This is a genomic window from Staphylococcus saccharolyticus (assembly GCF_900458815.1).
Taxonomy (GTDB): Bacteria; Bacillota; Bacilli; order Staphylococcales; family Staphylococcaceae; genus Staphylococcus; species Staphylococcus saccharolyticus.
Genome location: NZ_UHDZ01000001.1, coordinates 1,038,083 through 1,499,455 on the forward strand (window position 1 = coordinate 1,038,083; position 461,373 = coordinate 1,499,455).

Here is a 461,373-nt window from a genome sequence, read left to right on the forward strand (position 1 = left end):
ATATTATTTTCTGATAGCATAGAGCCATATCCAGGTATAAATATGATACATACCGGTGGTCATAGCTACGGTCATTCAATGATTACCATAGAGAGCAAAGGAGAAAAAGCTGTTCATATGTCAGATATATTTCCAACAACGGCACATCTTAATCCATTGTGGGTAACTGCTTATGATGACTATCCTATGAAATCCATTCGTGAAAAGGAACGTTTAATACCCTATTTTATACAAAATCAATATTGGTTCTTGTTTTATCATGACGAAAATTATTTTGCAGTTAAATATTAAGAAGATAGAAAGACTATAGAAACATTTATTTCTAGATAAATATTTAAGGTTATAGTCTGGCACACTTAAAAAGTGTCAAACTATAACCTTGATTTTTTAATTATTAGATATCAATTATAATTCAATGATGTCTATCACTTGACCAGAATATGCATCTGCATAAAATTCATAGTCAATAAGCTTTCCGTTCTTGTAAGTAGTGATGCCGCCTTGATAAATAGGTTGGTTATTATTGATTTGATTTAAAATGATAGGTTGTTGCACGATATAAGAGCCTTTAACATCTCTAAAATACGTTTTAACTTCTGTAAGTAATTGTTCTGCATTATATAGTTTGTTTTTAGCTAGATAAATGACTGAAATAATTGAAACAAGTACAGCTGTTGAAAGAGCCATGATTGCTATCCTTTTTAAATTAACTAACTTCATCATAAATTCTCCTCTAACAAAAATTCATATCATTAGTTTACCATATTGAAGATGATATAATGGAATTCAAGGAGTGAGATTTTGTATGAGCATAGAAAATACGAAAACTTTAGAACGAATAAAAAACTTAACAGAACTTCATGGTTCCCCTGGTTTTGAGGATGAAGTTAGAGAATACATGTATAGCGAAATGCAACCTTTTGTAGACAAATTTATTCAAAATAAAATGGGTGGCTTTTACGGTGTTAAAAAATCTAAAAAGAACAATGCACCAAGAGTAATGGTTGCTGCACATATGGATGAAATTGGATTTATGGTTACTCATATTACTGAAAATGGTATGCTTCAATTCACAAATTTAGGTGTCGTTGCAAATGATATATGGCAAGGCCAAAGATTAAAAATAAAAAATAGACACGGTGAAGAAATTGTTGGTATTGTTGCGAATATCCCTAAACATTTCCGAACAGGTAGTGAAGTCATGCCTGAAATCAAAGATTTAATGTTAGACATTGGTGCATCATCAATAGAAGAAGTCAGGGATAGAGGAATTGAAATTGGGGATACTATTGTTCCGCATACCCCATTTACACAATTATCACAATTTAGATATTCTGCAAAAGCATGGGATAATAGATATGGTTGTGTCTTAGCAATTGAAATACTTGAATTACTTAAAGATACTGAATTAGACGTGGATTTATATGTAGGTTCTAACGTACAAGAAGAAGTTGGTTTACGTGGGGCTAAAGCAGCAGTAACACAAATACAACCAGATATTGCTTTTGTCGTTGATTGTTCACCATCCAATGATATAAAAGGGAAGCAACAACTTTCTGGAGCACTAGGGGAGGGGACATTAATCCGTATTAAAGACGGTACAATGATTTTAAAACCTAGTTTCAGAGATTACTTATTACGTTTAGCAGAAAAATATAATATTTCACATCAATATTATATTTCCCCAGGTGGTACTGATGGTGGGGAAATTCACAAAGCAAATGAAGGTATACCTACAGCAGTAATTGGCGTATGTGCACGCTATATTCATAGTACAGATGCTGTTTTTGATATAAGAGACTATTTTGCTGCAAGACAACTACTTAAAGAGAGCATTACGCATTTAACAAAACAACAAATTAATATTTTACAATATGGAAATGGAGAAGATGAAAAATGAAACAACTTGCATCCGAAGAACAGTTTGAAGAATTAAAGCAAGGTCATACTGTATTTGAATTTACAGCAGATTGGTGCCCAGACTGTAAAGTAATAGAACCAGATTTACCTCAATTAGAAGAGAAATATGATCAATTTCAATTCGTATCAGTAGATAGAGATCAATTTATTGATTTATGTATTGAAAATGATATCTTAGGAATTCCAAGTTTTTTAATTTTTAAAGAAGGTCAATTGACTGGAAGTTATAATGAAAAAGAAAGAAAATCAATTGAACAAATTGATCAATTTTTATCTAAACATGTATAAAATATTTTGATAATGTGAATCATGCTAAATCTTATCAATCGATTGAATTATCTAAGTTTTTTCTGTTATATAACGGTTATTTATTGTAAACTGTTATAAGGTGCGAAAGTAGGAGTGTTAAAAATGAATGTCTTTCAAATAAGAGATAAGTTGAAAGAACGTTTAAAACATTTAGACGTAGAATTCAAATTTGATAGAGAAGAAGAAACGTTACGTATATATAGAGCTGATAATCAAAAGGGTGTAACGATTAAACTTAACGCTATTGTCGCTAAATATGAAGAACAAAAAGGCAAGATTATAGACGAAATTTGTTATTATGTCGAAGAGGCGATTGCGCAAATGGCTGATCAATCTATTAAGCAATTAGATGATATTAAAGTTATGCCTGTCATTAGAGCAAAGAGTTTCGATAAAAAGACAAAAGAAGGCCATCCTCTCGTTTATAGTGAACACATTGCTGAAACAAATATCTATTATGCGTTAGATTTAGGTAAATCTTATCGTTTAATTGATGAAAGTATGTTAGCAACTTTAAATATAACAATTCAGCAAGTGAAAGAAATATCTTTATTTAATGTCAGAAAGCTAGATAATCAATGTTCTACCGATGAAGTTAAAGGTAATATATTTTACTTCATTAATTCTAATGATGGATATGATGCTAGCCGAATTTTGAACACAACATTTTTAAATGAGGTTCAAGGACAATGTCAAGGTGAAATGCTTGTAGCTGTGCCTCACCAAGATGTTTTAATCATTGCTGATATTCGTAACAAAACGGGTTATGATGTTATGGCACATTTAACGATGGAGTTTTTCACTAAAGGATTAGTACCAATAACCGCCTTACCATTTGGCTATGACCAAGGACATTTGGAACCGATTTTTATTTTAGGAAAAAATAACAAACAAAAGAGAAACCCTGATGTTATTCAAAGGTTAGAAGCAAACAGGAAAAAATTTAAAGATAAATAAGAAATGGAGTTTTATAGATGAACTTATTTTACAATCCAAATGGTGTTGGAGATGTTGCATTACTTCAAATCGAACCAACGGATGGACCATTTGATTATAATAAACGGAGTGATGTTGTAGAGATTACAAAAGATGGTGAAGTTGTAGGTTATAACATTTTCAATATAGGTGAAAAGATTAATTTAAATGGTAACGGATATATAAAACTGACTTCTGAAATCATTGACACATTACAACAAGCCATTTCAAGTGCAGGTTTTAAATATCAATTAGACACAGACTTATCACCAAAATTTGTGGTAGGATATGTTGAAACAAAAGACGAACACCCAGATGCTGATAAGCTCAGTGTGCTATATGTAAATGTAGGTAATGAAACACTTCAAATTGTATGTGGTGTACCAAATGTTGAAGCAGGTCAAAAAGTAGTTGTTGCAAAAGTGGGTGCAGTGATGCCGAGTGGAATGGTTATAAAAGATGCACAATTGCGCGGTGTTGACTCAAACGGAATGATATGTTCTATGAGAGAATTAAATTTACCGAACGCTCCACAAGAAAAGGGAATTATGGTGTTAAATGATAATTATGACATTGGGCAAGCATTTTTTGAATAAATGAGAAAGGTAGTGAAATCATGAGCTGGTTTGATAAATTATTTGGCGAAGATAATGACTCAAATGATGACCTGTTAAGAAAAAATAAAAAAAAACGACAGGACAACCAATTAAAACATAATAATCAAGATTCATTACTGCCTCAAAACAATGATATTTATAATCGCCCTAGAGGTAAATTCCGGTTCCCAATTCAGGTATCTGAACATTCATCGACATATGATAAAGTTGAGCAACAAGAAGATAATGATGCAATGTATCATAATTCTTATGCTTCAAGTAAACATGTTAACAATTACGATAGCACACATGGTGCAGATTCAACTGGCCGAAGACATCGACGACGACGTCATACACAAAGTGAGTATGAATCAGCACGTCATCAGCCAGCTAATGAATCTAGACGTAACAACAACAATAATTCTACTCGACACAATCATTTAAATCGATATGCAAGACATGCAGAACAATCTCGAATAAAATTACAATCAGAACGATTGAAAAGTAGTCATAAGTCGAGTAATAAGGCAAGTTCTGATTTTACATATCATCATAATACTGGCTTTAAGTCAAGTGAAGTTCCTTCGGCAATTTTTGGAACGAAAAAAAGACGTCCAATTGAAAATGGTGTTATTCCACCTATCACAGATGGTAATAATGAAAAAAGTGATGGAAAGACTAATAATGACCAAAGTTTTTCTGATTCAGAACATCAAACGGCAGATGTAGATTCTGTTAAACCATCAGTCGAAAATGGACGCAATACTGTTGTTCAAACACGTCTTAATGGTGGAACATCACCGGTCAACAAAAATCATGTAACTTCATCAGACAAATCTAAAAAAGAGAATCATACTTATCAGACTAAGAGTCGAACACCTAACTATTCTAAGAGAGATAATACGATTAATATAGAGAATATTTACGCATCACAAATTGTTGAAGAAATTAGACGAGAAAGAGAACGTAAGGTGCTTCAAAAGCGTCGATTTAAAAAAGCTCTACAAGAAAAACGACAACAAAATCAAAGTTCTAATGAAGATAGTATTCAAAGAGCTATTGATGAGATGTACGCCAAACAAGCGCATCAATATACAGGTGAAAGCTCATTAGATGAAGATGTAGAAACCAATCACGATATAGATGATAAAACTGAAACTAATAAACAAAGTAATGAACAATCTACAGATTTTGAAAAAGATGAAATAGGTGCTTCTTCTTTTAATTATGAAGAAATAAATTTAAATGACTCGCACCATCTTAAGCAAATTAATGATGAGGAAGTGCAAGTTAACGGCACTCAAAAAAACAATAGTCTCACAAATCAACATGAGAAAATGCAACAAGAAGAAATTGAAGACGCTCAATTTCAAGAATTAGATGATAGTCAACAACCAAATATCAATTATTTATCTTCAGAGGAATCTGATGACAGCCTTGATAAAGACCAAAGTTCATCTCAACCTTCTTATAATGGCGCTGTTCAAATGAGTGTTGATAATGAAACTGAATATGCAAAACAAAAGCAACATGATAAAAGTAAAAGTGAGACTCAATCCGGGTCTAATCATTCACTAGATAGTTATTCTGAACATGATATTTCTAACTCACCTTTAGAAAATAGACATCTAGATGGACATCATCATTCAACATTAAGTGACAAAGGCCAAGACATTGAATTATCTAAAAGTATAGATGACAACACTAACGTAACATCAAATAGTGATACTAATATAAAGATTAGTGATTTGGTTTCAGAACCGTTACAAAGTGAAAATGATAAAATATCAAATACTCATCATGCTTTGTATACGAGCGAGATGTGTCATACTCAACCAAATAAGAGTCAATCACACATTGAATCACAATCATTAACAGACAATGGGTCCTCTCAGAATGCCATTGAACGAAAACAACAACGTTTTGGTGGTAGTCAACCGTTTAATGTGATGATGACACCTTCTGATAAAAAGCGCATGATGGATAGTAAACAAACACTAAGCGTACATGTGCCAGAACTAAAACCAGAGCAGTCATATTCTGATCAACATAATGAAGAAAGATTTATAAGCGAAACTAAAGGAGACATTTCAAGTAGCAAAAACAATCTAGACAACGGCGTAAATGAACAACAACAAGACGATGATATTGAATTAGATGAAAATAACTATTCTAGTATTGAAGATTCTGAGGAGATTCATAAACAATATCAATCTTCATCTAATCACAATGATTATCAGCAAAAAAATCATTCAGATTTTCATTTTACTAATAAAGAATCTGATAAAAGTAACCATTCAAATCATATGAACCACCAAACACGAAATGATTCAATCAAACATCAATATCCTATTACTCAATCTTATCAAGATAAATCTGATAAAACTCAGTCAATACAGAATCAACGGATTAGAAAAGGTCCTAATATTAAATTACCAAGTTATGATTTATTAGAAGAACCTGAACCACATGAAGTCAATCAAGAATGGATTGAAGATAAGAAACAAGAATTAAATGATGCATTATATTACTTTAACGTACCAGCTGAAGTTAAAAATGTAACTGAAGGACCTAGTGTAACAAGATTTGAATTGTCGGTGGAAAAGGGTGTCAAAGTGTCAAGAATTACAGTATTACAAGATGATATTAAAATGGCATTAGCTGCTAAAGATATTCGAATAGAAGCGCCAATTCCAGGAACAAGTTTAGTGGGGATTGAAGTACCAAATCAGAATCCAACTAAAGTTAATTTAAGATCAATTATCGATACTCCAAAGTTTAAAAATACAGAATCTAAGCTAACGGTAGCAATGGGTTACAGAATTAATAATGAGCTCTTATTAATGGATATTGCTAAGACACCCCATGCGCTTATTGCTGGTGCAACGGGGTCTGGTAAGTCAGTTTGTATCAATAGTATATTAATGTCTTTATTATATAAAAATCATCCTGAAGGATTGCGTTTGTTATTAATTGATCCGAAAATGGTTGAATTAGCACCTTATAATGATTTACCACACTTAGTTTCTCCAGTTATAACAGATGTTAAAGCTGCAACACAAAGTTTAAAATGGGCAGTAGAAGAAATGGAGAAACGCTATAAATTTTTTGCTCAATATCACGTTAGAAACATCACTGCTTTTAATAAAAAGGCACCATATGAGCAAAGAATGCCAAAAATTGTTATAGTTATTGATGAGTTAGCAGATTTAATGATGATGGCACCGCAAGATGTAGAACAATCTATTGCTCGTATTGCTCAAAAAGCACGTGCGTGCGGTATTCATATGTTAGTTGCTACACAAAGACCTTCAGTAAATGTTATCACAGGTCTTATTAAAGCTAATATACCTACTAGAATTGCATTTATGGTCTCATCGAGAGTAGATTCTAAAACTATTTTAGATAGTGGTGGCGCTGAAAGATTATTAGGCTATGGCGATATGCTCTATCTTGGTAGTGGTATGAATAAACCTATTCGTATTCAAGGTACGTTCGTTTCTGATGATGAAATAGATGAAGTTGTAGATTTTATTAAACAGCAACGTGAACCTGAATATTTATTTGAAGAAAAGGAATTATTAAAGAAAACACAAACTCAAGCACGAGACGATTTATTCGATGAAGTGTGTGAGTTTATGGTTAATGAGGGAAATATTTCTACTTCACTTATCCAACGACATTTCCAAATTGGTTACAATAGAGCAGCAAGAATTATAGATCAATTAGAACAGTTAGGTTTCATTTCAGGTGCTAACGGATCAAAACCAAGAGATGTTTATATGACTGAAGCGGATTTAAATAAAGAATAAATTGAGTAAGGAGTATTAAAATGACGCACTATCATTTTGTCGGAATTAAAGGTTCTGGCATGAGTTCATTAGCACAAATTATGCATGATCTTGGTCATGAAGTTCAAGGCTCAGATATAGAATCTTATGTATTTACGGAAGTTGCTCTAAGAAATAAAGGGATTGAAATTTTACCTTTCGATTCCAACAATATTAAAGCGGATATGGTTGTTATTCAAGGTAATGCTTTTTCAGATAATCATGAAGAAGTGATAAGAGCACATGAGTTGAAGCTTGAGGTTATTAAATATCATGATTTCCTTGGGCATGTCATTGATCAATATACATCAGTCGCTGTCACTGGTGCCCATGGGAAAACATCCACAACCGGTTTACTTTCACACGTTATGAATGGTGATAAAAAGACATCATTCTTAATTGGTGATGGAACAGGAATGGGCTTACCTGGCAGTGATTACTTTGCATTTGAAGCATGTGAATATCGTAGACATTTTTTAAGTTACCATCCTGAATATGCTATTATGACTAACATCGACTTTGATCATCCAGATTATTTCAAAAATATTGAAGATGTATTTGATGCTTTTCAAGAGATGGCACATAATGTTAAAAAGGCGATAATTGTATGGGGTGATGACGAACATTTACGTAAATTAGAGGCTGATGTTCCAATCTACTATTATGGATTTAAAAACTCTGATGATGTCTATGCAAAAAATATTCAAATTACTGAACAAGGTACACAATTTGATGTATATATAGATGGTAATTATTATAATCAATTTTTATCACCGCAATACGGTGATCATAACATATTAAATGCGTTATCAGTGATTGCGATAAGTTATTTAGAGAATATGAATGTTGAAAATATAAAAGAGGCGTTAATTACTTTTGGTGGTGTGAAACGTCGTTTTAATGAAACAAAAGTGTCTAATCAAGTATTAGTAGACGATTATGCACACCATCCAAGAGAAATTAGTGCTACAATTGAATCAGCACGTAAAAAATACCCTCATAAAGATGTTATTGCTGTCTTTCAACCTCACACTTTCTCTAGAACTCAAGTATTTCTTGAAGAGTTTGCTGAGAGTTTGGATAAAGCTGATCGAGTATTTCTTTGTGAAATCTTTGGATCTATTAGAGAAAATACAGGTGATTTAACAATACAAGATTTAATTAAGCGTATTGACGGCTCATCACTTATAGATGAAAATAGTATTAACGTATTAGAAAAATTTGATAATGTTGTTATTCTATTTATGGGTGCAGGTGACATTCAAAAGTTATTAAAAGCTTATATAGAACAATTAGGCGTAAAAAATGACTTTTAATATGTTTACGATAAAACATGATGGGTATTAAATATTAATGACTTTTATTTTATGGTAATTAGGAGGCGTTTTTTATAATGGATTGGATTTTACCAATTGCAGGAATTATTGCTGCGATAGCGTTCTTAATTTTATGTATTGGTATCGTTGTTGTTTTAATTTCTGTTAAAAAGAATTTAGATTATGTGGCTAAAACACTTGATGGTGTTGAAGGTCAAGTACAAGGGATTACTCGAGAAACAACAGATTTACTTCACAAAGTGAATCGCTTAACTGAAGATATTCAAGGTAAAGTTGATCGTTTAAACTCAGTTGTAGATGCTGTTAAAGGTATTGGCGACTCAGTTCAAACTTTAAATGGATCTGTAGACCGAGTGACTAACTCAATTACGCACAATATTTCTCAAAATGAAGATAAAATTTCTCAAGTTGTTCAATGGTCAAACGTCGCAATGGAAATTGCTGACAAATGGCAAAATAGATACAACCGTAGAGGAAGTGCAAATTACAAAACAAACACTGTAGCAGATGATGCTAAACGTAGTTATACTTCACGTGTTAACAAATAATTAATACTAATGAATTATGCACTTAAATGAGGCTTTTACTTATTTAAGTGCTTTTGTTTTAGGAGGAATGGTCGATGGAACATTATAACCGAGATAAATATGAGAGAAGTCATACGGGTGAAGATTTATATCATCGCTCTTCACGTTATGCATCCGGTTCACCAAAACGTAAAGATTTTGTAGTAAGCTTTATAGCTAGTGCTATTGTTGGTTCAGCTTTAGGTTTATATTATAAAAACAGAGTATATAAAAAGACAGATGATTTAAAAGAAATACATAATAAAGTTTTAGATTATAAACACCAAGCAGAAAATACAGTTCATACTGTTAAAGATAAAGTAGAAAATCTTAAAAGTCGTTCTAATAAAGGTTTGACTGCAGAAGAATTACAAGCTCAAAAAGTAGCAATTCAAAGAGAAGTAAGTGATAATAATCTAACTGACGAATCACCAGAAGCACAAGAAATTCAAGCAGTTAAAGCTGAGACACAATCTAGTAAGCATTCTCAAGAAACATCTTATATTTCTAAAGATAAACAACCTACAGCTAAAGAAGTTGCAATAGCACAAACTGCTATTAAAAAAGAATCTAGTGATAATAATCTGGCAAGTCCTACCGTAACAGAAGGACAAAACGAAGATAAAGTATCTCATTCACAAGCTGAGAATTTAGCTTCTGCTGCTCAGACTAAAAAAGATAAAATCAATAATGATAGTCAAGTAGCTAAAAATACTAAAGATTTAATGCAAGAAGAATCTATCGCGCAAGCTTCAAATAAAACTGTTCCTAATTTAGTAACGAATAATGAAAAGGATGCACAGTCATCAAATGAAGATTCATTTGCAATGAGACTAGCGCTTGCAGCTAAAACGAAAAAATCGAAGTTAACTAAAGGTTCTAAAGAATCTCAGCTCACAGAATCGTTATTAAAAGAACCTGCGATTGCACGAAATAGCATTAAAACTGTTCCTACTTTGATAACTGAATCTAAAACTCAAAAAAGCAAGATAACTCAACAACAAAATCCTACTAAGGATAAAGATAAAACAGTAACTTCAACTCAGGATGTAGCAACGTTTGATAATGGTGTAATCACTCACGAAAAAACAACAAAAGTTCAAAAAAAATCTACAAAATCTACCACTAAGGTAAATAACAGCGCTAAAAAGCAAACCAATACACCTAAACAAAACAATAGAAATCAGAAACATAAAGTTGAGAAAACAGATAGTAAGATTGAAAAAAGAACATTTAATGATTAAATAGTATGGTTATAATTTATTCATTTTCAAGTGATAGCAATACAGTCATAAAGTTGATTGTATTGCTTTTTTAATTGTAAAATAGTACTTGACAATTTTTAAATGTATCAGATAGAATCCTAATAATATATTTTCTGAAAATGCAAAATTTTCTGTAAATATATACTTGAACATTAAAATTTAAATTGTTAAAATGAGGTCTGAATACTATTTACGCAATTATATCCTAGAGGTGAGTAGAAATGACTAATAAATTAGATCAATATAGGAAAGAAATTGTCTCTTTAAATGACCAGATCTTAGATTTGCTTTCTAAAAGAGGGGAATTAGCTCAAAAAATTGGAGAAGAAAAAAATAAACAAGGGATACAAGTATATGACCCTGAACGTGAAAAAGAAATGATTAATCAACTATTAGATCAGAATAAAGGTCCATTCAATGATAATGTAATAAAACAGTTGTTTAAAGAAATTTTTAAAGCCTCTACTGATTTACAAAAATCAGAGAACGAAAAACATCTCTATGTTTCACGTAAACTAAAACCTGAAGATACAATTGTTAAGTTTGATAATGGTGGTATCATTGGAGATGGAAATAAATCATTTGTTTTTGGTCCTTGTTCTGTAGAATCACAAGAGCAAGTCGATGCTGTAGCTAGTGATTTACAAGCTAAAGGCGAAAAGTTTATTAGAGGCGGTGCATTTAAACCTCGAACATCTCCTTATGATTTCCAAGGTCTTGGCGTAGAAGGATTAAAAATTCTTAAAAATGTCAAAGATAAATATAACTTAAATGTTGTTAGTGAAATTGTCAATCCAAATGATTTCGAAATTGCTAATGAGTTTTTAGATGTATTTCAAATTGGTGCGCGAAACATGCAAAACTTTGAATTATTAAAAGAAGCTGGACGCACTAATAAACCTATCTTGCTAAAAAGAGGTTTATCTGCAACTATTGAAGAATTTATTTATGCAGCTGAATATATCGCATCTCAAGGTAATAGAAATATTATATTATGTGAACGTGGTATTCGTACATATGAAAAAGCAACAAGAAACACACTAGATATTTCTGCAGTACCTATCTTAAAACAGGGAACGCATCTACCGGTAATGGTTGACGTTACGCACAGCACTGGTAGAAAGGACATTATGTTACCTACTGCTAAAGCTGCTCTTGCGGTTGGTGCTGATGGTGTAATGGCTGAAGTTCATCCAGATCCATCTGTGGCACTTAGTGATGCTGGTCAACAAATGGACTTATATGAATTTAATCATTTCTATAATGAACTTAAGCTGTTAGCAGATATGTACAATGCAAAGACATTAAAATAATTTTAAATAATGACAACACGTAAACAAACTACTTTAATTCTTATTCACAAGAATAATAAAGTAGTTTGTTTATTTTTATTACACAAAGAATTTCTTAAAAGTAAAAAAGAATGAGAAAAATAATACACTTGTCAAAAGATAAAATGTTGAAGAGTTACACTAAAAATGAATTGTACGTCACTTTCTAACATAATTGTGACAAAGTTATAAATTTATTTCACAATCTTTATAAATATGATAAACTTTGAAAATGATATGAAAACACGATATAATAACAAATAAAACGTTTACAAGGAGGAAATTATGACAGTAACTATTTATGATGTAGCAAGAGAAGCTCGTGTATCGATGGCAACCGTGTCTCGCGTTGTAAATGGAAATCAAAATGTAAAACCTGAAACTCGAAATAAAGTTAATGAAGTCATTAAAAAACTTAATTATAGACCTAACGCAGTTGCACGAGGGCTTGCAAGTAAACGTACAACAACAGTGGGTGTAATTATCCCCGATATTTCTAATGTGTATTATTCTCAACTTGCACGAGGACTTGAAGATATTGCTACTATGTATAAGTATCACTCAATTATTTCAAATTCCGATAATGATCCTGAAAAAGAAAAAGAAATTTTTAATAATTTACTAAGTAAGCAAGTAGATGGGATTATTTTCTTAGGTGGTACAATTTCTGAAGAAATAAAAGGCCTAATCAATCAATCTTCAGTTCCAGTTGTGGTTTCAGGTACAAATGGTAAGGACGATCACATTGCCTCAGTTAACATTGATTTTAGACAAGCAGCTGAAGAAGCTACTCAACATCTTATTGAAAAAGGTGCTAAGAAATTCTCTTTAGTAGGCGGAGATTACTCTAAAAAAGCGCAAGAAGATGTGCTTATGGGTCTTAAAAAAGTCTTAAATCAAAATGGTTTACAATTAGATGAATCTTTACACTTATCTGGTAAAGAAAGTTATAAAGCAGGTATAAAAACGTTTGAACAATTAGAAAGTAATATGCCAGATGCAATATTATCAATTAGTGATGAGCAAGCAATTGGTATTTTACACAGTGCGTTAGATGCAGGTGTTAAAATTCCAGAAGATTTACAAATTGTTAGCTTTAATAATACACGTTTAGTTGAAATGGTAAGACCACAGTTATCAAGTGTTATTCAACCTTTATATGATATTGGTGCTGTAGGTATGAGACTTTTAACGAAGTATATGAATGAAGAAGAAATTGAAGAACCAAATGTTATACTTCCTCATAGAATAGAATATCGTGGAACTACTAAATCATAAAACTTCAGAAGGATAAGTTATATTTATCTGTAAGTACTTTAATAATTTTCTTAGTAGATAACTAAATGGGGGTGAGACTGTGAATTCAGAATGGATTCTGTCGCATTCCCATCCTTATTTTATAGTAATAATTATTTTGTCTCATTCACATATTTTTCATATCAACCTGCAACTTGCATAGCAACTCGAGCATTTTTTGATATTTCATGGGTACGAGATATAAATGTATAATCATTTAGATGGTCTTCCCATTTCTTAGGTAAAGCTGTTGGACTATAAAGTTTCCATTTATTAACCCATGAAAGTGGCAAATAGCCTTGTTGGATAGGTTCACCAACTAGACTTAAATAAACATGACTCCATGTTCGTGGTACAACTCTCCAAATATTGTAACCACCTCCACCGAACATGATGAGTTTATCGTTGCAATAATGTTGTGCTAAGTCTCTTATAATATAAGGTATGGAATATAAGCTATTTAATGAACAACTCATATGTGTTAGGGGATCTCTATAATGAATATCAACACAATATCAACACCATGAACACTTAATATGATGTCAGGTTTAAAAGCGGCTACCACAGGTTCAACAGTAAGTTTGAACGATTCTAGGTAAGAGTCATCTTCTGTGAACGGTTCTAAAGGAACATTTACTGTGTAACCGTAACCTATATCTACACTACGCTCAGTAAATGACCGGAGCCAGGAAACAGAAATTTACCTGTCACATGAATGGAATAACACATCACTTTATTACTAGTATAAAAACTCCATTGCGTTCCATCACCATGATGAGCATCCGTATCTATAATCATGACACGTTGATTATAATATGTTTCCAAATATTGTGCTGTAACAGCTACGTCATTGTAAATACAAAATCCATTTGCGCGACCTGGTTGTGAATGATGTAAACCACCACCTAGATGACAGCCATTATTTAAAGATTGATTCATAATAGCATCAGCTAAATTTAATGCACCTCCAACAATACGAGCACTATGACGATGCATATGTCTAAACTTTAAAGTATCATCACTATTGAGTCCATATTTTCTAGCTTCATCTTCACTAAGAATTCCGTGGGAAGCATGTCTAATAGCTTATACATAATCATATTTATGGATTAATGCCAGTTCATCATCTGTTGCAATACGTGGTTGAATAAGATTATCTATGTTTAAAAAATGCGCATCTATTAAGAGTTCAGTAGTTAATTTAAGTCTCATTTGATTAAAAGGATGCTCGTTATGAAAACGATATTTTAAAATTTCATCAGAGTATACGTATCCTGTCTTTATATTGTTTATTGTCATAATACTCCCCCCCATATCAATTCAAAATTGTCTAAAATGACATGATTTAAGATTCCCGTAAAGAATAACTTAAAAAAAGAATTTATTTTGATACCTTATATCACCAAAAGATTGCTGTTGTTCTAAATTAATACTTTTTCCTATACGTGCCATTAAACAATTTGCAGGATGGCTAGTAATTTCAGGATCGTCAGTAGCAAAAACTTCAAGACCGCCTTTAGCCATGAGCTTTTGCATCAAGTTTTTATATTCAAAAACATCAATTCTTGCATAGTCTAAATCCCAGTGCCAGTAGTATTCTGTAGTTAAAATAATATAATCTTCAAACTCATTTGCAGATAGACTTGTTTTAATAAGATGACCTCCGAGATGTAAATGTCTAAAATTAGAACATATCTCTATAGCTCCTAGTTTGATAAGATAAGGTAGATGACCTTTAGACCAACCTTCAAACTTATCAGGGTAGTGATAAGTGACATACCCAATAATATGTTTAGCTTTGCGTATAATATAAACGCGACCTTCAGGTAATAAAGTAATTTCTAAAAGAGCGCGAAATTGATTTTTAGGTAATCGAAAAGAAGAAAGTTGATCATCGAACGTAAGCGATTTCAAAAAAGAGTGCGAAACAGGTCCTTCAATAATATAATCTTCGCCGTCGACAGAAATATTTTCATTAACATATGTTTTTACATCTCTCATGTCGTCATCTCCTTTGATAGCTTTATTATATCTATATAAATTGTAATTGAACAATAAAGTAGTCAATGATACACAAAAAGTTTTGAATAATTTGAAAACTATATGTATAATTGCTTAAAAGAAAGCGTTTTTACATACAAAGAGGGAGATAAATATGAAGGTCAAAGTATATAAGAGTGAATCAGGTAATTACAACTTAGAAGATTATACAAAATCATATGTACATTTTGATTGGAAAGAAGTTGAGAAGTCTTTCGCATGGTACCACACAGGAAAAATGAATATGGCTTATGAATGTATTGACAGACATGTTGATAATGGTAAAGGGGAAAAAGTTGCATTAAATTATAAAGATTATCGACGAAATGAATTTTATACATTCAATGAATTGCAAAAATTTTCGAATCAAGCAGCTAATGTGCTAAAAGATAAAGCTGATGTTAAAAAGGGCGATCGAGTCTTTATTTTTATGCCACGTATACCTGAATTATATTTTGCATTTTTAGGAATATTAAAGATTGGAGAATCGTAGGACCATTATTTGAAGAGTTTATGGAAAAGGCAGCCGTAGATAGGTTAGAAAATAGTGAGTCTAAGGTGCTCATAACTAATAAAGCACTGTTATCACGTATTTCTACAGATAAGCTACCTAAATTAGAAACTATTGTTGTTGACAATAATGTTGATTTTAATAAAGAGATGAAAGATGCTAATGAAGCATTTAATATTGAATGGCTTGAACCTGATGATGGATTTATACTTCCGGTTCAACAGACCAGCCTAAAGGTGTATTACATGTTCAGCAGGCGATGCTACTACATTTCATTTCTGGTAAATATGTTTTAGATTTTAAAGAAAATGATGTCTACTGGTGTACAGCTGATCCGGGGTGGGTTACTGGTACTTCTTATGGTATTTTTGCACCTTGGCTTAATGGTGTAACTAATTGTATAGCTGGTGGATGTTTTTCACTAGAACAGTGGTATAGTATGATTGAAGAATTTAAAGTGACGGTGTGGTACACTGCACCTACTGCCTTACGTATGTTGATGAGTGCAGGAGATGATATTGTAGAAAAATATGATTTATCTTCAGTTCGCTCTATTCTTTCTATTGGGGAACCATTAAATCCAGAAGTTATCAAATGGGCCAAACATGTATACAATCAACGTGTACTTGACACTTGGTGGATGACTGAAACCGGTGGCCATATGATATAAAGGCAGCTATTATTGACAATGAAGGAAATGAACTTCCACTAATATAGAATGGGAAATTTAGCTATTAAGAAAGGTTGGCCATCTATGATGAAAACAATCTGGAAGAATCCTGAGAAATATGACTCTTACTTTATAGGTAATTGGTACGTCTCGAGAGATTCAGCATATAAAGATGAAGATGGTTATTTTTGGTTTCAAGGTCGTGTGGATGATGTCATCATGACCGCTGGTGAAAGAGTTGGACCATTTGAGGTTGAATCTAAACTAGTTGAGCATAAAGCCGTAGCTGAAGCAGGTGTCATAGGAAAGCCAGACCCTGTTAGAGGGGAAATTATTAAAGCATTTGTATCATTAAGACAAGGTTATAAACCTACAAATGAATTAGAAGAAGATATACGAAAGTTTATAAAAGAAGGTTTGTCTGCACACGCGGCGCCACGAGAAATTGAATTTAAAGATAAATTGCCAAAAACACGTTCATGTAAAATTATGAGACGTGTTCTTAAAGCATGGGAACTTGATTTAGATGCAGGCGATTTAAGTACAATGGAAGATTAAATGTGATAAAGAGGGAAACGATTAAATTTTAATATCAGCTGACACTTGTATTAATGATATATTTTTGTGTGGTTAGTCACTTTAAATTAAAGATAATTATAGAATAGGCAAATTCAATGAGTATGTAAACAATTGAAGACCTTTTTGGACTTATCATTAGAATTTGTCTGTTTTATTATTAAGTCTAAAAAGGCGATAAATGATGTTGTAAAATAGTAGTGGCTACTATTAAAAGAAAAATGATTCATTAGATGAAAGCAACTATAAATAACGAACATTAAATGTATAAAAAAGAAAATCATTCGACATTTCATTATGAGTCAGTTATTATAGTGCTTATAAGATGATATACATAATTATAATTTTGTAAAATTTTAAGGGGTTGAATATTTTGGAGCATTTATCGGACTTAGACATAGCAAATCAATCAGAACTTAAACCAATTGGAGATATTGCGAAGAAGGCAGGAATAACTGCTGATGCGCTTGAACAATATGGCCATTATAAAGCTAAAATTGATATTAATAAAATTCAGCAGAAAGATAGTAAAGGACAAGTTGTATTAGTCACAGCAATTAGCCCAACTCCTGCTGGTGAGGGTAAATCTACAGTAACAGTTGGTTTATCAGATGCTTTTAATGCCTTAAATAAAAATGTCATGGTAGCTTTACGTGAACCTGCTTTAGGACCTACTTTTGGTATTAAAGGTGGGGCAACAGGTGGAGGATATGCACAAGTACTTCCAATGGAAGATATTAATCTACATTTTAATGGAGATTTTCATGCAATTACAACTGCGAATAATGCACTTTCTGCTTTTATTGATAATCATTTACATCATGGAAATGAACTAGGTATTGATCAACGAAGAATTGAATGGAAGCGCGTACTAGATATGAATGACCGAGCATTACGTTATGTCAATGTGGGTTTGGGTGGACCAACTAATGGTGTACCAAGAGAAGATGGTTTTAATATAACTGTTGCTTCAGAGATTATGGCAATTTTGTGTTTGAGTCGCGATATTAAAGATTTAAAAGATAAAATTAGTCGTATCACTATTGGTTACACTAGAGATCGTAAGCCTGTGACGGTAGCTGACTTAAAAGTTGACGGTGCTTTAGCAATGATACTTAAAGATGCGATTAAACCCAATTTAGTTCAAACTATTGAAGGGACTCCAGCACTTGTTCATGGTGGTCCATTTGCTAACATTGCACATGGATGTAATTCAATATTAGCGACTGAAACAGCTAGGAATTTAGCTGATATTGTTGTAACTGAAGCAGGGTTTGGTTCAGATTTAGGTGCTGAAAAGTTTATTAATATTAAATCTCGTGAAGCTGGTTTTGAACCTTCTGCAGTTGTGGTTGTAGCTACAATTCGTGCACTTAAAATACATGGTGGAGTTGCTCAAGAAAACCTTAAAGAAGAAAATGTAGAAGCGGTTAAATCAGGAATTGTTAATTTAGAACGTCATGTTAACAATGTTAGAAAGTACGGACTAGAGCCTGTAGTTGCACTAAATGCATTCGTTCATGACAGTGTTGCTGAAACAGAATGTGTGAAACAATGGGCAAAAGAAAATGAGGTACGTATTGCGCTTACAGAGGTTTGGGAAAAAGGTGGCGCAGGTGGTATTGATTTAGCAAATCAAGTTTTAGAAGTGATGGATCAACCACAATCATTTAAACATTTATATGATTTAAATCAATCTTTAGAGTTTAAGATTGAGACGATTGTTAGGGAGATTTATGGCGGTTCTAAAGTTACATTTAGTAGTAAAGCAAAAAAACAACTTCAACAGTTTAAAGAAAATGGTTGGGATAATTATCCAGTTTGTATGGCTAAAACTCAATATTCATTTACTGACGATCAAACAGTTTTAGGAGCGCCAACAGGTTTTGAAATAACGATTAGAGAGCTCGAAGCTAAAACAGGTGCTGGATTTGTTGTAGCATTAACTGGTGCTATAATGACGATGCCCGGTTTACCTAAACAGCCAGCTGCACTTAATATGGATGTTACAGATGATGGACATGCTATAGGGTTATTCTAATTATAATAAGTTATATGAGTCAGTGAGAATTTATTCTAAATTCATAACTTCGCCTCGAATCCCAATTTGCATTTTCCGTAGATTCTCTTTATAAGAATCATTGTGTTGGAGCACCAACATAAACTTATAAAAACGTTTTTTATAAGCATATTTTCAATTCAGTCATTGACTGCTAATACGTAAAAAACGCCTGTGACAATGATTGGTGTCGCAGGTTTACTTATATACTTATTTGATATAAGTTGTTTAATGCGGAGGATGAGTGAGTAAGTGAGATTTAATTCGATACTTTTTCGCTTTACTAAATTGTTTTTTAGAAATTTTACCCTCAACTAACATGCGTTTTAAGACATAATGCTGTCGATGAATACTGTATTGCAAAGCTTCTTCACTTTTTAAATTTCCTTCATTATCGTATGGTGTATATCCATATGGACTTTGAAGTAAACCAACAAGGTAGGCAGATTGCGCAATGTTAAGCTCTTTAGTTGATATGCCAAATAAACTATATGATGCTGATGAAATGCCTGTAATATTGGCACCATTATAATCATGTCCAAATGGGACAATATTGAGATAAGTATAAATGATCTCTTTTTTAGACAATAACTTTTCGACTCTCATAGCTAAAATAATTTCATTTGCTTTTCGACTGTAAGTTTTTTTATTAGTTAATACTTGGTTTTTGATTAACTGCTGTGTGATGGTACTACCACCGGAGGTTTCGTTAGTGTTTAATACATCTTGAAACATTGCTCTTAACAGTGCTTTAGGTAGTATTCCGTTATGTTTAAAAAATAACGTATCCTCTGAAGAAGTAAGTGCATCAATGATATTTGGATTAACGAGTTTTGGTCCTACAATTAGAGTGTTTTGTGAATGATCATATTCATTTAGAATATGACTACTTTGATGATTAATTAACTCATCACCAGGTATGTGAAGTACTTTATGTTTTAATTCATTGTCGCTAATGGACGATGCTTCGGAAGTTAAATGGCGGAAGTATAAGACTAATGCTAAGAGTAAGACAATGACTATTGCCACTAGGACGAGAAAGATGCTAACGCAAAGGTGTTTTATCTTTTTATAAATACGTTCGAATCGCATGTATTTATCTGAAGTTTGATGAATACTCTCATAATCTTGCATTATATACCTCCTAATTTAAGATATAGTATACCATATTTGTAAAGTTGACTTTTAAAGTAATGTTAATTATAATTAAATTCAATTCGATATGCTTTGAATACGAGGAGAAGTAACATTGAAGTATACTTTCAGAGAACTAGTGGTTGCTGAGAACTAGTAGTTACTTTGTGTGAATACACCTTTTTACAGTTATTCAACGTTTCATTAATGAACGTTTCATTAATAAAGTAATCTAAGAGTGTTAAACTCTTATTCAAGTATGGTGGTACCGTGCACTTGCGCCCTTACGTATACAACTGTAAGGGTGTTTTTATTTGCTTTTATAATTTCTTTGAGAAATAAATATAGGTAAATATATTAATTTATTTCGCTATCGAAGACTTATTTTTCAAAAATGAGAAAATTTAAAATTTTGAGGAGGATATAAATTATGGCTAATGCATTAATTGAAGATTTAAAGTGGAGAGGCTTGATTTATCAGCAAACTGATGAACAAGGAATTGAAGATTTATTGAATAAAGAGCAAGTGACCCTATACTGTGGCGCTGATCCTACGGCAGACAGTTTACATATCGGACATTTACTCCCATTTTTAACATTGAGACGTTTCCAGGAACATGGACATCGCCCAATTGTCTTAATTGGCGGTGGAACTGGAATGATTGGAGATCCATCAGGTAAATCAGAAGAACGAGTGTTACAAACTGAAGAGCAAGTAGAAATAAATGTAAAAGGTTTATCTGAGCAAATGCATAAATTATTTGAATTTGGAACTGATAAAGGTGCTGTATTAGTAAATAATAAAGACTGGCTAGGTCAAATTTCACTCATTAGTTTTTTACGTGATTATGGTAAACATGTGGGTGTGAACTATATGTTAGGTAAGGATTCAATTCAAACACGTTTAGAGTATGGTATCTCATATACTGAGTTCACTTACACAATTTTACAAGCAATTGATTTCGGGCATTTAAATCGTGAACTAAATTGTAAAGTACAAGTAGGTGGTTCAGATCAATGGGGAAACATTACTAGTGGTATTGAGTTAATGCGTCGTATGTATGGTCAAACAGAAACATTTGGTCTAACAATTCCATTAGTTACTAAATCTGATGGTAAAAAATTTGGTAAGTCTGAATCAGGTGCAGTTTGGTTAGATGCAGAGAAAACAAGCCCATATGAATTCTACCAATTTTGGATAAATCAATCAGATGAAGATGTGATTAAATTCTTAAAATACTTTACTTTCTTAAGTAAAGATGAGATTAATCATTTGGAAGAATCTAAAGAAGAAGCACCTCATTTACGTGAAGCTCAAAAAGCATTAGCTGAAAATGTGACTCAATTTGTCCATGGTGAAGAGGCTTTAAATGATGCAATACGTATTTCTAAAGCATTATTTAGTGGAGATTTGAAATCATTATCAGCTAAAGAACTCAAAGAAGGTTACAAAGATGTGCCACAAGTAACATTGTCTATAGATACGACTAATATTATTGAAGCATTAATTGAAACAGGTATTTCTACTTCAAAACGTCAAGCACGTGAAGATGTTAATAATGGTGCAATTTATATAAATGGTGAACGTCAACAATCAGTGGATTACGAGCTTAGTAATGTTGATCGAATTGAAGGTGAGTTTACAATTATTCGCCGTGGTAAGAAAAAATACTTCATGGTTAATTACGAGTAAATAAATGAGTATAAACATTAATTCTGTGGATTAATTTCTTTGCTGGGTTATAATTAAAATAAGCCAACCAATGAGAGATGTAGATAGTAACGCTTAATGCGAATATGAGTTTACATCATCATTGGTTGGCTTATTAGTCTTTATTGTTGAGATTAAGTGCTTATTTTATTGTGCAAATTGACTTTGAGATTGGGTTGGTTGAGATGAACTTGTTTGCTTTTTAAGTTTAACATCTAGTTTTTTTGTTTTGCCATCCCTTATTACTGTGATTGTTACCGATTCGCCAGGTTTTTTATTTTCATAAAGATAAGATCTTAAATCCGTATCTTCTTTTACTGTCTTACCATCTATTTCAGTAATAATATCGCCTTTTTTAATAGGGTTTCCATTATCTACTTTTGCTACATAAACACCTGAATCTTTTGAAGTGTGTAGCTCTTTGCGATATGTCTCTGGTATATCATTTAAATTAATAAGACCAATTCCTATTGAAGGGCGATCTATTTTACCATGTTTGACAAGTTGTTCAATAGTAACTTTCACTTCATTACTGGGAATTGAAAAACCAATGCCTTCTACTTGTTCAGAAGCAATTTTCATAGAGTTAATACCAACAAGATTACCATTAATATCAACAAGTGCACCACCTGAGTTACCTGGGTTAATAGCAGCATCTGTTTGTAAAACATTTACTTTTGTATTACCCGCAGACATGTTAGCATCAATCGTACGTTCACTAGCAGAGATAATTCCTGAAGTAACTGAATTCGCAAATTCTAAACCTAGAGGATTACCCATAGCAAAGACGCTATCACCAGTTTGAACTTTAGATGAATTCGCAAATTTAATTGATTTAATACCTTTAGTATTGTCTATTTTAAGTACTGCGATGTCTGTTAAAGCATCTTTACCAATTAGTTTAGCCTTTACTTGCTTAGAATTATGTAATTGCACCTTTATTTCAGAGGCACCATCTACCACATGATTATTGGTTACAATATAGGCTGAACCGTTACTAATTCGATAAATGACTCCTGAACCTATACCAGCTTTTTCAGGTTTAGAAGATTTTCCTTTTAATAAATCATCTAAATTCGAAGATTTTTGCATGTTGATGACTCCAACAATAGCAGGTGACACATCTTTAATCATGTCATGTACTGATTTATACTTATCACTTTTACCATCTAATTGATTGCCACCCTTACTATTAGATACTTCTTGTACAGAAGCACCGTCGTTATTGAGTAATGTATGGTTAAGAACTTTACCAATACCTAAGACGAGAAGTGCACCAACAATTCCAGCAATTAGTGCGACGAGTATAGTTTTGAACCAAGGAAACCTTGGTTTTTTATGTAGAAAAGATCGTTGATGATTGTCATATACCTGTTGATTGTGTTCTGACATATTTAACCTCCAAAATATATTCTCTTAAATATAATTATGTTAGTTTTTGATAAAATTTGCTAGTAAATCACTATCAGACTTTAGACGTAGATAACGGCTAAGGATAATCTGACTAATTGTGAGAATGTGACTTTTATAATAAAAATTATCATATAATTAATAAATTCATGTATTTACTGATTATATCAAATTTCTGGTCAATCATAAAATTTTTAGTTATAGACTTTATTAGGTAGGTAAACAGTATTGCTAATAAAAAATGAGTTGAGTTTTAACAAAGAGTATTAGGAAGGCTAAAGTAATAATTTTATAGACGAAACACTCAGATTAATGTCGTGATATCAAAAATTTTGACGTGTAAAAGTAGAATTGTATTGTTCTATGAAATTGATAGTGATAAAATCGTTATGGTTATAAAAAAATAAGCAGGTGACATTATGTATAGTTTTATAAGTAAAATATTAGACGTTATACTTATCAAAATGTCTAAATCATTATACGTGATTGGAAAAGAGAATATTCCTAAAAATAGTAAATATGTTGTGACTTGTACTCATGAAAGTTATAACGAAGTGATAATGTTAGGTATGGCTTTACTGCCCAATCAAATTCATTATATGGCAAAAAAAGAATTATTTAGTAATAAGTGGGCAGGAAAATTTCTCACTTTTTTAAATGCCTTTCCTGTGGATAGGGAAAATCCAGGTCCAAGTACTTTAAAAAGACCTGTTAGTTTACTAAAAGAACATAAAACAGTAGGTATTTTCCCAACTGGTCACCGTACATCAGTTGAAGGCGCACCACTAAAACGTGGAGCAGCAACTATCGCAATGTTGGGCAAAGCTCCGATTTTACCTGCAGCTTATGTTGGTCCTACAAAAATTCATGGTTTAATTACCGGTCAAGCTTTGATTAAAATAGGCGAACCTATTGAAATGAGTGATATTCCTAAAGATTTAAAGCGAAACGAGAAAGTTGAGTATCTTACAAAAGAAATAGAACGACGTACAGCTCAATTACAAAAAGATCTTAATAAAATCTCAGAACATTTATACAACTAAGTGAATTGATTAGGGAACGTCATACCAAAAATGAAAAATATAGTATGTACGTTCTTTAATTTTAGCCACATAAATTAAGCGTTTACATGCAAAAGACATGAACTCACGAAATAGTTGAATTTTATCATAATTAGAAGGTCAATTAACTCATGTTTTATGGTAAATTAATTAGTTTTACATGGATACTTAATTATAATGTGAGATTGATGTAAACTTTAAATTTTCTTCGAGGGATGATGTTAATGTACAAATTTTTTCAAAATTTAGGTAGATCTTTAATGTTACCTGTTGCAGTTTTACCTGCTGCAGCAATTATAGTGGGAATAGGACATGTACTTGATGCGTTGTCCATTTTACCTCAAGTTGCAATGTTCTTTACTAGTGTAGGTACGGCAATCTTGGATCAATTAGGTATTTTATTTGCAATTGGTGTTGCGATAGGTATGGCTAAGAAAAATAATGGTGCAGTCGCATTAGCAGCTGCGTTAGGATTTTTTATTGTGACAGTTGTTTTGTCTCCTGTTAAACTAGCTCCATTACTACAGATTAAAGAGTCAAAAGTGAATGTAGCATTTGAACAAATGAACAATGGCAACGTGTTTGTGGGCATTTTAATTGGTCTTATTGCTGCTTATTGTTATAACAAATTTAGTGAAACAGAATTACCAATGGCATTATCATTTTTTAGTGGTAAACGTTTAGTACCTATCATGACAGCATTCTTTTGTACATTCCTAGCTATTATTCTGTTATTTGTTTGGCCACCTGTATTTAATGGAATAGTAACTTTTGGTAAGTGGATAGTAGGTATGGGACCATTCGGAGCATTATTATATGGTTTCTTTAATAGATTATTAATACCAACTGGGTTGCATCATGCTCTGAATAATGTATTTTGGTTTGATACAGCAGGAATAAATGATATAGGTAAGTTCCAAAGTTGTAAAGATGCGATTAAAGGTATTACAGGTAGATATCAAGCAGGTTTTTTCCCTGTGATGATGTTTGGTATACCAGCTGCAGCTTTAGCGATGTATCATACTGCTAAAACGAGTCAAAAGAAACAGGTGTATGCATGGTTCTTAGCAAGTTCTATCTCAGCCTTCTTTGTGGGTGTTACTGAACCTATAGAATTTGCCTTTATGTTTGTTGCACCAATATTATTCGTTATTCATGCTGCTCTAACAGGGCTATCATTATTTATTGCCGCAGTATTCCATTGGACAGCAGGCTTCTCATTTAGTGCAGGACTCATTGATTTTACTTTATCTCTTGTTAATCCAGTGTCAAATCAACCGTGGATGTTACTCGTTCAAGGCGTCGTCTTCTTTGTGCTTTATTATGTTATATTTAGAATGGTTATCAGAATCTTCAATTTAAGTACGATTGGTCGCGGAGATAACGAACTACAGGATCCAACCGGTAACACTACTACTGAAAATAATACGAATCATCATTCATCTTCCAAAGGTAAATATTATCAAACAGCTACACAAATTTTAGAAGGTTTAGGTGGTTCTAAAAATATTAATAGCTTAACAAATTGTGCGACACGGCTTCGCATGGAACTCAAAGACAATTCAATCATTAATGAACAGAAAATCAAAAATGCTGGTGCTATTGGTATTACAAAAAATGGTAAACATTCTACACAAGTCATTATTGGCACTCATGTTCAACAAGTTGCAGATGAAATTGAAAAACAAATGAATAATTAGAGAGAAAAGGGCATACTCATGATGAGTTTGCCCTTTTTTGATGAAACATGTAATATAAATTGTAACAGAATTTTCTGAAAGGAAAGAGGTAAGGCATGAAGTCGGTATTATTTGATGTAGATGGCGTATTTTTAAGTGAAGAACGATGTTTTGATGTATCAGCAATTACTGTGGAAGAATTATTAACCAGTTTTACGTTTTTAAGGTGCGGAGAATTTATAGATTTTGAAGATGAATTAAATGATGAAAAAATTCAAGAGATTCTTGCACGTGTATTTCAAAACGATCAAATTTTGAATCAATTAAAATCACTTGGTTTAAATTCAAACTGGGATATGTTGTTTATCGTGTTTAGTATTCTTCTTATTGATATTGCTAAGCAATTAATTTATACAGACATTGATTATCAAAAGCCGTTAAACGTTATTAATTTGTTTAGAAATGGTAAAGATGCAATTTATTCAGATTTAGAAGCATATGCTCAAGCACAATTAAAAATTGAAGATACAGGTTTATTCAGATTGAAGAGTAATCTATGGCAATTAGCAAAAGATACATATCAAGAATGGTATCTAGGTACAGATTTATTTAATAAAGTAGAAGATGGTTATGCTTTGCAAGATTTTAAGAGAGGCTTTATTTATGAAGAAGTGATTTTAAAACCCAAAGAAGAAATTCAACTTTTGTTACAACATTTGAAATAAGCCGGTTATCACATGGCGATTGCAACAGGACGTCCAAGGACTGAAACTATTATTCCATTTGAGACACTTGAGCTTAAATCTTATTTTGATGAAAATCACATTGTTACAGTGAGTGAAGTCCTAAATGCTGAAAGTGATTATCCGGAGCTTCAACCATTAGGTAAACCTAATCCATTTAGTTATATTGTTGCGCTCAATGGTAACAACAGACAGAAATATCATTTATACGGTACACAACAAGAAAATATTGTAGACAAGGATAAAGTATTTATTGGTAGGTGATTCTTTAGCAGACTTAATAAGTGCTAAGAAGATAGGAGCTACGTTTATCGGTACTTTAACAGGCTTGAAAGGGGACAAAGCATAATCAGAGTTAGAAGAACATGGTGCAGACTATATTGTGGAGGATGTAACGAAAATTCGAAATATTCTCTTATAAAATTAAAAAAGTGAGTGAGACAGAATTCATTGTCTTACCCCTGGCAACGAGGACTAGAGTTGAAAAAAGCTTGATATAAGCGCATTTTCAATTCAGTCTTCGACTGCCAATATGTGAAAAATACCTGAACAATGATTGATGTTCCAGCCTCTTTTTAAGTTTGAATATGTTGTTAAACTGAAACTGTTAACTTAGTACTAATAATTTTGTTAAAATCTCCAGTATCAATCTAGTACATTGATGACTTCACCAGAAGCTTGCTGATCGATGGATAGAATCATAAGTGCGTCGCCACCTTCATCATCATCATGTCCTAAAGTCATTGAAGCGATATTAATTCCATGATTGCCAAGGAGATTACCTGTTTGATCTACGATGCCAGGTTTGTCTTTATGGCAAGTAACAATTTGATATTGATTAGGTTTAAAATCAAGAGAAAAATTATTAATACGCACAATTCTAGGACCAAAACCAGCAAGAACAGTTGCACCAATTTTAATCTGGTTGTTGTCATTCGATAATTCTAGCTCTATATAGTTGCTAAAGCTTGAGTGTTTTTTCTGCTTTTCGATGTTATAAGTGACACCTTGCTGATTGAGTATTGCTAGGGCATTAATAATATTGACATCATTACCCAAATCTTCTTTTAAAATATTTGAAACGATAGTTCGTGTAATTAAACTTGTATCATTTTTAACTAAATTACCAGCAAAAGTAATTTTAATTTCACTAGGCGTACCATCTAATAGTTGAATACCGAATTCACCGATTGTCGTACTTAAGTCAACAAAGTTCTTAATGTTTTCATCAACATTGTTAAGATCCATTTTTGGTGCATTCACCGCATGTTTGACGGTACCATTAGTTAATATTTCAACAATTTCTTCTGATACAGACACAGCTACCTTTTCTTGTGCTTCAACTGTTGACGCCCCTAAGTGTGGTGTAACAACAATTTTTTCATGTGCAATTAAGGGAGAATCAATTGGCGGTTCATGTTCAAAAACATCTAACGCAGCTCTATTAATTAATCCATCATCTAAAGCATTTACAAGAGCACTTTCGTCTATGATACCACCTCTAGCAACATTGATAATTTGTAAACTTGATTTTGCTTTTTAAAAAAGCTTCCCTAACATTACCACGTGTTTTTGGTGTAAGAGGTGTGTGTACAGTAACAAAATCTGACTTTTCAGCTATTTCATCAACGGATGCATTTTGAATATCTAAAGATTTAGCTTTGTCATCGGTTAAATAGGGATCAAATGCAAGAATTTTCATTCCAAAACTCTGCGCACGTTTAGCAACACCTAGACCGATTCGACCTGCTCCAATAACGCCTAACGTTTTACCATATAACAAAGCTTTACGATTCCATTCTTTATGACGTAATGATTGATGTGCTTGAGGAATATTACGTGACATTGCTAATAACATAGCTACTGAATGTTCAGTTGCTGAAATTGTGTTGCCATCTGGTGCATTGATGACAAGTATTCTCTTTAAAGTAGCGGCGTTGATATCGATATAATCTATGCCTACTCCTGCTCTAGCAATGACTTTAAGTTGAGTTGCTTGATTGATAATGCGCTCAGTCACTTGAGTTTGACTACGCACAATGAGGACATCGTAGTTATCTATAATGTTTAATAATTCTTCTTCAGTTAAATCAGCTTGTATGTCTACTTCAAAATCTTTATGATTTAAAATAATTTGTAAACCAACTTCTGAAATAGGGTCTGAAACTAAAATTTTATGACTCATGGTTAATGACCTCCATAAATTGCGTGATACCTTTACCAATATAACTCTTATTTCTATTTGCAGTTAAAATAATTTCTAAAGAGGAAACAACTGATAGAATATCAAAAGGTGATACTTTACCCATATGTCCTATTCTTAAAATTTTTCCTTTTAAATGACCTTGTTCACCAGCAATCGTAATATTAAAACGTGATTTTAACTGATCTTTAATGGCTTGAAGTTCTTCTTGACTTGAAGGTACGAAAGAAGTCACAGTAGGAGAGGCTTGCAAATCATCTTTTACTAATAAGTCTAAATCAAGGGCCTTTAAAGCCGCTCTTAAAGCATTACGAATACTATAATGACGCTGAATAACGTGGTTAAAACCTTCATGTTTTACCAGTTCTACGTATGCATTGATACCTCTAAATAATCCAACATTCGGTGTAAAAGGCGTGGAATTCTGTGCTTGAGAATTTATATATTTATTCAAATCAAGATAAAATCTTAGTGTGTGTACTTCGACAAAGCGTTCTTTTGCTCTATCACTGTATGCGACAAACGCTAAACCAGGCGGTAAGATAATGGCTTTTGACTTCCTGAAACTAAGACATCAATTTTATATTTAGTTAAATCTACTTCAACTGCACCAATACAGCTCACACCATCTACAACAAAATAAATTGCGTTATCATATTCTTTTAACGCATGTCCTAATGCATTGATGGGATGTAAGACACCAGTCTATGTTTTACAAAATTGCGTGAACATTGCTGAAATTTTAACTTTAAGTTGTTTTAAGTAATTAATAAATTCATTGACGTTGACTGCTTCTTCCCATGTTACATCGTAAATATGAACATTTTTATAATAAGATTGTGCAATTTGTTTAAATTTGTTACCAAACGCCCCAGAAACTATAATGACAAAATGATCATCAGGATTAACTATATTTAACATACTAGCTTCTAACACACTTGTGCCACTAGATGTGAGAACGAGCACTTCATTTTTAGTACCGAAAATAGGTTTTAATCCATTGAATGCATTGTTAGCGATGTCTTCAAAGTCCTTAGAACGGTGTTCAACCATGGGCAGTTGAACAGCACTCATGATTTGATCTGGCACAGGAGTTGGTCCCGGTGTTAATAATAAAGGTTGGTAATACCTGCATTAAACAGTCCTCCCACTATAAGATTTATTTATTTTATCAAATATTCTGAATATTTAAAACCATATTTATGTAGCTATCACATTAATAAAACGTTTACATGTTTTAAATTTGTGATAGCTTTTGTAATTATCTTATAGTTGGTTCAATATATGCACTTACATTATTGCGAAGTGAATTTGAAATCATACAATTGTTGTCGGCGATTTTTAATAATTGAGGTAAAACTTGTTTGAGTTTACTTTTTTGAAATGGAACAACTGATATGGCAGGATAATGTGTGATACTTTCCATTTTAAATTTTTCATTTTCAAATGATGTAGTTCCAATAGAATATTGGTGTATTTGAATATCTTTATAACTACCCCTTTCTGGTAGCAGCAAGAAAAATGATATAGCAAGTTGAAGCAGCAGAGACTAACATTTCATCAGGATTAGTACCGATTCTTTGTCCTCCAAGTGAAAAGAGGATAGATATTTTTTCTTTTATAGTATCGCCTTTGATGTTTCCTACTTCATTTCGACCCTCATGCCACTCTACTTCAACTTTAAAATCGTGTTTGACCATATGAATTGACCTCCTGTGTCATTGTGGTAACTTAAGTTTAGAGTAATTTAAAATTGATTAAAAGAAAGGTGACTTTGATGAAAATTCGTCGTCCAAATCAATACTTCCAAATAGTTGCGCATAGGGGGCTTCCTAAGGATTATCCTGAAAACACGTTAGTAGCCTATAAACATGCGCTAATGTTACATATTGATATGTTAGAAATTGATTTGCACTATACAAAAGATAAGGAGATAGTAGTCATTCATGATGACACTATTGATCGTACTTCTAATGGTAAAGGTAAAATTTCAAATTACACTCTGAAAGAGTTGAAGAAATTCGATTTTGGTTCTTATAAAGGGGATCAATTTATAAATGAATGTATTCCTACTTTTGATGAGGTGCTAGAGTTAGCCGATAACTTTTCAAAAAAGTTACTTATTGAAATTAAAAAACCTAGTCAATATCGTGGGATTGAAGAGATGGTTGTTGATAAATTAAATGAAAGACGTATGCCACAACAAAAAGTTATCATACAATCATTTGATTTTGATTGTGTGAAGAAGTTATCGTCAATGGATTTAAATTATGAATTAGGTCTGTTATTAAGTAAGAAGAAATATTGGTATAGATTACCTGATTTTGAAGAAATAGCTAAAGTTGCAAACTTTGCTAATCCAAATTATCAACTTGTTACCAAAAAGTTTATGAAATATGCTCATAATGCCAATTTAAAAGTTTTACCATACACAGTAAATAAATCTAAAGCAGTAAAAAAATTAATTGATTATGATGTTGATGGTGTTATTTCAGATATACCAGAAGACATATTCAAATTGTAATAACGAATGAATAAAGGTTAAAATCCAATTTATAGAAGGCTTGAGAAGTAAAATCCAACTTACTAACAGGCTGGAACATAAATACTTGAAATTTAGGGAAGTGGGACAGAATTCATATTGAATTTGTTGTCTCACTCCGGCAACGAACCCCAGCTTGTTTTGTATGTTGAATTTCTGGATAATATTCTCTTTGTTAGGGCACCATACTATAGTTGAAAAAAGCTTGATATAAACGAATTTCAATTCAGTCATCGATTGCCAATATGCGAAAAATACCTAAACAATGATTGATGTCTCAGCCTCTTTTATTACCACTTTTAAGTGTTTAAAATCTTATAGTTATATGGCTCAGTCTATATATACATTCCAGCCAATTAAAGCCAACAAAAAACACCCAATTCCAAAAAGGAAGAGGGTGTAAATTTGAAAATAATTATCTTGAGTAGTACTCAACGATTAATTGCTCATTGATTTCAGCTGGTAATTCACTACGTTCTGGGAGGCGAACGAAAGTACCTTTTAAGCTGTCAGCATCTAAGTCTAAATATTCTGGTACAAAGTTATTGATTTCAACTGATTCTTTAATGATATCTAAGTTTTGTGATTTTTCACGAACAGTAATCACTTGACCAGGTTTTAATGAGTAAGATGGGATGTCTACGCGTCCACCATCTACTTCAATGTGACCATGGTTTACTAATTGACGCGCTTGACGACGTGTACGTGCTAAACCTAATGAATAAACTACTGCATCTAAACGACTAGCAAGTAAAATCATGAAGTTTTCACCATGTACACCGTATTGTTTACCAGCAATGTCAAATGTATTACGGAATTGTCTTTCAGTCATTCCATATAAGTAGCGTAATTTTTGTTTTTCACGTAATTGCATACCATATTCTGATAATTTTTTACGTTGATTAGGACCGTGTTGTCCTGGTGCGTAAGGGCGTTTTTCTAATTCTTTACCAGTACCACTTAATGAGATACCTAAACGACGAGATTTTTTCCAGTTTGAACCTCTGAATCGAGCCATGTAAGACCCCTCCTTTTTCTTTTTTGTTGTTATGAATAAACAAAAAAGAGTGTTATATGCTTATCGAGATATATTGTTTTATGTGTCTTCACCTTATAGCGACAGTTACACGACACGTCCACATTGGGAACAACATAGAGCTTGACAATATATAACTGCTATTTTCGTTAATTCACACAAAATTCATTGTACCATTTTATTAAGAACTGTCAATACATTTTTATGTTTGAGATAATTGTTTTTCAACTATGTGTACAATGTTCTCTAAACCATCTTGATCTTCTTGAGAGAATCTATTAACGATTGGAGCATCGATATCTAAGACACCAATCATTTTACCATTAACATTTAAAGGAATAACTATTTCTGATTTGCTATTTGTATCACAGGCAATATGACCTGGAAAATGATGGACATCACCCACACGCTGTGTTTTATTTTCTAACACAGCTGTCCCACAAACGCCTTTATCAATTGCAATATATACACAAGCAGGGTGACCTTGGAAAGGTCCAAGTATGAGTTCGTTGTCTTCAATTAGGTAAAAACCTACCCAATTAACTTGTGCCATAGTATCTTTCAATAGTGCAGATGTATTACTTAGTATAGCAATTAGATTATTTTCATCTTCGATTAAGCTTGCAAGTTTTTTAGAAATAAGTGAATAATTCGTCTCTTTAAAATTAGTCATAACCATACCTCATATCCATAATTTTTTATTAAGTATAAAGTTTTGAAAATAATCTATCAATTAATTCATTTTGTGATTTAATGAGACAACAAATTACGTTATAATAATAAATGATAAAATAGGAGGAGAAGTATATGGTGTTATTTATCATATTAGCAATACTAGTAATTATTTTAATTGCTGTTGGCGTGTTATTCTATATGCGCTCTAATAAGAGAAATTCAATTGAAAAAGCTGAAGAGAGAAAAAATGAAATTGAACAATTACCTTTTGATGATAATCTAAAAAAACTTTCGGATTTAAACTTAAAAGGTGAAACTAAGACTAAGTATGATGCAATGAAAAAAGACAACACAGAAAGTACGAATAAATACTTAGCTCCCGTGGAAGAAAAGCTTCATAATGGTGAAGAATTACTTGAAAAATTTAAATTCTCTGCAGCTCAAACTGAAATTGATGATTCACATGAACTGATGGATCAATATGAAAGTAATTACAATCAACAAGTAACTCAAGTTGATGAAATCTTAACTTTACATAAAGATAATGAAGCATTATATGAAAAGTGTAAAGTAGACCATCGTGAAATGAAACGAGATGTATTAGCTAATCGTCATCAATTTGGTGAAGCTGCACAACCTTTAGAAAAAGAAATCGAAAGATTCGAACCTAATCTTAATGAATATGAAACATTGAAGGCTGAAGGAAACTATGTGCAAGCTCATAATCATATTGCTGCTTTAGAGGATCAAATTAAAAATCTTAAAGCTTATATGGAAGAAATTCCTGAATTGATTCGTGAAACTCAGAAGGAATTACCGGGTCAATTCCAAGATTTAAAATATGGTTGTAGAGACTTAAAAGTAGAAGGATATGATTTAGATCATGTCAAAGTTGATGGTACGTTACAAAGTCTTAAGACAGAATTAAGTTTCGTTAAACCTATGATAAGTCGATTAGAACTTGATGAAGCCAACAATAAACTTGAAATTATCAATGATAAATTAGATGAAATGTATGATTTAATTGAACATGAAGTTAAAGCTAAGAATGAAGTCAAAGAGACTAAAGATATGATTACTGACGACTTGTTTAAAGCTAAGGATATGAATTATACATTACAAACAGAGATTGAATATGTGCGTGAGAACTACTACATCAATGAGTCAGATGCACAAAGTGTTAGACAGTTTGAAAATGAAATTCAAAATTTAATCTCTGTCTATAATGACATTTTAAAGGAAACATCGAAATCAGCAGTGCGTTATAGTGAGGTACAAGATAATCTTCAATATTTAGAAGATCATGTCTCTGTGATTAATAAAGAGCAAGATAAACTTCAAAATCACCTTATTCAATTACGTGAAGATGAAGCAGAAGCGGAAGACCATTTACTTAGAGTTCAATCTAAAAAAGAAGAAGTCTACCGTCGTTTATTAGCATCTAATTTAACAAGTGTTCCAGAGCGATTTATCATTATGAAGAATGAAATTGATAATGAAGTTCGAGAAGTCAATGATCAATTTAGCACTCGTCCTATTCTTGTTAAACAACTGAAAGACAAAGTAGCTAAAATTGTTATTCAAATGAATACATTTGAGGATGAGGCAAATGACGTATTGGTGAATGCAGTTTATGCTGAAAAGTTAATTCAATATGGTAATAGATACCGTAAAGATCACCACCACGTAGATAAAAGTCTTAATGAAGCAGAACGTCTATTTAAAAATAATCGTTACAAACGTTCAATTGAAATTTCTGAGGAAGCACTTGAAAGTGTAGAACCTGGAATTACAAAACACATTGAAGAACAAATTATTAAAGAATAACATTTAAAGTAATTTAAGTGCCTGGGACAATAATGTCTCAGGCATTTTTGTCGATTAGATAAGCACATATATTTAAAATAAGCATTATTGAATTAGACCGTTCAATTTATTTTTTTGAATAAGGTGTTTAACTATATTTGATTGTAAGTTTAGCTAATGTAGATACATTTGACAATTGTACAATTTCTCAATTAATGAATCGTTTTTAATAGTAGATTAATACTTGCGATGATAGAAGTCTTATAAGCTTTCTCATGAGGCTACTGTCTAAATTTTTAGTAATCATCGACGACATAGTTAATATAATGATGTTATCTTCTTATAATATCCGTAACCAACCAAAATAAAAGTCTTCTTGTTTTTGTCACACTTGTTTTTACGTATTGGCAGTCGATAACTGTATTGAAAATGCCTTTATATCGAGCGTTTTTCTAAGTTAGTTCGGGGTCAAAATAAAAAGAACTTCACTCAGAAATTCTACAGATTAGGTCCCTTTTAATTTTGCTAGAAAATAGTATAATGCTTGAGTATCCAAATTTAGAAAGATTTGTACCAATAGAATCATTAAAAAAGTGAAAGAGAAGTGTTATCAGTGATTTATTTAGACAATGCAGCCACTACTCAAGCTGATCAAGATGTTATAGATTCATTTTCAAAAGTGAACCAAACATTTTACTTCAATCCTAATAGTCCGCATCTAGCTGGATTACAAGCGGAACAATTATTACTCAAAGCTAAGGATGAAATTAACCGTGTATTAAGACTTAATCATCGATATGAAATTATATTTACTAGTGGTGCAACAGAATCTAACAATATGGCCTTGAAAGGTGTCGCTTACAGAAAGAGAGAAAATGCAAATGAAATCATCACCTCCGTTTTAGAACATCCCTCCGTGCTTGAAGTCATGCGATATTTAGAAGCAAAGCAAGGTTTTAAATTAAAATATGTCAATGTAACAGAAAATGGTAAAGTGGATGTCGACCATTTAAAATCCATTATGACTGATAAAGTCGGGCTTGTTACTTGTATGTATGTCAATAATGTTATGGGACAGATTCAACCTATTCAAGCTATCGCAAATCTTTTAGCAGATTATCCGCGAGCGCATTTTCATGTTGATGGTGTACAAGCTTTAGGTAAAATATCTATGAATTTTAAAGGAATCGATAGTTTAAGTTTGAGTGGTCATAAGTTTAACGGTCTTAAAGGACAAGGATTACTCTTGATTAAGAACACTCAAAATATAGAACCAATTATCCATGGTGGTGGTCAAGAATATGGATTACGTAGTGGTACAATCAATCTACCTATGGCAATTTCAATGGTTAAAGCAATCAAAAATGCTGTAAATCATACCCAGGAATTAAATTTACGTTTAAAAGAATATAATGATAGGTTAACTACGTTTTTAAGTAAATATAAAGGTGTTTATATTCTATCACCACAAGATGCATCACCTCAAATTATTAATATAGGATTTCCTGGTGTAAAAGGAGAGGTTCTAGTGAATGCCTTTTCTAAATATGGTGTCATGGTTTCAACTACAAGTGCATGTTCATCTAAAAGAGGTAAACTAAATGAAGTATTATTAGCTATGGATATAGCAGAAACTAGCATTGAAGGTAGTATTAGATTGTCTATGGGTGCAAGGACTAGTGAAGAAGATATTTTAGGATTTGAAGATAAATTTAAAATAATCTATGAAGAAATAAAGGAGTTGCTTAAATAATGTATTATGATCATTTGCTTGTGCGATATGGAGAATTAACTTTAAAAGGCACGAATCGTAAAATGTTCGTCAATCAACTAAAAGACAATGTTAAACGTGCACTCATTCCTTTACAAGGATATCTTGTCAAAGTGAAAAGAGATCGTATGTATGTTGAATTAACTGAAGAAGCCGATATGGAAGAAATTATTAAACGTTTGACTCAAGTATATGGTATTAAGTCAATTAGTCCAGTTATTAAGATTGATAAAAAAGAAGGCTTGATTTATCAATCTGTTATTCAATTAGCAGAAGGGTTTGAACAAAACGCCACATTTAAAATTGATGTTAAACGTGTTGATAAAACTTTTCTCTATGATACTTATGAATTACAACGTAATGTTGGTGGAGTGATTTTAAAACATTTTGATCATTTAACTGTAAATGTCAAACAACCTGATCATGAAATTAAAATAGAAGTACGTTTAGATGCTATCTACATATATGAAGAAGTTGTTGCGGGTTCTGGTGGCTTGCCTGTTGGTACAGGTGGTAAAACTTTACTCATGTTAAGTGGTGGAATTGATTCACCAGTAGCAGGTATGGAAGTAATGAAACGTGGAGTAACTGTTGAAGCAATTCATTTTCATAGCCCACCATTTACAAGTGAGAAGGCTAAAGATAAAGTCATAGAATTAACAAGGATTTTGGCTGAACGTGTAGGACCAATAAAGTTGCACATCGTGCCGTTTACTGAGTTACAAAAACAAATTAATAGAGTTGTGCACCCACGTTATACGATGACATCAACGCGTAGAATGATGATGAGAATATCAGACGTCGTTGTGCATCGTATTGATGCACATGCTATCGTCAATGGTGAAAATTTAGGTCAAGTTGCGAGTCAAACTTTGAAAAGCATGTACGCCATTAATCATGTGACAACTACACCTGTTCTTCGTCCATTACTAACTTTAGATAAAGAAGATATTATTAGAAAAGCAAAAGAGTTAGGTACTTTTGAGATATCTATTCAACCTTATGAAGATTGTTGTACGATTTTTACACCTAAAAATCCAGTGACTGAACCCGATTTTGACAAAGTTGAAAAATATGAAGGGGTTTATGATTTTGATGAAATGATTCAAAAAGCGGTGGAGAATATTGAGACACTTATTATCGACCGTTATTATAAGAATGATAAAGAACAATCAACCGACGCTTTAATTGAAGATTTATTTTAATGATTAAACTTAGGGTGAAATATATACAAAGAGGTGTCTAAACAAATGGATTGGCACTTAACAGCGGTGTTGACGGTTATCTTTTTTGGTTTTATAGCTCCTTTTATTGATTCAGTGGTCGGTGGTGGGAGATCAATATCTACGCCAGCTTTACTTGCAATAGGATTACCGCCATCATTAGCTTTAGGGACGAATAAATTTGCAAGTTCATTTAATACTTTAACGAGTGCTTTTAAGTTTATACGTTCAGGAAAAGTGGATTTACGTATAGTCTTAAAAATCTTTCCTATTGTATTTATTGCATCTGGTTGTGGTGCGATTCTAGCTACATATTTACCAGCAAATGTTTTAAAATCGCTAATTATTGCAGTTTTATCTATCGTTATTGTCTATACAATTGTAAAAAAACTGGGGAAGTATGAGAACTTTTACTTCCTTTACTGCTATGAAGGCTATTACTTTTACTATGATGTTTATTTTATTGTGGTTCTATGATGGTTTCTTAGGAGACGGTACTGGATCGTTTATGCTTTTTACATTATTACTGATTAGGTTTGATTTTCTAAGTGCAGCAGGAAACGCTAAAGTTTAAAATTTTGCATCAAATGCGGGTGGTTTAACGTTATTTATCTTTTTAGGGCAAGTGAATTACACTATGGCATGATTATGGCAGTTAGTATGACAGTTGGCTCATATTTAGGTGCACAATTTGCACTTCAAAAAGGCGTGAGATATGTAAAAGGATTATTTATTTTAGTTACAACAGTTTTCATTTTAAAAAATCTGTATGATTACTTGATAAAAGTTTTCCATCATTAAATGTTGAGGTTAAAATAAAAAGATATAACTATAGTACCTAATTTAGAAGTGGTGTCGCTCACGTTACTTAGTTAAATGTAGTTGTATTGATTATTTTTTCCTCTTTTTTGTGGAAAATTAAAAATAGAATGACAGGGCTTACATTGAATTAAAATAGCGTTGATTAAAAATTGAAAACACATGAATGTTTGTCGTATGATTATAATTAATAACAACTATAGGAGGTCTTGATTATGACTCAAATTACTTTTAAAGACAAGCCTATTTCTTTAATAGGCGAACAGGTAAAAGAGGGTGACATTGCACCTAATTTCACAGTTTTAGACAATAGTTTAAATCTGATTACATTAGATGATTTTAAAGGCAAAAAGAAATTGATTAGTGTTATTCCATCTATTGATACAGGCGTGTGTGTGACTAATAAACTCGTAAATTCAATGAAGAAGCATCTGTTGAGGACGGAGTTATCTTAACTATTTCTGTGGATTTACCATTTGCTCAGAAAAAATGGTGTGCTTCAAATGGCTTAGATAATGTTGTAACGTTAAGTGATCACAGAAACTTATCTTTTGGAGAAAATTATGGTGTGATTATGCAAGGAATGAGATTATTAGCGCGTTCAGTTTTTGTGTTAAATGAAAATAATAAAGTTGTTTATAAAGAAATCGTTAATGAGGGAACTGATTTTCCAGATTTTGAGTCAACTTTAGAAGCATACCGTAACGTTTAATTTGATATCGTAATATTGACAGTGATAGTCAAAGTGCCCATACTTAGTCGAGAAGTAGGGTTATTCGTGATTAGTTAATAAAATCCTATGAAACATGGTGGGACACTTTTTTATTAGAAAGGGTTATTTTATGACTGAAGAAAATACAATTATGGAACGTTTATTCCACACATTAGATGAAAGAGCTAAATCATTAAATGAAGAAAATGGACAAAGTTTCATTGAGAATTTAGGATTAGCTATGGAAGATATTTATAAAAACCATAGAAATCTTTTAGAGCAAGCTACGCTTCAAGATAGAAGGAAAGCCTTTCAATTCGCGTACTTAAGTCTTATGCAAGAAGAAAATATTCAAGCGAATCATCAAATCACTCCAGATTCTATCGGGCTTATACTTGGCTTTTTAGTTCAGCGTTTTATCAAAGATAAAGAAGAAATGCATATTGTGGATATTGCTAGTGGAACTGGTCACTTAAGTGCATCAGTCAAAGAAGTATTATCAGATACAACTATTATGCATCATCTTATAGAAGTAGATCCTGTTTTATCTCGAGTAAGCATACATTTAGCCAATTTTTTAGAAATACCGTTTGATGTATATCCTCAAGATGCTATTATGCCTTTACCATTAAAAGAGGCTGATGTAGTGATTGGTGATTTTCCAATTGGTTACTATCCTGTTGACGAACGTAGTAAAGAAATGAAACTAGGATTTGAAGAGGGACATAGTTATTCTCATTATTTACTTATTGAACAAGCAGTGAATACGTTAAAAGGGGCTGGTTTTGCATTTTTAGTTGTGCCAAATGATCTCTTTACAGGAGATAAAGTGAAACAGTTAGAAAAATTTATTGCTACAGAGACTGAAATGCAAGCATTTTTAAATTTGCCAACAACACTTTTTAAAAATGAAAAAGCACGAAAATCTATATTAATTTTACAAAAGAAAATACCGCATGAAACCAAACCAGTAGAAGTATTATTGGCGAATATCCCCGATTTTAAAAATCCACAACAATTCCAAGGATTTATTACTGATTTAAATCAATGGTTGGTCACAAATCATACAAAAAAATAATCTGTAACAATATAGTATTCGAACTGTCTTAATGATAGAATGGACTATGTGAAAAATATAACTAAACAAATGATGGAGGACAATGATTTATGTCTAAATTAATTTTGGCGGTTAATGCTGGGAGTTCATCTCTAAAGTTCCAGCTAATCAAAATGCCGGAAGAAAAATTAGTAACCAAAGGCGTTATTGAACGTATTGGTTTAAGCGACTCTATTTTCACAATTCATGTTGAAGGGGAAAAGCTTACTGACATTAGAGATATCAAAGATCATGAAGAAGCAGTTAACATCATGTTAAATAGTTTTAAAGAGCATCACATGATTGAAGATATAATTGAAATCGAAGGTACGGGTCACCGCGTGGTTCATGGTGGAGAAAAATTCCCTAAATCAGTAGTAGTGACAGATGAAGTAGAATCTCAAATTGAGGAATTAAGTGAATTAGCACCTTTACATAATCCAGCTAACTTAATGGGTATTAGAGCTTTTAGAAAACTATTGCCTGATATACCTCATGTTGCTGTATTTGATACTTCATTCCATCAAACTATGCCAGAACAAGCGTATCTTTATAGCTTACCTTATCATTATTATGAGGATTACGGAATTCGTAAGTATGGTTTCCACGGTACAAGTCATAAGTATGTATCACGTAGAGCTGCTGAAATTTTAGGACGACCTATTGAAGATTTAAGAATTATTTCTTGTCATATTGGTAATGGTGCGTCAATCGCTGCTATTGATGGCGGAGAATCTATTGACACGTCTATGGGCTTTACGCCCCTTGCAGGTGTAACAATGGGTACACGTTCAGGTAACCTTGACCCTGCTTTAATTCCATTTATTATGGAGAAAACAGGAAAAACTGCTGATGAAGTGTTAGATATCCTTAATAAGGAATCAGGTTTATTAGGTTTAACTGGTACATCTAGTGATTTACGTGACTTAACAGAAGAAGCTAAACATGGTCGTCAACGTGCACGTGTAGCACTTGATTTATTTGCATCTAAAATTCACAAATATATCGGTTCTTATGCAGCAAGAATGCATGGTGTAGATGTTATTGTATTTACAGCTGGTATAGGTGAAAACTCTCATATTATACGTGGTAAAGTTTTAGAAGGTCTAGAGTTTATGGGTGTATATTGGGACCCTAAGAAGAATGAAAGTTTACATGGTGAAGAAGGTTATATTAATTATCCACACGCACCTGTTAAAGTACTTGTTGTTCCTACAGACGAAGAAGTTATGATTTCTCGTGATGTCATCAAGTATGGTGGTCTGAAAGATGAAATCGACAAAGAAAGTGCAAATGATAATAGTGGAAAATCGAATGTCGAAAATGTAGAAGCCTAATTATTTATATTCGCATAACAACTAGACAAGTTGTTATGCGAATCTTTTGTTTCATCGGGAAATATAAAATATCAAAAAACTGCCGTTAAAGTTATAAACTTATATCGACAGTTTAAATGCAAGTTCAAGTTATAGATAAGTACAATATACTTTAACTGTTTAGTCTTGGTATCTTTCACGTAATTTAGGTGTTGCCACTTGTGGTTGGAAATCTTCTGGAATTTCTTCAGTACGTACCACAAGAACATCACAAGGTGCATGACGGACAATTGCCTCAGAAACAGATCCAACGATAAAGCGTTCAACTGCGTTTAAACCTGAAGTACCACTCATAATTAAATCAGCGGCAACCTCATGTGCTAGTTTTTTTGGAATAATTGCTTTAGGTGAACCAAACTCTAATCGGGTTTCTACATTTTTTACGCCTGCATTTGAAGCAACTTCTTTGTATCCTTTTAATAATTCTTCAGAGAAATGTTTTGATTTTTTAGTGAATTGAGCATCATAAACTTCATATGAAGAATATGTTCTTGAATCAATGACATTAACGATTGTTAATTTAGCATCATTACGTTTAGCAACGCCAACCGCCTTATTAAAAGCCCATTCTGCTTCATGAGATCCATCGACTGCGATTAATATATTTTTGTAAGTAATCATCGCTTTAGCCCCCTTCATCTTTCATACTTCTATTTTAACATAATAAACTGAATATTAAATTAATATTGATTACAAAATTGTGTACTTTTGTTTGCGCTTACACATATTTAGCGTTACGATGAGGATGGAGGTAGATATTTATGAAAATTGGCATTCCTAAAGAAATAAAAAATAATGAGAATCGAGTGGGTTTATCACCAAGTGGCGTACATGCTTTAGTTGAAGAAGGTCATACTGTTCTAGTCGAAACAAATGCGGGGGCAGGTTCTTACTTTGAAAATATTGATTATAAAGAAGCTGGAGCAAAAATTATTTCTGAACAGTCAAATGTTTGGGATGTAGACATGGTTATAAAAGTTAAAGAACCACTTGAGTCCGAATATCAATTTTTTAAAAAAGGATTAATTTTATTCACATATTTACATCTAGCTAATGAAGAAAAATTAACTCAAGCACTTGTAGATAACAAGGTGGTTGCAATAGCGTACGAAACAGTCCAATTACCAGATGGTTCTTTACCATTATTATCACCTATGAGTGAAGTTGCAGGTAGAATGTCTACACAAATTGGTGCAGAGTTTTTACAAAAATTCAATGGTGGAATGGGTATATTACTTGGAGGTATTCCAGGAGTACCCAAAGGTAAAGTAACCATCATTGGTGGTGGCAAAGCTGGAACGAATGCTGCTAAAATTGCATTAGGATTAGGAGCAGAAGTGACAATTTTAGATGCTAATCCAAAACGGTTGCAAGAATTAGATGATTTATTTGATGGTATAGTTAGAACAATAATGTCTAATCCACTTAATATCGAAATGTATGTTAAAGAGAGTGATTTAGTCATTGGTGCAGTATTAATTCCAGGTGCGAAAGCGCCTAATTTAGTTACTGAAGACATGATTAAACAAATGAAAAATGGATCAGTTGTTGTTGATATAGCAATTGACCAAGGCGGTATTTTTGAAACTACTGACAAAATAACAACACATGATAATCCAACGTACACAAAACATGGTGTAGTTCACTACGCTGTTGCCAACATGCCAGGTGCAGTACCAAGAACTTCTACATTAGGCTTAAATAATGCAACGTTGCCTTATGCACAATTACTAGCTAAAAAAGGATATCAAAATGCCTTCAAAGCTAACCATGCTTTATCATTAGGTTTAAATACTTATAAAGGTCATGTTACTAATAAAAACGTAGCAGAAGCATTTAATTTAAACTATATATCTATTGAAGATGCCCTAAGAGAATAAAATAAATTTTTATCCCCCTGACAAAAGATAATAATTGTGTCAGGGGGTTTAAATGCAGTAATTATTTTTCATAACGAGTAAGAACTTCGTAGCCATCTTCAGTAACTAAAATATCATCTTCAATACGAACTCCAGCAACTTGTGGTACATAAATACCAGGCTCTATCGTAATTACCATTCCTGCTTCTAAAGAATTATTATTTACACTAGAAATATCTTGATACTCGTGTTCTTCTAAACCTAAACCATGTCCTAGACGGTGAGGGAAATAATCCCCATAACCCGCTTTGCTAATAATATCTCTAGCGATTTTATCTATATCTTTGATGGTCACACCGTGTTTAATCGCTTTAATTGCAGAGGTCTCAGCATTTAATACTGTATGATAGATTTCCTGTGCTTCCTCACTAGGGTTACCATATTTAATTGTTCGAGTCATATCACTACAGTAGTGATTATAAATCACTCCTAAATCAAATAAAACATATTCATTTTGTTGAAGTTTTCTGTTACCAGGAGTGCCATGAGGAGAAGCTGCATGATCACCAAAGAGTACCATTGTGTCAAAACTCATTTCATTGACACCATATTTTTTTATCTCATTTTCAATATGGTTAACAACTTCACGTTCCTCTACTCCTTCTTTTAAGTAAGCAACACCAATTTCTATACATTTATCTGCTAATTCAGCAGCTTTTTTAATATTTGCGATTTCTTCTTGTGATTTTATATTACGCAATTCTTTGATTGATTGATCAATATCCTTATAATTTTTTACATTAAATGCTTGTGAAAGTTCACGTTGACGTTTTACAGTTAAATGTTCGCTTTCAATAAGCATCGTTGAAAAAATTTGCGGACACATCTCAAAAGGATTTTCAGTGTCAGAATAACCAATGATTTTACCATCAAAGGGTGAAGTTTTAACTTCCTCAATTTCCATTCTAGGGCAAAACAATACAGGTTCAGCATTTGCTCGAATAAGTAAAGCAAATAATCTTTCATGTGGTTCACTTCTATATCCTGTAAAGTAGAATATGTTTAAGGGAGTTGTAATCCATGCAGCATCGGCATTTTGTTGGCGTAAGACTGTTTTAATTTCTTCTATTTTAGTCATTTTGGAGTCCTCCATTTTCTCAAGTTAATTTAATTTTATGCTAATTAGCTTTACTTTTCAAAAATTGTCAAGAAATGATATATAATTCGACTTTCGTTTTAGAAAATGTTGTTATAAATAGAATGAGGTAGGGTATACAGAAGATAGATAATATAAGAGGAGGGCTATAAAAATGAAGTTATCATTTCATGGTCAATCAACAATTTATTTTGAAGGTAATGGAAAAAAGGTTATTGTAGATCCATTTATTTCTGGCAATGAAAAATGTGATTTAGATGAACAAACTTTAGATGTAGATTATATTATTTTGACTCATGGTCACGCTGATCATTTTGGTGATGTGGTAGAATTAGCAAATCGTAACCATGCGACTGTAATAGGTTCAGCTGAATTACAAGGTTATTTATCAACGTATCATGGAATTGAAAATGTTCATGGTATGAATATTGGTGGTAAAACAACATTTGATTTTGGAACAATTAAATTTGTTCAAGCTTTCCATAGTTCTAGTTTTACACATGAAGATGGTATACCAGTTTACTTGGGAATGCCGATGGGAGTAATTATCGAAGTAGAAGGTAAGACTATTTATCATACAGGGGATACAGGTCTATTTAGCGATATGAAATTAATAGCTGATCGCCATCCAGTTGATGTTTGTTTTGTACCTATTGGTGACAATTTTACAATGGGAATTGAAGATGCAAGTTATGCAATTAACGAATTTATAAAACCTCATATTTCTGTACCTATTCATTATTACACTTTCCCATTAATAGAACAAGATCCTAATCAATTTAAAGAGGCAGTGAATATTGGTGAAGTACAAATTCTTGAGCCTGGACAATCAGTTGAATTTTAATAAATAAAGTCGATCTTCATAATACAAAGATATCCCGCTTCTAAACTATTTAAGTCTAAAAGCGGGATGTTATTAATTATTTAACAATTAATACAGGGATAGTAGCACGTTTTGCTACTTTATGACTTACGCTACCAAGCACAAATTTCTTTTTGTCTTCTGCTTTGCGGTTACTCAAAACGACAATTTCGAATTTACCACTATTTGCATACTTTAACAATTCTTCTTTAGGATTTCCTCTGACTATAACTTCATCATAATCGATGCCATAGTCTTCTATAGTTTTACGAGTTTTCTCTAGCCGTTTACTACGTTCTTCTGTTAGCTTATCTAGATGAACACCTGCTTTAATAGACGCTTGTGCATCTTGTTCATTGATTGCATTTAAAATTGTAACAATAGTGTCTTTCCCGGCTAGACGTGACACTTCTTTAAGTGCTTTTTTGTTTTTTAGTTGTGTGTCAACCCCTAGTAAAATATGTTTATACATAAGACATCCCTCCTCACTTTCATTTTAGTAAAGTTTTAATGAAATTTCCATTTAAATTAAAATTTTCTAAAAATTATTTAGGACACTTTATGGTGGTTTTCAATAGTTTTAAAAGGTTGTTCAATGATTTTTTTTGAGTTAAAAGTTATAATATCTATAATACTGCTATAGAGAAATAAAGAGGTAACGGGATGACGAAACATGAACAAATTATAAAATACATAGAAACCTTATCAATAGGTTCAAAAATTTCTGTCCGCAAAATCGCCAAAGTATTAGATGTATCAGAAGGTACTGCCTATAGAGCTATTAAAGATGCAGGTCAACTTGGTATAGTGACTACAATAGATCGAGTAGGAACTGTTAGAATTGAAAAACGAAATAGAGATAATATTGATAATTTAACCTTTAATGAAATCGCGAAAATTATCGATGGCCAAATTTTAGGAGGTAAGGGTGGTTTAGGAAATACTGTCTCCAAATTTGCAATAGGGGCAATGGAGCTTAAAGATATTTTAAAGTATATAGGAAGCCAAACTTTACTTATTGTAGGTAATAGAGAAAACGTTCAAATGGAAGCACTTAGAAGAGGTACATCCATCCTTATTACGGGAGGCTTTCATCCAAGTAAAGACGTCATTAATTATGCTAATGAGCATGACTTACCCATACTTTCTTCAAGTTATGATACGTTTTTAGTTGCTAACATAATAAATAGAGCAATGTATAACCAAAAGATTCGTAAAGAAATTCTTGTTGTCGATGATATCGTCAAACCCATTGATGACTTATCCGTGTTATTTGACTCTATGAAAATAAACGACTACAAAAAGTTGGCCAATAAAACAGGTCATACAAGATTTCCAATTGTAAACGAGGAATTTAAATTAGTAGGCATCGTAACAAGTAGAGAAATCATCAATATGAATGAAGACGATCAACTTGGTAAGGTTATGACTAAGCAACCACTAAGTGTTAAACTTACTAATACTGTAGCTAGTTGTGCGCATTTAATGATTTGGGAAGGTATAGAATTATTACCAGTAACAGATAATAATAAAAAGACTGTGGGTGTAATTAATCGACAGGATGTCCTTAAATCAATGCAACTATTAGGGAGACAACCACAAATAGGCGAAACAATTAGTGATCAAATTGCTAAACATATTACTATTCATTCTAATGGAATAGACGTAGAAGTATCTCCTATAGTGACTAATCATTACGGTACACTGAGTAAGGCTGTGTTTGTTGGTATCATCGAAGAAACGATTCGCCATGAGATGAGAAAATATAAAAAGGGTAATGTCATGATTGAAAATTTAAGTATTACGTATATTAAGACAGTACCAATTGAATCTATGATTGAGGTTCATTATGAAATGTTAGATGTTGGACGTTATTTTGCTAAATTAGAAGTATCGATGTTAAATAATAATGAAAAAGTAGCTAATGCTTTAATTATATGTCAAATGTTCGAAGGTTTTTAAAGTAAGAACGAAGTTTTATCAAGGGAGTAAACAAAATGGAAAATATAATGAATAAAATAATGCTTGAAATTGAACAAAATGAAACAATAGTTATACATAGACATGTAAGGCCCGATCCTGACGCAATTGGTTCACAATTAGGACTCAAGTATTATTTGAAAAAGAAATATCCTAACAAGCGTATTTATGCAGTGGGGGAAAATGAATCATCTTTAGAATTTATTGGTAACATGGACATTATTCAAGAGGAAGTTTATCAAGATGCACTTGTTATTGTTTGTGATACTGCTAATGCACCTCGTATTGATGATCAACGATACCAAATGGCGAGTGAGGTTTTAAAAATCGATCATCATCCTGCCACTGATCAATACGGGGATATTAATTTTGTTAATACAAAGGCTTCTTCAACGAGTGAAATCATTTATGATTTTATAACACATTTTAATGATGAACATATTATAGACGAAAAAGTAGCCAGAGTTTTATATTTAGGAATAGTAGGGGATACAGGAAGATTTTTATTTAATAATACGACACAACACACAATGACAGTTGCTGGCAAATTGCTTTCTTTCTCATTTGACCATAATGCTGAACTAAATAAAATGTCTGAGAAAGATACTAAGCTTTTACCTTTCCAAGGATACGTTTTACAAAACTTTGAATTAGATAATAGCGGATACTGTCAAGTACGTATCACTAAACATATATTGGAAGAATTTAATATTCAACCTAACGAAGCCTCACAATTTGTAAATACCATTGCAGATATAAGGGGGTTAAAAATTTGGATGTTTGGCGTGGATGAAGGCAATCAAATTAGATGCCGTTTACGTTCTAAAGGAAGTATCATCATTAATGATGTAGCTAATGATTTTGGTGGTGGTGGTCATCCAAATGCATCTGGTGTATCAGTTTATAGTTGGGAAGAATTTGAAAAATTAGCCGATGCTTTACGAGCAAAACTTTAAATGTATTATAAATGAAGGGAGATAGTGAACATGGTAGCGCATTTAAATATTCATACAGCTTATGATTTGTTGAATTCTAGTTTAAGAATTCATGATGTCATCCATAAAGCTAAAAAAGAAGGTTATAGTGCGCTGGCTGTCACTGATACAAATGTTTTATATGGTTATCCCAAATTTTATGATGCGTGTATGTCAGCTGACATTCATCCTATATTTGGTATGACTATCTATGTTACAGATGGCTTGTATACGATTGAGACAGTTGTATTAGCTCAAGATAACGAGGGATTAAAATCACTCTATCAACTTTCTTCAGCTATAAAAATGAAAGAAAAAGAGGAGATCCCGTTAGAATGGCTTAAAAATTATGAACAACATTTGATTATTATTTTTAAAGATGTTGAAGCATCACATATCCAAATTTTAGAAGCATTTAGTGAAAAAGACGAAGTCTATATCAATCATACGAGCGATGAGGCTGTTAATGCTAAAAGAATTTGGTTGCAATCTGCAAGGTATTTAGATGAAGATGATGCTGAAACGATTGTTGCCTTACATGCTATTAAAGATAATACTAAATTGGATTTAGTGAATGAAATTAAATCTTTAGGTGAACATTTTCCTAGTCGACAAGAATTAGAACAGTTTAACTTTAGTGAAGAATTTATTAAAAATGCGCTTGATATTGAAAATCTCTGTAAAGCCAAGCTTGATTATCATCAATCTTTGTTACCTCAATTTATGACGCCTAATGGTGAGCCTTCCAAAGACTATTTATGGTCCATACTTATACAACAATTAAAGCGATGGAATCTCGATAATGATAATTATTATAAGCGTCTCAAACATGAATATAATATTATAACAAATATGGGTTTTGAAGATTACTTTTTGATTGTGAGTGATCTTATCCATTATGCTAAAACGCATGATGTTATGGTGGGACCTGGACGTGGTTCTTCTGCTGGTTCGCTAGTGAGTTATTTATTAGAGATTACAACAATTGACCCACTTAAATTTAACTTACTATTTGAAAGATTTTTAAACCCTGAACGTGTCACTATGCCTGATATTGATATAGATTTTGAAGATACACGACGGGAGCGTGTAATTCAATATGTTCAAGAAAAATACGGAGAGCACCATGTCTCTGGAATAGTCACATTTGGACATTTACTTGCAAGAGCGGTCGGTCGTGACGTGGGACGAATTATGGGATTTGATGATGTGACTTTAAACGAAATTTCTAAGTTAATCCCTCATAAATTAGGCATTACATTGGAACAAGCATACCAAGAAGACGAGTTTAAAGCTTTCGTACATCGTAATCATAGAAACGAACGTTGGTTTGAGATAAGTAAAAAGTTAGAAGGATTACCAAGACATACATCTACGCATGCTGCAGGTATTATTATTAATGATCAGCCTCTGTTTAATTTTGCTCCTTTAACTTTAGGTGATACTGGGTTATTAACCCAATGGACTATGACAGAAGCTGAAAAGATAGGCCTCCTTAAAATTGATTTTTTGGGATTGCGTAATCTTTCAATTATTCATCAAATCGTAACTCAAGTAAAGAAAAATTTAAATATAGATATTGAGGTAGAGCAAATTCCTTTTGATGATAAAAGTGTTTTTCGCTTATTGTCTCAAGGTGATACTACTGGTATTTTCCAACTTGAATCAGATGGTGTACGTAGTGTACTAAAAAGGTTACAACCAGAACACTTTGAAGATATCGTGGCAGTAACATCATTATATAGACCGGGTCCAATGGAAGAGATACCAACGTATATTACAAGAAGACATGATCCATCTAAAGTAGAGTATCTACATCCTGATTTAGAGCCTATTCTCAAAAGTACGTATGGGGTTATTATTTATCAAGAGCAGATTATGCAAATTGCTAGTAGTTTTGCTGATTTTAGTTATGGTGAAGCAGATAATTTAAGAAGAGCAATGAGTAAAAAGAATCGCGTTGTTTTAGAGAGTGAACGCCAACATTTTATTGATGGATCCAATAAAAATGGTTATGACGAACGTGTGAGTAAGCAAATCTTTGATTTAATACTTAAATTTGCTGACTATGGATTTCCTCGTGCACATGCAGTAAGTTATTCAAAAATAGCATATATCATGGGTTACTTAAAAGTGCATTATCCTAATTACTTTTATGCAAATATACTTAGCAATGTTATCGGTAGTGAGAAAAAAACAGCTGCTATTATTGATGAGGCTAAGCATCAACAACTTAATATTTTGCCACCTAATATTAATGAAAGTCATTGGTATTATAAAGCGAGCGCTAAAGGGATATATTTATCACTAGGAACTATTAAAGGTGTAGGGTATCAAAGTGTTAAATTAATTGTTGAAGAACGCTATCAAAATGGTAAATATAAAGATTTCTTTGACTTTACGAGACGAATTCCTAAAAGAGTTAAGAATAGAAAATTACTTGAAGCTTTAATATTAGTTGGGGCTTTTGATACATTTGGCAAGAATCGTGCAACTTTGCTTCAAGCTATTGATCAAGTTTTAGATTTGAACTCAGATGTTGAACAAGATGATATGATATTTGACTTACTTACACCTAAACAAACTTATGAAGATAAGGACGAACTACCTGACAAGTTGTTAAGTGATTATGAGAAAGAATATTTAGGTTTTTATATTTCTAAGCATCCAGTTGAGAAAGAATTTGAAAAAAAGCAATATTTAGGTATCTATAAATTAAGTAATGCTCAAAATTATCAATCTATTTTAATTCAACTTGAAGACATTAAACAAATTAGAACTAAAAAAGGCCAAAATATGGCATTTATTACGATGAACGATGGAATAACACTTATGGATGGAGTTATTTTCCCTGATAAATTTAAAAGATATGAAACGACACTTTCAACAGAACAGATGTATATTGTTATTGGTAAGTTCGAAAAGAGAAATCAGCAAAATCAACTTATCGTTCATCAACTATATGAAATTAATGACTATAAAAATAAAAAGCTTTCTGATTCTAAGCAAGTCGTATTACGAAATATAGCAGAACTTAAGTTAGAGATAGATCAAATATCTTGTGATACATCAAAGGCTAACTCAATAGAAATTAAAGGCTTTAATGAAATGTCCAAAAAGATAACTCATTTAGGTTTTATTGAAAAAAACAACTCAAACTTTGAACAATTAATCCAGAGTTATAAACCTAGTGATATTAGGTTTATATAACTTTTAACGATTTTTAAATTATGATATAGTTAACTGATGATTAATATGATAATCATCAGTTTTTCTTTTACCATTGTTTATTGTTCTGGTTATAAATTTTCGTGCGTTGTGATCAGAAGAATAAATAATTTTTAACGATTTTATTTACACTAGGGAATTGAAAATTTAGTTATATACCATACCTATTCAATCTTTAATCGTGTATATTAAGTATAATGAGAAGTTATACTAGGTTTAAAGTATGTAAATTCTTAATTATCGCGACAGCTTTTCAACTATAATAATACTCAAATAGGGGTTGATTTCATGTCTTTAAGAGACGATGCTTTAGAAATGCACAGAGAAAATCAAGGCAAATTAGAAGTTTCACCTAAAGTGAAAGTAACTAACAAAGAAGAATTAAGCTTAGCGTATTCACCCGGTGTGGCAGAACCTTGTAAAGAAATACATGAGAATCCAAGAAAGGTATATGAATACACAATTAAAAGTAATACCGTAGCGGTTGTGACTGACGGTACTGCAGTATTAGGATTAGGGAACATTGGTGCTGAAGCAAGTATTCCAGTTATGGAAGGTAAAGCTGTATTATTTAAAAGCTTTGCAGGTATTAATGGTGTGCCAATTGCTTTAGATACGACTGACACCCAAGAAATTATTAATACAGTAAAATTAATTCAACCTAATTATGGTGGTATTAATCTTGAAGATATTTCGGCACCTAGATGTTTTGAAATTGAAGAGACATTGAAAAAAGAAACGAATATACCGGTATTTCATGATGATCAGCATGGTACTGCTATTGTGACTATGGCGGGATTGATTAATGCATTAAGAATTGTAGATAAAGATTTAACAGATATAAAAGTAGTTTTAAATGGTGCTGGAGCTGCTGGTATAGCCATTGTTAAATTGTTACATTCCTACGGAGTGAATGACATGATTATGTGTGATTCTAAAGGTGCCATTTACTCAGGTCGTCTATATGGTATGAATGATACAAAAGATTATGTAGCTAAATGGACGAACAAGGATAAAGTTGAAGGGTCACTAGAAGAAGTGATTAAAGAAGCTGATGTTTTTATTGGTGTTTCAGTTGCTGACATTTTAACACAAGATATGGTAAAAACTATGGCCACTGATCCTATTATATTTGCAATGGCTAATCCAAATCCTGAAATTCAACCTGATGATGCAAAAGCTGCTGGTGCAAAAGTAGTAGGTACTGGTCGTTCGGATTTTCCTAATCAAATTAACAATGTATTGGCTTTTCCAGGAATTTTTAGAGGCGCATTAGATGTTGAAGCTACAAATATTAATGAAGATATGAAAAAAGCTGCCGTAGAGGCGATTGCAAACTTAATAGATAAAGAAGAATTGAATCCAGATTATTGCATACCTGGACCTTTTGACAAAAGAGTAGCACCTTCTGTTGCATGTCAAGTTGCTAAAGCTGCAATGGAATCTGGCGTAGCTAGAGTTGAAATCGATCCACAGGATGTTTATGATAAAACAATGCAAGCTACTGAATTAAAATAAATGAAATTCAATTTTTAGTCGATTCACTATATCAACTCAAGACTATTATTTTAATATCATATATCTAACTGGGTGTAACAGAGGTTATTTGGAGGTTTACCAATGTTTAAAGATTTTTTTAGTCGAAGTAAGAAAAAGAAATATTTAACTGTGCAAGATTCTAAACAAAATGATGTACCATCTGGGATAATGACTAAATGTCCCAAATGTAAAAAAATTATGTACACAAAAGAATTATCAGAAAATCTAAACGTATGTTTTAATTGCGATCATCATATCGCTTTAACAGCATATAAAAGAATTGAAGCAATTTCTGATGAAGGAACATTTATAGAATTCGACAAGGATATGACCTCTGCGAATCCATTGGATTTTCCTGGGTACATAGAAAAGATTGAAAAAGATCAACAAAAAACTGGTTTAAAAGAAGCAGTAGTTACTGGTACATCTGAACTTGACGGCATTAAATATGGCGTAGCAGTCATGGATGCACGCTTTAGAATGGGAAGTATGGGATCAGTTGTTGGTGAAAAGATTTGTAGAATTACAGATTATTGCACTGACAATTTCCTACCTTTTATTTTATTTTCTGCAAGCGGTGGTGCGAGAATGCAAGAAGGTATTATCTCATTAATGCAAATGGGTAAAACAAGTGTGTCTTTAAAACGTCATTCTGATGCTGGATTATTATATATTTCTTATATTACTCATCCAACGACAGGTGGTGTATCTGCGAGTTTTGCTTCAGTAGGTGATATTAATTTAAGTGAACCTAAGGCACTCATTGGTTTTGCAGGTAGACGTGTGATTGAACAAACGATTAATGAAAAGTTACCGGATGACTTTCAAACAGCTGAATTTCTTTTAGAGCATGGACAACTTGATAAAGTTGTTCATCGTAAAGATATGAGAGAAACTCTATCAAATATATTAAAAATGCATCAAGAGGTGAGTCGAGAATGTTAGATTTTGAAAAACCACTTTTTGAAATAAAAAATAAAATTGAGTCTTTAAAAGAATCTCAAGAGAAAAATGAAGTTGATCTTCAAGAAGAAATAGATATGTTAGAAGCTTCTCTTGAAAGAGAAACTAAAAAAATATATACCAATTTAAAACCTTGGGATCGAGTACAAATTGCACGTTTACAAGAAAGACCAACTACGTTAGATTATATACCTTATGTTTTCGATTCATTCATTGAGTTGCATGGAGATAGAAACTTTAGAGACGATCCAGCTATGATTGGTGGCATTGGCTATTTAAATGGTAAAGCAGTCACATTGATTGGACAACAACGTGGGAAAGACACTAAAGATAACATATATCGTAATTTTGGAATGGCTCATCCTGAAGGATATCGTAAAGCGTTACGTTTAATGAAACAAGCAGAAAAGTTCAAGCGTCCAATTTTTACCTTTATCGATACTAAAGGTGCTTATCCTGGTAAAGCTGCTGAAGAAAGAGGACAAAGTGAGTCGATTGCTACAAACCTTATTAAGATGGCTTCATTAAAAGTACCTGTAATTGCAATAGTAATTGGTGAAGGTGGTAGTGGTGGCGCACTTGGAATTGGTATAGCCAATCGTGTATTAATACTTGAAAATAGTACTTATTCAGTAATATCGCCTGAGGGTGCAGCAACATTATTATGGAAAGATAGTAATTTAGCACAAATTGCTGCTGAAACCATGAAAATTACTGCAAATGATTTAAAAGGTTTAGAGATTGTTGATGAAGTCATTAAAGAACCACATGGTGGTGCACATAAAGATGTTGAGTTACAAGCGCAAACCATTAAAGATGTTTTCATTCATCACCTTAATGACTTAGAAGATTTATCACCTCAAGATTTGGTTCACAATCGTTTTAATAAGTTTAGACAAATAGGATCTGTTGTAGAATAAAAATACAAAGGGCTAATAGTTGTTCTCATAGGCTATTAGCTCAATTTTATGTTGTAAAAAAATTTTACTTTTTTAAAACGTTTACATCAATAGAAAACCTTTCTTTTAATGGAACGTTAAAAAAATTTATGGTAATTTAGAGTTGAGGATAAATCTAGTTAAAGAAAGGTATGTCGTCATGAAAAAGATTGCAGTTTTAACTAGCGGAGGAGATTCTCCGGGTATGAATGCTGCTGTTCGTGCAGTAGTTCGTACAGCAATTTACAACAATATTGAGGTTTATGGGATATATCACGGTTACCAAGGTTTACTTGATGATGACATTCATAAACTTGAATTAGGATCAGTGGGAGACACGATTCAACGGGGGGGTACTTTCCTTTTCTCAGCAAGGTGCTCTCAGTTTAAAGAAGGGGATGTACGTAAGAAAGGAATAGAAAATTTACGCAAGAGAGGTATTGAAGGCCTAGTTGTTATTGGTGGAGATGGTAGTTATCGAGGTGCGCAACGAATTAGTGAAGAATGTAAAGAGATACAAACGATTGGTATCCCAGGTACGATAGATAATGATATTAATGGCACTGATTTTACTATCGGCTTCGATACTGCACTTAATACTATTATTGAATCAGTAGATAAGATTAGAGATACTGCATCAAGTCACGCTAGAACGTTTATTGTAGAAGTGATGGGTCGTGACTGTGGAGATTTAGCTTTATGGGCTGGCTTATCTGTTGGTGCAGAAACTATTGTATTACCTGAAGTACAAACTGACATCAAAGATGTTGCAGAAAAAATTGAACAAGGTATTAAAAGAGGTAAGAAACATTCTATCGTTATGGTTGCTGAAGGTTGTATGAGTGGCCAAGAATGTGCTGATGAACTCATGAAGTATATTAATATTGATACTAGAGTTTCAGTTTTAGGTCATATTCAACGCGGAGGAAGTCCATCAGGTGCTGACCGTGTTCTAGCCTCACGTTTAGGTGGCTATGCGGTAGAGTTATTGAAACAGGGTGAAACAGCAAAAGGCGTAGGTATTAAGAATAATCGATTAACATCTACACCATTTGATGAAATATTTGGAGAAAGCGATCATCAATTTAATGCTAATATCTATCAATTAGCCAAAGAATTATCAATTTAAAATATTTGGGAGGATTATATAATGAGAAAGACTAAAATCGTATGTACAATTGGACCAGCTTCAGAATCAGAGGAAATGCTTGAGAAATTAATGAATGCAGGTATGAACGTTGCACGTTTAAACTTTTCTCATGGTAGTCATGAGGAACATAAAGCTAGAATCGATACGATTCGTAAAGTTGCAAAGCGTTTGAATAAAACAATTGGTCTGTTATTAGATACTAAAGGTCCAGAAATTCGTACACATAACATGAAAGATGGCGTTATTGTTTTAGAAAAGGGCAAAGAAGTTACCGTTAGTGTGAATGAAGTAGAAGGGACTCCTGGGAAATTCTCTATCACTTATGAAAACTTAATCAATGATGTTAATGTTGGTTCATATATTTTATTAGACGATGGATTAGTTGAACTTCAAGTTAAAGAAATTGATAAAGATAAAGGCGAAGTTAAATGTGATATTTTAAATACAGGAGAATTAAAAAATAAAAAAGGTGTTAACTTACCAGGCGTAAAAGTTAATTTACCAGGTATAACTGATAAAGATGCTGATGATATTCGCTTTGGTATTAAAGAAAACGTTGATTTTATTGCGGCAAGTTTTGTGAGACGTCCGAGTGATGTTTTAGATATTCGTCAAATTCTTGAAGAAGAAAAAGCTGAAATAAGTGTTTTCCCTAAAATTGAAAACCAAGAAGGTATCGACAATATTGAAGAAATCTTAGAGGTATCTGATGGTTTAATGGTTGCACGTGGCGATATGGGTGTTGAAATTCCACCTGAACAAGTACCAATGGTTCAAAAAGATTTAATTAGAAAATGTAATAAATTAGGCAAACCAGTCATTACAGCGACTCAAATGTTAGACTCTATGCAACGTAATCCTCGTGCTACTCGTGCAGAAGCTAGTGACGTAGCAAATGCAATTTATGATGGTACAGATGCAGTGATGTTATCCGGTGAAACAGCTGCTGGTCAATATCCGGAAGAAGCTGTTAAAACAATGAGAAATATTGCGGTTTCATCTGAAGCAGCTCAAGATTACAAAAAGTTATTAAACGATCGAACTAAATTAGTTGAGACTTCATTAGTTAATGCCATTGGTGTGTCAGTTGCTCACACTGCTCTTAATTTAAACGTTAAAGCTATTGTAGCAGCTACTGAAAGTGGTTCAACTGCACGTACAATCTCTAAATATCGTCCACATTCAGACATTATTGCTGTTACTCCTAGTGATAAGACAGCTCGACAATGTGCAATTGTATGGGGGGTTAACCCAGTCGTTAAGGAAGGACGTAAGACTACTGATGCGTTATTAAATAACGCTGTAGCAACTGCTGTTGAAACAGGTAGAGTTTCTAATGGTGACTTAATCATCATCACTGCAGGTGTTCCAACTGGTGAAAAAGGTACTACAAACATGATGAAAATACACTTAGTTGGTGATGAAATTGCACGTGGACAAGGTGTAGGAAGAGGTTCTGTAGTTGGCCATGCAATTGTGGCTGATAGTTCTAGCGATTTAGAGGGTAAAGATTTATCTGATAAAGTAATTATTACAAATTCTGTTGATGAAACATTAGTACCTTATGTTGAAAAAGCAATTGGCTTAATCACAGAAGAAAATGGGATTACATCACCAAGTGCCATTGTTGGTTTAGAAAAAGGTATACCAACTGTTGTTGGTGTAGAAAAAGCCACAAAAGATATTAAAAATGACATGTTAGTTACTTTAGATGCATCTCAAGGTAAAATCTTTGAAGGGTATGCTAACGTACTATAATCAATAATTATATAAACCAGTCTTTCAATTTAGTGAAAGACTGGTTTTTCTCTACTTAAATTCAAATAAAAAATACCACCATTAAAGGTGATGATGTCAAACCTTTAATGATGGTATTTTTCTATTGAGTTTGTTGGTTAACCTTTTTATACTTTAAGTACATAATACCTAAGATAACAAACCATACAGGTGTGAAATAAATAGCTCTTCTTGTGTCAACATTAATAAATAATAATGCAAATACAAATGCGAAGAAAATCAAAATTAGATAAGCCATGTATTGTCCACCCGGTAACTTGTACGTTGCTTTTTTATGTAGGTCTGGATTTCTTCTAATATATTTAATATAAGCGATAATAATTAATGCCCATACAACTACAAATAACACAGTAGAAATAGTTGTTACATACGTAAATACAAGTGTTGCATCAGGGAAAATGTAATTAAGTAATGCTGCAATTAGCAATAATGCAGAAGATGCGATAATTGCTTTATGTGGAGCACCGTGTTTATTGGTTTTGCCAAAGGTTGGTGGAGCTTGATTCTGATTAGAAAGTCCATAAAGCATTCTACTATTTGAAAAAATACCGCTGTTACATGATGATGCAGCTGCAGTTAATACGACAAAGTTAATTATTCCTGCCGCGAAAGGTACACCAATTAAAGCAAATAGTTTAACAAACGGACTGTTATCGGGATCTACTTTATCCCAAGGAATAATTGACATAATTACAGCTAATGCACCTACATAAAAAATTAAAATTCTAATAGGTACACTGTTAATCGCTTTAGGTATTGTTTTTTCAGGATCTTTGGTTTCTCCTGCAGTAACACCAATCATTTCAATACCTACAAATGAAAATAATGCCATTTGGAAGGACATAAAGAATCCTGAAGACCCTTTAGGGAAGATACCATGTTGATATAAGTTGGTTAAGCTCGTATGACCAAATGGTGTTTTAAATGCAAATAAAATCATTACAACACCAACAACAATTAAAGCGATGATTGTAACTATTTTTATAATGGCAAACCAAAATTCTAATTCACCAAATAGCTTCGCACTTAATAAATTGAAAGACATCAAAATAAGTACACAGAATAAGGCACTTATCCAATTTGGTATTTCTGGAAACCAGAAGCTTACATACTTTGCAACGGCAGTAACTTCTGCCATACCAGTAATAATCCAACATAACCAATATGTCCATCCAGTTACAAATCCTGCAAATGGACCGATATAGGTGTTAGTTACATCAGCAAATGATTTGAAATTAGTATTTTGAACTATGATTTCTCCCAATCCACGCATAAACATGAATAACATGAACCCTATAATTATATAAGTAAGCAATATTGAGGGACCAGTCATTGCAATTGTTTGTCCGGCACCTAGGAATAAGCCCGTTCCTATAGCACCACCGATGGCGATCAATTGAACATGACGATTGCTCAATTCTCTTTGTAAATTCTCAGACATAAGACAACTCCCTTACTATAAGATATATATATTATGCACTTATAAAGTAATTTATACAATTCTTTTCGAAAAAAAGTGTGAAAATTCACTAAAATGCATAATCATAATTGGTAATCATTCTTGATAACTAAAAGCAAAGATACTAATATTTTAGAAAAACATTAGTAATTAACTAGGAAAAGTCGGTTTTAAAGCACTTTTAGAGATGTTAACATAAAACCTAGGCAGTGATATATACCATTTTTCCAAATTTGCCGAGGTTTATAATGTTTCACAAATTGTTTAAATTTAGCTATAATACATATTGAAAGCCATTTCATAAAGAAATAGTAAAGGGGAAATTAATCATGGCAGAATTACAAAGAGGTTTAGAAGGGGTTATTGCAGCTGAAACAAAAATCAGCTCAATAATAGATAGTCAATTGACATATGCGGGCTATGATATAGATGATCTCGCAGAAAATGCACAATTCGAAGAAATCATTTTTTTATTATGGAATTATAGACTTCCAAATAAAGATGAATTAAGCGAATTAAAAGAAAAATTATTTGAATATATGACACTTAATGAAACAGTTTATAAGCACTTTGAAGAGTACGTGACTGACCACCTTCATCCAATGACTGCACTACGTACGTCAGTATCTTATATTGCTCACTTTGATCCGGATGCAGAAGATGAATCTGAAGAGAATAAGTATGATAGAGCAATACATATACAAGCTAAAATCGCTTCTTTGGTAACGGCTTTCGCAAGAGTTAGAGAAGGTAAGGAACCTTTGAAACCTAATTCAGAGTTAAGTTACGCATCCAATTTTATATATATGTTAAGGGGGGAACTTCCAATGGATGTGGAAGTTGAAGCATTCAATAAAGCATTAATTTTACATGCTGATCATGAACTCAATGCGTCTGTATTTACGGCACGTTGTGCTGTTTCATCACTTTCTGACATGTATTCAGGCATAGTGGCAGCTATTGGTTCATTAAAAGGGCCTTTACACGGAGGGGCTAATGAGCAAGTGATGGCAATGTTAAAAGAAATTGGAAGCTTAGATAACGTAGATAGTTATTTAGACGAAAGATTTGCTAATAAAGATAAAGTAATGGGCTTTGGTCATCGTGTATATAAAGATGGAGATCCACGTGCTAAATACCTTAGAGAAATGAGTCGTAAGATTACTGAAGAAACTGGCCAAAGTGAATTATTTGAAATGTCACTAGCTATTGAGAAACGCATGAAAGAAGAAAAGGGTCTTATTCCAAATGTGGATTTCTTTAGTGCTACTGTTTATCATAGTATGAATATTCCGCATGATTTATTTACACCTATTTTTGCAGTTAGTCGTGCATCAGGGTGGATAGCTCATATTTTAGAGCAATATAGAGATAATAGAATTATGAGACCAAGAGCGAAGTATATCGGTGAAAAAGATCGTAAATATTTTCCTATTGAAGATAGATAATAAAAAAAGATATATTAACAATTGAAAGTTAAATACATTTGGAGGTTAAATTTATGTCAGCAGAAAAAATTACGCAAAGTAAAGCTGGGTTGAACGTACCTAACGAACCTATTATTCCATTTATTATTGGAGATGGAATTGGACCAGATATTTGGAAAACAGCCAGTCGTGTTATCGATGTAGCTGTTGAAAAAGCTTATAACGGTGAAAAACGTATTGAGTGGAAAGAAGTACTAGCTGGTCAGAAAGCTTATGAAGAAACTGGCGAATGGTTGCCTCAAGAAACATTAGATACTATTAAAGAATATTTAATTGCGGTTAAAGGTCCATTAACTACTCCTATTGGCGGAGGTATACGTTCGTTAAATGTAGCATTAAGACAAGAATTGGATTTATTTACATGCTTGCGTCCGGTACGTTGGTTTAAAGGTGTTCCTTCACCTGTTAAACGTCCTGAAGATGTTGATATAGTCATTTTCCGAGAAAATACTGAAGACATCTATGTTGGTATTGAATTTAAAGAAGGTACATCAGAAGTTAAAAAGGTCATTGAATTCTTACAAAATGAAATGAGAGCAACTAATATTCGTTTCCCTGAAACATCAGGTATTGGTATTAAACCCGTTTCTAAAGAGGGAACTGAACGTTTAGTTAGAGCCGCAATTCAATATGCTTTCGATAACAATCGTAAAACAGTTACTTTAGTACACAAAGGTAATATAATGAAATTCACTGAAGGATCATTTAAACAATGGGGTTACGATTTAGCTCATAATGAATTTGGTGATAAAGTATTCACATGGCAACAATATGATGAAATTGTAGAAAAAGAAGGAAAAGAAGCTGCTAATGAAGCTCAAAGTAAAGCTGAACAAGAAGGTAAAATTATCATTAAAGATTCAATTGCAGATATTTTCCTACAACAAATTTTAACTCGTCCTGCAGAACATGATGTTGTAGCTACAATGAATTTAAATGGTGACTATATTTCTGATGCACTAGCTGCACAAGTTGGTGGTATTGGCATTGCTCCAGGTGCAAATATTAACTATGAAACAGGTCATGCTATTTTTGAAGCAACGCATGGAACAGCACCAAAATATGCAGGGTTAAACAAAGTTAACCCTTCTTCAGAAATCTTAAGTTCTGTATTAATGTTAGAACACTTAGGTTGGCAAGAGGCCGCTGATAAAATAACAGATTCAATTGAAGCAACAATTGCTTCGAAAATCGTTACTTATGACTTTGCACGTTTAATGGACGGTGCTAAAGAAGTTTCAACTTCAGACTTTGCTGATGAACTTATCAAAAATATGAAATAGATATAATTGAACTAGGTTAATAGTATAGAGATACACTTTAATGAGAGAGTGGATAGGCAATCACCTATCTGCTCTTTTTAAAGATTTTGCAAAGTTGTTAGTTATGAATATCTTTTTATCACAAAAGGTGATAGGTTTATTAATGTTAAGACAATATTAAACAAATATACTCTTAATAAAGTATAATTTTATAAGTTTTGTTAAGTTTATGTAAAATTGATATGTAGCTATGTTATTTTTATTTGAATATCAGTTATAATGTAAATGTAATAACAAATTAGGAGGCACACCATGTCACAAAAAGTATTAGTGGTTGATGATGAACAATCAATCGTGACCTTACTAAAATATAATTTAGAAACAGCTGGATACATTGTAGAAGTTGCGTATGATGGCGAAGAAGCATTAAAAAAAGTTGAAGAAGAACAACCTGAACTAATTGTATTAGATGTAATGTTACCTAAAAAAGATGGTATTGAGGTGTGTAAATCAATTCGATCTGATAAAAATTTAGTACCTATTTTAATGCTTACAGCAAAAGATGATGAGTTTGATCGAGTATTAGGACTTGAATTAGGTGCAGATGATTATATGACTAAACCTTTTTCGCCTAGAGAAGTGGTTGCAAGAGTTAAAGCAATTTTAAGACGTTCTAAGTTTGTAAATGAAATCAAAAAAGAAGATACTGATGAAGAAGATATTATTATTGGTTCCATTCGAATCCGTCCTGAATTTTTTGAAGTATATAAGGATGAAGAGTTACTAGAGTTAACACCTAAAGAATTCGAACTATTACTGTATCTTATAGAAAGACAAGGTAGAGTTATTACGAGAGAGCATATGTTGAATTCTGTGTGGAATTATGAATTTGCTGGAGATTCTCGTATTGTAGATGTTCACATCAGTCACTTAAGAGATAAATTGGAAGAGAATCCAAAACAACCTAAATTAATTAAAACTGTACGTGGTTTAGGTTATAAATTGGAGAGACCTAAAGCTTAATGCTAAAGTTTCATCATCGTTTATTATTATTAATTAGTACTATTACAATAATTAGTTTTATTGGTTTAGGTGCAATTATTCATAACACAATTTATCAAACTTTAACTCACAATCAAATCAAAGATTTAAAAAATGAAGCTCAAAATTATGTCAATCTTCTAAATCACAATAAAGGACAAGAAATTAAAAATATAGCTAATACTGAAAAAACTGTTGTAGTGATTAAAGATGAAGATAAAGTTGTTTTCTCTAGCGGTGATAGAGATAAAATTGACAATAGAATTGATAATGAAGCTAATCCTTCTGATTTAATAAATAAGGAAACTAAAATCGGTATGCGATATACCTTTAAAGAACATATCAATAGTAAGATCGTATACATAAGTGGAATTAATGATGAAATTATTAATCTACAAAAAGAAATGTGGAAATATTTATCTATTATAGGTGTTATCGTATTATTTACAGTTTACTTGGCAAGTAGAAGCATCAATCGTACTTATATTAGACCTATTAATGAAGTAACATATGCTACATCTCTTTTAGCGGATGGGTATTATCATGTTCGTGTACCTGAAAGTAATGTTAAAGAGACACGTGCGCTTTTTGTGACTACAAATGAGTTGGCAAGACGTTTGCAAAAGTTATATAACAGCCAAAAAATTCAATCTAATAGATTGAAAACAACGCTTGAAAATATTCCGAGTTCTGTGTTGATGATAGATAAACATGGAGAAATTGTTGTTGCAAATCATGCATATTATGAAGTGTTTAGTCCAGAGCAAAAGGTTGAGAATGAAAGTTATATTGGTTTTATAGATGATAGTATTGAAAAACTAATCATTGAAAGTTTTAGAACTGAAAAAGTGCTTTATGAACAACTAGAGGTTGATATTAATAATGTTCATACCAAATACTTTGATGTTTCTTGTGTGCCTATCTTATCTAAGTCTAAGAAAAAGTTACAGGGCATGGTAGTTGTATTACATGATATTACTAACATACAAAAATTGGAAAATCTTAGAAGAGAGTTTGTAGCAAATGTATCTCATGAATTAAAAACGCCAATTACTTCAATTAAAGGTTTCGCCGAAACGTTAATTGAAGGTGCTAAAAATGATGAACAATCTCTTGATATGTTCTTAAATATTATTTTAAAAGAATCTAATAGAATTGAATCTCTAGTTATGGATTTATTAGATTTATCACATATTGAACAACAAAAAGAAATAGAAACGAGCTATATGAATCTTTCAGAGTTGGCTTATAATATAATTAATAATTTACAGACACAAGCTATTAATAAAAATATTGAAATTGAGTCTGAAATAGAAAAAGATGTGATTATCGAAGCTCATGAGAATAAAGTAGCTCAAGTCATCACGAATTTATTATTTAATGCAATCAATTATTCTTCAGAAGAGAGTAAAGTTATTGTACGTGTGTATAGACAAGCGAAGAGAGTTAATTTAGAAATTCAGGATTATGGCATTGGTATTAGTAAGAATGATCAAAAACATATTTTTGAACGCTTTTACCGAGTTGATAAGGCAAGAAGTAGAGATTCTGGAGGTACTGGATTAGGTTTGTCTATTACAAAGCATATTGTTGAAGCTCATAATGGTCGTATAAGTGTTGATAGTGAACTATGTAAAGGTTCAACATTTAAAGTTACGTTTAATGATAAATAATTATTTTGAGAAAGGCTATATTGTCAAAGTTGACGATGTAGTCTTTTTTCGTTTGCTTAACTGTACTAAGAGTCGTTAAACTCAATATTCGTTAAGCACTAAAAAGTAACACATTAGTTATAACTAATGCGTAACAAGTACTAAACTCGCTGACTCGTTAAGTACTTGTTTATATGCTAAAATGTATGTAAATCTGTTCTGGAGGTTACATATTTTGAATAAATTAGTGTTAATAGATGGTAATAGTTTAAGTTTTAGAGCATTTTATGCTTTACCGCTCCTTTCTAATAAAGCTGGTATTCATACGAATGCTGTATACGGCTTTGCTATGTTACTTGAAAAAATCGTAAAAGAAGAGCAACCCAATCACTTTTTAGTTGCATTTGATGCTGGTAAAACAACTTTCAGACACTCAATATACAGTGAATATAAAGGGGGGCGCCAAAAAACACCATCTGAGTTAAGTGAACAACTTCCGTACATTCGTCAATTATTAGATGCTTATCATATTAAAAGATATGAACTTGAAAATTATGAAGCAGACGATATTATTGGGACTTTAAGTAAAGAAGCAGACGAAGCTGGATTTGAAACCATTATTATTACTGGTGATCGTGACCTAACCCAATTAGCTACTAAAAATATCACAATTTATTACACTAAGAAAGGTGTTACTGATGTTGATCACTATACACCAGAATTTATTGCTGAAAAATATGGTGGATTAGTACCGAAACAAATTATTGATATGAAAGGCCTAATGGGAGATACATCTGATAATATTCCTGGGGTCGCAGGTGTCGGTGAAAAAACGGCTATTAAATTACTTAATCAATTTGGTTCAGTTGAAGGTGTATACGATAATATAGAAGACGTAACTGCTAAGAAATTAAAAGAAAAACTTATTAATAGTAAAGATGACGCGTTGATGAGTAAAGAACTCGCTACAATTAATGTTAATAGTCCAATTCATGTATCACTTGAAGAAACTCAATTAACTAATCAAGATGATAATGATGAAAAAATAGAGCTATTTAAAAAACTTGAATTTAAGCAATTATTATCAGATATAGATGTAGATAGTAAAAATGAAGTAATAGAGAAAACATTTAAAATTGAATCAGATTTTCAATATGTCGATTTTAAAAGTTTAAAACATGCTACAATTCATTTCGAAATTGATGGAACAAATTATCTTAAAGATCGCATCTTAAAGTTTGGACTTTACACTAATCATTTACATATTGTTATCAATGTAGAAGATATCCAAAGTCATCAGGATTTAATTAATTGGTTAGAAAGTAATCAAACATCCAAAATTGTTTATGATGCTAAGAAAACATATATAGTAGCGCATCGTATAGGAATTAACATTGCAAATATTCAATTTGATGTGATGCTCGCAAGTTACATTATAGATCCGTCTCGTTCTATTGACGATGTAAAATCTGTAGTTGCATTATATGGTCAAAATTATGTTAAAGATAATATATCTGTTTATGGAAAAGGAAAAAAATATAAAGTGCCAGAAGATCGTATATTAAATGAACATGTAGCTTCAATAACTGAAGGTATTGCTCTCTCAAAACCAAAGATGGAATCTCAATTAAAAGAATATAATCAAGTAGAACTTTTAGCTTATTTGGAATTACCACTCGCAAAGATTTTAAGCCACATGGAAGAAATTGGTATTTATACTGATGAAAAAGATTTAAAACATATGGAGAATGAAATTCAAGAAAAATTAGATGTACTTATTAAAAATATTCACGAAGCTGCTGGTGAAGAATTTAATATTAACTCTCCAAAACAATTAGGTGTAGTATTGTTCGAAGCCTTGAAATTGCCAGTAATTAAAAAAACGAAAACAGGTTATTCTACTGCGGTTGATGTACTTGAAAAACTTCAAGGTGAACATCCAATTATTGATTATATTTTAGAATATAGACAACTTTCTAAATTACAATCTACTTATGTAGAAGGTTTGCAAAAGGTCATTAGTAAAGATAAGAGAATCCATACACGTTTTAATCAGACTTTAGCGCAAACAGGAAGACTATCAAGCGTTGATCCTAATTTACAAAACATACCTATCCGTTTAGAAGAAGGAAGAAAAATTAGAAAAGCATTTAAACCAACTTCTCAAGATAGTGTAATTTTATCTGCTGATTATTCACAAATTGAATTACGTGTGCTAGCTCATATTACACAAGATGAAAGTTTAAAAGAAGCATTTATACATGGATATGATATTCATACTGCCACAGCAATGAAAGTTTTCAATGTTGAAGCGAATGACGTTGATAGTCTTATGAGAAGACAAGCAAAGGCAGTTAATTTTGGTATAGTATATGGGATAAGTGACTATGGTTTGAGTCAAAGTTTAGGTATTACACGTAAAAAAGCAAAAGCTTTTATTGATGATTATCTAGCTAGTTTTCCTGGTGTTAAGAAATATATGTCAGATATTGTTAAAGATGCAAAAGCACAAGGTTATGTTGAAACGCTTTTACATCGTCGTCGATATATTCCTGATATTATTAGTAGAAACTTTAACTTAAGAAGTTTTGCAGAACGAACCGCCATGAATACGCCTATTCAAGGTAGTGCTGCTGATATTATTAAATTAGCGATGGTTAAATTTAATGAAAAGGTTAAAGATACGAACTATCATGCAAAATTGTTATTACAAGTACATGACGAACTTATATTTGAATTACCAAAATCAGAAGTTGAAGATTTCAGTGAATTTGTAGAAGAAATTATGGAGAATGCACTTGAATTAGATGTACCTTTAAAAGTTGATTCAAGTTATGGATCAACATGGTACGATGCTAAATAAAGAAAGGATAACATCATGCCTGAGTTACCAGAAGTTGAACACGTTAAAAGAGGAATTGAACCTTATGTAAAAAACGAAAAAATTAAGAAAGTTGCCTTTGCTAATAATGTTATTGAAGGAAAAAATAACCATAGGGAAACAATTATTAAAGAAATTGAACTAGATACATTTAAATCATTAACTGAAGGTTATGTCATAAAGGATGTCTTTAGACGTAGTAAATACATTATCTTTTATATTGATAAAGGTAATGATCAAAGAATATTAATAAGCCACTTAGGCATGGCTGGCGGATTCTTTGTAGTGAATCAATTAGAAGATATCGATGTAGTTAACTACCGTAAACATTGGCAAGTTATTTTTGAGTTAGAAAACAATCAAAAATTAATTTATTCGGATATTAGACGATTTGGTGAAATTAGAAATGTTGCAGCTTTTGAAAGCTATCCATCAATTTTAGAAATCGCTCCTGAACCATTTGATGAAGAAGCATTTTCACATTATTTAAGTTGTTTTAATATTAGAAAATATGTAAATAAACCTATCAAACAAGTGATTCTTGATCATCGTGTGATTGCTGGAGCTGGTAATATATATGCCTGTGAAGCATTGTTTAGGGCAGGTATTCGACCTGATAGAAATACTCATACACTCTCTAATCAGGAAAAAGAAATGCTCTTTTATTATGTTCGAGAAGTGTTAGAAGAGGGTATAAAATACGGCGGTACAAGTATATCTAATTATCGACATGCTGATGGAAAAGCTGGAGAAATGCAATTACATCTAAATGTATATAAACAAAAAATCTGTAAAGTATGTGGGCATGAAATTGAGACCAAAGTGATTGCTAGTAGGAACAGTCATTTTTGCCCTATCTGTCAGAAATAAAGGAAGAGTGAAAATATGCCAAAAGTGATTGGTTTAACAGGTGGTATTGCTACTGGCAAATCAACTGTATCAGAATTATTAATAGCATACGGCTTTAAAATCGTGGATGCGGATATCGCATCTCGAGAAGCTGTAAAAAAAGGTTCTAAAGGGCTTGAGCAAATAAAAAAAACATTTGGAGGAGAAGCCATTGATGATAACGGAGAAATGAACCGAAAATATATGGGTGAACTTGTATTTAATCATCCTGAAAAACGCATAGTGTTAAATAATATTGTTCATCCTATTGTTAGAGAACTCATGGAAGAACAAAAAAAATACTATCTTAATCAAGGATTTAATGTTGTAATGGATATTCCACTATTATTTGAAAACGATTTGCAAGATACTGTAGATGAGGTATGGGTAGTATATACTTCTGAAAGTATTCAAATTGATCGGTTAATGGAAAGAAATAATTTAACGCAAGAAGATGCTAAAGCCCGAGTTCTTAGTCAAATTTCTATTGATAAAAAGAGTAGAATGGCCGATTATGTTATAGATAATTTAGGTGATAAACTTGAATTGAAACAGAATTTACAGCAATTACTAGAAAAACAAGGTTATATTAGCTCTATAAATGAATAGATTTAAAAAAGTGTTTGTGTTTACATATTTTCACAAGCACTTTTTCTTTTTAGTTAAAAGGATAATTAAATTTATAATAAGAATAAGTTATATTTAATGATAGTTAAAACTTTTCTTGAAGATACTAAGTAACCGCTTTCAAAAACGAGTAATTATGTTATACTAATTTCGTAAAGTATAACATATAAAAACTCAAGGGGTGCTTTAAATGTCAACGAATATTGCAATTAATGGAATGGGTAGAATTGGAAGAATGGTCTTACGTATAGCTTTAAAAACTAATGATTTAAACGTTGTAGCTATTAATGCAAGCTATCCACCAGAAACAATTGCACATTTAATTAACTATGATACAACTCATGGTACATATGATAAAAAAGTCGAACCAACTGATAATGGTATTAAAGTAGGAGTGCATTTTATTCAATTAGTGTCAGATCGTAATCCTGAAAATTTACTATGGAAAGAATTAGATATCGATATTGTAATCGAAGCAACTGGTAAATTTAATCATGGAGACAAAGCAATTGCTCATATTCATGCTGGAGTAAAAAAAGTCTTGCTTACTGGACCATCTAAAGGTGGTAAAGTTCAAATGATTGTTAAAGGTGTTAATGACGATAAACTCGATGTCAATGAATATGATATATTTAGTAATGCTTCCTGCACCACTAATTGTATAGGTCCAGTTGCTAAAGTTTTAAATGATAAATTTGGCATTGTCAATGGACTTATGACAACTGTTCACGCCATTACTAATGATCAGAAAAATATTGATAATCCCCATAAAGATTTAAGAAGAGCACGTTCTTGTAATGAAAGTATTATCCCTACATCAACAGGTACAGCTAAAGCATTGAAAGAAGTTTTACCTCAAGTAGAAGGTAAACAACATGGCATGGCTTTACGAGTTCCGACTAAAAATGTTTCACTCGTCGATTTAGTTGTTGATTTAGAAAAAAATGTGTCTGTAGAAGAAGTTAATGTAGCATTTAAAAATGCTGGATTAGAAGGCATACTCGATGTTGAATACGCACCATTAGTATCAGTAGATTTTAATACAAATCCAAATTCTGCTATAGTTGATGCACAATCTACTATGGTCATGGGGGATAACAAAGTTAAAGTTATTGCTTGGTATGATAATGAGTGGGGATACTCTAATCGAGTTGTAGAAGTAGCAGAACAAATAGGCCAGCTGATAAATAATAAGGCAACAGCTAAAGCCGTGTAATTAATGATGTGTTCAAGTTAGATTCATATTAATTTTTAATCTATATTTAAATGAACAGAATTTGCGTTAAGACGCTAACAAAATTAAAGACTTTGTTAGCGTTATCTTTTGTTAAAAATTTCTCATTTCACTCTCTAAGTCAATAAACCTATACATAATTTTTATTTACTTAAGAAGACACAGTCATTGTTAACTAATTTAATATTTTATAGCATTTGACAGTTTGAAAACTGTTTTAAAAAATTGATAGATGAATATAATTTGAAATTCTAAATTAAAATCAGAAATTCAACTACTGTGTTTATAAAATATCTGTTTTTATTTTACTGATGTAAATTAATAATAAATAGAGTATAATCAATAGCCTTTCTTTTTTAAGAAGTCTTTTTATAGTATAATTGACGATAATCAAACTTAAGAGGGTGACATAAATGAAATGCCCAAAATGTAATTCGACGCACTCAAGAGTCGTTGATTCTAGACACGCTGATGAAGCAAATGCAATAAGAAGAAGACGTGAATGTGAGAATTGTGGAACACGATTTACCACATTTGAGCATATCGAGGTAAGTCCGCTAATAGTTGTAAAGAAAGATGGAACTCGAGAACAATTTTTAAGAGAAAAAATATTGAATGGTCTTGTAAGATCATGTGAAAAACGTCCGGTAAGATATCAACAACTGGAAGATATAACGAATAAAGTAGAATGGCAACTGAGAGACGAAGGACAAACTGAAATTTCATCAAGAGAAATTGGAGAACATGTGATGAAATTATTAATGCATGTCGATCAAGTTTCGTACGTTAGGTTTGCGTCTGTCTATAAAGAATTTAAAGATGTTGACCAACTATTAGCATCAATGCAAGGTATATTGAATGATAATAAACGGAGTGATTATTAAATGGGTTTACAAGCCTATGAATATGGTTTAAGGCCAAAGGATGGATTTGAGGTCATTAAACATTTCCAATTAACTTCTGAACATTTAGAAATTTTAAATCGCTTGTTCACGCCTTTAATTGGGCTACAATCAATAGGTTTATATCATTTTATGAACCAATTTGTCGATAATGATAATCACATAACACTTACACATTATATCTTTATGAATGAACTAAAGATAAATCTTTTAGATTTTAGAAAGCATATGGATTACCTTGAAGCGATTGGTTTAGTGAAGACATTTGTTAAGCATAACGAAAAGCATACACATTTTGTTTATCAACTTGTTCAACCACCAACGGCTTATCAATTTTTTAATGATCCGATGTTATCAGTATTTCTCTATAGCGAAGTTGAAAAAAATCGTTATCAATCACTTAGGTCTCATTTTGAGAAGGAATATAAAGATTTAGGCAACTATCAACAAACTACTAGAAAGTTTACTGAAGTGTTTAGTGTACCTAGAACTATGGTTAAACAAGATAATTCTTACTTAAAGAAAGTTCAAAATTATAATGGCATTGATTTGTCTAATGAAACTTTTGATTTTGAAATATTGAGAAAAATGCTTAATCATCATTTTATAAGTAACGAAATCATTGATAAGGAAGCTCGGGAACTTATTATTCAACTAGCAACACTTTATGGATTGACAGTTGATGGTATGCGAAATATTATTTTAAACTCAATTACCAGTAATCAAACTTTGTCTTTCGAAGAAATGCGTAAACAAGCTCGTTCTTATTACTTGATTGAACATGAAAATCATTTACCCAAATTACAATTAAATGTTAATCAGGTAAATGATTTTAATGAACAAAACCAAAATCATACTGAAAATTGGTTAACACTTTTAGATGATACGAGTCCTATTGATATGTTAGCAAGTTGGTCTGATTCAGAACCTACTCAATCTCAAAAAAGTATGATTGAAGAACTGATTGAAAGAGAAAAAATGAACTTTGGTGTAATTAATATATTATTACAATTTGTAATGCTTAAAGAGGATATGAAATTACCTAAATCTTATATTTTTGAAATTGCATCAAATTGGAAGAAAAAAGGGATTGAAAATGCAAAACAAGCATATGATTACGCTCTAAAAGTTAATAAACCTAAAAGTTATGATGTTCAAAATAAAAAAGATAGAAAATATCATAGTCGTCAAAAGCAACTTATTTCAAAAGAAAAAACGCCTAAATGGCTTGAAGAGAGAAATGCGCAATCAAAACAGCAAGATTCAGGTAATAAAGATGAAAAACTCGAAAAAGATAGACAAGCATTTATAGAAAAACTAAATCAGAAATGGAAGGAGGGAGATAACTAATGAAAAGTTTTAAAAATATTATGGGTTCTACACCAGATTTAGAAAAACGCATAAAAAAAATAAAACAAGATGTGATTAATGATTCTGATGTAAATCAGTTCCTAACTTTACATCATAATGAAATAACAAATACTACGATTGATGAAGATTTAAATGTATTACAAGAATTTAAAGATCAACAGAAGTACTATGATGGACATAGTTTTGAGAATTGTCCAAACTTTGTAAAAGGGCATGTGCCGGAATTATATATAGAAAATGAAAGAATTAAAATTAGATATCTACCTTGTCCATGTAAGATTAAATATGATGAAGAAAGATTTAATTCTAAACTTATTATATCACACCATATGCAACGGGATACTTTAAACGCTAAACTAAAAGATATTTTTATGGATAATAGAGAACGACTTGACATTGCTGTGGCAGCAGATGAAATCTGTACGTCTCTTACGAAAAGTGAAAAGGTAAAAGGTTTATATTTATATGGTCCATTTGGTACAGGAAAATCCTTTATTCTAGGCGCCATTGCAAATCAACTTAAATCAGAAAAAATTTCTTCTACAATAGTTTATTTACCAGAATTTATACGTACTTTAAAAAGCGGATTCAAAGATGGTAGTTTTGAGAAGAAATTACAGCGAGTAAGAGAATCAAATATTTTAATGCTTGACGATATAGGTGCGGAAGAAGTCACACCATGGGTAAGAGATGAAGTTATTGGACCTCTTTTACATTATAGAATGGTGCATGAATTACCAACTTTCTTTAGTTCAAACTTTGATTATAGTGAATTAGAGCATCATCTTTCTATGACGAGAGATGGTAGTGAAAAAACTAAAGCAGCTCGAATTATTGAAAGGATTAAAACATTATCCACGCCATACTATTTAGAAGGACAAAATTATAGAAACAATTGAATTTTATTTTATGAAGTGTATAATGGAATTAAATCTAAATCGTTGAAACTATTGAAGATAAGATAATTTAATCAATATTACACAGAAAGTCATTAGTTGATGAGAATATGGCTGATATATTAAATTATTACTACTTCAGTGATGATATTTGTAATGAATATTCGGCTCAAGACCGTTATCTTATGTAGAGTATAGGTGGAGACATTATAGAATGAAGTCTTCGCCTTAACTAGGGTGGTACCACGACTATCTCGTCCCTTGCTAGGGACGAGATTTTTTTGTTATTAGGGTTTTTATCTTATTGATTCAATAAGTCAACGATCAGATGTTTATTAAATAGGAGGGTTTAGTATGGATCAAATCAAAGTTCAATTCCCAGACGGTAATTCTAAAGAATTTGATAAAGAAACTACTACAGAGGATATCGCTCAATCAATAAGTCCAGGATTAAGAAAAAAAGCTGTTGCAGGCAAATTCAATGGACAAATAATAGATTTAACACGTTCATTAGAAAACGATGGGTCAATCGAAGTCATCACTCCAGGAAGTGAGGAAGCATTAGAGGTGTTACGTCATTCTACTGCACACTTAATGGCTCAAGCATTAAAACGTTTATATGGCGACGTGAAATTTGGTGTAGGTCCAATAATTGAAGGTGGTTTCTACTATGATTTTGATATGGATGAAAAGGTTTCATCAGATGATTTTGAAAAAATCGAAAAAACTATGAAACAAATCGTAAATGAGAATCATAAAATTGAACGTAAAGTGGTAAGTAGAAATGAAGCGAAGGAATTTTTCAAAGGTGATCCCTATAAATTAGAACTTATTGATGCAATTCCTGAAGACGAAAATGTAACGCTATATACACAAGGTGAATTCACTGATCTTTGTAGGGGTGTTCATGTACAATCTACTTCAAAAATTAAAGAATTTAAATTATTATCTACTGCTGGTGCTTATTGGCGTGGAGACAGTGACAATAAAATGTTACAACGCATTTATGGCACTGCTTTCTTCGATAAAAAAGATTTAAAAGAACATTTAAAAATGTTAGAAGAACGTCGTGAACGAGATCACCGCAAAATTGGTGAAGACTTAGAACTGTTTACTAATAATCAATTAGTAGGTGCTGGCCTGCCATTGTGGTTACCGAATGGAGCTACAATACGTCGTGAAATTGAGCGTTATATTGTTGATAAAGAAGTTAGCATGGGATATGACCATGTATACACTCCTGTGTTAGCCAATGTTGATTTGTATAAAACTTCTGGACACTGGGATCATTATCAAGAAGACATGTTCCCAGCTATGAAATTAGATGAAGATGAGGCAATGGTTCTAAGACCAATGAATTGTCCGCACCATATGATGATTTATAAAAACAAACCTCATTCATATCGAGAATTGCCAATTCGTATAGCTGAATTAGGTACTATGCATCGTTATGAAGCAAGTGGTGCTGTATCTGGTTTACAACGTGTTCGTGGAATGACTTTAAATGATTCTCATATCTTTGTAAGACCTGACCAAATTAAAGACGAATTCAAGCGCGTGGTTAATATGATTAAAGATGTTTATAAAGATTTTGGATTTGAAGATTATCGCTTTAGACTTAGTTATAGAAATCCAGAAGATAAACATAAATACTTTGATGATGATGAAATGTGGAAAAAAGCTGAAACAATGTTGAAAGAAGCTTCTGATGAACTTGGTCTAACTTACGAAGAAGCTATTGGTGAGGCAGCATTTTATGGGCCTAAATTAGATGTTCAAGTTAAAACTGCTATGGGGAAAGAGGAAACTTTATCAACTGCACAATTAGACTTCCTTTTGCCAGAACGTTTTGACTTAACATATATTGGTAGTGATGGAGAACAACATCGACCAGTAGTTATTCATCGTGGAGTAGTATCAACTATGGAACGTTTTGTAGCGTTTTTAACAGAGGAAACAAAAGGTGCATTCCCAACTTGGTTAGCACCAAAACAAGTTGAAATTATCCCAGTTAATGTTGACTTACATTATGATTACGCAAGACAATTGCAAGATGAGCTTAAATCACAAGGTATTCGTGTTGAAATCGATGACCGTAATGAAAAAATGGGTTATAAAATACGTGAAGCTCAAATGAATAAAATACCTTATCAAATAGTTGTTGGAGATAAAGAAGTTGAAAACAATGAAGTCAATGTTAGACAATATGGCTCAGAAAATCAAAAAACACTTGAAAAAGATGAATTTATTTGGAGTTTAGTAGATGAAATTCGTTTAAAAAAACGTAGATAAACTTGAAAATAGCGAGGATATCGTGTATATTACAGATGAAACAAAATAAAAATTAGAGTTAGAGGTTGCATTTTTAATCAGTAGGTAATCAGAAGTCGTATGGGACATATGTTGAATTAGCGAAAGGTAACGATGCCGAAATAATTATAAGACCATAAATTATAATTGTTGGGACAACTGTCGATAAGAAGTTGTACTGTCACTGAATGTGATGTGCTACCTTATATAGATAAAACCAAGTGGTTGCATATCTTAAAGGTATGTGACCGCTTTTTGTTTGTGCTCTGCGTAAGCGAAGTATGAAAAGTTGATTTGGACATCTGAAGATAAGTGGTATAATATATAAAAAATTTTCATCAAATTCTCATACATTAATAATACAATGTTGGTACACAGAAATATAGTTACATGTTAGCCTCTAAGAGAAGGAAAGGGAGCATCTATGAATAATAGAAATGAAAATCAAAATGGCGGTGTCCAGAGAGCTTTAAAAGATCGTCATATTTCCATGATTGCTATTGGAGGATGTATAGGAACAGGTTTATTTATGACTTCTGGAGGTGCTATCCATGATGCAGGGGCATTGGGAGCTTTAATTGCCTATGCTATTATCGGAGCAATGGTATTTTTCCTAATGACTTCATTAGGTGAAATGGCAACTTATTTACCTGTTTCAGGTTCTTTCAGTACATACGCAACGCGCTTTGTAGATCCCTCTTTAGGTTTTGCATTAGGTTGGAACTACTGGTTTAATTGGGTAATCACTGTGGCAGCTGATGTCACAATCGCTGCACAAGTTATCCAATATTGGACTCCAATGCAAGGTATACCTGCATGGATATGGAGTTGTATTTTCTTAATAATTATTTTTGCATTAAACTCTTTATCAGTAAGAGTCTACGGCGAAAGTGAATATTGGTTTGCTCTAATCAAAGTCGTTACTGTTATTATCTTCATTATCATTGGTTTACTTACTATAGTAGGGATTATGGGTGGAGAGTTCGTTGGCTTTGATACATTTACTAAAGGTGATGGTCCTATATTGGGAGGTAATCTAGGCGGAAGTTTACTTTCAATTTTAGGTGTGTTCTTAGTTGCTGGTTTCTCATTCCAAGGAACAGAATTAATAGGGATTACTGCTGGTGAATCTGAGAATCCAGAACGTGCTGTTCCAAAAGCGATTAAACAAGTATTTTGGCGAATACTATTATTTTATATCTTAGCAATCTTTATAATAGGCATGCTTATCCCATATGATAGTAAAGCTCTAATGGATGGTGGAGACAGTATTTCTACTTCACCATTTACTCTTGTATTCAAAAATGCAGGCTTAGCTTTTGCAGCATCTTTTATGAACGCAGTTATTTTAACATCTGTGCTGTCGGCTGGTAATTCAGGCATGTATGCTTCTACACGAATGCTTTACTCAATGAGTAAAGGTAAGCTTGCTTTTGATTCATTCGGAAAAACTAATAAAAATGGGGTGCCGTACATTTCTCTAATGGCAACTGGATTTTTAGTTGTCCTTATCTTTGCTTTACAACATATTAATGGTGATGCTTATGAGTATATTGTTGCAGCAAGTGGAATGACTGGTTTTATTGCATGGGTAGGAATCGCAGTAAGTCATTTTAGATTTAGACGTGCGTTTGATAGACAAGATTACGATAAATCTAAATTAAAGTACAAAGCTAAACTTTTTCCTTTTGGACCCATTTTTGCGGGTATACTATGTGTGATTGTTATTATTGGTCAGGACGTTGACTTTATTAAAACAGGCGACTTTGATATAAGTCGATTTTTCATAACTTATATGGGGATTCCTGTATTCCTAATTTTCTTCTTTTATCATAAGTTACGATATAAAACAAAAAAAATACCACTTGAAAAAGTTGATTTAAGACAAGATGTTTCTATGGAAGAAATTAGACATCATGATCATAAATAAAAAAGATTTGACTTACATGTTTATTACTGATATGATTAGCGATGTTGAATACGAAACGAACCAAGTAGAAGCACCCGCTTCTCACCTGTAGCGACGCAAAAGCAGTTGGCAGGTTAATCATGTTACACAATAAGTGTGTGGAAGAAGAGCGGGTAGTGATACCCGCTCTTCTTTTTTGCTTGGGACAATTTCGTAAAACTCTGGGAGGTGTCAACCATAGCAAAAGATCAAACTCAAGTTAATGAGAAAATTCGTGCAAAAGAACTACGTTTAATAGGCCAAGATGGTGATCAAATTGGTGTGAAATCTAAACGTGAAGCATTAGAAATGGCTGAACGTGTAGACTTAGATTTAGTTGTTGTCGCACCAAATGCGAAACCACCTGTTGCTAGAATTATGGATTATGGTAAATACAAATTCGAACAACAGAAAAAAGAAAAAGAAATGAAGAAGAAACAAAAAGTCATTAATGTTAAAGAATTACGTTTAAGTCCGACTATCGAAGAACACGATTTCCAAACGAAGTTGAAAAACGGACGTAAATTTTTATCTAAAGGCGATAAATGTAAAGTTTCAATTCGTTTTAGAGGACGTGCAATTACGCATAAAGAAATTGGTCAACGTGTATTAGAAAAATTTGCAGATGAATGTAAAGATATTGCAACTGTTGAACAAAAACCTAAAATGGAAGGGCGTCAAATGTTTATTATGTTAGCGCCTGTCAACGAAAAATAAACGTTAAATTATAGGAGGAAATGAATCATGCCTAAAATGAAAACTCACCGCGGAGCAGCTAAACGTGTTAAAAGAACTGGTTCAGGTAAATTAAAACGTTCTAGAGCTTTCACATCTCACTTATTCGCAAATAAAAACACTAAACAAAAACGTCAATTACGTAAAGCAAAATTAGTGTCTAAGAGTGATATGAAACGCGTAAAACAATTATTAGCTTACAAAAAATAAGATTTAAAACGAAAAGATATGATAGAGACTATCTAAGGAGGAATTTATTATGCCACGAGTTAAAGGTGGAACAGTAACAAGAGCACGTCGTAAAAAAACGATTAAATTAGCTAAAGGTTACTTTGGTTCAAAACATACATTATATAAAGTAGCTAAACAACAAGTTATGAAATCAGGTCAATATGCTTTCCGTGACCGTCGTCAACGTAAACGTGATTTCCGTAAATTATGGATTACACGTATCAATGCGGCTGCACGTCAACATGATATCAGCTATTCACGTTTGATGAACGGCTTGAAAAAAGCTGAAATTGATATTAACCGTAAAATGTTATCAGAAATCGCTATTTCAGATGATAAAGCTTTCGGTGAATTAGTATCTAAAGCTAAAGAAGCTTTAAAATAGTTAATGAGTAAGAGATGACGAGTAAAGTCATCTCTTTTTTTGTTTTCATTTATTTTTTATATTCAATCGCAATGTTAATTAATTTTTGCTAAAATGACTGTTAGAAAAGTACACCTGAAAAGGAGAAAAATATGTCTAAGTTCGATGAACAAATTATAGTAGTAAAAAGAAATATATTATTTGATAATGACAAGAATGCATTTAATGGATTTATGCATAAAAACAATATTAAAGGCAAAGATATTTTTAATGCTTTAAGTGAATATGAAGTAAAAAGACGTGGTGATATGGAAGAAGACCCTTCGTTCAAGCAACTTATCTCATATTGCTTATTAGAAAATGAAAAAGGTGAGATTCTGGTATATGAACGTCTCTCCGGGGGAGGAGAAGAACGTTTACATGGACAATCATCAGTGGGTGTTGGCGGACATATGAACAACGTTGTTGGAGCAGATTCTATTAACGAGGTATTGAGAGTTAATGCGCAAAGAGAACTTGAGGAAGAAGTTGGTCTGTGTCAAGAAGACTCTCAAAATATGGAATATTTAGGCTTCATCAATGATGACACAAATGAGGTAGGAAAAGTTCATATGGGTATTGTCTTTAAGATTACTGTGCATTCAAATGATGTTGAAGCAAAAGAAACGGATACACTTAAAATTAGATGGGCAGAAAAAGGTAGTATCGAATCTTATGATGATTTTGAAACATGGAGTGCGTTAATACTTCAAGACCTGTAAAGATTGGAGTGCGAGTCAATTGTCAAATGTAATACCTTTTCCACAATCTGAAGAAAAATTGCTTAATCAGATTAACGATGCGCAAAGACGTAATGATTTCAATGCAATGTATAATTTATTTCACACATATGAGCAAAATTTTGAATTAAATGAGAAAGTTGCATTAAAAAAATGTTGGATGCTTCTTCAAATGAACTCTTTTTTAGAATTGAGAGAGGAGGCTATTATTTTATTAAAACGTGGATTAAATTGTTATGACGAGTTGATAATTTATTATATTAAAAGTTTAAACGGATTAGGACAGTATTATGAAGCGGTTGAAGTAATTAATCAAATTATTGAAGAAGTAAGAAATCATAAAACGAGAATGGAACTTTTCCCTTTAATGGAATATGCAAAATCAAGATTAGATGTAGATAAACAGACGCTTGCTACATCGTTATCACAATTTGATGAGTTAAGTAATAGAGAACAAACATCGATTGTGCTTCAGCTTATTGATAATGGCTACTATCAATTTAAAGAGACGATAGCCCATTTACTCACAACTTGTGATGTACCTAAAAATACTATAAGTCTTATGTTAGAATTTTTAAGATTTGCCGAATATAATCAATCTCTTATGATAAAGAAGTACAATATAAAAATAAGCGTTGTTCCGACTCAACTTTCAGGATTAGAACACACTAAAATGAAAGAACATGTCATCCCTAACGTGGTTAATAGACTTGAAGAAGGAGCATTACATATCATTAATGAAGCACATCACATCATGAATAACCACTCAATATTATTGTACCCATTACAAATAGAGACTTTATATAATCTTGAGGACTGGATTGATGCGTATGGTGTTTACTTTAAGAATTTAATTGGTATTGAAAATAACGTGAATAATATAAACACATTGGAATTTATTAAATTATTGGATAGTGAAAACTAAAAATTAATTTGTTGCAAATTAAGAAAAAGAATTTTAATATAGAAATTATTAAAAATAACTAAACTTGAAAAGCACAGTGTTTTCAATGTTTGTTTACGCTTTAAACCTATGCTATAATAGGGAAGTTGAAAAAATAAATTAGTCAATCATGGAGGTATTTATACATGACAGCAACTTGGGAAAAAAAGGAAGGTAATGAAGGCGTATTAACTGTTACTGTTCCTGCAGAAAAAGTAGACAAAGCATTAGATCAAGCATTTAAAAAAGTAGTTAAGCAAATTAACGTGCCTGGTTTCCGTAAAGGTAAAGTGCCTCGTCCAATTTTTGAACAACGTTTCGGTGTAGAAGCATTGTATCAAGATGCAGTTGATATTTTATTACCTGAAGCGTATGGTGAAGCTATTGATGAAACTGGAATTAACCCAGTAGCTCAACCTGAAATTAATGTTACTCAAATCGAAAAAGGTAAAGAATTCATTTTTGAAGCTATAGTAACTGTTGAACCAGAAGTGAAGTTAGGTGAATATAAAGGTCTTGAAATTGATAAACAAGACACTGGGCTTACAGATGAAGAATTACAAGAGTCTATTGATCACAGTTTAGGTCATTTAGCTGAAATGGTTGTTAAAGAGGATGGCGTAGTTAAAAATGGCGATACAGTAAACATTGACTTCACTGGTTCGGTTGATGGCGAAGAATTCGATGGTGGTCAAGCAGAAGGCTATGATCTTGAAGTTAGTTCAGGGTCATTTATTCCTGGATTTGAAGAACAATTAGAGGGAATGAAAGTAGACGAAGAAAAAGATGTAGTTGTAACATTCCCTGAAGAATATCATGCAGAAGAATTAGCTGGAAAAGAAGCGACTTTTAAAACTAAAGTCAATGAAATTAAATTTAAAGATGTTCCTGAACTTAATGATGAAATTGCAAATGAACTAGATTCAAATGCCGAAACAGTAGATGAGTACAAAGAAAACTTACGTAAACGTTTAACTGAACAAAAAGTTACAGAAGCTGAAAATACTGAGAAAGAAGAAGCAATTAATAAAGCTACTGAAAACACTACAATTGATATTCCAGAAGCAATGGTTAATACTGAACTCGACCGTATGATTCAAGAATTTGGTCAAAGAATTCAACAACAAGGTTTAGGTATACAAACTTATTACCAAATATCTGGTCAAAGTGAAGATCAACTCAGAGAGCAAATGAAAGATGATGCAGAACAACGTGTTAAAACTAATTTAACATTAACTGCAATCGCTGACGCAGAAAACATCGAAGTGTCTGATGAAGATATTGACAAAGAATTAGAAAAAATGAGCGAACAATTTAATATTTCAGTTGAAGATATTAAATCTACATTAGGTAATACTGACGTCGTTAAAAATGATGTTCGTATTCAAAAAGTAATTGACTTATTAAGAGACAATGCTAAATATGTAGAAGCTAAAAAAGAAGACTAAAATAATTAGACTTCCGAATTGTGACAATAAAATATTAGTAAGTAAATCTTTGACTATAAAGATTATTGAAAAAAAATAGGCTCAGTTGGAATTAGTTTTTATTTCAATCTAAGTCGAAATTGTAGGGGCGGGACCGTGAAATCATTCGAGTAGAATAGAATTTCTGTCCCGCTCCATATTGTTTAAGCATTTAAATTGTAAAGTGATTAAGTTGCATTGTAGAATGCAATTTAGTATAGTCTTTATGGAATAGGGGTGTAAAAAAGAATGTTCAAATTCAATGAAGATGAAGAAAACTTAAAATGCTCTTTCTGCGGTAAAGACCAAGACCAAGTTAAAAAATTAGTAGCAGGAAGTGGAGTATATATTTGTAATGAGTGCATAGAATTATGCTCTGAAATCGTTGAAGAAGAATTAGCACAAAATACGTCAGAGGGATTAACAGAACTACCAACTCCTAAAGAAATTATGGACCATTTAAACGAATACGTTATTGGCCAAGAAAAGGCTAAGAAATCATTAGCAGTTGCTGTTTATAATCACTATAAACGTATTCAACAAATTGGTCCTAACGAAGATGACGTAGAGTTACAAAAAAGTAATATTGCGTTAATTGGTCCCACTGGTAGCGGTAAAACTTTATTAGCACAAACATTAGCTAAGACATTGAATGTGCCGTTTGCAATCGCTGATGCAACGAGTTTAACTGAAGCTGGATATGTAGGCGATGATGTAGAAAATATCTTGTTACGTTTAATACAAGCTGCTGATTTTGACATTGATAAAGCAGAAAAAGGTATTATTTATGTCGACGAAATTGACAAAATTGCACGTAAATCTGAAAATGCTTCAATTACTAGAGATGTTTCTGGTGAAGGGGTACAGCAAGCGCTACTTAAAATCCTTGAAGGTACAACTGCAAGCGTGCCTCCTCAAGGTGGTCGTAAACATCCAAACCAAGAACTAATTCAAATTGATACAACAAATATTTTATTTATTTTAGGCGGTGCTTTTGACGGTATTGATGAAGTAATTAAACGTCGATTAGGTGAAAAAGTTATTGGCTTTGCTAGTAATGAAGCTGATAAATATGACGAAGAAGCATTACTTGAGCAAATCCGTCCTGAAGATTTACAATCTTATGGTTTGATTCCAGAATTCATTGGTCGTGTACCTATCGTTGCTAATCTTGAAACATTAGATGTAGAAGCGCTTAAAAATATTTTAACTCAACCGAAAAATGCTCTAGTTAAGCAATACACTAAAATGCTTGTGCTTGATAACGTTGATTTAGAATTTACAGACGATGCTTTATCAGCAATTAGTGAAAAGGCTATAGATCGTAAAACAGGTGCACGTGGATTGCGTTCAATTATTGAAGAAGCGTTAATTGATATCATGTATGATGTTCCTTCAACAGAGAATGTAAGTAAAGTTGTTATTACAGCTCAAACAATAAATGAAGAAATTGAACCAGAATTATATGATACTGAAGGCAAACTTGTAAGTGAAGGTAAAACTTCTGCATAAAATTTATAAATAGACATGTTACGGTGTAGTGATTCTCAAACTGTCCGCAAAGTTTATAGATTTGTGGACAGTTTTTTGCTCTTGTTTTTTCGAAGTTTAATCTTGTTTTAAATTCTCTGCTTACCGTTCCTATTTTCTTATAAACAGGGGACAAAGATTGTCCAATTTAATTCCACTATTTCATAATGACGTCACTTACAAAGTACTCATGTTAATTTCTTAATTCAATCATTTAATGATAGCAAAATTTATACTTAGACAATGACCATTTAGGGTGTCATATCGACATACAATCGTTTATAATGTTAAAGTTAATCTAAACAATATAGGAAGAGAAAGGATCTAAAATGAATATTAATCCTAATCATATTGATTTAATTATAAGTGCTGTACAAGAATCACAATATCCTGAAACAGAATTATCAGAAGTTGCATTAAGCGGACGTTCTAATGTAGGTAAGTCAACATTCATTAATAGTATGATTGGTCGTAAAAATATGGCACGTACATCACAACAACCAGGTAAGACGCAAACTTTAAATTTCTATAATATTGATAATCAACTTATATTTGTTGATGTTCCTGGATACGGATACGCTAAAGTAAGTAAAGTTCAAAGAGAAAAATTTGGAAAAATGATAGAAGAATATTTAACTCAACGTGAAAGTCTACAGCTTGTCATACAACTTGTTGATTTAAGACATGACCCTACAGAAGATGACGTGTTAATGTATAATTATCTTAAACATTTTAATATTCCTACAGTGGTTGTGTGTACAAAAGAGGATAAAATTGAAAAAGGGAAAGTAAAAAAGCATATTAAAAATATAAAGGAGAAGTTAAAACTTGAGCCGGTAGATAGTATTATAAGTTACTCCTCTATCAACAATAATAAACAACAACAAATATGGTATTTAATTGCATCTTATTTATAATTATTCAAAGAAGAAGTTACGTTACGCATGTATTAAAGCTAATTGTTGTTTTTTTGACGAAAATTTGAAAGTAGATTATAATCTTTCTAATTTATTTGAGCAATCCACTTAAACGTGTTCACAAATGTGTTATACTTGTCTTATTGTTAGTATATGGAGGGCGTTATAAATGCATTTTATTGCAATTAGCATAAATCATCGTACTGCTGATGTAGCACTAAGAGAGCAAGTTGCTTTTAGAGATGATGCCTTACGATTAGCCCATGAAGATTTATATGAAACGAAAGCGATATTAGAAAATGTCATATTATCTACATGCAGTCGTACGGAAGTATACGCCGTTGTTGATCAAATTCACACTGGACGCTATTATATTCAAAGATTTTTAGCACGCTCGTTTGGATTTGAAGTAGATGATATTAAAGAAATGTCAGAAGTTAAAGTGGGGGACGACGCAGTAGAACATCTATTACGTGTCACTTCTGGTCTAGATTCAATCGTACTAGGTGAAACACAAATATTAGGTCAAATGCGTGAAGTGTTTTTCTTAGCGCAAGATACTGGTACGACTGGAACAATCTTTAATCATTTATTTAAACAGGCAATTACTTTTGCTAAGAGAGCACATAGTGAAACTGATATTGCAGATAATGCAGTAAGTGTTTCTTATGCAGCTGTTGAATTAGCTAAAAAGGTATTTGGTAAACTCAAAAATAAACATGCTATCATTATAGGTGCAGGGGAAATGAGTGAACTATCACTCTTAAATCTTTTAGGTTCTGGTATTTCAAATATAACGATTGTTAATCGCACATCATCTAAAGCTAAAGTTTTAGCTGAAAAGCACAGTGTATCATATGATTCTTTGACTGCATTACCAACCTTATTAGAACAAACTGATATTGTTATAAGTTCTACTAGTTCAGAAGATTATATTATTACTAATAGAATGATTGATGATATTGCAGAAAATAGAAAAATTGATTCATTAGTGATGATAGATATAGCAGTTCCACGTGATATAGAACCAGGTATTAATGCAATCACTAATATTTTTAATTATGATGTTGATGATTTAAAAGGATTAGTAGATGCTAATCTAAGAGAGCGCCAACATGCAGCTGAATTAATAGCTGAACAAATTCCATCTGAAATTGATTCACACAATGAATGGGTAAATATGTTAGGTGTTGTACCTGTTATTCGTGCTTTACGTGAAAAAGCAATGAATATACAAGCTGAAACGATGGAGAGTATTGATCGAAAATTACCAAATCTTTCTGAAAGAGAAAGAAAAGTAATTTCAAAACATACAAAAAGTATTATCAATCAAATGTTGAAAGATCCTATCAAACAGGCTAAAGAATTAAGTAGTGATAAGAAAAGTTCTGAAAAACTAGAGCTATTTCAAAACATTTTTGACATTGAAGCGGAAGATCCTCGTCAAAAAGCTAAATTAGAGAAAGAAAGTAAAGCAAAGGAAATTTCAGCGCGTCGAATTTTTAGTTTTGAATAAGCATATTTTTATGGTGATAATATGCAAGAAACCCTGTTTATTCGATTTAATGAAGTTATATTAATTATTTATTTGTTGAGTATCGTATGTTATTTAGTGGATTTTATTAATAAAACCCATAAAATTAGGACCTTAGGTGTTTATTCATTAGGGATTGTTTGGATATTACAAACAATCTCTTTATCTATCTTTATTATACAAACGAAACATTTACCATTAGGTTCTATATTTGATGTTTTTTTCGCTTTAACGTGGATTATTATTTCACTGTCCTTAGTTTTAAATCTAATTAAAGTGTTAAATTTTTCAGTATTTTTCCTTAATTTAATTGGATTTATACTTATGGCAATGAACACTTTTCAACCTAAGCATTACCAGACTCAAGTACAACAAGTTGCTGTGATTAATGAATTACTACTCGTTCACATAGGTTTGGCAGTGTTAAGCTATGCATTTTTTGCAGTGGCTTTTGTGAATTCATTACTTTACATTATTCAGTATAGAAATTTAAAAGAGAAAAACTTTGATCAAAATTATTTTAGAATAGGCAGTGTAGCAACACTTGAGTCAATTATATTTTATTCTACTTTGATAGCATGGATTGTATTAATTGTAAGTATTATTTTAGGCGCTCAATGGGGGATATTTTCAGTTGGGCATCGTATATTCATCGATCCAAAAGTAATGCTTTCATCAGTGATAACGCTTCTATATGGTATTTATATTTTACTACGAATTAAGAAATGGATATCACAGAGGAATCTTATATACTTCAATATCATATTATTTTGTTTATCCATGATTAACTTATTTTTTACGACACACTTTAGTTAAGTTATAACTAAACATTTTTAAAACAATGGATCATTTTTATAACGATTTTTAGTATCTGGGAGGCACTCAACCTATGCGTAAATTAGTTGTTGGATCACGAAGAAGTAAATTGGCTTTAACTCAAAGTCAACAATTTATCGATAAATTAAAAGAAGTCGATCCTACATTGGAAATAGAAATTAAAGAGATTGTTACGAAGGGTGACAAAATCGTCGATAAACAGCTATCCAAAGTTGGGGGTAAAGGTCTTTTTGTCAAAGAAATTCAACACGAATTGTTCAATAAAAATATAGACATGGCAATTCACTCTTTAAAAGATGTTCCAAGCATTATTCCTAATGGCCTTACATTAGGGTGTATACCTGATAGAGAAGTACCTTTTGATGCTTATATTTCAAAAAATCTTACTCCATTAAGTGAATTGACTGAAGGGAGTATTGTTGGAACAAGTTCCTTACGTCGTGGAGCTCAAATCTTATCTAAATATCCTCATTTACAAATTAAGTGGATTCGAGGAAATATTGATACCCGTCTAAAAAAGCTTGAAACAGAAGATTATGATGCGATTATTTTAGCAGCTGCTGGTTTAAGAAGAATGGGTTGGTCAGATAATATAGTTACTACTTATTTAGATAAAGATATTTTATTACCTGCAATTGGACAAGGAGCACTTGGTATAGAATGTAGAAGTGATGATGAAGAGCTTCTTGAATTACTTTCTAAAGTGCATAACGAAAATGTTGCACAATGTGTGACTGCAGAACGTACATTCCTATCTGAAATGGATGGAAGTTGCCAAGTTCCAATTGGTGGATATGCAACCATGAATAGTGATAAACAAATCGAATTTACTGGTCTTATTATGACACCCGATGGTAAAGAACGGTATGAACACACTATTCAAGGTACTAATCCTGTAAAATTAGGAAAAGAGGTAAGTCGTGTATTAAAAGACCAAGGTGCTTATGAAATAATTAGAAAGTTAAATGAAGAAAATTAACAACTCTTTTTTAGAGGTGACTCATTTTATGAAACCAGTGATAGTTATGACTCAAACAAATCAAATTCAAAGCGATTTAGTTGAAATTATTCATAAACCATTAATTCAGCTACAAAAGCTTCACTTTAATGAGAATTTGCTAGAGCGTAACTATGACTGGCTTATTTTTTCGTCCAAAAACGCAGTAAAATACTTTTATCACTTTTTAAATAGCGTTAAAGTTAAAAAGGTAGCTGTCATTGGAAAAAAAACAGCACAGTATTGTCGTGAATTAGGAATCAATGTTGATTTTATTCCAAATGATTTTTCACAAGAAGGTTTTTTAAAGGAATTTAGAGTACAAAGTGAATCTATATTATTGCCTTCAAGTCAAAAAGCACGACCTAAGTTAGCTCAGCAATTAAAATTGTTTAATGATGTTGTTAAAATAGATTTATATCGACCTGTGCCACATGAAGAGAATATTCGTCAGGTAAAATGTTTAGCTTGTCATAAGAAGATTGATGCGATAACCTTTTCAAGTTCTTCAGCTGTTGAGTTTTTCTTTAATGAAGGTACGCATATAAATTTTGAACATTATTTTGCAATAGGAAAACAAACAGCAAATACAATTAAGTACTATCATCAGTCAGTAGAAGTTGCAGAAAAGCAAACGTTAGAATTGTTGATTGATAAAATTATAGAAAGTAGGGACAAAAAAATGAAATTTGATAGACATAGAAGATTGCGTTCTTCAAAAACAATGCGAGACATAGTGAGAGAAACTCACGTTAGAAAGGAAGATTTAATATATCCTATATTTGTAGTCGAAGAAGATAGTGTAAAAAGCGAGATTAAATCTTTACCAGGTGTATATCAAATTAGTTTAAACTTATTACATGAAGAAATTAAAGAAGCGTACGATTTGGGTATTAGAGCGATTATGTTCTTTGGCGTGCCAAATGAAAAAGATGATGTCGGTTCAGGTGCATACGACCATAATGGTGTTGTACAAGAGGCAACTCGAATTGCGAAAAAATTATACAGTGATTTACTTATAGTTGCAGATACATGTTTATGTGAATACACTGATCACGGACATTGTGGTGTCATTGACGATCATACACATGATGTAGATAATGATAAATCACTGCCATTATTGGTAAATACAGCTATTTCTCAAGTTGAAGCAGGTGCAGATATTATTGCACCTAGTAATATGATGGATGGGTTTGTTGCTGAAATTAGGGAAGGATTAGACAAAGCTGGATATCAAAATATTCCTATTATGAGTTATGGCATAAAATATGCTTCTAGCTTTTTCGGTCCGTTCCGTGATGCTGCAGACTCAGCACCTTCATTTGGAGATAGAAAGACTTATCAAATGGATCCAGCTAACCGCTTAGAGGCACTCAGAGAATTAGAAAGTGACCTCAAAGAAGGTTGCGATATGATGATTGTTAAACCTGCATTAAGCTATTTAGATATTGTTAGAGATGTTAAAAATAATACGAACGTACCTGTTGTTGCGTATAATGTCAGTGGCGAATACAGTATGACTAAAGCAGCAGCTCAAAACGGTTGGATTGATGAAGAAAAAATTGTAATGGAACAAATGATTTCAATTAAACGTGCCGGTGCAGATTTAATTATTACTTATTTTGCGAAAGATATTTGTCGTTATCTAGACAAATAATTGGATAAATACTAAGGAGGGCCTGAATATGGGTTATGAAAAATCAATTAAAGCTATGAATATAGCTGAAAATTTGATGCCAGGTGGTGTTAACAGTCCAGTAAGAGCATTTAAATCAGTAAATACACCTGCGATTTTTATGGATCATGCTGAAGGGTCTAAAATTTATGATATTGATGGCAATGAATACATCGATTATGTCTTGAGTTGGGGACCGTTAATTTTAGGTCATAAAAATAAACAAGTCATTGAAAAATTACATGAAGTTGTTGATAAGGGTACTAGTTTTGGTGCCTCTACACTACAAGAAAATAAATTAGCAGAATTAGTTATTGAACGTGTTCCGTCTATTGAAAAAGTAAGAATGGTTTCTTCTGGAACAGAAGCTACTTTAGACACACTCCGTTTAGCTAGAGGATATAATGGACGAAATAAAATTATTAAATTTGAAGGATGTTATCACGGTCATAGTGACTCACTTTTAATTAAAGCGGGTTCTGGAGTAGCTACGTTAGGTTTACCAGACTCACCTGGCGTACCTGAAGGTATTGCTAAAAATACTATTACAGTACCATACAATGATTTAAAATCACTTCGTCTAGCTTTTGAAAAGTATGGTGATGACATTGCAGGTGTTATTGTAGAGCCAGTTGCAGGTAATATGGGTGTCGTTCCTCCTGTAGAAGGATTTTTACAAGGATTACGTGATATTACGACTGAATATGGTGCTTTACTCATTTTTGATGAAGTTATGACAGGTTTCCGAATAGGTTATCATTGTGCTCAAGGATATTTCGGTGTAACACCTGATTTAACTTGTTTAGGAAAAGTGATTGGTGGCGGATTGCCTGTAGGTGCCTTTGGCGGTAAAAAGGAAATTATGGATCAAATTGCACCAGTCGGAACGATTTATCAAGCGGGAACGTTATCAGGAAATCCATTAGCAATGACAAGCGGATATGAAACGTTAAGTCAGTTAACACCTGAATCTTACGACTACTTTAATGCTTTAGGTGATATTCTTGAAAAAGGATTAAAAGAAGTGTTTGCAAAACATAACGTGCCAATTACAGTTAATCGTGCTGGTTCGATGATTGGTTATTTCTTGAATGAAGGGCCAGTGACTAACTTTGAGGAAGCAAATAAAAGTGATTTAGAACTATTTAGTAACATGTATAGAGAAATGGCTAAAGAAGGAGTATTCTTGCCTCCTTCACAATTCGAAGGTACTTTCTTGTCTATGGCACATACTAAAAAAGATATAGAAAAAACTGTTCAGGCATTTGATAATGTGCTTAGTCGAATAGTATGATAGTTTTAAATTAATTAGCTATATTGTAGTTAAGGCTGGGATAAAACTTGAAAATATCTCAGCCTTTAGTTACATTTCTACAAGTACTACATTATAGTTATATGAAAAAGTTACTAGCCTAAAGCTAATTATAACCACGTATAAATAGAAAGCTAATAATTTTTAACACAAAAAATATTCCTTGCATTATTATATGACTCATATATATGAAAGTAGCGTGTTCAAAATGAATCACTTACAGAGAAATAATCTTATTATATTAATCACTGCTATCATCATTAGTTTTATTCTAAAAGTTTCACACATTCTGCTACCATTTATGTTTGGACCTATTATTGCGACGATTCTATGCGTGCGTGTGTTCAAATTGACAATCAAATGGCTGTTTTGGCTCAGTCAAATGGGTTTGATTTTTTTAGGTATAGAGATAGGTTCTACTTTTACTAAAAGCGTTATCGGTGATATTAGTAATAATTGGTTAACTATCATTATCGTTACAGTTTTATTAATTGTTATATCACTACTTATTGCTTTCTTTTTTAAGAAAATTGCAAAGGTTAATATTGAGACTGCTATATTAAGTGTCATTCCAGGTGCCCTAAGTCAAATGCTTATTATTGCTGAAGAAAATAAAAATGCTAATATTTTAGTTGTAAGATTAACTCAAACCTCTCGTATATATTTGTTGTAATTTTAGTGCCACTCATATCATATTTTTTCAAGATTCATCTAGTTCAAAAGAAGTGGGTATCAATAGCACGATTCCTTTATCACGTGCCTTAGAGATTTGGCAAATTGTGTTGTTGTTACTCATCATTACTATTGTTTATTTCATAATGTCAAAAGTTAATTTTCCTATTAAACAATTGCTTGCTTCTATTGCGGTACTTATAGTGTGGAATTTAACTACCAATTTAACTTTTACTTTAGATTATTGGTTATTAGCTATAGCACAATTAATATATGATTCGAATAGGATTGCAAATAGCACACTTATTAAATGATTTAAAAGGAAGAATTGCTGTTGCTATAGCATTTCAAAATATGATGCTAATTCTTACAACGTTTATAATGGTTTTAATCATTCATTTATTGACTAATCATTCAATAAATGAGTTGTTTTTAGGAGCAGCACCTGGAGGTATGAGTCAGATTGTTTTAGTTGCTATTGCTATCGGTGCAGATGTAGCGATGATATCTAGTTATTATATCTTTAGAATTTTCTTCATATTGTTTATCATAGCGCCTCTTATTAGTTATTTCTTAAAATTCAAAGTAAAATAATACAGTCACCCAAAGTGCTTCTAATAGTTGAATGTTAGCGCAACATTCTAATGGTCTCATTTCAAAATCATTGGGTGGTATTATACTTATAATTTAACACTCTGAATTATGAGTGTTTAGGTTTAGCAGAACAACCTTCTAAGTGAGCGTCGTATAATCCTGCAGCCTCTAAGAAAGTGAAAACAGTGACAGGTCCTAAAAATTTAAAACCGTATTTTTTTAAATCTTTAGAGAGTTGCGTCGCACGTGCATCAACATTTTTACGATCTCTTGGTTTTTTATATCCCATATCAATAGGCTTATAATCTACATATGACCATAAGAAATCACTAAAGCTATCATAACCCTCTTCAATTTTTAGATAACCTTGAGCTTGGCTTACAATAGCTTCTAGTTTTTTACGATTATGGACGATATTAGGAAATTTCATTAATCGATCGATGTCTTTTTTAGTCATTTGAGAAACTTGCTTTGGATCAAAATAATAAAAGGCTTCTTCATAAGATGCTTTCTTTTTCAAAATTGTCAGCCAAGATAAACCTGCATGTTGAGATTCCAAAGCCATAAGTTTAAACAAATCTTTGCTGTCGTATAAAGGTTGCCCCCAAAAATAATCATGATACTCTAAATAAACTGGGTCATCAGTGTTAAAAGCACACTCTTTCATAATTTTACCTCCTATACATTGACTTATTCATTCATCCATTATACTATAAGTGAGTAAATGAATATATTATGAGGGAAGAGTAGGTTCTTATCATTTTAAAGAGAGCATATGGTAGGTGTAAATATGTAAATGATTTTAACTGAAGGTAGCCCTGTATTGAACTTTTACTGAACAACACTGAGTAAGTAAAAGCGTGTTTGAGCGTTAATCATAATACTTAAGTGCTTGAAGAACTAAGCTTAAATAGTTCTTCTTGAATATAGGTGGTACCACGGAACATCCGTCCTATTTTTATAGGTCGGATGTTTTTATTTATATTAGGAGGTATTTTTAATGGAGATGAAACCAAAATACGATCCAAGAGAAGTTGAAAAGGGTCGTTATGACGAATGGGTTAAGAATGGTTACTTTAAACCATCAGAAGATAAATCTAAAGAGGCTTATACAATCGTAATTCCACCCCCAAATGTTACTGGAAAATTACATTTAGGACATGCTTGGGATACAACATTACAAGATATTATTACGCGTATGAAACGTATGCAAGGTTATGATACTTTATATCTTCCTGGCATGGATCATGCAGGTATAGCAACTCAAGCAAAAGTTGAGGCAAAACTGAATGAACAAGGTATATCTAGACATGATTTAGGTAGAGAGAAGTTTTTAGAACAAGCTTGGGATTGGAAGGAAGAGTATGCTTCATTCATTAGACAACAATGGGCTAAATTGGGTCTGGGTTTGGACTATAGTAGAGAACGTTTCACTCTTGATAAAGGTTTAAGTAAAGCTGTAAGAAAAGTGTTTATAGATTTATACAACAAAGGTATTGTCTACAGAGGTGAGAGAATCATCAATTGGGATCCAAAAGCTAGAACAGCTTTATCAGATATTGAAGTGATTCATGAAGATGTTCAAGGTGCTTTCTATCATTTTAAATATCCATACGTTGATGGAGAAGGTTATATTGAAATAGCTACTACTCGTCCAGAAACAATGCTTGGAGATACTGCAATTGTTGTTAATCCAAATGATGAACGTTACAAAGGTGTAATAGGTAAAAAGGTAGTTTTACCAATAGTTGGTAGGGAGTTGCCAATCTTAGCTGATGAGTATGTTGATATAGAATTTGGTTCAGGTGCTATGAAAGTTACTCCAGCACACGACCCAAATGATTTTGAAATTGGTCAAAGACATCAATTGGAAAATATTATTGTCATGGATAAATATGGCAAGATGAATGAGCAAGCAGATAAATACGAAGGAATGGATCGTTTTGAATGTCGTAAACAGCTTGTTGAAGATTTGAAAGAACAAGATTTAGTTATTAAAATAGAAGAGCATATGCATTCTGTCGGTCACTCTGAGAGATCTGGTGCTATAGTAGAACCGTATTTATCTACGCAATGGTTTGTAAAAATGAAGCCTTTAGCACAAAGAGCACTAGATAACCAAAAAACTAAAGATAGAATTGACTTTTTCCCTGGTCGATTTGAAAATACATTTAATAGATGGATGAAGGAAATCAGAGATTGGACAATTTCTCGCCAACTTTGGTGGGGACATCAAATTCCAGCGTGGTATCACAAAGAGACTGGTGAAATTTATGTAGGTGAAGATGCACCAAGTGACATTGAAAATTGGGTTCAAGATGAAGATGTACTTGATACATGGTTTTCTAGTGCATTATGGCCGTTCTCAACACTGGGTTGGCCAGATATTGATGTAGAGGACTTTAAGCGCTATTACCCAACTAATGCTTTGGTCACTGGATATGATATTATTTTCTTTTGGGTAGCTAGAATGATTTTCCAAGGATTAGAATTTACGAATACACGTCCATTTAATGATGTATTACTTCACGGATTAGTTAGAGCCGAAGATGGTCGTAAAATGAGTAAATCATTAGGTAATGGTGTGGATCCTATGGATGTCATTAATGAATACGGTGCTGATAGTTTAAGATATTTCCTTGCCACTGGATCATCTCCTGGACATGATTTACGTTTTTCAACAGAAAAAGTGGAATCAGTTTGGAATTTTATTAATAAAATTTGGAATGCTGCACGTTTTAGTTTAATGAATATTGGTGCTGATTTTACAGTAGATGATATTGACTTAACTGGAGATTTATCATTAGCAGATAAATGGATATTAACACGTTTAAATGAAACAATAAGTACGGTAACTGAATTAAGTGATAAATATGAATTTGGTGAAGTAGGTCGAGCTTTATATAACTTTATCTGGGATGAGTTTTGTGATTGGTACATCGAAATGAGTAAAATACCAATGAACGGTGAGGACGAATCGCAAAAGCAAACTACTCGTTCTGTTTTAAGTTATGTGTTGGATAAAATAATGAAGATGTTGCATCCATTTATGCCTTTTGTTACAGAAAGTATTTGGCGAAGTTTACCTCATAAAGGGGAGACAATAGTTAATGCAGAATGGCCAACTGTAAAAGAAACATTAATGTTTGAAGAAAGTAAGCAAACAATGCAACAATTAGTTGAAATCATTAAATCTGTTCGTCAATCAAGAGTGGAAGTGAATACACCACTTTCTAAATCAATTCCTATCTTAATTCAAACTAAAGATGAAACGGCGACTCAAACACTTAAAGATAATACAAGTTATCTTAACAAGTTCTGTAATCCAAGTGATTTAACAATTGATACAGAGATTTCTATACCTGAAAAAGCGATGACTTCAGTTGTTGTAGCAGGTAAAGTTGTTTTACCTCTTGAAGGCCTCATTAATATGGACAAGGAAATTGCTCGCCTAGAAAAAGAATTAGACAAGCTTCAAAGTGAGTTAGATAGAGTAGATAAAAAATTATCAAATGAAAACTTTGTTAATAAAGCTCCAGAGAGAATTATTAATGAAGAAAAAGAAAAGCAACGACATTATCAAGAAAAATATAATGGAGTTAAATCAAGAATCGAACAATTAAAAGCATAGGAGTATGATCATGAATTACCTAGACAGCTTGTATTGGATACACGAAAGATCAAAATTTGGTATTAAACCTGGTGTCAAACGTATGGAATGGATGTTAGAACAATTTAATAATCCTCAAGATAAGATAAGAGGTATTCACATAGGTGGCACAAATGGTAAAGGGTCTACGGTTGCATATCTCAGAACAGCTTTAGTTGAAAATGGCTATGATATTGGTACATTTACTTCACCATTTATAGAAATCTTTAATGAACGTATTAGTTTAAACGGTATTCCAATTACGAATGATGAGATTGTTCAACTTGTTGAGCGTGTTAAGCCAATTTGTGAAGCTTTAGAAAGTGATACTGAACTTGGGGCTGCTACTGAATTTGAAATTATTACAACGATGATGTTTCTCTATTTTGGTGAAATTAGACCTGTCGATTTTGTCATTATTGAAGCGGGCTTAGGAATTAAAAATGACTCAACAAATGTATTTGAACCTGTTTTGTCGATTTTAACTAGTATTGGTCTTGATCACACAGATATTCTAGGAACAACCTACTTAGATATAGCTAAAGATAAATCAGCGATTATTAAGCCCAATACACCAGTGATTTATTCAGTTAAAAATGATGATGCTCTTAAATATGTAAGAGATTATGCATTAGAGCAAAATGCTAAGCCGATTGAATTAGATAGAGAAATTATTATCATCTCTCAAGATGATGAGTTTACGTACCGATATAAAGATTATGAACTTGAAACTATCGTATTGAATATGCTAGGTGAACATCAAAAAGAAAATGCTTCTTTAGCTATTACTGCTTTATTAGAATTAAATGAAGCTGATATCATCGATCTTGATTTTAATAAAATGATTGATGGTATAGAATCAGTTAATTGGACAGGTCGTATTGAACAAGTAAGGGAACAGCCTTTAATGGTTATTGATGGTGCACATAATAACGAGAGTGTTGAAGCGCTCATAGACACTATTAAACATTATTACGGTAGAGAAAAAATAGATATTTTATTTTCTGCTATTAAAGGTAAACCAATTAGTAGTATGATTAATAAATTAAATGAGATTGCGTCACAATTTTATTTAGCTGACTTTGATTTTCCTAAAGCTTTAGCCAAAGAAGAAATTGCTGAAGAAATTAAATTAGATAATATCAAATTTATAGATGATTATGTTCATTTTATTGAAAATTACAAAGGTGATGGACTCATTATTACTGGTAGTTTGTATTTTATAAGTGAAGTAAAAGCTAAAACTAAATTTAATTAATATACAAAAAGAGTAAAACCGTAGTTAGTTTAAACAGGTTTTACTCTTTTTCTTATTATTTTCTTATTTCTCCTCACTATGACACTTTATGATATTCAATCTATGACAATAGATTTGAAGTTACTTGCAGTTTTTTAGTTGTCTCACTTATTTGTACTAAAATCTTTTTCACTAGCTTTGTAGTGATATTTTTTGTTTCTCATATAATATTTTTATATACATTCAAATTAATTGGTTATGGAGACATTTTACTATTTAATATTTTATTTCTCTTTTTACCACTAAACTTTATTTTTGTTATCATTATTTTGACATTTATTATCGGTGGTATTGTGACATTAATTTTAAAGATTTTTATTAGTGGAGATTTAAAGTATGTACCTCTTATTCCATTTGTTTTTCTATCATTTTTAACGACTTCAATTTTTTATAAGCAGCTTAATATATTTTTAGGAGGAGATATCTATTGAGAATTAATGAAAGAGAGACTGATTAATTATGGGGCTAAAAGTTTATCTAACGTAGAATTACTTGCAATACTTATTAATACTAGAAGAAAGGGCTTTTCAAGTATAGATATAGCGAATGAATTAATTAAAAATCATCACTCAATCAGAGAAATAAAAAAGCTATCCATTAACGACTTGTTAAAAATAAAAGGTATTGGTTTGTATATGGCAATTATATTAAAGGTAGCGTTTGAGCTAGGAGAACGTTTGAATTCATCTAGTACCTTAGATAAAGTGAAAATAACTCATCCGGGTGATGTTGCAGATTTAATGATGTCTACTATGAAAGATTTAGATCAAGAACATTTTGTAGTATTATTAATTAAATTCAAAAGATATAGTTATGAAACAGTCGTGGGTTTATAAAGGAACGTTAAATAGCTCAATTAAATCCTCGAGAAGTTTTTAATATTGCAATTAGAGAATCTTCTAATGCTATAATTGTTGTACATAATCACCCATCAGGAGATATTACACCTTCTAAAGAGGATATTACAACAACGTATCGTTTGAGAGAGTGTGGTGCAATTAGGTATAGATCTACTTGATCATATAATTATTGGTGATATCAAATTTACTAGTTTGGTTGAAACAGGTTATTTTGATGATAAATAAAAAGTTAGCCTGATACACTTGATAACAAGCCCTTTTACAATAGTTTATATCATAAACGTATAGCTAACCTAAATTATTTATTGAATGAGGTCTGATAGTCCTTGGAAATGATTAAATAACCAAACTACACCTTTATATCCTAAATAAATACATAATAATACAATCCCAGCTGATATTAAGAATCTTAATATTGATAATCCAACTCTAAATAATAAAACGACTAATAAAACGATTAAAATAATAGTTAAAATACTCATATGAAAGCACCTCCAGTGCATATATATAATTATATTTAATATTATAAAGTATTTAAAGACATTGAGCATCAGTCTACAGGTATATCAAGACTACTTCCTTAGTCTGATGTAACAATTAAAAATTTAAATTATACTTAATTAAATATGATAAGGAGGGACACAATGAGATTTATATTTAGCATCATTAAGAATTTTATTGCTGTACTAGCGATTATAGTAATCATATATATAGTACTCAAATACGCTCCTTTCCTTAGAGAACAAGAATGGAATCCTTTGAATCACTCTCCAGATTATGTGCAACAGGGTTTAGATAATTCGCATAATCCTACGAATGTACCTCCAGCTCAACCGGAGCAGGGTGAAAGTTATTCTTTAAAAAATAATGATATTATTAACAATGTTCCATCAAGACAAATTAAAAATGTTTTTAATATGATAGATAAGAGAGAGTTTATGTCAGTTTCTGGCATGGGGCGAATGGGATATAATGATAAGTACCTTGCAGGGCAACGTGGAAACGAGTTTATTATTTATAAATTTGGTTCTGACTCAATTAGAGTCTATAATACAGAGTTTGAAATGCAACAAGATTTAAACAAATTAGATCAACATCTCGAGTTAAAACCTGCGGATACTTATAACTAATTGTAAACTATGAATTTGAAAATAGAAATTAAATAAGTTAACCTTATATATATATTACAAGTTAAAGGTTGGTGTAATTTCGAAATGGCTGAACAATCAAAAGAGAAACAAGCTAATGAACAAGCAAAAGCACAAAATCTCTTTGCTCGTTGGAGAAAAGAAGAGACACTATACAGTGAAGATGAAAAAAAAGAGAAGAGTTCAAAAGAACAAGGAAATCAATAACGTAATTTTAACGAATATTTAAAGTTCTGGTTTATAAATGTTTCTATATCATTATTTTTAGTAAATATTGTAATATGCAGATGTTTCTCAATTAGCATGGCTTGTTACTAAGTTACTATAGAAACTTCAAGGAACGATTAAACTACTAACTTCAAGGTTAGTAGTTTTTTTATAAAGCCTTAAACCTATGTCAAAACTATCTTATTTTTGACAAGGTCAACAAAATTTTTTCAAATAAAATTAGTTAGTGCTTTATTTCAAGTTGTGAGTAATATAAAATAAAAAAGGATAATAAATATAGTGGTATAGAGGTGTTCTGGGTGCTTAATTTTTTCAAAAATAACAAACTTATTGTTGTTTTATGTGCAATAATCGTTTTCATAGCGTTAATAGGTTTATCCATTCGTTCACAAACGCAATCCCCTCCAGAACAATATGTTGGTGATTCAGTTTCCTTAGGCCAAAGGACGGTTAGTTATCCAATTCATTTTGTTACTGGAGCAATAGGTAATATATTTAAAAATGGTGGGTCGAAATCGGATAATAATAAAATCAAACAATTTGAAGCAAAAAATCAAAAATTAGAATCAGAAAATGAAAAGTATAAAAAAGAGTTGGATGTCAAAGATTTGTCTAAATACAATCCAATATCTACAACTGTTATTGCTAGAAACCCAGATCAATGGATGAATACTATTGTTATAGATAAGGGTTCAAAATCAGGTATAAAAAACAATATGGCTGTTATGACTTCTCAAGGATTAGTTGGAAGAGTAACTAAAGTTAATCAATTTTCTGCACAAGTAGATTTAATATCAACACATACACGAGCAGGAAAGTTATCAGTAAATGTTCAACATGGTTCGAAAAATGTGTTTGGATTGATTGATCATTACGATGCTAAAAACGAAGAATTAGTTATTAGTGATATTAATAACAAAGATAGTGTTAAAAAAGGAGATAAGGTCGTAACAAGTGGTTTAGCAGATCAGTTACCAAGTGACTTATACATAGGAGAAGTTACAAAAGTTGAAAATGATCAATATGGCTTAGCTAAAGAAGTTAGAGTTAAAACAGGTGCAGATCTAGCTGATTTAAGTCATGTTTATGTAGCGAAACGTGATGTAAGTACTATCCCTGATGATGAAAGCAGTGATAACTAATGCGAACAGTATATTATTTTTTGATTGGTATTATACTATTTTACATTGATACAGTAATAGGTTTAGTCATTCCTATGCACTTTGGAAAGATAGACATTATTTTTGTACCACATTTAACTTTAATGTACATTATAATTATGACTGTTTATAGAGATTTTGGTGTTGCGATTATCTTAGCAAGTTTTTTTGGTATTATGACTGACTTATATTTCGGCAGTATTTATGGATTATATATGTTTGGTTATATAATTTTTGTAGTCATAGTAGATAAATTCTTCAAAATTTTCTATCGAGATTATTCTATATTATTCTTAATTGTATTACTAAGCACAGTATTATTAGAAATATATGTAGCAATTATTTATGGTATAATTGGATTTATTCAGTTTAACTTCATAGAATTTATTCTATTTAGAATAGTACCAACATTGATTCTCAATTTTATATTGTTAATTATTTTATTTCCAATTATCATCAAATTTACAGAAAAAGCTAAAAACACAATTGACAGTAAGACTTAGTGATGGTAAGATGCAGTAGTTGAGTAGTTTCAGGCTACATACAACCGCTCAAATATAGGTTTAAGTACAACTAAATTTGTCACCTGTATATGGCGTGACTTATATTATAGGAGGTGCAAAGTATGTTTGCTATTATTGAAACAGGTGGAAAACAAATCAAAGTAGAAGAAGGACAAGAAATCTTCGTTGAAAAATTAGACGCAAATGAAGGAGACTCATTCACTTTTGATAAAGTATTATTTGTAAGTGGAGATTCAGTTAAAGTTGGTGCGCCAACAGTTGAAGGTGCTTCAGTTACTGCTACAGTTAATAAACAAGGTCGCGGTAAGAAAATTACTGTATTCACATACAAACGTCGTAAAGACTCTAAACGTAAAAAAGGCCATCGTCAACCATATACTAAATTAACTATTGATAAAATTAACGCATAATTTTATGATAAATGTTGATATTACAGTTAACGATGAAGGTAAAGTTACAGATGTAATCATGGATGGTCATGCTAATCAAGGTGAATATGGTCATGACATTGTCTGTGCTGGGGTCTCAGCCGTCTTATTTGGAAGTGTTAGTGCTATTATGGGATTAACAACAGAAAAACCTGATATCGATTACGAAGATGATGGTGGATATTTCCATATAAGAAGTGTTGATATTAATAACAAAGAAGCGCAATTAATTCTTCAAGCAATGCTAGTTTCTTTACAAACGATTGAAGAAGAATATAATGAAAACATCAGATTAAATTATAAGTGAGGTGTATCCCGATGTTAAAATTAAACTTACAATTTTTCGCATCTAAAAAAGGGGTAAGTTCTACAAAAAACGGACGTGACTCTGAATCAAAACGTTTAGGTGCTAAACGTGCTGACGGTCAATACGTATCAGGTGGTTCAATTCTATATCGCCAACGTGGTACTAAAATCTACCCTGGTGAAAATGTAGGTCGTGGTGGCGATGATACATTATTCGCTAAAATCGACGGCGTTGTTAAATTTGAACGCAAAGGTCGCGACAAAAAACAGGTTTCTGTATATGCAGTTGCTGAATAATTTTGTCTAGTTAACACCAGAAGTGAATACTTCTGGTGTTTTATTTTTGTTTAAATTGATATAATTAAAGTTTTATATCAATATGTATAATGATATAATTATTAAGATAAAAATTTCAACGTAAAAGAGGTGAGATATATGTTTGTTGATCAAGTCAAAATATCTCTCAAAGCTGGTGATGGTGGAAATGGAATCACAGCATATAGAAGAGAGAAGTATGTGCCATTTGGTGGGCCAGCAGGTGGCGATGGTGGTAAAGGTGCGTCTGTAGTATTTGAAGTTGATGAGGGTTTAAGAACACTATTAGACTTTAGATATCAAAGGCACTTCAAAGCAAAAAAAGGTGAAAATGGACAAAGTAGTAATATGCATGGTAGAAATGCAGAAGATTTAGTGCTAAAAGTACCACCCGGCACAATTATTAAAAGTGTAGAAACTGATGAAGTATTAGCGGATTTGGTTGAAGATGGACAAAGAGCAGTTGTTGCTCGTGGAGGTTGTGGAGGTCGCGGAAACTCACGTTTTGCAACTCCAAGAAATCCAGCACCTGATTTTAGTGAAAATGGTGAACCAGGTGAAGAGCTAGAAGTAACATTAGAACTAAAATTGCTTGCTGACGTAGGTTTAGTTGGTTTCCCTAGCGTTGGTAAATCTACACTATTATCTATTGTTTCTAAAGCTAAGCCTAAAATAGGTGCATATCATTTTACTACAATAAAACCTAACTTAGGTGTCGTTTTAGCTCCAGATCATAGAAGTTTTGTTATGGCAGACTTACCTGGATTAATTAAGGGTGCTTCAGATGGAGTAGGTTTAGGACATCAATTTTTAAGACATGTTGAACGTACAAAAGTTATCGTTCATATGATTGACATGAGCGGATCTGAGGGAAGAAATCCAATAGAAGATTATAAAATTATAAATCAGGAATTAGTCAATTACAAACAACGTTTAGAAGAACGCCCACAAATTATTGTTGCAAATAAAATGGATTTGCCTGAGGCAAAAGATAATTTAGAGTTATTTAAAGAAGAAATTGACAAAGATGCAATAATCATACCTGTTTCGACAATTACTCGCGACAATATTGATCAATTGTTATATCAAATTTCAGATCAACTTGAGGAAGTCAAAGATATTGATTTCACAGTTGAAGAAGATGATAATGCTGGGGTCAATCGTGTCTTGTATAAACATACACCTTCTGCAGATAAATTTAACATTACGAGAGATGACGATGGTGCATATGTAGTAAATGGAAATGCTATTGAGCGAATGTTTAAAATGACTGATTTCAATAGTGATCCAGCAGTTCGTCGATTTGCAAGACAAATGCGTTCAATGGGTATAGACGATGCATTAAGAGAAAGAGGATGCAGCAATGGCGACATTGTTAGGATTCTTGGCGGAGAATTTGAATTTGTCGAATAGGAGTGTAAACTATGGGCAATAAAAATCATAATAAGTTTTATTTAATTATAGAAGATGTATTACCTGAATCTATAGTTAAAACTTTAAAAGTAAAAATGCTTTGAAAAATAATTCTGATTTGTCTCGAAGTGCTTTTTATAAGTATCGTGAGACAATTTTTCCAGTAGATGAAAAGATAATTGATCGTCATGAATTCACATTAATTCTCTATGTAAACGATATTGTGGGTATGCTTGCAAAAGTGCTAAATACAATACCTCAGTTGTAATTATCAGTATTAACAATTCATCAAAGCGTTCCGATTGAAGACAAAGCTACCATTACCCTGTCGATACTCTGATTTATCCGTTGATGATGTAATAGCATCTTTAAGAAGATATTAACCACATGTTACTAAAGTAGAATTAATAAGTATGAGTATGTAAGGGAGTTGCCAGTATGTATGCATATATAAAAGGAACTTTATCTCAACTATTTCCAACTCATGTTGTGGTTGAAACGACTGGAATTGGATATGAAATTCAAACTCCTAATTCTTACCGTTTTCAAAAGTATAAAGATAAAGAAGTTCAAATTTTCACGTCTCTGATAGTGCGCGAGGATGCACAATTACTCTATGGCTTTATTAGCGAAGAAGAAAAAGATATGTTTCTTAGCTTAATTAAAGTAACAGGTATTGGTCCAAAGTCAGCATTAGCTATACTTGCATCAAGTACACCAAACGAGGTAAAACTTGCTATTGAAAACGAAAATGATAGCTATCTCACTCAATTTCCTGGTATAGGTAAAAAAACAGCTAGACAAATCGTTCTAGATTTAAAAGGAAAAGTGACAATCACTGAAGAAAATAGTGAAGCGTTCATGCAAATAAAAGTAGATGAAGGTGAACAAACTCAGGTCATTAAAGAAGCTATGTTAGCATTAGAAGCGTTGGGATATTCTAAACGAGAATTATCCAAAGTTGAAAAGGTTCTTAAAAAACAAATGCCAAATTCAGTGGATGAAGCTGTTAAAGTTGGTTTACGAACATTAATTTCTTAATAACATTTATAGTGATTTAATGGAGGAAGTTTTTATGGATAAAAGAATGGTTGATCAGGAATTTCATAATGAAGATTCGGACTTTGAATTGTCGTTAAGACCTACAAAACTTAAACAATATATCGGTCAATCCTCTATTAAAAGTAACCTGGAAGTTTTTATTGAAGCGGCTAAATTAAGAGAAGAACCACTTGATCATGTATTGTTATTTGGACCTCCAGGACTGGGGAAAACGACATTATCTAATATCATAGCAAATGAAATGGAAGTTAATATCCGTACGATTTCAGGTCCATCGTTAGAAAGACCTGGTGATTTAGCAGCTATATTATCTGGATTACAACCTGGCGATGTACTTTTTATAGATGAGATTCATCGATTAAGTAATGTTGTTGAAGAAGTACTTTATCCTGCTATGGAAGATTTTTTCTTGGATATTATCGTTGGTAAGGGTGATGAAGCAAGAAGTATTAGAATTGACTTACCACCATTTACATTAGTTGGTGCGACAACAAGGGCAGGTAGTTTAACAGGACCACTAAGAGATCGTTTCGGTGTACATTTGAGACTTGAATATTATAGCGAAAATGATTTAAAAGAAATCATCACTCGAACAGCAGAAGTGCTTGGAACACAAATCGATGATGAGAGTGCGATAGAATTAGCGCGTCGTTCACGAGGTACTCCAAGAGTTGCTAACAGGCTACTTAAACGTGTGAGAGACTTCCAACAAGTTAATAAAGATGATCAAATATATATTGAGACAACTAAAAGAGCATTACAATTATTGCAAGTTGACCAAGAAGGTTTAGATTACATTGATCATAAGATGATGAACTGTATTATTAATCAATATGGGGGTGGTCCCGTTGGTTTAGACACGATTGCTGTATCAATTGGTGAAGAACGAGTAACCATTGAAGACGTTTATGAACCATTTTTAATTCAAAAAGGCTTATTAGAAAGAACGCCTCGTGGTAGAAAAGCAACGGCATTCGCTTATGAGCACTTTAATAATTCATATGAAAAGAGGAAATAAGTTGAATATTGAAGAATTCGACTATCACTTGCCAGAATCTTTGATAGCTCAAACACCTTTAAAAAATAGAGATCAAAGTAGATTACTTGTTCTTAATAAGCAAAACGGTACGATGGAACATCTTTATTTTAAAGATGTCATACAGTATTTAAATCCAGGTGATACTTTAGTGCTTAATGACACAAGAGTTATGCCTGCACTTTTATTTGGGCTTAAAGAAGAAACAGGAGCTAAAGTTGAAATGTTAATGCTTGCTCAAATTGAAGGCAATGATTGGGAAGTATTATTAAAACCTGCTAAAAGAGTAAAAGTAGGTCATCGTCTGAATTTTGGTGATGGCAATATTACTGCCGAATGTATTAAGGAACTTGAACATGGTGGACGTGTGATGCGCTTACATTATGATGGGATTCTGCAAGAGCGACTCGATGAATTAGGTGAAATGCCATTACCACCTTATATTAAAGAACGACTTGATGATCCAGATAGATATCAAACGGTTTATGCTAAAGAAAGTGGATCTGCTGCAGCACCCACTGCTGGTCTTCATTTTACTGATGATTTATTGAAGCAAATTAAAGACAAGGGTGTTAATATTGCATTTATCACATTACATGTTGGTCTAGGTACATTTAGACCAGTAAGTGTTGATAATATTGATGACCATGAAATGCATAGTGAATATTACCAAATGACAAAAAAAACAGCAGATTTACTAAATCAAACTAGAGCAAATGGCAAAAGAATTATTTCTGTTGGTACCACTTCAACACGTACTCTTGAAACAATACGACGTGATCATTCTAGATTTCTTGAAAAAAGTGGATGGACTGATATTTTTATATATCCCGGATTTAAATTCAAAGCTATAGATGGATTGATTACAAATTTTCATTTACCTAAATCTACATTAGTAATGTTAGTATCTGCATTTAGTACTAGAGATTACATTCTAAATGCGTATCAAACAGCTGTTCAAATGGAATACAGGTTCTTTAGCTTTGGAGATGCAATGTTAATTATTTAAAAGAATGTGAGGTTTTGACATATGCCTGCAGTAACCTATGAGCATATCAAAACATGTAAGCAGTCTGGTGCAAGACTAGGTATCGTTCATACGCCACATGGCTCTTTTGAAACGCCTATGTTTATGCCAGTTGGTACAAAAGCTACCGTCAAAACGATGAGTCCCGAGGAGCTAAAAGATATCCAAGCGAAGATTATCTTAGGAAACACGTATCATTTGTGGTTGCGACCAGGAAATGATATTATCAAGCACGCTGGGGGATTACATCAATTCATGAATTGGGACGGTCCTATTTTAACCGATTCTGGTGGATTTCAAGTTTTCAGTTTAAGTAATTTGCGTAAAATCACTGAAGAGGGTGTAGAGTTTAGACATCATACCAATGGTTCTAAATTATTTTTTAGCCCTGAAAAGTCTATGCAAATTCAAAATGATTTAGGTTCAGATATAATGATGGCATTTGACGAATGTCCACCGTTGCCTTCTGAATATAATTATGTAAAAAACTCAATAGAAAGAACAACCCGGTGGGCGGAAAGATGTTTAAAGGCACATCAGCGTCCTGAAGATCAAGCATTATTTGGTATTATTCAAGGAGGGGAGTATAAAGATCTGAGAGAGCAAAGTGCAAAAGAACTTGTTAGTCTTGATTTTCCTGGATATGCCATTGGGGGCTTATCCGTAGGTGAACCTAAACCAGTAATGTATGACATGGTTGAACATACAGGACAATTTATGCCTAAAGATAAACCCAGATATTTAATGGGTGTGGGCTCACCAGATGCACTCATAGAATGTAGCGTTAGAGGTATGGACATGTTTGATTGTGTTTTACCAACCAGAATAGCTCGTAATGGAACTTGTATGACGTCAACAGGTCGTTTAGTTGTTAAAAATGCAAAATATGCAGATGATTTAAGACCATTAGATGAGCATTGTGATTGCTATACTTGTTGTAATTATACAAGAGCATACATTAGACATTTAGTTAAAGCGGAAGAGACTTTCGGTATCCGTCTTACTACTATTCATAATTTACGTTTTCTGCTAAAATTAATGGAAGATATTAGACAAGCCATTCGAGAAGACCGTCTTTTGGATTTTAAAGATGAGTTCTTTGAACAATATGGATTAAATGTAGAGAACCCGAAAAACTTTTAAAAGAGGAGAAACAATCATGCAACTTACTTCATTGATTATACCAATCTTATTATTGGCAGTTATGTGGTTCTTATTGATCAGACCACAACAAAAACGTGCAAAAGAGCATCGTGAATTAATTAACCGTGTAGAAGCTGGTCAAAAGATTACTACAATTGGTGGTATCAAAGGAACTATTAAAGCTGTAGATGAAACGTCAGTGGTCATAACGGTCAATGGTCTTGGTACTGAAATGACTCTAGAGAAGCCTGCTATAAAACAAGTAGACCCTTCATAACAAAGTAATTAATCACTACTCAAAGGAACTCATTTGTGTGAGTTCCTTTTTTATTAATTAAATTTGATGTTTTAATGATAATAGTTAAATCAATCAGACATTAATTTCACTATTATGAGTAGTATGTTAATATAAATAAGTCGTTAAAGTGAACGTATTATCATTTTAACTTGCATGATAATTTATTCATCGAGTATTCTAAATACATAAGTAAATAATGAGGTGTTCATGTGAAGAAAACTAGTAGAATAATTGCATTCATACTCCTCGTAGCTCTACTATTCACTGGAATGGGCATGACGTATAAGAATGTAGTTAAAAATGTTAATTTAGGTCTTGATTTACAAGGTGGATTTGAAGTACTTTTCCAAGTAGACCCTTTGCATAAAAGTGATAAGATTGATAAAAAAGCACTTCAAGCTACATCTCAGACATTAGAAAGTCGTGTAAATGTTCTTGGTGTCTCAGAACCTAAAATTCAAATCGAAGATCCTAATCGTATTCGTGTTCAACTAGCAGGTATTAAAGATCAAGCACAAGCACGTAAGCTACTATCTACTCAAGCTAATTTAACGATTAGGGATGCACAAGATCATGTATTAATGTCAGGTTCAGATATTAAACAAGGATCTGCTAAGCAAGAATTCAAACAAGAAACTAATCAGCCAACAGTTACATTTAAAGTTAAAAGTAAAGAGAAATTTAAAAATGTAACTGAAAAGATTTCTAAAAAACGTGATAATGTTATGGTCGTTTGGATGGACTTTAAAAAAGGCGATAGCTACAAAAAAGAGGCTAAAAAGCAACAAGAAGGTAATAAACCGAAGTATGTCTCTGCAGCGAACGTAGACCAACCAATTAATTCAGATAGCGTAGAAATCTCTGGCGGCTTCAATGGTAAAGAAGGCGTGAAGGAAGCTAAACAAATATCCGAATTACTTAATGCGGGTTCATTACCAGTAGATTTAAAAGAAATTTACTCTAATTCTGTTGGTGCACAATTCGGGCAAGATGCATTAAATAAAACGATTTTTGCTTCATTCTTAGGTGTAGCAATTATTTATCTATTTATGTTAGGTTTTTATAGATTACCTGGTTTAGTAGCTATTATTGCGCTAACTACATATATCTATTTAACATTAGTAGCATTTAACTTTATTTCAGGTACACTTACATTACCTGGTTTAGCGGCTCTTGTATTAGGTGTAGGTATGGCGGTAGATGCCAACATCATTATGTACGAACGGATTAAAGATGAACTTAGAATTGGTCGAACACTTAAACAAGCATATTCTAAAGCTAATAAAAGTTCATTCTTAACAATTTTTGATTCAAACTTAACAACAGTGATAGCTGCAGCCGTTTTATTCTTCTTCGGTGAAAGTTCAGTTAAAGGTTTTGCTACGATGCTATTATTAGGTATCTTAATGATATTTGTTACAGCAGTATTTTTATCTCGCGGACTACTATCATTACTTGTCTCATCTAATATCTTCAAAAAGCAATATTGGTTGTTTGGTGTTAAAAATAAACATCGTCATGATATCAATGAAGGAAAAGATGTTCATGATCTTAAAACTTCTTATGAGAAATGGAATTTTGTTAAATTAGCAAAACCACTAATTACATTAAGTGTTTTAATATTAGTTGTTGGTTTAGTTATTTTATCAATATTCAAATTAAATTTAGGTATAGACTTCTCAGCTGGTACTCGTGCAGATATTCAATCTAAACAAGCCATTACACAACACCAAGTTGAGAAAACAGTGAAAGATGCAGGTTTAAAACCTGATCAGATTCAAATCAATGGTAGAGGGAATAAGAATGCCACTGTCCAATTTAAAAAAGATTTATCTCGAACTGAAGATAATCAATTAAGTGATGAAATAAAATCAGAGTTTGGAGATACACCTCAAATCAATACTGTTTCACCGTTAATCGGTCAAGAATTAGCTAAAAATGCAATGAATGCGTTAATTTTAGCTTCCATAGGTATTATTATATATGTATCATTACGTTTTGAGTGGCGTATGGGGTTATCTTCTGTTTTAGCACTGTTACATGATGTATTTATCATTGTAGCCATATTCAGTTTATTTAGAATTGAAGTCGACCTAACATTTATTGCTGCAGTACTTACAATCGTTGGTTATTCTATTAACGATACTATTGTTACATTTGACCGCGTGCGTGAAAACTTGCATAAAGTTAAAGTCATTACTAAACCTGAAGGAATCGATGATATTGTAAACCGTTCAATTAGACAGACAATGATTCGTTCGATTAATACGGTATTAACAGTAGTAGTAGTAGTAGTTGCAATACTAATATTTGGTGCACCAATAATCTTTAACTTCTCACTCGCATTGTTAATTGGTTTGATTTCAGGAGTATTCTCATCTGTATTTATTGCAGTACCTCTTTGGGGTATATTAAAAAAACGTCAATTAAAAAAATCTAAAAACAATAAATTAATTGTTCATAAAGTTAAAAAATCAAACGATGAAAAGATATTAGTTTAAATATTAATCTATGTAAACTTGATTCTTTAATAAATAAAAACCAATCAAAGTGTAGCATATTACACTTTGATTGGTTTTTTGCTTAAAGATTTAACATATAATTTAAATAAGCGGTTAAAAGCTAGTACTTTTTATTTTAGTAAATTTTCGGTATAATGGCTTTTGGAAATGAGGACGATTGTTATGATTAAATCAAGATATAATTGGGATTTTTCTCAACCAACTGAATCCATAACTGAAGATATCGTAAAGAAATTAAATCTTTCTCCTATTATAAAAAAGGTATTAGAAAGTAAGGATATAGTACAAGAAGAAGCCATTCAAAATGTGATACAAGATAATGTGATTAATCATAATCCAATGTCACTTAGTGATATGCATAAAGCAATAGAAAGAATTAATTTAGCTATTGATAAAAAAGAGCGTATCTTAGTTTACGGAGACTATGATGCGGATGGTGTCACATCAACAACAATACTAGTATCAACATTACGTAAATTAGGTGCTCAAGTTGGTTGGTATATTCCGAACCGTTTTAGTGAAGGATATGGTCCGAATAAATTTGCTTTTCAAAACGCATATGATGAAGGTATATCATTAATTATTACAGTAGATAATGGCATCCAGGGACACGAGGAAATAAAGATGGTTCAAGATTTAGGTGTAGACGTTATAGTGACAGATCATCATGAAATGGGAGAGACACTTCCTGAAGCGCATGCGATTGTACACCCAATGCACCCAGATTTTGATTATCCATTCGAATATTTGTGTGGAGCTGGTGTTGCCTATAAGTTATCTCAAGCATTATTAGATCATCCTCCTCAACAGTTCTTAGCGCTTGCAGCTATTGGTACCATCGCAGATTTAGTATCACTAACGGACGAGAATCGTTCAATAGTAAAGCAAGGATTAACTGTATTGAATGAACATCCCCCGGTAGCTATTCAAGCTATCTTAAAGCAAGCTGGATTCAATAATCAAATTACAGAAGAAACTATTGGCTTTATTATCGGTCCTAGATTGAATGCTGTTGGACGATTAGAAGATGCTTCATTTGCCGCTGAATTGTTAATGTCAGAGGAAAGTGAAGTATCAGAATTTCTAGCTGAACAGTTAGAACATTTTAATCAAGAAAGAAAAGATATTGTAGCTGATATCACTGAAGAAGCAATGGTGTTAGCCGAAGCACAAGTTAAACAAGGACAATTATTTTTATTACTTGCTAAAGAAAATTGGCATGAAGGCGTACTCGGTATAGTAGCTTCAAAAATTGTTGAAACTTATGCATTACCCACACTTATTTTAAATATTGATACCGCTCAAAATCATGCAAAAGGATCAGCACGTTCGATTGAACAAGTTTCAATGTTTGAAATTTTAGATGCGCATCATGATTTAATTGATAAATTTGGTGGTCACCATATGGCAGCAGGAATGACAATGTGCATTGAAAACATTGATACACTTCGATATAAACTTAATCAATGGATGAAAAAACTCTCTGAATCAACTTCTCTAGAACCACAGAAAAAAGTTGATGTTCGACTTGATGCTAATGAAATAACTGTAAAAAACATCAAAGACATTCAAAACTTACGTCCATTTGGTTCAGATTTTAATAGTCCGGTATTTGAGGTTAGAGATTTGACTATTAAATCAATCAGAGCAATTGGACAAGATGGTAAACATCTTAAATTAACTCTTAGCGATTATCAACTTCCTGCTTTGTACTGGAATTATGGCATAATAGCTAATGAGCTTGAAATAGGCCAACCAATTAGTATTATTGGTAATCTGCAAATTAATGAGTGGAATGGTAATCAAACCGCTCAATTAATTATTCAAGATATTGCGTTAGATAAATTACAAATTTTAGATTATCGTAGTAAACGTAAAAATCTTAAATTTAAAGAAGATGAAACTAATATTGCGTATGTCATTCATCCTAAAAATGAAAAATTAAACGAACATCACTATCACTATGGTGAAACAATTGTACCAACCTATGATAAAGTAGTTTTTAGAGATTTGCCTAATACTATGGATGAAATCGAACAAACGCTAAGTCATTTGCAACTCTCACAATTATATTTAGTTTTAAATCATGATAAATCAATTTATTTTGAAGGAATACCTAATAAGGCACTATTTAAAAATTGTTATAAAGCATTAATAAATAAAAAAGAAACGAACCTTGCTAAAGAAGGTATGATGTTATGTGATTATCTAGATTTAAAACCTGAAGTATTAAAGTTTATACTCAAGGTATTTAAAGAATTAGGATTTATTTATGATGAAGATGGAATTATAAAAATCAATAATCATCCTAATAAGCAAGAAATTGAAATGAGTCGTATCTATAAGTTAAGACAATCACGCATAGAGGTTGAAAAACGCCTATTATACGACGACTTTTCTAATATTAAAGAATGGATAAAATCATATCTTATTTAAATTTATAGGAGGAAATTAAATGGATTTAAAACAATATGTATCAGAAGTTCAAGATTGGCCAAAACCCGGAGTGAGTTTTAAAGATATAACAACTATTATGGACAACGGTAAAGCATATGGTTATGCGACAGATCAAATTGTTGAATATGCTCGAGAAAGAGATGTAGATGTTGTTGTAGGACCTGAAGCAAGGGGATTTATTATTGGTTGTCCAGTAGCTTACTCTATGGGCATTGGATTTGCTCCTGTAAGAAAAGAAGGAAAATTACCGCGTGAAGTTATCCGTTATGAGTACAGTTTAGAATATGGTACAAATGTTTTAACTATGCATAAAGATGCTATTAAACCAGGACAACGAGTGTTAATTACAGATGATTTACTTGCAACGGGGGGAACAATAGAAGCTGCCATTAAACTTGTTGAAAAATTAGGTGGCGTAGTTGTAGGTATTGCATTTATTATTGAACTAAAATATCTACACGGTATTAATAAAATAAATGGTTACGATGTTATGAGTTTAATTTCATACGATGAATAAAAAGTGTATGTTGAGCTATTGAGGAGTTATATCTTGTTGTAATTGTCATACAAGAGATAACTCTTTTAATTTCAAAACATTGATTTATGACTTTTAACTTTATTCTAAAAAGGCGATTTCATATGGGGCATCATTTATTTATTTGAAAATTTGTAGTATTATAGAACTATTATTTAGAAATAAATGAACTACTTTATGTAAAACGACTCACTTCGTTTTGAAACGTTTAAATAATAGATAGCTTATTAGAATAAAAGATAGATATCAAAGTGATTTAGCTAATTTTAAAGTTGTTGAATCGATATCGATTTTTAAGTGTTTTGAATGTGTTTGCGAGACGAACAATTTATAATAAAACATAAGTAATAAATTTGAGTGGGGTGTCATAAATTGAACAATGAGTATCCATATAGTGTAGACGAAGTTCTACACAAAGCAAAATCATATTTATCAGCAAGTGAATATGAATATGTTCTCAAAAGTTATCACATAGCTTATGAGGCTCACCAAGGTCAATTCAGAAAAAATGGCTTACCTTATATCATGCATCCTATTCAAGTGGCAGGAATTCTAACAGAAATGCGTTTAGATGGGCCGACAATCGTCGCAGGTTTTTTACATGACGTGATAGAAGATACCTCATATACTTTTGAAGATGTAAAAGAAATGTTTAATGAAGAAGTTGCAAGAATTGTAGATGGTGTGACTAAGTTAAAAAAAGTTAAATATCGATCTAAAGAAGAACAACAAGCTGAAAATCATCGAAAACTTTTCATAGCTATCGCCAAAGACGTACGAGTCATATTGGTAAAATTAGCTGACCGATTACATAACATGAGAACACTAAAGGCTATGCCTAGAGAAAAGCAAATTAGAATTTCGAAAGAAACTTTAGAAATTTATGCACCTTTAGCGCACCGTTTAGGGATTAACACCATTAAATGGGAATTAGAAGATACTGCGTTAAGATATATTGATAGTGTCCAATATTTCCGTATCGTCAACCTCATGAAGAAAAAGCGTAGCGAACGAGAAGCTTATATTGCTAATGCTATAGAAAAAATAGAAAGTGAAATGAATAAAATGAAGCTTTCAGGTGATATAAGTGGTAGACCTAAACACATATATAGCATTTACCGTAAAATGATTAAACAGAAAAAGCAATTTGATCAAATATTTGATTTATTGGCTATAAGAATTATTGTTAATTCCATTAACGATTGTTATGCATTACTTGGTTTAGTACACACGTTATGGAAACCTATGCCAGGTCGCTTTAAGGACTATATTGCGATGCCGAAACAAAACATGTATCAATCACTCCATACTACAGTTGTTGGACCTAATGGAGATCCATTGGAAATACAGATACGAACTTATGAAATGCACGAAATAGCTGAACATGGTGTAGCAGCTCACTGGGCATATAAAGAAGGAAGGACAGTTAACGAAAAAACGCAAGATTTTCAAAATAAATTAAACTGGTTGAAGGAATTAGCAGAAACGGATCATACTTCCACGGATGCACAAGAATTTATGGAATCTTTAAAATATGACTTACAAAGTGATAAAGTTTATGCGTTTACTCCCGCTAGTGATGTTATAGAATTACCATACGGTGCAGTGCCAATTGATTTTGCCTATGCAATTCATAGTGAAGTAGGAAATAAAATGATTGGTGCCAAAGTTAATGGTAAAATTGTTCCTATTGATTATGTACTTCAAACAGGAGACATTATAGAAATACGCACTAGTAAACATTCATATGGTCCGAGTAGAGATTGGCTTAAAATAGTAAAATCTTCAAGTGCCAAGAGTAAAATCAAAAGCTTCTTCAAAAAACAAGATCGTTCTTCAAACATTGAAAAAGGTAAATTTATGGTTGAAGCGGAAATTAAAGAACAAGGATTCCGAGTAGAAGATGTACTAACTGAAAAAAATCTTGCAGTAGTTAATGAAAAATATCATTTTGCTAATGATGAAGATTTATATGCTGCGGTAGGATTTGGAGGTGTTACGTCAATACAAATTGTTAATAAATTAACTGAACGTCAAAGAATTTTAGATAAACAAAAAGCACTCAACGAAGCTCAAGAGGTAACTAAATCTGTACCTATCAAAGAAGATATCATTACTGATAGTGGTGTATACGTTGAAGGCCTTGAAAACGTGTTAATCAAGCTATCTAAATGTTGTAATCCGATACCAGGTGATGATATTGTAGGATATATTACCAAAGGTCATGGCATTAAAGTTCATCGTACTGACTGTCCTAATATCAAGAATGAATCTGATCGATTAATTTCTGTAGAATGGGTTAAATCCAAAGATTCCACACAGCGTTATCAAGTTGACTTGGAAGTAACAGCATATGATAGAAACGGTTTACTGAATGAAGTATTACAAGCTGTTAATTCAACTGCAGGAAGTTTAATTAAAGTTTCGGGACGTTCGGACATCGATAAAAATGCTGTGATAAATATCAGTGTGATGGTTAAAAATGTCAATGACGTTTATCGTGTCGTCGAAAAAATTAAACAGCTAGGTGACGTATACACAGTATCTAGAGTTTGGAACTAGAGGTGCAAAAGAAATGAAGATAATTGTACAAAGAGTTAAACATGCTAGAGTAACTAATGAAACAATAGATAATCAAATCGATAAAGGCTATTGCTTGCTAGTGGGTGTTGGTAAAGCCTCTATAGAGGAAGATATAAAAGCTGTTGCTAAAAAAATAGTTCACGCACGTCTATTTGAAGATGACAGTAATAAACTAAATTTAAATATTCAACAAGTAGAAGGTGCTATACTTTCAGTTTCACAATTCACTTTATATGCTGACGTTAAAAAAGGTAATAGACCTGGATTTTCTAATTCTAGAAATCCAGATGAAGCAAAAACACTATATAACAAATTAAATAAAGAACTAGAAAGCTATGGTTTAACAGTAAAAACTGGTGAATTTGGTACTCACATGAATGTAGAGATAGATAATGATGGACCTGTAACTATTATTTATGAAGCTCAGGATGGTAAGATTTTATGAGCAAAGTAAAAGTGTGGTTAATTAAGCATGGTTTAAAAAATCGTCTTACACTTATCGTACTTATTACATTTATATTATTTATCATTCTGCTATTCATGTTTCTTAATCAAAGTGATGAGGACACTGGACAGATAACTATTACTGAAAAAGCAGAATTAAGAACAGGTCCTAATGCTGCTTATCCAGTTATCTATAAAATAGAAAAAGACGATAGCTTTAAAAAAGTAGATAAAAAAGGAAAATGGATTGAAGTTCAAAATCTTGCTGGTACAGAAAAAGGTTGGGTCGCCGGTTGGCATACCAATCTCAACATTCAAGCCGATCAATCAAAAAACTCTAATCCTCTCAAAGGAAAGACAATTGTACTTGATCCTGGTCACGGTGGTAGTGATCAGGGGGCTTCAAGTAATACTCCTAAAAAAAGTTTAGAAAAAAACTATACTTTAAAAACTGCTAAAGAATTAAAAAAGATATTAACTAAAGAAGGTGCCAAAGTTAAAATGACGCGCACTAAAGATGAGTATGTATCGCTTAATGACCGCAATATAAAAGGTGATGCATATATTAGTATACATAATGATTCTTTGGATTCCTCTAATGCCAATGGTGCTACTGTTTATTGGTTACAAGATAATCAAGAAGCTCTCGCTCAAACTTTAAATTCAAATATTCAGAAAAAAGCTTTACTTACTAACAGAGGGGCACGACAACAAAATTATCAAGTATTAAGACAAACAAATGTACCTGCAGTACTGTTAGAATTAGGTTATATTAGTAACCCAACCGATGAGTCAATGATTACTGACCAAATACATAGACAGGTTGTTGAACAAGCTGTAGTAGACGGACTCAAACAATATTTCTCATCATAGAACTTGCAAATTAAGCTAAAACTCGTTATTATAATGGATGAACTTTATAAATAAAACCGTTATTATTCTTGAAAGGTTAAATGAAATTGGTAGCATTTCATATGTGTAGAAATACAATCCTGGGCTGAAAGATTGTGCTTAGTAATTTAATTCTTTGAACGCAAGGAGAGGTACTTTTTAAAAGAAAGTCGGTCAACGCACGTTAAGCGTTTTGAGTGGGTCATGCCTATGTTATAGAGCGTGATCAATTAGGGTGGCAACACGGTTAATCGTCCCTTGTATAGTTTTATACTATGCAAGGGGCTTTTTAATTTTATAAATGATAGAACGTCATCACTTTAGTCGTCGCTAAAACCTATTCAATTATTTTATAAAGACAAAGGAGAGAGCTATATGATAAAGATTCCAAGAGGAACGCAAGATATCTTACCGGAAGATTCTGCAAAGTGGCGTTATATTGAAAACAAATTAGATGGACTAATGGAATTATATAATTATAAAGAAATACACACGCCTATATTTGAAAGTACAGAACTTTTTGCTAGAGGTGTAGGTAATTCAACAGATGTAGTACAAAAAGAAATGTACACTTTTAAAGATAAAGGTGAAAGAAGTTTAACTCTACGTCCTGAAGGCACAGCATCAGTTGTTCGTTCATACATTGAACATAAAATGCAAGGGAATCCAAATCAACCAGTTAAATTATATTACAATGGACCTATGTTTAGATATGAACGTAAACAAAAAGGACGTTATAGACAATTTAATCAATTTGGTGTAGAAGCAATTGGCGCTGAAAATCCTAGTATGGACGCTGAAGTATTAGCAATGGTTATGCATATTTATGAATCTTTTGGTTTGAAACATTTAAAGCTCGTGATTAATAGCATTGGTGATAGTGAATCTCGTAAAGAATATAATGATGCACTAGTCAAACACTTTGAACCTGTCATAGATACATTTTGTTCAGACTGTCAATCTAGATTACACACGAACCCTATGAGAATTTTAGATTGTAAAGTAGACAAAGATAAAGAAGCTGTTAAAAACGCACCGCGTATCACTGATTATTTAAATGATGAGTCTAAAACGTATTATGAAGAAGTTAAGAAACATTTAGATGTGTTAAATATTTCGTATGTTGAGGATCCAAATTTAGTACGAGGATTGGATTACTATACTCACACTGCATTTGAGCTTATGATGGATAATCCTAATTATGATGGTGCCATAACAACTTTATGCGGTGGTGGACGCTACAATGGTTTATTACAATTATTAGGAGGTCCAGAAGAAACAGGTATCGGTTTCGCATTAAGTATTGAACGACTTTTACTTGCTCTTGAAGAAGAAAGTATTTCATTAGACGTTGAAGAAGAACTAGATTTGTTCATTGTTACAATGGGGCAAGAGGCTGATAACTATGCAGTTAAATTATTAAATAAATTACGTAAAAACAATATTAAAGCAGATAAAGATTATTTAAATAGAAAGATAAAAGGTCAAATGAAGCAAGCTGATAGACTGAATGCAAACTACACAATTGTTATTGGTGATCAAGAGCTTGAAAATAATGCTATAAACGTGAAAGATATGGTAACTGGTGAATCAGAAAAAATTCAATTAGACCAGTTAGTTAACTATTTTATAAAATAGAAAGGAAGAATAAGTTTGAGTAAGAGAACAACATATTGTGGTTTAGTCACAGAAAAATTATTAAATGAGAAAGTAACATTAAAAGGATGGGTTCACAATCGTAGAGATTTAGGTGGATTAATTTTTGTTGATTTAAGAGACCGTGAAGGAATAGTACAAATCGTTTTTAATCCTGATTTTTCTGAGGATGCATTAAAAATTGCAGAAACAGTGCGTTCTGAATATGTCGTTGAAATAGAAGGTGTCGTTACAAAACGAGACGAAGACACAATTAATCCAAAAATTAAAACGGGACAAGTTGAGGTGCAAGTTTCACATATAGAAATTATCAACAAGGCTGAAACACCTCCATTTTCTATTAACGAAGAAAATGTTAATGTAGATGAAAATATTCGATTAAAATATAGATATTTAGATTTACGTAGACAAGAATTAGCACAAACATTTAAAATGAGACATCAAACAACACGCGCCATCCGTCAGTATTTAGATGATAATGGTTTCTTTGATATTGAGACACCTGTGTTAACTAAATCAACTCCAGAAGGGGCACGTGACTATTTGGTTCCTTCACGAGTTCATGAAGGTGAGTTTTATGCATTACCTCAATCTCCGCAGTTGTTTAAACAGTTACTAATGATCAGTGGTTTTGACAAATACTACCAAATTGTTAAATGTTTCCGTGACGAAGATTTACGTGCTGACCGTCAACCAGAGTTTACTCAAGTCGATATTGAAATGAGTTTCGTTGATCAGGAAGACGTTATGACTATGGGAGAAGACATGTTACGTAAAGTTGTTAAAGTTGTCAAAGGTATAGATGTTCTAGGTCCATTCCCTAGAATGACTTATGAAGAAGCTATGAATCGCTTTGGTTCTGATAAACCAGATACTCGTTTTGGTATGGAATTAGTAAATGTCTCACAACTAGGTAAAGAAATGGATTTTAAAGTATTCAAAGAGACTGTCGAAAACGGTGGTGAAATTAAAGCTATTGTAGCTGATAGTGCTGCTGACCAATATACTCGCAAAGAAATGGATGGTCTTACTGAATTTGTAAACATTTACGGTGCTAAAGGATTAGCTTGGGTTAAAGTTGTAAAAGACGGATTAATTGGTCCAATTGCTCGATTCTTCGATGATACTAATGTCGATACACTCAAACAACTTACTGAGGCTAAGCCTGGCGATTTAGTCATGTTTGTAGCTGATCAACCTAATGTAGTCGCTCAAAGTTTAGGCGCTTTAAGAATTAAACTCGCAAAAGAGTTAGGTATAATTGATGAAACAAAATTAAATTTCTTATGGGTAACAGATTGGCCTTTATTAGAATATGATGAAGATGCCAAAAGCTATGTAGCAGCGCACCATCCATTTACTTCTCCTAAAAAAGAAGATATTGTTAAATTAGATTCTAAACCTGAAAAGGCTCAAGCTAATGCTTACGATATTGTGTTAAATGGTTATGAGCTTGGTGGTGGATCAATTAGAATTCATGATGGTGAATTACAACAAAAAATGTTTGAAGTATTAGGATTTACTAATGAACAAGCTAAAGAGCAGTTTAGTTTCTTATTAGATGCGTTTAAATATGGAGCACCTCCACATGGCGGTATTGCTCTTGGCTTAGATAGACTTGTAATGCTATTAACGAACAGAACAAACCTGAGAGATACAATTGCATTCCCTAAAACAGCATCAGCAACATGCCTATTAACAGACGCACCAGGGGAAGTCTCAGACAAACAACTCCAAGAACTATCACTAAGAATCAGACACTAGGGTTCCCAATGCAAAGCATTTCGAAAAGCAATAATAAAGGCAATGTAGTAAATTAGTCAACTATATATGTTGAGTTTTAAAATTTCCTTATTTTTAAAATTGTGGTATGATTATTTTATAAGATAGTCATCTGTGATGTTCGTAAGTTTGCTTTTTATTTGGGCCTAACACTCTTTGATCAGGGAGCCCAATAGGTTTTCTCGCAGCGCACACGCCTCTATAGGAGGACTTGCAAAACGAGAAACAGGGCACCCACCTGTATATAGCAGGCCGAATGATCAAGCTATTTACAACTACGGCATTTACGGACTCTATCGATACGCAAGACTTCGGTCTTGCGTATTTTTATGTAGAATTTTAAAAGTATGTTATCAATCATAACGATGAAGTTTAATTGAATTAAAGGAGTCAAAAATGAAACATCAATTTTCAAGAAATGAATTGGCAATTGGTAAAGAAGGATTAGAGTTACTTAAAGATCAAACTGTTGCAGTATTAGGTGTTGGTGGCGTCGGTTCTTTTGCTGCTGAAGCTCTAGCTAGAACAAATATAGGACATATTATATTAATTGATAAAGATGACGTGGATATCACGAATGTCAATAGACAAATACATGCCCTTACCTCAACTATTGGTCAGAGCAAAGTTACACTTATGGAAGAACGCATTAAATTAATTAATCCAGATTGTAAAGTGACATCTTTACATATGTTTTATACCGAAGAGACATATGAGAAAATTTTTAATAACTATAATATTGATTATTTTATTGATGCCAGTGATACAATAATTTATAAAGTTCATTTAATGAAAGAATGTTTAGAACGTGGGATTGATATGATTTCAAGTATGGGTGCTGCCAATAAAATAGATCCTACTCGCTTTGAAATTACAGATATATCTAAAACGCATACAGATCCAATGGCAAAAGTCATTAGACATCGGCTGAAGCGTCTAGGAATAAAAAAGGGTGTGAAAGTTGTTTTTTCAGATGAAAGTCCGATTGTCATTCGTGAGGATGTTAGAGAAACTGTAGGGGATAAAAATGCAATTAATCGCAAAGGTCAGATGCCACCTTCATCAAACGCTTACGTCCCAAGTGTAGTTGGGCTGATTTGTGCCAGTTATGTGATTAACGATATTTTAAAAAATATTCCCGTAAAACGAATTAAAGATAAAGGTCAATAAAAAGTTAGCTTTATTCCTCTATATTTTCAATGAAGAAAAGATTAAATGTTTTATATTCTTATTACATAGTTTCTTCATTAAATATCTTTTGTTGAGGAATAAAGCTAATTTTATTTTTTATTTCTTAAATTATCATAAATAGCTTTGAATTGTTGCTCACTTTTAGAAGTTGTTTTTGGTTCGTAATATGTTCTATTTTTTAATTTATCTGGTAAATATTGTTGTACTACATGCCCATTCTCATAGTTATGTGGGTATTTATAGCCAATGGCATGACCTAGTTCTTTCGCGCCTGAATAATGTCCATCTTTAAGGTAATCAGGTATTTGTCCGACTAACCCTTTACGAATATCATTAAGTGCACTATCAATGGCTGTGATACCAGAATTTGATTTTGGAGAGAGACAAAGTTCTATCACTGCTTGACTTAAAGGTATTCTAGCTTCAGGAAAGCCAAGTCTTTCAGCGGATTGAATTGCTGCTAAAGTTCTTTGGCCAGCATTTGGTGATGCTAAACCAATATCTTCATAACTAATTACTAATAATCTCCTAACTATTGTTGGTAAGTCACCAGCTTCAATTAAGCGCGCCAAATAATGAAGAGCAGCATTGACATCACTGCCTCTGATAGACTTTTGGAAAGCACTCATGACATCATAATGCATGTCACCATCTTTATCACTAACGAAGGGCCCTTTTTGTAAACAATCTTTTGCATCATTCAGATTAATATGACGTGTGTCATTGTCAACGTTTGCACTAAGTACGGCTAATTCTAGTGCATTGAGTGCACTTCTAACATCACCTTGACTTTGTGTGGAGAAATATTCCATAGCATCTTCATCTATGTTGGGGTTAAATTGTTTTAGCCCGCGTTCATTGTCATTGATCGCTCTATCTAATGCTATTCTAATATCCTGCTCATTTAAAGGATAAAGTTCAAATATTTGAGCTCTAGAACGTATTGCTGGGTTAATGGCATGATAAGGATTTGATGTAGTTGCACCGATTAAAACGATTTTGCCATTTTCTAAGTGTGGTAAAAGAAAATCTTGTTTAGCTTTATCTAAACGATGTATTTCATCTAATAGTAAAATCACTTGACCAGACATTTTTGCCTCTTCAACTGCTAATTGCATATCTTTTTTTGTATTTGTAACAGCGTTTAGTTGTCTAAATTTAAATTGAGTGCTACCTGAAATCGCTTTAGCAATGCTTGTCTTACCAATACCAGGAGGACCATAAAAAATCATGGAAGAGAGTCGTTTAGTTTCAACCATTCTTCTTATAATTCCTTTAGGCCCAACAAGATGTTGTTGCGATATAATTTCATCTATATTTTTAGGTCTCATTCGAGATGCTAAAGGTTCTGTACTCACATTTGTCACACCTTTCTAATATTATCTTAACTCAAAAAATGATAAAATAGTAATAGATATTATTCGAATTAAGTGAGGTTATATAATGAAAATATCAACAAAAGGGAGATATGGATTAACATTAATGATTTCTCTTGCAAAGAGAGAAGGTCAAGGATGTGTATCATTAAAATCAATTGCCGAAGAAAATCTGTTAAGTGATTTATATCTTGAACAATTAGTCGGCCCTTTAAGAAATGCTGGATTAATTCGAAGTATTCGTGGCGCTAAAGGTGGCTATCAACTTAGAGTGCCAGCAGAAGAAATTACAGCAGGCGATATTATTCGCTTACTTGAAGGTCCTATTACATTCGTAGAGAGTATCGATTCAGAACCACCTGCACAAAAGCAGTTATGGATTAAAATGAGAGATGCTGTACGTGATGTTTTAGATCATACGACATTAAAATATCTTGCAGACTACAAAGAAACAGATGAAGATTTAGATGGATATATGTTCTATATCTAATTTGAATTAAATAGCCAAAAGATTGAGTGAGATTAACTCTAGTCATATATACTGAATTAAAAAATTATTTTTACGTTTATTACATTTTCAAGGTGGTAGTAATAATAGTGCATCGATAAGATAGTTTAGACAAAATGTTACTTGGCTATGCCTTATCGATAAAATTTATAATATTTAAATTCGAAAGGAGCTATTTAATATGAGTTTCATGGATAAAGCAAAAGATGCAGCTGAAAAATTTAAAAATAGTGATAATGAGCAAGTAAATAAAGCTAAAGATAAAATTAATGAATACACAGGTGGCGGAGATAAAGGCGATAAAAAGGATAAGGACGATAAGTAACTCTTAGCCATGTAATTTAAGACATAGTATCTTTAATTAAAAATGATTAACAAACTCAACTCCCATAAAAGGTTGAGTTTGTTTTTTTATGCTTGTAGTAATTATATTATTACTAGATGGGATGTAAATTGTAGAAACTTTTTGAAATACTCAAATGGAGGGTGAGACAGAATTCATATTGAATTCGTGATCTCACCCCGGCAACGAACCCCAACTTGCTTTGTCTATTGAATTTCTGTTTGAAATTCTCTTTGTTGGGTCCTTCAGACTATAGTTATAAAAACTTGATATAAGCACATTTTCAATTCAGTCATCGACTGTCAATATGCGAAAAATAGCTGAACAATGATTAATGACCAAGACTCATCTCAGTTTTTATATATCGCCTTGATTCTATTCTTTAAATACACATATTAATCAAAATAACTATTCTTTTAAAGCATGTTGTAATCGACGATATGATTCTAATTGTTGATCTTGGTCATAAATATAACTTATTGCCATTAATTCATCTATTTCCCCATATTCATTTACAAAGTCCTCTAGTTGTTTTCTTACAGTTTCTTCAGATCCAATTAAAGAATCCTTATATCGCTGATTGGTTAATGCATATTCTCTCGGAGTTAATAACCCTTGAAGGTCATCTGTGGGTGGTTTCATCAGTTGCATTCTACCACGTGTAATACTCACTATAATTTGAGCCATCGTGCTAGCTAAGAACTCTGCCTGTTTGTCTGTTTTTGCAACAATTGTATTTAAACAGACAATCACATACGGCTCATTTAAAACCTCCGATGGTTCAAAAAGCTCTCTATATATTTGAAGTGCTTCCTTCAAATGTCCATCAAATACATAAGATAAACCTTTACGAGCCGCTAAATGTGCAGAATCTGTTGAGGAACCTAAAATATAAAGGGGGACTTTTTTGTCGACAGCAGGGTATGCACGTACATACGCCTGTTGATGATCAGGTCCAAAATATTGTTGTAATTGCTCTACTTCTTCTGGAAATTGATAAACACTATTATGCTGATCTATTCTTAAAGCACTTGCTGTCATCATATCTGTACCTGGAGCTCGTCCTAATCCCAAGTCTACACGCTTAGGAAATAGTGTTTCCATCGTGCCAAATTGTTCTGCTACTACTAGAGGTGCATGATTAGGTAACATACTTCCTCCAGAACCCACTTTTATTCTACGAGTGTGCTCTAATGTATGTTGAATAAGTAAAGCAGTGGCTGAACTTACTAAATTAGGCGCGTTATGATGTTCTGCTATCCAATAACGTTCATAACCTAAATCATCTAAATCTTGAGCGAGTTTAACCATATCGTTGATGGCATCTTCATCATTTTGACCCTCCCTAATTGGCACAAGGTTTAATGCGGAAAGTTTAATATCCTTCATAAAAACACTTCCTTTCATTACGAAGTAATAGTTGAAGTATAACAGTCATCAATTATTATCAATATTGAACTGTTCATTATTAATAATAACCACATTTGATAAGAATTATTTTAAAAATGTTTAAAACTGTCGAAATTCTAATCTATTATATGTTAAAATGTTGTGCAATAATGAAAAAATTTGTAAACAGAAAGGTAGAAAAATGCATATTTTGGTGCTATTATAGGAACGTTGATAATTTGACGAGGAGTGTCTAAACATGGAAGTTTACGCAGATTATGCCGCGACCACACCAGTAAAGCAAGAAGTAGTTGAAGCAATGATGCCTATATATAACGAACATTATGGCAATCCTTCATCTATTCATTCTATAGGAAGAGATGCACGTAAATATCTAGATCAATCACGTCGTAAAGTAGCTCAGTTACTTGGAGCTAAACCAAATGAAGTAATTTTTACAAGTGGTGCAACAGAATCGAATAATACTGCCATTAAAGGACTAGTTAAAGCGAATGAACAATTAGGAAATCATATTATTACCTCTAAAATTGAACATCATTCTGTTTTAAATGTCTTTGAACAACTTGAAAAAGAAGGCTACGATGTTACCTATTTAGATGTAGATGATACTGGTGCTATTGATTTAGACCAATTAAAAGACACGATTAACGAGAAAACCATTCTAGTTTCTATTATGTTTGTTAACAATGAAGTAGGTACTGTTCAAAATATGTACGATATTGAAGATATCATAGCTGAAACAAATGCACTATTCCATGTTGACGCTGTTCAAGCAATTGGACATTTAGATATTAATTTTCATGATTTTAAATTTGCTACAATGAGTATTACTGGTCATAAGTTTGGAGGTCCAAAAGGTGTAGGTGCTTTATTTGTTAAAGATCATGCCCCTATTGAATACAATCTACTAGGCGGTGACCAAGAAACTAAACGTCGTGCTGGTACTGAAAATTTACCTCAAATTGTCGGTTTCGCTGAGGCACTAGAATTAACTGTTGAAAATAGAAATACAAATAATATTCATTTAATGAATCTAAAACAATTATTTTTAGTTGGTTTACAAGAACGAACCATTCCATTTGAAGTTAATGGTTCTATGACAGACTCAACTGGTCATATTTTAAATCTATATTTTCCGTTTATTGATGTCGAAACCATGTTGACTTTGTTAGATTTATCTAATATTTATGTTTCTTCAGGATCTGCTTGCACAGCTGGAACGACGAGTCTTTCGCATGTGCTTTCTGCTATGTATGAAGATGATGAGCGCGCTAAACATTCAGTACGTTTTAGTTTTAACGAACAAACAACTGAACGAGAAATTAATTATATCATTGCTGAAATTCACAAAATATATCATAAATTTAAGGAGGAATCATAGTGTCCAACAAAGATATACGCGTAGTCGTGGGTATGTCTGGTGGAGTAGATAGTTCAGTAACTGCTTATTTATTAAAAGAACAGGGGTACGACGTTATCGGTATTTTCATGAAAAATTGGGATGATACCGACGAAAATGGCGTTTGTACAGCCACTGAAGACTATAATGATGTTATTGAAGTATGTAATCAAGTAGGTATACCATATTATGCAGTTAACTTTGCAGAAGAGTATTGGGATAAAGTATTTACCTATTTCCTTGATGAATATAAAAAAGGCCGTACTCCGAATCCAGATGTTATGTGCAATAAAGAAATTAAATTTAAAGTATTTTTAGAACATGCATTAAAAATTGGTGCAGACTATGTTGCGACAGGTCATTACGCTCGTATTCGACGTCATTATGACGGACATGTTGACATGTTGCGAGGTGTTGATAATAATAAAGACCAAACGTACTTTTTAAATCAATTATCACAAGACCAATTAGTGAAAGTCATGTTCCCAATTGGGGATATAGAAAAAAGGGAAGTTCGTCGTATTGCTGAAGAACAGAATCTGGCTACAGCTAAGAAAAAAGATTCTACAGGCATTTGTTTTATTGGGGAAAGAAATTTTAAAGAGTTTTTATCTCAATATTTGCCTGCTCAATCAGGTGATATGGTCACATTAGATGGTAAAAAAATGGGTCAACACAGTGGTTTAATGTATTATACAATAGGTCAACGTCATGGTCTTGGAATTGGTGGAGATGGAGACGCATGGTTTGTAGTTGGTAAAAATTTAGATAATAACATTTTATATGTTGAACAAGGTTTTAATCATGAAGCACTTTACAGTGATTATCTTATCGCTTCAGATTATTCTTTTATTAATGATAGTGCAGTTAACTTAGATGATGGTTTTGAATGTACTGCTAAATTTAGATATCGTCAAAAAGATACTAAAGTTTTTGTACAACGTGAGAACGAATCAGCTATACGTGTTACATTTGCTCAACCTGTGAGAGCTATTACTCCCGGTCAAGCAGTCGTTTTTTATGATAAGGAAGTTTGTTTAGGTGGCGCTACAATTGATGACGTTTATAAAAATGAAGGTCAATTAAACTATGTTGTTTAAACATATTAATGATACCGTTAATCCATGAGGCAAAACTCTGTATTAACGGTTTTTCTTGTATTAAGAAGTTACGTAAACATAAAATCTTAATAAAATTATAAATGTACAAACGTTCAATCACACACCAAAATTAAACATGTTATAATCAATTAGAAATGAGGGACAAATGATGCATAATCAACAGGATATTTATCAATTGATTAAAGAAAGACAGTTCGAAACAGCATTAAAAAAACTTTTTGCAAATATAGAAGAAAATCCGGACATAGTTGAAAATTATATTAATGCTGGCATTGTGTTATCTGATGCTGGAGAAATAGCAAAAGCTGAGCGTTTCTTTCAAAAAGCATTAACTATTAACCCTGATAACGGTGCAATTTATTATAATTTAGCGAATCTTTATTATAATCAAGGACGATATAACGAAGCTATTAAGCTTTATCAAACTGCACTTAAAAATAATGTTGCTACCGTTGATTGTAACTATATGATTGGTATGTCTTTTAATCAATTAGAAGCTTTTAAAGAAGCATTACCATTCTTGATGACTGCTGCTGAAAAAGATGAAAGTCAAGATGCTGAAATTCAATTTCAATATGGTCTCGTTTTGTGTCAACTTGAAATGTTTGATGTAGCAATTCGTCAGTTGAACAAAGTATTAAGTATTGACGAACATCATATTGATGCAATATACAATCTTGGTTTAGCAACTTATATGAAGTATGAAGATATAGATGAAGCTATCGCGTATTTTGAACAAGCTGTATCTATCGATCAAGCGCATTTATTAAGTCAACATGCACTAAAAACTTTTAAAGCAACGAAAAAGGAGGAATAATATGTCTGACCCTACACTTTTTGATTATTCTATGATCAAAGGTACGGTTGATGCTATTTTATTTCAAAATAATGATAACTTTTATACTGTTTTAAAAGTCGATACAATTGAGACAAATGAATCATTTGATAGCATGCCTACTGTTGTAGGGTTTCTTCCGAATGTAGTTGAAGGTGATGTGTATACATTTAAAGGTCAGGTGGTAGAACATCCAAGATATGGTAAGCAACTTAAAGCTGAAACGTTTGAAAAGGAATTACCACAGACTAAGGATGCGATAATCAGTTATTTATCAAGTGGTTTATTTAAAGGAATAGGTAAAAAAACAGCTCAAAACATTGTGAATGCTTTGGGTGAGAATGCCATTAATGACATTTTAAATCATCCGGAAGTATTGGAAAATGTTCCTAGCTTATCAAAAAAGAAACAACAGCAAATTGCTGAGCAAATTAGTGCTAATCAAGAGTCTGAAAAAATTATGATTCGCTTACATGATTTAGGATTTGGTCCAAAATTATCAATGGCTATATATCAGTTTTATATGGGAGAGACTTTGAATGTTTTAGATGAAAATCCTTACCAACTCGTTTATGATATTAAAGGAATAGGTTTTAATAAAGCTGATCAACTTGCGCGTAACATAGGAATTGCCGCAAATTCACCTGAGAGGTTAAAAGCAGGACTACTTTATACTTTAGAGGAAGAATGCATTAAACAAGGTCATACATATTTACCTTATTCATATATTATTGATACGACTAGAGAAATGCTTAATAGTGAGAATAACGAAGAAGTGATATCTGACGACATACTTTTAAAAATGATTGAGAGTTTATCCGAAGAAAAGAAACTTATTTCAAGTAATGAGCAAGTATCTATACCCAGTTTATATTATTCAGAATTAAAAAGTGTTCAAAATTTGTATCGAATTAAAACAAATACTAACAAATTAAAAAAAATAGAACAATCTGATTTACAAATTCATATAGGTGAAATAGAATCAAACAACCATGTTAATTATGCTACATCACAAAAGGAAGCGCTTGAAACAGCTATGAATTCAAAGGTCATGCTTTTAACTGGAGGACCAGGTACAGGTAAAACAACTGTTATTAAAGGGATTGTAGAATTGTATGCTGAAATTCATGGATTATCATTAAATTATGATGATTATAATGAAGACGATTATCCAGTTGCATTAGCAGCACCCACAGGTCGTGCATCTAAACGTTTGCAAGAATCAACAGGTTTAGATGCAATGACAATACACCGCTTTATTGGCTGGAATCAAGATACGCAGCCTCAAGATATATTAGATAATGAAATAAATGCTAGATTAATCATTATCGATGAAATGTCAATGGTGGATACTTGGCTATTCCATCAATTTTTAACTGTAGTTCCTTTAGATGCACAGATAATATTTGTTGGTGATGAAGATCAGTTACCTTCTGTAGGACCAGGTCAAGTATTCAAAGATCTTATAGACTCAAAAACGATTCCACGTGTTAATTTAACAGAAGTATATCGTCAACAAGACGGTTCAAGTATTATAGATTTAGCTCATCGTATGAAAATGGGTGAGCCGATTGATATCACTCAGCGCTATCATGACCGAAGTTTTATAGATTGTTCAGCTAATCAAATACCTGAAGTTGTAGATAAAGTAGTAAAAAGTGCTGTTAAAAAAGGATATAACATGAGTGATATTCAAGTATTAGCACCAATGTATAAGGGCAATTCTGGTATTAAACGTTTAAATCAAATGCTTCAGTCAATATTAAATCCCAAACAAGATGACAGCCGAGAAATTGAATTTGGTGACGTTGTATTTAGAAAAGGAGATAAAGTACTCCAGTTAGTTAATAGACCTAATGATAATATATTTAATGGTGATATAGGTGTTATAGTAGGTATTTTTTGGGCAAAAGAAAATGCTTTAAATAAAGATGTCATCGTCGTTGATTTCGAAGGTATTGAAATCACGTTTACTCGACAAGATTTACTAGAACTCACACATGCATATTGTACGTCTATTCATAAAGCACAAGGATCAGAATTTCCAATTGTTATTATGCCGATTGTTAGACAGTATTTCAAAATGCTACAAAGACCTATATTATATACTGGATTGACACGTGCAAAACAATCATTAGTACTTTTAGGTGAGACTCAAGCATTTGATATAGGTTTAAAAACTAATGGCCAACAAAGGTTAACACATTTAAATCATTTGCTTACATCATATTTTGATAATCATAACTACCAAAACACTGATTCTAATAATTCAACAAATAGCTATAATGATGAGTTTGGCAAAGAAGACCAATATACATTAACTGAGATGCAGACTGATGTTCAATTAAGCGAATCGACAATTTATCAAATTGATCCAATGATAAATATGGGAGAAATAACACCATATGATTTCAGAGAGCGTTGACAATCTCTTATAAAATAAATAAAATTAAGTTAAGTTCGCATAGAGACGAGTAAATAATTTTTGAATCGAAGAGATGTACTAGTAGGTGAAAAGTGCAATCAAAGTTATTGAATGCTACTCTGTGTTAGTTTAATAAAGATGTTTAAAGTGATAAGAAATAATACACATAGCATATGTTGTGTAAACATAATTGTTCTTATAACTAGGGTGGTACCACGAGAACGTTCGTCCCTGTGTGGATGAACGTTTTTATTTTCTAATAAAAGCGATAATCAAACCATTATATTGAAAATAACTATCAAACTAAATTCCTTGAAGGAGTGTTCTAATAAAATGAAAAATTTAAAAGCTAGCCAAATTAGACAGAAGTATCTAGATTTCTTTGTCGAGAAGGGACATATGATTGAACCTTCTGCACCATTATTACCCATTGATGATGATTCACTTTTGTGGATCAATTCAGGTGTTGCAACCTTAAAAAAATATTTTGACGGTCGTGAAACACCTAGAAAACCAAGGATTGTTAACTCACAAAAAGCAATACGTACAAATGATATCGAAAATGTGGGTTTCACTGCACGTCATCATACATTTTTTGAAATGTTAGGTAATTTTTCAATCGGAGATTATTTTAAAAAAGAAGCTATTGAATTTGCCTGGGAATTTCTAACTGATGATAAATGGATGGGGATGGAACCTGAGAAAATATTTGTAACTATTCATCCTGAAGACCCGGAAGCCTATAAAATTTGGCATGAAGACATTGGATTAGAAGAAGGTCGTATTATTCGTATTGAAGGTAACTTTTGGGATATAGGTGAAGGGCCATCTGGACCAAATACTGAAATCTTTTATGACCGTGGCGATGCATATGGTAAAGACAATCCAGAAGAAGAAATGTACCCGGGTGGAGAAAATGAAAGATATCTAGAAGTTTGGAATTTAGTATTTAGTGAGTTTAATCATAACAAAGATAGTACTTATACACCACTTCCTAATAAAAATATTGATACCGGCATGGGATTGGAACGTATGGCTTCAATTTCACAAAACGTAAGAACAAATTACGAAACCGATTTATTTATGCCAATTATTAATGAAGTCGAATATGTTTCTGGTAAAAAGTATTTAGAAAATGCTGAACAAGATGTTGCTTTTAAAGTTATTTCAGATCATATAAGAACGATTGCCTTTGCTATTGCAGATGGTGCATTACCTGCAAATGAAGGTCGTGGATACGTGTTACGCCGTTTGTTAAGACGTGCTGTTCGATTTAGTCAAACACTGGGAATTAACGAGCCTTTCATGTATAAACTTGTTGATATTGTGGCAGCTATCATGGAACCATATTATCCAAATGTTAAAGAAAAATCAGACTTCATAAAACGAGTGATTAAATCTGAAGAGAAACGTTTCCATGAGACACTTGAAGAAGGTTTATCTATCCTTAATGGTTTAGTTAAAGATGCTAAAAAAGGAAGCCAAGAACTTAAAGGTCAAGATGCCTTTAAGTTGTATGATACTTACGGCTTTCCAATTGAATTGACTGAAGAATTAGCTACTCAAGAAGGTCTCACTGTAGATATGGAAACATTTGAAGTTGAAATGCAACAACAAAGAGACCGTGCAAGACAAGCACGTCAAAATTCTCAATCTATGCAAGTTCAAAGTGAAGTACTTAAAAATATTACTGATAAAAGTAATTTTGTAGGTTATGATACTACTGATTATCAAACACGTATTACCCACATTATTTATAATGGTGAAGAAGTACCATCAGTTGAAGCGGGTGAAACGATATATTTCATTCTTAAAGATACACCATTCTATGCTGTGAGTGGTGGACAAGTAGCTGACCATGGAACGGTTAGTAATGATCATTTTGAAATTGCAGTTTCAGAAGTAACTAAAGCTCCAAATGGCCAAAACCTTCATAAAGGTATAGTGCAATTTGGAGAAGTTAAAGTGAACGCTAAAGTTGAAGCAAGTGTAAACAAAGAAGAACGTCGTGCTATTCAAAAAAATCATAGTGCTACACATTTATTACACGCATCATTAAAAGAAGTATTAGGTAATCATGTTAATCAAGCTGGTTCATTGGTTGAAGCCGAACGTTTACGTTTTGACTTTTCACATTTTGGACCTATGACTCAACAAGAAATTGATAAGGTTGAAAGACGTGTTAATGAAGAAATTTGGAGAGGTATTAACGTACGCACTCAAGAAATGGGTATCGAAGAAGCGAAATCTATGGGTGCAATGGCGTTATTTGGTGAAAAATACGGCGATATTGTACGTGTTGTTAATATGTCACCTTTCTCAATTGAATTATGTGGTGGTATTCATGTTGATAATACTGCAGAAATTGGTCTTTTCAAGATTATTAGTGAATCAGGTACAGGGGCTGGTGTCAGACGTATTGAAGCGCTAACTGGGAAAGCAGCTTTCTTATATCTTGAAGAAATCCAAACGCAATTTAATATAATTAAGAATAATTTGAAAGTTAAAACAGATCATCAGGTTGTAGAAAAAGTGAACCAATTACAAAATGAAGAAAAATCATTATTAAAGCAATTAGAACAACGTAATAAAGAAATTACTTCTTTAAAAATGGGTAATCTTGAAGATCAAGTTGAAAACGTAAACGGATTTAATCTTCTTGTAACAGAAGTAGACATTCCTAATGCTAAAGCAATCCGTTCAGTAATGGATGACTTTAAATCTAAATTACAAGATACCATTATAGTATTAGTCGGAAATGTAGATGAAAAGGTTTCAATGATTGCAACAGTACCAAAGTCTTTGACAGATAAAGTAAAAGCTGGAGATCTTATTAAATATATGGCACCAGTAGTGGGTGGTAAAGGAGGTGGCCGTCCTGATATGGCACAAGGGGGCGGTACACAACCTGAAAACATAACAGAATCATTACGCTTTATTAAAGATTATATTAAAAATCTATAACTTAAATTAGTATTATTGTAGAATTAAAATGAATCAGAATACGCATATGAAGGAGTGTCGTATATGGAAAATTTTGATAAAACAATGAAATTTGATTACGAAGAAATTCCAAAAGAAGATGTCAAAACAGTATTAAAAAATGTACATCGCACACTAGAAGAAAGAGGATATAATGCTGTTAATCAAATAGTAGGATATCTACTATCTGGTGATCCTGCCTATATTCCACGTCAAAACGAAGCAAGAAATCAAATTCGCCGCATTGATCGTGACGTAATTATGGAAGAACTTGTTTCGAATTATCTAAATGAGTCTAATCAATAAGTATGTTAAAACATAAAATCATAGGCTTAGATGTAGGAAGCAAAACTGTTGGCATTGCTATAAGCGACCTTATGGGCTGGACAGCCCAAGGGTTTGACACACTCCGTATCAACGAAGAACAGAACGAGTTAGGGATTGATCAACTCATTAAGATTATCAAAGACAATCAAGTTGGAACTGTTGTGATTGGATTACCTAAAAATATGAATAACTCAATTGGATTTCGAGGTGAGGCTTCTATACAATACAAAGAGAAACTTCAAGAAGCTTTACCTCACATAGAGGTTATAATGTGGGATGAGCGTTTAAGTACCATGGCTGCTGAACGTTCTCTACTTGAAGCCAATGTTTCAAGACAAAAAAGAAAAAAAGTTATAGATAAAATGGCAGCGGTATTTATATTACAAGGCTATTTAGACTCTATTCAATAAAGGAGATATAATGATGACTGAACAAAACCATGAACACAATCATGATGCTGATTTAAGCATCAATAATCAAGAAGAATTATTAACACTATATGATGAAGATGGTAATGAAGTTCTATATCGTAAAATGTTAGAATTTTATCATCCGAAATTTAAAAAAGAATATGTCGTTTTAGCTGAAGAAGGTGCTCAATCAGATGAAGATGACATGATTGAACTTGTTCCAATGATTAATGAACCTGATGAATCTGGTGATGGTGGTAAATTGGTACCTATTGAAACAGATGAAGAGTGGGACATGATTGAAGAAGTTGTTAATACGGAAATTAACGAGTAAATAGTATTAAAGATATATTCTAAAGCCAAATATTAGCCCGTACACGAACTAAGTTGCAGACATATGTACGGGCTAATGTTATAAATAAAACAATAAAAAAATGATGCCGTCTAAAAATAGAAAGAAGGCGTCATAATTGCCTCTTATATTATTCAATAATTTATGATAAAATATTTAAAGTTAATTTCTATGAACACCTCATTTACTTCTAATTATAATAATATAGAAGATTTACTATAGAAATCAGTCACATTCATTGATTAATCTTAATAATCAATATTTAGACTGATTTATTTTATGTTTAAATATAAATTGTGTTTATTAATGGTAAAGGAAGTTTTATAGCAATGAATTTAAACCAAAATTATTTAACGCAATTACACCAATCTTTAGATAACGAAATAGAAAATCTTAGAGATGACGCAGAAAGTAATCAAGTACCAATAGTTGATAAATTAACATTAGATTTGTTAAAGCAATTAATACGCATGAACAATGCTAAAGAAATTTTAGAAATAGGAACTGCTATTGGATATAGTTCAATGCAATTTGCTTCTATATCTGATGGCATAAAGGTAACAACAATAGAGCGTAATGAAAATATGATTATGAATGCAAAGGTTCATTTTCAAGAGTTTAATTACCAACATCAAATAAGACTTATCGAAGCCGATGCATTGGAAGCATATGACCAAGTGAACGATAGAGAATATGATATGATATTTATCGATGCAGCAAAGGCACAATCAAGAAAATTTTTTGAGTTGTATACGCCCTTATTAAAAAAAGGAGGGCTAGTGGTAACAGATAACGTATTGTACCATGGATTTGTGTCTAATATAGATATCGTTAGATCTAGAAATGTTAAACAGATGGTTAAAAAAGTTCAACAATATAACCAATGGTTAATGAAGCAATCCCATTTTACAACAAACTTTATAAACATGGATGATGGAATAGCAATTTCAATTAAAGGAGAATGACTATGGTGGAATTATTAGTTACTCCTAAGTCAATAACTCATATGGAAACACTGATAGAAAAAGGTGCAGATGCTTTTGTTATTGGTGAACAAAAATTTGGTTTAAGACTTCCAGGAGAATTTAATCGTGATGCTATGAAAGAAGCAGTAGCGTTCGCACATCAAAATAATAAAAAGGTTTATGCAGCTGTCAATAGTATTTTTCACAATTATCATTTAGATGCCTTAGAAGACTACATTCAGTTTTTACATGATATACAAGTGGATAGAATAATATTTGGTGATCCAGCTGTAGTAATGTATGTTAAGCAACAAGAACACCCAATTTCATTGCACTGGGACGCTGAGACACTCGTAACAAATTATTTTCAATGTAATTATTGGGGAAAAAGGGGCGCTATAAGAGCTGTATTAGCAAGAGAGCTAAGTTTGGAGGAAATCATTCATATCAAGGAACATGCTAATGTAGAAATTGAAGTGCAAGTTCATGGTATGACGTGTATGTTCCAATCTAAACGCATGTTACTGGGTAATTATTATACTTTCCAAGATAGACAAATGAAAATACAACGAAACACTTATCATGATGATTTATTACTGTATGATGAAGAAAGAGACAATAAATATCCTGTTTTTGAGGATTATAACGGTACGCATATTATGTCTCCAAATGACATATGTTTAATCGAGGAATTAGAGCCCTTCTTTGAAGCTGGTATTGATGCTTTAAAAATTGATGGTATTTTACAAAGTGAAGAATATATAAATGTTGTCACAGAGCAATATAGAGAAGCAATAGATTTATACAATGAAGATCCTGAGGCTTATGAAGATGAAAAGTTCATGTTAGTTGATCTTATTGAAGATATACAACCTGAACACCGTCCTATTGATGAAGGTTTCTTATATAAGCAAACAGTATATTGAGGAGGCTTATCATTAAATGAAAACATTAGAAGAAGTGCATAAAACTTCAAAATCGACAATGAAAAAGCCAGAATTACTTGCACCTGCAGGAAACTTAGAAAAACTTAAAATAGCAGTCCATTATGGGGCAGATGCAGTATTTTTAGGTGGTCAAGAGTACGGTTTACGTTCTAATGCAGATAATTTTACCATGGAAGAAATTACTGAAGGAGTAGAATTTGCTAATCGTTATGGGGCTAAAATATATGTAACAACGAATATCATTGCTCATGATGAAAATATAGATGGTTTAGAAGATTATTTACGCCAATTAGATGCAACAGGAGCGACGGGAATAATTGTAGCGGATCCTTTAATTATTGAAACGTGTAAAGCAGTTGCATCAAGATTAGAAATTCATTTATCCACTCAACAATCTCTTTCGAATTATAAAGCTGTTGAATTTTGGAAAGAAGAAGGATTAAATCGAGTAGTGTTAGCACGTGAAACCGGTGCAATGGAAATGCGTGAAATGAAAGAAAAAGTCGATATTGAAATAGAAGCTTTTATTCATGGAGCTATGTGTATTGCATATTCAGGACGTTGTACATTAAGCAATCATATGACAGCTCGTGATTCTAATCGTGGCGGATGTTGTCAAAGTTGTCGTTGGGATTATGACTTAATAGAGGTTGATAACAATGGGGAGTTAGATTTATATTATAAAGATGATGATGTGACACCATTCGCGATGAGTCCTAAGGATTTGAAATTAATTGAATCAATTCCACAAATGATGGAATTAGGTATAGATTCTTTAAAAATTGAAGGACGAATGAAATCTATTCATTATATTGCTACAGTAGTGTCTGTATATCGTAAAGTTATCAATGCATACGCTGAAGACCCTAAAAATTTCAAAATTAAACCTGAATGGTTAAAGGAATTAGATAAATGTGCAAATAGAGATACAGCACCAGCATTCTTCCAAGGTACACCAGGATTTGAAGAGCAAATGTTTGGAGAAGAACAATCTAAGAAATCAGCTTATGATTTCTGTGGACTTGTTTTGGATTACAATGATGAAACAAAATTAGCTACAATTCAACAAAGAAATCATTTTAAACCAGGACAAGAAATCGAATTTTTCGGTCCTGAAATTGATGGTTTTAAACAAGTGGTTGATTCAATTTATGATGAAGAAGGAAATAGTTTGGATGCAGCACGTCATCCATTACAAATTGTTCAAATTAAAGTCGATCGACCTATTTATCCTAATAACATGATGAGAAAGGAAATCGGCTAATGAATCAGACTACGATTATTGGTATCGCTGGAGGTTCAGGCTCTGGTAAAACTACAGTTACCAATGAAATAATGAAAAATTTGGAAGGTCATAGTGTCGCATTATTAGCTCAAGATTATTATTATAAAGATCAATCGCACTTAACATTTGACGAACGTCTTGAAACTAACTATGATCACCCTTTTGCATTTGATAATGATTTATTAATTGATAATTTAAAAGATTTAAGAAATGGAATAACAGTTGAAGTACCGACTTATGATTATTCCACACATACGCGTAGTGATGAAACAATTGCATTTGACCCAAAAGATGTTATTATCGTAGAAGGTATCTTTGCTTTAGAAAATAAAACTTTACGAGATATTATGGATGTCAAAATATATGTTGATACTGATGCTGATTTAAGAATTTTACGTAGACTTACTCGTGATACAAAAGAACGGGGACGCAACATGGAATCAGTGATTAATCAATATTTAAATGTAGTCAGACCCATGCATGAGCAATTTATAGAACCTACAAAAAGACATGCAGATATTATTATTCCTGAAGGTGGGAGTAACAAAGTTGCTATTGATATAATGACTACAAAGATTCAATCGCTCGTTAGCAAAAAATAGTAATATTATAGTAAAGGAAGATGACATAATGGAAAATCAAAAACAATATCCAATGACCCAAGAAGGTTTTGAAAAACTTGAACAAGAACTAGAACAATTAAAAACGGTTAAAAGACCTGAAGTAGTTGAAAAAATCAAGATAGCTCGCTCTTTCGGTGATTTATCAGAGAACTCTGAGTATGATGCAGCTAAAGACGAACAAGGTTTTATTGAACAAGATATTCAACGTATTGAACATATGATCAGAAATGCTTTAATCATTGAAGATAATGGGGATAACAATGCAGTTCAGATAGGCAAAACTGTGACGTTTGTAGAACTACCAGGTGATGAAGAAGAAAGCTATCAAATTGTGGGTTCTGCCGAAGCCGATGCATTCAAAGGTAAAATTTCAAATGAGTCTCCAATGGCGACAGCACTTATAGGTAAAGGCTTAAATGATGAGGTTCGTGTACCACTACCTAATGGTGGCGAAATGAACGTTAAAATTGTAGATATTAAATAAATTTCTATTAAAACTAGGACTATTAATATGTATTCCAGCATATTAGTAGTCTTTTTTATGCTTACAATAGTGAAATATTATCTTGTAATAGTACTACTATCTATTTATTGTAATTTTAATAAAAATTGGATTAAACTATTTTTTGTTTTATTATATATATCATGACAAAAAATAATTAGTATGATTAAATAAATATTAGAAATTTAATTTATTGTAGACTTCAAAATATTTCCCAATGTAAAAGCTTTAGTTCAATTTTTATTAGTTATTATCAGCAATTTGAATTAATTATTAAACAATAATATTATTAGAATGATACAATTAAATAGTTACAGCACATAAATCCTTAAATTTTATAGGGGGGGATTTAAAGTTGGAGACGAAATTAATAAATGAACAAACAATCATGATTTATTTTGACAATAAAATTAATAATCAGACATATCAGCAAGTACAATTGACTACACAATTCATAGAAGACAGCCACATTTCAGAAATAATTGATATTATACCATCATATCGGGCCATTTTAATTTATTTTGATAATACGAATGTCAGTGGCACAGAAGTATTAGAAAATTTAGAACTTTACAAATTAAAGCATTCTAAAGATTTAAAGCATTCTAAAAATCGAGTGATTCAAATTCCTGTTTGTTATGGTAATAACTATGGACCTGATTTATCTGAAGTGGCAAAGCATAATCAGTTATCAGAAAAAGAAGTTATAGAAATACATACTCAACAGGCTTATTTAATTTATATGCTAGGTTTTATGCCTGGCTTCTCATATTTAGGAGGGTTAGATCAAAGATTACATACACCAAGACGCTCAGAACCTCGAATTAAAATTGATGAAGGTTCAGTAGGTATCGCTAATAATCAAACAGGTTTATATCCAATGGAATCACCGGGAGGTTGGCAAATCATTGGTCGTACACCTTTAAAAGTATTCGATATAGAAAGTAAACCAATGACTTTATACAAGGCTGGTGATTATATTCAATTTTATGAAATTAACAATAAAGAATATATTGAAATATCTGAAGCGACACAAAGGGGAGAATTTAAACAAGATAAGTGGGTGAAATATGAAAATGAGTATTAAAATTTTACAGCCTGGCTTATTTACAACTATTCAAGATCAAGGGCGAATAGGTTATGAAAGTTTAGGATTTACAAGAGCAGGAGCTATTGATGTTTATAGTTTTAGATTAGCTCAAAAACTTATTGGCAATGATGGTCCAGCGATAGAGTATACCATGATAGGTCCATCAATTCAGTTTTTGAGTGATAATACATTTACGTTTATTGGAGGGATATCTAAAGCTAAATTAAATGGTAATGAGATAAAATCACAAGTTGTATATTATGTACATAAATACGATAAATTAGAAGTAGGTCAAGTAACTAAAGGCATGCGCGGATATCTCGTTTTTGGTCACCCGCTAAACATCGAAAAAATAGCAAATAGTTACTCTACACATGTAAAAAGTGGCATTGGCGGTTTTAAAGGACGTCCTCTACAAAAGAATGATATTATAACAACAAAATTTAATCAAAAGTTCAAAGATTCTTTAGGGAAAACTATAGCTTATCAATCTTTGCCTAAAGATAATATTATACATGTAATCAAGGGGCCACAATTTGATGCTTTTTCAGAGGATATCATATCCAAATTTACTAACTCAGAATTTGAAATATCTCAACAATCAGATCGCATGGGTTATCGATTATCTGGAGAGAAAGTACCACCTAAAGAAAGTGCTGATATTATCTCAGAACCAGTGGCTTTAGGCAGCATCCAAGTGCCTAATGATGGAAACCCGATTATATTACTCAACGATAAGCAAACAGTAGGGGGATATACTAAAATCGCTACTGTTACACAAATAGATTTAAAAAAGTTAGCTCAGTTAAAACCAGGAGAAACGATTCGTTTTAAGTGGATAACAGTCGAAGAAGCTACACAGCAATATCGTCAATTTAATACCAAATTTGAACAACAGCTCATTGATCTTTCTGAGAGACCACTGTTCAACCTTAGCAATATTAGGAATACTTCTAAAAAATTAGCAACACTCATTGAGGGGAACAAAGGAGAATGATTTTAAATAAAATAGAAGAAATAATTAAATTAGTTAAATCCAATGATGTAAAAAAGTTTAAGTATAAAGATTTTGAAAATGAAATCGAATTAGATTTCACAGAGAGTTATTCCAATACATCATTGAAACAATCTTCGACCATCAATCAAGCAGAAAAAAATAATGAACATCAATTATTATCTCAACACAAAGATCAAACGACTGGTGATTTCAAGGAAATCAAATCACCTATGGTAGGCACATTCTTTTTACAAGACAGTAAAGATTTAACAAAACCTATGATTAATGTTGGAGACCAAATTAATGAAGGTGACATCATTGCTTATATTGAGGCAATGAAAGTCATGAATGAAGTGGTAAGTGATATTAGTGGAGAAGTTACCGATATCTTAATAGAACATGGTAAAAATGTTGAGTATGATCAAGTGATAGTTAAAATAAAATAAGGAGGAATTCATTGATGTATCGATGTTTGATTGCAAATAGAGGCGAAATAGCAGTAAGAATTATTCGCGCTTGTAAAGAACTTAACATTGAAACAGTTGCTATTTATGCTAAAGGCGATGAAAAAAGTTTACATGTAAGCTTAGCGGATCACACGATATGCATAGGTGAAGCCAATCCTTTAGATAGTTATTTAAACATTAATCGTATCATCACAGCTGCAAAAGTCACTGGTGCAAATGCTATTCATCCTGGCTATGGTTTTTTGTCAGAATCAACACATTTTGTTGAAGCTGTAGAACAAAATGATATTTGTTTTGTAGGGCCAAATAAAAGTACAATAGAGATGATAGGTGATAAAATTACTGCACGTCAAACAGTTAATCGAGCTGGTGTTCCTGTAATACCTGGCTCTGATGATGAAGTACAAAGTGTAGAAGAAATTAAAATTTTAGCTGAAGAAATCGGTTATCCAGTCGTTCTTAAAGCCGCAAGTGGTGGCGGTGGTAAAGGTATTCGAATTGTTAAAGAACCGGAGCAACTAGAAAAAGCATTAACTGAAGCAAAAAGTGAAGGACAAAAATACTTTAATGATGACCGAGTTTATGTTGAAACATTCATACCTGTAGCTAAACACGTTGAAGTTCAAATTATTGGAGACGGAGAAAATAATTACGTTCACCTAGGTGAACGTGATTGTTCTGTCCAACGTAAAAATCAAAAGTTAATAGAAGAATCACCTTGTGCTGCTTTAACTGAAGAAAGAAGAATAACTATTTGTAACGATGCTGTTAAAGTAGCTAAAGCTTCAAAATATCGTAGTGCAGGCACAATTGAATTTTTAGTGACCGAAGATGCACATTATTTTATTGAAATGAATGCACGAATTCAGGTTGAGCATACCGTCACTGAAATGAGAACAGATAGAGATTTATTACAAGCTCAATTATATTTATTAGAACATGAAGAGTTACCATTTACACAAAATGACATTGTATTTAATGGACATGTAATTGAAGCACGTATCAACGCTGAAAATCCAGAAAAGAATTTTCAACCCACACCTGGTAAAGTAAAAAAATTACATCTTCCACAAGGATTTAATATACGTGTAGATTCTTTACTATATACAGGTTACCAAGTATCCCCTTACTATGATTCACTTGTGGCTAAGGTAACTGTTAAAGATTCAAATAGGCAATTAGCTATCAATAAATTGAAAGTGGCATTAGATGAGATGGTGATTGAAGGATTTACTACTACAGCAAATTTTCTATATGCCGTATTAAATTATCCTCAATATGCTAATGGTGATGCGACCGAGGTTGATATTAAATTTCTTGAAAAACACCAAATCATAAAAGGGGGGGCGCTATAATGAATATCGATTTAAATTGTGATTTAGGAGAAGCATACGGTAATTATTCATTTGGTAGCGACCAAGATATTATACCTTTAATTACCTCTGCAAATATTGCGTGTGGTTTCCATGCCGGAGATGAAAATGTTATGAATCGTACTATTCAACTTGCGAAAAAGCACCAAGTAGGCATTGGAGCGCATCCTGGTCTTCCAGATTTAAAGGGATTTGGCCGTCATAACATGGATATTGCACCTGAGGAAATATATAATATTGTCATTTATCAATTAGGAGCATTAAACGGCTTTTGTAGAATTCATGATGTCAAAATGAATCATGTTAAACCCCACGGTGCACTTTATCAAATGGGTGCAAAAGATAAAAATATTGCACGTGCAATTACAAAAGCGGTAGTCGATTTTGATTCAGAACTTATATTTGTTGGACTTGCTAATAGTTTATTAATCACTGAGGCAGAAAAGATGGGTATCAAAGTCGTATCTGAGGTTTTTGCTGATCGTCGATATGAAGATGATGGACAATTAGTAAGTAGAAAGGACCCTAATGCCACAATTAGTAATACAGATGAAGCTGTTCAACAAGTACTTAAAATGGTTATTGACAATAAAGTGGTAAGTAAAAATGGTAAAGATATTGATATACAAGCAGATACAATATGTATTCATGGTGATGGTTCGTATGCTTTAGAATTCGTCACTCAAATCAGAAATAAATTAAAGAAAGAAGGCATTGATATTCAATCCTTATAGGGGGGCAAAATAATGGGGGAACATTTAAAACACAATTCTAATCAACAATTAAAACAAAGAGGTCAAGATTTAAAATTCATTAAAAGTCACAAACGCTTATTATATGGTTCAGTATTTTTAATGGCTACGTCAGCGATTGGACCAGCTTTTCTTACACAAACCGCTGTTTTCACAGCACAATTTTACGCCAGCTTTGCTTTTGCAATTTTAATTTCTATTTTGATAGATATTGGTGCACAAATTAATATTTGGCGTGTTCTTGTTGTAACAGGTTTTCGAGGTCAGGAAATTTCAAATAAAGTCATTCCAGGTTTAGGCACAATAATATCAATTCTTATTGCTTTTAATATAGGAAATATCGCTGGTGCGGGCTTAGGTCTAAATGCAATGTTTGGACTTGATGTTAAATGGGGGGGCAGCAATGACTACTATATTTTCTATACTCATTTTTATTAGCAAAAGTGGTCAAAAGATTATGGACGTCGTAAGTATGATTTTAGGAATTGTGATGATTCTAATTGTTGCTTATGTCATGGTGTTATCAAATCCACCTTATGGTGACGCTTTAGTACATACATTTGCACCTGAACATCCATTTAAATTAATTTTACCTATAATTACCTTAGTTGGTGGGACAGTTGAAGGATTTATTACATTTGCTGGTGCTCATAGAATATTAAACTCAGGTATCAAAGGTAAAGAATACTTACCATTTGTTAATCGTTCAGCAATTGCTGGTGTTTTAACTACTGGTATTATGAGAACATTATTGTTCTTAGCCGTTTTAGGTGTGGTTGTGACAGGTGTCATTCTAAGTACTGATAATCCTCCTGCATCTGTCTTTGAGCATGCTATAGGTCCTATTGGAAAAAATATATTTGGAATAGTCATATTTGCAGCTGCAATGTCTTCTGTTATAGGGTCAGCTTATACAAGTGCAACTTTCTTAAGAACATTGCATCAATCTTTATTTAATAAAAATAATCTTATAGTCATTGTATTTATTGTAATTTCAACATTAATCTTCTTATCTATTGGTAAACCTGTAAGCTTGCTTATAATTGCTGGTGCCATCAATGGATGGATTTTACCGATTACTTTAGGAGCTATTTTAATTGCGAATCGTAAAAAGTCTATCGTAGGCGATTATAAGCATCCAAGTTGGATGCTTATATTTGGTATAATTGCTGTAATAGTGACGATTATCACTGGAATATTTTCTCTCCAGGACATAGCAAGTTTGTGGAAAGGATAAATTAAATATATTAATTTAACATTACCCTAAAATGGTCTCGGTTTTATATGTCGAGATGCATTTTAGGGTATTTACTTAGTAGTTTATAAATCAGTTAAAGGATCGTGTTGATATACTTTTTCACATCAATTTAACTGACTATCGTGATGAGATGTAAAATGTGATAAAATAGCTAATGCTAATGCTTTATAAATGAGGTGTAAAAAGATATATGATAGGAATTATAGGAGCAATGGAAGAAGAAGTAACAATTTTGAAAGATAAGATTGTTGATTTAAGTGAGATTAATGTTGCACATGTTAAATTTTATAGTGGAACATTAAATAATAAAGAAGTTGTACTTACACAAAGTGGTATAGGTAAAGTCAATGCATCAATCTCAACAACTTTATTAATAGAGAAATTTAGTCCAAACGTCATTATTAATACTGGATCAGCAGGCGCATTAGATGAAACTTTATCCGTGGGCGACGTATTAGTCAGTAATGCGGTTACATATCATGATGCTAATACAACAGCTTTCGGTTATGAATTAGGTCAAATACCTCAAATGCCTAAAGTCTACAAATCTAGTTCAAAATTATTAGATAAAACGATGCAAATACTTGAACTACAGGACTTAAATGGTAAAGTTGGATTGATAGTAAGTGGAGATAGTTTTATTGGAACTACAAAACAACGTCAAACTATTAAATCGCAATTTCCTGAAGCTATGGCTGTCGAAATGGAAGCTACTGCAATTGCACAAACATGTTATCAATTTAAAGTTCCTTTTATAGTTACAAGAGCGGTTTCTGATTTAGCTAATGGAGAAGCTGAGATGTCATTTGAAGAATTTTTAGGAAAAGCAGCAGTTTCATCTAGTCAAACAGTTGAATGGTTAGTTAAATCTATATAAAGGTAAAGGTGAAAAGGAAAATGGGAATCGTCAAGAATTTATTTATGCCAAATGCATATGTGAAATCAGTATTTGAAATTGATATAAAGAAATTGGCTGAGACAGGTGTTAAAGGAATTATCACTGATTTAGATAATACTTTAGTAGGATGGGATGTAAAAGAACCTACTAAAAGAATTAAAGAATGGTTTGCCGAAGCAAGACAATTAGGTATAACAATAACAATTGTGTCAAATAATAATGAGGAACGTGTATCGAACTTCTCAAGTAATTTAAATGTAGATTATATTTTTAAAGCTCGAAAACCTATGGGTAGGGCTTTTAAAAAGGCTATCACTCACATGAATATTAAGGCTAGTGAAACAGTAGTTATCGGTGATCAGATGCTCACAGATGTTTTTGGAGGAAATCGTAATGATCTATATACAATCATGGTCGTACCAGTAAAACGTACTGATGGCTTTATTACTAAATTTAATCGTTTAATTGAAAAACGCTTATTAAATCATTTTAGAAAAAAAGGTTATATTAAATGGGAGGAAAATTGATTGAGTGAAACACTAAAATGTATTGGTTGTGGAGCACCATTGCAATCAGAAAACAAAGATGCACTAGGATATGTGCCTGAACATAATATGTTTCGTGAAGATGTGATTTGTCAAAGATGCTTTAGACTTAAAAACTATAATGAAGTTCAAGATGTAGGCATGGATAGTGAAGACTTTTTGAATTTATTAACAAGTCTATCTGAAAAATCAGGAATTATAGTGAATGTTGTAGACGTTTTTGATTTTGAAGGATCATTTATTAACGCGATTAAACGAATAGTAGGTAATAAAAAAATTATTTTAGTAGCTAATAAATTAGATTTATTACCAAAACAAATAAACAAACGTCGCGTGAAAGAATGGTTAAAGAAAACTGCGCGAAAGTATGGTTTAGAAGCAGAAGATGTTGTTTTAATTTCAGCTGAAAAAGGTTGGGGCATCAATGATTTACTACAATCTATTAAACAAGTAAGAGATAATAATGATGTTTATATAGTTGGGACAACTAATGTAGGTAAATCAACACTAATTAATAAATTAATTGAACATAGTGTTGGTGAAAAGGATGTAGTAACAACATCTCGATTCCCTGGAACTACATTAGATATGATTGATATACCACTTGACGAAAAAACGTTTATGTATGATACACCCGGAATTATACAAAATCATCAAATGACTCACCATGTAACTGAGCAAGAACTTAAAACAATTATGCCAAAAAAAGAAATTAAACAACGGATATATCAACTCAATGAAGGACAGACGCTATTTTTTGGAGGACTTGCTCGAATTGATTATATAACAGGTGGTAAGCGCCCTTTAGTCTGTTTCTTTTCAAATGATATAAACATTCATAGAACTAAAACTGAAAAAGCGAATGAATTATGGAAATCACAATTGGGATCACTTTTATTTCCTCCTAAAAAAATTGAAAACTTTAGTTTAAATAATATTAAAGCAGTGAGACTTGAAACTGGTAAATCTAAACGGGATGTAATGATTTCAGGTCTTGGATTCATTACAATTGATGCAGGAGCGAAAGTAATCGTACGTATTCCTAAAAATGTCGACGTTATTCTAAGAGACTCAATTTTATAACAAAGGAGTGTTAGGGTTGAAATTTGCAGTAATCGGAAATCCTATCTCTCATTCTTTATCACCATTGATGCATAATGCTAATTTTAAATCATTGGGCATAAATGACACATATGAAGCAATAAATATACCTATTGAACAATTTGATACAATTAAGGAAATCATAACAGAAAAAAATCTAGATGGTTTTAACATTACTATTCCGCACAAAGAAAGAATTTTACCTTTTTTAGATGATATAAATGAGCAATCAAAATCAGTAGGAGCAGTGAATACTGTTTTGATTAGAGATGGCAAGTGGATTGGATACAATACAGATGGAATCGGATATGTAAGTGGCTTAAATAATATATATGAAGATTTAGAAGAAACATATATATTAATTTTAGGAGCAGGCGGTGCAAGTAAAGGTATCGCAAATGAACTATCAAAGATTGTTAAGAGTAAATTAACTATCGCTAATCGTACCATGTCTCGTTTTGATAATTGGCAATTAGATATCAATAAGATTAGTTTAAATGAGGCTGAAAAACACTTAGATGAATTTGATATCATTATTAATACGACACCAACAGGAATGGATAATAATGAATGTGTGATATCGTTAGATTATTTATCTTCACACGCATTAGTAAGTGACATTATTTATATTCCGTATAAGACGCCAATTTTAATGGAAGCCGAAAAACTCGGAAATCCTATACACAATGGATTGGACATGTTTGTATATCAAGGTGCTGAAAGTTTTAAAATATGGACAGGCAAACAACCTAATATACATGTTATGAAGGAAACAGTAATTAATAAATTGAAAGGAGAAATATAATGTTATCAGGAAAACAAATGAGATATTTACGTAGTTTAGCACACAAAATTGATCCAACTTTTCATGTGGGAAAAGGCGGTATGAATGGTAATATGACTAAACAAATTAATGAAATATTAAAAAATCACGAACTTGTTAAAATACACATTTTGCAAAACAATTTTGATGATAAAAATGATTTAGCTCAAGAACTAGCTAGCGCTACTCAAAGTGAACTAGTACAAGTAATCGGGTCAATGATTGTACTATATAAAGAAGTTGAAAATAATAAAGAAATTACACTGCCATAATGTCTAAAAAGATTGTTCTATATGGCGGTCAATTCAACCCGATTCATACCGCACATATGATTGTAGCTAGTGAAGTGTATCATACTCTAAAACCTGATTTATTTTACTTTTTACCTAGTTATATGGCTCCTTTAAAAGAACATGATGAATTTTTACACTCTTCACATCGTATACACATGATTGAACTCGTAATCGAAGAGTTGGGTTTCGGAGAAATTTGTACTGCTGAACTAGAAAGAAAGGGACAAAGTTACACTTATGAAACAATGATGGAATTCAAAAGAATCCATACCAATGATGATATTTTCTTTGTTATTGGTACCGATCAGTACAAACAACTAGATAAGTGGTATAACATAGAACACTTAAAAGAAATCCTAACATTTGTCATTGTTAATAGAGATATTGATTTTCAAGAGGTAGACGAAGATATGATTTCTATAAAAATACCTCGTGTTGATATTAGCTCTACAATGATAAGAAAGAGAATTAAAAACAATGATAATATACAAGTTTTAGTCCCAAAAAAAGTAGAGAATTATATTAAGGAGGAAGGGTTTTATGGAGATAAGTAAAGCTAAAAAACTTATAAAAGATAAGCTACCAGAAAAACGTTATCAACACTCTCTTCGAGTTGCGGAAACTGCTGTAAAATTAGCAGAAATTTATGATGGCGACAAGAAAAAATCTGAACTAGCTGGTATCCTTCACGACTATTGTAAATATGATGATTTGAGTACAATGTATCAAATTGTTAGACAATATGATTTAGAAAGCGACTTACTAAGTTATGGTGGCGAAATTCTCCATGGTCCAGTCTGTGCTGCCTTGATGAAACATGATTATCATGTCAATGATGAAGAGGTTTTACTCGCCATTAAATACCACACTACTGGGCGACAACAAATGACTAAAACCGAAAAGCTTATTTTTATTGCAGATTATATTGAACCAGGGCGAAAAACCCCTGGAGTTGAAGAAATTCGAGATATGGCATACAATCAAGGTAGCTTAGATAAAACAATTTATGAGATTTCTAAGCGTACAGTTTTATTTTTGATTAGTAAAGACATTACAGTATATGGAGCGACAATTACTTGTTTGAATTATTATAATTATAGTGACGAAAGAATAAAGGATGATTAAATGAGTTCAGAAGAATTATTAAATATTGCTGTCGAAGCGACAGAGAATAAAAAAGCAGAAGATATAATTTCTCTAAACATGAATGGTATTAGTGATATGACTGACTATTTTGTAGTATGTCACGGCAATAACGAACGTCAAGTACAATCAGTTGCTAGAGCAGTTAAAGAAGCTGCACATGAAAACAATATTAATGTTAAACGAATGGAAGGTTATCACGAAGCTAGATGGATTTTAATTGATTTAGCTAATGTAGTGGTACACGTATTCCATAAAGATGAACGTAGTTATTATAACATCGAGAAATTATATCAAGATGCACCTATAGAAGCATATGGTCAGGTTGCATACTAATAATGGTGCAATATCAAGATATGAGTTTGGTATATGATCAACTCACTTAAGATCAACCATATGATTCATGGTTTAATATTGTAAAACACTATTCAGACCCATATGGCAACACTATATTAGATATTGGTTGTGGTACTGGAAGTTTAACTCGTCTTTTAAATTCATTAGGCGATGTAACTGGAATGGATTTAAGTGTGGACATGCTTTCAATTGCCAGACAAAAGTCTAATCAAGTGACATGGATTGAAGGTGATATGACTCAATTTGAGTTGAAACAAAAGTTCAATATTATAACAATATTTTGTGATTCACTGAATTATTTATCAACAGATAAAGATGTAAAAAAGACTTTCCAAACTGTATTTCATCATTTATCTGACAATGGTGTATTTATTTTTGATGTGCACACTGCATATAAAATGAATACATTATTTAATAATCAAAGCTATATTGATGAAACAGATAATGTTTTTGTAGGTTGGGATGCGATTAAAGGAAAAGAACCATTGAGTGTTTATCATGAGATGACTTTTTTTGTTATGCAACAAGATAGGAGTTACCAACGGTTTGACGAATCTCATTACCAAAGAACATTTTATGAAGATACTTATAAAAATTTTTTAAAACAAGTAGGTTTTACTGATATTAAAACCTTTACTGACTTCAACATTGAAGAACATAATGAAAACGCACATAGACTATTTTTTGTAGTACAAAAATAATCATCTAAAATAAAAGTAAAATCACTCCTTTATATGTTAATAAGTGTGAAGGGGTGATTTTCTGTTTAATTTAGATAAAAAGTATATCAATTTTATTGTCAAATGGAGAAGTTACATTATTACTAGTATTTTAGCTATAATTATATTAGTTTTTTTATAGTAAATAGAGGAGAGGATTATAGTAAAGAAGTTGAGAAAAATAAGAATTTTGATGAAATACAATATCTAGATGGCGGTAACCAAGACGAAAAAATTAAAATTAAAACTAAAACTATAAGTAAAGGTGATTTAACTGAAAATAAACAACTTAAAAATATAAAAATTTATATTGATGTTAAAGGAGCTGTAGAACACCCAAATGTTTATAAAATGTCATCTGTTGATAGAGTTATTGATGCTGTAAATGAGGCTAAACCTACAAAAGAAGCTGACTTATCTCAAATAAATCTCTCAGAGAGATTAATCGATCAAAAAATTATTTATATTCCTAGAAAGGGGGAGACTATTGTCTCTTCACCTCAATCATCAAATAAAACTTCCTCAACCTCAAATCAAAATCAGCAAATTAATTTAAATAATGCTACAGAAGCTGATTTAAAAAAATACCCGGTATTGGATCCACAAAAGCTAAGGAAATACTCAACTATAGAGAACAAAAGTGGGGGATTTAATAGCATTGAAGACTTAAAAAAAATTAAAGGTTTTGAAGAAAAAACTTATGAAAAGCTTAAAGATCAATTTATAATTTAACTTTTATGTGATTGCAATTGTAAATTGTAATAAGCTATAAATGTTGATTGTATTAAATAATTAAGGAGGCAGCTAGAGAATGGAAAGAATTAAATGGGAAGAGTATTTTATGGCGCAAAGTCATTTACTCGCACTTAGATCAACTTGTAAACGGCTTTCTGTAGGAGCCACAATTGTAAAAGATAATAGAATTATTGCTGGAGGATACAATGGTTCAGTGGCTGGTGAGGTACATTGCATAGACGAAGGATGTTTGATTGAGGATGGTCACTGTATTAGAACTATTCATGCTGAAATGAATGCTTTACTTCAATGTGCTAAGCAGGGTGTTTCTACAGAAGGAGCCACTATTTATGTGACACACTTTCCATGCTTAAACTGTACTAAATCAATCATTCAAGCTGGAATTAAAACAATTTATTACGCTCAAGATTATCATAATCATGATTACGCTATTAGATTATTAAAACAATCTGGGATTGAATATAAAAAGATACCATTTTCTCCTAAATATGTGTCACAATATCTTACAGAAGGATAAGCTATGTTCTATATAGTACTCTCTTTCTTAGTGGGGATACTTTGGATACATTTCAAAGTTATCTCTACTGCATTGTCAATTGTTATTTTAATTCTATACGTCATTAAAAAGTTAAAATACCCACATTTGTTATTAATTATTATTGCTCCATTTTTATCAAATATGTTAATTAATCACTATAATAAAGACTCATATAATCAAATAATTAATATTAAAACTCATCCATACATTAATCATTTTCTCACATTTAAAAGTTTTGAACACAAATCCCAAGTCTATACTGGTATCATAAATTATAAAACAAATGAATATAGATTCATATATAAATCTATGTTTCCTCATTTAAAACAAAATCTCACTCATTACTCGTGTGTAGTAAAGGGTAGATTTGATTTTGATAAAGATAAACCAACTTTGATTATCTCTACAATTAAATATAAGAGTTGTCAACTTAATAATTCATTTAATCCCATCTACAAACATCAACTGTATATTTATCAGAGTTATTATTTTTAATACTTTATTCCATATATACAGGCTTTGTTCCAAGCGCATTAAGAGCTATTGCTATGGCCATTCTCCTCATACTACTACCGAAAACTTATAAAAATTCTTCTCTCGATATTTTATCCTTTATCTTTATAATGATGGTCATTATAAATCCAAAGTTCATTTATAATATTGGTTTTCAGTTTTCATTTTTAATTAGTACGTTCCTTTTATTAGCACAACTCCACTTAAAAAATCTTACGCTTTCTAAAACTATCATAAACTATTACTTGTTTATCTCAATTTAGTTCTGTAATTATAAGTGCTTATCACTTTAATCAATTCCAATGGATAGGTTTTTTATCTAATATCTTTTTTGTTCCTTATTATAGTTTTATACTTTTCCCTTCAGTTATTTTTTTCTTTATTTTCTGTCATTTCAAACATCATAATTATTTGTTAAATAAAATTATGGATTCTCTCTTTCAATACCATGATTGGTTCATAACAAAATTTTTGTATTTTAATCATTACAAATGGTTTATTCCTAATCTAAATGAATATTCACTACTATTTTTAATCGTTACTTGTATTTTTTTACTACTTATTATGGCGTATAAAGTCTTAAAAATAGCCCTACCAGTTTTTTTAATAATTTTACTTCTTTTAAACAGCCACACAATGCAGAACTTACTTTATTTGATGTTGATCAAGGTGATAGTATTTTATTTAAGACCAATCATAATAAAAATATTATGATTGATACTGACGGAAAAGGTGATGAAAGGCATATTATGAACACCACAATATAGCAAAATTTAAAATTCTACCAAGTCTTAAGAAGAAAGGCATCTCTACCATCGATTATTTAATTATTTCTCATCCTCATGCGGATCATATGGAAGAACAACTTTATCTTTTTGAGACACTTAACATAAAAACAATCATTTTAAATAGTGATAAATTTACAACTTCTATTCTCATGCAAATTAAAAGTCAAAGTTCAGAGAAACACATTAAATTAATGGATGTTAAGCAAATATTTCAACTAAATGTGAACGATGCTCAATTAAAATTTTTCCATACGTATATAAATAATAGTGATGATAAAAATGAGCAATCTATAATCATTCTCATTCAATATAAAAATAGAAATTTCTTAATTAATGGGTGATGCGACTGTGAATAATGAACAAAAGTTAATAAATAATTATCAACTGCCGAAAATAGATATACTTAAAGTTGGTTACCATGGAAGTAGAGCAAGTAGTTCGAAAGAATTTATCAAAATCATTAAACCAACCATAAGCTTAATTTCAAGTGGAAAAAATAATAAATATCGATTGCATAATTATGACGTCATCGATCGTTTGAAAACTTATGGAAGCAAAGTTTTTGATACACAAAACAATGGTGAACTGAAAATAAATTTAAATGAAAATTCTTTCAAAGTTTATCGTTATATTTTAAATCAAGAGACTTTAGCTAGAGAAGTAACGCAGTAAAATGCTATAATTTATGAGTATGATTAATAGAGGAAGGTGGCTGTATGAGTGATAATATTATAACCATTTATGGTGAAGTCCCAGAACTTGTCGAGAAAAAAAGCAGTGAGATTGTAAACGATTATCTAGGACAAGATAAAGATGATTTTAACTATGTTAAATTTAATATGTACGAAACAGAATTAACGCCTATTATCGAAGAAATACTTACGTTACCGTTTTTTTCGGATAAAAAGGCAATAGTAGTAAAAAATGCCTATGTCTTTACGGGAGAAAAAGTTTCAAAAGATCTGAATCATAATCCAGATCAATTTATCGAATTTATTGAAAAATATGATGGAGATAATTTGATTGTTTTTGAAGTTTACCATAATAAATTAGATGAACGAAAAAAGTTAACAAAGACTTTAAAGAAAAATTCACAACTTAAAAAAATCGAACAAATGTCCGAAGAAGAAATAAAAAAATGGATTCAACAAAAATTACACGAAAACTTTAAAGATATTAAACGTGATGCTATAGACTTATTTGTTGAATTAACAGGTATTAATTTTAATATAGTTTCACAAGAATTAGATAAACTTATACTTTTTATAGGTGATAGATCAATTATTAATAAAGCGGACGTCAACTTAATTATAAATAGGAGCTTAGAGCAAAATGTGTTCTTATTAACCGAGTATATTCAAAAAGGAAAAAAAGAGCAAGCTATTAAGTTGGTTAATGATTTAATTACTATGAAAGAAGAGCCTATTAAATTGTTAGCTTTAATTACTAGTAACTATAGATTATATTATCAATCTAAAATACTAAGTCAAAAGGGGTATAATGGTCAGCAAATCGCAAAGACTGTTAATGCCCATCCCTATAGGGTAAAACTTGCTCTAAATCAAGCACGTCATTATGAACTAGACAGCTTATTAAATATTATTAACTCATGTGCTGAGACAGACTACAAACTGAAATCGTCTTATATAAATAAACAACTGATATTAGACTTATTTATCTTAGCGCTATAATAACTAAAAAAGATCAAGCACAATGCTTGATCTTATCTTATAATCAATTATTTATTAGCTGACATAAGTTGTGATTTGATACGATCAGCTTTATTTGAATGGATTAAATTGCTATGAGATGCTTTATCGACTTGCTTGATAGCAAATCTTAATAATTCATCTTTATTTTCAGCACCAATTGAGATAGCTGATTTTGCACGTTTAACTGCTGTACGCATAGCATTCTTTTTGGAAATATTACGTGCTTCAGCTGTTTCAGTCGTTCTTACACGTTTAACTGCAGATTTAATGTTTGGCATTTCTGTCACCTCCTAAAAGTGAACTTAACTTATCAAATTTTATTTGATTACAACAAGAAATATTTTATCAAAAGTAGATTATTTGTGCAATCTTTTATTTAAAGGCAAATGAGCATAAAATTAAAGATTCTTTAATATTGGAAAGCACAGGTTTAGTAGATATAATGTTTATATTAGCAAACTTGTTAAATAAAAATTTACTAACTTTGAGATAGTTTGCAATTAAACTTTAAAAACGTTACTATATCAAAGATGCATACATACTGCGGGTTATTATGATGAAAGCGAGAAGGATATTATGAATAAGCAACAACGTTACAATAGAAGAGAACATATTAGAAATTTCTCTATCATTGCTCATATAGACCACGGGAAATCTACATTGGCTGATAGAATATTAGAAAATACAAAATCAGTTGAAACTCGTGAAATGCAAGACCAATTACTAGACTCAATGGATTTAGAGAGAGAACGTGGCATCACAATAAAATTAAATGCAGTGCGCTTAAAATACGAAGCCAAAGATGGTCAAACTTACACTTTTCATCTCATAGATACACCTGGACACGTAGACTTTACTTACGAAGTTTCACGCTCTCTGGCAGCATGCGAAGGTGCTATTTTAGTAGTTGATGCTGCACAGGGTATAGAAGCGCAAACACTTGCGAATGTTTATTTAGCACTTGACAACGACTTAGAACTACTGCCTGTTGTCAATAAGATAGATTTACCAGCCGCTGAACCAGAAAGGGTTAAGCAAGAATTAGAAGATGTAATTGGTTTAGACCAAGATGATGTCGTTCTTGCAAGTGCGAAATCTAATATTGGAATAGAGGAGATATTAGAAAAAATTGTTGATGTAGTACCAACACCGGATGGAGATCCAGATGCCCCTCTTAAAGCATTGATATTCGATTCTGAATATGACCCTTATAGAGGTGTTATATCTTCTATTAGAATTATCGATGGAGTTGTTAAAGCAGGAGATAAAATTAAAATGATGGCAACAGGTAAAGAGTTTGAAGTAACAGAAGTTGGTATTAATACTCCTAAACAACTACCTATTGAAGAATTAACTGTAGGCGACGTAGGATATATTATTGCGAGTATCAAAAATGTTGATGACTCTAGGGTAGGGGACACTATAACTTTAGCAAACAGACCTGCTGAAAAGCCATTGAAAGGTTATAAGAAAATGAATCCGATGGTGTACTGTGGATTATTCCCTATTGATAATAAAGATTATAATGACTTAAGAGAGGCTTTAGAAAAGCTACAACTTAATGATGCCTCTCTAGAATTTGAACCCGAATCATCCCAAGCTCTTGGATTTGGATATAGAACAGGTTTCTTAGGTATGTTGCACATGGAAATAATACAAGAAAGAATAGAGAGAGAGTTTGGCATTGAATTAATTGCTACAGCACCATCAGTTATTTATCAGTGTGCCTTAAAAGACGGTAATGAAGTTACTATAGACAATCCAGCTCAAATGCCTGAGAGAGATAAAATTGATCATATCTATGAACCATTTGTTAAAGCCACTATGATGGTTCCTAATGATTACGTTGGAGCAGTTATGGAGTTATGTCAGCGTAAACGTGGACAATTTGTCAACATGGATTATTTAGATGATATTAGAGTAAATATAGTATACGAAATTCCACTTTCTGAAGTAGTATTTGATTTCTTTGACCAACTTAAATCTAATACTAAAGGATACGCATCTTTTGATTATGAGTTTATAGAAAACAAGGAAAGTAATTTAGTAAAAATGGATATTCTTTTAAATGGTGATAAAGTCGATGCATTAAGTTTTATAGTTCATAGAGATTTTGCTTATGAGAGAGGTAAGGCACTTGTCGAGAAATTAAAAACACTCATTCCACGACAACAGTTTGAAGTGCCTGTTCAAGCAGCAATAGGACAAAAAATTGTAGCTCGAACTAATATTAAATCTATGGGTAAAAATGTGTTGTCTAAATGTTATGGTGGCGACATAAGTCGTAAACGTAAATTATTAGAAAAGCAAAAGGCTGGTAAAGCAAAAATGAAAGCAGTCGGAAATGTAGAAATTCCTCAAGATGCTTTCTTAGCAGTTCTTAAAATGGATGATGAATAAATTTTTAAAAATGAGGTTGAGACACACGTATAGTCTCACCCTAATTATACTCCCATTAAATATATCAGTTTATAAAACTTAACACCTTATGTATGTCCTGGTTTATAGAATTGAATTAATACAGATTTTAGTAATTATGGAGGTTTAATTTTGACAGTTACAAGTGCATATATACATATTCCATTTTGCGTTAGAATTTGTACCTATTGTGATTTCAATAAATATTTTATTGATAAACAACCGGTAGATGATTATTTAGATACCCTTATTCAAGAGATGCAAGTAAAAAATAACAGAGAACTTAAAACGATGTATGTAGGCGGAGGTACACCTACAGCTTTAAATATTGTTCAATTAGAGAGACTATTAAAAGCAATTAATCAAACATTTAAAATAAGCGGAGAATTTTCATTCGAGGCAAATCCAGATGAACTCACTTTTGAAAAAGTTAATCTATTAAAACGATATGGGGTCAATAGGATATCAATGGGAGTTCAAACTTTTAAACCAGAATTACTAAAAATTTTAGGAAGAACACATACGTCTGAAGATATATATGCTGCAGTAGATAACGCGCGAAAAGTGGAAATAAAGTCTATAAGCCTTGATTTAATGTATCATTTACCAAACCAAAGTTTAGAAGATTTTAAGGAAAGCATAGATTTAGCACTTGAAATAGATATTGATCATCTTTCAAGTTATGGATTAATTCTTGAACCTAAAACTCAGTTCTACAACATGTATAGAAAAGGACATCTTAAGTTGCCTAATGAGGATTTAGGAGCACACATGTATCAACATTTGATGAAACGCATAGAACACTCTTCTTTTAATCAATATGAAATTTCTAATTTCAGCAAACAAGGGCATGAATCAATTCATAACAAAGTCTATTGGTTAAATGAAGAATATTATGGATTTGGAGCTGGTGCTAGTGGTTATGTGGATGGAGTAAGATATACCAATTTGAATCCAGTTAATCATTATATTAATGCTATGAAAAACAATAAGAAGCCTATCTTAACTCAAAACAAACCAACTGTTAAAGAACGTATGGAAGAAGAAATGTTTTTAGGTCTAAGAATGAATAAAGGAGTCAACATCGAAAGATTTAATAAAAAATTCGATGTACCTTTAAATAAAATATTTGGTCAAGCAATAACATATTTAATCCATCGAGGTTTATTGAAAAAAGAAGACCAATACATCGCTATGACTAAGCGTGGGAAAGTGATTGGAAACGAAGTTTTTGAAGCATTCTTACTAAACTAATAAAAATTTTGAGAATTTAATGCTTTAACATTGACTTACTTTGACCTTTTTGATAAATTATAATTAGCACTTGAGATAAAAGAGTGCTAATGAGGTGAAAACATGATTACAGAAAGACAATTAAGCATCCTTAATGCAATTGTTGAAGATTATGTTGATTTTGGACAACCGATTGGTTCTAAAACATTAATTCATCGTCATAATTTAGATGTAAGTCCAGCAACGATAAGAAACGAAATGAAGTATCTTGAAGAGATGAATTTCATTGAAAAGACACATACCTCTTCAGGAAGAACTCCTTCTGAGTTAGGTTTTAGATATTATGTCAATCGTTTATTAGAACAAACATCTCATCAAAATCAAAACAAAATTCAACGTTTAAATCAATTATTAATTGAGAATCACTATGATAGTTCAACCGCATTGACATATTTTGCAGATGAACTATCAACGAAATCTCAATACGCAACGTTGGTTGTCCGCCCTAATCATAAGCAAGATATAATTAATAATATTCATTTGATTCGAGCTAACAATCATTTGATTATTTTAGTGATGGTATTTTCTTCAGGACATGTTGAAAACATTCATTTTGTTTCAAGCATCAGCGTCCACAATCTCAATTTAAACAGAATAGCCAACTTTTTAACGAATCATTTTAATGATAATAACGAAGAATTAAAACAAAGTTTAGACTCGTTTATTGAAAATGATGAAAAGTTTTTAGTCAAAGAGATTGTCGAAATGATAAACCTTCACATTACTAATCAAAGTAATAGCATTTATATGGGTGGAAAGGTTAAACTTATTGATGCGTTAAATGAATCTAACGTTTCTTCTATTCAACCGATTCTTCAATATATAGAATTAAACAAAATAACGGAACTTTTGGATGATATATCTACATCACAAATCAATGTACGAATAGGAAAAGAAATTGATGATAGTTTAAGTGATATATCTATAGTGACAAGTCAATATCATTTTGATGAATCACTCAAAGGTCAAATTGCGGTAATAGGACCAACTGCTATGCATTATCAAAATGTAATTCAGTTACTTAACCGAATATGGTAGTAATTAGGATTGTATTGGAGGTCAGACAATGACAGAAAAAAATCAAACAGCGAATCAAACTGATGATGGTATTAAGGCTGAACAAGAAGATACTCAAACAGTTAATCAATCTCAAAATTCAGTTAAGGACGCTGATAATAACGAAGTGAAAGGAGATCATATGCAAGAAGATTCTCAAGAGAGTAATGAGCAAGAGGATGTAGATCCTACAGTTGAGAAGATTCAAGAGTTAGAAAAACTTGCAAATGATAATGAAGAGAAGTACTTAAGATTATATGCTGAATTTGAAAATTATAAACGTAGAATTCAGAATGAAAATCAAATTAATAAAACTTATAAAGCGCAGAGTGTTTTAACAGATATCTTACCGTCAATAGATAATATTGAGCGCGCACTACAAATTGAAGGTGATGATGATTCATTTAAATCCCTTCAAAAAGGAGTGCAAATGGTGCACGAAAGCTTACTTAAAGCACTCAAAGATAATGGTCTTGAAGAGATAGTTGCTGAAGGTGAAGAATTTGATCCTAACCTACATCAAGCAGTAGTTCAAGATGATAATCCTGATTTCAAATCAGGAGAGGTAACCCAAGAATTACAAAAAGGCTATAAACTAAAAGATCGTGTTTTAAGACCGTCAATGGTTAAAGTAAATCAATAATTTGATTGAAAAAACATTGTTACATTAAAATTTTAAAATTGGAGGAATTTTATTATGGGCAAAGTAATTGGAATTGATTTAGGTACTACAAACTCTTGTGTAGCTATTTTAGAAGGCGATGAACCAAAAGTAATTCAAAATCCAGAAGGTGCACGTACAACTCCATCAGTTGTAGCATTTAAAAATGGAGAAACTCAAGTAGGGGAAGTTGCTAAACGTCAAGCCATCACAAACTCTAACACTGTACAGTCTATCAAACGTCATATGGGAACAGACTATAAAGTTGATATTGAAGGCAAATCTTATACTCCTCAAGAAATCTCAGCTATGATTTTACAAAATCTAAAAAGTACTGCTGAAAGTTATTTAGGCGAAACAGTTGATAAAGCAGTTATTACAGTTCCAGCTTATTTTAACGACGGTGAACGCCAAGCAACTAAAGACGCTGGTAAAATTGCTGGTTTAGAAGTTGAACGTATTATTAATGAACCTACAGCTGCTGCGTTAGCTTATGGCTTAGATAAAACTGAACAAAATCAAAAAGTACTTGTATTTGACTTAGGTGGCGGTACTTTTGACGTATCAATTCTTGAATTAGGTGACGGAGTATTTGAAGTACTTTCAACTGCAGGTGACAATAAACTTGGCGGTGACGACTTTGACCAAGTTATCATTGATTATTTAGTATCTGAATTCAAAAAAGAAAATGGTGTAGATTTATCTCAAGATAAAATGGCTTTACAAAGATTAAAAGATGCTGCTGAAAAAGCTAAAAAAGACTTATCAGGTGTGTCTCAAACTCAAATTTCATTACCTTTCATTTCTGCTGGTGAAAGTGGCCCATTACACTTAGAAATTAGTTTAACTCGTTCTAAATTTGAAGAATTATCAGACTTATTAATAAGAAAAACTATGGAACCAACTCGTCAAGCATTAAAAGACGCAGGTCTATCAACTTCTGATATTGATGAAGTTATCCTTGTTGGTGGATCTACTCGTATTCCAGCAGTACAAGAAGCAGTTAAAAAAGAAGTAGGTAAAGAACCTCATAAAGGTGTAAACCCTGATGAAGTTGTTGCTATGGGTGCTGCTATCCAAGGTGGCGTCATCACTGGTGATGTAAAAGACGTTGTTTTATTAGACGTAACTCCTTTATCACTTGGTATAGAAATCATGGGTGGACGTATGAACACTCTTATTGAACGTAATACAACTATCCCAACTTCTAAATCACAAGTTTATTCTACAGCAGCGGATAATCAACCAGCAGTAGATATTCACGTATTACAAGGTGAACGTCCTATGGCATCTGACAATAAAACATTAGGCAGATTCCAATTAACTGACATTCCACCAGCTCCACGTGGTGTACCTCAAATCGAAGTAACTTTCGACATCGACAAAAATGGTATTGTAAATGTTACTGCAAAAGATTTAGGAACTAATAAAGAACAAAACATTACTATTCAATCAAGTTCTTCTTTATCAGATGAAGAAATTGATCGTATGGTTAAAGATGCTGAAGAAAATGCTGAAGCTGACAAAAAACGTCGTGAAGAAGTTGACTTGCGAAACGAAGCAGATGGCTTAGTATTCCAAGTTGAAAAAACTATCAAAGATTTAGGAGAAAATATTGGCGAAGATGATAAGAAAAATGCAGAAGAGAAAAAAGATGCACTTAAAACTGCATTAGAAGGAGAAGACATCGAAGATATTAAAGCTAAAAAAGAAGAACTTGAAAAAGTTGTTCAAGAGTTATCTGCAAAAGTTTATGAACAAGCTCAACAACAAGCTCAAGATGAACAAAGTTCTCAAGATAACACTGTTGAAGATGCTGATTTCAAAGAAGTTAAAGATGATGAAGATAAAAAATAAGACTAAGTCGTATTAGTCTGAAGGATATCCTTCATAACTAAGTAAAAAAGTCAAAGTCAATCGAACATTGACTTTGGCTTTTTATTTGGATAGTTAAAAGGAATTAGATAAACTAATCTTGTTAAACGTATAAAAGGAGAGATAGTTGTGGCCAAAAGAGACTATTATGAAGTCTTAGGCGTAAGTAAAAGCGCTTCAAAAGACGAAATCAAAAAAGCTTATCGTAAATTATCGAAAAAATATCATCCTGATATTAATAAAGAAGAAGGCGCAGATGAAAAATTTAAAGAAATCTCCGAAGCGTATGAAGTATTAAGTGATGATAATAAACGTGCTAACTACGATCAATTTGGACATGAAGGACCACAAGGTGGATTTGGCAATCAAGGTTTCGGTGGCGGAGACTTCGGTGGATTTGAAGACATATTCAGTTCATTCTTTGGCGGAGGTTCACGACAAAGAGATCCAAATGTCCCACGTAAAGGTGATGACTTACAATACACTATGACAGTAAATTTTGAAGAAGCTGTTTTTGGTACAAAAAAAGGAATTTCTATTAGAAAAGATGTCACATGTCATACATGTAATGGAGAAGGTGCTAAACCAGGTACAAGTAAAAAAACTTGTAGTTACTGTAATGGTTCTGGACGAGTTTCTGTTGAACAAAATACCATTTTAGGTAGAGTGAGAACCGAACAAGTATGTCCAAAATGCGAGGGCAGTGGACAAGAATTTGAGGAACCATGTCCTACTTGTCACGGTAAAGGTACAGAAAACAAAACTGTTAAATTAGAAGTAACTGTGCCAGAAGGTGTAGATAATGAGCAACAAATTCGTTTAGCTGGTGAGGGTTCTCCAGGAACCAATGGTGGACCGCATGGTGATTTGTACGTTGTCTTCAGAGTTCAACCCTCTGATACTTTCGAACGCGATGGTGATGATATTTATTACAATTTAAATATTAGTTTCTCACAAGCAGCCTTAGGTGATGAAATAAAAATACCTACTCTGAATAGTAATGTTGTTCTTACAATTCCTGCAGGTACACAAACTGGCAAACAATTCCGCCTTAAAGATAAGGGTATTAAAAATGTTCATGGTTATGGGCATGGAGATTTATTCGTTAATATAAAAGTTGTAACTCCAACTAAATTGAACGATCGACAAAAAGAATTAATGAAAGAATTTGCTGAAATCAATGGTGAAGACATAAATGAACAACCATCTAATTTTAAAGATAGAGCAAAGAGATTCTTTAAAGGGGAATAAATAATGGATTGGATGGAACTTTCGATTGTAGTTAATCATGAAGTAGAATATGACGCTATTGATATTCTTGAAAATAACGGTTCTAACGGTGTAGTTATAGAAGATTCTAAAGACTTAATAGAACAACCGACTGATAAATTTGGTGAAATTTATCAATCAAATCCTAATGATTATCCAACTCAAGGAGTCAGACTCAAAGCATACTTTAATGAACTCGCATACAACGACCTATTAAGATCTAAAATTAAAAATGAAATTATCAATTTGGTTGAACTAAAAGTAAATATATTTACTTTTGAAGAAAAAGAAATAGCTGAATCTGATTGGGCAAATGAATGGAAAAATTATTTCCATCCATTTCGAGTATCAAAGCAGTTTACCATTGTACCCAGTTGGGAATCATATGAAAAAACAAATGAGGATGAGTTATGTATAGAACTTGATCCTGGTATGGCTTTTGGCACTGGCGATCATCCAACAACAAGTATGTGTTTAAAAGCAATAGAAACCTATGTTAAATCTTCTCATTCCGTGATTGATGTTGGAACTGGTTCAGGAATATTAAGTATTGCTAGCCATTTACTTGGAGTACAACGAATAAAAGCATTAGATATTGATGAAATGGCAGTAAGTGTAGCTAAAGATAACTTTAAAAAGAATCACTGTGATCAGGCAATCGAAGCAGTTCCAGGTAATTTATTACAAGGTGAACATGAAAACTTTGATATTGTGATTGCAAATATTCTTGCTCATATTATTGAAGAAATGATTGAAGATGCTTATAATACTCTAAATGAAGAGGGTTATTTCATTACTTCAGGTATTATTGAAGAGAAATCCAAAGATATAGAATCACATATGAAGCGCGTTGGTTTTCATGTTATTTCAATCGAACATAACAACGGTTGGGTATGCATCGTTGGTCAGAAAGTGAGTGGTTAATTTGCAAAGATACTTTATTAATCAAAGCGCTGATGAAAATCAGTGCTTTTTTATTGAAAATAAAGATGATATACATCATATAAATAAAGTAATGCGTCAAACAAAGGATGATTCTATTATTGTTACATTTTTAGATGAAAAAGTTTACAAATGCAAAATTATTTCAATTAACCAACAAGCAATTGAAATTAAACCACAGGAACAACAAGATATTAATACTGAATTACCCCAACATATAACAATATGTAGCGGATTAATTAAAGCGGATAAGTATGAATGGATGATTAAAAAAGCAACTGAATTAGGTGCAAACGAATTTATTGCGGTAAGTATGGAACGCTCTGTAGTAAAACTCAATGAGTCTAAAGTTGCCAAAAAATTAGAAAGATGGCAAAAAATTATAAAAGAGGCTTCAGAACAAAGTTATCGTTTAAATATACCTCGTGTTCAATTTAAGTCGAATTTAAAAGAAATTTATGATATGATAAATCATTATGACTACGTTCTTATTGCATATGAAAAACACGCTAAACATGGAGAATTAAGCCGTTTTAAAAAAATATTAAAACAATTAAAAGCACAAGATCGTGTTTTAATGATTTTTGGACCTGAAGGTGGACTATCCGAAAATGAGATTGCATTATTTGAAGAAGCAAGTACGCTAGTTGGCTTAGGTCCACGTATTTTAAGGGCTGAAACTGCGCCACTTTATGCGTTAAGTGCAGTAAGTTATGAAAAAGAATTATTGGGGTGAAAGACTATGTCAACGGTTGCGTTTCACACACTAGGTTGTAAAGTAAACCATTATGAAACAGAAGCAATTTGGCAATTATTTAAGGAAGCGGATTATGATAGAGTAGATTTTGAAACAAACGCAGATGTATTTGTAATTAATACATGTACGGTAACTAATACCGGTGATAAAAAAAGTCGACAAATTATACGACGTGCAATCAGACAAAATCCTGATGCAGTCGTCTGTGTTACTGGTTGTTACGCTCAAACTTCTCCAGCTGAAATCATGGAAATACCAGGGGTTGATATCGTTGTAGGTACTCAAGATCGTCATAAGTTATTAAGATACATTGAGCAATATCAAATAGAAAGACAACCCATTAATGGCGTAGGTAATATTATGAAAAACAGAATTTATGAAGAATTAGAAGTTCCATATTTTACTGATAGAACACGAGCATCTTTAAAAATACAAGAAGGGTGTAATAATTTCTGCACATTTTGTATTATTCCGTGGGCACGTGGCTTAATGCGTTCAAGAGATCCACAAAAAGTAGTAGAACAAGCAACTCAACTTGTAAATTCAGGTTATAAAGAAATTGTCTTGACTGGTATACATACCGGTGGCTATGGACAAGATTTAAAAAATTACAATCTAGCTCAATTGTTACATGATTTAGATGAAATTAATGGCTTAGAGCGTATTCGAATTTCGTCTATTGAAGCAAGTCAGTTAACAGATGAGGTCATCAATGTTATTAGTCAATCAAATAAAGTGGTAAGACATTTACATGTACCATTACAATCAGGTTCCGATAATGTATTGAAACGAACGAGACGTAAATATACAATGGCACACTTCTCAGAGAGATTAACGGAATTACACAAAGCACTCCCAGATTTAGCTGTTACAAGTGACGTTATTGTTGGATTTCCTGGTGAAACAGATGAAGAGTTCCATGAAACTTATGATTTTATAGTTAATCATCATTTTTCAGAATTACATGTGTTCCCTTATTCTCCTAGAATTGGTACACCAGCTGCTCGAATGGATAACCAAATCGATGATGAAATTAAGAACGAGCGAGTTCATAAACTCATCTCATTGAATAATCAACTTGCTAAAGAATATGCGTCTAAATTTGAGCGTGAGGTTTTAGAAGTTATTCCTGAAGAAGTAGGCGAAACGCCTAATACATTAATGGGGTATGCTGATAACTATATGAAAGTTCAATTTGAAGGCGATGAATCTTTAATTGGACAGATTGTAAAAGTTAAAATCTTAAAAGCTGATTATCCTTTAAATGAGGGGAAAGCTATTCGTGTTGTCGAGCATGCAACGAATCAGACAGAACAAGAATTGCTTATTTAAATATTTAAAAAATGTAAATTTTACTGATTGACCACTATATATAGTTATATTATACTAATAAATGCATAGTTTTACTATGTAATGACTATAAAGTTCCGTTGATATTTGGAGGGAGGGAAATACAGATGTCTAAAACAGTAGTACGTAAAAATGAATCACTAGAAGATGCTTTACGTAGATTTAAACGTTCAGTATCAAAAAGTGGAACTATCCAAGAAGTACGTAAACGTGAATTTTACGAAAAACCAAGTGTAAAACGTAAAAAGAAATCAGAAGCTGCACGTAAACGTAAATTCAAATAATTAATAGCTCTGTTGACTCCCTCAACACAAATGTTAATTATATATCGCCCTAGTTCAAAGAACTAGGGTTTTTATTTTGTACACATTCATACGATTAATTGAATTAATAATAAAATTTTCTTTGCTTATACAAATTTAAAGATGGTAATCAGAAATTATTAAAATTAAAATTGGTTAAGTTATTTATTTACACAGTGATGCTTTTTATATTACGTAAACACTATAAGAAGCTTGCGGTTTCATGTATAATCAGATTGAGGGCGAGGTGAAATGATGAGTAACTTAAATCTAATACATACGTTATTTTTAACAGAGCACACAAATGAAACAAATTGGGTTGAATTCCTTGCACATATAATTACTCAACCTATTGTTTCTTTAATTTTAACTTGTGTCATCTTTCTTGGTTTTTTATATCAACTATATTCAAAACGCATCAATACAGTGGGAATCATAGCTTTATTAGCTTTATTATTTCTATTTTTAGGATTTCTCATTAATGGTGATGTCAATGTACTTTCTGTACTATTATTCTCTATTGGCGTAATATTATTAGTCATTGAATTATTTATTATAGGTGCTGTCATTGGTATCGTAGGTATGATACTGATTACACTAAGCATTATCATGTTAGGTGATAACATCTTACTTATGTTAGGAAGTGTGGCAATTGCATTGATTTTATCGATTATAGAGTGGGTGATATTAGTGAAATTATTTAATAAAAAAATTCCGTTTTTAGATAAAGTTATCTTAAAAGACTCAACAAGCTCTGAGGCAGGATATCGTTCACATGATGACCGCTCTCATCTCATAGGAAAAACCGCTCAAACAATTATCGACTTGAGACCAGCTGGAATTATTACTTGTGGTGATAAGAGAATTGATGCTGTTTCAGATGGCACATTCGTATTACGTAATAGACAAGTAAAAATACTTGAAGTTGAAGGCACTCGTGTAGTTGTTAGAGAAATTGAATAATTATTAAGGAGCGAGTTAATGTTTAGTATTGGTTTCATAGTTATTGCAGTTATAATAGTAGTTGCATTACTTATTTTATTCTCATTTGTACCTGTAGGTCTATGGATATCAGCACTAGCTGCAGGTGTTCATGTGGGAATTGGCACATTAGTAGGTATGCGTTTAAGAAGAGTATCACCTAGAAAAGTAATTGCCCCACTAATTAAAGCACATAAAGCTGGATTAAAACTTACAACTAACCAACTTGAATCACACTATCTAGCTGGTGGTAATGTAGATAGAGTCGTGGACGCTAACATAGCTGCTCAACGTGCAGATATCGATTTACCATTTGAACGAGGAGCTGCTATTGATTTAGCAGGACGAGACGTACTTGAAGCAGTACAAATGTCAGTAAATCCTAAAGTCATTGAAACACCGTTTATTGCCGGTGTAGCAATGAATGGTATCGAAGTTAAAGCAAAGGCACGTATAACTGTTCGTGCAAACATAGCTAGATTGGTTGGTGGTGCTGGAGAGGAAACAATCATCGCCAGAGTCGGCGAAGGTATTGTATCTACAATTGGCTCAAGTGAACATCATACCGAAGTACTTGAAAATCCTGACAATATCTCTAAAACAGTGTTAAGTAAAGGCTTAGATTCAGGGACAGCATTTGAAATTTTATCAATCGATATAGCTGATGTTGATATTAGTAAAAATATTGGTGCCGATTTACAAACTGAGCAAGCATTGGCAGATAAAAATATCGCTCAAGCTAAGGCAGAAGAACGTCGTGCAATGGCTGTAGCATCTGAACAAGAAATGAAAGCTCGTGTACAAGAAATGAGAGCGAAAGTAGTAGAAGCCGAATCTGAAGTACCATTAGCAATGGCAGAAGCACTTAGATCAGGCAATATCGGTGTTAAAGATTATTATAACCTTAAAAATATCGAAGCAGATACAGGCATGAGAAATGCAATTAATAAACGCACTGACCAAAACGATGACGAATCACCAGACCAATAACGATGAGGTGATGTTATGAATGTCGGTATAATAATTTTTATAATATCTGTGATTATTACAGGTATTAGTGCTATGCGTGATAAAAGTCATGAAGATAGACAAAATCAAAAACCTCTTCCAAAGTCTCCTCATAAGAATCAACCTAAAAAAGGTGCTTTCTTTGAACAATTAGAAAAGACATTTAAAGAAATTAGTGATGAATTAAATGGGGAACCCGAGAAGAAGCAACGTAAAGATTTTGAAAGGTCATTACCTCCTTTAAACAAAGAAGTTAAAGAAGATAAGCCCTTAGAACATGATAAATCAGCATACCCTAAGCCAGATCCAACACCATACAAAGATGAAAACAATAAACCTCAACCAGTTGCCTCTACCACAAGAGATGACAACACTGAAAGATTAAGAAAAGAACTTGAAACAACTTTATCTAGGGATTTAATAAATGTAAGAAATGAAATAGATAAAGAAAAAGAAAAGCAACTTCAGATGATAGAGAAAAAAGCTCAGGACATCATTCAAGATGAGTATTTATCTGAAAGAACAAAAAGATATCGTTTGAAGCAATTGCTTAATTCTCAAAACGTTGAAAGAAATATGACTCATTCTACATTTAAATATGATAATGACGAGGTAATTAATGGCTTGATTTGGTCTGAAATTCTAAGTAAACCTAAACAACTTTAATTGTTAAAGAACTCATCTATTATCACTAATCTTTTAAGTAAGTATAAGTTAGAGAGTAAAATTAGTATTCATAAGTTTCAAACTTAAATACGTTTTACTCTCTTTTTAATTTGTCTAAAAACAAGGATTTTAGTAAAATTTAAGTAACAGTAGTGTAAATAATGTTGATTACTTTTAATTAAAGCATTAGTTTACTAACAAATAAAGTAAACATGCTACAATAGAGATGGATAAAGTTATCATTATTATTATAGTCATGATACATAGTCGTAAAAAGAATAATATAACTAACGTAACTTGAAAAGGAGCGCGTTTATGCCAGGAATAATTCAAATTGACGACATTAATCAGTCACAAGCCTTAATTGGAAATAATGATGAACATCTTAAAGCTATTGAGGACAACTTTGATGTCGTGATACATGCTAGAGGCCAAGAAATTGCAGTTAAAGGTGAAAAACTAGAGCATGTTGAAAAAGCCGAATTAGTTCTTACCAATTTACTTAAGGTAATTGAATTAGGAAATACGATTACACTTAAAGATGTTGAGGCTGCGATGAAAATGGCAGACAATAATACAATTCAACATCTTTTAGATTTATATGATGAAGAAATTACAAAAGATGCCTTTGGTAAAACAATACGTGCGAAAACAATGGGCCAACGTATGTATGTCAATGCCATGAAAAGAAATGATTTAGTGTTCGGGATTGGTCCTGCTGGTACAGGTAAAACTTTTTTAGCGGTTGTTTATGCTGCTAAACAATTACGTAAAGGATCAGTTAAGCGTATAGTACTAACTAGACCAGCAGTTGAAGCTGGTGAGTCTCTTGGGTTCCTACCTGGTGATTTGAAAGAAAAAGTAGATCCATATCTACGTCCACTCTATGATGGACTCAATACCGTTTTAGGAAGAGAACAGACACAAAGATTTATTGAGCGAGGAATTATTGAAATAGCTCCTCTCGCTTATATGAGAGGACGAACTTTAGATGATGCATTTGTCATCTTAGATGAAGCACAAAATACGACGCACGCACAGATGAAAATGTTTTTAACTCGATTAGGATTCGGATCAAAAATGGTTGTAACAGGTGATCAGACTCAAATTGATTTACCAAAAGGTGTCAAAAGTGGCTTGAAAGAAGCTGTAAAAAAATTGAGTGGAGTAACTGGTTTGATCATTATGAAACTTGACCAAAGCGATGTTGTTAGACATCCACTTGTTAGCAAAATTATTGATCGCTATGAAGGGATTGAGTAAATGTTTACCATAGATTTTAGTGACCATACCAACTTAGTTAAAGATGAATGGTATCAACAAATCGATTCATTATTAACCTTTGCTAAAAAGAAGGAAAATATCAATAACGACGCAGAACTATCAGTTACTTTTGTCGATAAAGATGAAATACAAAATATCAACAAAATATACAAAGATAAAGATAAAGTGACTGATGTGATTTCCTTTGCTTTAGAAGAGGATGAACCTGATATTGAATTTAATGAATTAGATATACCACGGGTTTTAGGTGACATTATTATTTGCACTGATGTAGCTAAAGAACAAGCTGAGAATTATGGACATTCATTTGAACGTGAATTAGGATTTCTAGCATTACACGGTTTCTTACACTTACTGGGATATGATCACATGAATGAAGAAGATGAAAAAGAAATGTTTGGTCGCCAAGATGATATTTTGAATGCTTACGGTTTAACAAGAGATTAATATGAGACGATTTAAATATGCTTATGATGGCTTTACTGCCATTTTAAAAAAAGACCAAAATTTCTTACTTCATATATTGGCTGGTTTTATAACTATTATAATGGGTTTTATTTTTAATTTAAATAAATACGAATGGATGTTTATTTTATTAGCAATAGGTTTAGTATTAAGCCTTGAAGCCGTTAATACTTCTATCGAGTTTGTGGTAGATTTAGTTACGACAGATTATCACGTATATGCTAAGCATGCTAAAGATATTGCTGCTTTTAGCGTTGTTATTGTCTCCGTTATATCCTTATGTATTGGTTTAATAGTCTTTGTTCCACATATTTTAGAACTGTTTTAAGAGTATGACATTATGAGCTATCAATCTCATTATTTTAAGGAAGTTAAGAAGGCACAAAGTAATGCCTACGCTCCGTATAGTCAATTTAAAGTAGGGGCTTATTTAAGGTCGCACTTTTCATGGTGCTAATGTTGAAAATGCAGCTTATCCTATGGGCATTTGTGCAGAACGAGCGAGTTTAGTTGCAGCAATTTCAGAAGGGGACAGACCTGGTGATTTTGAGTTTATTACTGTTACAGTTGATGGCGAAAAACCCTCATCACCATGTGGAGCTTGTAGACAAGTTCTTATGGAACTATGTGACATAAATATGCCCATATATATGACCAATCAAAATGAAGATATGATTGAATAGACGGTTGGCGATTTATTACCACTAGGATTTTCTGGAAAGGATTTAAATAAATGACAGAACACAAATCAGGATTTGTATCAATTATTGGAAGACCAAATGTAGGAAAATCTACCTTTGTAAATAGAGTTATCGGTCATAAAATTGCTATTATGTCTGATAAAGCTCAAACGACACGCAATAAAATACAAGGTGTCATGACTAGAGAAGATGCTCAAATTATATTTATCGACACGCCTGGTATTCATAAACCTAAACATAAATTAGGTGATTATATGATGAGAGTTGCTAGAAATACGCTTTCAGAAATTGATGCTATTATGTTTATGGTAAATGTTAATGAAGAAATAGGTCGGGGCGATGAGTATATAATGGAAATGTTAAAGAACCTCAAGACACATATATTTTTAGTATTAAATAAAATTGATTTAGTTCACCCAGATGCATTAATGCCTAAAATAGAACAATATAAAAATTATATGGATTTTACTGAAATCATACCTATTTCAGCATTAGAAGGCTTAAATGTTGATCATTTTATTGATGTTTTAAAATCTTATCTACCTGAGGGCCCTAAATATTATCCTGATGATCAATTTTCTGATCACCCCGAACAGTTTGTTGTAAGCGAAATTATTAGGGAAAAGATTCTTCACTTAACTAGTGAAGAAATTCCTCATGCAATTGGGGTAAATGTTGATCGGATGATTAAAGAAGATGAAGATCACGTTAGAATTGAAGCTATAATCTATGTTGAAAGAGACTCACAAAAGGGTATCGTGATTGGTAAAGGTGGCAAAAAGCTTAAAGAAGTAGGTAAAAGAGCAAGACGAGACATTGAAATGTTGCTAGGTTCTAAGGTATATCTGGAATTGTGGGTAAAAGTTCAACGAGATTGGAGAAACAAAGTTAATTTTATTCGTCAAATTGGATACATCGAAGATCAAGATTAATCAATAGAGGTTTGGTGTTGTACTTATGTTAATGAAACAAAAAGGTATCATTGTTAAATCTGTTGATTATGGTGAATCGGACAAAATCATAACTATATTGAATGAATTTGGGGCGAAGATACCACTTATGGCAAGACATGCTAAAAAAGTTAAATCTGGACTTCAAGCACATACCCAAATGTTTGTGTATGGTTTATTCATATATAATCAATGGCGGGGCATGGGGACACTTAATTCAGTAGATGTGATTAATCGACACTATGAATTGCAATTAGACTTATATGAAAACAGTTATGCATCTTTGTGCGCTGAAACTATTGAAAAATCTACGGAAGAAAATGAAGTATCTCAATATAATTATGAACTACTCCATTTTGTATTAACTAAAATTAGTCAAGGTACAAAAGCACAACTTATGTCTATAATAGTGCTACTTAAATGTATGTCAAAGTTTGGTTTTACAACCTCTTTTGATCACTGTGTAATAACAAAGAGTAAAGATCAATCTAAATTAATAGCGTATAGTTTTAAATTTGATGGTGCTATTTCATCGGATGTTAGCTATCAAGATCAACATGCATTTAAGCTATCTAATCGTTCATTATATATATTAAATATCTTGCAAAATTTACCTATTAATAAAATGAATAACCTAAGTATACATCAAGAAATTTTAGATGAAATGTCAGAACTACTAATCATGATGTATAGAGAATACGCTGGAATGTTTTTTAAAAGCCAAAAATTGATTAATCAACTAAAAAGATTAGAAAATTATTCACACTGATAAAACTGTTAGTTATTTAGTGATATATCGGTGTGATTTTTTCAAATTAAAAACGCTCTTATCTGGATTTAAAATATTGTACAAATAGATAAGAGCGTTTAATTATATTTAATTTTAAATTATCAAATATAGACTCGCTTAATTAGAATTTAACTTTTTCAGCTAAGAATGTTTCTAATTCTGAAATTGGCATACGCACTTGTTCCATAGAATCTCTATCACGAACAGTTACTTGATTATCTTCAAGTGAATCGAAATCAAATGTAATACAGTATGGTGTACCAATTTCATCTTGTCGACGGTAACGTTTACCAATAGATTGAGACTCATCGAAGTCGATAGAGAAATGAGCACTTAATTGTTCAAAAATCTTAATTGCTTCGCTTGATAATTTTTTGCTTAATGGTAACACAGCTGCTTTATATGGAGCTAATGCAGGATGAAAATGTAATACCGTACGTACATCACGTACATCTTTACTTCCTTCCACACCTTCTTCATCATATGCGTCACATAAAAATGCTAACGTCACACGGTCAGCACCTAATGATGGCTCAATACAATACGGAACATATTTTTCATTGGTTTCAGGATCATGGTATTTAAAATCTTCACCAGAGTGTTCACTATGCTCTTGTAAGTCAAAGTCTGTACGACTTGCAATACCCCATAGTTCACCCCATCCAAATGGGAAGTTGTATTCAATATCAGTTGTTGCGTTAGAATAGTGAGATAATTCATCTTCATCATGATCACGTAAACGCATATTTTCTTCAGAGATATTTAAATCTTTTAACCATTGACTTGCAAATGTTTTCCAAAAATTTTGCCATTCGATTTCTTCACCAGGCTTACAGAAGAATTCAAGTTCCATTTGTTCGAATTCTCTAGTTCTAAAAATGAAATTGCCAGGCGTAATTTCGTTACGGAAAGATTTACCAATTTGACCAATACCAAATGGCAATTTTTTACGCATAGAACGTTGAACATTTTTATAGTTAACAAAAATACCTTGAGCTGTCTCTGGTCTTAAAAATAGCTCATTGGTAGAATCTTCTGTAACACCTTGGAACGTTTTAAACATTAAATTAAACTGACGAATATCGGTCCAATTAGCAGTTCCACTTACCGGACATACAATACCTTCATCATCAATAATTTTCTTCATTTCATCAAAGCTCAAACCATCGGCAATAAAGTTTTCGTCACCTTTTTCATTTTGCATGTAATCTTCAATTAACTTATCTGCACGATAACGTATTTTACTATCTTTGTTATCAATCATAGGATCATTAAAGTTACCTAAATGACCAGACGCTTCCCAAGTTTTAGGATTCATCAAGATAGCAGCATCGATACCTACATTGTATGGTGATTGAGTAATGAATTTTTGCCACCATGCTTTTTTGATATTATTTTTTAACTCTACGCCCAATGGACCATAATCCCAAGTGTTAGACAAACCTCCATAAATATCACTACCTGGAAATACAAAACCTCTATGTTTTGCAAGTTGTACAATCGTATCCATATCTTTAACCATAATTTACTCTCCTTATACATAAAACTCGTCCCAAGACAATATACACTTTCTCAATGTAATATCATCTTGGGACGAGTTTTGATAGTATTTAAAATACATGCAGATGCATTTGCATATATTATTTACATTATTAACCCGCGGTTCCACCCAAATTAGTGTAGCCACTCACTTTTATAAATTTATTAATGCGCCAATTGAGTACCGTTAAGCTCACACCATCCTTAACTCGCTTAATGCTAATTCTAATTGAAACATTTTTTAATAGCAAGTATTTATATGTATTTGTAGCAATTTATAATAAAAGTTATAATAGAGAAGTATTGAAGAGGGGTGAGGACCTATAAAACTTAGTAGAAGACAAGAACAGATAATAGATATAGTTAAAACAGAAGGACCAATTACTGGAGAACATATTGCTGAGAAGCTAAATTTGACTCGTGCAACATTGCGCCCTGATTTAGCTATTCTTACTATGTCAGGATTTATTGAAGCTAGACCAAGAGTAGGTTATTATTATTCTGGTAAATCTAAGAATAAAATCATAAATGAACAATTACGTAAATATGTTGTTAGTGATTATATGTCACAGCCTGTTGTAATCAAAGAAGAGATGTCTGTTTATGATGCAATTTGTACTATATTTCTAGAAGACGCTGGCACATTGTTTATTACAAATACTGATAATGACTTTGTAGGTGTATGCTCTAGAAAAGATTTACTTAGAGCGTCTATGATAGGTGAAGATATACACACAATGCCTATCAGTGTTAATATGACTAGAATGCCAAATGTAACTTATCTTGAAGAAGGACAACTTGTTATATATGCAGCTAATCAGATGATAGATAAGGAAATTGATGCATTGCCAATTGTTAGAGCTAAAGATTATGACAAATATGAAGTCATAGGTCGCATCTCTAAAACAACGATTACTAAATTATTCGTATCATTATTTAAAGAATAGGTGGTAAATACATGGATAATATAAAGATAATTGTAGCCTCAGATTCAATAGGTGAAACTGCAGAGTTAGTAGCTAGAGCAGGAGTCTCACAATTCAATCCTAAGCAGTGTAAACATGAATTTCTTCGCTATCCTTACATAGAATCCTTTGAAAATGTAGATGAAGTGATTCAAGTAGCTAAAGATACTGATGCGATAATTGTATATACTTTAGTTAAACCAGAAATAAAAAAATATATGTTAGCAAAGGTTAAAGAGTTTTCCTTAAAATCCGTTGATATCATGGGACCATTGATGGATTTATTATCAGAATCAATTGATGAAGCACCGTACTATGAACCTGGTATGGTTCATAGATTGGATGAAGCATATTTTAAAAAGATTGATGCAATAGAATTTGCAGTTAAATATGATGACGGCAAAGATCCTAAAGGATTACCAAAAGCTGATATTGTTCTTTTAGGAATCTCTAGAACATCAAAAACCCCTTTATCTCAATATTTAGCACATAAAAGCTATAAAGTTATGAATATTCCAATTGTCCCAGAGGTTACTCCTCCAGATGCATTATTTGAAATTGATGCCTCTAAATGTATTGCATTAAAAATTAGTGGAGAAAAATTAAATCGTATACGAAAAGAAAGATTGAAGCAACTTGGGCTGGGTGACACTGCAAGATATGCCACTGAAGCACGTATTCAAGAAGAATTAAAATATTTTGAAGAACTTGTAGAAAAACTAAGTTGTTCTGTTATTGACGTTTCTGATAAAGCAATAGAAGAAACTGCCAATGATATTATTCACATTATTGCACAACGTAAATCGAAATGATTTCATTTGCTATTTGAAACAGTTATAATATTGTAATTCATATGATATTATAAACATTGATTTAAATAATATAAGCTATATATTTTTCGATTTCGAAACGCAATAATGCAACATTTATATTTATCATTATTAATTTATAGCTATATCAACACCCTGATTAAAAAGTGATAGGTGATTCCATTTGCGTATAGATCAAGCCACCATTGACGAAATTAAAAATAAAACTGATATATTAGATTTGGTAAGTGAATATGTGAAACTTGAAAAAAGAGGACGCAATTATATTGGTTTGTGTCCTTTTCATGATGAAAAGACGCCATCTTTTACAGTTTCTAAAGATAAGCAGATATGTCACTGCTTCGGTTGTAAAAAAGGCGGAAATGTTTTTCAATTCACACAGGAAATAAAAGATATTACGTTTGTAGAAGCTGTTAAAGAGCTTGGTGAACATGTCAATATACAAGTTGACATAGGAGATACTTCGAAAAATGCTTCAACTCAAATGGCTTCGGATGACTTAAAAATGATTGAAATGCATGAACTCATTAAAGATTATTACCACTATGCCTTAATGAAGACTGTTGAAGGTGAAGAAGCATTAAATTATTTACAAAGTCGTGGTTTTACAGATGAACTTATAAAAGAAAGAGAAATAGGGTTTGCGCCTGATAGTTCTCATTTTTGCTATGATTTTCTTGAAAAGAAAGGCTATGATATTGAACTGGCATATGAAGCAGGTTTATTATCACGTAACGAAGAGAACTTTAGCTATTACGACAGATTTAGAAATAGAATTATGTTTCCTTTAAAAAATGCTCAAGGTCGAATAGTTGGTTATTCAGGAAGAACTTATACAAATCAAGAACCTAAATATTTAAATAGTCCAGAAACACCTATTTTTCAAAAACGTAGATTGTTATATAATTTAGATAAAGCGCGTAAATCCATTCGTAAAAATGATGAGTTAATTTTGTTAGAAGGATTTATGGATGTCATCAAATCTGACTATGCAGGACTAAAACAAGTTGTAGCCAGTATGGGTACGCAGATATCTCAAGAACATATGACCTACCTACAAAAGTTAACATATAATATTACATTAATGTTTGATGGAGATTTCGCAGGTAAAGAAGCCACTTTAAAGACAGGACAGACTTTGTTACAACAAGGCTTAAACGTATATGTAGTTCAATTACCTACAGGAATGGATCCAGATGAATGTATAGGAAAGTATGGAAATGAGAAATTTTTAAATTTTGTACAGCAAGACAAAAAGTCATTTGTACTTTTTAAAACACAATTGCATCAAGACGAAATTAATAACAATGATTTGTCATACGAAAGATATTTTAAAGAAGCTCTAAACGATATTTCACTAGTAAAATCTTCTATTATACGTAATAAACTTATTCAAAATGTAGCAGATATATTTAAGATTAGTCCTGAAATGATTGAACACGAAATAGACGTAAATCATCAATCGCAAACCTCTATATATTGCAGTAATCAATATGCAGATTCTTTCGAGCAACAAACACAACTGCTTAACAATTTAAATATGTTTGAAAAAGCTGAAAGAGCCTTGCTGAAACATTTTATGAATGATAAAGATACATTTTTAAATTATTATCAAAAAATAGGTCCAGAAGACTTTACAAATAACTATTTTAAGAGTATACTTAACGTTTTGTATGACTATTTTTCAAAAAATGATAATTATACTATAAGTGATATGATACAATACGCCCAATCCAATGATTTAAGAGAAGCTTTGATTGAATTAGATCAATACAATCTTAATGATGAACCTTATGAAAATGAAATAGAAGACTATATACAGATTATCAGTAAAAACAAAACTGAAGAATCTATAGAATCACTTAATTATAAATTAAGAGAAGCAACGCGTATTGGTGATTTAGAATTACAGAAGTACTACTTACAGCTTATCGTTAATAAAAACAAAAATAGGATGTAAGACTTAAGAGAATAATTCAATACCCTTGAAATAGCATTAAACTATGGTTACTACAATCATTTAAAGGGTAAAAAAATTATGTCAGAAATTTTAAGCGTTAAAAATTTATTAGACGGCTATTTGTTACTAATGAATAGTTATATTTTAGTTATATTTAAAGCAACCAATTCAATATTTACAATATACAAATCATATTATATCGATATAATATATAGTTATTGAAAGATTATCAGTATTTATTAAAATCGGGAGGCCTTTTCATGTCTGATAACCAAGTTAAAATTAAAAAACAAACAATTGATCCGACTTTAACATTAGAAGATGTTAAAAAACAATTACTTGATAAAGGAAAAAAAGAAGGTCATTTAAGTCATGAAGAAATTGCTGAAAAACTTCAGAACTTTGAAATGGATTCAGACCAAATGGATGATTTCTTTGATCAATTAAATGATAATGATATTACTCTTGTTAATGAAAAAGATAGTTCCGATACAGATGATAAAATTAATCCTAATGATTTAAGTGCTCCTCCTGGCGTCAAAATAAACGACCCAGTGCGTATGTATTTAAAGGAAATTGGTAGGGTTAACCTTTTGAGCGCGCAAGAAGAAATCGAACTCGCTAAACGAATTGAGCAGGGTGATGAAATAGCTAAATCACGTCTAGCTGAAGCTAATTTGCGTTTAGTTGTAAGTATTGCTAAAAGATATGTTGGAAGAGGTATGCTATTCCTTGATTTAATTCAAGAAGGGAACATGGGCTTAATTAAAGCTGTTGAAAAATTTGACTTTAGTAAAGGATTTAAATTCTCAACATACGCTACATGGTGGATTAGACAGGCGATTACAAGAGCCATTGCAGACCAAGCTCGCACAATTCGTATTCCTGTGCATATGGTTGAAACAATTAATAAGTTAATTCGTGTTCAACGTCAGTTACTTCAAGATTTAGGTCGAGATCCAGCACCTGAAGAAATTGGTGAAGAAATGGATTTACCTCCTGAAAAAGTTCGTGAAATTTTAAAAATTGCGCAAGAACCAGTTTCTTTAGAAACACCAATTGGTGAAGAAGACGACAGTCATTTAGGAGACTTTATTGAAGATCAAGAAGCTCAAAGTCCTTCAGATCATGCGGCATATGAACTCTTAAAAGAACAACTTGAAGATGTTTTAGATACCTTAACTGATAGAGAAGAAAATGTCCTTCGTTTACGGTTTGGTTTAGATGATGGACGTACAAGAACACTTGAAGAAGTTGGTAAAGTGTTCGGTGTCACTCGTGAACGTATTCGTCAAATTGAGGCTAAAGCTTTAAGAAAACTTAGACATCCTAGCCGTAGTAAAAGACTTAAAGACTTTATGGATTAAGATAGTGAGGAGTAAACAATGATATTGACAGTTTAAATCATCGTTACTTAATATAAAAGTCACACTTAATTGGGTGGGATAACGAATTCAAATTTTTAATCACTGAATTCTATTCCACTCTTTTTTAATACATATGAGGAGATTTAAAAATGATTACTTTAAATCAAAGACTTTTAACTGTATGTTCACATTTAAAAGATGGAACTTTAGCAGATATTGGTTCAGATCATGCATATTTACCAATTTATGCAATACAAAATAATCTATGTTTACATGCCATTGCAGGTGAAGTAATTAGCGGACCATTTAACGCTGCAAACCATAACGTTGAATTGCATCAATTAAACCAGTACATCGACGTGCGACTAGGAGATGGGCTAACAGTTATAGGCTCTGAAGAACACATCGATAATATCACTATTTGTGGAATGGGTGGGCCTTTAATTGCTAAAATTTTGGAAGAAGGATATCATAAATTAACTCGCCACCCTAGATTAATTTTACAAAGTAATATACAGACACAAACACTAAGAAAAATCTTGTCTTCTCTGAATTACGAAATTATTAACGAAGATATACTTGAAGAAAAAGGACACGTTTATGAAATTGTAGTAGCAGAATATAATCCCGAACTCAAATGTTTGTCTAAATACGAAGAAAAATTTGGCCCATATTTATTAAACAATATAAATTCAACTTTTAAAAAGAAATGGATAAGAGAACTTAAAGTATTAGAAGATATTAAATTTCAATTGAATTCAACAACTCATCATGAGAGACTAGAAGAAATTGAGTGTGAAATGAATTTAATACAAGAGGTGTTAATGATTGAAAATAAGTAAATTAATATCAATTTTAGACGAACATGTACCCTTTTCAACAGCAGAATCATGGGATAATGTGGGATTATTAATCGGTGATGCAAATCAAGAGGTTAGTGGTATTCTCACGGCTTTAGATTGCACAAAAGAAGTGGTAAACCAAGCTATAGAAAGACAAGTAAATACAATCATTGCGCATCACCCTTTAATCTTTAAAGGAATAAATAATATTGTGGAAAACGACGGATATGGATTAATCATACGAAAACTTATTCAACACAATATTAACTTAATTGCAATGCATACGAATTTAGATGTACATCCAAATGGGGTTAACAAAATGCTAGCGGATGCTATTGAATTACAACACATTGAAATCTTCAATCGCCAAAATGTCCCGTATTTTAAAGTACAAACGTTTATCCCTAAAGAAAATGTAGAGCCTTTTAAAGATAAACTTAATGAACTCGGATTAGCCAAAGAAGGTGATTACGAATATTGCTTCTTCGAAAGTTCTGGCAAAGGACAATTCAAACCTATAGGTAACGCTAATCCATATTTAGGTACACTCGATAGCATTGAGTATGTAAATGAAATTAAATTAGAATTTATGATTAATGAACATCAACGATATATTACTGAACAAGCAATTTTAAATCATCATCCCTATGAAACACCCGTATATGATTTTATTAAAATGCAAAAAACGACTGATTTCGGTTTAGGTATTATAGGTGAACTTAAAGATGCAATGACCTTAGACGAATTTTCTAATTTTGTTAAAGATAAATTAAAAATTGCTAGCTTAAAATACACAGGAAATCCTAATGCAGTTATTAAGAACGTGTCGATAATTGGGGGTTCTGGTATCGGATTCGAATATGAAGCAAAACGTATGGGTGCAGACATCTTTGTTACTGGAGATATCAAACATCATGAAGCATTAGATGCTAAAATTCAAGGGGTCAATTTATTAGATATTAATCATTACAGTGAATATGTTATGAAAAAAGGGTTAAAACAATTATTAGAAAACTGGTTATTTAAATACGAAGAAAACATTTCAATTAGTGTATCTGATACAAATACAGATCCATTCACTTACAAATAAAAAGGTCATTGACTATCTTTTAAAGGAGAACAAATCATGGAAAAACATCCATTTGAATATTTGAATCTAGATTCAAATATTATTGAGGCAATCAAAAGCCTTAATTTTGAAAAGCCTACAGAAATTCAAAATAGAATTATTCCTAGAATTCTTAGAGGTACCAATTTAATTGGACAATCTCAAACTGGTACAGGAAAATCACATTCTTTCTTATTACCACTTATGCAATTAATTCAAATCGACGTACAAGAACCGCAAGCAATTATTGTTGCACCGACACGCGAACTTGCTCAACAATTGTTCCAAGCAGCTTCACATTTAGCTAAGTTTAAAAAAGGGGTCAGCGTAAAACTTTTTATAGGCGGTACGGATGTCGAAAAAGATAAACAACGATGCAACCAACAACCTCAATTAATTATTGGGACGCCTACAAGAATCAACGACTTAGCACAAGACGGTTATTTACACGTTCATCTGGCTTCCTATTTAATAGTAGATGAAGCAGATTTAATGATTGATTTAGGTTTAATTGAAGATGTTGATTTTATCGCTACCAAATTAGATGACAATGCTAATCTTGCAGTATTTAGTGCAACAATTCCAAAATCATTACAACCATTTTTAAATAAGTATTTAAGTCAACCTGAATTTGTTGAAGTAGATAGTAAATCTCACAATAAAAATAATATTGAATTTTATCTTATTCCAACAAAAGGATCTGCCAAGGTCGAAAAAACTTTAAAGCTTATAGATATTTTAACCCCCTACCTTTGTATTATATTTTGTAATAGCAGAGATAATACAGATGAGTTAGCAGACACATTGATTAATGAATGCATTAAGGTAGGTACGATTCACGGTGGTTTAACTCCAAGAGAACGCAAACAACAAATGAAACGTATACGAAACTTAGATTTCCAATATGTGATTGCGAGCGACCTTGCTTCCAGAGGCATAGACATCGAAGGTGTTAGTCATGTCATTAACTTTGACGTTCCTAAAGACATAGATTTCTTTACACATCGAGTTGGTCGTACAGGTAGAGGAAACTATAAAGGTGTGGCTATTACACTCTACAGTCCAGATGAAGAACGAAATATCTCATTAATTGAAGATAAAGGTTATCAATTTGAAAATGTAGACATTAAAAATGGAGAGCTTAAACCTATAAAAGCATACAACACTAGACAATCTAGACAACGCAAAGATGATTATTTAACTAACGAAGTAAAACACAAAGTAAGAAATAAATCTAAACGTAAAATCAAGCCAGGTTATAAAAAGAAATTTAAACAAGAAGTTGAAAAATTAAAACGCCAAGAGAGAAAACTATATAGCAAAAAGCAAAAGAGACAAAAACGTAAACTTAATAAAGGATAGGTGAATCACATGTTATTAGGTTCTCATGTTTCTATGAGTGGTAAAAAGATGTTACAAGGTTCAGCAGAAGAGGCACATAAATTCGGTGAATCTACTTTTATGATTTACACAGGTGCGCCCCAAAATACTAGAAGAAAAAGTATAGAAGATTTAAATATTGATAAAGGTCATGAAGCTATGAAAGAGTATGGCTTATCGAATATTGTAGTGCACGCACCTTATATCATTAATATTGCAAACACAACTAAACCTGAAGTTTTTAATTTGGGTGTTGAGTTTCTACAAAATGAAATTGAGAGAACTCAAGCTATTGGTGCTAAAGACATTGTTTTACATCCTGGTTCTCATGTGGGTGCAGGGGCTGATAAAGGAATTAAAAAAATTATTGAAGGTTTAAATGAAGTTTTAATACATGACAATGATGTAAGAATTGCTCTTGAAACTATGGCTGGTAAAGGTTCTGAAATAGGTCGTTCTTTTGAAGAAATCGCTCAAATTATTGATGGCGTCACACATAATGAGCAATTATCCATATGTTTTGATACATGTCATACTCATGATGCAGGATACAATGTAAAAGAAGATTTTGATGGTATATTGGAAGAATTTGATAAAATCATCGGCATAGATCGTATCAAAGTAGTACATGTTAATGATAGTAAAAATGAGCGTGGCGCCCATAAAGACCGTCATGAAAATATAGGATTTGGACATATCGGTTTCGAGGCTCTAAATGATGTAGTACACCATAATAAATTTAAAGATATTCCTAAAATTTTAGAAACACCTTATGTTGGAGAAGATAAGAAAAATAAAAAGCCTCCATATAAATTCGAAATTGAAATGCTAAAATCACAAAAATTTGATTCTGATCTCAAAGTTAAAATTTTAAATCAATAGAATTTATTTATTACTTTTTAAAGTTAATTTATTTATGTACATGACTTTCAATAAAATGCTTGAATTGACTAATTATATAGTCGTAAACATTACTATTTACATCAATTTCAATAAGTTGTATAGTAATATGCGAGGTGAAAACATGTCTAGCCCAGTTTTCGAATTACGGAATATAGATTACTTTTTTGATAATAAACATGTACTTGAAAATATTAATATTAAAATTAATAAAGGTGAATTTTTAGCAATCGTTGGTCCTAACGGCGCTGGTAAATCAACATTATTAAAAATTATATTAGGCCTTTTACCTATGCAAAAAGGAGAGATTTATGCAGAAGGAAAGTTGTATAAAGGCAACAAAACATCATTAAAAATTAGTTATGTGTCACAAAAAGCTTTTGCGTTTAATGCAGGCTTTCCAGCAAGTGTTAAAGAAGTAGTGTTAAGCGGTTTAACTAAAACAAAAAAACTTTTTCAAAGGTTCAACAAAACTGATATTGAAAAAGTCGAGCACGTGTTAAACAGGTTAAATATTTCTCATTTAATTAATAAAAATATTGCCGAACTTTCCGGAGGTCAACAACAACGTGTTTTAATAGCTCGCGCTCTTATCTCTAATCCGAGCGTTTTAGTTTTAGATGAACCCACTAATGGTATTGACGCCAAACATGTAAGCGAATTTTATGAAACTTTAGAAAGATTAAAAAGACAAGGTATTACGATTATTTTAGTTACTCATGATATAGGTGTAGTTGCTGATACTGCTACAGAAGTTGCATGTTTAAATAAACATCTTCACTTTCATGGAACTACCGAAGATTTTAAATCATTAGATGAAGTTGAAATTTCAAAAATTTATGGCCATCCTATCCAATTCATAGATCACCAACATAACAGAGGGTGTTGTAATGCTGAAGAAATTTAGTAAAAATTAATTAGATAAGGAGGTTAACTCTTGATAGATGCGTTATTAAACTTTGATTTTATGAGGTACTCTCTGATTAGCGGTGTTTTAATCGGTTTTATTGCACCTTTGATAGGAGCATTTATAGTTGTTAGAAGACTATCTTTAATAGCCGATGCATTAAGTCACGTCACATTAGGCGGTATCTCTTTTGGTATGTTTATATTGACAATCATACCTGTACTATCTCTAATCAATCCTATGTGGTTTGGTATTTTATTTGCAGTGATTGGAGCATTGTTAATAGAGAAATTAAGAACTTCATTTTCGAATTATCAGGAAATAGCTATACCTATCATTATGAGTGCAGGGATTGCACTCAGTGCCATATTTATTTCTTTAGCTGATGGATTTAATCAAGAGATTGTCGGTTTATTGTTTGGCTCAATTAGTGCTGTTAATATTAGTGATTTATTAACAATTATTGTCATAGCAATTCTTGTTGTTCTTTTTATAATCTTGTTTTACAAAGAACTATTTATTTTATCCTTCGATGAAGAGTATAGTCAGGTAATTGGCATACCAAAGTGGATTCAGTTTTTATTTATTATTATTGTAGCTATGGTTATTTCTGCTTCAATGAGAGTGGTTGGTATTTTATTAGTAAGTGCCTTAATTTCGCTTCCAATTGCTATTTCAATGAGAATAACTAAAGGGTTTAAACAATTAATACTAGTTAGTGTCGTGTTAGGGGAACTCTCAATTATTCTAGGTTTAGTTATTGCATTTTATATGAACATTTCACCTGGTGGTGTTATTGTAGTATTATTAGTAATCATGCTTGTTGTAACTATGGCTTACCAAAAAATAAAAGTTAAGTTTAAAAAGGGAGCAATTCAAAATGAATACAAATGATGCTATCAAAATTTTAAAAAATAACGGACTCAAATATACAAGTAAACGTAAAGATATGATTGACATATTTGTAGAAGAAGATAAATACGTCAATGCAAAGCATATTCAACAGAATATGGACAAAGATTATCCTGGAATATCATTTGATACTATTTATAGAAATCTCCATTTATTTAGAGATTTAGGTATTATTGAAAGTACTGAGCTAGATGGTGAAATGAAATTTAGAATTGCGTGTATGAATCACCACCATCATCACTTTATTTGTGAAAAGTGCGGAGATACTAAGGTCATTGATTTTTGTCCTATAGAACAAATTAAACATTATTTACCTAATGTTGCGATTCACACTCATAAATTAGAAGTTTACGGTATTTGTGAACCCTGTCAACGTAAAGCACAATAAATTACTAAAAACAGTCAAATTGACTTCTTTTATTTACCTATAACTATAGGCCATTAGTCGTATTTATTTCATTTCAGTAAATTTAATGTTTATTCTTCACAAAATTGAGATATATTTATAATATAACATTTAGGTAAAGACATATTTTTATGTGTAGTGTCATAACGTCATGATACTTGATTTATAAGTTATATTTACTTTATATAGAATTGAAATTATGTCCATGCCTTCTTTGAATATGATGTAAGCATATTCATTGCTGCTCACAAATCTACTTGTTATGATATTCGTACAGATAATTTAGGAGGATGATTATTTATGGCTTTTGAATTACCAAAATTACCTTATGCATATGATGCATTAGAACCACACATCGATAAACAAACTATGGAATTACATCATGACAAACATCACAACACATATGTAACTAAATTAAACTCAGCAGTTGAAGGAACAGATTTAGAAGCTAAATCAATCGAAGAAATTGTTGCTAATTTAGACAATGTCCCATCAAATATTCAAACAGCTGTTCGTAACAATGGCGGTGGACATTTAAACCATTCATTATTCTGGGAATTATTATCACCTAACTCAGAAGAAAAAGGTGAAGTTGTAGATAAAATTAAAGAACAATGGGGTTCTTTAGATGAATTTAAAAAAGAATTTGCGGATAAAGCTACAGCTCGTTTTGGTTCAGGTTGGGCATGGTTAGTAGTAGATAATGGCCAATTAGAGATTGTAACAACACTTAATCAAGACAATCCATTAACTGAAGGGAAAACTCCAATTCTAGCTTTAGATGTTTGGGAACATGCATACTATCTTAAATATCAAAATAATCGTCCAGATTATATCAGTGCTTTCTGGAACGTTGTTAATTGGGAAAAAGTTGACGAACTATACCAAAGCAGCTAAATAAAATAACTATTCTTTCAGCAGTCTTTTAAAGAGACTGCTGTTTTTTTGTTAAAATGATAGAAAAATGATTTAATTTCATATATCATTTGTATCAGAGACATTGAATAGAGGTAGGTTGTTTTGCTAAAAAGATTAAAAGAAAAATCAAACGATGAAAAAACTCGAAACACCATGAATAAGAGGATCAATTTTATTTTTGGTTTTATAATATTTATCTTCGCTATTCTAGTGTTACGTTTAGGTTATTTACAAATCGCACAAGGATCACATTATAAACAATTAATCAAAAACGACGAAAATATTACAGTTAACGAATCAATTCCTAGAGGTCGAATTTTAGATAGAAACGGAAAAGTTTTAGTAGATAATGCATCTAAAATGTCAATTACATACACAAGAAATCGTAAAACTTCTCAACAAGAGATGCTCGATACAGCCAAAAAATTATCTGGCCTTATCAAAATGGATACAGATAAAATTACAGAACGAGATAAAAAGGATTTCTGGATCCAAATTCATCCTGCTAAAGCTAAACGATTAATGACAAAGGAACAATCACTTTTACAAGATGATAGCATAACTCAAGATCAATTTGATGAACAACAAAGAGATAAAGTTAGAAAGAAACAATTAGATGAATTAACTAAAAAAGATCTTCAAGTTTTAGCAATTTATCGCGAAATGAACGCTGGTTCTACTTTAGATCCACAAACAATTAAGAATGAAGATGTTAGCGAAAAAGAATATGCAGCAGTTTCACAGCAACTTTCTAAATTACCTGGAATCAATACTGCAATGGATTGGGACAGAAAGTATCCTTATGGTGATACGTTAAGAGGCATATTTGGAGATGTTTCAACATCTTCAGAAGGTATTCCGAAAGAATTAACTGAACAGTATTTATCTAAAGGTTATTCACGCAATGATCGTGTGGGTAAATCTTATCTTGAGTATCAATATGAAGACGTACTTAAAGGAACTAAAAAGCAGATGAAGTACACTACTGACAAATCTGGTAAAGTCATTAATTCAGAGGTTGTAAATCCTGGTTCAAGAGGTCATGATTTACAACTAACCATTGATATAGACTTGCAAAAAAAGGTTGAATCCTTACTTGAAAAAGAAATTTCATCGCTTAGAAGCCAAGGCGCTAAGGATATGGACAATGCCTTAATTGTCGTTCAGAATCCTAAAAATGGTGATATTTTAGCGATGGCTGGTAAACAAATCGATAAACAAGGCAAACTTAAAGACTATGATATCGGCAACTTCACAGCACAGTTTGCAGTTGGATCTTCAGTTAAAGGTGGTACTTTATTAGCTGGTTATCAAAATAATGCAATTAAAGTTGGAGAAACAATGGTTGATGAACCATTAAAATTTCAAGGTGGCCTAACTAAACGTTCGTACTTTAACAAAGATGGTCGAGTTACTATTAATGATAAAGAAGCACTCATGCACTCATCTAACGTTTATATGTTTAAAACAGCTTTAAAATTAGCTGGAGACCCTTATTTTTCTGGAATGCCATTACCAAATAATATTTCTGAAGCAGGACAAAAACTACGTAAAGGCTTAAATCAAGTTGGTCTAGGAGTTAAAACTGGTGTAGATTTACCTAATGAAACGCCTGGTCAAATTGAACCATTAACGAACAACCCTGGTAATTACCTAGACTTAGCAATTGGACAATACGATACTTATACACCATTACAATTATCCCAATACGTTTCGACAATTGCTAATAACGGCTATAGAATTCAGCCTCATATAGGCTTATCAATACATGAATCAACGAATAAAGATGAAGCCGGTTCTTTAAAACGAAAAATTAAAGGAAATGTACTCAATAAAGTTAATAACTCAGACAAAGAACTAAAAGAAGTTCAATATGGGTTCAAAATGGCCTTTAACGAAAAAGATGGTACTGGTTATGCTAGTTTTAGAAATACTGTTGTTCCATCAGCTGGTAAAACAGGAACTGCAGAAGTCTTTCAAAACGGAGAATCTAGAGTTAACTCAACATACATCGGTTATGCACCTATCAAAGATCCTAAATTATCATTCTCTATTATATATACGAATCAACCCGTACCTCCGCCATGGTTGAATGGTGGAGATTTAGGTAGAGATGTAATTAACTATTACTTTAGAGATAAGGACAAAAAAGAAAATAAAGGCTCAGACAAATCTTCGAAAAAAACAGAAGGACATGATGAATAATATGATTTTAGTAATTTTGTAAAAAATTATACTTTGCAATTATATTATTAATTGGTATAATAATGAGGTTGTATTTAGAAAAGGTAAGGAGGAACAATCATGCGCGTAAACATAACATTAGCTTGTACTGAATGTGGAGATAGAAATTATATCTCAACAAAAAACAAAAGAAACAATCCAGAGCGTGTAGAAATGAAAAAATTCTGTGCACGTGATAATAGACATACTTTACACCGCGAAACTAAATAATAAATATAAACAATAAATTTTATATTTTTGAAGTTTAATAAACTCCTTTTAAAGTATCACTAAAAACTGAAACTTTAAAAGGAGCTTTAATTTAAATAAATTAATCTAATTTGTATTACATATAAAATAAATACATAACATATCGACTTAATGACATCAGAATTGATAAACGTTATAATATTTAATGAACAAAGTGGGTGACTAAATTGAGTAAAAGACAAATACGTCAATTAAAAATCGAGAAATTAAAATCCTATAATAAAAGACAAAAACACACAGCTGATGTTTGGTTAGCAAATCAGCTATACCAATCCAATTTCTATCAACATGCTGAAAAAATAGGCTTCGTTTTATCGATGGCCCATGAAGTTAATACATATCCCATCATCAATTATGCTTTACTAGATAATAAAAAAGTTTTCGTTCCTGAAACTGATTATCATTATCAAATGACATTCAAACGATTACTAAACCTTGATAACATCGAGAAAGATAGTAAAGGTATTTATCACTCAATTTCTAATTCAGAAATTACTAATGACTTAGATTTAGTTGTTGTGCCTGGTATTGCCTTTGAAAAAAATGGTTATCGCATCGGCTATGGTGGTGGTTATTATGATAAATTCTTAGAGAAAAACAAAGTTCAAACAATCAGCTTATTATATGATTTTCAACTGACTACATTTGAAAAAGAACCTTTCGATCAACCTGTAGATCATTTAATAATATATAATAACGATGTAGTGGAGGAATAAATGAATATTAATAAACTTTATTGGAAAACCTTATACTACTGGATTAGGTATTTAAACTACGATTTAATTCATCAAGAAAAGGATGATAATGAAATTTGGTTAGCCCACAAACGAAAAAAATCGATAGCGATATTTAGAAAAGAGGTAAGTTCCACTCAAGAAATTAGATTTGATAAATCTAATTTCTTAGAACGGCCAAAAGATGTAGAACAACGAGTCGGATATAAACCACATGCGATTGATTTTTATTATTTTTCAGATAAAAATATTTCTGAAGACAATATGAATGAAGCGCAACCAGAAAAATTACAATTTCATATATTAAATAATGTGACAGACTTAAAACAAATAATTTCTAATTTGGTTTTATTCAAAATGTTATCAAATGATGAAGATAAGAAAACATATTCATACTACAAACGAAAAGTATTAACTAACAATCCATTAGATAAACATATGCAAAGATTTTCACCAGCAACATATGTATTAATTTTAATAAATATCGTTGTGTGGTTATGCATGATTTTATACTTAAATAGATTTTCAGATGTTAAACTTTTAGAAGTTGGTGGACTAGTTCACTTTAATGTTGTGCATAGTGAGTGGTATAGACTTATCTCCTCTATGTTCTTACATTTTAATTTTGAACATATTTTAATGAATATGCTCTCATTATTTATATTTGGGAAAATAATTGAATCTATCTTAGGTTCATGGAGAATGCTTACCATCTATTTTGTAGCAGGTTTATACGGAAATTTCGTTTCTTTATCATTTAATACTTCAACGATTTCTGTAGGATCAAGTGGTGCAATATTTGGATTAATTGGGTCTATTTTTGCAATAATGTATTTGAGTAAAACCTTCGATAAAAAGGTAATTGGACCGTTACTTATCGCTTTAGCAATTTTAATAGGACTATCTCTTTTCATGTCAAACATCAATATAATGGCTCACTTAGGTGGTTTTATAGGTGGTCTATTAATCACTTTCATCGGCTATTACTTTACAGTTAATTGTAATTTGTTCTGGATATTCCTTATTATATTTGTACTTATTTTCGTCGCTTTACAAGTTAGAATTTTTACTATAAATGAAGATAATATTTATGATAAATTAATTAAAGATGAGATGTTAAATGGAAATTATAAAGAAGCTAAAGACGTAGTGAATCAAACATTAAATAAAAATTACGCTGATGATGAAACCTATTATTTAAGTGGATTAATCACAGCTACTCAAAGTTCACAATCTGAAGCTATAGCAGAATGGGAAAGAGGATTAAAAAGTTTTCCTAATTCCGGAATACTTAATTATGAATTAGCCATCGCTAATCGTTCACTAAGTGATAATAAAAAAGCTATGAAATATATTAATAAAGCTGTCAAAAATAATCCGAGGAATGCAAATTACAAAAGCTTAGAAAAAGAGTTGAGTGAATCAAGTGACTCGAAAGATAAATAACTTTTATGATGTATTACAATTACTCAAAAACTACGGATTCATTATTTATTTTAAGAATCCTGCGGACATGTATGAAATGATGTCTCAAGAGATAAAATCTTTATATCATTATAAGTTAGTGTCTAAAGATGAATATCTCAAATGTATATTGATAATTAATCAAAGAAGGAATGAACATAAATGACGAATATTATTTTAGCGGCGGATGTTGGTGGAACAACGTGTAAATTGGGAATTTTTGATAAAGACCTGGAACAATTACATAAATGGTCTATTCATACAGATACAAGTGATCACACCGGTGAATTACTTTTAAGAAATATTTATGATTCTTTTGTTGAAAATATTGAAGAATTTAATTACGACTTTAACAATGTACTAGGTGTTGGTATAGGCGTACCAGGACCAGTAAATTTTGAAACAGGTATTGTTAATGGTGCTGTTAATTTACATTGGTCTGGGAATGTTAATGTAAGGCAAATTTTCCAAAAATTTGTTGATTGTCCAGTATATGTCGATAATGATGCTAATGTAGCAGCATTGGGAGAAAAACATAAGGGTGCAGGTGAAAATGCTGATGATGTTGTAGCAATTACGTTAGGTACAGGACTTGGTGGCAGTATTATTTCTAATGGTGAAATTGTTCATGGCCATAATGGTTCTGGTGCAGAGATTGGACATATGAGAGCAGATTTTGATCAACGTTTTAAATGTAATTGTGGTAAATCTGGATGTATTGAAACAGTCGCTTCGGCAACTGGTGTAGTAAATTTAGTGAATTTTTACTACCCGAAATTAACGTTTAAATCATCTATTTTACAACTTATTAAAGATAACAATGTGACAGCCAAAGCAGTGTTTGATTCTGCAAAAGCTGGAGATCAATTCTGTATCTTCATAACTGAAAAGGTAGCAAATTATATCGGTTATTTATGTAGTATTATCAGTGTGACAAGCAATCCAAAATACATTGTATTAGGTGGTGGCATGTCGACTGCTGGTTTAATATTGATTGAGAATATAAAAACAGAATATCGCAACTTAACTTTTACTCCGGCACAATTTGAGACTGAAATTGTTCAAGCTAAATTAGGAAATGATGCAGGAATTACTGGTGCAGCGGGACTTATTAAAACTTATGTTCTTGAAAAAGAGGGTGCAAAATAATGGCAATTGTAGATGTAGTAGTTATTCCAGTAGGAACTGAAGGACCAAGCGTTAGTAGATATATTGCAGAAATACAAACTAAATTAAACGAATTTAAACAACAAGGTAAAATTGATTATCAATTAACACCTATGAACACATTAATTGAAGGAGACTTAAAAGACTTGTTCGAAGTTATCCAAGCAATTCACGAACTTCCTTTTGATAAAGGATTAGATCGAGTTTGCACAAATATTCGTATTGATGATCGTCGTGATAAATCTAGAAAAATGAATGATAAACTTAAATCTGTTCAAAAACATTTAGATAATAGTGGTGAACTATAATGAGAATTTCAAGTTTAACTTTAGGGTTAGTAGACACAAATACTTATTTTATCGAAGATGATAATCATTTGTTATTAATAGATCCATCAAGCGAAAGTGATAGAATCATTAAAAAGTTAAATCAAATAAATAAACCTTTAAAAGCTATTCTCTTAACACATGCTCATTATGACCATATAGGTGCATTGGACGATATTATTAATAAATACAACGTTCCGGTATATATGCACGATGAAGAATTTGATTTCTTAAAGGATCCTGAAAAAAATGGTGCAGCAAAATTCAAACAATATGGAATGCCTCAAGTTATAAGTGATGCAAAGCCATTAAGCATCAAAGAAGGACCAACAACAATAGAAGGATTTCATTTTAGTGTATTACACACTCCTGGACATTCGCCTGGAAGTTTAAGCTATGTATTTAAAGATTTTGCAGTGGTTGGGGATACTTTATTTAATAATGGTATAGGACGCACTGACCTTTATAGAGGAGACTTCGAAACTTTAGTTGATTCTATTAAGGACAAACTTTTTGAATTAGATGGAGATTTACCTTTATTTCCAGGACATGGACCATACACCACAGTAGATGACGAGCAACTCAATCCATTTTTAAATGGATAGTAATTAAAAGTAATTTTATCACCTCCTACGTTAGCATATGTAGGAGGTGAATTTTTATGAAAATGTTGTTTGAACAAATTATAAATCATGCTATTCATAATGATGCTAGCGATGTTCATTTTATACCAAGCGAAGCGCATACACTAATTAAATTAAGGGTTAACGATCAACTAATTATGTATGATACTCTGTCTCATCATATTTATAAAAATTATTAATTTATATGAAATTTCAGGCGGGCCTAGATGTATCAACGCAGCAATTATCGCAAAGTGAGAGATACACTTATAAATTACAAAGTATTTATTATTTACTAATCTCAACACTCCCTTTATCTTTAGGCAATGAAAGTTGTGTTATACGTATCGTCCCACGGTATTTTCGTAAAAAAAAGAGAATCTTACGAATTTGAGGATTTTAGACATTTAATGAATAAAAAACAAGGATTATTGTTACTTAGTGGTCCAACCGGTTCAGGTAAGAGTACTTTAATGTATCAAATGGTTATGCATGCACATCAACAACTAAATTTGAATGTTATTTCTGTAGAAGACCCGGTGGAACAATTACTTGATGGAATAACTCAAATCTCACTTAACGAAAAAGCCGGAATTAACTATGAAAGCTCTTTCAAAGCTATATTGAGATGCGATCCAGATGTAATACTAATTGGAGAAATACGAGATGCTGAGGTGGCTAAATACGTTATACAGGCTAGTTTGAGTGGACACTTAGTTTTAACAACGCTACATGCAAATGACTGTAAAGGGGCATTATTAAGGTTATTAGAAATGGGTATATCCATTCAGGAATTATGTCAATCTATAAATTTAATTTCAAATCAAAGATTAATTACAACGAATTTAAATTCACGTCAACTTGTAGCGAGTTAAAGTATCAACATCAAATTTCATACTTTTTTTGAACATAATCAGTGTATGCCAAAGACTTTTACTAGATTATCAACACATTTAAACAATATGTCTAAAGTGGGGATTATATGTGAAGAAGTTGTCAATAAGTATATTTAAATATAAAAAAAGAAATCTATCAGTAATTCAATCTACTGAATTACTTCAAAGACTATACCAATTGTTAAATCATGGCTTTACATTATTTGAAAGCTTTAGGTTCTTAAATCACCATTTTGACTATAAAGACAAAACTTTAAGTCACTCAATCATTCATTCCATACAAACTGGTTCAACGTGTTATGATATTTTAAAACTGATTGGTTATCCTGACATTATACTAATTCAAATTAAATTTGCAAAGAATTATGGAAGTTTAGAGAAAGCATTAATAGATTCAATCCATTATATGGAAAGGAACATAAAAGCAAAAAAGCAACTCATTAAAACCTTACAGTATTCAATAGTACTAATAAGTATATTTATGATCATTCTCATTGTCTTAAATATGACTGTTATACCTCAATTTCAACAGCTATACTCAACTATGAATGTAGAATTATCTATATTCCAAAATATTTTAACTACTCTAATTACTCAACTCCCTAAAACCCTTGGAATAATTTCACTTATTCTCATTATAGGCATTTTCATTTTATTAAGATATTTTAGAAAACTATCAATTAAAAAACAGATATACTATATTCTTAAAGTCCCAATTCTTCAATCTTATGACAAAATTTTAAGAACATATCAATTTTCTAACGAACTCTCTCTTTTCTATAAAAATAGTATTAGTCTTCAGCAAATCGTAAATATTTATAAAAGTGAACAAAATAATGCCTTCTTTAAATTTTTAGGTAATTATCTTCACGATGAAACAAACAAAGGTATCCCTCTACCTATCATATTAAAACAATTACAATGCTTCCAATACGACATGGTTAAATTTATGCAACAAGGTGAAAAAAGTGGAAAACTAGATATTGAATTGAAATTATACAGCCAAATGTTATTACAACAATTTGAAGATAAAGTTATAAAACATACTAAGTTTATTCAACCTATTATATTTTTCATATTAGGGTTATTTATCGTTTCATTATATTTAGTAATAATGCTTCCTATGTTCGAACTTATGCAAACAATAAAATAAAAGAGGAGATTTAAATGAAACTATTATAAAAATTTAAAGAATCAAAAGCATTCACCTTGATAGAAATGTTATTAGTACTACTCATTATTAGCTTATTATTAATCCTAATCATTCCAAACATTGCAAAGCAAACTGTTCATATACAAAGTACCGGATGTGATGCCTAAGTTAAAATGGTAAATAGTCAAATTGAAGCTTATACTTTAAAGTACAATCGCAACCCAACTAATATCAATGATTTAGTCTCAGAGGGGTTTATAAAAGAAGGTCAAAAAACATGTAGGACAGGCTAAACTATTAGTATTGCTAATGATGAAGCAATTGCAAATTAGCAAAGCTAAAGCATTTACCTTAATAGAGATGTTATCAATATTGTTGATTATTAGTTGCCTAATATTAACTACCCTTTGGTCACGAAGTTTACTAAACATAAAAACTTTAAACGAAGAGTATAAAATTGAACAATTAATCACAAAATTCAATTATTTCAAATCAAAAGCTATTAGTAATGAAAGTTCAATTACTTTATTATTTTTCAATAATACAGGAAGAGTACAAGTAGTAGAAGAAAAAGGTAATAAATATAGATTCAATATCAAAGGTGGTAAAGTGATTAATATTGCTAAACTTAATACTATTAATTTCGATAAATATGGAAATATTAGCAATTTTGGCTCTCTAATGAAAGAACATATTTATAAAATAATTTTCCATATTGAAAAAGGGCGAATAAGATATGTCAAAATTTAAACTTAAGAGCTCGCTTTTATCGGACTCATTTTAGCCTTTTTCTTAGTAAGTATCATCACATTAATTTTTATCCCCATGCTTTCATCTCTAAAAAGTCAGTATAAAGAAAACTTAAAATCCATAGAGATCAAAAGAGTTATTATTTCAAGTATACAACACCTAAATAAAAACGAACTTAACCAAGGAGTTGTTATAGATAAATACGAAATTCAATTATTTAAAGATAAAATATGCGGTAAAGAAACTGAATTTAAAGTTGAAACATGTATCTTTATCTAAGCTTAAAGCATTCTCTTTTATTGAACTGTTATTTATACTTCCACTAACAATTTTAGTACTTATGTTATTACCTTCAATGATACGTCTAACCTCTTATTATCTAATTAACGCAAAAAATAATGATGATATCAACTTTGAATTTTTTAGTCGAGATATTCTTTACGACACTGAAAAATTGAAGTATAAACTCCAGATTGAAAATTCTCACACAATTAAGTTAAGTAATAACAATGATGTTATAAGATATGTTTTAATAGAAACAAAATCTATAAAAACATTAATCAAAAAGGTAATATTACATTATTAAATAATGTAGTTTCAACTCAAATATTAAAAACGAACAATAAATATATATAAATAAAAATTAAGTTAGGATAACCGAACTATACTCAAGAGAAGATACTACTTTTATAACCAAAAAGCGTTTATTAGTTTATTTTTAGTGGTAATTTTTTCATTTTATTTATCAATTATATCTTTTTATATCTATCAATATAGTTTAAAATTAAAGACAATACATAACTTAGATGTTTACTACAATAAAATTATCGTTAAAAAGTTAAAAGAGGTAAATTAAATTGAGAAATGCGCAATTACCCATCATATTCATAGGCTTTATGGGTACTGGTAAAACTACAGTTGGACAATATCTATCTGACCTTCAAAATTTAAGTTATGTCGATTTAGATGAGTATATAGAGGTAAATGAATGTAAATCTATTCCCGAAATATTTAGCAATAAAGGGGAACATGGATTTAGATATTTAGAATCCAAATACTTAACTGAATGTTTTGATTCTTTTGATGTTATTTCAACGGGTGGTGGTATCATTGAAAATTCTGCATCGCTAGAATTACTCAAACGACAAAACTATGTAATTTGGCTTGATTGTGATATCGACATTATTTATCGACGTATTGTTAATGACCCACATAGGCCTAACGCTATGAACAAGACACTTGAACAGCTAAAAGCATTGTATTCGTCAAGAATTTCAAGATATAATGAAATCGCATTCATGAAAGTGAATAGTGCACTTACTGTTTCTGAGATTTATCAAGAAATAATAAATGAATTATCTAGCGATTGATCAGTATTAGAGAGAATAGAGATGAAATTTAGAATTGACTTAAATTTCACTTTATCGCCGAAGGTGCAAGTTATTTAACGAAACTCTCAGGCAAAAGGATAATACTGTAACGCGTTCCTGGAAGAGGTTTTTAAACAGGGTAGCTTTATGCTATCCTGTTTTTTAATACAATTAGGGGGTTAAAAAATGACAAGAGAATTAAGAAAAACACCTTTATACCAAAACTATATTGATTGTGGTGCTAAAATTATTGAATTTGGTGGTTGGGCCATGCCCGTTCAATTTTCAAGTATTAAAGAAGAACATAATGCAGTTAGATACGGAATTGGTCTTTTCGATGTAAGTCACATGGGGGAAATAGAGATAAAAGGTAATGAAGCTGATGAATTTGTGCAATTCATTCTATCCAATGATGCAAATAACCTTACATCATCTAAAGCCATTTATAGCGCAATGTGTAATGAAGAGGGTGGCGTGATTGATGATTTAGTCACATACAAAATAGATGACAATCAGTATTTGCTCATTGTCAACGCAGCAAATACCAATAAAGACTTTAAATGGATGACTAAACAAAGCGCAAAATTTAACGTCATTATAAATGATGTATCAGCAAAATATGGACAATTAGCAATTCAAGGACCAAAAGCAAGAGACTTAATAAATAAGCTCGTCAATATTGACGTAAATAAAATGAAAGTGTTTGAGTTTAAAAAAGATATAAAATTATTCGACAAGACCATTATTTTATCTCAATCCGGATATACAGGTGAAGATGGTTTTGAAGTTTATTGTCAAGCTGATGATACCCGACATATATGGAATCACTTACTCGAATACAATGTGACACCTTGTGGATTAGGAGCTCGTGACACACTTAGACTTGAAGCTGGATTACCTTTACATGGTCAAGATTTAACTGAATCAATCACTCCTTATGAAGGAGGTATTGCATTTGCTGCCAAACCTTTAATAGACCAAGATTTCATCGGTAAATCAGTATTAAAGGCCCAAAAAGAGAAAGGTGCACACTTAAGAACTGTAGGACTCGAATTATTAGAAAAAGGTATCGCTAGAACAAGCTATAAAGTACTTGATAAAGCAGGCAATCATATAGGAGAAGTTACATCTGGCACTCAGTCACCTTCATCTGGTAAATCAATTGCACTAGCTATTATAGATAGAAACGCCTTTGAGATGGGAAAAGAAGTCATCGTACAAATCAGAAAGCGACAAGTTAAGGCTAATATTGTTAAGAAAAGTCAAATTACAAAATAAATACAAGAGGTGCATATTGTGAGTCATCGTTATATACCATTAACAGAACAAGATAAAGAAGAAATGCTAGAAACTATTGGGGCCAATTCAATTTCTGAATTATTTGGCGATGTCCCTGTAAGCATTTTATTAGATAGAAATTTAAATATTGCAGATGGTGAAGCAGAAACACCTTTATTCAGAAGACTTAATCTGCTTGCAAATAAAAATATTACTAAGGCTACCCATTCATCTTTTCTAGGTGCAGGTGTCTATGATCATTATACTCCTGCAATTGTAGATGCAATGATTTCAAGATCAGAGTTTTATACTGCTTACACTCCATACCAACCAGAGATATCACAAGGCGAATTACAAGCAATATTTGAATTTCAAACACTTATTTGCGAACTAGCAGACATGGATGTTGCTAATTCATCAATGTATGACGGTATGACTAGTTTTGCTGAAGCATGTATTCTATCACTTAGTCATACAAAAAAGAAAAAAATAGTGGTATCTAGAGCTATTCACTACCAAGCATTACAAGTACTACGCACTTATACTAAAACTCGCGAAGAGTTTGAAATTGTAGAAGTAGAACTTAACGGAACCATTACCGATCTAAATAAACTTGAACAAGTTATCGACGATGATACAGCTGCTGTAGCTATTCAATATCCAAATTTTTATGGTTCTATTGAAGACTTAGAAGAAATCAACAACTTTATTAAAGAAAGAAAAGCATTATTTATTGTTTATGCGAATCCACTTGCTCTAGGATTACTAACACCACCTGGAACATTTGGTGCGGATATCGTAGTAGGAGATACCCAACCTTTTGGAATACCTACACAATTTGGCGGACCTCATTGTGGATATTTTGCTACTACTAAAAAATTAATGCGAAAGATACCAGGTCGTTTGGTAGGTCAAACTCAAGATGAAGATGGTAATCGAGGTTTTGTACTTACACTTCAAGCCAGAGAACAACATATTAGAAGAGATAAAGCTACATCTAATATTTGTTCTAACCAAGCATTAAATGCGCTAGCTTCATCTATAGCTATGTCTACATTAGGTAAACAAGGAATTTATGAAATTGCTGTACAAAATTTTAAAAATGCTAACTACGCTAAAAATAAATTCAAAGAGCAAGGTTTTAAAATCATAGATGGTACATCTTTTAATGAATTTGTCATAAAATTTAATCAACCTATTAAAGAGATTAATCTTAAACTTGCTGATGAAGGTATTATAGGAGGATTCGATTTAAGTAAAGTCTCAAAGGACTTCAACAATCATATGTTAATTGCTGTTACAGAACTAAGAACTAAAGATGAAATTGACACATTTGTTGAGAAAGCTGGTGAGTTACATGGTTAGTAAATCAAGTCCATTAATCTTTGAAAGATCGAAAAAAGGAAGATATGCTTATTCATTACCTCAAAATGAAATAATAGATATTTCGATTTCTTCTTTATTGGATGAAAAGTTTATACGAAAAGATAAAGCAGAGTTTCCTGAAGTTGCAGAATTAGACTTAATACGTCATTACACAGAACTATCTAATAAGAATTTCGGGGTAGATACAGGATTTTATCCATTAGGCTCATGTACTATGAAATATAATCCTAAAATAAATGAGAGAGTTGCTAGAATACCTGGATTTACAGAATCTCACCCTTTACAAGAGGAAGAACATGTACAAGGTTCTCTGGAAATTATATATAGTTTGCAAGAAGAACTAAAAGAAATTACAGGTATGGATGAAGTTACGTTACAACCTGCTGCTGGTGCTCATGGTGAATGGACTGCTTTAATGATTTTCAAAGCATATCACGAAAAAAGTGGTCAAGGACATAGAAATGAAGTTATAGTACCTGATTCGGCTCATGGTACCAATCCTGCTTCTGCATCATTTGCTGGATTTAAATCGGTAACAGTTAAATCCAATGAACTTGGTGAAGTGGACATAGATGACTTAAAACGAGTGGTAAACGAAAATACTGCTGCAATAATGCTTACAAATCCAAATACATTAGGAATATTTGAAAAAAACATTTTAGAAATTAGACAAATTGTACATGAAGCAGGCGGATTATTATATTACGATGGCGCGAATTTAAATGCCATTTTAAATAAAGTACGTCCAGGAGATATGGGATTTGATGCAGTTCATCTTAATTTACACAAAACATTCACAGGACCTCATGGTGGTGGCGGTCCAGGTTCAGGACCTGTAGGAGTTGTTAAAGAATTAGCCAGTTATTTACCTAAACCAATGGTGATTAAAGATGAAGATTTATATAAATATGACAATAATATTGAAATTTCTATCGGTAGAGTAAAACCATTTTATGGTAATTTTGGTATATACTTACGAGCCTATACTTATATAAGAACAATGGGAGCTAAAGGACTCAAAGAAGTATCTGAAACCGCTGTTCTTAATGCAAATTACATTAAAGCACGTCTTAAGGAACACTTTGAAGTCCCATACGAGCAATATTGTAAACATGAATTTGTATTAAGTGGTAGCAAACAAAAACAATATGGTGTACGTACTTTAGACATGGCTAAGCGTCTTTTAGATTTTGGCGTACATCCACCTACAATTTATTTTCCACTGAACGTTGAAGAAGGGATGATGATTGAACCCACTGAAACTGAATCTAAAGAGACTTTAGATTATTTTATTAACGCGCTCATCCAAATTTCAGAAGAAGCTAGAGAAAACCCAGATATTGTTTTGGAAGCCCCTCATACAACTATTATCAATCGATTAGATGAAACAACAGCAGCACGTAAACCTATTCTGAAATTTGAAGAACTTAAAAAAGAAAAGACTATTGAATATTAAAAAGCTTCTAATATACTAAACTTTATCCGTAGACCACTTATAAAATTTATTGATTACACACGAGCCTGGGACATCCGTCTCAGGTATTTTTTGTATTGGAAGTCAGTGACTGAATTATAACTGTGCCTATATCAAATTTTTAAACTATAGACCAGGAACGAAACATAGAGAATTTCACTTTTAAATTCTACAGACATTGCAAGTTGTGGTTCGGGGGTGGAACAATAAATTCAATATAAATTCTGTCCCACTCTCATGTTTCTAGTTTAGAAATGAAAAAACCTTCAAACAAAATTAATTTCAATCTTGTTTGAAGGTCAATAAAGCCTAAAAGTTTATGTTATCGTAAAATTATTTTTTCGATTTAATTTTACCTGTCCATTTTTTATATCCACCTTTAAGCATAAAAATATCTTTATATCCATTTTTTCTTAATATACGAGCAGCGCGATAACTGGCAATACCATTTGCATCACATAAATATATAGGTTGATCTTTTCTTAAACCTTGATAACGTTGTTTAAAGACAGTAATAGGAATGTTACGTGCACCATTTATATGTCCATAATCATAATCAACTTTTTCCCTCACATCAATAACTTGAGCTTTTCTCAAACCATTATGGAAATCGTTTTGATCTAATTCATTAACAGCTCGTTTATTAAGAATTTGTTGGATAATCATATATGCAATGATAATAATTGCAATGTACAAAGAGATACTCATCTTGCATCCTCCCTAATTTACCGATATTATAATTATAAGACTGTTAGTACAATTTATCAAAATATTTTTACGGGTTAGTTTATGTTTTTATCATATAATCTTAATAATACATAGATATATTTAATAATTTAATATTGAAACATTTTTAAGGGGTTTATTTATGACTGAAACTTGGAATTTTATTAATACAGGAAGTCAAAATCCATACTATAATATGGCTATGGACGAAGCATTACTCAATTTTGTATCAAGAGGGGAAATTGATCCAGTTATTAGATTTTATACATGGAATCCTGCGACACTTTCAATTGGATATTTTCAACGTTTAAAAAAAGAAATTGATATTGATAAAGTAGCTGAAAAAGGTTTTGGTATAGTAAGACGTCAAACAGGTGGCAGAGGAGTGTTACACGATAAAGAATTGACCTACAGTGTGATTGTGCCGGAATCACATCCAAATATGCCTACAACAGTTACAGAAGCTTATAAAGTTATTTCACAAGGATTATTAGAAGGATTTAAAAATTTAGGTTTTGAAACCTATTTCGCTGTTCCTCGTTCTAAAGAGGAGAGAGAAAAACTAAAACAACCTAGAAGTTCAGTATGTTTTGATGCACCAAGTTGGTATGAACTTGTTGTAGAAGGTAGAAAAATAGCAGGTAGTGCTCAGACACGACAAAAAGGGGTAATCTTACAACACGGTTCAATACTACAAGATATAGATATCAATGAACTATTTGACATGTTTATCTTTAAAAATAATCGGCTCAAAGCGAAAATGAAAGAGGCTTTTGTTGAAAAAGCAGTAGCTATCAATGATATTTCAGATACTCATATCACAATAGAGGAAATGAAAGTTGCTTTTGAAAAAGGATTTAAAACTGGATTAAATATAGAATTAAAACCACTTCAACTCAATGATTTACAACATAAAGAAATAAAAGAACTAGAACATAAATATCGTTCTGATGAATGGATGTATCGCAAATAATTAAACCCTTGAGATGTTTAATAATCATTATCATCTCAAGGGTTTAATTATATTAATGTCTTCTATTCTTTCTTTTATATTTACGTACAGCTTTTTTATAATTTCTTTGATCTTCGGTTAGAAATAAGAAATAATAAATGAAGTAAATAATTAAAGCAATGACTACAAAACTAATTAAAGTTTTAACAATCGAAAATAGAAATACATCTAAATTCATAATTAAGCCAAATGCTGCTATGACTATGATGATGTAAAAGAAGATGTTACGCATCTTAAAACTCCTATTAACTTATATTTGAACTTACAGTTGTTAATTCCTGTTGACCTTTTTTAATTTGTTTATTGTCTTTAGATTGATAACCGTTTTTAATTTTATCTAACGCACTAGATAAGTCTTTATTGAACTTACGAATTTCTTTAAACTTTTGTTTATTATCATCTGATTTAGAGTCGCTCTCTACAGAACTTTTATAATTTGTATAAGCTTTATCAATATCATTGGATATGGTATCAAGTTTATTTTGAATATCCTTTTTACCTTTATTTTTATTTACATCAGTCTCTATTTTTTTATAATCTCCAATTGTTTTCGCTATACTGTCATAATAATCAGATGATGCTTTTAAATTTTTAATTTTTAACTTATTTGAAGATGTTTGTTTACTGTTTTCTTTATCTTGTTTTAATCCAGCAATTTTAGATTTTTGGTTACTTATATCTTGATTAAGTTGCTGTATATCTAATTTTAGTTGGTGATTATCGTCTCGCAATTGAGTAGTTTTATCTTCTAAAGGCCCCAAATTTTGACTTCCACAACCAGCTAGCAAACAAGATGTTCCAAGTACTAATATTAACTTTTTCATTGTCTTCTCCCTAAACCAAAAACTATTATTATCATTATTAATTATGCTATCATTTTAATGTATAAAATTAAAATGTACAAACGTTAGCATAGGAGTGAAAGATATGAATAAATTAGAACAAGTACATAACATATTAAATCATAAACGTTTGGATGCCGTTATCGTCTTATCTGATTACAATAGACAATACCTTTCAGGATTTACCGGTACGAGTGGTGCTTTAATCATAACACCTCAAAAAAATTATCTCGTTACTGATTTCAGATATATTAAACAAGCCACAAATCAAGCAAAAGGCTTTGAAATTATTAACTGTAAAAATGGCTTAATCCCTGGAATAAAAGAACTTCTTGAAAAAGAAAATCTAATAAACATTGGTTTTGAGGGACATCAAATCAGTTATGATACGTACGTAGAATTGAATAAAGGTATGATTACTTTAATTAGTATTTCTGATACGATTGATCAAATTAGAAAAGTTAAAGATAGCGGTGAAATTAAGTTAATTCAACAAGCAGCTGACATTGTCGATAAAACTTATGAATATATTTTAACTGTAGTTAAAGCGGGTATGAGTGAAAGAAAAATTAAAGCATTACTTGAAAGTAAAATGCTAGAATTAGGTGCAGATGGTCCATCATTCGATACAATAGTAGCATCAGGTCATAGAGGTGCCTTACCTCATGGTGTGGCAAGTGATAAGATTATCGAAAAAGGAGATATGATTACACTTGATTTTGGTGCATATTATAAAGGTTATTGTTCAGACATTACCCGTACATTTGCAATCGGTGAGCCAGATCCTAAATTAAAAGAAATATATAACATTGTTTTATCATCACAATTAAAAGCAATCAATGAAATCAAGCCAGGCATGACCGTAAAAGAAGCTGATGCACTAGCACGTGATTATATTAAATCGCATGGTTATGGTAAAGAATTTGGTCATTCTCTCGGACATGGTATTGGTTTAGATATTCATGAAGGTCCATTACTATCAAAAAGTAGTACTGGCAAATTAGAAAAGAACAACTGTGTCACAATAGAACCTGGTATTTATATAGATGGACTTGGTGGCGTTAGAATTGAAGATGATATTTTAATTACAGAAAATGGTTGTGATGTCTTTACTAAATGCACAAAAGACCTTATTATTTTATAGTAAGCGCGTATAATTGAGGAGGAGACTGAATGATTTCAGTAAATGATTTTAAAACAGGCTTGACAATTTCTGTAGATAATGGAATTTGGAAAGTTATTGATTTCCAACATGTAAAACCAGGAAAAGGTTCTGCATTTGTTCGTTCTAAATTACGTAATTTAAGAACTGGTGCTATCCAAGAAAAAACATTCAGAGCTGGCGAAAAGGTTGAGCAAGCAATGATTGAAAATCGTCGCATGCAATACTTATATTCAGATGGCGATAATCATATTTTCATGGATAATGAAACATTCGATCAAATCGAATTACCAGGTGATTACCTTAAAGATGAATTAAATTATTTAAAAGCCAACATGGAAGTTCAAGTTCAATCATACGAAAGCGAAATTATTGGAGTTGAATTACCTAAAACTGTTGAACTAGAAGTCACTGAAACTGAACCTGGTATTAAAGGTGATACAGCTACAGGTGCAACAAAATCAGCTACAGTTGAAACTGGATACACTTTAAATGTGCCATTATTTGTCAATAAAAGCGACATCCTAGTCATCAATACTAGTGATGGAAGTTACATTTCTAGAGGTTAATCAACTAGTATTTACTTTGTCATACTTTCAAATTATATATCTTCTAAGATGTTATAATTTGAAGGTATTTTTTTAAATGTATAAAGGTTCAATCAACTGTTGTAAATACTATAAAAAATGTATATAATTATATAATAATACAATAAGAGGTGTAATTATGCATATATCAATAGTTGATATCACGGGTTATACAGGCTTAGAATTATTACTCTTAGCACTGAATCATCCACGTTTAAGCGTCTCATCAATACATGCCACAAAAGATATTAGAACAGCAATTTCTGATATTTATCCTCATCTAAAGGGGGTTTGTGATTTAAAAATAAGAGCTTTTGATAGTAAATATATAATGAAACATTCTGATATCGTATTTTTTGCCACACCTAGTGGTATTGCAAAAGATTTAACGACCGATTTTGTTAAAACTCAATTTCTAGTTATAGATTTATCTGGTGATCACCGTTTAAATCCACAAATATATCAAAAATGGTATAAAAAGCCACCGGTATCTAAAAAAATTCAAAGCCAATTTAAATATTAATGTCAAAGAACACCGATTTATTGCCAATCCAGGATGTTATGCAACAGCAACTGAATTAGCTCTTGTCCCACTGATTAAAAGAAGATTAATTGATCTCAATTCGATAATTATAGATGCCAAAAGTGGACTTACTGGAGCTGGTAAAACACTCAATCATAGTTCTCATTATGTTAATGTCAACAACAATTACTTTACTTATAAATTGAATCACCATCAACATATTCCAGAAATAGTGCAATTTAAAAAGTTCGACCACAATTTACAGAATATTCAGTTTTCTACATCGCTGATCCCCGTTAATCGAGGTATCGTTGCTACAATATATTGTAAACTTAATAATAATACGCTTATCGATAATGTCATTGACGCATACAAAGAAAGTTATACAAGTAAACCCTTCATAAGAGTTAAAAATAAATTACCACAACTAAACGAAGTCATTGGAACGAACTATACCGATATTGGGTTTGACTATAATCAAGAAACAAATATTTTAACCATTTGTGCAGTCATAGATAATTTGATAAAAGGTGCTGCAGGGCAAGCAATACAAAATATGAATTTAATGTTCGGCTTTAATGAAACAGACGGATTAATACTATCACCACTATATATAGTATGGAGGTATGTCTATGGAAGAAATTAACGGAAATATTGCTAGTCCATTAGGTTTTTCGGCTGATGGATTACATGCAGGATTTAAAAGAAAAAAGTTAAATTTTGGTTGGATAGTTTTAGAAGTTCCAGCAAGTGTCGCTGGCATCTTCACAACTAATAAGATTATCGCTGCTCCATTAGTGTTAACAAAACAATGTATAAATAAAGAAAATAAAATACAAGCTATTGTAGTTAATTCAGGTGTAGCTAATTCATGTACAGGTGAACAAGGTCATAAAGATGCTTTTAGAATGCAACAACTTGCAGCAGATAAGTTACATATTAAACAACAGCTAGTGGAGGTCGCTTCAACAGGAGTTATAGGGAAGCCTATGCCCATGTCAATTTTGGAAGAAGCAATATCCAAAATTGTTGTAAATGGTAATGCAGATGATTTTGCAAAAGCAATACTCACAACTGATAAAGATACAAAAACTTGTGTGGTCACTGAACATTTCAATAGAGATTTAGTCACAATGGCAGGTGTAGCCAAAGGATCAGGTATGATACATCCTAACATGGCGACTATGCTTTCTTTTATTACTTGTGACGCAAATATAAATTCCAAAACATTAAAACATGCACTGAACGAAGTTGTCGATGTAACATTTAATCAAATTACTATAGATGGGGATACTTCTACAAACGACATGGTAGTCATTATGTCAAATGGATGTACTAATAACAAAGAGATTATACACAATAGTGATGATTACGAAAAGTTCAAACGAATGTTAGAGCATGTGATGAAAGATTTAGCTAAAAAAATTGCTAAAGATGGTGAAGGTGCTACTAAATTGATTGAAGTCAGTGTTGAGGGAGCACGCAATTCTAGTGCAGCCAAAATGATAGCTAAAAGTATTGTAGGTTCAAGTCTAGTTAAAACTGCTATCTTCGGAGAAGACCCTAACTGGGGTAGAATTATTGCTGCCGTAGGACATACAGACACACACTTTAACATTGATAATATTGATATTTATATAGGTCATATTCCAGTTCTCAAACCGTCCTCACCGATAGATTATGATAATGAAGAGATTCAAGATATTATGAGTAGCGGTGAAGTTAAAATACAAATACATCTACATAACAGGGACTGCAATGGTAAAGTTTGGGGATGTGATTTGTCTTATGACTACGTTAAAATTAACGCTTTGTACACAACTTAGGAGGTCAGTATGAATAACATCGTTGTAATTAAACTAGGTGGTATAGCCACTGAAAAAATTGATGAATCATTTATCAACCAACTTAAAGATTGGCAAAATAACGGTAAAAAAATAGTTATTGTACATGGTGGAGGACAAGTCATTAATAATTACTTAAAAGCAAGTAGCCATCATACTAGAAATATAAATGGTATAAGAGTTACTGCTAAAAACGATCTTCCTATCATTTATAATGTACTTGTAAACAAAGTAGGTTACCAACTCATCAATCGATTAAAGTTATCTCACTTAAAAACAAATCAGTTAAAAGATAATATGAAAGACTTAGTTACAGCAGACTTTTTAAATAAAGAATTATATGGTTTTGTAGGTGATGTCAAACAAATTAACGTTAATTTACTCCAAGACATTTTAGATTCTAAACAAATTCCAGTTATAGCTAGTTTGGGTGCAAATAATGAAGGCTGCTGGCTAAATATAAACGCTGATTAGCCACTTCTATAGCAAAAGCTTTTAATGCTAACCAACTTATTCTAATGACTGATGTAGAAGGGGTTTTAGAAAATCGTAAACTTTTAAAATCTTTAAGTATTCAACAAGCTCAAGAAAAAATTAAAAATATTATTATTACTGATGGTATGATTCCAAAATTAGAAAGTGCGGTAGAGACTATAGAATCAGGGGTAGGACGTGTTTTAATTTCTAATAATCTTATCAATGGTACTGTTATAAAAGGTGGGCAAAAATGAGTTTACTTTTTCAAAATTATAAGCGAGCAAATATTGAATTTATTAAGGCTGAAAATAATGAATTAATAGATCAAAAGGGCCGCCTATTATATAGATTTTTCATCTGGTATTGGCGTAACTAATTTAGGATTTTATTCTTCTGTACGAGAGGCAGTTAGCCAACAATTAGAGCATATTTGGCATTCACCCAATATTTACAATAGCATTCAACAAGAACAGGTTGCTGAAAAATTAATTCATAATAAAGCGTTCCGATCTTTCTTCTGTAATAGTGGAACCGAAGCAAACGAAGCTGCTATTAAACTCGCACGCAAAGCTACAAAAAAGTATGAAATCATTGCATTTAACAAATCTTTTCACGGTCGCACTTATGGTTCAATGTCAGCTACTGGTCAAGAACAGGTTAAAGCTCATTTTGGACCTGTTGTTCATGGTTTTAAATTCGCGAAATTTAATGATATCAATGACTTTAAGTCTCTAGTTACTAATCAAACTGCTGCTGTCATCTTAGAGTTAATCCAAGGTGAATCTGGTGTACAACCTGCTAATCAATCGTTCATTCATCAACTTGTAAAATATTGTAATAGCGCTGATATTTTAGTAATCATAGATGAAATTCAAACTGGAATTGGCAGAACAGGAAAACTTTTTGCTTATGAACACTACAATTTTACACCAGACATTATCACTTTAGCAAAAGGTCTAGGTAACGGTGTACCTGTTGGCGATATGTTAGGAAAAAGTATACTTAGCGAAGCCTTTGATAATGGTAGTCATGGCACAACCTTTGGTGGAAATCGATTAGCAATGGTTGCTTCTTTAGAAACGTTAGACATTATTAACAACAGACAATTTTTAGAAAATGTAATAATTAAAAGTCAATATTTCATAGATCAATTGCATAAAGCCTTTACTAAAAATAAACATGTTGTTGATATGAGAGGAATAGGTTTAATGATAGGTATTGAGACTACTAAAAACATTCATGACATTGTTGAGGCTTCAAAAGAAAAGGGATTAATCATATTAACAGCTGGAACAAATGTAATTAGACTATTGCCTCCTTTAACTATCACAAAAGCACAAATTGATAAAGGAATTAAAATTCTAAATGATATTATATAGAATTTCAAACTAATATATTCAAATTCAATCTGTTATAAATATAAGATATTAAAAAAGACTGTTAAATAGTACTTATCTATATATAAATTTTATTATAGATATCGTGAGATAAGTGCATGCATTCAGTCTTTTTTATATTAAATGACTATTTATCACCTATCTTATCTCAATTATATGTTAAATGAACATGCTTGAATTGAATCAACCACTCAAGTAAAATAGACGGGTAGATGAAAACAAACCTAAGGAGTTAGTAAGAAATGAACTTTAAAGAAATAAAAGAATTAATAGAAACTCTTGACCAATCTAACTTAACTGAAATAAATATTGAGGATAATAAAGGTAGTGTTGTTAATCTTAAAAAAGAGAAAGAAACAGAAATTATCACACCTCAAGTAACGCAACAAGCTGCACAACCTATCATGCAACCACAAACGAATGTAGAAGCTCAACCAACCACTGCACAAAAAAGCAATGAATCAGAAGAAAAAAATGATGATTATGATACGATTAATGCACCTATGGTAGGCACATTTTACAAATCACCTTCTCCCGATGAGGAAGCATATGTTCAAGTGGGGGATACTGTAACAAATGATAGTACTGTTTGTATTTTGGAAGCTATGAAATTATTTAACGAAATTCAAGCTGAAATATCTGGTGAGATTGTCGAAATTTTAGTAGAAGACGGACAAATGGTAGAGTATGGCCAACCGTTGTTTAAGGTTAAATAAATAATGAAGAAAATATTAGTAGCAAATCGTGGAGAAATAGCTGTAAGAATTATAAGAGCTGCCCACGATTTAGGTATACAAACAGTAGCAATTTATTCTGAAGGGGATAAAGATGCGTTACATACTCAAATTGCTGATGAAGCATACTGCGTCGGTCCTACTTTATCTAAAGACTCTTACTTGAATATACCTAACATTTTGTCTATTGCAACTTCTACAGGATGTGATGGCGTACATCCAGGTTATGGATTTTTAGCGGAAAATGGAGACTTCGCTGAACTATGTGAAGCATGCCAATTAAAATTTATTGGTCCAAATTATGAATCAATTCAAAAAATGGGTATTAAAGATGTTGCTAAAGCAGAAATGATTAAAGCTAATGTACCTGTTGTACCAGGAAGTGAAGGGCTGATTCAAAGTATAGATGATGCTAAGAAGGTTGCTAAAAAAATAGGTTATCCTGTCATAATCAAAGCCACAGCTGGTGGTGGTGGCAAAGGAATTAGAGTTGCACGTGATGAAAAGGAACTAGAAACTGGATACAGAATGACTCAGCAAGAAGCTGAAACTGCTTTTGGTAATGGTGGTTTATATTTAGAGAAGTTTATTGAAAACTTCAGACATATTGAAATACAAATTATTGGTGATTGCTTTGGTAACGTTATTCATTTAGGAGAGCGTGATTGTACGATACAACGAAGAATGCAGAAGTTAGTTGAGGAAGCACCTTCACCAATCCTAAATGAAGAAAAACGACAAGAAATGGGTGGTGCAGCTATTAGGGCTGCTAAAGCTGTTAACTACGAAAATGCTGGTACGATAGAATTTATTTATGATTTAGATGATGATAACTTTTATTTCATGGAAATGAATACTAGAATTCAAGTAGAGCATCCGGTAACTGAAATGGTTACTGGTGTTGACCTTGTGAAATTACAGTTAAAAGTTGCAATGAGTGAAGCCTTACCGTTTAAACAAGAAGATATTTCCATTAGGGGGCACTCCATAGAATTTCGAATTAATGCTGAAAATCCTTACAAAGATTTCATGCCATCACCTGGTAAAATCACACAATACTTAGCACCAGGTGGATTCGGGGTTAGAATTGAATCAGCATGTTATACTAATTATACAATCCCACCGTACTATGACTCCATGGTGGCTAAGCTTATAGTTCATGAACCCACTCGTGAAGAAGCAATCACGACGGGAATACGTGCTTTAAGTGAGTATCTTGTTTTAGGTATTGACACAACAATTCCTTTCCACTTAAGACTTTTAAATAACGATATATTTAGAAGTGGAGAGTTTAACACAAAATTCTTAGAAAAATATAATATATTGGATGATAATAATCAATAGGGGGTATAAGAATGGTCAATGTAGCAGATTATTCTCAATTAAATCTTGGAAAAATTGAAATTGCACCTGAAGTCTTATCTGTCATCGCAAGTATAGCGACCTCAGAAATCGAGGGTATTACAGGCCATTTTGCAGAATTAAAAAAAACAAACTTAGAAAAAATTAGCCGTAAAAACCTTAATAGAGACTTAAAGATTAAAGCTAAAGATGATGGAATATACATTGATGTATATTGTTCTTTTAAACATGGCGTTAATATTTCAAAAACTGCAAAACGTATACAGATAGCTACTTTTAATTCAATCACCACGATGACAGCAATTGAACCTAAACAAATTAACATTCATATTACGCAAATCGTTGTAGAAAAATAAATACATTTATTTTATAGGTACAATTTATAGAAGAAAGTTGTACCTATAATTATATTAATATGTTTGAAGGAGTAAAATATGAGTCGTAAAGAATCAAGAGTACAAGCTTTTCAAACTTTATTTCAACTTGAAATGAAAGATACAGATTTAACTATAAATGAAGCTATTAATTTTATTAAAGATGATTATCTTGATTTAGATTTTGATTTTGATTTTATTAGTTGGTTGGTAACAGGTGTTAAAGATCATGAAGCAATATTAGATGAAACAATAGAACCTCATTTAAAAGACTGGTCAATCCATCGACTACTTAAATCTGACCGAATTATACTTAGAATGGCAACATTCGAAGTACACCATAGTGACACGCCTAAAAAAGTAATTATTAACGAAGCAGTTGAACTTGCAAAACAATTTAGTGATGACGATCACTATAAGTTTATTAATGGTGTACTTAGTAATATTAATGATTAAAATGAGTGATATTTATGACTGAATATTTAAGTGTTTCCACATTAACAAAATATATTAAATATAAATTTGACCAGGACCCTCACTTACAATCCGTTCTTTTAAAAGGGGAATTATCAAATTTTAAAAAACATTCTAGTGGTCACCTATATTTTAATGTCAAAGATAAAGAAAGTGTTATTAGCGCAATGATGTTTAAAGGTAATGCGACTAAGTTAACATTTGAACCTAAAGAAGGTGACGAAGTATTATTAGAAGCTCGTGTCTCTGTCTATGAAAGAAGAGGCAATTATCAAATATACGTTAATAAAATGCAACTTGATGGCATAGGAAATTTATATCAAAAATTAGAAGAATTAAAAAAGAAATTAACTAAAGAAGGCTTTTTCAATCAAAGTCAAAAGAAATTAATACCTAAATTTCCTAAGAAAATAGCGGTACTTACTGCTAGTACTGGCGCTGCAATAAGAGATATACATTCTACAATCAATAGTAGATACCCCTTAGTCGAACAAATTCACATAAGTACATTAGTACAAGGTACACAAGCTAAACAAGATATTATCGAGAAAATCCAATATGCTGATACACTTGATGCAGATACAATTATCGTTGGTCGTGGTGGCGGATCAATTGAAGATTTATGGAATTTTAATGAAGAAGAGGTCGTTAAAGCTATTTTTAATTGTAACACGCCAATTATTTCTGCTGTGGGACATGAAACTGACTTTACTTTAAGTGATTTTGTGGCAGATGTTAGAGCAGCAACCCCAACACAAGCCGCTGTCATCGCTACACCTGATCAATATGAGTTAATACAACAAATTAAACAGTATCAATTTACTTTAACAAGGTACATTAAGCAATACATTGACGCGCAAATAAAACAATTAAATCATTTATCTTCTTATTACAAATTTAAACAACCAAGTTTATTGTATGACCAACAAATTCAAAAACGTGATGAATTAGAGAAACAACTTAAACAATTCATTTCGAAAAGACTTGAGAGGGAGTCTCAACATCTCAAATTATTAGGACAAAGCTTCAATTTAAAGGTACTTAATCAGCAAATTAAGCAAAACAAACAGACTGTTACCCAACTACGTTCAAGAATGTCACAACTTATAACCAACAATGTAGCAACTTTTAAAGCCGAACTTAAAAATAAAATTGAAAACCTTAATAATTTAAGTCCTACCAATGTCATGCTTAGAGGTTATGCGATTGTTAATAAGGATGAAAACGTAGTCACTAGTACCCATAACTTAAAAGAAAATGATAAAATTTCACTAACGATGAAAGATGGAAAGATAGATGCAATTGTTGAGAAAGTAAGGTGGAAAGATGAGTAAAGAAAAGCAAAGCTTCGAAGATATGATGCAAGAATTAGAAAATATCGTTCAAAAATTAGACAATGAAACTGTTTCTTTAGAAGAATCTTTAGATTTATATCAACGAGGAATGAAACTTTCGACTGCTTGCGATTCAACTTTAAAAGATGCAGAAAAAAAAGTGAATAAGTTAATGCAAGAAAAAGCTGAGGAACAAGATAATGATGAAGGTAACAATGAGTAATTTAACTGTATTGATTAATAAAAATTTATATCAGTATATACAAAGTTCACCTCTAGATACTGACCTTGAAGAAAGTATGATGTATTCTCTTAAAGCTGGTGGAAAACGTATTAGACCTGTTTTATTATTGCTTACACTTGATATGTTAAATGAAGATTACAATAAAGGTCTTCAGAGTGCTTTAGCATTAGAAATGATTCACACATATTCACTCATTCATGATGACTTACCTGCTATGGATAACGATGATTATCGAAGAGGTAAATTAACCAATCATAAGGTTTTTGGTGAGTGGAAAGCTATACTAGCTGGTGACGCTCTACTCACTAAAGCATTTGAATTAATTTCAAACGATACTATTATTGAGGATGTAATAAAAGTAAAAGTTATCCAAAGATTAGCTAAAGCGAGTGGTCATATTGGAATGGTTGGTGGTCAAACTCTAGATATGCAAAGTGAAAATCAATCTGTCACTTTAGATACATTAGAAACCATCCATAAAACTAAAACAGGAGCTTTGCTTAATTTCTCTGTGATGTCTGCTGTAGATATTGCGCAAGCAGATTCAGTAACAGCTGATCTCTTAAATACATTTAGTCATCATTTAGGACTAATGTTCCAAATCAAAGATGATTTGTTGGATGTATACGGCGATGAACAGAAATTAGGTAAAGCTGTTGGTAGTGACGAGACAAATCACAAGAGTACCTATGTTTCATTATTGGGTAAAAATGGCACTGAGAAAAAGTTAAAACATCATAAAGATTTAGCATTGGGTTGTTTAAAGAATCTACCTAATCAATATGACCCTTCAAAACTCGTTGACATTGTAGATTTATTTTATAGTAGAGACCATTGATATATAACACAATTGGTGAACATTATCATCAATCGTTTTTTGTGTCATCTTTCATATACAAAAATTATTCACTCACAAATTTTAATATAATTAAATTTATACACCATGATAATAATTAATTTTTCACAATAGATACTGTAATTATACCTATTCTAAAATCTAATTAAAAAAATAATCAAATGGTGTTTAGTAGTAGTTATTAATGGCATGTGTTAAAATCATTGTATAAATATTCGTAACTAGAGGTGTTTATAGTGCCAAAAAAATCGGTGAGACATATAAAAATTAGAGAAATTATTTCGAACGAACAAATAGAGACACAAGATGAATTGGTTAAACGTTTAAACGAGTATGACTTAAACGTTACACAAGCAACAGTTTCCCGAGATATTAAAGAATTGCAGCTAATCAAAGTACCTGCACCAACAGGACAATATGTTTATAGTTTACCTAATGATAGAAAGTATCACCCACTTGAAAAATTAGGAAGATACTTAATGGATTCATTTGTAAATATAGAAGGAACTGAAAACTTACTTGTTCTTAAAACACTCCCAGGAAACGCTCAATCCATTGGCGCTATTCTAGACCAAATTGATTGGGAAGAAGTTCTAGGTACAATTTGTGGAGATGATACATGTTTACTCATTTGCAGAGATGAGGCGGCTAGCGAAGAAATTAAAACACGAATTTTCAATTTATTATAAGGATGCGATAAATTTATGTTACAAACCTTATCAATAAAGCAATTTGCTATTATAGATGAACTTGAAATCAACTTTTCAGACGGGCTAACCGTGATGAGTGGTGAAACAGGTTCAGGAAAATCAATTATCATAGATGCTATAGGACAATTAATTGGAATGCGTGCGTCTTCAGATTATGTACGTCACGGTGAGAAAAAATCAATTATTGAAGGCATTTTTGATATAGATGAGAGTAAAGATGCCATCAGTATTCTTCAAGATTTATCAATTGATATTGATGAAGATTTTCTATTAGTTAAAAGGGAAATTTTTAGCTCAGGTAAAAGTATTTGCCGCATCAATAATCAAGTCGTTACACTTCAAGATTTAAGAAGAGTAATGCAAGAATTACTAGATATCCATGGGCAACATGAAACTCAGTCATTACTTAAACAAAAATATCATCTTCAACTACTTGATGATTACACGGAAGACCAATATTCCAGTTTACTTCAAGAGTACCAGGATACTTTTAAAAGATATAAGTACAAACGTAAGGAACTAGAAGAATTAGAATCCGCAGATCAAGCATTACTCCAAAGGCTAGATTTGATGAAGTTTCAACTGGAAGAACTTACTGAGGCTTCACTTAGAGAGGGAGAAGTAGCTCAACTTGAAGCAGATATTAAACGCATTCAAAACTCTGAAAAATTAAGTCTAGCATTGAATAGTGCCCACCAAGTTCTTACTGACGAAAATGCCATTCCTGACCGTCTATACGAGTTAAGTAGTTATTTGCAATCAATTAGTGACATTGTTCCAAACAAATTCGAAAAACTAAAAGAAGATGTTGATCAATTTTATTATGTGCTCGAAGATGCTAAACATGGATTATACGATGAAATGGCAAATACTGAATTCGATGAACAAATTTTAAATGAATATGAATCAAGGATGAATTTATTAAATAATTTAAAACGTAAATATGGTAAAGATATTTCCGATCTCATCGCATATCAAAGCAAGTTAGATAATGAAATCAACAAAATTGAAAATTATGAACAAAGTACAGCTCAATTAAGAGAAGAAATCAGCAACCTTTACACTGAAGTTCAAAACGTAGGTAAACAATTATCTAAAGAACGTAGACGAGTTGCAAGGGAATTAAGAGATCATATCATTTCTGAAATACAAAATTTACAAATGAAAGATGCTAATCTAGAGATTTCTTTTAAACCATTAGAAGAACCTAACCTTGAGGGTATTGAATTTGTTGAATTTTTAATTAGTCCTAATAAAGGAGAACCGCTTAAAAGCCTTCATAAAATTGCCTCTGGTGGAGAGCTATCCAGGATTATGTTAGCGCTCAAAAGTATTTTTGTTAAATCAAGAGGACAAACTGCAATACTTTTCGATGAAGTAGATTCAGGCGTTTCTGGACAAGCCGCTCAAAAAATGGCTGAAAAAATGAGAGATATCGCTAAGTATATACAAGTCATTTGTATTTCACACTTACCACAAGTCGCTTCTATGAGTGACCATCATCTACTTATTAGCAAAACTTCTTATAAGGATAGAACTACTACTCAAGTTAAGGAACTGCTAAATAATGATAGAATTGATGAGGTTGCTCGTATGATTTCTGGTGCTAGTGTTACCGATTTAACTCGAGAAAACGCTAAAGAAATGATTGCACAAAATCATGAAAATTAAGCTTTCCGATTTGTCATTAATTTGAAATTTATTAAATAAAATAATTGATGTAAAATGAATGAGTATTATAATTTAACATAAGTAATCGCATATTTAAATTAAGAATCAACTGGAGGACTAAAGTACAAAACGTAATTTTGTATTTTTATTCTTCTAAAAATTTAAGGAGTAAGACCATGTCAGAAAAACAATATGATTTAGTCGTCCTTGGCGGAGGAACTGCTGGATACGTAGCGGCTATCAGAGCCTCTCAATTAGGTAAAAAAGTAGCTATAGTTGAAAAATCTTTATTGGGAGGTACATGTTTACATAAGGGTTGTATACCAACAAAAGCACTTTTAAAATCAGCTGAAGTGCATCAAACTATTAAAAATGCTAGTAATTTCGGATTTGATGTGCGCGATTTCAAAATAAATTTTGACAAAATATTGCAACGAAAAGATGAAATTGTCAAACAAATGCATAAAGGCGTTAATCACTTAATGCAAAGTAACCACATAGATATCTTTAACGGTATAGGAAGAATTTTAGGAACTTCAATATTTTCACCTCAAAGTGGTACGATTTCAGTTGAATATGAAAATGGGGAATCTGATCTTATTCCAAATCAATTTGTACTCATAGCTACGGGGTCCAGACCTAAATCATTGTCATTCATTAATTTTGATCACGATAAGATTCTGTCTAGCGATGATATCTTATCGTTAAATTCATTACCTCAAAGTCTAGCCATTATAGGCGGTGGAGTCATTGGTTTAGAATTTGCCTCGCTCATGACTGATTTAGGAACTTCTGTTACTGTCATTGAAGCCAATGAGCGTATTATACCATCTGAGAGTAAACAGATTGCTACAATATTAAAAAGAGAATTATCCTCACGTGGCGTTCGATTTTATGAAGATATAGAGTTAGATGAAAATAGTATCCAAAAATCTGATGATGGTGTTACAATTCATTTTGGAGATCAACTTGTAGAAATCGAAAAAGTTCTCATATCTATCGGTAGACAAGCAAATACAAATGATATCGGACTCAATAATACGAAAATCAAAACAGATGAAGCTGGTCATATTATTACTAATACATTTCAACAAACCGAGGATAAACATATATATGCTGCTGGTGATTGTATAGGTAAGTTACAATTAGCCCATGTAGGTTCTAAAGAAGGTATTGTAGCGGTGGAACATATGTTTGAAGAGACTCCTATACCGTTAAATTATGACCTGATGCCAAAATGTATTTATACATATCCTGAAGTAGCATCAATTGGCAAAAGTTTAGAGCAAGCTAAAATTGCTAATATTAACGCGCGTAGCTACAAGGTATCTTTTAAAGCAATTGGCAAAGCGTTGATAGACGATATGACTGAACAAAAAGGATTCTGCGAGATGATTATTAATCAAGATACGGATGAAATTATTGGTCTAAATATGATAGGACCTCATGTAACTGAATTAATTAACGAAATTTCGTTACTGCAATTTATGAATGGCTCTTCTTTAGAACTCGGTTTAACAACTCATGCACATCCTTCATTATCAGAAGTACTAATGGAATTAGGATTAAAAGCTGAGGGTAGAGCAATTCACATATAGTAGGAGGGAAAATAATGATAGATTATAAGTCTGCAGGCCTCATTGAAGAAGACCTCAAACATATTTACAAATGGATGGACTTAGGAAGAAAGATTGATGAAAGGTTATGGTTACTTAACCGTGCTGGTAAAATACCATTTGTTGTGAGTGGACAAGGACAAGAAGCCACTCAAATTGGTATGGCATATGCGATGCAAGATGGAGATATTTCATCTCCTTATTATCGTGATTTAGCATTTGTTACATATATGGGAATCTCACCATTAGATACAATGCTTTCAGCTTTTGGTAAGCGTGATGATATCAATTCAGGCGGAAAGCAAATGCCATCTCATTTTAGTCATAAGGCTAAAGGAATTTTATCTCAAAGTTCACCTGTAGCTACTCAAATACCACATTCAGTGGGGGCAGCACTTGCCTTAAAAATGGACAAAAAACAAAATATTACAACTGCCACAGTTGGAGAAGGAAGTTCTAATCAAGGCGATTTTCATGAAGGACTTAATTTCGCAGGTGTACATCAATTACCTTTTGTTTGCGTTATTATTAATAATAAATATGCTATCTCTGTACCAGATTCTCTACAATATGCAGCTGAAAAACTTTCAGATCGTGCTTTAGGTTATGGTATATATGGAGAGCAAGTTGACGGCAATGATCCAATTGTTGTTTATAAAGCTATGAAAGAAGCTAGAGAACGTGCACTTGCTGGCAATGGGCCGACATTAATTGAAGCAGTAACTTCTCGAATGACTGCGCATTCATCAGATGATGATGATCAATATCGCTCAAAAGATGAAAGAGATTATTTGAAAGAAAATGATTGCAACATTAAATTTAAAAACTATCTATTAGAATTAGGAATAATTGATGAACAATGGCTATCTGTTTTAGAACAAGAACATAAAAAAATCATCAATCAAGCAACTAAATCAGCTGAAGAAGCGCCTTATCCTGGTGTAGAGGAAGCTTATTTACACGTTTATGAAGAGGGAGGACAACATAATGGCTAAATTTTCCTACCTAGAAGCGATACATCAAGCTCAAGATTTAGCATTAGAAAAATATCATAATACCTTTATTCTAGGTGAAGATGTAGGTAAAAAGGGGGGCGTTTTCGGTACAACACAAGGCTTACAAGAGAAATATGGTTTAGAGCGAGTAATTGATACACCTTTAGCGGAATCTAATATCATTGGTACAGCAATTGGAGCAGCAATGTTAAACAAAAGACCAATAGCTGAAATTCAGTTTGCTGATTTTATTTTACCAGCAACTAATCAAATTATTAGTGAAGCTGCTAAAATGAGATATCGTTCAAATAATGATTGGAGTTGTCCCCTTACTATTAGAGCACCATATGGAGGTGGCGTACACGGTGGATTGTATCATTCTCAAAGTATTGAAAGTATTTTTGCGTCGACACCAGGTTTGACTATCGTGATTCCATCATCCCCATACGATGCTAAAGGACTCTTGCTATCATCAATTGAATCAAATGATCCAGTACTTTATTTTGAACATAAAAAAGCATATCGTTTCTTAAAAGAAGAAATTCCTGAAGATTATTATACAATTCCATTAGGTAAAGCAGATATTAAAAGACCCGGTGAAGATATTACAGTATTTTGTTATGGCTTAATGGTTAATTATTGTTTACAAGCAGCTGACATATTAGCAGAAGATGGTATCAGTGTTGAAGTAGTCGACTTAAGAACAGTGTATCCTTTAGATAAAGAAACAATTATTGGTAGAGCACGTCAAACTGGTAAGGTTCTCCTTGTAACTGAAGATAATCTTGAAGGAAGTGTTATGTCAGAAGTTTCAGCGATTATTGCCGAAAATTGTTTATTTGATTTAGATGCACCAATCATGCGTTTAGCTGCACCTGATGTACCTTCAATGCCATTTTCACCTATTTTAGAAAATGAAATTATGATGAGTCCAGAGAAAATACAAGAAAAAATGCGTAAACTTGCAGAATTCTAAGGAGGATGTCAATTGGATATTAAAATGCCTAAATTAGGTGAGAGCGTACATGAAGGAACAATAGAACAATGGTTGGTATCAGTTGGTGATCAAGTTGATGAATATGAGCCACTTTGTGAAGTAATTACTGATAAAGTAACTGCAGAAGTGCCTTCTACAATGGCAGGGACAATTTCTGAAATAATTGTTAAAGAAGGAGAAACAGTAAGTATTAATTCAATTATTTGTAAGATTGATTCACAAAATGAGAATCAACCAACAAGTGTTAAAGAGAAAAATAATAACAATCAAAACCAATTAACTAAAGAAATTACTTCTAAATCAGAATCAAAACCTAAAAATAATGGACGATTCTCTCCAGTTGTCTTCAGGCTAGCTTCTGAACATAATATAGATCTAACACAAGTACATGGAACAGGTTTCGAAGGTCGTGTAACTAAGAAAGATATACAAGATGCTATTGATAACCCAGAGTTAGTTAATCATCCCACAACTAACGATGAGATGATTAAAAACACTAATATTTCATCAGCAACTACCTCAGAATACACTAACAAGTCAAGTCTTGTTGATATCTCTATAGCTCAACAAAGTTCATTACCTGTTAAAGGAGTGCGTAAAGCTATCGCACAAAACATGGTAACGAGTGTGACAGAAACCCCTCACGGCTGGATGATGGTTGAAGTCGATGCAACTAATTTAGTTAAGACAAGAAATTATCATAAAGCATCCTTTAAGCAAAACGAAGGATATAATTTAACATTTTTCGCATTCTTTGTTAAAGCTGTTGCAGAAGCCCTTAAAGCAAATCCACTTCTTAACAGCACTTGGCAAGGTGATGAAATTATTATTCATAAAGATATTAATATCTCAATAGCAGTTGCAGATAATGATAAATTATATGTACCAGTCATTAAAAATGCAGATGAAAAATCTATCAAAGGTATTGCACGTGAGATTAATGAATTAGCTCATAAAGCTAGACATGGGCAACTTAGTCAACAAGACATGCAAAGAGGTACTTTCACTGTAAACAACACTGGTTCATTCGGCTCTATATCATCTATGGGAATTATTAATCACCCTCAAGCTGCCATTTTACAAGTCGAATCCATAGTTAAAAAACCTGTTGTTATCAATGATATGATTGCAATTAGAAGTATGGTTAACTTATGTATTTCTATTGATCATCGTATTTTAGATGGTGTTCAAACTGGACAATTTATGGATCATATTAAAAATCGCATTGAACATTACACTGTTGAGAATACAACTATTTATTAATATGAATCAGACAAATAGAACTTTATAAATCATTTTTAAAGACCTCATAAAGATTTAAAACTGTTTCACATCCTTTTCGGGGCCTTTAATATACCTAAATTTAAAAATAATTACTAATACATGATTCTGAAGTCCGTTTTGATATTGATGAATCTTTAATCAAGCTTGTTGAACAATAATGAGTTAATTAGTAGAATAAAAGAAGCAAATTTAACATTGAAATGAAAGGTGACCGATAATGGATTTAAATTTTGATTTATATACGAACGGTGTTGTTGAACAAGCGCGTAATGAAATTGAAAATGCTGGCTACGAACAATTAACTACTGCAGACGAAGTGGATAAAGTTTTACAACAAGATGGCACTTCTCTTGTCATGATTAATTCAGTATGTGGGTGCGCTGGAGGAATCGCTCGTCCAGCAGCAGCACACGCCTTACATTATGATAAATTACCAGAACGTTTAGTTACAGTTTTCGCAGGACAGGATAAAGAGGCAACTCAACAAGCTAGAGATTACTTCGAAGGTTATGCACCATCTAGTCCATCATTTGCATTAATCAAAGATGGTAAAATTACCGAAATGATAGAGCGTCATCAAATAGAAGGTCATGAAGTTATGGATGTCATTAATCAGTTGCAAGATTTATTCGAAAAATATTGCGAAGAAAGATAAGAGGTCTTTAACCCATGTTTAAGTTAAATCCTTATAAAATTGGATTTAGGACCATTAAAACTGCTGTGGCAATGACTCTTGGAGTCATTATTTGTAAACTATTAGGATTAGACAACTATGCTTCTAGTGCAATATTAGTCGTGTTATGTATTAAACATACTAAGATACATTCAGTTCAGGCTATTAGCTCTTGTTTGGTTTCATGTTTGCTTATTCTATTTTTAGGTTCAGCTATATTTAATTTATTAGGTCAACATGCCTTAGTTTTAGGTTTAATTGTTCTGTTATTCATACCGTTAACTGTAGTTTTAAACGTACAAGAAAGAGTTATTACTAGTTGTGTTATCTTACTTCACGTTTTTAATGCTAAAGCAATTAATGGTCATCTTATTTTAAATGAAATTATGTTGTTAGCAGTTGGCTTAGGGATTGCTTTTGCCATGAATTTGATGATGCCAAGCTTAGATAAAAAGTTAAATCAATTTAAAACTGATATTGAACATCAAATTACGGACGTTTTTAATGTTTTTAGTCAAGCTTGTGCGCTTCAAAAAGAGCACTTAGATATCAAATTTGACGCTTTATTACTGAATATTAGAAAAGTAAAATCATTAGCTTTTAGAGATGTAAAAAACCATTTTATTAGAAACGAAAATTCATACTATCATTATTTTGATATGAGAGAAAAACAAGTTGAATTGCTTAAAAGAGTGACCTATCTTCTCGAAAGGATTGCCACTCATGATCCAATTCTTAAGAACATTTCGCAATTAATGTCAGAGATAAGTAACAATGTTAATAGTAATGATTACACCGATTTGAGACTTCATTCACTCTATGAAATTCGTTTATCTCTTGATAAGTTACCTTTACCAAGATCACATCAAGCGTTAAATTCTCGTGCAAATATCATTCAGTTTTTAAATGAATTAGAAGAATATTTAAATCTTAAATCTCAATTTGGTTCTTTAAGATTGCATAGTGAAATATAAATTAAACCGTTACAGTTTTCTAGTTAAAAAGAAAACATGTAACGGTTCTTTATTAATTCATTAATGGAACTAAACTAGTTAAAAGTAAAGCTAATACTACTGCAACTAACATTACAACAATGATGATACGTAAAACTTTATTATTCAATTCTTAATTCCTCCAAATAATATATCAATTCAGTGATAAACACTTTAAATTCATACATTACAAAACGCATGTAAGCATCTTAAATTTATATTAATAAAATTATATACTTAAAATAATACCTTTTAAAATCTACTTTTATAAAATAATCTTATATGATTTATAACATTAAAGCAATCAATTTATTTTTGATAAACTATAAAGTCAGTTATTATATAGTTATATATGAAAGGGGCTTAATGATTGATGATTAACAAAGAGCGGATAATACATACATTTTTAGAATTGGTAAAAATCAATTCAGAAACTGGACACGAACAAACGATTCAACCAATTTTAAAAGATAAGTTTGAAAATTTAGGGTTACAAGTTTTAGAAGATAATGCATCCAATCAAGATGGATTAGGCGCCAACAATTTGATTTGTACGTTACCAAGTAATATGACTGATAAAAATATTCCTAAACTTTATTTTACAAGTCACATGGATACTGTTGTACCAGGTATAAATATAAAACCAGAAGTAAAAAAAGATGATTATATTTATTCAGATGGTACAACCATATTAGGCGCTGATGATAAAGCTGGCTTAGCCGCTATTCTAGAAACCATTCACAGCATAAAAGAACATCAATTGTCTCATGGTCAAATTCAATTTGTCATAACTGCTGGAGAAGAATCAGGCTTGTTAGGGATAAAAGCAACTGATACAAATCTTTTAGATGCTGATTTTGGTTACGCGGTTGATGCAAGTAAAGACGTAGGAACAACAGTTATAGGCGCACCTACTCAAGTAAAGATTTATACAACAATAAAAGGTAAAACTGCTTATGCTAGCACACCTTCAAAAGGTATTAGTGCAATTAATATTGCCTCTAAAGTAATTAGTCGCATGAATTTAGGGCAAGTTGATGCACTTACTACAGCTAATATTGGTAAATTTCACGTAGGTTCTGCAACAAACATTGTAGCTGACGAAGTCGTATTAGAAGCAGAAGCAAGATCTCATAACGAAGAAAGTATCGAGCGTCAAGTACAACATATGAAAGATACGTTTGAAATGACTGCTTCAGAGTACGGTGGTGAAGCACAGGTAGTGATTGAAAAAAGCTATCAAGGATTTAAAGTTAATGAAAATGATAAAGTAACACAAATTGCAAAGGCTAGCGCATTGGCATTAGGTCTAAAAGGAGATACGTGTATTGCAGGAGGAGGCTCTGATGGTAGTATCATGAATCAATATGGCATACCTTCTGTTGTACTTGGTGTAGGTTATGAAAACATTCATACAACTTCTGAAAGAGTATCTACTAAAGATTTATACATGTTAGCCAATCAACTTCTTAAAATTATTGAGCTTGTAACTGAATAAAGCACGCTTTTTTAATTGTTAAGATGCGTTTTATGTTACAATATTATTGAAAATTTTTGAACAAGAGAGGTAAGTAATATGACACAACAAATTGGAGTAGTGGGTTTAGCTGTAATGGGTAAAAACCTTGCTTGGAACATCGAGTCACGCGGTTATAGCGTTTCAGTTTTTAACCGCTCAAGACAAAAGACCGACGAAATGGTTAAAGAATCAGAAGGTAAACAAATTCACCCAACATACTCTTTAGAAGAATTTGTAGAATCTTTAGAGAAGCCTCGTAAGATTTTATTAATGGTTAAAGCTGGGCCTGCTACGGACGCTACAATAGATGGTTTATTACCTTTACTAGATGACGACGATATTTTAATTGATGGTGGAAATACAAACTATCAAGATACAATACGTCGAAATAAAGCTTTAGCTGAGAGCAGTATTAACTTTATTGGTATGGGAGTTTCAGGTGGAGAAGTTGGTGCTTTAACTGGTCCATCATTAATGCCTGGTGGACAAGAGGCTGCATACAACAAAGTAAGAGATATATTAGATGCCATTGCTGCAAAAGCTAAAGATGGTGCATCATGTGTGGCTTATATCGGACCTAACGGAGCTGGTCACTACGTCAAAATGGTACACAATGGTATAGAATATGCTGATATGCAACTCATTTCTGAGAGTTATGCCATGATGAAAAATTTATTAGGTATGTCACATGATGAAATTTCTCAAACATTTAAAGATTGGAATGCAGGGGAACTTGAAAGTTATTTAATTGAAATTACTGGTGATATCTTCACTAAATTAGATGATGATAACGAAGCTTTAGTCGAAAAAATCTTAGATACTGCTGGACAAAAAGGTACCGGTAAGTGGACTTCTATTAATGCATTAGAATTAGGTACCCCATTAACAATCATCACAGAATCTGTATTCACTCGTTTTATTTCTTCTATTAAAGAAGAACGTATCAATGCTTCTAAATCTTTAAATGGCCCAATAGCTTCATTTGATGGTAATAAAAAAGAATTCTTAGAAAAAATCCGTAAAGCATTATATATGAGTAAAATATGTTCATATGCACAAGGCTTTGCTCAAATGCGAAAAGCTAGTGAAGATCATAAGTGGAATCTAAAACTTGGTGAATTGGCAATGATTTGGCGTGAGGGTTGTATTATACGTGCACAATTCCTTCAAAAAATTAAAGATGCTTATGACAATAATTCGGAATTACAAAACTTATTATTAGACCCTTACTTCAAAAATATTGTCACAGAATATCAAGATGCATTACGCGAAGTAGTAGCGACAGGTATTAAAAATGGCGTGCCAACACCTGGTTTCTCAGCAAGCATTAACTATTATGATAGCTATCGTTCAGAAGATTTACCAGCCAATCTTATTCAAGCTCAACGTGATTATTTTGGTGCGCATACTTATGAACGTAAAGATTGCGAAGGTATCTTCCATACACAATGGGTTGAAGAATAAAAACTTCATATTTTCAAGAGCCTGGGACACCTATCAATGTCTCAGGCATTTTTTACGTATTGGCAGTCGATAACTGAATTAAAAATGCGCTTATATTAAACATTTTTCAACTACAGTCTAAGACCACAATATAGAGAATTTCATTTAGAAATTCTACAGACAATACAAGTTGAGGTTCGGAGCCAAGACAATGAATTCAATACAAATTCTATCCCTACTAATAATTTTAAATAAGATGTAAACGTTTGCAAGATTTACTTTAATACTTTGCAACAATATTTAATATTAAGTATTTATTATGCTAAAGATGTATAATGTTTTAAAAAATAAGTTGGTTAATCACCATTAATCGATATACATTTTTAAATATAATATTCTAATCTTTTTATCTTAAGGTATAAAAAATGTCTAAAAAAGTGATTAGCAAAGGATTGTCAAATAAAACAATAATATTAATCAAAACTAACATTTTGGGAGTAAACTAAATGAACAAACGATGGTGGAAAGAGGCAGTAGCATATCAAGTTTATCCGCGAAGTTTTAACGATAGCAATGATGATGGAATAGGTGATTTACCTGGCTTAATTGATAAACTAGACTATCTCAAAGATTTGGGTATTGATATCATATGGTTAAGTGCTATGTACAGATCACCGAACGATGACAATGACTATGATATTAGCAACTATAAAGAGATCATCGATGAATTGGGAACTATGAATGATTTTGATCAACTGCTTGAAAACCATTATCAACGTGGTATAAAATTAATTTTAGATTTAGTCGTTAACCATACTTCAGATAAACATCCATGGTTTATCGAATCTAAATCTAGTACAGATAGTCCAAAACGAGATTGGTACATTTGTGCAGATCCTAAAGCTGATGGTTCTGAACCTAATAATTGGGAAAGTATATTTAATGGTTCAACATGGACGTTTGATAAAAATACTCAGCAATATTATTTCTATTTATTTAGTAAAAAACAACCAGACTTAAATTGGAATAATCCCGAAGTCCGTAAAGCTGTCTTTGAAATGATGAATTGGTGGTTTGAAAAAGGTATTGATGGCTTTAGAGTTGATGCAATTACTCACATTAAAAAGACATTTGAAGCAGGTGATTTACCAGTACCTCCAGGTAAAACCTATGCCCTAGATACGAACCAACCAGGCATTCAAACATGGCTTCAAGAGATGAAAGATAATTCCCTCAGTCATTATGACCGTTGGAGAAGCCAACGGGGTAACTCCCGATAATGCTGAAGAATGGGCAGGCAAGAAGATAGGCAAATTTAACATGATATTTCAATTTGAACATTTAGGTTTATGGCGTACCAGTGATACTCAGTTTAATGTGAAAGCTTATAAAGAAATTTTAAATCGATGGCAAAAACGTTTAGAAAGAATAGGGTGGAATGCTTTGTTCATTGAAAATCATAATCAACCAAGAAGTGTGTCGACTTAGGGTGATGATACTAAATATTGGTATGAATCAGCTACAAGTCATGCTGTGACTTACTTTTTACAACAAGGCACACCGTTTATCTATCAAGGACAAGAAATCGGTATGACCAATTATCCTTTTGAAAGTATTGAAACTTTCAATGATGTAGCTGAAAAAAATGAATATCATATTGTTAAAGAACAGGGTGGAGACATTAATCAACTTTTAAATAAATACAATATGGAGAATCGTGACAACTCGAGAACACCTATGCAGTGGAATGATACAAAGAATGCTGGATTTACTAACGGTAGACCATGGTTCCCAGTAAATCCAAATTATAAAGTAATCAATGTTGAAAGACAACGTCATGATAATCATTCAATCCTTCAATTCTATAAAAAGCTGATACAATTAAAAAAATCGGATGATGTCTATACATATGGTACATTTAACATGATGGATAATCATAACTCTAAGCTTTTTGCTTATACACGCAAGCTCAATGATAAAACCGCTTTGATTGTAGGTAATTTAACTGATCAAATGGCTTCATTAGAACTACCATTTGAATTAAATGATACCGCTCAAGTTAAGCTACATAACTATCAGCATAATAAAATAGATATTAAACATGTGAAACCCTACGAAGATTTCGTACTAGAGCTATAAAATTTCTCAACTTAACAAAGGTTTGTTAACTAAATTGACGTCAAGAATAGTTGATAGCTTTAAAAATCAAATGAATCCAAAATAAAAAGGTAAAATAATGCATGAACGAATACTGCATTATTTTACCTTTAGTTATTTTATCGTTATTGTCTTTTTAGTCTTCATAATCATAAACTTCTTGTTGAATAGGCAACCATAATTGAATTTTAGTGAACGGGTCGTTAAAAGAAATATCTAACGGATAGATTTCAACATACAAACTATTGCGTTCATATGGCAGTGTTAATTGCAAACTTGATTCAATATAATACCAGGCTTCATTCGTTGCATAGTCTATTTCACCTTGTAAATTAAATGTTGCATAACGACGACCAGGTAGAAATCTACTTTCTAAATGTGCAGGATAACGTTCGCTCGGTACACCTACGAAAATTTCTAAGCCTTCATCTAGTGGACAACTTACTACAAATAATTCAAATGGGCTAACATCATTGTAACGTTTAAGTTCTTTAATATGTCCATCTACAAGTAGATCTTCTAAGAAATCAGGGATATTAAATGAATGTGATAAACGCTGTGTGGGTATAAATCTAGAATAGCCCACAAGTGATACATCATTTGTTTCTTGAAGTCTATATGTATATGGAGCTCTCTCAGTAGTAGATAATTTAATATACAATCTTTCTTGAATTTTTAGCTCATCTTTTTTTGTCGTAGCCTGAAGCGGTGAGATACCATGAAAATCACTAAAGTCATTAGCAAACTCATTAGAATTAGCATAATGATATTTCTTTGCTACATCCATTAAACGACTAGCACCATGAATTACATCATTTGCTGCAATAGTCATTCTTCTAGCACGTGCGTAATCTTCGGGAGACTGACCAACAATCATTTTAAATGATTGGTCTAGATGATATGGCGAAAGACCAACGTAATCACTTAATTCTTGCAAATTAAACGGCTCTAATAGACGATCTTCAATGTATACGATTGCCTGTTGTATTTGCTTGGTAACGTCCAAAACTTTCACTCCAATTAATTTAAATCATAGTCTTTATTGTACATTATTTTTTAAGAATATACATCTTAAAGATAATTAATTTAATATATAATAAAATGCGAATGCTTATAGTTAAATGTCTATGTTCAAATGATTTTATACATGACATGATAGAATAAACTATAATCATTCACATTAATTAAATCTTTCAAAGATTCTACTTCTATTGAATATCATCCCACCAATGATTGCCATCACGACTGAGTAATAAATCACTTTCAAGGGGGCCATTTGTACCCGATTCATAATTAGGGAAACATGGTTCAACCATTGACCATTCTTCTTGAATTGCATCAACAAATTTCCATGTTGATTTTAATTCTTCCCAGTGTGTAAAGTTCGTTGCGTCACCTTTAAGACAATCAAACAAAAGATTTTCATAGGCGTCTACTGTATTCATTTTATCTTGAGCACTCATCGCATAAGATAATTGTACAGGTTCAGTATCAATACCTTGTATATTCTTTTTAGCGTTCAAATGTAGAGAAATTCCTTCATTGGGTTGAATATTAATGACAAGCAAATTAGAATCAAGTAACTTATCTGTTTCATAATATAGGTTCATAGGAACTTCCTTAAATTCAACGACAACCTGAATGGTTTTAGATTTCACACGTTTCCCAGTTCTAATATAAAAAGGAACGCCAGCCCATCTAAAATTATCTATCGTTAGTTTACCAGATACAAATGTAGGCGTTACAGAATCTTCAGCAACACGGTCTTCTTCACGGTAAGATTTAACTTCTTTATCATTAATCACACCCGCGCCATATTGACCTCTTACGAAATTCTTTCTTACTTCTTCAGGCTTTAATTGTCTTAGCGACTTTAACACTTTTACTTTTTCTGCGCGGATGTCTTCACTATTTAGACTGATAGGTGCTTCCATGGCAAGTAGTGCAACCATTTGTAACATATGATTTTGTACCATATCTTTCAATGCTCCGCTTGACTCATAGTATCCACCACGATCTTCAACACCTAATAGTTCTGATGATGTCACTTGAATATTTGAAATATATTTATTGTTCCAAAGCGGTTCAAACATTGCATTAGCAAATCTTAATACCTCAATATTTTGTACCATATCTTTACCTAAATAATGGTCAATTCGATATATTTCTTCTTCTTTAAATGAACGTCTGATTTGATTATTTAAAGATTCAGCTGACTTTAAGTCACTTCCGAATGGCTTTTCAATAACCAAACGCTTGAAACCTGTTGTGTTCGTTAATCCTGACGACTTTAAATAAACTGAAATAACACCAAAGAATTGAGGTGCCATTGCTAAATAGAAGAGGCGATTGCCACCTAAACCAAATTGCGAATCTAATTGACTACTAAATTGTAGTAATGATTTGTAACTTTCTTCGTCACTGACATCTGTTTTATGATAAAAAACATGCTCCATAAAGCCATCAATTTTATATGTATCTTTAACGTGTTTTTGAATTGATGCTTTTACTTGGTTACGAAATTCATCATTCGTATAATCTCGACGTCCTATGCCAGTAATTGCAATATGTTCATCTAAATTATCTTGTTGATATAAATGGAATATAGAAGGGAATAACTTTCTGTGACTTAAATCACCAGTGGCACCGAATATTGTAATTAAACAAGGGATATGTTTACTTTTAGTACTCAAGATTAAAACCTCAATTCTTAAATAGATATATGATGAAAGATAGTTTACTCAACTATAGATAATTTGTTATTTAAGTCTTTAACTATAATTCTATTAGAGACAAGTTTACTGATGTATAAATGATTACGTCATCTTCTACCTGTCGCATCTATAATGCTTTTATTTTTATTAAATATAACATTATACTGGATTATTATATTATATGATATTCATCACTTATGGTCATCATATTTGCTTGGAATTAAGCACAATTTATTTTTTGAAAAATTAATATCCTATTAAATGGGTGAGTTATATAACAGAAATAATAATGTATGTTACGCCACAATCGTATTAAGTAACAGCGTCATTTAAATAGACTTATCAAAAATAATACTCTGCATATAGTTTTAATATCACAGACACTTCTATTCTATTTCTTAATATAGAAAATGTCATTACATATGATAGAATAATTAAAGAGAAGGAGGATCATGCATGGAAGTTACATTTTTCGGTACGAGTGCAGGGTTACCGACTAAAGAAAGAAACACACAATCAATCGCTTTAAATCTAGAACCCTTTTCAAATTCAGTTTGGTTATTTGATGTAGGCGAGGGCACACAACATCAAATTTTACGTCACTCTATTAAGTTAGGAAAAATTGATCACATATTTATTACCCATATGCATGGTGATCATATTTTTGGTCTTCCTGGATTGTTGACAAGTCGTTCTTTTCAGGGTGGAGAAAACAAACCACTCACTTTAATCGGACCTAAAGGTATTCAAAATTTTATCGAAACATCCTTAAAATTATCTGAATCACATCTTAATTATCCAATTACATATATTGAAATTAACCAGCAATTAACTTATCATCATAAAGGCTTTACAGTACAAGCTGAATTACTTAATCACGGTATTACATCATATGGTTATCGAATTGAAGCACCAACCACACCTGGTACAATAAATGCTGATGCTTTAAAAAATATCGGTTTGGAACCTGGACCCAAATATCAAGAAGTAAAGCTACAAGATACATTTGAGCAAAATGGTTTTATTTATAAGTCTGATGATTTTAAAGGTAAGGCTAAACCTGGACCTATTATTAGTATATTTGGAGATACCAAACCATGTGAAAATGAAAATGTCATAGCCAAAGATGCCGATATTATGATTCATGAGGCAACTTATATAGAAGGTGAAAAGACACTTGCAAATAATTATCACCATAGTCACATTGATGATGTCTTTAAATTAATCGAACGTGCAAATGTAAGCAAGAGTCTTATTACACATATTAGTAATAGATATAACATGGAAGATGTTGAACTCATTTATAATGATTTAAAGTCAAAGTCTGGTATACCTCAGTTTTACTTTGTTAAAGACTTTGATACTTATAAGATTTAAATAAACGCTTTTCTCCCTTATAATATGAGAGAGAAAAGCGTTTTTTAATTTATTCATTGTCTCTATTTGATAACTCAACACTACGATTGACAGCTGCACTTAAACAATCTTCAAACATAGATACAATATCATATTGTGATAATGCATCTAATCCTGCCTGAGTTGTTCCGCCTTTAGATGTAATATTCTTCCTTAATTGCGCCATACTTAAATCTGACCGTTCAATCATTTTACTAGTTCCTATAATTAAATTACGTATCGATTCTTCAACTTGATCTTGTTCCAAACCTAATTCTGTACCTGCTTTTACATATTATTCGAAAACATGATATAAAAATGCTGGACCGCTTCCTGTAATTGCTGTTACTTGATGTAAATGGTCTTCTGATACTTCAATAACAGAACCAAATGCGTGAATTAATTCATTCACTTCATCTTTTGATTTAGGTCCAAAATTATTAGAATAGCTAATTCTTGTAACTGAATGACCAACTTGCGCATTTGTATTTGGCATGATACGAGCTAATGGAGTATTAGTATTTAACTGTTGACGTATATAATCTATAGAAAGTCCTGCCACGATAGAAATAAAACGATTATCTTTAGTAATATAGTCTCTAATGCGGTCTGCTAAATCTTCAAAATCATGTGGCTTCGTACCTAAAAATACATAATCTGCATTTTTTAACAAAGCTTCATCATCATAGCTATAATTTACACCTAACGCATCAGCAAAGTTTTTTAAAGCCTACTCGTTAGATTTATTTGTTAAATAGATATCATTAGGATTTAGATTATTCGAATTAATAATTCCAGTAAAAATTGCTTGTGCCATATTTCCAGCACCATAGAATACAAGTTTCATATTAACGACATCACCCTCATTTTTGATTATTCAATTATATTCGCTTAAAGTTATAGTTATGTGTTATAACACATATCATAAATAAGTAATATTACACACTCGCATTAAAATTTTACGCTTATTTTTAAAGAAAAAGGAGTTCACTATGATTGGTAAACATTTTGTTGTTATAGGTGGCACAAGTGGATTAGGCTTAGCTATTGTTAATCAGTTACTAAAAAAAGATGCTCGAGTCACATTGCTCGTTAGAAATGTCGAAAAATTTAAACAACTTCATTTCACTTATTCAAACCTAAATCAGATAAATGTTCTTTATTGCGATTTACAAGTTAGAGAAGATATCAATCAAATCGCACCCATGATAAAAAAACCTATCGATGGTTTTATTTATAGTTCAGGCGGTGGCTATTTTAAATCTTTAGATAACCATACAAGTGATGAAGTGATAGAAACCTATAATGTTAACCTTTTGAGTTTTAACTTACTGTATAAGGTTTTGAAACCGCAGTTTGTTAAACGTGCACATGTGGTCGGAATTTCCAGTCAGGCAGCGTTTGTTACCCAAGCAAATGCAGCACATTACGGTGCATCTAAAGCTGCATTTACCGCAGTTTTAAATACTTTAAGACTTGAAGAACCATCTTTCAATGTCTTACTATACATCCAGGCCCTATTAGTAGACCATTTCATAAAAAGGCAGAACCAACTTTAACGTATTTTAATAAATATAAACACCTTATGATTCAACCAGAACAATTGGCTCAACAAATTGTTGAAGGTATACTTAAACATAAAATTGAAATTAATCAACCACAATGGATGTATCATATGCTTAAATTTTATCAACTTGTCCCAAGAACATTAGAAAGGTTGTTACCGAGGCTATTTAGAAATAAATCATTAGTGATTCTAAATAATTTAAGACTCATTGTTTTTATTACCTAAACTCATAATTTCTGTTTCTTCTTATTTATAGCTTATAGCAAGGTTAAAATTGACTTTTAATGAATATACGAATCCCCATTAAATAAGATTTATTTACTCATTTAATGGGGATATAACACTAAATTCATAATATATAATTATTTTAAGTGTTGATTATATTCTAAATTTTTCACTCTATCTCGTGCTGATTTAATCTGATCTAAGCTAATATCTGTATAATAATTTCGTACATTTTCTTCTAATTGTTCAACACTGCTTGCACCCGCTATAATTGAGCCCATTGCGTCGTGAGAAGTAAGGTATTTAAAAGTGAGGGCAGTTAAATTGCTTTCTAATTCTTTAATCGATGCTACCGTACTACCTAATTCATCATGTGTATAATCTAGAATCCCATCTTTAAATTTTTGGTCAAGAATATCAACACTATTTGAAGTTAATAACCCCTTAAATATAGGACCCCGAGCCAAGACCTTCACTTGTTGATCATGCACTCGATCTAACAAACACTCAGGTCTATTATCTATTAAATTGCGACATTAGTGTTTCAATTTGACTGTGTTTTAAATAATAATCTATGACGTTAGGGCGTATCGAAGAGATACCATATGCACGAATAAGACCTTCTTGTTTCAAATCATCAAATGCACTAATCGTTTCATCCAGAGGATCGTCAATTGTACCACCGTGTAGTTGATATAAATCAATATAGTCTAATGCTAAACGTTTTAACGATCCTTTAATTCCCTCTTTAATATGTTTCTTAGAAGGATCCCATGTAATGTTTCCAACGTCAGTTAGTCGATTACCAACTTTCGTACCGATTACGATATCATCACGATATTGATATTTTTTTAAAGCCTTTCCTATAATTTCTTCATTAATACCCTGATCATAAATATCTGCTGTATCAAAGTATGTAATACCATTCTCAATCGCACTTTCAATGATAGGCTGTGCTTTATTAAAGTCCGTACCTAAACTCATACAACCTAAACCAAGTTCAGAAATTTCGATACCACTTTTTAAAAAATTTTTTTGCATGTCTTGTCTCCTTTCGATACACTTTAACTGACGAATTTAGTTTATCAATTTATGAATATAAATCAAAGGAACGTGTTTATACTATGAGATTATTTGAAAAAACAATTGATAGAACAGTTATTTATAATGGCAAAATTATTGGTTTAGAAGTACACGATGTTGAATTACCCAATGGAAGTACATCTAAACGTGAACTTATTTACCATAATGGCGCAGTGGCTGTTTGTGCAGTTACACCTGAAAATGAAGTTCTTTTAGTGAAACAATTTAGAAAACCTATTGAAAAACCTTTGCTTGAAATTCCAGCAGGAAAACTTGAAAGTGGTGAAGACCGGATAAAGGCTGCTAAACGTGAATTACAAGAAGAAACAGGATATATCGCTTCAGACTTAGAGTTAATCACTGACATGTATGGATCTCCAGGATTTTCAAGCGAAAAGTTAACTATCTACTTTGCAAATCAGTTGACTGAAGGAGAAATGAATTTAGATGAAGACGAGTTTGTCGAACTACATAAATTACCAATTAAAGACGTTAAATCAATACTTGATAATAAAGAAATTGCAGATGCAAAAACAATACTTGCTTTACAACACCTATTATTAAATTATAATCATTTTAAATAAGTGTCAATTCTCCTTGCTTTTTATTGAGAATACTGATACTTTATTTAATGTATCATATATTAAATTAAAATGATTATAATTCTTAGTAGAGGAGTGAGGCTTCCGTGGAAGAACGTTTAAATCGCGTGAAGCAACAATTACAACAATCATCATATAAGTTAACTCCACAACGAGAGGCAACAGTTAGAGTCTTAATTGAAAATGAGAAGGATCATCTTAGTGCAGAGGATGTTTACCTAAAAGTAAAAGATAGAGCACCAGAAATTGGCTTAGCTACAGTATATAGAACATTAGAATTATTAGCAGAAATTAAAGTGCTCGATAAAATTAATTTTGGAGATGGTGTGGCTCGATTCGACTTAAGAAAAGAAGGAGCTAAACATTTTCATCATCACCTTGTATGTATGGAATGTGGTAAAGTTGAAGAAATAGAAGAAGACCTTTTACCAGAAGTTGAAAACCGTGTTGAGAATGAATTTAATTTTAAAATATTAGATCATCGTTTAACTTTTCACGGTGTATGTTCAGAATGCCAAACTAAAAAGAAAGGCTAATATCTTAAGTATAAAAGCATAATAAACAAGTATAAAAGAAGCCACCGCTTCAATAGAGGTGCTTACATGGATACGATTATAGAAGAATATTTAAACTTTATTCAAATAGAAAAAGGGTTGAGTAGTAATACTATTGGTGCTTACCGAAGAGACTTAAAAAAATATAAAGAATATTTAGAAGAGAGAAAAATATCACATATCGATTTTGTAGATAGACAATTAATTCAAGAATGTTTAGGACACCTCATTGATATGGGACAATCTTTTAAATCTCTTGCACGATTTATTTCAACAATTCGAAGTTTTCACCAATTTGCTTTGAGAGAAAAGTATGCTGCAAAAGATCCAACAGTTCTCATTGAAACGCCTAAATACGAAAAGAAATTACCTGATGTTCTAGAAGTAGAAGAAGTAATTCAATTATTAGAAACACCTGACTTGAACAAAAACAATGGCTATCGAGATCGTACGATGTTAGAACTTCTTTACGCAACAGGTATGCGTGTATCAGAAATCATCCATTTGGAAGTAGAAGATGTTAATATAATGATGGGATTCGTGAAAGTATTTGGTAAAGGGAGTAAAGAAAGAATCGTACCGCTTGGAGATACTGTTATAGAATATTTATCCATCTATATTGAAAATGTAAGACCACAATTACTAAAACAGACTGCGACAAAAGTGTTATTTCTTAATTTGCACGGCAAGCCACTGTCTCGTCAGAGTATTTGGAAAATGATTAAACAATATGGTATCAAAGCAAATATTAATAAAACTTTAACTCCTCATACATTAAGACACTCGTTTGCAACACATCTTTTAGAAAATGGTGCAGATTTACGGGCAGTACAAGAAATGTTAGGACATTCCGATATTTCTACAACACAATTATATACACATGTATCTAAATCTCAAATTAGGAAAATGTATAATCAATTTCATCCTAGAACATAAAATTTAATTACGATTAAAAAGACCTTTGCGTATATTTTTCAACATGAAGTCATATACTCATTGGTCTTTTAATGTATTATTGGACGTCTTCAGTTGATTTCGTCTTAAAGACTTCGCTCTTTCTCTTTCATGAATTACCGATGTACGATCTCTTTTCAGATGGTGATGAACAATATAAGGTTTGGAGACAATAAAAGGCGTAAACCGATAATCTGAATATACATGTTTAATTTGATCATTAAACATTTTATCTACAGGTAATTTCACAGGTATAAAAGTACGATTTTCTTTAATTGCCGCAATTTCACTTTTTATTAATTGCCGATAAACATCAATATTGAGATGCAATCGTTGACTTTCTTTTGCATGATGAATAATTTCTAAAGCCTTTTTAAGTGACTTTAATGCACCTTTTGTATTCCTCGCCGGTAATGATAATTCGCTGTTGTAAATAAAATTAAGCTAACTATAGCATCCCTTTTGGAAAAGTAGGCTGACCTTTCCAAGCTTCTTCTAAAATGTCGTGACATAAAAAATAATGTTGCTGTTTATGAAATTGATAATAAAAAGTTATTAAAAAATCTTCCATTCCATTTCACCCATATTTTAAAAGTTATATGCATTCATGCTATAATACTTTTGTGAAATATGCACTTGAGATGCAACATGATATTGAGGTAGATAAGATGTATGAAGTAAAACTTGATGCATTTAACGGTCCATTAGACTTGTTACTGCATCTAATCCAAAAATTTGAGATTGATATTTATGATATCCCAATGAAAGCTTTAACTGAACAATACATGCAATATGTTCATGCGATGAATCAACTTGAAATTAACATTGCAAGTGAGTATTTAGTCATGGCATCAGAATTATTAATGATAAAAAGTAAATTGTTACTACCTCAAACGAGTGTAGAAGATGATATTGAGGATGATCCTCGAGAAGATTTAGTGGGTCGATTAATTGAGTATCAAAACTATAAAGAATATACTAAAATTTTGAAAAATATGAAAGAAGAACGCGATCATTATTTCACAAAACACCCAACCGATTTATCTCATCTTGAAACTGATGAATCTTGGGATCCAAATCAAACGATTGAACTTACGGACCTCATCGTTGCATATCAAAGAGTAAAAAATAGAGTTGAACTCAATACATCTAAATCTGTAGAGATTAAAAAAGAAACATTTACGATTCGACAAGCTACAGAACAAGTCAATGAGCGTTTAAAAGACAATGAGTCGTTTAATTTCTTTAGTTTATTCACTTTTCATGAACCAGTTGAACAAGTAGTGACACACTTTTTAGCAATTTTAGAAATGTCTAAAGTAGGCATTGTTAACATTAGTCAACGAAACCAATTCGATGACATTGATATCATTAGAGGAGTGAATTACAACATTGGATAATCTCGAAATATTAGAAGCACTACTTTATACTTCTGGTGATGAAGGTTTAGATCAACAGCAAATCATTAATATTCTCGATATTAATGTAAAACAACTTGATTGTTTAATTGATTCTTATGAATCTCGTGGATTAGTTATTCAAAAATTTGGTACGACGATTGTTTTAACTACTAAAAAGGAAGCTTCATCATACATAGAACAATTAATTCAACAAAAATCAAAAATGAAGTTATCCCAAGCAGCAATGGAAACTCTCTCAATTATTGCTTATAATCAACCATTAACTCGTGGTGATATCGAAATGATTCGTGGTATTAATTCAGACGGAGCTGTTAAAACATTGATTGCAAGAGGCTTAGTAGAAGCTAAAGATGTTGATTATTCTAGAAGTCATCATCTTTTAACTACTGATTTATTTTTAAATGTATTTGGAATTACTAATTTAGATGAATTACCAACGACTGAAGAAGATGATGCAGAAATGGATGAATTCTTTAGTCTTTTAGTTAATCAAAAGGGAGATTCAAATGAGTAAAGAACAAGAAAGATTACAAAAGAGAATAGCTAATAGTGGCTACACGTCACGTCGTAAAGCTGAAGCGCTGATTTCTGAAGGTAAAGTTAAAGTTAATGGTAAAATTGTAATAGAACTTGGTACTAAAGTGAATCCATCAGATAACGTCGAGGTTGAAGGCATCAAAATAGAACAAGAAGATAAAATATATATTTTATTTTACAAACCTACTCAAGTCATTACTAGCGTCTCAGATGATCGTGGACGTAAAGTTGTGACAGACTATTTTGAAGATATTGAGGCACGAATTTATCCTGTAGGTCGGCTTGATTATGATACTTCAGGTGTTTTACTCTTAACTAATGATGGAGCATTTACTAACTTAATGACCCATCCACGTTATCATATTAAAAAGAAATATGTGGCAAAATTAAAAGGTTATTTAATGAGAGAAGAAGTTAAAGAATTAGAAAAGGGTATTGAACTAGAAGATGGATTTACACAACCAGCACAAGTAAAGATTAAAAAGCAAGATAAAGAGAAAAATACAACATTAGTTGAAATTACTATTAGTGAAGGAAGAAATAGACAGGTTCGACGAATGTTTGAGTATTTCGGGCATCAAGTCAATAAATTAACACGTATACAATTTGGCCCATTGGATTTAAAAGGTCTAAATGCAGGTGAAGGCCGAGTGCTAACACCTCATGAAGTAAAAACGTTGAGGCATATGGCAGAAAATGGTAAATAAACACTAAAAATATGTTTTTACCATTTATATTGATAATTTTTTCACAAGGTTTTATTTAAATAACACTCAATTTGTTTAACCTATGCTATAATAACAAATGGATTTTAACAGCATGTGTAGGAGGTATTAGAAAATATGGCTAACGAAATTTTAATCGTTGATGATGAAGATAGAATCAGAAGATTACTTAAATTATATCTAGAGAGAGAATCTTTTGAAATTCATGAAGCAAGCGATGGCAAGGAAGCTTATGAACTTGCTATGGAAAATAACTATGCGTGCATTCTTTTAGATTTAATGCTTCCTGAGATGGACGGCATCGAAGTAGCTTCTAAACTCAGAGAACATAAAGATACACCAATCATTATGTTAACGGCTAAAGGTGAAGAGACAAATCGCGTTGAAGGATTTGAATCTGGAGCTGACGATTATATAGTTAAACCATTTTCACCTAGAGAAGTCGTATTAAGAGTTAAAGCTTTATTAAGACGTACTCAAAGTGCAAACTCAGAACAAAGTGAACCACATGCACGTGATATCATTGAATTTAATCATTTAGTTATAGACAATGATGCACATAGAGTACTCGCTGATAACGAGCAAGTTAATTTAACGCCTAAAGAATATGAATTACTTATTTATTTAGCTAAAACACCTAATAAAGTGTTTGATCGTGAACAATTACTTAAAGAAGTTTGGCACTATGAATTTTATGGTGACTTGCGTACTGTTGATACGCACGTAAAACGGTTAAGAGAAAAACTTAATCGAGTATCAAACGACGCTGCTCAAATGATACAAACTGTTTGGGGCGTGGGCTACAAATTTGAGGTTAAAGCTAGCGATGAACCGACTAAATAGTGTCGTTATAAAACTGTGGTTAACTATTATTTTAATAGTGGCGACAGTTTTAATTTTATTAAGTGTATCTTTAATTACATTTATTCAATATTATTTTACGAAAGAAACGGAAAATTCCATTAAAGAAGATGCCAAAAGAATTAGTTCACTTGTAGAGGAATCTAAAAACAAATCCCTTGCTATTCAAAATAGCCAAACACTTATTGACAATCAAGGCGGACTTATTATTATGAGCGATATGGACGACAAACCAGATTCATCATATAAAAATACTAAAATTCAAATGTTTAATGAAATTAAAAAAAGCAGTAAATTTAAAAAGATATTTGACAAAGGTGAATATGAAACTCAAAACGTCACTATTAAAACTAATAATAATTCCCAATCTTATATACTTTTGGGTTATCCAATGAAAGCTCAAAAAGATTCTCATAGTAAATATAGTAGTGTTTTTATCTTTAAAGATTTAAAATCTATCGAAGATACTAATAATGTCATTACTATTATCATACTAATTACAGCTATAATTTTTATTACGGCAAGTACGATTTTCGCGTTCTTTTTATCCAACAAAATCACTAAACCTTTGAGACAATTAAAGACTCAAGCTCAAAAAGTCTCTGAAGGTGATTATAGCCAAATTTCATCCGTTACAACTAATGATGAAATAGGCGACTTATCGCGTGCTTTCAATAATATGAACTACGAAATTCAAGAACATATTGAGGCACTTTCTTCCTCAAAAAATATCAGAGATACATTGTTAAATTCTATGGTAGAAGGTGTCTTAGGTATCAACAACCAAAAAGAAATTATTTTATCTAATAAAATGGCTGATGATATTATTCAACATATTGATGATTTTTCAAAAGAATCCATCGAGCAACAAATTGAAGCTACATTTAAGTCTAAGGAAACCGAATTTTTAGAACTAGAAATAAATACAAGATATTATGTATTTATTTCTAGTTATATCGGCCGTATTCAGCCTAACGGAAGAAGCGGTATCGTAATGATTATCCGTGATATGACAAATGAACACAATTTAGATCAAATGAAAAAAGACTTTATAGCGAATGTATCTCATGATCTGCGCACACCCATTTCATTATTACAAGGTTATACTGAGTCTATTGTAGACGGTATTGTCACTGAACCAGATGAAATTCGTGATTCATTAGCTATCGTACTAGATGAATCCAAACGTCTAAATCGCCTGGTTAATGAATTGTTAAATGTTGCCCGAATGGATGCTGAAGGTTTATCTGTTGAAAAGGAAATTTTACCTATACATCCATTACTTGATAAAATGAAATCTAAGTACCGAATGCAAGGAGAGGATCTCGGCTTAGCCATGAATTTCGATCCTGGAAATGAAGAGCAACTATGGGAATATGATATAGATAGAATGGATCAGGTATTAACTAATTTAATTGATAATGCCTCCAGGTATACTCAATCAGGAGATACTATATCTGTTACTACAGAAACTGATTCAGAATACAACATACTTTATATTAGTGATACTGGTACTGGTATTGCTCCTGAACACCTACAACAAGTATTTGACCGTTTTTATAAAGTTGATGCTGCACGTAAGCGCGGTAAACAAGGAACTGGTTTAGGTCTCTTCATCTGTAAGATGATTATCGAAGAACATGGCGGTTCAATAGAAGTGGAAAGTGAATTAGGTAGAGGAACTACATTCATAATTAAATTACCTAAACCTAAGTTAGAAAATTAATAAAATATCAATAAAAAACAGGATGAATTCATCATAACGTATTCATCCTGTTTTTTAGTAATATTAAGCAGAGTAATTGAGTTTACTACGTTAATCGTGTAAAATAAATTTTAAATAAAATCATTACAAATTCATCTTCGAGGTAGGGTGCAATTCCCAACCGGCAGTAATTAAAGCCTGCGACGATATACGAATGTAAATTTCATACGTATTTCTTGATTCAGTGAGAGTCTGAAGCCGACAGTATAGTCTGGATGGGAGAAGATGGAGGTCTTTTGTTGTGCAAATTTCCTCCTTTTCTGAACAAGATGAATGAAAGGAGAAAATTGAATATATGCAACAAAATAAACGCCTTATGACTACTAGTATGTTAAGTGCGGTCGCGTTCGTGTTGACTTTTATCAAATTTCCACTACCATTTTTGCCACCGTATTTAACACTTGACTTTAGTGATGTTCCAACTTTACTTGCTACTTTTATCTTAGGACCTATAGCAGGTGTCATTGTTACTCTCATTAAAAATATTTTGAATTTCTTATTTAACATGAGTGATCCTGTAGGACCCGTAGCAAATTTCTTAGCAGGTATGAGTTTCTTATTATCTGCATATTTTGTTTATAAAAACAAAAAATCCACGCAAGCAATGATTTATGGATTAATTATTGGAACAATTGTAATGACCATTGTACTAAGTATCTTAAATTATTTCGTTTTATTACCTTTATATGGCATGATTTTTAATTTAGGAGATGTACTTAAAAATATAAAAATAGTCATTGTTTCAGGTGTAATTCCGTTCAATATCATCAAAGGTATTGTCATCTCAATTATTTTCGTACTTTTATATCGTAGATTAAAAAGTATATTAAAATAAATAAACACTCTCAATCCCAAAGTTCATCAACCAAGAGTATTGGGAGTGTTTGTTTCACTAAATGTATAATGCTATATTACATATTTAAATACATTTATCATTAAAAAGAATTGAGACTAGGCATTGTCTCAATTCTATACATTATTCAAATTTAAGAGCGTCACCATCAAATGGTTCTTCTTCAATTTTAATCGAATCAGTTGGACAACCTTCTAGTGCATCTTCCATATCTTCATATAACTCTTCAGGCACTTCAGCAGTCCCTTGGTTATCATCAAGGATTACGTATGCAATACCTTCATCGTCGTAATCGTAAATATCTGGAGCAGCTGCACCACACGCACCGCATGCTATACAAGTATCCATATCAACGATTGTATATTTAGCCATTTTCATTCGCCTCCTTTAATAAAAATGCTACACTAGTATTGCAAATACAATTGTAATTATCGACAATTTACATTTCAATATATTCGTTTCATAGAGTGAGGGTTTAATTTGTATCATATATTATCATATGCCATCAATCATGCATTTAACTATAAAACAAATAAAAGCATTTATAATATTTTAATAGGCAAGAAATCACATCAAACGTTTTTCGATGCTTCAAGCCAGCAACTTTTGTCATTATATCATAGTTTGCCCAACTTAAAGTATGCAACTTTTGAGCAATTTATACTCCAAAAGGATGATTTTAACAATCAATTTCCAATAAAAACTCATCCACGTTATACATATGATAGTTTTGCTCAAACTTTCAGTTGCATTCAATTGCTCATTCAAACTTTATCAAACATACGTAAAGGTACATTTAAATTTATTCCAGTCGTACAAAACACTTTCATTCAAAAAAAAGTTAAGCATCTCTATGCTTCAGTTAAAAAAACAAATTTAGAAGGTGCGCTAATTGAAGAAGTTTATAAGCTGTTTGATGCTTTAGATACAAATAGCGAACATAGTTATCTTCACTATTATTTACAGGGTTACGAAGAGCCTATGTATACACGCCAACAAATTAGTTTGATAGAAGGAATTAAACAGTCTGAACTTTATGAATTAGAGATGAATCAACTCATAGATGTCGTAAATGAAATAGAGGATAAATCTAAATATCCAATTTTATCACAAACGATTATCTTACCGCCTTTACTCAATCAAACATACATAAGTTACCAAAAGTTATCTTCAGGTATCAATATGAAAGATATTTCAAATCTTCAAAACGTTAAATTAAATACTATTGAAGACCACATACTAGAAATTTTTATAAAAGGATATTCAAATCATTATTATTCCTATATAGAGGAATCTTGGCTGCAACTATTTAAAAATTATTATCTTAATCATAAGGGTGAACGATTAAGAGTCTATAAAGATAATTTTGAGAACTTGTCTTATTTTCAAATCAAGTTAGCAATTGTCGGAATAGAACGAGGTGAGTTAAATGCTCAATGATAAGCTAAAACAGTGGTTTGGGTTTGATACTTTTAAAGATGGACAAGAGGAAATTATTCAAAGCGTTATTGATGGTCATCATACATTAGGTATTTTACCCACAGGCAGTGGTAAAAGTTTATGTTATCAACTTCCAACATACATTTTAGAAAAACCGACTTTAGTGATTTCACCGTTAATTTCATTGATGGATGATCAAGTGATGCAAATGAAATTAAATGGTGAAAATCATGTAACTTATGTACATTCAGGAATGGATGAAGTTGAAAAAAATAATAATATCAAACGCATTCCCCACAGTCGTTTTATTTATTTAAGTCCTGAATATTTATTACAATCTCAAAATTTCAAGTTAATCTCAAACATCGATTTCGGTTTAATCGTATTGGACGAAGCACATTGTTTATCAGAGTGGGGGTATGATTTTAGACCACATTATGCTCTAGTAGGTAAAGTGATTGACCATTATAGAAACGCAACGGCTCTCGCTTTAACTGCCACCGCACCACCGCATTTAGAAGAAGATTTATCCGATATTCTAAATGTAAAGCTTAATGTAATAAAGAAAAGTATGAATAGAGACAATATCAACTTACAGCATATGAATTTTAGTGATGATAATGAAAAAATTGATTGGCTCATTCCTTTTCTCACATACTCTGGTCCTACAATTATATATGTATCATCAAAAAAGAGATGCTTAGAATTAGCAAGGCTCATATACGAAGCGGGATTTTTAACAGGAATTTATCATAGCGATTTAAGTTATCAAGAACGACAGACAGTACAACAACAATTTTTGAATAATGATATACCGGTCATTGTTGCTACAAGTGCCTTTGGAATGGGCATTAATAAAAAAGATATATGTACAGTCATTCATTTTCATTTATCTTCAAGCCCATCAAACTATTTGCAAGAAATTGGTCGCGCTGGTCGTGATAGCATTCAAAGTCAAGCAATTAGTTTGTATCAACCAGATGATAGGTTTATTTTGGAAACATTGTTATTTACCGATATGATTACAGACGAAGATATTTCCATGTTTGAACTCGGAAACTTTTTACCACCTGATAAGAAAGATATTTTGCAAACCCTATATTCCAGATTTAACATTGCAAAATTAAGAGATATTTTTAAAAAGTCTTATCATCGTAAACGAATGGGCTACACTAGAATGATAGGTTATACTAGTTTAGATCAATGCCGGCGTCAGTATTTACTTGAGTTTTTTGGTGAATATCCAATTAAACCAAAACAATGTTGTGATAAAGATACACAACTTGAACAAATCAAAATATTTAATCATAAAAAGGTGAAACGTCAACTTACTTATAAAGAAAAGCTTCAAAATTTATTTGAAGTCTAGCTATCGCTTTACTTAAAGATTTTTAACAAGCTATAATCAATATGTAAACCCAACTTAAAAGTGCTAAATAATTTTAAAATTAATACATATTTACACATTTCGAGGGTATATAAAATATTAAGTTATTAAAAATTTAAAAAATAGAAAGGATGATGCTTGTGTCTAACAATAATTTTAAAGATGATTTTGAAAAGAATCGTCAATCAATCGATCCAGAAGAGCATAATAAACACTTAAATGAAGAACAAGAAACAAATGAAAATAATAATGATGTAGAGGATAAATCTAACCAACATTTCCCACCTAGAAATGCACAACGTCGTAAAAGACGAAGAGACACCGCTACAAACCAAAACAAGCATCACGAAGATAATCAAGCACAACGCGATGATAAATCAAGAGAACATGAAGGTTCTTTAGATGACCGTTATGACGAATCTCAACTACATAATAATAATTATCATGATTTAAATCATGATAATCATAAACATCACCAAAGTCATTCACAGGATGATAGAATGTCAACTGGTGAAGATGCTACGATTGCAGGCGGAGCTGCTAGTGCTGGCTCTCAACACTCAACTGAAGCTAATCAAGGGCAACGTAGACCGGGACCTAAAACTGATAACATACAATATGATGATAGTAATAAAAACAATGGCAGTCAAAAATGTTTACATCAAGATGAAATTATCAAAGATTCACAACAACCATCAGAATCTCATGATTTACGAGACAACAATTCCAAATCTAACAAAGGTAAGAAAGTGGCAGGTGCGGCTGGTATAGCTAAACATCATCACGATAAAAAGGACAATCAGCAAGATGCGCATCAACGAAAAGAAGACCATCATAATCATGATAAAAAATCAGATAAAAGTAAAAAAGCTACAGCTGTAGGTACAGGTGTTGCAGGTGCGGCGAGCGCTGCTGGTGTAGCTAAACATGAGCACAATAAACATAAAAATTCTAATCAACACAATCATAGAAATTTAAATCGTGATGAACATGACTATAATCATAGAAGCAATGATAATAACGATAAGAAAAAAGACGGATTAATGAAGATTTTGCTACCTCTCATTGCAGCAATTCTTATTCTCGGAGCAATTGCAATTTTTGGTGGTATGGTGCTTAATAATCATCATAATAGCCAGAACGATGAAAACAAAGTATCTGATCAAAGTAAAAAAGACTCAGATAAAAAGAATAATGAAAAAGATAAATCTACTAGCGATAAAAATAAAGATAAACAATCTTCTTCTGATAAAAACGAATCAAAAGACTCTAATGCTAATAACACTAATAGTGGAACAACAAGTAATGATACAAATGGTGGCGACTCTACAACTAACGCTAACCAAAACAACACAACAAATAACCAAGGTCAATATAACCAACAAAACAATGGTAATGCTAACCAAAATACAAATGGTCAACAAAGAAATCAAGGACAACAATCACATATAGTCAATGGTCAAGAAAACTTATATCGCATCGCCATCCAATACTATGGAGCAGGAACTCAAGCTAATGTAGACAAAATCAAACAAGCAAATGGATTAAGTAGTAATAATATTCATGATGGACAAACATTAGTAATTCCACAACAATAAGTTTAATTAAGACTGATTTTATTAAATGCCTCAGATGGATGACTATATATCCGTCCTGAGGCATTTTTGTATAACAATAAATCTCATATAACCATTAAATACTTTTCACTTAGCTAAAAGACGTAATAACTGATATAATAATTTGGTGATTAAAGGAGGGTAAATCATGCAAAGAATAGAAAGCATAATTATTGGTGGTGGTCCATGCGGTTTAAGTGCAGCTATTGAACAAAAAAAGAAAGGCATAGAAACACTAGTTATAGAAAAGGGAAATGTAGTTGAATCTATCTATAATTATCCGACACACCAAACATTCTTTTCTTCAAGTGATAAATTAAGTATTGGAGATATTCCGTTTATAGTTGAAGAAAGTAAACCAAAAAGAAATCAAGCACTCGTTTACTATAGAGAAGTGGTCAAACATCATCAACTTAACATCCATCCATTCGAAGAAGTTTTGACAGTGAAAAAAATAGATAATAAATTTACTATTACTACCACTAAAAATGTTTATGAATGTAAATATCTAACAGTTGCTACAGGTTATTATGGTCAACATAATACACTCGAAGTTGATGGTGCTGAATTACCAAAAGTATTCCATTACTTTAAAGAAGCACATCCATATTTCAATCAAAATGTGGTTATCATTGGAGGTAAAAACTCTGCAGTAGATGCTGCTTTAGAATTAGAAAAAGTTGGTGCTAATGTTACTGTTTTATACCGTGGAGAAAGATATCCTAAAGCAATAAAACCATGGATATTACCCAATTTCGAATCATTAGTAAATCATGAAAAAATAATTATGGAGTTCAATGCTAATGTGACCCAAATTACTGAGGATACCGTAACTTATGAAAAGAACGGTCGTACCATTAAGATTGCTAATGATTACGTATTTGCAATGATTGGTTATCATCCTGATTATGATTTCTTAAATTCTATGGGTATTGAAATTAATACTAATGAATATGGAACTGCACCTGTATATAATAGAGAAACTTACGAAACAAATATAGAAAATTGTTACATTGCCGGAGTTATTGCGGCGGGAAATGATGCTAATACCATTTTCATTGAAAATGGTAAATACCATGGGGGTATTATTACTCAAAGTATTCTTAGAAAAAAACAAACACCACTTGAATCTTAATATTTAATGTAAATAAAAGAGTAGCTTGCTTAAAACCGATTTTTAATGAGATTTTAATACTGTCCCTAATACTGTATTAGAGAAACAGGCTCTTAAACAACATTATTCGAATAAAATTTCGTTTTTGTTCTAAGCCTTATCAACCAATCTTATTAGCCTAAGTAAGCTACACTTTTTTTATTACTCAAAGTACTCTTTTAATTGCTGGTGTGTCATATGTTGACTTAGGCCTACAAGTAATTTCAGTCTTGCTTTTGGTCCATTTAAACCATTTGAGAAGATAACTCCGTCATCAAATAAAGCTGCGCCTCCACCTTCATATGCATAAACCGGGCTAACAATTCCATTAAAGGATCTTGAAACTAATACAATAGGGATTCCTTTATCAAGACATTGCTTGAGTCCACTTAAACAAGTCATAGGCAAGTTCCCTTGGCCTAAAGCCTCAACAACTAATCCATCTATATTTTGTTGTGCGTAAAATTCAAAAAGATCACTTTCCATACCCATATAAGCTTTAATTAGTGGAACACGTAACTGTTCATCTATATCTCGAAAAGCGATTTGACGATAGGGATGATGATGAAATTGAACTCTCTCATTAGTTAGTACGCCAAGAGATCCATGATTGGGACTTTGGAACGTATTAATATTCGACGTGTGTACGACCAGTGTGAATTTCATCATTGAAAACCACCATCACTCCTTTTTGAGATGCATCTTTAGATGAAGCAACTCTAATAGCAGAGATAAAGTTATATAAGCCATCAGACCCAATTTCATTTGATGACCTCATCGCACCTGTGATAACAACAGGTTCATTAATATCTAGTAATAAATCTAATAAAAATACAGTCTCTTCTAAAGTATCTGTTCCATGCGTAATCACATATCCATCGTATCTATGTGTGTGAGCGCGTTGATTAATCTTATCTCTAAGTTTTATTACATTTTTTATCGTCATACATGGAGACGGAACATTTAACAAATTTATTTCATCGACATTAGGCATATTGCTTAATAATATCTTGATGTTGTGAAATTGGATTTTCTTTATTAGTAATCACTTTATTCAAGGAATCTTGAGACATACTCATTGTTCCACCAGTATGTATAACAAGGAGTTGTTTCATTGACTTTCCTCCTATTAATTTTTTACTTTTTTATGATAAAATAATATTTATAAAATAACAAGGAAGGATATTGAATAATGAGTTCAATCAATATTGCATTAGACGGTCCTGCTGCTGCCGGGAAAAGCACAATAGCTAAACAAGTAGCAAGTCGTCTATCTATGATATATGTAGATACAGGAGCCATGTATCGTGCCATTACATATAAATATCTTCAAAATGGCAAACCAGAAAACTTTAATGAGTTAATCAATAACACTTCATTAGAACTCACTTATGATGAACAAAAGGGGCAACGCATATTATTAGATGAGCAAGATATTACTGATTATTTAAGAGAAAATGATGTTACAAACAACGTGTCTTACGTCGCTTCTAAAGAGCCTGTTCGTTCATTTGCGGTTAAGCTTCAAAAAAAATTAGCTGCTAAAAAAGGGATTGTGATGGATGGTAGAGATATTGGGACCGTTGTTTTGCCTAATGCTGAACTAAAAGTATACATGATTGCATCAGTAAAAGAACGTGCAGAACGCAGACAAAAGGAAAACGAATTACGTGGCATTGATTCTAATTTAGAACAACTTAAACAAGAAATTGAAGCACGCGATCATTACGATATGAATCGCGACATTTCTCCATTAAGAAAAGCTAATGATGCATCTACTTTAGACACGACAGGTAAATCCATTGAAGAAGTAACACAAGAAATTTTAGATATGGTTAATCAAATTAAATAACGACTGTAATATAGATGAAGACTACACTGTAGTATAAGCGGTTTATGCTTACAATAGTAGTCTTTTTTACGAGCATATCATTTTAACTAGCTAATAAAACTTTATATAATTATTATGAAAAATAAGTTTCACTTCTGCGATTAGTTACAAACTATATTTTTTCTAAATTATAATTAAACATTTCTTAATAATTAATTAACGTCGTTTATAGTAATATAATTGATAGTTACTTTTTTGCTATAATGTAACTAAAACTGTTTCATTTTACTATATGAATTTGACTTTGACAGATTTATAATCTTATAAAAACAAAGCTCATTTATAGACGTGCTTGAAAGTAGAATCTCTTGACAATTCTACGAATTTATAAGATGTTATAATTATGTAGTGTATAAGGAGGCATACAAGATGACTGAAGAATTCAATGAATCAGTGATTAATGATATTAAAGAAGGTGACAAAGTCACTGGAGATGTTCAACAAGTTGAAGATAAACAAGTTGTTGTGCATATTAATGGGGATAAATTTAATGGAATCATCCCGATTAGTCAACTTTCAACGCATCATATTGAAAACCCAAGTGAAGTAGTTAAAGTTGGGGATGAAGTTGAAGCTTATGTGACTAAAATTGAGTTCGATGAAGAGAACGACTCAGGCGCATACATTTTATCTAAAAGACAACTTGAAACTGAAAAATCATATGAATACTTACAAGAAAAACTTGATAACGATGAAGTGATTGAAGCTGAAGTTACTGAAGTAGTTAAAGGCGGTTTAGTCGTAGATGTTGGTCAAAGAGGTTTCGTACCAGCTTCACTAATTTCAACTGATTTCATTGAAGATTTCTCTGTATTTGATGGACAAACAATCCGCATTAAAGTGGAAGAGTTAGATCCTGAAAACAATAGAGTCATTTTAAGCCGTAAAGCTGTAGAACAAGCAGAAAATGATGTTAAAAAAGCATCATTATTAGAATCTTTATCTGAAGGCGACATTATTGAAGGTAAAGTTGCTCGCTTAACAAACTTTGGCGCATTTATCGATATTGGAGGCGTGGATGGTCTCGTCCACGTATCAGAATTATCACACGAACATGTCCAATCACCTGAGGAAGTTGTTTCAGTAGGTGATGTAGTTAAAGTTAAAGTTAAATCAGTAGAAAAAGATTCTGAACGTATTTCATTATCTATTAAAGATACGTTACCAACACCTTTTGAAAATATCAAAGGTAAATTCCACGAAAATGATATAATCGAAGGTACTGTTGTACGTTTAGCAAATTTTGGTGCCTTTGTAGAAATCGCACCTGCAGTTCAAGGTTTAGTTCACATATCAGAAATCGACCACAAACATATTGGTTCTCCTAATGAAGTATTAGAACCTGGTCAACAAGTTAACGTTAAAATCTTAAGTATAGATGAAGATAACGAAAGAATTTCATTATCAATTAAAGCCATTTTACCTAAAGAAGATGTGATTGAGAGTGATGCATCTACAACTCAATCTTATCTTGATGATAACGATGAAGACAATCCTACACTAGGTGATGTTTTCGGCGATAAATTTAAAGATCTTAAGTTCTAATAATTTCAATATAATCATTCTTTATTGTTAATAAACTCACTCCAATTAAGTCATAGATCTATTCAACAGTTCTTTGTTAACTTATTGGAGTTTTTATTTTCAATTGAATTTAAATAAACATCTTATAAGAATGTAATTAAACATATTGAGGTTTTGAATAAGCGTATTCATGTGATAAAATTATGTAGATGAAAAAAGAGAGGAAGTTACCCTATGACTAAACCTATAGTTGCAATTGTAGGAAAACCTAATGTCGGTAAATCTACAATTTTTAATAGAGTTGTCGGCGAACGTGTGTCAATCGTAGAAAATACACCAGGCGTTACTCGCGATCGTATCTATTCATCAGGTGAATGGTTAACACATGAATTTAATATCATAGACACGGGTGGTATTGAGATTGGCGATGCACCTTTTCAAACTCAAATTCGTGCGCAAGCTGAAATAGCAATTGATGAAGCTGACGTCATCATTTTTATGGTAAATGTTAGAGAAGGTCTTACACAGAGTGATGAAATGGTTGCACAAATGCTGTATAAATCTAAAAAACCTGTTGTTTTAGCAGTTAATAAAGTAGATAACCTTGAAATGTGTAATGATATTTATGATTTTTATTCTCTTGGATTTGGTGACCCATATCCTATTTCAGGATCACATGGATTAGGACTTGGTGATTTATTAGACGCTGTTGTTAATCATTTCGGTGATGAAATTGAAGACCCTTACGACGAAGATACAATTAGACTTTCCATTATAGGGAGACCAAATGTTGGTAAATCAAGCTTAGTTAATGCAATTCTAGGTGAAGACAGAGTAATTGTATCTAATGTCGCCGGAACTACGAGGGATGCTGTAGATACTGAATATTCATATGAAGGACAAGATTATGTATTAATTGATACTGCTGGAATGCGTAAAAAAGGTAAAGTATACGAATCTACTGAAAAATATTCGATTCTACGCGCTTTAAAAGCAATAGAACGCTCCAATGTAGTTCTAGTTGTTATCGATGCAGGACAAGGTATTATTGAACAAGATAAGCGCGTAGCTGGTTATGCACACGAAGAGGGTAAAGCAATTGTAATTGTCGTCAACAAATGGGATACAGTAGATAAAGATAGTAAAACTATGAAAAAATTCACAGAGGATGTTAGAAATGAATTTCAATTTTTAGATTATGCACAAATTGCATTTGTTTCAGCTAAAGAAAGTTTACGTTTAAAAACTTTATTCCCATATATTAATGAGGCAAGTGAAAATCATAAAAAACGTGTACAAAGTTCAACTTTAAACGAAGTTATAACTGATGCGATTTCTATGAATCCTACACCTACAGATAAAGGTCGACGTTTAAATGTATTCTATACAACACAAGTTGCCATCGAACCTCCAACATTTGTAGTATTTGTAAATGATGTTGAATTAATGCATTTTTCTTATAAAAGATATTTAGAAAATCAAATAAGAAACGCATTTGGTTTCGAAGGTACACCTGTTCATATCATTCCAAGAAAAAGAAATTAAAACAAAGGGGATAAAAAATGACTAAAATCACAGTTTTTGGCATGGGTAGTTTCGGTACTGCACTTGCAAACGTACTAGCTCAAAATGGTCACAATGTTCTCATGTGGGGTAAAAATGAGGATAGCGTGGAAGAGTTAAACACCCATCATATGAATAAAAATTATTTAAAAGAAGCTAAACTAGAATCTTCAATTAGGGCGACTTCTGATTTAAAAGAAGCAACGCATTATTCAGATATTTACTTGATGGCTTTGCCAACTAAAGCAATGAGAGAAGTAGCTTCTAATATTGATAAAATTATTAATTCAAAGAAAACATTTATCCATGTAGCTAAGGGTATTGAAAATGAAACATTTAAACGTGTTTCTGAAATGATTGAAGATTCAATATCATCTGAACATAATGCGGGAATTGGAATATTGTCAGGTCCAAGCCATGCAGAAGAGGTAGTCATTAAACAACCTACTACAGTTGCTGCATCATCTAAAGATGAACAAATCAGCAAACTGATTCAAGATTTATTTATGAATGACTATTTAAGAGTTTATACTAATAATGACTTAGTAGGTGTGGAACTAGGTGGGGCTCTTAAAAATATTATTGCTATAGCAAGTGGTATCGTAGCTGGCATGGGATACGGTGATAACGCTAAAGCCGCATTAATGACTCGTGGGTTAGCTGAAATCAGTCGTTTAGGCGACAAATTAGGTGCAGATCCAATGACTTTCCTAGGACTCGGAGGTATTGGAGACTTAATTGTTACATGTACGTCTACCCATTCCAGAAACCACACATTAGGATATAAATTAGGACAAGGTAAAACAATGGATGAAGCTTTAGGTGAAATGAAAATGGTCGTTGAAGGTATTTATACAACAAAATCAGTTTACTATTTAGCTCAACAAGAAAGTGTAGATATGCCTATTACAAATACTTTATATCGAGTTCTATTTGAAGATGTGCCTGTTAAAAACAGTGTCAGAGAATTGATGGACAGGGATAAAAAAGCGGAATAATTAGTGTATTTTTACTCATTAGGTGAAAATGTTAAACTTTTCGTCATAAAACGCGTAAAATCAACGTTTTGATTGCATAAATCGTTGCGATGACAGTTATCAGTGTGTTAAAGTCAAATCATAATGATATTAATTATATCATTATAAAACCTCAGGAGGTGAATTCATAATGAATAAAACTGATTTAATTAATGCAGTTGCAGAACAAGCTGACTTAACTAAAAAAGAAGCTGGTTCAGCAGTAGATGCTGTTTTTGAATCAATCCAAAAATCACTTGCTAAAGGTGAAAAAGTACAATTAATCGGTTTCGGTAACTTCGAAGTACGTGAACGTGCTGCTCGTAAAGGTCGTAATCCTCAAACAGGAAAGGAAATTGATATTCCTGCAAGTAAAGTACCAGCATTCAAAGCTGGTAAAGCATTAAAAGATGCTGTTAAATAATTTTACTTAAAAAAGCCCCTCGAGGGCTTTTTCTTGTTCTTATGTATGAGTCACAAGACTCAAATATTATTAAAGACTAGTGATTTTAAAACTCACACTACGCGTTACTTATACATACATTTAAAATCATAACTACAAATTAAAGTATTACAACGTCAAAGATGCAATATCTTAATTTTAATTACATATTATATTTTTAAAGGCAAATTTTAAATCTATATCATCAATGTTATTGATATTTACTCTAAAAGACCAACTTCAATAGATTTTATTTTTTTACATATAATGTTAATATTGTTTGTGATAATAAAGTGAGGTGTGAACATGGAAAAGACAATAAGCAAATTGAACAAACATATAAGATATATACTTAAGGGCATCAACAATTATGAATCTATTCAATTAAATATATCTTTAGGGAATTTATTAGATTCATATTCTATTCCAGACAAAGTTAAACTTGCTTGCCTCACAATTGATACTTCAATGCGCCACTTGGATGCTATTGGTGATAATCATTTATCCAAAAAAGCTATTTTGATAGGAGATTTATTAAGTGCTCATTTTTATACTTTGCTAGCAGAAATTAATGATCCTACTTATCAATTATCAATGAGTAAAGCTATAGTGAAAATGAATGAGATAAAATCTTCACTTAATCAATCAAATCTTTCTGACGATGAAATTAAGGATGCTATTGTAAATATAGAAGTACTCTTTCCATTCATCACAATTTCACATTTTGGAAAATCATTAAATAAACTACATTTATTTAACGAACTAACTTCTACTTATCAAAATTATCATCCTGAATATCTAGAGAATTTTAGTAAAGATAAAATAAATCAATTTTTAAAAGAAATAAATCAAAGCTATATAAAAAGAAGAGGTAATGACAATGGCTGAAAATCAAGCAAAAAAAGAACAAGTACATACAGTATTTCAAAATATTTCTCAAAAATATGATCGCTTAAATAATATTATTAGCTTTGAGCAACATAAAGTATGGAGAAAACATGTAATGAAAACTATGAACGTCCAAGAAGGGAATAAAGCTTTAGATGTGTGTTGTGGCACTGCAGATTGGACAATCGCATTAAGTGAGGCTGTCGGTACTAATGGAGAAGTCATTGGTTTGGACTTTAGTGAAAATATGCTTGAAGTTGGTAAACAAAAAACAGCCTCATTAAATAATCTCAAACTTGTTCATGGTGATGCGATGAATTTACCTTTTGAAGATAATACGTTTGATTACGTGACTGTTGGTTTCGGACTTAGAAATGTCCCTGATTATTTAGCTGCTCTTAAAGAGATGAATCGTGTGTTGAAAACAGGTGGTATGGTAGTTTGTTTAGAAACGAGTCAGCCTACTTTACCGATTTTCAAACAAGTGTACAGTTTATACTTTAAATTTGTAATGCCAATTTTTGGTAAAATGTTTGCTAAATCTAAAGAGGAATATGAGTGGTTACAGCAATCAACATTTAACTTCCCTGATAAAAAGACTCTAAAAAGATTATTCTTCGAAGCAGAATTTAATGATATTACAGTTTGTAGCTTTACAGGTGGCGTTGCTGCAATGCACCTTGGCTATAAAGAAAATGATTATTCTACCAAAGGTGATTAACGTGGCAAAGTTAAACATTAATAATGAAATAAAAAAAGTAGAAAAACGTCTTGAAAAAGCAATTAAAAGTACTGATCAAACACTTGAAGACGCTTCCTTTCATTTGCTTTCTTCAGGGGGAAAAAGAGTGAGACCGGTGTTTGTTATCTTAAGTAGTCAATTCGGTACCAATAAAAACACTTCTGAAAATACTTATCGCGTCGCAGTTGCTTTAGAACTTATCCACATGGCAACCTTAGTGCATGATGATGTTATTGATAAAAGTGACAAACGACGTGGACGCCTTACAATATCAAAAAAGTGGAATCAAAATACAGCCATTTTGACTGGTAATTTTCTATTAGCATTAGGTCTAGAACATTTATCTGAAATTAATGATCACCGAATACATACTACAATTTCTAAATCTATTGTAGATGTTTGTAGAGGGGAACTCTTTCAATTTCAAGACCAATTTAATAGTAAACAAAATATTATCAATTACCTACGACGTATTAATCGTAAAACAGCATTATTAATTCAATTATCTACACAAGTCGGTGCCATCACATCCAATGCTTCAAATGAGGTTATTCGCAAATTAAAAATGATTGGCCATTATATCGGTATGAGTTTCCAAATTATAGATGATGTTTTAGATTTCACTAGTTCTGAAAAGAAATTAGGCAAACCTGTAGGTAGTGATTTAATGAATGGGCATATTACTTTGCCAGTACTTCTTGAAATGAGAAAAGATACTAATTTCAAACAAAAAATCTCACAATTAAGCCCTAATAGTTCTATGCAAGCATTTGAAGAGTGTATACAAATTATTAGAAATTCACAAAGTATTGAACAATCTAAGGCAATAAGTGAGAAATATTTAAACAAAGCACTCACACTTATCAATGAATTAGAAGATAGTCCTAATAAAGAATTATTTAGAAAGTTAATTAAAAAAATGGGCAGTAGAAATAAATAACATGAATGCTAAGTGTTGAAAGCGCTTCATTATCCTGTTACCATGATAAGTAACAGGATATTTAAATACCTTGTTAAATAGGTAACAGTACCTATACATAGCTATGGAAATTGAATGAAACATACTCATAGGGGGACACACATAGTGGAACGCACATTTTTAATGATTAAACCAGATGCTGTACAAAGAAATCTTATTGGAGAAATTGTTACTCGAATTGAAAAGAAAGGTCTAAAACTTGTTGGTGGCAAACTCATGCAAGTACCTAAAGAATTAGCTGAAAAGCACTACAGTGAACATGAAGGTAAACCTTTCTATGATAAACTCATTTCGTTTATTACATCTGCGCCAGTGTTTGCCATGGTAGTTGAAGGAGAAAATGCAGTAGCAGTTTCTCGTCATATCATTGGATGTACTAATCCTTCTGAGGCTGCTCCAGGTACAATTAGAGGTGACCTAGGATTAACATTAGGTCTTAATATTATTCACGGTTCTGATTCTGTTGAATCAGCACAACGAGAAGTTAAATTATGGTTTAATAGTAATGAAATTGCTGATTATTCAGCACCTAGAGAAGATTGGTTATACGAATAATAAAAAAACTTTTAAAGAATTTCATTTTATCCTTTAAGAACTGACTTAATGACATGTTAAGCTAGTTCTTTTTAGTTATAGTATTTGAATTTATCAATGATTTAAAAAGTTAAGTTTCTAACTTTAGTATTCGATTTAAATCATTTTTTAATATATCTTAGTTGAAGTTACATACTTATGTTGTGTGATTGAATATGATAATATATTAAACATATTACAATTTAATGTATTAAAGAATAGAAAGGGGAGTGCGCTCATGAGATACCTTACTTCTGGCGAATCACATGGACCACAACTTACAGTCATCATAGAGGGTGTGCCAGCTAATTTAGAAATGAAATCTGAAGATATTAATAAGGAAATGTTTAAACGTCAAGGCGGTTACGGTCGAGGTAGACGAATGCAAATTGAAAAAGATGCTATCGAAATTGTTTCTGGTGTTAGAAACGGTTTTACTTTAGGAAGCCCAATTACAATGATTATCACAAATGACGATTTTACACACTGGAAAAATATTATGGGCGTCGAACCCATTAGTAATGAAGAAAGAGATAATATGAAACGCACTATAACTAAACCTAGACCCGGACATGCTGATCTTGTAGGTGGAATGAAATATAATCATCGCGATTTAAGAAATGTACTTGAACGATCTTCTGCACGAGAAACTGCTGCACGTGTAGCCGTCGGAGCAGTATCAAAGATTTTATTAGAACAACTCAATATTCATATGTATAGTCGTGTTGTAGAAATTAGTAGCGTTAAAGATAAAGATTTTTATGAAGTGGAGATCTTTAAGGAAAATACTGATAAAAATGACGTCCGGGTGATTAATGATGACATCGCACAACAAATGAGAGATAAAATAGATGAAGCTAAAAAAGAAGGTGACTCAATTGGTGGTGTAGTCCAAGTATTAGCGGAAAACATGCCTATAGGTGTGGGTAGTTATGTACATTATGATCGCAAATTAGACGGTCGCATTGCTCAAGGTGTAGTAAGTATCAATGCTTTTAAAGGAGTAAGCTTTGGAGAAGGATTTAAAGCTACAGAAAAACCAGGTAGTGAAATACAAGATGAAATTCAATATGACCGTGAAAAAGGATATCATCGTAGCACAAATCACCTTGGTGGTTTTGAAGGCGGTATGAGTAATGGTATGCCAATCATAGTGAATGGTGTTATGAAACCTATTCCTACACTGTATAAACCTTTAAATTCTGTTGATATTAATACGAAAGAAGATTTTAAAGCAACCATTGAACGCTCTGATAGCTGTGCGGTCCCTGCAGCAAGCATCGTTTGTGAACATGTAGTAGCTTTTGAACTAGCAAAAGCATTACTTGAAGAATTCCAATCTAACCATATCGATCAATTAAAAGAACAAATAAAAGAACGTCGTCAACTTAACATTGAATTTTAAAAACACCAGTATTTTAGAGGTGAAAAAATGAAACTTAAAACAACTTATGCAACTGATAATTATCCTATTATAGTAGAACGCCATGCTATAACTCATTTAGAAACATACGTAAAGGATTTTGATAAAACGTTTTTTATTATTGATACCCACGTATATGAGAAATTCACTCAAAAGATAGATTTACTCTCACTCCAGCTTAACGCACAATCCATAATTATACCTTTCGGAGAAAATACAAAAACATTTAAACAATATCAGCAAACTATCGAAGAATTGTTAAGTTACCAAATTACCAGAAATACTTGCATAGTAGCTATAGGTGGCGGTGCGACAGGTGATTTTGCTGGTTTCATTGCTACTACTTTATTAAGAGGTGTTGGATTTATTCAAGTACCTACTACCATATTAGCTCATGATTCAAGTGTAGGTGGTAAAGTAGGCATTAACTCCGAGCATGGCAAAAACTTGATTGGTGCCTTTTATCGACCTAAAGCTGTTATTTATGATTTAGATTTTTTGGTAACGTTGCCATATAACGAAATTTTAAGTGGTTATGCAGAAGTCTATAAGCATGCATTATTGAATGGAAAAGAAGCTACAGCACGAATTGAGAATAACTTTACTAATCAATCTGATTTAGAATCACTTAAAAACTTAGATTATTACTTATTTGAAGGTATTAAAACAAAATTAAATATTGTAGTTGAAGATGAGAAAGAAAAAGGGACAAGAAAGTTTCTTAATTTAGGTCATACATTTGGACACGCTATAGAATATCAACATAAGATTCCACATGGTCATGCTGTAATGATTGGAATTTTATATCAGTTTATAGTTGCAAACAATATGTTTAATTGTAACTATGATATTCAACACTTTATCGATTATATGAGTCATTTAAATTATCCTTTAAATACCATTACTAAACTTAATTTTGAAGATATCTATCAATATATGCTCTTAGATAAAAAGAACAATAAGGAAGGTATACAAATGGTATTGTTAGAAAAATTAGGCTCCCCATTAGTTAAACACGTTGATAAAGAAACACATATTGAAGCGTTCAATATATTACAAGCATTTTTTAAGAAGTAGGTGAAGAACATGTCAATAAATGAAATTATTGATATTCACGGTCCTCTAAGAGGCGAGATTGAAGTTCCAGGCGACAAATCAATGACACATCGCGCAATAATGTTAGCTTCTTTAGCAGCTGGTAAATCAACAATCTTTAAACCTTTATTAGGTGAAGATTGCCATAGAACCATAGAAATATTTAAATTGCTAGGCGTTGAGATTACTGTAGATGATGACAACATCATTATTAATTCTCCAGGGTACAAAAGTTTTAAAACACCACATCAAGTGCTCTACACAGGTAATTCTGGTACGACTACGCGTTTACTTGCTGGTCTTCTAAGTGGCTTAGGTATTGAAAGTGTATTATCAGGTGATATTTCGATTGGCAAACGTCCAATGAATCGAGTTTTAAAACCATTATTAAAAATGAATGCCAAAATCTCAGGTATCGACAATAATTTTACTCCGCTGATTATTAAACCATCAACTATTAAAGGTATCGATTATCACATGGAGGTAGCAAGTGCGCAAGTAAAAAGCGCGATTTTATTTGCAAGTATTTTTTCAGATGAAGCAACAACTGTAACCGAAAGTGATGTGAGTAGAAATCACACAGAAACAATGTTTGAACATTTTAATATTCCGATAAAAGTTAATGGTAAAACAATACAAACTTCTCCTCATGCCATAGAGCACATAGAAACCAGAGATTTCCATGTTCCAGGAGATATATCTTCAGCAGCGTTTTTCATAGTAGCAGCATTAATCACTCCCGGTAGTGATATTACAATTCATAATGTTGGCATTAACCCTACGCGTTCAGGTATCATAGACATCGTTGAGCAAATGGGAGGAAATATTGAATTAAATCATGTTACTACAGGAGCAGAGCCTACAGCATCTATACACGTACAATATACGCCTAATTTAAAATCAATCATGATTGAAGGGGATTTAGTCCCTAGAGCGATTGATGAATTACCAGTGGTTGCTTTACTATGTACACAAGCTTCAAGCACTTGTATTATAAGAGATGCAGAAGAATTAAAAGTTAAAGAAACGAATCGCATAGATACAACAGCAGATATGTTGAGTATGTTAGGTTTTGATTTACAACCTACACATGATGGACTTATTATTCGTCCATCTGAATTTAAAGCAAGTGCCATTGTTGATAGTCAAACTGATCATCGTATAGGTATGATGCTCGCTGTTGCATCACTTTTAAGCTCTAAACCTTTGACAATTGAGCAATTTGATGCGGTAAATGTTTCCTTCCCAGTTTTTTTACCAAAATTAAAGCTTTTAGAAAATGAGGGAAAATAAACAATGGAAGATATCTACAAACTTATAGATGATATCAATCTACAAAAATTAGATCATTTAGACTCTCGTGTCAATGAAGCACTTAGTTCAAATAATGATGATGCATTATTTATTCTAGGTGAAACATTGTACAACTTTGGTCTTACACCTCAAGGGTTAGAAATATTTAGAACGTTATATCATAAATATCCTGATGAGAGTGAACTATTAATCTACTTTATCGAAGGATTAATGACGGAGAATCAAACGAATGAAGCTCTTGAATATTTATCGCAAGTAAAACCTTCTGCAGAAAAATTGATGTTAGAAGCTGATTTATATCAACAAATCAATATGTTAGAAGTTGCAATTGATAAACTGCAAGAAGCTTTAGAACTTGAACCCAGTGATCCTATTATTCATTTTGCATTAGCTGAGTTATTATATTTTGATGGAGAATACTTACGAGCAACATCAGAGTATGAAACTGTTTTAGAGACAGGTGAATACCAAGTTAACGGTATCAATTTATTTTCTAGAATGGCTGATTGTAGTTTACAAAGTGGTAACTATACAGATGCAATTCGATTATTCGATGAAATTAGTGAAGATGAAATGAACTCTGGGGATTATTTTAAAAAATCCATTGCATATGAAAAAAATGACTTAACTCAGGAAGCCATTAAAATCATGCAATCATTACTTTCTAAAGATCCCGATTTTATACAAGGATACTTCTATTTACAATCCCTATATGAAAATGAGAAAAATTACCCAGATGCAATCGAAACAGGTAAAGAGGGTTTACGATTAAGCCAATTCTACAAGGAATTAATGGTTTCAACAGGTAGTTTAGAACTTGAACATGGCGACGCAAATAAGGGTGCTGAATTATTAAAACAAGCATTAGAAGTAGACAACGCTTATCATGAACCTTTATTAATTTTAAGTGACTTATATCGTAAAGAAGAAGATTATGAGGCAATTATTCAGTTATTAACCTTTGTTGATGAGGAAGATCTTGATCCTGTCTTTATGTGGTATTTAGCGTATGCTTATGCACATGAAGAACGAGATAAAGAGGCACAACATTTCTTTAAGCTTGCGTATTCTACATTGCATACTCATGAGGAATTCTTAAGTGATTATTACCTCTATCTCGTTGAAATAGGGCGTAATGATCAAGCAAAAGCCATTTTAAATCAATTATTAGACATTGATCCTAGCAATGAAACATGGCATGAAGAAGTAATACGAATGCAATTTTAAGTGGGTGGAATAAAAATGAATGAATCACTCATCCGTATGAAACAAAGTTTTCTTGAATATATATTGTTTCACTATCGTTTTAAATCAAGAATAACCGTATGGGTATTGAACTATTTGAAAGCGAATAAAGAAAAGCTCAATCTCGTTCATTTTGTTAACGACAAAATTTCAAATCATCATACTTTAGAGATTGCAGAAATGAACGCAAACGCTTCTGCAATCCAGCTAACTAAAGCAAATCAGACATACATTAATACAAATGAAATCTTCAATTATATTGCTAAGCATACAAGACGTATAGATATTCAAATTCACTTTGCAAAAGATCGTCAAAGTGAACCACGTCTTGATGATTTAATATTGTCTCAACTCATACACTCACCGAGCTACACTTCTTATATCCAAGATTTATATGTAATTTCTATGAATAAAAAAAAGCAAACCTCTATGATTGAAAACATACAGGATAACATAGACTTAAGTTTACAAATGAATGAACCTGATCAATTTTACCAACTTACACAAATATTAAATATATTAAAATTGAGAGATATTCATTCATCTTATGAGGAAGAAAGATGAATAGTTCAAAGCGGCTTTGGGAATTAATGCTTTATCAAAGATGGACACTTATGATACTGCTAATTTGCAATATACTAGGCACCATGTATGGATATGTTTGGTAGAGCAATTAAATGTTACTCCAATTTACTTTGTACCATTTGTTCCCGATAGGCCTACCTACTGCATCTTTATTTTTATGCATATCAATCATACTCATGATTTTTAATAAACATTTAGCCGTTATAGATACTTTAGCTTTTGTTTCTTTACTTAAATATGGAATTTGAGCTATCATAATGAATATTTTTATGTTTCTTGAACAAGGTGACATAACACTTAACGGTATGATGTTGACAATTTTACATGGTATTATGACATTAGAAGCACTATATTTCTACCCTCGTTTTAAAATCACGATTTTAGCTGGATGGGGTTCTTTCATATATGATGATTGATGTCATAAATTATTGTTTGAATCAGTTTCCATACTATGATTTTATAGCTACACATACGATTCAAATTGGAATATTATCAGTCATTTTAAGTCTCATTTCATTATACCTATATTTTGGTTTGAAACAATTTTTCAAAGTTAAAACATTTGATTAAAGATAAATTTGACAGTAAAATAACAATAAAGGAGAGTGAGTTTATTGTCTTTAATATCTATGATTATTTATTTCGTAATATTAATGGTCATTCCAATGTGGGCTCAACATAAAGTTAAATCTAATTATGAAAAATATGCTCAAGTGAGATCCACAAGTGGTAAAACAGGACGTGAGGTTGCCGAAGAAATTTTACATGCGAACGGTATTTATGATGTCGACGTCGTTAAAGGCGACGGTTTCTTAACGGACCACTATGACCCTAATAAAAAAGTTGTTTGTTTATCTCCTGCAAACTACGATAGACCTTCAGTTGCTGGTACAACGATTGCTGCGCATGAAGTTGGACATGCAATTCAACATCAGCAAGGTTATGCACCATTAAGATTTAGAACAGCTTTAGTACCCCTAGCCAACATCGGTAGTTCTTTAAGCTACATTGTTATTATGATTGGTATCATCTTAACAGCCGTCGGTAGTGTTTTCGGTTCTACTGTTCTTTGGGTAGGTGCTGGTTTAATGTCACTTGCAGTATTATTCTCAATTGTGACATTACCTGTTGAGTTTAACGCTAGTTCGAGAGCAATGAAGCAAATCACTGCATTAAATATCGTAAATGAGAAAGAATACAAACATGCTAAGAAAGTATTGTCTGCAGCTGCAATGACATACGTCGCATCAACTGCTGTAGCATTAGCTGAACTTACACGTATTATTTTAATTGCAAGATCAAGCGATTAATACAAGTTGACATAACAAACTAAATTTTGACACTATTACCTGGTAAGTTTACATGAAAATGTAAAGCTTGCCAGGTTTTTACATTTTTAAAACTTGAAGAATTTAACTTTCAATAATTTAAAATTAATGGCCAATAGCACTTGAAATGCATGAGTTATTAATTTGTAATATACTATATTAGAAAAGCGAAAAAGGAGTTACTCTAATATGAAATCTATGGCGCAAATGCAACAAGAAGTTGATGACTATATTGGTCAGTTTAAAGCAGGTTATTTTTCACCACTAGCTAATCTCGCAAGAATGACAGAAGAAGTAGGAGAGTTAGCACGAGAAATTAATCACTATTATGGAGAGAAGAAAAAGAAAGATACAGAAGCTGATAATACTATTAAAGCTGAATTAGGAGATAATTTATTCGTTTTATTATGTATTGCAAATTCTTTAGATATAGATATGACAGAAAGTTTCAATGAAACGATGGAGAAATTTAACACTCGTGATAAAAATCGTTTCGAGAAAAAATAATTATTAGAAAGGATGGGCACAGATGAAAATTGGTATTACTTGTTACCCGTCCATGGGTGGCTCTGGGATTATTGCAACAAAGCTTGGCATTAAAATGGCTGAACGCGGACATGAAGTACATTTTATTACCTCAAATATTCCTTTCAGAATTCGCAACCCATTACCAAACATTACTTTCCACCAAGTTGAAGTCAATCAATATGCCGTATTCCAGTATCCACCTTATGATATTACTTTAAGCACTAAAATATCAGATGTCATTCAAGAATATGACTTAGATATATTACATATGCATTACGCTGTACCTCATGCAGTTTGTGGAATATTAGCTAAACAAATGTCAGGAAGAGACGTTAAAATCATGACAACACTGCATGGAACTGATATCACTGTACTTGGCTATGATCATTTACTTCAAAATGCCATTAAGTTTGGAATTGAAAAAAGCGATATTGTTACAAGCGTCAGTCATTCTCTTGCACAACAAACTTACGAAATTATCGATACACAAAAAGAAATTATACCTATTTATAATTTTGTTCGTGAAAATGAATTTCCGACACGATATAACGAAGAATTAAAAGCTTGCTATGGCATAGAACCAGAAGAGAAAGTGCTGATTCATGTCTCTAATTTTAGAAAAGTTAAACGTATAGACACAGTGATTGAAACATTTGCTCTTGTACGAGAAAAGATACCTAGTAAGCTTATACTTTTAGGTGACGGTCCGGAATTATTCGATATGCGACATAAAGCACGTGACTTAGGTGTAGAAGAACAGGTCCTTTTCCTAGGTAAACAAAATGATGTAAGTGCATTTTATCAATTATCAGACCTCGTACTTCTTTTAAGTGAAAAAGAAAGTTTCGGATTAACTTTGTTAGAAGCCATGAAAACAGGAATTATTCCGATTGGTACAAATGCTGGAGGTATCAAAGAAGTCATTAAACATGATGAAACAGGATTTATTGTAGAAATTGGGGATAGTGAGCAAGCAGCACATTACGCCGTTCAATTGTTAAAAGATCAAAGATTATATCATCGTATGCAATCACGTATGCTAGAGGATATAAAAGAACGGTTTGGTTCTGATTTAATTACTGATCAATATGAATTTTATTATAAAAAGATGTTAGAACAAGGTGAAAATCATCATGAGTTATAACTTATTTGAACGCGCAAAACCTATCTTAAATGAAATTCAACAATATGGGTTCGAAGCTTACTTTGTAGGTGGATCTGTAAGAGACTATCTGATGAATAGGGCAATTCACGATATTGATATTACCACAAGTGCAACTCCTGATGAGATAGAATCTATATTTGATAAAACGATTCCGGTAGGCAAACAACACGGTACCATTAATGTGGTGTTTAACCATGAAAACTATGAAATTACAACGTTTAGAGCAGAAGATGATTATATCGACCATCGCAGACCTAGCGAAGTTTATTTTGTGCGAGATTTATATCAAGATATTCAACGTAGAGACTTTACCATAAACGCCATTGCAATGGATATTAATTATAAAACCTACGATTATTTTGATGGAGAAAAAGACATTAGAAATAAGTGCATTCGAACCGTCGGAAATGCACAAGCAAGATTTGAAGAGGATGCACTCCGAATCATAAGAGGCCTTCGTTTTCAATCTCAGCTCGATTTTCAAATTCATAATGAAACATTTAAAGCGATGAAATCACAAATTTCAGATATACAATATTTATCGATTGAACGAATTGTAGTAGAACTAAAAAAACTAATGTTCGGCTGTAACGTAGCTGAAAGCTTTAATAATATGAAAGAATTAGGAGCGTTTCACTTTATACCATTCTTTAGTGCTTTTGAAATGAGTCAAATTCAAATCATTGAACCTATCGATTTTGAATTATGGATTGCAATATTACTTGTTCAACAACGCATAGATAGTTCATTGAACTCCTTAAAAATAAGTAATCAAGAAAAGTCGATGATACAGACTTATATGAAACTCATCGAATTATTACCAAGAATTCATTCAAAATCAACGTTAATAACACTCGTATACGACTTTAATATCATGGATATTGAAAAAGTCCTTGCAACAAGTAAGACGTTAGAGTTAAATGGTATAGAAATCGCTCATCCACTTATCATAAACGAACACAGTATTAAAGAAGTAGCCAAGCACTTACCTATACAACAAAGAAAGGAATTGGCGGTAAATGGGGGAGACATTTTAAAACATATGAACACTCAATCAGGACCTTGGTTAAAAGATGTGTTAAGACAAATCGAAATCGCTATCATAACTAAAAAAATCAAAAATACACAAGATGAAATCTTAAAGTGGGTGGACGCAAATGTCAAAATATAGCCAAGATGTCGTTAGAATGCTATATGAAAATCAACCAAATTATATTTCAGGACAATATATTGCTGATCAATTAAATATTTCGAGAGCTGGAGTCAAAAAAGTCATCGATCAATTAAAGCATGATGGGTGCGATATCAAGTCTATGAATCACAAAGGACATCAACTTAACTCATTACCTGATCAATGGTACAGCGGTATCGTACAACCTATCATTAATCAACTAGAGTTATTCGATCAACTCGAAGTCTATAGAACTGTAGATTCAACTCAATTAAAAGCTAAAAAAGCACTAGTAGATAATAAAGATTCATTTTTAATTTTAAGTGATGAACAAACTGAAGGAAGAGGAAGATTTAATCGTTATTGGAGTTCTTCTAAAGGAAAGGGATTATGGATGTCACTTGTATTAAGACCTAATGTTCCATTCTCACTTATTCCTAAATTCAACTTATTTATTGCTCTAGGAATTAGAGACGCAATTCAACATTTTTCTAAAGATAGAGTTTCAATTAAATGGCCTAATGATATATATATTGGACATAAGAAAATTTGTGGTTTTCTGACTGAAATGGTCGCTAATTATGATGCTATAGAAGCTATCATTTGTGGTATAGGCATAAACATGAATCATACTGAAAGTGATTTTAGTGATGAAATTAGACATAGAGCTACGAGTGTAAGACTTTATGCAGACAGTAAGATGAATAGATATGACTTTTTAAAAGTATTATTGAGTGAAATTCATAAACGCTATAAACAATTTTTAAATAAGCCTTTTGAGACGATTCGAGAAGAATATATTGAAGCCACAAATATGTGGCACCGACAGTTAGTATTTACAGAAAATGACCATCAATTTATTGGGGAAGCAGTAGACATCGATCAAGATGGTTTCTTACTTGTTAAAGATGATAAAGGTAACTTACATCAATTAATGAGTGCAGATATTGACTTATAAACATAAAGATAAGGAGAGGGCACTATGGGAATAGCAACATTTGCAGTTGTAGATTTAGAAACGACCGGTAACCAATTAGATTACGATGAAATTATACAAATTGGTATAACATTTGTACGTAACAATCAAATTATAGACACGTACCATTCCATGATTCGAACTGATTTGGAAATTCCACCGTTTATTCAAGCCTTAACATCAATTGAAGAAGATATGCTTACTCAAGCACCGTATTTCAATGAGGTTGCCGAGGATATTTACAACTTAATTAAAGACTGCATTTTTGTAGCTCATAACATCTCCTTTGATCTTAATTTTATTAAAAAGGCATTCTCAAAATGCAATCTTCGTTTCAAACCAAAAAAAATCATGGACACCTTGGAGCTATTCAAAATTGCATTTCCAACGGATAAAAGTTATCAATTAAGTGAACTCGCACAATCTCATCACATACCATTAACAAATGCGCATCGTGCGGATGAAGATGCTACAACCACAGCAAAGCTAATGATTAAAGCTTTTGAAAAGATTGAACAACTACCATTAGACACTCAGAAGCAACTCTATTATTTAAGTAAAAATCTTAAATATGACTTATATAATATCCTGTTTGAAATGGTTAGAAATTATAAACCTCAATCTTTAAGTGAACAGTTTAGTCAATTTGAACAAATCATCTATCGTAAACAAATCGACTTTACAGGTCCGACGACTCATTTTAATGATTCATTGAAAGATTTATATACTAAGGTAACTAAAGCACTTCAACTGACATACCGACCACAACAGCTCTATTTATCAGAAATTATACTGGATCAATTAATGCATAGCGATAAAGCAATGATTGAAGCACCTCTAGGTAGTGGCAAATCATTGGCATATCTTCTTGCAGCCATTATGTATAGCTTCGAAACTGAGAATCATGTCATGATTTCAACTAATACGAAATTGCTACAAAGTCAATTATTGGAAAAAGATATACCAGCTCTCAATGAAGTATTAGGTTTTAAAATCAATGCGACACTAATAAAAAGTAAAAATGACTATATTTCTCTAGGTTTAGTTAGTCAGATTCTTAAAGATGAAACGAGTAATTATGAAGTAAGTATCTTAAAAATGCAATTATTGATTTGGATTACTGAAACTTTAACTGGTGATATTCAAGAATTAAACCTAAAAGGCGGACAAAAGATGTACTTTGATCAAAAGAGTGAAACATACGTCCCGGTACGCCATGACATTCATTACTATAATTACATCAAACGCAATGCACAAAATATCCAAATTGGTATTACGAATCATGCACATCTGATTCATTCTGGCTCTGAAAATTCCATCTATCAACTCTTCGATGATTGTATTATAGATGAAGCACATCGCTTACCTGATTATGCTTTAAATCAAATCACTAACGAACTTAACTACTCAGATATAAAGTATCAATTAGGTCTTATTGGTAGAAATGAAAATGAGAAGTTACTTAAAGCTGTCGATAAATTAGAACAACAACGTATTTTAGAAAAGTTAGATATTGCACCGATTGACGTGTTCGGCTTAAAATCGAATATTAACGATCTGCATGATTTAAATGAACATTTATTTTCTACAATTTATGAAATCATTCAATCTTCAGAAGTTTATGATGATGATATACATAAGTATCATTACGTATACCAATTTGAAACCGTAGAGATTTTAAAAAATCTCCATGAAATTACTGATAAACTCAATAAAACCATCGAGATCTTTAATGGTATGGGGCATAAGACAATTAAATCAATCCGGAAGCAACTTTTATATTTAAACGATAAATTCAAACAAATTGAACAGAGTTTAAAAGATAATCATACAAGCTATATTTCAATTAAAAACTTATCTCAAAAGTCTACGATTCGCTTATTAGTTAAGGATTATGCTGTAAAAGAAATCTTAACTTCACAAGTACTAGACAAATTTAAATCATTGACCTTTATTTCAGGTACTTTAACATTTAATCATTCTTTTGATGCATTTAAGAACTGGTTTAAAGAGGACGCAACATTTAATACATTTGAGGTAACAACACCTCAATCCGTGTCTAAAAATACTAACGTCTTTATACCAACAGATATCGAAACATATAATTACAAAAATATCGATGATTACGTTGCATCAATCGTCGACTATTTATTTGAATATGTCACAGTGACCGAATCAAAATGTTTGGTATTATTCACAAGTTATAAAATGATGCACATGGTTCAAGATTTACTCAATGAATTGCCTTCTTTTGAAGATTATGTGATACTGACGCAACAACAAAATCAAAACTATAAAATCGTTCAACAATTTAACAACTTTGATAAATCGATATTACTTGGTACTTCAACATTTTTTGAAGGCTTTGATTTTCAAGCTAATGGAATTAAATGTGTAATGATTGCTAAATTGCCATTTATGAATAAACACAATACAAAATACTGGCTTATGGATACAGAATTTGATTCTACTTTTAAAGAGTATGTATTACCCGATGCTGTAACTAGATTTAGACAAGGGTTAGGTCGTCTCATACGTCATGAAAATGATAAAGGACTTATTGTATCTTTTGACGATCGTCTCGTGAATAGTAATTTTAAAAACTTCTTTGCACAAACGTTAGAGCATTATCAGCAGAAAAAAGGGAACATTCAACAATTCAATAAATTGCTTGGACAGATTCAAAAAAGCAAGAATAATGATACCTAAATGAAGCAATGAAATGTTCAAATCATATTCACAATCAAGCGCGCGCTCTAAAGGTCAACATGTAGAAGTTATCTTCATATTTTGTTAAAATAAATGAGAATACAAAAAGAAAAATAGGAGTTTAGTTATGAAAACGACGATTAAACAAGCAAAACAACATCTTAACCAAGAAGTGACAATAGGTGCTTGGTTAACTAATAAACGTTCAAGCGGTAAAATTGCATTTTTACAATTACGTGATGGCAGTGGTTTCATGCAAGGTGTTGTAGTGAAATCAGAAGTGGATGAAGAAATGTTCCAATTAGCTAAAGATATTACACAAGAATCTTCTCTTTATGTGAAAGGTACAATTACTGAAGATCATCGCTCAGATTTAGGTTACGAAATGCAAGTTAAATCTATAAAAGTGATTCATGAAGCACATGATTATCCAATTACACCTAAAAATCATGGTACAGAATTCTTAATGGATCACCGTCACTTATGGTTACGTTCTAAAAAACAACATGCAGTCATGAAAATTAGAAATGAAATTATTCGTGCCACTTACGAATTCTTCAACAGTAATGGATTCACTAAAATTGACCCACCAATTTTAACTGCTAGTGCACCGGAAGGTACAAGTGAATTATTCCATACAAAATATTTTGATGAAGACGCATTTTTATCTCAAAGTGGCCAATTATATATGGAAGCTGCAGCAATGGCTCATGGACGTGTATTCTCATTTGGTCCGACTTTCCGTGCCGAAAAATCCAAAACACGTCGTCATCTAATTGAATTTTGGATGATAGAACCAGAAATGGCGTTTACGAATCATGCTGAAAGTTTAGAAGTACAAGAACAATATGTGTCACATATTGTTCAATCAGTATTACAAAATTGTCAACTAGAACTTAAGGCTTTAAATAGGGATACATCTAAATTAGAAAAAGTAGCAGCACCTTTCCCAAGAATTTCATATGATGATGCTATTGAATTCTTGAAAGGAGAAGGATTTGACGATATTGAGTGGGGCGAAGATTTCGGAGCACCACATGAAACAGCAATCGCTAACCACTACGATTTACCAGTATTTATTACACATTATCCAACTAAAATAAAGCCATTCTACATGCAACCTAATCCAGAGAATGAGGATACAGTCTTATGTGCGGATTTAATTGCTCCAGAAGGTTATGGTGAAATTATAGGTGGTTCTGAACGTATTAATGATTTAGAATTACTTGAACAACGAATTGATGAACATGAATTGGATGAAGAAAGTTATAGCTACTACTTAGATTTACGTCGCTATGGTAGCGTACCTCATAGTGGTTTTGGTCTAGGTTTAGAGCGTACTGTAGCATGGATTTCAGGTGTTGAACACGTACGTGAAACATCACCATTCCCACGTTTGTTAAATCGCTTATATCCATAAAATGGTCATGTAGTAATAAAATTATTAAAGTCAGTTTAAACGTCCAGTCATTAATTACGGCTGGGCTTTCAGTTTAAATTAGGAGGGTAAGTATTTTGGATTTGTTTCAACTCAAAACGCGTCCTGTTGTAATACGAAGAGAACTATTAGATCATTATGCTGAATTAGGTATGGGGGAACAAGATTTAGTTATCTTAATTAAACTTATTTATGCTTCTGAAACCTCTAATAAACAGCCCTCAATTGAGTTTCTTCAACAAGGCTCATCAATGGAACCTCGACAGATTACTTCAGTAATTCAAAACTTAATTCAACGAGAATTATTAGAATTAAATGTGAGTAAGGATGAAGAGGGCAAGTTTACTGAATATATGAATTTAGATCCATTTTATGAAAAGTTAAATCAACTTTTGAAGAAACAAAATCTTGATCATCAAGAGCTAGATAGTAAGGCACAGTTTAAGGAACTTTTTCAAATGATTGAAAAATCATTTGGCAGACCTCTTTCACCATATGAAATTGAAACACTTAATCAATGGATAGATGTTGACCAACATGATTTATCGGTGATACAAGCAGCTTTAGATGAAGCATTAAGTCAAAATAAATTGAGTTTTAAATATATTGACAGGATTCTATTAAATTGGAAGAAAAATAACGTAAAAACTGTTGATGATTCTAAGAAAATTCGAGAGCAATTTAATAAACCAAAAATGAAACATGTCGTTAAGAAAGTCCCTAAATTTGATTGGTTGAATGGAGAGGAACCTAATGATAAGTAAGAAAAGAGCACTAGCTATGATTGATATTATTGCTAATATGTTTCCAGACGCTGAGTGCGAACTTAAACATAATAATGCATTTGAACTTACAATTGCTGTTTTATTATCAGCTCAGTGTACAGATAATCTTGTCAATCGTGTGACACAATCATTGTTTAAAAAATATAAAACACCTGAAGACTATTTAGGTGTAAGTGATGAAGAACTGCAAAATGACATACGTTCTATTGGTTTATATCGCAACAAAGCAAAGAATATTAAAAAACTATGTCGTTCTTTAATAGATCAATTTGATGGTCAAATTCCTCAAACACATCAAGAATTAGAAAGTCTGGCTGGGGTAGGTCATAAAACTGCAAACGTTGTTATGAGTGTTGCATTTGGCGAACCTTCTTTGGCTGTAGATACACATGTGGAGAGAGTGTCTAAACGGTTAGGAATTAATCGTTGGAAAGATAACGTGCGCCAAGTAGAAGATCGTTTATGTGCTATTATCCCACGAGAAAGATGGACTAAAAGTCATCATCAATTAATATTCTTTGGTCGTTATCATTGTCTAGCAAAGAAACCTAAATGTGAAATGTGTCCTTTGTTAGAAGATTGTAGAGAAGGTCAAAAACGCTATAAAACGAGTTTGAAGGAAGAGTGATGGAATTTGATTAAAAAGCAAGATTTTGATGCATTAGAATGTCAATTAGATAATTTAGCGAGTAAAAAGCAATTAAAATCTCAAGAAGGCAAAATGCGCTTAGACGCTTATTTTGATATGATTATCAATTATTTTAAGCAAATTAATGAGATTGAAAGCATTCATTTTAATCAATTAGAGTTTTACCCAGTGGTGCCCATGAATTTTGAAGAACGATACCATTATATGATTGCACGTAAATATCATTTTATGGGTTATCAGCAAATGAAAACTCTTAAATCTGAATTAATAAAGATGAACGCCTCTTATCAAATTAGAAAAAAACGTCAACAAAAATAGCTCAATACAACAGATATAGCCAAGTATGATCATTTGTGACATACTTGGCCTTTTTCAAAGTAAAAAGAAGTCCCAATTTCTATGAAAAGAAACTGGGACTTCTGTATTTAGTTAGGATGCTTCATAATCAAAAATTAAATTTAAGTTAAACAGACGTGTTAATGCGTTTCCTGAGTTGCCTTGTGATGAATGATTTGAACTGTTTGAACTTGATGCTGAATTAGAGCCTCCGCTTGAGGAAGAAGTATCGCTACTTCCATGAACACTGCGACTTGTAGTGTTGTTATCAGGATGACCTTTTACAGATACGTTTTCACCATCACTACCACTCACATTATCTGGTTTCTTAAAATCTTCGCCATCTTTAGAAGAGATATCTGACATAACATCTTCATAAAGATATTGTGGATATTCTTGTTCAGAATGACCAACAAATGAGTTAGTTCCATATTGTTTAACTTTATTGAAGCCCATCCAAATTGACATTGAATATTGTGGTGAAAACCCGTTAATCCATACGTCTTTAGCTGCATTGTCTGGTAGGTTATACTTTTCATAAATTTCTTGACCGTAAGTACCTGTACCAGTTTTAGCACCCATATTGACGCCAGAAACCCCATGACCATAAGCTGAACCATAAGGTTTAAAAGTACCTTTTAAGATTTCAGCTAACATATATGCCGTGTAATCTTTCATAGCTTTATGACTTGAATGATCATACTCAATTGTATCACCATCGTTTGTCACAACTTTTTGGATTGAATGCGCGTTATTATAAGTACCACCATTAGCAATCGATGCGAAAGCTGAAGCTAATTGAGTAGGTGAGAATTCAGAAGATGAACCACCTAATACTTCTGATGGACCTATTTTACCACTATAATCTAAACCAACTTTTGAAGCGAATTCTTTAGGTGCATCGTTACCTGCATCTTTCTTAACTTGTTGCCAAGTTTTAAGTGCTGGAATATTAAAACTTTGTCTTAATGCATCGTAAATAGAAACAGTACCATGACTTTGAGTATCATAATTTTTGAATTGAGCACCGTCTACCCAATAAGATGATTCATCTTGAATAGCATGGTTTGTTGCCCATTTCATATTTTCTATTGCAGGACCATATGCTAAGAATGGTTTTAATGAAGAACCAGTAGGATGAGGGTCAGTAGCTTGGTTTCTTTCAACTACGTTTTTATAATTACGTCCACCTGAAATCGCTACTAAGCCACCAGTTTTACTATCTAAGATAGTTGCACCAACTTGTTGGTCATCATTTTTATAATAACTAGTACCATTATTAATACGATCTTGAAGCGTTTTTTGAACATCTTTATCCATATTAGTATAAATCTTAATACCACTTTGAAGAACGCTACCTAAATTCTTATCTTTAAAGTATTTGTTATTCATCAATTCTGATTGAACGAAGTTTACGTAAGAATCATACTCTGGATCTTTATCATTGCCGTTAACTTGACGTTCTTTTTTAGTGCGTTCTACTAAGTTCGCTTTAAGATTAATTTTTTTAGCGTCTGCATACTGTTTATCAGTAATTCTATGGTGTTTATGCATTAAATAAAGTACAGTATCTTTACGATTGTTCGCTTCTTTAGGATTATTATAAATGTTATAAAGGTTTGGAACTTGTGGCAAACCAGCAAGATATGCTTCTTCAGCTAAGTTTAAATCTTTCAAGTCTTTATTGAAGTAATATTTAGCTGCAGCTTTTACTCCAGTTACGCCATCTGAATAATAGATTTTATTCAGATAAACTTGGAAAATCTCATCTTTACTGTATTCTTGTTCAAGACGATATGAAAGATAAGCTTCTTGCGCTTTACGACCGATAGACTTTTGTTGTGTTAAGAATGAATCTTTAACAACTTGTTGTGTTAGTGTTGACGCACCTTGCGCACCAAATCCACCAGTTAAGTTCTTACCAATAGCACCAAACAAACGTTTATAATCAAGTGCACCATGGTGATAGAATCGATTATCTTCTGTCGCTAATACGGCATATTTCATGTTTTTAGGCACATCTTTAATATTGACGTGTTCATGACGTTGACCATTATCTAACGTTTTAACAAGATCTCCATTTTTATCATATATCTTAGCTGGAATTGGATCTTCTAACTTAGATTCAGTAAATGCTGGTGCTTTCCATGCATAGTAAGCAAACAACAAAATACCGAGTAGCAACAGAACGAAAAAGGCTATAATCATAAACCCTATAATCTTAATAATCGTTCTCTTTACGTTCCTATTCTTTTTTCCACCAGACTTCCCATTTTTACTATTCGTCTTTTTAGATTGGGAAGACCCTTTATTTTCCGTCATACGCGGTCCTCACTTTCATCTAATATCAACTTATCAACTGCCTTGAGGTAATTCAATCTTGGTTGATATTGATAAGGAATATGGTAACCATTTTTCCGAATTTCTTCAACAGTAATCGATTTTTTTATATCTTGGATATACCGTTCCCAAAGTCTTTCAAACTTGGAATAAGGCAATAGATATACTTCATCAAGAGTTTTAAAACGTATCATAAGAAAAACAATTCCCTTTTGATGATATGTATTTTTCATATGTTCCACCTGATGTGTATGGATATTATTTAAAGGAAAAGATGTTTTATTCTTCGTTTCTTTCGCTTCAAAATCAATATAACATCCATTATAAACACCGTTATAATCGGTTGTTGAAGGTGTACGAAAATAAGCTTCATTAATCACCGCCTTACTACGTTTCGGATAGTGTACATTAACGATTTGAACGGGAGTAGGCTTTTTGTGAATGACTGCTATACCACTTTTAAGATAGTAAGAATTTGATTGCTCAATATCTTTTTCAAGTGTCATTCCGCGTCCACCATATTCAATGTTACTTGAAAATGGGGAAACATTTCGTCCGTCCAAAGACTTATTTTTAGAGTATGGCTTACCATTTGGATAATTCATCATTTTCACCACACAAGTTTGATTCAATCATAATGCTACAATTAAAACAATAAAACTATTAAATCAAACTACAGTATTTGAATGTATATGTCAGTAAACAAACATATATCAAACACTATTTTAACGTGCTTATGCAAATCTGTCACGATTTCTTTCATAAATGAAAGATAAATGTAATCTTTTAGTTTTTAATTTTATTACTAAATTTATCAATTACCTCTTAATTCTTTTTACTAAAATGAAAAATTTTTGAATCATATCATTTAATTGAATTAGCATTAGAATATGTTTATTTGTATGACTAATGCTTTTAAGTTATGTTAAATTAACTTTGTAGGAGGCATCCTTGTGCAATATATTTTCGAACAACTTGTAACAGATATTAATGAAATGAATCGTCGTTATTATTTAGTAAAATCAACAGGTACAGATTATGATTTCTACAAAGAAGTCATGCCATATGTTGAAGATATTGACAATAAACTCGAAGCATTTATCAATAATTATGAACAAATAAATGCTATTCCATATATGACGAAAGAAAAATTTAATTTGTTAACTTCAAATATTCATTCTTTATCGGTGGAATGTCATTTTCAAAGAACAAGTAAAAAACTGTTCACGGAAATGTTGAAAAGTGTTCAGTACGATCTAAAAAATATTTTAATGTATAATGTTTAATGAGGTTAAATAATATGGTTAAAACTGTTTATGTTATTGGGTATAAATCTTTTGAATTAAATATATTCAAAGATGATGCTCCAGAAGTTTCCTATTTAAAGAAATTTATAGCGCATAAATTAGAACAACTTTTAGATGAAGGATTGGAATGGGTTCTGATACAAGGACAGATGGGTATAGAGTTGTGGACAGCAGAAGTAGTCATTCATCTCAAAGAAAGTTACCCTGACTTAAAACTCGGTATAATTACACCATTCTTTGGTCACACAGATCGTTGGAATGAAAGTAATCAATCAAAGTATACCTCTATCGCACAGCAAGCTGATTTTATCGAAAGCATTCATCACACTGAGTATCAAGGACTTTTTCAATTTAAACAAGCTGATCAGTTTATGTTAGATCACACTGATTACACCATTCTGATTTATGATGAAGAACAAGAGGCAAGTCCAAAATTCTTCAAGACTATGTTAGTTGAATTTATGGAAAAAACAAACTATACTTATGATATTGTGACGTTTGATGAACTCACTGACTTCATCAACGACTTGCAGTGGTCTCAAGATCAAAGTTTCGAATGAGGTGAAAAAAAGATGTCAGATGTTTCATTAAAATTATCAGCAAAAGATATTTATGAAAAAGATTTCGAAAAAACTATGGCACGAGGCTATAGAAGAGAAGAAGTAGACGCTTTTTTAGATGATATTATTACAGATTATCAAAAAATGGCGGATATGAATAACGAAGTTGTAAAACTTTCCGAAGAAAATCATAAATTGAAAAAAGAACTTGAAGAATTAAGATTACGTGTTGCCACATCGAGACCACAGGAAAATAAAAGCTTTTCTTCAAATAGTTCTAACAACGCTTCAAATAACGTGGATATCCTAAAACGTATCTCAAATTTAGAAAAAGCTGTATTCGGCAAATAAATTTTACAAATAACGAAAAAATTTATTACTTCTAAACTTAAAATTATGTTATAATCTCAAAAGTGATATTTCGGGTAATCGCTATAGCAATATAGAGGAAAGTCCATGCTCACACAGTCTGAGATGATTGTAGTGTTCGTGCTTGATCAAACAATAAATCAAGGCATTAAGTTGACGGCAACGAAATAACCTAAGTTTTTTGATATGGTTAGAATAGTTTGAAAGTGCCACAGTGACGTAGCTTTTGTAGAAATATAAAAGGTGGAACGCGGTAAACCCCTCGAGTGAGCAATCCAAATTTGGTAGGAGCACTTGTTTAGCGAAATTCAACGTATAAACGAGACCATCTTCATGCGAATATGAAGATGTGTAGACAGATGGTTACCACCAGCGTACCAGTGTAACTAGTACACGTGATGAGTACAATGGAACAGAACATGGCTTATAGAAATATCATGAACTAGTTTAGCTCTCCCTTGCATAATGGAGAGCTTTTTCAATTGTTAGAAGGGTCGTTCTAAACTTCATAACGCTTTACAATTCATTTTTAACACTTCAAACTTAACATTAATCTAAGAAACACATTTTACATATAAATTAGCATTAGAAACTTACGTTAAAGGAGACTAAGCAGTGTTTCAATTATTAACAGTATGTCCAATGGGATTAGAAGCAGTAGTTGCAAAGGAAATACAAGAACTTGGCTATGACACTCACGTCGAGAACGGACGCATTTTCTTTGAAGGTGATGAAACTACAATCGTTAAATGTAATTTATGGTTGCGCACAGCTAACAGAATTAAAATTGTAATGGGTCGCTTTGATGCAAAATCATTTGATGAGTTATTTGAACAAACAAAAGTATTGCCTTGGGAAACGATTATTGATAAAGAAGACTATTTTCCAGTTCAAGGGCGTAGTGTTAAATCAACACTTCATAGCGTACCTGATTGCCAGGCGATTACTAAAAAAGCGATAGTAGAACGATTAAAACATGCTTATCAAGAAACAGGATGGTTAAATGAAACAGGTGCCAAGTATCCAGTTGAAGTAGCAATACATAAAGATAATGTTCTACTTACAATTGATACATCAGGTTCTGGTTTAAATAAACGTGGTTACCGTCTAGCTCAAGGTGAAGCTCCAATTAAAGAAACTTTGGCGGCAAGTTTAATACGTTTAGCAAATTGGAAAGGTGATACACCTCTTATCGATCCATTTTGTGGCTCGGGGACGATTGCGATTGAGGCGTGTTTAATTGCACAAAACATTGCACCAGGCTTCAATAGAGAGTTTGTGTCAGAAGAGTGGAATATAATGCCTCCGAATATTTATGACCGATTAAGAGACGAAGCTGACCAAATGGCTAATTATGATAAAGAAATTGAAGTATATGCATCCGATATCGATCCAGAAATGGTTGATATTGCTAAGCGTAATGCTGAAGAAGTAGGGCTTAGCGACATTATTCAATTTGGCATCAAGGATGTAAACACATTAACCATCGATAAAGAAGAACCTGTAGCGCTGGTAGGAAATCCTCCATATGGTGAACGTATCGGCGACCGTGACGAAGTAGAAGAAATGTACCGCTACATCGGAACTTTAATGAAACAACATCCATTTTTATCTGCTTATATTTTAACAAGTAATAAAGAATTTGAATATTTAGTTAATCGTAAAGCGACTAAACGTCGTAAACTATTTAATGGTTATATTGAATGTACGTATTATCAATATTGGGGCAAAAAACCTAATTTTAAAAAATAAGTTTTACATTTTATAAAATATGTGTAATTATAGTAATTGATAAAGTACGATTCATTCGCACTCTTATCTTGACTGTAGTACAGTTGAGTAGGAGTGTTTTAATTTATTAATCATTAACCATATATTTAAAATGTACAATTTGTTAAATAGAGAGAGGATTTTAAATATGAAGACTGTTTTGATTATTGGAGCAAATGGTAGAGTATCTATCCAAGCTACTAAAATATTTCTAGAAAACTCAAGATTTAACGTTGACCTATTCTTAAGAAATGCTCATCGTATCCCTGATTACGCTTCTAATCGAGTTAAAGTTTTTGAGGGAGACGCAAAAAATGCTGAAGACCTTGAAAAAGCTTTAGATCAAGTTGACGTAGTATTCGCAAGTTTATCAGGATCATTAGATAAACAAGCTGAAACAATTGTCAAAGCAATGGATAATAAAAACGTTAAAAGACTTATCTTTGTTGCAGCACCTGGTATTTATGACGAACTACCAGAACCATTCAATGAGTGGAACAAAGAACAATTTGGTAAAAAATTAAATCTATATCGTAAAGCTTCTGACATTATTGAAAGCTCAGATTTAGATTACACAATTATTCGTCCAGGTTGTCTCACTGATAAGAATGAAAATGTATTTGAAATTACAACTAAAAATGAAACATTTAAAGGAACTGAAGTTTCTAGAAAAAGTGTGGCTTCACTTGCCGTTCAAATTGCTAAAAATCCAGAACTTCATTCCAAAGAAAATATTGGAGTTAATAAACCAGGGACAGAAGGCGATAAACCAGCTTGGTTTAACTGAATTAACTTATAAAATAGCATAAGTTTTAAAGTTTTGATATACTAAAATTCAATACAACTTAACTTTTAAAAAATAAGGCAAGTCATTATGACTGCCTTATTTTTTTATTTTCAACAATGTATATCGTAAAATAAGATATATAGAACTTATCTCAATGCAAGGGGAAAGTATTCTTTAATACATAAATGTAAAAGATGTAATATTAATTATCTTTTTGCAATTGAATCGAAGGGGCATACATAAATGGCAAATAAAGATCAATTAGATATTTTATATAAATTAAAAAAAGAAGTCGAAAAATCAAACAATACTATTTTAGTAAACACAATTAATCAAGTCATAAAAAAAGTTTATTTAAATCAATATACCGCTTCATTTGTAGGACACTTTTCAGCAGGAAAATCTACACTCATAAATTTATTATTAGAACAAGATATTTTACCGACTTCTCCTGTACCTACTACAAGTAACACGGCTATAGTGTCAGTAGCAGAAGAACCAGGGATTATTGCTAATTTACCACACCAACAATATACAAAATTAAAGACATATGACAATGTTAAGCAAATGAATCGACAAAATATGGATGTTGAATCGGTAGAAATTAACTTTCAATCTGGTAAGTTTAATCAAGGGTTTACACTCCAAGACACTCCAGGGGTAGATTCAAATGTTGCGACCCATCAATCAACTACAAAGCAGTTTATGTATACGAGTAATATGATGTTCTACACTGTTGATTATAACCACGTGCAATCTGCATTAAATTTCAAATTTATGAAACGTATCAATGACGTTGGTATCCCCATTGTATTTGTGATTAATCAGATAGATAAACATAATGAAGAGGAAATTTCTTTTGAGACATTTAAATCTCGCGTAGAAAAATATATTAAAGATTTGAATATCAAACTCGAACATACGTATTACGTTTCTAAATTTGAACATCCTAAAAATGAATTACACGAACTTTCTGATTTTCTAGTTTCAATAGACCTTCATCGCGAATCTATTGAAGACTATGTCAATCGCACAGTAAACTTTATTACTGATGGACAACTGGCATACATCCAAAATGAATTACAAGATATTCTTGATACTTTAGATATAGAAAAAGATTATTTTGAAGAAGCCTATATCAAATTCCAACAAAATCAAGAAGTGAGCGAAGAGGCAAAACTTCTCAATGATTCTGAGAAACTGTTAAATTATTTAAATCAAAAGCGTAAAGACATATTAGAGAATGCTTATATTATGACTTATGATATGAGAGAATCATTGCATTCTTATTTAGAAAGTCAATCAGCTGATTTTAAAGTAGGTGGACTTTTTAATAAGAAAAAGAAAAAAGAAGAAACACAGGTGCAACGTTTAAATAAAGCGACAACTGAACTTCAAGACAAAGTCAATCAGCAAATTCGTCAACCACTTCGTGAAGACATGTCATTCTTAACGCGATTTATCAATAATAAACACGTTAATGAACACATCTTAAATCAAGATTATGTCATCGATTCATCGTTAATTTCTAATCTCTATCAACCACAAACAAGTATTAGTAATACATATGTACTCACATTTTCAGATAAAGTGGTTAAGGCGTTAAATAAAATGATAGAGCATCAATCCAACCCGTTGTTTAAAGAAGTTATACAACATGCTGAAGCTAAAGAAATTGCTGCAGATGAAGATGAAGACAGACAAATATATGAAAGGTTTATTGAATTAAGACAGTTAAGAGAATCTCTTACTACTCATAATTATCAACACTACTATATTCATTTAGACGATTCTTTAGATAAACTCATCGGTAGAACTGAGGTGAACTATAGACTCAAACAAGAAAATTCCACTGCATATTACCAAATGCATCAACAGAAAGATCAAGAAAAAGTTGTGACAACTAAACAAGTTGATATCCAAAATGCACTAAAAATAGTGGAAGATGTACCATTATTTGAATGCGCGAAAAAAGATATTCAAGATACTATTCAAAGACTTAATCAGAAAGTTACTAAAATTGGAGTGTTCGGTACCTTCAGTGCTGGTAAAAGTAGTCTAATCAATGCGCTAATTGGTAATCAATATTTAGTAAGCTCGCCAAATCCAACCACTGCCGCAACGACAGAATTGTCATATGGTAATCACATTGAAATTACTTTAAAATCAGAAGACCAACTCCTTGAAGAAGTAAATCGAGTATTAGAATTCTATGACATCTCTTTTAATTCTTTAGAAGAGTTTATTCATAGTGATTTTAAAAAATTAAAATCACAACTTGAAAAGAATCAACTCGCCTTTATTAGCGCGATAGAACAACACTATAAAACGTATATAGATATGCTTCATCAAGGTATTGTTCATTCAGTTTCTCAAGAAGATGTTAAAAAATGGAGTGACGAAGATGAATATGCAACATTTATTAAAACGGTACATTTTAAACTTCCTTTAGATTGGTTAAAAGGAAAAATTATCGTAGATTCTCTCGGACTTCATTCAAATAATCAACGTCATACAAATGAAACCGAACAAATTTTAACTTCATCAGACCTTATTTTATATGTGAGTTACTTTAATCATTCATTTACAGATAATGACAAAGCATTTATTGAACATATGAAAGACATGAATCAATTAAACGAGAATCAAGCTTTTAAAATGGTCATTAATGCAGTTGATTTAGCTGAAAATGAGGAAGATTTAAATGCTGTAAAAGATTATGTTGCAGATGCTCTAAGTCAAGTCAATCTTCAATCTGAAATTTACGGTGTTTCAAGTAAAAGGGCACTCAAAGAAGAAGATCAAGGTATCAACCAACTACGTCATCGTGTCCAACACTTTGCAGACGTTGAATCTAAAATCATTTTAGAACAGCAAATGATATACCAACTTGAACAAATGAATGTATCATACAAAGAAATGATTGAAGAATTTCATCATAATAAAGATCAAATACGTCAGAGACAACAAAAGTTATCTCAGTACAAAAATCGAGAACGCTTAGATTCTCAAACGATTGACATTACATCACAGCACACTATAAATGAAGTTGATGAACAAATTTACCATCTTAATGAACGTTTAAAAATACAACTTCTGGATGAAGTTAAATCTGTATATAATAGTCAAATGACACAAAACAACGATTTTAATGAAGAAAAAAAATTATCTACAAAGACATACCTTGATCAGATTCATCAAAGATTGTACTTAGAACAATCATTAATCACAGAAAGAATTAAAAAATATTTTAATTCACAACTTAGTGAACAAGTTGCGCCAACTATTAAGAAATTAAATGAACTACACATTATAGTCAATGCTGGCTTTGATGTAAAACCGCCAATAAATGAAACGCCTTATTTAAGAATTGATTTAAATGAAATGGGTCAAGCATTACCAAAGCAATTAACTAAACATAAAATATTAAACCCAAATGCTCAAAAAGACATACAAGAACAGATATCACAATCAACACTAAAATTATTACAAAACAATTTAAGCGAATTAAGACAGCATCTTGATAATGATGTTAAAGAAATGGCTCAACAAGCTGCGCAACAATTTAAACAATTGGAAGAAACCATTCAAGCACAAATTGATGAATTACTGTTATTTAAATTAGATGATACACTCATCCAACAACTTGAAACTAAAACAATACAATTAGATAATATTCTATAAGAAGAAAGAGGGATTTAAGAATGACTCAGAGAGTCTTACTTGTCGATGGAATGGCGTTATTATTTAGACATTTTTATGCGACAAGCTTACACAATCAATTTATGTATAATTCAGAGGGGGTTCCTACAAATGGCATTCAAGGATTTGTCAGACATGTTTTTAGTGCTATTAAAGAAATTCATCCAACACATATTGCAGTTTGTTGGGACATGGGACAAGAAACATTTCGAAATGAAATGTTTGATGGCTACAAACAAAATCGACCAACCCCACCAGCAGAATTAATCCCTCAATTCGATTACGTCAAAGAAATTTCACAACACTTTGGCTTTGTAAATGTGGGTGTTGTAAACTACGAAGCTGATGATGTGATTGGTAGTCTTGCACAAACTTATTCACAACAAAATGAAGTCTTTATCATTACAGGAGACAGAGACATTCTACAATGTATTAATACAAATGTTGAAGTCTGGCTGACTAAGAAAGGATTTAATATTTATAACCGTTATACTTTAGATCGTTTCAAAGAGGAATATGGCATAGAACCGAAACAACTCATCGATGTAAAAGCATTAATGGGGGACTCCGCTGATGGTTACCCAGGTGTAAGAGGAATCGGTGAAAAGACCGCTATCAAACTAATACAAAATCATCAAAGCGTTGAAAATGTCATCGAAAATATCTCAACACTTACATCATTACAACAAAAGAAAATTAACAATAACATTCACAACCTTCATTTATCCAAATCTTTAGCAGAAATCTACACACGGGTTCCAATTGAAACCGAGCAGCTCTTTAAAGATATGGAATACGCGCATACACTAAACGATATTTTATCCATTTGCAATGAACATGAGTTATACATTTCAGGAAAATATTTAGCTAGTAACTTTTAATAATAAACCATTTTATGAACTCTTTTCGAGTTGATGGAATGGTTTTTGTTTTATAATTTTTTAGGCAATTCACTCCAAAATTATATTATTGTTTAGAACAAATAAATTGTTGTTCAAAATTCTATTGTGATAAATGAAGAGCATGCCGTTATGATTTTTGGGTCATCTGCTCTTTTTTATTGAGCAAATTTCAAATGGTATCAATTCATTGTCAAAAATTATCGTAATGACACAAACATAATTTTTAAATCACATCAAACAACAAAGACAAAACATCAAGAAGGTTCTGTTGCAAAGTTAATTTTATAGTATAATTTTAACAAAAAAAGGAGCCTTCTCTATGAATTATTTTAGATATAAGAAATTTAATAAAGACGTAATCACTGTAGCCGTTGGCTACTACCTAAGATACGCACTTAGTTATCGTGATATATCTGAAATATTAAGCAAACGTGGTGTTAACGTTCATCATTCAACGATCTACCGTTGGGTTCAAGAATATGCTCCTATTTTGTATCAAATTTGGAAGAAAAAGCATAAAAAAGCCTATTATAAATGGCGTGTTGATGAGACATACATCAAAATAAAAGGAAAATGGTGCTATTTATATCGTGCAATTGATACAGATGGTCATACATTAGATATTTGGTTACATAACAAACAAGATAATCATTCAGCATATGCGTTTATTAAATGACTTATTAAACAATTTGGTAAGCCTCGAATGATGATTACCGACCAGGCACCTTCAACGAAGGTGGCAATGTCTAAATTGATTAAAAATTTTAAACTTAATCCTAACTGTCATTGTACCTCTAAATATCTTAATAACCTCATTGAGCAAGATCACCGTCATATTAAAATGAGAAAGACAAGGTATCAAAGTATCAATACGGCAAAGAATACTTTAAAAGGTATTGAATGTATTTACGGTCTATATAAAAAGAACCGTAGGTCTCTTCAGATCTACGGGTTTTCGCCGTGCTACGAAATTAGTCACATGTTGGTCAGTTAAGAGAATACTACCATGTTAAAATGATAATTAGTTATATTTTTTTTGACTTTGCAACAGAACCCTTTAATTACCATTTAAAAACTTCACTTTTTAGTTAATTGATATAATGCTTGTTGTGCAAGTTGGTTGGCCTCTTTATTTTGATTTCGTGGAAGCCATTTAACGAACATCAACTCGAAACTTTGTTCCAAAATTTTGATATTATCAAAATAAGGTTTAAATTTCAGATTTTTAACATTTCCTCTATTAATACTATCCTCAATTAACTTAGAATCTGTGTAAAGTAAAGCGTTGGGTACTTGAAGTTCTCTGGCATGTTCCAATGCATGTAACATTGCAGCCCACTCAGCACTGTGATTATCCCTCTCTCCTAAGTCATGTGTAAACACATGTCGTTCTGATTCTTCTTTCACAACAACCGCACATGCGCTACGACCTGGATTACCTTTAGTAGCAGCATCAAAAAATACTTTTGCCATCTTACTTACACCCTCGTTCAAATTAATATACTCATATTGTAGCAAAACTTAAAACGATTACGTAAACAAATATGATTAATCATGTTAATTCATTTAACGATAAATATAAAATCAAATACTAATCCAACAATTTATTATAGCTCTGTACTAAATTAGATTGATGGGAATTTAAAAATTTATTAGTACATAATATTGTGTTTAGTATAAAAAATGAAGCAATAATCTCCATATTTATATGTAAGAAAATCAATAAAAATAAAATAATATACCTATAAAATCATTTTTGTAAATGGTATTATTTTTATAAATATTTGATATATTTTAAAAAAGAAGTTGATTAATAATAAAATCATTATAAAAACCTTCAAAAACATGTTGACGATTATATTAACTATTTCTTGGATCTAAGAACTAAAAGTTCCATGAAAATTTAGTTTTTTTGCCTTTAGTTAAGTATACTACTTACTATATTTGACATAATATTTTCTATCTCTATTATTTCTTTAATAATTCAATTTGTTACTTTGGTTATATTACCTATACTGGTCACTAAAAAAGAGGTAAAAAACTGTTGAACTATAACAAAAAGAAATATCTTATACTCACCAAAAAACGATGATTGTAATAATACCATTTCTTGTATATTGTTTAGTTCTATTTTTTATATTTAACATAACGATTTATTGTGCTAACTCATCTGTGACTTATTAAGCGTAGGTAAAATCTAATTTATTAAATTGTGCAACAACTGTATCAACCTTAAAGTAACTTAGAAACGAATGTACATTATCATACAAATTAAAAAGGTAAGGATGTGAAGTAATGCGTCATTCAACGAAACTAAAGCTAGGTGTAGGTTTGATTATACTCATTATATTTATTGGAGGTTGCGTCATTATGACAAAAGAAAATAATCGAAACGCTCAAATTAAGAATACATTTAATAAAACTTTAAGCTTGTATCCAACCAAAAATCTCGAAGATTTTTATGATAAAGAAGGCTTTAGAGATCAAGAATTTGATAAAGACGATAACGGCACTTGGATAATCAATTCTGAAATGACTATTAAACCAAGAGACAAGAATATGAAAACTAGAGGGATGGGTGGTCTATATAAATCGCAATACAAGAACAACAAAAGGTAATTTTATTATTAAAGAAATAACAGAGGACAGTAAAAGATATTCACATAGTAAAGTTAAAAAATAACCAGTCAAAATGGAACATAATCGAATTATCCCAACGAAGCCCATACCGGATGATAAGTTAAAAAAAGAAATTAAAAACTTTAAGTTTTTATACAATATGGCAATTTTAAAGATTTTAATCATTATAGAAATGGTGATATTTCTTACAATCCTAATGTGCCAAGTTATTCCGCAAAGTATCAATTGAGTAATAATGATTATAATGTACAACAGTTAAGAAAGCGATATATTATCCCAACGAAACAAGCTCCGAAACTTTTGTTGAAAGGTGACGACGATTTAAAAGGATCATCTGTAGGATCTAAAAATCTAGAATATACCTTTGTAGAAAATCATGAAGAAAATATTTATTTTTCAGATGCAGTAGAATTTACTCCAAGTGAGGATAATGAATCATGAGTCAAACTGAATATCAAATAGACCCAGGCAATATTGCAAGCAACTCTGAAGAAACAAGTGCTGTATCCAAAATAAGTTATGAAATAGAAAACGCAAATAATAGCGGTTTGAAAAAAGAAAAATTTAATGACCAAATAGAAAAGTTACAATGAAGAAATAAATTCCCTAAAAATCTTTCATATCTTAAAAGTTATACTGACCCGAAAACTGGCACGACCACAAGTACTTTTTTAAATAAAGATACAGGAAAAGTCACTTTAGGTATGACAGGCACCATTTTTTACACAAAGGATCAATATTAAAACAATCTTTAGGTTTTGCCTCTCCTCAAGACAAGATAGGTGCGAGTGAAACATTAAAAGATATTGGTGCAGAGGCAAATATTGCATTACATTCAGTAACAGATAAAGATTCACATTTTAAAAATACTCAAGACTTTATTAAAAATATCAAAAAAGACTATGATATTGATATCATTACAAGGCATTCTTCATTTAGTAGAGATGCAATTATTTTAGGCATGAGTAATAACATTAAAAATATCGTTGTATAAAATCCAGCGGCATTAGCTGTCAAAGACGTGAGTATCCTTTATGACGATGAAAAAGAACTTAAAAAAATGATTGAAAAGTATAATGGCCACATTGTAAAATTCGTTTCTAATAAAGATGAATTAGATGTAGGTGTTAGCAATCTTATGTATGAAACTGCCGGAGAAAAAGTAATTATAAAAAATGGGCAAAGCCATTCAATAGATGGTTTTTTAAACAAAGATACACAAGCTAAAATAGTAGCCGAATTAAAAAAAGTAAAAGGGTATCAAGATGCGAATAATAAATCATAGAAAACTGTTAATAAACGAACGCGAAGTAGGCTAAGCAAAATAGGTACGTTGAGAGCGAATTGAATTCAAAAGAATAGTGGGACACTCTCTTCATCTCAACAACAATTATTAGAATCTTTAAAGGCATTATCCGTTGCAGAAGGATTAAAACAATTAGTTGATGAAGAAAGCCAACACTTGAAAAAAATGTATCAAGCAATGGCGATAAGTTTGGAGAAAATTGGGAGAAGGCTCAAAAAGCTGGAAATGAAATTGCTGAAAAACTGACGTACGCAGAGGTCATAGATGAATTAAGGGCAGGGGGGGCGTATGAAAGCAAATTTGAGACGAATCCCCAAAGAAAAATCGACGCTAAATTAAAAAAATTAAATGATGTTTCTAAAAATTGTGATGATTATGTAGCTAAAATTAAACAGCGTATCGAAGCAATTGTGACAAACGACCAAATGTTAACCAGCCAAATAGTTGGTGTAATGTAATGTTTACAGCTTATAAAAGCATTAGTGAACTTGAAAATGCCTATGACGTAAAAAGACAACAAGTAAATGATGAACTAGAACAACTTTATGAATTAAAATACCAGATGCGCCGAAAATGTGAACAAACGTATAATCACTTCTTATACTTATAAAATAAAATGAATTATAGTGAAAATGCAAGTATCAAGTTGTCGCGTATTTTAGAAGTATTTGATGAAGAAATGAATCGGTACATCAAACTACAAGAGATGAGATTAGAAGCTGATAAAGATGTCTTAAGAAGAAACTATTTAAAACAACCTGCCAGAATTAAAGGAGATGAATCAACGTGATACGAAGTGCAGAAAGTATACCTGATTTAGCAGTGAGAAATCCATGGAAAAGCAACAGATTAGAGAGGTTATTGCACCAGAACACGATAAATGCATCATGATTATCAAAATAAGCTAAAAAGTAATCAAAAATATTGCTTAACCAAATGATGAGTCATTTTAAGAAATTCGAAAGTGATTTTTCCAATGTGACACAAGGGGATTGGGTTAAAAGTGCAACATCGAAATTAAAGAATATCAGTAAAAATTTAGAAAAAATTCAGGATATTAATGTATGAAAACAATAAAATGATTTTTTCAGTAATTAAAGTGACTTAGAAGCACTAAAATTATGCATAAAATACAGAATAAACCTAATCTAAACTTTATGTCGAGAAAATTTATTTTACATTGAGAAGCAGCCTTTACTAAACTACAACAACAAATGTTTGGATAGTGAGCGGTATTAACCCGACGAGTCGATAGAATTAAGGTATGTTACGTAAACGGTACCTCAGTGTCAATAAAACAATTGGAATAAATTGTACAAAGTTAAATGTACTAAAGTTACTGATAAAAATAATAGTTTTATACTTTATAAACCTTAACCTAAAAAAGAGATTAGGCAACTCAAGTTGCTTAATCTCTAATTATTTGTATAAATTCTATTTGATATGAAACCTTTATTATTAATAGCCTTCATCAAGTTTTTGAATCTTACCTTTGCGATAGAAAGATTTAGCAATGTAGCCAAATGGTACATTGAATATAGTTGAAATTAGTTTTAATAGGTAAGTAGTAATAAATATTTCGAAAACTGCCATGTCCGGTAATGTACCGATAAATGCAATTGAAACAAATAAAGCAGTATCAATAATTGAACTTAAAACAGTACTACCGTATGCTCTAATGATAAATGTTTTTTCTGAGCTAAAAATCTTTTTAATTAATGAAAAGATAACCACATCAATATGTTGCCCAATAATGTAAGCAATAACTGAACCTAATGCAATTCTAGGTACTAAATCAAATATCGTTTTTAAAGCACCTTGTGCAGTATCTACAGGTGCCGGAATAAAATGTAACGACATTTGCATAACGATAATCATGACTAATGTTGATGAAAAACCGAGCCACACAGCTCTTTTAGCAACTTTACGACCATATATATCGTTTAAAATATCAGTTGCTAAATATATAGAAGCGAACATCACATTCCCAAGCGTCGCTGAAATCCCAAAAATATGAACAGTTTTGATAACTTGAATATTGGCTATTATCGTTCCAATGGCTACCCACGCGATTAACCCTTGCTTCCCAAAACAACGGTACATGAAAACCATTAATATAAACGTAACGATGAAAGATGTTACACCAAAAATTTCATTAAACATCTTACTTCCTCCTAAATTTTGATAAAGCGGGTGTTTAGAAACCGCAAAAAACAACTACATTATTTTACTTGAATTCCAAAATTTATGCAATACCTTAATAAAAATTACTTAATAATAATTCAAAGAAATTTAAAAATAATTCATCTAACTCTCAATCGTATCTACTTAATAAAAATTAAATTGATTATTTCAAATCTGTATCCTATTAAATGCTATAATACTATCATGTGAAATGAGCTTAATTAAATTTTAAACAAAAGTTAATAGCTAAAGGGAGTGACAGCTATACTCACTTATTCTGAAAAAAGAGCAATTCATAGAATAGATCAATTGATGAACACTTATTGTTACCAATGTCCCTTGAAAAGTCACAATAAAAAGACACAAGGTAAAACATATGCGCATCATTTTTGTATTAATGAGTGTTCAATTGGCAAACAAATCAAGCAAATTGGTAACGAGCTACAATAGGAGGTCATCATTATGGAAATCTTAACAATTTCAGAAACGCCTAATTATAATACGATGAAAATCACTTTAAGTAAATCGCGCCAAGATCATTCATCAACCACATATACCTCAGCTAAAGAAGGGCAACCTAATTTTATTAATCGATTATTTACAATCGATGGTGTTAAATCTGTCTTTTATGTTATGGATTTCATCTCAGTTGATAAGGAAGAAAACGCTAGTTGGGATGAAATACTACCTCAAATTCAAGAAACCTTTAATCAGTAAAATTCATCTATAATAAGAGGGGGATATAGATGGAAATTGTACGTGTTGAACCAACACCTAGTCCTAATACAATGAAAATTGTATTATCTGAGAAGAGAAAAGATAATCAATCAACTACTTATACAACAGTTAATGATAAACAACCAAAAGCAGATTGGGAAAATGTATTACCCTTAATTACTTCAACACTAAATCATGAAGAAACCTTTCAACTTGACCAAAAACCAGATGAACATTACGGAGAAGTTCATGCAGAAGTGTTAATGTTTAAAGGTAAACCTTATCAACTCAAACTAACTTCAAATAAAGAAGAAAAACGTAAACAACTTCCTGAAATCTACATTGATAAAATGTTGGAAACTCAAAAAGATAACGACAATATAATATTTATAAGAAAGTGGCAGGACTTTGGCATTAGATACGACGAGTTACAAGATGTAATGAATGATCTTTACGAGGAAGTGCTCGCGCTTTATCCCAAACAACGTCTTGAAAATTTAGTCAATGAAGCACTTACGACAGATTTTGTTGTTCCTAAACAACATTTTCATCATATCACTTTAGAAAAATACAGCAACACTCATGATTGGAAAGCTCGTCTGCGAATGCTTAAAGCTTTTCCAACACCAGCAATCAATGACATTCCATTATTAGAAACTGCATTGGCAGAAGAAAAGATACCTTTAAGACGTGAAGCTGTTGTATTACTAGGTATGATAGAAAGTACCGACGTACTTCCTTACATCTATAAGGGATTACATGATCAAAGTCCGGCAGTTAGACGTACAGCTGGTGATTGCATTAGTGATTTAGTGTTTAAAGAAGCCTTACCTGAAATGGAGAAGGCATTAGCAGATCCTCAAAAAATTGTGAGATGGCGATCAGCAATGTTTATCTTTGATGAGGGCAATGAGAAACAATTACACTCACTTAAAGTACATGCTGATGATTCAGCCTATGGGGTCAAAATGCAAATTGAAATGGCGATTTCAAGAATTGAAAATGGTGATGAGGCGCTAGGTTCAGTGTAGAAACAAATAGCCAATCGTGAACGCTAGTTCATATTAATTTTTAAAAATAAAGGAGAGTCAAATAATAAATGCATACGAAGTTTATATGAAAGAATTAGTACAACAAATGCGTGCTGAACTCACTGAAAATAGTTTCAAAACCCTAGAAACCAGCGAAGAAGTCAATAAATATATGCATCAAGTAACCCGATAATGAAACAACATTTGTCGTTATTAATCCAACGTGTGGATGTGCATCTGGATTAGCAAGACCTGCTGCAGTTGCTGTTGCAGAACAAAATGAAGCAAAACCTAACCACAAACTAACAGTATTTGCAGGTCAGGATAAAGAAGCAACTCAAACAATGCGAGACTATATCCAACAAGTGCCATCTAATCCTTCTTACGCGTTATTTAAAGGACAAAATTTAGTTCATTTTATTCCACGTGAACATATTGAAGGTCGAGACATCAACGATATTGCTATGAATTTAAAAGATGCATTTGATAACAATTGTCAATAATTCAAAAATACCGAGTAGATGAGTAAAGTCACTCGGTTTTTAAAGAAATTTTATTTATTTATCTATCACGAAAAATTCTTAATCTTGAATGACTCTCTCTTCTAACAGTTCATGATTTCTAGTATAATGTTTATTAATATGAATTAAATTTACTGATTAAGGAGTTGTACACATGTATAATCCATTCGATGAAGCTTATCACAGCTTATGCGAGGAGATATTAGAGATAGGTAACCAACGTGATGATCGCACACATACAGGTACGATTTCTAAATTTGGTCATCAATTACGTTTTGATCTTTCAAAAGGATTCCCACTACTAACAACTAAAAAAGTTTCATTTAAATTAGTTGCTACTGAATTATTATGGTTTATAAAAGGAGATACAAATATTCAATATCTTCTTAAATATAATAATAATATTTGGAATGAGTGGGCGTTTGAAAAGTATGTGCAATCAGACAATTACCACGGTCCCGATATGACTGATTTCGGTCATCGTTCACAGCAAGATTCAAAATTTAATGAACAATACAAAAAGGAAATGAAAACTTTTAAAGAACGTATCCTTAATGACGATGCATTTGCGAGTCGATATGGTGATTTAGGTAATGTTTACGGCAAACAGTGGCGAGATTGGGAAGATAAAGATGGTAATCACTTCGATCAAATTAAAACAGTTATAAATCAAATTAAAACCAATCCAAATTCTAGAAGGCATATTGTATCAGCATGGAATCCAACTGAAATTGACTCAATGGCATTGCCGCCTTGTCATACGATGTTTCAATTTTATGTACAAGAGGGTAAATTAAGTTGTCATTTATATCAACGTAGTGCTGATGTATTCCTTGGTGTTCCATTTAATATTGCGAGTTATGCATTACTGACTCATCTTATAGCTAAAGAATGTAATCTTGAAGTCGGAGAATTTGTACATACTTTTGGTGATGCACATATTTACTCTAATCATATGAAAGCCATTCACACACAACTTGCTCGCGAAAGTTATCAACCACCTCAATTAAATATTAATTCTGATAAATCCATTTTTGATATTAATTATGAAGATTTAGAAATAGTTGATTACGAATCACACTCTGCTATTAAAGCACCCATTGCAGTATAATTTTTTATTTTCATAAGAACCAACATCATATTTTAAATTTAGGAAGGAGGAAGACAATGACTTTATCAATTCTTGTCGCACACGATAAACAAAGAGTAATTGGTTACCAAAACCAATTACCCTGGCATTTACCTAACGATTTAAAGCATGTGAAACAATTGACAACTGGTCATACACTCATCATGGGTCGCAAAACTTTTAATTCAATTGACAAACCATTACCCAATAGACGTAATATCGTTCTAACAACTAATCCATCATTTAATCGCGAAGGGGTAGACGTTATCAATTCTTTAGAAGATATTGAAAATTTGCCTGGCCATGTATTTATTTTTGGTGGACAAACACTTTTCGAAGCAATGATAGACAAAGTTGATGATATGTATATTACTGTTGTTGATGGAATATTCCAAGGAGATACATTCTTCCCTACATATACATTTGAAGACTGGGAAGTTGAATCCTCAATTGAAGGTCAATTAGACGAAAAAAATACAATTCCTCATACATTTTTACATTTAGTGCGGAGAAAAGGTCAATAGGAGGACAATTATGACTAAACAAATTATCGTCACAGATTCAACCTCTGATTTATCACATGATTATTTAAAACAAAACAACATTCATGTTGTACCGTTAAGCCTAACTATTAACGGTCAATCTTATAATGATCAATTAGATATTTCATCTAAGGAATATATTGATTATTTGGAGGACGATGCTGACGTTAAAACGAGTCAACCTCCAATAGGTCGATTCATTGAAAAATATGAAGCGCTTGCTGAAGAAGATGTAAAAATAATTAGTATTCACTTATCATCAGGGTTAAGCGGCACATACAACACTGCTGTACAAGCAAGTCAAATGGTTGAGGGGAATATTACTGTCATAGATTCTAAATCAATCTCATTTGGATTGGGATATCAAATTAAGCATATTGTTGAATTAATTAATAAAGAAATACCTATACAAGATATCGTTGAAAGTGTGAATCGACTCCGTGATAATATGCAATTATTCGTAGTCATTGGTCAACTCAATCAGCTTATAAAAGGTGGACGCATTAGTAAAACTAAAGGACTTATTGGTAATATCATGAAAATCAAACCTATTGGAACATTAAATGATGGCAAATTAGAGTTAGTTCATAACTCTAGAACGCAAAATTCAAGTATTCAATATTTAAGAAAAGAAATTACTGAATTTATCGACAATCATTCTATCAAATCTATTGGTATTGCTCATGCGAATATAATAGAATTCGTTGATAAAATTAAAAATTCATTTTCAGAAGCATTTAATTTCAACCAATTTGATGTCAATGTTACAACGCCTGTCATTTCAACACATACAGGTCAAGGAGCTATTGGCTTAGTCGTTTTACGTGACTAAAAACTAAAAACAAACTGGTATACAGCATTGACTAAATAAAATACTTTAAATTCATCTTCATATAGCGTAAATTATTTAAAAAGAGATAACATAAAGAGGGGATTTAGATGGCATATGCAACACTCGCAGGAGGTTGTTTCTGGTGTATGGTTAAACCCTTTACATCATATCCAGGCATACAATCAGTCACATCAGGCTATAGTGGTGGCCACGTAGAAAATCCAACATATAAACAAGTTTGTACTAATCAAACTGGTCATGTTGAAGCTGTGCAAATAGAATATGATCCCAACATCACTTCATTCGAGAATATATTAGATGTTTATTTTAAAACATTTGACCCTACTGATCATGGTGGTCAATTCTTTGATAGGGGCGAAAGCTATCAGCCGGTCATCTTTTATCACGATGAAGAACAGAAAAAGGCAGCTGAGTTAAAGAAACAACAAATTAACGAACAAGGTATTTTCAATAAACCTGTTATTACGCTAATTAAACCATATAAAAACTTCTATCCAGCAGAAGATTATCACCAAGATTATTACAAGAAGAATCCCATGCATTATGAACAATACCAACGTGGATCTGGCAGAAAGGCATTTATAGAATCCCATTGGGGGGCTCAACATGATTAAAAAGAGCAAAGATGAATTAAATGATATGGAATATTTAGTTACTCAAGAAAGTGGAACTGAACCTCCTTTTCAAAATGAATATTGGAACCACTTTGATAAAGGTATTTATGTTGATAAATTATCAGGCAAACCACTATTCACTTCTGAAGAAAAATTTGAGTCCAATTGCGGTTGGCCAAGTTTTTCAAAAGCGTTAGATGATGATGAAATTGTTGAACTTGTCGACAAATCATTCGGCATGATTAGAACTGAAGTTCGCTCAGAAGAAGCCAATAGTCATTTAGGTCACGTGTTTAATGATGGCCCTAAAGAATCAGGTGGTTTAAGATATTTATTAACTCTGCAGCTATCCAATTTATTCCTTATGATAAACTAGAAGAGTTAGGATATGGAGACTTAATTTCACATTTTGAAAAATAGGAGTGAAGATGAATGTTTAAGAAATTGTTCGGAAAAGGGAAAGAAGTAAATAAAAATATTAAAATTTACGCACCATTAACTGGTGAATACGTCAAAATTGAAGATATTCCTGATCCTGTATTTGCACAAAAAATGATGGGTGAAGGTTTCGGAATTAATCCTACAGAAGGCGAAGTATTATCACCAATTGAAGGGAAAGTAGATAACGTCTTTCCTACTAAACATGCTCTAGGCTTAAAAGCTGACAATGGTTTAGAGCTATTAGTTCACATTGGCTTAGATACAGTTCAATTAGATGGTAAAGGTTTCGAAGTATTAGTTGAAAGCGGAGATAAAGTAAATGTTGGAGATTCACTTATTCGATTCAATTTAGAATATATCAGTAAAAATGCTAAATCTGTTATTTCTCCAATTATTATTACTAATTCTGATCAAACTGAGACTATTCATATTGAAGATGTACAAGCTGTAGTTAAAGGAGAAAATCAAGTGATTGATGTGACTATGAGCTAATGGTTAAAAATTATTCATTTTATCAATTTGCGATGACAGTTCGTGGTCGAAAAGATAATAAAGGACAGTTAGCTGAGCAAATTTTTGATGATCTTGCGTTTCCTAAACATGAAGACAACTTTCATGTGTTATCTGAATACATTGAAACCGAAAGCGAATTTACTTTACCGATGTATGTCTTTGATGATTTATACGAAGAGTACGCAGAATGGTTAAAATTTTAGTAAGTCATTTAGTTAACAAACATGAAGTTTTAATAAATAGGGAGTGTAATCTTGAATTCAAACTTTCTTTAACGAATTCAGATACACTCCCACGTTTTATTTGCTATGTTTCTGTTACAAGGGCATACTTAAATTATATTTATTTAATTTTTAAAGGATACTTCTTCCGACTCATGTATCTTTAAATGAATTATTTAATAATAAAGATAGTAGATAATTAAACATTCATTTTATAATAATGAGAATCATACTTTACATAAATTAAATGTTCGATTATCTAAAAATAAAGGGAGTGATGACGTGAGTAATGAGACTAAAAATGAAGATACATTTCCTCATAATGATAAAAAACAAACATCATCTCAACACAAAAAGAAAGTAAAACTTAAAATATGGCAATTTGTCCTCATCATCTTAGGCGTTATGATACTAACCGCCGCAATTACCATAGCAGCAACGATTATAGTTAGTCATAAAATAAGCGGACTCAATAAAGACCAACGTGCTAATTTAAAAAAGATTGAATTTGTTTACAAAAAATTGAGTAAAGATTACTACAAAAAGCAAAGTTCCGATAAGCTCACTCAATCTGCAATCAATGGCATGGTTAAAGAATTAAAAGATCCATACTCAGAGTATATGACTGCTGAAGAGACAAAACAATTTAATGAAGGTGTTTCAGGAGATTTTGTAGGAATAGGTGCAGAAATGCAGAAGAAAAATGATCAAATTAGCATTACAAGTCCTATCAAAGATTCACCAGCTGAAAAAGCAGGAATCCAACCTAAAGACACCGTTACTAAAGTCAATCATCATTCAGTTGTAGGTAAACCACTCGATCAAGTTGTTAAAATGGTACGAGGCAAAAAAGGTACTAATGTAATTTTGACAATCAAACGCGGTTCTCAAGAAAAGGATATTAAAATTAAGCGAGACACCATTCACGTTAAAAGTGTTGAATACGAGAAAAAAGGTAATGTCGGTGTTTTAACTATTAACAAGTTCCAAAATAACACGTCTGGCGAATTAAAATTTGCTATCATCAAAGCTCACAAACAAGGCGTTCGAAATATCGTTTTAGATTTAAGAAATAATCCCGGAGGCTTACTAGAGGAAGCTGTAAAAATGGCTAACATCTTTATTGACAAAGGAAAAACTGTCGTTCAATTAGAAAAAGGCGATGACAAAGAACAACTAAAAACGTCGAATGATTCATTAAATCAAGCTAAAGATATGAAGATTTCTATCTTAGTTAATGAAGGATCAGCAAGTGCTTCGGAAGTCTTCACTGGAGCATTGAAAGATTATCATAAGGCTAAAGTTTATGGTTCTAAAACGTTTGGTAAAGGGATTGTTCAAACAACTCGAGAATTCGATGATGGTTCACTTATTAAGTATACTGAAATGAAGTGGCTTACACCTGATGGTCATTATATCCATGGCAAAGGAATCAAACCAGATGTCACAATCGCAACACCTAAATATCAATCACTTAATGTCATTCCTAACAATAAGACGTATAAAGAAGGCGACTCAAATAAAAACGTTAAAACAATGAAAATTGGATTAACTGCTCTAGGATATAAAATTGATAATGAATCAACAACTTTTAATTCAGCATTAAAAGCAGAAATTAAAGCTTTCCAAAAAGATAACCACTTAAACGTAACAGGTAATTTTGACAAACAAACAAATGATAAATTTACGCAACAATTAGTTGAGAAATCCAATAGAAACGATACAGTGTTAGAACAATTATTAGATAAACTATAATAGTTTTATGAACCCAATGGTTTGTCACTTTTTCTTTAACAATAAGTGCTTAGTAATGCTGTGTTTTTCGATGATTAAATAGTTTCTTGGCATAACATAAAAGAAACTTATAATTACCGTTCCGAAGTTTAATATACGTCTCATTTGTTTATTTATAAATGAGGCGTATAAATTTTTTATTTTAAAAGAGGTGTTTTAGAAACATGATTAGATTAGCAACAAAAAATGATTTACCTAATATTGAAAAGCTTGTTGATGAATCAAAAGAATTAATGAGAGAATTCAATAATAACCAATGGGATGAAAAATACCCCGCTACAGAGCATTTTGAAGAAGACATCGATTCTGAAACAATTTATGTTTTAGATGTTAATCAAACAATTTATGGTTTCATTGTTATCGACCAAAACCAATCAGAGTGGTATGATGACATTGATTGGCCAGTCAATCGAGAGGGTGCTTATGTCATCCATCGTTTAGCTGGATCTAAAGATTATAAAGGTGCAGCAACAGAACTTTTTCAATTCGCGGTAGATTTAACTGAAGAATACGGTATTCATGTCATTCTTACAGACACGTTTGCGCTCAATAAACCTGCGCAAGGTCTATTTGAGAAGTTTGGATTTACTAAAGTTGGTGAAGCTGAAATTGATTATCATCCATTTGATAGAGGTGCTCCTTTTTACGCATATTATAAAAACATATAAGAATAGAGGTAGTATTTATGACAAAAATTGCATTTACTGGTGGAGGAACAGTAGGCCATGTATCAGTAAACTTGAGTCTCATTCCTACTGCTATTGCTAAAGGCAACAAAGCATTTTATATCGGCTCAAAACACGGTATCGAAAGAGAAATGATAGAATCTCAACTACCTGATATTGACTATTATCCAATATCAAGTGGTAAACTACGTCGTTATTTATCATTTGAAAATGCAAAAGATGTCTTTAAAGTTCTGAAAGGAATTTTAGATGCTCGCAAAATATTAAAAAAACAACAACCAGATTTACTTTTCTCAAAAGGTGGTTTTGTTAGTGTGCCAGTTGTCATTGCTGCACGCTCATTAAAAATACCAACAATCATTCATGAATCTGATTTAACACCTGGATTAGCGAATAAAATTTCTCTTAAATTTGCTAAAAAAATCTATACAACATTTGAAGATACATTGGCTTATCTTCCAAAAGATAAATCAGATTTTGTTGGCGCTACTGTGCGTGAAGATTTAAAACAAGGGAATCAAAAACGTGGTTATCAATTAACTGGATTTGATCATGATAAGAAGGTCTTACTTGTAATGGGCGGAAGCCTCGGTAGCAAGAAATTAAATGAAATCATCAGACAAAACTTAGAACCACTACTTCATGACTATCACATCATACATTTAACTGGTAAAGGGCTTGTCGATTCATCTATCAACAAAGAAGGCTATATACAATATGAATTTGTAAAAGATGACTTAACTGATTTATTAGCCATTACAGATACAGTAGTAAGTCGTGCTGGGTCAAATGCTATATACGAATTTTTAACTTTACGAATTCCCATCCTCCTTGTCCCACTAGGTTTAGATCAATCACGAGGAGATCAAATTGATAATGCTAAAAACTTTGAATCTAAAGGATATAGTAGACATATACTTGAAGATGACCTCACTGACATTAAACTTTTAGAAGCGTTAAGTAATATTGAAAAGCATCGTGAAAGCATTATTAAACAAATGGAAACTTATAAAGAAAGTTATACGAAAGAAGATTTATTTGATAAAATAATCCATGATGCATTAAATAAGTAGGGGGCACCAATCATGAATCGTTGGAAACGCATTTCGTTACTCATTGTATTTACACTCATCTTCGGTATTATCGCTTTTTTCCATGAATCTCGTCTTGTAAAATGGATTGATAATGAAGTATATGAGTTTATCTATTCATCTGAAAGCTTCATCACTACTTCAATTATGCTTGGAGCCACTAAAATTGGAGAAGTATGGGCTATGGTGACATTATCACTAATATTAGTTGCATATTTGATGATTAAACGGTATAGAATAGAAATGTTATTTTTTGCTCTAGTGATGAGTTTATCAAGTATTCTTAATCCTATATTAAAAAATATTTTTGATAGAGAACGACCTACATTGCTTCGATTAATAGATATCTCAGGCTTTAGTTTTCCAAGTGGTCATGCCATGGGCTCAACTTCATTCTTCGGTAGTGCCATTTATATTTTAAACCGCCACGGTTCTGGACTTTCAAAAGGTGTACTTATTGGTTTGTGCGCCTTATTCATATTACTTATTTCTACATCTAGAGTCTATTTAGGTGTGCATCACCCAACAGATATAATTGCTGGAATCATTGGTGGTGCATTTTGTATCGTATTATCAACTTTCATTCTAAGAAAGCAACTTGTAGTTTAATAAAAAAATAAAATCGATTTGTCACTCAACATCCACCTCGAAAAGCAACTATATTTTGAGGTGGATTATTTATGACATATTGTAATATGAACTTAAAAATTTTTAATGCTATATTAATTTTTTTGTTTTATCTTTGGTAACACTAAGACTAAAAACATTGTTATATTAACGTTTTTAGTCTTTTTCCTTTTGAAAATTAAATAACAAAGATTTTTGATTTACGAAAACTTAATTTTGGAAAAAGTTTGTTTTAAAAGTGTCTATCTATACTTAGTTTGTGAGTATATTTTCAAAGGAGTAAAGACATGATACAAATCAAGGATTTAAACAAGGTATATGAAAATGGTAGTCACGCAGTAAAGAATTTTAATTTAGATATTGCTGATAATGAATTTGTAGGTCCATCTGGATGTGGGAAATCTACTACTTTACGTATGATTGCAGGTCTTGAAGAAATAAGCGAAAGGCAAATCACTGTAGATGGTAAAGTCATTAACGACCTACAACCGAAAGATCGTAATATTTCAATGGTATTCCAAAATTACGTATTATATCCTCATATGACGGTATATAAGAATTTAGCTTTTGGTCTTAAAATACGTGGAATCAAAAAGAAAGTGTATGATGAAAAGATTCAACAAGCTGCTAAAATTCTTGAAATCGAAAACTTGTTAGGTTGAAAACCTAAAGCACTATCAGGAAGGCAACGACAACGTGTCGCATTAGGTCGTGCCATCGTTAGAGAAGCTCAAATCTTTCTTATGGATGAGCCATTATCAAATTTAGACGCTAAATTAAGAAGTACGATGTGAAGCGAAATTATTAAAATACATAATCAAATGAAAGCAACTACCATTTACATGACACATGACCGAACTGAAGCAATGACAATGGCATCACGTATCGTCATTTTGAATCAAGGGGAGATTCAACAAATTGGAACACCAGAAGATATCTATAATTGCCCGGACAATGAATTTGTTGCAACCTTTATTGGCAGTCCATCAATGAATATGATGACAATTACAAATCATATTGATGCATAGTATATCAATGGATTAAAGATAGCTGACCAATCTGCTATTGATTGTACTTCTCAAATTCAATGTAGATTGGGGATACGCCCTGAAGATTTAAAGCTAATTACCGATATTGAGGAATCTCAATATCCTATTCAATTAAGTCATTTAGTTATTGATTTGGTAGAACTCACTGGCGCATACCAGTTACTTCATTGTCATTTAGAAAATCAAAAAATTATCGCAGCTGTTGATAGTAATTTAAATTTCAACATCGGACAAACTGTATCTTTTGGCATCAATCCAACCGATGCTCATTATTTCAATATTTCTTCGGGTGAACGTTTACGTCAGGAGGTTACGTCACAATGAAGCCAAATAACAAAAGACATCAAGTTCATCACACTCATCAAAAATCTTTATTACAACGTATTTGGGAACATAAAATTTTATATTTGATGATTTTACCTTGCTTGTTTTTTTATCTCATTTTTAATTACATGCCAATGACGAGTCTTGTGTTAGCCTTTAAAGATTTTCGCTTTGATACTGGAATCATAGGTGGGGAATGGAAAGGACTTCATTACTTCTCACGCTTTTTGATTCACGTTGTGCACAGATTATTATTAATACGTTAGTGATTAGTGCAATGAAACTCATTTTAGCACTTCCTTTTCCTATCATTCTTGCGATTATGTTTAGCGAGATTAAAGAATCTAAATTAGGAAAAATACAAGGTGCTTTTCAAGGCACCTTATATATTCCACACTTCTTATCTTGGGTGGTCGTAGTTGGTATCTTTAAAAAATTACTCGCACCTGATGATGGCCTCATCAGTCAATTGATTCAACAGTTAGGAGGTAGTGGTTCGACGTACTTCATGATGAATCCAGAGTATTTCCACACTATCACGTTCTCAAGCTATCTTTGGAAAAATGTAGGATGGGACTCAATCATTTACTTTGCGGCAATTATGAGTATTAATCCAGAAATTTATGAATCAGCAGCAATTGATGGAGCAAACCGCTTCAAACAAATTATTCATATTACATTACCAATGTTAACACCAACCATCGTTATTCTTTCTATCATTTCTTTGGGAGATATTTTAAAAGCTGGTTTCGATCAAATCTTTTTACTTAAAACACCTGGAAGTTCAAATGTTTCTGAAATCCTTGATACGTTTGTAATTCGAACGGGGATTGAACAAGGGGACTTTAGTTACGACATCGCTATTAGTCTACTTCAAGGTGTAATAGGACTGATTGCAGTTGTTCTAATAAATAGAATTGCCGATAAAAAATTAAATACTTCACTATACTAAGGAGAATGTATATGGATAAGAAATCGCTCATCATCTTACTCATAATGATCGTACTGATTGCATCAGCATGTGGAAGAAATCATACACAAAATGATGCAAAACGAAAAGCAGATGCTAAAGGTAAACCAAGCACATGGATAGCAGATAGAAAACTAAAAGGTCTTGTTTTTGAAAGTGATAATGACGCTTCTCCGAAAATGAATAAAGAAATCGCTCAGGAATTAAAGAAAAAGACTGGTATCACACTAGAGCTTCAAACAGTTTCAAATGACGATTCTACTGAGGCACTAACATCAGGACTTGCTTCAGGTGATTTACCAGATTTTATTGTCTATTATCTCGATGATAGCGGGCATCCAGAAATGAAAGTATTAACTAAAGCAGCAAAGCAAGGACGTCTAACAAATCTTACTAAAATGCTAAAAGATACTAAAATTTACAGTAAATATTTTAAAAAAGGTTATCTACCCAAAGATACCAAAGATAATATCATGTTTAATAAAGAGTTAGACGAAACATAACCTAGTACATATGGGTATTAATCGACATGCGGGTCAAGAAGAACGACGTACGGTGGGTGGCCCATATGTACGCCGAAATATTATGGAAAAATTAAATATTAAACCTTCATCTATTCATACGTCTAAAGATGTCGAATGTTTAGCGGAAAAGATGAAAGAACATCATTTCAAAGATGATAATGGAAAAGAAATTACACCTATTGGGTCCTACTGCATGGGGCGAAGATGATCGCACGAAATTTTACAATGATCTCGTGTGGACAGGACAAGCAGATGAAAAGTTTTTAAATAAAGGAAAGAAAATTGTGCATGAATCTCAAACAGATTATCCAATGAAACGTGTACGATATGTCAAAAACTTGATGGATAAAGGATTAATGACTAAAGAATTTTATACAATGGAAGAGAATAAAGCTAAAGAAGGCTTAGTTAATGGTTCGTGGGGCATCGTGTCAGATTTGCATAACTTTGTTACAGAAAATCAAAATATGAAATACGTTCCTTTAGGACCGCTCAATACAGTAAAAGGTAAGTTTAGAGTTAAAAACCATATAAATCTGGAGCCAATGGCTGGGCTGTACCTAGTATCACAGAACATCCAGAAGATGTCGTAAAACTAGCTGACTTCTTAGCCAGTCGTGAAGCAAAATTATTGGGTCAATATGGTATCAAAGGACGTGACTATACGTTAGATAAAAAGGCAATCCTCATGTCAAGCCTGAAGTCCTTAAAGAAATCAAAACTAATCCTGAAAAAGCTAAAAAACGTGGCTTCAGAGGCGCTGGTGCTTATTGGGCAGATCATTTGGGCTATACAGATATCGATAATAAAAAAGATTTTGGTGAAACAGAGTATGGTGATAACACTAAGACTCATAAAACGACACCGGAAAAAATAGCTGATATGTGGCATTATGACGAGCGTCAAAAGCATGCCAAAATTGTTAATGGCCTTACTGTTAAATCATTTTTATCTAAATACGAATATGGTGAAGATTTAGAAATTGCAATTGATGATTATGATGATGCTATTAAACGTGCTTATTATTCCCATTCTGATAAAGAAGCTCAACAAATTATAGATAGTGCTGAAGCACGTCTCAAAGATGCAGGACTTGATCAGTTTGAAAAATACGTCGAACATCAACGCGACTATAAAAATACTCAAATCATTTATTAAAAGGGTGACTTAAACAATGAATATTCCAAAAGATAAAAGTGCAATCATCATTCGTATTTTCTCAATCATTTTTATTTTAGTCATGGTTGTATCAATTATATTACCTATGATTAATATTTTCGCTTTAGCTTTTAATTCAGGGGTAGATGCTCAAAAAGGTGGCATCACATTCTATCCTCGTAAGTTTTCTCTAGACAATTTTAAAGAAATATTTAAACAGGTAACTTTACTCAATGCTTTATTCATTAGTATTGCTAAAACTGTGATTGGCACAATACTTAGTGTCATTTTAACTGCGATTGCGGCGTATGTTTTAACTATAAAGACGTTACCATTTAGGAGAGTTATTTCATTATTTCTCGTGTTTACAATGTTATTTAGTGCTGGAGTTGTACCACTCTATATTCTGTTAAATCAATTACATTTAACAGATACGTTTTGGGTTTATATCCTCCCTTCACTTTATATTGTTTATAACATTTTAATTATACGTACTTTTTTAATCAGCTACCTTCAGGAGTGATTGAATCAGCACGCGTTGATGGATGCAATGATTTTCAAATCTTTTGGAAAATCGTTTTACCTATGAGTAAACCAGTAGTAGCATCTATTACATTATTTAATACAGTTAGTCAATGGAACGATTGGTTTACAGGTGCATTTTTCGTACGTAACCCAAACCTCAAACCATTAGCAACTGTGTTACAAGACATGTTAACAAGACAAGCAGCCATCGCCGATGCATTAAAACAAAAATCTGGCTCTTACGCAATGTTAGATAAGTTAACAATAACAAGAGATTCAATGCAAATGGCAATGATTGTACTGATGACCATTCCAGTATTATTCCTATTCCCATTCGTCCAAAAACACTTTGTCAAAGGTATAAATATTGGTTCCACTAAAGAGTAAAGGAGATAAAATAATGACAACAATATTACAGTTGAGTGATTTACATATAGGTCCTAACAACAACGAAAAAGATCAAAAGACATATTGATTTAATCCATCATATGATGACACATTACAAACCTGACATTACTATATTAACAAGCGATCAAATTTGGTCAGAGGGTGTTCTAGATTCAGGACGTGTCTATACTGAGTTAATGAATTATTTAAATCAATATGATACAAAAATTGCTACAACATTTGGCAACCATGATACCGAAAGCATTTTAAAACGATGTGATTTACGTGAGATTGAAGATAAACATTCTGAAAATTACATCCAAAAGCATCATCAATGTATTATTGATGATAAAGAGGCATACACGATTGAAATTTAATATTGATGGTGCACTCACTCATATTTTCTATATTATTGGCGGCGGTGATTATAATCCATTTAGCATCGGAGATTATGATTTTATTCATCCAGAACATGTACATTGGCTTAAACAAACCTATAAAGCTTATCAAGGAGAATATCACAAAAGCTTTCATCATAATTTATTATTTACACATATCCCACTTCAAGAATATAGAGAAATTGAGAATGTAAAAGAGTTCCATGGTAGTTTTAATGAACCCATTGCTTGTTCTAAAATTAACTCTGATTTATTTAGTCAAATGTTACTAAATAGAGATATAGAAGGTATGTTTGTTGGCCACGATCATGATAATGATTTTACAATTAATTTATATGGTATCCGTTTAAACTTCGGTCGTGTTAGCGGTTATAACACATACGGTGATTTACAACGAGGTGCTCGATTAATTGAACTTAGTCCAAACGGTTTTTATAAATCGAAAGTCTTAGAATTTGATGATCGTTTCTAAAACAAACTTTCGAGCACTATATATTCCCATCTTAATAGAGCAACCCTTTATATTGATTGATTATGAGTCAAACAGATACATTAATGTTAAATAGTTACAGTACAGAAGCCATTGCAGCATCAAGTTTATCGACTCAAATTATAATGCTTATGACTTTTTTAGTGACTATCATACACGTAGGAACAAGTATACGTTTGGTACACCTCAAAGAACACAATGATTTAAGTATTTCTAAAGAAATTTATCATAATCTATCACTTAACCTGGTTGTTTCACTCATATTTACGATAGTTATTGGTATTCTGTTTTCACAAATATTGTGGCTTTTTCAAGTACCCAAAGATATCTTTCGCTTAACATATCAATTTGGTTTAATTTTACTCAGTGTCTTCACTTTAATAACATGTCAAATGTTTATAGGGACTGTGTTACGTATGGTTAATCATGCCAGATCTACAACGAGGATAACTGTAATCAGTAATATGACCAACATTTTGTTAAATAGCATTGTGCTTTTTGTGGTACCACATCAAATAGGTAATCCAGTATTAGCAGTGGCAACTGCTATCAGTCGTTTAATTGGCTGTGTATTAGCAACAATAACTTTGTTACGTGTTTATCGTCCTCAGTTAAGTGATTTTAAATTAAGTTGGTACAAGATACACAGTGTCTTATCTTTAGGTGTACCAAGTGCTGGTGAACAGATTTCATATAATTTAGCTCAAACGTTTACGACAGCGTTCATTGCGATGTTGGGAACTCAAGTTATAGCCGCTAAATCTGTTTCTACTGTATTAAGTAGTATTTCTTTTAGTTATGCCATGGCATTTAGTACAACAAGTCAAATTTACTTTGGAAAGCTTATTGCACATCAACGAAATAAAGTTCTGCAACAAAGTGTGAACAAAAGTATATTATTTAACATCATGCAATCTTTCATAATTATGTTTTGTGTTGTGATTGCCTTTATTATGTTAGGTCCTTTAATAACGCATGATACACAAACGTATCATCTTATTATCTATTATTTATCAATCTTAATAGGCTTAGAACCCCTTCGTGCAATTAATAATTTAATTGCGGATTTATTAAATGTAGCTGGAGATATACGTTTTCCTGTAACAGTAAGTATTTTAACGACTTGGATTTTACTTTTACCAGGGAGTTACATATTAGGTATTAAATGCGGTTTCGGTTACACAGGAATTATTCTAGTGAATATTGTGGATGAAGGTTTGAGATTTATTTTAATGTTTAAAAGATGGCGTAAAGGTCGCTGGAAAGCACTCATGAAGCAGATTGGAGTATAAATGATTTATGTATAAAAGAAATGAACGTTTAAGTTTGATTCGAAAACGCATTAGTCAATATGGTGAAGTCGCTGTTAAAGATTTAGCCTTATTTCTTCAAGTGACACCTGAAACTGTGCGTAGGGATTTAGAAATATTGGAATACGATAAACTGATTACACGTACTCATGGTGGCGCAATTAAATATAATCATATGAACAAAGAGAAACCTTATACAAATAAATGGCACAAACAAGCTCATGTTAAATCACGAATAGCTAAAAAAGCAGCATCACTCATACAACCTGGAGAGATTATTCTCATTGATGGTGGCACAACTACTGGTAGAATCCCTAAATTTCTTAATCATATTACTCAAGTAACTATAGTTACAAATTCTTTGAAAATCACAGATGAATTGAACCGTGCTATTGAAAGACAACGAATTCAAGGTGAGACGGGCAAAACAAACACGGAGCAGGATGTAGTGAGAGGTCATATGACAAATGAATTATTACAAAGATTCAAATTTGATCAAGCATTGATTTCTTGCGGTTCATTTGATACAAGCGATTGTTATGAATATGATTTAGAAGAAGCACATGCAAGTCATCTTATGATTGGGCAAAGTAAAACGAGTTATCTCTTAGCTGATAGTAGTAAACGTGATGCTAATGCTGCTCCGTATTGATGTGTTTAAGGAAATTGATTTTATGATTTCTGATTATGCAAGACCACAAAATATGACTCAATTTAATCACAAGAATTGGTTACAAATCTAATTCATAAAACGATGGGTATTAATGGGATAAGTATAAGTTGCGCTAACCACCTTGTGATAGCGCAACTAAAAAAGCAGTGGACCTCAAGTGTCAAAGGTCTACTACTTTTATTGAAACGTTGTTTCTCAACGTTAGTCTTTTACGGGCATATAAAAGGGGATAATTGAAAATGACCAATCCAATAAAACGTCATGTATGTGGGGGGAATGTTCTAGTTGGAATTGATAATCATTTTCAATTAGTATTATACAATATTGAGAGCTATTGTCAATTAGAAACCTAAATTTTTTTCTAAAACACGGTCTAGTGTTAAGAAGAGCCGTCAAATCAATAATGAGTGATAATTATTTTTTCAGAATTACGATGGCATTCATGATAAAATAGAATAAGTAAATAGAGATAGATTATTAACAAATATTAACAATTAAATTTTACATCTTTTTCAACAAATCTCTATTGAGTAAGATGTATCATGAGGTGCAAATATGACAAATATTTTAATCGTAGAAGACGAGCAAAATCTCGCTCGATTTATAGAACTTGAACTCACGCATGAAAACTATCATGTAGACATTGAAAATGATGGCCGTATAGGTTTAGAAAAAGCATTAACTAAGTCGTACGACCTCTTTATTTTAGATTTAATGCTTCCAAATATTAATGGATTAGAAATTTGTAGACAAATTCGTCAAAAGCAATCGACACCAATCATCATTATTACAGCTAAGAGCGACACATATGATAAAGTAGTGGTATTGGACTACGGTGCCGATGACTATATCGTTAAACCATTCGATATTGAAGAACTTCTCGCAAGAATTAGAGCAGTTTTACGCCGACAACCTCAAAAGGATATCATTGATATTAATGGCATTATTATTGATAAAGAAGCTTTTAAAGTGACAGTGGACGGTGAACAATTAGAGTTAACCAAGACTGAATATGATTTATTGTTTGTTTTAGCCGAAAATAGAAATCATGTCATGCAACGTGAACAAATTTTAGATCACGTATGGGGGTTCAATAGTAAAGTTGAAACCAATGTCGTTGATGTATACATCCGATATTTGCGAAATAAATTAAAACCTTTTAATAAAGAGAAGTCTATTGAAACCGTTCGTGGAGTAGGATATGTGATTCGATGATCAAACGCCAAAAATTAAAATACAAATGGATGTTAATCACAACGCTTATTACCTTTACTACTATATTATTATTTTGTTTAATAATTATTTTCTTTTTAAAAGATACATTAAGAAATAGTGAACTCGATGAAGCTGAGAGAAGTTCAAATGATATTGCCAACCTGTTTCATTCTAAACCTTTAAATGATATTTCAGCCTTAGACTTGAACGCCTCTTTAGAAAACTTCCAAGAAGTACTTATCTATGATGATAAAGGAAGAAAATTAATTCAAACTTCAAATGATAATATTGTACATTATGATAAAAAGTTAGATATTAGTCATCCTAAACGCATCCATATTCACAAAAATAATGGTATTAATTATTTAATTATTACAGAACCCATACATTCAAAAGACTTTTCAGGATATAGCGTTTTAGTTCACTCGTTACAAAATTATGATAATCTTGTAAGGTCCTTATATATCGTTGCATTAGCATTTGGATTAATCGCTACAGTGATTACTGCAGGTATTAATTATATTTTTTCTTCACAAATCACAAAGCCTATTGTGACAATGTCGAATAAAATGAATCAAATCAGAAGAGATGGCTTTCAAAACAAACTTGAATTAACCACTAATTATGAAGAAACAGATAATTTAATTGATACATTTAATGAAATGATGTATCAAATTGAAGAGTCTTTCAATCAGCAACGTCAATTCGTAGAAGATGCCTCTCACGAATTAAGAACCCCTCTTCAAATTATTCAAGGTCATCTCAACCTCATTCAACGATGGGGGAAAAAAGATCCAGCGGTTTTAGAAGAATCTTTAGATATTTCTATTGAGGAAGTCAATCGAATCACAAAGTTTGTTGAAGAATTATTACTGCTTACAAAGGATAGGGTTAACAACAATGTTTTGGAATCTGAAAATGTTAATGTCAATGATGAAATCCAATCTAGAGTTAAATCATTACAACATTTACACCCTGATTATACATTTGAGACACAATTTTCATCTAAACCTATCCAACTTAAAATTAACCAACACCAATTTGAACAATTATTACTTATCTTTATTGATAACGCGATGAAATATGATACAGAAAATAAACATATAGCTATTCATACTCAACTAAAAAACAAAATGATCATTATTGAAATCACAGACCATGGTATGGGAATTCCTAAAGCTGACTTAGACTTTATCTTCGATAGATTTTACCGAGTTGATAAATCACGTGCACGCAGTCAAGGGGGTAATGGTCTAGGATTATCCATAGCTGAGAAGATCGTTCAACTTAATGGTGGAACGATTCAAGTTGAGAGCGAACTTCAACAGTACACAACTTTTAGAATTTGTTTTCCAATGCATAATTAGTTAGTACTTCATTTAAGCATAAGTAAAAAGATGAATTAAACGCTTACATTTTAAATATCTATTATTTACAATTCAATAAATTATTTAGTTTAAAGCAGAACCAATTAAGAGTGGTTCTGCTTTATCTATATAAATCGATTTAAATAGGTAAATGTACTTTAACAAAATTTCAAATAATGCTATGATAATCATGTAAGCGTTTCATAATTTTTGTGGAGGGTGTTAAATGACAAAGGACAAGAAAGAATTTACAGAGGCTCCTGTAAACTTCGGTGCAAATCTTGGCTTAATGCTTGATTTGTATGATGATTACCTACAAGATCCATCATCAGTTCCGGATGATTTACAAGTCTTGTTTAGTACAATTAAAATAGGTGAAGCTCATATCGAGGCAAAGCCTACCACTGATGGGAATGGTTCACTAGCGGAAGATAGCACAATTAAACGTGTTATGCGCTTAATCGATAATATTCGTCAATATGGGCATTTAAAAGCAGACATTTATCCAGTTAATCCTCCAGAGCGTACGCATGTCCCTAAATTAGAAATTGAAGATTTTGATTTAGACCAAGAAACTTTGGAACACATCTCAGCTGGTATCGTCTCAGAACACTTCAAAGATATTTATGAAAATGCCTATGAAGCTATTGTTCGTATGAAGCGACGCTACAAAGGGCCAATTGCTTTTGAGTACACTCACATTAACAATAATAAAGAACGTGTTTGGTTAAAAAGACGAATTGAAACGCCTTATAAAACAAATTTAAACAATAATCAGAAAAAAGAACTTTTCAAAAAATTAGCACATGTTTAAGGCTTTGAAAAATATTTACACAAAAACTTTGTTGGCGCTAAACGTTTTTCAATAGAAGGGGTAGACACGTTAGTACCAATGCTTCAACATACAATTACACTAGCTGGTAATGAAGGGATTAAAAACATTCAAATCGGAATGGCTCACCGAGGACGTTTAAACGTCTTAACACATGTGCTTGAAAAACCTTATGAAATGATGATTTCCGAATTTATGCACACTGATTCGATGAAATTTTTACCTGAAGACGGTAGTTTAGAACTGACTTCAGGATGGACAGGCGATGTAAAATATCACTTAGGCGGTGTAAAAACAACAGATTCATATGGTACAGAACAACGAATTTCTCTAGCTAACAACTCAAGTCACTTGGAAATTGTAGCACCAGTTGTTGCTGGTAGAACACGTGCAGCTCAAGATAACACTGAACAAGCAGGTACACCTTCAACAGACTTCCATAGTGCAATGCCAATTATTATTCACGGTGATGCTGCTTATCCTGGTCAAGGCATCAACTTTGAAACGATGAACTTAGGCAGTTTAAAAGGGTATTCAACAGGTGGCGCTTTACACATTATTACAAATAACAGAATTGGTTTTACAACTGAACCAACAGATGGTCGTTCTACAACATACTCATCTGACGTAGCTAAAGGATATGATGTTCCAATCTTACATGTAAATGCAGATGATGTGGAAGCAACGATTGAAGCAATAATTGCTATGGAATTCCGTAAAGAGTTCCATAAAGATGTAGTGATTGATTTAGTAGGATACCGTCGTTACGGGCATAATGAAATGGATGAACCTTCTATTACAAATCCAATGTCATATCAAAACATTAGAAAGCATGACTCAGTTGAAATTTTATACGGTAAGAAGTTAGTCGATGAAGGTATCATTTCTGAAGATGAAATGAATGAAGTTATTGACAATGTACAAAAAGAAATGCGTGCCGCACATGATAAAATTGATAAATCCTACAAAATGGATAACCCAGATCCAGATATGGAAAAACCACAAGCACTTCATTTATCTTTACAAAGTGATGATAAAGACTTCACTTTTGATCATTTAAAAGAAATTAACGATGCAATGCTCACTTATCCTGAAGATTTCCATGTGCTTAAAAAGCTTAATAAAGTACTTGAAAAGCGTAGAGAACCTTTTGAAAAAGAAAACGGTCTTGTTGATTGGGCTCAAGCAGAGCAACTTGCATTCGCTATAATTATTCAAGACGGTACTTCTATACGCTTAACTGGACAAGATAGTGAAAGAGGAACATTTAGTCATAGACATGCCGTGTTACACGATGAGGAGAATGGCGATACCTTTACACCATGTACCCAACCAGCAAGCTACATTTGATATTCATAACTCACCACTTTCAGAAGCTGTAGTTGTAGGCTTTGAGTACGGTTATAATGTTGAAAATAAGGGCAGTTTTAATATCTGGGAAGCACAATATGGAGACTTTTCAAATATGTCTCAAATGATGTTCGACAACTTTCTTTCAAGCTCACGTGCTAAGTGGGGTGAACGCTCAGGATTAACATTGTTCTTACCGCATTCTTATGAAGGACAAGGACCTGAACATTCATCAGCACGCTTAAAAAGATTTTTACAATTAGCCGCTGAAAATAATACCACAGTAGTTAACTTATCTAGTTCAAGTAATTACTTCCACTTATTACGCGCACAAGCTGCAAGTTTAGATACTCAAGAAATGAGACCGCTAATTGTTATGTCTCCTAAAAGTTTATTACGTAACAAAACTGTAGCTAAAGCAATTGATGAATTCACTTCTGGTGGGTTTAAACCTATTATTGCTGAAAGTCACGATGCTAAAAAAGTTAAAAAAGTAATTTTAGCATCAGGAAAGATGTTTATCGACTTAAAAGAATATTTAGCAAAAAATCTGGATGAATCAATCCTTCTTATCGCAGTAGAAAGATTGTATTCATTCCCAGAAGATGAAATCAAAGAAATTTTAGAGTCATTACCAAATCTTGAAAAAGTAGCATGGGTTCAAGAAGAACCTAAAAACCAAGGTGCATGGTTATTCGTCTATCCATACCTCAAAGCGCTTATCACTGATAAATACGATCTTAGCTATCATGGTAGAATACAAAGGGCAGCACCTGCTGAAGGTGATGGAGAAATTCATAAACTTGTTCAAAATAGAATTATTGAAAGTAGTATTAATAATTAATTAGGGGGAAAATAAGTATGCCAGAGGTAAAAGTTCCAGAATTAGCAGAATCAATTACAGAAGGTACCATTGCAGAGTGGTTGAAAAACGTTGGAGATAGCGTAGATAAAGGGGAAGCTATTTTAGAATTAGAAACAGATAAAGTAAACGTTGAAGTTGTTTCTGAAGAGGCAGGCGTACTTTCAGAACAATTAGCCGAAGAAGGAGATACAGTAGAAGTAGGTCAAGCTGTAGCCATTATCTGTGAAGGTAGTGGTAACGTATCAAACAATTCTTCAAATGAAACTCTACAACAAGAAGAAACGAAAGTTGCTAATCAAAATGAAGACCAAGCTAATCAAACGCAATCAACTTCTGATAAGCAACAAGATAATAATAACCAACAAATCAATGCTACACCATCCGCACGTCGTCATGCTTGTAAAAATGGAGTTGATTTAAGCGAAGTTTCAGGTAAAGGTAACGATGTTTTAAGAAAAGAGGATATAGACAATAGTCAAAAACAAGCAAGTCAAACAGCTAAAAGTGAAAGTAATTCTCAAAACAATGGTTCTAAAAAATCTAATGACCATCCATCTAAACCTGTTATTCGTGAAAAAACATCCCGTCGTAAAAAAACAGCTGCAAAAAAATTGTTAGAAGTATCTAACCAAACAGCGATGTTAACAACATTTAATGAAGTAGATATGACAAATGTTATGGATTTACGTAAGCGTAAAAAAGAACAATTCATTAAAGACCATGATGATACAAAATTAGGTTTTATGTCATTCTTCACAAAAGCTGCTGTAGCTGCGCTAAAAAAATATCCAGAAGTCAATGCTGAAATTGACGGAGATGATATGATTACTAAACAATATTACGATATTGGTATCGCTGTTTCTACAGATGATGGTTTATTAGTACCTTTTGTTAGAGATTGTGATAAGAAAAATTTTGCTGAAATCGAACAAGAAATTGCAAATTTAGCTGTTAAAGCACGCTATAAGAAATTAAGCTTAGATGATATGGTAAATGATTCATTTACAGTTTACTAATGGTGGTATCTTCGGTTCAATGATGAGTACACCAATAATTAATGGTAATCAGGCTGCTATCTTAGGTATGCATTCAATTATCATACGCCCAATTGCTATTGATAAAGATACGATTGAAAATCGTCCAATGATGTATATTGCTTTAAGCTATGATCATAGAATCATTGATGGTAAAGAAGCAGTAGGTTTCCTAAAAACAATTAAAGAATTAATTGAAAATCCAGAAGATTTATTACTTGAATCATAATTCTGAACTCAATACACTCTATCTATACTAATACAACGACGATTAACGTCGTTGTATTTTTGCTTAAATATGTCAAAAGTATGATTGTATCTATACCTATTAATGCTAAGATATAATTAAAAAGAAGACGTCACATAAATTGGGAGTCGAAGATAATTGAATAACGCAAAGAGAAATAAAAAATATCTATAAGAAAACTACTAACATAGTTACCTTATAGATATTATATCTTATTACAATTTAACTTATCCTCTAACAAGGAAAATAATTTCAATCATTGCTAGAATAATGAAGATGACAAATGCGATTGTAAAATATTTAAATCTAGGTTGTTTCTTATTGTTTAAATTAGTAAATACTTCAATTCCTGAATAAACTGCAATTAAAACTGTAATCGCAAATATAATCCATAAATTAGACATACATATGCCTCCTTCAGCAGTCTTTATATATTATTCTAATACATACATATATTTTAGCCAACGTGAAGGTTTTATTTTAAAATAAATTAAATGGAACTTTTTTAATCTTAAGTATTTAAACGTTCATCATATTCAATACTTACAAAATACGTTATAATATACATTGTAAAGAAAAATAGAGGAGTGTCAGTTTATGAGCGGACTTAGAAGTGTCACTATTGGAACAAGAGACTTATCTAAAACCAAAGAATTATTTAGTGATATTATTGGACTACAATATACAAATAAAAATGATAGTGCTATAAGATTTGGTGATGCTAATTTAAGTCCGGGAACACGTATTCACTTTGTTGAAATTCCTGATGAACACTTTACAAATCAACATATTGAAAGTATAGGATTAAGGACACCATCTGACTCAGGATTATTAGAATACCAAGGTATTTTATCACAGCAGAACATTTCATATAGCTCATTAACTGAACTTAATGGTCTTAAGCATTTTAGTTTTGAAGATCATAATCACCAAAAGTTCGATATTTATTCTGATGAACATAATACAGGAATTGGTTTAGGCATACCATCATTTGAAAGCTCAGTCAATCCTTTGCATCAAGTCCAAGGATTAGGTCCAGTTATTATTAAAGTCAATGAGTTACCTATAACTACATCCATTCTTATTCAAGTATTTGGGTTAGACTTATTCGCTGAATACTTACCTCATGAAGAAGCAACTCAACATATTCATGTATTTAAAATTGGTGAAGGTGGCTTAGGCGGAGAACTTCATTTATACGAAGCCAAAGAAAATATTGAAATGGCTGATTGTGGACCTATCGAACAAGTAGAATTTGCAACTAAAGAACGCGAAGCATTTAATCACGCCAAAGAACGCTTGGATGATATAGGTATTCCTTATCAAACTTTAGAGCAAGACGACTCAGAATCTCTTAGAATTACAGAAAATAGTGGTATATCATTTATATATACATTAGAAAAGTAAAATGACATAAATCAAGGAAGGTTATCATATGTTACATGAAACTTGGAAAGAACGTACACCAATTAAAAAAGTTGAAGTGACAAACACTGACGCAAAGAAATTTACAGTTGCAGATATGCTAACTGTTGGCAAACAATACGATGTTGTGAATGAAACTGAAGAATATTATCAAATTATTGATAATTCTGGTTTAGTAGGTGGATATTTTAAAGATTATTTCAAAGAAGTTTAAGAAACATTACTTATGAGGTGAGTGATATAAAGATTGAACGTAAATTAACCCCGATAAAATTACAATTCAACATGAATATACAATTTTTATTTAAGTTAATACTTTTCTAAGTAGTTTCAATCTCGTTTTATAATTTTAATAAGACTAAGACAAAGCAACTTTTTACTCATATGTCTTAGTCTTTTTTATACTTAAAGGATGGGAATTATGGTACAAACAGTTTATAAAAATTCAGATGAGACAGTATTTGAGGATGCTAAAGCATTATTTAATTTAAATAAGAATATTTTACTTAAAGGACCTACGGGTTCAGGAAAAACTAAGCTTGCAGAAACTTTAAGCCAAGAAATTCAACGTCCCATGCACCAAGTGAATTGCTCAGTTGATTTAGATACAGAGAGTTTATTGGGATTTAAAACTATTCAAACGAATGAAGATGGTCATCAAGAGATTGTATTTATAGATGACCCTGTAATTAAGGCTATGAAACACGGACATATCTTATATATTGATGAAATTAACATGGCTAAACCTGAAACATTGCCAATACTCAATGGTGTATTGGATTATCGTCGTCAATTGACTAACCCATACACTCATACACTGGAGAGGTCATTAAAGCTGCACCCGACTTTAATGTCATAGCAGCTATTAATGAAAGATATGTTGGAACATTACCAATGAATGAAGCACTAAAAAATCGCTTTGTCGTTATAGAAGTTGATTATATTAATGGTGACATTTTAAAAACAGTTATCAAGGAACAAAGCAGATTGCAAGAAGATTACACCATTCATCAAATTATTAAGTTTAATGAAGATTTACGTACAATGTCGAAACAGGGTCAAATTTCTGAAGAGGCAGCAAGTATCCGCGCTTTAATAGACTTAAGTGATTTAGTTACAGTGATGCCTATTCGAAGAGCAATACAACGAACAATCATTGATAAATTAGAAGACGAACGAGAACAATAAGCCATTATCAATGCTATCGAGTTAAACTTTTAAAGAGGGATAAATATGAGTGAGCGTTTCATAAAATTTAACGATGAACAATTAGATGCGAAACAAGTTATGATGTTACAAGATTTAGACCGTTTACTTTTAAAACATGAGCAAACACAAGTCAAAATTCAAAAATTCCCTTATTATAATCCATTTAGTAATACACTTATAACAAGTTGGTTTTGGTCTCATCGACCTCGACATGTTGAACAAGCTGGATTAAAAACAGATGTTTTACTTGCAACTTTTGGTTACCTTAATATGGATGCCTCAATTATTAATCAAGTTTTACATCACTAAGACTTTGAACATCCAAAGTTCTTCCAACAACTTTTTAAATTATTAGAAGATGTACGTATTTTTGAACTTATCAGACTACATCGACCTAGCACAGCAACGTTCATCGATTTACGCTTAGACACAAGACTTTCTTTTACAAACTCACAAATCAATGTCTACAAGACTAAGACAGTTTATACTGATTTATTATTTTTATATTTGGAACGTGCTTTTTTAAGTCAAAATTTCTACGATATCCCTTCAATCCATCCCAAATTTGATGAAATTTTGGTTAGTATGTATCAAGATTTGCCTAATATTTTCCAAAATCAAACTTCAGAAGATAATATGTATCTAGCTGAACGTATTATGTACCAGGTGGATGATTTACTTAAGCAAGATATGTTAAATGATTATTATTATTTACCACAACAGTTATATGAAGATATTTATGCCCACACCTATGAAGATTTAAAAGCATAGACGCGAGTAACACAGACGGACAAGATGGCACCCATGCACAAGATGATATAGAAACTGAAAAAGCTGAGACAAAAGCAGCAGATAGTCATTCTAAAGGTGGCGCGTATTTAGAAATGGAACTTCATGAAGGCGAAAATAGTGAAGTAATGGCGGATAATGATACTGCTAGAGAAGGCGATAGTACTGATGATATGACTGATATGATGACTAAAAAAGGTAAAGTTTCACAAAATACACTAGACTGTTAGGATGGAGGATTTATAGGTCAAAATCAAACTTTCCCTTTAGATGGTATAAATAAGAACATTAGCATTGATTGGAGAGTACCAGATATTACTCCACAAAATATCGTTGAATATCAATATTCTAAAAATGATGTTCAGTATGAAATTAAAGACTTAATTCAAATCATTAAAAAGACCATTGAAAGAGAACATCAAGATGAATGTCATAATCTAACAAAAGGTTGTCTTCAAAAAGATCTGATTAATTGGTTTATGAAAGACCAACTTAAATTATTTTATAAAAAACAAGATTTAAGTCAATCATTTGATGCAACATTTACATTGCTTATCGATGCATCTGCAAGTATGCATGATAAGATGGACGAAACTATGAAAGGCGTTGTACTGTTTCATGAAACATTAAAAATCTCTTAGTATTAAACATGAAATTTTAGCATTTAATGAAGATGCTTTTGAAGCCGATAATCGTGAACAACCAAATATCATTGATGAAATCATTAATTATAACTACTCAATTTTCGAAAAGGAAGGCCCGAGAATCATGACATTAGAGCCGCAAGATGATAATCGTGATGGAGTGGCTATCAGAATTGCCAGTGAAAGGTTACTTCAAAGAAGTCATCAGCAACGCTTTTTAATTATATTTTCAGATGGAGAACCATCGGCCTTTAATTATAGTCAAGACAGTATCTTAGATACTTATGAAACAGTAGAACGTGCCAGAAAGTTTGGTATTGAGGTGTTCAATGTGTTTTTAAGTCAAGAACCTATAACAGAAGATATCGAACAAACGATACACAATATTTATGGTCAATATGCCATTTTTGTAGAAGGAGTGGAACATTATACCAAGTCATCTTTCCCCGTTATTAAAGAAACTTCTACTTCAATCTTTCTAAATAATATTATGAGACAGATGGGTTTATAGTTCTTAAAATTAATTTAGTGTATATTTTCGAACTTATAAATATTTAAATCGAGTAAGTTTTAAATTTTCTGAAATTTTATATAGACTTATAATTCTTGATTATGATAGAATGTTTGATGTTGCATTAATAGAAAAAGGAGCAGCATTATGAATAAAAACACTTGGATTACAGGTTTTACTTTATTCGCCATGTTCTTCGGTGCAGGAAACCTCATATTTCCAACACAACTCGGACTCGATAGTGGACATTTCTTTTGGCCTTCAATACTTGCATTCGCATTAACAGGTATTGGATTACCTTTACTAGGTGTAGTCGTTGGGGCACTCGATAAACATGGCTATATCGGATCATTTAATAAAATATCACCAAAATTTTCGTTAATCTTTTTAATTATAATATATTTAACGATAGGACCATTATTTGCAATTCCACGTACAGCTTCAACTTCATTTGAAATGACTGTCACTCCAATTGCTCATACCAACGGTAGTTTAGCTTTATTTATTTTTACCGTTATTTATTTTTTAATTGTACTCTATTTATGTTTAAACCCTAATAAAATGATAGAACGCATTGGTTCTTTACTTACACCGTTACTGCTAATTACAATATTAGCAATGATTATTAAAGGGTTCGTAGACTTTGGCGGACATTCGTCAGGCATAGGAGATACAAAGATTTTCACTTCTAATTTTAGTGGCTTTTCTCAAGGATTTACGCAAGGCTACCTAACGATGGACGCGATTGCATCGATTGCATTCTCAATGATTGTTGTTAATGCAATTAAAACCACCGGCGTTCATCATGCTGATAAAATATTTAAACAAACGATTATCGCCGGTCTTATAGCTGCAGTTGCCTTGGTATTTATTTATATTGCATTAGGCTTTATAGGTAATCACATGCATGTTTCTACTGGCAAAATGAAAGAACTAACAACAAATGGTCAAAATATAGGAACATATTTGCTAACTACAATGGCAACCAAAGGATTCGGTAATTTAGGAAAGTATCTATTAGGTATTATCGTCTCCTTAGCTTGTTTAACAACAGCATGCGGTCTTATTGTATCTGTAAGTGAATACTTCCATCGAATCTTACCTAAAATTTCTTACAAAATATATGTTATATTCTTTACTATAGTAAGTTTTGTTTTAGCAAACCAAGGACTTAATTCTGTCATTAAGATGTCAGTGCCAGTGCTAAGTGTAGTGTATCCGATAGCAATTACTGTTGTTTTACTCATACTTATTGCACGATTTATACCAACAAAACGCATTGCTCAACAAGTCCCCCTTGTTATAGTAACCATTGAATCTATATTAAGTTTAATTACCACTCAAGGGTGGTTCAAACTTTCATTTATAGATCACTTACCGTTAAAACATTATTCACTAGAGTGGTTTCCTATTGCAGTAATTGCGACAATTATCGGATATACCATTTCTTACTTCGTTAAACAGACACCAATTATTTATCAAAAAGAATAAATAAATTAAGTTATAAAAAGACACGCATGATAAAATACATTTTACCTACAACATGCGTGGTTTTTATTTAATCCTTACGCATAGACAACAGATGCTGTTTTAAATCTTGTTCCATATCATTTAATTCTCTTTCAGCTACTTGTCGTTTTTGACGTCCATCTTGTTGAATTCTTAAAGTCTGTTCAATAGTTTCAATGATATCATTTTGAGTTGTTTTAAGTGTTTCAATATCAACAACACCACGCTCGTTTTCTGTTGCTGTCTCAATTGCATTTTGTGTAAGCAAATCATTAGCTGAAACAGCATTTCTTTGTCTCATCAAAGTAAGGGCAATAACCATTTGATTTTTCCAGATGGGAATACTTGTTAAGATAGAACTTTGAATCTTTTCAGCAAGCGCTTAGTTAACATTCTGAATCATCCGAATTTGAGGTGCAGTTTGGATGGCAATTTGACGTGATAATTGTAAATTATAAATTCGTTTATCCAAACGGTCTACAAATTGCTCCATATCAGCAACAGCCTGAATGTCCATTTGGCTACCCATTTTACCCGTTTTGTAAACTTTTTCTTGTAATTTAGGAATCATTTCAATTTGAATTTCTTGTTTTTTCTCTTTGCTGCTTCAATATATAGTGTTACACCATCAAAATAATTTTTATTTTTCTTGTATAAACCATCTAATAATTCAACATTCTTGGTTAAATTTCCTTTATGTTTTTCTAATTGTATAGTTATACGATCAATTTGTGAACTTACAGATTGCATTCTCGAAAAAATTTCGTTTATTGATGCTTTCGTTCTTCTAAAGAAACGTTTCAATTTTGATTGTTTTTCAGGATTCAACTCGTTACGATTTACTGATTTTAACTTTCCCATTAATTGATTTAATACATCTCCAACAGGACCCATATCTTTCGATTGTACCTCATCTAACATTCGATGAGAAAATTGAGACATGTTTTGCTGTAGTTGAGTACCGAATTGTAGCAAGCCATCATGATCAAGAGGCTGAATTTGTTGGCTTATAGATTCAATCTTCTTTTTATCTTCATTACTTAACTGAGTTTTAAAATCCTCAACTATAGAAGGTTGGTTTGTCGATTGCTCTTCCATATATTGATCGAGTGGATGTGATTGATTACTACTTAATTCACGCGACATCTCATTCATCTCTCCATTCCCATTAAACATCTTTACGACGTTCTTGTTCTAATTTATTCAATTCCATTTCAATATCCAATCGTTCATAATCATCTTCATTTAGACGTTTTAAATCTGCAACCAAAGTCCTTTTTACTTCATCCAAAGTGATGCGAGTTTGTTCTAATTTCAATTTTTCTTGGTGCGTCTTACGTGACATGCGTGTTAATCGTGTATAGGCATCAACTAAATTTAGAGCATTATCTAAATGTGAGTAAAAGAAACTTTCAACTTTAAAGAACATCCCTGGTCGCTGTTTAATACTCATATAAATTGAGCGAGAAATACGATATATGTCATTGACCTGTCTAAAATCTTTAATAGAACGAACATTGATAAATGTTTTTAAAATATCTCTGATTTTACCATGCGCATGATTAAGTTGCGCTCTTACATATTTATAGTCTCTTCGTGATAACCCAATTTCATGAAGATATTTTCGTGAAGTGAGCCGTTGAGTAGGGAAGTATGATAAGAGAAATCCTCCCATTCCTATAAGTACATCTAAAATGAATGACACATCCCCCCATGCAAAAACAGTAACTAACCATGTGATAAAGGCTACTGGTATGCCCACTAACACTCCAAATATACGAGAAATGTTATATCTCAAGTGTCATCTTCCTTTATATTAAAGTCTAAATCGTCTTGAACTCAGTTAATAATTCATCTACATTTAAATCTTCTATATTATATGTTGAAACTGATGAGGCGGGTGATGCACCTTCAATTACTGATTGAGTGAATTGGTATAAAGCTTCATTTTCACCTTGCGCATATATATCTACATAATCATCTACATTTTGAACTGTCCCTTTAATATCATATTGATTTGCAATGCGTGCAGTATAAAATCTAAATCCTACACCTCGTACATTACCAAATACTTGTATATGTTTACGTTGCATAAAATCACCTCTTATATTTATTATACGTATTTTAATTGTAAAAAACTAATAATTACTATATAAATCATCGGCCATAAGTATGAGTCTTGAAACTTGATTTTGAACAATGAAAAGTTAAAATTGGTGTATAAGTTTGAAGGATGGAAGGGGAAATCAAAATGTGGACAGTTGCCAAGATTAGGGCTGACTACGAAGGCTGGTGGCTATTTGAAGACTGGCCTGAAAAGGTTGTCGAGCGTTTTAACTTTAACAGTTATGAAGATATGTTAAAGCAATATAGGCAATTGGTTTGTAAATGTAAAGAATGCTTTGACAATTATGTAGTAGGCAAGTATAACATTTATGCTTTTTATAATAATTGTGATTTAAATTATTGTGACGATTGTGAGGAGGATTTACAAATATTTTATAGTTTTATTATTTTAAAAAATAATGAGGTATATTTTAATCTTCCAAAAATTGATTAAATGATAATTTTCTATAATTGTATTGCAATTTAGCTATGACTAAACTATAATAATCATTAAGCAATTGTTTTATTCCATATTGCAAAGAATATTTGATTTTATAATACATATAAGGACACGTATTTTTTGTAATATGCGAATAATGCATATTGAAAGAATTTAGTCTTGGAGGTTTCAGAAATATGAAACAAGGTACAGTTAAGTGGTTTAATGCTGAAAAAGGTTTCGGCTTCATCGAAGTTGAAGGAGAAAACGACGTATTCGTACACTTCTCAGCAATCAACCAAGATGGTTACAAATCATTAGAAGAAGGTCAATCAGTTGAATTTGAAGTAGTTGAAGGCGATCGCGGTCCTCAAGCTGCAAACGTTGTTAAACTATAATAAATAGATTGTAGTAATTGACTTTAACTAACACCTTACAAAGCAGTAGGGTGTTTTTTATATTAATACATATAGTATATCAGAAAGAAATCGAAATTAATTTCTTTCTGTTTTTATGCTCAATACCAAAAATTATTAATTTGAATAAATAATAATTTTTGGTATACCTATGTTTTTTAAAATTAAACTCTCTAAACATCTTTCTTAATAAAATAGTCCTCAATATATTTTTATCAATTAAATAATAAAATTGTTTTTTTTTAATTTAATTGATAAGTAGGGGAAGTAGACAATATTATGCCAAATCATTTTAAATTATTAAAAGTTTTAATTGGTCGTTTTTCTTTTGGTTACCGTGGTCGTTTCATTAAATGATAAATTTAAAGCTAATTAATTTATTCATAACAATAATTATCATTATAGTATAAGCATAAGCATAAGAATATTAGTATACTTTAAATCATCCGAATATTCCGAATTTTTATCGCTGATTCTTGCTATTTTATTAAGTTTTATACTAATACCTATTTATCTCTCTTCAATATTTAATTATAAAACTGATCCACTTAAATTGTTATCTAAAAAATTTACTTTCATATTTTATAGTCTTATTAATTTTATTAGTCTATGTTGATGATTATCAGTTATTTTCATTTAATTTCTTTATAGCATTAATGGAAGAATTTTTATTTAGGAAAGTAATATTTAACATTTTGCTAAAAAGCTTCAGTTTAATAATTCCTATTTTTATTGGTTCTCTACTATTTGCATTAATCTTACATCTTAATGAGTCGCTGGTATCTAATCTATTAGTAAGATTTCCTTCAAGTATAATTCTGTATGTTATAAGATATAAATTCAAAATTAGTTTTTCAATTATCATTCATTGGATATATAACATTTTAACTGTAGTAATGAGGTGAAATTCATGAAGTCGATATTATTGTCCTTATTTTTAAACTTTGTATTTTTCTCAATTTTAGCACTTTTAGAATTACATATTGATGTTTACTTGGCAAATTTATTAATTATTTTAGTACCGTCTATTACATCAGCTATCTTAATTGCTTTTTCTTCAAAAATGAAGCTATATTTATAGTTAAATGTAATTAAAAACCTAATTTTTTACATTATCTATAGTATATATAATGCATCTTGATGGTTACTTATCCTACATCGATAGAGCACAAATCACTAGAAGTGATATTGAAATTAAAATTTCTCCAAATATGCTTGAATTATCTCACATAATCTTCTTTTTTTGTTTATTTAATACCTCAATTGATTGTATTTTTTATTAAATATAAAAAATATAAAACAGACGAAATTAATGCTAGAATTTAGAAATGTATATAAATCTTTTAAGAAAAAAAGTACTATGTGATGTTAATTTCAAATTATTAGCTAGTGAAATGGTGGGGCTCATAGGTTCTAGTGAAGCTGGAAAATCAACATTAATGAAACTAATAGCTAAAACTCAATTACCATCTCAAGGAAATGTTTATTTTAAAAATACGGATATAGATGACTCCCACAATATGATTAAAGATTTTTCTTTTATGATAGGGCAAATATATTACCCAGAGTTAAATGCAAGACAAAATATTGAAAATTACCTAAAAATTAATAATAAGATTAGCTATTCAAGCGAAATCCAAACAATGCTTAACATAGTAGGTTTAGAAGATAATGATAAGAAAGTTAAAAATTCTTCATATGGAATGAAACAAAGAGACTCTGTTTAGCTAGTTGTTTAATTACTCAACCAAAAGTAGCTATACTAGATGAGCCATTTTTAGGCCTAGATCTGTTAGGAGTAAGGGAATTAAATAATATAATTGAAAAGTTTTCAAAAGAAAAAAACACCTTATTTTTAATTTCCATCAGTTAAAATTGTGATAGATTTCTTTTATTAGAAAACCACCAAATTAAAGAAATTGACTTACATAATAAAATAATCACTCAGAAGTTAATATTCAAAAATTCTATAACCAATGCCTTAAAACTAAAAGCTAATTTCAATTTCATCAAAAAAATTGACGGAAATTCAATAACAATTATTAATTCGGATTTTATCCTCTTTTAATATTTCTAGCTGAATTACTTAATAGTAATTTCCCTTCATTATCAGCAACACAAACGAATAGCGTAAGTTTTTTAGAACTATTTAACGCAATATATGACACCCAACAAAAAGCTATGCTATCACTTATAATTGTTGAATATTTAGCATCTTTATCATTTTACAACGAAATTAGCACAGGAAGACTATTATTTTATAAGGATCAAAGTCGTTACAAAATTTTTAATTCTAAATTAATATCTATTATTCCTAGTTATTTCATGTTCTTATCCATTTTATTATTATCACAACGTTAGAAGTTTATTTGTTTTATGTTAACAATTATGAATACTCATCTCATTCTTTTCTGTTAAATAACTCAGAATTAAATCATACTCTAATCTTAAATCTTCTTGGAATCTTTTTAACTGATTTATTCTTAACATTTTATGTCGTTATTTTTTCTGTCAGATTTAATTCTGGAATAACTATTATAAGTATGATTTTATGTTATGTGCTCATAAAGATTACTGACAATATTAATAAAATCAAGTTTTTCCCTTCATAATTTACAAATTTAGATAGCGATAATAGTTTTATTTTCAACGTATCAGTAATGAGCACTATTACTATAGTTTATATAATAATTATTTATTTTTTAACAATTACGATATTCAGAAAAATTCAATTTTAAATCTTGTTTAATTTAAGTTAATTATAAAAATGCCCTGAACTGATGATGGTTAAACCTATCCAGGGCATTTTGCAAATCGTTTTTAATTAAATTAAAATCATAATATAGTAGGTGAGCTTTTTCCTCACTCATTTTTATTATTATTTCATATCATTAATAATTAGCTGTCTTAAAGATTGACGTTTAATCACTTCTCGTGCTTTACCATCCTTTAAGAAGAATACTGATGGCTTTTGCATTTGATTATAATTTGAAGCCATAGAATAATGGTATGCACCTGTAGATAAGATAGCTAAGTAGTCACCACGTTTAACCGATGATGGTAATTTGGCATTCTTGATAATAATGTCACCAGATTCACATAACTTTCCGGCAATCGTTACCGTATCATCAGTTTCTTCATGACGATTAACTAATAAAGCCTCGTACTGTGCACCGTATAAAGCTGTACGAATGTGATCACTCATACCACCATCAACAGACACATATTTATTCACTCCAGGTATTTCTTTAATCGTTCCAACCTCATATAAAGTAATACCTGCTTCTCCAACAATTGAACGACCAGGTTCAATACCAATTTCAGGGATGACATAATTTAATTGCTGTGCAGTTTCTTTAATTGCATCTGCAATTTCAGCGATGCCTGTTTCAATAGGGAAGCTCACATCACCCTCTACATATTTGATACCGAAACCTCCGCCAATGTTAAGTAATTCAACCTGTATATCATTTTCAGTTAACCATTTTAATACAAGTTTGGCAGTTTCAATCATAGCTTCAGTACCTTCAATTTGTGATCCCACATGGAAATGAATACCTTTTAAATTTAAACGCTGAGAAGCTTTGATGTTTTGGATTGCTTCAAGTGCTAATCCATGTTTAATTGAAAGGCCAAATTTACTATCTTCTTGTCCTGTTTGAATGAATTCATGAGTGTGTGCTTCTACACCTGGATTCACTCTTAAAACTACATTTACATCTTTACTTGCATATTTATCTATTAAGTCAATTTCTTCTAATGCATCAACAACTATATATCCTATATCATTTTCCAATGCATTTTGAATCTCACGTTTTGTTTTATTATTACCATGAAAATGAATACGGCTAGGATCAAATCCGGCTTCTAAGGCCGTATATAGTTCTCCTTCTGATACGACATCTAATTGTAAATCTTCTTCTTGAACTAATTTAATCATTTGAATACAAGTAAATGCTTTAGAAGCATAAGAAATATTATATTTTAAACCGCTTTTCTTGAATGCATCATGATATCGACGCATTTGGGTACGAATTTGATCTTCGTCATAAACAATAGTAGGGGTACCAAAACTTTGTGCTACAGTCTTTAAACTTGTACCTTCCATAGTTAATTCGCCATAATCATTATATTTGACCGCCATTTATATGTACTCCTTTATTAGAGAATCGTGATTCATAGCACTAAGTTGTTCAGAGTTAGCGCCTACACCTTTGAATGTATATTCATCAATGCGTATGTCGTTATTATATAATACTACCTCATCTTGTGGATGAACTTCATCATCAACTTCAACAAACATATGACTCATCATTAAAGCTTTTATAGGATAACGTTTACCATTAATGAGTACTTCGTGTTGGGCTCTAGATTTTAGAATACCATCACCATACCCAACGTCTACAACTGCTAAATGTGTGTAATCTTTTGTCACTTCATATGCGAAGCTGTATCCACAATAATCTCCCTTATTTACTTCGCGCACTTGAATAACATTGCTTTTAACTGTGAGAGATTGTTGAATTTCAGACTTATTCAATTTGCTATAAGGTCTAGATCCATACAATGCAATACCGACACGAGCATGAGTATGATGAGGAAGGACGATTTGACCTTCACGATAGTAGCTAGCACTATTTTGAGAATGAATCATATCAAATGTATAACCTTCATCAAGTAATATATTTAGAATATTCAACCAAGCTTCACGTTCAATACCATATTCCAGTACATCAAATTCATCTGCATAACCAAAGTGTGTCCACAAACCTGAAATGATCATTTTATTTTCACTTTTATTTTGAGCATCATTTTCCAATACTTCATGAAATTCATTTAAATCTTTAAAACCTGAACGATGTAAAAGATTCTCAAACTCTAAATGCACATGAATACTGCTCAAGTCGTCTTTATGATCATAATAGTACGATAAAGAGGGGAGTGTCATATGAATTTGGTACTTTCTAACAGTATCGAAATCATAAACTGCATTCATAAGAAAGATTGTCGCTTGTGGTGCTATCTCTCTGACGCGAACAGCTTCTTTTAAAGAAGTTGTACTAAATGTTTGAATACCAGCTTTTAAAAATTCTTTAACTGCAAATTCTAACCCATAATGATATGCATTATTTTTAACTACTGCCATTAAAGATTGATTATTTCTAACTTTTACAGCATTCTGATAAAACGCTTCTGTATCTACTGACCAAATTGCTGTCAATTCACTTACACCTCTTTATAATTACTTAATATTTGTTCATAATAATTTGCTACATCAATCAATACCTTTTCGTCGAAATTAAGATGAGATGTATGCAATCCTGTAACAAAACCTTTATCTTTGTTTTGAGTACCCACAAACGCAAAGTATGAAGGTGCGAGTTGTTGACCATAAAAACTAAAGTCCTCGCCAAATAAAAATGGTGTAGGTTTATCGATGACTTCTAAATTAGCGCCTTTTAATGCATTTTCAACGCTTTCTCGTAGCTTAGGACTATTTATAGTAGGTGGATAACCTTCTTCAAATTTAACTTGACACTCAACATTAAAAAGAAGTTGCACACTTTCAGCAATTTTATTCATTTGATGTTTAACTACAATAAGATCATCTAGATCATAGGTACGAATCGTTCCTTCTAGATAACCGTGACTTGGAACAGTATTAATAGCTTCACCAGCTTCAAAGTGACCCATATGAACAATATTTCGTTTTAATCCATTAAGATGGTACTGTTGAATTTGTCCTACTTGTGCTAAAACATGTTGCAGTGCTTCACCACAAGAATGTCCTTGTTCTTTATCTGCGACATGACTAGACAAACCATTTAAGTAAAAACGATATTCAGTCGCACTCGCCGTTATTTCTTCATCCCGAATAACAACTTTGCCTTCTTCTGTAAATGGATTTACATGAATACCATATACTGCTTCGATGGGATATTTCTTAAAGGCACCAGCTTTAATTAAACGGTTGGCACCACCGCCAGTTTCTTCAGCAGGTTGGAAGATAAACACTACATTATGAGGTAGCTCATCTTTATCGGCCATTGCTTTACAACGTTTTACAAACAACATTAAAGCTGAGGTATGACCGTCATGTCCACATGCATGCATCACATTATCCGTCTTACTTCTATAATCGATGTTATTTTCCTCAAAAATAGGTAAGGCATCAATATCAGCACGAAAGGCGATTGTATGATTGCTATTACCTTCTAAATATGCAATTGCTCCAGTGTCGAGAGGGCAATCATATGGGACACCCAAATCATCAAGAAACCGTGTAATATATTTTGTAGTTTCAAATTCATGTAAACTTAATTCTGAATTTTGATGTAAATGTCTTCTATGTTTTGTAACAAATTCTAATTCATTCATCTTAATCATCCCTTATATAAAATTGATTTCATTTATTATGTATTAAAACATTGTTCATTCTTCTTATAATAAAAAGGTGAAACAAATAAGTGAACTTCCTAACATGCGTGTTCATCTGAATCATTTGCTTCAACCTTAATCATTCATTTATTTGAAAACGACTCATCAATAACTATCCATTAATCATTTAACTTTCTTAAAGCTGAGACAATTTCACGTTTAGAGTCTTCAACTTCTGAGGTTTGTTTAATGACTTTAGCAGGTGTACCAGCAACTACTGCACCAGCTGGAACATCTTGAGTAACGATTGCACCAGCAGCTACAATTGCGCTTTCACCAACGCGCACACCTTCAAGAATAACTGCATTAGCTCCAATTAAAACATTGTCTTCAATAATAACTGGTGAAGCACTAGGTGGCTCAATGACTCCAGCTAACACTGCGCCGGCGCCTACATGAACATTTTTACCAGTAGTAGCTCGGCCTCCTAAAGTTGCGTTCATATCAATCATTGTACCTTCACCAACAACTGCGCCAATATTGACTGTTGCACCCATCATTACAACTGCACCATCTTCAATAATAGCTTGTTCACGAATAAAAGCACCAGGCTCAATTCGTGCATTCGTATTTGTTAAATCTTGAAGTGGAATTGCTGAATTGCGTCGATCCATTTCAATTTCTACATCTTGAATTTTAGATTGATGTTGTTCATAAAACGGTTTCCAGTCATCCGCTTCACAGAAAATCACCTTAGATTCTTCTGAACCAAATATTTTAAAACTTTCTGAAAATGTCACACCTTCAAAGTTTCCATTTACATATACTTTTAACGGTGTAGATTTTTTTGCATCACTAATATATTGAACAATTTCTTGAGCAGATAAATGTTGTACCATAATTTGAATTTCTCCTTTGTTTAAAGTTTATAAATTATCAAATGTGTAATATCCGTTATCTTTATGAATTAATTTTTCAGCAGCACCAATTGCACCATTAGCGAAAATATCTTTAGATTGCGCCTTATGTGATATAGTTATTATTTCATCAGTACCAGCAAATAAAATATCATGTTCACCAACAATTGTGCCTCCGCGAACGCTATGAATACCGATTTCATTTTTTGAACGCTTTTCAGTTTTCTCATGACGCTCATAAACGGGTGTCACTGAATCTCTTAGTTCCTTGATGACGTCGTATAGCTTCACTAATGTTCCACTAGGAGCATCTACCTTTTGATTGTGATGGGCTTCAGTTAGTTCAATATCAAAATCTTGAAGTAGGGGAACCGCAGTTTCTAAAATTTTAGTGAGTGCGTGTATACCATAACTCATATTTGCACTAAAGAATACTGGCATATGCTGACCTAATTGATTTAATTTTTGAATGAGTGTATACTTTTCACCGGTTGTAGCAATCACTAATGGTAAATTAAACGACTCATCTAATAATGGAAATAGTAGTTCTGGATTAGAGAAGTCAATGGCAACATCTGCTACATCTTGCACTTTTGCAATACTTTCATAATGTGTATATGGCGTCGAATCTTTTGGAGAACGATCAATCAGGCCAACGATTTCATGTCCTTTTTCTTCTGCTAATCTTGCTACACGTTGATTCATCGCACCATAGCCTATAAGTAATATCTTCATTAATGTTCACCTGCTTTGAACTGATCGTAAGTTTGCTCTAAAACTTTGCGCTCTGCATCCTCTAAAGGTACAAGAGGTAATCGTACTTCATATTTACCAAATCCTAGATGAGCCGTTAACACTTTTATAGGAATAGGGTTAACATCAACTGATAATGAATTGAGTAATTGATCGATGAGTTCGAATTGACTTGAAATATTTTCTCCACTTTGTTTTGCGTCATATAAATTTTGGAATTCTTTTGGAATAACATTTGCAATAACAGAAATGACGCCTTTACCCCCACGTTGATAGAATTCAGCAACATTGTCATCATTACCGCTATATAAAGCAAAATCATCTTCATTAATACGTTTTTTAACTTCTTCCATATAGTCGAAATCATTCGTCGCATCTTTAAGAGCAACAATATATTCATTATGACTAAGCGTTTCTACAGTTTCCGCTTCAATAGTCATATTCGTACGAGAAGGCACGTTATATAATACAACTGGCAATTTCACTTCATTTGCAATTGTTTCAAAATGTTTAATCAAGCCACGTTGATTCGTTTTATTATAGTAAGGTGTGATAAGCATAATTGCATCTGCACCAATTTCTTTAGCCTTTTGTGATGACTCTATTGATTTTTGAGTATTATTAGTACCAGTGCCAGCAATAATAGGAACACGTTTATCAACTATGTTTACAACAGTTTTAAGCACTTGTTCTTTTTCTTGATCAGTTAAAGTAGGGCTTTCTGCTGTAGTTCCGTTAACTATAATAGCTTGTGTATCGTTGTCTAATAAAAATTGTACATGTCTTTCTAATACGTCATAATCAACTTTATTATTTGTAAAAGGTGTAGCTAGTGCTACGCCAACGCCTTCAAACATGTGAGTCATATTATTGTTCTCCTTTCATTTTTAAAACTTGTTCTAGTACTTGAACTGCATTTAATGCTGCACCTTTAAGTAAATTGTCTGATGTACACCATACATGGAAAGAGTTGTCTAATGAATCATCTTTTCTGATACGACCAACAAAGACCTCATCTTTACCTGTAGAATGAATTGCTAAAGGATACTCATTGTTCTCTGGATTATCTACAAGAACAACCCTGTCGTCTTGATTAAATAATTTTTGAATATCTTTAACGTTAGCTTCTTTATCTAAAGTAACGTCAATTTCAATACTGTGACTGTCTTGAACTGGTACACGTACACAAGTGGCAGTTACTTTCAATTCTTTATCGTCTAAAATTTTTCTTGTTTCATCAATCATTTTTTGTTCTTCTTTGGTATAACCATTTTCTAGAAAAACATCGATGTGAGGTAAAACGTTGTTATAAATAGGATGAGGATAAGCTTCTGGTGCTTTACAGTTAGCGTCTTCAGATAAATCTCTTTTACCCTTGATACCAGAACCCGAAACAGCTTGATATGTTGTATAAGCAACACGTTTTAAGCCATATGTATCTTGTAAAATTTTAAGTGGTACGACAGATTGGATTGTTGAACAATTAGGATTAGCAATGATTCCACGTGTTAATTTAGGTTCATTAACTTCTGGTACGATTAAATCTACATCTTCCGTCATTCTCCATTGACTTGAGTTGTCAATTACAATTGCACCCGCTTGTTCAAATAGTGGGGCGAAATGTTCACTAGTACCTCCTCCAGCACTCATTAGCACGTAATCGAAATGTTCACTTGCTGCTTCATCTGTTAACTCTTGAACTGTGTATGTTTGTCCTTGAAATTCTACTTGCTTGCCAGATGAACGCGCTGATGAGAAAAGCACTAATTCGTCGAAAGGAATATGCTTACGATCCAAAGTTTCTAACATTTTTGTTCCTACTAATCCTGTTGCTCCGGCTACTGCTAATCTTGTCATAATAAAGTCACTCCATTTGTAATATTGGTAATATTTTGAAAATTTATAATAAATATATCACATGATTATTAAATATCGAAAGCACTGTATAATTCTTCGACCGCTTTTTGACCATTTTCAGCATCAATGACAAAAGTATACAAAAAGAGCAAGTTCGGAATGAGCGAACTTGCTCTACATTTATGTACAAGTGATGCACTCCATTATTTAAAAATAATGACAAACTTATAGCTCTTAACCATAAAGTCCAACGACCCATAACTGCTATTATGAGTTGTTTCGGCATCTCACCCTTTCAATTTCAGTTGCTAGCAGACAATTTTCTAAAATTTACTCATGATCGATGCGCCTCATCTAAATCTTATTTAATTGATATGGTTTCATTATACATAGAGCACATATATCTGTAAACCAAAATGTTAGATTTTTAAAAATATACAGAAAATTTAAGTGTATTTTATTATTAAAAATCACTTTTTATACAATACACTTACAAAAGATGAGTCAAAAATAACGAATACAAATAAAATTAAACCTGACCTTAAAAGGAATCTAATCTTCTAAGACCATGTTTAAATAAAACTATTTATTACTGATTACTTTGTAGAACACCAATTTCTTGCAAGTATTCTTCATAAGGAACCTCTTTAGATAAGGCACCTTGTTGATTTAAATCAATGACACGATTGGCAATCGTATTGATAAATTCAAAATCATATGAAGTAAAGATGATTGAACCTTTAAATAATTTTAAACCATCATTCACTGCAGTAATACTTTCCAAATCCAAATGATTTGTGAGTTCGTCTAATAATAGTACGTTTGCACTCGATAACATCATCTTACTAAGCATACAACGAACTTTTTCACCACCAGATAACACGCTGGCTTTTTTCTTAACTTCTTCACCGCTAAATAACATACGACCTAAGAAACCACGTAAAAACGTTTCAGTTTGCTCATCCTCTGGAGCATATTGACGTAACCATTCAACTAAATTCATATTTACATTATCAAAAAATTCAGAGTTATCCTTAGGGAAGTAACTTAATGATGTCGTCACACCCCATTTAAAATTTCCTTCATCAGGTTCCATTTCACCAGCTAAAATTTTTAATAATGTAGTCTTTGCAATTTCACTATCTCCAATAAGAATCGCTTTATTATTAGGATTCATTGTGAATGAAATGTTATCTAACACTTTCTCACCATCGATTGTTTTAGAAAGATTTTCAACAGTAAGCAAATCATTCCCAATTTCACGTTCAGGTGTGAATTTCACATAAGGATATCTTCTTGATGATGGTTGAATATCATCTAACTCAATTTTTTCTAATTGTTTCTTACGACTTGTTGCTTGTTTTGATTTAGATGCATTAGCTGAGAAACGCGCGATGAAATCCTGTAATTCTTTCATTTTTTCTTCTTTTTTCTTATTCTGTTCTTGAGCCATTTTTTGAGCTAATTGACTAGATTGATACCAAAAATCATAGTTTCCAACATAAAGTTTAATTTTACCGAAATCTAAATCAGCAATATGTGTACATACATTATTTAGGAAATGACGGTCGTGTGAAACAACGATAACTGTATTATCAAAGTTGATTAAGAAATCTTCTAGCCAACTTATTGCAGGAATATCTATACCGTTAGTAGGCTCATCAAGTAGCAATACATCAGGATCACCAAATAAACTTTGCGCAAGTAATACTTTAACCTTTTGATTATTTTCAAGTTCAGCCATCTTTTTATCATGTAAATTAGTTTGAATACCTAAGCCAGATAATAGATTAGCAGCATCTGCTTCAGCATTCCAACCATTCATCTCTGCAAATTCTCCCTCAAGTTCAGCAGCACGAATACCATCTTCATCACTGAAATCAGGTTTCATATAAATCTCATCTTTTTCTTTCATCACTTCATATAAACGCTCATGACCCTTAATAACAACATCTAATACACGTTCGTCTTCATAAGCAAAGTGATTTTGTTTTAATACTGCAAGGCGCTCATCTTTACCTAGTGTCACGTGTCCAGTTTGTGAGTCAATTTCACCTGATAGAATCTTTAAAAATGTTGATTTACCGGCGCCATTCGCACCAATCAAGCCATAACAATTACCCTCAGTAAATTTGATATTTACATCTTCAAATAGTTTACGATCGCCAAAGCGTAAACTTACATCAGTTACTTGTATCATTCATTTGCTCCTTTACCGTTATTCTAACTCAGAAATTATATCATATAATAGTAGGAGTTTCGACCTCGCTGATATAGTAATGATAGAATGTTTAACTCATGTTATAATTGAAAAGAATTTTATCGACACGGCTCATGTTTATTTAATTAAAAGTAACTAATTAAATAAAAAAAGCAAATAAAATTGATTAATAAAAGATTAAGGAGAATAGAATGGCGCTAGATAAAGATATTATAGGTTCAATAGAATTTTTAAAGGTTACAGGTTTGCAAGGTTCAACTTACTTGTTAAAAGGACCCAATGGTGAGGATGTTAAACTTAATCAATCAGAAGTCACTGAAGAAGATGATTTTGAAATCGGAGAGGAATATAGCTTCTTTATTTATCCCAACCGCTCAAGTGAGTTATTTGCAACTCAAAATATGCCTGACGTTACTAAAGATAAGTACGATTTTGCTAAAGTCATTAAAACTGACAGAGATGGCGCACATATCGATGTAGGATTACCACGTGAAATTCTAGTACCATGGGAGGATTTACCTAAACTAAAACAATTATGGCCAGAAGCTGGGGACTATTTATTAGTAACTTTAAGAATTGACAGCAACAATCAAATGTTTGGAAGACTTGCTAGTGAAACAATCGTTGAAAAGAGGTATACACCAGTACAAGATGATAGTAAACAAAACGAACATATTAATGCACGAGCTTATAGACTGTTAAGAGTAGGTAGTTTCTTACTTAGTGATGAAGGTTATAAAATCTTTGTCCATAAATCTGAACGAAAAGAAGAGCCCCGCTTAGGTGAAGAAATAGAAGTACGTATTATCGGTCACAATGAAAAGGGTGAATTAAATGGCTCATTTTTACCATTAGCACATGAACGACTCGATGATGATGGTCAAGTTATTTTTGATTTACTCATTAAATATAATGGAGAACTGCCATTTTGGGATAAATCAAGTCCAGATGCAATTAAAGAAGTATTTAATATGAGTAAAGGTTCTTTTAAACGTGCCATTGGACATTTATATAAGGAAAAGATTATTAATATTGAAATAGGTAAGATTACTCTAACTAAAAAAGGTTGGAGTCGTGTCAAAGATTAGAAAATGATGAATTTTTCAAGATTATGATTTCAAGAGTCTGCTTTCTAGTAATAGAGGGTAGACTTTTTTATGTGTTAGTTTATTTCTAAGAGTTTTTGATCCAACTAAAATATTTGTGGGCATTAATATGAGTTTGTCCGACAACAAATTCTAATAAAAAGCACAACATTGTCTTGAAATAATCATTAAATAGGTATGGTTCACTATCTTTTCTTGTAATCACTTTTTTAAGTAGAATAACACCAGTCATTTTCACATATAGTAATAATCAATTTCCTAATTATTCAGCATAACTCTCACTTATCCTCTCTATAATTGCCAATATAAAATTTTTCTATTTCTATATAAAGTAGAACAAATCAATACTTATACATTCTTAACAAAACATTTACAATTACTCTATTTTTAATTAACAAAAGGTCTGTATCATGAAAACTGTAAGAAATACATATACCATTAGGTTATTTATATTTAGGAGGATGTTTCAATGAAAAAGTGGCAATTAGTCGGTACTACTGTATTAGGAGCTTCGGTTTTACTTGGCGCTTGTGGCGGTAATAATGGAGGTTCTGGAAGTGGAAGCGATCTTAAAGGATCTGCAAAAGGTGAAGGTTCATCAACAGTAGCTCAAATCGTTGAAAAATTAAACGAAAAATGGGCTAAGGATCATAAAGATGCTAAAATTTCTTCTGGTCAAGCAGGTACAGGTGCTGGATTCCAAAAATTCATTGCTGGCGAAACTGATTTCTCAGACGCTTCAAGACCTATTAAAGACGAAGAAAAGAAAAAATTAGAAGATAAAGGTATTAAATACCACGAATTCAAAATTGCACAAGACGGTGTAACTATCGCAGTTAACAAAGACAATGACTTTGTTAAAGAATTAACTAAATCACAATTAAAAGAAATTTACTCTGGTAAAGCTAAAACATGGAAAGATGTTAACTCTAGCTGGCCAGATAAAAAAATTAATGCTGTATCACCTAACTCAAGTCATGGTACTTACGACTTCTTCGAAGAGGAAGTAATGGACAAACAAGATATCAAAGCTGAGAAAAATGCTGATACTAACGCAATCGTATCTTCTGTAACTAAAAATAAACAAGGTATCGGTTACTTCGGTTACAACTTCTACGAACAAAATAAAGACAAATTAAAAGAAGTTAAAATCAAAGACGATAACGGTAAAGTTACTGAACCAACTAAGAAAACAATCCAAAATGCTTCATATGCTTTAAGTAGACCATTATTCATCTACGTTAAAGACAAATCATTAAAAGACAATAAAGTAATGTCAGAATTCATGAAATTTGTACTTAAAGATAAAGGTCAATCAGCTGAAGATGCAGGTTATGTAGCTTCACCTAAGAAAACCTACAAATCTGAGTTAAAAGATTTAAACAAATACTTAGATAAACATCAAAAATCAGACGACAAAAAGTCTGATAAAAAATCAGACGATAAATAAAACTCACTGATGTATTAAATACTGAGAATTGGGAATTTTCGAAAGGTGTACGACAAGGTGGTGTGATACCACTTTGTCTGTTCTTTTCAGCTTTAGGAATGAAATTGAGTTGTCATATGATAAAGATGAATTGAACTCAACTATTTCCTCGAGTAATTCCCAATCTTTTTTTAATTATTTTGGGAGATAAGAAAGAGGGTTTTACATGGCTTCACAAACGAATGTTAGGGAAATGATAGCCAAGAATAATGACAAAAAGGGAGGGGCAAGTGATAAAATTGTTCCTATCATCCTAGGTATTATTTCAGCTATTTCAATCTTAACTACAATTGCTATTTTGTTCACTTTACTCACAGAGACAATTACTTTCTTCATACGTGTACCAATCTCTAAATTCTTTTTATCTGGAACGTGGAATCCTACAGGTTCATCACCACAATATGGTATTTGGGCACTTATCATTGGTACATTAAAAATCACGATTATTGCCACTATTGTAGCCGTACCAATTGGTCTAGGTGCAGCCATTTATCTAAATGAATATGCATCTGATAGAGCACGTAGAATTATCAAACCTATTCTAGAAATATTAGCAGGAATACCAACAATTGTATTCGGTTTTTTTGCATTAACTTTTGTTACTCCTATATTAAGAAATATTATTCCAAATTTAGGAGAATTTAACTCTATTAGTCCTGGTATTGTCGTAGGTATCATGATTGTTCCTATGATTACAAGTATGAGTGAAGATGCAATGTCTTCTGTACCAGATAAAATTCGTGAAGGTGCTTTTGGATTAGGTGCAACTAAATTTGAAGTTGCTACTAAGGTGGTTTTACCTGCAGCAACATCGGGAGTAGTAGCTTCAATCGTATTAGGTATCTCAAGAGCCATTGGTGAAACGATGATTGTGTCATTAGCAGCTGGTAGTTCTCCAACATCCTCATTAAGTTTAACTAGTTCTATACAAACAATGACTGGTTATATTGTAGAAATTGCTACAGGAGATGCCCCCTTCGGATCAGATATCTATTACAGTATCTATGCTGTTGGATTTACATTATTCATCTTCACATTAATCATGAACTTATTGTCACAATGGATTTCTAAACGTTTCAGAGAGGAGTATTAATATGGTGACAACTAATTCAGCAAATAAAACATTGATTAATAAGAAGTCGGTTGAAAAAAATATTTCTTCTCGCGATAAGAAAAATAGTATTAACAAGTGGTTATTCTTTCTCTGTACGTTAATTGGTTTAGTAGTATTAATTGCTTTATTAGCACAAACAATTATAAAAGGTGCAGGACATCTAACACCTGAATTCTTCACTAATTTTTCATCTTCTACACCTGCAGATGCTGGAATTAAAGGAGCTTTAGTTGGTACAATTTGGCTAATTTTAAGTATTATTCCCATTACAATTATTTTAGGAATTGGAACAGCTATTTACTTAGAAGAATATGCGAGAGACAATGTTTTCACTCAAATTGTTAAGGTAAGTATTTCAAACTTAGCAGGTGTACCTTCAATTGTATTTGGTTTACTGGGATACACATTATTTGTAGGAGCAGCTGGTATGGGTAACAGTGTTTTAGCAGCAGCGTTAACAATGTCGTTACTTATCTTACCTGTCATCATTGTTTCGAGCCAAGAAGCAATCAGAGCTGTTCCTGGTTCAGTAAGAGAAGCATCATATGGCCTTGGTGCAAATAAATGGCAAACAATTAGAAGAGTTGTATTACCAGCAGCGTTACCTGGTATTTTAACAGGTTTCATTTTATCTTTATCTCGTGCGTTAGGAGAAACAGCTCCACTTGTTGTTATCGGTGTTCCAACTATCTTATTAGCTACACCTAACAGTATATTAGATCAATTCTCTGCATTGCCAACTCAGATTTACGCTTGGGCTAAAATGCCACAAGCAGAATTCCAAAATGTTGCATCAGCTGGAATTATCGTATTACTAGTAATCTTGCTACTTATGAATGCTGTAGCCATATTATTACGTAATAAGTTTAGTAAAAAGTTCTAATCAGACATAAGGGAAAATGTTATTGAAATGTGATAAAGATAAAAACTCATTAAGTTTATCCTGAGCTCACTATATGTAGAAGGAGTTTTTAATTATGGCTAATTCACAAGTCGCGGAAAAAAATAAATTAGATGAGCAGACTGACAAAAACAATAGTTCTGTATCTACCATTGTCACTACTGAAAACGACAAAAAGAATACTACTCCAGATAGCGAAAAGAAAATTGTTTATTCTACTCAGAATTTAGATTTATGGTACGGTAAAAATCATGCACTACAAAACATCAATTTAGACATTCTAGAAAACAATGTTACTGCTATTATTGGCCCTTCAGGTTGTGGTAAATCAACATACATTAAAACTTTAAATAGAATGGTTGAATTAGTACCTTCAGTTAAAACTGCTGGTAAGATATTATACCGCGACCAAAATATTTTTGATTCAAAATATTCTAAAGAGAAATTAAGAACAAACGTTGGAATGGTCTTCCAACAACCAAATCCATTCCCTAAATCAATTTATGATAATATCACTTATGGACCTAAAACACATGGTATTAAAAACAAAAAAATACTAGATGAAATTGTAGAAAAATCACTACGTGGCGCAGCAATATGGGATGAATTAAAAGATCGTTTGCACACAAATGCATATGGCTTATCAGGGGGACAACAACAACGTGTTTGTATCGCAAGATGTTTAGCGATTGAACCCGATGTTATTTTAATGGATGAGCCTACATCTGCATTAGATCCTATTTCAACTTTAAGAGTTGAAGAGCTAGTTCAAGAATTAAAACAAAATTATTCAATTATCATGGTTACACATAATATGCAACAAGCTGCACGTGTTTCTGATAAAACAGCATTCTTCCTCAATGGTTATGTAAATGAATATGACGACACTGACAAAATCTTCTCTAATCCTTCTGATAAACAAACAGAAGATTACATTTCAGGTCGTTTCGGATAAAACTAAATGGCAATTATTAGGCAAAAATACGAAGGCCAGCTAGATGAGTTAATCAAAGATTTACGACGTCTAGGTCTTCGTGTTTATCTTAATATTAATAACGCGTTAGTGTCGTTGGGTGAAGAAAAGAGAGCACTTGCTAGAGAAACCATTGAAAAAGATAAAGAAATTAACCAGTTAGATTATGAAATAAACGAAAAAGTAATAATGTTAATTACAAAACAGCAACCTATAGCTACAGATTTACGAATGATGATGGCGGCATTAAAAATTTCAACTGACTTTGAACGAATGGGAGATAACGCAGCGAGTATTGCTCATATACGCTTAAGAGTTAAAATAAATGACGATTATGTCTTTACACGCCTAAAAACAATGGGGAAATTAGCTATGCTCATGCTCGAAGACTTAAATCATGCAATTAAAAATGAAGATTTACCTCTTATCAGAGAAATTATCGAAAGAGATGAAGATATTGATGATTTATACGTTAATATTGTCAATACGACCTATTTAATAGATAATGATCCTTTTGTCGCAGGGCAAGCTCATCTAGCTGCACGACATCTTGAACGTATTGGAGATCACGTAAGTAATGTCGCTGAAAGCGTTTATTACTATTTAACCGGTCAACATTTTGAAAGATTTGAATAACCAAAACTTATTATTGTAAAACTAATATAAATAAGACAGTACTCCTAAATAATTAAAGCCTCAAATGGAAACCTTGATGGCTATCACATAGTAGGTTTCATTCGGGGCTTTTTATATACTTTTTTAAAATCAGTACTCTGATTCAATTTGATTTGTTAAATGTTCTAATTCATCAACTAAATCTGAAATATATTTAATTGTTGCTTTTAACGGTGCATCAGTAGTAATGTCTACGCCGGCTATTTGAGCAAGCTCAACTGGTGATTTGCTGCCACCTGCTTTGAGTGTTTCCAACCAACGATCTACAGCAGGTTGTCCTTCATTTTTAATCTTCTGAGAAACAACTGTACCAATCGTTAAACCTGCAGAATAAGTGTAAGAGTATAATCCCATATAATAATGTGGTTGTCTCATCCATGTTAATTCAACACCATCTGTCATTTCTACAGCATTACCAAAGAATTTTTCATACGTATTCAACATAATTTGATTAAGAAGTGAAGCAGTCAGTGATTCTCCTTGGTCGACACGTTGATAAACTTCACGCTGATAAGCTGCTTCTAATAAATGTGTAACCATATTATGATAATACGTTCTAGAGAGGATTGTCCCAATGACCCAACGTTTAAATTTCGGATCTTGACTACTATTAAATAAATAATTAGACATCAACATTTCATTCATCGTGGATGGCGCTTCTACAAAATACATTGAGGCTTCAGACTCTAATAAGTTCTGATGATTCTGTGCTAGTGTGAAATGACCAGCATGACCTAATTCATGAGCAAGTACAAACGTTTCTGCCATCTTTCCAGTCCATGAAATAAACACATATGAATGTGTATAATAAGGACTCGCACAATAGGCGCCTGTATCTTTCCCTTTGTTCTGAGCAAAATCAATCCAACGTTGACTGTAAGCTGACTCTAGCATTTTCACGTAATCTTCGCCAAGAACATTTAACGCACCATAAATATAGTCTTTTGATTCCTCAATCGAAATATCTGGCTCATAGCTAGGATCTAAAGATATCTTCAAATCCTCAAAGCGTATTTTATCGAGACCATGTACACGTTGAATAAGCTTTGCGTATTTTTGCATAACTGGCGCTAAATCGCTCATTATGACATCAATTTGTCTATCAAACAAGTCACGAGATACTGCTTGTTCTTGAAGAAGATAATCTATAACAGAATCATAACCACGTAAATCCGCTTCAATCTTTTCTTGTTGTACTTGCATATTATAAGTTGCTGCAGTGGTGTGTTGATATTTACGAATAGCAGTACTAAATGCCTTAAAACTTTTGCGTCTAAATTCCGGATCTGGATTATCTTCATATTCATTTTCAAAAGTTGCATAATCTAAAGGATATGTTACACCCGCGTGTTCAAATGATTCAAAATCAATATCTAAACTTTTAGTTGTTCCATACAATTCAAAAGGACTTCTTAAAGTAGGGGTTAATATTGCTAATACCTGTTCAACATCTATAAACAATTGATATGGTTTACGGTCTTGTAATTGTTTAATGAAATGTGGATAGTTCGAATTTTGTTTTAATTCATTAAATGCACTATCGGATAATCCTAATATTTCAGAGTCCACAAAAGATAATAGACCAGCTATTTTACCTGAGGTCGTATTAAGTTTTGCATTAACCCTTTGAGCGTCTTCATTACCTGTATCGACACTTACTCTAAGTTCTGGATAATTATATAAACGATCTAGTTGAATTAAAATATCTTCATACTCTTTCAAAGCTTCCTCAATGATTTCGATATGATTAAGCTTTTTGTAGTATTTCTTATTAAAGTCTTTAGATGATTGTAATACATGTTCTAATGTGTGATAAAAATCATCATCACTCGTGAACAAATCCTTTAAATTCCATTTCTTATCAGTAGGGACATCTTTTCTTAAAGGTAATCCTTGTGTCATACTTACCACTCCTTTATCCATCGTTAAATTTCATTATACTAAAATCAACAATGATTCTCATAATGAAAGGTCAGTAGCAGGGGATTAATTGTTTATGAAACTTAGCGAAAGGGAATATACAAATTATTATAATTATTAAACTTAACTTTATTGATTGTTTAATTACTATATTTTAAAATTGTTACTACTCAAGTCTGAATAATTATTTAATGTTAAATAGTATAATAGTATTTAAATTTAGGTAATAGGAGCACGTATAATGACAATATTTGATATGCCTAATTATTTATGGATAACCATCCTATCAATGATTGTGTTAACAGTATTTTGTACATTAGTTTTACATAAATGGTTTCAAGCAGCAGTGATTACTTTTGTAGTATTAGCTATACTTGCCTTTTTCATTCCTAATTTCCAAGATATTTCATATCAACCTTTACTTGGATATGCTGCATTTTTAGGAATTATGAGTTTAATTACAAGTTTCCTACTGTGGTATTTTACAAGAAATTGGAGACGGGAACGTAATAAGATTAAACTGGAAAAAGAACTTCGTAAATATGATACCGACAACGATGATATGCCTCGACGTAGTTATAAATAACATTTTATTTAAACTCAACTTTGTTATAGTTAAGACAAGGTTGAGTTTTTCATTTAAAAATTCTAAATACTCACTGTAGCTTTTACTATTAATTTTTAAATAGAGAGATTATAATAGATAATGAATTTTATTATTTAATAAATATATAATCCATTTAAAATGGAAGGATGCTAAAGAATGATTAAAACGATAATTTCAAAATTTTTACAGATGATTATCGTCTTATTTATATTAACCACTTTAACTTTTATATTCATGAAAGTATCACCCGGAAACCCCGTAGGCAAAATTTTACATCTAGATACCTCGCAAGTTTCGAATTCTCAAATCAAGGCGACAGAGAACAAATTAGGTTTAAATGACTCTATATTTTCACAATGGTGGCATTGGTTTAGTCAATTATTACATTTTGACTTAGGTACAAGTTACCAAACTGGAGAATCTGTTTCTAAAGAATTATTAAATTATATCTCACCAACATTGATTATCACCTTTGGAACGCTTGTACTATCAATGATTATCTCTATGCCATTAGGGATTATAGCGGCTTTAAATTATCATAAATCATTAGATAAATTGATACGTATTTTAACATCATTATCTGTCAGTTTACCTTCATTCTTTATTGGTTTAGTATTATTGTTTATTTTCAACCAAAAATTAAATCTATTGCCAACCTCAGAAGAAGGTTCAATTACTAGTTATATTTTACCTATTGTTACTATGAGCATAGGTATGTGTGCATATTATATACGTTTTATACGTTCCAATCTTTTAGAGCAATATCAAAGTCCCATAGTTGAGGCATCACGACTAAGAGGAATGCCTGAAAAATATATACTATTTCATGATATTTTCAAACCAACTATGATACCTGTTATTCCGCTATTAGGTTTATCAGTAGGAAGTTTAATAGGTGGAACAGTTGTTATAGAAAACCTATTTGATATTCCTGGATTAGGTTACTTTTTAGTAGATAGTATTAAATCTAGAGATTATCCAGTCATTCAAGGTTGTGTGCTATTGATAGGCTTCTTTGTTGTCATTATTAATACTATTGCTGATTTGCTAGCATTGTTCATTGATCCTAAACAACGCTTTGCGATGATGAGTAAACATCAACTATTCAATTTTAAGCAGTCAAACATAGATAAAAGTGAAGGTGATCATCATGAATTTTAAATTAACGAAGAAGAACACAATTTTTTTAGTGTTCATCGTTTATATGATTATCCTTGTTGCCTGCCAATTTTTGGTTAATAATGAATCAGCATTTAAAGTTAATTTATCTCACACATTTGAACCAATAAGCTTTAACCATTTACTAGGTACAGATGATTACGGTCGTGATTTATTTAGTCGCTTAATCATAGGCGCACGTTCAACTTTATTTATCACATTATTAACATTATTATTTACAGTCATCATTGGAGTGCCTCTTGGATTACTTGCAGGTTATAAAAAAAGTTGGATTGATGCCGTAGTTATGAGAATCATTGATATCGGTTTAAGCATACCAGAGTTTGTTATTATGATTGCTCTAGCAAGCTTTTTTCATCCTAGTATATGGAACCTAGTGATTGCGATTACGTTAATTAAATGGATGAACTATACAAGAGTAACAAGAGGTATTGTTAACGCAGAAATGAACCAATCTTATATTCTAATGGCACAATTTTTCAAAGTTTCAACTTTAAATATTTTATTTAAACATCTATTACCAAAAGTTATTCCTTCTATTTTAGTCATTATGATTGTAGATTTTGGAAAGATTATTTTATATATTAGTTCACTATCCTTTTTAGGATTAGGAGCGCAACCGCCATCTCCTGAATGGGGAGCAATGCTTCAAGCAGGACGTGATTTTATTACATCGCATCCTATTATGATTATCGCACCTGCTACATTGATATCTATGACTATATTAATATTTAATCTCACAGGTGATGCAGTTAGAGATCGTTTATTGGAGAAAAGAGGTGTAAAGATTGAAACTTTTGACGGTAAAGAATCTTAACGTTAATGATGATACCGGAAAATCGCTCATTCAAAATGTCAATTTAACTATTTATAAACAAGCAATGAATATTATTATCGGCGAAAGTGGGGCTGGAAAGAGTCTGACAGCAAAAGCCCTTTTAAATTACCTGCCACCACACTTGAGCATGACTTATGAAAAATATGAAATAGATGATAGAAATTCTCAAGACATCAAACAATTACTAGGAAGACACATTGGATATATTTCTCAAAATTATGCCCAAAGTTTTAATGAATACACGTCTTTAGAGAAGCAGTTAATAGCGATTTATTGTAATCATTTTGATGTTACTAAAATGGAAGCTTTAGATAAAGTTAAAACAGCTTTAACTTGGGTGAATTTAAATGATACTTCAATTATAAAAAAATATAGTTTTCAACTTTCAGGAGGACAATTAGAAAGAGTTTATATCGCAAGCGTCCTCATGTTAAATCCCGAACTTATCATCGTGGATGAACCAGTAGCATCTTTAGATGTTGTCAATGGCCATCAAATAATGAAGTTATTACAGCATATCGTCAAGGATCATCACAATACTGTTCTATTAATTACTCATAATATGAATCATGTGCTTAACTATGGAGATTATTTTAATGTCATGAAAAATGGTAACCTCATTGAAACGGGAGAAATAAACAACTTATTTAATCATCACATTATAGAGAATTATACGAAACAATTACTCTGTTATAGAAATAAGTTGCAGAAGGGAGTGCATCAGCAATCATGATACTGATTAATCATGCTTCCTTCGCTTATCATAAAAAAACGCCTATTTTTTTAAAAGATATCAATTTACGTATTGATCAAGGTGAAAAAGTAGGGGTTTTAGGAGAAAGCGGGGCTGGAAAAAGTACGCTTGGTTCGATAATTTTAGGTCAACATATTCCAACTAAAGGCAATATAATCATTCAATCTAAAAAAGTATTACCCATTTTTCAGCACGCTATAGAAAGTTTTGATCGTCAATATACGATTCAACATTCTCTTGAAGAACCTCTTAACTTTTATCGACATTTGAAGTCGAATGATATACAAGAAACAGTTCTTAAATATTTAAACAAATTCAATTTATCTTCACACTTATTAAAGAAGTACCCATCAGAAGTAAGTGGGGGGCAACTACAAAGATTTAATATTATTCGATCATTAATGGCTCAACCTGATATTTTAGTTTGTGATGAAATCACATCGAACTTAGACGTTTTCGCTGAACAAAATGTGATTAATATATTAAAAGAAGAGGAAGAAGTTAAGTCAAAAACAATAATTGTGATATCTCATGATTTGTCTGTCTTGCAAAGATTAACTCAAAGAATGATAGTTCTCAAAAATGGTAAAATTGTTGATGATTTCGTTAATAAAGATTTATTTAGCAACCAAAGACATCCATATACAAAACTATTAATTCAAACATTTGAATAATTGATTTATATAATTAAATACTTCAGATGATTTTCATTAATGAAATGAACCCCAAAAGTTGGACTCAAAATCTAACTTTTGGGGTTCACTACATAATCATTCGTTAATTGATTGCCACCTTCACCAAAATACCATGCATTGGATTCAAATTGATATACGCTGAATTATCTTTCATTTTTTTATCAGCATGTTTGTGATGCCAAGATCTTTATTTAAAAATCCTCCAAAACGACACTTGAACTGAACGCTTTAATTCCTTATCTGGACTTACGAATAGAATTTTAGCATTTGGTACCGCTTTTTTCATTTCGTCAATTGTCTTAGTATGTGCTTGTCTAAATGATGTAAGAATAAGCTCTGGTTTAGATTTAGGCAATTGATCATAACTTGGTCTACAGGAACTTTAACAGTGACTGTTTTCGTTTCACCACGATGATGTGTATTATTCTTATCCTTAAATTCATATGTATTTTTAATAGTCACTGTTTTTTAGAATCATGACTATTATTTGACTTATTGTTGTTTCCACAAGCTGTTAATACTATAGCAAATAATAAAATAGATACTAATGTTAATATTTTTTTCATAACAATCCTCCTATCAATAGTGATAATCATTTTCAATAAGAATATTGATACTTATTTATCATCTGATAGATACATATCTAGAACTTCACATACCGCACGATTCGTATTATCTATAACTGTGATATTTGGATTTTTTATCAATGATGTATGTTCTACGAATTGATTAGCTACAAAATAACCTCTAGAGGCGTACTCTAACATATGTATATCATTGTGATCATTACCAAAAGCGAGCAATATAATCACTCTTTATGCCTAAAATATATTTGAGATTTACTGTCTAATTGGTGTGCAATCAAGTCAAAGTCCTTGTTTTTAATATTTAATAGAATTACTTTAATAGGATATTGAATGGCGTCCATATCTAATGGTTGAGCTTTACCATCAAGATCAATACGTTGATGTTGATATAGTTCATTATCAGTATCCAAATTAGTAGCATAATTAAATTTATCATCAATGATGTAAGATAGGTGTAAGATAATTGATATTTCTTTATAAGCTTTTTAATTAGACTAATATCATGCTCATTGATTACCGAAACAATTTCGATTTGTCTATTTTTAGAGATAATTAAGCCATTACCACCAACCAATTAAGGTATCATCTTCAAATTCGGGTATGACTGGTAGCAAATCTCTTATAGGACGTGCTGAAGTAAATATTACATTGTGATTCGCAAGACGTAGCATGAAAAGTCTTTGCTTAATAGATGAAATGTAGATTAAGTAGATTGTGTGAAGGTGCACCCCTGTGATTACACACAACTTCCTATAATATATATTATGTAAACTAAAACGGCAAAAAGAGCATATTGGCTATTTTACCAATATGCTCGTCAACTATAAATATGATTATTTTTTTAATTTTTTACGTATACGACCTAATGTTGTGAATAACCAATATTTTACTTTATTAATTGGTTTATAAAAGTCACCAATTAATTCCTCTATTTGAACATTAAACCCTCTTTTGAAGCGATAAACTCCATAATCTTCACTATCTTTAGTAAAGTTACCAGATAATCCATAGAAATTATATCTATCATAACCATTGTCGAAGCAATAATTCATCATATGCCAATGCATTGCATATGGGCCCATATATTGATTGTACTTTTCTGAAGATCCTCCAGAGAAATAATTGACTTCATAAGCATTAGCAAAGTAAACACCAGCCGCTAAATTTAATATAGAACCATCAGTTTGACGTAATTCACTGGCATGGAGCAATTCTTTCTTATCATGATCTATTTGTTTATCTAACTCAGCAATTTTTCTTAATTGCTTATCATTTTTATTTTCTTTAGCCATCATATTATCACGACGGTTTTCTTTATCGTTAAGAGATTTTTGAACTTTCTTAATGTATTCATCTAAATCAATATATGCTAAAGGAACTAAAACTTTCTCTCCATAATAATCAATGAAATTATAGAAATACTGATCTGTCTTAGACACAAAGCCTGTTCTAGCTTCAGTTTCACGATATAAATCTAAGAATATGTCAAACTCATCTCTATCAAGAAATCTTACCTTCACACTGTAGTTTATCGCTTTATTTATATTTCTTTTACGTTGACTATCAAATTCTTTTTTTAATGAAGAAGGTGTTTTCCCTTCTAAATTTAATACACCCATCCATCTAACTTGACTTGATAAATCATACTCGGTGGTAAAACCATGATGGTCATACCCATGTGATTTAAAAAGATTCACTAATGCATCATTTTTCTCTGTTAGTGGATTAATATCTTTATCGTGAATTTGATAAATCCAATATGGATCTAATTTTACATATAAACATTGATGTTGATGCAAATATTTTTCTAATTCTCGCAAATAAAAGTCAACCAAACCTAAATCTGAATAGTCCATAACTGGACCTCTATTTGAATAATAAACATAACTGCCCATTGTAGGAATTTTAGAGAAAAGGCTCGCTGCAATCACTCTATTATCATCATCTTTAACACCTAATAATACAACTTCAAAACCATCGGCCTCACGAGTCACAATATTTTCTTTCACTTGAAAATAATGACTTTCTAAAGATGGACTTTGTATAAAGTTCTCAAATTCTTTAACTGTTAACTCTATAAATTTCATAATTAGTTAATTTCCTTCCTAAATTCTATTTCTTTAACTTTTTAAGTGCATTATAGATTTTATACATAGGTTTATTAATTGGTTTAATAAAATCACCCACATATTCAATAACTTCAGCATTATAGCCTTTTTTGAACTTAATTACTCCTACATCTTCAGCTTCCTCACTAAAATCTCCACTTATTCCATAAAAATTATAGCGACTAATACCATGCTCTAGTGCATAATTAATCATTTTCCATTGAACTGCATAACTACCTGCAAAGTGTCGATAACGGTTAGAAGTACCACCAGCATAATAAACAACTTCAAATGGATTTATTACAAAATAACCAGCTGAAATAGGTAATTCATTACCATGTTCTTGTTTTAAATATTCAGCTTCTTCAATTTTTTGTTTATTCGCTTTTAATTGCTGTTCAAGATTATCTTTTTTATTAAACACTTTTTTATTATCAGGGCGCTTTTCAATATCTTTAAGCGCTTTATTATAATCTTTTTGTAAAACCTCTCTCTCACTATTGAGCTCTTCTATGTATTCCTCAAAATCAATATATGCTAGAGGTACTAGTACACGGTTTTTATAATGGTTAAATCTATTATAGTAGAAACTATCATCTCTATCGGCAAATTCTTTCGTTTCGGTTGTGTCTTCCATGAAAGACCTGAAAATTGGTAATTCTTCTTCAGTTAAAAAGCGAACTTTTACACCGTTTTTTTGAACTTTCTTAGTATTACGTTTTCTTAAACTGTCCATACCATTTAATACATCTTTAGCAGTCTTGTTTTTTAAATCTAACACCGAGTGATATCTCACTTGAAGTATTGGATCAAAACCTTTGTGAAAGCCTTCATGTTTGTAACCTAAATCTTCCATTTTATTGAAGAACCAATCATGACCAGCATTATTAATCACTTCACCATCATGATTTAAATATTGGTATGGAAGATATGGATCAACTCGTAGATATAAACAGTTATACTTCTTTACATATTTACTTAATTCATTAAAGAAAAAATGAACAAGCTCTTTGTTATCATAATCAATCACAGGGCCACGATTTGAATAAAAATACTTAAAAAATTTCATTACTGGTACAGCAGTTAATAAACAAGCTGCTATTACTTCATTTTCATTATTTTTTATTCCTACCAAATGTGATTCAGTACCTTCAGCGACTTTTAATTCATAATTACCTTCCATTTGAGTGAAATGGCTATAAGGCATTTGATCAGTAAAGTCACCAAATTCTTTAGCTGTTAAATTTGTAAACTTCATCATCATAACTCCCATTTATATCTTTATAGAAAACAGATCGTTAAATTTCACCTTTTATTATAAAATCGATTGAAAAGATACGCATATATATTTCTAATCTAGACAAGTATACAATAGTTATTACTAAAACTAAAACTAAAACATTATCTAATTAAATCATTATGTAAAATATTAAATCAAATTTATTGCTTCTTTATTACTTCATTACTTCGTTGACTATATGTATAAAATAATATGGGCTTAACAAAATGTCGACCCATATTATGTCATTTTCACTTTTATTGTAATGCATTTAATATTGCTTTACCAACGACTTTACTTGATTGAGGGTTCTGACCAGAAATAAATTTACTATCTTCTTCCAAATGTGAAGTAAAGTCATCTTGTGCTACAAAATGTGCACCTTGTTCTTCTAATTTTGATTGTGTTAAGAAAGGTACTTTATTTTCAAATCCCATTGATTTTTCTTCACTATCAGTAAATGAAGTAAGCTTAATACCATCAACTAAATACTTACCATTACTGTCTTTAACCCCTACAAAAGCACTGGGGCCGTGACATACTGAAGAAATGATTTTGTCATGATTTCTAAAATGAATTAAAATTTCTGCAAGCATATTATTATTAGCAAAGTCGAAGACCGTACCATGACCGCCTGGTAAATAAATTGCGTCGTAATCATCAACATTTATGTCATCAATACTTGCAGTGTTATTTAGATGAGATACAAATTTAACATAATGATTTAATGCTTCATCAGATGTAGAATTTGGATCTAAATTCACTTTTCCACCTTTGACTGATGCTACATCTACAACAATACCTTCTTTAGTTAATATATTAAAAGGTTCAGCTGCTTCTTCTAGCCATAAACCTGTTTCTGTGCCATCAGGAAATTGATTAATACTTGTTAAAACAAATAAAACTTTTTTACTCATTTATATTTCACCTCATTAAAAAAGTATTTGTTATATATAAGTACCCAAGTAACGTTAAAGTTATTCAAAAATCGTATATCGTTGTTTAAAATTAAGCTATTTACAATCACATGAAAATCTTTTTCTATTTGTATCTATTATAAATATAAAATATAAGATGATTTATAATATATCTAATGTTTGTCTAATAGTTTTAATGTATTGTATGAACTCTTGTGGTTGGTTTTTTTTCTAATCTACGTACAATTTCACTATCAATAACCACGCCATCAGCTATTTTACCAATCTCTTTAACATGCTCATAATTTTTTATACCAAAGCCAGCAACCACTGGTACTTTTGAATTTTCTTTAATTAAATTAATTTAATTTTTCTCTTTAGCTCTGATGAAATTGTTCATTTTTACCAGTTGTCGCGTTCATAGTTATTGTATATATAAATCCTTCTGCTTGTTGAGCAATTGTTTTCATTCTCTCCTCATTTGTAGTCATAGCTATTAACGATATGATTTTAACTTGATGAGTGGAAAATTTATTTTTAAATTTTTGAGCCATGTAGTACACCTGGTCTACCTTTTCCAATAGCCAACGCATGTTTATTACTATGAATACCTTCTCCTGTAGCTTCGACACCAAATAATTTAACATTTTCATTTATAAATGGGTAAAATGACCCAATTGAGTTTGAGCCCCACCAACACAGGCAACTATTACATCTGGTAGCCCCTCTTTATGTTTAATTTGATGTTTAATTTCATCTCCTATGACGCTTTGAAAATTTCTTACCATAGTTGGAAATGGATCTGGTCCTAACGCAGAACCTAATAAGTAGTGCGTGTCTTCAACGTGACTAGCTCAATATTGTAAAGCCTTATTTATGGCGTCAGACAGAGTGCCTTGCCCTTCTTCTTTTGTCCCCCAATAATTCCATTCTAAATACATTAAGTTGTTGCCGTTTAATATCTTCTTTACCCATAAATACAATGAGTTCCATATCAAATAGCGCTGCTACTGTTGCGCTAGCTACTCCATGTTGTCCTGCTCCAGTTTCAGCCACTAATTTAGTTTTCCCCATACGTTTTGCTAATAGAGCTTGTCCTATTGCATTATTAATCTTATGGGCACCAATATGATTTAAATCTTCTCTTTTAAGATAAATTTTCGCCCCACCTAATAATTTTGAATAGGCTTTTGCGTAAGTTAAAGGCGTTTCCCTTCCCACATATTCTTTCAGAAAGTAGTGTAATTCTTTTTTTAAACTTACATCTAGCTTTGCTTGATTATATGCCTCTTTTAATTCAAATAATGCTGGTATTAGTGTTTCAAGTACATATTTCTTCAAAGAAACCTAGTTCATCAACTTCTGTTTGAATTCTCACTTATCATATATCCCCCTTTTATAAAAGTTAAAATTTGAGCCATTTTATTAAAATTTTTAAAGTTATTGGTTTCTATACCACTTGCGATGTCATAGCCTGCTTGCCCTAATTGAAGTTTTTCTAATTGTTGTATATTTTCAATATTCAACCCACCTGCAATCAAGAATTTTACATTTTTAATGTTTTTTAACATATTCCAATTAAAGACTTTTCCTGTACCACCATAGTTTTCAGACGGAGTATCTATGATAAACAAATCTACATAATTCTGATACTTTTGTATATGCTCTTTCAAATATTTATCAGCAGGTATGCTTTAGTAATTTTAATACCTGGTTTTATAGCTTTGATATTTTTGATTAGTTGTATTCTCTCATTACCATGTAATTGTATTGTGTTGATATTAGTTTGTTTTATCAATGTTTCTACTAAAGTTATCGATGGATCTACAACTACTGCTACTCTATCGATATGAGAAGGAATAAGTTTAGTTAGTTGTTGCATTTTTTAATTGTTACGTGTCTTTTACTTTTTGTAAAATGTATAAAACCTATAGCATCTACATTTAAATTTCGAATTCTATCAACATCGGTACTATATTTAAAACCGCAAAATTTCACAATCATCGCTTTACCTTAGGAAGCTTTAAACTAGGTAAGAACTGACTTAAATTTTCTGATTTCATCAAAGCTTCCCCTATTAATAATCCATCAATACCTGAAGTAATTATTTTCTGCACATCGTTTTGACTATGTATACCACTTTCTGATATGTAGTAATGTTTTGCTTTTTTATTTTTTAAAACATTATTAGTGCGTTCTACGTCAGTAACGAAACGTTTTAAATCTCTACTATTTACTCCAATAATATGAGGAGAAAGTTGATGTGCTCTTTCTAATTCATATCTATCGTGAACTTCTACTAATACTTCTAAGTCTAGTTGAGTAGCGTAAGCATACAAATCTTTCAATTGTTCATCCGTCAGTATATTTACGATAAGTAAAATGATTGAAGCGCCAGAAACTGTGCCAGTTGGTAGTAAACTCGCTATCACACTCATTAGAGAGATATTAGGCTTTAATTCCCCTACCACTTCACTCACAATGTGCATAACATGTTCATATTTTTCTATATTCATTAATTTAGTTATTTTAGATGTTCCAGTTTTACAAATTCTATGAATATCATTTCTACCTAAGTCAACTAACATACTATGTTCACTTACTTCATTTTCATCATTAATAAGCAATGTTGCATTCTTTTCATCTTGTGCGACATTATTCCCCCTTTCAACCGTTCCAGCTATAGGATTTGTATATACAAAGTTGTCTTTAACTTTTACGAAACTTTCTGGAGAACTACCTATAATAATTGGTATATCTTTATTTATATAGTACATATATGGACTTGGGTTTCGTCTTTTTAATTTTTGATAAAGTTGAAATGTTAATTGGTGTAAATAGCAATCAAAATGATGTATATAACTATAAATTCTAGAAGGCACAACTTGAAACATATCGCCTTCTTTTATTTTCTTCTTCAGTGCTCTAATATTTTGAATAAATTGATTTTCAGATATATTGGTTAATATTCTACGTTGAGAACTATCAAACTTTATATCATCCCTCCAAAAGTCAATCGTCTTTAATTCTTCTAACCTTTTGTTAATATCTTCTTTCAAATTTTCCTTTGTTCTATTAGAAAATAAATTGCTTGCGATAATGTATAATTCCTCTTTGTAATGATCAAACACATAGACATTTTCAACTAAATAAAATTGAACATCATGCTCTCTATGATTAGACAAATGAATATCTCTTAACTTTGGAAATTCATGTCTAACTAAATCAAAACTACATGTGCCTATAAATCCAGATATAAATGGCAAGTTTTTTAATTGCTCATCTTCGATATCAAAATAAAATTGATTAATTAATTTTTTTAAATATTTATATGGCTTGGAAGTAACTGTCTTGCACTTATCAACTATCTGAATTGAAAGTTGAGTATTATCAAGTTTTACACTGACACAATCATCAAAAATTACAATAGAATATCTCCCTTTAAGCTCTTCTTGATTCGTACTTTCAAAAATAATTTTTGTCTTAATTGAGCAAGTGCTTCTGGAGTAATTTAAGCATTTAACTTTTTATAAAATACATCCATATACATTCTCCTTTCTAATTAAAAATCAGCATCCTTTAAATTTAAACACGCCGATTCATTATGTCAACTTTATTTTCAAAATGATTTAAAAGATTATTAACTTAATCCCTTTTATTCTTAATAATTCAAAAAATACTATTTATCTAACTATTCTTTTCATTTCTAAAGCCTTGAGCCACTATATTTTAATGAAAAACACCACAATACCGCGTATACCCAATAAGGACGCGTTACCGTGGTGCCACCTTAATTAACAACTAATTTGTTCACTTTCATCTATGCTTTTATAATTCAAAAGCCCAATTCATCTATTATAAAGTGCTAATTTACATCTACCATTAGCTTTCTATTTGCTACAAATTATAAAGACTACTTACTTGTTTGAATAATCTGATTTTTCTGATTATTAAGTATATTGCATATTAAATTTAATTTTGTCAACACTAGTTATGATAATTAATTTATTTAAATAACACGCATTATTCGTCTTTTTGGTATCATCTCATTTAATTTTATTGATTGAATCTTTATTATTAACATAAAATTCTCTTATCAAATTTTGTTCTATTATTTCATCACTTTATATAATCGCTATTGCTTACTTTAATTAGCTCATTTACAATGATATTATTCTGAAAATTTCGAAATAAGGTGATTGATGATGCAAAAAATATTATTTGTAAGTATTGGACTAATTGGTAAGTTTAGCAAGTAATTTAAAATATTATAACTCACAAATTAACATATTAGCTTTTGATTCTAATGAAACTCAATTAGATAAAGCTCTCTCAATAGGTATTATTGATGAAAAAGTTCATGATTACAAAAATCTGCTGTAGAAATTGCTGATGTCATCATTTATGCTACTCCTGTTCAACAAACAATAAAATATTTATCTGAATTGACTAATTTTAAAACTAAGCAAAATCTAATAGTAACCGATACGGGAAGTACCAAAATGTTCATTCAATCATTTGAAAAATTATTGCTCAATCACGATATCCATCTTATCGGAGGACACCCTATGGCTGGAATCCATAAATCAGGTGTATTAAACTCCAAAAAGCATTTATTTGAAAATGCATATTACATTCTCGTGTATGATGAAGAGGAAAACCAACAAGCGGCTAAATACCTTCAACATCTTTTTAAACCAACTTTAGCAAAGATGATTACTACAAGTGCTAAAGAACATGATTTTGTTACTGGTATTATTAGTCATATTCCCCATATTATAGCTTCAAGTTTAGTTCATTTAAGTGCTAAATTTACGACAAAACATTCTTTAGTTGAAAAATTAGCTGCTGGTGGATTTCGTGATATTACTCGCATAGCAAGTAGTAATGTACAGATGTGGAAAGATATCACTATGAGCAATCAAGATAATATTTTAACTTTACTTAAAGAGTTTAAAACACAGATTACTTTTCTTGAAAAAATGATACAATATAAAAACGATGAAACAATTTATAAATTTTTTGCTGAAGCTAAAGAATATCGTGATCACTTACCCTCTAAACAACGTGATGCAATTTTATCAAGGTATGATCTATATGTGGACATTCCGGATAAACCTGGTATGATAAGCAAAGTTACTCATATTATAAGTTTACATAATATTTCTATCATAAACCTCAGAATATTAGAAGTACGTGAAGATATTTATGGCGCTTTACAAATTAGTTTCAAAAGTCCTGAAGACCGCGAACGTGGTATTAGAGCTTTAAAAGAGTTTGATACTTACATTGCATAAATTTACCCCCCTCAATTATCATCATATGTTGAAATATACACACTAATATTTGAGGGGATTTATTTATATTGTTCATCACCTACATTTTATGACCAGCCATCAGTCCCAAGCGTCCATGTTTTGTTCCTGCATCTGTATAAGAAGTAGCTTTAGAAATAATACCTTTACCATACTTCAAATGTAAGTAATCAATTGTTTTAGCAAGCTTTTCATCTCTTTTACGTTCATATTCATTAATAAATAAGTTGAGTTGTCTATCTTTTTCTTCAATAAATTGAGTCAATGATACACTTAATGTTCTATACAATGCATTTTTATCACATAAAAGGTTTGCAAAATAATTAATCACTTTAAAAATCTCTCTCTCCAAATTTGTAGGATCTTCCAATGTATATTGTTTATGCACCCCTCCACCTTCCGCATATCCAAATGAAAAATGAATGGTACGTGCTAGCTTTTTTTGCGCTCTCAAACGACTAGCAACATCTTCAATCAACTCTTGCATAACGATTTTCGATTCTTCAAATTGATAATCTCTCATTAATATTTGACTTTTACATATTGAAGGATTGGTCACTTTGTATTTTTCTCTAATTTTACTTTGATCAATACCGTTAGCATGTAAATGCATATCTACACCTAAAATTCCAAAGTCACGCTTTAAGTAACGATATGGATATTTTGCTAAATCTCCGATTGTAAATATTCCTCTTTTATTCAATTTCTTTTCTGTACGCTTATTAATTCCCCAAAAATCTCTGAGAGGTTGAATAGGCCATAATTTTTTAGGTACATCTTGATAACGCCATTCTGCTATTCCATCTTTTGTATGTTTTGCTTCTATATCCATAGCAACCTTACTTAATAACATATTTGAACCAATTCCAACAGTACAATGAATCCCTGTCTCTTCTAATATTTCACTTTGCAATCTTTTACAAAAAGCACAGACTGTAGAATTAAATCTATGGTAACTATCTGTTACATCCATGAAAAACTCATCAATGCTATATTGATGTAAGTCTTCCGGTGGTACATAGCGTAATGCAATTTTCGAAATAGCAACAGATATATTCAAATACTTTCTCATACTCGGATTAATAATATAAATATCGTTGCGATGTGGTATTTCAAAGAGTCTTGAACCTGTTTTAATTCCTAGTTCTTTTAACTTTGGAGTCGCTGCTAAAACTACTGAGCCTTGTCTTTTAGTATCAGCTACAACTGCTAATTTTGTAGTTAACGGATCTAAACCTTTTTCCATACATGAAACACTCGCAAAGAAACTTTTTTGATCAATACATAATACATCCCTATCTTCTAATAAATTATAGTCATACATAACTATGCCTCCCTTACATAGCACATTATATACAAACATTTGTTCTCAATCAACAAAAATAGGAACAAATGTTCTATTCATGGATGAATCATCAAATCTATCGCTTTTCATGCTATACTAAAAAGGTAATATTTATTTAACAAAGGAGGATGTTATTTATGCCTATCGTAAATATAAAATTATTAGAAGGACGTTCTGACGAACAATTAAAAGATTTAGTTACTGAGGTAACTCAAGCTGTAGAAAAAACTACTGGAGCGAGTAAAGAAGCCATACATGTGGTTATTGAAGAAATGCAAAAGAATCACTACGCTGTGGGTGGCGTTAGAAAGTCTGACCAATAAATTGATAAAAACCCCTGAGAAAAGGAATTGTCATTTCACAAAACCTTCTATCTCAGGGGTAAAGTATATTTATCAATTGACCAGATTTCTAATTATTTTAATTCTTATCTTCAAAGAATTTTTGTATTGCTTCTTTATTTTTATTAGTATCTATTTGAAGCGCACTTCCGTCGTTATTAGTATTAATGTCTTGATAGCTATTTTTAATAGGTATAGTTAAAGATTTAACATCTTTATCACCACGAATTCCAAAGCTTAAGCCAGTTTGAAAAATAGCTGAATTAGGCATGTCAGTGTTAACGTAACCTCTTAGGGTGCCAGCGACTTTCGGTAATTTAGCAACTGTATTGAAATTTACTAATTCTTGTTTTAACGTTTGCATCACTTGCTGTTGACGTCGAACACGTCCAAAATCACCTTCAGCATCATGACGGAATCTCGCATAACCTAGTAACTCTTTACCATTTAAATTATGATGACCTTTTTTCAATGACACCCCAATATTTTCGGACATATCTTTTTCAACATCTATAGGAACACCTTTAGGTTCTAATTCATCAATCATTTTCTCAAATCCAGTAAAATCAATAACGGCGTAATATTCAGGGTTGATTCCTAAATTTTTATTAAGCGTTTTTCTTAATAATTCAGGACCTCCCAGTGAATAGGCAGCATTAATCTTATACTTATCATAACCAGGAATATCCGCATAAATGTCTCTCATTACAGACATCATTTTCATCTTCTTATTTACATAATCATATTGGACAATCATGATTGAATCCGTACGAGATTTTCCTCCTTGCGCTTTATCAGCACCAAGAACAAGAACCGAAATCTTCCCATCATTTTTGATTGCACCATTAAATTTATGCAACTTAACATCTTTTGCGTGTTCTTTAGCATATTTCATACCACTGTTATATTGATGCGTAATATAAACAATTAAAGAGATAAGAATAATGAGAATAATTAAAATGATAAAAGGTAATTTACGTAGTCGTTCTGTCTTTCGTCGCCTAGAAGGTGTCGAAGTTGTGCCTGTGTGTCGTCGATACTCTGTTTCTCTAATATCCTTCTGTTCAGTCATATTTACCTACCTTATATCTTCAAAATTACATATCTATATACTATAATTAATATGTATTAACGTTATAGAAAAAGTATTCAAATTGCAAGAGTTTTTTTATAAATGGTACTAAGGTCTAATGAAAGGGTGTCAAAAATGAATATTAATACAGCATACTTTGCTGGTGGTTGTTTCTGGTGTATGACCAAACCTTTCGATAAATTTGATGGTATTGAAAAAGTAACTTCTGGATATATGGGCGGACACACTGAAAATCCTACTTATGAAGAAGTTAAAAGTGGAAACACTGGGCATTTTGAAGTCGTTAGAATTGAATACGATGTTGCACTCTTTTCATATCATAAACTTTTAGAAATTTTCTTTTCAGTTATTGATCCTTTAGATAGTGGTGGTCAATATCAAGATAGAGGTCCTCAATATAAAACTGCAGTATTTTATTCAAACAATAATCAAAAGGAACTAGCTGAACAATATATAGAAAATCTTCAAGATAGCCTATACGCTGATAAAGCCATAGTAACAAAAATTTTACCAGCCTCGACTTTCTATCAAGCAGAAGAATATCATCAAGATTTCTATAAAAAAAATCCACAAAGATATGCTCAAGAGCAACAAGATAGAGCAAATTATCAAGGTGAAAATAATTAAAAGAGACGAGCTTGGGACATAAATAATATGTACAGGCTCTTAAACACTTTAACAATGTGCTTATATCAAACATTTTACAAGTATAAATTGCAGAAGTGGGACAGACTTTATAATAAAGTCTGTCCCACTCTGCTCTCTTTTTTATTTATGGCGAATAACCTTCATTACTTTCAACATACTTTCCCATAATGAAGCATTTTTTTGATAAACTAAAAATCTTGGTTCCCAGTTTGGACTATATTTTTCTTTGTATCGTCTTAGACCTTGGAATCGATATAAACCATTAAAATGCTCAAATACTCTTCCTGCTAAACGTTCTCTCAAATATGAGTAATGCAATTGTCCTACGTTTGAAAGTGTCGCCATTCCCATATTAAAAGCTTTATAACCTTTATTTTTACCCCATAACAACATATGAAGATACAAGCCATCCATAAGTGGCAAATCTAATTCAGGTAACCAGCGAATCAAATCAACAGATATTGCATCATTAAAATATGTCGGCATTAAGCTACAAAAAGCAATCATTTCTCCATTTTTATCTCTCATTACACCAATTGGTGCCTTGGATAAATAAGATTGAGTAAATTGTCCTACAGAAAAATGCATCTCATTTCTACCATCTAACCATCGATCACTGACATACTTAACTTCATTAAAGAAGTCTTGTGAAAAAGGTGGCTCAATAATTTCAAAAGTAATATCTAAATCATCAAATTTATTTAACGTAGCTCTAAAACCACGACGTTTTTTTCCTGAAGTAGTAAATGTAGTTAAATCAATAATTGCTTCTTCACCTAATTTGAAAAATTGATTTCCAAAATTATGGTACAACGGCATATATCTATCACTAATTTGATAGAAAATGATATCATACCCTTGATATTCAGCAAATTGATAAAATTCTTCTAATAAAGACTCAAATGTACTTGGATTTCCAATAGGATCTCCTAAAACCACTAAAGCATTAGCTTTATAACGATACATGAGAAAGGACGCTTTATTTTCATGAATAAAACAATCTTTATCACCGCTATAAACAAGATGACTTAAATAATTCCCACCATATTCCTGAATAATTGATTCACATATTGTTAAGTCTGAGATATGATATGGGTGTTTAAACTTGAAGTCAAATAACCAAGCAATTAACCCAACAATTATCATCACAATGAGAATTGTAATCCAAAAATAGTATCTTAATAATGATGTATCTACTTCGATATGATAAATATCTAAAGCATATAAAGTTCCAGCGATTAAAATATGATTTAAATATAATACAATAATGGTTAATAAAAGCATTAGCATAACTTTTCTAAAGCGCACCGGTTGTTTAAGAACTAGTGCACGACGATAAGCCAACACAAGTAATATAAACATTACAACCAACCATGTTAAAAGTAAAAACGATGCATAAGTATAAATCGTTGCTCCAGCAATTAAAACGATAGATAACAACGCATAAATGATTGCTCTACGACTACGTTTGAATATACCTCTTACATTTAAAATCAGTAACAAACATGCACTTGTCTGAATAGATAGTGTGAGATAATAGGCAAAATGATCATCATCATATAAGCCATCATACACAATTGTTAAATTATTTATTAAAAAAATAATACTCGTCAAAAATATTAAAATTGCTAATGAGAAGGAAGGTATTTTAGCTAAAATATCTTTCTGATAAGATCTTAAAAATGATGTGACATCTTTAGCTGGCACAAAATATTTTGAACCTTCAATGTATTTTTTTGCAGTTGTACCAAATTCAAAAGTAGATAATACTAATGCAATGATTACAGGTACAAAATAATACGCAAAACGATACAATACAAGTGCTAAAAGTATTTTTTCTTCTGACACATTAAGAGACTTTAATCCTAATAAAACGACTAAATCAAAAGCACCAAAACCACCTGGAATGAAACTCACTAATCCAGATAAAGCAGCTATCACAAAAATTCCGACAAATGTAATAAACGAAATGTGTATACCAACGATTAATGCTGAAAAGTATAACACCGTAGCCGCTGCTATCCATTCAATACAAGAAACTAACGTACAGTATACACCCATAAAACGATTTGCCTTGTCAGCGGGTTTTACTATTGTATAAATGATAAATACAGGCAAGAATAATGCCACGATATACAAAATCCAACGTACCCAAGAAATTTCATCTATCATATGCGATACATTGAATACATGCATGACGACTAAAATGGACAACAAACTTAGACCCGTTAACATTGAAATCAAGATAATTGAGATATAATGTACAAGCTTTTTAGTGTCTCTCGTATAATTTTTATAAACAAATGCTCTCACACCTGCTCCGATAAAACCACCAAATCCTATAATAGAGTTAAGGGCGTTAATAATATAACTTACTCTTAACACTCTCATAATAGGTATTTTCAATTTTAATGATTTTACTAAAATAATGTCATAAAAAGATAGGAGAATCAGCGAAAGCCCCCCACCTGTAAACAATAACACTAACCACAATCTATTTATTTTGCCGAATTGCATTAAAATATCTTTAAAATTAATATGAGATAGTTCCCGATACAACGTAAATACAACAAAAATAAATAACGCTGCAGCGAAAATAAATTTTAATATTGACAATAATTTACTTTTTAATTCTTGCGTCATTTTTTCACTTCAATTCTAGTTAAATATAATTCATGTCAAAAATATATCACAAAGATATTATTTATAGAATATCATTGAGCGATATGAATCTAACATTATTGTAATACTCATATCACTTCAGCTTCTAGTGTGTATAAAAAAGAATCCTCAATTGTTGAGGATTCTAGCTTATCGACAAAGTATATTTTAATATTTTTATTCGGTAATTTCTTCTTCCTTTTTAATATTATACTCACCTGCATCATTACCATAATAACGATTATATCTACGTTTAAATAACAAGAATATGTGAGAAACTAATACTTTAAGCACTGCATATAATGGTATACCAATAATTACACCAACAATACCCATTAAATTTCCTGCACATAACAGGATGAATATAATTGTTAAAGGATGGATTTTTAAAGTTTTACCCATCACATTTGGTGAGATGAAATGTCCTTCGAAAAATTGAACTAAAGTCCAAACAACTGCTAATTTAAGTAACATTAATGGAGAAGTAATTATAGCAATAACGATTGCAGGTGAAATCGCAATAGTTGGTCCTAAGTATGGAACTACACTAGTTACAGCTGCAATACTCGCTAAAACTAAAGCGTATTTTAAGCCAATAATCGTATAACCTATAAATAATAAAATTCCAATACAAAAAGATACAATAATTTGTCCTTGAATATAAGATCCTACTTGAACACTCATTTTTTCAAGTAAATCATGGAAGTCTTTTCTAAATTTAGGAGGCATAATTTTAGTAGAATAGTCTTTAAACTTATGCCCATCCTTTAACATAAAGAACAATACAAAAGGTGTAGTAACAATAACTACTCCAATATTAGCAACTGCTTCAGCAAATGAGGCAAGTTTTGACCCGAAACCATCAGAGTAGTCAGATAACATCGAAGGAATCTTTTTCTGAGCTGTTTCTAACCAGTCATTAGCTTGACTCATATATCCAGATAGAAACGAATTATTAGTAATTTTATCGACTGACTGTGTAATCTTATGAAAATAATTAGGTGAATTTTTAACAAAGCTTTCAATCTGTGAACCAATAACCGGAATAAGTAAATTTACAATCAATGTAATAATGCCAACAATAGCAACATAGATAATTGTAATACCTAACAATCTAGGAATTCGATAACGTTCCATTAAGTTCACGATAGGATTAAATAAATAGAATAATACTAGTGAAACGATGATTGGTGCTGCAATTGTATTAAATACAATAATAAAAGGTTGAAATACATATGAAATCTTATCAAAAATAAATATAACAATTCCTAATAAAACTAATGCACTCAAACCATATATTAAATCATTACCTCCTAAAAACCTCATAAATTGAGTTTCAGATAAACTGAAAAAGTGACTTTTCTTGCCACTTACTCTATTTTCGTTTTTCATTAAATTCACCACACCTTAAGTTAATAAGTCTATTAAAACACTCGTTTTTTAGTTTGATTGTATTTTAAAATCAATACATTTGAAAGCACAATATTTGTCATAACACAAATTGATTGATTTAAATCATAATTGCTAAAATGTTTTATTTTTAGATTTTACTTTTTATTAATTTGTGCTTCGAAATGATAAATATGCAAAGTAAGATAGACAATCTCTGATTCATATACATTAACATTAAACTCTCTTTGGATCATTTTCAAGATTTTATAAGCAGTATTAAAACATCTAGGATATAAATTTTTGACCATCATTATAAAGTTATCTTGTGCTTCTATGTATTCACCTTTATTAAGCTTGTATATTAAAAATTGTATATGCCTAATAAAACGTTGATACTGAATTGTTGTTTTATTTATTTCATGTTTCAAGTCTGTTTCAATAATAGTCATACTTTTATTGATTAATTTATTTACCACTGAGATGTCATGAATAGATAATTTTTTAGAATTAGAAGCGATATGTAGCGCTATAAAGCCTATTTCATCTTCTGGAAAATATACATCTAATGTTTGATTTAATTTATTAATTACCCTCTTAGCTACTTCATAAGCATCACTATAGAGATGTTTAGTTTCAATTGCAAATGGATTAGAAATCATTTGATTTTGTTTAAGTCTTTTATATGCATAGATGATATGATCAGTAAGTGCAACAATTAAATTTTTGTCGTCTGTAATCATACCTGATTCAGCAATGATATTCACCGATTCTATAACTGCTTGAACAACGTGATCTTCACCAAGTTCAACAAGCGTTTTATAATGTTCTTGCTGTTGTTGCTGCTCTAATTTATATACTTTTTCAATTGAAGCATCATCGTGAATTATCATTCCAACTTTTTTATTAAATCCTATACCTTTTCCTATTAAGACAACTTCTTGATTATTACTTGTGCATATGATGACGTTATTATTTAACGTTTTTGTTATTTCGTACTTACTCATCATAATCACCTTTCTAATGTCATTATTAAAATTATAATGCTATTTTTTTAAAATGAAAAGTAAACAAGTTAGTAGAAAATTATACACAAGTATGACATTTTTATTCTTTTATAAAAAACGACTTGATACTTTAATATGAATGAGTATCAAGTCGTAATACTTATAATTTAATTATTTATGATACTCATGTATATGAGTTTGGTGTCCCCAACATTCAATACCAAATAAATTGATTTCTAAATTCTCAGGCTTAAAGACAGGCTTTTTGCCCTCTCTTCTTTGTCTTTGATAATCCTTCATAACAGCAAATGCGATATTGGAGAGTCCAATGATTGAAATGATGTTAACAATAGCCATAAGACCCATGAATAAATCGGCAGTATTCCAAACAGTTTCAGTTTTAGCAACTGCGCCGATAAATACTAGGATAACAACAAAACATCTAAATATGAATAAAAGAACTTTATTATTAGATAAAAATTCAATATTTGATTGTCCGTAATAGTAATTACCTACAACTGATGAAAATGCAAATAAAGTAACAGCTACAGTTAAGAAAATACCTCCTGCAGATCCTAAATGCTCATTCAAAGCAGATTGTGTAACAGCTACACCTTGTGGCGCATTCTCACCAAATTTCAAACCAGAATATAATAAAATCATGATTGCTGTTGCAGTACAAACTAGCATAGTATCAAAAAATACACCTAAAGATTGAATTAAACCTTGTTTAACTGGATGTGGTACAGCAGCAGTTGCAGCTGCATTCGGGGCAGAACCCATACCAGCTTCATTAGAGAATAAACCACGTTTAATACCTTGCAGAATAGCAGCACCTATAGCTCCGCCTGTAACCTGTTGAACACCAAAAGCACTTTTAATAATAGTACCAATCATTGGAACAATCTGATCAATATTCAATAATAAAATGACTAATACCATTCCTATGTAAATAATTGCCATAATAGGTACAATGAGTGAAGACAATGTAGCAATACTACGCACACCACCAAATATTATAGTTGTAGTGATGATTGCTAAAATAATACCAGTGATTACTGGACTAATATGATACTGTGTACTAAGCGATTCAGCAATAGTATTAGCTTGTACAGTGTTAAATACAAAGGCAAATGTAATAGTTATTAAGACTGCAAAGACAATACCTAACCATTTTTGATTAAGCCCTTTAGTTATGTAATATGCTGGTCCCCCACGGAATCCGCCTTCTTTGTCATGAACCTTAAAAACTTGTGCAAGCGTTGCTTCCATAAATGCACTAGCTGCACCAATAAATGCAATAATCCACATCCAAAATACTGCTCCAGGCCCACCTAAAACGATAGCAGTAGCAACACCAGCAATATTACCAGTGCCCACTCGAGATCCTGCACTAATCGCAAAGGCCTGGAAGGGTGATATTCCTTTTTCACCACTACTTAGAGTTTCTGGCTTTTCAGTTAAAGCTCTGAACATTTCAGGTAACATTCTTAGTTGAATGAATTTAGAGCTAATTGTAAAGAAAAAACCTGCAGTTAATAGTAGTCCAATAAGATACTGAGACCATATCAAATCATTCCCGACTTGAACGAAATTCTTAAACCAGCCAGGAATTAAATTATCAAAATCTTGCAAACCGAATCCCTCTCATCCACTTAAATTAATAGTCTTAAACGCACTAAGAGATTTATGCTGTATATTTATCATCAAAAATTTAGAATTACTATATTGAAATCATATCACATTCATTTTTGATAGCTTAAATTAGACATAAATCCCTTGTACTCATTTTTGTTAATATTATTAATTTTTATTTTATCATTTTATTTTGCAGTTGCATATACTTTTACTCTAGAACCAAATTTTCTACTTCACCAAAATCATCCATATCAATAATGAATGAACCATTGGTATATTGTTCTGATAAATGAACATCTTTAATATTGCCAGATTCTTCATTATTTTTTGAAAGTACAGTATACGTTTCTTGACCTTCTTTAACAACTGCCGCTGCAACGATTCGATGAGGATTTTTCTTCAATTCTTTTAATAAAGTTATACCTCGTTGAGCACGTTTAGCAACTTGAATAACACTATAATCTATACGCTTAATGGCACCTCGTTGTGTAACCATAATTACAGAGTCTGAATGATTAATATCTTGTGTCATTACTACAAAATCTTCATCTTTAAGATTAATAGATTTGACTCCTGCAGCTCTTAAACCTGTATCAGAGAGCTCTTCAGTAGAGTATGACAGTGACATTCCTTTATGCGTAAGGACCGTAATAAGTTGATCAGATTCAAGACGCATAACATTAATAATTTCATCTTGCTCTTTCACTTTAATAGCAATTAATGGCTTATTAAATCTAGAAGTTTTAAATTGATGTAAGCTGCTCTTTTTAATCATGCCATTTTTAGTTGCCATGATATAGTACGCTTGATGATTGAAATCTTTCTCATTAAATACATCAATAACTTGTTCATCTTCGTCTATAGGTACTATTTGTGAGACATGTTGACCTAATTCTTTCCATCGAATATCAGCAAGTCTATGCACAGGTATAAACAGGTAACGGCCTTTATTTGTAAATACTAGAACTGTATCTTGAGTATTAACCTCTTGATATTTTAATAAACGGTCGCCATCTTTTAAACCTATTTCTGTTACACCACTCGCATTAAAACTACGAGTTGATGTACGTTTAATATAACCATGATGTGTCATACTTAAAATAACTTCTTCACTAGGTACCATAACTTCTTTATCGATTTTAATTTCTGAAATTTCAGCTTCTATTGTGGATAAACGATCAACTTTGAATTTCTTCTTAATTTCATTCAATTCATCTTTAATAACTGCTAAGAGAGCTTCATGATTATCAAGAATATTTCTAAGCTCTTTAATAAGTGCTTCTAGTTCATCATGTTCTTCTTGTAAAGCTTCAATATCAGTATTAGTTAACCTATATAATTGTAGCATAACTATTGCTTCAGCCTGGGCTTCTGTAAAGTCATACTTAGCTACCAAATTATCTTTGGCATCCTTTTTATTCTTCGAATTTCGAATCAAAGTAATCACTTCATCAAGTATAGATAAAGCTTTCATCAAACCTTCTACAATATGCATACGCTTCTCAGCATGATCTAAATCATAACGCGTTCTATTTGTTACAACTTCTATTTGATGGTTTAAATAGCTCTCAACGATATCTCTAAGACCCATAAGTTTAGGACGACCATCACTAATAGCAACCATATTAAAATTATAAGAAATTTGGAGATCTGAATTCTTATATAAATAGTTCTTAATTGATTCACTATTTACATCTTTTTTCAATTCAATTGCTATACGTAATCCAGTTCTATCTGTTTCATCACGTACCTCTACGATGCCATCTACTTTTTTATCCGCGCGTAACTCATCAATTCGTTTAACCAAGCTACTCTTATTAACTTCATAAGGTATTTCAGTAACAATTAATTGCTTTCGTCCACTTCTTAAATCTTCTTCACCTACGCGTGAACGTACAACGATTTTACCCTTACTAGTCTCGTATGCTTTCTTAATACCGTCAACACCTTGAATAATACCACCAGTCGGGAAATCTGGTCCTTTAATATATTTCATTAATTGGCTTACGCTGATATCTGGATTGTCAATATATTTCAAAGTAGCTTGAATGACCTCTGCTAAGTTATGCGGAGGAATATCAGTTGCATAACCAGATGAAATACCTGTAGAACCATTTACAAGTAAATTAGGAAATCTTGAAGGTAATACCATCGGCTCTAATGTTGTATCGTCATAGTTTGGAATGAAAGAGACAGTTTCTTTATTGATATCTCTTAAAAGTTCCTCAGATAATTGACTTAATTTAGCCTCTGTATAACGCATTGCTGCGGGTGGATCATTGTCAATACTACCATTATTACCATGCATTTCTATGAGAACATGACGTAACTTCCAATCTTGACTTAAACGTACCATTGCATCATATACTGAAGAATCACCATGAGGGTGGTATTGACCGATAACATCACCGACTGTTTTAGCACTTTTACGGAAATTTTTATCAAAAGTATTACCACTTGAGTACATTGCAAATAAAATACGACGTTGAACTGGTTTCAAACCATCTCTAACATCTGGCAACGCACGTTCTTGAATAATATATTTACTATAACGTCCGAAGCGATCACCAATAACATCTTCAAGTGACAAATCTTGAATTATCTCACTCAATTCATTTCCTCCTCAATATATTCTTCATTCTCAAGTACTTGAACCTCTTTATTGTCCAATATACTTTGGGCCTCTTGCATTCCAAACTCCACATGACTTTCAATCCACTCACGTCGAGGAGCAACCTTATCACCCATGAGCGTAGTCACACGTTTAGATGAGCGGACTTCATCTTCTACTTGAACGCGAATTAATGTACGCGTTTCAGGGTTCATTGTTGTTTCCCATAATTGCTCAGGATTCATCTCACCTAAACCTTTGTAACGTTGCAACGTGAATCCTTTTCCTAATTCTTTTTGAAGTTTGTCTAATTCATCATCAGTCCATGCATATTCTACTTTTTTATATTTACCCTTTCCTTTTTCTAATTTATATAAAGGCGGTAAAGCTATAAATACACGACCAGCTTGAACCAGAGGTTTCATATATTTAAAGAAGAATGTCAACAACAGTACCTGAATATGAGCTCCATCTGTATCAGCATCAGTCATAATGATAACTCTATTATAGTTACTATCTTCTATTTTGAAATCATTACCCACACCAGCTCCAATAGTATGAATGATAGTATTAATTTCTTCATTCTTAAAAATATCTTCTAATCGAGCTTTTTCTGTATTAATGACTTTACCACGTAAAGGTAGTATTGCTTGGAATTTACGATCTCGCCCAAGCTTTGCAGAACCACCAGCTGAGTCACCCTCAACAAGATAAAGTTCATTCTTATCAGTATTTTTACTTTGAGCTGGCGTTAATTTACCTGAAAGCAGTGTATCTTTACGTTTATTTTTCTTTCCTGAACGCGCATCTTCTCGAGCTTTTCGTGCTACTTCACGTGCTTGTTGAGCTTTAATTGCTTTTTTAACTAATGATTTAGATAACCGCCCTTTTTCTTCTAAGTAATAAGGTAATTTTTCTGAAACCACGGAATCGACAGCACTTCTTGCTTCTGAGGTTCCTAACTTAGATTTTGTTTGACCCTCAAATTGAAGTAATTCTTCAGGAATACGTACTGATATAATTGCAGTTAAACCTTCGCGAATATCATTACCATCTAAATTTTTATCCTTCTCTTTTAATTCATTAATACGACGCGCGTAATCATTAAAAACACGAGTCATAGCAGTTTTAAACCCTACTTCATGTGTACCACCATCTTTAGTTCGTACGTTATTAACAAAACTAAGGATACTTTCGGAATATTGATCGTTATATTGGAAAGCTACGTCTACCTCAATTCTATTAGAAAGTCCTGAAAAAGTAGTTACATCATGTAATACTTCTTTTCCTTCATTCACGTAACTTACAAATTCTTTAATACCTTCTTCGTAATGATAGACTTCTTCACGTTCTTTTCCACTACGTAAATCTGTAAGTGTGATTTTTAGATTTTTTAATAAAAATGCAGATTCTTGTAAACGTTCACTCAAAACATCAAAATTAAATGATGTTGTTGTTTTAAAGGTTTCTAAATCAGGTTTGAAAGTGACTTTCGTACCTGTCTTTTTAGTTTTCCCTTTTTTATTTAAACCTGTAGCTGGCATGCCACCATTTTTAAAACTTTGCGTGTAAATATTCCAGTCTCTATGTATTTCAACCTCAAGCCACTCACTAAGTGCATTAACAACAGATGCACCCACTCCGTGAAGTCCACCAGAAGTCTTATAACCACCTTGACCAAATTTACCTCCTGCATGGAGAACAGTAAAGATAACTTCAACTGTTGGTTTACCAGAAGCATGTATACCCGTTGGCATCCCACGACCATTGTCTTCCACAGATATACTATCATCTTGATTTATAGTTACAGTGATTTCGTCACCATAACCATTTAATACTTCATCGACGGAGTTATCGACAACTTCATATACGAGATGGTGTAATCCACGTTTATCAGTTGATCCTATGTACATCCCAGGTCGTTTTCTAACTGCTTCAAGACCTTCAAGTACCTGAATAGAATCATCTGAATAATTATTTTGTTTATTCATTGCCAATGATTTCGCCCTCCTACAAACGTACGTTCGTTTTTAAAACTATACAATAGTTATTCTTATATAAATTGACTTAAATTGCAAGTATCATTTACACAATCGTATTGTCTTGATAACATTATTTGATTAAAATGAATTAACAATGTTCTAATTAATAATGAATATGGTAAAATAAAGCTAAGTCACTAAAGGATGTGTAAGTTTTTATGATGATTGTCGTCATGTTGATTTTGAGTTATTTAATCGGCGCATTTCCAAGTGGATTAGTTATTGGTAAATTATTTTTAAAAAAAGATATTAGACAATATGGAAGTGGCAATACTGGTGCGACAAATAGCTTTCGTGTTTTAGGGAGGCCGGCTGGTTTCGTCGTAACTTTTTTAGATATTTTTAAGGGATTTATAACAGTCTTTTTCCCATTATGGTTCCCAGTTCATGCTGATGGGGTTGTCAGCACATTTTTCACTCACGGTTTAATCGTAGGGCTGTTTGCAATTTTGGGACATGTTTATCCAATTTACCTTAAATTTAAAGGTGGTAAAGCTGTTGCTACAAGTGCCGGAGTGGTACTAGGAGTTAATCCAATTTTACTCTTAATTTTAGCTATTATCTTTTTTAGTGTGCTAAAGATTTTTAAATATGTTTCTTTATCAAGTATTGTAGCTGCAATTAGTTGTGTCATTGGTTCTATTATAATTCATGACTATATACTACTCGCAGTATGTGGAATAGTATCAATAATTTTAATCATACGACATAAATCCAATATTGTTAGAATCTTCAAAGGCGAAGAACCTAAGATTAAATGGATGTAACTTAAAATGAGGAATACAAATACTAGAATCGGGTAAGATTCTAGTATTTGTTATATAATTTTATAAAACAAGACAATTAATCGAACAATTTCTATTAAAGATTACGCTTTCATGTATTCTGTGCTATAATTCGGCTAACTTTATAAAAAAATGCAATTTTTGATTAAATTGGAGGTAACAGCAATGAATATTGAATTGACACAAGAAGCAGTAGAATGGTTTAAAAATGAGCTGGGTTTACCTAAACAAAATAAAGTACTTCAATTTTTTATTAGATATGGTGGAGAATTTCAATTAAAGCAAGGGTTTAGTCCTGCGATTAATGTAGAGCATAGAAATCGTATAGATATAGGATTTGAAAAAAAACTATTTTGGTTTAGACATAGTTGTTGCAACCAATGATATATGGTATTTCGAAGATGATGAAATAGTAGTGGATATAGTCGACCACGAACACGAAGATGAAATTTTATTTCGCAAAAAGTGAATAAAGATGATGTGTAATAAAAGTAATTGATGTTAAATTACTGTACCATATAAAAACATAAAGAAGTGGGTTACTCTTACTCACTTCTTTTTTACAAGTTTTCAAGGCCTACACATCTTTACCTTCTTTATTTAATCTGTCCGAGCGACCTCAAACCATGTGGCATAATTTCCGTGATAGATAACACCCATTTTATCTGTTTCTTGATACCTTGCTTCAATTTCAGTTAAACTGTAAATCATATTATTGTCCTTCTTTCAGCTCTACTTTTCTCAATCTTAAATTAGCATAACACAAAGAAACCATGCCAACACAATGGTTAGCACGGCAACTATATGTCATTTATAATTCTATTAATATTGAATACTAATTATTGAGCTAATTTATTTCTTAATACCATTTGCAAAATACCACCATAGCGATAGTAATCTAATTCAACAAATGAATCAAATCGCACAATTGCTTTAAAATTAATAACTTCGCCATTTTCTTTTTTAGCTTCAACTGTTACTAAATCATGTGGTTGCACATCTTCAGAAATATATACCGAAATTTCTTCTCTACCATCAAGACCTAGAGAATCTGCTGACTCACATTGTTGGAATTGAAGTGGTAAAACCCCCATCATAACTAAGTTAGATCGATGAATACGCTCATAGCTTTGTGCAATAACTGTTTTAACTCCAAGTAAATTTGTCCCTTTAGCAGCCCAGTCACGTGATGAACCCATACCGTAATCATTACCTGCTAAAATCGCTAATCTAGTGCTATCTTCTTTATATTTCATTGCAGCATCATAGATTGGTATACTTTCTTCAGTTGGCCAATAAGTAGTAAAGCCACCTTCTGTACCTGGAGCAAGTTGGTTTCTGATACGAATATTCGCAAATGTACCACGTACCATTACCTCATGGTTACCACGACGGGAACCGTAAGAGTTGAAATTACGAATAGGTACATCATGATTTAATAAATACTTACCAGCTGGTGTATCCTTACCAATAGCCCCTGCTGGAGAAATATGGTCTGTTGTAACTGAGTCACCAAATTTACCCATAACTCTTAAATCTTTTAATGGTTCTATTGTTGCAGGCTCTTTTGATAAACCTTGGAAGAATGTAGGATTTTGAATATATGTTGAATTCGGATCGAAATCATAAAGTGGTTCATCAGTAACATCGATTTCATTCCACATTTCATTATTATTGTATACATTTTTATACTCTTCTAAGAATAGTTCAGGTGTAACAACTTTATCTACTGTATCTGATACTTCTTGAATTGAAGGCCAAATGTCTTGTAAATAAACATCTTCACCATTTTTTCCTTGACCGATTGGTTCATTTTGTAAATCAATATCTACAGTACCTGATAATGCATATGCTACAACTAACTGTGGCGATGCTAAATAATTAGCTTTAACTAAAGGATGAATACGCCCTTCAAAGTTACGGTTACCAGATAACACTGAAGTAACTAATAAATCCTCATCAGCGACTGCTTTTTCAATTTCAGGTAATAAAGGTCCTGAATTACCAATACATGTCGTACAACCATAACCAACTAAATTGAAGCCCAAGTCATCTAAATATTCTTGTAATCCAGAATCTCTCAAGTACCCAGTAACAACTTTAGAACCTGGTGCTAAAGAAGTTTTAACAAATTCAGGTACTTTAAGTCCTTTTTCGACAGCTTTTTTAGCAACTAAACCAGCCCCCAACATAACATATGGGTTAGATGTGTTCGTACAAGACGTAATAGCAGCAATTGCAATGTCCCCTGTTTTCATTGTTACTGTTGAGTTATTATTAAAATTAATTTCGGCCTTCTTATCAAATTCACTTTTATCTAGACCATGTCCTTGATTTCCTGCAGGAGCAGTAACTGATTTTTCAAATTCTTTTTTCATATCACTTAAGAAGATTAAATCTTGAGGTCGCTTAGGACCTGATAATGAAGCTTCTACAGTGGATAAATCTAAATCAATAACATCAGTATATTCTGGATCTTCTTTTTCAACATCAAAGAACATGTGGTTCTGTTGTAAGTATTCTTTAACTAATTCAATGTGCTCATCTTTACGTCCAGTCAATTTCATGTATTTAAGTGATTCTTCATCTACTGGGAAGAATCCACAAGTTGCGCCATATTCAGGAGCCATGTTTGCAATTGTAGCTCTATCAGCTAATGGTAAATGTTGAACACCTGGACCAAAGAACTCTACAAATTTACCTACTACCCCTTTTTTACGTAATTCTTCAGTCACACGTAGAGCTAAATCAGTTGCAGCGGAACCTTGAGGTAATGCGTTTGTTAATCGCACACCAATAACTTCAGGAATTGGGAAGTAAGAAGGTTGACCTAACATACCAGCTTCAGCTTCAATACCACCAACACCCCAACCTAGAACACCAATACCATTAATCATAGTTGTATGAGAATCAGTACCGACTAATGTATCTGGGAAGGCAGTTTGTTCGCCATCAACATCTCTTACATGAACAACATTGGCTAAATATTCTAAGTTAATTTGATGAACGATACCTGTTGCTGGTGGTACAGCATTATAATTATCAAATGCTTTAGTTGCCCAGTTCAAAAATTGATAGCGTTCATAATTACGTTCAAATTCTAACTTCATGTTTCGCTCTAATGCTTCAGGATTTGCATAACTGTCAACCTGTACAGAGTGATCAATTACTAAATCAACTGGTACTTCAGGATTAATTTTATTAATATCCCCTCCCACATCGTTCATAGCTTTACGTAATGAAGCTAAATCAACAACTGCAGGTACACCCGTGAAATCTTGTAAAATTACTCTCGAAGGTTTAAAAGGTACTTCACCTTCATTGCCTTCCTTTCCAAATTCACTTAATGCTTTAATATGGTCATCTGTAATGACAAAGTCATCTTCTTGACGTAAAACAGATTCCAATAAAACACGAATAGAATAAGGTAATTTTGAAATTTTAGTTAAACCTTGTTCTTCTAACGTATTTAAATCATAATAAGTATATGATTGATCATTTAATTGAAAATGTTTCTTTGATTGTTCTTTAATATTAGAAGCCATTTAATATCCCCCTTGATATTTCTATATATTTATATGCCATTAATTAAATTGTATTATTATATGTTTATCAAGACAACTATGTAATATCAGAAAACATCTCATTTTCATTTTATATTTTTAATCAGATTAGATAAGTAAAAGTTATCATTTAACATTAGTGCAATAAGTAAATATTATTAATTGAGAATGGTTATCATTCACATTTAGAGATATTTCATTTTTAAAATAAAAACCAATAAGCATGTATGAATAAGACATACTTATTGGTTTTATTTAAAAAGCTTTATTTTTCTTTATTTCGTCTAACTTCTCTTTTTTCTAAAATATCCGATTCATAATCCTGTTGTTGATATTTCACATACTCTTGTAAACGATGTTTATTAGGTGTCAGCGTTAAGCTAAGGAATTTACGCTCTTGGTTGGCATCTTTATAGAAACTAATCATCATCATTATAACTACGAAAGAGAATGGGAAGGCACTTATAATTGCCGCACTTTGAATAGCATTTAAGGCTTCAGAACCATCGCCGCTGCCAGCTAATAATAGAACAAATGCAATAAGTGCTTGAGCAATTCCCCATGTAACCTTGATTATGCTGCTTGGATTTAATGAACCAAATGTTGTTTGCATACCTAAAACGAAAGTAGCTGAGTCAGCTGAAGTAACGAAGAAAGATGCAATTAATAATAACGCAATAATCGATAATACAATTCCTAAAGGTACGTGATTGAATACACCAAATAATTGTGTTTCAGGTGACATTTTGAATAATTCAGGATGTTTCTTACCTGTTTCAATTCCTAGTACTCCAAACACACTGAACCAAATAAAACTAACAAGTGCAGGAACTAATAATACACCAGAAATAAATTCTCTGATTGAACGTCCCTTAGATACACGAGCAATAAATACACCAACGAATGGACTCCAACTTAACCACCAACCCCAATAGTACAATGTCCAAGTTGACATCCAATCACGTTTTTGCCCATTTAATGCTGCAGTATCCAAACTATTAAATAAGAATGTATTTAATAAACTACCTGTAGAGCTTGTCATCATATTTAGGATTAATACTGTAGGACCAATAATTAATGTAACAATCATTAGTATTGCTCCTAAACCAATATTCAAGTTACTCAAATATTGAATACCTTTACTTAACCCTGACCAAGCACTAGCAATAAATAAAATTGTTACAACAACAATAATAATACCTTGAACGAAAATATTATTTGGTATTTTAAATAAATAATGTAAACCACCATTTATTTGTAAGGCACCCATTCCTAAAGATACTGCTACACCAACTAGAGTAGCAAATACTGAAAGAACGTCGATTAAAGTTCCTATAGGCCCTTCTACTTTATTACCTAAAATTGGACGTAATGTTCTTGAAATTAATCCAGGTTCTCCTTTACGGAATTGAGAATAAGCTAAAGCAAGTGCTACAACACCATAAATAGCCCAAGCATGGAATCCCCAGTGGAAAAAAGTTGATCTTAATGATTCAGTATAAGCTTTAGTAGTTTCTGGATTAGCAGTTGGTGGAGAGGCAAAATGAGCCATAGGTTCAGCAGCTCCGTAGAATACTAATCCAATACCCATTCCAGCACTGAATAACATTGCAAACCATGAAATAGTGTTGAATTCAGGTTTATCATTTGGCTTACCGAGTTTAAGTTTCCCAATAGGACTGAAGATTAAGAAGATACAGAAGAACACGATAACTGTGGTTAAAATTAAGTAATACCAACCTAACTTATCAGTAATCCACATCTTAACTACATTAGTAACACTATCGAATTTTTCAGGCCAGAAAGCACCTATAATTACGACAATAGCAACGATAATCGAACTATAGATGAATACTGAAGAAAACTTCTTATTTTCCTTCTCTTGAGAAGAAGAATTCATAATTAATTACTCCCTTCATCCAATTATTTAATTTTCAAAGTAGTAAAATTAAAAATTATAACTTTACTAATGTACCTTTATAGAGTAACAAACGTCTTAAACTTAATCAAATTCACATAATTGTGACATTTGCTAAAATATTTATATGTTGTATAATTGTTATCATATTTTAATAGAAAGGATTTGTATTATGCTTAAAGAATTTAAAGACTTTGCACTTAAAGGAAGTGTACTAGATTTAGCAGTTGCAGTAGTTATGGGAGCTGCATTTAATAAAATTGTTACTTCCTTGGTTCAATACATAATCATGCCATTAATTGGCAAAATTTTCGGTTCTGTTGATTTCGCTAAAGACTGGTCTTTTTGGGGAATAAAGTATGGTCTTTTCATACAATCTATAATTGATTTCATTATTGTTGCTTTTGCTTTATTTATTTTTGTTAAGATGGCTAATACAATTATGAAAAAAGATGATGATGAAATTGAAGAAAATACTGTTTTATTAACAGAAATTAGAGATTTACTTAGAGAAAAATAATATGTAATTAAGTATATATCAGACTAAGGCAATTACCCCTGCCTTAGTCTTTTTCCTTGTTTCTCAATTTTTTCTAAATCTTGTACTACTATGATATTGACTACTAGAAACCTCTAAAATCAATGGAATACGTTGTTTTAATTCACTTACATGAGAAATGATACCTACCATTCTACCTGAGGATTTCAAATTAATTAACGTATCAATAGCTGTTTCAAGTGTTTCTTGATCTAGAGTTCCAAAACCTTCGTCTATGAACATAGATTGTAAATTAATTTCACCAGATTCTTGTTGAACAACTTCACTCAATCCTAAAGCTAATGAAGCTTGGAATGTTTCACCACCAGAAAGCGAACTGATATGTCTAGATTTATTAGAATGAAAATCAAATACATCAATTTCTAATCCACTAAACCCTTGTGAAACTGCTTCTCTTCTGACTAATTGATAACGATTGCCACTCATTACCGACAACCTTTGATTTGCTTGTAAAATGATTTTTTCCAAATAATAAATCAATACATAATTTTCGAGCATGAGTTTACGACTATTTTTTCCTGAGAGAATTTCAGTTAATAAAAATATTTCTTTCTGGTCTTTTAATTCATCGTTTAATATTTCAACAAATCCTTTAATTTTATTTATATTTTTTAAATTGTTTTCATTTTTACATTTTATTGCAACAGTCTCTGAATTAATTTGATCCAATTTCTGTCTTTTTAGTACAACCTTTTCTTTTAATTTGTCTAAATTTTCTAATTTTTTATCTTTAACAAGTTGACTCAATCTTTCTATTTCTATTTCAAAACTTTGATATTTTTTATTAAAGTTATTGATTCTTTCTTCTATATCTTCTTTTTGATTATTCAGACATAACGCTTCTTCAATTTGCTTAACCGAGTCAAACCCTAGTTGTTTCATTTCATTTTTAATCTTTAAATCTAATTCTTCATCTTCTGTTATTACAGTTTTTAAATGCGTAACAAAATGTTGAATATTATTTTCTTCAATACTTAAATCATTGGCTAACTTAGTTATTTTTTCACTTAACTGTTCTTTAGATTCAATATGATTTTGTACTTTTACTTTTTGTTCTATATAGTATTTTTCAAATGTACTAACTGATTGAAATTCTGTATTACTTTCGAAATCGTTTATCTTAGTTTCAATTTGTTTAATCTGCGCTTCTTTATCACTTAATTTTAAATCGAGACGATGACTTTCTTTTTCAATTTCATTTTCTTTCTCTTCAACATTTTCAATCATTTTATTGTGCTCTTGTTGTTTTTGCTTCGCCTTTTCTTTTACATCTAGTTGTTGTCTAAGTTCACCTAAATTTTGTTGCTCTTGTTGTTTAAAATTCAATTCTTTTTCTCTATCTCTAAGCTCATCTAATCTACTCTTAGTTTTTATTATAGATTCTCTAATAGAAAGTTTCTTTTTTTCAAGTTGTTCAATTTTTTGTTTCTTAGTAGCAATTGAATTAAAATCGATACGTTGACCTAATGAATGAATCACATTACCACAAATAGGACACGTATCTCCTATTGAAAGAGCTGATTTAATCTCATTAACAAAAGTTTCTTTATTATTCAAATCAGTCTGAATTGAATCTATTTTCGAGATAAGTAGTTCAATATCACCTAGTTTAGTTTCCAGTTCTTTTAATTCCTCATGTTTTAATAATTGTTCTTGTTGAATTTTTTTAAATTGCTGCTCCTCTTTGATATATCTTTCAGTTGCATCGATAAGTAGTTTAATGTTGTTAATCTCATTTGTATAATTATCAATAATTTCATAATCTTTAGTCTTATCACTTATTTGATTTCGCAATTTTTCTTTTTTACTTTTTAGTGTATGATAATCTTGTTTAATTTCAATGATTTTCTCTTTTAATAACGTTTTTTGTTTATAACTATCTATGAAAGTATTAATATTTTTATAAAAATTAGCATTCACTTCTAGATAATCATTGATAACTTTAATATTATCTTCATTCGACAAAAGTTTATCTAATTCTGCTTGTAATTTTTGATGATCTTGTTTAATTTCAATTTCTTTATTTTTAGTTTGTTTAATCGATGTATTTAATGTGTTTATCTCTTTTTTGACAACTTGTTGCCTTTTGTAATTATTAATAAGCACATTAGACTCTTGAATTTGCTTTAACTCTTGCTTTAAGTTTTCAATTTCAATTTGTTCTGATTTTAATTTTTCAAATTGTTCCTTTTCTCTATGTAATGCATCTAAGTTATGTTGCAGTTCATGATTAACATCGTACTTATGAGTTAATTCTTCCAATTCATTTTCTATAGTTGCCTTTTCTTCTTTTGCACTCTCTAAAACAGGTAAAATCTGTATAATTTTATCAATTTGGGAGCTCTGCAAGCCTTTAAATTCTTCTAACTTATCACTATTAAATGCCTCTAAGTCAGTCCATAAATGATCGATTTGATTATATCTTTTTTCAATTTGAACTTTTTCATTCCTAACTTGTTCTACTAATTGATTTCTTATTTCATCAAATCTCTCGCTGTTAAATAAAGTTCTTAGTATAGATTGTTTCTCTTTACTATTAGATTGAAGAAATTTCTTAAATTCACCTTGAGGTAAAATAAAAAGTTGACGAAATTGATTTGCATCAGCGCCCATTAGTTGAATGATGAACTGATTACCCTGATTAACCTTACTTTCTCTTAATTCATACTTATCATCAACTAGTTCATAAATATCTAACTTCGCTTGAGTTTTAGTTGAGTTACCTTCTTTAATAAATGGCGCCTCCCTATGTATCTTGAAAATTTTACCATTTAAGTTAAATTCATAGGTAACACTCATCGCTAATTTTCCATCAGCAAAATGACTTCGTAAATCTCCTTCTTTTCTGCTTTTTGTAGAAGCCTCTCCATACAACGCATAGACAATAGCGTCGAATATCATTGTTTTTCCCGAACCAGTTTTACCACTAATTAAAAATAATTGATTCTCTTCGACTTGTCTAAAATCTATATTCTCCTTTAAAAAAGGCCCAAAATTATTCATTTCTAAATTTATAGGTTTCACTGTTTAAACCTCCTTTCTCATAATTTGATTTAACACTTCAGTTACTTTCTTTAATTGAATTTCGCTTAATGGCTCATCTGTCATATTTATATAAAAATTCTCAATAATTGTTTGATCATCTTGCCTTTTTATTTCTATGTTTCTAAACTCTTCACTATGATCAAAGTGAATATTAGTTAAAGCTAAAGTATTAGGATATACTTGTTTCAATTTCATCATGGGATCATTTACATGAGTAACATTATTTAATTTAAAATGGAAGTAATTATCTTTACTTTTACACGTAATTCTTTCTTGAATTATATCTTCATAATCACCTTCAATAACTTCTAATTCACGAAGAGGTTTTAAAGGCATGAAAGCACCATTCTTAATTTCATTGTCATAGATATTAACAATACGATATCCTTTCATTTGATTAATCTCTGAGAACGAATATTGCAATAATGATCCACTGTATTTAATATTATTGTCACTGATACTAAATGGGTGACGTAAGTGACCAAGCATTACATAATCAAATTGTTTGAACGATTTTCGCTGAACTGATTCAACTGTCCCAATTGTTAAAGGGCGTTCTGAATCAGATGTTTTACCACCCTCAACAGTTAAATGACTTATAAGAATATTCACTTTCTCTTTATCAATTTGAGGAGACATATAATTTAAGCAACAGCTTAATGCTTGTTGATGCGTATTAATTTCCTCGTCTTTAAAAAATTTTGCACCTCACTGACTGTAGCAAAAGGAAGTGTAAAAAATCGAACATTATTCATTTCGATAGGTTTATTGATATTTTCCAAATTTGTTCGAATATAAAGATGATTATATTCGAACCAAGAAGACCCGTAATTTAGTCTTTCTTTACCATCATGATTTCCACTTATTATAATTATAGGAATTTGAAGATTAATATTTAGATGGGCAATTATATTTTCAAGTAAGCCCATCGTTTCTTTACTTGGATATGATGTATCATATAAATCTCCTGCAGTAGCTATTACATCAGGCTGTTCGATTTCCATGTGTTTTACAAATTGATTTAAAACATATTCCTGATCCTCTAATAATTGTTTACCATTTAAAATTTTACCTAAATGCCAATCTGCAGTATGTATAATTTTCATGTCCATCCTCCTGACAAGAACATTTGTTCGTTTTTTTATTCTATAATCTTTTAATTTTATTTTCAAGTAAAAAACCACTTATCTTACGAAAAATGATAAGTGGTTACGTGTATTATTTAATAAGTGTTTTCCTTAACTTTTTGTATTTATAAAGCATAGCTAATCTCCAAGGAACAATCATACAAAATGCTAACAAAAAGAACATTCCTGCGATTTCACCCGGATTGATTTCACTGCTAATGAAAATTTTAATGACAGTTCTTATGATTAATAAAGAGATTAAAATGACTGGGAATGCTTTTGATCTTCTCATAAAAATCTCGCTTCCCTTAACTTCAAATCTTGATGTCCATATTAAAACTGTTGAAAATAACACACCTAAGATTAAAGATTCCAACATTTCCATACCAGTAAGCCTAAAATATGGAACTATATACATTAAAGCTCCTGTTGCCATAAAAATTGGAGGTAATATAATTTTCTTCTGATTAACAGGAAACTTTTGAGCTTTCATTCTGATAACTATTACTATTGCCCCCATCAAAAATGCTACAGCAATAGAAAAAATTAGATAAGCCAAATTGACACCCTCTTATAACATAAACTTAGTACTCTTAATTCATCACATGATAGTATATCATTATCTCTACATTTATGACTACTTTAAAATTTTTAAAACTTAAAATAATTTTTATGTCGATAATTCATATAACTATAAAATGAATTTAACCATTTACTCCAATAAAAAATAGAAACGTTACAGTACATTTGATATACTGTAACGTCCTATAATCAAGTCTCTACTCACCTTACATATTTTGGTTCATATTCTTATTCATCATTGTCATCATTTGATTAATTTTCTTTTGAGATGGTTTTTGACCCATTTGCATCATCATCATACGTAGCATTTCTTCATTGATAGGTGGGTTTTTTTTTAGATAATCTTTCATATATTTTCTTGCGAACAAGAAACCACCAATTAATCCTGCAATAAGTGCTAAAATGATTAAAATTATTGCTACCCAAATAGCCATTGTTTCACCCACTTTCTTTATCCTTTTGAATTTTACTAAATTCACTTAGTTATTTCAAGAGGTACTTAACTTATCAACTCTTGTTTTCCACAAGTAATAATAACAAATTTTAGTTTTATAAGAAAATGCCTTTTTAAAATTTAAAAGGTTACTAACTAAAAGGTGTTTTAGCTAGCAATCTTAAGTTTCATTTGTAATTATATAGATAATTATTTTAAAGTTTGAACTTGATTTAAGATATTTTCTTTAGTAAATCCATATTTTTCAACTACTAAGCCTCCAGGAGCACTTGCACCAAAACCATCTATACCAATTACTTTACCTTCTGTACCTACATATTTATGCCAACCTAGTGGTGAAGCCATCTCAATTGCTACACGTTTAGTAATATTTGATGGAAGTACTGATTCCTTATAATCTGTTGATTGTTGTTCAAATGCATACCAGTTTGGCATAGATACAACTCTTACCCCTTTACCTTGCTTTTGTAAATCTTTTGCAGCTTCAATCGCTAAACTAACTTCTGAGCCAGAAGCCAATAATAAATATTCTGGTTGTTGATCCGTTTCAAATACAGTATAAGCCCCTTTACGAACTCCTGTTTCAACTGTCTCTTTATCAACATTCAATGTTGGTAAATTTTGACGTGTTAACACTAAAGAAGTTGGTGTTTGTTCAGATTCTAACGCAACTTCCCAAGCTACACACGTCTCATTACCGTCTGCTGGTCGTATCACATTCATATTAGGAATTGCACGTAAACCTGCTAATTGCTCAATAGGTTCATGTGTAGGTCCATCTTCACCTACTGCTATTGAATCGTGCGTAAATATAAATGTTGAGTTAAGTCCCATAATTGAAGAGAGACGTATCGCTGGTTTTAAATAATCACTAAACACAAAGAATGTAGCACCATAAGGATGCAGGCCCCCATGTGCTGCCATACCATTCACTGCAGCTCCCATTGCAAACTCACGTACACCAAACCATATGTTTTTACCTTCAGGTGTTTCTTTATTATAATCTTTTGCTTCTTTAACATTAGATTTATTTGAACCAGCTAAATCCGCTGAACCTCCGAAGAATGAAGGTACTGCTTGGCTTAATTTTTGAATGATTTCCCCAGAATCTGCTCTAGAAGCTCCACTATGTCCTAAATCATACTCTGGTAATTCTTTATGATAATTTTTAGGGAGTTTACCACTAATAGCTAATTTAAATTCCTCTGCTAATTTAGGATAAGCTTCACTATACTCCTCAAGTTTAGCTTTCCAAGCATCCTCATGTTCATTAGCACGCTTTAACATCGTAGTTTGGAAAATTTCATATACTTCTTCAGGTACATTAAAACGTTTTTCTGGATCTAAACCATATGCCTTAAAAGTAAGCTTTCTTTCATCTTCACCAAGAGGTGCTCCATGTACGCCATTTGAACCAGCTTTATTAGGTGAACCAAAACCTATAATTGTTTTCACTTCGATAATTGTTGGTCCTTGTTGAGATTTAGCGGTGTTAATTGCATTATCAATCTCTTCTAAATTATTACCATCTTTGACTAAGATGTGATTCCAACCATATGCTTTAAATCTTTCCTTAGTGTTTTCAGAGAACGATTTATCTAAATCACCATCGAGTGAAATATCATTTGAATCATAAAGTACAATTAATTTATCTAACTGATTATGTCCAGCAAATGAAGCTGCTTCATGAGAAATACCTTCCATCAAGTCTCCATCTGATGCCAAAACATATGTGTAATGATTAACCAAATCAAATTGATCTTTATTAAATTTACCTGCTAAATGATTCTCTGCTAATGCCATTCCCACTGACATTGCAAATCCTTGTCCAAGAGGTCCTGTAGTAACCTCTACACCATCAGTATGTCTATACTCTGGATGACCTGGCGTTTTTGATCCCCATTGTCTAAATTGTTTAAGTTCTTCAAGTTCTAAACTGCCAGATACGTGTAACAAACTATATAATAGTGCTGAACCATGACCAGCTGAAAGAATAAATCTATCTCTATTAAAATAATCTTTAGATTGAGGGTTAAAATTAAGATGGCGCGTCCATAATGTATATGCCATAGGAGCAGCTCCCATTGGTAATCCCGGGTGTCCTGAATTTGCTTTTTCGATTGCGTCAATACTTAATGCACGTATTGTATCGATAGCCAATTGATCATTTTTGTTAAACATCGTTGTGTCTTCCCTTCTTCAATTATTATCTAAAATTAATTATAACTTACTTCAATTTAAAATGATAAAGAAATATCAGATAAATCCACTCAAATTGCTACCTTCTGATTATTTCTTGTCAATTTATTCATTATTATTTTTACGCTTCTCAGCTTGAATTCTTTTTAGTTTCTCAGGTGTAACATCATTTCCTTCTGTGTCAATGACTTTAGTACTTTCTAATTGTTGTTTAAACCCTTTTCTAAATGAATCTAAATATTGCTTTCTTAATTTAGATTGTTCTTTAGCTTCTTCATTCGTTAACCCTTGTTCTCTTTTTTTTTTAGCTAACTCATTAATTCTCTCTATATTTAAATCTTCTCTAGACATATTAAATCACTTTTCCTTCTATCATTAATTCTTTATTTTAACCAAAATTTACATCTATTAATTCTTGAGTAGAATATATCAAAAAAATGAGCATAACCAAATTGTTACGCTCATTACTATAATCAATCTATAAAATAATTAACAAGACTTAATTTACCAATGCGAACACAGACGTTTTTTCTGTTCGGTATTTTGTTTGTCTTTAAAGTTATCATCTAATTTATTAGTATCTTTCTGATGAATTTCGTGATCAGTCATTTCGTACGTTTGTTCTGATTGGACATTTTGGTTTACACTTAAAAAGAAAGTTAAAAATACTGCGCAAGATAATAATATAATAGCGATATATGTTAAAAATTTTTGTTTATTTATGAATAACATTTATTCTCACTCCTGGAATATTTGTTTGTATAAACAATTTAACAGAACAAACGTTCTCTGTCAATAATAAAACGAACAAATGTTTGTTTCAGATCTCAAATAATGCTATAATAAATTTAAATAATTAAAAGGAGTGCCTACATATGAGAGAACTCACAAAACGTCAAAGTGAAATTTATGATTACATCAAACATATTGTTCAAACTAAGGGATATCCACCAAGTGTAAGGGAAATTGGTGAAGCAGTTGGATTAGCATCAAGTTCAACTGTACATGGTCATCTATCAAGATTAGAAGAAAAAGGTTATATCCGAAGAGATCCTACAAAACCAAGAGCCATTGAAATTGTAAGTGATCAATTAGATGAGGTTAATGTTGAAGAGACTATCCATGTACCTGTTATTGGTAAAGTTACAGCAGGTATTCCCATTACTGCAGTAGAAAACATCGAAGAATATTTTCCATTACCAGAACATCTAACTTCAACTCATAATAGTGATATTTTTATTTTAAATGTAGTTGGCGAAAGTATGATAGAAGCAGGTATTCTAGATGGAGATAAAGTAATTGTACGTAGCCAAAATATAGCTGAAAACGGAGATATTATAGTTGCAATGACTGAAGATGAAGAAGCCACTGTCAAACGTTTTTACAAAGAAAAGAATCGATACCGCTTGCAACCAGAGAATAGTTCAATGGAACCTATTTATTTAGACAACGTCATTGTTGTAGGTAAAGTGATAGGATTATATAGAGAGATGTAACTAGTAACAACAGTTCTCTTTTTAAACATAGACCTCCTTTACTCATATAAATTAGAAGACTCGCTAACCTAAAATTAGCGAGTCTTCTCTTTAATATTCTTTTTTAAAATTTCTTTTACCTTATCTAATACATCTGGATTCTTTTTATTTTTAGTTTTCATGTTATCTACATCCTTACGAGTTAAATATACCCTTCTGTATCATAGATAAACGTTTAACTTGTATAATTTTCAGTACAAAATGGTTGTCTATCATCATTAAAGTCTACACCTAAACCTAAATTTTTAAACTGATGGTTTAAAATGTTCTTTCTATGTTCTAATGAATTCATTAAGCCTTGATGTGCGTATACTGTTAAGCTGACCATAAGCTAAATTTTCAGCGGCTGCATTAAAATCTATGCCGTCTTTTTTAGTCTATCAAATGGTGATCGTCCCTCTTTGTCGTTGTGGTCAAAATAGTTTTTTTCTACCATATTGATACTATGTTTTCTTGCAGTATCTGATACTTGACCTGAATACTTTAGTGTATTTAATCCGTGTTGCTTTCTTTCTGTATTAACTAAATCAAAATCTTGTAATTCAAAGCTTTCTTCAAGTGATTTAGATGGTGGACCATATTGACGCCGTAAACGATTTTCCATATTTTCACTAACTTGTAGCAATGCAGTCACGCCGTTACTTCTATGTTTATCATAAAAAACAGTCGTATAAATGTATCCTTTATGGAAAATGTCATACTCATCGCTTTTGACTTGAAAACGAAATCTACCTTTTTTGATGTAGTCAATGGGCTCTCCTAGTCTGTTTCTAACGACATCTTTAGGTGTTGAGTATTTAATCTTAGATTTTGATGATATCAAATTTTGGTTTGTATATAATGCGTTTACACGATCTTTGATATAGCTAACCATAATAAAATTATTGTAATCTTTATCGTAATACGTATACCAAGTTGTTCCATACGCACTAGTAGTCGTTCTCTTTTGATGCCCAAGTTTGTTTTCAACATCACTTTTGGACATATTCATTTGAATATTATTAATTGCAAATTCTTGTTTTTTAGGGATGGCTAACTGTCTATCGATACTACTTGAATCTTGATCTATCCAATGATCGATTTGTTGACGAACCTCGTGTTGAACATAAATCAAAGGTTTAGTTTCTCTAATTGATGTAAAAATTGTTATGCAAAGTAAAACTGTAACAAACAACAGAAATCTTTTAATCGCTTTCACCTACTACATTTAGTTAGTCTCTATCCCCATTAAAAATAGAATTTCTTACAATAACATAATCAACAGTTCTTAGAGATTTTAAATCTTTACCGCCTGCATAAGAAATAGAACTTTGTAAATCCTGTCTCATTTCAATCAATGTATCATTGAGTAAACCTTTATGTTCAACAAATATTTTTTTACCTTCAACATTCTTATGTTCACCTTTTTGGAATTCTGAAGCACTACCAAAATATTCTTTATATCTCTTACCATCTAATTCTACTGTCTCACCAGGAGATTCTTCATGAGCAGCGAACAATGAACCTATCATGACCATTGAAGCACCGAATCTTATTGATTTAGCTATGTCGCCATGTGTTCTTAAACCACCATCAGCAATGATTGGTTTTCTGGCAGCTTTACTACAAATATTCAATACAGCTAACTGCCATCCTCCTGTACCAAAACCGGTTTTAATTTTAGTAATACAAACCCTACCAGGTCCAATACCTACCTTTGTAGCATCTGCACCCGCATTCTCAAGCTCTCTTACACCTTCAGGGGTACCAACATTACCTGCAATAACAAAACTATCAGGTAGATGTTTCTTTATATGTTTTATCATATTGATAACAGAATCCGAATGTCCGTGAGCAATATCAATAGTAATATATTCTGGTATTATTGATTGACAAGCGAGTTTCTCAACAAATTGAAACTCATTTGCTTTAACGCCCACTGAAATTGACGCAAATAACCCCGCATCTTGCATCTTCCTAACGAATGGAATTCTTGCTTCTTCATCAAAACGATGCATGATATAAAAATAGTCATTTTCTGCAAACCACTTAGCGAGCTTCTCATTCATAACCGTTTGCATATTAGCCGGTACTACAGGCAAATTAAATGTACGTGGTCCAAATTTAATTGAAGTATCACACTCTGATCTACTATTAACAATACATTTATTTGGAATTAATTGTATATCTTCATAATCGAAAATCTTCATTTTAATTCTTAACCCCTTACAATAGTCTCAATAATTAGGATAATTCTTAAAATCCGAATAATTACTTTGATTTTACACATATTATTCAGATAATCTCATCCTTATTAACTGTACATCGTTTTCCTACTATTGTAAATGGACATAAAAACTAATTTAATTTTACCAACTAGATTTTTTAACGCCAGGAATTTGTCCTTTATGAGCATGTTCTCTAAAAGCAATTCTGGACATTTCAAACTTACGTAAAACACCTCTAGGTCTTCCAGTAACTTTACATCTTCTAGTCAATCTTGTTGGAGATGAATCTCTCGGTAATTTGCGTAAAGCTTCATAATCTCCTTTGGATTTTAATTCTTTACGTAATTCGTAATATTTATTAACTAATTCTTGTCTTTTTTGTTCTTTAACTACTTTGGATTTTTTAGCCATAAAATATAACCTCTTTCTATAAATCGTAATTATTACGTTTTATAGAATAACATATCTGTAAAATTATACAAGTAAAAATTCTTATACAACTACGTTGAATGGCTAGTGTTTATTCTATAAAAAACAGCCTCTTCCATTATCAAAGAGGCTGGCATATTTCAAATTGTCGTATTTGTAAAGATAAGAAATTATTTAGTTTCACGATGTAACGTATATTTATTTAATCTCGGGCAGTATTTTTTCATTTCAATGCGTTCCGGATTGTTACGTTTGTTTTTAGTAGTAATATAGTTACGGTCGCCACATTCTGTGCAAGCTAAAGTAATATTTACGCGCACGATTAACACCCTTTCTAATGTTTTTAGGAATTCTTACGATTTAAAATTTTATCATAAAACTAAATGGTGTGCAATCGACAAATATTAGTTCATTTATTTAAAGTTTTCGTATGTTTCATCTTCTTCAGATTCTAAATCAATATTATTAATATCAATATTTAAAGCTTTAGCCACACCTTTTCCATATTCAGGATCAGCTTTATAGCAATGACGAATGTGTCTTACTTTAATATCTTCAGTTACTCCGTCCATTGCATTTGCTGTATTAGTAAAGATACGTTCTTTAGCATCATCAGATTGCAATCTAAATAATTTTCCTGGTTGTTCAAAATAATTGTCATCATATTGGCGGTAGTTATATTCATATCCCTCTCCATCAGTTTGGAATGGTGGTTTTTTATATTTTGGTTGTGAATCATAAACACCTTGATTATTTGGATAGTAATGAGGTCCGCCACCTTGATTATTATCTAAGAAACGCATTTGACCATCACGACTAAATGGACACAAATTCTCAACGCCTACACCTTTAGGTTGGTTAACAGGAATTTGCCAATGATTCACTCCTAAACGATAACGTTGTGCATCTCCATAAGAGAATAAACGACCTTGTAACACTTTATCTGGAGAAAAATCAAGTCCAGGTACAATGTTAGTAGGTGCAAATGCAGCTTGTTCAACATCTAAGAAATAGTTTTGAGGATTTCTATTTAATTCAAACTCTCCTACTTCAATAAGAGGATAATCTTTTTTATACCAAACTTTTGTTAAATCAAATGGATTATCTGGATGATTTTTAGCTTGTTCTTTAGTCATAACTTGAATATACATTTTCCATTTAGGATAATCTCCTTTTTCAATGGCATTGTATAAATCTCTTTGTGAAGAATCTCTATCCATACCAACAATTTCAGCCGCTTCATCATCAGTGTAATTTTCTATACCTTGTTGAGTTCTGAAATGATATTTTACCCAAACTCTTTCACCTTTGTCGTTATACATTGAATAAGTATGTGATCCAAATCCATGCATATTACGGAAACCTTTAGGCATTCCTCTATCAGACATTAAAATTGTAACTTGATGTAGTGCTTCAGGAAGGCCTGTCCAAAAATCCCAGTTGTTTTGTGGACTTCTCATATTTGTACGTGGATCTCTTTTAACTGCACGATTTAAGCTAATAAATAACTTTGGATCTCTAAAGAAGAATACGGGAGTATTATTACCTACTAAATCCCAGTTACCATCTTCAGTATAGAATTTTAAAGCGAATCCACGGATATCACGTTCTAAATCAGCAGCACCGCGCTCACCTGAAACTGTAGAGAAACGCGCAAACATTTCAGTTTGTTTACCTACCTCTGAAAAGATCTTAGCACTTGTATACTGAGTGATATCATTAGTTACTGTAAAAGTACCAAAAGCGCCTGAACCCTTTGCGTGCATACGACGTTCAGGAATCACTTCGCGATCAAAGTGTGAGATTTGCTCTAAATAATAAACATCTTGCATCAATAATGGACCACGTTGTCCAGCTGTCATACTATTTTCTCTATCTGACACCGGTGCTCCAAATAAACCAGTTAATTTTCCGTCTTTTTTTGACATAACTAGCTCCCCCTCATACTGTTATTTTATAATAACTACACTGTAGTTTATATTTTAATTAAACCCTTTTGGAATAGCAAATAAACACTTTCTTAAAAATACCTTAAAAAATCAGAAAAATTTAACAATTTTGCTTTAAAGTGTTAAAAAGTTATTGAATAGTGTATTCAAAAAGATTAAAATGGTGGATATATTTTAACATAGATGGGAGACATCGTATGGAAGATAACAATATGAAACGTGGTCTTAATTCAAGACATATATCTATGATTGCTATTGGTGGTGCTATAGGAACTGGTCTCTTTGTAGCAACGGGTAGCGTCATTTCCCAAGCTGGCCCTGGTGGTGCAATATCAGCATATATATTGATAGGAATTATGCTTTATTTTTTAATGGCATCCATTGGAGAACTCGCAACATTTTATCCAGTGTCAGGATCATTCAGCTCTTATTCTACTCGATTTGTAGACCCCTCATTAGGATTTACAATGGGATGGTTGTACTGGGGCATGTGGTCACTCGTTACTAGTGTAGACATTATCGTTGCTTCTAATGTTTTACAATATTGGTCTGTCTTTAAAGTATTAAGTCCACTTGTATGGAGTTTAATTTTCTTAACTTTTTTATTCTTAATTAATATCTTTTCTGTTAAAGCTTTTGGTGAAACTGAATTTTGGTTGTCACTTATTAAAGTAATTACTATTATCGTTTTCATTATATTTGGTGTATTAATGATTTTTGGTATTCTTGGTGGCCATTCGTATGGTTTTGAAAATTATACTAAAGGACAAGCACCTTTTGTTGGAGGTATTTCAGGTTTATTAAGTGTGTTATTAGTCGCAGGATTCTCAGTTGGTGGGACTGAGGTTGTAGCTGTTACAGCAGGCGAATCAAATAACCCTAAAAAATCGATGCCTAAAGCAATTAAACAAGTTTTCTGGAGAATACTATTATTCTATGTGTTATCAATAGCTGTGATTGCTGCAATCATTCCATATATGGATCCACTATTACTAAATAAAAATGAATCTGTTTCACAAAGTCCATTTACTATCGTTTTTGATAGAATCGGGATTGCTTTTGCAGCATCTGTAATTAATGCTGTTATTTTGACTTCATTATTATCAGCTGCTAATTCAGGTATTTATACAACAAGTAGAATGTTGTTTTCATTAAGCGTAGATGGTCAAGCACCTAAATTTTTTGGGAAGTTAAATAAAAGAACGAAGTTACCAATGAGAGCACTCATCACTACTTACATCCTTATCATTTTAGTTATTGTTTATGCTAAATTTAACGCAAATGCTGTATTTAATTTACTTAATATCATTGGTTCTATGGTGATTGTCGTTTGGGGTTCAAGTATCTGGTCACAAATCAGATTAAGACAAGCCATCAAGAAACAAGGTAAACTACCTGACGAGTTACTACCTTATAAAGCGCCATTCTATCCGGTAGGTCCCATAATAGTCATTATCACTTTATTATTCCTATTATTAGGAAGTTCATTTAGTAGTATTACAACTGGTAATATTTTAGGTGTTATTAGAAACTTTGCACCATTATTCATTCTAGCAATTATTTACTTCGTGCATAAGATAATTAAGCGTACGCATTTTGTGAAATTAAAAGAAATGGATTTAACACCACATAACTATAGCGATTGATAACTAGAGGCGATAATTCTTAAATAGAATTATCGCCTTTTTTATTTTTTATAAATACCCCTTTCTTTAAAATTTCAATATCAAATGTGTCATTTCCAATATTTTCTATTTTTAAATAATGATGTATAATAATTAATAATAAAACGGTTTAGAGGTGGATAACATGGTTGGACAAACTAACTTATTCGATGATGTTATAAAACAAGATGAACGCTTTGTTATAGTTGTACAATCTCTTGAAGAAAAAAATGGAAGATTATTGAAACGTACTTTAAGAGAATACCCTAGTTTAAAACACAATCAAATGAATGATTTATTTACTCATCTCAAAGAAGTTTTTTTAAAAGAACCTTTTGAAGAGAATCAATCAGCTTTTAGTATAACAGTTTATACAAATCTTGATTATGCTGCAGATCAAGTTTATGCTCACGTTAAGCGCTACAAAGGTAAACATGATTGGACACATACAGCTAAATAAACTATATAAAAAAAGCTTAGGTTATCAATTAAAATAACCTAAGCCTTTAAAATTTTATAAGAGATTTCTTAGCGCATGTAGGATACCTCCAGAATTATTATCTAATGTTACCTTATCAGCAAGATTCTTTAATTCATCACTTGCATTTCCCATAGCTATTGAGTAACCAGCTACTTCAAACATAGATTTGTCGTTTAAGCTATCACCAAAGACAATAACCTCTTCAAGTGAAATTTGTAATCTCTTACAAAGCGCTTTTATTGCATTCCCCTTAGATACATCTTTTGCCATAAATTCTAAGAAAAATGGTTTGCTTATAGTTACATCTATTTCTTCATTGAAAATTCCATCCAAATCTATACGTGCTTCTGTTATATTACCTACATAATCTACACCCATAACTTTCGACACATCTTGGACGATGTACTGTTTCAAATCTTCTACACATTTCATCGGCAAACCTGTCAGCTCTGACTCTATATTCATATATTCATGGTCACTATCATGAATAATATGACCGTCATCATAAGTAAGTACTAAAAACCCTCTATCTCTACAATAATCCACAATTAAATCAAAGTTTTGCTTAGATACAGTTTGACTTACTTCTACCTTCTCTTGTAACATATTCGTAGTTTTGCCACCATTATAACTAATGATATAGCTACCATAATTATTTAAGTTTAATTCTTTTGCTACTGGAATCATTCCTTCAGTAGGACATCCAGAAGCTAGTACGACATAATATCCTTTATTTTGAATATCTATGAGATAAGGTTTTGTTTCGGATGATAATTCATTGTCACTATTCATTAATGATCATCCATGTCTAAAACTACCATTTTATATTTATTCATACAGTAAAGAACTCCTTTCACGAGCTATTAAAAGTTCATTCTCAACTATAGTTTACAATAGTTTATGACTTTAGGTACACTACTTCCTCTTCAATACCTGTCTCATTAATAGTTACAATTTCAGAGATACAGTTCTTTAATTTATCTCTTAAAGTTCTGACCAATTTACCACTGTTCTCTTTAGGACTCAATGTTAAAATTGTAGGTCCCGCACCACTTATTACCGTAGCATAAGCTTGATGTTGTCTTGACAATTGACGTACTTCTTTAAATTCGGATATTAAATATTTTCTGAATGGTTCATGAAAACCATCTTGTTCCATCATCTGACCTGCAAGTCTATATTTGTGCTGGATTAATGCACAAATCATTGTATTACTTATCGGACTATTTTGTACTGCGTGCTTATGTGAAAAATTTTCTGGCAACACATTACGTGAATCTTCTGTACGTAGTTCATAGGGAGGTATAGTAACAATTACATCTAGATGAGGAACATCTATTCTAGCCACATTCGTAACCCTACTCTCAGGATTATAGTAACCAGATATGAGTACACCGTATATTGTAGGTGCAACGTTATCTGGGTGCCCTTCAAATTCAGTTGCTAATTGTAATAACTCATGTTTTGATAATTGAATGTTACCAAAATAGTTTGCAATATATAGCGCTCCTACTAAAGCAGAAGCGGATGATCCTAATCCTCTTGCTAGTGGTATATCACTTCTCATTTCAACTTGTAAGCATGGTAGAAAAACATTGTACTTACGAGCAACATCTTGAGCAATTTTATAGATATAATTGCTTTCATCTTTAGGTAAAGTTTCTAACTCAGGACTATAGTAATGAAATTCCCAAACTGTGCCTTTTATCTTTTTTATAGACATATGCAAATATTTACTTAAAGCCATACCTATTGAATCAAAACCGACTCCGAGATTTGCAGTTGATGCAGGAATTTTGAGTTTTAAAACTTCTTCCATTTTAAATTGCCCCTTTTATGTAGTTAATAATACTTTCCTTATTATTTTGTAAAAGTTGAATTTGATTGTCTAATAATGAAATAGCAGTATCGGGGGCTTTTAATCCATTACCTGTTAAAACAGCTACTGCTTTTTTACCCTTAGGCAGTTTACCAGCTCGATGTAATTTAATTAAACCTGCAATCGATGCGTTACTCGCAGGCTCACTAAATATACCTTCATTTGTAGCCATCATTTGATAAGCTTCTAAAATTTCTTCATCTGTGACACTATCAATTAAACCATTTGACTCGTTTAGTGCATTTACAGCTTTTTGCCAGCTTGCAGGATTGCCAATTCGGATGGCAGTTGCCACAGTTTCAGGATTTTTAATGACTTTATTTTGAACTATTGGAGAAGCACCTTCTGCTTGGAAGCCGAATAGTTGTGGTAATTGAGTATTCTTTTTATTATGATACTCAACAAATCCTTTCCAATAAGCAGTTATATTTCCTGCGTTACCTACTGGAATGGCTAAAATATCAGGCGCATTGCCATCAAGTTGTTCTATTAATTCGAAAGCTCCAGTTTTCTGACCCTCTATTCTATATGGATTAACTGAGTTTACTAACTCAATTTCATTATTCTCTTCAGTTATTTCTTTAACAATTTCTAAAGCTTCATCAAAGTTACCTTCAATAGAAACAATCTCCGCACCATACATCACTGCTTGAGATAATTTACCCAAGGCTATTTTACCCTCTGGAATTACAACAATCGCTTTCAAACCAGCACGAGCCGCATATGCTGCTGCAGATGTATTACCGGTAGATGCACAGATAACAATTTTTTTACCTTGTTCTTTAGCTTTAGTCATAGCCACTACCATACCACGATCTTTGAACGAACCTGTTGGATTAGCACCTTCATACTTTATATATAGATTTATATTTAATAATTCAGACATATTATTACAGTAAATAAGAGGTGTACTACCCTCATTAAGAGTTAATTTAGGTGTTGTTTCATTTACTGGTAAATATTCTTTAAACTCTTCAACTAATCCTTGCCATCTTTTCATATTTATTAAACCCCTTCTACAGGATATACCTTTTCAACATTAAATCCTGCTTTATTTAATACCTTTTCAGGAGATTGATCAATTCCAATCACAATAACCGCACTAGTTTCACAATCGCGTTCAACTAATTGCAAAGACTTATGTAACGGTAAATGTTTCTTTATCTCATTTTCAAGTTTGACAAGCGACAATTTATAATTGTTAATCACTACATAATATTTAGATTTTTCATGAATAGCTACTAACTCTTCGCCATTAATCATTTCTCTTGTTTTTTCTGTTTTTAATTCAAAATGTGGTGGTAATGTGTGAAGATTTGATTCGAAAAATAACGCTACATTTAATAAATCACTAACTACTGCACTACCTGTTGCCAAGCTTCCTGCACCTTTACCATAAAACATAGTATCTCCTACAGCGTCACCAATAACGTAAATCGCATTATATTCATTTTCTACAGCTGCAAGCTGATGTGTTTCATGGATGAGCATAGGCTCAACAGACGCTGTTACTTGCCCGTTTTCATATGTACTTTTACCAATGAGCTTAATTTTATAGTTTAATTTTTTAGCAACGTTAATATCGGATAAAGTTGTATTACTTATGCCTACTCTTTTTACATCATTAAGTTTGATAACTTGATTAAAAGATAAATAAGATGTGATTACAACTTTTCTCGCTGCATCTACACCTTCAACGTCATCTGTTGGATCTGCCTCGGCATAACCTAATCTTTGAGCTTCATCTAACGCATCTTCAAATGATGTTTGTTCATGAGTCATTTTAGAAAGAATATAATTAGATGTTCCATTCAAAATACCCATAAATTTAGAAATATTATTGGCATTTAAACCATTATTGATAGCATTTACAATTGGAATACCGCCTGCAACACTCGCTTCAAATTTTAAAGCAACCCCATTTAGTTCAGCTAAGTTTTCTAAGAGTTCTAAATGCACAGCTAATAAATCTTTATTTGCAGTTATAACATGTTTTTTATTCTTCAGTGCTGTCCTCAACCAATAAACTGTGGGTTCTATCCCTCCCATTACTTCTACGACAATATCAATTGATTCATCCTCTAATATCTCATTAATATCTTCAGTAAGATGATATTGATTAATATTTAACGGACGCTTTTTAGAAATGTCTCTTACTAATATATGTTTGATGACTATATCTTTATTGATGGTGTCTTTTATCTGTTGTCTATTCTCCTCAATAATCTTTACAACACCTGATCCCACTGTTCCCAGACCAAGTAATGCAATATTTAATTCTTTCATATATTACCTCCGTTTATGCTTTTGAGAAAAACAATTGTACTGTTGAAAAATACTTAATAATGGTTTAGTATAAAATCATTCTAAATTTTTGTAAAATTCTTAATATTGAAAATATAAATCTATATTACCATGGTCAATCAGAAAACTAAATAAAAATTTCTGATTTTTTAGAAAGGTTGAAAATTATGAAAGTTTCTAAATTTGGAGGAAGTTCAGTTTCCGACGCCAAACAAATCAAAAAAGTTTTAGATATCGTAAATGAAGACCCAGAGCGTAAAATTATTATCGTCTCAGCGCCGGGCAAAAGACATAAAGATGATATTAAAACAACTGACTTACTTATACGTTTGTATGAGAAGATTCAAAATAACCTCGATTATCAAAGTAAAAAAAAGGAAATTATTCAGCGTTATGCAGATATTGTTAATGGACTAAACATGGATGATGCCATATTGACTACGATTGATGAAACGTTAGAACTTTACATTGAACAACTTTCAGACAAGCCTCCTCGTCTTTATGATGCTTTATTATCTTGTGGTGAAAACTTTAACGCACAACTCATAGCGATTTTTAATAATAGTCAAGGCACCCCTACACGTTATGTATCACCAAAAGAAGCATGCTTAATTGTTACTGATTTACCTCAACAAGCTCAAATACTCGATTCCTCTTATACAGATATTTATAAATTACGTAATTATAAAGAGAAATTAATCATTCCAGGATTCTTTGGCGTTTCACAACAGAATTATATCGTCACATTCCCACGTGGTGGTTCAGATATCACTGGTGCTATTATAGCTAGAAGCGTTAGAGCTTCACTCTATGAGAACTTTACTGATGTTTCAGGTATATATAAAGCAAACCCAAATATCATCAATCACCCTGAACTTATTGAAGAAATCACTTATAGAGAAATGCGTGAATTATCCTATGCAGGTTTTAGTGTATTCCATGATGAAGCATTACAACCTCTTTATAAAGATCGTATTCCTGTTGTCATTAAGAATACTAATAGACCCAATGATAAAGGAACATATATTCTACACGATCGTGAAATTGACTCAAATAAAGTGATAAGTGGTATTAGTTGTGATAAAGGCTTCACAGTTATTAATATAAAAAAATATTTAATGAATAGAATTGTTGGGTTCACAACTAAAATTCTTGGAGTGTTAGAGGAATTTAATATATCTTTTGATCATATTCCTTCTGGAATTGACAATATCAGTATTATTATGAGAACAAATCAAATTAATGGAAAAGAAAGTCAAGTTTTAAATGAAATACGCAAACGTTGTAAGGTTGATGAATTAAGTATTGATAATGATTTAGCTATCTTAATGATAGTAGGTGAAGGAATGAACCAAGTTGTAGGAACTGCAAGTAAAATCACTCACGCACTATCCGAATCAAATATCAATTTAATTATGATAAATCAAGGTGCATCAGAGATTTCAATGATGTTTGGTATACGAGAAGAAGATGCTGAGAAAGCTGTTCTTTCTACTTATGAATTTTGTTACCATGGAGTTTGTCTAAAAAATTTATGTCAATAAAAATAATGATTTCTACATTACATATATACTCAAGTAATCTCAAATTCTCCTTAGAATATATGTTGTAGAAATCTTTTTTACGATATTTTCTTATTATGAATAATAGCTTCTTGAATTCGTCTCTCGCCTACTACTAATTTTAATATGTAAAATTGATAGTAACTTAATGCGTCTATAACAACTTTGTAATTTGAGAACTGATGATAATTTTGATCATCCATTAAATCATACATTAGTACAATTTCAGGTTTAATATAATCTACATTCCAACTTAATGAGTGAAAGTAAATATTATTTTTAGGTAGTCTAATATTGTTGTCTAACCTAAATACCCACTCATCATTAGTAACATCGTAAACGAATACATTAAGAACAATTGTATTTTCTTTTAACACTTCCACGTGAGCAATTTGAGACAAAGACATTGCTTCAGATTGTGTTTCATCATTAAGTTTATCATAATATTTAATCACAAAATCTTTCGGAATAACTTTGATAATTTCTAATAGCTTTTTACGTTCAACACAAATATCGACTTTAGAAGACAGTTTAAATTCATCATTTAAAAAAAGATGCATAGCTACTTCGCCATGAAATTTAAATAAATGAGTAGACGTTTCTCTCAATATTTCAACTATTTGATTTACTGGATTTTGTTCTTCAAGTTTCATTTAAACCACCTCTTTAGCAAGCGCTTTCATACCTAAATTATACCCACACAACTCATAATTATCAAACACATAAATGTGAACATTTAGTAAACTTTATTTTTAATTTTTATCAATATTAAATTTCATATCATCATCAATTTAGCTAAATTTATTTCTTATAATTAGTGTAACTTTCTCCACAGTTCACCAAATTTTAAATGTTATGTAAATAATTCGTCACCCTTTATGTATTACTATTTCGAGGTTTCTCAAATTCATTGAACTCAAAATTTAAGAAGTTTATAATTTATTTTGCAAATAGAATTTAATATTAAAAGATTTGGGTGAATATTTATGTCTTTAACGATCATCTTATCTGTATTAATCGTCATTTTGATTGGAGTTATGATTCTAAATCAAAGATACATGAAAGATAGAGTTGAAACAGAAGAGTATGCAAGAAATCAGTTAATTGCTAAAAATTCAATTCTAAGTGAGGAAAACTTATCACTTAAAAATCAAATGCTAAGTACTAATAATGACATTGGGTATTGTGCTTTTAAAAATGCTAAACGTGAATTAAAAAAAATTCTAAATGGCTTTAAAGAACAAGGGCGTTTGAAATTCTATTCGATTATTCCTACGAGTAATTTGGCTGTTAAACATCCTTTATTCGAATATGCACGTTCATTTGATTTCATTATCATAACTGATGTAGGACTCATTAATGTGGATGTTAAAAATTGGAATCAAAAAACATTTTATCATTTTGACGTACCTGATAGGCATTTAGAAGAAGGTAATTACCACTTTAATTCTGAAAAAGTGGTGGGCCATTATGTAAGCAGTCGTTATCATAGTCAATTTAATACCACTCGTTCAGGCGTATACACTTTTATTGAAATACTACAAAATAATCGTGTTATTTATGAATTTTATGATCACGATCCATACCAAAAAGCTGCTAATAATGCAAAAGCTTTAAAAGATAAAATTGAAAGTGATTATAACTTTAAAATTCAAAGTATTGGGATTATATATTTCAGTGATGGTAGCGTAAATATCATTGAAGGTTCCGAAGAGCGTGACAAATATGTTGATACAGTTTCAACCCCTACCTCTTTAGAAAAGGTAATTGAAGATGCGATTCAATTATCTAAGCATCCACTTAACGATGAACAACTCTCAGAGATTTCAGAGGGTTTTAAACAACATATGAATAATTAAGTACATGCAAAAACCCTTGGAGTTTCTCATTCAAGTTAACTCTCCTAGGGTTAGTTTTATTTAACTCCAAATTTTTAACTTTTCTTCTTTAGCCTTATTTTGAGCTTTTATAAAACTTTGACGATACTTCCCATTTGGTGAAAAATATTTTTCTCGTGCTAAGCCCTTTTCGACTAATTCTTCATTAAACATTTGTTTATCACTTAGCCAAACGTATGCTAATGTACGTCCGTATCTATCTGTTTTTTCTTTATCATACTCAAGATATACATTTTTTTCGTTAAATGTTTCTTAGTATAATTTGATGCTTCTTTACCATAAGGTTGAACCGGTGTATTCGGCTTAACTGTTTCTGGTGTATCAATGCCAATCAATCTAACTTTAATGTCTTTATTATTTCTTTGAGCAACAAAAGTATCGCCATCTACAACACGTTTAATATAAACCTTATCTTTACCATTTATATTTGAGTTTTCAGACGTATGATTTAAGTCGGGAGAACCAAACGGTCCTGAATGATTAATAAATTGAAAAATGATAACTAAAATCGCTATCATTGCTACAATAATAATTGATAATACTTTTTTAGATTTCAATGCTGTCATCTTTTTTATTTAATATACCGATTAATAGTAATTAAAATTAACTTTATCGTCAATTTTTTCAAACTAATATTTTAAAACTCCATTTGACCTTCTCAATACTATCTATCTATTTTTTCAAAATGATAGAGCATGATATAATACGGTGTGTTAGGAGTGAAATAGATGAATACATCTAATGAAAATAAAATCACTATCATTGCAGTGATTGTCGCAATCATTGTTGGTGTGATTTTACAAATCGTCTTTAAATTACCATTAATAGTTAGCTTAGTCGGTTCAGTATTTTTAGGTATGTTAGTAGGATTTATTGTTTATCTTATTCAATCATATAAAAATAAAAGTAAATAAAAATTGAACGGTGTATTTAAATATGCGTAATTTTTTAATTATTACTTGACTAAACGTAGGAAAGGGCGAGGTACAAAATTCATATTGAATTCGTTGTCTCACCCCAGCAACGAACTCCAACTTGCATTGTCTATTGAATTTATGGGTGAAATTCTCTTTTTACGGCCCGGACTATAGTTGAAAAAAGCTTGATATAAGTTCATTTTCAATTCAGTCATCAACTGACAATATGCTAAAAATACCTAAGACATTGATTGATGTGCACCCCAAAAACATCTAAGTTTGTGGTGTGCATGTTTATATTTTAAATCCATCCCTTATCTACAGCTTTTTTCCAAGCATCAAAACGATTATCTGAATACAGTTGTACTTGTATAATTGCGTACAGTTCCATCAGATTAGTATAACTTTCCAGCAATTTCTTTACTACTTAAGCCATTACCAATCTCTCTTAAAACGACTTGTTCTTTATGTGTTAATGGATTTGATTCGGTAAATAATGAAGTCATTAGTGACGCGCTATACTCTTTCTCGCCTTTCACCACTTTATAGATTGTTTTGACTAAGTCGTCTACTGAACGTTCTTTTAATACATAGGCATCAACATCATTTGCTACCGCTTTTTCATAGTAGCCAGGACGTTTAAACGTAGTAACAATAATTACTCTCGTATTAAAATTCTTTTCTCTCACATGAGATAAGATTTCTAAACCTGTCATGCCAGGAATTTCAATATCTAAAATAGCCACATTGGGTTCGTTATTTTTTATAAATTTGAGTGCATCTACGCCATTTTCCAAATCAGCTAAAACCTTCATATCTTCATGCATTTCTATCAGTTGTACCATTGCTTTTCTCAACATCAATTGATCTTCAGCTATGACGGCGATATCATCATAAATCACCTCTTGGTATGTCGATAATGATGTGTGTTCCATTATTTGAATATACAGTTACTTTGCTAATTAAATAATCCACACATTCTTTAATACTTTTTAAATTCAAAGCATCTTCATTATCTATATCCACACCATTATCTTTAATTTTTAAAATTAATTGATGATCAAGCTCCTCTAATTCCTGTATCACTTCAGTCGCATGGGCATGTTTAATAACATTGTTAATTGCCTCTCTAAAAATCATGGATAATATCGATTGTTTAGCAGGATTTAATGATGTAGCGGCACCTTTATTGTTGAATATAAAATTTAGATGAGCATCATGTAATATACTTTCTACAGACAAAACCTCATCTTCAAAAGATTGTATTTTTAAATCATCAATAATAAATCTGACTTTATTTAAAGCTTCTCTAGAAAGTACATTAATAGCAAGCATCTCATTTTTAGCTGCCTCTGGTTGGGTATCAATGAGTTTAGTAGCTAATTCTGATTTTAAAGTAAGACTGGCAAATACATGACCTAATGTATCATGAAGATCTTGATTTATTCTATTGCGCTCTTGTTGAGCTATTAATACCTTAATATACTTATTCTTTTCTTCAAGTTTAGCTTTCATAATACGTTCGTCTCTATTTTTATGCCTATAGCAACAATTAATATAACCAAATAAAATGCACTTAAAAGAACCACATATGTTGAATTAAATTTATAAGTTAATATTAAACAAGTTATCATAGATATTAAAAAAGTTATAAATTCTTTTGAGAGAATCTTGACATTAAACATAAAAGGTAAAGCGAATGCACTAAAGAAGAAAAATAAACTATATACAAAATAAAAAATTCCTAAATAATGAATAACTAATAATACATATAAAATACTATTACTAAGGTGTTTATAAAATAAAATCATCGTCACATAACTTATTGTAAAAATAGAAACAATTAAATAGTTTAATAAACTGTCACGTTTATCAGCAAATATAGCTAAGAACGGAAATATTAAAGAACTTAATTCACCTAATCTTACTCCCCAACTTCTTGACTCCATTTACGAAACATCTCTCTTCTTATTAATGATTAAAGCAATACTCAAAAAGATTATACTATAGAGTATGAGAAAGCCAAACGCTTCTATATTGACACCTTTATCTTGACCTAAATCTAAAGCAAGTTGTTTTAAATAATACGTTGGCATTCGTTTAGAAATGGACTGAAGCCAATCTGGAAAGGTATAAACAGGAAACCATAAACCTCCTAATATAGCAAGTGTAATATTAAGTAAATTGGCAAAACTACATGCTTTTTGAATATCATTGAGTTGTGCGATAATCAGTCCTAAAGTCAAAAATAAACTAGCCCCTATCCATAAAGCTAAGACAGAGAATATCCATTGAAAAACAGTCATATGAACATCCTTGTAAAAATGAGCCACATAAAAAAATAATAATTGCCATTAAAAACTGACACATCGTCTTAATTATTTTAACTAAATAATATTGAAATGATAGTAATGGGGTCATCATTAAACGTTTATACCAACCATGACTTCGCTCTTTAATCATATCTAATGGAAATGACAATAGACAAAAGTTCATTAAACTAAATACTGTCATACTGTACATATACTCTTTATAAAACTTAGCTTTTGCTTCTTCATGGCATGTCTAATATAGAAGTAAATAATAAATAAAATACTACAGGTAGGAATATGGACATAACTAAATACAATTTCTTTCTAAATATAATCTTTAATTCTGTTTTAAAATAAGTTGCTATCACTGGTAATTCACTCCTTTAGACATTTCATTAGAAAACACGACTTCTAATAAGGACGTTTTAAGAATTTCAATCTTATTGAAATTGACATGATGTTGTTTCAATAATTGTAAAACATCACTCACATCAGTTGTTTTTATTTCATATCTATTTTTTATTAATTTAATTTCGTATTTATGTTTCAGTTGATTGATAAGTTCTTGATGCTTACAAGGAATTCGAATTAAAGAATAACTTTGATTCCTTTTTATATTTTCAGGTGAATCATTTAATTAAATTTTACCTTTATCTAACATCATTACTTGATCAGCCATTCTCTCAACTTCTTCAATATAATGAGAGGTATATAGTATCGTAGTGTTATTCATTCTTAATTTTTCGATAATACTCCAAAAATGTTGACGCATTTCTATATCCATAGCTGACGTAGGCTCATCTAAAATTAACAGTTCAGGTTTACCTACCAATGCAAAAGCAAAATCTAAAATCCTCTGTTGTCCACCTGATAAATTACATACCATTTGATTCATTTGTCGGTCGCTAAATTGTGTAATTTCTTTAAATTGATAAATAGAAATAAACGTTTGATAAAAGGATTGATATAATTGTAATAATTCGCATACCTTTATGTACTTAGGAAACTGTGTTTTTTGAAAAAGAATGCCCATCTTATGCTTATTTAGCAAATTTGATTTATCAACGATTTGACCACTACCATATTGATTATTTCCAATAATAATATCTATTAACGTTGACTTACCTGCTCCATTTTTACCGATTAATGCTGTACAACGTTTATTTTTTATATCAATACTTATATTTTCTAAAACTTTGTGGTTCTTAAAAGATTTAGATATATGTCGAAGCTCAATCATTATCGTCACACCTTTGATTTATGTTACTTATAATTTAGCAAAGTCAAGATAATGAAATAAGTACCGAATGTCATTAATTAGTAATGACATTTGTCATATAATATTAAAAGTTTACATAACATATTTATTGTCATACAAAAAGCCCCCGCTTTATTAAGCGAGAGCTGAGGTTGAAAATTATAATATTGGTGAAATTAATTTAGCTAAGTCTTCTTTAAATTTAATTGATAAAGGACGATTTTCATATTTTTCTTTCGTCAATAAATTGGACTTAGTAATATCTTCTTCAAAGGCCTCACGCAGTTGCTTAGCAATCACCTTATCATAGATAAATGCGTTCACTTCAAAGTTCAGTTCAAAACTTCTAAAGTCCATATTTGCACTTCTTATTGATGATACCTCATCATCAATCATCAGAATTTTAGAATGTATAGATCCATTTTGATATGCGTAAATATTAACGCCACTATCTAGTAAATCTGCTACATTTGAAAAAGTAGCCCAATATACAAATGGATGGTCTGGCTCACATGGAATCATCAAATTGACATCAACACCACTATTTGCCGCCATTTTTAAGCATTAATATACGATTGATCTGGTATAAAGTAAGGGCTTTGAAGGTAAATAGACTTTCGAGCACTCATAATCATTTTAGTATAACCATATTCAATTTGATGTAAATCAAATGCAGGGCCACTCGATGCAATTTGAAGTGCTACATCCCCTTTTTCCCTGTTTTCTTAGGAAAATACTTTTGGCCAAATTCAAATTGAGGACGATGAGATTGTGAATTCCAATCTAAAATGAATCTAAGTTGTAATGTATCAATACCTTCACCTTGAATACGTGTATGTGTATCTCTCCAATATCCTAGTTTACCTAAACTTAAGTAGTCATCACCTACATTGAAACCACCAATATAACCTATTTGACCATCAATAATAATAATCTTTCTATGATTACGATTATTCATTCTAAAGTTAATCAAAGGAAGTTTTGATGGAAAGAATGCCTCAACTTCTCCGCCTAGTGATCTAAAATGTTTAAATTTAGATAATCTTACTTTTTTTGAACCTACATCATCGTATAATAGTTTAACTTCTAAACCTTCTTTAAGTTTTGTTTCAAGGACATCTAAAATACGCTTACCTAAACCATCAAGTTCAAATGTATAATACTCTAAATGAATGTAATCTTTCGCGTTATAGATATCTTCTACAACTTTGTCATATAACTCATGGCCATCTGTAAATAAATCAATTTTGTTATTTTCAGTTAAAAACGCATCCTGTTTCATTAGCAACATGCGAATGAGATCATGATGTTTTTGAACTTGATCATTTATATAACCATAATTTTTCTTGTCAAAACTATCAACTTGGTCTTTAACTAAATCTGTAAAAGCGCGTAACTCATCACGGTTATTTCTTTCCATTTTCTTTTTAGACATAGTACAACCTAAGAATAAATATAAAATTAAACCCTACAAAAAGAACAAATAGCCAAGCCCAAGTAGCACTTGCACTACGTCGATCTCTTTCTAAAAAGATAATTACAAAAGCCAGTACTAGTTAATGATAAATCCTAACACAAGCAATATTGTTAACTATAGATTGTTTAAAATCATTACGCTTCAGTAACTAATGTTATAACCGCATTAAAATCTTCTTCATTATTCGGAAAAGCTCTTTCTTCAATTTGTTTAATAGTGATATTTAACAATTTGTAGCCGTTTCCTTCTTGAGATTTTAAAAATTCATTAACACTTTTTTCTAAACTTTCAAGTGATTCCTCAGTTAATGTTTTAAATTTTATTTGTTGCATATCATCCATTCCCCTTTCTTTATGTTGATTAAATGATAGAACTTTTCATAGAAAATTTCAATTATTAAAGAAATAAATGCTTTTTAGAACTTAATCACTCAATAGGTTGGACGGAATTTATTTAATTTTAAATAGTCTTGATGTATAATAACTACATTCGATTGAATATTCAGAATTATCTATCTACAGTTAGTAGTTACTAGTTAAATTTCTCTTATACTACCCATTTCTTTGTAGAGAAATTTTATCTCATTAACACTCAATCAACACGAATCATCGAATAAAATTTAAAATATCGATTAAATATTGGAGGGAAAGTCTGTGATTTCATTTGAAAATGATTACTTAGAAGGTGCACATGAAAAAGTCTTAAATCGATTAGTTGAAACAAATCTAGTACAAGCTGCCGGATATGGCTTCGATGACTTTTCAGCACAAGCAGCAGACAAAATACGTAAAATAATTAACTGTCCGGAGGCAACCATCCGATTTTAGGTAGGTGGTACGCAAACCAACCAAGTCGTCATTAATTCTATGCTTGATAGTTATGAAGGTGTCATATCTACTGATACAGGGCCATGTGGCAGTACATGAAGGTGGCGCGATAGAATTCAGTGAACATAAAGTGTTAACTATTTCATCTAATGCAGGTAAAATTTCTGCACAAGGTGTTGAAGAAGATTATTTAGAAACATTTCAAAGTGATTTTAAAAAAGAACACATGGTATTTCCAGGGATGGTTTATATTTCACATCCAACTGAATACGGAACTTTATACACTAAAGAGGAATTACAATCTTTATCTAGAGTTTGCCGTAGATATCACATTCCACTATTTATGGATGGTGCACGTTTAGGCTATGGTCTTATGAGCAATCAAACTAATGTAACTATCGAAGATGTTGCAAAATACTGTGATGTGTTTTACATAGGTGGTACGAAGATTGGAGCACTTTGTGGTGAAGCAATCGTATTCACTAAACAAAATGAACCTAAAAACTTCACTACAATCATAAAACATCATGGTGCTTTATTAGCGAAAGGTTGTTTAACTGGTATACAATTTTTAGAATTATTTACAGATGATTTATATTTTGATATAAGTCGACACGCTATTAAAATGGCTGAAAAAGTAAAAAAGGGATTTATAGATAAAGGGTATCAAGTCTATTTTGAATCAACAAAAAATCAACAATTTTTTATTTTAAGCAATGATAAAATTGAAGAACTAAAACAAAAGGTAAAATTCGCAGTTTGGGAGAAATATGATGATCAACATCGTGTTGTCCGCTTTGCAACAAGCTGGGCAACAACAGAAGAAAATGTTAATCAACTACTAGAACTAATATAAAATGCAAAATGAAGTTATAAAAACCGTATCGCTAAAGGGATCTCAGAATGTAGTCAGGAGGGTTATACTATGCAACAAGTGAACAAAATGCAGCTATAGCTCAAGCGAAGTCATATGCAAGTACATTACCGATATTTAAGAAAAATTTATACAGATAATTAACTTCGGAATATGGAGAGAAATTTCCATCAGACATAGCCCAGTATGTTGTCTATCATATTAGTGTGGACTATAAAAAGAATGCACTTAGATTAGTAAAAAGTTACGTAAAAAACATGAACATTTCTAATCAAGTATTATATAATTAACTCGTTTCAGAAAATGGAGAAGGATTTACTCCTGAAGAAGCGCAATATGCAATGGATCATTTAGATAGATAATCATTGAAAACGAGAGTTTTAACATTAAAGGTTTGTTTTCTTAATCGAAAGCAAACCTTTAATACATTCATATAAATATGACCTCAATAGAATATAAATCCAGTAACCATAAAATTTTTAAAGTTACAATTACTTTCACTCTTTTAAATTATCTTTTGGCAAATACTCTTATCTTTTTATTCACGACGCTTCTTTCATTTAAAATTAACATTGGTGTCAGCTTTTTACTAATATTATTTAATTCATCCTATTTTTTCTCAACATCTTTATGGACCACTTTTTAACTATATTTATCAATTTGTGTTTATGCCCTTAATGAATTATTAGTACATTAGCTATAATATTTGAATCAATCAATTTTTCTAAAGTTAAGTGTATCTCATTAAAGTCATTCATTTATATCACCAATTTAAATATCACAATTATCATAATAATAGCAAAAACCCCGAACAAGAATTCCAATTTCTCTTTTTTGTTAGTTTTACCTATTTTAAAAAATATTTTTATTGCATAGAGGTATTACTATTAGTATGTAGGAGGGGATTCCCCCTCCTGATAGGTTAGCGCTCAAATGTCCGTTCAATTATTATAGAGTAGGATTTTGTACATTTGAGTTTTTTATTTACTTACCTTCTGCCACAGGGATAATCAGATTCTTCAACACTATATTGATAGATTTTAATATTAGAGCCTACATTCATAGGCCGTTTATTACTTATCCCTTAGATTTCTAATAATTTATTGATATTATTGCCAAACTTATTTGCAAAATCAATAGACTTTGCTTGGCTCAAGCTTTCTGTATTTGTTAAATTATACTCTGCTGTCATAATATTACCTCCTAATTTATGAAAATAAATTATTATTTTTTGCAATAGTAGCTTGTCTTTGTGTATCATCTTTTATTGCCAAAATGTCATCTTATTTGACTGAGTGCTCACTGGTGGTTCTTGACTTAATGCTTTTTCAACATTAATTTTTACTATTTGATTAAGTAAGTTAGTAAATGATTCAACGTTTTTCTTTGTTTTTTCAGCATCAGTATTTACTAATATAATAATTTGATCATCGAAGCTTTCTAAACCTGACTCATTGAGCATTGAACGAGTCCCATTTTTCATTTGAGATAAAGCTTTTTCTGCTTTAAGTTCTTCATTCTCTTTCAAAAGCTTTTCGATTTCATATTGACTCTTTTGATCTTTATTCATTTTGGCCAGTTTCTCAGCTTCTTGAATTGCATCTTTAATACGTTCATCAGATTTTCTTTTTTCTCTAGCTAGACGATCCTTAATCATTTGAGATACTTCTTCTTGAGAAAATGTTTTCTCCTTCTGTTGTGATTGTTCATGAATTTTTCTGAATTGTCATTGTGCTTCATTTCTTCAGTAATATTACTTTGATTGTTCTCCATGAGATATACCTCCGTTTATAGTCTGTCGACTGCGTATTCCATACTTGCTTTTATAACGTCATCAGCACGTTTTGGACATAAAAAATAACCTTCCTTAGAAGGTCAAAATAGTGTATAAAAATAGCATCGCTTTCTATTTATCTGTATAGAAAGGATGCTATTAAGATATTATTCTTATTTCTTTAATTTCAGAGTCATCAATAGAGTAAATACCTACTTCAGTTTCTAAATCCATTACGAAATTTCCTGTATCACTTTCATATGGATTCTCAAAGTTTATTACATCGCCATAAAGTTTATTATTATCATTTAAAACTACATTTACTACATGACCATAAGACCTAGCTATTCTCATTTTTTCATCTCCTTTTTAACATAGGGAACTACATGTGTTCCTGTCTTAGAATAATGTACTTTCCCAAATTTAGTATTGATATAATGACCATTTACAAAAGCTTTTCCAATTACAACACCAAAGTCTATAATTTCTTTTTTATTAAACTTATTGTTAACTATTAACAATAAACCAGTATTTGATTTTTCCATAAGTAATTTATTCAATTCTTGATTAGGTATTGTAGTATAACTGGGAAGCATATAATTATTTTTAATGGCTTTCAATTTACTTTCTTCAAAAAGTTTATGATTATTACGATGTATATTTTGCTTTTCTGGGTTTATATCTATTTTTATTTTACCACTACGTATCATATCAAGCATTTCTTTTTTTGCTTTTTCTTGTATTTTTTCTTTTTCTAATTCTTTATCCTCAACTCGGTACTTACCTTTACGTTCTCTAAAGAATTGATCTCTCCAGTTTCCCACATGTGGTACTGTAGTACTTCTACACCAATGATGCATTGGTGGCGCATTAATGCCAGGTATCATATCTTTAACTTCAAATACTTTACCGTTTAAAGAATGACATATTTTAGACGTTTTCTTATCTATTTTAGCAACGTATTTATATTCTCCATATTCGCCCAGTTCTTTTTTTTCGACTCTGCTTGTACTCTTGCTGACTCAGTAACTAATAACCTACTTGCATTATAAGTAGTTGTGTTAGTTTGTTTCTTAAAATCCGTTATATACTCATTGGGATGTCTACCTCTAAGTAATACATTACTCGTCGTTCTTTCTACTTCTTTTTGATTTACAGCCATATCTTGCCATAATCTTGTAAACCACTTCACACCTTTAAAGTTACTATTCACAACAGCTTTTACATCAGTTTCATCAATTTTCACATGTTTACCAAGTATATGTGCTTGTCTTTCAACTTCTCTATCAACTGCATCAACTAACTTATTTTCTATCTTATCTTGAATATCTAAAGTGGAGTCTTTGACTATCAAATCTAACTGCTGCTTTAATAACTTTTCTCTAGATACTTTCATAGACAAGTTATAAAGCTTGAGTGCCTTGTTTGTCTCATCACAAAATCTTCAGTAAATTCCATTAGATTGAATCATCAATGACTTGTTGATCTATTTAAGATTTATCGATAAAAAGTATATTAAGATTACATTTTAAGAACTTTTCGACCAAATACCCTACTCATTATGAAATGATTGACAAAACATAGCTTTTAAAACAAAAAAGAAGTTAAGGCAACATTCCTCAACTTCTTACCCCTATTAAATTTCCCCTGAATTTGTTTAGCGCTTAGTATTGCTTCATGTACTGTTCTCTTTCCCATTCGGATACTTGAGTACGGTAATAATCCCATTCAATTGATTTAGAATTAATAAATTGATTGTAAATGTGATTTCCTAAAGCATTTTTAATTGAAGAATTTTCACGCATTGCTTTTAACGCAGTATATAATGTTGATGGTAAGTCTTGGATACCCACTGCTTCACGTTCTTCACGATTCATTTCATAGATATTTTGGTTTACTGGTTCTGGAACTTTAAGTTTATTTTTAATTCCGTCTAATCCTGCTTGTAAAATTGCTGCTAAAGTCATGTAAGGGTTTGCTGCTGGGTCAACTGAACGTACTTCGATACGAGTTGATAATCCTCTTGATGAAGGTACACGTACTAATGGAGAACGGTTTTTACCACTCCATGCAATATAACAAGGTGCTTCATAACCAGGAACTAAACGTTTATATGAGTTAACTAATGGGTTACAAACTGCAGTGAATCCACGTGCGTTTTTAAGTACTCCAGCTGTAAATTGGTATGCAGTTTCAGTTAATTGCATCTCACCTTCAGGATCGAAGAATGCATTTTCTTTACCTTTAAATAATGACACGTTGAAGTGCATTCCGCTTCCGTTCACACCGAATAATGGTTTTGGCATGAATGTTGCATGTAAATTATGTTTACGCGCAATTGTTTTTACAACAAGTTTAAATGTTTGAATATTATCACATGCAGTCACAGCATCCGCATATTTAAAATCAATTTCATGTTGACCAGGTGCTACCTCATGGTGACTTGCTTCGATATCGAATCCCATATCTTCTAATTCTAATACGATATCACGACGACAATTTTCACCTAAATCAGTTGGTGCTAAGTCGAAGTACCCACCATCATCATTTAGTTCTAATGTTGGTTCACCTTTTTCATCTAACTTGAATAAAAAGAATTCTGGTTCAGGTCCTAGATTGAAATCAGTGAAACCCATTTCTTCCATTTCACCTAAGACGCGTTTTAAGTTTGCACGTGGATCACCTTCAAATGGCGTACCATCTGTTTTAAATACGTCACAAATTAAACGAGCAACCTTACCTTGCCCTGCTGTCCATGGGAAAATAACCCATGTATCTAAATCAGGATGTAAATACATATCTGATTCTTCAATACGAACGAATCCTTCGATAGAAGATCCGTCGAACATCATTTCGTTGTCTAATACTTTTTCTAATTGGCTAACAGGAACTTCAACATTTTTAATGACACCTAAAATGTCAGTAAATTGCAATCTTAAATATCTTACGTTTTCTTCTTCAGCAAACTTACGAATATCATCTTTTGTAAAGCTACGTTTTGGCATGGTTTAAATCCTCCAAATTTTATTTAATAAATCGTGATAGGTCACCACGGTTTATTGGTAATGTTTCGCTACGTGGTTTCTGCGTCGCATCTACAATCATTCTCTTTCTAGTTTCTTGTTCGTCTGTAGATAAGTGATCTTGGTCATCAAAAATGATTTGTTTTATACCTTTAATATTAAACCCTTTCTCTAAAAAAGATTTAATTTCTAAAAGTCTATCTAAATCATTCATCGAAAATAATCTTTTGTTACCCTCAGTTCTTTCAGGTGTAATAAGTTCATGCGTTTCATAATAACGAATTTGCCTTGGACTTAATTCAGTTAATTTACTTACCACACTCATAGAGAATACGGCCATGTTACGTCTGATTGAATCGTTAGACTTCACTTGAACCTCTCCTCTACTTTTGAACTTGTCATTAATTTAGCATAGTTTTACAAAGAATACAAAAGTATGTGAGGTTTTCTAACACACTATTTATAAATACTGTAATATCAAGGATTTTCAACGCAAAAACACTCATAGAATCTAAAATTTTCGTCAATGACTTAAAATAATTTTAAAATTTTCTGATAACTTTTGCAATCTAAAAATTAAAACTCTCTAAACAAATACCCGTTTAAAGAGTTTACAATCATTATATTAAATTTTGCTCGCACATATTCTCAACTGCACGTGTGACTGCTATTTTAACATGTTCATACGTTAAGCCACCTTGAACATATGCTTCATATGGTGGACGTATAGGGCCATCAGCAGATAGCTCGATAGATGACCCTTGAATAAATGTTCCAGCTGCCATAATCACATCATCTTCATAACCAGGCATATAACTTGGTTCTGGACTAAAGTGTGCATTAATTGGTGAAGCATGTTGAATACTCTGACAGAAGGATATCATCTGTTCCTTCGTATCAAATTGCACTGTTTGAATCAAATCAGTCCGCTTCACGTTATATTTAGGTGAAGTTTTCATGTTTACTTTTTCCAATAATAAACTTGTAAATAATGCGCCTTTTAAACTTTGGCTTACAACATGCGGTGCCAAGAAGAAACCTTGATACATTTCTTGTAGGGAATTCAGTGAAGCACCTGCTTCTTTACCTATGCCAGGTGCTGTTAAACGATAACCACAACGCTCAATAATGTCCTGTCGTCCTGCGATATAACCACCAATTTTAGCTAAACCACCGCCCGGGTTCTTGATTAATGAGCCTGCAATAATATCTGCTCCCACTTCAATAGGCTCTTTGTCTTCGACGAATTCGCCATAACAATTATCAACAAATACAATGACATCTGGATAAGCTGATTTAATTATTGTAATAGCCTTTTCAATCTCTCTAATTAGTACAGATGGACGTTGATCATAACCTTTCGATCTTTGAATAGCGACAACTTTTGTTTGGTCGTTGATGGCTTCAATGACTCGAGAAACATCGATATGACCTTCATTTAACTTCACTTCATTGTAATGGATACCATGATCTTTAAGACTTTCGATACCGTTACCGTTAATTCCTATGACCTCTAATAACGTATCATATGGGCTCCCTGTGATATACAATAACTCATCTCCATATTTCAAGGTACTTTGTAGTACTATAGTAATTGCATGTGTACCTGAAATAATCTGTGGTCTAACAAGTGCATCTTCAGATTTAAATGTATGCGCATAAATCTCTTCAAGATGATCTCTTCCAAAGTCATCATAACCGTAGCCCGTAGAGCCTTGTAAATCACTTTCTGTAGCTTTTACATGATGAAAAGCATTTAACACCTTTTCTTGATTAAATAATGCATTTTTTTCTATTTCCTTAAAGTACGAACTTAATGTCTCCTCTACCTCTTCGATTAAATTGGTAATGTCTTGCATAATTAGTCTTCCTTCTTTACTGTTTTTTATAACCTTTCACGCTATATGTTGCGTCGTCTTCATTAAAGTGAAGTTCACTTACTAGTGTATGTTGCTTAAGAAAGTACAATCTATCTGTATTCGTGCTATCAACCATTTCTTCATAGTAATACAAACTGTGCTTGATTTCTTGTATTAACAGCTGTTTCACTTTGTCTTTGTCATCTTTATTTCGACTTGATACAAATACATGAGTAGATTTAGACACAGGTATTTCAATATTATGATGGCATAAATCTTTTTTATTAAATATCACTGCCTGTGGTATTTGTTCCATACCTAAATCACTCATGAGTTGATTAACTGTATCATATTGTGTTCGATACTCTGGATAACTCGCAACAACCACATGTAGCAAAAGATCAGCCACTTTAGCTTCTTCAAGTGTAGATCTAAAGGCAGCCACTAATGTCGTAGGTAGTTTTTGAATAAAACCTACAGTATCAGAAATAATTAAATTAAAGCCCTCATTAATCTGTATTTGACGTGTTTTAGGATCTAAGGTAGCAAAGAGTAAATCCTTCTCATAAGTCTCTTCATTTGCTAATACGTTAAACCATGAAGACTTACCAGCATTTGTATAACCAATTAATGCAATTTGAAAGACTTGGTTCTGTTCTCTTTTACTCCGGTATCTTTCACGGTGATCAACAACAGTTTGCAATTGATGTTTTATTTCATTCATTCTAGTTCTAATATGTCGACGGTCCATTTCTAATTTTGTTTCACCTGGCCCCCCTTGTTCCTATACCGCCACCTAAACGTGAAAGACTTTTACCATGCCCTTGTAATCTTGGTAAAAGATAATCCAATTGTGCAAGTTCAACTTGTAGTTTACCTTCTCTGCTTTTAGCTCTTAAAGCAAAGATTTCTAAAATTAATTGGGTTCTATCGATGATTTTAATGCCCAAATTATCATTTAAAGTTTTAGATTGTGCTGTCGTTAGTTCATCATTGGTCACGACAACATCTATATCATGAAATTCTATAAAAGCCTTAATTTCTTCAAGTTTACCCTTGCCTACATAATATTTATGATCAATGTGTTCTCTATTTTGAGCAATTTGACCTTTAACATTAAGTTGACATGTTTGTGATAAAGCTTTAAGTTCTTCCATTGTAGAATCAAAGTTAAATTGATGATCCATTTGAGCATGTACACCGATTAATACAGCAGTTTCTAGTTTCTTCTTTGTATCATAAGTAAATTGCTGTGCCACGTCATACATCTCCTTTTAAAAGTTACTCAAAATATTTTATCATAGAGTGTTAACAAAGACTATCTACACATATTGTGTTAAATTAGATATATAACGAAAGGGTGATAAGATGAAAAGCATTTATGATTTTGTAGTACAAAAAAATAATGGTGAAAATTATAAATTAGAGCAATATAAAGGCGATGTTATGCTCATCGTAAACACTGCTAGTGAATGTGGTTTTACTCCTCAGTTCGAAGGTTTACAAAACTTATATGATGAATATAAAAATCAGGGTTTTATTATTCTAGGATTCCCTTGTAATCAATTCGGTGGCCAAGAACCTGGTTCAGGTGAGGAGGCAGCACAAAATTGTAAGATTAACTACGGTGTAACTTTCCCTATACATGAAAAGATTGATGTTAAAGGAGACAATCAACATCCATTATTCCGTTTTTTAACAGATGCTGCTAAAGGAATGATTAACGAGAAAATTAAATGGAATTTTACTAAATTTTTAGTAGACCGTGAAGGTAATGTGATTAAACGTTTTTCACCTCAGAAAAAACCTAACCAGATTAAAGGAGAAATTGAGAAATTGCTATAAATATGTCTCTAAAACTTTTATATTTAACATAGAAAAATGCTTCATGTAATGTAAATTGATTGTAACTATACATTTCAATATAAACATTGCATGAAGCATATTTTTATTACAAACATTTCCTTGGTTTGTGTTAAAGTGCTACGTTTAAAACATTAACTTCAATATTTAATGTCATTCACTTTAAAGTTATCCTATAAGTGAACATGCATTTTTAATGCACTTTGATTACAACTGTTATTCTTCACTTTTCACTTCTGTTGCATCAGATGACTCATTATCAACTGTGAAAGTGTTGATCGCATGTTTGTAAATCAAATGTTGTTTGCCCTGAGAATTTAAGCTGACAACGTATTTGTCAAAATCTTCGATAATACCTTTCATTTGAAAGCCATTTAAAAAGAAAATCGTGACTTCAGTTTTTTCTGACTTAAAGTTCTCTAGTGCTTGATCTTGGATGTTTTCGTTTGCAATCATGGTTAGAACTCCTTTTATTTATTTGGGTTGTAATCTCATCTAACATCATTTGAAGTGACATCGTTTCTTTATTTAGCCAGTGAACATTCATTTTATTTTTAAACCAAGTCAATTGTCGTTTGGCATATTGTCGAGAATGCTGTTTCAATTTATCTACAGCAACGTCTATACTTACATTCCCTTTAATGACAGGTACAAGTTCTTTATACCCTATGGCTTTCATGCTTTGGCTCGTTTCAAAACCTTGTTCTACAAGATGTTGCACTTCATTAAATAATCCGTGGCACAACATAATATCAACACGTTTATTTATTTTAAAATATAATGTTTCGCGCGATATTTCAATCCCTAATAATAATGTATCATAATTTTCAGTAAATTGGTGTACTTTCTTGCGAGAACTTAAAAGTTTTTTTGTTTTTAAATAATATTCTATAGCTCTCAATACTCTTTTTCTGTTGTTAGGGTGAATATTTTGAGCAGATTCATTATCAAACGATGCTAAATATTGGTGTAATTCATCGTTAGCTAATTGATCAAGCGCTTTTAATTTTATTTTGACTTGATGTAACTGTTCTTCAGAAACAGATTCATCCTCAAATGCATAATTATGTAATAAAGACTGTATATATAATCCAGTTCCACCGACAATAATAGGTACTTTTCCCCTTTGTGTAATATCGTTAATACAAGTTTCTGCTCTTTTTTTAAATTCATAAACTGAGAATGACTCATCAGGAGATAAAATATCAATCATATGATGAGGTATTCCTTCCATTTCTTCTTTTGTAACCTTTGCTGTACCTATATCCATTCCTTTATAAACTTGCATTGAATCTCCACTAATGATTTCACCATTAAACTTTTTTGCCACTTTGATACTTAATTCTGTTTTACCCGAAGCTGTTGGTCCAACTATAACAATTAAAAATGGCTTTTCGACTTTAGTCATTCCTTTACTCACTCACTTTATGTTTTTTCAAAATTTGTTTTTCTATCCATTCAAACATATGTTGCCATGTCTTTTGATAATCTTCTTCAAATAATATCTCATGTCTTTTATTTTTATATAACTGAACAGTGATATGTTTAATTCCAGATTTTTTATACAGTTTTCCCAATTGTTTAATGCCTTTGCCATAATCACCAAACGGATCTTCTTTTCCTGAAACCAACAAAATAGGTAGGTTCTTATTTAATTTATCTAAATTTTTACGTTTAGTTGTTTGCATCATATATTTGACGGTTTGGTAAATTAATTGATTCGATACTCGAAAGCCACAATAGTCATCTTCAACAAATTTTTCGACTTCATCACGCCGAGTAGAAATCCAATCACTCTCCGTTTTTGGATGATCAATACGTTTATTAAATGATTGATTCACTAAATTATTAACCCATCTAACACGACTTCTTTTTCCCAACACAGTAGTTATCATTTTTAAAGCTATTGTAGCAGGGACTCCCTTCCTTTTGGGAAACATACCTGTACCAGTTAGAATAAGTCCTTGTGCAAATTTGTGATATCTTTCAACAAAAAGTCTAGCAATAATAGACCCCATAGAGTGTCCCAAAACAATATAAGGCATATTAAATTGTGTACCGTATATTATTTCAACGATTTCATAAGCATCATCTGCAATTTGTAACATATCATCAAAGTGTCCACGTTCTTTTTCGTCAATATCTTTGCCATGACCACGATGATTATGTCTTAGTACATCATATCCTTGTATATTTAATGCTTCTACTAATTCATTATAACGGTCCATATGCTCAGCCATACCATGAAAAAGATGTACGATGCCTATCGTTTTTTTCTTTGCCTTTTCAATTTTAACTTCTATCATCGTTCCATCTTTTACTGTAATCTTAAATTGATTCTGACTCATCACATATGCCCCCTTACATTTTTAAAGTCATAATAAGTAAATTCATCTATTAAATACTATTTAATTATTAATATACCTTGCGAATTTTGTCTTATCAAATCGTATGCATAACGCTGTATTTAAATAATATCCTTATAGGACTTAGAACATGCAAATTAAAAAACTACTCATAAATACATGGATGGTTCCATAAATCTACAAGTAGTTTAATATTTAACTCAAATTGAGAACAGTGTGCGATTGATTAATCTTTAGTAGCTGGTTGATCATTACCAATACGTGCTTCGTCGATAGCTTGTTCTACTTCTTTAGTATAAGTTTCTTTTTGAACATCAGTGTAATTAAGCATATCAGCCATTACATCGATAACTGCATCTTTATAATCTAAAACGTCTTTAATATTAAAGTATAATTTACCTGAACGACGTACTAAGAAGTCTGTTGGTTTATAAACCATTTCTTGTTGAATACCATAAATTAATTCAACATAGATTTCTAAAGGTAATTTACTATCGTGATATGACGCAGTTTGAGCAATATTAAATAATTGATCAACATTTGAACCATACTTGTTAGCTAAGCGGCGCGCAACATCTTCATCAATACCGAATCCTTTAGCAGCATCAACTTTCTGCTCTACGAATTGCTTGAAGTTTTTACTTCCGCCAACATCACCACCAGAAATTTTTAGATATTTAGTTGCACATGGTTCAAATTTTAGACCATATTCTTGTTTTAAGCGTTTAGCTAATAAGTCTACAATTTCTAATGCCATATGACGGTAACCGGTTAATTTACCACCAGCAATTGTTAATAAACCAGATTCACCTTCCCAAACTTCATCTTTACGAGAAATTTCAGATGGATCTTTACCTTCTTCAAGAATCAATGGACGAATACCAGCCCAAGTAGACTCGATATCTTCATCTTTAACATTGACACTTGGGAACATATAGTTAATCGCCTTGATTAAGTAATCTCTATCCTCTTGAGTTGTTAACGGGGAAGCTTTTTCATTATCATAGAACGTATCTGTTGTACCTACATAAGCTTTACCTTCACGTGGGATTGCAAAAATCATACGTCCATCTTTTTCAGTATCAAAGTAAACTGCTTGACCAAGTGGAAATTTAGATTGATTAATAACAACGTGAACACCTTTAGTCAAACGTAATTGTTTATTATTACGTGCATAGTCTCCACTTCTCACTTCATCAACCCATGGTCCTGAAGCATTAATAACTTTTTTAGCTTTAATAGCATACGTTTCTCCGTTAATCATATCTAATACTTCAATACCATTTACTTTTTTCTTAGAATCATAAGTAAAATGTTCAGATCTAGTATAGTTAATAATCTCAGCACCATACTCAGCAGCTTTCTTCATTACTTCAATGGTTAAACGAGCATCATCTGTACGGTATTCAACATAGTAACCGCCACCTTTAAGACCATCTTGTTTAACTAGAGGTTCTTTATTTAAAGTTTCTTTTTTAGATAACATTTTTTTACGTTCAGATTTTTTAACACCTGCCAAACGGTCATACATAGCTAAACCAATTGACGTGGAGAATTTACCAAATGTACCACCTTTATGCATTGGTAAAAGCATCCATTCAGGAGTTGTAACATGTGGTCCATTTTCGTATACAATTGCACGTTCCTTACCAGTTTCTGCAACTACCCCTACTTGCAGTTGTTTTAAATATCTTAAACCACCATGCACAAGTTTAGTAGATCTAGAACTTGTACCTTGTGCGAAGTCTTGCATTTCTACTAATGCAACTTTCATTCCACGTTTACTTGCATCTAGTGCGATACCTGCACCAGTAATACCTCCACCAACAATGACTACATCGTATTCCTTGTCTCTTAAATTTTTTTTAATATGATCCCTTTTTAAAGTAGATAATGACATTATCTAAACGCCTCCTAGTTATAAATAAAGAAACGAGAAATTTATCCACACAATAACATTTAATTGTTTTGTACGAACAAATCTCTCGCTTCTCGATTTTCTTATTAACTTGTCTCAAGTATAACATAGTAAAGAAAATCAAGTCCATTTAAAGTTTCATAAATGCAAAATATTTATCTTAATCTTCTAGCTTAAATACTTGTGTTGCTTCAACGGCTTTTTTCCAGCCTTTATATAATTTCTTACGTTTGTCTTCATCCATTTCTGGCTCAAATTCAGTTTCAAGTTTCCAACGATCTCTGATGTCTTCTTTATCATCCCAGAACCCTACAGCTAAACCAGCTAAATATGCAGCACCTAATGCAGTTGTTTCTTGAATTTCAGGTCGTTCAACAGCAGTATCAACAATGTCAGCTTGGAATTGCATTAAGAAATTATTCTTCACAGCGCCACCATCGACACGTAAGTTTTGGACTTCGATACCAGAGTCTTTAGACATTGCTTCCATTACATCACGTGTTTGATAACATAATGATTCTAAAGTTGCACGAATAAAATGTTCTTTTTCAGTACCACGTGATAAACCAAAGAAAGCACCTCTTGCTTCTGAATCCCAATATGGTGTACCTAAACCGACAAATGCAGGTACCATGTAGACACCTTCAGTAGAATCTACTCTTGAAGCATAATTTTCAGTTTGTGGCGCAGAATTAATCATTCTTAAACCATCTCTTAACCATTGAATCGCAGAACCAGAAACGAAAATAGAACCTTCTAGCGCATAGTTAACTTTGCCATCTAAACCATATGCGATTGTTGTTAATAAACCACTTTCTGATTTTACTACTTCTTCACCTGTGTTCATTAACATGAATCCGCCAGTACCATAAGTGTTTTTAACATCACCACGGTCAAAACAAGCTTGTCCAAATAAAGCTGCTTGTTGGTCTCCTGCAATACCTGCGATAGGTACTTCTTGACCAAAGAAGTGATAATCAATTGTTTTAGCATAAATTTCACTAGATTCTTTTACTTCTGGGAGCATTCGTTTTGGAATATCTAAGATTTCCAATAATTCATCATCCCATTTTAAATCGTGAATATTAAACATTAAAGTACGACTCGCATTTGTATAATCAGTGATATGTGCTGATCTTCCTGAAAGCTTCCAAACTAACCAAGAATCAATAGTACCAATTAGCAAGTCACCATTCTCAGCTTTCTCTCTGGCTCCTTCTACATTATCAAGAATCCATTTTACTTTTGTACCTGCAAAGTAGGGATCTAAAAGTAAACCAGTTTTATCTCTAAATGTTTCTTCATAGCCTTGATCCTTTAATTCAGTACAAATTTCTTGTGTTTGTCTAGATTGCCAAACAATTGCGCGATAAATCGGACGACCAGTATTTTTATCCCACACCACTGTTGTCTCACGTTGATTAGTGATACCAATACCTTCAATTTGATCAGCATTGATATTATTTTCATTCATCAATTCTGCCATAACTGATAAAACTGATGTCCAAATTTCATTTGCATCATGTTCTACCCAGCCTGGATGCGGGAAGTGTTGTTTAAATTCTCGTTGAGAAACACCCTTAATTTCTCCTTCTTTATTAAATAGAATTGCACGAGAACTTGTTGTTCCTTGATCTATTGATAAAATATATTTTTCCATAGGTTTTGACTCCTTCTAATATGATTAATGGCAAATAGTGTATGCGCTACTTAATTTACCTCAATTAAATTCGCGAAGTATTTAACATTATATTTATACACGTAATAAAGATTTTTAAATCATTTTAACCTTTTAAATTATGTAGTGCATTTAGTATATTGATTCGATATCATTGCAGTTAGATGCTTTATTTAAAATCACACCTAAAATGAGCGTAATGATCAGTACAATCACACCAACTAAACAACTTGCATTAAACGTTTGTTTATAAAATACTTCGTAAATTATATCACCTAACATACCACCTGCGATTGGTCCTAACACTGGAACAATTGCATATGACCAATTAGATCCGCCTTTTCCTGAAATAGGTAGAATTGCATGCGCAATACGAGGGCCTAAGTCACGAGCAGGATTAATTGCATAACCAGTTGTTCCACCTAAACTTAACCCAATTGCAACAATTAAACTACCAACGATAAGTGGATTTAAACCATCAGCAATTTTATTAACCCCGATAAATAAAATTCCTAATGTTAAGGCCATAGTACCAATAATCTCACTTAAGAAGTTAGCAAAATAATTCTTAATTGCAGGAGCAGTTGAAAATACGCCAAGCTTAACACCTGGATCCTCAGTGGCTTTCCAGTGCGGAAGATACATCAACCAAACGAACACGCCACCTACAATACCACCAAACATTTGACAAATAATATAACCAGGCACTTGTGCCCAATTAAATCCTCCATCCATTGCTAAAGCAATTGTTACAGCTGGATTCAAATGTGCTCCAGAGAATTTACCAACAGCGTAAACTCCCATTGAAACTGCTAATCCCCAACCTGCTGCGATAACAATCCAATCTGCACCATTACCCGCACTTCTCTTCAAGTTAACGTTTGCACAAACTCCTCCCCCGAAAAGAATTAGGATTGCAGTACCTAAAAACTCTGCCAAATATGCATTCATATAAATTCCTCCCCAAAAACAGGGAGACTCCTACGTCAAAATATATAGCGTGTAGAAATCTCCCAGTCTCTGTTCTAATATTAACTTTTAAACTTGATATAAGTTTACTATTAGACTGTAAGCGTTGTCAACAATTTTGTAAAAAAATTGTCATATTTGATAATTATTTTTATAAACATAGTGCACATATAGTTATGAAATACAAAATAATTAGTTTTGAATTTACCTAAATTTGTTATTATACTCTTTCAAACATATAAAAAAGAATGCAAGTGAGGTACTTCTAAAATCGTAAACTTTTATGTAATATAAAGTATTACGTTTTTAGTATCTCAATCACATTCTTTTCTTTCTTACCATTTTCTACCACAGTTTTTCAAAACTTGTAGTTACATATTTAGCTCCATTTGATATTGCTTCTTGAATTTCAGATTCATCTTCAATCAAGCCCCCTGCAATAACTGAAGCTGAAGTTTCTTGTTGAATTTGGCTTACAGCTTTGCTAGCTACCCCTGGTAATACTTCAACATAATCCGGTTCAACTTTTTTGATGAGCTCAATACTTCTAGTAAGTGCTTGACTATCAATGATAAATACTCTAAAAATCGTTAAGGTGTTTAACATTTTAGCCTTTTTAATTACTTTAGTTTTAGTTGAAACGATACCTTTAGGTTTATACTGTTGAATAATGTATTCGCAAGCAAATTCATCGTGACTTAAACCTTTAATTAAATCAATATGGACGTAGCATTCAATTGAATGACGTTTTAATAGTTCCATGATACTTTTTAAATGGCCAATATGCATATCTAATACAACACAAGCTTTATAGTTCGTTTTAGTTAATCTTTCTAAGTCCCTCATATTTCTAATTGCTGGTAAAATATTATCTTTCAAGATTACATCTCCTCTACATTACCCGTTTAAATAATTTTTCTAATTCGTAATTTGAAAAGTTAATGATAATAGGTCTGCCGTGTGGACAAGTGAATGGATCTTCCGCTTCCCTCAATTGATCAATTAAATCGGCCATCTCATTGTTTTTTAAATAGTGATTGGCTTTAATAGATTTTTTACAAGACATCATGATTGCTGCATCCTCTCTCATTTTTCTAACATCAACTTTTTTATGTTTAAGAACTAGTTCAATCATGTCTTTAATAATCTCTTCAGTTTCTCGTTTTGGGAACCATACTGGATAACTATTAACTATATAATCATGGCCACCAAAATGCTCTAAGTGAACGCCCACTTTATCTAACTCTTCTTTATATTGATCAATAATCATTTGCTCATCTTTAGAGAAATGAAAAGTTAATGGAATGAGAAGATTTTGAACTTCGTTTGACACTTCGTCAATCTTATCTCTGAAATATTCGTACTTAATTCTCTCCTGAGCGGCGTGCTGATCTATCATAAACATTCCATTTTCATTTTGAGCAATGATATATGTTCCGTGAACCTGTCCAACCACTTCCATATACGGAACTCTTCTATTAGGAGTTTTACTTACTGTACCTTTAATATCATTTTCATCATTGGAAAAGTCATCATTTCTAAGTGCTTCAATTTCCATTTCATTTAAAATATCTTTTTGATTTTGGAAGTAATTATCTTCATTAGTTCGTTGTATATATTGAGAGACTTCAGAATGACTATAGTCATTTTCTGAAGCCGTTTCATATACATCTTCATTCAAACTTTCATTTACTTCCAAATCTTTTTTATCGGATGTACTTTGACCTTGAGAGAAACGATACTTAGAAGTATCTTGGCCTGTTGCACTAGCATTTTTCTTTTCAAAGTCCATTTTCTGTTGTTCAAAAATTTCAAGCACCTTATTCTTTTTAGATGAGTGATCTAAATCATTTTGCGGTATTAAAATTCTATCTTTAAAAGCTTCTCTAATTTTATTAACAATCAGTTCATACAATTGCTCTTCCTTAGAAAGACGCACCTCTAGCTTTGTCGGATGTACATTCACATCTACCAAAATTGGATCCATTTGAATATTAATGTAACATATAGGAAATCTACCAATGGTAAGCAAAGTATGATAGCCTTCTTGAATAGCTTTATTAAGAACAAAATTTTTAATATATCTACCATTAATAAAAATTGAAATGTAGTGTCTATTACTTCTAGAGTGTTCTGGTTTAGCTACAAACCCCTCAAGATGATAATCACTTGTATTACCTGAGATGTGTACTAAATCTTTTGCGACTTTCATACCATATATTTCGGCCATAACTTCATTTGTTCTTCTAGAACCGTTCGTGCTAATTAACGTCTTGCCATCAGACACAAGTGAAATTCTAATGTTTGGATGACTCATTGCCATTCTATTTACAATGTCTGTGATTTTTCCTAATTCAGTATAAAGGCTTTTGATATATTTTAAGCGCGCTGGGGTGTTATAAAATAACGATTCAACTAAAATATCTGTACCTTTTTTAGCTTTAGCAGGCTTTTGATTAATAATTACTCCATTTTCCGCATAAACTTCATGCCCATTTTCATTATCTGTACATGTTTTTAATGTTACTTTTGCAACAGAAGAAATACTTGCTAAAGCTTCTCCTCTAAAACCTAATGTACGAATATGAAATAAATCATCATCTGCATCTAACTTACTTGTCGCATGACGATGGAATACTAAAGCTAAGTCATCTTGTTCGATACCGCTTCCATTATCTACGACTCTTATTGAGGAAATACCGGATTGTTCTACTTCTATGTTAATTTCAGTCGCATCTGCATCAATCGCATTTTCCAATAGTTCTTTAACAACTGAGCTTGGACGTTCAACTACTTCACCTGCAGCAATCTTATTAGCTAAAGAGGTTTGTAGTTCTTTGATTTTTCCCATCGCTTACACCTCCTCTACTTTAATTGATTTTGGAGTTCATTGAGTTTAACAAGTGCTTCTATAGGTGTCATATTTGATACGTTTAAATTTTTAATTTCTAATTCTATCTCATTTTGCTTTTCTTCATTTTCAAATAAATCAAACGCAGCCTGTTCAAATGATTTATTTGGAGAAATACTCGCATCTTGCTTAGTATAATGATAATTTCCATGTTTATCTTGGTTGTCAACATCACTTTCAACAAGTTGATTAGGTTTAACTTGATAAGAAGGTTTTTCTTCAAATTCATCAAGAATAACCTGTGCTCTATTGATTACATCATCAGGAAGATCAGCTAATTTAGCAACTTGTATACCATAACTATCATCCACTGCACCGTCTTTCACCTTATGTAAGAATATAAGTTCACCTTTGTATTCATTTGCAGCAACGTGTACATTTTTTAAACACGGTAACATTTGATCAAGTGTTGTTAATTCATGATAATGTGTTGAAAATAGTGTTTTAGCATGTGACGTTTGCGCAACATATTCAATCATTGCTTGAGCTAATGCTAATCCATCATAGGTTGAAGTTCCTCTTCCTATTTCATCAAAAATAATTAAACTATTTTCTGTAGCGTACGTTAAAGCTTTTTGCGCTTCTAACATTTCAACCATAAATGTGCTTTTTCCTGAAACTAAATCATCAGCTGCACCGATTCTTGTAAAGATTTGATTAAAGATTGGTAAGATAGCTGAATCACAAGGAACATAAGCTCCCATTTGTGCCATAATGCTGATAATTGCAACTTGTCTCATATAAGTCGATTTACCTGACATATTTGGCCCTGTTATCAAATAAATGAATGTATCATTATCTAACCTACAATCATTAGGTACATAATCGTTGTGATCCATTACCCTTTCAACAACTGGATGTCTAGAGTTCTCTAGATCTAATGTTTTATCGTCACTAAACGTGGGTTTAACATAATTATATTTTTGAGCAATCTCGGCAAAACTCTGCAAACAATCTAGTTCAGAAATAATTTTCGCTTGCTTTTGTAATCTTCCAGTATACGTTTTAATGTGCTCTCTTAATTTAACAAATAATTGATATTCTAATTCAATTGCTTTGTCTTCAGCACCTAGTATGATATCTTCTTTTTCTTTCAATTCATCAGTGATAAAACGTTCTGCATTAGATAACGTTTGTTTACGATTATAACCAAACTCATTAGGATTAAAGCCTTGTAAGTTTGCCCTTGTAATTTCAATAAAGTACCCAAATACTTTATTAAAACTAATTTTAAGTGACTTTATACCTGTACGTATACGCTCTTTTGCTTGTAGCTCAGCTAACCATGTTTTACCATTCTTAGATGCTTCTAAATATTCATCTAATTGCTCATTAAATCCTGTTTTAAAAAGACCACCGTCTCTAACTGAAATTGGAGGTTCTTCTATCAAACTTTCTTCTAATATTTCTAAAAGATCATCTAGAGGTTCTAATTCGTTAAATTGTGCTGTCGCCTCAGCGTTAAGCTCATTTAATAAAGCTTTAATATGAGGAATTTCTGAAATAGAATGTTTTAGTTGTATAAGATCTCTTGCATTAACATTTCCATAACTTACTCTTCCAACTAATCTTTCAATATCATAAACCTGATTCAAATAATTTCGTAGTGTATCTCTTTCTATAAAACGATTGATAAATTCTTCAACAATACTTAATCTATCATTGATGTGCTTCTTATTTATTAACGGTCGGTCAATCCACTGTTTTAAACGTCTGGCGCCCATAGGGGTTTTGGTTTTATCCATAAGCCATAATAACGTTCCTTTTTTAGATTTTAACCTGATACTTTCAGTTAATTCTAAATTACGTTTCGCATAATAGTCCATTTTCATAAAGTCGACAGCAGCATACTCAATCACTTCTTCAATATGTGATAAATCTCTTTTTTGCGTATGATGGACATAGTCTAATAATAATTGAGTGGTTTCAAACATTAATTGGTGATTAATAGTATTAATATCATATTTCATATTTGAAATAGTATCTCTAATAGTAATTGTTTCAGTTGTCATACTAATTTGTCTTTTCAATTCTTCTGATAATGCTTGATTAACAACAATTTCATTAGGATTAATGGTTGTAATTTCATTTAACAACGTTGCTTCGTCTTTGAAGTGAGTGGTTTTAATTTCACCCGTCGACACGTCACAATAACTTAAAGCAAACTCACTGTTCATAATAAAACTAAGGATGTAATTGTTTTGTTTTTCATCTACTCCACCTTCTTCCATAACTGTACCAGGAGTAACAATTCTAACAACTTCTCTTTTAACCATTCCTTTAGTTTGTTTAGGGTCTTCCATTTGTTCACAAATAGCAACTTTATAACCATTATTTATTAAAGTTTCAATATAACTATCTGCCGAATGATATGGCACACCACACATAGGAATTGGATTTTCTTTTTTTACATCTCTTTTAGTTAAAGTAATTTCAAGTACTCTTGAAGCTTCTTTGGCATCTTCAAAGAACATTTCATAGAAATCTCCGAGTCTAAAAAATAGCAAACAATCGTCGTACTCAGATTTTATTTTTAAATATTGTTGCATCATTGGTGTTATATTAGACATTTCTATTTTCACAACCCTTATTTTATATAACTTTAATTTTTTTAGTAGATCTGCACTTTTAACTCATACATTTTAACATATATCATTACCACACGCTCAATTCAAAAAGTGAACAAAAAAGTACGCTTAAGAATGAATGATTGAAGAACTTTGCTTAAAATTACAATGAATTCCCCCCTCATTCATAAAGCGTACTTATAAACTATTTATTTTTAATATATTTATCTATTAAGCCACGTCTTTTCATAATGATAAGAAGTATATAACTTATTAACGCTCCTATAACACTAGAAACAATAAACATTAAAGGCTTAATAAAGAAATTTTGTAGATCCATAAACCATGCTAATGGAATACACATTAAGCTACCTATAACACCCGTTCCCAGTACCTCTCCTACAGATGCCATAAAGATATGTTTCCTATACATATAGAATAAGCTTGACAGAAGCACACCAATCATACTACCAGGAAATGCAAATGCACTACCTGTCCCAAATGAGATTCGTAATATTGAAGAAATAAATGCCTGAGCTAGTCCATACCACGGTCCAACAAAGACAGCAGAAAGTACATTAATAAAATGTTGAACAGGTGCCGCTTTAATTGGACCTAAAGGTATCACAACGATACTACTTAATATTACATTAATTGCAATTAAGAACGCGGTAATCGTCCATTTCCTTAATTTCATGACATTTACTCCTCATTAAAAAACTTATTCATTATAATTTTTACGATGATACTCATTTAATCTATCTTCCATCGTTTTAATCATCATTTGTAATAATTCATTCGCATCGTATTGAACTGCGCGAAATTCTTCAACAATTGGTAGCTCATTAATTTCTCCCTCTAAATGTTTGATATCATTCTCAGATTGTTGAAATGCAACTTCTTTACCATAATTTTGGAAGTTAACAGATTGTTTTTGTTGCGCTTTAAGATGATTCATTTTACTTTCAATCATTTTATTTTTATGGATTTGTTGTTCTACCTTTTGATAATCTTTTACAACCTCTAACTCACCTATCCGTTGCGCAAGGACATCTGTTTGGTTTAGGATTTGTTTTTTATTATACATGTTAATTGCTCACCATAGCGTGTTGATGCTCTTGAACAAATGTTCCGTTGAGAGAATACTGTTTTGCTTCATCTATCTTAACATCTACAAGTTTACCTACCATTTCTTTTGGTCCTTTGAAGTTAACAAGTTTATTTTTATCAGTATATCCTGCTAGAACAGTATCATCTTTTTTACTTGTTCCTTCACATAAAACGGTAACAATTTGTCCTTCATACTGACTCATAGCTTGTTGTGAATACTCACCAACTTTTTTGTTTAAGCGTTGTAAGCGAGCTTTTTTCACTTCTAATGGCACATTGTCTTTCATTTTAGCTGCAGGAGTACCATCTCTTTGTGAATATAAGTAAGTATAAGCATGTTCAAATTGAACTTCATCGTAAAGCGTAAGTGTTTCTTCGAATTGTTCTTCAGTTTCATTTGGGTACCCAACAATAATATCAGTTGTTAGTGCAATATTAGGAATCGCTGTTTTGATTCTTGAAACTAAATCAAGATAATTCTCTCTCGTGTATTTACGTCCCATAATTTTTAATACTGCATTATTACCTGATTGAACTGGTAAATGAATATATGGAACAATATTTCCACCTTTAGCTATTACTTTAATCATGCGATTTGTGAAATCCCATGGATGACTTGTAGTAAAACGGACTCTAGGTATATCGATATTAGAAATATCTTGCAACAAATCGCCTAGTTCATAATCTAGTCCAGCAATGTCTTTACCATAAGAATTTACGTTTTGACCTAGCAATGTAATCTCTTGATATCCTTCTCTTGCTAGTTCTTTTACTTCATTAATGATATCTTCTGGGCGACGACTACGTTCTTTACCTCTGGTAAATGGAACAATACAATAAGTACAAAACTTATCGCAACCATACATGATGTTAACCCAAGCTTTAATATTACCTTCACGTACTTTTGGTAGATTTTCTATGACATTGCCTTCTTTAGACCAAACTTCAACTACCATTGCTTTAGATAAATATGCTTCTTCTAATATTTCTGGTAAATGATAGATGTTATGTGTACCGAAAATCATGTCAACATTTTGGTAAGACTTTAAAATTTTATTTACAACTGATTCTTCTTGAGACATGCAGCCACATACCCCAATAAGGCAATCTGGACGTTCTTTTTTTAGATGTTTTAAGTTTCCTATTTCGCTAAAGACTTTATTTTCAGCATTTTCTCTAATCGCACACGTATTAATTAAAATAACATCTGCGTCATTAATTTCAGTTGTCGCACTATAACCTAAGGCTTTTAATATCCCCGCCATAACTTCAGTATCATGTGCATTCATTTGGCAACCATATGTTTTAATTAAGAAAGTGCGCCCGTTACCCATGCCTCTATATTTTTCATCAATATGAAAATCTCTATTATATTGAACTTCTTGTTTGCCTCGTTTTTTAGCTTCTTTCAAACTAGGTCGTTGATAAACTTGTTCAAAGTATTGACTATAATTTTTTTCAGCTTTACGATCTCGTTCAACTAAAATATTTATCGTTCCAGCTTTTCTTTGTTCTTCATTCACTTTGAAAAATCCTTTCTATAAGCCCATGATCATTAATTATATTAAATTTAAAGTTAAAGTGCAAAACGTCTCTGAATCATTTCTTTCTATCATTTTGTGAAAATAAAGGTAGACAACTTTCATTTAGTAAAAAAGAAGCTTTATGATTTATCAAAATTAGTTTACCAAAAAATTAAAAACAGTCTCATGTGGTCTACACAAGACTGTTCATGTTCGTAATTTACTACAACTTTTAAAACGTTTACTGTTAATCATATTTGGCGGTAAACGTTTCGATTTCTATACCTTCTGGAACATGATAAAACTTCACTTGGCTAATAACACTAGGACATTCTAATTCAACCATACGTTCATTTAATTTTTGAATTAATATTAAACATTCGCTCATATTTCCTTGAATAGTAGTTTCTAACGGTCCTACACGATAACGCATACCTGATTGATCAATTATTTTAATAGCTTCATCTACATAAGGGATGATATCTTCATTACGAGGTGTCTTAGGTATGATTTGTACACTCATCAATGTATCTTGCATCTTTTTCACTCCATTCATACTAGCAATTTCTTAATGTAATTTTAACACGTTCCATAATTTATGAAATGCTTGTAATTAAGCTCGTTCAATTGCTTTAATAATTGCTTCAGAAAAATCATACATCAGGTGCCCCCAATTGTCTTTATTTTCTCTACTTTTACGTGAGCTATCATTATTGTTAAAAAGCTCTTTTCGTAATTGAGAAGTCAACTCGAGCTGTACACCACCATCTTGTTTAGTATGATTGATAATATTATTATCTTGAGTTCCGGATATAGAAAATGGTGCCCCTTGTACATCCACACCAATATCCTTTAAAGATTCACTAATTAATTCAATAAGTCGATGATCGTTTCCACCAATGTAAACAGCACTATTATCACCTGTGCACCCATGAATTGCAATCGCTCTTTCACTATTTCTAACAATATTGAGCGCATCTTTATCATCATAATGTATTGATGTAACATGTAATTCATTATTGCCTTTACTTCGAATTCCTTTAAAAGAGAAGTAATTATACTTGCCTTGTTCAGCAATGGTTTGTGCTAACTCTGTTGTGGCTGGTTCTATTCCACCACCGTGGATAGCTAAAATAGTTACATGGCTATTTTGATTTGTGGTTTCAATTTCCCAATCTTCATGTTCAACAGTTTTGGATTCTAATTCTGTCATTGATTTAAATTTATCCATAATAACCCTCCACTCCATTCTATTCATTTCATATCTTCCCTGAATTAATTTAAAATATTTTTACAAAATCTACATAATTTTAATAATGGATCAAAGTTTTAAAAAATATAAAAACTCTCTCTAAAGTGAGCATATTTTCTGTGTCATCTTTAAAGAGAGTATCATTAGCTTAACAACGAATATAGCTTCTTAAATAAACTGAGCTGTTAAATCGTTAAATGTTTCTTTTGAAATATGAATATCTTTTTTAGCAAGTGCGTCTTCTTCAAGTTCTGCAATTTGTGATTCATATGAAGGTGTTGTTGTATCTTGATATACAATACCTTTAACAAGTGATTCATAATCTAAAATTGTTCTCATTGCTTGTTGTTTGTTAGAAGTATCATAATTTTCAATATCATCAATGCTAGTTAAATGTTCTTTAAACCAATCGTACGTATTTACTTTATTATACGTTACACATGGTGAAAAAACGTTTATAAACGAAAAGCCATCGTGGTGTATTGCATCTTCAATTAACTTTGTTAATGCTTTAATGTCACTCGAAAATCCTTGTGCTACAAATGTCGCGCCTGATGATAATGCCAATTCTAACGGTGCGACGTTCTTTTCAATATTACCTTTAGGAGTAGATTTAGTGACAAAACCTTTTGCTGAAGATGGAGATGTTTGGCCTTTTGTTAAACCATAGATTTGATTATCCATAACAATATAAGTCATATTCATATTACGTCTTAATGCATGAATTGTATGCCCCATACCAATTGCATAACCATCGCCATCTCCCCCAGAAGCTATAACTGTTAAATCTTTATTAGCCATTTTTACACCTTGAGCTAATGGTAATGCACGTCCATGAATCGCATGAACACCGTATGAATTTATATATCCAGACAATCTTCCAGAACAGCCTATACCTGTGATAATAGCAACGTCTTCAGGTTCCAAACCAACATTGGCTGCTGCCTTTTGTATAGCGGATTGCACAGAGAAATCTCCACAACCTGGGCACCAGTTTGGCTTCACATTATTTCTAAAGTCTTTAAATGTAGCCAATTAAACCAACTCCTTCATTTCTTTCACTATTTCTAACCCTTTATCTTCAATTTCATGTGGTAAGAACGGTTTACCATCATATTTAGTTTGAGTCACTAATTTATCTTGTAATTGCGTATTCATTTTTATGATATTAGCTAATTGACCATGATAATTATGTTCAGCAATTATAACTTTTGATGCTTTATCTATAGTTTGTTGCATCACATCTGTAGGAAACGGATGTAATTGACGGATTTGTATTGTATTAACTTTAATACCTTGTTGTTCTAATCTATGAGCGCCTTCGTTTATAGCACCTTTAGTAGAAATAAATCCAATAAATAATAAATCTGCATTATCATAAGATTCATTTACTATAACTGGTTGATTAATAATTAAATTTTCGGTTTTACGCATTCGCTTTTCCATTTGAACCTGTCTATTAGTTGGTGTTTCACTAGGCTTTCCTTCCTCATTATGCTCAACACCAGTAACATGATGAATACCACCTTTAACACCAGGAATTGGTCGAGGAGAGATACCACTGCCAGTTAAAGCATATCTTTTGAAATAACTTTTTTCATCTTCACCACGTTCTATATCAGATTGGAGTAGTTCTCCACGTCTAATTTCAATTTTATCGTAATCAAGCGCTTTTACAGTTTGTTTGCCCAATGATAATTGTAAATCACTTAACACTATTACAGGGCATTGATACTCTTCAGCTAAATTAAACGCTTCAATAGTGAGATAGAAAGCATCTTCAGCATCAGTAGGTGCTACTACAATCTTAGGTATGTCACCATGTGTACCGTAAATCATTTGCATTAAGTCAGATTGTTCTTGTTTAGTTGGTAAACCTGTAGATGGACCACCACGCTGTGTATTAATAACTACAAAAGGTGTTTCAGTCATTCCAGATAAACCAATGGATTCCATCATTAATGAGAGACCCGGTCCAGCACTTGCAGTAAAACCTCTTACTCCAGCATAATTAGATCCTATTGCCATAGTTGCTGCAGCGATTTCATCTTCAGTTTGAACAACTGTACCACCTATTTTAGGAAGATTCGCAATCATGTATTCCATAATTTCAGACGCAGGGGTAATTGGATAAGCAGACATAAATCTTGATCCCGCGGCTATTGCTCCTAAACCAATGGCATCATTACCAATCATATATAAATGTGGATTTTCATCTGTAGCTTCTAATGTGAAATCTCCTTCAATAGACTCCAGATAATCTTGCATTAAATGATAACCTTCATTTAATGCTCTGATGTTCATTTTTACAACTTTGTCCCCTTTTTTGGCAAATATATTCGTAACTAAAGATTCAAATGTAGATGTATCTAATTTCATCAGTGCTGACGTCGCTCCAATAGCAACCATGTTCTTCATTAAAGCTGTGCCTAATTCCTTAGCTGTAGCAGTAAATGGTAAATCAATAAGTTGCGTTTTACAATTTTCAGGTTTAGCAGGCTTAGCCTTAGAATCTGCAATAATAATACTATCTTCTCTCATCTCATGATGATTAAGTTCAATTGTTTCTTGATCAAAAGCAATTAAAATATCTAAATCATCACTTATTGCATGTACAGGTGAAGTGGATACTCTAATTTTATTATTTGTATGTCCACCTTTAATACGACTAGAAAAATGTCTATAGCCATATAAAAAGTATCCTTTTCTATTCATTGCAGTAGCAAAAATCTCACCTGTAGATTCGATACCTTCACCTTGTTGGCCGCCCACTTTCCATGATATTTGTGGCTTCATATCACACGCCTCCTGTGGAAATAATTCATATTATATAATAACAAAATAAACCACCGATTTACTATGTAAACAGCGGTACTATACTAAATTCATACTAATGGACGATAGCTTATAAACCTTTTATTAAGAAGGGTTTACCCTTTAAAAGGGTGATCATCATTAATTAATATTCTCTCGATTTGATTGGCTTGTCCTTCTTTGTTCAAATCAATAATGACGCCCGACAATACACCACGACCTTTATCTGGTACAACATGTCTTTGTGGTAAGCTTGTAATAAATCTATGAATAACCTCATCTCTATTGATACCTAAAATACCGTCATAATAGCCTGTCATACCTACGTCAGTGATATAAGCTGTCCCATTTGATAATAAACGATGATCTGACGTTTGGATATGAGTATGAGTACCTACAACTGCACTCACTCTCCCATCCAAGTACCATCCCATAGCGTTCTTTTCAGAAGTAGTCTCTGCATGAAAATCTACAAAAATGAATGGCGTAACCTTTTGAGCTTCTTCAATAAGTTGATCTGCCTTTTTAAATGGATCATCAATATCTTGCATAAATGAGCGCCCTTGTAAATTTATGATTGCTAATTTAATATCATTAATCTGAATAATGCGCATTCCTACGCCTGGTGCTTCATCAGGAAAGTTAGCTGGCCGCACCATACGATGAGCATTATCAATAAAATCATATATTTCTCTTTGACCATAAGTATGATTACCCATAGTCATAAAATCTACGCCTTCTCTTAATAATTGTTTATAAATTTTTTCAGTTAAACCTTTACCATGAGCTGCATTTTCTGCATTTACAATCGACACAGTTGGGTGATAACTTTGTTTTATTTTAGGCAAGTATGTAGTAATCATATTTCTACCTATTTTTCCTACGATGTCACCGATAAACAATATTCTCATAAAACGTTCATCCTCTCATAAGGTAAGTTTAATAGATAAGTAACTATAATTAAAGTATCAATATCAAATTAATTATTCTGAAAATTAAAAGACTTTACTTTTTTGTATTTATGTATTGTGTTAGTATTAAGTTAATAAAAATTTAGGAGTTGTTAATCATACATGTCTATCAATATTGATCCAGAAAAATTTGCTGAATTAGTCGTCAATTCAAATCCAGCTAAATCTGATGAAGCAGAAGACATCGCCAAAGAAAGCCTAACATTATATATTTACGCTTATCGCCTAGCAGAAAAATATGCTAATATAGCCACTAACTGTTATGACACTGCTGAAGTACTTAAAGAAATAAATGATGTAGATCTACAATTAAAATAATTGCAATCCTTTACAAACCTGTACATATAATATGTTCAGGTTTATTTTTATGCGGTCATATATTAAAAAGTTCCACAAAATATTAAGAGCCACTAACCAGGTTACATGGTTCGTGGCTATATAAATTATTTAGCATATTCTACTGCTCTAGTCTCTCGAACAACTGTCACTTTGATGTGCCCAGGATATTGTAATTCTTCTTCTATTTGGTTCTTAATATCTCTAGCCAATCTATATGATTTTAAATCATCAATTTCATCAGGTGAAACAACTACTCTAATTTCTCTACCTGCTTGAATTGCAAATGCCTTTTCAACTCCATCATAGCTTTCTGATAAGGTTTCGAGTCTTTCAAGTCTTCTGATATAGTTCTCAAGTGTCTCTTTACGAGCACCAGGACGAGCAGCAGATAAAGCATCGGCGGCTGCTACCAATATTGAAATAATTGAAGTTGGCTCTACATCGCCATGATGGGAGTAAATTGCATTAATAACTGTATCATTTTCACCGTATTTCTTAGCTAATTCAACACCAATTTCTACGTGACTACCTTCTACTTCATGGTCGATTGCTTTTCCTACATCATGTAGTAAACCTGAACGTTTAGCTAAAGTAACATCTTCACCTAACTCTGCAGCGAACATACCTGAAAGATGTGCAACTTCTATGGAATGTTTTAAAACATTTTGACCATAACTTGTACGATAGTTTAGTCGTCCAAGAATTTTAACTAAATCAGGATGCATATTATGGACATTGATTTCAAATGTCGCTTGTTCCCCTGCATCTCTAATGATATCGCCTACTTCTTTTCTAGCTTTTTCAACCATATCTTCAATGCGTCCAGGATGGATACGTCCATCTGAAACTAAATTTACTAATGCTGTTCTTGCAATTTCACGTCTAATTGGGTCAAAGCCTGATAAAATAACTGCTTCTGGCGTATCATCGATAATTAAGTCGATACCAGTAAGTGTTTCTAACGTACGTATATTTCTACCTTCTCTACCTATTATACGACCTTTCATTTCATCGTTAGGTAAGTTAACAACTGAAACAGTAGATTCAGTTGTATGATCGGCTGCTAGTCTTTGTACTGTTGTAGCAAGTAATTCTTTAGCTGTTTTATCAACTTTTTCTTTTGCTTCATTTTCTTTTTCTTTAACAAGTACTGCAATATCTTGTGACAGTTCTTCTTCAACTCTTTGGAGCTGTTCATTTACAGCTTCTTCTTGAGTGAGACCGGAGATGCGTTCTAATTCTTGTTCATGCTTCATTATTAACGTTTGAACACTACTCTCTTTTGCATCTACTTGTTGTTGTCTTTCTTCAAGTTTTGATTCTTTTTGTTCTAAAATCTCATCTTTTTTATCTAAAAGTTCAGATTTTCGATCCAAGTTCTCTTCTTTTTGAAGAAGTCGGGTTTCTTGTCTTTGAAGTTCCCCACGTCTCTCACGTAGTTCACTTTCAACTTGTTCTTTTAAAATTTGGTTTTCTTCTTTTGCCTCTAATAACTTTTCTTTCTTAATATTGTCTGCTTCTTTATTTGCATAATTGACAATATCTTCGGCAGTTTGTCTTGCTTGAACTTGTTTTTGGTGTAATAAATTTCGGGCAACAACATACCCTACAACAACGCCTAGAATAATCCCCAGCAAAATGAGTAGGAGGCTTAATAAATTCACATAAACACCTCCTTTATCTAGGGTTTGCTCTGTATATCAAAATCAATATGATTATATGAAGTTATATAAGAATCATACATCTTAATTGTACGTTTTTCGACAGAGAAGTGTCAAGATATGAAATTGCACTACTTTCATTAAATGTTCACATGTAATGAAAAACTTGTATAATTGTTGAATAAAAGAATGAGTAGCATAAAAGCTACCCATCAATTGAAAATATATGTTTAAATGCGATTACTCTTCGTCAAATAATGATCTAGGTGTGTCATCATCAGATTCACTTTCTTCAACATCTCCATCAAAGATACCTAATTTTTCACGTAATTTACGGTCAATTTCTTCTTTAATCTGAGGGTTTTCTTTAAGATAATTTTTTACATTTTCTTTACCTTGTCCCATTCTCTCTTCATTATATGAATACCAGGCACCTGATTTATCTATGATATCATTCTCTACACCTAAATCAATGAGCTCTCCTTCTTTAGAGATACCTTGACCATACATAATATCTACTTCAGCAACTCGAAAAGGAGGAGCTACTTTATTTTTTACAACTTTAATTTTAGTTCTGTTACCAACAATTTCTTGACCTTGTTTTAGCTGTTCAGCTCTTCTTACCTCTAAGCGTACTGAGCTATAGAATTTTAATGCTCTACCACCTGGAGTAGTTTCAGGGTTACCAAACATGACACCGACTTTTTCACGTATTTGGTTAATAAAGATAGCTGTTGTATTTGACTTAGAAATAGCACCCGATAATTTTCTAAGCGCTTGAGACATTAATCTGGCTTGTAAACCAACATGAGTGTCTCCCATTTCACCTTCTATTTCAGCTTTAGGTGTTAAAGCCGCTACAGAATCGACTACAACAATATCTACTGCACCACTTCGAACAAACGCTTCGGCAATTTCTAAACCTTGTTCACCGTGATCTGGTTGAGACAAATATAGATTATCAATATCTACACCTAGTGCTTGCGCATAGACAGGATCAAGCGCATGTTCTGCATCAATAAATGCAGCAACTCCACCGTTTTTTTGTACTTCAGCAATTGCATGTAAAGCTACTGTAGTTTTACCTGAACTTTCTGGTCCATAAATTTCAATAATTCTTCCTTTAGGATAACCACCTACTCCTAGTGCATTATCCACTGTTACTGAGCCACTTGAAGTACTGGAAACTTTACGACCTTTGTTATCACCAAGTTTCATAACTGCACCTTTACCAAATGATTTCTCCATATTTTTTATAACTGTATCTAAAGCTTTTTGACGTTCATTATCCAAAGCGAGACCTCCTATTACAGAAAATTATCTGTTTAATATCTTATCCTTACTATACAAGTTATCTAACCAAAACACAAGCTTTTTACGAATATTTGTTCGTGTAAAATGATAATTTAGAACGACGAAAACGAACAAATGTACTTATATTCATAACAGAAAAGCAATTATTTATTATTTTTAAACCAATTTAATAATCTAATCATTGCATAATTTTGACTTCTGCTTTGTAATAAATTTCTACTTAGTGCCATTTTAAAAGTTTCTACTTTGAGCTCTTGACCATCATAGATCCCTAAATAAACTTCAGCCTCCATATGTAATAGTACAATACCCAAATTCGTATTGTACAAATCTCTAACATATTGAGCAGCTTCAATTAACTGATTGTGAGTACTATGATTATACTTAATAAAACGACTTGAATGAGGCAATACGCCTTTAACTATATCCTTATTATCAACATTTTTTAATCTTGTATAAATTGCTCCATTTGTAACTCCGTCGTAGATTGCAAATGACTGTTGCGTTGATTGTATGACTGATTGTTCAATCGTTATATCATCTGAACCGAAATAATATTCCCCAATTCTATTAAGCACTTCTTCCTTAACTGGTGAAATAAGTTGTTTACATTGATTTTTAGTTTCAGAATTTGCTGTTAATCTTATGTAGACTTCATGAGTTCCAGCAAGTGGTGCGATAGTCGGATTTGATTGGTTATCAATGATATCCATTAAAATGGTTTCTACTTTTGATTCTCCAATTCCTGCGAATTTTAATAGTTCTGAGTAAATAACTTGATCATTATCCATAAGTAGTGGTAAAAGTTCATTTTTAGCCATTGGTTTCATTTCCCTAGGTGGACCAGGTAATAAAATTACTTTTTTACCTTCTTTTTCCATTAACATTCCTGGAGCCATACCTGTTTTGTTAGGTAATACAATTGAATCTTCAATAACTAAAGCTTGCTGTTTATTATTGGGTGTCATTTCTTGACCTTGCTCTCTGAAATAACTTTCAATAAAATTTAAAGATTCCTCATCTATTACCAAATCTTTACCCAGTACATTAGCTACTGTATGCTTAGTTAAATCATCCTTAGTAGGTCCTAATCCACCGGTTAATACGAGCATATCGAAACGAGTTAAACCTTTTCTAATCACATATTCTAATCGCTCAGGATTATCACCAATTACCGTATGCTCTACAATACTTTTCCCAACACTATTAAACAATTTAGAAAGATATTGTCCGTTTGTATTAGCTATTTGACCTAAGAGTAATTCAGAACCAACAGCGATGATTGATGTTTTCATATGATACAGCACCTCCATCGATTATTTTCACAATACATTTATTATATATTCTTTTGTTTTATAAATCTAAAATATCAGTCTACAAAAAAGACTAAGCTTTATAAGAGATTTATAAAGCTTAGTCCTTGCACTTTTACATTATTTAGAGTTTGTAAATACATCTCTACCTTTATAGAAATATTCAATACCAGAAAGTATTGTGAAGAATACGCCAATATATAATAAAGTTACTCCAATAGGGAAATATACATAATTAACAAGTGGATCTCCAAGTAGGATCCATATAATAGCAACCATTGTCACAGCTGTTTTAATCTTACCAAGTTGACCTGCAGCACTGACAAATCCTTGTTCGATTTGCAATAAACGCAAACCAGTTACTGCAAATTCACGTGCGATAATAATAATAGCTACAATAGAATTTGTGAAACCAAGCTGAACCATTACAAGAAGTGCACTTGCAACAAGTAGTTTATCAGCTAAAGGATCTAAAAATTTCCCCATGTTAGTAACTAATTGCCATTTACGTGCTAAGTAACCATCAGCAAAATCACTTAAAGATGCGATGATGAAGATGATTGCACTGATTAAAATTTCAGTTCTTATATTATGGCCACCTAAAAAAGATATTTGTCCAAATCCAAAATCTGCTAGCGCAAATAAAATGAAAACGGGTATTAAAATAACTCTAAATACCGTTATTTGATTTGGTATATTCATATGAAATCCTCATTTCTAAATCTTTTATTTATAAAATTAATACTGCAAGTATCCATATTACTAAAGAGATGATCATAACAGCACCGATAAACGATAGCAATTGCAGTGTTTCTTTAGATTTACTTCGATATGAAGGAACTTGGCCATTAGAAAATGTTTGAATAACTTCATCGATTTGATTCTGGTTGTTCGGTATTTCATCTTGATGCGCTTCAATGAATTGATTTGGTTCTATGTTAACTACGTTTGCATATTTTCTAATAAAACCTTCAGTATAGTCTTTCTTGGCTAATTGATCAAAATCATTATTTTCAATGTGAATTAATGTTTGACGCTTTAATTGAGTTCTTTGCTCTAATTCATTCAGTGTCATTCCTAATCTTTCACGTCTTCCTTTTAACACTTCACCAACCGTTTTCACACATAGTCCTCCTTGAAATTATTCAAAGAAACCGAATCCTCCACCAAATGGATCCCCGAAATCTAAATTATTTTTACTATGAACTGTTTGTCTTTTCATTTCTTCATAATGAATCTCTTGGTCTTCATTTTCTCTCAATTCAATAATATAGTCAAAATCTTCCATACTATACTCGCATGATTCTACAAACAAATCAGGATGTTCTACCACCTTTATAGATGGTAAAGTCATTACTTCACGAACTAATTCTTGATGTTTCGGATTCGACTCACGTGCTGTAACAGCTCCATCAATAATATAAACATGATTTGAATCATATTCACCTTTAAATAAAGAACTTCTAACAGTTTGTTTAATTAATGTAGAACTAATAAATAGCCATCTCTTATGTGCACACACACTCCCAGCTACTATTGACTCAGTTTTTCCTACTCTAGGCATACCACGAATGCCTATTAATTTATGACCTTCCTCTTTAAATAATTCGGCTAAAAAATCAACGAGCAAACCTAAGTCTTCTCTTTCAAATTTAAAGGTCTTTTTATCGTCAGCATCTTGCTCAATGTACCTTCCGTGTCTTACAGCAAGTCGATCTCTCAACTCTGGAATTCTCAACTTAGTAATTGTGATTTCATTTATTTCTTTAACAATTTGTTCAAAACGTTCAACCTTTTCTAATTGATCTGTTTTAATCAACAAACCCCTTTTACCTTGATCGACTCCGTTGATTGTTACAATGCTAATACCTAACATACCAAGTAAACTTGAAACGTCTCCAAGTAAACCTGCTCGATTTACTGTAATTTCATATTCTAAGTACCATTCTTTTCTTTTTGCAACAACCATCATTACGACCACCCCTTGTTCACAATCACACATTTGAGCTTACTTAGAAGTTTAATTTAATCACAGTATAACATCAATATAAATATATTACTTATTTATTATAACTGTTTTTATAAAAATAGTTTTGAAAATACAGCTATATTTAACCACTCTCTATCGTTACAAAATGATATCTATAACTCATCTTACCAACTATAAATACCATCCTCCATTTACTTTTTGTACAGTTCCTGTAATGCTCTTTGACATTGGATGACATAAATACGCACAAGTATGTGCCACTTCAGAAGCCTCAATCATTCTATGTTGAGGAAGCTCATCGATAATTGTCTTTAACTCATCCTCAGACCAAATATTATTCATCTTTCCAGTTACAAATCCAGGAGTAATAGCGTTAACAGTAACAGAAGTTAATGCCAATTCTTGGGCAAGTGCTTTGACAAAACCAATTTGAGCACTTTTCATAGCAGAATAGATTGTCTCCATACTGGCTCCTGTTTCACCCCAAATGGAAGAAACGACGATAATACGACCATTATTACTTTTTCTTAGGGTATCAATAAAATAGCGTGTTAAACGAATCATTTGTCTTACATGGAGTGCATAACTTATATCAATATCTTCATCTGTCATATCTTGTAACATTCCATAAAGAGCTGTACCACTTGTATAAATTAAACAATCTAAATCATGAACGTGTCCGAAATCATTACTTATTGGTCTATTCTCAGTTAAATCACTTTTAATAAACTCTACATTCTTATCTTTATATTTGTCTTTTAAAGTATCTAAAGACGTTAAGTAATAATGAATAACCACTTGGTATCCTTGAGATAATAGTCTATCCACTATAGCACCACCTATAGTTCCCGAACCTCCTACCACAAGTGCTTTCATTCACCTTTCAACTCCAAACGACTATCTACAAGTTGGTCAAAATCTAGAAATCTTCTAGAAGTTTCATTGACGCTTTCTAAAGTTATATTTTCAACAATATCAAGCATGTCAAAGACACTGACGCCTTCAAAATATAACTTTGCATATTGATTAGCAATATACTCTGGAGAGTTCAAACTTGAGATAAATTCACCAATAAATTGCTTTTTCAGTAAATCAAATGCTTCTTGATCAGTGATTTGTCCTCTATATTTATTCAATTCACTCATAATTAAATTTTTGAGTTCATCAGGTTGTTGCGTTGCGCTAGAAATAATAGAAAAACTATAACTTGGTTCTAAAACAAACTGATATCCAAATGTTTCATCTATTAAATCCTTGTTTAACAACTTTTGGTAAAAATCAGTTTCTTCTCCAAATACTAATTCATAGAAAAATGTCATTTCTAAATCTCTTTGAACAAACTTTTCTGGACTCTCTTTAAGAGGTTCATTTTTAAAACCTAACATCAATCGTGGAGACTGCAATTTCATCTTTTCTGAAACGAATTTTTGGTTGATTTCTTTAGGTTCATTAAACTGTGCACGTTCAATTTTAGATTGATCCGTTTTATTACGTTTAGCTTCATGCTCTTCAACTAAATCAACAATACTTTGAGGGTCTACATCACCAACCACAAATAAAACCATATTAGAAGGGTGATAAAACGTCTCATAACATAGATATAAGTCATCTTTAGTTATGTCATAGATACTGTCGACACTTCCAGCAATATCAACACGAATAGGGTGTTTTGAATACATAGCTCTAAGTGTATTAAATATTAATTTATAGCCAGGTTGTTCTTGATACATTTTAATTTCTTCAGCAATGATGCCTTTTTCTTTGTTAACAGTTTCTTCAGTAAAGTAAGGTGTTTCTGCCATTGAAAGTAACCTTTTAATATTACTTTCAATATGACTAGTTGCACTAAACAAATAACTTGTACGATCAAAACTTGTAAAAGCATTAGCTTGTGCATTTTCTTCAGCAAAAGCTGTAAATAAATCTTCCTCTTCTTTTTCAAAAAGTTTATGTTCTAAAAAATGTGCTACACCATCAGGTACTTTTACAAACTGTTCACTACCTATGGGTTTAAAATGATTATCGAGAGAACCAAATTGAGTTGTGTATGTAACAAATGTTTTTTGGAAACCAGGATTAGGAACTATAAACAACTTTAAACCATTATCAAGTTTATGTTCGAAAACTTTTTCTTCTATAAGTTGATATTCGTGAATTTTCATTAACTATGGTCTCCTTTCATTAAAACATAAATTGTATCTAATACAGCCTCATTAGCTAATTTAACAACATCTTCTTTAGTGACATTATTGACTAAGCAAATGAAATCTTTATCTGATTGATATTGATCTAATAGAAGTTGATTATGTAGCAACTCAATCATACTTTTTGGTTTATCAGTTGACTCATGACGATGAGAAATAATAATCTTTTTGGCTAGCTCTAATTTTTGACTATCAAAATTACCATTTTTTAGTTGTTCAAACTCTTCCAAAATAGTATCTTTTGCTAATTCATATTTATCAGCCGACGCACCACTTAAAACAAACAAAAAGCCATTTTTACCATCAATTTGAGAATGGATTGAGTACGCCAAGCTTTGTTTTTCACGAACTTCATTAAATAAGACAGATGATGGATCTCCACCAAACATCATATTTAAAACAATAAAAGCATAATAATTATCTTTACCAAAATAAGAAGGGAAGCGATATCCCAAATTTAATTTAGCTTGATCAACCTCATCATGTTCTACTATTAATTTAGGCGTAATAATAGATTTATCAATGTTATTTAAATTTTGATTATCTAATACGAATGGTCTAATTTTAAAATATTGTTGAATAAGCAGACTTACTTCTTGTTCATCGACATTTCCAACCACATAAATTGCGCAATCATCATTATGTATCATCGAATTATATGTATCATACAAGTTTTCAGCAGAAACTTGTGGTATTTTCTCTAATTGTCCTGTAGCTATATGTTTATATGGTTCATCCTTAAACATATGGTTCATCAATTGTAAAAATGAATATTGTGCTTTATTATCGTTCATCGCTTCAATTTTTTTGGTTAGCAACGACTTTTCTTGCGCCACATAAGTCTTATTGAATGCTTTGTCTTCTATTAAAGGGTTCCAAATAATTTCCTTTAACATTTCAAGACCCTTTTTAAATAATGGTGTTTGATCTTTTAAATAGCGTTCATTGACGATTTCTAATGAAATAGTTATGACATGTTTATCTTTGAATTTTGTTACAAAACTATTGACATATGCGCCATAAAGATTAGACAGTTGTCTATTTAAAGTCTTGTCACTATTCCATTTTTTAGTAGCACGTATTAAAACTTTACTTAGAATTGAACGTGATGTGATTGTTTCGTAGTTTAATGGAGCCATAAATTTTAAAGTAACCATTGTAGTTTTAAATTTATCAGTTGATAAAACGTTAATATGTATGTTGGAGCACTCTTGATTTAATTTCTCCAAAGATCTAACCTCCCATTTTAACTTTTGCTATTTAATTTTTAGTGATAGTAAATTTCACAAGACTGCTTTTAATGTAATTTAAAGAATAAAGGATAGGTTGATTTTTTTCATCATAATGTACGACCTTTAATAACATGAGTCCTTCATGTGGTGAAGCACTTAATACTTCAGAAATATGAGGTTCATAACTAATAGCTTCTAAATCCATTTCAGCATGAGTAACTTCGTGTCCCGTTGATTTTTTTATAGCTTCTAACATTGAGCCATTACTTTGTTGATAATCACTACAAGTTAAATATTGCTTGGCTATTTTATCTAAGCAAAAAACAACTGGCTTATGATTAGCTGTTCGAAGTCTTTCAATAATCGTTATAGGTTGCTTATCCTCGATATCTAAGTGTTCAACATCTAAAATTGTTGCAGGCTGTTCATCAAAATTCAAATATTCTATACCTGCTTTATACCCTGCTTCTTCAATAATAGTACTGATACTTATAATTTTATCTAAAGGATAATAGAAAGGGGGCTTTGTTTTAACACTTGTCCCCTCTTCAAAATTATCAGTAACAATTTGCTCCGTAATCAATTCATCAATACCGTCATAGACATCGTCAGTTTTGACATTCAATGCACGTGCGATTGATAAATTACTCGGTAATTTACTGCCATTTTCCAATTCCCCATTCCTAATTAACTTAAGAATGTATTGTTTAACTCTATAAATCGCATTCATTTCCGACATTTTTACACCTCATCATTATCTAAATCAACTAGAATTTGTCTAGGTTTATTTGCTTTTTGAGGACCTATCACTTGATTTCGTTCCAAGTCGTCCATTAATCTTGAAGCTCGATTATATCCAATTCTAAATTGTCTTTGTAATAAAGATGTACTAGCTTTTTGCTTTTCTATAACAAATAAATAGGCTTCATCATATAAGGAATCTTCACTTTTCATTTCTGATTTATCTACGGGTGCGTCTGGTTCCATTTCTTTTACATAGTTGGCTTTTTGTTGATCTACAACGTAATTAACAACGTCTTGTACTTCTTGATCACTTAAAAAGGCGCCTTGAATACGTGTTTGAGTTGATTCTCCATTTCCAACGTACAACATATCACCTTTTCCAAGTAACTTCTCAGCACCGCCAGAACCAATAATTGTTCTTGAGTCTGTTTGTGAACTTACAGCAAAAGCAATTCTTGATGGAATATTATTTTTAATAATCCCAGTTATGACATCTACTGAAGGTCTTTGGGTAGCAATAATGAGATGAATACCTGCCGCCCTGGCCATTTGTGTAATTCGTTGAATTGCATTTTCCACCTCTTTACCAGCAACCATCATTAAGTCTGCCAATTCATCTACTATAACTACAATATACGGCAATTCAGATTGTTTTTCTTCAAGTTCTTCATTTTGATTACGAATATACTGATTATAACCTTCAATGTTACGAGTAGATGAATGTTGGAACAAATCATAACGACGTTCCATTTCAGCCACAATCTTATCTAAAGCTTGTGATGCTTTATGAGGATTTGTAACTACAGGTATAAGTAGATGTGGAATACCGTTATATACATTTAATTCTACCATTTTAGGGTCAATTAACATAAGTTTAACTTCATGTGGTTTAGCATTTAGCAAAATGCTTGTAATAATACCATTTATACAAACAGATTTACCACTACCTGTTGAACCAGCTACAAGTAAATGTGGCATTTCATTCAGTTGAATTGATATTGGATCCCCTGAAATATCCCTACCTAATCCCACTTCTAATTTATGTTTTGAAGGGAATTTCTCATCTAATACTTCTTTAAGAGATACTAATGAAATTTTATCATTTGGGACTTCAATACCAACTGCAGAACGTCCAGGTATAGGTGCTTCAATACGCACGTCTTTTGCCGCTAAAGCAAGTGCAATGTCATTATGTAAATTAACTATTTTACTTACTTTTACACCTTGATCAGGTTGAATTTCATATTGAGTCACAGCTGGTCCAATTTTAATTTGTGTTACCTTTGCATTAACACCAAAATTTTTCATTGTTGATTCTAAAACTTTTCCTTTTCTTTGAACTTCTGATTTAGACGTCGATTGTTGTTTTGCAGGTTGCTTTAATAGAGATAATGGTGGAACTACGTATTCAACACTTGCTACTTCACCAGCTTCAGAAATTGAACTTTCGGCAGTATTATTATCTGTTTGGTCTACTTCATTAGATGACGAGATTGATTGCTTTCTTTCTAAAAGATTACTTTGTGTACTGGATGATACTTGTTCATTTTGTCGACCTTGGTCAAACACACGTTTTTGTAAAGTACTTTTATCCTTGTCTTCTTGTTCGCTATGACCATAAATAGGAATATCAGTAGTTGACGTAATTTTTGGTAAATCACTGACATCTTTAATTTCTTCACTATCTTGTTCTTTCGCTTGTTTCTTCTGTCCAGCTTTCTTAGCTTTTAATTGAGCTTTTTCTTCTTTTTTAACTTTGCTTCTTTCTCTTTTTTCTTTAAAGGATTCTGAAGCATTTTCACTAGAAGATTTCATACTTTCAAATAAAAGCTTAGTTACGTCTCTATGTCTTAAATTCATTAAAAGTATTACACTTGATGCTAATAGTAAAACGGTAATAATGACGACACCAACAATAGACACAAGCGGAATAAATAGTTTAAGTAAATAGAACCCGATTAATCCTCCCCCGAAATTAGGAAAATGTGTATGTTCATAAGATTTGTACACATAGGATAATACAGGCTCTCTTTCTGAAGATATTCCTTTTGTAAAATGATAATAAAGTTGTGTGATAAATAATAATGATAATTGTAAAATGATTGCAC

The 461,373-nt window shown here is 31.8% G+C and carries 363 protein-coding genes, 2 other RNA genes, 79 pseudogenes, 4 riboswitches and 3 other annotated features (2 of these 451 only partly in view); of the genes and pseudogenes, 314 read left to right on the forward strand and 130 right to left on the reverse strand.

Annotation, left to right across the window (positions count from 1 at the left end; translation table 11 throughout):
• Window positions 1-291, forward strand: a pseudogene (locus DYE57_RS05155) (MBL fold metallo-hydrolase) (it extends 492 nt beyond the left edge of the window).
• Between the two features lie 114 nt (window positions 292-405).
• On the opposite strand, the gene DYE57_RS05160 reads toward DYE57_RS05155, so the two are convergent.
• Window positions 406-720 (reverse strand): PepSY domain-containing protein, encoded by a 315-nt coding sequence (locus DYE57_RS05160; RefSeq protein ID WP_115313111.1) that lies wholly within the window; start codon window positions 718-720, stop codon window positions 406-408.
• Between the two features lie 85 nt (window positions 721-805).
• Here DYE57_RS05160 and DYE57_RS05165 point away from each other — a divergent pair, with 85 nt between their 5' ends.
• From DYE57_RS05165 to ccpA, 10 genes are all read left to right on the forward strand, one after another.
• A complete protein-coding gene (locus DYE57_RS05165; protein ID WP_115313112.1) occupies window positions 806-1,900 on the forward strand; it encodes a M42 family metallopeptidase in 1,095 nt (364 codons plus the stop codon).
• Window positions 1,897-2,208 (forward strand): thioredoxin family protein, encoded by a 312-nt coding sequence (locus tag DYE57_RS05170; RefSeq protein WP_115313113.1) that lies wholly within the window; start codon window positions 1,897-1,899, stop codon window positions 2,206-2,208. The genes DYE57_RS05165 and DYE57_RS05170 overlap by 4 nt, the downstream gene beginning before the upstream one ends.
• Window positions 2,209-2,331: 123 nt before the next feature.
• Window positions 2,332-3,186, forward strand: coding sequence for a DUF1444 domain-containing protein (locus DYE57_RS05175; protein ID WP_115313114.1), 855 nt, complete (start codon window positions 2,332-2,334; stop codon window positions 3,184-3,186).
• A 17-nt stretch (window positions 3,187-3,203) separates the two neighbouring features.
• Complete coding sequence (gene ytpR / locus DYE57_RS05180) at window positions 3,204-3,800, forward strand: YtpR family tRNA-binding protein (RefSeq protein ID WP_115313115.1); 597 nt, start codon at window positions 3,204-3,206, stop codon at window positions 3,798-3,800.
• 20 nt (window positions 3,801-3,820) lie between these two features.
• Entirely contained in the window at window positions 3,821-7,612 is a 3,792-nt protein-coding gene (locus DYE57_RS05185) for a DNA translocase FtsK (RefSeq protein WP_115313116.1), read from the forward strand.
• 20 nt (window positions 7,613-7,632) lie between these two features.
• Window positions 7,633-8,946, forward strand: a complete 1,314-nt coding sequence (murC, locus tag DYE57_RS05190; RefSeq protein ID WP_115313117.1) for a UDP-N-acetylmuramate--L-alanine ligase — start codon at window positions 7,633-7,635, stop codon at window positions 8,944-8,946.
• Window positions 8,947-9,023: 77 nt separating this feature from the next.
• Window positions 9,024-9,515 (forward strand): DUF948 domain-containing protein, encoded by a 492-nt coding sequence (locus DYE57_RS05195; protein ID WP_115313118.1) that lies wholly within the window; start codon window positions 9,024-9,026, stop codon window positions 9,513-9,515.
• Between the two features lie 74 nt (window positions 9,516-9,589).
• Window positions 9,590-10,777: a hypothetical protein gene (locus tag DYE57_RS05200; protein WP_115313119.1), complete on the forward strand. Its 1,188-nt coding sequence runs from the start codon at window positions 9,590-9,592 to the stop codon at window positions 10,775-10,777.
• A gap of 242 nt (window positions 10,778-11,019) precedes the next feature.
• Window positions 11,020-12,111, forward strand: coding sequence for a bifunctional 3-deoxy-7-phosphoheptulonate synthase/chorismate mutase (locus DYE57_RS05205; RefSeq protein WP_115313120.1), 1,092 nt, complete (start codon window positions 11,020-11,022; stop codon window positions 12,109-12,111).
• A 303-nt stretch (window positions 12,112-12,414) separates the two neighbouring features.
• Complete coding sequence (gene ccpA / locus DYE57_RS05210) at window positions 12,415-13,407, forward strand: catabolite control protein A (protein ID WP_115313121.1); 993 nt, start codon at window positions 12,415-12,417, stop codon at window positions 13,405-13,407.
• 161 nt (window positions 13,408-13,568) lie between these two features.
• Here ccpA and DYE57_RS05215 read toward each other — a convergent pair.
• Both DYE57_RS05215 and DYE57_RS05220 read right to left on the reverse strand, forming a co-directional pair.
• Window positions 13,569-14,724 (reverse strand): annotated as a pseudogene (locus DYE57_RS05215) (acetoin utilization protein AcuC).
• Window positions 14,725-14,793: 69 nt separating this feature from the next.
• Window positions 14,794-15,426, reverse strand: a complete 633-nt coding sequence (locus DYE57_RS05220) for an N-acetyltransferase (RefSeq protein ID WP_115313122.1) — start codon at window positions 15,424-15,426, stop codon at window positions 14,794-14,796.
• Between the two features lie 154 nt (window positions 15,427-15,580).
• Between DYE57_RS05220 and acsA the strand changes: the two are divergent.
• Both acsA and DYE57_RS05230 read left to right on the forward strand, forming a co-directional pair.
• Window positions 15,581-17,204 (forward strand): annotated as a pseudogene (gene acsA, locus DYE57_RS12690) (acetate--CoA ligase).
• 391 nt (window positions 17,205-17,595) lie between these two features.
• Window positions 17,596-19,263, forward strand: a complete 1,668-nt coding sequence (locus DYE57_RS05230) for a formate--tetrahydrofolate ligase (protein WP_115313123.1) — start codon at window positions 17,596-17,598, stop codon at window positions 19,261-19,263.
• Window positions 19,264-19,509: 246 nt separating this feature from the next.
• On the opposite strand, the gene DYE57_RS05235 is transcribed toward DYE57_RS05230, so the two are convergent.
• Complete coding sequence (locus DYE57_RS05235) at window positions 19,510-20,415, reverse strand: biosynthetic peptidoglycan transglycosylase (RefSeq protein ID WP_115313124.1); 906 nt, start codon at window positions 20,413-20,415, stop codon at window positions 19,510-19,512.
• Between the two features lie 430 nt (window positions 20,416-20,845).
• On the opposite strand from DYE57_RS05235, the gene tyrS reads away from it, so the two are divergent.
• Window positions 20,846-22,108, forward strand: coding sequence for a tyrosine--tRNA ligase (gene tyrS / locus DYE57_RS05240; RefSeq protein ID WP_115313125.1), 1,263 nt, complete (start codon window positions 20,846-20,848; stop codon window positions 22,106-22,108).
• 165 nt (window positions 22,109-22,273) lie between these two features.
• Here tyrS and DYE57_RS05245 read toward each other — a convergent pair whose 3' ends face one another.
• The gene (locus DYE57_RS05245; RefSeq protein ID WP_115313126.1) at window positions 22,274-23,518 is read right to left on the reverse strand and encodes a S1C family serine protease; all 1,245 of its coding nucleotides are present in this window, start codon (window positions 23,516-23,518) and stop codon (window positions 22,274-22,276) included.
• A 437-nt stretch (window positions 23,519-23,955) separates the two neighbouring features.
• Here DYE57_RS05245 and DYE57_RS05250 point away from each other — a divergent pair, with 437 nt between their 5' ends.
• The 3 genes and pseudogenes from DYE57_RS05250 (at window position 23,956) to DYE57_RS05260 (ending at window position 27,440) form a co-directional block, all read left to right on the forward strand.
• Entirely contained in the window at window positions 23,956-24,579 is a 624-nt protein-coding gene (locus DYE57_RS05250) for a lysophospholipid acyltransferase family protein (protein ID WP_115313127.1), read from the forward strand.
• A 242-nt stretch (window positions 24,580-24,821) separates the two neighbouring features.
• Window positions 24,822-26,297: an N-acetylglucosamine-specific PTS transporter subunit IIBC gene (nagE, locus tag DYE57_RS05255; RefSeq protein ID WP_115313128.1), complete on the forward strand. Its 1,476-nt coding sequence runs from the start codon at window positions 24,822-24,824 to the stop codon at window positions 26,295-26,297.
• Between the two features lie 95 nt (window positions 26,298-26,392).
• Window positions 26,393-27,440, forward strand: a pseudogene (locus DYE57_RS05260) (HAD family hydrolase).
• 172 nt (window positions 27,441-27,612) lie between these two features.
• Here DYE57_RS05260 and serA read toward each other — a convergent pair.
• The 3 pseudogenes from serA to DYE57_RS05275 all read right to left on the reverse strand — a co-directional run bounded on the left by serA (window position 27,613) and on the right by DYE57_RS05275 (window position 30,922).
• Window positions 27,613-29,204, reverse strand: a pseudogene (gene serA, locus DYE57_RS05265) (phosphoglycerate dehydrogenase).
• Window positions 29,194-30,296, reverse strand: a pseudogene (locus DYE57_RS05270) (pyridoxal-phosphate-dependent aminotransferase family protein). The pseudogenes serA and DYE57_RS05270 overlap by 11 nt, the downstream one beginning before the upstream one ends.
• Window positions 30,297-30,483: 187 nt before the next feature.
• Window positions 30,484-30,922 (reverse strand): annotated as a pseudogene (locus tag DYE57_RS05275) (OsmC family protein).
• A 77-nt stretch (window positions 30,923-30,999) separates the two neighbouring features.
• Here DYE57_RS05275 and DYE57_RS05280 point away from each other — a divergent pair.
• Window positions 31,000-31,746, forward strand: a complete 747-nt coding sequence (locus DYE57_RS05280) for a glycerophosphodiester phosphodiesterase (protein WP_115313129.1) — start codon at window positions 31,000-31,002, stop codon at window positions 31,744-31,746.
• A 433-nt stretch (window positions 31,747-32,179) separates the two neighbouring features.
• Here DYE57_RS05280 and rpsD read toward each other — a convergent pair whose 3' ends face one another.
• Both rpsD and DYE57_RS05300 read right to left on the reverse strand, forming a co-directional pair.
• The gene (gene rpsD / locus DYE57_RS05290; protein WP_115313131.1) at window positions 32,180-32,782 is read right to left on the reverse strand and encodes a 30S ribosomal protein S4; all 603 of its coding nucleotides are present in this window, start codon (window positions 32,780-32,782) and stop codon (window positions 32,180-32,182) included.
• A gap of 220 nt (window positions 32,783-33,002) precedes the next feature.
• A complete protein-coding gene (locus DYE57_RS05300) occupies window positions 33,003-33,473 on the reverse strand; it encodes a GAF domain-containing protein (RefSeq protein WP_115313133.1) in 471 nt (156 codons plus the stop codon).
• A gap of 134 nt (window positions 33,474-33,607) precedes the next feature.
• Here DYE57_RS05300 and ezrA point away from each other — a divergent pair, with 134 nt between their 5' ends.
• From ezrA to DYE57_RS05335, 7 genes and pseudogenes are all read left to right on the forward strand, one after another.
• Window positions 33,608-35,302, forward strand: a complete 1,695-nt coding sequence (gene ezrA, locus DYE57_RS05305; RefSeq protein ID WP_115313134.1) for a septation ring formation regulator EzrA — start codon at window positions 33,608-33,610, stop codon at window positions 35,300-35,302.
• A gap of 592 nt (window positions 35,303-35,894) precedes the next feature.
• Entirely contained in the window at window positions 35,895-37,034 is a 1,140-nt protein-coding gene (locus tag DYE57_RS05310; RefSeq protein ID WP_165417892.1) for a cysteine desulfurase family protein, read from the forward strand.
• On the forward strand, window positions 37,034-38,257 hold the full coding sequence (thiI, locus tag DYE57_RS05315) for a tRNA uracil 4-sulfurtransferase ThiI (RefSeq protein WP_115313136.1): 1,224 nt from the start codon (window positions 37,034-37,036) through the stop codon (window positions 38,255-38,257). The genes DYE57_RS05310 and thiI overlap by 1 nt, the downstream gene beginning before the upstream one ends.
• Window positions 38,258-38,302: 45 nt before the next feature.
• Window positions 38,303-39,076, forward strand: a pseudogene (locus DYE57_RS05320) (sulfite exporter TauE/SafE family protein).
• 233 nt (window positions 39,077-39,309) lie between these two features.
• Window positions 39,310-39,806, forward strand: a pseudogene (gene tpx / locus DYE57_RS05325) (thiol peroxidase).
• A 130-nt stretch (window positions 39,807-39,936) separates the two neighbouring features.
• Window positions 39,937-40,884 (forward strand): class I SAM-dependent methyltransferase, encoded by a 948-nt coding sequence (locus DYE57_RS05330; protein ID WP_115313137.1) that lies wholly within the window; start codon window positions 39,937-39,939, stop codon window positions 40,882-40,884.
• Window positions 40,885-40,973: 89 nt separating this feature from the next.
• Window positions 40,974-42,239, forward strand: a complete 1,266-nt coding sequence (locus DYE57_RS05335) for an acetate kinase (RefSeq protein WP_115313138.1) — start codon at window positions 40,974-40,976, stop codon at window positions 42,237-42,239.
• A 159-nt stretch (window positions 42,240-42,398) separates the two neighbouring features.
• On the opposite strand, the gene DYE57_RS05340 is transcribed toward DYE57_RS05335, so the two are convergent.
• Complete coding sequence (locus DYE57_RS05340; RefSeq protein WP_115313139.1) at window positions 42,399-42,899, reverse strand: universal stress protein; 501 nt, start codon at window positions 42,897-42,899, stop codon at window positions 42,399-42,401.
• A 140-nt stretch (window positions 42,900-43,039) separates the two neighbouring features.
• On the opposite strand from DYE57_RS05340, the gene ald reads away from it, so the two are divergent.
• The gene (gene ald / locus DYE57_RS05345; protein ID WP_115313140.1) at window positions 43,040-44,158 is read left to right on the forward strand and encodes an alanine dehydrogenase; all 1,119 of its coding nucleotides are present in this window, start codon (window positions 43,040-43,042) and stop codon (window positions 44,156-44,158) included.
• 61 nt (window positions 44,159-44,219) lie between these two features.
• On the opposite strand, the gene DYE57_RS05350 is transcribed toward ald, so the two are convergent.
• Window positions 44,220-45,275 (reverse strand): M24 family metallopeptidase, encoded by a 1,056-nt coding sequence (locus DYE57_RS05350; protein ID WP_115313141.1) that lies wholly within the window; start codon window positions 45,273-45,275, stop codon window positions 44,220-44,222.
• A 172-nt stretch (window positions 45,276-45,447) separates the two neighbouring features.
• Between DYE57_RS05350 and DYE57_RS05355 the strand changes: the two genes are divergently transcribed.
• Window positions 45,448-46,137, forward strand: a complete 690-nt coding sequence (locus DYE57_RS05355; protein ID WP_115313142.1) for a metal-dependent hydrolase — start codon at window positions 45,448-45,450, stop codon at window positions 46,135-46,137.
• Window positions 46,138-46,213: 76 nt separating this feature from the next.
• On the opposite strand, the gene DYE57_RS05360 is transcribed toward DYE57_RS05355, so the two are convergent.
• Window positions 46,214-46,627: a universal stress protein gene (locus DYE57_RS05360; RefSeq protein WP_115313143.1), complete on the reverse strand. Its 414-nt coding sequence runs from the start codon at window positions 46,625-46,627 to the stop codon at window positions 46,214-46,216.
• Between the two features lie 191 nt (window positions 46,628-46,818).
• Here DYE57_RS05360 and DYE57_RS05365 point away from each other — a divergent pair, with 191 nt between their 5' ends.
• The 8 genes from DYE57_RS05365 (at window position 46,819) to pyk (ending at window position 58,685) form a co-directional block, all read left to right on the forward strand.
• Window positions 46,819-48,117, forward strand: coding sequence for a DRTGG domain-containing protein (locus DYE57_RS05365; protein WP_115313144.1), 1,299 nt, complete (start codon window positions 46,819-46,821; stop codon window positions 48,115-48,117).
• A gap of 35 nt (window positions 48,118-48,152) precedes the next feature.
• Window positions 48,153-49,091, forward strand: coding sequence for a DHH family phosphoesterase (locus DYE57_RS05370; protein ID WP_115313145.1), 939 nt, complete (start codon window positions 48,153-48,155; stop codon window positions 49,089-49,091).
• 30 nt (window positions 49,092-49,121) lie between these two features.
• Window positions 49,122-52,319, forward strand: a complete 3,198-nt coding sequence (locus DYE57_RS05375; protein WP_115313146.1) for a DNA polymerase III subunit alpha — start codon at window positions 49,122-49,124, stop codon at window positions 52,317-52,319.
• A gap of 306 nt (window positions 52,320-52,625) precedes the next feature.
• Window positions 52,626-53,855 carry an NADP-dependent malic enzyme gene (gene ystJ / locus DYE57_RS05380; protein ID WP_115313147.1) on the forward strand — a complete coding sequence of 410 codons (1,230 nt, stop codon included), beginning with the start codon at window positions 52,626-52,628 and terminating at the stop codon, window positions 53,853-53,855.
• Window positions 53,856-53,957: 102 nt separating this feature from the next.
• Window positions 53,958-54,821, forward strand: coding sequence for an acetyl-CoA carboxylase, carboxyltransferase subunit beta (accD, locus tag DYE57_RS05385; protein WP_115313148.1), 864 nt, complete (start codon window positions 53,958-53,960; stop codon window positions 54,819-54,821).
• A complete protein-coding gene (locus DYE57_RS05390; protein ID WP_115313149.1) occupies window positions 54,815-55,759 on the forward strand; it encodes an acetyl-CoA carboxylase carboxyltransferase subunit alpha in 945 nt (314 codons plus the stop codon). The genes accD and DYE57_RS05390 overlap by 7 nt, the downstream gene beginning before the upstream one ends.
• A 178-nt stretch (window positions 55,760-55,937) precedes the next feature.
• On the forward strand, window positions 55,938-56,906 hold the full coding sequence (pfkA, locus tag DYE57_RS05395; protein ID WP_115313150.1) for a 6-phosphofructokinase: 969 nt from the start codon (window positions 55,938-55,940) through the stop codon (window positions 56,904-56,906).
• A 21-nt stretch (window positions 56,907-56,927) separates the two neighbouring features.
• Window positions 56,928-58,685 (forward strand): pyruvate kinase, encoded by a 1,758-nt coding sequence (pyk, locus tag DYE57_RS05400; protein ID WP_115313151.1) that lies wholly within the window; start codon window positions 56,928-56,930, stop codon window positions 58,683-58,685.
• 121 nt (window positions 58,686-58,806) lie between these two features.
• Here the strand turns inward: pyk and DYE57_RS05405 are convergent, their stop codons facing one another.
• Window positions 58,807-60,165, reverse strand: a complete 1,359-nt coding sequence (locus DYE57_RS05405) for an amino acid permease (RefSeq protein WP_115313152.1) — start codon at window positions 60,163-60,165, stop codon at window positions 58,807-58,809.
• Between the two features lie 347 nt (window positions 60,166-60,512).
• Here DYE57_RS05405 and DYE57_RS05410 point away from each other — a divergent pair, with 347 nt between their 5' ends.
• The 28 genes and pseudogenes from DYE57_RS05410 (at window position 60,513) to DYE57_RS05540 (ending at window position 93,268) form a co-directional block, all read left to right on the forward strand.
• Entirely contained in the window at window positions 60,513-61,631 is a 1,119-nt protein-coding gene (locus tag DYE57_RS05410; protein ID WP_115313153.1) for a citrate synthase, read from the forward strand.
• A 53-nt stretch (window positions 61,632-61,684) separates the two neighbouring features.
• Window positions 61,685-62,953 carry an NADP-dependent isocitrate dehydrogenase gene (icd, locus tag DYE57_RS05415; RefSeq protein ID WP_115313154.1) on the forward strand — a complete coding sequence of 423 codons (1,269 nt, stop codon included), beginning with the start codon at window positions 61,685-61,687 and terminating at the stop codon, window positions 62,951-62,953.
• A gap of 291 nt (window positions 62,954-63,244) precedes the next feature.
• Entirely contained in the window at window positions 63,245-63,955 is a 711-nt protein-coding gene (locus tag DYE57_RS05420) for a response regulator transcription factor (RefSeq protein WP_115313155.1), read from the forward strand.
• The gene (gene pnpS, locus DYE57_RS05425; protein WP_115313156.1) at window positions 63,955-65,646 is read left to right on the forward strand and encodes a two-component system histidine kinase PnpS; all 1,692 of its coding nucleotides are present in this window, start codon (window positions 63,955-63,957) and stop codon (window positions 65,644-65,646) included. The genes DYE57_RS05420 and pnpS overlap by 1 nt, the downstream gene beginning before the upstream one ends.
• Before the next feature lie 214 nt (window positions 65,647-65,860).
• Window positions 65,861-68,488 (forward strand): DNA polymerase I, encoded by a 2,628-nt coding sequence (gene polA / locus DYE57_RS05430; RefSeq protein ID WP_115313157.1) that lies wholly within the window; start codon window positions 65,861-65,863, stop codon window positions 68,486-68,488.
• 15 nt (window positions 68,489-68,503) lie between these two features.
• Window positions 68,504-69,376 (forward strand): bifunctional DNA-formamidopyrimidine glycosylase/DNA-(apurinic or apyrimidinic site) lyase, encoded by an 873-nt coding sequence (mutM, locus tag DYE57_RS05435; protein ID WP_115313158.1) that lies wholly within the window; start codon window positions 68,504-68,506, stop codon window positions 69,374-69,376.
• Window positions 69,377-69,391: 15 nt separating this feature from the next.
• Complete coding sequence (coaE, locus tag DYE57_RS05440) at window positions 69,392-70,003, forward strand: dephospho-CoA kinase (RefSeq protein ID WP_115313159.1); 612 nt, start codon at window positions 69,392-69,394, stop codon at window positions 70,001-70,003.
• Between the two features lie 208 nt (window positions 70,004-70,211).
• Window positions 70,212-71,237 carry a type I glyceraldehyde-3-phosphate dehydrogenase gene (gene gap / locus DYE57_RS05445; RefSeq protein WP_115313160.1) on the forward strand — a complete coding sequence of 342 codons (1,026 nt, stop codon included), beginning with the start codon at window positions 70,212-70,214 and terminating at the stop codon, window positions 71,235-71,237.
• Between the two features lie 431 nt (window positions 71,238-71,668).
• A complete protein-coding gene (gene nrdR / locus DYE57_RS05450; RefSeq protein ID WP_115313161.1) occupies window positions 71,669-72,139 on the forward strand; it encodes a transcriptional regulator NrdR in 471 nt (156 codons plus the stop codon).
• Window positions 72,140-73,507, forward strand: a complete 1,368-nt coding sequence (locus DYE57_RS05455) for a replicative helicase loading/DNA remodeling protein DnaB (protein WP_115313162.1) — start codon at window positions 72,140-72,142, stop codon at window positions 73,505-73,507.
• Window positions 73,507-74,427, forward strand: coding sequence for a primosomal protein DnaI (dnaI, locus tag DYE57_RS05460; protein ID WP_115313163.1), 921 nt, complete (start codon window positions 73,507-73,509; stop codon window positions 74,425-74,427). Before DYE57_RS05455 ends, dnaI begins: the two co-directional genes overlap by 1 nt.
• A gap of 351 nt (window positions 74,428-74,778) precedes the next feature.
• On the forward strand, window positions 74,779-76,716 hold the full coding sequence (gene thrS / locus DYE57_RS05465) for a threonine--tRNA ligase (protein ID WP_115313164.1): 1,938 nt from the start codon (window positions 74,779-74,781) through the stop codon (window positions 76,714-76,716).
• 51 nt (window positions 76,717-76,767) lie between these two features.
• A riboswitch (Lysine riboswitch) is annotated at window positions 76,768-76,943 on the forward strand.
• A 215-nt stretch (window positions 76,944-77,158) separates the two neighbouring features.
• Window positions 77,159-78,664 carry an amino acid permease gene (locus tag DYE57_RS05470; protein WP_115313165.1) on the forward strand — a complete coding sequence of 502 codons (1,506 nt, stop codon included), beginning with the start codon at window positions 77,159-77,161 and terminating at the stop codon, window positions 78,662-78,664.
• A 56-nt stretch (window positions 78,665-78,720) separates the two neighbouring features.
• Window positions 78,721-78,844, forward strand: a sequence feature (ribosomal protein L20 leader region).
• Between the two features lie 27 nt (window positions 78,845-78,871).
• On the forward strand, window positions 78,872-79,399 hold the full coding sequence (gene infC / locus DYE57_RS05475; protein ID WP_115313166.1) for a translation initiation factor IF-3: 528 nt from the start codon (window positions 78,872-78,874) through the stop codon (window positions 79,397-79,399).
• Window positions 79,400-79,426: 27 nt separating this feature from the next.
• Complete coding sequence (gene rpmI, locus DYE57_RS05480) at window positions 79,427-79,627, forward strand: 50S ribosomal protein L35 (RefSeq protein ID WP_115313167.1); 201 nt, start codon at window positions 79,427-79,429, stop codon at window positions 79,625-79,627.
• Between the two features lie 49 nt (window positions 79,628-79,676).
• Window positions 79,677-80,033: a 50S ribosomal protein L20 gene (gene rplT / locus DYE57_RS05485; protein WP_115313168.1), complete on the forward strand. Its 357-nt coding sequence runs from the start codon at window positions 79,677-79,679 to the stop codon at window positions 80,031-80,033.
• Window positions 80,034-80,164: 131 nt separating this feature from the next.
• The gene (locus DYE57_RS05490; RefSeq protein WP_115313169.1) at window positions 80,165-80,773 is read left to right on the forward strand and encodes an NUDIX domain-containing protein; all 609 of its coding nucleotides are present in this window, start codon (window positions 80,165-80,167) and stop codon (window positions 80,771-80,773) included.
• Window positions 80,774-80,792: 19 nt separating this feature from the next.
• On the forward strand, window positions 80,793-81,716 hold the full coding sequence (locus tag DYE57_RS05495; protein ID WP_115313170.1) for a hypothetical protein: 924 nt from the start codon (window positions 80,793-80,795) through the stop codon (window positions 81,714-81,716).
• Window positions 81,717-81,880: 164 nt separating this feature from the next.
• Window positions 81,881-83,182, forward strand: coding sequence for a trigger factor (gene tig / locus DYE57_RS05500; RefSeq protein ID WP_115313171.1), 1,302 nt, complete (start codon window positions 81,881-81,883; stop codon window positions 83,180-83,182).
• Window positions 83,183-83,449: 267 nt separating this feature from the next.
• A complete protein-coding gene (gene clpX, locus DYE57_RS05505) occupies window positions 83,450-84,712 on the forward strand; it encodes an ATP-dependent Clp protease ATP-binding subunit ClpX (RefSeq protein WP_115313172.1) in 1,263 nt (420 codons plus the stop codon).
• A gap of 347 nt (window positions 84,713-85,059) precedes the next feature.
• Complete coding sequence (gene yihA / locus DYE57_RS05510) at window positions 85,060-85,647, forward strand: ribosome biogenesis GTP-binding protein YihA/YsxC (protein ID WP_115313173.1); 588 nt, start codon at window positions 85,060-85,062, stop codon at window positions 85,645-85,647.
• A gap of 169 nt (window positions 85,648-85,816) precedes the next feature.
• Window positions 85,817-87,163, forward strand: a complete 1,347-nt coding sequence (gene hemA / locus DYE57_RS05515) for a glutamyl-tRNA reductase (RefSeq protein WP_115313174.1) — start codon at window positions 85,817-85,819, stop codon at window positions 87,161-87,163.
• A gap of 21 nt (window positions 87,164-87,184) precedes the next feature.
• On the forward strand, window positions 87,185-87,997 hold the full coding sequence (locus tag DYE57_RS05520; protein WP_115313175.1) for a cytochrome C assembly family protein: 813 nt from the start codon (window positions 87,185-87,187) through the stop codon (window positions 87,995-87,997).
• A gap of 73 nt (window positions 87,998-88,070) precedes the next feature.
• The gene (gene hemC, locus DYE57_RS05525; protein ID WP_115313176.1) at window positions 88,071-88,997 is read left to right on the forward strand and encodes a hydroxymethylbilane synthase; all 927 of its coding nucleotides are present in this window, start codon (window positions 88,071-88,073) and stop codon (window positions 88,995-88,997) included.
• Between the two features lie 46 nt (window positions 88,998-89,043).
• A pseudogene (locus DYE57_RS12285) lies at window positions 89,044-89,655 on the forward strand (uroporphyrinogen-III synthase); the annotation flags it as partial.
• Window positions 89,656-89,697: 42 nt separating this feature from the next.
• Window positions 89,698-90,672 (forward strand): porphobilinogen synthase, encoded by a 975-nt coding sequence (hemB, locus tag DYE57_RS12290; protein WP_198913060.1) that lies wholly within the window; start codon window positions 89,698-89,700, stop codon window positions 90,670-90,672.
• Between the two features lie 28 nt (window positions 90,673-90,700).
• Window positions 90,701-91,984: a glutamate-1-semialdehyde 2,1-aminomutase gene (gene hemL / locus DYE57_RS05535; protein WP_115313178.1), complete on the forward strand. Its 1,284-nt coding sequence runs from the start codon at window positions 90,701-90,703 to the stop codon at window positions 91,982-91,984.
• A 226-nt stretch (window positions 91,985-92,210) separates the two neighbouring features.
• Window positions 92,211-93,268 (forward strand): annotated as a pseudogene (locus DYE57_RS05540) (AbrB family transcriptional regulator).
• A gap of 106 nt (window positions 93,269-93,374) precedes the next feature.
• On the opposite strand, the gene DYE57_RS05545 reads toward DYE57_RS05540, so the two are convergent.
• A complete protein-coding gene (locus DYE57_RS05545) occupies window positions 93,375-93,935 on the reverse strand; it encodes a DNA-3-methyladenine glycosylase I (protein ID WP_115313179.1) in 561 nt (186 codons plus the stop codon).
• Window positions 93,936-93,992: 57 nt separating this feature from the next.
• Window positions 93,993-94,226: a binding site (T-box leader), on the forward strand.
• 42 nt (window positions 94,227-94,268) lie between these two features.
• Between DYE57_RS05545 and DYE57_RS05550 the strand changes: the two genes are divergently transcribed.
• From DYE57_RS05550 to radC, 3 genes and pseudogenes are all read left to right on the forward strand, one after another.
• Window positions 94,269-96,899, forward strand: coding sequence for a valine--tRNA ligase (locus DYE57_RS05550; RefSeq protein WP_115313180.1), 2,631 nt, complete (start codon window positions 94,269-94,271; stop codon window positions 96,897-96,899).
• Between the two features lie 10 nt (window positions 96,900-96,909).
• A complete protein-coding gene (locus DYE57_RS05555; protein WP_115313181.1) occupies window positions 96,910-98,175 on the forward strand; it encodes a bifunctional folylpolyglutamate synthase/dihydrofolate synthase in 1,266 nt (421 codons plus the stop codon).
• A gap of 476 nt (window positions 98,176-98,651) precedes the next feature.
• Window positions 98,652-99,299, forward strand: a pseudogene (gene radC / locus DYE57_RS05560) (RadC family protein).
• 77 nt (window positions 99,300-99,376) lie between these two features.
• Here the strand turns inward: radC and DYE57_RS05565 are convergent.
• Window positions 99,377-99,556: a hypothetical protein gene (locus DYE57_RS05565; RefSeq protein WP_115313182.1), complete on the reverse strand. Its 180-nt coding sequence runs from the start codon at window positions 99,554-99,556 to the stop codon at window positions 99,377-99,379.
• Window positions 99,557-99,718: 162 nt separating this feature from the next.
• Between DYE57_RS05565 and DYE57_RS05570 the strand changes: the two genes are divergently transcribed.
• The 24 genes and pseudogenes from DYE57_RS05570 to DYE57_RS05685 all read left to right on the forward strand — a co-directional run bounded on the left by DYE57_RS05570 (window position 99,719) and on the right by DYE57_RS05685 (window position 123,202).
• The gene (locus tag DYE57_RS05570; RefSeq protein WP_115313183.1) at window positions 99,719-100,204 is read left to right on the forward strand and encodes a DUF4930 family protein; all 486 of its coding nucleotides are present in this window, start codon (window positions 99,719-99,721) and stop codon (window positions 100,202-100,204) included.
• An 84-nt stretch (window positions 100,205-100,288) separates the two neighbouring features.
• Window positions 100,289-100,429 (forward strand): hypothetical protein, encoded by a 141-nt coding sequence (locus DYE57_RS05575; protein WP_115313184.1) that lies wholly within the window; start codon window positions 100,289-100,291, stop codon window positions 100,427-100,429.
• A gap of 320 nt (window positions 100,430-100,749) precedes the next feature.
• A complete protein-coding gene (gene mreC / locus DYE57_RS05580) occupies window positions 100,750-101,592 on the forward strand; it encodes a rod shape-determining protein MreC (RefSeq protein WP_115313185.1) in 843 nt (280 codons plus the stop codon).
• Window positions 101,592-102,113: a rod shape-determining protein MreD gene (gene mreD / locus DYE57_RS05585; RefSeq protein WP_115313186.1), complete on the forward strand. Its 522-nt coding sequence runs from the start codon at window positions 101,592-101,594 to the stop codon at window positions 102,111-102,113. Before mreC ends, mreD begins: the two co-directional genes overlap by 1 nt.
• A gap of 32 nt (window positions 102,114-102,145) precedes the next feature.
• Window positions 102,146-102,223: a sequence feature (ribosomal protein L21 leader region), on the forward strand.
• Window positions 102,224-102,235: 12 nt separating this feature from the next.
• The gene (gene rplU, locus DYE57_RS05590; protein WP_115313187.1) at window positions 102,236-102,544 is read left to right on the forward strand and encodes a 50S ribosomal protein L21; all 309 of its coding nucleotides are present in this window, start codon (window positions 102,236-102,238) and stop codon (window positions 102,542-102,544) included.
• A 4-nt stretch (window positions 102,545-102,548) separates the two neighbouring features.
• The gene (locus tag DYE57_RS05595; protein WP_115314126.1) at window positions 102,549-102,869 is read left to right on the forward strand and encodes a ribosomal-processing cysteine protease Prp; all 321 of its coding nucleotides are present in this window, start codon (window positions 102,549-102,551) and stop codon (window positions 102,867-102,869) included.
• 11 nt (window positions 102,870-102,880) lie between these two features.
• Window positions 102,881-103,165, forward strand: coding sequence for a 50S ribosomal protein L27 (rpmA, locus tag DYE57_RS05600; RefSeq protein ID WP_001830822.1), 285 nt, complete (start codon window positions 102,881-102,883; stop codon window positions 103,163-103,165).
• Between the two features lie 138 nt (window positions 103,166-103,303).
• A complete protein-coding gene (gene obgE, locus DYE57_RS05605; RefSeq protein WP_115313188.1) occupies window positions 103,304-104,596 on the forward strand; it encodes a GTPase ObgE in 1,293 nt (430 codons plus the stop codon).
• An 11-nt stretch (window positions 104,597-104,607) separates the two neighbouring features.
• A pseudogene (locus DYE57_RS05610) lies at window positions 104,608-104,979 on the forward strand (ACT domain-containing protein).
• 55 nt (window positions 104,980-105,034) lie between these two features.
• Window positions 105,035-105,637, forward strand: coding sequence for a Holliday junction branch migration protein RuvA (gene ruvA, locus DYE57_RS05615; protein WP_115313189.1), 603 nt, complete (start codon window positions 105,035-105,037; stop codon window positions 105,635-105,637).
• Window positions 105,638-105,671: 34 nt separating this feature from the next.
• Entirely contained in the window at window positions 105,672-106,676 is a 1,005-nt protein-coding gene (gene ruvB / locus DYE57_RS05620) for a Holliday junction branch migration DNA helicase RuvB (RefSeq protein WP_115313190.1), read from the forward strand.
• Between the two features lies 1 nt (window position 106,677).
• Window positions 106,678-107,703, forward strand: coding sequence for a tRNA preQ1(34) S-adenosylmethionine ribosyltransferase-isomerase QueA (queA, locus tag DYE57_RS05625; RefSeq protein ID WP_165417881.1), 1,026 nt, complete (start codon window positions 106,678-106,680; stop codon window positions 107,701-107,703).
• Between the two features lie 21 nt (window positions 107,704-107,724).
• A complete protein-coding gene (gene tgt / locus DYE57_RS05630) occupies window positions 107,725-108,864 on the forward strand; it encodes a tRNA guanosine(34) transglycosylase Tgt (protein WP_115313192.1) in 1,140 nt (379 codons plus the stop codon).
• Between the two features lie 16 nt (window positions 108,865-108,880).
• Window positions 108,881-109,141, forward strand: a complete 261-nt coding sequence (yajC, locus tag DYE57_RS05635; RefSeq protein WP_115313193.1) for a preprotein translocase subunit YajC — start codon at window positions 108,881-108,883, stop codon at window positions 109,139-109,141.
• 230 nt (window positions 109,142-109,371) lie between these two features.
• Window positions 109,372-111,663, forward strand: coding sequence for a protein translocase subunit SecDF (gene secDF / locus DYE57_RS05640; protein ID WP_115313194.1), 2,292 nt, complete (start codon window positions 109,372-109,374; stop codon window positions 111,661-111,663).
• Window positions 111,664-111,846: 183 nt separating this feature from the next.
• On the forward strand, window positions 111,847-114,120 hold the full coding sequence (gene recJ / locus DYE57_RS05645; protein WP_115313195.1) for a single-stranded-DNA-specific exonuclease RecJ: 2,274 nt from the start codon (window positions 111,847-111,849) through the stop codon (window positions 114,118-114,120).
• Between the two features lie 19 nt (window positions 114,121-114,139).
• Window positions 114,140-114,658, forward strand: a complete 519-nt coding sequence (locus DYE57_RS05650; RefSeq protein WP_115313196.1) for an adenine phosphoribosyltransferase — start codon at window positions 114,140-114,142, stop codon at window positions 114,656-114,658.
• Between the two features lie 390 nt (window positions 114,659-115,048).
• Window positions 115,049-117,238 (forward strand): RelA/SpoT family protein, encoded by a 2,190-nt coding sequence (locus tag DYE57_RS05655; protein WP_115313197.1) that lies wholly within the window; start codon window positions 115,049-115,051, stop codon window positions 117,236-117,238.
• A gap of 13 nt (window positions 117,239-117,251) precedes the next feature.
• Window positions 117,252-117,704, forward strand: a complete 453-nt coding sequence (dtd, locus tag DYE57_RS05660; RefSeq protein ID WP_115313198.1) for a D-aminoacyl-tRNA deacylase — start codon at window positions 117,252-117,254, stop codon at window positions 117,702-117,704.
• The gene (locus DYE57_RS05665) at window positions 117,701-118,576 is read left to right on the forward strand and encodes an N-acetylmuramoyl-L-alanine amidase (RefSeq protein WP_115313199.1); all 876 of its coding nucleotides are present in this window, start codon (window positions 117,701-117,703) and stop codon (window positions 118,574-118,576) included. Before dtd ends, DYE57_RS05665 begins: the two co-directional genes overlap by 4 nt.
• Window positions 118,577-118,969: 393 nt before the next feature.
• Complete coding sequence (gene hisS / locus DYE57_RS05670; protein WP_115313200.1) at window positions 118,970-120,232, forward strand: histidine--tRNA ligase; 1,263 nt, start codon at window positions 118,970-118,972, stop codon at window positions 120,230-120,232.
• A 15-nt stretch (window positions 120,233-120,247) separates the two neighbouring features.
• A complete protein-coding gene (aspS, locus tag DYE57_RS05675; protein ID WP_115313201.1) occupies window positions 120,248-122,014 on the forward strand; it encodes an aspartate--tRNA ligase in 1,767 nt (588 codons plus the stop codon).
• A gap of 124 nt (window positions 122,015-122,138) precedes the next feature.
• A non-coding RNA gene (gene ssrS / locus DYE57_RS05680) (6S RNA) lies at window positions 122,139-122,329 on the forward strand.
• Window positions 122,330-122,428: 99 nt separating this feature from the next.
• On the forward strand, window positions 122,429-123,202 hold the full coding sequence (locus DYE57_RS05685) for a tRNA threonylcarbamoyladenosine dehydratase (RefSeq protein WP_115313202.1): 774 nt from the start codon (window positions 122,429-122,431) through the stop codon (window positions 123,200-123,202).
• 110 nt (window positions 123,203-123,312) lie between these two features.
• Here DYE57_RS05685 and DYE57_RS05690 read toward each other — a convergent pair whose 3' ends face one another.
• Window positions 123,313-124,581 carry a replication-associated recombination protein A gene (locus DYE57_RS05690; RefSeq protein ID WP_165417880.1) on the reverse strand — a complete coding sequence of 423 codons (1,269 nt, stop codon included), beginning with the start codon at window positions 124,579-124,581 and terminating at the stop codon, window positions 123,313-123,315.
• Window positions 124,582-124,666: 85 nt separating this feature from the next.
• On the opposite strand from DYE57_RS05690, the gene cymR reads away from it, so the two are divergent.
• Window positions 124,667-125,089, forward strand: coding sequence for a cysteine metabolism transcriptional regulator CymR (gene cymR / locus DYE57_RS05695; protein ID WP_115313204.1), 423 nt, complete (start codon window positions 124,667-124,669; stop codon window positions 125,087-125,089).
• 199 nt (window positions 125,090-125,288) lie between these two features.
• Complete coding sequence (locus DYE57_RS05700) at window positions 125,289-125,432, forward strand: SAS049 family protein (protein ID WP_115313205.1); 144 nt, start codon at window positions 125,289-125,291, stop codon at window positions 125,430-125,432.
• A gap of 426 nt (window positions 125,433-125,858) precedes the next feature.
• Here DYE57_RS05700 and DYE57_RS05705 read toward each other — a convergent pair whose 3' ends face one another.
• The gene (locus tag DYE57_RS05705) at window positions 125,859-126,839 is read right to left on the reverse strand and encodes an LLM class flavin-dependent oxidoreductase (RefSeq protein WP_115313206.1); all 981 of its coding nucleotides are present in this window, start codon (window positions 126,837-126,839) and stop codon (window positions 125,859-125,861) included.
• 259 nt (window positions 126,840-127,098) lie between these two features.
• Here DYE57_RS05705 and DYE57_RS05710 point away from each other — a divergent pair, with 259 nt between their 5' ends.
• The 32 genes and pseudogenes from DYE57_RS05710 (at window position 127,099) to holA (ending at window position 157,135) form a co-directional block, all read left to right on the forward strand.
• The gene (locus tag DYE57_RS05710; RefSeq protein WP_115313207.1) at window positions 127,099-128,241 is read left to right on the forward strand and encodes a cysteine desulfurase family protein; all 1,143 of its coding nucleotides are present in this window, start codon (window positions 127,099-127,101) and stop codon (window positions 128,239-128,241) included.
• Entirely contained in the window at window positions 128,241-129,359 is a 1,119-nt protein-coding gene (mnmA, locus tag DYE57_RS05715) for a tRNA 2-thiouridine(34) synthase MnmA (protein WP_115313208.1), read from the forward strand. The genes DYE57_RS05710 and mnmA overlap by 1 nt, the downstream gene beginning before the upstream one ends.
• 169 nt (window positions 129,360-129,528) lie before the next feature.
• On the forward strand, window positions 129,529-130,197 hold the full coding sequence (locus DYE57_RS05720) for a tetratricopeptide repeat protein (RefSeq protein ID WP_115313209.1): 669 nt from the start codon (window positions 129,529-129,531) through the stop codon (window positions 130,195-130,197).
• A gap of 1 nt (window position 130,198) precedes the next feature.
• Entirely contained in the window at window positions 130,199-132,640 is a 2,442-nt protein-coding gene (gene recD2 / locus DYE57_RS05725; RefSeq protein WP_115313210.1) for an SF1B family DNA helicase RecD2, read from the forward strand.
• A gap of 333 nt (window positions 132,641-132,973) precedes the next feature.
• Window positions 132,974-135,604, forward strand: coding sequence for an alanine--tRNA ligase (alaS, locus tag DYE57_RS05730; protein ID WP_115313211.1), 2,631 nt, complete (start codon window positions 132,974-132,976; stop codon window positions 135,602-135,604).
• 63 nt (window positions 135,605-135,667) lie between these two features.
• Window positions 135,668-135,928, forward strand: a complete 261-nt coding sequence (locus DYE57_RS05735) for an IreB family regulatory phosphoprotein (RefSeq protein ID WP_115313212.1) — start codon at window positions 135,668-135,670, stop codon at window positions 135,926-135,928.
• A 2-nt stretch (window positions 135,929-135,930) separates the two neighbouring features.
• Window positions 135,931-136,359, forward strand: coding sequence for a Holliday junction resolvase RuvX (ruvX, locus tag DYE57_RS05740; RefSeq protein ID WP_115313213.1), 429 nt, complete (start codon window positions 135,931-135,933; stop codon window positions 136,357-136,359).
• Window positions 136,360-136,372: 13 nt separating this feature from the next.
• Entirely contained in the window at window positions 136,373-136,693 is a 321-nt protein-coding gene (locus tag DYE57_RS05745; protein WP_115313214.1) for a DUF1292 domain-containing protein, read from the forward strand.
• A 347-nt stretch (window positions 136,694-137,040) separates the two neighbouring features.
• Window positions 137,041-137,676: an O-methyltransferase gene (locus DYE57_RS05750; protein ID WP_115313215.1), complete on the forward strand. Its 636-nt coding sequence runs from the start codon at window positions 137,041-137,043 to the stop codon at window positions 137,674-137,676.
• A gap of 2 nt (window positions 137,677-137,678) precedes the next feature.
• A complete protein-coding gene (locus DYE57_RS05755; RefSeq protein WP_115313216.1) occupies window positions 137,679-138,602 on the forward strand; it encodes a peptidase U32 family protein in 924 nt (307 codons plus the stop codon).
• 16 nt (window positions 138,603-138,618) lie between these two features.
• Window positions 138,619-139,887 (forward strand): peptidase U32 family protein, encoded by a 1,269-nt coding sequence (locus tag DYE57_RS05760; RefSeq protein ID WP_115313217.1) that lies wholly within the window; start codon window positions 138,619-138,621, stop codon window positions 139,885-139,887.
• Entirely contained in the window at window positions 139,887-140,510 is a 624-nt protein-coding gene (gene udk, locus DYE57_RS05765; protein WP_115313218.1) for a uridine kinase, read from the forward strand. Before DYE57_RS05760 ends, udk begins: the two co-directional genes overlap by 1 nt.
• A 28-nt stretch (window positions 140,511-140,538) precedes the next feature.
• Complete coding sequence (gene greA / locus DYE57_RS05770) at window positions 140,539-141,015, forward strand: transcription elongation factor GreA (RefSeq protein WP_115313219.1); 477 nt, start codon at window positions 140,539-140,541, stop codon at window positions 141,013-141,015.
• A 373-nt stretch (window positions 141,016-141,388) separates the two neighbouring features.
• Window positions 141,389-142,120 (forward strand): 5-oxoprolinase subunit PxpB, encoded by a 732-nt coding sequence (pxpB, locus tag DYE57_RS05775; protein ID WP_115313220.1) that lies wholly within the window; start codon window positions 141,389-141,391, stop codon window positions 142,118-142,120.
• Window positions 142,110-143,120, forward strand: coding sequence for a 5-oxoprolinase subunit C family protein (locus DYE57_RS05780; RefSeq protein ID WP_115314127.1), 1,011 nt, complete (start codon window positions 142,110-142,112; stop codon window positions 143,118-143,120). The genes pxpB and DYE57_RS05780 overlap by 11 nt, the downstream gene beginning before the upstream one ends.
• Window positions 143,117-143,566 carry an acetyl-CoA carboxylase biotin carboxyl carrier protein gene (locus DYE57_RS05785; protein WP_115313221.1) on the forward strand — a complete coding sequence of 150 codons (450 nt, stop codon included), beginning with the start codon at window positions 143,117-143,119 and terminating at the stop codon, window positions 143,564-143,566. Before DYE57_RS05780 ends, DYE57_RS05785 begins: the two co-directional genes overlap by 4 nt.
• A gap of 14 nt (window positions 143,567-143,580) precedes the next feature.
• Window positions 143,581-144,942, forward strand: coding sequence for an acetyl-CoA carboxylase biotin carboxylase subunit (locus DYE57_RS05790; protein ID WP_115313222.1), 1,362 nt, complete (start codon window positions 143,581-143,583; stop codon window positions 144,940-144,942).
• Window positions 144,942-145,694 (forward strand): 5-oxoprolinase subunit PxpA, encoded by a 753-nt coding sequence (gene pxpA, locus DYE57_RS05795; RefSeq protein WP_115313223.1) that lies wholly within the window; start codon window positions 144,942-144,944, stop codon window positions 145,692-145,694. The genes DYE57_RS05790 and pxpA overlap by 1 nt, the downstream gene beginning before the upstream one ends.
• Before the next feature lie 12 nt (window positions 145,695-145,706).
• A pseudogene (locus tag DYE57_RS05800) lies at window positions 145,707-146,949 on the forward strand (NRAMP family divalent metal transporter).
• 211 nt (window positions 146,950-147,160) lie between these two features.
• Window positions 147,161-147,847 (forward strand): 5'-methylthioadenosine/S-adenosylhomocysteine nucleosidase, encoded by a 687-nt coding sequence (gene mtnN, locus DYE57_RS05805; RefSeq protein WP_115313224.1) that lies wholly within the window; start codon window positions 147,161-147,163, stop codon window positions 147,845-147,847.
• A gap of 20 nt (window positions 147,848-147,867) precedes the next feature.
• Window positions 147,868-148,395 (forward strand): YqeG family HAD IIIA-type phosphatase, encoded by a 528-nt coding sequence (locus DYE57_RS05810; protein ID WP_115313225.1) that lies wholly within the window; start codon window positions 147,868-147,870, stop codon window positions 148,393-148,395.
• Window positions 148,396-149,496: a ribosome biogenesis GTPase YqeH gene (gene yqeH / locus DYE57_RS05815; RefSeq protein WP_115313226.1), complete on the forward strand. Its 1,101-nt coding sequence runs from the start codon at window positions 148,396-148,398 to the stop codon at window positions 149,494-149,496.
• A 16-nt stretch (window positions 149,497-149,512) separates the two neighbouring features.
• The gene (gene aroE, locus DYE57_RS05820) at window positions 149,513-150,319 is read left to right on the forward strand and encodes a shikimate dehydrogenase (protein ID WP_115313227.1); all 807 of its coding nucleotides are present in this window, start codon (window positions 149,513-149,515) and stop codon (window positions 150,317-150,319) included.
• On the forward strand, window positions 150,319-150,609 hold the full coding sequence (yhbY, locus tag DYE57_RS05825; RefSeq protein WP_115313228.1) for a ribosome assembly RNA-binding protein YhbY: 291 nt from the start codon (window positions 150,319-150,321) through the stop codon (window positions 150,607-150,609). Before aroE ends, yhbY begins: the two co-directional genes overlap by 1 nt.
• Window positions 150,609-151,184 (forward strand): nicotinate (nicotinamide) nucleotide adenylyltransferase, encoded by a 576-nt coding sequence (gene nadD / locus DYE57_RS05830; protein WP_115313229.1) that lies wholly within the window; start codon window positions 150,609-150,611, stop codon window positions 151,182-151,184. Before yhbY ends, nadD begins: the two co-directional genes overlap by 1 nt.
• Window positions 151,171-151,755 (forward strand): bis(5'-nucleosyl)-tetraphosphatase (symmetrical) YqeK, encoded by a 585-nt coding sequence (gene yqeK, locus DYE57_RS05835; RefSeq protein ID WP_115313230.1) that lies wholly within the window; start codon window positions 151,171-151,173, stop codon window positions 151,753-151,755. Before nadD ends, yqeK begins: the two co-directional genes overlap by 14 nt.
• The gene (rsfS, locus tag DYE57_RS05840; protein WP_115313231.1) at window positions 151,756-152,109 is read left to right on the forward strand and encodes a ribosome silencing factor; all 354 of its coding nucleotides are present in this window, start codon (window positions 151,756-151,758) and stop codon (window positions 152,107-152,109) included.
• A gap of 2 nt (window positions 152,110-152,111) precedes the next feature.
• Window positions 152,112-152,831 (forward strand): annotated as a pseudogene (locus DYE57_RS05845) (class I SAM-dependent DNA methyltransferase).
• Between the two features lie 369 nt (window positions 152,832-153,200).
• Window positions 153,201-153,581: a helix-hairpin-helix domain-containing protein gene (locus tag DYE57_RS05850; protein WP_115313232.1), complete on the forward strand. Its 381-nt coding sequence runs from the start codon at window positions 153,201-153,203 to the stop codon at window positions 153,579-153,581.
• A 79-nt stretch (window positions 153,582-153,660) separates the two neighbouring features.
• On the forward strand, window positions 153,661-154,122 hold the full coding sequence (locus tag DYE57_RS05855; protein ID WP_115313234.1) for a ComE operon protein 2: 462 nt from the start codon (window positions 153,661-153,663) through the stop codon (window positions 154,120-154,122).
• Window positions 154,123-154,125: 3 nt separating this feature from the next.
• Window positions 154,126-156,116 (forward strand): annotated as a pseudogene (locus tag DYE57_RS12965) (DNA internalization-related competence protein ComEC/Rec2).
• A gap of 44 nt (window positions 156,117-156,160) precedes the next feature.
• Complete coding sequence (holA, locus tag DYE57_RS05865) at window positions 156,161-157,135, forward strand: DNA polymerase III subunit delta (protein ID WP_115313235.1); 975 nt, start codon at window positions 156,161-156,163, stop codon at window positions 157,133-157,135.
• A 47-nt stretch (window positions 157,136-157,182) separates the two neighbouring features.
• Here the strand turns inward: holA and rpsT are convergent, their stop codons facing one another.
• Window positions 157,183-157,434 carry a 30S ribosomal protein S20 gene (gene rpsT, locus DYE57_RS05870; RefSeq protein ID WP_115313236.1) on the reverse strand — a complete coding sequence of 84 codons (252 nt, stop codon included), beginning with the start codon at window positions 157,432-157,434 and terminating at the stop codon, window positions 157,183-157,185.
• A 298-nt stretch (window positions 157,435-157,732) separates the two neighbouring features.
• Between rpsT and lepA the strand changes: the two genes are divergently transcribed.
• From lepA to recO, 19 genes and pseudogenes are all read left to right on the forward strand, one after another.
• A complete protein-coding gene (gene lepA, locus DYE57_RS05875) occupies window positions 157,733-159,556 on the forward strand; it encodes a translation elongation factor 4 (RefSeq protein ID WP_115313237.1) in 1,824 nt (607 codons plus the stop codon).
• A gap of 150 nt (window positions 159,557-159,706) precedes the next feature.
• Window positions 159,707-160,828, forward strand: coding sequence for a radical SAM family heme chaperone HemW (hemW, locus tag DYE57_RS05880; protein ID WP_115313238.1), 1,122 nt, complete (start codon window positions 159,707-159,709; stop codon window positions 160,826-160,828).
• A 102-nt stretch (window positions 160,829-160,930) separates the two neighbouring features.
• Window positions 160,931-161,905: a heat-inducible transcriptional repressor HrcA gene (gene hrcA / locus DYE57_RS05885; RefSeq protein ID WP_115313239.1), complete on the forward strand. Its 975-nt coding sequence runs from the start codon at window positions 160,931-160,933 to the stop codon at window positions 161,903-161,905.
• Between the two features lie 28 nt (window positions 161,906-161,933).
• The gene (gene grpE / locus DYE57_RS05890) at window positions 161,934-162,566 is read left to right on the forward strand and encodes a nucleotide exchange factor GrpE (RefSeq protein WP_115313240.1); all 633 of its coding nucleotides are present in this window, start codon (window positions 161,934-161,936) and stop codon (window positions 162,564-162,566) included.
• A gap of 54 nt (window positions 162,567-162,620) precedes the next feature.
• Complete coding sequence (gene dnaK, locus DYE57_RS05895) at window positions 162,621-164,441, forward strand: molecular chaperone DnaK (RefSeq protein WP_115313241.1); 1,821 nt, start codon at window positions 162,621-162,623, stop codon at window positions 164,439-164,441.
• 147 nt (window positions 164,442-164,588) lie between these two features.
• A complete protein-coding gene (gene dnaJ / locus DYE57_RS05900) occupies window positions 164,589-165,710 on the forward strand; it encodes a molecular chaperone DnaJ (protein ID WP_115313242.1) in 1,122 nt (373 codons plus the stop codon).
• Between the two features lie 3 nt (window positions 165,711-165,713).
• Complete coding sequence (gene prmA / locus DYE57_RS05905; RefSeq protein WP_115313243.1) at window positions 165,714-166,652, forward strand: 50S ribosomal protein L11 methyltransferase; 939 nt, start codon at window positions 165,714-165,716, stop codon at window positions 166,650-166,652.
• Window position 166,653: 1 nt separating this feature from the next.
• Window positions 166,654-167,406, forward strand: a complete 753-nt coding sequence (locus tag DYE57_RS05910) for a 16S rRNA (uracil(1498)-N(3))-methyltransferase (RefSeq protein WP_165417891.1) — start codon at window positions 166,654-166,656, stop codon at window positions 167,404-167,406.
• 6 nt (window positions 167,407-167,412) lie between these two features.
• Window positions 167,413-168,759, forward strand: coding sequence for a tRNA (N(6)-L-threonylcarbamoyladenosine(37)-C(2))-methylthiotransferase MtaB (gene mtaB, locus DYE57_RS05915; protein ID WP_115313245.1), 1,347 nt, complete (start codon window positions 167,413-167,415; stop codon window positions 168,757-168,759).
• Window positions 168,760-168,884: 125 nt separating this feature from the next.
• Window positions 168,885-169,061: a 30S ribosomal protein S21 gene (gene rpsU, locus DYE57_RS05920; protein ID WP_000048060.1), complete on the forward strand. Its 177-nt coding sequence runs from the start codon at window positions 168,885-168,887 to the stop codon at window positions 169,059-169,061.
• Between the two features lie 273 nt (window positions 169,062-169,334).
• Complete coding sequence (locus DYE57_RS05925) at window positions 169,335-170,042, forward strand: NfeD family protein (protein ID WP_115313246.1); 708 nt, start codon at window positions 169,335-169,337, stop codon at window positions 170,040-170,042.
• Window positions 170,043-170,060: 18 nt separating this feature from the next.
• The gene (floA, locus tag DYE57_RS05930; RefSeq protein WP_115313247.1) at window positions 170,061-171,050 is read left to right on the forward strand and encodes a flotillin-like protein FloA; all 990 of its coding nucleotides are present in this window, start codon (window positions 170,061-170,063) and stop codon (window positions 171,048-171,050) included.
• Between the two features lie 15 nt (window positions 171,051-171,065).
• The gene (locus DYE57_RS05935) at window positions 171,066-171,734 is read left to right on the forward strand and encodes an iron transporter (protein ID WP_115313248.1); all 669 of its coding nucleotides are present in this window, start codon (window positions 171,066-171,068) and stop codon (window positions 171,732-171,734) included.
• 315 nt (window positions 171,735-172,049) lie between these two features.
• Window positions 172,050-172,997: a PhoH family protein gene (locus DYE57_RS05940; protein WP_115313249.1), complete on the forward strand. Its 948-nt coding sequence runs from the start codon at window positions 172,050-172,052 to the stop codon at window positions 172,995-172,997.
• Window positions 172,998-173,465, forward strand: a complete 468-nt coding sequence (ybeY, locus tag DYE57_RS05945; protein ID WP_115313250.1) for an rRNA maturation RNase YbeY — start codon at window positions 172,998-173,000, stop codon at window positions 173,463-173,465. It abuts the gene before it with no gap.
• Between the two features lies 1 nt (window position 173,466).
• A complete protein-coding gene (locus DYE57_RS05950; RefSeq protein ID WP_115313251.1) occupies window positions 173,467-173,811 on the forward strand; it encodes a diacylglycerol kinase family protein in 345 nt (114 codons plus the stop codon).
• 12 nt (window positions 173,812-173,823) lie between these two features.
• Window positions 173,824-174,166: pseudogene (cdd, locus tag DYE57_RS05955) on the forward strand (cytidine deaminase).
• A gap of 50 nt (window positions 174,167-174,216) precedes the next feature.
• Entirely contained in the window at window positions 174,217-175,116 is a 900-nt protein-coding gene (gene era / locus DYE57_RS05960; protein WP_115313252.1) for a GTPase Era, read from the forward strand.
• A 25-nt stretch (window positions 175,117-175,141) separates the two neighbouring features.
• Window positions 175,142-175,903, forward strand: a complete 762-nt coding sequence (gene recO / locus DYE57_RS05965) for a DNA repair protein RecO (RefSeq protein ID WP_115313253.1) — start codon at window positions 175,142-175,144, stop codon at window positions 175,901-175,903.
• 142 nt (window positions 175,904-176,045) lie between these two features.
• Here the strand turns inward: recO and DYE57_RS05970 are convergent, their stop codons facing one another.
• Complete coding sequence (locus tag DYE57_RS05970; protein WP_115313254.1) at window positions 176,046-177,446, reverse strand: glycine--tRNA ligase; 1,401 nt, start codon at window positions 177,444-177,446, stop codon at window positions 176,046-176,048.
• Between the two features lie 340 nt (window positions 177,447-177,786).
• On the opposite strand from DYE57_RS05970, the gene ccpN reads away from it, so the two are divergent.
• The 28 genes and pseudogenes from ccpN (at window position 177,787) to gcvPB (ending at window position 205,054) form a co-directional block, all read left to right on the forward strand.
• Window positions 177,787-178,410: a transcriptional regulator CcpN gene (ccpN, locus tag DYE57_RS05975; RefSeq protein ID WP_115313255.1), complete on the forward strand. Its 624-nt coding sequence runs from the start codon at window positions 177,787-177,789 to the stop codon at window positions 178,408-178,410.
• Between the two features lie 11 nt (window positions 178,411-178,421).
• Complete coding sequence (locus DYE57_RS05980) at window positions 178,422-179,240, forward strand: pyruvate, water dikinase regulatory protein (RefSeq protein ID WP_115313256.1); 819 nt, start codon at window positions 178,422-178,424, stop codon at window positions 179,238-179,240.
• Between the two features lie 181 nt (window positions 179,241-179,421).
• Window positions 179,422-181,218 carry a DNA primase gene (gene dnaG, locus DYE57_RS05985; protein WP_115313257.1) on the forward strand — a complete coding sequence of 599 codons (1,797 nt, stop codon included), beginning with the start codon at window positions 179,422-179,424 and terminating at the stop codon, window positions 181,216-181,218.
• Window positions 181,219-181,478: 260 nt separating this feature from the next.
• Window positions 181,479-182,585, forward strand: a complete 1,107-nt coding sequence (rpoD, locus tag DYE57_RS05990) for an RNA polymerase sigma factor RpoD (RefSeq protein WP_115313258.1) — start codon at window positions 181,479-181,481, stop codon at window positions 182,583-182,585.
• Window positions 182,586-182,734: 149 nt separating this feature from the next.
• Window positions 182,735-183,427: a tRNA (adenine(22)-N(1))-methyltransferase gene (locus DYE57_RS05995; RefSeq protein WP_115313259.1), complete on the forward strand. Its 693-nt coding sequence runs from the start codon at window positions 182,735-182,737 to the stop codon at window positions 183,425-183,427.
• On the forward strand, window positions 183,414-184,517 hold the full coding sequence (locus DYE57_RS06000) for a Nif3-like dinuclear metal center hexameric protein (protein ID WP_115313260.1): 1,104 nt from the start codon (window positions 183,414-183,416) through the stop codon (window positions 184,515-184,517). The genes DYE57_RS05995 and DYE57_RS06000 overlap by 14 nt, the downstream gene beginning before the upstream one ends.
• Before the next feature lie 36 nt (window positions 184,518-184,553).
• Window positions 184,554-185,897, forward strand: coding sequence for a DEAD/DEAH box helicase (locus DYE57_RS06005; RefSeq protein WP_115313261.1), 1,344 nt, complete (start codon window positions 184,554-184,556; stop codon window positions 185,895-185,897).
• A gap of 9 nt (window positions 185,898-185,906) precedes the next feature.
• Window positions 185,907-186,797, forward strand: coding sequence for a deoxyribonuclease IV (locus DYE57_RS06010; RefSeq protein ID WP_115313262.1), 891 nt, complete (start codon window positions 185,907-185,909; stop codon window positions 186,795-186,797).
• Between the two features lie 127 nt (window positions 186,798-186,924).
• On the forward strand, window positions 186,925-187,722 hold the full coding sequence (locus DYE57_RS06015; RefSeq protein WP_165417879.1) for a metal ABC transporter ATP-binding protein: 798 nt from the start codon (window positions 186,925-186,927) through the stop codon (window positions 187,720-187,722).
• A gap of 30 nt (window positions 187,723-187,752) precedes the next feature.
• The gene (locus DYE57_RS06020; protein ID WP_115313264.1) at window positions 187,753-188,616 is read left to right on the forward strand and encodes a metal ABC transporter permease; all 864 of its coding nucleotides are present in this window, start codon (window positions 187,753-187,755) and stop codon (window positions 188,614-188,616) included.
• Window positions 188,603-189,022, forward strand: coding sequence for a Fur family transcriptional regulator (locus tag DYE57_RS06025; RefSeq protein ID WP_115313265.1), 420 nt, complete (start codon window positions 188,603-188,605; stop codon window positions 189,020-189,022). The genes DYE57_RS06020 and DYE57_RS06025 overlap by 14 nt, the downstream gene beginning before the upstream one ends.
• A 318-nt stretch (window positions 189,023-189,340) precedes the next feature.
• The gene (locus tag DYE57_RS06030; RefSeq protein WP_115313266.1) at window positions 189,341-189,937 is read left to right on the forward strand and encodes a superoxide dismutase; all 597 of its coding nucleotides are present in this window, start codon (window positions 189,341-189,343) and stop codon (window positions 189,935-189,937) included.
• 123 nt (window positions 189,938-190,060) lie between these two features.
• Window positions 190,061-192,163, forward strand: coding sequence for a peptidoglycan D,D-transpeptidase FtsI family protein (locus tag DYE57_RS06035; protein WP_115313267.1), 2,103 nt, complete (start codon window positions 190,061-190,063; stop codon window positions 192,161-192,163).
• Window positions 192,164-192,262: 99 nt separating this feature from the next.
• Window positions 192,263-192,412 (forward strand): 50S ribosomal protein L33, encoded by a 150-nt coding sequence (gene rpmG, locus DYE57_RS06040; RefSeq protein ID WP_115313268.1) that lies wholly within the window; start codon window positions 192,263-192,265, stop codon window positions 192,410-192,412.
• A gap of 206 nt (window positions 192,413-192,618) precedes the next feature.
• Window positions 192,619-193,167, forward strand: coding sequence for a 5-formyltetrahydrofolate cyclo-ligase (locus DYE57_RS06045; protein ID WP_115313269.1), 549 nt, complete (start codon window positions 192,619-192,621; stop codon window positions 193,165-193,167).
• Window positions 193,168-194,631 (forward strand): rhomboid family protein, encoded by a 1,464-nt coding sequence (locus DYE57_RS06050; RefSeq protein ID WP_115313270.1) that lies wholly within the window; start codon window positions 193,168-193,170, stop codon window positions 194,629-194,631. It abuts the gene before it with no gap.
• Window positions 194,612-194,815 carry a YqgQ family protein gene (locus DYE57_RS06055; protein WP_115313271.1) on the forward strand — a complete coding sequence of 68 codons (204 nt, stop codon included), beginning with the start codon at window positions 194,612-194,614 and terminating at the stop codon, window positions 194,813-194,815. The genes DYE57_RS06050 and DYE57_RS06055 overlap by 20 nt, the downstream gene beginning before the upstream one ends.
• Window positions 194,812-195,798, forward strand: coding sequence for a glucokinase (locus DYE57_RS06060; RefSeq protein ID WP_115313272.1), 987 nt, complete (start codon window positions 194,812-194,814; stop codon window positions 195,796-195,798). The genes DYE57_RS06055 and DYE57_RS06060 overlap by 4 nt, the downstream gene beginning before the upstream one ends.
• On the forward strand, window positions 195,798-196,124 hold the full coding sequence (locus DYE57_RS06065; protein WP_115313273.1) for an MTH1187 family thiamine-binding protein: 327 nt from the start codon (window positions 195,798-195,800) through the stop codon (window positions 196,122-196,124). Before DYE57_RS06060 ends, DYE57_RS06065 begins: the two co-directional genes overlap by 1 nt.
• A complete protein-coding gene (locus tag DYE57_RS06070) occupies window positions 196,124-196,747 on the forward strand; it encodes an MBL fold metallo-hydrolase (RefSeq protein WP_115313274.1) in 624 nt (207 codons plus the stop codon). Before DYE57_RS06065 ends, DYE57_RS06070 begins: the two co-directional genes overlap by 1 nt.
• 56 nt (window positions 196,748-196,803) lie before the next feature.
• Window positions 196,804-197,778: pseudogene (gene comGA / locus DYE57_RS06075) on the forward strand (competence type IV pilus ATPase ComGA).
• The gene (gene comGB / locus DYE57_RS06080; protein WP_115313275.1) at window positions 197,750-198,814 is read left to right on the forward strand and encodes a competence type IV pilus assembly protein ComGB; all 1,065 of its coding nucleotides are present in this window, start codon (window positions 197,750-197,752) and stop codon (window positions 198,812-198,814) included. The pseudogene comGA and the gene comGB overlap by 29 nt, the downstream one beginning before the upstream one ends.
• A 35-nt stretch (window positions 198,815-198,849) precedes the next feature.
• Window positions 198,850-199,107, forward strand: a pseudogene (comGC, locus tag DYE57_RS06085) (competence type IV pilus major pilin ComGC); the annotation flags it as partial.
• A gap of 28 nt (window positions 199,108-199,135) precedes the next feature.
• Entirely contained in the window at window positions 199,136-199,564 is a 429-nt protein-coding gene (comGD, locus tag DYE57_RS06090) for a competence type IV pilus minor pilin ComGD (protein ID WP_420802096.1), read from the forward strand.
• Window positions 199,565-200,415: 851 nt separating this feature from the next.
• Window positions 200,416-200,934 (forward strand): shikimate kinase, encoded by a 519-nt coding sequence (locus DYE57_RS06110; protein WP_420802097.1) that lies wholly within the window; start codon window positions 200,416-200,418, stop codon window positions 200,932-200,934.
• A riboswitch (glycine riboswitch) is annotated at window positions 200,931-201,046 on the forward strand. It overlaps the preceding gene by 4 nt.
• A 74-nt stretch (window positions 201,047-201,120) precedes the next feature.
• Window positions 201,121-202,212 carry a glycine cleavage system aminomethyltransferase GcvT gene (gene gcvT, locus DYE57_RS06115; protein ID WP_115313279.1) on the forward strand — a complete coding sequence of 364 codons (1,092 nt, stop codon included), beginning with the start codon at window positions 201,121-201,123 and terminating at the stop codon, window positions 202,210-202,212.
• A gap of 18 nt (window positions 202,213-202,230) precedes the next feature.
• Entirely contained in the window at window positions 202,231-203,577 is a 1,347-nt protein-coding gene (gene gcvPA / locus DYE57_RS06120) for an aminomethyl-transferring glycine dehydrogenase subunit GcvPA (RefSeq protein ID WP_115313280.1), read from the forward strand.
• Complete coding sequence (gene gcvPB / locus DYE57_RS06125; protein WP_115313281.1) at window positions 203,570-205,054, forward strand: aminomethyl-transferring glycine dehydrogenase subunit GcvPB; 1,485 nt, start codon at window positions 203,570-203,572, stop codon at window positions 205,052-205,054. Before gcvPA ends, gcvPB begins: the two co-directional genes overlap by 8 nt.
• 351 nt (window positions 205,055-205,405) lie before the next feature.
• On the opposite strand, the gene DYE57_RS06130 is transcribed toward gcvPB, so the two are convergent.
• The gene (locus tag DYE57_RS06130) at window positions 205,406-205,780 is read right to left on the reverse strand and encodes a rhodanese-like domain-containing protein (RefSeq protein ID WP_115313282.1); all 375 of its coding nucleotides are present in this window, start codon (window positions 205,778-205,780) and stop codon (window positions 205,406-205,408) included.
• A 160-nt stretch (window positions 205,781-205,940) separates the two neighbouring features.
• Between DYE57_RS06130 and DYE57_RS06135 the strand changes: the two genes are divergently transcribed.
• Window positions 205,941-206,771 carry a lipoate--protein ligase family protein gene (locus tag DYE57_RS06135; RefSeq protein ID WP_115313283.1) on the forward strand — a complete coding sequence of 277 codons (831 nt, stop codon included), beginning with the start codon at window positions 205,941-205,943 and terminating at the stop codon, window positions 206,769-206,771.
• A 52-nt stretch (window positions 206,772-206,823) separates the two neighbouring features.
• On the opposite strand, the gene DYE57_RS06140 is transcribed toward DYE57_RS06135, so the two are convergent.
• Window positions 206,824-207,042, reverse strand: coding sequence for an SA1362 family protein (locus tag DYE57_RS06140; protein ID WP_115313284.1), 219 nt, complete (start codon window positions 207,040-207,042; stop codon window positions 206,824-206,826).
• A 13-nt stretch (window positions 207,043-207,055) separates the two neighbouring features.
• Window positions 207,056-207,634, reverse strand: a complete 579-nt coding sequence (locus DYE57_RS06145; RefSeq protein ID WP_115313285.1) for a hypothetical protein — start codon at window positions 207,632-207,634, stop codon at window positions 207,056-207,058.
• Between the two features lie 103 nt (window positions 207,635-207,737).
• Here DYE57_RS06145 and DYE57_RS06150 point away from each other — a divergent pair, with 103 nt between their 5' ends.
• From DYE57_RS06150 to DYE57_RS06250, 21 genes and pseudogenes are all read left to right on the forward strand, one after another.
• Window positions 207,738-208,796 carry a M24 family metallopeptidase gene (locus DYE57_RS06150; RefSeq protein WP_115313286.1) on the forward strand — a complete coding sequence of 353 codons (1,059 nt, stop codon included), beginning with the start codon at window positions 207,738-207,740 and terminating at the stop codon, window positions 208,794-208,796.
• Window positions 208,797-208,825: 29 nt separating this feature from the next.
• Window positions 208,826-209,383 (forward strand): elongation factor P, encoded by a 558-nt coding sequence (gene efp / locus DYE57_RS06155; RefSeq protein ID WP_115313287.1) that lies wholly within the window; start codon window positions 208,826-208,828, stop codon window positions 209,381-209,383.
• 157 nt (window positions 209,384-209,540) lie between these two features.
• Window positions 209,541-210,570, forward strand: a pseudogene (gene argC / locus DYE57_RS06160) (N-acetyl-gamma-glutamyl-phosphate reductase).
• Window positions 210,557-211,750, forward strand: a complete 1,194-nt coding sequence (gene argJ / locus DYE57_RS06165) for a bifunctional glutamate N-acetyltransferase/amino-acid acetyltransferase ArgJ (protein WP_115313288.1) — start codon at window positions 210,557-210,559, stop codon at window positions 211,748-211,750. The pseudogene argC and the gene argJ overlap by 14 nt, the downstream one beginning before the upstream one ends.
• A 9-nt stretch (window positions 211,751-211,759) precedes the next feature.
• Window positions 211,760-212,499 (forward strand): annotated as a pseudogene (gene argB / locus DYE57_RS06170) (acetylglutamate kinase).
• Window positions 212,496-213,624: pseudogene (locus DYE57_RS06175) on the forward strand (acetylornithine transaminase). Before argB ends, DYE57_RS06175 begins: the two co-directional pseudogenes overlap by 4 nt.
• A gap of 260 nt (window positions 213,625-213,884) precedes the next feature.
• A complete protein-coding gene (accB, locus tag DYE57_RS06180) occupies window positions 213,885-214,358 on the forward strand; it encodes an acetyl-CoA carboxylase biotin carboxyl carrier protein (protein WP_115313289.1) in 474 nt (157 codons plus the stop codon).
• Between the two features lie 3 nt (window positions 214,359-214,361).
• Window positions 214,362-215,720, forward strand: coding sequence for an acetyl-CoA carboxylase biotin carboxylase subunit (gene accC / locus DYE57_RS06185; RefSeq protein ID WP_115313290.1), 1,359 nt, complete (start codon window positions 214,362-214,364; stop codon window positions 215,718-215,720).
• An 11-nt stretch (window positions 215,721-215,731) separates the two neighbouring features.
• Window positions 215,732-216,094, forward strand: coding sequence for an Asp23/Gls24 family envelope stress response protein (locus tag DYE57_RS06190; RefSeq protein ID WP_115313291.1), 363 nt, complete (start codon window positions 215,732-215,734; stop codon window positions 216,092-216,094).
• A 78-nt stretch (window positions 216,095-216,172) separates the two neighbouring features.
• Window positions 216,173-216,568 carry a transcription antitermination factor NusB gene (gene nusB, locus DYE57_RS06195; RefSeq protein WP_115313292.1) on the forward strand — a complete coding sequence of 132 codons (396 nt, stop codon included), beginning with the start codon at window positions 216,173-216,175 and terminating at the stop codon, window positions 216,566-216,568.
• Window positions 216,569-216,582: 14 nt separating this feature from the next.
• Window positions 216,583-217,920: an exodeoxyribonuclease VII large subunit gene (gene xseA, locus DYE57_RS06200; protein WP_115313293.1), complete on the forward strand. Its 1,338-nt coding sequence runs from the start codon at window positions 216,583-216,585 to the stop codon at window positions 217,918-217,920.
• Window positions 217,913-218,143 carry an exodeoxyribonuclease VII small subunit gene (locus tag DYE57_RS06205; protein ID WP_115313294.1) on the forward strand — a complete coding sequence of 77 codons (231 nt, stop codon included), beginning with the start codon at window positions 217,913-217,915 and terminating at the stop codon, window positions 218,141-218,143. The genes xseA and DYE57_RS06205 overlap by 8 nt, the downstream gene beginning before the upstream one ends.
• Window positions 218,121-219,002: a polyprenyl synthetase family protein gene (locus tag DYE57_RS06210; protein WP_185802531.1), complete on the forward strand. Its 882-nt coding sequence runs from the start codon at window positions 218,121-218,123 to the stop codon at window positions 219,000-219,002. The genes DYE57_RS06205 and DYE57_RS06210 overlap by 23 nt, the downstream gene beginning before the upstream one ends.
• A 254-nt stretch (window positions 219,003-219,256) precedes the next feature.
• On the forward strand, window positions 219,257-219,709 hold the full coding sequence (ahrC, locus tag DYE57_RS06215) for a transcriptional regulator AhrC/ArgR (RefSeq protein WP_115313296.1): 453 nt from the start codon (window positions 219,257-219,259) through the stop codon (window positions 219,707-219,709).
• A 15-nt stretch (window positions 219,710-219,724) separates the two neighbouring features.
• Entirely contained in the window at window positions 219,725-221,401 is a 1,677-nt protein-coding gene (gene recN, locus DYE57_RS06220) for a DNA repair protein RecN (protein ID WP_115313297.1), read from the forward strand.
• Between the two features lie 176 nt (window positions 221,402-221,577).
• On the forward strand, window positions 221,578-222,999 hold the full coding sequence (lpdA, locus tag DYE57_RS06225; RefSeq protein WP_115313298.1) for a dihydrolipoyl dehydrogenase: 1,422 nt from the start codon (window positions 221,578-221,580) through the stop codon (window positions 222,997-222,999).
• Between the two features lie 14 nt (window positions 223,000-223,013).
• Window positions 223,014-224,012, forward strand: a complete 999-nt coding sequence (locus tag DYE57_RS06230) for a thiamine pyrophosphate-dependent dehydrogenase E1 component subunit alpha (RefSeq protein ID WP_115313299.1) — start codon at window positions 223,014-223,016, stop codon at window positions 224,010-224,012.
• On the forward strand, window positions 224,005-224,988 hold the full coding sequence (locus tag DYE57_RS06235) for an alpha-ketoacid dehydrogenase subunit beta (RefSeq protein ID WP_115313300.1): 984 nt from the start codon (window positions 224,005-224,007) through the stop codon (window positions 224,986-224,988). The genes DYE57_RS06230 and DYE57_RS06235 overlap by 8 nt, the downstream gene beginning before the upstream one ends.
• A gap of 12 nt (window positions 224,989-225,000) precedes the next feature.
• Window positions 225,001-226,272, forward strand: a complete 1,272-nt coding sequence (locus tag DYE57_RS06240) for a dihydrolipoamide acetyltransferase family protein (protein ID WP_115313301.1) — start codon at window positions 225,001-225,003, stop codon at window positions 226,270-226,272.
• 238 nt (window positions 226,273-226,510) lie between these two features.
• Window positions 226,511-226,948 (forward strand): bacilliredoxin BrxB, encoded by a 438-nt coding sequence (brxB, locus tag DYE57_RS06245; protein ID WP_115313302.1) that lies wholly within the window; start codon window positions 226,511-226,513, stop codon window positions 226,946-226,948.
• Window positions 226,949-226,962: 14 nt separating this feature from the next.
• Window positions 226,963-227,940 (forward strand): aromatic acid exporter family protein, encoded by a 978-nt coding sequence (locus tag DYE57_RS06250; RefSeq protein WP_115313303.1) that lies wholly within the window; start codon window positions 226,963-226,965, stop codon window positions 227,938-227,940.
• 52 nt (window positions 227,941-227,992) lie between these two features.
• Here DYE57_RS06250 and prli42 read toward each other — a convergent pair whose 3' ends face one another.
• Window positions 227,993-228,088 (reverse strand): stressosome-associated protein Prli42, encoded by a 96-nt coding sequence (gene prli42, locus DYE57_RS11855; RefSeq protein WP_165417878.1) that lies wholly within the window; start codon window positions 228,086-228,088, stop codon window positions 227,993-227,995.
• Between the two features lie 243 nt (window positions 228,089-228,331).
• On the opposite strand from prli42, the gene DYE57_RS06255 reads away from it, so the two are divergent.
• From DYE57_RS06255 to DYE57_RS06265, 3 genes and pseudogenes are all read left to right on the forward strand, one after another.
• Window positions 228,332-229,456 carry a M20/M25/M40 family metallo-hydrolase gene (locus DYE57_RS06255; protein ID WP_115313304.1) on the forward strand — a complete coding sequence of 375 codons (1,125 nt, stop codon included), beginning with the start codon at window positions 228,332-228,334 and terminating at the stop codon, window positions 229,454-229,456.
• Window positions 229,457-229,534: 78 nt separating this feature from the next.
• Window positions 229,535-230,941 carry an NADP-dependent phosphogluconate dehydrogenase gene (gene gndA / locus DYE57_RS06260; RefSeq protein ID WP_115313305.1) on the forward strand — a complete coding sequence of 469 codons (1,407 nt, stop codon included), beginning with the start codon at window positions 229,535-229,537 and terminating at the stop codon, window positions 230,939-230,941.
• Window positions 230,942-231,426: 485 nt separating this feature from the next.
• Window positions 231,427-233,059, forward strand: a pseudogene (locus DYE57_RS06265) (glycoside hydrolase family 13 protein).
• Between the two features lie 154 nt (window positions 233,060-233,213).
• Here the strand turns inward: DYE57_RS06265 and DYE57_RS06270 are convergent.
• Window positions 233,214-234,083 (reverse strand): AraC family transcriptional regulator, encoded by an 870-nt coding sequence (locus DYE57_RS06270; RefSeq protein ID WP_165417877.1) that lies wholly within the window; start codon window positions 234,081-234,083, stop codon window positions 233,214-233,216.
• A gap of 202 nt (window positions 234,084-234,285) precedes the next feature.
• Entirely contained in the window at window positions 234,286-235,770 is a 1,485-nt protein-coding gene (gene zwf / locus DYE57_RS06275; RefSeq protein WP_115313307.1) for a glucose-6-phosphate dehydrogenase, read from the reverse strand.
• Between the two features lie 477 nt (window positions 235,771-236,247).
• Between zwf and rnz the strand changes: the two genes are divergently transcribed.
• Window positions 236,248-237,168 carry a ribonuclease Z gene (gene rnz / locus DYE57_RS06280; protein ID WP_115313308.1) on the forward strand — a complete coding sequence of 307 codons (921 nt, stop codon included), beginning with the start codon at window positions 236,248-236,250 and terminating at the stop codon, window positions 237,166-237,168.
• Window positions 237,169-237,217: 49 nt separating this feature from the next.
• Here rnz and proC read toward each other — a convergent pair.
• Window positions 237,218-238,033, reverse strand: a pseudogene (gene proC, locus DYE57_RS06285) (pyrroline-5-carboxylate reductase).
• A gap of 145 nt (window positions 238,034-238,178) precedes the next feature.
• Here proC and DYE57_RS06290 point away from each other — a divergent pair.
• Window positions 238,179-238,978: pseudogene (locus DYE57_RS06290) on the forward strand (SDR family NAD(P)-dependent oxidoreductase).
• 137 nt (window positions 238,979-239,115) lie between these two features.
• Here DYE57_RS06290 and DYE57_RS06295 read toward each other — a convergent pair.
• Window positions 239,116-240,019, reverse strand: a pseudogene (locus DYE57_RS06295) (aldo/keto reductase).
• A gap of 83 nt (window positions 240,020-240,102) precedes the next feature.
• On the opposite strand from DYE57_RS06295, the gene DYE57_RS06300 reads away from it, so the two are divergent.
• From DYE57_RS06300 to xerD, 3 genes are all read left to right on the forward strand, one after another.
• Window positions 240,103-240,645, forward strand: a complete 543-nt coding sequence (locus tag DYE57_RS06300) for an NUDIX hydrolase (protein WP_115313309.1) — start codon at window positions 240,103-240,105, stop codon at window positions 240,643-240,645.
• Between the two features lie 104 nt (window positions 240,646-240,749).
• Entirely contained in the window at window positions 240,750-241,199 is a 450-nt protein-coding gene (gene fur, locus DYE57_RS06305; RefSeq protein ID WP_115313310.1) for a ferric iron uptake transcriptional regulator, read from the forward strand.
• A 66-nt stretch (window positions 241,200-241,265) separates the two neighbouring features.
• A complete protein-coding gene (xerD, locus tag DYE57_RS06310; protein ID WP_115313311.1) occupies window positions 241,266-242,153 on the forward strand; it encodes a site-specific tyrosine recombinase XerD in 888 nt (295 codons plus the stop codon).
• A 57-nt stretch (window positions 242,154-242,210) separates the two neighbouring features.
• On the opposite strand, the pseudogene DYE57_RS06315 reads toward xerD, so the two are convergent.
• A pseudogene (locus DYE57_RS06315) lies at window positions 242,211-242,742 on the reverse strand (DUF309 domain-containing protein).
• A 97-nt stretch (window positions 242,743-242,839) separates the two neighbouring features.
• On the opposite strand from DYE57_RS06315, the gene DYE57_RS06320 reads away from it, so the two are divergent.
• The 6 genes from DYE57_RS06320 (at window position 242,840) to DYE57_RS06345 (ending at window position 248,315) form a co-directional block, all read left to right on the forward strand.
• Window positions 242,840-243,571, forward strand: a complete 732-nt coding sequence (locus DYE57_RS06320) for a segregation and condensation protein A (protein WP_165417876.1) — start codon at window positions 242,840-242,842, stop codon at window positions 243,569-243,571.
• On the forward strand, window positions 243,564-244,106 hold the full coding sequence (gene scpB / locus DYE57_RS06325; RefSeq protein ID WP_115313313.1) for an SMC-Scp complex subunit ScpB: 543 nt from the start codon (window positions 243,564-243,566) through the stop codon (window positions 244,104-244,106). Before DYE57_RS06320 ends, scpB begins: the two co-directional genes overlap by 8 nt.
• Window positions 244,099-244,836 (forward strand): pseudouridine synthase, encoded by a 738-nt coding sequence (locus tag DYE57_RS06330; protein WP_115313314.1) that lies wholly within the window; start codon window positions 244,099-244,101, stop codon window positions 244,834-244,836. The genes scpB and DYE57_RS06330 overlap by 8 nt, the downstream gene beginning before the upstream one ends.
• A gap of 135 nt (window positions 244,837-244,971) precedes the next feature.
• Window positions 244,972-245,697 carry a response regulator transcription factor gene (locus DYE57_RS06335; protein WP_115313315.1) on the forward strand — a complete coding sequence of 242 codons (726 nt, stop codon included), beginning with the start codon at window positions 244,972-244,974 and terminating at the stop codon, window positions 245,695-245,697.
• Window positions 245,681-247,441 (forward strand): ATP-binding protein, encoded by a 1,761-nt coding sequence (locus tag DYE57_RS06340; protein WP_115313316.1) that lies wholly within the window; start codon window positions 245,681-245,683, stop codon window positions 247,439-247,441. The genes DYE57_RS06335 and DYE57_RS06340 overlap by 17 nt, the downstream gene beginning before the upstream one ends.
• Window positions 247,442-247,570: 129 nt before the next feature.
• A riboswitch (FMN riboswitch) is annotated at window positions 247,571-247,711 on the forward strand.
• A 64-nt stretch (window positions 247,712-247,775) separates the two neighbouring features.
• A complete protein-coding gene (locus DYE57_RS06345) occupies window positions 247,776-248,315 on the forward strand; it encodes an ECF transporter S component (RefSeq protein WP_115313317.1) in 540 nt (179 codons plus the stop codon).
• Between the two features lie 141 nt (window positions 248,316-248,456).
• Here DYE57_RS06345 and DYE57_RS06350 read toward each other — a convergent pair whose 3' ends face one another.
• A complete protein-coding gene (locus tag DYE57_RS06350) occupies window positions 248,457-248,705 on the reverse strand; it encodes a ferredoxin (protein ID WP_017637952.1) in 249 nt (82 codons plus the stop codon).
• A 108-nt stretch (window positions 248,706-248,813) separates the two neighbouring features.
• On the opposite strand from DYE57_RS06350, the gene DYE57_RS06355 reads away from it, so the two are divergent.
• The 4 genes from DYE57_RS06355 (at window position 248,814) to ypdA (ending at window position 253,911) form a co-directional block, all read left to right on the forward strand.
• Window positions 248,814-249,773 carry a YpbB family protein gene (locus DYE57_RS06355; protein ID WP_115313318.1) on the forward strand — a complete coding sequence of 320 codons (960 nt, stop codon included), beginning with the start codon at window positions 248,814-248,816 and terminating at the stop codon, window positions 249,771-249,773.
• Window positions 249,763-251,142, forward strand: a complete 1,380-nt coding sequence (locus DYE57_RS06360; protein ID WP_115313319.1) for a RecQ family ATP-dependent DNA helicase — start codon at window positions 249,763-249,765, stop codon at window positions 251,140-251,142. Before DYE57_RS06355 ends, DYE57_RS06360 begins: the two co-directional genes overlap by 11 nt.
• A gap of 158 nt (window positions 251,143-251,300) precedes the next feature.
• Entirely contained in the window at window positions 251,301-252,758 is a 1,458-nt protein-coding gene (ebpS, locus tag DYE57_RS06365) for an elastin-binding protein EbpS (protein ID WP_115313320.1), read from the forward strand.
• A 166-nt stretch (window positions 252,759-252,924) separates the two neighbouring features.
• Window positions 252,925-253,911, forward strand: a complete 987-nt coding sequence (ypdA, locus tag DYE57_RS06370) for a bacillithiol disulfide reductase YpdA (protein ID WP_115313321.1) — start codon at window positions 252,925-252,927, stop codon at window positions 253,909-253,911.
• Window positions 253,912-254,091: 180 nt separating this feature from the next.
• Here ypdA and DYE57_RS06375 read toward each other — a convergent pair.
• Window positions 254,092-255,044, reverse strand: a pseudogene (locus DYE57_RS06375) (asparaginase).
• 77 nt (window positions 255,045-255,121) lie between these two features.
• Between DYE57_RS06375 and cmk the strand changes: the two are divergent.
• The 25 genes and pseudogenes from cmk (at window position 255,122) to DYE57_RS06500 (ending at window position 280,276) form a co-directional block, all read left to right on the forward strand.
• Entirely contained in the window at window positions 255,122-255,781 is a 660-nt protein-coding gene (gene cmk, locus DYE57_RS06380) for a (d)CMP kinase (RefSeq protein ID WP_115313322.1), read from the forward strand.
• Between the two features lie 408 nt (window positions 255,782-256,189).
• Window positions 256,190-257,365, forward strand: a complete 1,176-nt coding sequence (gene rpsA, locus DYE57_RS06385) for a 30S ribosomal protein S1 (RefSeq protein WP_115313323.1) — start codon at window positions 256,190-256,192, stop codon at window positions 257,363-257,365.
• A 213-nt stretch (window positions 257,366-257,578) separates the two neighbouring features.
• Window positions 257,579-258,889, forward strand: coding sequence for a ribosome biogenesis GTPase Der (gene der, locus DYE57_RS06390; protein ID WP_115313324.1), 1,311 nt, complete (start codon window positions 257,579-257,581; stop codon window positions 258,887-258,889).
• Window positions 258,890-258,906: 17 nt separating this feature from the next.
• On the forward strand, window positions 258,907-259,905 hold the full coding sequence (locus DYE57_RS06395; protein WP_115313325.1) for an NAD(P)H-dependent glycerol-3-phosphate dehydrogenase: 999 nt from the start codon (window positions 258,907-258,909) through the stop codon (window positions 259,903-259,905).
• A 169-nt stretch (window positions 259,906-260,074) separates the two neighbouring features.
• A complete protein-coding gene (locus DYE57_RS06400) occupies window positions 260,075-260,347 on the forward strand; it encodes an HU family DNA-binding protein (protein ID WP_002433931.1) in 273 nt (90 codons plus the stop codon).
• 324 nt (window positions 260,348-260,671) lie between these two features.
• Window positions 260,672-261,253: a heptaprenyl pyrophosphate synthase subunit A gene (locus DYE57_RS06405; protein WP_115313326.1), complete on the forward strand. Its 582-nt coding sequence runs from the start codon at window positions 260,672-260,674 to the stop codon at window positions 261,251-261,253.
• The gene (locus tag DYE57_RS06410) at window positions 261,246-261,974 is read left to right on the forward strand and encodes a demethylmenaquinone methyltransferase (protein ID WP_115313327.1); all 729 of its coding nucleotides are present in this window, start codon (window positions 261,246-261,248) and stop codon (window positions 261,972-261,974) included. Before DYE57_RS06405 ends, DYE57_RS06410 begins: the two co-directional genes overlap by 8 nt.
• Before the next feature lies 1 nt (window position 261,975).
• Entirely contained in the window at window positions 261,976-262,935 is a 960-nt protein-coding gene (locus DYE57_RS06415) for a polyprenyl synthetase family protein (RefSeq protein ID WP_185802535.1), read from the forward strand.
• Between the two features lie 144 nt (window positions 262,936-263,079).
• A complete protein-coding gene (gene ndk / locus DYE57_RS06420) occupies window positions 263,080-263,529 on the forward strand; it encodes a nucleoside-diphosphate kinase (RefSeq protein WP_165417875.1) in 450 nt (149 codons plus the stop codon).
• Window positions 263,530-263,785: 256 nt separating this feature from the next.
• Window positions 263,786-264,952: a chorismate synthase gene (gene aroC / locus DYE57_RS06425; protein ID WP_115313330.1), complete on the forward strand. Its 1,167-nt coding sequence runs from the start codon at window positions 263,786-263,788 to the stop codon at window positions 264,950-264,952.
• Between the two features lie 27 nt (window positions 264,953-264,979).
• Window positions 264,980-266,047, forward strand: coding sequence for a 3-dehydroquinate synthase (gene aroB / locus DYE57_RS06430; RefSeq protein WP_115313331.1), 1,068 nt, complete (start codon window positions 264,980-264,982; stop codon window positions 266,045-266,047).
• A 9-nt stretch (window positions 266,048-266,056) separates the two neighbouring features.
• A complete protein-coding gene (gene aroA / locus DYE57_RS06435; RefSeq protein ID WP_115313332.1) occupies window positions 266,057-267,358 on the forward strand; it encodes a 3-phosphoshikimate 1-carboxyvinyltransferase in 1,302 nt (433 codons plus the stop codon).
• 3 nt (window positions 267,359-267,361) lie between these two features.
• Window positions 267,362-268,606: a tetratricopeptide repeat protein gene (locus DYE57_RS06440; protein ID WP_115313333.1), complete on the forward strand. Its 1,245-nt coding sequence runs from the start codon at window positions 267,362-267,364 to the stop codon at window positions 268,604-268,606.
• Window positions 268,607-268,621: 15 nt separating this feature from the next.
• Entirely contained in the window at window positions 268,622-269,188 is a 567-nt protein-coding gene (locus DYE57_RS06445; RefSeq protein WP_115313334.1) for a YpiB family protein, read from the forward strand.
• Window positions 269,185-269,779, forward strand: a pseudogene (locus tag DYE57_RS12830) (DUF1405 domain-containing protein). The gene DYE57_RS06445 and the pseudogene DYE57_RS12830 overlap by 4 nt, the downstream one beginning before the upstream one ends.
• Window positions 269,780-269,823: 44 nt before the next feature.
• Entirely contained in the window at window positions 269,824-270,519 is a 696-nt protein-coding gene (locus DYE57_RS06455; protein WP_185802534.1) for a zinc metallopeptidase, read from the forward strand.
• A gap of 207 nt (window positions 270,520-270,726) precedes the next feature.
• Window positions 270,727-271,044: a nucleotide pyrophosphohydrolase gene (locus DYE57_RS06460; RefSeq protein WP_115313335.1), complete on the forward strand. Its 318-nt coding sequence runs from the start codon at window positions 270,727-270,729 to the stop codon at window positions 271,042-271,044.
• Window positions 271,045-271,066: 22 nt separating this feature from the next.
• Window positions 271,067-272,209, forward strand: coding sequence for an N-acetyl-alpha-D-glucosaminyl L-malate synthase BshA (gene bshA / locus DYE57_RS06465; protein ID WP_115313336.1), 1,143 nt, complete (start codon window positions 271,067-271,069; stop codon window positions 272,207-272,209).
• Window positions 272,199-273,401, forward strand: a complete 1,203-nt coding sequence (locus DYE57_RS06470) for a CCA tRNA nucleotidyltransferase (protein ID WP_115313337.1) — start codon at window positions 272,199-272,201, stop codon at window positions 273,399-273,401. The genes bshA and DYE57_RS06470 overlap by 11 nt, the downstream gene beginning before the upstream one ends.
• Window positions 273,388-274,359: a biotin--[acetyl-CoA-carboxylase] ligase gene (locus DYE57_RS06475; protein ID WP_115313338.1), complete on the forward strand. Its 972-nt coding sequence runs from the start codon at window positions 273,388-273,390 to the stop codon at window positions 274,357-274,359. The genes DYE57_RS06470 and DYE57_RS06475 overlap by 14 nt, the downstream gene beginning before the upstream one ends.
• A 24-nt stretch (window positions 274,360-274,383) precedes the next feature.
• Window positions 274,384-277,086 (forward strand): helicase C-terminal domain-containing protein, encoded by a 2,703-nt coding sequence (locus DYE57_RS06480; RefSeq protein WP_115313339.1) that lies wholly within the window; start codon window positions 274,384-274,386, stop codon window positions 277,084-277,086.
• Between the two features lie 127 nt (window positions 277,087-277,213).
• On the forward strand, window positions 277,214-278,506 hold the full coding sequence (gene asnS, locus DYE57_RS06485) for an asparagine--tRNA ligase (RefSeq protein ID WP_115313340.1): 1,293 nt from the start codon (window positions 277,214-277,216) through the stop codon (window positions 278,504-278,506).
• Between the two features lie 95 nt (window positions 278,507-278,601).
• Complete coding sequence (locus DYE57_RS06490; RefSeq protein ID WP_115313341.1) at window positions 278,602-279,288, forward strand: DnaD domain-containing protein; 687 nt, start codon at window positions 278,602-278,604, stop codon at window positions 279,286-279,288.
• The gene (nth, locus tag DYE57_RS06495; RefSeq protein WP_115313342.1) at window positions 279,278-279,937 is read left to right on the forward strand and encodes an endonuclease III; all 660 of its coding nucleotides are present in this window, start codon (window positions 279,278-279,280) and stop codon (window positions 279,935-279,937) included. Before DYE57_RS06490 ends, nth begins: the two co-directional genes overlap by 11 nt.
• Before the next feature lie 6 nt (window positions 279,938-279,943).
• Window positions 279,944-280,276 (forward strand): YpoC family protein, encoded by a 333-nt coding sequence (locus DYE57_RS06500; RefSeq protein WP_115313343.1) that lies wholly within the window; start codon window positions 279,944-279,946, stop codon window positions 280,274-280,276.
• 111 nt (window positions 280,277-280,387) lie between these two features.
• Here the strand turns inward: DYE57_RS06500 and DYE57_RS06505 are convergent, their stop codons facing one another.
• Window positions 280,388-282,616 carry a transglycosylase domain-containing protein gene (locus tag DYE57_RS06505; RefSeq protein WP_115313344.1) on the reverse strand — a complete coding sequence of 743 codons (2,229 nt, stop codon included), beginning with the start codon at window positions 282,614-282,616 and terminating at the stop codon, window positions 280,388-280,390.
• Window positions 282,613-283,239, reverse strand: a complete 627-nt coding sequence (recU, locus tag DYE57_RS06510) for a Holliday junction resolvase RecU (protein WP_115313345.1) — start codon at window positions 283,237-283,239, stop codon at window positions 282,613-282,615. The genes DYE57_RS06505 and recU overlap by 4 nt, the downstream gene beginning before the upstream one ends.
• 348 nt (window positions 283,240-283,587) lie before the next feature.
• On the opposite strand from recU, the gene DYE57_RS06515 reads away from it, so the two are divergent.
• From DYE57_RS06515 to DYE57_RS06555, 9 genes and pseudogenes are all read left to right on the forward strand, one after another.
• Entirely contained in the window at window positions 283,588-283,920 is a 333-nt protein-coding gene (locus DYE57_RS06515) for a DUF1798 family protein (RefSeq protein ID WP_115313346.1), read from the forward strand.
• 14 nt (window positions 283,921-283,934) lie between these two features.
• Window positions 283,935-284,501 carry an SLOG family protein gene (locus tag DYE57_RS06520; RefSeq protein WP_115313347.1) on the forward strand — a complete coding sequence of 189 codons (567 nt, stop codon included), beginning with the start codon at window positions 283,935-283,937 and terminating at the stop codon, window positions 284,499-284,501.
• A 12-nt stretch (window positions 284,502-284,513) separates the two neighbouring features.
• On the forward strand, window positions 284,514-284,852 hold the full coding sequence (gene gpsB / locus DYE57_RS06525) for a cell division regulator GpsB (protein WP_115313348.1): 339 nt from the start codon (window positions 284,514-284,516) through the stop codon (window positions 284,850-284,852).
• Window positions 284,853-284,918: 66 nt separating this feature from the next.
• An RNA gene (gene rnpB / locus DYE57_RS06530) (RNase P RNA component class B) lies at window positions 284,919-285,302 on the forward strand.
• Between the two features lie 183 nt (window positions 285,303-285,485).
• A complete protein-coding gene (locus DYE57_RS06535; RefSeq protein ID WP_115313349.1) occupies window positions 285,486-286,622 on the forward strand; it encodes a THUMP domain-containing class I SAM-dependent RNA methyltransferase in 1,137 nt (378 codons plus the stop codon).
• Between the two features lie 166 nt (window positions 286,623-286,788).
• Entirely contained in the window at window positions 286,789-287,427 is a 639-nt protein-coding gene (locus tag DYE57_RS06540) for an SDR family oxidoreductase (protein ID WP_165417874.1), read from the forward strand.
• A gap of 243 nt (window positions 287,428-287,670) precedes the next feature.
• Window positions 287,671-291,111, forward strand: coding sequence for a dynamin family protein (locus DYE57_RS06545; RefSeq protein ID WP_115313351.1), 3,441 nt, complete (start codon window positions 287,671-287,673; stop codon window positions 291,109-291,111).
• Between the two features lie 20 nt (window positions 291,112-291,131).
• On the forward strand, window positions 291,132-292,010 hold the full coding sequence (locus DYE57_RS06550) for a 5'-3' exonuclease (RefSeq protein ID WP_115313352.1): 879 nt from the start codon (window positions 291,132-291,134) through the stop codon (window positions 292,008-292,010).
• Window positions 292,011-292,350: 340 nt separating this feature from the next.
• A pseudogene (locus DYE57_RS06555) lies at window positions 292,351-293,025 on the forward strand (IS6 family transposase).
• Between the two features lie 83 nt (window positions 293,026-293,108).
• Here DYE57_RS06555 and DYE57_RS06560 read toward each other — a convergent pair.
• Window positions 293,109-293,504 carry a ribonuclease HI family protein gene (locus DYE57_RS06560; protein WP_115313353.1) on the reverse strand — a complete coding sequence of 132 codons (396 nt, stop codon included), beginning with the start codon at window positions 293,502-293,504 and terminating at the stop codon, window positions 293,109-293,111.
• An 822-nt stretch (window positions 293,505-294,326) separates the two neighbouring features.
• Between DYE57_RS06560 and DYE57_RS06565 the strand changes: the two are divergent.
• The 4 pseudogenes from DYE57_RS06565 (at window position 294,327) to DYE57_RS12345 (ending at window position 297,045) form a co-directional block, all read left to right on the forward strand.
• Window positions 294,327-295,112 (forward strand): annotated as a pseudogene (locus tag DYE57_RS06565) (tandem-type lipoprotein).
• Window positions 295,109-296,435, forward strand: a pseudogene (locus DYE57_RS06570) (hypothetical protein). The pseudogenes DYE57_RS06565 and DYE57_RS06570 overlap by 4 nt, the downstream one beginning before the upstream one ends.
• A pseudogene (locus tag DYE57_RS12695) lies at window positions 296,435-296,767 on the forward strand (hypothetical protein). Before DYE57_RS06570 ends, DYE57_RS12695 begins: the two co-directional pseudogenes overlap by 1 nt.
• A gap of 43 nt (window positions 296,768-296,810) precedes the next feature.
• Window positions 296,811-297,045, forward strand: a pseudogene (locus DYE57_RS12345) (hypothetical protein).
• A gap of 390 nt (window positions 297,046-297,435) precedes the next feature.
• Here the strand turns inward: DYE57_RS12345 and DYE57_RS06585 are convergent.
• Window positions 297,436-298,140: a queuosine precursor transporter gene (locus DYE57_RS06585; protein ID WP_115313354.1), complete on the reverse strand. Its 705-nt coding sequence runs from the start codon at window positions 298,138-298,140 to the stop codon at window positions 297,436-297,438.
• A 276-nt stretch (window positions 298,141-298,416) separates the two neighbouring features.
• On the opposite strand from DYE57_RS06585, the gene DYE57_RS06590 reads away from it, so the two are divergent.
• From DYE57_RS06590 to sucB, 27 genes and pseudogenes are all read left to right on the forward strand, one after another.
• The gene (locus DYE57_RS06590) at window positions 298,417-298,611 is read left to right on the forward strand and encodes a zinc-finger domain-containing protein (protein ID WP_115313355.1); all 195 of its coding nucleotides are present in this window, start codon (window positions 298,417-298,419) and stop codon (window positions 298,609-298,611) included.
• A gap of 12 nt (window positions 298,612-298,623) precedes the next feature.
• Complete coding sequence (locus tag DYE57_RS06595) at window positions 298,624-298,878, forward strand: NifU N-terminal domain-containing protein (protein ID WP_115313356.1); 255 nt, start codon at window positions 298,624-298,626, stop codon at window positions 298,876-298,878.
• Window positions 298,879-298,907: 29 nt separating this feature from the next.
• Window positions 298,908-299,909, forward strand: a complete 1,002-nt coding sequence (locus DYE57_RS06600; protein ID WP_115313357.1) for a virulence factor — start codon at window positions 298,908-298,910, stop codon at window positions 299,907-299,909.
• A gap of 64 nt (window positions 299,910-299,973) precedes the next feature.
• A pseudogene (gene brxA / locus DYE57_RS06605) lies at window positions 299,974-300,412 on the forward strand (bacilliredoxin BrxA).
• A gap of 172 nt (window positions 300,413-300,584) precedes the next feature.
• Complete coding sequence (locus DYE57_RS06610; protein ID WP_115313358.1) at window positions 300,585-301,541, forward strand: thymidylate synthase; 957 nt, start codon at window positions 300,585-300,587, stop codon at window positions 301,539-301,541.
• 56 nt (window positions 301,542-301,597) lie between these two features.
• Complete coding sequence (locus DYE57_RS06615; RefSeq protein WP_115313359.1) at window positions 301,598-302,083, forward strand: dihydrofolate reductase; 486 nt, start codon at window positions 301,598-301,600, stop codon at window positions 302,081-302,083.
• Window positions 302,084-302,093: 10 nt separating this feature from the next.
• Window positions 302,094-302,933, forward strand: coding sequence for a DegV family protein (locus DYE57_RS06620; protein WP_115313360.1), 840 nt, complete (start codon window positions 302,094-302,096; stop codon window positions 302,931-302,933).
• A 107-nt stretch (window positions 302,934-303,040) separates the two neighbouring features.
• Window positions 303,041-303,568 carry a peptide-methionine (S)-S-oxide reductase MsrA gene (gene msrA / locus DYE57_RS06625; RefSeq protein ID WP_115313361.1) on the forward strand — a complete coding sequence of 176 codons (528 nt, stop codon included), beginning with the start codon at window positions 303,041-303,043 and terminating at the stop codon, window positions 303,566-303,568.
• Window positions 303,561-303,988 (forward strand): annotated as a pseudogene (gene msrB, locus DYE57_RS06630) (peptide-methionine (R)-S-oxide reductase MsrB). The gene msrA (DYE57_RS06625) and the pseudogene msrB overlap by 8 nt, the downstream one beginning before the upstream one ends.
• A gap of 12 nt (window positions 303,989-304,000) precedes the next feature.
• Entirely contained in the window at window positions 304,001-304,501 is a 501-nt protein-coding gene (locus DYE57_RS06635) for a PTS sugar transporter subunit IIA (RefSeq protein WP_115313362.1), read from the forward strand.
• Window positions 304,501-304,725 carry a YozE family protein gene (locus DYE57_RS06640; RefSeq protein WP_115313363.1) on the forward strand — a complete coding sequence of 75 codons (225 nt, stop codon included), beginning with the start codon at window positions 304,501-304,503 and terminating at the stop codon, window positions 304,723-304,725. The genes DYE57_RS06635 and DYE57_RS06640 overlap by 1 nt, the downstream gene beginning before the upstream one ends.
• Window positions 304,726-305,025: 300 nt before the next feature.
• Window positions 305,026-306,498: a S41 family peptidase gene (locus DYE57_RS06645; protein ID WP_115313364.1), complete on the forward strand. Its 1,473-nt coding sequence runs from the start codon at window positions 305,026-305,028 to the stop codon at window positions 306,496-306,498.
• A gap of 203 nt (window positions 306,499-306,701) precedes the next feature.
• A complete protein-coding gene (locus tag DYE57_RS06650) occupies window positions 306,702-307,205 on the forward strand; it encodes a GNAT family N-acetyltransferase (RefSeq protein ID WP_115313365.1) in 504 nt (167 codons plus the stop codon).
• Between the two features lie 17 nt (window positions 307,206-307,222).
• On the forward strand, window positions 307,223-308,296 hold the full coding sequence (locus DYE57_RS06655) for an undecaprenyldiphospho-muramoylpentapeptide beta-N-acetylglucosaminyltransferase (RefSeq protein ID WP_115313366.1): 1,074 nt from the start codon (window positions 307,223-307,225) through the stop codon (window positions 308,294-308,296).
• Window positions 308,297-308,308: 12 nt separating this feature from the next.
• The gene (locus DYE57_RS06660) at window positions 308,309-308,923 is read left to right on the forward strand and encodes a phosphatase PAP2 family protein (RefSeq protein WP_115313367.1); all 615 of its coding nucleotides are present in this window, start codon (window positions 308,309-308,311) and stop codon (window positions 308,921-308,923) included.
• Window positions 308,924-309,228: 305 nt separating this feature from the next.
• Window positions 309,229-310,314: pseudogene (locus DYE57_RS06665) on the forward strand (ABC transporter ATP-binding protein).
• Window positions 310,311-311,266, forward strand: a pseudogene (locus DYE57_RS06680) (ABC transporter permease). Before DYE57_RS06665 ends, DYE57_RS06680 begins: the two co-directional pseudogenes overlap by 4 nt.
• Before the next feature lie 11 nt (window positions 311,267-311,277).
• Window positions 311,278-312,966 (forward strand): annotated as a pseudogene (locus DYE57_RS06685) (type 2 periplasmic-binding domain-containing protein).
• 16 nt (window positions 312,967-312,982) lie between these two features.
• Window positions 312,983-313,878, forward strand: a pseudogene (locus DYE57_RS06690) (carbohydrate ABC transporter permease).
• Window positions 313,879-313,891: 13 nt separating this feature from the next.
• Window positions 313,892-314,748 (forward strand): annotated as a pseudogene (locus DYE57_RS06695) (metallophosphoesterase family protein).
• Window positions 314,735-316,058: pseudogene (locus DYE57_RS06700) on the forward strand (MATE family efflux transporter). Before DYE57_RS06695 ends, DYE57_RS06700 begins: the two co-directional pseudogenes overlap by 14 nt.
• Window positions 316,059-316,065: 7 nt before the next feature.
• Window positions 316,066-316,819 (forward strand): annotated as a pseudogene (locus tag DYE57_RS06705) (DeoR/GlpR family DNA-binding transcription regulator).
• A 169-nt stretch (window positions 316,820-316,988) separates the two neighbouring features.
• Window positions 316,989-317,099, forward strand: a pseudogene (locus DYE57_RS12350) (hypothetical protein); the annotation flags it as partial.
• Window positions 317,100-317,304: 205 nt separating this feature from the next.
• On the forward strand, window positions 317,305-317,964 hold the full coding sequence (locus DYE57_RS06710) for a response regulator transcription factor (RefSeq protein WP_115313372.1): 660 nt from the start codon (window positions 317,305-317,307) through the stop codon (window positions 317,962-317,964).
• Window positions 317,961-319,331 (forward strand): HAMP domain-containing sensor histidine kinase, encoded by a 1,371-nt coding sequence (locus DYE57_RS06715; protein WP_115313373.1) that lies wholly within the window; start codon window positions 317,961-317,963, stop codon window positions 319,329-319,331. The genes DYE57_RS06710 and DYE57_RS06715 overlap by 4 nt, the downstream gene beginning before the upstream one ends.
• A gap of 226 nt (window positions 319,332-319,557) precedes the next feature.
• Window positions 319,558-322,357: pseudogene (locus DYE57_RS06720) on the forward strand (2-oxoglutarate dehydrogenase E1 component).
• 17 nt (window positions 322,358-322,374) lie between these two features.
• Window positions 322,375-323,641 (forward strand): annotated as a pseudogene (gene sucB / locus DYE57_RS06725) (dihydrolipoyllysine-residue succinyltransferase).
• Window positions 323,642-323,886: 245 nt separating this feature from the next.
• Here the strand turns inward: sucB and DYE57_RS06730 are convergent.
• Complete coding sequence (locus DYE57_RS06730; RefSeq protein ID WP_165417873.1) at window positions 323,887-324,063, reverse strand: Mid2-like cell wall stress sensor domain protein; 177 nt, start codon at window positions 324,061-324,063, stop codon at window positions 323,887-323,889.
• 193 nt (window positions 324,064-324,256) lie between these two features.
• On the opposite strand from DYE57_RS06730, the gene DYE57_RS06735 reads away from it, so the two are divergent.
• From DYE57_RS06735 to brnQ3, 5 genes and pseudogenes are all read left to right on the forward strand, one after another.
• Window positions 324,257-325,066, forward strand: coding sequence for a VOC family protein (locus DYE57_RS06735; protein ID WP_115313375.1), 810 nt, complete (start codon window positions 324,257-324,259; stop codon window positions 325,064-325,066).
• 28 nt (window positions 325,067-325,094) lie between these two features.
• A complete protein-coding gene (locus DYE57_RS06740) occupies window positions 325,095-325,298 on the forward strand; it encodes a DUF6501 family protein (RefSeq protein ID WP_115313376.1) in 204 nt (67 codons plus the stop codon).
• A gap of 207 nt (window positions 325,299-325,505) precedes the next feature.
• Window positions 325,506-326,272 (forward strand): annotated as a pseudogene (locus DYE57_RS06745) (ATP-binding protein).
• A 45-nt stretch (window positions 326,273-326,317) separates the two neighbouring features.
• Window positions 326,318-328,208: pseudogene (locus DYE57_RS06750) on the forward strand (vWA domain-containing protein).
• Between the two features lie 176 nt (window positions 328,209-328,384).
• Window positions 328,385-329,728, forward strand: a complete 1,344-nt coding sequence (gene brnQ3, locus DYE57_RS06755; protein WP_115313377.1) for a branched-chain amino acid-like transporter carrier protein BrnQ3 — start codon at window positions 328,385-328,387, stop codon at window positions 329,726-329,728.
• Window positions 329,729-329,795: 67 nt separating this feature from the next.
• Here the strand turns inward: brnQ3 and DYE57_RS06760 are convergent.
• From DYE57_RS06760 to DYE57_RS06770, 3 genes and pseudogenes are all read right to left on the reverse strand, one after another.
• Window positions 329,796-330,892, reverse strand: a pseudogene (locus tag DYE57_RS06760) (toxic anion resistance protein).
• Window positions 330,893-330,914: 22 nt separating this feature from the next.
• Complete coding sequence (locus DYE57_RS06765; protein ID WP_115313378.1) at window positions 330,915-331,544, reverse strand: 5-bromo-4-chloroindolyl phosphate hydrolysis family protein; 630 nt, start codon at window positions 331,542-331,544, stop codon at window positions 330,915-330,917.
• A 25-nt stretch (window positions 331,545-331,569) separates the two neighbouring features.
• Window positions 331,570-331,839: an acylphosphatase gene (locus DYE57_RS06770; protein WP_115313379.1), complete on the reverse strand. Its 270-nt coding sequence runs from the start codon at window positions 331,837-331,839 to the stop codon at window positions 331,570-331,572.
• Window positions 331,840-331,997: 158 nt separating this feature from the next.
• On the opposite strand from DYE57_RS06770, the gene msaA reads away from it, so the two are divergent.
• From msaA to DYE57_RS06805, 6 genes and pseudogenes are all read left to right on the forward strand, one after another.
• Complete coding sequence (gene msaA / locus DYE57_RS06775; protein WP_115313380.1) at window positions 331,998-332,306, forward strand: regulatory protein MsaA; 309 nt, start codon at window positions 331,998-332,000, stop codon at window positions 332,304-332,306.
• Between the two features lie 182 nt (window positions 332,307-332,488).
• Window positions 332,489-332,689, forward strand: a complete 201-nt coding sequence (gene cspA / locus DYE57_RS06780; protein ID WP_002433901.1) for a cold shock protein CspA — start codon at window positions 332,489-332,491, stop codon at window positions 332,687-332,689.
• A 371-nt stretch (window positions 332,690-333,060) separates the two neighbouring features.
• Window positions 333,061-333,612 (forward strand): annotated as a pseudogene (locus DYE57_RS12835) (CPBP family intramembrane glutamic endopeptidase).
• Window positions 333,613-333,617: 5 nt separating this feature from the next.
• Window positions 333,618-334,033: pseudogene (locus tag DYE57_RS06795) on the forward strand (Msa family membrane protein).
• 2 nt (window positions 334,034-334,035) lie between these two features.
• Window positions 334,036-334,434 carry an ATP-binding cassette domain-containing protein gene (locus DYE57_RS12840; RefSeq protein WP_420802094.1) on the forward strand — a complete coding sequence of 133 codons (399 nt, stop codon included), beginning with the start codon at window positions 334,036-334,038 and terminating at the stop codon, window positions 334,432-334,434.
• 242 nt (window positions 334,435-334,676) lie between these two features.
• Window positions 334,677-335,445, forward strand: a pseudogene (locus tag DYE57_RS06805) (hypothetical protein).
• 140 nt (window positions 335,446-335,585) lie between these two features.
• On the opposite strand, the gene lysA reads toward DYE57_RS06805, so the two are convergent.
• The 8 genes from lysA to DYE57_RS06845 form a co-directional block, all read right to left on the reverse strand.
• Window positions 335,586-336,851 carry a diaminopimelate decarboxylase gene (gene lysA / locus DYE57_RS06810; protein ID WP_115313381.1) on the reverse strand — a complete coding sequence of 422 codons (1,266 nt, stop codon included), beginning with the start codon at window positions 336,849-336,851 and terminating at the stop codon, window positions 335,586-335,588.
• A complete protein-coding gene (locus DYE57_RS06815) occupies window positions 336,852-337,928 on the reverse strand; it encodes an alanine racemase (RefSeq protein ID WP_115313382.1) in 1,077 nt (358 codons plus the stop codon). It lies immediately after the preceding gene.
• Window positions 337,929-337,933: 5 nt separating this feature from the next.
• A complete protein-coding gene (locus DYE57_RS06820; protein WP_115313383.1) occupies window positions 337,934-339,085 on the reverse strand; it encodes an amidohydrolase in 1,152 nt (383 codons plus the stop codon).
• A 179-nt stretch (window positions 339,086-339,264) separates the two neighbouring features.
• Window positions 339,265-339,984 (reverse strand): 2,3,4,5-tetrahydropyridine-2,6-dicarboxylate N-acetyltransferase, encoded by a 720-nt coding sequence (dapD, locus tag DYE57_RS06825; RefSeq protein WP_115313384.1) that lies wholly within the window; start codon window positions 339,982-339,984, stop codon window positions 339,265-339,267.
• Window positions 339,985-340,011: 27 nt separating this feature from the next.
• The gene (gene dapB, locus DYE57_RS06830; protein ID WP_115313385.1) at window positions 340,012-340,737 is read right to left on the reverse strand and encodes a 4-hydroxy-tetrahydrodipicolinate reductase; all 726 of its coding nucleotides are present in this window, start codon (window positions 340,735-340,737) and stop codon (window positions 340,012-340,014) included.
• A complete protein-coding gene (gene dapA / locus DYE57_RS06835) occupies window positions 340,737-341,621 on the reverse strand; it encodes a 4-hydroxy-tetrahydrodipicolinate synthase (RefSeq protein ID WP_115313386.1) in 885 nt (294 codons plus the stop codon). Before dapA ends, dapB begins: the two co-directional genes overlap by 1 nt.
• Window position 341,622: 1 nt before the next feature.
• Window positions 341,623-342,612 carry an aspartate-semialdehyde dehydrogenase gene (locus tag DYE57_RS06840; RefSeq protein WP_115313387.1) on the reverse strand — a complete coding sequence of 330 codons (990 nt, stop codon included), beginning with the start codon at window positions 342,610-342,612 and terminating at the stop codon, window positions 341,623-341,625.
• A 185-nt stretch (window positions 342,613-342,797) separates the two neighbouring features.
• Window positions 342,798-342,974: riboswitch (Lysine riboswitch) on the reverse strand.
• A gap of 227 nt (window positions 342,975-343,201) precedes the next feature.
• Entirely contained in the window at window positions 343,202-344,812 is a 1,611-nt protein-coding gene (locus DYE57_RS06845; RefSeq protein ID WP_115313388.1) for an ABC-F family ATP-binding cassette domain-containing protein, read from the reverse strand.
• Between the two features lie 212 nt (window positions 344,813-345,024).
• On the opposite strand from DYE57_RS06845, the gene cvfB reads away from it, so the two are divergent.
• The 6 genes from cvfB to phoU all read left to right on the forward strand — a co-directional run bounded on the left by cvfB (window position 345,025) and on the right by phoU (window position 351,052).
• Window positions 345,025-345,921 carry an RNA-binding virulence regulatory protein CvfB gene (gene cvfB, locus DYE57_RS06850; RefSeq protein ID WP_115313389.1) on the forward strand — a complete coding sequence of 299 codons (897 nt, stop codon included), beginning with the start codon at window positions 345,025-345,027 and terminating at the stop codon, window positions 345,919-345,921.
• 487 nt (window positions 345,922-346,408) lie between these two features.
• A complete protein-coding gene (locus DYE57_RS06855) occupies window positions 346,409-347,389 on the forward strand; it encodes a PstS family phosphate ABC transporter substrate-binding protein (RefSeq protein WP_115313390.1) in 981 nt (326 codons plus the stop codon).
• A 205-nt stretch (window positions 347,390-347,594) separates the two neighbouring features.
• Complete coding sequence (pstC, locus tag DYE57_RS06860; RefSeq protein WP_115313391.1) at window positions 347,595-348,521, forward strand: phosphate ABC transporter permease subunit PstC; 927 nt, start codon at window positions 347,595-347,597, stop codon at window positions 348,519-348,521.
• Between the two features lies 1 nt (window position 348,522).
• Window positions 348,523-349,425: a phosphate ABC transporter permease PstA gene (pstA, locus tag DYE57_RS06865; RefSeq protein ID WP_115313392.1), complete on the forward strand. Its 903-nt coding sequence runs from the start codon at window positions 348,523-348,525 to the stop codon at window positions 349,423-349,425.
• A 94-nt stretch (window positions 349,426-349,519) separates the two neighbouring features.
• The gene (pstB, locus tag DYE57_RS06870; protein WP_115313393.1) at window positions 349,520-350,398 is read left to right on the forward strand and encodes a phosphate ABC transporter ATP-binding protein PstB; all 879 of its coding nucleotides are present in this window, start codon (window positions 349,520-349,522) and stop codon (window positions 350,396-350,398) included.
• 6 nt (window positions 350,399-350,404) lie between these two features.
• Window positions 350,405-351,052: a phosphate signaling complex protein PhoU gene (phoU, locus tag DYE57_RS06875; protein WP_115313394.1), complete on the forward strand. Its 648-nt coding sequence runs from the start codon at window positions 350,405-350,407 to the stop codon at window positions 351,050-351,052.
• Window positions 351,053-351,181: 129 nt separating this feature from the next.
• On the opposite strand, the gene pepF is transcribed toward phoU, so the two are convergent.
• Window positions 351,182-352,993: an oligoendopeptidase F gene (gene pepF / locus DYE57_RS06880; protein ID WP_115313395.1), complete on the reverse strand. Its 1,812-nt coding sequence runs from the start codon at window positions 352,991-352,993 to the stop codon at window positions 351,182-351,184.
• Between the two features lie 259 nt (window positions 352,994-353,252).
• Between pepF and DYE57_RS06885 the strand changes: the two genes are divergently transcribed.
• The 5 genes from DYE57_RS06885 to DYE57_RS06905 all read left to right on the forward strand — a co-directional run bounded on the left by DYE57_RS06885 (window position 353,253) and on the right by DYE57_RS06905 (window position 357,063).
• Window positions 353,253-353,597, forward strand: coding sequence for a hypothetical protein (locus tag DYE57_RS06885; protein WP_115313396.1), 345 nt, complete (start codon window positions 353,253-353,255; stop codon window positions 353,595-353,597).
• A 177-nt stretch (window positions 353,598-353,774) separates the two neighbouring features.
• Entirely contained in the window at window positions 353,775-354,779 is a 1,005-nt protein-coding gene (gene nikB / locus DYE57_RS06890) for a nickel ABC transporter permease (protein ID WP_115313397.1), read from the forward strand.
• Window positions 354,769-355,614, forward strand: coding sequence for a nickel transporter permease (nikC, locus tag DYE57_RS06895; RefSeq protein ID WP_115313398.1), 846 nt, complete (start codon window positions 354,769-354,771; stop codon window positions 355,612-355,614). The genes nikB and nikC overlap by 11 nt, the downstream gene beginning before the upstream one ends.
• Window positions 355,586-356,368, forward strand: coding sequence for an ATP-binding cassette domain-containing protein (locus tag DYE57_RS06900; protein WP_115313399.1), 783 nt, complete (start codon window positions 355,586-355,588; stop codon window positions 356,366-356,368). The genes nikC and DYE57_RS06900 overlap by 29 nt, the downstream gene beginning before the upstream one ends.
• Complete coding sequence (locus DYE57_RS06905; protein WP_115313400.1) at window positions 356,365-357,063, forward strand: ABC transporter ATP-binding protein; 699 nt, start codon at window positions 356,365-356,367, stop codon at window positions 357,061-357,063. The genes DYE57_RS06900 and DYE57_RS06905 overlap by 4 nt, the downstream gene beginning before the upstream one ends.
• Window positions 357,064-357,134: 71 nt before the next feature.
• Here the strand turns inward: DYE57_RS06905 and DYE57_RS06910 are convergent.
• The 10 genes and pseudogenes from DYE57_RS06910 to DYE57_RS06950 all read right to left on the reverse strand — a co-directional run.
• Window positions 357,135-357,650, reverse strand: a pseudogene (locus DYE57_RS06910) (substrate-binding domain-containing protein).
• Between the two features lie 51 nt (window positions 357,651-357,701).
• Window positions 357,702-358,417 (reverse strand): annotated as a pseudogene (locus DYE57_RS11860) (HAD hydrolase family protein).
• A gap of 87 nt (window positions 358,418-358,504) precedes the next feature.
• Complete coding sequence (locus tag DYE57_RS06920) at window positions 358,505-359,758, reverse strand: aminoacyltransferase (protein ID WP_115313401.1); 1,254 nt, start codon at window positions 359,756-359,758, stop codon at window positions 358,505-358,507.
• Between the two features lie 25 nt (window positions 359,759-359,783).
• Window positions 359,784-361,037 (reverse strand): aminoacyltransferase, encoded by a 1,254-nt coding sequence (locus DYE57_RS06925; RefSeq protein WP_115313402.1) that lies wholly within the window; start codon window positions 361,035-361,037, stop codon window positions 359,784-359,786.
• A 278-nt stretch (window positions 361,038-361,315) separates the two neighbouring features.
• Window positions 361,316-361,975 carry a type 1 glutamine amidotransferase domain-containing protein gene (locus tag DYE57_RS06930; RefSeq protein WP_115313403.1) on the reverse strand — a complete coding sequence of 220 codons (660 nt, stop codon included), beginning with the start codon at window positions 361,973-361,975 and terminating at the stop codon, window positions 361,316-361,318.
• 162 nt (window positions 361,976-362,137) lie between these two features.
• Window positions 362,138-362,544, reverse strand: a pseudogene (locus tag DYE57_RS12845) (tryptophan synthase subunit alpha); the annotation flags it as partial.
• Window positions 362,516-363,353: pseudogene (gene trpB / locus DYE57_RS06940) on the reverse strand (tryptophan synthase subunit beta); the annotation flags it as partial. The pseudogenes DYE57_RS12845 and trpB, both read right to left, overlap by 29 nt.
• Window positions 363,331-363,979, reverse strand: a pseudogene (locus DYE57_RS06945) (phosphoribosylanthranilate isomerase). The pseudogenes DYE57_RS06945 and trpB, both read right to left, overlap by 23 nt.
• Window positions 363,976-364,323, reverse strand: a complete 348-nt coding sequence (locus tag DYE57_RS12370; protein WP_232619774.1) for a beta/alpha barrel domain-containing protein — start codon at window positions 364,321-364,323, stop codon at window positions 363,976-363,978. Before DYE57_RS12370 ends, DYE57_RS06945 begins: the two are co-directional and overlap by 4 nt.
• Before the next feature lie 15 nt (window positions 364,324-364,338).
• Window positions 364,339-365,486, reverse strand: a pseudogene (locus tag DYE57_RS06950) (anthranilate synthase component I); the annotation flags it as partial.
• 694 nt (window positions 365,487-366,180) lie between these two features.
• Here DYE57_RS06950 and DYE57_RS06955 point away from each other — a divergent pair.
• Window positions 366,181-367,272: pseudogene (locus DYE57_RS06955) on the forward strand (prephenate dehydrogenase).
• Between the two features lie 79 nt (window positions 367,273-367,351).
• On the opposite strand, the gene DYE57_RS06960 reads toward DYE57_RS06955, so the two are convergent.
• Window positions 367,352-368,614 carry a Y-family DNA polymerase gene (locus DYE57_RS06960; RefSeq protein WP_115313405.1) on the reverse strand — a complete coding sequence of 421 codons (1,263 nt, stop codon included), beginning with the start codon at window positions 368,612-368,614 and terminating at the stop codon, window positions 367,352-367,354.
• Between the two features lie 158 nt (window positions 368,615-368,772).
• On the opposite strand from DYE57_RS06960, the gene DYE57_RS06965 reads away from it, so the two are divergent.
• Window positions 368,773-368,958 (forward strand): 2-hydroxymuconate tautomerase, encoded by a 186-nt coding sequence (locus DYE57_RS06965; protein WP_165417872.1) that lies wholly within the window; start codon window positions 368,773-368,775, stop codon window positions 368,956-368,958.
• Window positions 368,959-369,055: 97 nt separating this feature from the next.
• Here DYE57_RS06965 and DYE57_RS06970 read toward each other — a convergent pair whose 3' ends face one another.
• Complete coding sequence (locus DYE57_RS06970) at window positions 369,056-370,048, reverse strand: LCP family protein (RefSeq protein ID WP_115313407.1); 993 nt, start codon at window positions 370,046-370,048, stop codon at window positions 369,056-369,058.
• Window positions 370,049-370,183: 135 nt separating this feature from the next.
• On the opposite strand from DYE57_RS06970, the gene msrA (DYE57_RS06975) reads away from it, so the two are divergent.
• On the forward strand, window positions 370,184-370,696 hold the full coding sequence (gene msrA, locus DYE57_RS06975; RefSeq protein WP_115313408.1) for a peptide-methionine (S)-S-oxide reductase MsrA: 513 nt from the start codon (window positions 370,184-370,186) through the stop codon (window positions 370,694-370,696).
• Between the two features lie 141 nt (window positions 370,697-370,837).
• On the opposite strand, the gene mprF is transcribed toward msrA (DYE57_RS06975), so the two are convergent.
• The 6 genes from mprF to parE form a co-directional block, all read right to left on the reverse strand.
• Window positions 370,838-373,360: a bifunctional lysylphosphatidylglycerol flippase/synthetase MprF gene (gene mprF, locus DYE57_RS06980; protein ID WP_115313409.1), complete on the reverse strand. Its 2,523-nt coding sequence runs from the start codon at window positions 373,358-373,360 to the stop codon at window positions 370,838-370,840.
• 195 nt (window positions 373,361-373,555) lie between these two features.
• On the reverse strand, window positions 373,556-374,770 hold the full coding sequence (locus tag DYE57_RS06985; protein ID WP_165417871.1) for an AI-2E family transporter: 1,215 nt from the start codon (window positions 374,768-374,770) through the stop codon (window positions 373,556-373,558).
• A gap of 155 nt (window positions 374,771-374,925) precedes the next feature.
• Window positions 374,926-375,774 carry a glucose PTS transporter transcription antiterminator GlcT gene (gene glcT / locus DYE57_RS06990; protein WP_115313411.1) on the reverse strand — a complete coding sequence of 283 codons (849 nt, stop codon included), beginning with the start codon at window positions 375,772-375,774 and terminating at the stop codon, window positions 374,926-374,928.
• Window positions 375,775-375,945: 171 nt separating this feature from the next.
• Window positions 375,946-377,409, reverse strand: coding sequence for a glutamine transporter AlsT (alsT, locus tag DYE57_RS06995; protein ID WP_115313412.1), 1,464 nt, complete (start codon window positions 377,407-377,409; stop codon window positions 375,946-375,948).
• A gap of 211 nt (window positions 377,410-377,620) precedes the next feature.
• Window positions 377,621-380,023, reverse strand: coding sequence for a DNA topoisomerase IV subunit A (gene parC, locus DYE57_RS07000; RefSeq protein WP_115313413.1), 2,403 nt, complete (start codon window positions 380,021-380,023; stop codon window positions 377,621-377,623).
• Window positions 380,020-382,014, reverse strand: coding sequence for a DNA topoisomerase IV subunit B (gene parE / locus DYE57_RS07005; RefSeq protein WP_165417889.1), 1,995 nt, complete (start codon window positions 382,012-382,014; stop codon window positions 380,020-380,022). Before parE ends, parC begins: the two co-directional genes overlap by 4 nt.
• Before the next feature lie 209 nt (window positions 382,015-382,223).
• Between parE and plsY the strand changes: the two genes are divergently transcribed.
• Together plsY and DYE57_RS07015 are read left to right on the forward strand one after the other, a co-directional pair.
• Entirely contained in the window at window positions 382,224-382,832 is a 609-nt protein-coding gene (plsY, locus tag DYE57_RS07010; RefSeq protein ID WP_115313415.1) for a glycerol-3-phosphate 1-O-acyltransferase PlsY, read from the forward strand.
• A gap of 183 nt (window positions 382,833-383,015) precedes the next feature.
• Window positions 383,016-383,319, forward strand: a pseudogene (locus DYE57_RS07015) (HesB/YadR/YfhF family protein).
• Window positions 383,320-383,453: 134 nt separating this feature from the next.
• Here the strand turns inward: DYE57_RS07015 and DYE57_RS07020 are convergent.
• The 3 genes and pseudogenes from DYE57_RS07020 to DYE57_RS07030 form a co-directional block, all read right to left on the reverse strand.
• Window positions 383,454-383,561, reverse strand: a pseudogene (locus tag DYE57_RS07020) (acyl-CoA thioesterase); the annotation flags it as partial.
• A gap of 128 nt (window positions 383,562-383,689) precedes the next feature.
• Complete coding sequence (gene acnA, locus DYE57_RS07025) at window positions 383,690-386,395, reverse strand: aconitate hydratase AcnA (RefSeq protein ID WP_115313416.1); 2,706 nt, start codon at window positions 386,393-386,395, stop codon at window positions 383,690-383,692.
• 283 nt (window positions 386,396-386,678) lie between these two features.
• Window positions 386,679-388,313: a BCCT family transporter gene (locus DYE57_RS07030; protein ID WP_115313417.1), complete on the reverse strand. Its 1,635-nt coding sequence runs from the start codon at window positions 388,311-388,313 to the stop codon at window positions 386,679-386,681.
• Window positions 388,314-388,503: 190 nt separating this feature from the next.
• Here DYE57_RS07030 and mscL point away from each other — a divergent pair, with 190 nt between their 5' ends.
• Window positions 388,504-388,851, forward strand: a complete 348-nt coding sequence (mscL, locus tag DYE57_RS07035; protein ID WP_115313418.1) for a large conductance mechanosensitive channel protein MscL — start codon at window positions 388,504-388,506, stop codon at window positions 388,849-388,851.
• A gap of 63 nt (window positions 388,852-388,914) precedes the next feature.
• Here mscL and sbcC read toward each other — a convergent pair whose 3' ends face one another.
• The 7 genes and pseudogenes from sbcC to sosA all read right to left on the reverse strand — a co-directional run bounded on the left by sbcC (window position 388,915) and on the right by sosA (window position 397,029).
• Window positions 388,915-391,914 (reverse strand): exonuclease subunit SbcC, encoded by a 3,000-nt coding sequence (gene sbcC, locus DYE57_RS07040; protein ID WP_115313419.1) that lies wholly within the window; start codon window positions 391,912-391,914, stop codon window positions 388,915-388,917.
• A 3-nt stretch (window positions 391,915-391,917) separates the two neighbouring features.
• A pseudogene (gene sbcD, locus DYE57_RS07045) lies at window positions 391,918-393,041 on the reverse strand (exonuclease subunit SbcD).
• A 112-nt stretch (window positions 393,042-393,153) separates the two neighbouring features.
• Window positions 393,154-393,621, reverse strand: a complete 468-nt coding sequence (locus DYE57_RS07050) for a CcdC family protein (protein ID WP_115313420.1) — start codon at window positions 393,619-393,621, stop codon at window positions 393,154-393,156.
• A 229-nt stretch (window positions 393,622-393,850) separates the two neighbouring features.
• Window positions 393,851-394,078, reverse strand: a complete 228-nt coding sequence (locus DYE57_RS07055) for a YneF family protein (protein ID WP_115313421.1) — start codon at window positions 394,076-394,078, stop codon at window positions 393,851-393,853.
• Between the two features lie 209 nt (window positions 394,079-394,287).
• The gene (gene tkt / locus DYE57_RS07060) at window positions 394,288-396,279 is read right to left on the reverse strand and encodes a transketolase (protein ID WP_115313422.1); all 1,992 of its coding nucleotides are present in this window, start codon (window positions 396,277-396,279) and stop codon (window positions 394,288-394,290) included.
• Between the two features lie 123 nt (window positions 396,280-396,402).
• Window positions 396,403-396,648: a DUF896 domain-containing protein gene (locus DYE57_RS07065; protein WP_115313423.1), complete on the reverse strand. Its 246-nt coding sequence runs from the start codon at window positions 396,646-396,648 to the stop codon at window positions 396,403-396,405.
• Between the two features lie 148 nt (window positions 396,649-396,796).
• Window positions 396,797-397,029, reverse strand: a pseudogene (gene sosA, locus DYE57_RS07070) (DNA damage-induced cell division inhibitor SosA).
• A gap of 143 nt (window positions 397,030-397,172) precedes the next feature.
• Between sosA and lexA the strand changes: the two are divergent.
• On the forward strand, window positions 397,173-397,793 hold the full coding sequence (lexA, locus tag DYE57_RS07075) for a transcriptional repressor LexA (RefSeq protein ID WP_115313424.1): 621 nt from the start codon (window positions 397,173-397,175) through the stop codon (window positions 397,791-397,793).
• Between the two features lie 214 nt (window positions 397,794-398,007).
• On the opposite strand, the pseudogene DYE57_RS07080 reads toward lexA, so the two are convergent.
• From DYE57_RS07080 to DYE57_RS07100, 5 genes and pseudogenes are all read right to left on the reverse strand, one after another.
• Window positions 398,008-399,030: pseudogene (locus tag DYE57_RS07080) on the reverse strand (CAP domain-containing protein).
• A 13-nt stretch (window positions 399,031-399,043) separates the two neighbouring features.
• On the reverse strand, window positions 399,044-400,021 hold the full coding sequence (guaC, locus tag DYE57_RS07085) for a GMP reductase (protein ID WP_115313425.1): 978 nt from the start codon (window positions 400,019-400,021) through the stop codon (window positions 399,044-399,046).
• A 159-nt stretch (window positions 400,022-400,180) separates the two neighbouring features.
• Window positions 400,181-400,450: a 30S ribosomal protein S14 gene (gene rpsN, locus DYE57_RS07090; RefSeq protein WP_115313426.1), complete on the reverse strand. Its 270-nt coding sequence runs from the start codon at window positions 400,448-400,450 to the stop codon at window positions 400,181-400,183.
• Window positions 400,451-400,638: 188 nt separating this feature from the next.
• Entirely contained in the window at window positions 400,639-400,788 is a 150-nt protein-coding gene (rpmG, locus tag DYE57_RS07095) for a 50S ribosomal protein L33 (protein ID WP_001831295.1), read from the reverse strand.
• Between the two features lie 93 nt (window positions 400,789-400,881).
• Window positions 400,882-402,396 (reverse strand): catalase, encoded by a 1,515-nt coding sequence (locus DYE57_RS07100; RefSeq protein WP_115313427.1) that lies wholly within the window; start codon window positions 402,394-402,396, stop codon window positions 400,882-400,884.
• Window positions 402,397-402,614: 218 nt separating this feature from the next.
• On the opposite strand from DYE57_RS07100, the gene DYE57_RS07105 reads away from it, so the two are divergent.
• Complete coding sequence (locus DYE57_RS07105) at window positions 402,615-404,063, forward strand: amino acid permease (RefSeq protein ID WP_115313428.1); 1,449 nt, start codon at window positions 402,615-402,617, stop codon at window positions 404,061-404,063.
• A 163-nt stretch (window positions 404,064-404,226) separates the two neighbouring features.
• On the forward strand, window positions 404,227-404,541 hold the full coding sequence (locus DYE57_RS07110) for a hypothetical protein (protein WP_115313429.1): 315 nt from the start codon (window positions 404,227-404,229) through the stop codon (window positions 404,539-404,541).
• Between the two features lie 54 nt (window positions 404,542-404,595).
• Here DYE57_RS07110 and DYE57_RS07115 read toward each other — a convergent pair.
• From DYE57_RS07115 to DYE57_RS07130, 4 genes and pseudogenes are all read right to left on the reverse strand, one after another.
• Window positions 404,596-405,398 (reverse strand): annotated as a pseudogene (locus tag DYE57_RS07115) (Cof-type HAD-IIB family hydrolase).
• Between the two features lie 62 nt (window positions 405,399-405,460).
• On the reverse strand, window positions 405,461-406,381 hold the full coding sequence (gene thrB, locus DYE57_RS07120; protein WP_115313431.1) for a homoserine kinase: 921 nt from the start codon (window positions 406,379-406,381) through the stop codon (window positions 405,461-405,463).
• Window position 406,382: 1 nt separating this feature from the next.
• A complete protein-coding gene (gene thrC / locus DYE57_RS07125) occupies window positions 406,383-407,441 on the reverse strand; it encodes a threonine synthase (RefSeq protein WP_115313432.1) in 1,059 nt (352 codons plus the stop codon).
• Window positions 407,442-407,446: 5 nt separating this feature from the next.
• Entirely contained in the window at window positions 407,447-408,727 is a 1,281-nt protein-coding gene (locus DYE57_RS07130; protein WP_115313433.1) for a homoserine dehydrogenase, read from the reverse strand.
• A 185-nt stretch (window positions 408,728-408,912) separates the two neighbouring features.
• On the opposite strand from DYE57_RS07130, the gene DYE57_RS07135 reads away from it, so the two are divergent.
• Window positions 408,913-410,289 (forward strand): aspartate kinase, encoded by a 1,377-nt coding sequence (locus tag DYE57_RS07135; protein ID WP_115313434.1) that lies wholly within the window; start codon window positions 408,913-408,915, stop codon window positions 410,287-410,289.
• Window positions 410,290-410,366: 77 nt separating this feature from the next.
• Here the strand turns inward: DYE57_RS07135 and DYE57_RS07140 are convergent, their stop codons facing one another.
• A complete protein-coding gene (locus DYE57_RS07140) occupies window positions 410,367-410,960 on the reverse strand; it encodes a hypothetical protein (RefSeq protein ID WP_115313435.1) in 594 nt (197 codons plus the stop codon).
• Window positions 410,961-411,293: 333 nt separating this feature from the next.
• Between DYE57_RS07140 and DYE57_RS07145 the strand changes: the two genes are divergently transcribed.
• Window positions 411,294-412,166 carry a hypothetical protein gene (locus DYE57_RS07145; protein WP_115313436.1) on the forward strand — a complete coding sequence of 291 codons (873 nt, stop codon included), beginning with the start codon at window positions 411,294-411,296 and terminating at the stop codon, window positions 412,164-412,166.
• Window positions 412,167-412,226: 60 nt separating this feature from the next.
• On the opposite strand, the pseudogene nucI reads toward DYE57_RS07145, so the two are convergent.
• Window positions 412,227-412,762 (reverse strand): annotated as a pseudogene (gene nucI, locus DYE57_RS07150) (thermonuclease NucI).
• A gap of 171 nt (window positions 412,763-412,933) precedes the next feature.
• Between nucI and DYE57_RS07155 the strand changes: the two are divergent.
• On the forward strand, window positions 412,934-413,119 hold the full coding sequence (locus DYE57_RS07155; RefSeq protein ID WP_115313437.1) for a LapA family protein: 186 nt from the start codon (window positions 412,934-412,936) through the stop codon (window positions 413,117-413,119).
• Window positions 413,120-413,423: 304 nt separating this feature from the next.
• On the opposite strand, the pseudogene DYE57_RS07160 reads toward DYE57_RS07155, so the two are convergent.
• From DYE57_RS07160 to DYE57_RS07185, 6 genes and pseudogenes are all read right to left on the reverse strand, one after another.
• Window positions 413,424-414,057: pseudogene (locus DYE57_RS07160) on the reverse strand (response regulator).
• Window positions 414,014-415,071: pseudogene (locus DYE57_RS07165) on the reverse strand (sensor histidine kinase). Before DYE57_RS07165 ends, DYE57_RS07160 begins: the two co-directional pseudogenes overlap by 44 nt.
• Window positions 415,072-415,802 (reverse strand): annotated as a pseudogene (locus tag DYE57_RS07170) (ABC transporter permease). It lies immediately after the preceding pseudogene.
• Window positions 415,799-416,674, reverse strand: a pseudogene (locus tag DYE57_RS07175) (ABC transporter ATP-binding protein). Before DYE57_RS07175 ends, DYE57_RS07170 begins: the two co-directional pseudogenes overlap by 4 nt.
• A 177-nt stretch (window positions 416,675-416,851) precedes the next feature.
• A pseudogene (cls, locus tag DYE57_RS07180) lies at window positions 416,852-418,277 on the reverse strand (cardiolipin synthase).
• Between the two features lie 26 nt (window positions 418,278-418,303).
• On the reverse strand, window positions 418,304-418,501 hold the full coding sequence (locus DYE57_RS07185; protein WP_115313438.1) for a hypothetical protein: 198 nt from the start codon (window positions 418,499-418,501) through the stop codon (window positions 418,304-418,306).
• Between the two features lie 321 nt (window positions 418,502-418,822).
• On the opposite strand from DYE57_RS07185, the pseudogene DYE57_RS07190 reads away from it, so the two are divergent.
• A pseudogene (locus DYE57_RS07190) lies at window positions 418,823-419,852 on the forward strand (threonine aldolase family protein).
• Between the two features lie 74 nt (window positions 419,853-419,926).
• Window positions 419,927-420,232 (forward strand): annotated as a pseudogene (locus tag DYE57_RS07195) (Ltp family lipoprotein); the annotation flags it as partial.
• A 902-nt stretch (window positions 420,233-421,134) separates the two neighbouring features.
• Here the strand turns inward: DYE57_RS07195 and DYE57_RS07205 are convergent.
• The 8 genes and pseudogenes from DYE57_RS07205 to hflX all read right to left on the reverse strand — a co-directional run bounded on the left by DYE57_RS07205 (window position 421,135) and on the right by hflX (window position 427,785).
• A pseudogene (locus tag DYE57_RS07205) lies at window positions 421,135-421,643 on the reverse strand (DUF4355 domain-containing protein).
• Window positions 421,607-421,727, reverse strand: a pseudogene (locus DYE57_RS07210) (hypothetical protein); the annotation flags it as partial. The pseudogenes DYE57_RS07210 and DYE57_RS07205, both read right to left, overlap by 37 nt.
• A 76-nt stretch (window positions 421,728-421,803) precedes the next feature.
• Window positions 421,804-421,998, reverse strand: a complete 195-nt coding sequence (locus DYE57_RS07215) for a hypothetical protein (RefSeq protein WP_115313439.1) — start codon at window positions 421,996-421,998, stop codon at window positions 421,804-421,806.
• Window positions 421,995-423,085 (reverse strand): annotated as a pseudogene (locus tag DYE57_RS07220) (minor capsid protein); the annotation flags it as partial. The pseudogene DYE57_RS07220 and the gene DYE57_RS07215, both read right to left, overlap by 4 nt.
• A 223-nt stretch (window positions 423,086-423,308) precedes the next feature.
• Window positions 423,309-424,649: a type I glutamate--ammonia ligase gene (gene glnA / locus DYE57_RS07225; protein ID WP_115313440.1), complete on the reverse strand. Its 1,341-nt coding sequence runs from the start codon at window positions 424,647-424,649 to the stop codon at window positions 423,309-423,311.
• Between the two features lie 19 nt (window positions 424,650-424,668).
• Window positions 424,669-425,037, reverse strand: coding sequence for a MerR family transcriptional regulator (locus tag DYE57_RS07230; RefSeq protein ID WP_165417870.1), 369 nt, complete (start codon window positions 425,035-425,037; stop codon window positions 424,669-424,671).
• Window positions 425,038-425,287: 250 nt separating this feature from the next.
• The gene (locus DYE57_RS07235) at window positions 425,288-426,526 is read right to left on the reverse strand and encodes a methionine gamma-lyase family protein (protein ID WP_115313441.1); all 1,239 of its coding nucleotides are present in this window, start codon (window positions 426,524-426,526) and stop codon (window positions 425,288-425,290) included.
• Between the two features lie 16 nt (window positions 426,527-426,542).
• Window positions 426,543-427,785: pseudogene (gene hflX / locus DYE57_RS07240) on the reverse strand (GTPase HflX).
• A 109-nt stretch (window positions 427,786-427,894) separates the two neighbouring features.
• Here hflX and DYE57_RS07245 point away from each other — a divergent pair.
• Window positions 427,895-428,371: a glutathione peroxidase gene (locus DYE57_RS07245; protein WP_115313442.1), complete on the forward strand. Its 477-nt coding sequence runs from the start codon at window positions 427,895-427,897 to the stop codon at window positions 428,369-428,371.
• A 234-nt stretch (window positions 428,372-428,605) separates the two neighbouring features.
• On the opposite strand, the gene hfq is transcribed toward DYE57_RS07245, so the two are convergent.
• From hfq to DYE57_RS07330, 17 genes are all read right to left on the reverse strand, one after another.
• The gene (gene hfq, locus DYE57_RS07250) at window positions 428,606-428,845 is read right to left on the reverse strand and encodes an RNA chaperone Hfq (RefSeq protein WP_115313443.1); all 240 of its coding nucleotides are present in this window, start codon (window positions 428,843-428,845) and stop codon (window positions 428,606-428,608) included.
• Window positions 428,799-429,797 (reverse strand): tRNA (adenosine(37)-N6)-dimethylallyltransferase MiaA, encoded by a 999-nt coding sequence (gene miaA, locus DYE57_RS07255; protein ID WP_115313444.1) that lies wholly within the window; start codon window positions 429,795-429,797, stop codon window positions 428,799-428,801. The genes hfq and miaA overlap by 47 nt, the downstream gene beginning before the upstream one ends.
• Window positions 429,798-429,801: 4 nt before the next feature.
• Window positions 429,802-430,737 carry an alpha/beta hydrolase gene (locus DYE57_RS07260; RefSeq protein ID WP_115313445.1) on the reverse strand — a complete coding sequence of 312 codons (936 nt, stop codon included), beginning with the start codon at window positions 430,735-430,737 and terminating at the stop codon, window positions 429,802-429,804.
• Between the two features lie 244 nt (window positions 430,738-430,981).
• Window positions 430,982-432,655 (reverse strand): glycerol-3-phosphate dehydrogenase/oxidase, encoded by a 1,674-nt coding sequence (locus DYE57_RS07265; RefSeq protein WP_115313446.1) that lies wholly within the window; start codon window positions 432,653-432,655, stop codon window positions 430,982-430,984.
• Between the two features lie 178 nt (window positions 432,656-432,833).
• Entirely contained in the window at window positions 432,834-434,333 is a 1,500-nt protein-coding gene (gene glpK, locus DYE57_RS07270; protein WP_115313447.1) for a glycerol kinase GlpK, read from the reverse strand.
• Between the two features lie 150 nt (window positions 434,334-434,483).
• A complete protein-coding gene (locus tag DYE57_RS07275; protein ID WP_115313448.1) occupies window positions 434,484-435,302 on the reverse strand; it encodes an MIP/aquaporin family protein in 819 nt (272 codons plus the stop codon).
• A 363-nt stretch (window positions 435,303-435,665) separates the two neighbouring features.
• Window positions 435,666-436,199 carry a glycerol-3-phosphate responsive antiterminator gene (locus DYE57_RS07280; RefSeq protein WP_115313449.1) on the reverse strand — a complete coding sequence of 178 codons (534 nt, stop codon included), beginning with the start codon at window positions 436,197-436,199 and terminating at the stop codon, window positions 435,666-435,668.
• Window positions 436,200-436,212: 13 nt separating this feature from the next.
• Window positions 436,213-438,171 carry a DNA mismatch repair endonuclease MutL gene (gene mutL, locus DYE57_RS07285; protein WP_115313450.1) on the reverse strand — a complete coding sequence of 653 codons (1,959 nt, stop codon included), beginning with the start codon at window positions 438,169-438,171 and terminating at the stop codon, window positions 436,213-436,215.
• Window positions 438,172-438,185: 14 nt separating this feature from the next.
• Entirely contained in the window at window positions 438,186-440,801 is a 2,616-nt protein-coding gene (gene mutS, locus DYE57_RS07290; RefSeq protein ID WP_115313451.1) for a DNA mismatch repair protein MutS, read from the reverse strand.
• Window positions 440,802-441,003: 202 nt separating this feature from the next.
• Window positions 441,004-441,495 (reverse strand): energy coupling factor transporter S component ThiW, encoded by a 492-nt coding sequence (gene thiW / locus DYE57_RS07295; RefSeq protein WP_115313452.1) that lies wholly within the window; start codon window positions 441,493-441,495, stop codon window positions 441,004-441,006.
• Between the two features lie 24 nt (window positions 441,496-441,519).
• Window positions 441,520-441,885, reverse strand: a complete 366-nt coding sequence (locus DYE57_RS07300; RefSeq protein WP_115313453.1) for a YlbF/YmcA family competence regulator — start codon at window positions 441,883-441,885, stop codon at window positions 441,520-441,522.
• 1 nt (window position 441,886) lies between these two features.
• Window positions 441,887-443,431, reverse strand: a complete 1,545-nt coding sequence (gene miaB, locus DYE57_RS07305; RefSeq protein ID WP_115313454.1) for a tRNA (N6-isopentenyl adenosine(37)-C2)-methylthiotransferase MiaB — start codon at window positions 443,429-443,431, stop codon at window positions 441,887-441,889.
• A 247-nt stretch (window positions 443,432-443,678) separates the two neighbouring features.
• Entirely contained in the window at window positions 443,679-443,969 is a 291-nt protein-coding gene (locus DYE57_RS07310) for a thiamine-binding protein (RefSeq protein WP_115313455.1), read from the reverse strand.
• A gap of 75 nt (window positions 443,970-444,044) precedes the next feature.
• On the reverse strand, window positions 444,045-444,662 hold the full coding sequence (locus tag DYE57_RS07315; protein WP_115313456.1) for a poly-gamma-glutamate hydrolase family protein: 618 nt from the start codon (window positions 444,660-444,662) through the stop codon (window positions 444,045-444,047).
• A gap of 189 nt (window positions 444,663-444,851) precedes the next feature.
• A complete protein-coding gene (locus DYE57_RS07320; RefSeq protein ID WP_115313457.1) occupies window positions 444,852-445,718 on the reverse strand; it encodes a 2-oxoacid:ferredoxin oxidoreductase subunit beta in 867 nt (288 codons plus the stop codon).
• Complete coding sequence (locus DYE57_RS07325; protein ID WP_115313458.1) at window positions 445,719-447,479, reverse strand: 2-oxoacid:acceptor oxidoreductase subunit alpha; 1,761 nt, start codon at window positions 447,477-447,479, stop codon at window positions 445,719-445,721.
• Window positions 447,480-447,613: 134 nt separating this feature from the next.
• A complete protein-coding gene (locus DYE57_RS07330) occupies window positions 447,614-448,408 on the reverse strand; it encodes a TIGR00282 family metallophosphoesterase (RefSeq protein WP_115313459.1) in 795 nt (264 codons plus the stop codon).
• Window positions 448,409-448,570: 162 nt separating this feature from the next.
• On the opposite strand from DYE57_RS07330, the gene DYE57_RS07335 reads away from it, so the two are divergent.
• Window positions 448,571-448,786 carry a hypothetical protein gene (locus DYE57_RS07335; RefSeq protein WP_115313460.1) on the forward strand — a complete coding sequence of 72 codons (216 nt, stop codon included), beginning with the start codon at window positions 448,571-448,573 and terminating at the stop codon, window positions 448,784-448,786.
• 125 nt (window positions 448,787-448,911) lie between these two features.
• Here DYE57_RS07335 and rny read toward each other — a convergent pair whose 3' ends face one another.
• The 12 genes and pseudogenes from rny to DYE57_RS12855 all read right to left on the reverse strand — a co-directional run.
• Entirely contained in the window at window positions 448,912-450,471 is a 1,560-nt protein-coding gene (rny, locus tag DYE57_RS07340; protein ID WP_115313461.1) for a ribonuclease Y, read from the reverse strand.
• 237 nt (window positions 450,472-450,708) lie between these two features.
• Complete coding sequence (recA, locus tag DYE57_RS07345) at window positions 450,709-451,761, reverse strand: recombinase RecA (protein WP_115313462.1); 1,053 nt, start codon at window positions 451,759-451,761, stop codon at window positions 450,709-450,711.
• Between the two features lie 164 nt (window positions 451,762-451,925).
• Window positions 451,926-453,077 carry a CinA family nicotinamide mononucleotide deamidase-related protein gene (locus tag DYE57_RS07350; protein WP_115313463.1) on the reverse strand — a complete coding sequence of 384 codons (1,152 nt, stop codon included), beginning with the start codon at window positions 453,075-453,077 and terminating at the stop codon, window positions 451,926-451,928.
• A 138-nt stretch (window positions 453,078-453,215) separates the two neighbouring features.
• Window positions 453,216-453,797, reverse strand: a complete 582-nt coding sequence (gene pgsA / locus DYE57_RS07355; RefSeq protein ID WP_115313464.1) for a CDP-diacylglycerol--glycerol-3-phosphate 3-phosphatidyltransferase — start codon at window positions 453,795-453,797, stop codon at window positions 453,216-453,218.
• A gap of 28 nt (window positions 453,798-453,825) precedes the next feature.
• Window positions 453,826-454,218, reverse strand: a complete 393-nt coding sequence (locus DYE57_RS07360) for a helix-turn-helix domain-containing protein (RefSeq protein ID WP_115313465.1) — start codon at window positions 454,216-454,218, stop codon at window positions 453,826-453,828.
• 18 nt (window positions 454,219-454,236) lie between these two features.
• Window positions 454,237-455,064, reverse strand: a complete 828-nt coding sequence (locus DYE57_RS07365) for a YmfK family protein (protein WP_115313466.1) — start codon at window positions 455,062-455,064, stop codon at window positions 454,237-454,239.
• Window positions 455,065-455,256: 192 nt separating this feature from the next.
• Complete coding sequence (gene ymfI, locus DYE57_RS07370; RefSeq protein WP_115313467.1) at window positions 455,257-455,961, reverse strand: elongation factor P 5-aminopentanone reductase; 705 nt, start codon at window positions 455,959-455,961, stop codon at window positions 455,257-455,259.
• Complete coding sequence (gene yfmH / locus DYE57_RS07375) at window positions 455,958-457,247, reverse strand: EF-P 5-aminopentanol modification-associated protein YfmH (protein ID WP_115313468.1); 1,290 nt, start codon at window positions 457,245-457,247, stop codon at window positions 455,958-455,960. Before yfmH ends, ymfI begins: the two co-directional genes overlap by 4 nt.
• Window positions 457,247-458,518, reverse strand: coding sequence for an EF-P 5-aminopentanol modification-associated protein YfmF (gene yfmF / locus DYE57_RS07380; protein WP_165417869.1), 1,272 nt, complete (start codon window positions 458,516-458,518; stop codon window positions 457,247-457,249). The genes yfmH and yfmF overlap by 1 nt, the downstream gene beginning before the upstream one ends.
• A gap of 31 nt (window positions 458,519-458,549) precedes the next feature.
• Entirely contained in the window at window positions 458,550-459,260 is a 711-nt protein-coding gene (locus DYE57_RS07385; RefSeq protein ID WP_115313469.1) for a GntR family transcriptional regulator, read from the reverse strand.
• A gap of 2 nt (window positions 459,261-459,262) precedes the next feature.
• Window positions 459,263-460,714 (reverse strand): annotated as a pseudogene (locus tag DYE57_RS12850) (DNA translocase FtsK); the annotation flags it as partial.
• A gap of 83 nt (window positions 460,715-460,797) precedes the next feature.
• A pseudogene (locus tag DYE57_RS12855) lies at window positions 460,798-461,373 on the reverse strand (DNA translocase FtsK 4TM domain-containing protein); its annotated part runs 289 nt beyond the window's last position; the annotation flags it as partial.

Coding starts and splice junctions, on each gene's coding strand:
- mtaB (WP_115313245.1), top strand. CDS start 167,413: ATGTCAACGGTTGCGTTTCACACACTAGGTTGTAAAGTAAACCATTAT.
- DYE57_RS06255 (WP_115313304.1), top strand. CDS start 228,332: ATGATTAACAAAGAGCGGATAATACATACATTTTTAGAATTGGTAAAA.
- DYE57_RS05995 (WP_115313259.1), top strand. CDS start 182,735: ATGATTACTTTAAATCAAAGACTTTTAACTGTATGTTCACATTTAAAA.
- thiW (WP_115313452.1), bottom strand. CDS start 441,495: ATGAAATTAAGGAAATGGACGATTACCGCGTTCTTAATTGCAATTAAT.
- DYE57_RS06350 (WP_017637952.1), bottom strand. CDS start 248,705: ATGGCTAAATATACAATCGTTGATATGGATACTTGTATAGCATGCGGT.
- DYE57_RS05550 (WP_115313180.1), top strand. CDS start 94,269: ATGGAGATGAAACCAAAATACGATCCAAGAGAAGTTGAAAAGGGTCGT.
- icd (WP_115313154.1), top strand. CDS start 61,685: ATGTCAGCAGAAAAAATTACGCAAAGTAAAGCTGGGTTGAACGTACCT.
- parE (WP_165417889.1), bottom strand. CDS start 382,014: ATGAATAAACAAAATAATTATTCAGATGATTCTATTCAGGTACTTGAA.
- cymR (WP_115313204.1), top strand. CDS start 124,667: ATGAAAATATCAACAAAAGGGAGATATGGATTAACATTAATGATTTCT.
- DYE57_RS07330 (WP_115313459.1), bottom strand. CDS start 448,408: ATGAGAATATTGTTTATCGGTGACATCGTAGGAAAAATAGGTAGAAAT.
- pgsA (WP_115313464.1), bottom strand. CDS start 453,797: ATGAATATACCAAATCAAATAACGGTATTTAGAGTTATTTTAATACCC.
- pyk (WP_115313151.1), top strand. CDS start 56,928: ATGAGAAAGACTAAAATCGTATGTACAATTGGACCAGCTTCAGAATCA.
- thrS (WP_115313164.1), top strand. CDS start 74,779: ATGGATCAAATCAAAGTTCAATTCCCAGACGGTAATTCTAAAGAATTT.
- msaA (WP_115313380.1), top strand. CDS start 331,998: ATGTGGACAGTTGCCAAGATTAGGGCTGACTACGAAGGCTGGTGGCTA.
- ezrA (WP_115313134.1), top strand. CDS start 33,608: ATGGTGTTATTTATCATATTAGCAATACTAGTAATTATTTTAATTGCT.
- guaC (WP_115313425.1), bottom strand. CDS start 400,021: ATGAAGATTTTCGATTATGAAGATATACAATTAATTCCAAATAAATGT.
- DYE57_RS05980 (WP_115313256.1), top strand. CDS start 178,422: ATGGATAATATAAAGATAATTGTAGCCTCAGATTCAATAGGTGAAACT.
- DYE57_RS06360 (WP_115313319.1), top strand. CDS start 249,763: ATGCTCAATGATAAGCTAAAACAGTGGTTTGGGTTTGATACTTTTAAA.
- DYE57_RS05710 (WP_115313207.1), top strand. CDS start 127,099: ATGGAAGTTTACGCAGATTATGCCGCGACCACACCAGTAAAGCAAGAA.
- DYE57_RS06460 (WP_115313335.1), top strand. CDS start 270,727: ATGAAATCTATGGCGCAAATGCAACAAGAAGTTGATGACTATATTGGT.
- DYE57_RS06335 (WP_115313315.1), top strand. CDS start 244,972: ATGGCTAACGAAATTTTAATCGTTGATGATGAAGATAGAATCAGAAGA.
- glcT (WP_115313411.1), bottom strand. CDS start 375,774: ATGAGTAAGTACGAAATAACAAAAACGTTAAATAATAACGTCATCATA.
- hfq (WP_115313443.1), bottom strand. CDS start 428,845: ATGATTGCAAACGAAAACATCCAAGATCAAGCACTAGAGAACTTTAAG.
- ystJ (WP_115313147.1), top strand. CDS start 52,626: ATGTCTTTAAGAGACGATGCTTTAGAAATGCACAGAGAAAATCAAGGC.
- rpmI (WP_115313167.1), top strand. CDS start 79,427: ATGCCTAAAATGAAAACTCACCGCGGAGCAGCTAAACGTGTTAAAAGA.
- DYE57_RS07235 (WP_115313441.1), bottom strand. CDS start 426,526: ATGCAAGACATTACCAATTTAATCGAAGAGGTAGAGGAGACATTAAGT.
- DYE57_RS06340 (WP_115313316.1), top strand. CDS start 245,681: ATGAACCGACTAAATAGTGTCGTTATAAAACTGTGGTTAACTATTATT.
- msrA (WP_115313361.1), top strand. CDS start 303,041: ATGGCATATGCAACACTCGCAGGAGGTTGTTTCTGGTGTATGGTTAAA.
- hemA (WP_115313174.1), top strand. CDS start 85,817: ATGCATTTTATTGCAATTAGCATAAATCATCGTACTGCTGATGTAGCA.
- DYE57_RS06970 (WP_115313407.1), bottom strand. CDS start 370,048: ATGACTGAACAGAAGGATATTAGAGAAACAGAGTATCGACGACACACA.
- DYE57_RS05850 (WP_115313232.1), top strand. CDS start 153,201: ATGTCATCTGTTGATAGAGTTATTGATGCTGTAAATGAGGCTAAACCT.
- DYE57_RS06620 (WP_115313360.1), top strand. CDS start 302,094: ATGACTAAACAAATTATCGTCACAGATTCAACCTCTGATTTATCACAT.
- mutL (WP_115313450.1), bottom strand. CDS start 438,171: ATGGGAAAAATCAAAGAACTACAAACCTCTTTAGCTAATAAGATTGCT.
- DYE57_RS05780 (WP_115314127.1), top strand. CDS start 142,110: ATGAGTATTAAAATTTTACAGCCTGGCTTATTTACAACTATTCAAGAT.
- rpsA (WP_115313323.1), top strand. CDS start 256,190: ATGACTGAAGAATTCAATGAATCAGTGATTAATGATATTAAAGAAGGT.
- DYE57_RS05355 (WP_115313142.1), top strand. CDS start 45,448: ATGAAGTTATCATTTCATGGTCAATCAACAATTTATTTTGAAGGTAAT.
- lexA (WP_115313424.1), top strand. CDS start 397,173: ATGAGAGAACTCACAAAACGTCAAAGTGAAATTTATGATTACATCAAA.
- mutS (WP_115313451.1), bottom strand. CDS start 440,801: ATGTCTAATATAACACCAATGATGCAACAATATTTAAAAATAAAATCT.
- nadD (WP_115313229.1), top strand. CDS start 150,609: ATGTCTAAAAAGATTGTTCTATATGGCGGTCAATTCAACCCGATTCAT.
- DYE57_RS05720 (WP_115313209.1), top strand. CDS start 129,529: ATGCATAATCAACAGGATATTTATCAATTGATTAAAGAAAGACAGTTC.
- DYE57_RS07245 (WP_115313442.1), top strand. CDS start 427,895: ATGAAAAGCATTTATGATTTTGTAGTACAAAAAAATAATGGTGAAAAT.
- prmA (WP_115313243.1), top strand. CDS start 165,714: ATGGATTGGATGGAACTTTCGATTGTAGTTAATCATGAAGTAGAATAT.
- DYE57_RS05300 (WP_115313133.1), bottom strand. CDS start 33,473: ATGACTAATTTTAAAGAGACGAATTATTCACTTATTTCTAAAAAACTT.
- DYE57_RS05335 (WP_115313138.1), top strand. CDS start 40,974: ATGTCTAAATTAATTTTGGCGGTTAATGCTGGGAGTTCATCTCTAAAG.
- DYE57_RS07135 (WP_115313434.1), top strand. CDS start 408,913: ATGAAAGTTTCTAAATTTGGAGGAAGTTCAGTTTCCGACGCCAAACAA.
- DYE57_RS06010 (WP_115313262.1), top strand. CDS start 185,907: ATGTTATTAGGTTCTCATGTTTCTATGAGTGGTAAAAAGATGTTACAA.
- brnQ3 (WP_115313377.1), top strand. CDS start 328,385: ATGAATAAAAACACTTGGATTACAGGTTTTACTTTATTCGCCATGTTC.
- DYE57_RS05410 (WP_115313153.1), top strand. CDS start 60,513: ATGGCAGAATTACAAAGAGGTTTAGAAGGGGTTATTGCAGCTGAAACA.
- udk (WP_115313218.1), top strand. CDS start 139,887: ATGAATCAGACTACGATTATTGGTATCGCTGGAGGTTCAGGCTCTGGT.
- DYE57_RS06820 (WP_115313383.1), bottom strand. CDS start 339,085: ATGAATGAATTAGAATTTGTTACAAAACATAGAAGACATTTACATCAA.
- DYE57_RS05195 (WP_115313118.1), top strand. CDS start 9,024: ATGGATTGGATTTTACCAATTGCAGGAATTATTGCTGCGATAGCGTTC.
- ytpR (WP_115313115.1), top strand. CDS start 3,204: ATGAACTTATTTTACAATCCAAATGGTGTTGGAGATGTTGCATTACTT.
- DYE57_RS05650 (WP_115313196.1), top strand. CDS start 114,140: ATGGATTTAAAACAATATGTATCAGAAGTTCAAGATTGGCCAAAACCC.
- DYE57_RS06930 (WP_115313403.1), bottom strand. CDS start 361,975: ATGAGTAAAAAAGTTTTATTTGTTTTAACAAGTATTAATCAATTTCCT.
- DYE57_RS07055 (WP_115313421.1), bottom strand. CDS start 394,078: ATGGCTATTTGGGTAGCAATAATTTTAATCATTTTAGCACTTATTGCA.
- yajC (WP_115313193.1), top strand. CDS start 108,881: ATGCAACTTACTTCATTGATTATACCAATCTTATTATTGGCAGTTATG.
- cmk (WP_115313322.1), top strand. CDS start 255,122: ATGAGTTCAATCAATATTGCATTAGACGGTCCTGCTGCTGCCGGGAAA.
- DYE57_RS06050 (WP_115313270.1), top strand. CDS start 193,168: ATGAATATTAATAAACTTTATTGGAAAACCTTATACTACTGGATTAGG.
- asnS (WP_115313340.1), top strand. CDS start 277,214: ATGAAAACGACGATTAAACAAGCAAAACAACATCTTAACCAAGAAGTG.
- dtd (WP_115313198.1), top strand. CDS start 117,252: ATGAAGATAATTGTACAAAGAGTTAAACATGCTAGAGTAACTAATGAA.
- pepF (WP_115313395.1), bottom strand. CDS start 352,993: ATGACACAAGGATTACCTTTAAGAAAAGATGTCCCTACTGATAAGAAA.
- ruvB (WP_115313190.1), top strand. CDS start 105,672: ATGGATAAAAGAATGGTTGATCAGGAATTTCATAATGAAGATTCGGAC.
- DYE57_RS06190 (WP_115313291.1), top strand. CDS start 215,732: ATGGTCAATGTAGCAGATTATTCTCAATTAAATCTTGGAAAAATTGAA.
- tkt (WP_115313422.1), bottom strand. CDS start 396,279: ATGTTTAACAAAAATGATCAATTGGCTATCGATACAATACGTGCATTA.
- DYE57_RS05520 (WP_115313175.1), top strand. CDS start 87,185: ATGCAAGAAACCCTGTTTATTCGATTTAATGAAGTTATATTAATTATT.
- DYE57_RS06145 (WP_115313285.1), bottom strand. CDS start 207,634: ATGAAAAAGTTAATATTAGTACTTGGAACATCTTGTTTGCTAGCTGGT.
- DYE57_RS06660 (WP_115313367.1), top strand. CDS start 308,309: ATGAATCGTTGGAAACGCATTTCGTTACTCATTGTATTTACACTCATC.
- DYE57_RS05390 (WP_115313149.1), top strand. CDS start 54,815: ATGTTAGATTTTGAAAAACCACTTTTTGAAATAAAAAATAAAATTGAG.
- recO (WP_115313253.1), top strand. CDS start 175,142: ATGTTAATGAAACAAAAAGGTATCATTGTTAAATCTGTTGATTATGGT.
- coaE (WP_115313159.1), top strand. CDS start 69,392: ATGCCAAAAGTGATTGGTTTAACAGGTGGTATTGCTACTGGCAAATCA.
- DYE57_RS05245 (WP_115313126.1), bottom strand. CDS start 23,518: ATGTCAGAACACAATCAACAGGTATATGACAATCATCAACGATCTTTT.
- DYE57_RS06550 (WP_115313352.1), top strand. CDS start 291,132: ATGACTCAGAGAGTCTTACTTGTCGATGGAATGGCGTTATTATTTAGA.
- DYE57_RS07260 (WP_115313445.1), bottom strand. CDS start 430,737: ATGAGTCAGAATCAATTTAAGATTACAGTAAAAGATGGAACGATGATA.
- holA (WP_115313235.1), top strand. CDS start 156,161: ATGAGTGATAATATTATAACCATTTATGGTGAAGTCCCAGAACTTGTC.
- nikB (WP_115313397.1), top strand. CDS start 353,775: ATGATTAAAACGATAATTTCAAAATTTTTACAGATGATTATCGTCTTA.
- ymfI (WP_115313467.1), bottom strand. CDS start 455,961: ATGAAAGCACTTGTGGTAGGAGGTTCGGGAACTATAGGTGGTGCTATA.
- DYE57_RS05200 (WP_115313119.1), top strand. CDS start 9,590: ATGGAACATTATAACCGAGATAAATATGAGAGAAGTCATACGGGTGAA.
- DYE57_RS05340 (WP_115313139.1), bottom strand. CDS start 42,899: ATGATTACTTACAAAAATATATTAATCGCAGTCGATGGATCTCATGAA.
- DYE57_RS05755 (WP_115313216.1), top strand. CDS start 137,679: ATGGTGGAATTATTAGTTACTCCTAAGTCAATAACTCATATGGAAACA.
- DYE57_RS06070 (WP_115313274.1), top strand. CDS start 196,124: ATGAGAATTTCAAGTTTAACTTTAGGGTTAGTAGACACAAATACTTAT.
- xseA (WP_115313293.1), top strand. CDS start 216,583: ATGACTGAATATTTAAGTGTTTCCACATTAACAAAATATATTAAATAT.
- efp (WP_115313287.1), top strand. CDS start 208,826: ATGATTTCAGTAAATGATTTTAAAACAGGCTTGACAATTTCTGTAGAT.
- DYE57_RS05555 (WP_115313181.1), top strand. CDS start 96,910: ATGAATTACCTAGACAGCTTGTATTGGATACACGAAAGATCAAAATTT.
- DYE57_RS05750 (WP_115313215.1), top strand. CDS start 137,041: ATGAATTTAAACCAAAATTATTTAACGCAATTACACCAATCTTTAGAT.
- glnA (WP_115313440.1), bottom strand. CDS start 424,649: ATGCCAAAACGTAGCTTTACAAAAGATGATATTCGTAAGTTTGCTGAA.
- DYE57_RS06615 (WP_115313359.1), top strand. CDS start 301,598: ATGACTTTATCAATTCTTGTCGCACACGATAAACAAAGAGTAATTGGT.
- mprF (WP_115313409.1), bottom strand. CDS start 373,360: ATGACGCAAGAATTAAAAAGTAAATTATTGTCAATATTAAAATTTATT.
- dapA (WP_115313386.1), bottom strand. CDS start 341,621: ATGACTCACATGTTTGAAGGCGTTGGCGTAGCACTAGCTACACCTTTT.
- DYE57_RS06445 (WP_115313334.1), top strand. CDS start 268,622: ATGAATGAATCACTCATCCGTATGAAACAAAGTTTTCTTGAATATATA.
- era (WP_115313252.1), top strand. CDS start 174,217: ATGACAGAACACAAATCAGGATTTGTATCAATTATTGGAAGACCAAAT.
- rplU (WP_115313187.1), top strand. CDS start 102,236: ATGTTTGCTATTATTGAAACAGGTGGAAAACAAATCAAAGTAGAAGAA.
- DYE57_RS05705 (WP_115313206.1), bottom strand. CDS start 126,839: ATGAAGGATATTAAACTTTCCGCATTAAACCTTGTGCCAATTAGGGAG.
- gap (WP_115313160.1), top strand. CDS start 70,212: ATGTCAACGAATATTGCAATTAATGGAATGGGTAGAATTGGAAGAATG.
- lpdA (WP_115313298.1), top strand. CDS start 221,578: ATGTCAGAAAAACAATATGATTTAGTCGTCCTTGGCGGAGGAACTGCT.
- DYE57_RS05165 (WP_115313112.1), top strand. CDS start 806: ATGAGCATAGAAAATACGAAAACTTTAGAACGAATAAAAAACTTAACA.
- DYE57_RS06540 (WP_165417874.1), top strand. CDS start 286,789: ATGAAGACTGTTTTGATTATTGGAGCAAATGGTAGAGTATCTATCCAA.
- DYE57_RS05950 (WP_115313251.1), top strand. CDS start 173,467: ATGAGACGATTTAAATATGCTTATGATGGCTTTACTGCCATTTTAAAA.
- hemL (WP_115313178.1), top strand. CDS start 90,701: ATGGGTTATGAAAAATCAATTAAAGCTATGAATATAGCTGAAAATTTG.
- DYE57_RS07110 (WP_115313429.1), top strand. CDS start 404,227: ATGGTTGGACAAACTAACTTATTCGATGATGTTATAAAACAAGATGAA.
- DYE57_RS07100 (WP_115313427.1), bottom strand. CDS start 402,396: ATGTCAAAAAAAGACGGAAAATTAACTGGTTTATTTGGAGCACCGGTG.
- DYE57_RS06330 (WP_115313314.1), top strand. CDS start 244,099: ATGAGTAAAGAACAAGAAAGATTACAAAAGAGAATAGCTAATAGTGGC.
- DYE57_RS07105 (WP_115313428.1), top strand. CDS start 402,615: ATGGAAGATAACAATATGAAACGTGGTCTTAATTCAAGACATATATCT.
- aroA (WP_115313332.1), top strand. CDS start 266,057: ATGTCAATAAATGAAATTATTGATATTCACGGTCCTCTAAGAGGCGAG.
- recU (WP_115313345.1), bottom strand. CDS start 283,239: ATGAATTATCCAAATGGTAAGCCATACTCTAAAAATAAGTCTTTGGAC.
- DYE57_RS05855 (WP_115313234.1), top strand. CDS start 153,661: ATGGAAAGAATTAAATGGGAAGAGTATTTTATGGCGCAAAGTCATTTA.
- DYE57_RS05420 (WP_115313155.1), top strand. CDS start 63,245: ATGTCACAAAAAGTATTAGTGGTTGATGATGAACAATCAATCGTGACC.
- DYE57_RS05565 (WP_115313182.1), bottom strand. CDS start 99,556: ATGAGTATTTTAACTATTATTTTAATCGTTTTATTAGTCGTTTTATTA.
- DYE57_RS05160 (WP_115313111.1), bottom strand. CDS start 720: ATGAAGTTAGTTAATTTAAAAAGGATAGCAATCATGGCTCTTTCAACA.
- rpsU (WP_000048060.1), top strand. CDS start 168,885: ATGTCTAAAACAGTAGTACGTAAAAATGAATCACTAGAAGATGCTTTA.
- gcvPB (WP_115313281.1), top strand. CDS start 203,570: ATGGTTAGTAAATCAAGTCCATTAATCTTTGAAAGATCGAAAAAAGGA.
- DYE57_RS07350 (WP_115313463.1), bottom strand. CDS start 453,077: ATGAAAACATCAATCATCGCTGTTGGTTCTGAATTACTCTTAGGTCAA.
- dnaI (WP_115313163.1), top strand. CDS start 73,507: ATGAAAAGTTTTAAAAATATTATGGGTTCTACACCAGATTTAGAAAAA.
- phoU (WP_115313394.1), top strand. CDS start 350,405: ATGGCAATTATTAGGCAAAAATACGAAGGCCAGCTAGATGAGTTAATC.
- DYE57_RS06235 (WP_115313300.1), top strand. CDS start 224,005: ATGGCTAAATTTTCCTACCTAGAAGCGATACATCAAGCTCAAGATTTA.
- DYE57_RS06595 (WP_115313356.1), top strand. CDS start 298,624: ATGGAAATCTTAACAATTTCAGAAACGCCTAATTATAATACGATGAAA.
- thrB (WP_115313431.1), bottom strand. CDS start 406,381: ATGGAAGAAGTTTTAAAACTCAAAATTCCTGCATCAACTGCAAATCTC.
- DYE57_RS07215 (WP_115313439.1), bottom strand. CDS start 421,998: ATGAGAATAGCTAGGTCTTATGGTCATGTAGTAAATGTAGTTTTAAAT.
- accB (WP_115313289.1), top strand. CDS start 213,885: ATGAACTTTAAAGAAATAAAAGAATTAATAGAAACTCTTGACCAATCT.
- DYE57_RS05575 (WP_115313184.1), top strand. CDS start 100,289: ATGGCTGAACAATCAAAAGAGAAACAAGCTAATGAACAAGCAAAAGCA.
- DYE57_RS06840 (WP_115313387.1), bottom strand. CDS start 342,612: ATGACAAGATTAGCAGTAGCCGGAGCAACAGGATTAGTAGGAACAAAA.
- DYE57_RS05790 (WP_115313222.1), top strand. CDS start 143,581: ATGTATCGATGTTTGATTGCAAATAGAGGCGAAATAGCAGTAAGAATT.
- DYE57_RS05370 (WP_115313145.1), top strand. CDS start 48,153: ATGGAAAATATAATGAATAAAATAATGCTTGAAATTGAACAAAATGAA.
- DYE57_RS06710 (WP_115313372.1), top strand. CDS start 317,305: ATGACAAATATTTTAATCGTAGAAGACGAGCAAAATCTCGCTCGATTT.
- DYE57_RS07065 (WP_115313423.1), bottom strand. CDS start 396,648: ATGTCTAGAGAAGATTTAAATATAGAGAGAATTAATGAGTTAGCTAAA.
- DYE57_RS07145 (WP_115313436.1), top strand. CDS start 411,294: ATGTCTTTAACGATCATCTTATCTGTATTAATCGTCATTTTGATTGGA.
- DYE57_RS05205 (WP_115313120.1), top strand. CDS start 11,020: ATGACTAATAAATTAGATCAATATAGGAAAGAAATTGTCTCTTTAAAT.
- rpmG (WP_115313268.1), top strand. CDS start 192,263: ATGCGCGTAAACATAACATTAGCTTGTACTGAATGTGGAGATAGAAAT.
- greA (WP_115313219.1), top strand. CDS start 140,539: ATGGAAAATCAAAAACAATATCCAATGACCCAAGAAGGTTTTGAAAAA.
- plsY (WP_115313415.1), top strand. CDS start 382,224: ATGATGATTGTCGTCATGTTGATTTTGAGTTATTTAATCGGCGCATTT.
- cvfB (WP_115313389.1), top strand. CDS start 345,025: ATGGCGCTAGATAAAGATATTATAGGTTCAATAGAATTTTTAAAGGTT.
- brxB (WP_115313302.1), top strand. CDS start 226,511: ATGGATTTAAATTTTGATTTATATACGAACGGTGTTGTTGAACAAGCG.
- DYE57_RS07315 (WP_115313456.1), bottom strand. CDS start 444,662: ATGGATAAATTTAAATCAATGACAGAATTAGAATCCAAAACTGTTGAA.
- DYE57_RS06065 (WP_115313273.1), top strand. CDS start 195,798: ATGGCAATTGTAGATGTAGTAGTTATTCCAGTAGGAACTGAAGGACCA.
- DYE57_RS06545 (WP_115313351.1), top strand. CDS start 287,671: ATGGCAAATAAAGATCAATTAGATATTTTATATAAATTAAAAAAAGAA.
- DYE57_RS06470 (WP_115313337.1), top strand. CDS start 272,199: ATGAGTTATAACTTATTTGAACGCGCAAAACCTATCTTAAATGAAATT.
- rpsN (WP_115313426.1), bottom strand. CDS start 400,450: ATGGCTAAAAAATCCAAAGTAGTTAAAGAACAAAAAAGACAAGAATTA.
- hemB (WP_198913060.1), top strand. CDS start 89,698: ATGAAATTTGATAGACATAGAAGATTGCGTTCTTCAAAAACAATGCGA.
- rsfS (WP_115313231.1), top strand. CDS start 151,756: ATGAGTTCAGAAGAATTATTAAATATTGCTGTCGAAGCGACAGAGAAT.
- DYE57_RS05785 (WP_115313221.1), top strand. CDS start 143,117: ATGATTTTAAATAAAATAGAAGAAATAATTAAATTAGTTAAATCCAAT.
- DYE57_RS06130 (WP_115313282.1), bottom strand. CDS start 205,780: ATGAGTATCTCTTTGTACATTGCAATTATTATCATTGCATATATGATT.
- recN (WP_115313297.1), top strand. CDS start 219,725: ATGTTACAAACCTTATCAATAAAGCAATTTGCTATTATAGATGAACTT.
- pstA (WP_115313392.1), top strand. CDS start 348,523: ATGGTGACAACTAATTCAGCAAATAAAACATTGATTAATAAGAAGTCG.
- DYE57_RS06520 (WP_115313347.1), top strand. CDS start 283,935: ATGGTTAAAACTGTTTATGTTATTGGGTATAAATCTTTTGAATTAAAT.
- xerD (WP_115313311.1), top strand. CDS start 241,266: ATGGATACGATTATAGAAGAATATTTAAACTTTATTCAAATAGAAAAA.
- DYE57_RS05470 (WP_115313165.1), top strand. CDS start 77,159: ATGAATAATAGAAATGAAAATCAAAATGGCGGTGTCCAGAGAGCTTTA.
- DYE57_RS06740 (WP_115313376.1), top strand. CDS start 325,095: ATGTTACATGAAACTTGGAAAGAACGTACACCAATTAAAAAAGTTGAA.
- ruvX (WP_115313213.1), top strand. CDS start 135,931: ATGTTAAAACATAAAATCATAGGCTTAGATGTAGGAAGCAAAACTGTT.
- DYE57_RS06320 (WP_165417876.1), top strand. CDS start 242,840: ATGTATGAAGTAAAACTTGATGCATTTAACGGTCCATTAGACTTGTTA.
- hemC (WP_115313176.1), top strand. CDS start 88,071: ATGCGTAAATTAGTTGTTGGATCACGAAGAAGTAAATTGGCTTTAACT.
- rpmA (WP_001830822.1), top strand. CDS start 102,881: ATGTTAAAATTAAACTTACAATTTTTCGCATCTAAAAAAGGGGTAAGT.
- DYE57_RS05570 (WP_115313183.1), top strand. CDS start 99,719: ATGAGATTTATATTTAGCATCATTAAGAATTTTATTGCTGTACTAGCG.
- DYE57_RS05365 (WP_115313144.1), top strand. CDS start 46,819: ATGACGAAACATGAACAAATTATAAAATACATAGAAACCTTATCAATA.
- DYE57_RS07030 (WP_115313417.1), bottom strand. CDS start 388,313: ATGAATTCTTCTTCTCAAGAGAAGGAAAATAAGAAGTTTTCTTCAGTA.
- DYE57_RS05735 (WP_115313212.1), top strand. CDS start 135,668: ATGGAAAATTTTGATAAAACAATGAAATTTGATTACGAAGAAATTCCA.
- DYE57_RS07300 (WP_115313453.1), bottom strand. CDS start 441,885: ATGTATAATAAAAAACAAATCCTAAACCAAACAGATGTCCTTGCGCAA.
- DYE57_RS06925 (WP_115313402.1), bottom strand. CDS start 361,037: ATGAAGTTTACAAATTTAACAGCTAAAGAATTTGGTGACTTTACTGAT.
- pstC (WP_115313391.1), top strand. CDS start 347,595: ATGGCTTCACAAACGAATGTTAGGGAAATGATAGCCAAGAATAATGAC.
- glpK (WP_115313447.1), bottom strand. CDS start 434,333: ATGGAAAAATATATTTTATCAATAGATCAAGGAACAACAAGTTCTCGT.
- DYE57_RS07155 (WP_115313437.1), top strand. CDS start 412,934: ATGAATACATCTAATGAAAATAAAATCACTATCATTGCAGTGATTGTC.
- DYE57_RS06480 (WP_115313339.1), top strand. CDS start 274,384: ATGGGAATAGCAACATTTGCAGTTGTAGATTTAGAAACGACCGGTAAC.
- DYE57_RS06210 (WP_185802531.1), top strand. CDS start 218,121: ATGATGAAGGTAACAATGAGTAATTTAACTGTATTGATTAATAAAAAT.
- DYE57_RS06770 (WP_115313379.1), bottom strand. CDS start 331,839: ATGCAACGTAAACATATACAAGTATTTGGTAATGTACGAGGTGTAGGA.
- pxpA (WP_115313223.1), top strand. CDS start 144,942: ATGAATATCGATTTAAATTGTGATTTAGGAGAAGCATACGGTAATTAT.
- DYE57_RS05280 (WP_115313129.1), top strand. CDS start 31,000: ATGAAAATTCGTCGTCCAAATCAATACTTCCAAATAGTTGCGCATAGG.
- DYE57_RS07310 (WP_115313455.1), bottom strand. CDS start 443,969: ATGCAAGATACATTGATGAGTGTACAAATCATACCTAAGACACCTCGT.
- gpsB (WP_115313348.1), top strand. CDS start 284,514: ATGTCAGATGTTTCATTAAAATTATCAGCAAAAGATATTTATGAAAAA.
- rplT (WP_115313168.1), top strand. CDS start 79,677: ATGCCACGAGTTAAAGGTGGAACAGTAACAAGAGCACGTCGTAAAAAA.
- DYE57_RS05810 (WP_115313225.1), top strand. CDS start 147,868: ATGGGAATCGTCAAGAATTTATTTATGCCAAATGCATATGTGAAATCA.
- obgE (WP_115313188.1), top strand. CDS start 103,304: ATGTTTGTTGATCAAGTCAAAATATCTCTCAAAGCTGGTGATGGTGGA.
- aroC (WP_115313330.1), top strand. CDS start 263,786: ATGAGATACCTTACTTCTGGCGAATCACATGGACCACAACTTACAGTC.
- DYE57_RS05925 (WP_115313246.1), top strand. CDS start 169,335: ATGAGTAACTTAAATCTAATACATACGTTATTTTTAACAGAGCACACA.
- DYE57_RS06400 (WP_002433931.1), top strand. CDS start 260,075: ATGAATAAAACTGATTTAATTAATGCAGTTGCAGAACAAGCTGACTTA.
- DYE57_RS06610 (WP_115313358.1), top strand. CDS start 300,585: ATGTATAATCCATTCGATGAAGCTTATCACAGCTTATGCGAGGAGATA.
- DYE57_RS06395 (WP_115313325.1), top strand. CDS start 258,907: ATGACTAAAATCACAGTTTTTGGCATGGGTAGTTTCGGTACTGCACTT.
- nrdR (WP_115313161.1), top strand. CDS start 71,669: ATGAAATGCCCAAAATGTAATTCGACGCACTCAAGAGTCGTTGATTCT.
- DYE57_RS07275 (WP_115313448.1), bottom strand. CDS start 435,302: ATGAATGCATATTTGGCAGAGTTTTTAGGTACTGCAATCCTAATTCTT.
- lepA (WP_115313237.1), top strand. CDS start 157,733: ATGAATAAGCAACAACGTTACAATAGAAGAGAACATATTAGAAATTTC.
- recD2 (WP_115313210.1), top strand. CDS start 130,199: ATGTCTGACCCTACACTTTTTGATTATTCTATGATCAAAGGTACGGTT.
- DYE57_RS06140 (WP_115313284.1), bottom strand. CDS start 207,042: ATGCGTAACATCTTCTTTTACATCATCATAGTCATAGCAGCATTTGGC.
- DYE57_RS06855 (WP_115313390.1), top strand. CDS start 346,409: ATGAAAAAGTGGCAATTAGTCGGTACTACTGTATTAGGAGCTTCGGTT.
- nagE (WP_115313128.1), top strand. CDS start 24,822: ATGTACAAATTTTTTCAAAATTTAGGTAGATCTTTAATGTTACCTGTT.
- DYE57_RS05595 (WP_115314126.1), top strand. CDS start 102,549: ATGATAAATGTTGATATTACAGTTAACGATGAAGGTAAAGTTACAGAT.
- DYE57_RS06135 (WP_115313283.1), top strand. CDS start 205,941: ATGACTGAAACTTGGAATTTTATTAATACAGGAAGTCAAAATCCATAC.
- recJ (WP_115313195.1), top strand. CDS start 111,847: ATGATTAAATCAAGATATAATTGGGATTTTTCTCAACCAACTGAATCC.
- argJ (WP_115313288.1), top strand. CDS start 210,557: ATGGAAGAAATTAACGGAAATATTGCTAGTCCATTAGGTTTTTCGGCT.
- DYE57_RS05760 (WP_115313217.1), top strand. CDS start 138,619: ATGAAAACATTAGAAGAAGTGCATAAAACTTCAAAATCGACAATGAAA.
- DYE57_RS06025 (WP_115313265.1), top strand. CDS start 188,603: ATGAATACAAATGATGCTATCAAAATTTTAAAAAATAACGGACTCAAA.
- ruvA (WP_115313189.1), top strand. CDS start 105,035: ATGTATGCATATATAAAAGGAACTTTATCTCAACTATTTCCAACTCAT.
- DYE57_RS05940 (WP_115313249.1), top strand. CDS start 172,050: ATGCCAGGAATAATTCAAATTGACGACATTAATCAGTCACAAGCCTTA.
- lysA (WP_115313381.1), bottom strand. CDS start 336,851: ATGGCGGTCAAATATAATGATTATGGCGAATTAACTATGGAAGGTACA.
- DYE57_RS05545 (WP_115313179.1), bottom strand. CDS start 93,935: ATGAAAGAGTGTGCTTTTAACACTGATGACCCAGTTTATTTAGAGTAT.
- DYE57_RS05170 (WP_115313113.1), top strand. CDS start 1,897: ATGAAACAACTTGCATCCGAAGAACAGTTTGAAGAATTAAAGCAAGGT.
- DYE57_RS05185 (WP_115313116.1), top strand. CDS start 3,821: ATGAGCTGGTTTGATAAATTATTTGGCGAAGATAATGACTCAAATGAT.
- yqeK (WP_115313230.1), top strand. CDS start 151,171: ATGGAGATAAGTAAAGCTAAAAAACTTATAAAAGATAAGCTACCAGAA.
- DYE57_RS05685 (WP_115313202.1), top strand. CDS start 122,429: ATGAAACATCAATTTTCAAGAAATGAATTGGCAATTGGTAAAGAAGGA.
- DYE57_RS06505 (WP_115313344.1), bottom strand. CDS start 282,616: ATGACGGAAAATAAAGGGTCTTCCCAATCTAAAAAGACGAATAGTAAA.
- rpsD (WP_115313131.1), bottom strand. CDS start 32,782: ATGGCTCGATTCAGAGGTTCAAACTGGAAAAAATCTCGTCGTTTAGGT.
- yfmH (WP_115313468.1), bottom strand. CDS start 457,247: ATGAAAATTCACGAATATCAACTTATAGAAGAAAAAGTTTTCGAACAT.
- tig (WP_115313171.1), top strand. CDS start 81,881: ATGACAGCAACTTGGGAAAAAAAGGAAGGTAATGAAGGCGTATTAACT.
- yhbY (WP_115313228.1), top strand. CDS start 150,319: ATGTTATCAGGAAAACAAATGAGATATTTACGTAGTTTAGCACACAAA.
- DYE57_RS07385 (WP_115313469.1), bottom strand. CDS start 459,260: ATGTCGGAAATGAATGCGATTTATAGAGTTAAACAATACATTCTTAAG.
- DYE57_RS05970 (WP_115313254.1), bottom strand. CDS start 177,446: ATGGTTAAAGATATGGATACGATTGTACAACTTGCAAAACATAGAGGT.
- pstB (WP_115313393.1), top strand. CDS start 349,520: ATGGCTAATTCACAAGTCGCGGAAAAAAATAAATTAGATGAGCAGACT.
- DYE57_RS05455 (WP_115313162.1), top strand. CDS start 72,140: ATGGGTTTACAAGCCTATGAATATGGTTTAAGGCCAAAGGATGGATTT.
- mscL (WP_115313418.1), top strand. CDS start 388,504: ATGCTTAAAGAATTTAAAGACTTTGCACTTAAAGGAAGTGTACTAGAT.
- DYE57_RS12840 (WP_420802094.1), top strand. CDS start 334,036: ATGTATATAAATCTTTTAAGAAAAAAAGTACTATGTGATGTTAATTTC.
- DYE57_RS07130 (WP_115313433.1), bottom strand. CDS start 408,727: ATGAAAGAATTAAATATTGCATTACTTGGTCTGGGAACAGTGGGATCA.
- mutM (WP_115313158.1), top strand. CDS start 68,504: ATGCCTGAGTTACCAGAAGTTGAACACGTTAAAAGAGGAATTGAACCT.
- rpsT (WP_115313236.1), bottom strand. CDS start 157,434: ATGCCAAACATTAAATCTGCAGTTAAACGTGTAAGAACGACTGAAACA.
- DYE57_RS05405 (WP_115313152.1), bottom strand. CDS start 60,165: ATGTCTGAGAATTTACAAAGAGAATTGAGCAATCGTCATGTTCAATTG.
- floA (WP_115313247.1), top strand. CDS start 170,061: ATGTTTAGTATTGGTTTCATAGTTATTGCAGTTATAATAGTAGTTGCA.
- pfkA (WP_115313150.1), top strand. CDS start 55,938: ATGAAAAAGATTGCAGTTTTAACTAGCGGAGGAGATTCTCCGGGTATG.
- msrA (WP_115313408.1), top strand. CDS start 370,184: ATGAATATTAATACAGCATACTTTGCTGGTGGTTGTTTCTGGTGTATG.
- DYE57_RS06845 (WP_115313388.1), bottom strand. CDS start 344,812: ATGATACAAGTAACTGATGTAAGTTTACGCTTTGGCGATCGTAAACTA.
- accD (WP_115313148.1), top strand. CDS start 53,958: ATGTTTAAAGATTTTTTTAGTCGAAGTAAGAAAAAGAAATATTTAACT.
- DYE57_RS05360 (WP_115313143.1), bottom strand. CDS start 46,627: ATGTATAAACATATTTTACTAGGGGTTGACACACAACTAAAAAACAAA.
- DYE57_RS06300 (WP_115313309.1), top strand. CDS start 240,103: ATGAGATTATTTGAAAAAACAATTGATAGAACAGTTATTTATAATGGC.
- nth (WP_115313342.1), top strand. CDS start 279,278: ATGATAAGTAAGAAAAGAGCACTAGCTATGATTGATATTATTGCTAAT.
- DYE57_RS06060 (WP_115313272.1), top strand. CDS start 194,812: ATGACGAATATTATTTTAGCGGCGGATGTTGGTGGAACAACGTGTAAA.
- rpoD (WP_115313258.1), top strand. CDS start 181,479: ATGTCTGATAACCAAGTTAAAATTAAAAAACAAACAATTGATCCGACT.
- thrC (WP_115313432.1), bottom strand. CDS start 407,441: ATGAAAAGATGGCAAGGATTAGTTGAAGAGTTTAAAGAATATTTACCA.
- DYE57_RS05665 (WP_115313199.1), top strand. CDS start 117,701: ATGAGCAAAGTAAAAGTGTGGTTAATTAAGCATGGTTTAAAAAATCGT.
- DYE57_RS07265 (WP_115313446.1), bottom strand. CDS start 432,655: ATGTCATTATCTACTTTAAAAAGGGATCATATTAAAAAAAATTTAAGA.
- DYE57_RS06715 (WP_115313373.1), top strand. CDS start 317,961: ATGATCAAACGCCAAAAATTAAAATACAAATGGATGTTAATCACAACG.
- DYE57_RS06585 (WP_115313354.1), bottom strand. CDS start 298,140: ATGTTTAATGAAATTTTTGGTGTAACATCTTTCATCGTTACGTTTATA.
- DYE57_RS06655 (WP_115313366.1), top strand. CDS start 307,223: ATGACAAAAATTGCATTTACTGGTGGAGGAACAGTAGGCCATGTATCA.
- DYE57_RS06205 (WP_115313294.1), top strand. CDS start 217,913: ATGAGTAAAGAAAAGCAAAGCTTCGAAGATATGATGCAAGAATTAGAA.
- dnaK (WP_115313241.1), top strand. CDS start 162,621: ATGGGCAAAGTAATTGGAATTGATTTAGGTACTACAAACTCTTGTGTA.
- DYE57_RS07325 (WP_115313458.1), bottom strand. CDS start 447,479: ATGAAGCCACAAATATCATGGAAAGTGGGCGGCCAACAAGGTGAAGGT.
- DYE57_RS06960 (WP_115313405.1), bottom strand. CDS start 368,614: ATGTATGACTATAATTTATTAGAAGATAGGGATGTATTATGTATTGAT.
- dapB (WP_115313385.1), bottom strand. CDS start 340,737: ATGAAGATATTACTTATAGGCTATGGTGCGATGAATCAACGTGTAGCA.
- DYE57_RS05375 (WP_115313146.1), top strand. CDS start 49,122: ATGGTAGCGCATTTAAATATTCATACAGCTTATGATTTGTTGAATTCT.
- DYE57_RS05175 (WP_115313114.1), top strand. CDS start 2,332: ATGAATGTCTTTCAAATAAGAGATAAGTTGAAAGAACGTTTAAAACAT.
- clpX (WP_115313172.1), top strand. CDS start 83,450: ATGTTCAAATTCAATGAAGATGAAGAAAACTTAAAATGCTCTTTCTGC.
- DYE57_RS06885 (WP_115313396.1), top strand. CDS start 353,253: ATGACAATATTTGATATGCCTAATTATTTATGGATAACCATCCTATCA.
- nusB (WP_115313292.1), top strand. CDS start 216,173: ATGAGTCGTAAAGAATCAAGAGTACAAGCTTTTCAAACTTTATTTCAA.
- DYE57_RS05935 (WP_115313248.1), top strand. CDS start 171,066: ATGAATGTCGGTATAATAATTTTTATAATATCTGTGATTATTACAGGT.
- DYE57_RS06920 (WP_115313401.1), bottom strand. CDS start 359,758: ATGAAATTTATAGAGTTAACAGTTAAAGAATTTGAGAACTTTATACAA.
- DYE57_RS06250 (WP_115313303.1), top strand. CDS start 226,963: ATGTTTAAGTTAAATCCTTATAAAATTGGATTTAGGACCATTAAAACT.
- aroB (WP_115313331.1), top strand. CDS start 264,980: ATGAAACTTAAAACAACTTATGCAACTGATAATTATCCTATTATAGTA.
- DYE57_RS06015 (WP_165417879.1), top strand. CDS start 186,925: ATGCGAGGTGAAAACATGTCTAGCCCAGTTTTCGAATTACGGAATATA.
- ybeY (WP_115313250.1), top strand. CDS start 172,998: ATGTTTACCATAGATTTTAGTGACCATACCAACTTAGTTAAAGATGAA.
- accC (WP_115313290.1), top strand. CDS start 214,362: ATGAAGAAAATATTAGTAGCAAATCGTGGAGAAATAGCTGTAAGAATT.
- rnz (WP_115313308.1), top strand. CDS start 236,248: ATGGAAGTTACATTTTTCGGTACGAGTGCAGGGTTACCGACTAAAGAA.
- ald (WP_115313140.1), top strand. CDS start 43,040: ATGAAAATTGGCATTCCTAAAGAAATAAAAAATAATGAGAATCGAGTG.
- DYE57_RS06560 (WP_115313353.1), bottom strand. CDS start 293,504: ATGGCAAAAGTATTTTTTGATGCTGCTACTAAAGGTAATCCAGGTCGT.
- DYE57_RS06735 (WP_115313375.1), top strand. CDS start 324,257: ATGAGCGGACTTAGAAGTGTCACTATTGGAACAAGAGACTTATCTAAA.
- cspA (WP_002433901.1), top strand. CDS start 332,489: ATGAAACAAGGTACAGTTAAGTGGTTTAATGCTGAAAAAGGTTTCGGC.
- der (WP_115313324.1), top strand. CDS start 257,579: ATGACTAAACCTATAGTTGCAATTGTAGGAAAACCTAATGTCGGTAAA.
- thiI (WP_115313136.1), top strand. CDS start 37,034: ATGTATTATGATCATTTGCTTGTGCGATATGGAGAATTAACTTTAAAA.
- DYE57_RS06150 (WP_115313286.1), top strand. CDS start 207,738: ATGAATAAATTAGAACAAGTACATAACATATTAAATCATAAACGTTTG.
- DYE57_RS06730 (WP_165417873.1), bottom strand. CDS start 324,063: ATGTCTAATTTATGGATTATATTTGCGATTACAGTTTTAATTGCAGTT.
- pnpS (WP_115313156.1), top strand. CDS start 63,955: ATGCTAAAGTTTCATCATCGTTTATTATTATTAATTAGTACTATTACA.
- grpE (WP_115313240.1), top strand. CDS start 161,934: ATGACAGAAAAAAATCAAACAGCGAATCAAACTGATGATGGTATTAAG.
- DYE57_RS06640 (WP_115313363.1), top strand. CDS start 304,501: ATGGTTAAAAATTATTCATTTTATCAATTTGCGATGACAGTTCGTGGT.
- DYE57_RS07335 (WP_115313460.1), top strand. CDS start 448,571: ATGTCTATCAATATTGATCCAGAAAAATTTGCTGAATTAGTCGTCAAT.
- hrcA (WP_115313239.1), top strand. CDS start 160,931: ATGATTACAGAAAGACAATTAAGCATCCTTAATGCAATTGTTGAAGAT.
- tyrS (WP_115313125.1), top strand. CDS start 20,846: ATGGCTAATGCATTAATTGAAGATTTAAAGTGGAGAGGCTTGATTTAT.
- DYE57_RS06410 (WP_115313327.1), top strand. CDS start 261,246: ATGGCTGAAAATCAAGCAAAAAAAGAACAAGTACATACAGTATTTCAA.
- DYE57_RS06345 (WP_115313317.1), top strand. CDS start 247,776: ATGCAACAAAATAAACGCCTTATGACTACTAGTATGTTAAGTGCGGTC.
- DYE57_RS06005 (WP_115313261.1), top strand. CDS start 184,554: ATGGAAAAACATCCATTTGAATATTTGAATCTAGATTCAAATATTATT.
- DYE57_RS05330 (WP_115313137.1), top strand. CDS start 39,937: ATGACTGAAGAAAATACAATTATGGAACGTTTATTCCACACATTAGAT.
- DYE57_RS06985 (WP_165417871.1), bottom strand. CDS start 374,770: ATGAAAAACGAAAATAGAGTAAGTGGCAAGAAAAGTCACTTTTTCAGT.
- DYE57_RS06440 (WP_115313333.1), top strand. CDS start 267,362: ATGGAAGATATCTACAAACTTATAGATGATATCAATCTACAAAAATTA.
- DYE57_RS05700 (WP_115313205.1), top strand. CDS start 125,289: ATGAGTTTCATGGATAAAGCAAAAGATGCAGCTGAAAAATTTAAAAAT.
- DYE57_RS07140 (WP_115313435.1), bottom strand. CDS start 410,960: ATGAAACTTGAAGAACAAAATCCAGTAAATCAAATAGTTGAAATATTG.
- acnA (WP_115313416.1), bottom strand. CDS start 386,395: ATGGCTTCTAATATTAAAGAACAATCAAAGAAACATTTTCAATTAAAT.
- DYE57_RS06600 (WP_115313357.1), top strand. CDS start 298,908: ATGGAAATTGTACGTGTTGAACCAACACCTAGTCCTAATACAATGAAA.
- tgt (WP_115313192.1), top strand. CDS start 107,725: ATGCCTGCAGTAACCTATGAGCATATCAAAACATGTAAGCAGTCTGGT.
- mreD (WP_115313186.1), top strand. CDS start 101,592: ATGCGAACAGTATATTATTTTTTGATTGGTATTATACTATTTTACATT.
- DYE57_RS06905 (WP_115313400.1), top strand. CDS start 356,365: ATGATACTGATTAATCATGCTTCCTTCGCTTATCATAAAAAAACGCCT.
- DYE57_RS06230 (WP_115313299.1), top strand. CDS start 223,014: ATGATAGATTATAAGTCTGCAGGCCTCATTGAAGAAGACCTCAAACAT.
- DYE57_RS06405 (WP_115313326.1), top strand. CDS start 260,672: ATGGAAAAGACAATAAGCAAATTGAACAAACATATAAGATATATACTT.
- gndA (WP_115313305.1), top strand. CDS start 229,535: ATGACACAACAAATTGGAGTAGTGGGTTTAGCTGTAATGGGTAAAAAC.
- ccpA (WP_115313121.1), top strand. CDS start 12,415: ATGACAGTAACTATTTATGATGTAGCAAGAGAAGCTCGTGTATCGATG.
- DYE57_RS06965 (WP_165417872.1), top strand. CDS start 368,773: ATGCCTATCGTAAATATAAAATTATTAGAAGGACGTTCTGACGAACAA.
- DYE57_RS05350 (WP_115313141.1), bottom strand. CDS start 45,275: ATGACTAAAATAGAAGAAATTAAAACAGTCTTACGCCAACAAAATGCC.
- gcvT (WP_115313279.1), top strand. CDS start 201,121: ATGACAAGAGAATTAAGAAAAACACCTTTATACCAAAACTATATTGAT.
- DYE57_RS06635 (WP_115313362.1), top strand. CDS start 304,001: ATGTTTAAGAAATTGTTCGGAAAAGGGAAAGAAGTAAATAAAAATATT.
- murC (WP_115313117.1), top strand. CDS start 7,633: ATGACGCACTATCATTTTGTCGGAATTAAAGGTTCTGGCATGAGTTCA.
- DYE57_RS05490 (WP_115313169.1), top strand. CDS start 80,165: ATGTCTAAGTTCGATGAACAAATTATAGTAGTAAAAAGAAATATATTA.
- DYE57_RS05235 (WP_115313124.1), bottom strand. CDS start 20,415: ATGCAAGATTATGAGAGTATTCATCAAACTTCAGATAAATACATGCGA.
- alaS (WP_115313211.1), top strand. CDS start 132,974: ATGAAAAATTTAAAAGCTAGCCAAATTAGACAGAAGTATCTAGATTTC.
- DYE57_RS05250 (WP_115313127.1), top strand. CDS start 23,956: ATGTATAGTTTTATAAGTAAAATATTAGACGTTATACTTATCAAAATG.
- DYE57_RS05220 (WP_115313122.1), bottom strand. CDS start 15,426: ATGAGAGATGTAAAAACATATGTTAATGAAAATATTTCTGTCGACGGC.
- yihA (WP_115313173.1), top strand. CDS start 85,060: ATGAATATTAATCCTAATCATATTGATTTAATTATAAGTGCTGTACAA.
- DYE57_RS06030 (WP_115313266.1), top strand. CDS start 189,341: ATGGCTTTTGAATTACCAAAATTACCTTATGCATATGATGCATTAGAA.
- DYE57_RS06475 (WP_115313338.1), top strand. CDS start 273,388: ATGTCAAAATATAGCCAAGATGTCGTTAGAATGCTATATGAAAATCAA.
- dapD (WP_115313384.1), bottom strand. CDS start 339,984: ATGGTACAACATTTATCTGCTCAAGAAATTGTTCAATATATTAGTGAT.
- DYE57_RS07365 (WP_115313466.1), bottom strand. CDS start 455,064: ATGGTTGTTGCAAAAAGAAAAGAATGGTACTTAGAATATGAAATTACA.
- DYE57_RS05745 (WP_115313214.1), top strand. CDS start 136,373: ATGACTGAACAAAACCATGAACACAATCATGATGCTGATTTAAGCATC.
- mtnN (WP_115313224.1), top strand. CDS start 147,161: ATGATAGGAATTATAGGAGCAATGGAAGAAGAAGTAACAATTTTGAAA.
- DYE57_RS07185 (WP_115313438.1), bottom strand. CDS start 418,501: ATGCAACAAATAAAATTTAAAACATTAACTGAGGAATCACTTGAAAGT.
- DYE57_RS06650 (WP_115313365.1), top strand. CDS start 306,702: ATGATTAGATTAGCAACAAAAAATGATTTACCTAATATTGAAAAGCTT.
- nikC (WP_115313398.1), top strand. CDS start 354,769: ATGAATTTTAAATTAACGAAGAAGAACACAATTTTTTTAGTGTTCATC.
- ypdA (WP_115313321.1), top strand. CDS start 252,925: ATGCAAAGAATAGAAAGCATAATTATTGGTGGTGGTCCATGCGGTTTA.
- miaA (WP_115313444.1), bottom strand. CDS start 429,797: ATGACTAAAGTCGAAAAGCCATTTTTAATTGTTATAGTTGGACCAACA.
- hisS (WP_115313200.1), top strand. CDS start 118,970: ATGATAAAGATTCCAAGAGGAACGCAAGATATCTTACCGGAAGATTCT.
- bshA (WP_115313336.1), top strand. CDS start 271,067: ATGAAAATTGGTATTACTTGTTACCCGTCCATGGGTGGCTCTGGGATT.